The sequence below is a fragment of the Streptomyces solicavernae genome (genome assembly GCF_029968095.1).
Taxonomy (GTDB): domain Bacteria; phylum Actinomycetota; class Actinomycetes; order Streptomycetales; family Streptomycetaceae; genus Streptomyces; species Streptomyces solicavernae.
Window position 1 is genome coordinate 113,158 of sequence record NZ_JASCIR010000001.1, and the last position, 444,900, is coordinate 558,057.

Annotated in this window: 378 protein-coding genes, 3 tRNA genes and 7 pseudogenes; 189 read left to right on the forward strand and 199 right to left on the reverse strand. The window is 71.9% G+C overall.

Annotation, left to right across the window (positions count from 1 at the left end; all coding sequences use genetic code 11):
• Positions 1–55: 55 nt before the first annotated feature.
• From QIS99_RS00545 to QIS99_RS00555, 3 genes are read right to left on the reverse strand one after another with little or no spacing between them, the layout of a single operon-like run.
• The gene (locus QIS99_RS00545; RefSeq protein ID WP_282509230.1) at positions 56–538 is read right to left on the reverse strand and encodes a fluoride efflux transporter FluC; all 483 of its coding nucleotides are present in this window, start codon (positions 536–538) and stop codon (positions 56–58) included.
• Between the two features lie 9 nt (positions 539–547).
• The gene (locus tag QIS99_RS00550) at positions 548–1,102 is read right to left on the reverse strand and encodes an ABA4-like family protein (RefSeq protein WP_282509232.1); all 555 of its coding nucleotides are present in this window, start codon (positions 1,100–1,102) and stop codon (positions 548–550) included.
• Positions 1,099–2,064 (reverse strand): hypothetical protein, encoded by a 966-nt coding sequence (locus QIS99_RS00555; RefSeq protein WP_282509870.1) that lies wholly within the window; start codon positions 2,062–2,064, stop codon positions 1,099–1,101. Before QIS99_RS00555 ends, QIS99_RS00550 begins: the two co-directional genes overlap by 4 nt.
• Positions 2,065–2,409: 345 nt before the next feature.
• On the opposite strand from QIS99_RS00555, the gene QIS99_RS00560 reads away from it, so the two are divergent.
• Positions 2,410–3,138, forward strand: a complete 729-nt coding sequence (locus tag QIS99_RS00560; protein ID WP_282509234.1) for a MerR family transcriptional regulator — start codon at positions 2,410–2,412, stop codon at positions 3,136–3,138.
• Between the two features lie 70 nt (positions 3,139–3,208).
• On the opposite strand, the gene QIS99_RS00565 is transcribed toward QIS99_RS00560, so the two are convergent.
• The 3 genes from QIS99_RS00565 to QIS99_RS00575 all read right to left on the reverse strand — a co-directional run bounded on the left by QIS99_RS00565 (position 3,209) and on the right by QIS99_RS00575 (position 7,902).
• Positions 3,209–6,760, reverse strand: coding sequence for an ATP-binding protein (locus QIS99_RS00565; RefSeq protein ID WP_282509236.1), 3,552 nt, complete (start codon positions 6,758–6,760; stop codon positions 3,209–3,211).
• A 123-nt stretch (positions 6,761–6,883) separates the two neighbouring features.
• Positions 6,884–7,282, reverse strand: coding sequence for a hypothetical protein (locus tag QIS99_RS00570; protein WP_282509238.1), 399 nt, complete (start codon positions 7,280–7,282; stop codon positions 6,884–6,886).
• A 131-nt stretch (positions 7,283–7,413) separates the two neighbouring features.
• Positions 7,414–7,902, reverse strand: a complete 489-nt coding sequence (locus tag QIS99_RS00575) for an SH3 domain-containing protein (RefSeq protein WP_282509240.1) — start codon at positions 7,900–7,902, stop codon at positions 7,414–7,416.
• Positions 7,903–8,153: 251 nt separating this feature from the next.
• On the opposite strand from QIS99_RS00575, the gene QIS99_RS00580 reads away from it, so the two are divergent.
• The 4 genes from QIS99_RS00580 to QIS99_RS00595 all read left to right on the forward strand — a co-directional run bounded on the left by QIS99_RS00580 (position 8,154) and on the right by QIS99_RS00595 (position 12,024).
• A complete protein-coding gene (locus tag QIS99_RS00580) occupies positions 8,154–8,720 on the forward strand; it encodes an NADPH-dependent FMN reductase (RefSeq protein ID WP_282509243.1) in 567 nt (188 codons plus the stop codon).
• A 104-nt stretch (positions 8,721–8,824) separates the two neighbouring features.
• Positions 8,825–9,865: an ATP-binding cassette domain-containing protein gene (locus QIS99_RS00585; protein ID WP_282509245.1), complete on the forward strand. Its 1,041-nt coding sequence runs from the start codon at positions 8,825–8,827 to the stop codon at positions 9,863–9,865.
• Positions 9,862–10,731 (forward strand): ABC transporter permease, encoded by an 870-nt coding sequence (locus QIS99_RS00590; protein ID WP_282509247.1) that lies wholly within the window; start codon positions 9,862–9,864, stop codon positions 10,729–10,731. Before QIS99_RS00585 ends, QIS99_RS00590 begins: the two co-directional genes overlap by 4 nt.
• Positions 10,732–11,130: 399 nt before the next feature.
• Positions 11,131–12,024 (forward strand): hypothetical protein, encoded by an 894-nt coding sequence (locus QIS99_RS00595; RefSeq protein ID WP_282509249.1) that lies wholly within the window; start codon positions 11,131–11,133, stop codon positions 12,022–12,024.
• A 63-nt stretch (positions 12,025–12,087) separates the two neighbouring features.
• On the opposite strand, the gene QIS99_RS00600 is transcribed toward QIS99_RS00595, so the two are convergent.
• The gene (locus QIS99_RS00600) at positions 12,088–12,879 is read right to left on the reverse strand and encodes an alpha/beta fold hydrolase (protein ID WP_282509251.1); all 792 of its coding nucleotides are present in this window, start codon (positions 12,877–12,879) and stop codon (positions 12,088–12,090) included.
• Between the two features lie 84 nt (positions 12,880–12,963).
• Here QIS99_RS00600 and QIS99_RS00605 point away from each other — a divergent pair, with 84 nt between their 5' ends.
• From QIS99_RS00605 to QIS99_RS00615, 3 genes are all read left to right on the forward strand, one after another.
• On the forward strand, positions 12,964–14,370 hold the full coding sequence (locus QIS99_RS00605; RefSeq protein ID WP_282509253.1) for an aminotransferase-like domain-containing protein: 1,407 nt from the start codon (positions 12,964–12,966) through the stop codon (positions 14,368–14,370).
• 497 nt (positions 14,371–14,867) lie between these two features.
• On the forward strand, positions 14,868–15,839 hold the full coding sequence (locus QIS99_RS00610) for an endonuclease/exonuclease/phosphatase family protein (protein WP_282509255.1): 972 nt from the start codon (positions 14,868–14,870) through the stop codon (positions 15,837–15,839).
• 108 nt (positions 15,840–15,947) lie between these two features.
• Positions 15,948–17,933, forward strand: a complete 1,986-nt coding sequence (locus QIS99_RS00615; RefSeq protein ID WP_282509257.1) for an FUSC family protein — start codon at positions 15,948–15,950, stop codon at positions 17,931–17,933.
• 619 nt (positions 17,934–18,552) lie between these two features.
• Here QIS99_RS00615 and snpA read toward each other — a convergent pair.
• Complete coding sequence (gene snpA, locus QIS99_RS00620; protein WP_282509259.1) at positions 18,553–19,209, reverse strand: snapalysin; 657 nt, start codon at positions 19,207–19,209, stop codon at positions 18,553–18,555.
• Between the two features lie 185 nt (positions 19,210–19,394).
• Between snpA and QIS99_RS00625 the strand changes: the two genes are divergently transcribed.
• Positions 19,395–20,348 carry a LysR family transcriptional regulator gene (locus tag QIS99_RS00625; protein ID WP_282509261.1) on the forward strand — a complete coding sequence of 318 codons (954 nt, stop codon included), beginning with the start codon at positions 19,395–19,397 and terminating at the stop codon, positions 20,346–20,348.
• Positions 20,349–20,524: 176 nt separating this feature from the next.
• Here QIS99_RS00625 and QIS99_RS00630 read toward each other — a convergent pair whose 3' ends face one another.
• Positions 20,525–22,618: a PhoX family protein gene (locus QIS99_RS00630; protein WP_282509263.1), complete on the reverse strand. Its 2,094-nt coding sequence runs from the start codon at positions 22,616–22,618 to the stop codon at positions 20,525–20,527.
• Between the two features lie 241 nt (positions 22,619–22,859).
• Here QIS99_RS00630 and QIS99_RS00635 point away from each other — a divergent pair, with 241 nt between their 5' ends.
• Together QIS99_RS00635 and metG are read left to right on the forward strand one after the other, a co-directional pair.
• Entirely contained in the window at positions 22,860–24,332 is a 1,473-nt protein-coding gene (locus tag QIS99_RS00635; protein WP_282509265.1) for a VWA domain-containing protein, read from the forward strand.
• Between the two features lie 165 nt (positions 24,333–24,497).
• Complete coding sequence (gene metG, locus QIS99_RS00640) at positions 24,498–26,219, forward strand: methionine--tRNA ligase (RefSeq protein ID WP_282509267.1); 1,722 nt, start codon at positions 24,498–24,500, stop codon at positions 26,217–26,219.
• Between the two features lie 60 nt (positions 26,220–26,279).
• Here metG and QIS99_RS00645 read toward each other — a convergent pair whose 3' ends face one another.
• The 3 genes from QIS99_RS00645 to aspS all read right to left on the reverse strand — a co-directional run bounded on the left by QIS99_RS00645 (position 26,280) and on the right by aspS (position 28,700).
• A complete protein-coding gene (locus QIS99_RS00645) occupies positions 26,280–26,534 on the reverse strand; it encodes a type II toxin-antitoxin system RelE family toxin (protein ID WP_282509269.1) in 255 nt (84 codons plus the stop codon).
• Positions 26,531–26,782 carry a type II toxin-antitoxin system Phd/YefM family antitoxin gene (locus QIS99_RS00650; RefSeq protein WP_282509271.1) on the reverse strand — a complete coding sequence of 84 codons (252 nt, stop codon included), beginning with the start codon at positions 26,780–26,782 and terminating at the stop codon, positions 26,531–26,533. Before QIS99_RS00650 ends, QIS99_RS00645 begins: the two co-directional genes overlap by 4 nt.
• A 151-nt stretch (positions 26,783–26,933) precedes the next feature.
• Complete coding sequence (gene aspS, locus QIS99_RS00655; protein ID WP_282509273.1) at positions 26,934–28,700, reverse strand: aspartate--tRNA ligase; 1,767 nt, start codon at positions 28,698–28,700, stop codon at positions 26,934–26,936.
• A 171-nt stretch (positions 28,701–28,871) separates the two neighbouring features.
• Between aspS and QIS99_RS00660 the strand changes: the two genes are divergently transcribed.
• From QIS99_RS00660 to QIS99_RS00670, 3 genes are all read left to right on the forward strand, one after another.
• Positions 28,872–31,202, forward strand: a complete 2,331-nt coding sequence (locus QIS99_RS00660) for an ATP-binding SpoIIE family protein phosphatase (protein ID WP_282509275.1) — start codon at positions 28,872–28,874, stop codon at positions 31,200–31,202.
• Positions 31,203–31,237: 35 nt separating this feature from the next.
• Positions 31,238–31,717 (forward strand): SseB family protein, encoded by a 480-nt coding sequence (locus QIS99_RS00665; protein ID WP_282509277.1) that lies wholly within the window; start codon positions 31,238–31,240, stop codon positions 31,715–31,717.
• Positions 31,718–31,835: 118 nt separating this feature from the next.
• Positions 31,836–32,804: a pirin family protein gene (locus tag QIS99_RS00670; RefSeq protein WP_282509279.1), complete on the forward strand. Its 969-nt coding sequence runs from the start codon at positions 31,836–31,838 to the stop codon at positions 32,802–32,804.
• 53 nt (positions 32,805–32,857) lie between these two features.
• On the opposite strand, the gene QIS99_RS00675 is transcribed toward QIS99_RS00670, so the two are convergent.
• The 10 genes from QIS99_RS00675 to QIS99_RS00720 form a co-directional block, all read right to left on the reverse strand.
• On the reverse strand, positions 32,858–33,625 hold the full coding sequence (locus QIS99_RS00675) for an HpcH/HpaI aldolase family protein (RefSeq protein WP_282509281.1): 768 nt from the start codon (positions 33,623–33,625) through the stop codon (positions 32,858–32,860).
• Position 33,626: 1 nt separating this feature from the next.
• The gene (locus tag QIS99_RS00680) at positions 33,627–34,895 is read right to left on the reverse strand and encodes a type III PLP-dependent enzyme (protein ID WP_282509283.1); all 1,269 of its coding nucleotides are present in this window, start codon (positions 34,893–34,895) and stop codon (positions 33,627–33,629) included.
• On the reverse strand, positions 34,892–36,706 hold the full coding sequence (locus QIS99_RS00685) for an IucA/IucC family protein (protein WP_282509285.1): 1,815 nt from the start codon (positions 36,704–36,706) through the stop codon (positions 34,892–34,894). The genes QIS99_RS00680 and QIS99_RS00685 overlap by 4 nt, the downstream gene beginning before the upstream one ends.
• The gene (locus tag QIS99_RS00690; protein ID WP_282509286.1) at positions 36,706–37,926 is read right to left on the reverse strand and encodes an MFS transporter; all 1,221 of its coding nucleotides are present in this window, start codon (positions 37,924–37,926) and stop codon (positions 36,706–36,708) included. Before QIS99_RS00690 ends, QIS99_RS00685 begins: the two co-directional genes overlap by 1 nt.
• Complete coding sequence (locus QIS99_RS00695; protein ID WP_282509287.1) at positions 37,923–39,716, reverse strand: IucA/IucC family protein; 1,794 nt, start codon at positions 39,714–39,716, stop codon at positions 37,923–37,925. The genes QIS99_RS00690 and QIS99_RS00695 overlap by 4 nt, the downstream gene beginning before the upstream one ends.
• Entirely contained in the window at positions 39,713–40,903 is a 1,191-nt protein-coding gene (locus QIS99_RS00700; protein WP_282509289.1) for an ATP-grasp domain-containing protein, read from the reverse strand. The genes QIS99_RS00695 and QIS99_RS00700 overlap by 4 nt, the downstream gene beginning before the upstream one ends.
• A gap of 120 nt (positions 40,904–41,023) precedes the next feature.
• Entirely contained in the window at positions 41,024–42,022 is a 999-nt protein-coding gene (locus QIS99_RS00705) for an ABC transporter substrate-binding protein (RefSeq protein ID WP_282509291.1), read from the reverse strand.
• Between the two features lie 95 nt (positions 42,023–42,117).
• Entirely contained in the window at positions 42,118–42,957 is an 840-nt protein-coding gene (locus tag QIS99_RS00710; protein WP_282509873.1) for an ABC transporter ATP-binding protein, read from the reverse strand.
• A 32-nt stretch (positions 42,958–42,989) separates the two neighbouring features.
• Entirely contained in the window at positions 42,990–44,009 is a 1,020-nt protein-coding gene (locus tag QIS99_RS00715; RefSeq protein WP_282509875.1) for a FecCD family ABC transporter permease, read from the reverse strand.
• A 35-nt stretch (positions 44,010–44,044) separates the two neighbouring features.
• Entirely contained in the window at positions 44,045–45,073 is a 1,029-nt protein-coding gene (locus QIS99_RS00720; RefSeq protein WP_408909455.1) for a FecCD family ABC transporter permease, read from the reverse strand.
• 287 nt (positions 45,074–45,360) lie between these two features.
• Between QIS99_RS00720 and QIS99_RS00725 the strand changes: the two genes are divergently transcribed.
• The 3 genes from QIS99_RS00725 (at position 45,361) to QIS99_RS00735 (ending at position 49,828) form a co-directional block, all read left to right on the forward strand.
• On the forward strand, positions 45,361–46,416 hold the full coding sequence (locus QIS99_RS00725) for an AI-2E family transporter (protein WP_282509292.1): 1,056 nt from the start codon (positions 45,361–45,363) through the stop codon (positions 46,414–46,416).
• A 177-nt stretch (positions 46,417–46,593) separates the two neighbouring features.
• Positions 46,594–48,444 carry an acyl-CoA dehydrogenase gene (locus QIS99_RS00730; protein ID WP_282509295.1) on the forward strand — a complete coding sequence of 617 codons (1,851 nt, stop codon included), beginning with the start codon at positions 46,594–46,596 and terminating at the stop codon, positions 48,442–48,444.
• An 88-nt stretch (positions 48,445–48,532) separates the two neighbouring features.
• Positions 48,533–49,828, forward strand: coding sequence for a M18 family aminopeptidase (locus QIS99_RS00735; protein ID WP_282509297.1), 1,296 nt, complete (start codon positions 48,533–48,535; stop codon positions 49,826–49,828).
• A 67-nt stretch (positions 49,829–49,895) separates the two neighbouring features.
• Here the strand turns inward: QIS99_RS00735 and QIS99_RS00740 are convergent, their stop codons facing one another.
• A complete protein-coding gene (locus tag QIS99_RS00740) occupies positions 49,896–51,692 on the reverse strand; it encodes an NHL domain-containing thioredoxin family protein (protein WP_282509298.1) in 1,797 nt (598 codons plus the stop codon).
• A gap of 41 nt (positions 51,693–51,733) precedes the next feature.
• Here QIS99_RS00740 and QIS99_RS00745 point away from each other — a divergent pair, with 41 nt between their 5' ends.
• Complete coding sequence (locus tag QIS99_RS00745) at positions 51,734–52,228, forward strand: LURP-one-related/scramblase family protein (protein ID WP_282509299.1); 495 nt, start codon at positions 51,734–51,736, stop codon at positions 52,226–52,228.
• A gap of 38 nt (positions 52,229–52,266) precedes the next feature.
• Here QIS99_RS00745 and QIS99_RS00750 read toward each other — a convergent pair whose 3' ends face one another.
• Entirely contained in the window at positions 52,267–53,043 is a 777-nt protein-coding gene (locus QIS99_RS00750) for a carbon-nitrogen family hydrolase (protein ID WP_282509301.1), read from the reverse strand.
• A 167-nt stretch (positions 53,044–53,210) separates the two neighbouring features.
• Here QIS99_RS00750 and QIS99_RS00755 point away from each other — a divergent pair, with 167 nt between their 5' ends.
• The gene (locus QIS99_RS00755; RefSeq protein WP_282509304.1) at positions 53,211–54,035 is read left to right on the forward strand and encodes a maleylpyruvate isomerase family mycothiol-dependent enzyme; all 825 of its coding nucleotides are present in this window, start codon (positions 53,211–53,213) and stop codon (positions 54,033–54,035) included.
• Between the two features lie 136 nt (positions 54,036–54,171).
• Here the strand turns inward: QIS99_RS00755 and QIS99_RS00760 are convergent, their stop codons facing one another.
• From QIS99_RS00760 to pdhA (QIS99_RS00785), 6 genes are all read right to left on the reverse strand, one after another.
• Positions 54,172–55,476 (reverse strand): MFS transporter, encoded by a 1,305-nt coding sequence (locus QIS99_RS00760; protein ID WP_282509306.1) that lies wholly within the window; start codon positions 55,474–55,476, stop codon positions 54,172–54,174.
• Positions 55,473–56,150, reverse strand: a complete 678-nt coding sequence (locus tag QIS99_RS00765; protein WP_282509308.1) for a GntR family transcriptional regulator — start codon at positions 56,148–56,150, stop codon at positions 55,473–55,475. Before QIS99_RS00765 ends, QIS99_RS00760 begins: the two co-directional genes overlap by 4 nt.
• A 120-nt stretch (positions 56,151–56,270) precedes the next feature.
• Complete coding sequence (locus QIS99_RS00770; protein ID WP_282509310.1) at positions 56,271–57,272, reverse strand: DMT family transporter; 1,002 nt, start codon at positions 57,270–57,272, stop codon at positions 56,271–56,273.
• A gap of 97 nt (positions 57,273–57,369) precedes the next feature.
• The gene (locus QIS99_RS00775) at positions 57,370–58,806 is read right to left on the reverse strand and encodes a dihydrolipoamide acetyltransferase family protein (protein WP_282509312.1); all 1,437 of its coding nucleotides are present in this window, start codon (positions 58,804–58,806) and stop codon (positions 57,370–57,372) included.
• 15 nt (positions 58,807–58,821) lie between these two features.
• Entirely contained in the window at positions 58,822–59,802 is a 981-nt protein-coding gene (locus QIS99_RS00780; RefSeq protein ID WP_282509313.1) for an alpha-ketoacid dehydrogenase subunit beta, read from the reverse strand.
• Positions 59,803–59,804: 2 nt separating this feature from the next.
• Positions 59,805–61,058, reverse strand: a complete 1,254-nt coding sequence (gene pdhA / locus QIS99_RS00785) for a pyruvate dehydrogenase (acetyl-transferring) E1 component subunit alpha (protein WP_282509314.1) — start codon at positions 61,056–61,058, stop codon at positions 59,805–59,807.
• Between the two features lie 339 nt (positions 61,059–61,397).
• On the opposite strand from pdhA (QIS99_RS00785), the gene QIS99_RS00790 reads away from it, so the two are divergent.
• On the forward strand, positions 61,398–62,057 hold the full coding sequence (locus tag QIS99_RS00790; protein WP_282509315.1) for a response regulator: 660 nt from the start codon (positions 61,398–61,400) through the stop codon (positions 62,055–62,057).
• Between the two features lie 194 nt (positions 62,058–62,251).
• Here the strand turns inward: QIS99_RS00790 and QIS99_RS00795 are convergent, their stop codons facing one another.
• A complete protein-coding gene (locus QIS99_RS00795) occupies positions 62,252–63,823 on the reverse strand; it encodes a protein kinase domain-containing protein (protein WP_282509879.1) in 1,572 nt (523 codons plus the stop codon).
• Positions 63,824–64,253: 430 nt separating this feature from the next.
• Between QIS99_RS00795 and QIS99_RS00800 the strand changes: the two genes are divergently transcribed.
• Complete coding sequence (locus QIS99_RS00800) at positions 64,254–65,924, forward strand: protein kinase domain-containing protein (RefSeq protein ID WP_282509317.1); 1,671 nt, start codon at positions 64,254–64,256, stop codon at positions 65,922–65,924.
• 159 nt (positions 65,925–66,083) lie between these two features.
• On the opposite strand, the gene QIS99_RS00805 is transcribed toward QIS99_RS00800, so the two are convergent.
• The 9 genes from QIS99_RS00805 to pdhA (QIS99_RS00845) all read right to left on the reverse strand — a co-directional run bounded on the left by QIS99_RS00805 (position 66,084) and on the right by pdhA (QIS99_RS00845) (position 76,409).
• Positions 66,084–66,632, reverse strand: a complete 549-nt coding sequence (locus QIS99_RS00805) for a bacterial proteasome activator family protein (RefSeq protein WP_282509319.1) — start codon at positions 66,630–66,632, stop codon at positions 66,084–66,086.
• Positions 66,633–66,765: 133 nt separating this feature from the next.
• Positions 66,766–67,311 (reverse strand): hypothetical protein, encoded by a 546-nt coding sequence (locus tag QIS99_RS00810; protein ID WP_282509321.1) that lies wholly within the window; start codon positions 67,309–67,311, stop codon positions 66,766–66,768.
• Between the two features lie 206 nt (positions 67,312–67,517).
• Complete coding sequence (locus tag QIS99_RS00815) at positions 67,518–68,495, reverse strand: NAD(P)H-quinone oxidoreductase (protein ID WP_282509322.1); 978 nt, start codon at positions 68,493–68,495, stop codon at positions 67,518–67,520.
• Between the two features lie 81 nt (positions 68,496–68,576).
• Entirely contained in the window at positions 68,577–69,683 is a 1,107-nt protein-coding gene (locus QIS99_RS00820) for a potassium channel family protein (protein ID WP_282509323.1), read from the reverse strand.
• Between the two features lie 83 nt (positions 69,684–69,766).
• The gene (locus QIS99_RS00825; protein ID WP_282509325.1) at positions 69,767–71,515 is read right to left on the reverse strand and encodes a molybdopterin molybdotransferase MoeA; all 1,749 of its coding nucleotides are present in this window, start codon (positions 71,513–71,515) and stop codon (positions 69,767–69,769) included.
• A complete protein-coding gene (locus tag QIS99_RS00830; protein ID WP_282509327.1) occupies positions 71,512–72,543 on the reverse strand; it encodes a DUF6457 domain-containing protein in 1,032 nt (343 codons plus the stop codon). The genes QIS99_RS00825 and QIS99_RS00830 overlap by 4 nt, the downstream gene beginning before the upstream one ends.
• Positions 72,544–72,646: 103 nt before the next feature.
• A complete protein-coding gene (locus QIS99_RS00835; protein ID WP_282509328.1) occupies positions 72,647–74,269 on the reverse strand; it encodes a dihydrolipoamide acetyltransferase family protein in 1,623 nt (540 codons plus the stop codon).
• Positions 74,269–75,294, reverse strand: coding sequence for an alpha-ketoacid dehydrogenase subunit beta (locus tag QIS99_RS00840; protein ID WP_282509329.1), 1,026 nt, complete (start codon positions 75,292–75,294; stop codon positions 74,269–74,271). Before QIS99_RS00840 ends, QIS99_RS00835 begins: the two co-directional genes overlap by 1 nt.
• Positions 75,291–76,409: a pyruvate dehydrogenase (acetyl-transferring) E1 component subunit alpha gene (gene pdhA, locus QIS99_RS00845; protein ID WP_282509881.1), complete on the reverse strand. Its 1,119-nt coding sequence runs from the start codon at positions 76,407–76,409 to the stop codon at positions 75,291–75,293. Before pdhA (QIS99_RS00845) ends, QIS99_RS00840 begins: the two co-directional genes overlap by 4 nt.
• Positions 76,410–76,673: 264 nt before the next feature.
• Between pdhA (QIS99_RS00845) and QIS99_RS00850 the strand changes: the two genes are divergently transcribed.
• Positions 76,674–77,216, forward strand: coding sequence for an Lrp/AsnC family transcriptional regulator (locus tag QIS99_RS00850; protein ID WP_282509330.1), 543 nt, complete (start codon positions 76,674–76,676; stop codon positions 77,214–77,216).
• Between the two features lie 177 nt (positions 77,217–77,393).
• Here the strand turns inward: QIS99_RS00850 and QIS99_RS00855 are convergent, their stop codons facing one another.
• Both QIS99_RS00855 and QIS99_RS00860 read right to left on the reverse strand, forming a co-directional pair.
• Entirely contained in the window at positions 77,394–77,984 is a 591-nt protein-coding gene (locus QIS99_RS00855) for a TetR/AcrR family transcriptional regulator (protein ID WP_282509331.1), read from the reverse strand.
• On the reverse strand, positions 77,981–79,492 hold the full coding sequence (locus QIS99_RS00860) for a 3-hydroxyacyl-CoA dehydrogenase (protein WP_282509333.1): 1,512 nt from the start codon (positions 79,490–79,492) through the stop codon (positions 77,981–77,983). The genes QIS99_RS00855 and QIS99_RS00860 overlap by 4 nt, the downstream gene beginning before the upstream one ends.
• Before the next feature lie 123 nt (positions 79,493–79,615).
• Between QIS99_RS00860 and paaN the strand changes: the two genes are divergently transcribed.
• Positions 79,616–81,307: a phenylacetic acid degradation protein PaaN gene (gene paaN / locus QIS99_RS00865; protein ID WP_282509334.1), complete on the forward strand. Its 1,692-nt coding sequence runs from the start codon at positions 79,616–79,618 to the stop codon at positions 81,305–81,307.
• Positions 81,308–81,352: 45 nt separating this feature from the next.
• Here the strand turns inward: paaN and QIS99_RS00870 are convergent, their stop codons facing one another.
• The 3 genes from QIS99_RS00870 to QIS99_RS00880 are packed head-to-tail and all read right to left on the reverse strand — an operon-like array spanning position 81,353 to position 84,409.
• Positions 81,353–82,132, reverse strand: a complete 780-nt coding sequence (locus tag QIS99_RS00870) for a TrmH family RNA methyltransferase (protein ID WP_282509335.1) — start codon at positions 82,130–82,132, stop codon at positions 81,353–81,355.
• Between the two features lie 19 nt (positions 82,133–82,151).
• A complete protein-coding gene (locus tag QIS99_RS00875; RefSeq protein ID WP_282509336.1) occupies positions 82,152–83,597 on the reverse strand; it encodes an HTTM domain-containing protein in 1,446 nt (481 codons plus the stop codon).
• Positions 83,594–84,409: a DUF5819 family protein gene (locus tag QIS99_RS00880; RefSeq protein ID WP_282509337.1), complete on the reverse strand. Its 816-nt coding sequence runs from the start codon at positions 84,407–84,409 to the stop codon at positions 83,594–83,596. Before QIS99_RS00880 ends, QIS99_RS00875 begins: the two co-directional genes overlap by 4 nt.
• Positions 84,410–84,583: 174 nt before the next feature.
• Between QIS99_RS00880 and paaA the strand changes: the two genes are divergently transcribed.
• From paaA to QIS99_RS00910, 6 genes are all read left to right on the forward strand, one after another.
• Complete coding sequence (gene paaA / locus QIS99_RS00885; RefSeq protein WP_282509338.1) at positions 84,584–85,636, forward strand: 1,2-phenylacetyl-CoA epoxidase subunit PaaA; 1,053 nt, start codon at positions 84,584–84,586, stop codon at positions 85,634–85,636.
• Positions 85,633–85,923: a 1,2-phenylacetyl-CoA epoxidase subunit PaaB gene (gene paaB / locus QIS99_RS00890; RefSeq protein ID WP_282509339.1), complete on the forward strand. Its 291-nt coding sequence runs from the start codon at positions 85,633–85,635 to the stop codon at positions 85,921–85,923. Before paaA ends, paaB begins: the two co-directional genes overlap by 4 nt.
• A 101-nt stretch (positions 85,924–86,024) precedes the next feature.
• Entirely contained in the window at positions 86,025–86,741 is a 717-nt protein-coding gene (gene paaC, locus QIS99_RS00895; protein WP_282509883.1) for a 1,2-phenylacetyl-CoA epoxidase subunit PaaC, read from the forward strand.
• Entirely contained in the window at positions 86,735–87,238 is a 504-nt protein-coding gene (paaD, locus tag QIS99_RS00900; RefSeq protein WP_282509340.1) for a 1,2-phenylacetyl-CoA epoxidase subunit PaaD, read from the forward strand. Before paaC ends, paaD begins: the two co-directional genes overlap by 7 nt.
• A 20-nt stretch (positions 87,239–87,258) precedes the next feature.
• Entirely contained in the window at positions 87,259–88,326 is a 1,068-nt protein-coding gene (paaE, locus tag QIS99_RS00905; RefSeq protein ID WP_282509885.1) for a 1,2-phenylacetyl-CoA epoxidase subunit PaaE, read from the forward strand.
• 191 nt (positions 88,327–88,517) lie between these two features.
• Positions 88,518–89,657, forward strand: a complete 1,140-nt coding sequence (locus QIS99_RS00910; protein ID WP_282509341.1) for an acyl-CoA dehydrogenase family protein — start codon at positions 88,518–88,520, stop codon at positions 89,655–89,657.
• A 165-nt stretch (positions 89,658–89,822) separates the two neighbouring features.
• Here the strand turns inward: QIS99_RS00910 and QIS99_RS00915 are convergent, their stop codons facing one another.
• The 4 genes from QIS99_RS00915 to QIS99_RS00930 all read right to left on the reverse strand — a co-directional run bounded on the left by QIS99_RS00915 (position 89,823) and on the right by QIS99_RS00930 (position 93,220).
• Positions 89,823–90,152: a rhodanese-like domain-containing protein gene (locus QIS99_RS00915; protein ID WP_282509887.1), complete on the reverse strand. Its 330-nt coding sequence runs from the start codon at positions 90,150–90,152 to the stop codon at positions 89,823–89,825.
• A gap of 91 nt (positions 90,153–90,243) precedes the next feature.
• Positions 90,244–91,149: a J domain-containing protein gene (locus QIS99_RS00920; protein WP_408909456.1), complete on the reverse strand. Its 906-nt coding sequence runs from the start codon at positions 91,147–91,149 to the stop codon at positions 90,244–90,246.
• A gap of 153 nt (positions 91,150–91,302) precedes the next feature.
• On the reverse strand, positions 91,303–92,853 hold the full coding sequence (locus QIS99_RS00925; RefSeq protein WP_282509343.1) for a DUF2252 domain-containing protein: 1,551 nt from the start codon (positions 92,851–92,853) through the stop codon (positions 91,303–91,305).
• A gap of 283 nt (positions 92,854–93,136) precedes the next feature.
• Positions 93,137–93,220: transfer RNA gene (locus tag QIS99_RS00930), tRNA-Leu, on the reverse strand.
• An 800-nt stretch (positions 93,221–94,020) separates the two neighbouring features.
• Here QIS99_RS00930 and QIS99_RS00935 point away from each other — a divergent pair.
• The 6 genes from QIS99_RS00935 (at position 94,021) to pknB (ending at position 102,140) form a co-directional block, all read left to right on the forward strand.
• Entirely contained in the window at positions 94,021–94,875 is an 855-nt protein-coding gene (locus tag QIS99_RS00935; RefSeq protein WP_282509344.1) for an FhaA domain-containing protein, read from the forward strand.
• Positions 94,876–94,885: 10 nt separating this feature from the next.
• The gene (locus tag QIS99_RS00940) at positions 94,886–95,398 is read left to right on the forward strand and encodes an FHA domain-containing protein FhaB/FipA (RefSeq protein WP_282509345.1); all 513 of its coding nucleotides are present in this window, start codon (positions 94,886–94,888) and stop codon (positions 95,396–95,398) included.
• A 128-nt stretch (positions 95,399–95,526) separates the two neighbouring features.
• Positions 95,527–97,053: a Stp1/IreP family PP2C-type Ser/Thr phosphatase gene (locus QIS99_RS00945; RefSeq protein WP_282509346.1), complete on the forward strand. Its 1,527-nt coding sequence runs from the start codon at positions 95,527–95,529 to the stop codon at positions 97,051–97,053.
• A gap of 21 nt (positions 97,054–97,074) precedes the next feature.
• Entirely contained in the window at positions 97,075–98,496 is a 1,422-nt protein-coding gene (locus tag QIS99_RS00950) for an FtsW/RodA/SpoVE family cell cycle protein (protein ID WP_282509349.1), read from the forward strand.
• Positions 98,493–99,956 (forward strand): peptidoglycan D,D-transpeptidase FtsI family protein, encoded by a 1,464-nt coding sequence (locus QIS99_RS00955; protein WP_282509351.1) that lies wholly within the window; start codon positions 98,493–98,495, stop codon positions 99,954–99,956. The genes QIS99_RS00950 and QIS99_RS00955 overlap by 4 nt, the downstream gene beginning before the upstream one ends.
• A 159-nt stretch (positions 99,957–100,115) precedes the next feature.
• Positions 100,116–102,140 carry a Stk1 family PASTA domain-containing Ser/Thr kinase gene (gene pknB / locus QIS99_RS00960; protein ID WP_282509353.1) on the forward strand — a complete coding sequence of 675 codons (2,025 nt, stop codon included), beginning with the start codon at positions 100,116–100,118 and terminating at the stop codon, positions 102,138–102,140.
• Between the two features lie 129 nt (positions 102,141–102,269).
• On the opposite strand, the gene QIS99_RS00965 is transcribed toward pknB, so the two are convergent.
• From QIS99_RS00965 to QIS99_RS00990, 6 genes are all read right to left on the reverse strand, one after another.
• Complete coding sequence (locus QIS99_RS00965) at positions 102,270–103,019, reverse strand: class E sortase (RefSeq protein WP_282509354.1); 750 nt, start codon at positions 103,017–103,019, stop codon at positions 102,270–102,272.
• A gap of 42 nt (positions 103,020–103,061) precedes the next feature.
• Positions 103,062–104,378 carry a class E sortase gene (locus QIS99_RS00970; RefSeq protein WP_282509356.1) on the reverse strand — a complete coding sequence of 439 codons (1,317 nt, stop codon included), beginning with the start codon at positions 104,376–104,378 and terminating at the stop codon, positions 103,062–103,064.
• Positions 104,375–105,013 (reverse strand): aminodeoxychorismate/anthranilate synthase component II, encoded by a 639-nt coding sequence (locus QIS99_RS00975; protein ID WP_282509358.1) that lies wholly within the window; start codon positions 105,011–105,013, stop codon positions 104,375–104,377. Before QIS99_RS00975 ends, QIS99_RS00970 begins: the two co-directional genes overlap by 4 nt.
• On the reverse strand, positions 105,010–105,213 hold the full coding sequence (locus QIS99_RS00980; protein WP_282509360.1) for a hypothetical protein: 204 nt from the start codon (positions 105,211–105,213) through the stop codon (positions 105,010–105,012). The genes QIS99_RS00975 and QIS99_RS00980 overlap by 4 nt, the downstream gene beginning before the upstream one ends.
• A gap of 98 nt (positions 105,214–105,311) precedes the next feature.
• Positions 105,312–106,088: a class E sortase gene (locus QIS99_RS00985; protein ID WP_282509889.1), complete on the reverse strand. Its 777-nt coding sequence runs from the start codon at positions 106,086–106,088 to the stop codon at positions 105,312–105,314.
• A gap of 57 nt (positions 106,089–106,145) precedes the next feature.
• Positions 106,146–106,928, reverse strand: coding sequence for a DUF881 domain-containing protein (locus tag QIS99_RS00990; protein ID WP_282509362.1), 783 nt, complete (start codon positions 106,926–106,928; stop codon positions 106,146–106,148).
• A gap of 146 nt (positions 106,929–107,074) precedes the next feature.
• On the opposite strand from QIS99_RS00990, the gene crgA reads away from it, so the two are divergent.
• Positions 107,075–107,332 carry a cell division protein CrgA gene (gene crgA, locus QIS99_RS00995; RefSeq protein ID WP_282509364.1) on the forward strand — a complete coding sequence of 86 codons (258 nt, stop codon included), beginning with the start codon at positions 107,075–107,077 and terminating at the stop codon, positions 107,330–107,332.
• Positions 107,333–107,705: 373 nt separating this feature from the next.
• Here the strand turns inward: crgA and QIS99_RS01000 are convergent, their stop codons facing one another.
• Positions 107,706–108,590 carry a rhomboid family intramembrane serine protease gene (locus tag QIS99_RS01000; protein WP_282509366.1) on the reverse strand — a complete coding sequence of 295 codons (885 nt, stop codon included), beginning with the start codon at positions 108,588–108,590 and terminating at the stop codon, positions 107,706–107,708.
• Between the two features lie 104 nt (positions 108,591–108,694).
• On the reverse strand, positions 108,695–109,228 hold the full coding sequence (locus QIS99_RS01005) for a peptidylprolyl isomerase (protein WP_282509368.1): 534 nt from the start codon (positions 109,226–109,228) through the stop codon (positions 108,695–108,697).
• Positions 109,229–109,516: 288 nt separating this feature from the next.
• Between QIS99_RS01005 and QIS99_RS01010 the strand changes: the two genes are divergently transcribed.
• The gene (locus QIS99_RS01010) at positions 109,517–110,260 is read left to right on the forward strand and encodes a DUF5324 family protein (protein WP_282509370.1); all 744 of its coding nucleotides are present in this window, start codon (positions 109,517–109,519) and stop codon (positions 110,258–110,260) included.
• Between the two features lie 79 nt (positions 110,261–110,339).
• Here the strand turns inward: QIS99_RS01010 and QIS99_RS01015 are convergent, their stop codons facing one another.
• Positions 110,340–110,603, reverse strand: coding sequence for a hypothetical protein (locus tag QIS99_RS01015; RefSeq protein ID WP_349017260.1), 264 nt, complete (start codon positions 110,601–110,603; stop codon positions 110,340–110,342).
• A gap of 309 nt (positions 110,604–110,912) precedes the next feature.
• On the opposite strand from QIS99_RS01015, the gene sigK reads away from it, so the two are divergent.
• A complete protein-coding gene (sigK, locus tag QIS99_RS01020) occupies positions 110,913–111,497 on the forward strand; it encodes an ECF RNA polymerase sigma factor SigK (RefSeq protein WP_282509372.1) in 585 nt (194 codons plus the stop codon).
• Positions 111,494–112,249 carry an anti-sigma factor gene (locus QIS99_RS01025; RefSeq protein ID WP_282509374.1) on the forward strand — a complete coding sequence of 252 codons (756 nt, stop codon included), beginning with the start codon at positions 111,494–111,496 and terminating at the stop codon, positions 112,247–112,249. The genes sigK and QIS99_RS01025 overlap by 4 nt, the downstream gene beginning before the upstream one ends.
• 436 nt (positions 112,250–112,685) lie before the next feature.
• Here the strand turns inward: QIS99_RS01025 and QIS99_RS01030 are convergent, their stop codons facing one another.
• Complete coding sequence (locus QIS99_RS01030) at positions 112,686–113,354, reverse strand: fasciclin domain-containing protein (RefSeq protein ID WP_282509375.1); 669 nt, start codon at positions 113,352–113,354, stop codon at positions 112,686–112,688.
• A 238-nt stretch (positions 113,355–113,592) separates the two neighbouring features.
• Between QIS99_RS01030 and QIS99_RS01035 the strand changes: the two genes are divergently transcribed.
• From QIS99_RS01035 to QIS99_RS01045, 3 genes are all read left to right on the forward strand, one after another.
• A complete protein-coding gene (locus QIS99_RS01035; RefSeq protein WP_282509891.1) occupies positions 113,593–115,170 on the forward strand; it encodes a sulfite oxidase in 1,578 nt (525 codons plus the stop codon).
• Positions 115,171–115,314: 144 nt separating this feature from the next.
• Positions 115,315–115,419, forward strand: coding sequence for a CorA family divalent cation transporter (locus QIS99_RS01040; protein ID WP_408909457.1), 105 nt, complete (start codon positions 115,315–115,317; stop codon positions 115,417–115,419).
• Between the two features lie 169 nt (positions 115,420–115,588).
• The gene (locus tag QIS99_RS01045) at positions 115,589–116,275 is read left to right on the forward strand and encodes a 4'-phosphopantetheinyl transferase family protein (RefSeq protein WP_282509893.1); all 687 of its coding nucleotides are present in this window, start codon (positions 115,589–115,591) and stop codon (positions 116,273–116,275) included.
• A 27-nt stretch (positions 116,276–116,302) separates the two neighbouring features.
• On the opposite strand, the gene QIS99_RS01050 is transcribed toward QIS99_RS01045, so the two are convergent.
• Positions 116,303–116,641: a VOC family protein gene (locus QIS99_RS01050; RefSeq protein WP_282509376.1), complete on the reverse strand. Its 339-nt coding sequence runs from the start codon at positions 116,639–116,641 to the stop codon at positions 116,303–116,305.
• Positions 116,642–117,166: 525 nt separating this feature from the next.
• On the opposite strand from QIS99_RS01050, the gene QIS99_RS01055 reads away from it, so the two are divergent.
• Positions 117,167–117,664 carry a MarR family winged helix-turn-helix transcriptional regulator gene (locus QIS99_RS01055; protein ID WP_282509378.1) on the forward strand — a complete coding sequence of 166 codons (498 nt, stop codon included), beginning with the start codon at positions 117,167–117,169 and terminating at the stop codon, positions 117,662–117,664.
• 54 nt (positions 117,665–117,718) lie between these two features.
• On the opposite strand, the gene QIS99_RS01060 is transcribed toward QIS99_RS01055, so the two are convergent.
• The 16 genes and pseudogenes from QIS99_RS01060 to QIS99_RS01135 form a co-directional block, all read right to left on the reverse strand.
• Positions 117,719–119,047 (reverse strand): cation:proton antiporter, encoded by a 1,329-nt coding sequence (locus tag QIS99_RS01060; protein ID WP_282509380.1) that lies wholly within the window; start codon positions 119,045–119,047, stop codon positions 117,719–117,721.
• Between the two features lie 184 nt (positions 119,048–119,231).
• On the reverse strand, positions 119,232–119,891 hold the full coding sequence (locus tag QIS99_RS01065) for a class I SAM-dependent methyltransferase (RefSeq protein WP_282509382.1): 660 nt from the start codon (positions 119,889–119,891) through the stop codon (positions 119,232–119,234).
• Positions 119,892–119,966: 75 nt separating this feature from the next.
• Positions 119,967–121,529: a phytoene desaturase family protein gene (locus tag QIS99_RS01070; protein ID WP_282509385.1), complete on the reverse strand. Its 1,563-nt coding sequence runs from the start codon at positions 121,527–121,529 to the stop codon at positions 119,967–119,969.
• A 90-nt stretch (positions 121,530–121,619) separates the two neighbouring features.
• Complete coding sequence (locus QIS99_RS01075; protein WP_282509895.1) at positions 121,620–123,041, reverse strand: adenosylmethionine--8-amino-7-oxononanoate transaminase; 1,422 nt, start codon at positions 123,039–123,041, stop codon at positions 121,620–121,622.
• A pseudogene (locus QIS99_RS01080) lies at positions 123,036–123,620 on the reverse strand (TIGR03086 family metal-binding protein); the annotation flags it as partial. The gene QIS99_RS01075 and the pseudogene QIS99_RS01080, both read right to left, overlap by 6 nt.
• 169 nt (positions 123,621–123,789) lie before the next feature.
• Positions 123,790–124,557: a cyclase family protein gene (locus QIS99_RS01085; protein WP_282509387.1), complete on the reverse strand. Its 768-nt coding sequence runs from the start codon at positions 124,555–124,557 to the stop codon at positions 123,790–123,792.
• The gene (locus QIS99_RS01090) at positions 124,557–125,063 is read right to left on the reverse strand and encodes an aromatase/cyclase (protein ID WP_282509389.1); all 507 of its coding nucleotides are present in this window, start codon (positions 125,061–125,063) and stop codon (positions 124,557–124,559) included. Before QIS99_RS01090 ends, QIS99_RS01085 begins: the two co-directional genes overlap by 1 nt.
• A gap of 29 nt (positions 125,064–125,092) precedes the next feature.
• On the reverse strand, positions 125,093–125,326 hold the full coding sequence (locus QIS99_RS01095) for an acyl carrier protein (RefSeq protein WP_282509391.1): 234 nt from the start codon (positions 125,324–125,326) through the stop codon (positions 125,093–125,095).
• Positions 125,327–125,351: 25 nt separating this feature from the next.
• Entirely contained in the window at positions 125,352–126,548 is a 1,197-nt protein-coding gene (locus QIS99_RS01100; RefSeq protein WP_282509393.1) for a beta-ketoacyl-[acyl-carrier-protein] synthase family protein, read from the reverse strand.
• The gene (locus tag QIS99_RS01105) at positions 126,545–127,819 is read right to left on the reverse strand and encodes a beta-ketoacyl-[acyl-carrier-protein] synthase family protein (protein ID WP_282509395.1); all 1,275 of its coding nucleotides are present in this window, start codon (positions 127,817–127,819) and stop codon (positions 126,545–126,547) included. The genes QIS99_RS01100 and QIS99_RS01105 overlap by 4 nt, the downstream gene beginning before the upstream one ends.
• Positions 127,816–128,829: a class I SAM-dependent methyltransferase gene (locus QIS99_RS01110; RefSeq protein WP_282509397.1), complete on the reverse strand. Its 1,014-nt coding sequence runs from the start codon at positions 128,827–128,829 to the stop codon at positions 127,816–127,818. The genes QIS99_RS01105 and QIS99_RS01110 overlap by 4 nt, the downstream gene beginning before the upstream one ends.
• Positions 128,822–129,565, reverse strand: coding sequence for an SDR family NAD(P)-dependent oxidoreductase (locus QIS99_RS01115; protein WP_282509399.1), 744 nt, complete (start codon positions 129,563–129,565; stop codon positions 128,822–128,824). Before QIS99_RS01115 ends, QIS99_RS01110 begins: the two co-directional genes overlap by 8 nt.
• A complete protein-coding gene (locus tag QIS99_RS01120) occupies positions 129,562–129,894 on the reverse strand; it encodes a Dabb family protein (RefSeq protein WP_282509401.1) in 333 nt (110 codons plus the stop codon). The genes QIS99_RS01115 and QIS99_RS01120 overlap by 4 nt, the downstream gene beginning before the upstream one ends.
• Positions 129,891–130,967 (reverse strand): amidohydrolase family protein, encoded by a 1,077-nt coding sequence (locus tag QIS99_RS01125; RefSeq protein WP_282509403.1) that lies wholly within the window; start codon positions 130,965–130,967, stop codon positions 129,891–129,893. The genes QIS99_RS01120 and QIS99_RS01125 overlap by 4 nt, the downstream gene beginning before the upstream one ends.
• Positions 130,964–132,265, reverse strand: a complete 1,302-nt coding sequence (locus QIS99_RS01130) for an NAD(P)/FAD-dependent oxidoreductase (RefSeq protein ID WP_282509405.1) — start codon at positions 132,263–132,265, stop codon at positions 130,964–130,966. Before QIS99_RS01130 ends, QIS99_RS01125 begins: the two co-directional genes overlap by 4 nt.
• A 42-nt stretch (positions 132,266–132,307) precedes the next feature.
• Positions 132,308–133,261, reverse strand: a complete 954-nt coding sequence (locus tag QIS99_RS01135) for an ACP S-malonyltransferase (RefSeq protein WP_282509407.1) — start codon at positions 133,259–133,261, stop codon at positions 132,308–132,310.
• A 419-nt stretch (positions 133,262–133,680) separates the two neighbouring features.
• Between QIS99_RS01135 and QIS99_RS01140 the strand changes: the two genes are divergently transcribed.
• The 3 genes and pseudogenes from QIS99_RS01140 to QIS99_RS01150 all read left to right on the forward strand — a co-directional run bounded on the left by QIS99_RS01140 (position 133,681) and on the right by QIS99_RS01150 (position 136,864).
• On the forward strand, positions 133,681–134,925 hold the full coding sequence (locus tag QIS99_RS01140; RefSeq protein ID WP_282509409.1) for a cytochrome P450: 1,245 nt from the start codon (positions 133,681–133,683) through the stop codon (positions 134,923–134,925).
• 115 nt (positions 134,926–135,040) lie between these two features.
• The gene (locus QIS99_RS01145) at positions 135,041–136,219 is read left to right on the forward strand and encodes an MFS transporter (RefSeq protein ID WP_282509411.1); all 1,179 of its coding nucleotides are present in this window, start codon (positions 135,041–135,043) and stop codon (positions 136,217–136,219) included.
• A 69-nt stretch (positions 136,220–136,288) separates the two neighbouring features.
• A pseudogene (locus tag QIS99_RS01150) lies at positions 136,289–136,864 on the forward strand (proteasome subunit beta).
• Positions 136,865–137,051: 187 nt separating this feature from the next.
• Here QIS99_RS01150 and QIS99_RS01155 read toward each other — a convergent pair.
• A tRNA-Ala gene (locus tag QIS99_RS01155) sits at positions 137,052–137,124 on the reverse strand.
• Between the two features lie 158 nt (positions 137,125–137,282).
• Here QIS99_RS01155 and QIS99_RS01160 point away from each other — a divergent pair.
• Positions 137,283–137,831 carry a helix-turn-helix domain-containing protein gene (locus QIS99_RS01160; protein WP_282509413.1) on the forward strand — a complete coding sequence of 183 codons (549 nt, stop codon included), beginning with the start codon at positions 137,283–137,285 and terminating at the stop codon, positions 137,829–137,831.
• On the opposite strand, the gene QIS99_RS01165 is transcribed toward QIS99_RS01160, so the two are convergent.
• Positions 137,822–137,947, reverse strand: a complete 126-nt coding sequence (locus QIS99_RS01165; protein WP_282509415.1) for a hypothetical protein — start codon at positions 137,945–137,947, stop codon at positions 137,822–137,824. The two genes, QIS99_RS01160 and QIS99_RS01165, sit on opposite strands and share 10 nt — an antisense overlap.
• On the opposite strand from QIS99_RS01165, the gene QIS99_RS01170 reads away from it, so the two are divergent.
• Entirely contained in the window at positions 137,946–139,661 is a 1,716-nt protein-coding gene (locus tag QIS99_RS01170) for a serine/threonine-protein kinase (protein WP_282509416.1), read from the forward strand. The genes QIS99_RS01165 and QIS99_RS01170 overlap by 2 nt on opposite strands.
• A 39-nt stretch (positions 139,662–139,700) precedes the next feature.
• Here QIS99_RS01170 and QIS99_RS01175 read toward each other — a convergent pair whose 3' ends face one another.
• Positions 139,701–141,077, reverse strand: a complete 1,377-nt coding sequence (locus QIS99_RS01175; protein ID WP_282509418.1) for a hypothetical protein — start codon at positions 141,075–141,077, stop codon at positions 139,701–139,703.
• 242 nt (positions 141,078–141,319) lie between these two features.
• Positions 141,320–141,448, reverse strand: coding sequence for a DLW-39 family protein (locus tag QIS99_RS01180; RefSeq protein WP_010467770.1), 129 nt, complete (start codon positions 141,446–141,448; stop codon positions 141,320–141,322).
• 304 nt (positions 141,449–141,752) lie between these two features.
• On the opposite strand from QIS99_RS01180, the gene QIS99_RS01185 reads away from it, so the two are divergent.
• The gene (locus QIS99_RS01185; RefSeq protein WP_282509423.1) at positions 141,753–142,136 is read left to right on the forward strand and encodes a DUF6344 domain-containing protein; all 384 of its coding nucleotides are present in this window, start codon (positions 141,753–141,755) and stop codon (positions 142,134–142,136) included.
• A gap of 372 nt (positions 142,137–142,508) precedes the next feature.
• On the opposite strand, the gene QIS99_RS01190 is transcribed toward QIS99_RS01185, so the two are convergent.
• The 10 genes from QIS99_RS01190 to dnaA all read right to left on the reverse strand — a co-directional run bounded on the left by QIS99_RS01190 (position 142,509) and on the right by dnaA (position 156,306).
• Entirely contained in the window at positions 142,509–143,057 is a 549-nt protein-coding gene (locus QIS99_RS01190; RefSeq protein ID WP_282509425.1) for a DUF6461 domain-containing protein, read from the reverse strand.
• 107 nt (positions 143,058–143,164) lie between these two features.
• Positions 143,165–143,238, reverse strand: a tRNA-Ile gene (locus QIS99_RS01195).
• 99 nt (positions 143,239–143,337) lie between these two features.
• On the reverse strand, positions 143,338–144,048 hold the full coding sequence (locus tag QIS99_RS01200; RefSeq protein WP_282509427.1) for a DUF3566 domain-containing protein: 711 nt from the start codon (positions 144,046–144,048) through the stop codon (positions 143,338–143,340).
• Between the two features lie 17 nt (positions 144,049–144,065).
• A complete protein-coding gene (gene gyrA, locus QIS99_RS01205; RefSeq protein WP_282509429.1) occupies positions 144,066–146,684 on the reverse strand; it encodes a DNA gyrase subunit A in 2,619 nt (872 codons plus the stop codon).
• A 42-nt stretch (positions 146,685–146,726) separates the two neighbouring features.
• Entirely contained in the window at positions 146,727–148,787 is a 2,061-nt protein-coding gene (gyrB, locus tag QIS99_RS01210) for a DNA topoisomerase (ATP-hydrolyzing) subunit B (protein WP_282509431.1), read from the reverse strand.
• A 374-nt stretch (positions 148,788–149,161) separates the two neighbouring features.
• Positions 149,162–149,710 (reverse strand): DUF721 domain-containing protein, encoded by a 549-nt coding sequence (locus tag QIS99_RS01215; RefSeq protein ID WP_282509433.1) that lies wholly within the window; start codon positions 149,708–149,710, stop codon positions 149,162–149,164.
• Positions 149,711–149,717: 7 nt separating this feature from the next.
• Positions 149,718–150,836 carry a DNA replication/repair protein RecF gene (gene recF / locus QIS99_RS01220; protein ID WP_282509435.1) on the reverse strand — a complete coding sequence of 373 codons (1,119 nt, stop codon included), beginning with the start codon at positions 150,834–150,836 and terminating at the stop codon, positions 149,718–149,720.
• A gap of 124 nt (positions 150,837–150,960) precedes the next feature.
• Positions 150,961–151,836: a phosphogluconate dehydrogenase (NAD(+)-dependent, decarboxylating) gene (gnd, locus tag QIS99_RS01225; protein WP_282509437.1), complete on the reverse strand. Its 876-nt coding sequence runs from the start codon at positions 151,834–151,836 to the stop codon at positions 150,961–150,963.
• Positions 151,837–152,023: 187 nt separating this feature from the next.
• Entirely contained in the window at positions 152,024–153,154 is a 1,131-nt protein-coding gene (gene dnaN / locus QIS99_RS01230; protein WP_282509439.1) for a DNA polymerase III subunit beta, read from the reverse strand.
• A 1,067-nt stretch (positions 153,155–154,221) separates the two neighbouring features.
• Complete coding sequence (gene dnaA, locus QIS99_RS01235) at positions 154,222–156,306, reverse strand: chromosomal replication initiator protein DnaA (RefSeq protein WP_282509442.1); 2,085 nt, start codon at positions 156,304–156,306, stop codon at positions 154,222–154,224.
• Between the two features lie 378 nt (positions 156,307–156,684).
• Here dnaA and rpmH point away from each other — a divergent pair, with 378 nt between their 5' ends.
• From rpmH to QIS99_RS01280, 9 genes are all read left to right on the forward strand, one after another.
• Complete coding sequence (gene rpmH / locus QIS99_RS01240; protein ID WP_016644655.1) at positions 156,685–156,822, forward strand: 50S ribosomal protein L34; 138 nt, start codon at positions 156,685–156,687, stop codon at positions 156,820–156,822.
• A 20-nt stretch (positions 156,823–156,842) separates the two neighbouring features.
• Positions 156,843–157,214 carry a ribonuclease P protein component gene (rnpA, locus tag QIS99_RS01245; RefSeq protein WP_282509450.1) on the forward strand — a complete coding sequence of 124 codons (372 nt, stop codon included), beginning with the start codon at positions 156,843–156,845 and terminating at the stop codon, positions 157,212–157,214.
• Positions 157,211–157,519 carry a membrane protein insertion efficiency factor YidD gene (gene yidD, locus QIS99_RS01250; protein ID WP_282509452.1) on the forward strand — a complete coding sequence of 103 codons (309 nt, stop codon included), beginning with the start codon at positions 157,211–157,213 and terminating at the stop codon, positions 157,517–157,519. Before rnpA ends, yidD begins: the two co-directional genes overlap by 4 nt.
• A gap of 3 nt (positions 157,520–157,522) precedes the next feature.
• Positions 157,523–158,821 carry a membrane protein insertase YidC gene (gene yidC / locus QIS99_RS01255; RefSeq protein ID WP_282509454.1) on the forward strand — a complete coding sequence of 433 codons (1,299 nt, stop codon included), beginning with the start codon at positions 157,523–157,525 and terminating at the stop codon, positions 158,819–158,821.
• A 17-nt stretch (positions 158,822–158,838) separates the two neighbouring features.
• The gene (locus QIS99_RS01260) at positions 158,839–159,354 is read left to right on the forward strand and encodes a Jag family protein (protein ID WP_282509456.1); all 516 of its coding nucleotides are present in this window, start codon (positions 158,839–158,841) and stop codon (positions 159,352–159,354) included.
• Between the two features lie 96 nt (positions 159,355–159,450).
• Positions 159,451–160,173 (forward strand): 16S rRNA (guanine(527)-N(7))-methyltransferase RsmG, encoded by a 723-nt coding sequence (gene rsmG / locus QIS99_RS01265; protein WP_282509457.1) that lies wholly within the window; start codon positions 159,451–159,453, stop codon positions 160,171–160,173.
• A 275-nt stretch (positions 160,174–160,448) separates the two neighbouring features.
• On the forward strand, positions 160,449–161,525 hold the full coding sequence (locus tag QIS99_RS01270; protein ID WP_282509897.1) for an AAA family ATPase: 1,077 nt from the start codon (positions 160,449–160,451) through the stop codon (positions 161,523–161,525).
• Complete coding sequence (locus QIS99_RS01275; RefSeq protein ID WP_282509458.1) at positions 161,522–162,637, forward strand: ParB/RepB/Spo0J family partition protein; 1,116 nt, start codon at positions 161,522–161,524, stop codon at positions 162,635–162,637. Before QIS99_RS01270 ends, QIS99_RS01275 begins: the two co-directional genes overlap by 4 nt.
• Positions 162,638–162,964: 327 nt before the next feature.
• On the forward strand, positions 162,965–163,582 hold the full coding sequence (locus QIS99_RS01280; protein ID WP_282509459.1) for a GNAT family N-acetyltransferase: 618 nt from the start codon (positions 162,965–162,967) through the stop codon (positions 163,580–163,582).
• A gap of 101 nt (positions 163,583–163,683) precedes the next feature.
• On the opposite strand, the gene trxA is transcribed toward QIS99_RS01280, so the two are convergent.
• The 7 genes from trxA to QIS99_RS01315 all read right to left on the reverse strand — a co-directional run bounded on the left by trxA (position 163,684) and on the right by QIS99_RS01315 (position 174,084).
• Positions 163,684–164,010 (reverse strand): thioredoxin, encoded by a 327-nt coding sequence (gene trxA, locus QIS99_RS01285; protein ID WP_282509460.1) that lies wholly within the window; start codon positions 164,008–164,010, stop codon positions 163,684–163,686.
• Positions 164,011–164,058: 48 nt separating this feature from the next.
• Positions 164,059–165,018: a thioredoxin-disulfide reductase gene (gene trxB, locus QIS99_RS01290; protein ID WP_282509461.1), complete on the reverse strand. Its 960-nt coding sequence runs from the start codon at positions 165,016–165,018 to the stop codon at positions 164,059–164,061.
• Positions 165,019–165,189: 171 nt separating this feature from the next.
• Positions 165,190–166,323, reverse strand: coding sequence for an anti-sigma factor (locus QIS99_RS01295; protein ID WP_282509462.1), 1,134 nt, complete (start codon positions 166,321–166,323; stop codon positions 165,190–165,192).
• Positions 166,320–167,069: an RNA polymerase sigma factor SigM gene (sigM, locus tag QIS99_RS01300; protein ID WP_282509463.1), complete on the reverse strand. Its 750-nt coding sequence runs from the start codon at positions 167,067–167,069 to the stop codon at positions 166,320–166,322. Before sigM ends, QIS99_RS01295 begins: the two co-directional genes overlap by 4 nt.
• A gap of 110 nt (positions 167,070–167,179) precedes the next feature.
• Entirely contained in the window at positions 167,180–169,105 is a 1,926-nt protein-coding gene (locus QIS99_RS01305) for a protein kinase family protein (protein ID WP_282509465.1), read from the reverse strand.
• Between the two features lie 128 nt (positions 169,106–169,233).
• Positions 169,234–171,519 (reverse strand): murein biosynthesis integral membrane protein MurJ, encoded by a 2,286-nt coding sequence (gene murJ / locus QIS99_RS01310; protein WP_282509467.1) that lies wholly within the window; start codon positions 171,517–171,519, stop codon positions 169,234–169,236.
• A gap of 48 nt (positions 171,520–171,567) precedes the next feature.
• Positions 171,568–174,084: a DUF6049 family protein gene (locus tag QIS99_RS01315; RefSeq protein WP_282509469.1), complete on the reverse strand. Its 2,517-nt coding sequence runs from the start codon at positions 174,082–174,084 to the stop codon at positions 171,568–171,570.
• A 228-nt stretch (positions 174,085–174,312) separates the two neighbouring features.
• On the opposite strand from QIS99_RS01315, the gene QIS99_RS01320 reads away from it, so the two are divergent.
• The 4 genes from QIS99_RS01320 (at position 174,313) to QIS99_RS01335 (ending at position 177,585) form a co-directional block, all read left to right on the forward strand.
• Positions 174,313–175,779, forward strand: a complete 1,467-nt coding sequence (locus QIS99_RS01320; protein ID WP_282509471.1) for a CCA tRNA nucleotidyltransferase — start codon at positions 174,313–174,315, stop codon at positions 175,777–175,779.
• 2 nt (positions 175,780–175,781) lie between these two features.
• Entirely contained in the window at positions 175,782–176,576 is a 795-nt protein-coding gene (locus tag QIS99_RS01325) for a DUF2877 domain-containing protein (RefSeq protein ID WP_282509898.1), read from the forward strand.
• 68 nt (positions 176,577–176,644) lie between these two features.
• Positions 176,645–177,049, forward strand: a complete 405-nt coding sequence (locus QIS99_RS01330) for a DoxX family protein (protein WP_282509473.1) — start codon at positions 176,645–176,647, stop codon at positions 177,047–177,049.
• Complete coding sequence (locus QIS99_RS01335; RefSeq protein WP_282509475.1) at positions 177,046–177,585, forward strand: peroxiredoxin; 540 nt, start codon at positions 177,046–177,048, stop codon at positions 177,583–177,585. Before QIS99_RS01330 ends, QIS99_RS01335 begins: the two co-directional genes overlap by 4 nt.
• Positions 177,586–177,603: 18 nt before the next feature.
• Here QIS99_RS01335 and QIS99_RS01340 read toward each other — a convergent pair whose 3' ends face one another.
• From QIS99_RS01340 to QIS99_RS01350, 3 genes are all read right to left on the reverse strand, one after another.
• Complete coding sequence (locus QIS99_RS01340; protein WP_282509477.1) at positions 177,604–178,176, reverse strand: dihydrofolate reductase family protein; 573 nt, start codon at positions 178,174–178,176, stop codon at positions 177,604–177,606.
• 227 nt (positions 178,177–178,403) lie between these two features.
• Positions 178,404–178,751, reverse strand: a complete 348-nt coding sequence (locus QIS99_RS01345) for a DoxX family protein (RefSeq protein ID WP_282509479.1) — start codon at positions 178,749–178,751, stop codon at positions 178,404–178,406.
• A gap of 292 nt (positions 178,752–179,043) precedes the next feature.
• Positions 179,044–181,431, reverse strand: coding sequence for a glycoside hydrolase family 3 N-terminal domain-containing protein (locus QIS99_RS01350; RefSeq protein WP_282509481.1), 2,388 nt, complete (start codon positions 181,429–181,431; stop codon positions 179,044–179,046).
• A gap of 283 nt (positions 181,432–181,714) precedes the next feature.
• On the opposite strand from QIS99_RS01350, the gene QIS99_RS01355 reads away from it, so the two are divergent.
• Complete coding sequence (locus tag QIS99_RS01355; RefSeq protein WP_282509483.1) at positions 181,715–182,134, forward strand: ATP-binding protein; 420 nt, start codon at positions 181,715–181,717, stop codon at positions 182,132–182,134.
• 37 nt (positions 182,135–182,171) lie between these two features.
• Here QIS99_RS01355 and bla read toward each other — a convergent pair whose 3' ends face one another.
• Positions 182,172–183,182 (reverse strand): class A beta-lactamase, encoded by a 1,011-nt coding sequence (gene bla, locus QIS99_RS01360; RefSeq protein ID WP_282509484.1) that lies wholly within the window; start codon positions 183,180–183,182, stop codon positions 182,172–182,174.
• Positions 183,183–183,394: 212 nt separating this feature from the next.
• Here bla and QIS99_RS01365 point away from each other — a divergent pair.
• Positions 183,395–183,589: pseudogene (locus QIS99_RS01365) on the forward strand (serine hydrolase); the annotation flags it as partial.
• 40 nt (positions 183,590–183,629) lie between these two features.
• On the opposite strand, the gene QIS99_RS01370 reads toward QIS99_RS01365, so the two are convergent.
• Entirely contained in the window at positions 183,630–184,544 is a 915-nt protein-coding gene (locus QIS99_RS01370; RefSeq protein WP_282509485.1) for a class I SAM-dependent methyltransferase, read from the reverse strand.
• Between the two features lie 62 nt (positions 184,545–184,606).
• Here QIS99_RS01370 and QIS99_RS01375 point away from each other — a divergent pair, with 62 nt between their 5' ends.
• Positions 184,607–185,233, forward strand: a complete 627-nt coding sequence (locus tag QIS99_RS01375; RefSeq protein WP_282509486.1) for a TetR/AcrR family transcriptional regulator — start codon at positions 184,607–184,609, stop codon at positions 185,231–185,233.
• A gap of 79 nt (positions 185,234–185,312) precedes the next feature.
• On the opposite strand, the gene QIS99_RS01380 is transcribed toward QIS99_RS01375, so the two are convergent.
• The 3 genes from QIS99_RS01380 to QIS99_RS01390 all read right to left on the reverse strand — a co-directional run bounded on the left by QIS99_RS01380 (position 185,313) and on the right by QIS99_RS01390 (position 188,865).
• Complete coding sequence (locus QIS99_RS01380) at positions 185,313–185,744, reverse strand: VOC family protein (RefSeq protein ID WP_282509487.1); 432 nt, start codon at positions 185,742–185,744, stop codon at positions 185,313–185,315.
• Positions 185,745–186,025: 281 nt separating this feature from the next.
• A complete protein-coding gene (locus QIS99_RS01385) occupies positions 186,026–187,717 on the reverse strand; it encodes an FAD-dependent oxidoreductase (RefSeq protein WP_282509488.1) in 1,692 nt (563 codons plus the stop codon).
• A 161-nt stretch (positions 187,718–187,878) separates the two neighbouring features.
• A complete protein-coding gene (locus QIS99_RS01390; RefSeq protein WP_282509489.1) occupies positions 187,879–188,865 on the reverse strand; it encodes an AurF N-oxygenase family protein in 987 nt (328 codons plus the stop codon).
• A 677-nt stretch (positions 188,866–189,542) separates the two neighbouring features.
• Here QIS99_RS01390 and QIS99_RS01395 point away from each other — a divergent pair.
• Entirely contained in the window at positions 189,543–190,031 is a 489-nt protein-coding gene (locus tag QIS99_RS01395; protein WP_282509490.1) for a glutathione peroxidase, read from the forward strand.
• Positions 190,032–190,231: 200 nt separating this feature from the next.
• The gene (locus QIS99_RS01400) at positions 190,232–190,654 is read left to right on the forward strand and encodes a hypothetical protein (RefSeq protein ID WP_282509491.1); all 423 of its coding nucleotides are present in this window, start codon (positions 190,232–190,234) and stop codon (positions 190,652–190,654) included.
• Positions 190,655–190,840: 186 nt separating this feature from the next.
• On the opposite strand, the gene QIS99_RS01405 is transcribed toward QIS99_RS01400, so the two are convergent.
• Together QIS99_RS01405 and QIS99_RS01410 are read right to left on the reverse strand one after the other, a co-directional pair.
• Complete coding sequence (locus QIS99_RS01405; RefSeq protein WP_282509492.1) at positions 190,841–191,182, reverse strand: histone-like nucleoid-structuring protein Lsr2; 342 nt, start codon at positions 191,180–191,182, stop codon at positions 190,841–190,843.
• 159 nt (positions 191,183–191,341) lie between these two features.
• Positions 191,342–192,109, reverse strand: coding sequence for a PepSY domain-containing protein (locus QIS99_RS01410; RefSeq protein WP_282509493.1), 768 nt, complete (start codon positions 192,107–192,109; stop codon positions 191,342–191,344).
• A gap of 232 nt (positions 192,110–192,341) precedes the next feature.
• On the opposite strand from QIS99_RS01410, the gene QIS99_RS01415 reads away from it, so the two are divergent.
• Complete coding sequence (locus QIS99_RS01415; protein WP_282509494.1) at positions 192,342–192,851, forward strand: BlaI/MecI/CopY family transcriptional regulator; 510 nt, start codon at positions 192,342–192,344, stop codon at positions 192,849–192,851.
• Between the two features lie 44 nt (positions 192,852–192,895).
• On the opposite strand, the pseudogene QIS99_RS01420 reads toward QIS99_RS01415, so the two are convergent.
• A pseudogene (locus QIS99_RS01420) lies at positions 192,896–193,060 on the reverse strand (TerB family tellurite resistance protein); the annotation flags it as partial.
• A 208-nt stretch (positions 193,061–193,268) separates the two neighbouring features.
• Between QIS99_RS01420 and QIS99_RS01425 the strand changes: the two are divergent.
• Entirely contained in the window at positions 193,269–194,627 is a 1,359-nt protein-coding gene (locus tag QIS99_RS01425; RefSeq protein WP_282509495.1) for an acyltransferase family protein, read from the forward strand.
• 82 nt (positions 194,628–194,709) lie between these two features.
• Here the strand turns inward: QIS99_RS01425 and QIS99_RS01430 are convergent, their stop codons facing one another.
• The 3 genes from QIS99_RS01430 to QIS99_RS01440 form a co-directional block, all read right to left on the reverse strand.
• A complete protein-coding gene (locus tag QIS99_RS01430) occupies positions 194,710–195,471 on the reverse strand; it encodes an enoyl-CoA hydratase (protein WP_282509496.1) in 762 nt (253 codons plus the stop codon).
• A gap of 278 nt (positions 195,472–195,749) precedes the next feature.
• Positions 195,750–196,526, reverse strand: a complete 777-nt coding sequence (locus QIS99_RS01435; protein ID WP_282509497.1) for an SDR family NAD(P)-dependent oxidoreductase — start codon at positions 196,524–196,526, stop codon at positions 195,750–195,752.
• A 229-nt stretch (positions 196,527–196,755) separates the two neighbouring features.
• On the reverse strand, positions 196,756–197,214 hold the full coding sequence (locus QIS99_RS01440; protein WP_282509498.1) for a cupin domain-containing protein: 459 nt from the start codon (positions 197,212–197,214) through the stop codon (positions 196,756–196,758).
• Between the two features lie 51 nt (positions 197,215–197,265).
• Between QIS99_RS01440 and QIS99_RS01445 the strand changes: the two genes are divergently transcribed.
• Positions 197,266–198,300, forward strand: coding sequence for a helix-turn-helix domain-containing protein (locus QIS99_RS01445; protein WP_408909458.1), 1,035 nt, complete (start codon positions 197,266–197,268; stop codon positions 198,298–198,300).
• 27 nt (positions 198,301–198,327) lie between these two features.
• Complete coding sequence (locus QIS99_RS01450) at positions 198,328–198,585, forward strand: hypothetical protein (protein WP_282509499.1); 258 nt, start codon at positions 198,328–198,330, stop codon at positions 198,583–198,585.
• A gap of 279 nt (positions 198,586–198,864) precedes the next feature.
• Here the strand turns inward: QIS99_RS01450 and QIS99_RS01455 are convergent, their stop codons facing one another.
• The 3 genes from QIS99_RS01455 to QIS99_RS01465 all read right to left on the reverse strand — a co-directional run bounded on the left by QIS99_RS01455 (position 198,865) and on the right by QIS99_RS01465 (position 201,069).
• Entirely contained in the window at positions 198,865–199,569 is a 705-nt protein-coding gene (locus QIS99_RS01455) for a ribonuclease H family protein (RefSeq protein WP_282509500.1), read from the reverse strand.
• A gap of 31 nt (positions 199,570–199,600) precedes the next feature.
• Entirely contained in the window at positions 199,601–199,816 is a 216-nt protein-coding gene (locus QIS99_RS01460; protein ID WP_282509501.1) for a hypothetical protein, read from the reverse strand.
• A 71-nt stretch (positions 199,817–199,887) separates the two neighbouring features.
• A complete protein-coding gene (locus QIS99_RS01465) occupies positions 199,888–201,069 on the reverse strand; it encodes a hypothetical protein (RefSeq protein WP_282509502.1) in 1,182 nt (393 codons plus the stop codon).
• Positions 201,070–201,197: 128 nt separating this feature from the next.
• Here QIS99_RS01465 and QIS99_RS01470 point away from each other — a divergent pair, with 128 nt between their 5' ends.
• The 3 genes from QIS99_RS01470 to QIS99_RS01480 all read left to right on the forward strand — a co-directional run bounded on the left by QIS99_RS01470 (position 201,198) and on the right by QIS99_RS01480 (position 203,126).
• Positions 201,198–201,848 carry a hypothetical protein gene (locus tag QIS99_RS01470; RefSeq protein ID WP_282509504.1) on the forward strand — a complete coding sequence of 217 codons (651 nt, stop codon included), beginning with the start codon at positions 201,198–201,200 and terminating at the stop codon, positions 201,846–201,848.
• Between the two features lie 72 nt (positions 201,849–201,920).
• The gene (locus QIS99_RS01475; protein WP_282509506.1) at positions 201,921–202,535 is read left to right on the forward strand and encodes a hypothetical protein; all 615 of its coding nucleotides are present in this window, start codon (positions 201,921–201,923) and stop codon (positions 202,533–202,535) included.
• A gap of 27 nt (positions 202,536–202,562) precedes the next feature.
• A complete protein-coding gene (locus QIS99_RS01480; protein WP_282509508.1) occupies positions 202,563–203,126 on the forward strand; it encodes a hypothetical protein in 564 nt (187 codons plus the stop codon).
• A gap of 97 nt (positions 203,127–203,223) precedes the next feature.
• Here the strand turns inward: QIS99_RS01480 and QIS99_RS01485 are convergent, their stop codons facing one another.
• Positions 203,224–204,258, reverse strand: a complete 1,035-nt coding sequence (locus QIS99_RS01485; protein ID WP_282509510.1) for a DUF4436 family protein — start codon at positions 204,256–204,258, stop codon at positions 203,224–203,226.
• Positions 204,259–204,656: 398 nt separating this feature from the next.
• Between QIS99_RS01485 and QIS99_RS01490 the strand changes: the two genes are divergently transcribed.
• The 3 genes from QIS99_RS01490 to QIS99_RS01500 all read left to right on the forward strand — a co-directional run bounded on the left by QIS99_RS01490 (position 204,657) and on the right by QIS99_RS01500 (position 208,030).
• Positions 204,657–205,157 carry a hypothetical protein gene (locus QIS99_RS01490; protein WP_282509512.1) on the forward strand — a complete coding sequence of 167 codons (501 nt, stop codon included), beginning with the start codon at positions 204,657–204,659 and terminating at the stop codon, positions 205,155–205,157.
• The gene (locus QIS99_RS01495) at positions 205,150–206,352 is read left to right on the forward strand and encodes an MAB_1171c family putative transporter (RefSeq protein WP_282509514.1); all 1,203 of its coding nucleotides are present in this window, start codon (positions 205,150–205,152) and stop codon (positions 206,350–206,352) included. The genes QIS99_RS01490 and QIS99_RS01495 overlap by 8 nt, the downstream gene beginning before the upstream one ends.
• A gap of 223 nt (positions 206,353–206,575) precedes the next feature.
• On the forward strand, positions 206,576–208,030 hold the full coding sequence (locus QIS99_RS01500; protein WP_282509516.1) for an alpha-amylase: 1,455 nt from the start codon (positions 206,576–206,578) through the stop codon (positions 208,028–208,030).
• A gap of 184 nt (positions 208,031–208,214) precedes the next feature.
• On the opposite strand, the gene QIS99_RS01505 is transcribed toward QIS99_RS01500, so the two are convergent.
• Positions 208,215–208,901, reverse strand: a complete 687-nt coding sequence (locus tag QIS99_RS01505) for a FadR/GntR family transcriptional regulator (protein WP_282509518.1) — start codon at positions 208,899–208,901, stop codon at positions 208,215–208,217.
• 133 nt (positions 208,902–209,034) lie between these two features.
• Here QIS99_RS01505 and QIS99_RS01510 point away from each other — a divergent pair, with 133 nt between their 5' ends.
• The 7 genes from QIS99_RS01510 to QIS99_RS01540 all read left to right on the forward strand — a co-directional run bounded on the left by QIS99_RS01510 (position 209,035) and on the right by QIS99_RS01540 (position 215,825).
• Positions 209,035–209,994: a dihydrodipicolinate synthase family protein gene (locus tag QIS99_RS01510; RefSeq protein ID WP_282509520.1), complete on the forward strand. Its 960-nt coding sequence runs from the start codon at positions 209,035–209,037 to the stop codon at positions 209,992–209,994.
• On the forward strand, positions 209,991–211,025 hold the full coding sequence (locus QIS99_RS01515; RefSeq protein WP_282509522.1) for an ROK family protein: 1,035 nt from the start codon (positions 209,991–209,993) through the stop codon (positions 211,023–211,025). Before QIS99_RS01510 ends, QIS99_RS01515 begins: the two co-directional genes overlap by 4 nt.
• 116 nt (positions 211,026–211,141) lie before the next feature.
• The gene (locus QIS99_RS01520) at positions 211,142–211,855 is read left to right on the forward strand and encodes an N-acetylmannosamine-6-phosphate 2-epimerase (RefSeq protein WP_282509523.1); all 714 of its coding nucleotides are present in this window, start codon (positions 211,142–211,144) and stop codon (positions 211,853–211,855) included.
• A 143-nt stretch (positions 211,856–211,998) separates the two neighbouring features.
• On the forward strand, positions 211,999–213,477 hold the full coding sequence (locus QIS99_RS01525) for a sialate:H+ symport family MFS transporter (protein WP_282509525.1): 1,479 nt from the start codon (positions 211,999–212,001) through the stop codon (positions 213,475–213,477).
• A gap of 134 nt (positions 213,478–213,611) precedes the next feature.
• Positions 213,612–214,274: a Type-2Aa cytolytic delta-endotoxin gene (locus tag QIS99_RS01530; RefSeq protein ID WP_282509527.1), complete on the forward strand. Its 663-nt coding sequence runs from the start codon at positions 213,612–213,614 to the stop codon at positions 214,272–214,274.
• Between the two features lie 44 nt (positions 214,275–214,318).
• Positions 214,319–214,804, forward strand: a complete 486-nt coding sequence (locus QIS99_RS01535) for a VOC family protein (protein WP_282509529.1) — start codon at positions 214,319–214,321, stop codon at positions 214,802–214,804.
• Positions 214,805–215,042: 238 nt separating this feature from the next.
• The gene (locus QIS99_RS01540; protein WP_282509531.1) at positions 215,043–215,825 is read left to right on the forward strand and encodes a TetR/AcrR family transcriptional regulator; all 783 of its coding nucleotides are present in this window, start codon (positions 215,043–215,045) and stop codon (positions 215,823–215,825) included.
• On the opposite strand, the gene QIS99_RS01545 is transcribed toward QIS99_RS01540, so the two are convergent.
• Positions 215,813–217,312 carry an LVIVD repeat-containing protein gene (locus tag QIS99_RS01545; protein ID WP_282509533.1) on the reverse strand — a complete coding sequence of 500 codons (1,500 nt, stop codon included), beginning with the start codon at positions 217,310–217,312 and terminating at the stop codon, positions 215,813–215,815. The genes QIS99_RS01540 and QIS99_RS01545 overlap by 13 nt on opposite strands.
• 268 nt (positions 217,313–217,580) lie before the next feature.
• Between QIS99_RS01545 and QIS99_RS01550 the strand changes: the two genes are divergently transcribed.
• Positions 217,581–218,318, forward strand: coding sequence for a DUF305 domain-containing protein (locus tag QIS99_RS01550; protein ID WP_408909459.1), 738 nt, complete (start codon positions 217,581–217,583; stop codon positions 218,316–218,318).
• 184 nt (positions 218,319–218,502) lie between these two features.
• Complete coding sequence (locus QIS99_RS01555) at positions 218,503–220,002, forward strand: FAD-dependent oxidoreductase (RefSeq protein ID WP_282509535.1); 1,500 nt, start codon at positions 218,503–218,505, stop codon at positions 220,000–220,002.
• Between the two features lie 229 nt (positions 220,003–220,231).
• Here the strand turns inward: QIS99_RS01555 and QIS99_RS01560 are convergent, their stop codons facing one another.
• Positions 220,232–220,588, reverse strand: coding sequence for an ArsR/SmtB family transcription factor (locus tag QIS99_RS01560; RefSeq protein ID WP_282509536.1), 357 nt, complete (start codon positions 220,586–220,588; stop codon positions 220,232–220,234).
• Between the two features lie 147 nt (positions 220,589–220,735).
• Here QIS99_RS01560 and QIS99_RS01565 point away from each other — a divergent pair, with 147 nt between their 5' ends.
• Positions 220,736–221,818, forward strand: coding sequence for an NADH:flavin oxidoreductase/NADH oxidase (locus QIS99_RS01565; RefSeq protein WP_282509537.1), 1,083 nt, complete (start codon positions 220,736–220,738; stop codon positions 221,816–221,818).
• Positions 221,819–222,155: 337 nt separating this feature from the next.
• Positions 222,156–222,584 carry a nuclear transport factor 2 family protein gene (locus QIS99_RS01570; protein ID WP_282509538.1) on the forward strand — a complete coding sequence of 143 codons (429 nt, stop codon included), beginning with the start codon at positions 222,156–222,158 and terminating at the stop codon, positions 222,582–222,584.
• Positions 222,585–222,673: 89 nt separating this feature from the next.
• Here QIS99_RS01570 and aroQ read toward each other — a convergent pair whose 3' ends face one another.
• Complete coding sequence (gene aroQ, locus QIS99_RS01575) at positions 222,674–223,135, reverse strand: type II 3-dehydroquinate dehydratase (RefSeq protein ID WP_282509539.1); 462 nt, start codon at positions 223,133–223,135, stop codon at positions 222,674–222,676.
• Between the two features lie 132 nt (positions 223,136–223,267).
• Here aroQ and mmuM point away from each other — a divergent pair, with 132 nt between their 5' ends.
• From mmuM to QIS99_RS01600, 5 genes are all read left to right on the forward strand, one after another.
• Positions 223,268–224,191: a homocysteine S-methyltransferase gene (gene mmuM / locus QIS99_RS01580; protein WP_282509542.1), complete on the forward strand. Its 924-nt coding sequence runs from the start codon at positions 223,268–223,270 to the stop codon at positions 224,189–224,191.
• Between the two features lie 133 nt (positions 224,192–224,324).
• Positions 224,325–225,410 (forward strand): WD40/YVTN/BNR-like repeat-containing protein, encoded by a 1,086-nt coding sequence (locus QIS99_RS01585; protein WP_282509544.1) that lies wholly within the window; start codon positions 224,325–224,327, stop codon positions 225,408–225,410.
• A gap of 180 nt (positions 225,411–225,590) precedes the next feature.
• Positions 225,591–226,268, forward strand: coding sequence for a uracil-DNA glycosylase (locus QIS99_RS01590; RefSeq protein ID WP_282509546.1), 678 nt, complete (start codon positions 225,591–225,593; stop codon positions 226,266–226,268).
• Positions 226,265–227,392, forward strand: a complete 1,128-nt coding sequence (locus tag QIS99_RS01595) for an N-acetylglucosamine kinase (protein WP_282509548.1) — start codon at positions 226,265–226,267, stop codon at positions 227,390–227,392. Before QIS99_RS01590 ends, QIS99_RS01595 begins: the two co-directional genes overlap by 4 nt.
• Positions 227,393–227,538: 146 nt before the next feature.
• Complete coding sequence (locus tag QIS99_RS01600) at positions 227,539–228,465, forward strand: sirohydrochlorin chelatase (protein WP_282509550.1); 927 nt, start codon at positions 227,539–227,541, stop codon at positions 228,463–228,465.
• Between the two features lie 177 nt (positions 228,466–228,642).
• Here QIS99_RS01600 and QIS99_RS01605 read toward each other — a convergent pair whose 3' ends face one another.
• Both QIS99_RS01605 and QIS99_RS01610 read right to left on the reverse strand, forming a co-directional pair.
• Complete coding sequence (locus QIS99_RS01605; protein ID WP_282509552.1) at positions 228,643–229,683, reverse strand: lactonase family protein; 1,041 nt, start codon at positions 229,681–229,683, stop codon at positions 228,643–228,645.
• A gap of 173 nt (positions 229,684–229,856) precedes the next feature.
• A complete protein-coding gene (locus QIS99_RS01610) occupies positions 229,857–231,368 on the reverse strand; it encodes an FUSC family protein (RefSeq protein ID WP_282509554.1) in 1,512 nt (503 codons plus the stop codon).
• A gap of 816 nt (positions 231,369–232,184) precedes the next feature.
• On the opposite strand from QIS99_RS01610, the gene QIS99_RS01615 reads away from it, so the two are divergent.
• Positions 232,185–235,532: an NB-ARC domain-containing protein gene (locus QIS99_RS01615; RefSeq protein ID WP_282509556.1), complete on the forward strand. Its 3,348-nt coding sequence runs from the start codon at positions 232,185–232,187 to the stop codon at positions 235,530–235,532.
• A gap of 204 nt (positions 235,533–235,736) precedes the next feature.
• On the opposite strand, the gene QIS99_RS01620 is transcribed toward QIS99_RS01615, so the two are convergent.
• Positions 235,737–236,660, reverse strand: a complete 924-nt coding sequence (locus QIS99_RS01620) for a M23 family metallopeptidase (protein WP_282509558.1) — start codon at positions 236,658–236,660, stop codon at positions 235,737–235,739.
• A gap of 274 nt (positions 236,661–236,934) precedes the next feature.
• Here QIS99_RS01620 and QIS99_RS01625 point away from each other — a divergent pair, with 274 nt between their 5' ends.
• Positions 236,935–237,423: an Lrp/AsnC family transcriptional regulator gene (locus tag QIS99_RS01625; protein WP_282509560.1), complete on the forward strand. Its 489-nt coding sequence runs from the start codon at positions 236,935–236,937 to the stop codon at positions 237,421–237,423.
• A 163-nt stretch (positions 237,424–237,586) separates the two neighbouring features.
• Positions 237,587–238,324: an HAD family hydrolase gene (locus QIS99_RS01630; protein WP_282509561.1), complete on the forward strand. Its 738-nt coding sequence runs from the start codon at positions 237,587–237,589 to the stop codon at positions 238,322–238,324.
• On the opposite strand, the gene QIS99_RS01635 is transcribed toward QIS99_RS01630, so the two are convergent.
• The 3 genes from QIS99_RS01635 to QIS99_RS01645 form a co-directional block, all read right to left on the reverse strand.
• The gene (locus tag QIS99_RS01635) at positions 238,288–239,472 is read right to left on the reverse strand and encodes an acyltransferase family protein (protein WP_282509562.1); all 1,185 of its coding nucleotides are present in this window, start codon (positions 239,470–239,472) and stop codon (positions 238,288–238,290) included. The genes QIS99_RS01630 and QIS99_RS01635 overlap by 37 nt on opposite strands.
• A 139-nt stretch (positions 239,473–239,611) precedes the next feature.
• Entirely contained in the window at positions 239,612–240,046 is a 435-nt protein-coding gene (locus QIS99_RS01640) for an SSI family serine proteinase inhibitor (protein WP_282509563.1), read from the reverse strand.
• Positions 240,047–240,049: 3 nt separating this feature from the next.
• A complete protein-coding gene (locus QIS99_RS01645) occupies positions 240,050–240,223 on the reverse strand; it encodes a hypothetical protein (protein ID WP_282509564.1) in 174 nt (57 codons plus the stop codon).
• A gap of 257 nt (positions 240,224–240,480) precedes the next feature.
• Between QIS99_RS01645 and QIS99_RS01650 the strand changes: the two genes are divergently transcribed.
• On the forward strand, positions 240,481–241,461 hold the full coding sequence (locus tag QIS99_RS01650) for a hydroxyacid dehydrogenase (protein WP_408909466.1): 981 nt from the start codon (positions 240,481–240,483) through the stop codon (positions 241,459–241,461).
• 144 nt (positions 241,462–241,605) lie between these two features.
• Here the strand turns inward: QIS99_RS01650 and QIS99_RS01655 are convergent, their stop codons facing one another.
• Both QIS99_RS01655 and QIS99_RS01660 read right to left on the reverse strand, forming a co-directional pair.
• The gene (locus QIS99_RS01655) at positions 241,606–241,953 is read right to left on the reverse strand and encodes a VOC family protein (protein ID WP_282509567.1); all 348 of its coding nucleotides are present in this window, start codon (positions 241,951–241,953) and stop codon (positions 241,606–241,608) included.
• Between the two features lie 89 nt (positions 241,954–242,042).
• Complete coding sequence (locus tag QIS99_RS01660; protein WP_282509569.1) at positions 242,043–242,744, reverse strand: FadR/GntR family transcriptional regulator; 702 nt, start codon at positions 242,742–242,744, stop codon at positions 242,043–242,045.
• 153 nt (positions 242,745–242,897) lie between these two features.
• On the opposite strand from QIS99_RS01660, the gene QIS99_RS01665 reads away from it, so the two are divergent.
• From QIS99_RS01665 to QIS99_RS01680, 4 genes are all read left to right on the forward strand, one after another.
• A complete protein-coding gene (locus QIS99_RS01665; protein ID WP_282509571.1) occupies positions 242,898–243,437 on the forward strand; it encodes a gluconokinase in 540 nt (179 codons plus the stop codon).
• A 131-nt stretch (positions 243,438–243,568) separates the two neighbouring features.
• The gene (locus tag QIS99_RS01670; protein WP_282509573.1) at positions 243,569–244,987 is read left to right on the forward strand and encodes a GntT/GntP/DsdX family permease; all 1,419 of its coding nucleotides are present in this window, start codon (positions 243,569–243,571) and stop codon (positions 244,985–244,987) included.
• 282 nt (positions 244,988–245,269) lie between these two features.
• Positions 245,270–245,503: a hypothetical protein gene (locus QIS99_RS01675; protein WP_282509901.1), complete on the forward strand. Its 234-nt coding sequence runs from the start codon at positions 245,270–245,272 to the stop codon at positions 245,501–245,503.
• 111 nt (positions 245,504–245,614) lie between these two features.
• Entirely contained in the window at positions 245,615–246,382 is a 768-nt protein-coding gene (locus QIS99_RS01680) for a hypothetical protein (RefSeq protein ID WP_282509574.1), read from the forward strand.
• 40 nt (positions 246,383–246,422) lie between these two features.
• On the opposite strand, the gene QIS99_RS01685 is transcribed toward QIS99_RS01680, so the two are convergent.
• The 4 genes and pseudogenes from QIS99_RS01685 to QIS99_RS01700 all read right to left on the reverse strand — a co-directional run bounded on the left by QIS99_RS01685 (position 246,423) and on the right by QIS99_RS01700 (position 249,507).
• Positions 246,423–246,839: a VOC family protein gene (locus QIS99_RS01685; protein ID WP_282509577.1), complete on the reverse strand. Its 417-nt coding sequence runs from the start codon at positions 246,837–246,839 to the stop codon at positions 246,423–246,425.
• A 10-nt stretch (positions 246,840–246,849) separates the two neighbouring features.
• Entirely contained in the window at positions 246,850–247,272 is a 423-nt protein-coding gene (locus QIS99_RS01690) for a helix-turn-helix transcriptional regulator (protein WP_282509579.1), read from the reverse strand.
• 315 nt (positions 247,273–247,587) lie between these two features.
• Positions 247,588–248,250 (reverse strand): annotated as a pseudogene (locus QIS99_RS01695) (dioxygenase family protein); the annotation flags it as partial.
• Between the two features lie 348 nt (positions 248,251–248,598).
• Complete coding sequence (locus QIS99_RS01700; protein ID WP_282509582.1) at positions 248,599–249,507, reverse strand: hypothetical protein; 909 nt, start codon at positions 249,505–249,507, stop codon at positions 248,599–248,601.
• Positions 249,508–249,920: 413 nt separating this feature from the next.
• Here QIS99_RS01700 and QIS99_RS01705 point away from each other — a divergent pair, with 413 nt between their 5' ends.
• A complete protein-coding gene (locus QIS99_RS01705; RefSeq protein WP_282509584.1) occupies positions 249,921–251,267 on the forward strand; it encodes an LPXTG cell wall anchor domain-containing protein in 1,347 nt (448 codons plus the stop codon).
• A 138-nt stretch (positions 251,268–251,405) separates the two neighbouring features.
• Here QIS99_RS01705 and QIS99_RS01710 read toward each other — a convergent pair whose 3' ends face one another.
• Complete coding sequence (locus QIS99_RS01710; RefSeq protein WP_282509586.1) at positions 251,406–251,924, reverse strand: MaoC family dehydratase; 519 nt, start codon at positions 251,922–251,924, stop codon at positions 251,406–251,408.
• Positions 251,925–252,158: 234 nt separating this feature from the next.
• On the opposite strand from QIS99_RS01710, the gene QIS99_RS01715 reads away from it, so the two are divergent.
• Positions 252,159–253,418, forward strand: coding sequence for an aminotransferase class I/II-fold pyridoxal phosphate-dependent enzyme (locus QIS99_RS01715; RefSeq protein WP_282509588.1), 1,260 nt, complete (start codon positions 252,159–252,161; stop codon positions 253,416–253,418).
• 59 nt (positions 253,419–253,477) lie between these two features.
• Here QIS99_RS01715 and pulA read toward each other — a convergent pair whose 3' ends face one another.
• From pulA to QIS99_RS01750, 7 genes are all read right to left on the reverse strand, one after another.
• On the reverse strand, positions 253,478–256,225 hold the full coding sequence (gene pulA / locus QIS99_RS01720) for a pullulanase-type alpha-1,6-glucosidase (RefSeq protein WP_349017264.1): 2,748 nt from the start codon (positions 256,223–256,225) through the stop codon (positions 253,478–253,480).
• Between the two features lie 118 nt (positions 256,226–256,343).
• Positions 256,344–257,408, reverse strand: a complete 1,065-nt coding sequence (locus tag QIS99_RS01725; RefSeq protein WP_282509589.1) for a LacI family DNA-binding transcriptional regulator — start codon at positions 257,406–257,408, stop codon at positions 256,344–256,346.
• Positions 257,396–259,051 (reverse strand): glycoside hydrolase family 13 protein, encoded by a 1,656-nt coding sequence (locus QIS99_RS01730; protein WP_282509591.1) that lies wholly within the window; start codon positions 259,049–259,051, stop codon positions 257,396–257,398. Before QIS99_RS01730 ends, QIS99_RS01725 begins: the two co-directional genes overlap by 13 nt.
• A gap of 55 nt (positions 259,052–259,106) precedes the next feature.
• Positions 259,107–259,985 (reverse strand): sugar ABC transporter permease, encoded by an 879-nt coding sequence (locus tag QIS99_RS01735; protein ID WP_282509592.1) that lies wholly within the window; start codon positions 259,983–259,985, stop codon positions 259,107–259,109.
• Positions 259,986–259,990: 5 nt separating this feature from the next.
• Entirely contained in the window at positions 259,991–261,031 is a 1,041-nt protein-coding gene (locus tag QIS99_RS01740; protein ID WP_282509593.1) for a carbohydrate ABC transporter permease, read from the reverse strand.
• Positions 261,032–261,078: 47 nt separating this feature from the next.
• Positions 261,079–262,353, reverse strand: a complete 1,275-nt coding sequence (locus tag QIS99_RS01745; RefSeq protein WP_282509594.1) for an extracellular solute-binding protein — start codon at positions 262,351–262,353, stop codon at positions 261,079–261,081.
• Positions 262,354–262,691: 338 nt separating this feature from the next.
• On the reverse strand, positions 262,692–263,363 hold the full coding sequence (locus tag QIS99_RS01750; protein WP_282509596.1) for a GNAT family N-acetyltransferase: 672 nt from the start codon (positions 263,361–263,363) through the stop codon (positions 262,692–262,694).
• A gap of 193 nt (positions 263,364–263,556) precedes the next feature.
• Here QIS99_RS01750 and QIS99_RS01755 point away from each other — a divergent pair, with 193 nt between their 5' ends.
• Positions 263,557–263,787, forward strand: coding sequence for a hypothetical protein (locus QIS99_RS01755; RefSeq protein WP_282509598.1), 231 nt, complete (start codon positions 263,557–263,559; stop codon positions 263,785–263,787).
• A 30-nt stretch (positions 263,788–263,817) separates the two neighbouring features.
• Here QIS99_RS01755 and QIS99_RS01760 read toward each other — a convergent pair whose 3' ends face one another.
• Together QIS99_RS01760 and QIS99_RS01765 are read right to left on the reverse strand one after the other, a co-directional pair.
• Positions 263,818–263,988 (reverse strand): hypothetical protein, encoded by a 171-nt coding sequence (locus QIS99_RS01760; protein WP_408909460.1) that lies wholly within the window; start codon positions 263,986–263,988, stop codon positions 263,818–263,820.
• A 46-nt stretch (positions 263,989–264,034) separates the two neighbouring features.
• Positions 264,035–264,115: pseudogene (locus tag QIS99_RS01765) on the reverse strand (MerR family DNA-binding transcriptional regulator); the annotation flags it as partial.
• A gap of 511 nt (positions 264,116–264,626) precedes the next feature.
• On the opposite strand from QIS99_RS01765, the gene QIS99_RS01770 reads away from it, so the two are divergent.
• Genes QIS99_RS01770 through rbsD form a run of 4 tightly spaced genes read left to right on the forward strand, consistent with a single transcriptional unit; the run spans position 264,627 to position 269,587 of the window.
• Entirely contained in the window at positions 264,627–265,667 is a 1,041-nt protein-coding gene (locus QIS99_RS01770; RefSeq protein WP_282509600.1) for a LacI family DNA-binding transcriptional regulator, read from the forward strand.
• Positions 265,664–267,247 (forward strand): sugar ABC transporter ATP-binding protein, encoded by a 1,584-nt coding sequence (locus QIS99_RS01775; RefSeq protein WP_282509602.1) that lies wholly within the window; start codon positions 265,664–265,666, stop codon positions 267,245–267,247. The genes QIS99_RS01770 and QIS99_RS01775 overlap by 4 nt, the downstream gene beginning before the upstream one ends.
• Positions 267,237–269,201 (forward strand): ABC transporter permease/substrate-binding protein, encoded by a 1,965-nt coding sequence (locus tag QIS99_RS01780; protein ID WP_282509604.1) that lies wholly within the window; start codon positions 267,237–267,239, stop codon positions 269,199–269,201. The genes QIS99_RS01775 and QIS99_RS01780 overlap by 11 nt, the downstream gene beginning before the upstream one ends.
• On the forward strand, positions 269,198–269,587 hold the full coding sequence (gene rbsD / locus QIS99_RS01785; protein WP_282509606.1) for a D-ribose pyranase: 390 nt from the start codon (positions 269,198–269,200) through the stop codon (positions 269,585–269,587). The genes QIS99_RS01780 and rbsD overlap by 4 nt, the downstream gene beginning before the upstream one ends.
• Before the next feature lie 82 nt (positions 269,588–269,669).
• Here rbsD and QIS99_RS01790 read toward each other — a convergent pair whose 3' ends face one another.
• Entirely contained in the window at positions 269,670–270,395 is a 726-nt protein-coding gene (locus QIS99_RS01790) for a cupin domain-containing protein (protein ID WP_282509902.1), read from the reverse strand.
• A gap of 356 nt (positions 270,396–270,751) precedes the next feature.
• Between QIS99_RS01790 and QIS99_RS01795 the strand changes: the two genes are divergently transcribed.
• Complete coding sequence (locus QIS99_RS01795; protein WP_282509608.1) at positions 270,752–272,017, forward strand: hypothetical protein; 1,266 nt, start codon at positions 270,752–270,754, stop codon at positions 272,015–272,017.
• Positions 272,018–272,173: 156 nt separating this feature from the next.
• Entirely contained in the window at positions 272,174–272,842 is a 669-nt protein-coding gene (locus tag QIS99_RS01800; protein WP_282509610.1) for a maltokinase N-terminal cap-like domain-containing protein, read from the forward strand.
• 136 nt (positions 272,843–272,978) lie between these two features.
• Here the strand turns inward: QIS99_RS01800 and QIS99_RS01805 are convergent, their stop codons facing one another.
• Entirely contained in the window at positions 272,979–273,809 is an 831-nt protein-coding gene (locus QIS99_RS01805) for a LysR family transcriptional regulator substrate-binding protein (RefSeq protein WP_282509612.1), read from the reverse strand.
• Between the two features lie 83 nt (positions 273,810–273,892).
• Here QIS99_RS01805 and QIS99_RS01810 point away from each other — a divergent pair, with 83 nt between their 5' ends.
• Positions 273,893–274,297, forward strand: a complete 405-nt coding sequence (locus tag QIS99_RS01810) for a DUF5997 family protein (protein WP_282509614.1) — start codon at positions 273,893–273,895, stop codon at positions 274,295–274,297.
• Positions 274,298–274,399: 102 nt separating this feature from the next.
• Here the strand turns inward: QIS99_RS01810 and QIS99_RS01815 are convergent, their stop codons facing one another.
• Together QIS99_RS01815 and QIS99_RS01820 are read right to left on the reverse strand one after the other, a co-directional pair.
• A complete protein-coding gene (locus tag QIS99_RS01815; RefSeq protein ID WP_349017261.1) occupies positions 274,400–274,975 on the reverse strand; it encodes a DUF4232 domain-containing protein in 576 nt (191 codons plus the stop codon).
• A gap of 121 nt (positions 274,976–275,096) precedes the next feature.
• Complete coding sequence (locus QIS99_RS01820) at positions 275,097–276,206, reverse strand: glutathione S-transferase family protein (protein WP_282509616.1); 1,110 nt, start codon at positions 276,204–276,206, stop codon at positions 275,097–275,099.
• 232 nt (positions 276,207–276,438) lie between these two features.
• Here QIS99_RS01820 and QIS99_RS01825 point away from each other — a divergent pair, with 232 nt between their 5' ends.
• Together QIS99_RS01825 and QIS99_RS01830 are read left to right on the forward strand one after the other, a co-directional pair.
• Entirely contained in the window at positions 276,439–276,954 is a 516-nt protein-coding gene (locus tag QIS99_RS01825; RefSeq protein ID WP_282509618.1) for a hypothetical protein, read from the forward strand.
• A gap of 129 nt (positions 276,955–277,083) precedes the next feature.
• Positions 277,084–277,920, forward strand: a complete 837-nt coding sequence (locus QIS99_RS01830) for a DUF4097 family beta strand repeat-containing protein (RefSeq protein ID WP_282509620.1) — start codon at positions 277,084–277,086, stop codon at positions 277,918–277,920.
• A gap of 37 nt (positions 277,921–277,957) precedes the next feature.
• Here the strand turns inward: QIS99_RS01830 and QIS99_RS01835 are convergent, their stop codons facing one another.
• The 5 genes from QIS99_RS01835 to QIS99_RS01855 all read right to left on the reverse strand — a co-directional run bounded on the left by QIS99_RS01835 (position 277,958) and on the right by QIS99_RS01855 (position 285,073).
• A complete protein-coding gene (locus tag QIS99_RS01835) occupies positions 277,958–278,914 on the reverse strand; it encodes a TauD/TfdA dioxygenase family protein (protein WP_282509622.1) in 957 nt (318 codons plus the stop codon).
• 364 nt (positions 278,915–279,278) lie between these two features.
• Positions 279,279–280,592 carry a DUF1266 domain-containing protein gene (locus QIS99_RS01840; protein WP_282509624.1) on the reverse strand — a complete coding sequence of 438 codons (1,314 nt, stop codon included), beginning with the start codon at positions 280,590–280,592 and terminating at the stop codon, positions 279,279–279,281.
• 88 nt (positions 280,593–280,680) lie between these two features.
• Entirely contained in the window at positions 280,681–281,970 is a 1,290-nt protein-coding gene (locus tag QIS99_RS01845; RefSeq protein WP_282509627.1) for an NAD(P)/FAD-dependent oxidoreductase, read from the reverse strand.
• Complete coding sequence (locus QIS99_RS01850; protein WP_282509629.1) at positions 281,967–283,604, reverse strand: FAD-dependent oxidoreductase; 1,638 nt, start codon at positions 283,602–283,604, stop codon at positions 281,967–281,969. The genes QIS99_RS01845 and QIS99_RS01850 overlap by 4 nt, the downstream gene beginning before the upstream one ends.
• Entirely contained in the window at positions 283,601–285,073 is a 1,473-nt protein-coding gene (locus QIS99_RS01855; RefSeq protein ID WP_282509631.1) for an FGGY family carbohydrate kinase, read from the reverse strand. Before QIS99_RS01855 ends, QIS99_RS01850 begins: the two co-directional genes overlap by 4 nt.
• A gap of 253 nt (positions 285,074–285,326) precedes the next feature.
• Between QIS99_RS01855 and QIS99_RS01860 the strand changes: the two genes are divergently transcribed.
• Together QIS99_RS01860 and QIS99_RS01865 are read left to right on the forward strand one after the other, a co-directional pair.
• On the forward strand, positions 285,327–286,346 hold the full coding sequence (locus QIS99_RS01860) for a hypothetical protein (RefSeq protein WP_282509633.1): 1,020 nt from the start codon (positions 285,327–285,329) through the stop codon (positions 286,344–286,346).
• A gap of 84 nt (positions 286,347–286,430) precedes the next feature.
• Positions 286,431–287,951, forward strand: a complete 1,521-nt coding sequence (locus QIS99_RS01865; protein WP_282509635.1) for an amino acid permease — start codon at positions 286,431–286,433, stop codon at positions 287,949–287,951.
• A gap of 3 nt (positions 287,952–287,954) precedes the next feature.
• Here QIS99_RS01865 and QIS99_RS01870 read toward each other — a convergent pair whose 3' ends face one another.
• The 3 genes from QIS99_RS01870 to QIS99_RS01880 form a co-directional block, all read right to left on the reverse strand.
• Entirely contained in the window at positions 287,955–288,122 is a 168-nt protein-coding gene (locus QIS99_RS01870) for a hypothetical protein (RefSeq protein ID WP_282509637.1), read from the reverse strand.
• 146 nt (positions 288,123–288,268) lie between these two features.
• Positions 288,269–289,198: a carbohydrate kinase family protein gene (locus QIS99_RS01875; RefSeq protein WP_282509639.1), complete on the reverse strand. Its 930-nt coding sequence runs from the start codon at positions 289,196–289,198 to the stop codon at positions 288,269–288,271.
• A 100-nt stretch (positions 289,199–289,298) separates the two neighbouring features.
• Positions 289,299–290,426, reverse strand: a complete 1,128-nt coding sequence (locus tag QIS99_RS01880) for a LacI family DNA-binding transcriptional regulator (protein ID WP_282509641.1) — start codon at positions 290,424–290,426, stop codon at positions 289,299–289,301.
• A 773-nt stretch (positions 290,427–291,199) separates the two neighbouring features.
• On the opposite strand from QIS99_RS01880, the gene QIS99_RS01885 reads away from it, so the two are divergent.
• Positions 291,200–291,355: a hypothetical protein gene (locus QIS99_RS01885; RefSeq protein ID WP_282509643.1), complete on the forward strand. Its 156-nt coding sequence runs from the start codon at positions 291,200–291,202 to the stop codon at positions 291,353–291,355.
• Between the two features lie 5 nt (positions 291,356–291,360).
• Here QIS99_RS01885 and QIS99_RS01890 read toward each other — a convergent pair whose 3' ends face one another.
• Positions 291,361–292,236 (reverse strand): class I SAM-dependent DNA methyltransferase, encoded by an 876-nt coding sequence (locus QIS99_RS01890; protein ID WP_349017262.1) that lies wholly within the window; start codon positions 292,234–292,236, stop codon positions 291,361–291,363.
• Positions 292,237–292,321: 85 nt separating this feature from the next.
• Complete coding sequence (locus tag QIS99_RS01895) at positions 292,322–292,732, reverse strand: ATP-binding protein (protein ID WP_282509645.1); 411 nt, start codon at positions 292,730–292,732, stop codon at positions 292,322–292,324.
• 434 nt (positions 292,733–293,166) lie between these two features.
• Between QIS99_RS01895 and QIS99_RS01900 the strand changes: the two genes are divergently transcribed.
• From QIS99_RS01900 to QIS99_RS01920, 5 genes and pseudogenes are all read left to right on the forward strand, one after another.
• Entirely contained in the window at positions 293,167–293,511 is a 345-nt protein-coding gene (locus tag QIS99_RS01900) for a zinc-ribbon domain-containing protein (RefSeq protein WP_282509647.1), read from the forward strand.
• Between the two features lie 196 nt (positions 293,512–293,707).
• On the forward strand, positions 293,708–295,456 hold the full coding sequence (gene ctaD, locus QIS99_RS01905; protein WP_282509649.1) for an aa3-type cytochrome oxidase subunit I: 1,749 nt from the start codon (positions 293,708–293,710) through the stop codon (positions 295,454–295,456).
• Positions 295,457–295,917: 461 nt separating this feature from the next.
• On the forward strand, positions 295,918–296,820 hold the full coding sequence (locus QIS99_RS01910; protein ID WP_282509651.1) for an AAA family ATPase: 903 nt from the start codon (positions 295,918–295,920) through the stop codon (positions 296,818–296,820).
• On the forward strand, positions 296,817–298,211 hold the full coding sequence (locus QIS99_RS01915; protein ID WP_282509653.1) for a vWA domain-containing protein: 1,395 nt from the start codon (positions 296,817–296,819) through the stop codon (positions 298,209–298,211). Before QIS99_RS01910 ends, QIS99_RS01915 begins: the two co-directional genes overlap by 4 nt.
• A gap of 130 nt (positions 298,212–298,341) precedes the next feature.
• Positions 298,342–298,590: pseudogene (locus QIS99_RS01920) on the forward strand (carboxymuconolactone decarboxylase family protein); the annotation flags it as partial.
• 26 nt (positions 298,591–298,616) lie between these two features.
• Here the strand turns inward: QIS99_RS01920 and QIS99_RS01925 are convergent.
• A complete protein-coding gene (locus tag QIS99_RS01925) occupies positions 298,617–299,333 on the reverse strand; it encodes a class I SAM-dependent methyltransferase (RefSeq protein ID WP_282509655.1) in 717 nt (238 codons plus the stop codon).
• A 200-nt stretch (positions 299,334–299,533) separates the two neighbouring features.
• Between QIS99_RS01925 and QIS99_RS01930 the strand changes: the two genes are divergently transcribed.
• The gene (locus QIS99_RS01930; RefSeq protein ID WP_282509657.1) at positions 299,534–300,418 is read left to right on the forward strand and encodes an esterase/lipase family protein; all 885 of its coding nucleotides are present in this window, start codon (positions 299,534–299,536) and stop codon (positions 300,416–300,418) included.
• 111 nt (positions 300,419–300,529) lie between these two features.
• Here QIS99_RS01930 and QIS99_RS01935 read toward each other — a convergent pair whose 3' ends face one another.
• The 3 genes from QIS99_RS01935 to glxA form a co-directional block, all read right to left on the reverse strand.
• Positions 300,530–301,855, reverse strand: coding sequence for a deoxyguanosinetriphosphate triphosphohydrolase family protein (locus tag QIS99_RS01935; protein WP_282509659.1), 1,326 nt, complete (start codon positions 301,853–301,855; stop codon positions 300,530–300,532).
• A 74-nt stretch (positions 301,856–301,929) separates the two neighbouring features.
• Entirely contained in the window at positions 301,930–302,982 is a 1,053-nt protein-coding gene (locus QIS99_RS01940; protein WP_282509661.1) for a Ppx/GppA phosphatase family protein, read from the reverse strand.
• Between the two features lie 108 nt (positions 302,983–303,090).
• Complete coding sequence (glxA, locus tag QIS99_RS01945; RefSeq protein ID WP_282509663.1) at positions 303,091–305,091, reverse strand: radical copper oxidase GlxA; 2,001 nt, start codon at positions 305,089–305,091, stop codon at positions 303,091–303,093.
• 247 nt (positions 305,092–305,338) lie between these two features.
• On the opposite strand from glxA, the gene QIS99_RS01950 reads away from it, so the two are divergent.
• The 3 genes from QIS99_RS01950 to QIS99_RS01960 all read left to right on the forward strand — a co-directional run bounded on the left by QIS99_RS01950 (position 305,339) and on the right by QIS99_RS01960 (position 308,641).
• Positions 305,339–306,127 carry an NAD(P)H-dependent oxidoreductase gene (locus QIS99_RS01950; RefSeq protein ID WP_282509665.1) on the forward strand — a complete coding sequence of 263 codons (789 nt, stop codon included), beginning with the start codon at positions 305,339–305,341 and terminating at the stop codon, positions 306,125–306,127.
• Positions 306,128–306,294: 167 nt separating this feature from the next.
• A complete protein-coding gene (locus QIS99_RS01955; protein ID WP_282509667.1) occupies positions 306,295–306,855 on the forward strand; it encodes a dihydrofolate reductase family protein in 561 nt (186 codons plus the stop codon).
• 280 nt (positions 306,856–307,135) lie between these two features.
• Entirely contained in the window at positions 307,136–308,641 is a 1,506-nt protein-coding gene (locus tag QIS99_RS01960; protein ID WP_282509669.1) for a PP2C family protein-serine/threonine phosphatase, read from the forward strand.
• A gap of 51 nt (positions 308,642–308,692) precedes the next feature.
• Here QIS99_RS01960 and QIS99_RS01965 read toward each other — a convergent pair whose 3' ends face one another.
• A complete protein-coding gene (locus QIS99_RS01965; protein WP_282509671.1) occupies positions 308,693–310,177 on the reverse strand; it encodes a DNA-binding protein NsdB in 1,485 nt (494 codons plus the stop codon).
• 232 nt (positions 310,178–310,409) lie between these two features.
• Here QIS99_RS01965 and QIS99_RS01970 point away from each other — a divergent pair, with 232 nt between their 5' ends.
• The 4 genes from QIS99_RS01970 (at position 310,410) to QIS99_RS01985 (ending at position 316,086) form a co-directional block, all read left to right on the forward strand.
• Positions 310,410–311,555, forward strand: coding sequence for an aminoglycoside phosphotransferase family protein (locus QIS99_RS01970; protein WP_282509672.1), 1,146 nt, complete (start codon positions 310,410–310,412; stop codon positions 311,553–311,555).
• Positions 311,556–311,958: 403 nt separating this feature from the next.
• A complete protein-coding gene (locus QIS99_RS01975; protein ID WP_282509673.1) occupies positions 311,959–312,429 on the forward strand; it encodes a cation:proton antiporter regulatory subunit in 471 nt (156 codons plus the stop codon).
• A gap of 4 nt (positions 312,430–312,433) precedes the next feature.
• Positions 312,434–313,699, forward strand: coding sequence for a cation:proton antiporter (locus QIS99_RS01980; protein ID WP_282509674.1), 1,266 nt, complete (start codon positions 312,434–312,436; stop codon positions 313,697–313,699).
• A gap of 473 nt (positions 313,700–314,172) precedes the next feature.
• Positions 314,173–316,086 carry an N-acetylmuramoyl-L-alanine amidase gene (locus QIS99_RS01985; protein ID WP_282509675.1) on the forward strand — a complete coding sequence of 638 codons (1,914 nt, stop codon included), beginning with the start codon at positions 314,173–314,175 and terminating at the stop codon, positions 316,084–316,086.
• Positions 316,087–316,120: 34 nt separating this feature from the next.
• Here the strand turns inward: QIS99_RS01985 and QIS99_RS01990 are convergent, their stop codons facing one another.
• Together QIS99_RS01990 and QIS99_RS01995 are read right to left on the reverse strand one after the other, a co-directional pair.
• A complete protein-coding gene (locus QIS99_RS01990) occupies positions 316,121–316,621 on the reverse strand; it encodes a hypothetical protein (RefSeq protein WP_282509676.1) in 501 nt (166 codons plus the stop codon).
• 325 nt (positions 316,622–316,946) lie between these two features.
• Entirely contained in the window at positions 316,947–317,867 is a 921-nt protein-coding gene (locus QIS99_RS01995) for a LysR family transcriptional regulator (protein ID WP_282509677.1), read from the reverse strand.
• Between the two features lie 246 nt (positions 317,868–318,113).
• Here QIS99_RS01995 and phnA point away from each other — a divergent pair, with 246 nt between their 5' ends.
• The 3 genes from phnA (at position 318,114) to QIS99_RS02010 (ending at position 322,023) form a co-directional block, all read left to right on the forward strand.
• Positions 318,114–319,361: a phosphonoacetate hydrolase gene (gene phnA, locus QIS99_RS02000; RefSeq protein WP_282509680.1), complete on the forward strand. Its 1,248-nt coding sequence runs from the start codon at positions 318,114–318,116 to the stop codon at positions 319,359–319,361.
• A gap of 110 nt (positions 319,362–319,471) precedes the next feature.
• A complete protein-coding gene (locus tag QIS99_RS02005) occupies positions 319,472–320,791 on the forward strand; it encodes an MFS transporter (RefSeq protein ID WP_282509682.1) in 1,320 nt (439 codons plus the stop codon).
• 41 nt (positions 320,792–320,832) lie between these two features.
• Entirely contained in the window at positions 320,833–322,023 is a 1,191-nt protein-coding gene (locus QIS99_RS02010) for a TIGR03364 family FAD-dependent oxidoreductase (protein ID WP_282509684.1), read from the forward strand.
• 78 nt (positions 322,024–322,101) lie between these two features.
• Here QIS99_RS02010 and QIS99_RS02015 read toward each other — a convergent pair whose 3' ends face one another.
• Positions 322,102–323,553, reverse strand: a complete 1,452-nt coding sequence (locus tag QIS99_RS02015) for an aldehyde dehydrogenase family protein (protein ID WP_282509686.1) — start codon at positions 323,551–323,553, stop codon at positions 322,102–322,104.
• Between the two features lie 390 nt (positions 323,554–323,943).
• On the opposite strand from QIS99_RS02015, the gene QIS99_RS02020 reads away from it, so the two are divergent.
• Positions 323,944–325,110, forward strand: coding sequence for a lactate 2-monooxygenase (locus QIS99_RS02020; RefSeq protein WP_282509688.1), 1,167 nt, complete (start codon positions 323,944–323,946; stop codon positions 325,108–325,110).
• On the forward strand, positions 325,110–326,129 hold the full coding sequence (locus tag QIS99_RS02025) for a 2-hydroxyacid dehydrogenase (protein WP_282509690.1): 1,020 nt from the start codon (positions 325,110–325,112) through the stop codon (positions 326,127–326,129). The genes QIS99_RS02020 and QIS99_RS02025 overlap by 1 nt, the downstream gene beginning before the upstream one ends.
• 112 nt (positions 326,130–326,241) lie before the next feature.
• Here QIS99_RS02025 and QIS99_RS02030 read toward each other — a convergent pair whose 3' ends face one another.
• From QIS99_RS02030 to QIS99_RS02050, 5 genes are all read right to left on the reverse strand, one after another.
• Positions 326,242–326,484, reverse strand: coding sequence for a DUF397 domain-containing protein (locus tag QIS99_RS02030; RefSeq protein ID WP_282509692.1), 243 nt, complete (start codon positions 326,482–326,484; stop codon positions 326,242–326,244).
• A 114-nt stretch (positions 326,485–326,598) separates the two neighbouring features.
• Positions 326,599–327,765 carry a thiolase domain-containing protein gene (locus QIS99_RS02035; RefSeq protein ID WP_282509694.1) on the reverse strand — a complete coding sequence of 389 codons (1,167 nt, stop codon included), beginning with the start codon at positions 327,763–327,765 and terminating at the stop codon, positions 326,599–326,601.
• Positions 327,758–328,834, reverse strand: coding sequence for a thiolase domain-containing protein (locus QIS99_RS02040; protein ID WP_282509696.1), 1,077 nt, complete (start codon positions 328,832–328,834; stop codon positions 327,758–327,760). Before QIS99_RS02040 ends, QIS99_RS02035 begins: the two co-directional genes overlap by 8 nt.
• Complete coding sequence (locus QIS99_RS02045; RefSeq protein WP_282509698.1) at positions 328,835–329,779, reverse strand: Zn-ribbon domain-containing OB-fold protein; 945 nt, start codon at positions 329,777–329,779, stop codon at positions 328,835–328,837. It lies immediately after the preceding gene.
• Positions 329,780–329,795: 16 nt separating this feature from the next.
• A complete protein-coding gene (locus QIS99_RS02050; RefSeq protein ID WP_282509700.1) occupies positions 329,796–330,605 on the reverse strand; it encodes a crotonase/enoyl-CoA hydratase family protein in 810 nt (269 codons plus the stop codon).
• A gap of 167 nt (positions 330,606–330,772) precedes the next feature.
• On the opposite strand from QIS99_RS02050, the gene QIS99_RS02055 reads away from it, so the two are divergent.
• The 3 genes from QIS99_RS02055 (at position 330,773) to paaK (ending at position 334,898) form a co-directional block, all read left to right on the forward strand.
• Complete coding sequence (locus QIS99_RS02055) at positions 330,773–332,428, forward strand: acyl-CoA synthetase (protein WP_282509702.1); 1,656 nt, start codon at positions 330,773–330,775, stop codon at positions 332,426–332,428.
• Positions 332,429–332,557: 129 nt separating this feature from the next.
• Positions 332,558–333,451 carry a polysaccharide deacetylase family protein gene (locus QIS99_RS02060; protein ID WP_282509704.1) on the forward strand — a complete coding sequence of 298 codons (894 nt, stop codon included), beginning with the start codon at positions 332,558–332,560 and terminating at the stop codon, positions 333,449–333,451.
• A gap of 154 nt (positions 333,452–333,605) precedes the next feature.
• On the forward strand, positions 333,606–334,898 hold the full coding sequence (gene paaK, locus QIS99_RS02065; protein WP_282509707.1) for a phenylacetate--CoA ligase PaaK: 1,293 nt from the start codon (positions 333,606–333,608) through the stop codon (positions 334,896–334,898).
• A gap of 99 nt (positions 334,899–334,997) precedes the next feature.
• On the opposite strand, the gene QIS99_RS02070 is transcribed toward paaK, so the two are convergent.
• On the reverse strand, positions 334,998–336,521 hold the full coding sequence (locus tag QIS99_RS02070) for an acyl-CoA synthetase (protein WP_282509709.1): 1,524 nt from the start codon (positions 336,519–336,521) through the stop codon (positions 334,998–335,000).
• A 129-nt stretch (positions 336,522–336,650) separates the two neighbouring features.
• Here QIS99_RS02070 and QIS99_RS02075 point away from each other — a divergent pair, with 129 nt between their 5' ends.
• From QIS99_RS02075 to QIS99_RS02085, 3 genes are all read left to right on the forward strand, one after another.
• Complete coding sequence (locus QIS99_RS02075) at positions 336,651–339,056, forward strand: penicillin acylase family protein (RefSeq protein WP_282509710.1); 2,406 nt, start codon at positions 336,651–336,653, stop codon at positions 339,054–339,056.
• Between the two features lie 162 nt (positions 339,057–339,218).
• Positions 339,219–340,499 carry a cytochrome P450 gene (locus QIS99_RS02080; RefSeq protein WP_282509711.1) on the forward strand — a complete coding sequence of 427 codons (1,281 nt, stop codon included), beginning with the start codon at positions 339,219–339,221 and terminating at the stop codon, positions 340,497–340,499.
• 69 nt (positions 340,500–340,568) lie between these two features.
• Positions 340,569–340,763: a ferredoxin gene (locus QIS99_RS02085; protein WP_282509712.1), complete on the forward strand. Its 195-nt coding sequence runs from the start codon at positions 340,569–340,571 to the stop codon at positions 340,761–340,763.
• Between the two features lie 46 nt (positions 340,764–340,809).
• Here the strand turns inward: QIS99_RS02085 and QIS99_RS02090 are convergent, their stop codons facing one another.
• From QIS99_RS02090 to QIS99_RS02130, 9 genes are all read right to left on the reverse strand, one after another.
• Complete coding sequence (locus QIS99_RS02090) at positions 340,810–341,910, reverse strand: calcium:proton antiporter (RefSeq protein ID WP_282509713.1); 1,101 nt, start codon at positions 341,908–341,910, stop codon at positions 340,810–340,812.
• 59 nt (positions 341,911–341,969) lie between these two features.
• The gene (locus QIS99_RS02095; RefSeq protein WP_282509715.1) at positions 341,970–343,520 is read right to left on the reverse strand and encodes an acyl-CoA synthetase; all 1,551 of its coding nucleotides are present in this window, start codon (positions 343,518–343,520) and stop codon (positions 341,970–341,972) included.
• 121 nt (positions 343,521–343,641) lie between these two features.
• Positions 343,642–344,742 carry an NAD(P)H-dependent flavin oxidoreductase gene (locus tag QIS99_RS02100; RefSeq protein WP_282509717.1) on the reverse strand — a complete coding sequence of 367 codons (1,101 nt, stop codon included), beginning with the start codon at positions 344,740–344,742 and terminating at the stop codon, positions 343,642–343,644.
• A 104-nt stretch (positions 344,743–344,846) separates the two neighbouring features.
• On the reverse strand, positions 344,847–345,704 hold the full coding sequence (locus QIS99_RS02105) for a hypothetical protein (protein ID WP_282509719.1): 858 nt from the start codon (positions 345,702–345,704) through the stop codon (positions 344,847–344,849).
• Positions 345,705–345,801: 97 nt separating this feature from the next.
• On the reverse strand, positions 345,802–347,370 hold the full coding sequence (locus QIS99_RS02110; RefSeq protein ID WP_282509721.1) for a phytoene desaturase family protein: 1,569 nt from the start codon (positions 347,368–347,370) through the stop codon (positions 345,802–345,804).
• 218 nt (positions 347,371–347,588) lie between these two features.
• Complete coding sequence (locus QIS99_RS02115; protein WP_282509723.1) at positions 347,589–349,817, reverse strand: serine/threonine-protein kinase; 2,229 nt, start codon at positions 349,815–349,817, stop codon at positions 347,589–347,591.
• On the reverse strand, positions 349,799–350,674 hold the full coding sequence (locus QIS99_RS02120; RefSeq protein WP_282509905.1) for an oxygenase MpaB family protein: 876 nt from the start codon (positions 350,672–350,674) through the stop codon (positions 349,799–349,801). The genes QIS99_RS02115 and QIS99_RS02120 overlap by 19 nt, the downstream gene beginning before the upstream one ends.
• Positions 350,675–350,898: 224 nt before the next feature.
• The gene (locus QIS99_RS02125; RefSeq protein ID WP_282509725.1) at positions 350,899–351,711 is read right to left on the reverse strand and encodes a family 1 encapsulin nanocompartment shell protein; all 813 of its coding nucleotides are present in this window, start codon (positions 351,709–351,711) and stop codon (positions 350,899–350,901) included.
• Complete coding sequence (locus QIS99_RS02130) at positions 351,708–352,751, reverse strand: Dyp-type peroxidase (RefSeq protein ID WP_282509727.1); 1,044 nt, start codon at positions 352,749–352,751, stop codon at positions 351,708–351,710. The genes QIS99_RS02125 and QIS99_RS02130 overlap by 4 nt, the downstream gene beginning before the upstream one ends.
• Before the next feature lie 214 nt (positions 352,752–352,965).
• Here QIS99_RS02130 and QIS99_RS02135 point away from each other — a divergent pair, with 214 nt between their 5' ends.
• Complete coding sequence (locus QIS99_RS02135) at positions 352,966–355,278, forward strand: FdhF/YdeP family oxidoreductase (protein ID WP_282509907.1); 2,313 nt, start codon at positions 352,966–352,968, stop codon at positions 355,276–355,278.
• A gap of 77 nt (positions 355,279–355,355) precedes the next feature.
• Here the strand turns inward: QIS99_RS02135 and moaA are convergent, their stop codons facing one another.
• Positions 355,356–356,348: a GTP 3',8-cyclase MoaA gene (gene moaA, locus QIS99_RS02140; RefSeq protein ID WP_282509729.1), complete on the reverse strand. Its 993-nt coding sequence runs from the start codon at positions 356,346–356,348 to the stop codon at positions 355,356–355,358.
• Positions 356,349–356,694: 346 nt separating this feature from the next.
• Between moaA and QIS99_RS02145 the strand changes: the two genes are divergently transcribed.
• The 4 genes from QIS99_RS02145 (at position 356,695) to QIS99_RS02160 (ending at position 361,286) form a co-directional block, all read left to right on the forward strand.
• Positions 356,695–357,894: an MFS transporter gene (locus QIS99_RS02145; RefSeq protein WP_282509731.1), complete on the forward strand. Its 1,200-nt coding sequence runs from the start codon at positions 356,695–356,697 to the stop codon at positions 357,892–357,894.
• Positions 357,895–358,090: 196 nt separating this feature from the next.
• The gene (tdh, locus tag QIS99_RS02150) at positions 358,091–359,119 is read left to right on the forward strand and encodes an L-threonine 3-dehydrogenase (RefSeq protein ID WP_282509733.1); all 1,029 of its coding nucleotides are present in this window, start codon (positions 358,091–358,093) and stop codon (positions 359,117–359,119) included.
• 50 nt (positions 359,120–359,169) lie between these two features.
• Positions 359,170–360,375 carry a glycine C-acetyltransferase gene (locus tag QIS99_RS02155; RefSeq protein WP_282509735.1) on the forward strand — a complete coding sequence of 402 codons (1,206 nt, stop codon included), beginning with the start codon at positions 359,170–359,172 and terminating at the stop codon, positions 360,373–360,375.
• Between the two features lie 8 nt (positions 360,376–360,383).
• A complete protein-coding gene (locus QIS99_RS02160) occupies positions 360,384–361,286 on the forward strand; it encodes a LysR family transcriptional regulator (RefSeq protein WP_282509737.1) in 903 nt (300 codons plus the stop codon).
• A 153-nt stretch (positions 361,287–361,439) separates the two neighbouring features.
• Here QIS99_RS02160 and QIS99_RS02165 read toward each other — a convergent pair whose 3' ends face one another.
• The gene (locus tag QIS99_RS02165; RefSeq protein WP_282509739.1) at positions 361,440–362,627 is read right to left on the reverse strand and encodes an acyl-CoA dehydrogenase family protein; all 1,188 of its coding nucleotides are present in this window, start codon (positions 362,625–362,627) and stop codon (positions 361,440–361,442) included.
• Between the two features lie 356 nt (positions 362,628–362,983).
• On the opposite strand from QIS99_RS02165, the gene QIS99_RS02170 reads away from it, so the two are divergent.
• The 21 genes from QIS99_RS02170 to QIS99_RS02270 all read left to right on the forward strand — a co-directional run bounded on the left by QIS99_RS02170 (position 362,984) and on the right by QIS99_RS02270 (position 394,256).
• Positions 362,984–363,424: an STAS domain-containing protein gene (locus QIS99_RS02170; RefSeq protein ID WP_282509740.1), complete on the forward strand. Its 441-nt coding sequence runs from the start codon at positions 362,984–362,986 to the stop codon at positions 363,422–363,424.
• A 409-nt stretch (positions 363,425–363,833) separates the two neighbouring features.
• A complete protein-coding gene (locus QIS99_RS02175; RefSeq protein WP_282509741.1) occupies positions 363,834–365,699 on the forward strand; it encodes a phage tail sheath family protein in 1,866 nt (621 codons plus the stop codon).
• A 21-nt stretch (positions 365,700–365,720) separates the two neighbouring features.
• Positions 365,721–366,245, forward strand: coding sequence for a phage tail protein (locus tag QIS99_RS02180; protein ID WP_282509744.1), 525 nt, complete (start codon positions 365,721–365,723; stop codon positions 366,243–366,245).
• Between the two features lie 70 nt (positions 366,246–366,315).
• On the forward strand, positions 366,316–367,047 hold the full coding sequence (locus QIS99_RS02185; RefSeq protein WP_282509746.1) for a T4 family baseplate hub assembly chaperone: 732 nt from the start codon (positions 366,316–366,318) through the stop codon (positions 367,045–367,047).
• On the forward strand, positions 367,044–367,790 hold the full coding sequence (locus tag QIS99_RS02190) for a hypothetical protein (RefSeq protein WP_282509748.1): 747 nt from the start codon (positions 367,044–367,046) through the stop codon (positions 367,788–367,790). The genes QIS99_RS02185 and QIS99_RS02190 overlap by 4 nt, the downstream gene beginning before the upstream one ends.
• Before the next feature lie 79 nt (positions 367,791–367,869).
• Positions 367,870–368,886: a DUF4255 domain-containing protein gene (locus QIS99_RS02195; protein ID WP_282509750.1), complete on the forward strand. Its 1,017-nt coding sequence runs from the start codon at positions 367,870–367,872 to the stop codon at positions 368,884–368,886.
• A 36-nt stretch (positions 368,887–368,922) separates the two neighbouring features.
• Positions 368,923–370,989 (forward strand): ATP-binding protein, encoded by a 2,067-nt coding sequence (locus tag QIS99_RS02200; protein WP_282509909.1) that lies wholly within the window; start codon positions 368,923–368,925, stop codon positions 370,987–370,989.
• On the forward strand, positions 370,980–371,429 hold the full coding sequence (locus QIS99_RS02205; RefSeq protein ID WP_282509752.1) for a hypothetical protein: 450 nt from the start codon (positions 370,980–370,982) through the stop codon (positions 371,427–371,429). The genes QIS99_RS02200 and QIS99_RS02205 overlap by 10 nt, the downstream gene beginning before the upstream one ends.
• On the forward strand, positions 371,426–378,238 hold the full coding sequence (locus QIS99_RS02210; RefSeq protein ID WP_282509754.1) for an eCIS core domain-containing protein: 6,813 nt from the start codon (positions 371,426–371,428) through the stop codon (positions 378,236–378,238). Before QIS99_RS02205 ends, QIS99_RS02210 begins: the two co-directional genes overlap by 4 nt.
• A gap of 6 nt (positions 378,239–378,244) precedes the next feature.
• Positions 378,245–378,934 (forward strand): hypothetical protein, encoded by a 690-nt coding sequence (locus QIS99_RS02215; protein ID WP_282509756.1) that lies wholly within the window; start codon positions 378,245–378,247, stop codon positions 378,932–378,934.
• On the forward strand, positions 378,931–379,617 hold the full coding sequence (locus QIS99_RS02220) for a hypothetical protein (protein ID WP_282509758.1): 687 nt from the start codon (positions 378,931–378,933) through the stop codon (positions 379,615–379,617). The genes QIS99_RS02215 and QIS99_RS02220 overlap by 4 nt, the downstream gene beginning before the upstream one ends.
• A gap of 10 nt (positions 379,618–379,627) precedes the next feature.
• Positions 379,628–380,005, forward strand: coding sequence for a hypothetical protein (locus tag QIS99_RS02225; RefSeq protein WP_282509765.1), 378 nt, complete (start codon positions 379,628–379,630; stop codon positions 380,003–380,005).
• Positions 379,998–381,137, forward strand: coding sequence for a hypothetical protein (locus tag QIS99_RS02230; protein WP_282509767.1), 1,140 nt, complete (start codon positions 379,998–380,000; stop codon positions 381,135–381,137). The genes QIS99_RS02225 and QIS99_RS02230 overlap by 8 nt, the downstream gene beginning before the upstream one ends.
• Before the next feature lie 45 nt (positions 381,138–381,182).
• The gene (locus QIS99_RS02235) at positions 381,183–381,719 is read left to right on the forward strand and encodes a phage baseplate assembly protein V (RefSeq protein WP_282509769.1); all 537 of its coding nucleotides are present in this window, start codon (positions 381,183–381,185) and stop codon (positions 381,717–381,719) included.
• A gap of 19 nt (positions 381,720–381,738) precedes the next feature.
• Positions 381,739–382,080 carry a hypothetical protein gene (locus QIS99_RS02240; protein WP_408909461.1) on the forward strand — a complete coding sequence of 114 codons (342 nt, stop codon included), beginning with the start codon at positions 381,739–381,741 and terminating at the stop codon, positions 382,078–382,080.
• Positions 382,077–382,463, forward strand: coding sequence for a GPW/gp25 family protein (locus QIS99_RS02245; protein WP_282509771.1), 387 nt, complete (start codon positions 382,077–382,079; stop codon positions 382,461–382,463). Before QIS99_RS02240 ends, QIS99_RS02245 begins: the two co-directional genes overlap by 4 nt.
• The gene (locus QIS99_RS02250; RefSeq protein ID WP_282509773.1) at positions 382,460–385,591 is read left to right on the forward strand and encodes a putative baseplate assembly protein; all 3,132 of its coding nucleotides are present in this window, start codon (positions 382,460–382,462) and stop codon (positions 385,589–385,591) included. Before QIS99_RS02245 ends, QIS99_RS02250 begins: the two co-directional genes overlap by 4 nt.
• Positions 385,588–389,487 carry a putative baseplate assembly protein gene (locus QIS99_RS02255; RefSeq protein WP_282509776.1) on the forward strand — a complete coding sequence of 1,300 codons (3,900 nt, stop codon included), beginning with the start codon at positions 385,588–385,590 and terminating at the stop codon, positions 389,485–389,487. The genes QIS99_RS02250 and QIS99_RS02255 overlap by 4 nt, the downstream gene beginning before the upstream one ends.
• A 37-nt stretch (positions 389,488–389,524) precedes the next feature.
• The gene (locus QIS99_RS02260) at positions 389,525–391,672 is read left to right on the forward strand and encodes a hypothetical protein (RefSeq protein ID WP_282509778.1); all 2,148 of its coding nucleotides are present in this window, start codon (positions 389,525–389,527) and stop codon (positions 391,670–391,672) included.
• Positions 391,673–391,791: 119 nt separating this feature from the next.
• Positions 391,792–393,351, forward strand: a complete 1,560-nt coding sequence (locus tag QIS99_RS02265; protein ID WP_282509780.1) for a DUF6519 domain-containing protein — start codon at positions 391,792–391,794, stop codon at positions 393,349–393,351.
• Positions 393,351–394,256 (forward strand): peptidoglycan-binding protein, encoded by a 906-nt coding sequence (locus QIS99_RS02270; RefSeq protein WP_282509782.1) that lies wholly within the window; start codon positions 393,351–393,353, stop codon positions 394,254–394,256. The genes QIS99_RS02265 and QIS99_RS02270 overlap by 1 nt, the downstream gene beginning before the upstream one ends.
• Positions 394,257–394,413: 157 nt before the next feature.
• Here the strand turns inward: QIS99_RS02270 and QIS99_RS02275 are convergent, their stop codons facing one another.
• Entirely contained in the window at positions 394,414–395,142 is a 729-nt protein-coding gene (locus QIS99_RS02275) for an HNH endonuclease family protein (protein ID WP_282509784.1), read from the reverse strand.
• Between the two features lie 190 nt (positions 395,143–395,332).
• On the opposite strand from QIS99_RS02275, the gene QIS99_RS02280 reads away from it, so the two are divergent.
• Positions 395,333–395,773, forward strand: a complete 441-nt coding sequence (locus QIS99_RS02280; protein ID WP_282509786.1) for a (2Fe-2S) ferredoxin domain-containing protein — start codon at positions 395,333–395,335, stop codon at positions 395,771–395,773.
• 51 nt (positions 395,774–395,824) lie between these two features.
• On the opposite strand, the gene QIS99_RS02285 is transcribed toward QIS99_RS02280, so the two are convergent.
• Positions 395,825–396,412: a TetR/AcrR family transcriptional regulator gene (locus tag QIS99_RS02285; RefSeq protein WP_282509787.1), complete on the reverse strand. Its 588-nt coding sequence runs from the start codon at positions 396,410–396,412 to the stop codon at positions 395,825–395,827.
• A gap of 140 nt (positions 396,413–396,552) precedes the next feature.
• On the opposite strand from QIS99_RS02285, the gene QIS99_RS02290 reads away from it, so the two are divergent.
• The 4 genes from QIS99_RS02290 to QIS99_RS02305 all read left to right on the forward strand — a co-directional run bounded on the left by QIS99_RS02290 (position 396,553) and on the right by QIS99_RS02305 (position 401,431).
• A complete protein-coding gene (locus QIS99_RS02290) occupies positions 396,553–397,428 on the forward strand; it encodes a class I SAM-dependent methyltransferase (RefSeq protein ID WP_282509788.1) in 876 nt (291 codons plus the stop codon).
• 201 nt (positions 397,429–397,629) lie between these two features.
• Complete coding sequence (gdhA, locus tag QIS99_RS02295) at positions 397,630–398,976, forward strand: NADP-specific glutamate dehydrogenase (RefSeq protein WP_282509789.1); 1,347 nt, start codon at positions 397,630–397,632, stop codon at positions 398,974–398,976.
• Positions 398,977–399,021: 45 nt separating this feature from the next.
• The gene (argG, locus tag QIS99_RS02300; RefSeq protein ID WP_282509913.1) at positions 399,022–400,476 is read left to right on the forward strand and encodes an argininosuccinate synthase; all 1,455 of its coding nucleotides are present in this window, start codon (positions 399,022–399,024) and stop codon (positions 400,474–400,476) included.
• A gap of 148 nt (positions 400,477–400,624) precedes the next feature.
• Positions 400,625–401,431 (forward strand): DeoR/GlpR family DNA-binding transcription regulator, encoded by an 807-nt coding sequence (locus QIS99_RS02305; RefSeq protein WP_282509790.1) that lies wholly within the window; start codon positions 400,625–400,627, stop codon positions 401,429–401,431.
• Here the strand turns inward: QIS99_RS02305 and QIS99_RS02310 are convergent.
• The 5 genes from QIS99_RS02310 to QIS99_RS02330 all read right to left on the reverse strand — a co-directional run bounded on the left by QIS99_RS02310 (position 401,403) and on the right by QIS99_RS02330 (position 408,889).
• Positions 401,403–402,437, reverse strand: a complete 1,035-nt coding sequence (locus tag QIS99_RS02310) for an NAD(P)-dependent alcohol dehydrogenase (protein WP_282509791.1) — start codon at positions 402,435–402,437, stop codon at positions 401,403–401,405. The genes QIS99_RS02305 and QIS99_RS02310 overlap by 29 nt on opposite strands.
• Positions 402,438–402,450: 13 nt before the next feature.
• Positions 402,451–403,776, reverse strand: a complete 1,326-nt coding sequence (locus QIS99_RS02315; RefSeq protein ID WP_282509792.1) for an MFS transporter — start codon at positions 403,774–403,776, stop codon at positions 402,451–402,453.
• On the reverse strand, positions 403,773–404,780 hold the full coding sequence (locus tag QIS99_RS02320; protein ID WP_282509794.1) for a zinc-dependent alcohol dehydrogenase family protein: 1,008 nt from the start codon (positions 404,778–404,780) through the stop codon (positions 403,773–403,775). The genes QIS99_RS02315 and QIS99_RS02320 overlap by 4 nt, the downstream gene beginning before the upstream one ends.
• Positions 404,781–405,054: 274 nt before the next feature.
• Positions 405,055–407,880 carry a SpoIIE family protein phosphatase/ATP-binding protein gene (locus QIS99_RS02325; protein WP_282509796.1) on the reverse strand — a complete coding sequence of 942 codons (2,826 nt, stop codon included), beginning with the start codon at positions 407,878–407,880 and terminating at the stop codon, positions 405,055–405,057.
• Between the two features lie 85 nt (positions 407,881–407,965).
• The gene (locus QIS99_RS02330) at positions 407,966–408,889 is read right to left on the reverse strand and encodes an EamA family transporter (protein ID WP_282509797.1); all 924 of its coding nucleotides are present in this window, start codon (positions 408,887–408,889) and stop codon (positions 407,966–407,968) included.
• Between the two features lie 68 nt (positions 408,890–408,957).
• Between QIS99_RS02330 and QIS99_RS02335 the strand changes: the two genes are divergently transcribed.
• On the forward strand, positions 408,958–409,818 hold the full coding sequence (locus QIS99_RS02335; protein WP_282509798.1) for a LysR family transcriptional regulator: 861 nt from the start codon (positions 408,958–408,960) through the stop codon (positions 409,816–409,818).
• 76 nt (positions 409,819–409,894) lie between these two features.
• Here QIS99_RS02335 and QIS99_RS02340 read toward each other — a convergent pair whose 3' ends face one another.
• Complete coding sequence (locus QIS99_RS02340) at positions 409,895–411,478, reverse strand: alpha/beta hydrolase (protein WP_282509799.1); 1,584 nt, start codon at positions 411,476–411,478, stop codon at positions 409,895–409,897.
• A gap of 172 nt (positions 411,479–411,650) precedes the next feature.
• Here QIS99_RS02340 and QIS99_RS02345 point away from each other — a divergent pair, with 172 nt between their 5' ends.
• Genes QIS99_RS02345 through QIS99_RS02390 form a run of 10 tightly spaced genes read left to right on the forward strand, consistent with a single transcriptional unit; the run spans position 411,651 to position 423,019 of the window.
• Positions 411,651–412,910, forward strand: a complete 1,260-nt coding sequence (locus QIS99_RS02345) for an ATP-grasp domain-containing protein (protein ID WP_282509800.1) — start codon at positions 411,651–411,653, stop codon at positions 412,908–412,910.
• Positions 412,907–413,740, forward strand: a complete 834-nt coding sequence (locus QIS99_RS02350; RefSeq protein ID WP_282509801.1) for a Rossmann-like domain-containing protein — start codon at positions 412,907–412,909, stop codon at positions 413,738–413,740. The genes QIS99_RS02345 and QIS99_RS02350 overlap by 4 nt, the downstream gene beginning before the upstream one ends.
• The gene (locus tag QIS99_RS02355) at positions 413,737–414,849 is read left to right on the forward strand and encodes a PLP-dependent cysteine synthase family protein (protein WP_282509803.1); all 1,113 of its coding nucleotides are present in this window, start codon (positions 413,737–413,739) and stop codon (positions 414,847–414,849) included. Before QIS99_RS02350 ends, QIS99_RS02355 begins: the two co-directional genes overlap by 4 nt.
• Positions 414,846–415,973, forward strand: coding sequence for an enolase C-terminal domain-like protein (locus QIS99_RS02360; RefSeq protein ID WP_282509805.1), 1,128 nt, complete (start codon positions 414,846–414,848; stop codon positions 415,971–415,973). The genes QIS99_RS02355 and QIS99_RS02360 overlap by 4 nt, the downstream gene beginning before the upstream one ends.
• 5 nt (positions 415,974–415,978) lie before the next feature.
• Positions 415,979–417,301: an MFS transporter gene (locus tag QIS99_RS02365; protein ID WP_456316490.1), complete on the forward strand. Its 1,323-nt coding sequence runs from the start codon at positions 415,979–415,981 to the stop codon at positions 417,299–417,301.
• Positions 417,298–418,158 carry a class I SAM-dependent DNA methyltransferase gene (locus QIS99_RS02370; protein WP_282509808.1) on the forward strand — a complete coding sequence of 287 codons (861 nt, stop codon included), beginning with the start codon at positions 417,298–417,300 and terminating at the stop codon, positions 418,156–418,158. The genes QIS99_RS02365 and QIS99_RS02370 overlap by 4 nt, the downstream gene beginning before the upstream one ends.
• Positions 418,142–419,725, forward strand: coding sequence for an ABC transporter substrate-binding protein (locus QIS99_RS02375; protein WP_282509810.1), 1,584 nt, complete (start codon positions 418,142–418,144; stop codon positions 419,723–419,725). Before QIS99_RS02370 ends, QIS99_RS02375 begins: the two co-directional genes overlap by 17 nt.
• Positions 419,722–420,675: an ABC transporter permease gene (locus tag QIS99_RS02380; RefSeq protein ID WP_282509812.1), complete on the forward strand. Its 954-nt coding sequence runs from the start codon at positions 419,722–419,724 to the stop codon at positions 420,673–420,675. The genes QIS99_RS02375 and QIS99_RS02380 overlap by 4 nt, the downstream gene beginning before the upstream one ends.
• On the forward strand, positions 420,672–421,484 hold the full coding sequence (locus QIS99_RS02385) for an ABC transporter permease (RefSeq protein WP_282509814.1): 813 nt from the start codon (positions 420,672–420,674) through the stop codon (positions 421,482–421,484). Before QIS99_RS02380 ends, QIS99_RS02385 begins: the two co-directional genes overlap by 4 nt.
• The gene (locus QIS99_RS02390) at positions 421,481–423,019 is read left to right on the forward strand and encodes an ABC transporter ATP-binding protein (protein ID WP_282509815.1); all 1,539 of its coding nucleotides are present in this window, start codon (positions 421,481–421,483) and stop codon (positions 423,017–423,019) included. The genes QIS99_RS02385 and QIS99_RS02390 overlap by 4 nt, the downstream gene beginning before the upstream one ends.
• On the opposite strand, the gene QIS99_RS02395 is transcribed toward QIS99_RS02390, so the two are convergent.
• The 3 genes from QIS99_RS02395 to QIS99_RS02405 all read right to left on the reverse strand — a co-directional run bounded on the left by QIS99_RS02395 (position 423,000) and on the right by QIS99_RS02405 (position 425,810).
• Positions 423,000–423,785, reverse strand: a complete 786-nt coding sequence (locus tag QIS99_RS02395; RefSeq protein ID WP_282509818.1) for an ABC transporter permease — start codon at positions 423,783–423,785, stop codon at positions 423,000–423,002. The two genes, QIS99_RS02390 and QIS99_RS02395, sit on opposite strands and share 20 nt — an antisense overlap.
• Positions 423,782–424,876, reverse strand: a complete 1,095-nt coding sequence (locus tag QIS99_RS02400) for an ATP-binding cassette domain-containing protein (protein ID WP_282509820.1) — start codon at positions 424,874–424,876, stop codon at positions 423,782–423,784. Before QIS99_RS02400 ends, QIS99_RS02395 begins: the two co-directional genes overlap by 4 nt.
• Before the next feature lie 85 nt (positions 424,877–424,961).
• Entirely contained in the window at positions 424,962–425,810 is an 849-nt protein-coding gene (locus QIS99_RS02405) for a DUF4097 family beta strand repeat-containing protein (protein WP_282509821.1), read from the reverse strand.
• 437 nt (positions 425,811–426,247) lie between these two features.
• On the opposite strand from QIS99_RS02405, the gene QIS99_RS02410 reads away from it, so the two are divergent.
• Positions 426,248–427,048, forward strand: a complete 801-nt coding sequence (locus tag QIS99_RS02410; RefSeq protein ID WP_282509823.1) for an IclR family transcriptional regulator — start codon at positions 426,248–426,250, stop codon at positions 427,046–427,048.
• A 25-nt stretch (positions 427,049–427,073) separates the two neighbouring features.
• On the opposite strand, the gene QIS99_RS02415 is transcribed toward QIS99_RS02410, so the two are convergent.
• From QIS99_RS02415 to QIS99_RS02425, 3 genes are all read right to left on the reverse strand, one after another.
• Positions 427,074–428,255: an NAD(P)/FAD-dependent oxidoreductase gene (locus QIS99_RS02415; RefSeq protein ID WP_282509825.1), complete on the reverse strand. Its 1,182-nt coding sequence runs from the start codon at positions 428,253–428,255 to the stop codon at positions 427,074–427,076.
• Positions 428,252–428,575 carry a bifunctional 3-phenylpropionate/cinnamic acid dioxygenase ferredoxin subunit gene (locus tag QIS99_RS02420; RefSeq protein ID WP_282509827.1) on the reverse strand — a complete coding sequence of 108 codons (324 nt, stop codon included), beginning with the start codon at positions 428,573–428,575 and terminating at the stop codon, positions 428,252–428,254. Before QIS99_RS02420 ends, QIS99_RS02415 begins: the two co-directional genes overlap by 4 nt.
• Positions 428,576–428,918: 343 nt before the next feature.
• Positions 428,919–430,004, reverse strand: coding sequence for a zinc-binding dehydrogenase (locus tag QIS99_RS02425; RefSeq protein WP_282509829.1), 1,086 nt, complete (start codon positions 430,002–430,004; stop codon positions 428,919–428,921).
• Between the two features lie 443 nt (positions 430,005–430,447).
• Between QIS99_RS02425 and QIS99_RS02430 the strand changes: the two genes are divergently transcribed.
• On the forward strand, positions 430,448–431,860 hold the full coding sequence (locus tag QIS99_RS02430; RefSeq protein ID WP_282509831.1) for an MFS transporter: 1,413 nt from the start codon (positions 430,448–430,450) through the stop codon (positions 431,858–431,860).
• Between the two features lie 169 nt (positions 431,861–432,029).
• On the opposite strand, the gene QIS99_RS02435 is transcribed toward QIS99_RS02430, so the two are convergent.
• From QIS99_RS02435 to QIS99_RS02445, 3 genes are all read right to left on the reverse strand, one after another.
• Entirely contained in the window at positions 432,030–433,154 is a 1,125-nt protein-coding gene (locus QIS99_RS02435) for an aromatic ring-hydroxylating oxygenase subunit alpha (protein ID WP_282509833.1), read from the reverse strand.
• A gap of 109 nt (positions 433,155–433,263) precedes the next feature.
• The gene (locus tag QIS99_RS02440; protein WP_282509835.1) at positions 433,264–434,124 is read right to left on the reverse strand and encodes a bifunctional methylenetetrahydrofolate dehydrogenase/methenyltetrahydrofolate cyclohydrolase; all 861 of its coding nucleotides are present in this window, start codon (positions 434,122–434,124) and stop codon (positions 433,264–433,266) included.
• A gap of 25 nt (positions 434,125–434,149) precedes the next feature.
• A complete protein-coding gene (locus QIS99_RS02445; protein WP_282509837.1) occupies positions 434,150–436,615 on the reverse strand; it encodes a GcvT family protein in 2,466 nt (821 codons plus the stop codon).
• A gap of 284 nt (positions 436,616–436,899) precedes the next feature.
• On the opposite strand from QIS99_RS02445, the gene purU reads away from it, so the two are divergent.
• Together purU and QIS99_RS02455 are read left to right on the forward strand one after the other, a co-directional pair.
• A complete protein-coding gene (gene purU / locus QIS99_RS02450) occupies positions 436,900–437,772 on the forward strand; it encodes a formyltetrahydrofolate deformylase (protein WP_282509839.1) in 873 nt (290 codons plus the stop codon).
• A gap of 54 nt (positions 437,773–437,826) precedes the next feature.
• Positions 437,827–438,618 carry an IclR family transcriptional regulator gene (locus tag QIS99_RS02455; RefSeq protein WP_282509841.1) on the forward strand — a complete coding sequence of 264 codons (792 nt, stop codon included), beginning with the start codon at positions 437,827–437,829 and terminating at the stop codon, positions 438,616–438,618.
• A gap of 278 nt (positions 438,619–438,896) precedes the next feature.
• On the opposite strand, the gene QIS99_RS02460 is transcribed toward QIS99_RS02455, so the two are convergent.
• Positions 438,897–440,096, reverse strand: a complete 1,200-nt coding sequence (locus QIS99_RS02460) for an NAD(P)/FAD-dependent oxidoreductase (protein WP_282509843.1) — start codon at positions 440,094–440,096, stop codon at positions 438,897–438,899.
• Between the two features lie 341 nt (positions 440,097–440,437).
• Here QIS99_RS02460 and QIS99_RS02465 point away from each other — a divergent pair, with 341 nt between their 5' ends.
• From QIS99_RS02465 to QIS99_RS02475, 3 genes are all read left to right on the forward strand, one after another.
• On the forward strand, positions 440,438–440,833 hold the full coding sequence (locus QIS99_RS02465) for a TOBE domain-containing protein (RefSeq protein WP_282509845.1): 396 nt from the start codon (positions 440,438–440,440) through the stop codon (positions 440,831–440,833).
• Positions 440,834–440,927: 94 nt separating this feature from the next.
• Positions 440,928–441,725, forward strand: coding sequence for a molybdate ABC transporter substrate-binding protein (modA, locus tag QIS99_RS02470; protein WP_282509917.1), 798 nt, complete (start codon positions 440,928–440,930; stop codon positions 441,723–441,725).
• Positions 441,726–441,822: 97 nt separating this feature from the next.
• Positions 441,823–443,895, forward strand: coding sequence for an ABC transporter permease (locus tag QIS99_RS02475; protein WP_282509847.1), 2,073 nt, complete (start codon positions 441,823–441,825; stop codon positions 443,893–443,895).
• Positions 443,896–444,026: 131 nt separating this feature from the next.
• Here QIS99_RS02475 and QIS99_RS02480 read toward each other — a convergent pair whose 3' ends face one another.
• A complete protein-coding gene (locus QIS99_RS02480; protein WP_408909462.1) occupies positions 444,027–444,755 on the reverse strand; it encodes a TetR family transcriptional regulator in 729 nt (242 codons plus the stop codon).
• Positions 444,756–444,900: the final 145 nt, after the last annotated feature.

A 444,900-nucleotide genomic window follows, 5' to 3' on the forward strand; every position in this document is an offset into this window, starting at 1 on the left:
GGTCCTTCGGGTCCTTCGGGTCCGTCGGGTCATCGGGTCCTTCGGGTCCGTCGGGTCATCGGGTCTGTCGGGTCCGTCGCGTCCGTCGGACCCGTCGGGTCGTCGTCGCCGCGTTCAGGGCGCGGCGCGTGGTTCCCGCCGCCAGCCATACCGCGGCGAGGGCCCCGACCAGGGTCAGGGCGAGGTAACCCAGCGCCGAGCGGGCCTCCCGCAGGCCGTTCAGGCGCTCGATGTCCACGGCGTACGTCGAGAAGGTCGTGAAGCCGCCGAGCACGCCCGTGCCGAGGAACGGCCTGACCAGGCGGTGCCGCTGCCGACCCTCCGTGATCACCACCATGAGCACACCCATCGCGGCGCACCCGACGACGTTCACGCCTAGCGTCGTCCACGGGAATGCTCCGGTCCGCGTCGGCCAGAGCAGCGAGGCACCGTAGCGCGCCGCAGCCCCGAGCACCCCGCCCGCCGCGACGGCGGCCAGCGTCGGGCCCTGCCCCCGCAGCAGGGCGGGGGTGGCGGGGCGAGGTCCGGGTCCTCCCATGGGACCAGGCTAAATTCCGGTCCCCGGGGCGGCCGCTGCGGGCTGCGCACCTGTACCTGTACCTGTACCTGTACCTGTACCTGTACCTGTACCCGGCCCCGTACCTGGACCGGTACCTGGACTCGTACCGGCGCCCGTGCCCCGCGCTCCGGCCGTACGTATCGCCCGCAGCGGCAGGAACAGCAGCAGGCCGATTGGGGAGAGCAGGATCGTCAGTACGAGGAGGGGGCCCATCGCCCAGGCCGAGATGCCGAGTCGGCGAGCCTCGCGGTACATCCACTGGCCGAGCAGCAGGTCCCACGCGATGACCTGCGCCCAGATCGCACCCGCGCCGTCGGCGAGCGCGGTCAGCTCACGGAAGCCGTCCACGTCCGGACTGCTGACCGCCGCCCACAGCTCGGGCGCCACCGGCAGCGCGAGCGCCAGGTAGACGGTCAGTACGGGGACGACCGTCAGCGGGGACGCGGCCACCCGGTCGGTGAGCCGGGCGCCGGGCGCAAGGATCAGCAACAGCCATACAGGGGCGGCGAGCCAGAAGGTGAGCTCGAAGAGAAAGCCGGTCATGACGCCTCCGTCGTACGCGAGTCTGTCTGCGGGGTGGTCCGTGGCTCCCGTGGCTCTGGTCCTGCCTTGTCCTGCAGCACTGCCCGCTGGTCGGCCCGCGACTGGGACCGCAGGATCAGCCACACCCCCACCGCCGTCGCCGCCAGGATCAGGCCCGTCTCCGTCAGCGTCGTCGCGTCCGGGCTCAGCAGCGGCTGGCCGCGCAGGGCCTGCTGGACGAGGAGCGCGAAGACTGCCGCGTACGTGAGCGACGCCAGGCCGACCAGCCGTGACCGGACCCGCTCGCTCCGCAACCGGGGCACGCGCCGGGCGAGGAGCAGCAGGACGACCACGAGCAGCGGCAGCAGCTGTAGCGCGTGCATCCCGAAGAAGTGCGGAATGCGCAGGTCACCGCCGGTCGTGGACCAGCCGGTGAGCGGCATCGACGGCCCGCCGTCCGGCACGCCCACACTGTGCGCCCCGACCACGTCCGGCTCCCCGCTCCGCTGCCCCGGCGTCGGCTGCGTCATCACGTATCCGACGGCCGCCCCGGCGAGCGCGAGCGCGATCCCTGCCCGCATCGCCAGCGCCGCCGCCCGGTCCGCGATGCGGGCGCGCAGCAGCAGTACGGCGATCACCAGCGTCGCCGCCCACAGCACGACGATGGTCGCCCCCATCAGCGCGAACAGCGCCGCGTCGAACGGCGTCGCCACGTTGAAGTGGCTGCGTCTGCCGCGGACCACCTGACCCACGATGATCACCATCTCGGCCAGCCCCGACACGGCCACGGCCGCCCCCGCCCACCGGCCCACGCGCGCCGCCCTGCCGCCGGGCGGCAACTGCGCGAGCAGCCAGGCGAGGGACAGGCAGTACGCCACGAACGAGACCGCGAATTTGAACGGCTTGAACCAGATCGGCGAGCCGACGAGCACCCGGTCGTCCAGGACGATGCCCGCGGCGCAGACGACGGCCGTCACGGCCATCAGCCCCACAAACGCGAGCAACGGCCGATTCCACGCCGCCCGGCCGAGCGCTGGTGGGACCCCCGGCTGCACCCCGGGCTGCACCCCCGACTGCACCCCGGACTGCACCCCCGGCTGCCCCCTCACCGCCCGCCTCGCGCCCGAGTCGAACCTTGCCGTTAGGACCATGACCAATCCCCCTGAAGCAGTGAATGATGGATAGCGGTGGATGGATAGTGGCGCTATCCGCTATCTGATAGCGCCACTATCTATGATGGAGGAACGCTTGGCAAGGGCCGCCCGAGACGCGAGCCGAGGTGCAGCCCGAGCCGAGAGCCGACGAGTGGACCTTGGAGTGAACTGCCCGTGCGCATCGGCGAGTTGAGCCGCAGGACCGGAGTCCCGGTGCCGACGATCAAGTACTACGTACGCGAGGGACTCCTGCCGCCCGGCGAACTCAGCAGCCCCAACCAGGCCCGCTACGACGAGACCCACGAGCGTCGGCTCCGGCTGATCCGCGCACTCCTGGACGTCGGCGGCCTGAAGGTCGCAGCCATCGCGGAGGTGCTGCAGGCCGTCGAAGAGCCCGACCGCCCCCTGCACAAGATCCTCGGCACCGCGGCCGACCGGCTCGGGCCGCGGCACGGCGAAACCGAGGACGAGGCGCAGTCCGAAGCACGGGACACCGTGAGCGAGTTGATCGCGCGGCGCGGCTGGCGCGTCGACACGGACTACCCGGCCGCCGCCGACCTCGCCCACGCACTCGCCGCCCTCGACCGCCTCGGCCACGGAGCCTTCGCCGAACTCCTCGACGACTACGCCGACGCCGCCGAACAGGTCGCCCGCGCCGACCTCGACTACGTGGACCGCCGGGTCGCGGTCGAAGACCTGGTGGAGACTGCGGTCATCGGGACGGTGCTGGGCGAGGCCATGTTCAACGCGCTCCGCCGCCTCGCCCATGTGGACAGATCCGCAAGGCGGTTCGGCGCTCCGGAGCACGAGGCGGACGAACCTGAGGAAGCGGACCGGGCTGAGGGAACGGACGGGGCTGACGGGTCGGGCGGATCGGACGGGGCTGACGGGTCGGACGGGTAAGCCGGGTAAGCCGGGTAAGCCGGGTCGAACAGGCACCCCGGCCGTCCGCGCCCGCGCGTTCTCCTCGGCCTCACAGCCGCCAGTCCGGCACCCGGTCCCTCGGTCTGTAGGCGCACGTGGTGCCCGTCGAGACCGACTCCCTCAGGTGAGCCGCCAGTTCGGGGTGGCGGGTGTCCAGGCGGCGCAAGGTGTCCCTGATGCGGGCGGTCACCGTCTTACGGGCGCGCTCCGCCTCGTCGCCGAGCCGGCGGGTGCGGCCGCCGAGCCCCGCTGCGGCGCGGAGCTCGTCGAGGAGGGCCTTGCGCTCCCGGTCGTACTCCGCCGCGCGGTCCATGGCGCCCCTCGCCGCCGCGCGGTCTATCTCCTCGTCAAGGCGGTCCAGGCGCATTCGGTACTGCCGCTTCGCCTCCTCGTCCAGGACCGCGTCCCCGCCGAGACTCCGGGCGGCGACCACCTCGGCGCCGCCCTCGGGCGCGAGCAGGTGCACGGCCGGGATCTCGTCGCCCGGGCGGGACAGCAGCTGACGCAGGTCCCGCAGCCCCTTGGCGTCGGGCATGGGGGTCGTACGACCGGCGTACGTGAGCGTCCAGACGGTGCCGTCGAAGCGGAACTCGTGTACAGGGGTGGGGTGTTCGGGCTTGTCCGGGCCGCTTGCCGGCCCGCCGGTCTGCCCGCTTGCCGGCCCACTTGCCGGCCCACTTGCCGGCTCGCCGGTCAGCCCGCCGGTCGGGTACGCCGCGTCTGCGGTTTCGCGGGGGGTGGTCGGCGGCGCGAGGGCCCACCGAGGCACGGGTTCCGATACCGACGCCTGGCCCGGCGCCTGCCCCGACGCCTGACCCGACGCCTGTCCGAACACCTGCCGCGACTCCTGCCCCGACGCCCGCCCTCGTCCCGCTGTCCCGACTTCCTCCCGCAACCGGGTCGTGCGGCGCAGCACCTGCCGCATGCCGAGCTCCTCCGCGTCCCGTACGACCTCGGCGAGGAGCCGTGACGCGTCCTCGCCGCGGGCCGCGCGGACCTCCGCGAGGTGGGCGCGGGCCAGCACCGACCAAGGCCTGGCCGCGAGGAGTTCCGCCGAACGGTACGCCCTGGCGAAGCCGTCCTCCGCCTCCTCCAGACGGCCCGACGCGGCGTCGCACAGGGCGATCCAGTGCACGACGGGACCACTGATGTCCCAGCCGAACATCGACACCGCCCACTGCCCCGCGTACGGCACGAGCGCCGCGCGGGCCGCCGCGCACAGCGCCCGGTCACCGGAGGCCGCCGCGGCCTGCGCCTGGAACCGTAGACGCAACGGCAGGAAACCCCGGTCGATGTCGGCCGTCCGCGGGTGAAGCTCCCCACCCGGCTCCCCGCCCGGTCCCGCGTCCGGTCCCGTCCCCGGCCCCTGCCCGGGCCCCGTCCGAGCGAGCAGCTGCCGCGCGTACGCCTCCGCCGACTCCAACTCGCCCGGCGACACGCCTTCTTCGTCGGCTCGCTCCACCGCCGTGATTCCCGCGAGCAGGCGCGCGCAGGGGTGGCCGCGCTCCAGGCTGCGCAACACCACATCGACCCCCTCGTACCGCCCCTGCAGCAGCGCCAGCGTCCAGCGGTGGTGTTCGAGGAGCGGGAAGAAGTGCGCATGGGGTTCGGTCCTGCTCGCGTACCCGAAGGCCTCCGTGAGGAAGCTCTCGGCCTGCGCGAAGCGCCCGCCGAGGGCGCACACAATGGACTGGTCGATGGCCTTGCCCACGCCCATGCGGGGCAGTCCGTACTGTTCGGCGTGCGCCACGTACGCGTGGTACTCGTCCAGGTAGCGCGGGTCGCCCAGCTCGATGCGGGCCACCCAGTGCAGCGCGCGGGCGAAGTGCTCGCCCTCCGGGTCGCCCGAGCGCTGCGCGATGACGGTCAACTCCTCTACCAGCGCGACCCGTTCCGCCGCCGTCCCCGGACCCCAGATCGCGTGGTGACGGGCCCACAGGCTGAAGCCGAGCGCCTCGTCGTCCGCGTGCCGGCGAGCCAGGACGGCGCTGCGGACGCTGAGCTCCTGGGCCAGCTCACTCGCCGTTCGGCCCTTGATCTGCTCGGAGACGCGCTCGCCCCCGCCGACCAGTGCGTGATGCGCCTCGCGCAGCAGCTCGTCCGCCTCGCTCGGGTCCTGGGAGCCGAACAGGCCGGGCAGCCGCCTGCTGTAGAACGTGAGCGCCACGCGCGCGAGGAGCGTCGGATCGTCTAGAGAGCGGGCCAGGTCCAGGGCCTCGTCGAAGGCGCGCCGGCACTCGTCCTCGTCATCCGCGTGGTGCAGGAACTCGCCGAGCGCCAGCGTCACCAGAACCCGCCGGCCCTGGTCCGCGAGGCCGACGGCACGCTCCGCGGCCCGCCGCTGATGCACCAGCTGCTCCTCAAGGGCGAGCCGCGCCCCGGCGTCGTGCGCGGCCTCCTGCAGCAGCCGCACCGCCGTCTCGGGCGACACGGCGTCCCCCGCGGCGTACGCATGCCGGGCGCGGTCCGCCGGGAACACCTTCGCCGCCAGGTCGGGCGCCTGCTCCAGGGCGTCGACGACGGCGGCGTGCCGCGCGCGGGCCTCCTCCGGGGCCAGGTCCTCCTGGAGCGTCTCCCGTACGAGATCGTGGGCGAAGGCGAAGCGGCCGTTGCCGAGGACCGTCATCAGGCGGGCCGTGACCGCCTGATCGAGAAGGCGGTCGACGTGCGCCACCGGCGCGCCGGCGACCGCCGCGAGGACCTGGCGGTGAAACTCCCGGCCCAGCACGGCGCCCGTCGTCAACAGCTCCTTGACCGAAGCGGGCAGCAGGTCGAGGCGGTGCCGCACCGCCTCGCGCACGCCGGGTGCGACCGCGCCGAGCGTGCCGCCCACCGCCCACAGGCGGGCCGACTGCTCCACGAAGAACGGGTTGCCGCCCGTGAAGCGGTGCAGCTCGGTCAGGGTCGGTTCGTCCGGCTCACGGCCCGCCGTGCGCGCCACCAGAGCGCCGGTCTCCGCGCGCGTCAGGCCCGCGAGGCTCAGCGTCGTGGCCTTCGCGACCAGGGGGAGGATCTGGCTGCGCAGCGGGTGGTCCTCGGCGTCCACCTCCGCGTCCCGGTACGTCCCCACGAGCAGCAGGCGCTCGAACCAGGCGTGCCCTGCGGCGAATTCGAGCAGCTTCAAGGAGGCCGTGTCCGCCCAGTGGAGATCGTCGAGGACCACCACCACCGGCTGATCCTGGGAGACGGTGACCAGGGCCGTCGTCACCGCGTCGTAGAGGTGGAAGGCCGCCGTCGGGTCGTCGGCGCCCGGCACCGGTGACTCGCCGAGCAGGGCACCGAGCCGCCACGAGGTCTCCGGGCCGACCCTCTCCTGCGCCGCGGCGAACCGTTCCTCACCCACGGCGCGCCGCAGCGCGCGGACTACCTGCACCCACGGCCAGTACCCGGGCGCGCTGTCCGAGGCCCAGCAGGCGCCCGTCAGCACCAGGGCGCCGCTGTCCCGCGCCTCGTGTGCGGCCTGAGTGACGAGGGTCGTCTTGCCGATTCCGGGCTCGCCCGTGACCAGCACGAGCCCACCGTGGCTGTGCACAGCGCGCTCCACCTCGGCGCGCAGTACGCTCGCCGGGTGGTCGCGTCCGATGAGAGCGGCTGGGTTCATGCCTCGAACCATAGGCGCCGCCACCGACAGCCGTCGGGGCCTGTGGATAACTTCGGCGCCGTGCGGGCGCACGACGCCGGAAGCCCCCTCGGAGTGGTCAACTCCGCTTCGGTGGAGAGGTGTTCAGACGTGGCGTCCCTCGGCGTCCTCGGTCGTGTAGTAGCGGTAGAACATCCCGCCCGCGACCGCCGCGCCCACGATGGCCGCGTTCCCGACGGACCTCAGGATGCTGGCGTCGGTCAGGCTGTAGAGGAATCCGAAGGCGATGCCGGCGAACGCGCCCCAGGCCAGGGCGCGCAGCTCGCGCGGCAGGCGCGCGGACATCTGCCGCAGGCCGAAGTAGACGGCCCCGAAGACGACTCCGGCGACGATGCCGTACAGGACGTTGCCCGCTGTGATGGGGCCGCCGTCACGGTGGTTCGCCGCGGTCCACAGGCCGTAGACGACGGCGAGCAGCGGGGTCAGCCAGGCCGTCGATCCGGTGGGGCGGGCGCGTACTGGTGCTGGTGCGGCGTGTGCCATGAGGTCGTCCTCTCGTCCTCGCAGTCACTCCCCTGCACTTCAAGGGCACACCCGGTCAGGGCGCCCGGCAAGTCGGGCGCCCTGACCGCTCTGTGGTGACGGCAGGCGTCCTGGCACTGGCCGTCGGGCCATCACTGGTACGGGTCGTTCCGGTGCTCGTTCCGGTGCTCGTTCCACTGGTCCCGGTCCCGGTCCCGGTCGTGGTTCCCCTGGTCACGATCACGGTTCTGGTCGTGCCGACTCCACGGGTCCTGGCCCTGGTGGTGGTTCCGACCCTTGTCGTCGCACATCGGGGCTTGTCGTTCCGGTTTCATGTACGCGCCGCTCGCCCAGCCGCCGGCTCCGCTCAGCCAGTACCAGTACGGGTTGCCGTTCACCTGGCTGCCGAGCGTGGCGCACTGGATGCGCTCACGTGCTCCCGGCGGCAGTGAACCGACCTTCGCGGAGCCGGGGTTGGGGTCCGCACGCAGGTTGATGTCGCCGTGCGAGACGACGACGCCCCAGACGGAACCGTCGTTGTCGGCCATCGCCGGCGCCGCTGAGGCGAAGCTCGCCGCGATGAGGGTGCCGCTCGCGACGGCGGTGGCGGCGAACGTGCGCAAGGACTTGGTCGTACGCATGGAGCGACCTCCTCGAACCCCCTTCCCCACACTCCAGGAAACACCTGGCGCGACGATCCCGCTCGGCGATCCCGGCCCCCTGAACAGTCGCGAGGCCGCTGCCACATCGGCGCCAGAACCGATCTGGCAGCCGCGAGATCCGATCTGGCGGCCGCGAGACCCGATCTCGCGCCCAATGGACAGCAGGTCGCAGAGCCGACGAGCGGGACGGACCGCAGGACGGACGAGAGCGGAGAGGCGGGCAGGAGGTGATGACGATGCGGGAGCAGCAGCTGGCGGTCGCGGTGATCGTCGGATCGACCCGTGAGGGCCGCGTCGGCGACAGCGTCGCCGAGTGGTTCCTGGAGCGCGCCGCACAACGCGACGACCTGAAGCTGGACGTCGTGGACCTCGTCGACTACACGGACCTGCCCGCGCGTTACCCCTCCGCCCCCACTGAGGCGACCCTCCGCTTCGCCCGCCACGTCGACCGGGCCGACGCCTTCGTGGTCGTCACACCCGAGTACAACCGCAGCTTCCCCTCAGCACTCAAGCAGGCCATCGACTTCGCGTACGACGAATGGCACGGCAAGCCCGTCGGCTTCGTCAGCTACGGCTACGAGAGCCTGGGACTGTACGCGGTCGAGCAACTCCGGTGCGTGTTCACCGAGCTGCATGCGATGAGTCTGCGCGACGGCGTCGGTCTCAATCTCGTCGAGGAGCTGCCGCCGGGCCCGGAGAACCGGCCGAGCCGGGCGGTGACCGCGATGCTCGACCAGCTCGTCTGGTGGGGAAACGCCCTGCGCGAAGCCCGCGCGGCCCACCCGTACCCCTCCTGACGCCGTACGTACCCGACCCGACGCCGTACGTACACGAGCCGACGCCCGCCGCTGCGACACCGCAACCCCGCACACGACAGAGAACAGGAAAGGACCGGAGGACCATGAGCAACCAGACTGGCCGATCGACCGGCCTGGCCATCGAGACCGCAGGCCTGGTGAAGACCTTCGGGGAGAACCGCGCGGTCGACGGTGTCGACCTGAGCGTCCCGGCCGGCACCGTGTACGGCGTCCTCGGGCCGAACGGCGCGGGCAAGACGACCACCGTGAAGGTCCTCGCCACGTTGCTGCGACCGGACGGAGGCGAGGCGCACGTCTTCGGGCACGACGTGGTGCGCGAGGCGGACGCGGTCCGCAGCCGGGTCAGCCTGACCGGGCAGTACGCCTCGGTCGACGAAGACCTGACCGGCACCGAGAACCTGGTGCTGCTCGGCCGGCTCACCGGCCATTCCAAGCGGGCCTCCGACCGGCGCGCCGAACAGCTCCTGGAGGCCTTCGGCCTGACCGAGGCCGCGTCCCGGCAGGTGAAGAACTACTCCGGGGGCATGCGGCGCCGCATCGACATCGCCGCGTCCATCCTCAACACCCCGGACCTGCTCTTCCTCGACGAGCCCACCACCGGCCTCGACCCGCGCAGCCGCAACCAGGTCTGGGACATCGTGCGTGCCGTCGTCACTCAAGGCACCACGGTCCTCCTGACCACCCAATACCTCGACGAGGCGGACCAGTTGGCCGCCCGCATCGCCGTGATCGACCAGGGCAAGGTGATCGCCGAAGGCACCAAGGGCGAACTGAAGGCCTCCGTCGGCGCGGGCGCCGTGCACCTGCGACTGCGCGACGCCGAACAGCGGCCCGACGCGGAGCGGCTTCTGAAGGGCGCGCTCGACGCCCAAGTCCTCTTGGAAGCAGACCCATTGGCGCTCACCGCGCGCATCTGCAACGGCGGCGGAAACGGCACTGAAGCCGCCGAGAAGGCCTCCCGGGCACTCGCCGAACTGGCCCGTGCCGGCATCACCGTCGACAACTTCTCCCTCGGCCAACCCAGCCTGGACGAAGTGTTCCTGGCCCTCACCGACCGCCCGGCCACCCCCGGCGGCACTCCCACCGACCCCCGCGACGACACCCAGGAAGAGGCACTGGCATGAGCACCGCGACCCAGACGAACGCCCCCGGCGCCGGCGGAGCCCCGGAGGAACTCGCCGCGGTCTCCACCGAGTCCCTGGCCGAACTCCTCATCGCCAAGGACCGCCCGCCGCGCCCCAGCGCACTCTCCGCCTCGGTCACCTTCGGCTGGCGGGCCATGCTGAAGATCAAGCACGTCCCCGAGCAACTCTTCGACGTCACCGCCTTCCCGATCATGATGGTGCTGATGTACACGTACCTCTTCGGCGGGGCGCTCGCAGGCTCGCCGCAGGAGTACCTGCAGCGGCTGCTGCCCGGCATCCTCGTGATGTCGATCGTGATGATCACGATGTACACCGGCGTCTCCGTCAACACCGACATCGACAAGGGCGTCTTCGACCGCTTCAGAACCCTGCCGATCTGGCGCCCCTCGGTGATGGTGGGCTACCTCCTCGGCGACGTGCTGCGGTACATCCTCGGCTCCCTCGTCATCCTCACCGTCGGCCTGATACTCGGCTTCCGCCCGGAAGGCGGCGCGGCCGGAGTGGTGGCGGGCATCGCGCTGCTCATCGTGTTCTCGTTCGCGTTCTCGTGGGTGTGGACGATGTTCGGCCTGATGCTGCGCACCGAGAAGTCGGTGATGGGCGTCTCGATGATGGTGATCTTTCCGCTGACGTTCCTCAGCGACATCTTCGTGGAGACCTCGACAATGCCGGGATGGCTGCAGGCCTTCGTCAACAACAACCCGGTCACACACGTCTCCTCGTCCGTCCGCTCCTTCATGCAGGGCGAGTGGCCCGGCTCGGAGCTGATATGGACGCTGGGCTGGGCGGGCTTCCTGGTCGCGGTGTTCGGCCCGATCACGATGCGGCTCTACAACCGCAAGTAGACGGGGACCTCCAACCAGTCACCCGAATACGGGGGTTGGGGGCCGGGCACGCACGGGGACGCCCAGCCCCCAAGGAGAGCATCGCGAGGACAACCGGGCATGAGAAGAGCCGGGCTTGAGGAGAGCCAAGCACGAGGACAGGCGGGCACGAGGACAGGCGGGCACGAGGCAGGCGCATGACGCGGGGAGTCGACAAGCCGCCGCACGACACAGGCTGACGGCACAGGCAGGCGACACAGGCTGACGGCACAGGCAGGCAACACAGGCAGGTGGCAAGCAGACAACGATCACCACGTCACCCGTCCCGTCCTGCTCCATCGGAGTCGATCTGCTCACCCTGGCCACTCGCCCGCAGCAACACCGGTCGCGGGCGGGCGGTGGCAGCTCTTGCCTGGAGGAGTGCGGAGTTCCCGGGAGGTTCGTGAGCGGAGCGGGTCGGCGGCCGGCAGGGTGCGGGCGGGCCTGTCGGTGGTGCTGCTGGTGCTCGCCTGCCTGCTCACGCCGCTCGGAGCGATGTCGACGTGGGCGAAGTACGAGATCGGCGACAGCGACAACTACGTGGCCACGATGGCACCGCTGGCCTCCGATCCGGACGTCCAGCAGAACGTGGCGGACGCCATCAGCACGGAGATCATGCGACACATCGACGTGGGACCGCTGCAGAGCGCCGTAGAGCCGTTCCTCCAGGACGCGGTGCTGTCCTTCGCCGAGACCGGGACATTCAGGACCGCCTGGAACGCCGCCAACCGGGCCGCCCACGACGCGGTGCAGGACGCGCTGAACGAAGGCGGGGACCGGGCCGTCACCCTCGACCTCGCGCCGATCATCGAGCAGGCCAGAAACCAACTCGTCGAGGAAGGAGTGCCGTTCGCACGAAACATCCCGGTCGAGCACACCGAGATCACCATCCTGGAGAACCTCGGCACATTGGGGAAGGGGTTTCACATGCTGCAGGTCGCCGGGATCTGGCTGCCGATCGCCGCGGTACTGTGCGCGGCCGCGGGCATCGCCCTGGCGGTACGCCGCCGCCGGGCCGTCGTCGCCACGGCGCTCGGTCTCGCCCTGAGCGCGGGCCTGCTCGCCGTCGCCGTGGCCGTGGGCCGCAGCCTCACCCTGGACGACCTGCCGCCCGACCTGTCCCGCCCCGCCGTCGCCGCGGTCTACGACGCCCTGACGGAGTCCCTGCGCACCGCGTCGTGGATCATCCTCGCCCTGGCCGTGCTGGTGGCCGTCGCGGGATGGGTCTCGGGCCGCCTCGGCTGGGGGCGCGGCAGACGGACGGGGCGCGACTGACAGACGGGGCGCGGCTGACGGGCAGGGCTCGGCTGACGGACGGGGCGTGGCTGCTGGTGTGCTTCACGCCTCCGTCAGGAACCTTCGGAGGGCTGCGTTGAACTCCTGAGGGCGTTCCAGGTTCGGCAGATGGGCCGCGCCCTCGATCACCTGGAGGGTGGACTGCGGCAGGGCGGCGTGCAGGGCCTCGGCCTCCGCGACCGGGGTGTAGGCGTCCTCCGCGCCGACGACCAGCAGGGCCGGGACCGGGAGACGGGTGAGGAGGGGGCGGTAGTCGGGTCGTTCGGCGCGGCCGCGGAGGGCAGCCGCCGCACCCTCGGGGTCGGTGCCGCACATCATGCGGTGGACGTGGTCCTGGACCTCCGGGGCGGAGTGCGGGGCGACCATCTGGTGCAGCACCTCGTCCGCGTACGGCTTCATGCCCTCCCGGAGCAGCCGCTCGGCGAGGGCGCGGCGCCAGGACCTGCCCTCGTCCGTCTCGGGCGCCGGGGAGGTGTCGGCGAGGACGAGGGCGGTGATGCGGTCGCCGAAGAGGCGTACGCACTCCATGGCGATCTGGCCGCCCATGGAGATGCCGACGAGAACGAAACGCCGGACGCCGAGCCGGTCGAGGAGGGATGCGATGTCGCGGGCGAAGACGTCGAGCGGGGTGGTGCCGGGGACGACGGTGGAAGCGCCGTAGCCGCGCAGATCGGGGGCGATGACATGGAAGTCCGGGGCGAGGGCGGCGAGTTGGGGCGCCCACAGGGTGCGGTCGAAGGGGTGTCCGTGGATCAGGACGACGGGCGTCGCGTCGGACGGGCCGACCGCGTCGTAGGCGATCCGGACACCGTCGGGGAGGAGTGCGTCTGCCATGGCCGGGAGCGTAGGAGGGGGCTTACGGTCGGAGCAATGGGTCGCTTTGTAGTCGGAGCAATCCTGGAGGCAGGGGGAGGCCGGGTGAGTGGGGCCGAGGAGTTCCGGGACTTTCGGCGGATCGCGGACGCCGTGGCCGCGGACATCGCGCGCGGCAGGCTGCGGCCCGGCGACCGGCTGCCGCCGCAGCGGCTGTTCGCCCGGCGCCGCCGGATCGCGCCGTCCACGGCCAGCCGGGTCTACGGCGAGCTGGTGCGGCGTGGGCTCGTCGTCGGCGAGGTGGGGCGCGGGACGTTCGTACGGGCCGTGCCGGAGCCGACGGGGCGGGCGCTGACCGAGTCGCCCGTACTGCCCACCGGGGTCAATCTGGAGCTCAACTACCCCTCTGCGCCGGGCCAGTCGGAGCTGCTGAGCGCGAGCCTCGCGCCGCTGCTGCGGCCCGATGTGTTCGCGGAGGCCACACAGACCGCCGCCGCGGCCGGTACGCCGGCGGCGCGGGCGGCAGCCAGTGCGCTGCTTGCGTGCGGGAGTTGGCGTCCCGCGGCCGAGCGGGTGCTGTTCACCGGCACGGCGCGGCAGGCGATCGCCGGGGCGCTGGCCGCGCTGGTGCCGCCGGGCGGCCGGGTCGGCGTGGAGGCGCTGACCTACCCCGTGGTGCGGGAGATCGCGGCGCGGCTGCAGCTCACGCTCGTCCCGCTGACCAGCGACGCGCACGGGGTGCGGCCGGAGGCGGTGGCGGCGGCGCATCGCGGGGCGCCGCTGAGCGCGCTGTACGTCCAGCCGACGCTGCACAATCCGACCTGCGTGACGATGCCGGAGGCACGGCGTCGTGACCTCGCGGCGACTGTGCGGGAGTTGGGGCTGCCGGTCGTCGAGGACCGGATCTGGTCGTTTCTGTACCCGGGCACGGCAGACGCGGCGAGGACCGTGCCAGATCCGTTTGCCGCGTTCGCTCCGGAGTGGACGTATGTCGTGGACGGGCTGTCGAAGCGGATTGCGCCCGGGCTTTCGGTGGGGCTCCTGGTCACGCCGGGGCCCGAGGACGAGCAGGTGGCGGCCGCGCTGCGTTCCGGCGGGTGGACGGCGGGCCGCTTCGCTCTGGAGGCCGCCACGCGCTGGCTGACCGACGGCACGGCGGACCGCCTCGCGCGCGGGAAACGCGCCGACGCGGCGGCTCGGCACGCGCTGGTCACGGCCTGCCTGACCGGCCACGACGTCCACACCGACCCGTATGCCTACTTCGCCTGGTGGCGGCTGCCCGCGCCCTGGCGGGGCGAGACTTTCACGGCTGCGGCCGCCGCCCAGGGCATCGCCGTCACCCCCGGTTCGACCTTCGCGGCCGGGGCGACGACGGCGCCGGACGCGGTACGTATCGGGCTCGCGTCGCCGCCGTACGACGTGCTGGAGACGGCATTGCGGAGGCTGGTGGCGATCGCGGAGACGGGGCCTGGCCTCAGACCTCCGTCGGGACCGGCGCCGTGTTTCACGTGAAACGGGGCAGCGGGAAGGGCGGGGCCGTGCAACCCTCCACGCTCCGCTCCCGTCTGAAGAACCGGGAACGGGACCGGGACCGGGACCGGGACCGGGAAGGGAACGGGGCCGGGTCCGGGACCGGGACCGGGAACGGGAACGGGAAGGGAACGGGGCCGGGTCCGGGACTGGGACCGGGACCGGGATCAGGACCAGGACCAGGACCGGGAACGGGATCAGGACCAGGACCACGGCCCAGGACCACGGACCAGGGACCAGGCCAGGGTCAAGTCCAGCATCAGAGAGGCCGCAAGCACGTGGAGACGGACAGCCGGAGCGAGCCCCGGAGCACCGACGACCGGAGCACCGACGACCGGACCGACGACGAGCGGGCTTCCGGCTGCCGGACACCCGATGACCGGGACCGGGCCCCCGACGCCGCAAGCCCAGGCGCGGGCGTGGGCGTGGGCGTGGGCGCGAGCGCAAACGCAGACGCAGACGCAGACGCAGACACAGGCGTGAGCACATGGCGCAAGGTCTGGCGTCCGGTCGCCCGCTGGGCCGCCGCCCTTGTGCTCGCAGGAGTAAGCGTCGTCCTGCTCTGCCGGGCCCTGGATGTCGACGGGGTGACGCCCCTGCCGCAGTTGCTCGCGTTCCTGCCCTGGCTGCTCGTGCCCGGCGCCCTCGCGGCGGCGCTCGCCGCGCTCGCGCGGTGGCGCACCGGGCTGGTCTGGGGTGCGGTCGTCCTGGCCGTGACCGGATGGTTCTGCCGGCCGTACGGCGAGGCGGCGGAGCCGGAGGGGCGGGCCGTGGCGCAGGTGCGGGTGCTGACGTCGAACATCGAGTTCGGTGGTGCCACCGAGGAGTTGCTGGCGGCCGTGCGGAGCGAGAAGCCCGATCTGGTCTTCGTCCAGGAGTGCGACCTGGGCTGCTCGGCGGTGCTGAAGGCGCGGCTCGGCGAGCGTTTCCCGTACCGCAGTCTTGTGGAGGCGACCGGGGCGGAGGGGTCGGCGATCCTCAGCCGGTACCCGCTGAAGCCGGGGGCCGGTGTGGACGGCATGCTCGGCATGCCCGGGGCGGTGGCCGAGGTCGAGGGGCACTCAGTACGGCTGCAGCTCGCGCATCCGATGCCGCCCGTGCCCGGCGGGGTCGGGCTGTGGCGGGCCGAGCTCGCCGGCCTTGAGCAGTGGGCGCGCGGCGGCCCGGACCAGCCGACTGTCCTCGCCGGGGACTTCAATGCGAGCCAGGACCACGCCGCGTTCCGCCGCATCCTCGACACCGGCCTGCGCGACAGCACCCGGCTCGCCGGGGGAACGCGCACTCCGACCTGGCCGGCGTCGACGGCATCCGGGGCGGTGGCCCTCGGCACGCAGATCGACCATGTGCTGGTGAGCCGGGACTTCACGGCCGAGAACGCGCGCTTCCTCGACCTGCCGCACACGGACCACCGCTCGTTGGTCGTCGACCTCACGCTGCACGAGCCCGCATGACGCCGGACAGGTTCGCCCCACCTCGGACCTCCATCGGCCCCACCCCGGACCGCCATCGGCCTCGCCTCGGACAGACTTCGGCCCCACCCCGGGCCACATAATGGGCGTATGCCCCGAGAGTTCACGGCCGCCCGTCTCGCGCCGCCCGAGTGGCTGGTCCGGAGCCTCGGGACGCTGAAGCCTCAGCCCGCGCCGGTCCCGTGGCCCGCCGTAGCCCGCGCGGCCGTCGCGATGGCGCTGCCGCTGGCGGTCGGGCTGGCGGCCGGGTACCCGGCGTACGGGGCGCTCGCGTCGATGGGCGCGCTGTCCGGCGTCATCGGCGACACCGCCACCGCGTACCGGATGCGGGTCTTCAACATCGCGGTGCCGCAGCTCTTCGGCGCGGTCGGCGTCACGCTCGGCACGCTGGTGTACGGGCACGGCTGGGTCGCCGTCGCATGTGTCACCGTGATCGCGCTCGTCTCCGGGATGATCTCCACGATCGGCGCGGTGGCATCCGTGTCCGGGCTGCTGCTCCTGCTCAACTCCGTGGTCGGGGCGGGCCTGCCGCTGCCGGGCGCCTGGTGGCTCGCGCCACTCCTCATGACCGGCGGCGGGCTGCTCGTCCTGGCGCTCGCGCTGCTCGCCTGGCCGCTGCGGTCCGGGGTGCCGGAGCGGACGACGGTCGCCGGGACGTACCGCAAGGTGGCCGACCTCCTGGAGCGGGCGGGCACCGACCCGCAGGCGTACGCGGCGGCCCGGCAGGACGTCACGCACGCCCTCAACCAGTCGTACGACGTGGTCCTCGCCCGGCGCGCGCTCTACCACGGCCGCAACCAGGACCTCGTACGGCTGCTCGCACAGCTCAACGCGCTCATCCCGGTGGTGGAGGCGGCGCCGGCCGCGCATGAGCGGGGGCGGCCGCTGCCGCCCGAAGTGCCCGCCGCGGTCCGGTCGTTGGCGGACGCGGTGGAGCGGGGCTTCGCCGGCCGCGTCGCGCTGCGGCTGCCGGAGGGCCCGCAGGGTCCGGCCGCGCACGCCGTGGACGCGGCCGTCAGGTACGCGGCGGACGCGCTCGCGGACGCCGACCCCGGCAACGTCGACGACCGCCTCGGCCGCCCCGCCGCGCTGCGCGAGAGGGCCCGCCGCGCCGCCCGCAACGTCCTGCTGTCCGCCGCGTCCTGGCGCTACGGCCTGCGGCTCGCGCTCTGCATCGGGCTCGCGCAGTCCCTGGTGTCGCTGATCGAGGTGCCGCGTTCGTACTGGGTGGCGCTGACCATCACGTTCGTGATGAAGCCGGACTTCGGCTCGGTGTTCTCGCGGGCCGTGCTGCGCGCCGTCGGCACGGCCGCCGGCCTGGTGCTCGCGGCGGCGGTGCTCTCGCAGGTGCCGCGCGGCTGGTGGGACGTACCGGTGATGGTGCTGCTCGCACCGCTGATCCCGGCCCTCACGCCGCGCGGGTACGGCTACCAGACGGCGGCGATCACCCCGGTGATCCTGGTGCTCTCCGACGTCCTCAACCGCCAGGGCGCGGCGCTCCTCGCGCCGCGGATGTACGACTCCCTGATGGGCTGTGCGATCGCGCTGATCGCGGGCTATCTGCTGTGGCCGGAGAGCTGGGGGACCCGGATCGGCGACCGGCTCGCGGACGCGGTCGCGGACACCGCCCGGTACGTGGAGTGCGCCTTCCTCGACCCGGCGACGCCCGGCGTCCCCGACCCGGCGGCCCGCGCCCGGATGCGCCGCCGCATCTACCGCGACCTGTCCGTTGTCCGTACGGAGTTCCAGCGCGCCCTCACCGAACCCCCGCCGTTCGGCACGCGGGCCGCCGCGTTCTGGCCGCTGGTCGTCGCCCTGGAGCGGGTCGTGGACGCGACGACCTCGGCCCGCGTCCGCATCCGCCACGGCGCGGCCCGCCCCGCGCCCGCCGAGTCCAAGGAACTCTCGCTCCAGCTGGAGGAGTTGGCGGAGGACCTGCGCGAGGACTCCCCGACCCCGCCCCGCCCGGCGCCGCCACCGCCCGAGCCGGCGGCCGACGACGAGGACAGCACGCTCGCCCCGCTGCGCCGCGAGATCGCGGCGGCCCGTGCGGTGGCGGCGCCGGGCGGTACGTAAACCTCCGACGGGGATGGCCCTGGGCCTGGCCATCGCACTTGGCCAGGCCCAGGTGTTCGAGGTGGGTGGACGTGGGGGCCACCCATGGGCCGGAGGGCGGCGTCGGCACACTGCCGCGCCCGCCCTCCGGCTGAGCCGCACGAACTGGGGGAGCAGTCCGTTCGGGATCGGAGGCCGTGCCGGACGCTGCTCTGGTCATCGGTGTCGGCCGGCACGGTCGAGCGGTGTGAAGTTGTGGATCGGTGGTGCTCGTACGGTGGATCAGTGGTGCTCGTACGACGGCTGCGTGGAGCACAGGACCGGCCGGGCCTGTGGGGGGTGGCCTGGGCGGGCAATGGGGGAAGCGGTCCGTCCAGTCGCAGTGGCCCGACCGGTCCTGATGTGATCCGGCCGCAGGGGTGTGAGGCGGCCGGTCGGTGTCCCGCCGGGGTGAGGCGTTCCGACGGGCACAACTAGGGGTCAGCGCGGATCAGCGCGGGTCAGCGCGGGTCAGCGCGGGTCAGCGCGGATCAGCGCGGGTCAGCGCGGATCAGCGCGGGTCAGCGCGGATCAGCGCGGGTCAGCGCGGATCAGCGCGGGTCAGCGCGGATCAGCGCGGGTCAGCGCGGGTCAGCGCGGGTCAGCGCACCTTGGCGAGCCCCTTCGCCAGGCCGTTCTGCCAGAGCTGGTCGACGCGCGCCCGCTCGTTGGCGTCCGGCTGGGCGTTGGTGCAGGACGGGCCGGGGCCGCCGCCGGACATCAGCTCGCTGCACGGGCCCTGGTAGTGGTCCGGCAGACCGAGCACATGGCCGGTCTCGTGGGCGGTGACCCGCGTGGAGTCGTACTGCTGGTTCTGGGCGTAGTCCAGGAAGATGTAGCCGCGCCCGTGGCCGTCCGTGGAGGCGTACGAGCCGCGCGGGTCGTTGCCCTCGCGGTACTCGAAGTCGCCGTTGGCGCCCTCCTGGAGCTTCACGTTGGCCACGGAGCTGTTCCAGATCTGGGTGCTGCGGTCGATCTGCGCCTTGAAGGTCGGCGCCTTGGCCGCGCTGTACGTGACGGTCACCGCCTGCGCGCCCGGGTTGGCCGCGCGCTTCTTCGCGACCTCCTTCCAGACGGCGTCGAAGAAGGCCTTGGTGTTGGCGGCGTTCTCGCCGGACCTCTCGTACGCGACGTACGAGGGTACGGACGAGGGAGCAGCGGGTACGTCGGTCACAGCGGTCGCGGGGGCCGCGCCGAGCGCCGCGGCGGCCAGACCGAGGCCGACGGCGGTCGAGAACACCGACTTGGACAGTCGCATGGGGGGCTCCTACTCGTGGGGGGCGAGCGGTCACCCGTGAGTGTGTAAGGAGTTCGGGGCCCGCGGGATGATGGCAGTCGGCGATAACACCGAGCTATCACCCCGACAAGGCGTGGCCAACTCCAGTCCATCTGTGGCGGTTTGAGAGTCTGGTGTGATCACTGTGGCGGCCATACGCTCACGGCATGGAGCTTGAGGTGAGACACCTCCGCGCGGTGTGCGCCATCGCCGACACCGGCAGTCTGCACAAGGCTGCCCGCCAACTCGGGATGAGTCAGCCCTCGTTGACCACTCAGCTCCGCCGGATCGAGGATTCCATCGGCGGCCGGCTCTTCGCCCGCGAACGCACCGGCTGCCGCCCGACGCCGCTCGGCCGGGTCTTGCTCAGCCGGGCCAGACCGCTGGTCGCGGAGATGCAGGAGCTGGTCACCGAGGCCAAGGCCGTGGCCGCGCGCGCGGGCGACGGGCCCGATCTGCGCATCGGCTCCACCGCCAGCCGCGCGATACCCGGCTGGCTGCGCCGACTGCGCGCCCGGCACGCGCAGGCCAGGCCGTCCATCCAGACGGACGTGTCGGCGGACGCGCTGGTGCGGCTGGTCGCCGAGGGGCAGCTGGACGTGGCGTTCGTACACGAGGTGGAGGGTTCGCCGCTGCGGCTGCCGCGGGGGCTCGCGCACCGGGTCCTGGTGGAGCGGGAGCCGCAGTTCGTCTCACTCGCCGCGGACCATCCGGCGACGGCCCAGGAGACGGTACGGCTCGGCGACCTCGCGGGCGAGCAGTGGATGATCGACCCGACGGTGGACGGGGAGCGCGCGGGCCTGCTGCGGATGCTGCGGGAGGCGGGCATCGACCCCCGCGTCCTGCACGGCGACTACCTCACCACCGCCACGCTCGTCACGACCGGCGATGTCGTCACGGTCTGCCAGCCCACCTCCCTCGGCCGCCCCGGCATGGCGATCCGCCCGCTCGAAGGGGACCCGCTCGGCGTACGGCTGCTGCTCGTGGGGCGTACGGAGCAGGAGCTCGACCGGGCGTACGACGATCTGGAGGCGGCGTACTGGGAGGCGGCCTGGGAGGCGGCGGAGTACCGAGCGTGGCTGCGGCGGCGGCCGGGCGGCGGCCGCGGAAGGGCCGCTTGACGTTCCGCGGCGGCCGCGGAAGGGCAGCTTGACGTTCCGCGGGGGCCGCGGAAGGGCAGCTTGACGTTCTGCGGCGGAAGCCACCGCCTCCGCCTGAACCGCCGTACGCGGAGTGGGGCACCCGGCGACCGGCCGGGTGCCCCACTGCGCACGTGACTCCGTACGTGCCTGCCCGCTCAGGCGCCGACGTCCGCGCCGTCCTCACGCCACACCGACACCACCGACGGGCGGACCAGCGTGCCCGGTCCGTCGGGCCAGGTCGAGGCGGGCTTCTCGACGGAGGCGCCGTCCACCTCACCCGGATGCTGCACGGAGACGAGCACCCGGCGGTCCTGCACCAGCGGACCGCAGGTCTCCGCACCGATCGGCATGGTGAGGAACTGCTTCAGCTGGCCCCGGTACCGGCCGACCGTGGCCACGCCGAACAGCCCGTCGTGCGAGCCGAGTTCGTTGCCGTCGGTGGAGATCCAGAGGTTGCCGTACGAGTCGAACGCCACGTTGTCCGGGCAGGAGATCGGCGACACCTGGTCCTTGGGGAAGCCGCCGAAGTACGTCGCCGGGTCCTCCGGGTCGCCCGCGACCAGGAAGAGCAGCCAGCCGAACTTCGTGGCCGCCGCATTGCCGCCCTGCTCCGTCAGCTCCAGGACCGAGCCGTGCTTGTTGACCTTGCGCGGGTTGGCCTCGTCGGCCGGGGCCTTGCCGTCGAGGCCGCGCTCGACGTTGTTGGTGAGGGCCAGGTACACCTTGCCGGTGCGCGGCGAGGGCTCGATGTCCTCGGGGCGGTCCATCTTCGTGGCGCCGGCCTTGTCGGCGGCGAGGCGCGTGAAGACGAAGACCTCCTCCGCCGACATGCCCTCGATGTGCGACTCGGCGCCGTCCGCGGTGGCCGTGGCCAGCGGGATCCACGTACCGCTGCCGTCGAACTCGCCGTCGGCGGGCAGCTTCCCGGAGCCGTCGAACTCCGCGGCCGGGGAGTCGCCGGTCAGCTTGGCGACGTACAGCGTGCCCTCGTCGAGCAGCGTCATGTTGTGCTCGCGGTCCGCGCGGGAGGTGCCGCGGCGCATCCGCTTGCTGCTGACGAACTTGTAGAAGTACTCAAAGCGCGAGTCGTCACCGCTGTACGCCACCGGACGGCCGTCCGGGGTCAGCGCGATCGAGGCGCCCTCGTGCTTGAAGCGGCCGATCGCGGTGTGCTTGACGGGCGTCGACTCCGGGTCGTACGGGTCGAGTTCGACGACGTAGCCGAAGCGGTGCGGCTCGTTCGGCTCCTGCGCGACGTCGAAGCGCTTGTCGAACCGCTCCCACTTGCGCTCGGTGGCGCCGGGCTTGAGGCCGTACCGCTTGTCGGTGGCGCGGGTGCCGTTGGCGAAGTACTGGTCGACGTTCTCCTCGCCGTGCAGGGTCGTGCCCCACGGCGTCGTACCGCCCGAGCAGTTGTTGAGGGTGCCGAGGACCTTGGTGCCGGTCGGGTCGGCTGAGGTCTTCAGGAAGTCCGAGCCGGCCGCGGGGCCCTGGACGCGGAACTCGGTGGTGGCGGTGATCCGGCGGTTCAGGCGGTGGCGCGGTACGGCGGTGAGCTCGCCGGTGCGGCGCTCGCCCTCGACCACGACCACACCGAGGCCGTGCGCGGCCCAGGCGATCTCGACCTGCTCGCGGGTGGGGTTGTCGGCGTCGTAGTCCTTGAACATCAGGACCTCGTCCGTGTACTCGTGGTTCGACACGAGCAGCTGGCGGCCGTGCTCACGCTCCAGCGGCAGCAGCGACAGGAAGTCGTTGTTGTAGCCGAACTGTCCGGCCTGCGCCTTCGCGGTCTGGTGGTCCGGGTCGAACTCCGGGGCGCCGCGCAGGATCGGGTCGCCCCAGCGGATCACGACGTTCTGGCCGTAGCCCTCGGGGACGGTGACGCGGTCGGCGGTGTTGGGCGCGACGGGGCCGAAGCGCAGGCCGCGCGCGGAGCGCATGCCGTGCTCCTTGCCGCGTCCGACGGGCGGGGCGGCGACGGCGTTCTCGCCCTGCGCGAGTACGGCGCCGGTGCCGGCGGCGGTGGCCGCGGTGACGACGGCGGCGGCGCGGACTATCGAACGGCGGCTCACGGCACCGGAGATGACGTCGCCGACGTACTCGTTGTCGCTGGTGTTCGGCACCTCGTGGAAGCAGGCGTCACCGCAGCGGAAGCGGCAGGTGAGGGCGGAGCGGCCGCCGGGGTGCGAGCCTGCCTTGCCTGCCTTGCCTGCCTTCGAGCTGGTGATGAGCGGCAGCAGTTTGCGCACGTTTCCTCCGTCTTCGGCGCACACGCGCCGACACCGTGTCGGGACGTTTTCGGCCGCGACGTTAGGCGCGTAGACCAGCAGGGCGGCGGATGAGGAGTGAACAAGAGGTGAACCCGGAGCGCATGGAGGGGAATTGCAGCGCAGCCCGCACCCTGCCGAAGATCGCGCCACGCGGCGGCTAACCTTACGTGTCCGCCCTGGCCAGGGGTTACGGAATCAACTCACGCGAAGGGTTGCGCACATGGGCATTCTGGATCGTTTGCGGAATGCGTTCGGACGGCGGTCCCGGGAGGTAGTGCCTCCGGCGGAGGGCGAGGTGACGGTGCCGGCGCCGGCCTCGGAGCCGGAGCCGGAGCCGACGCCCGAACCGGCGCCCGAGCCTGTCGCCGAGGCGAAGGTCCCGGCTCCTGCGGCGGAGCCCGAGCCGACGCCGGAGCCTGTCGCCGAGGCGAAGGTCCCGGCTCCTGCGGCTGAGCCCGAGCCGACGCCGGAGCCTGTCGCCGAGGCGAAGGTCCCGGCTCCTGCGGCTGAGGTCGACCTCGTGTCGGCGGCTTTCGACAACCCCTCACTGGGGGCACCGCAGAAGGCCGAGGCGGAGCCGGAACCGGAGGCGAAGCCGGAACCGGAGGCGGAGCCGAAGCCGGAACCGGAGGCCGAGGCCGAGGCGAAGCCGGAACCGGAGGCCGAGGCGAAGCCGGAACCGGAACCGGAACCGGAGGCCAAGGCCGAGGCGGAGCCGACGCCCGCCCCCGAACCCGAACCCGCCCCCGAACCCGCCCCTGAACCCGAACCCGAACCCGCAGCCGCAGCCGCAGCCGCCGACCGCGAAGCAGCCCCACAGGAAGACCCGACACCCGACGTCGAACCCGCACGGGTGGCTGAGGGTGGGAGCGACAACCCGGTCGAAGACCGGGTGCACCCAGACGAGCCCGAGCCCGAGGCCGAAAACGAACCCCAGCCGAAGGCTGCCCCCCAGCCGGAAGCCGAGCCCGAGGCCGAGCCCGAGCCCGAGCCCGAAACGAAACCCCAGCCAAGGGCCGCCACCACCCCCGCCCGCCTGAAGGCAAAGGCCCCGGCCCTCGCGGCCCCGTACAAGGCGGCGGGCGCAGCCCTGAAGAAGCGGGGGCTGACGGGGGCCCGAGCCACCGTCTACCTCGTCCTCGACCGCTCAGGGTCCATGCGCCCGTACTACAAGGACGGCTCCGCCCAGAACCTCGGCGAACAGACCCTCGCCCTCGCCGCACACCTCGACGAGCAGGCAGAGGTCCACGTCGTCTTCTTCTCGACGGAGATCGACGGCACCGGCAGCCTCACCCTCACCGAGTACGACGCAAGGGTCGACGAGCTGCACGCCGCGGCCGGCCGCATGGGCCGTACGAACTACCACACGGCCGTAGAAAAAGTCGTGGAGCTGCACAAGGCGTCCGCCGCCCCCGCAGCCGAAGCCCTCGTGATCTTCCAGACGGACGGCGCACCGGAGGTGAAGACCGCCGCGACGAAGGCCCTCGCCGACGCCCCGGCAAACCTTTTCTTCCAGTTCGTCGCGTTCGGCGAGCACGACGCGAAGGCCTTTGACTACCTCCGCAAGCTGGACGCGGACGAGGCCGTGCGGAACGCCGCGTTCTTCCACGCGGGCCCGGTCCCGAAGGAGCTGACGGACGCCGAGCTGTTCCAGGGCCTGCTCGCGAGCTGGGAGCCGGACGAGCGCCCGTAGGGCCACGTACCACCGGACAGCCGGACAGCCGGCCATCCGGACAGCCGTCCGCCCTGTAAACACGGGGCGGGCGGCTGCCGCATGTCGGCTACGATTTCAAGGTTCCGTAGACGGTTCCGGCCACATCAACCGTCACTTTTCGTAGCGACTTGGGAGCAGCCCGCGATGGCTCGACACCTCATCACCAGCGCCCTTCCGTACATCAACGGGATCAAGCACCTGGGCAACATGGTGGGGTCCATGCTCCCGGCGGACGTGTACTCCCGGTACCTCCGCCAGCGCGGTCACGACGTCCTCTACATCTGCGCCACCGACGAGCACGGCACCCCCGCCGAGCTGGCCGCGAAGGAGCAGGGCCTGCCGGTCGCCGAGTTCTGCGCGCAGGCGCACGACGCGCAGAAGGCGGTGTACGACGGCTTCAACCTGGCCTTCGACCACTTCGGCCGCTCGTCCTCGCAGCAGAACGCGGAGATCACCCAGCACTTCGCCCGCAAGCTGAACGAGAACGGCTTCATCGAGGAGCGCTCGATCCGCCAGGTGTACTCGCCCGCGGACGGCCGCTTCCTGCCGGACCGCTACGTCGAGGGCACCTGCCCGCACTGCGGCTACGACAAGGCCCGCGGCGACCAGTGCGAGAACTGCACGCGGGTCCTGGACCCGACGGACCTGATCGACCCGCGCAGCGCCATCTCCGGCTCCACGGACCTGGAGATCCGCGAGACCAAGCACCTCTTCCTGCTCCAGTCGAAGCTGCAGGGCGAGGTCGAGGCGTGGATCGACGAGGTCGCCGAGGAGTGGCCGCACCTGGCGTCCTCCATCGCCCGCAAGTGGCTGACGGAGGGCCTCAACGACCGCTCGATCACCCGCGACCTGGACTGGGGCGTCCCGGTCCCCGCGGACACCTGGCCGGAGCTGGCGGCCGAGGGCAAGGTCTTCTACGTATGGTTCGACGCCCCGATCGAGTACATCGGCTCGACGAAGGAGTGGGCGGACGAGAACCCGGCCGAGCGGGACTGGAAGTCCTGGTGGTACGAGCCGGAAGGCGCGGCCGACGTCCGGTACACGCAGTTCATGGCGAAGGACAACGTCCCGTTCCACTCGGTGATGTTCCCGGCGACGGAGATGGGCATCCGTGAGCCGTGGAAGAAGGTCGACCACCTGAAGTCCTTCAACTGGCTGACGTACTACGGCGGCAAGTTCTCCACCTCGCAGAAGCGCGGCGTCTTCACGGACCAGGCGCTCGCCATCCTCCCGGCGGACTACTGGCGCTACTTCCTCATCGCCAACGCCCCCGAGTCGGACGACGCGTCGTTCACCTGGGAGCACTTCACGGCCACGGTCAACAAGGACCTCGCCGACACCCTCGGCAACTTCGTCAACCGGGTCCTGTCGTTCTCCAAGAAGCGCTTCGGCGAGGAGGTCCCGGCGGGGGCGGCGGCCGGGGAGGCCGAGCAGAAGCTGGGCGCCGAGATCTCCCGCCTCCTCGCCGAGTACGAGGAGCAGATGGAGGCCATCCAGTTCCGCAAGGCGGCGGCGGCGCTGCGCGCCCTGTGGTCGGCGGGCAACTCCTACCTGGAGGAGAAGGCGCCCTGGCTGGAGATCAAGACCGACCCGGAGGCCGCCGCGCTGACCCTCCGTACGGCGATGAACCTGATCCACCTCTACGCGGTGGTCTCCGAGCCGTTCATCCCGTCCTCGGCGGCGGCGATGCGCGGCGCGTTCGCTCTCGCCGACGACACGAAGACCTGGGTCACGGCGGACGAGGCCCGCGCCCTGGACTCCCTGCCTTCCGGCACCCCGTTCACGGTCCCGCCGGTCCTGTTCGCGAAGCTGACGGACGAGGACCTGGAGACGTACAAGGAGCGGTTCGGCGGCTCGGAGGAGTAGTCCACCCCGCCGACGCGAAGGGGCCCGGAACCGTTCGGTTCCGGGCCCCTTTGTGCCTCGCTATTCGGGTCTGCGTCCCAGGTGCGTGACGAGGATGCGGATCACTTCTTCCTCGATCGCGTAGAAAAGGCGGAAGTCTCCGACGTACAGGCGCCGCAGGTTCACCGAACCGTAGGCGACCGACGCCTCGGGCTTCGGGTTCTCCGCCAATGCGTCGACCGCTTCGTAGACGGCCGCCAGCCCGGCAGGGTCTTCCTTGAGGAACCGGAGCGCTGCGTTGGTCGCACCGGGTTCCCAGATGATCTGGTAGGTCACTTACGCAGCCCCAGCATCCGCCCGACTTCCTCGTGCGGGATACCCGGCTCCAGCGTCCCCTCCGCCTTCTTGCGCTGGTACTCCGCAAGGGCCAAAGCGTCTTCCAGATCCTCAATGACATGGGGCGAGATGAGGAGCGCCGCCACGTGGCCGTGGTCGGTGAGGGCGATGGTCTCGCGACGGTGAGCGGCCCGGCGCACCAGGTCGCCGAGCTGCGAGCGCGCTGCGCTGATGGCAATCTGCGTCATGCCCACATGATGCCCCAATATGCATCTAGTGAGCAACGGAATCGGACACGAAGGGTACGAAGGGTACGAAGAAGGGCCCGGAACCGTCCGGTTCCGGGCCCTTCACACGTCACGCAGAAGAACGTCACGCAGAAAACGTCACGCAGAAGAACTACTTCTCCGCAGCCGGCTTCCGCAGCGAGATGTTGAGCTCCTTGAGGCGAGCCTCGTCCAGCGTCGTCGGGGCGCCCATCATCAGGTCCTGGGCGTTCTGGTTCAGCGGGAACGCGATCGTCTCGCGGATGTTCGGCTCGTCCGCGAGGAGCATGACGATGCGGTCCACGCCGGGGGCGATGCCGCCGTGCGGCGGGGCGCCGAAGCGGAACGCGCGGAGCATGCCCGCGAACTCGGCCTCGACGGTCTCCCGGTCGTAGCCCGCGATCTCGAAGGCCTTCAGCATGATCTCGGGCTCGTGGTTCCGGATCGCGCCGGAGGACAGCTCGATGCCGTTGCAGACGATGTCGTACTGCCAGCCCAGGATGGCGAGCGGGTCCTTCTCCTCCAGGTCCTTCATGCCGCCCTGGGGCATCGTGAAGGGATTGTGGGAGAAGTCGATCTTCCCGGTGTCCTCGTCCTTCTCGTACATCGGGAAGTCCACGATCCAGCAGAACCGGAAGACGTCCTCCTCGAAGTGACCGGCGCGCTTGGCGGCCTCGACGCGGACCGCGCCCATGATCTTCGAGACCTCGTCGAACTCGCCGGCGCCGAAGAACACCGCGTGGCCGGGGGCGAGCGAGAGGCGCTTGGTCAGCTCCTCGACGTCCGTCTCCGTGAGGAACTTCGCGATCGGGCCGGTCAGCGAGCCGTCCTCGCCGACGCGGACCCAGGCCAGGCCCTTGGCGCCGTGCTCGACCGCGTACTCACCGAGGCCGTCGAAGAACTTCCGGGACTGGCCCGCGGTGTCCGGCACCGGCAGCGCGCGGACGTGCTTGCCCGCGAAGGCCTTGAAGCCGGAGTCGGCGAAGATGTCGGTGATGTCGACCAGTTCGAGCCGGGCGCGCAGGTCCGGCTTGTCGTTGCCGTACTTGACCATCGACTCGCGGAACGGGATGCGCGGGAACGGCGAGGTGACGTGGCGGCCGTTGCCGAACTCCTCGAACAGCTCGGTCATCAGCTGCTCGATCGGCTGGAAGACGTCCTCCTGCTCGACGAAGCTCATCTCGACGTCGAGCTGGTAGAACTCGCCGGGCGAGCGGTCGGCGCGGGCGTCCTCGTCGCGGAAGCAGGGCGCGATCTGGAAGTACCGGTCGAAGCCGGAGATCATGAGCAGCTGCTTGAACTGCTGCGGGGCCTGCGGCAGCGCGTAGAACTTGCCGGGGTTCAGGCGGGACGGGACGACGAAGTCGCGGGCGCCCTCCGGGGAGGTCGCGGTGAGGATCGGCGTCGCCATCTCGTTGAAGCCGAGGGCCGTCATCTTGTGACGGATCGCGGAGATGACCGCCGTGCGCAGCATGATGTTCTTGTGCATGCGCTCGCGGCGCAGGTCCAGGAAGCGGTACTCCAGGCGGCGCTCCTCGCCCACGCCGTCGTCCTGGTTGATCTGGAACGGCAGCTGCTGGGCGCCGCCCAGGACCTCGACCTCGCCGACCTCGACCTCGATCTCACCGGTGGCGAGCTCGGGGTTGACGTTCTCGGCGCCGCGCGAGATCACCTTGCCGTCGATGCGGACGACGGTCTCCTTGGACAGCTTGTCCAGCGCCTCGAAGCCGGCGGTGTCGGGGCGGGCGACCAGCTGGACCAGGCCGTGGTGGTCGCGCAGGTCGATGAAGAGGATGCCGCCCAGGTCCCGGCGATTGTGCAGCCAGCCGCTCAGCCGGACGTCGCTGCCGACGTCGGTGGCGCGGAGTTCGCCGCAGTTGTGTGACCTGTACCGGTGCATCTTTTCTCTTCCACTTCTTCGCGTCGTTCGTCGCGAGACAGTCGTTCGTCGCGAGACAGGCGGGAATCAACGCGAACCAGGTTACCGCCCGGACCCGCTGCCCCTATTGGCATGACCGGCTCAGGCCCGCCTCGGTGGCGGGCCACCGCGCACTCTTCTTAAAGTGGGGCAATGTGCACTGGCTCCCAGGACTCGGGCGGAGCGCCCCTGCCCCCGGCGGGCGACATCCTGGCGCTGATCGCGACCGGGTTCTGGCGCTGGGACAGCGCGACCGGCCTGGTCGCCCTCGACGCGGAGGCCGCCCGCCTGCTCGGTCTGCCCGCCGAACCGGCGACGCTGACCGAGGCGGGCGTGCGCTCCCGCTTCCACCCGGTGGACTGGAACGAGATCGACGGCATCGTCAACCTCGCCGTCGTCGAGGGCACCCTCGCCGAGGCCCGGATGCGCGTCATGGACGAGCAGGGCCAGGTGATCCGTACCGTCCGCAGCCGCACCAAGCCGATGGCCCAGGGCGGCCAGTACGAGCTGGTCGGCACGATCCAGGAGGTCACCGAGCCGTCGCCGGGGCGGGCCGCCCGTACGCCCGTCACCGGGGACTGGCGGCGCTCGCGCGAGGCGTTCCTGCTCGACGCGGGCCGCGCGCTCGCCGAGGCGCGGTCGACGGCCGAGGTGCTGCGGGTGGCGGCGGGCCTGTCGATGCCGGGCTTCGAGCCGGACGGCCTCGCGGTGTTCGGCGTACGCGGGGAGCGGCTGACGATCACCGGGCACCACGGGCAGCGGCCCGGCGACGAGGGCCCGTTCACGGACATGGCGCTGACCACCGACTATCCGGCCGCCGACGTGGTCCGGCACGGCCGCGCCGTCTACCTCTCCACGCCCTCCGAGTACAAGAACCGCTACCCCAGCACCTGGCCGCTCGCCGCGCGCTTCGGCCGGGAGTCCTGGGCGTTCCTGCCGCTGACCGTCGCGGGCCGGACCATCGGGGCGTGGATGGCGGCGTTCCGCTACCCGGTGCAGTTCACGCCGGACGAGCGCTCCGTCCTCACGACGGTGGCCCGGATGCTGGCCCAGGCCCTGTCGCGGGCCGGGATCGCCGAGTCGGAGCGGGAGCTGACGGAGGGCCTGCAGCGCTCGATGCTGCCGACCCTCGGCCCGGACATACCGGGCCTCGCGCTCGCCGCGCGGTACGTGCCGACGGGCGGCGGTCTGCAGGTCGGCGGCGACTGGTACGACATGATCCCGCTGCCCGGCGGCCGCCGGATCGCCCTGGTCATCGGCGACGTCCAGGGGCACGATGTGCGCGCCGCGGGCCTGATGGGCCAGTTGCGGATCGCGCTGCGGGCCTACGCCGCGGAGGGCCACCGCCCGGACGCAGTGCTCGCCCGCGCCTCCCGCTTCCTGACCGGCATCACCGAGTCGCACCCGTACGGCTCCACCGGAGGCCCGGGGTCCCGCTCGGGTGAGGGTGCCGGGGTGGGGGTCGGGGTCGGGGACGGTGGCGGTGGCGGTGGCGAGGCCGGGGTCGGGGCGGCCGGGGCCGTTTTTGGCGAGGCCGGTGGCGAGGTCGGGGACGGTGGCGCCTCGGGCCCGGGCGACCCGCGCTTCGCGACCTGCCTGTACGTCGAGGCCGACCCGACCACCGGGGTCCTGGAGATCGCCCGGGCCGGGCACCCCGACCCGGTGGTGCGGACCGCGGACGGCACCGTCGTCGTACGCCCCACGGAGGGCGGGCTGCCGCTCGGCATCGACCCGGACGCGGACTACCCGACCACCCGCGTCGTCCTCGAACCCGGCGAGACGATGCTGCTCTGCACGGACGGCCTGATCGAGACCGGCGGCCACGACCTCGACTCCGGCTGGAGCCGCCTCCGCAAGGTCCTGGAACAGCACGAGGGCTTCCCGGCCCGCGCGGGCGAGGGCCCCGAGCGGCGCGAAGGGCTTGAGCAGCTTGCCGACGAGCTGGTGCAGGCGGTGCACGGCCCCACCTCGCACTACACCACCGGCCCGCTCGCCGACCGCCGCGAGGACGACATCGCGGTGGTCCTGCTCCGCCGTGCCGCCGTGGCCACGGGCGCGGCGGTCGGCACCGGTGCGACCGCGCCCCGCCTGCGCCGGTCCCTCCTCACGGTGCGGCAGGCCGAGCCGGAGCGGATCGCGGGCGCCCGGCAGCAGCTGCGCGAGCTGCTGCACGACTGGGCGGAGCCGGAGCAGGTCGACTCGGCGGTCCTGATGGTCTCCGAAATGATCACCAATGTCCTGGTGCACACCGACGGCGACGCCCTGCTGCTCGTCGAGGCCCAGGGCGAGGTCGGCGAGCGGCGCCTGCGCGTCGAGGTCGCGGACGCCAGCGACGAGCTCCCGCACAAGCGTCACCCCGGCGAACTGGCGTCGTCCGGAAGGGGGTTGGTCCTGATGGAGCTGCTCGCCGACTCCTGGGGCGTGACGCCGCGCGGCGAGGGCAAGTCGATCTGGTTCGAGCTCCGTGAGTCCCCGGCTCCGTGACCCCGGCGGGCCCCGCACCCAGTACGCTCGACGGCATGTACGGCTACGACCAGTCCGCGGGCGCGGGGGCGGGATACGCCCCGCCGCAGCCCCCGCCCCAGCAGCCCGGCGGCCCCGGGGCGTATGGCCAGCAGGCGCCGCTGTACCCGGAGCCGTCGCCGCCGTCGCTCGCGGACGCGGTGCGCGCGTTCACCACCGGCTCGATGGCGGCGGAGGACTTCCAGCAGATCTTCTCGACGTCGAAGGTGTACTGCCCGCGCGGCGACAACCCCGGCTTCCTGGCGCTGCACAACACGCAGCAGCCGGTGATCCCGATGTTCACGTCCCTGAAGGAGCTGCGGCACTACGCCGGCAAGGAGTCCAAGTACTTCGTCATCACCGGCGCCGAGGTCATCGACCTGCTGCCGACGGGGTACGGCTTCGTGCTCGACATGGAGGGCGAGCACCGCATGGTCTTCGACGCCAAGGCGGTCGAGCAGATGGTCGACTTCGCGATGCGGCGGATGTACGGCTGAGCTTCCGCACCCGCCACACATCGAGGCGCCCGGGGAATCCCCCCGGGCGCCTCTGTTGTTGTGGGGTGGCAGGAAGTTCATCGTTCAACTAAACTCGGAGCACAAGGAGGTACCGACCATGCCTGCAGTGACCGTCGAGAACCCGCTGACCCTGCCCCGCGTGACCGCCCCCGCCGACGCCCCCTCGCGCCGCGTCCTGCACGTGGCCACGGCCCCCAGCGGCTTCGAGGGCGAGGGGTTCCCCGTCCGGCGCGCCTTCGCCGGGATCAATTACAAGTACCTCGACCCGTTCATCATGATGGACCAGATGGGCGAGGTGGACTACGAAGCCGGCGAGCCGAAGGGGACCCCCTGGCATCCGCACCGCGGCTTCGAGACCGTCACCTACATCGTCGACGGCACCTTCATCCACCAGGACTCCCACGGCGGTGGCGGCACCATCACCAACGGCGACACCCAGTGGATGACGGCAGGCTCCGGCCTCCTGCACATCGAGACCCCGCCCGAGTCGCTGGTCATGTCCGGCGGCCTGTTCCACGGCCTCCAGCTGTGGGTGAACCTGCCGGCCGAGGCCAAGATGACCGACCCCCGCTACCAGGACATCCGCGGCGGCAGCGTCAAGCTCCTGACCTCGGCGGACGGCGGCGCACTGCTCCGCGTCATCGCGGGCGGGCTGGACGGCCACGACGGACCCGGCAGCACACACACCCCGATCACGATGATCCACGCCTCGGTGCACCCCGGCGCCGAGATCACGCTCCCCTGGCGCTCGGACTTCAACGCCCTCGCGTACGGGCTCGCGGGCGAAGGCTTCGCCGGAGCGGAGCGGCGGCCGTTCGGCATGGGCCAGTCGGTCGTCTTCGGCGACGGCGACTCGCTGACGATCCGCGCCGCCGAGTCCCAGGACTCGCGCAGCGCCAACTTCGAGGTGGTCCTGCTCGGCGGCCTGCCGATCCGCGAGCCGATGGCCCACTACGGCCCGTTCGTGATGAACAGCCACGTCGAACTGGCCCAGGCTTTCGACGACTTCAAGGCGGGACGGCTGGGAACGGTTCCGGCCGGCGCGCACGGAAGCTCGATGCCCTGACCAGGGGCGCGGGCGCGCTGGGCCCTGTCTTCAAACTCCCTTGAAGACAGGGCCTAAGCCGACCGATGCGCCGCCAGATGGTCGCGGAGGGCGCGGGCGGCCAGGTCGCGTTCCTCACCGGTCACGAAGGCACGTACGCCCTCGGCCCGCCACTCGGCCCGCCGCGCGGGACTGCGGGCCATCGCGCAGTACGGCACGCCGTGTTCGGCGCAGGAGGCGCGGAGGGTGCGTACGGCTTCGCGGACCAGCGGGTGAGTCAACTGCCAGGGCACTCCGTACGACTGCGACAGGTCGGCCGGGCCCGGCAGCACCAGGTCGACACCGCCGCCGGCGAGGATCTCGTCGATCGCTTCGACGCCTTCCCGGTCCTCGATCAGCGCGATCACCGAGATCTCGGCGTTGGCCCGCTTCGTGTACTCGACCGGCGGGATCGCGCCGAAGCCGGGGCCGCGCCCGCCCCCGAGGGAGCGCATGCCCTCGGGCGCGTAGCGGGCGGCGCGGATCGCGCGGTCGATGTCGGAGCGCCTGCGCACATGCGGGACCACGACGCCCATCGCCCCCGCGTCGAGCACCCGCAGGACCGCGCCCGGGTCGTCCTCGGGAACCCGGACGAAAGCGGTGAGGCCGACCGCCTCGGCGGCCCGGATCAGGTTCTCCAGCGTCTGCGGGTCGACGAGCGCGTGCTCGGTGTCGAGGATCGCGAAGTCGTACCCGGCGCAGCCGATCATCTCGACGACCGACGGCTCGGGAAGGGAGCAGAACAGCCCGTCGACCTCCTCGCCCGCGGCGAGCTTCGCCTTGACGGCGTTGGGGCGCAGCATGTCAGCCCCGCCTCCCGCCCGAAGGCTCCGAAGGCTCCGAAGGCTCCGAACTGCCCGGATGTTCAAGGTGGTTGAGGTAGTGGAAGCCGGGCCTGGGGTGCATCAGGAAGTCGTGGTGCGAGATGTTCCAGGCGTACGCGCCCGCGACGGAGAAGGCCGCGCGGTCGCCCGCGCGCAGCCCCGCGGCCGGGACCCGCCGGGCGAGCACGTCCTTGGGCGTGCAGAGCTGGCCGGTGAGGGTGACACGGTCCTGGCGGGCCGTCGAGCGCGGCCAGGGGTGCGGCCAGTCGTCCACCGGCAGTACGGAGCAGGGCTGGTCGTGGCCCTTGGTCGCGGGCGTGCGCAGGTGGTGGGTGCCGCCGCGGACGACCGCGAACTCCTCGCCGTGGCTGTGCTTCACGTCCAGGACCTCGGTGGCGTACCAGCCGCAGTACGCGGTGAGGGCACGGCCCGGTTCGATACGGAGCGTCACCTCGGGGTGAGCGTCGGCGAGTTCGCCGAGGCCCTTGCCGTACGCGGCCCAGTCGAAGCGGCGGTCGGGATCGGCGTAGTCCACGGTCATCCCGCCGCCGACGTTCACCTCGCAGAGGCGGACGCCGTGCCGTCCGGCCAGGCCGGTGGCCCAGCGCACGACGGACTCGGCGACCGCCAGCTGCTCGTCCGCCTCCAAACCGCTCGCGAGGTGGGCGTGGACGCCGCGCAGCGCCAGCTGCGGGAAGGTGCCGTCGGTGAGCAGCGCCACGGTGGCGTCGGCCTCGGAGGGGTCGAGGCCGAACGGGGTCGGGCGGCCGCCCATCGCCAGGGAGCTGTTCTCCAGGAGGGCGTCGGGCAGCGGCAGGTTGAAGCGGAGCAGAACGTCGATGCGGGCGTCCGGGGCGGTCCGCGCGGCCAGTTCGGCCAGCATGCGCAGCTCGTAGGCGCTCTCCACGTGGAAGCGGCGCACGCCGAGCTCCAGTGCGGCGGCGATCTCCACGGGCGTCTTGCCGGGGCCGCCGAAGGCGAGCGGGCGGCCGGGAACCGCCTCGTGCACGTGGGCCAGCTCGCCCCCGGAGGACACCTCGTAGCCGTCCACGTACGGGGCGAGGGCGGTGAGGATCTCGCGGTCCGGGTTGGCCTTGGCCGCGTAGTACAGCTCGACGCGTTCGGGCAGGGCGGCCCGGACCTCGGCGGCGTGGTCGCGCAGGGCCGCCAAGTCGTAGACGTAGGCGGGCAGTTCGGCGGACGGCAGGGAGAGGATGCGGTCGCGTACGGAGGCAGTGGGGAGGGTCATCGGGCGTTCCAGGGGGTGGGGGCCGGGCCGGGGGCGGGGGAGCCGGAGTCGAGCGCGCCGGACAGGACGTCCGGGGCGAGCGGGGAGGGGAGGCGGACGTAGCCGGCCTCGCGGTCGGCCTTGCGCTCCCAGCGGGTGAGCAGGTTGGCCTTGGCGGGCAGCGGCACCCCCGCGAGGAGGGCGGCGAGCCGGGGCGGGCAGCCGTGGTCGTCGGCGTGGTCCTGGATCGTGGCGCGGACCGCGGCCCACAGGGCGGGCTCGGTCTGCGGGTGCAGGTCGGCCAGGGCGGCGAGCAGCTCGGCGACGTGGTTGACGAGCAGGCAGTAGACGACCCGGTCCCAGCCGCGCTCCGCGTCGTACGTCATGGGGCGCGCTACGGCGGGGGGCAGGGCGGCGAGCGTGTCGGGGTGGCGCTCGGGAACGAGCTTGGTGCCCTCCAGGTCGCGGAACAGGATCTGGGCGGGCATGCCGTCGCCGTCGACGCAGACCATGACGTTCTGCAGATGCGGTTCGAGGACCAGGCCGTGATCGAAGTAGGCGGCCAGGACGGGCGGCAGGAGCAGCCCGAGGTACGCCCGCCACCAGTCGAGGGCGGCTTCGGGGCCGGCGCCGTCGAGGAGGCGGGAGATGTGGCCGGGGCCCGTCGGGTACTCGTCGGCCACGGCGGCGGCGAGCAGCGCGGTGGTGCCGGGGAGCTGCCGCTCGGCGAGCCCTTCACGGACGATCACGCCGAAGCCTTCGAGCAGGGCCAGGTCGGTGCGGCCGTCGGGCCCGGGAACGGCCAAGCTGCGGTAGGCGGGCTCGCGCAGCATCGCGCTGCCGGGGAAGCGCTCGGCCAGATCGGCCAGGGCGGGCTTGAGCAGGCGGGTCAGGGCGACGGCGCCGGACAGCTCGTAACTGGCGTTCTTGCGCAGGCAGTTGGTGATCCGCACGTTCAGGCTGAACTTCAGGAACGTGTCGCCGTCGTACAGGGTGCGGACGGAGGCGGTGGCGGCGAACGGGGCGTCGCCCTCGCCCAGGTCGATGATGTCGCCGCAGTCCAGCGCCTCGCGCAGCACGGGATCCTCGTGCAGCAGCTCGTACTGCCAGGGGTGTGCGGGCAGCAGGCGGTAGCCGTCGGGGATGTCGGCGCGGAGCCGGTCGAGCGGAGCGGCCGCGCCGGGCTCGGCGCTCTCCTCGGCGATCAGCTCTTCGCGTACGGCGAGATGGCGCAGCGGGAAGACGGCCGCGGCCTCGGGGGCGTAGGCGGACCAGGAGGCGGCGTCGCCCGTACGGGCCTTGGGGGTGGGGTGGAAGCGGTGGCCGAGGAGGAGGGACTGCTCGGAGGCGAGGTACGAGAGCGCGGCGGACGTCCGGTGGTCACCGGCCGCGAGGGCGGCAGAGACGCCCTGGTGGCTGGATTCGATCTGCTCCAGGAACTCCTCGTTGCCGACGCCGGTGCGCAGGGTGAGTTCGGCGTGCACGTACTCGGCGAGCAGGCGCCGGCCGACCTCGGTCCAGGCGCCGTCGCGCTGCTCCGTCACCGGGCCGGTGAACCGGTGGGCGCCGAACAGGGAGGTGCGGCGCAGCGCGACGCTCAGGAGCACGCCCCGGCGGGGCAGCCGCAGCAGCAGGTGGCCGTCGACGACGGCGGTCTGGTGCTCGGGGCCCGACACCTCGCGGAGCAGGCAGTTGAGGAGGGTGTGGGCCACGGCCTCGTCGGCGGTGGGCAGGGCACGCGGGGAGGTCGTCGGCGTGGACGCAGGCAGGGCACGCGAGGAGGTCGTCGGCGTGGACGCAGGCAAGGGGGCGGTGCCGGTCGGCAGGTTCATCAACGTCTCCAGCGGGGGCGGGGAGTGCGGCGGATCAGAGCGGGGAGGGCGACCAGGAACGCGGCGAGCAGGGCACCGGCGGTTCCGGTCAGCAGGGGTGCGGCGGGGCCGGACCAGCTGTTGCCGGCGGCGGCGGCCAGGCCGGCGGCGACCGCGCCGGCCTTGGAGAAGAACTCCAGCGAGCCGAACATGCCGCCGGGCGCACGGCCCTTGGCACAGGCTGCGGAGAGCAGGGACAGGCAGACGAGGCCGAGGGTGAGTCCGGCGCCGAGCAGCAGCCGGGCCCCCACGAACGCGGGCAGCGAGGCCGCGACGCCGTGGGCGGCGAGGCCGAGCGCGATGCAGCCGAAGGCGAGGCCGATCCCGAGCCGGGGGCGGTTGTGGAAGGCGGAGTGCACCCAGAGCGCGGACACCAGGTAGCACAGGTGCGGCAGCGCGAACAGCACGCCGGACAGCAGCGGAGTGGTGCCCGGTATCCGCTCCTCCACCAGCGGGATCAGGTAGGGGAAGGAGATGACGGTGGAGAACACGAAGGCGAACTCAAGGGCGTAGCGGGTGCGCAGGGACGTGGTCGGGGACGTTCCGGTGGCGCTGTCCGCCCGCTGGCTCTTGCGGGGAGTCGTCGTCTTAGGGGTGGCGGGTTCCGGCAGCACGGCCAGCATCAGGGCCGCCCCGAGGGGCAGCACGGCGAGCAGGGCGTACTGGCGGTGGGGTGAGATCCAGGGGGTCAGCGCCCCGACGACGATGGGGGCGAGCACGAGGGCGGCCCGTGCGCTCCCCTGCATCAGGGTGAGGGCTCTGGACAGGGCGGGCCCTTCGAGCGCGGCGCCCAGGTAGGCGTTGGACGCCGCGAACGTGCCGCCGAGGATGCCCTGGAGGACCAGGGCGGCGGTGAACGTGGCGAGCGAATCGGCCCACCCGGCGAGCACGAAGGCGAGCGCGAGGCCCAACTGGGCGCGCAGCAGCAGGCGTTTGCGGCCGTACCGGTCGGCGAGCCGCCCCCACAGGGGAGCGCCGAGACCGCCGAACACGGTGGGAACGACGTACAGCAGACCTGCCCACTGGCCGGACGCGTCACCGAGACCGGGAAGGATCTCGGTGAGATACGGCGGCAGGCCGAGGGCGGCGAACGACGCGACGAAGTAGCAGCCGGCGACGGCGTGCACCTGGCGGCGGCCGAGCGCGGGGGTGTCCGGTGCGGCCGTCTCGGTAGCGGTCATCGTGAACCGCCCGCTCGCCGTTGCAGGTAGTTGGGGCCTTGGGTGTAGTGCTTGTTGATGTCGGCCGCGCCCGAGCGTTCCTTGCTGAGCAGGGTGCCCGCGCTGACCATCGCCTTGACCGGCAGCGACGGCGCGTCCAGGACCTGGGCGCGCAGCACGGCCCCCGGCTCACCCGGACCGCTGCCGAGCCGCGCCACGGCCTCGGCGAGACGGTCCCGTACGAGCCCGAGCAGCGTGTCGAGCGGGGCGTGGCCGTGCCGGGCGAGGCCGAAGGCGTACGCGCCGGCGCACAGGTGCACGGTGATCGTGGTGAACAGGTCGGTGAGCGCGCGGTCGCCGTCCGCCAGGATCCGCGGGTCGGTGAAGTCCGACGGCGCGGGGGCGTCGGCGCCGAGCGTCGCGGACAGCCGGGCGTGGTGGATGCGCGGCCCGTCGTTGTCCTTGAGGAGCAGCCGCAGCCTGGTGTCGCCCGCGGTGCCCCGGTCGAGGACGAGCGAGATGTTCTGCTGGTGGGACTCCAGGGCGATGCCGTAGCCGAAGAGGGTGGTCTGCCAGTCGAAGAGGAGGGTGAGGCAGGCGTCGAGCAGGGCGAGCGGGTCGCCGCCGTAGAACCGGTCGGCGAGGTGGTCGACGACGAGCCGGCCGTCGGGCGCCCGGCTGAGCAGGGCGGCCATCGGGACGACGGCGGACGCGTCGAGTCCGGCCGGGTAGCGGCGGCAGAGGGCGGCCAGGAGCTCGTGGCCGGCGTGCAGGTAGGTGCTCTCGTCGGCGTGCAGGATCCGGCCCCGGAAGCGTTCCTCGCGGGCGGTGACGGTCTCGATCAGCCGCTGGCCGGTGGCGCCGTTCACGAGGGTGCGGGGCTTGATGGTGCGGCGGTTGCGCAGCCCGAGGGAGGCCGTCGCGAGCGGCACCTTGATGTGCAGTCCGGGGTCGTCGCAGACGGCGACCGTACGCATCGACAGGGTCGGGACGACGTCGAGGTACGGCCGGTCGGCGAGCACCGCCCGGTCTTCGAGGCCGCTCTCCCGCAGGGCTTCGCGCAGCGGTGCGCCGAGGGACAGCGGGTGCACCGGAAGCGCGATGTGGCTGCGGTCGAGCCCGGGCAGGCCGAGCCGGGCCGGAGTGGGCCAGCAGGCGGGCAGCGCGGCGGGGCCGCCCGGCAGGGTGAGGTCCTGCTGCGGTACGGCGAGCCAGCGCAGCTCGAAGGCCGGGTGGAACTCGGGCGCGTAGGCGCGCAGCTGGGCTTCGTCGAGGCCCGAGCGGCCACGCGCCGTCGGGTAGACCGGGTGGTCGAGCCGGGCGGCGAGGGTGTCGTGGGCGAGCCCGGCGGCCGGGCCGGTCCAGTCGGCGACGGCGGGGCCGTGGCGCTCGGACAGGGCGGCGGCGGTCTCGTCGTCCGTGCGGGTGTGCAGCCGCATGGTGGCGAGGGTCTGGCGGCACTCCTCCTGGAAGTCATCGAAGCCGCCCCGGTCGGCGGGCTCGGCGAACTCCCGCAGGGCGCCCACGACTTCCTCGATGCTGGTCAGGGTGGCGCCGTCGGACTCCCGGAGCAGCAGCGGCTGCCGGGCGGCGTCGGCGCACTGGAACCCGTCGTCGACGACCGGGAGCAGTACGGCGTCCCCGCCCCCGTCGGCCAGCCGCAGCCACCGGCCGTCGGGGCGCTGCACGGGGACACTGCGGGTGCGCAGTCCGGCGACGTCCTCGCGCAGCAGGGCGCCGAGCACCCGCAGCAGGAGTGCCGACTCGTCGGCGTCGACTTCGGCCGCGGCCGGGGCGGCAGTCGTGGTCACGGCGTGAACTCCCAGTGCTGCGCGGCGAGATGGGACGTCACGACGCGGTCCACGGTGTCCTGGTCGGTGCCGGTGGCCCGGAGCACGCCGATGTAGTCGCGGTTGGTGTGGTGCAGCTCGTGCCGCTCGCCGACCGCGCGCAGCGGACGGTACGTCATGTGCACGCCGTCCACGGTCAGTTCGGTGGCCTCGGGGGCGGCGGTGAGGGTTCCGGCGCGGTCCGCGCACAGGTGGTCGATGCGGGCCCTGCCGTCGCGGCGGGCGCCGAGACCGGCGGGGAGCGGTTCGCCCAGGTGGGTCCGGAGGATGTGCTCGAACAGGGGGATGCCGAGGATCTCCTGGAGCATCAGGTCGCACTGGTCGCCGATGACCCGGTAGTTGACCTCGATGATCCGGGCGCGGCCCTCGTGGACCACGAACTCGGTGTGGCAGGCGCCGAATCCGACGCCGAGCGCGTCGAGCTGGGCGAGCACCTGGGCGACGACCGGCTCGGGGTGCCGGGGAACGTAGGTGTGCCGCTTCTCGATGAAGTGCGGCGGCGGGGACAGCTCGGTGTGGAAGCCGCCGAGGACATGGCGCACGGTGCCGTCGCCCAGGGTCTCCAGGGTGTACAGCTCGCCGGCGAGGTACTCCTCGACGACAAGGGCGGCCTCCGGACGGCGGGCCCGAATCTCCTTGCAGTGCCGCACGAGTTCGTCGGCCGTGTCCACGAGCACCACGTCCTCGCTGGCCACGCCCTCGCGGGGCTTGACGACGCACGGGTACGGCACCGGGCGCGCGAGCAGTTCGGCGGGGTCCTGCTGCGGGGCGAGTTCGGCGGACCACACGGTGTCCAGGCCGGTGGCGGCGAGGTGCCTGCGCATCTCGGCCTTGTCCTTGGCGCGCAGCGCGGCGTGCCAGTCCTTCGCGGGCAGGCCGAAGTATTCGGCGGCCAGGGCGGTCTGGGTCTGGAGGTGGTCGCTGTTGGTGAAGACCGCGTCCGCCCGGTGGTGGTTCGCGATCCGGGTGATGACGGCCCGGTAGTCGCGTACGTCGCAGTCCAGGATCTCCAGATCCGGGTGGCGGCGCCGGTGCGGCTCGGGCTTGTCGGTGAGGAGGGTGACGTCGACGCCGAGGCGTCGCGCGGCGGGGAGGAAGCCCTCGGAGACCGAGTCGGTCGGGTTGAGGGCGAGGAGATACATCCGCATGGGCGGAAAACCCTTCGGGGCAAGGGAGGTGACGTGCGGTGGAGCCGGTCGGCGGGGCGGGCGCGAGCGGTGGCCCGCCCCACCGGAGCGTGGAGCGGTGGCCCGCCCCACCCAAGCGAGTTACGGCTTCGGGAGCTCGACGCCGGCCGCCTTCGCGACGTCGGCGAGCATGTGCCGTGCGGCCTGGACGCCGATGCCGGACATCCAGGTCTCGTCCGGGACGGTGAAGACCTTGTCGTTCTTGACGGCCTCCAGGCCCTTCCAGACCGGGTTGGACGTGACGTCCTTCTGCTTGGTCTTCTCGGGCTCGTCGGCGAGGGTGACGAAGACGAGGTCGGCGTCGGCCTTGTCGATCTGCTCGGGGCTGACGTCCTTCATGGAGACCTCGGGGTCCTCGGACGACTGGGACTTCGGGCGCTCCAGGCCGATGTCCTCCAGGACGACACCGCTGTACGCGGACTTCTGGTAGAGGCGGGTCGGCCCGGCGATGAAGCGGACGACCGACGCGGTGGGCATCTCGCCGTTGTACTTCTTCTCGATGGCCTCGCCGAGCGCCGCCGCCTGCTTCTCGTAGCTCTTCAGCTCCGCGGCGGCTTCCTTCTCCATGCCGAGGGCCTTGGCGTGGACGGCCAGGTTCTCCTTCCACGGGCCGCCGGTGGTCTCGGTGAAGACGGTCGGGGCGATGGCGTTGAGCTTGTCGTAGACCTTCTCGTGACGGACCTTCGAGGAGAGGATCAGGTCCGGCTTCAGCGAGGCGATCTTGACGAGGTTCGGTTCGAGGGCGGGGCCGACGTCCTTGACGCCCTTGGTCTTGTTCCCGAGGTACTCGGGGAAGCCGCCGGCGGTCTTGAAGTGCGGGGAGACCGCGCCGACCGGCTTGATGCCGAGCAGGGTGACGTCGTCCAGCTCACCGGTGTCGAGTACGACGACCCGCTTGGGCTTGGCCGGGATCTCGGTGCTGCCCATGGCGTGCTTGATGGTGCGCGGGAAGGCGCCGGACTTGTCGGCGGCGGGCTTCTTCGCTTCGTCGGCCGGCTTGTCGCCGCCGCAGGCGGTGAGGGCGGCGGTGCCGACGGCGGCGGCCAGGAGAGCGGCGCTGAGGCGTCTGCAGGAAGGCATGAGGGTTCGCTTTCTGGGTGAGCGGATGGGGAGGGGTGGGGTGGAGTGGAGTGGGGAGGGGTGGGGTGAAGAGAGGGTCGGGTCAGGCGGTCGGGTCAGGCGGTCGGGGCTTGGGTGAGCCGCGTCGCGCTGCCCCGGGGGATGACCAGCGGGGTGCCGGTCTCCGGGTCGGGGATCACCCGGCAGTCGACGTCGAACACGGCCTTGACCAGTTCGGCGTCGAGAACCTCGGCCGGTGGTCCGGCCGCGGCGAGCCGCCCGTCCTTGAGGACCACGAGGTGGTCCGCGTAACGGGCGGCCTGGCCGAGGTCGTGCAGCACCATCACCACGGTGCGGCCGGCCTCGGAGTGCAGTTCGGCGACCAGGTCGAGCACGTCGAGCTGGTGCCGCAGATCGAGGAACGTCGTGGGCTCGTCGAGCAGGAGGAGTTCGGTGTCCTGGGCGAGGGCCAGGGCGATCCACACGCGCTGGCGCTGACCGCCGGAGAGCCGGTCCACGGGCTGATCCCGCAGGGCCGCGGTACCGGTGCGTTCAAGCGCCGCGTCGACGGCGGCCTGATCCGCCTTGGACCAGGGGCTGAGGAGCCGCTGGTGCGGGTAGCGGCCGAGTCGTACGAGCGCCTCGACCGTGACGGCCTCGGGCGTGACCGGCTGCTGCGGCAGCAGCCCGAGGCGCAGGGCGAGGGCGCGCGCGGACATGCGGTGGATGTCGGCGCCGTCGAGGGTGACGGTGCCGCCGGAGGGCACCAGGAGCCGGGTCAGTCCGCGCAGCAGGGTGGACTTTCCACAGGCGTTGGGGCCGACGATCGCGGTGACGGCACCGCCGGGGATCACCAGGTCGAGGCCGTCGACGACGGTCCGTTCGCCGTAGCGCAGGCCGAGGTTGTGGGCGGCGAGCTGGTTCGGCAGGGGCTGATGGGTCCTGATGCGGTCCATGTGCTGGGTCTGGCCCGTCTGTTCGGCGGCGGTCATGCGGTACTCCTGTCGACGGGCCGGCCCTGGCGGATCATGAGCGCCAGCAGGAAGGGTGCGCCCAAGGTGGCGGTGACGGCGCCGACCGGCAGCCCCTCGACCGGCAGCAGATGCTGGACGACCAGGTCGGAGGCGAGCAGCAGCACGGCGCCGGTCAGTCCGGTGAGCGCGAGCGTGCCGAGCGTCGGCGGCCCGGCGACGAAGCGGACCAGATGCGGTACGGCGAGGGCGACGAAGCCGACCGGTCCGCTGACCGACGCGGCGAGTGACGCCAGCACGATGGCGGTGACCAGGAGTTGGAGCCGTACGACCGAGGTGTTCATGCCGAGCGCTCCCGCCGACTCGTCGCCGAGGTCGAGCACGGCGAGGCGGCGGTGCAGACAGAAGGCGACCGCGAGGAAGACCAGCGTCGCGCCCGCGGCGGCCCACACCTCCGTCCACGTCCGGCCGTACAGCGACCCGGTGGTCCACTGCAGCGCCGATCCGGCGAGCTCGGCGGGGAACCGTACGACCATGAAGTTCACGGCGGCGGCCAGTCCCGCCTGGACGGCGAGGCCGACCAGTACGAGCCGGGTGACGCTCAGACCGGAGCGCCAGGCGAACACGCCGAGCAGCAGGGCCGCGAGGAGGCCGCCGGCCAACGCGCCGAGCGGGATGAGCAGTTGGGAGGCGCCCACCGCGAGCAGGGACACGGCGCCGAAGGAAGCACCGCCTGTGATGCCCATGACATCCGGTGAGGCGAGCGGGTTGCGGAACAGCCGCTGCAGCAGCGAGCCCGCGACGCCGAGCCCGGCACCGGCGACGATCCCGGCCGCCACACGGGGCGCGAGGAACTCCTGGACGACGAGCACGCTCCCGCCGTCACCGGAGCCGACGAGGGCCCGCAGCGCGACGGAGACGGACATCGGGATGTCGCTGTGGGTGAGCGAGAACGTGGCCAGTACGAAGAGGACCACCACGGCGACGGCGCAGAGCAGCGCGGTGCGCCGGGCGGGCGTGACGGGGTTCTTGCGCAGCGCAGGGGCGGACGGTGCGGTCCGCAGCGTGTCGGTCACCGGGCCACCTTCCGGGCGAGCAGCGCCAGGAGCGGGGCGCCGAGGAACGCGGTGACGATGCCGACCTCCAGCTCGGAGGGCCGGATGACGAGGCGTCCGAGCACATCGGCGGCGAGCAGCAACAGCGGCCCGACGACCAGGCAGCCGGGCAGCAGCACCCGGTGGTCCGAGCCGACCAGCGCCCGCACGATGTGCGGCGCGGCGAGCCCGATGAACGCGACGGGCCCGGCCACCGCGACCGCCGAACCGGCCAGCAGAATCACGGCGATCCCACCGGCGAGACGGATCCGCGACACCGGCACGCCGAGCGCCTGCGCCGAATCGTCCCCGATCGCCAGGGCGTTGAGGGCGGGGGACACGGCGAAGGCGAGCACGAGTCCGATCACCAGCATCGGCAGCACCGGCCACAGCACGTCCAGGGGCCGCCCGGCCATCGAACCGGCGAGCCAGAACCGCGCCTCGTCCAGCGTGCGCTGACTGATCAGCATCAACGCGGCCGTCCAGGAAAGGAGCACCATCTGCAGCACGGTCCCGCCCAGTGCGAGTCGTACCGGATCGAGGTCGCCGCCGCGCCGGGCGAGGGCCTGCGCGAACAGGGCGGCGCCGGTCGCTCCGGCGAAGGCGAACCACACGTACTCGACGGGCTGCGTGAGATGCAGCGCGAAGATCGCGACGACCACGGCGAAACCCGCGCCCGCGTTGATGCCGAGCGTGGTCGGCGAGGCGAGCGGGTTGCGGGTGATGCCCTGCGCGACCGCCCCGGCCACACCGAGCGCGGCGCCGATGGCAAGGCCGATCACCGTGCGCGGCAGGCGCAGCCCGGTGACCGCGACGGCGTCCGAGCCGGTCGCGTCGCCGAACAGCGCGCCGATCACGGTCGACAACGGCACCGGTCGCGCCCCCATGGCGAGGCTCAGCGCGACACACAGCGCGAGGGCGGCGACCCCGACGGCGAAGAACGGTATTCGCCTGAGGAGTTCGAGGCGGAGGCCCCTGACCGGAGCGCCCGACGAGTTCGTAGACACGAGACGACAGATTAAGTTAGGCACACCTAAGTTTGTCAACTGTGTGTGCACAGATAGTTCCGTTTGGCAACCAATCGATCGATCTCGGCCACACCTGTCGGCCACACCTGGCCGAACGTCCGCGCACCCTCGGCCGCGAACGCCCGAAAGCCTGCGGCGCTGTCGTGCGGCGCTGTCGTGCGGCGCTGTCGTTCGACTGCCGCGCCGTGGTGGCCGGTCGCGCAGAAGGTCACCCGGGCGGCACCCGCAGACGTGCCGCACCCCCCGCCCCGTGCTCGGCTGGCACCGTGCAGACCCTGCTCCCCACCCCCGTCCGGCGCCTGGCGGCCTGGTGCATCGTGGCCCTGCTGCTCGCCGCCCTCTCAGGACTCGGCGTATGGCTCTGCATCACCCTCAGGACCGCCGTGACCCCCGTCCTCCTCGCCCTCCTCGGCACCGCCCTCCTCGGTCCCCTCTACCGGCGGCTGCTCGCCCTGCACGTCAACAAGTCCCTGGCCGCGGGGCTCACCTGCCTCGCCGTGCTGGTCGTCGCGGGCGGCGCCACGTACATCGTGGTGAGCGCGCTGATCGAGACCGGGGACCAGATCATCGCCTCGCTGCGCGACGCCGCGAAGTCGCTCACCGAGCACCTGGGCGCCGCCGGCACCTCCCTCGACGACCTCGCGAAGAACTCCAAGGACCTGCTCTCGGAGTTCGGCGGGACCGCGGCCTCCGGGGTGATCAGCGGGGTCAGCGTCGTCGGCGAGGTCATCGCCATGGCCGTACTGGCGCTGCTGCTCGTCTTCTTCTTCCTGCGCGACTCCGACCGCGCCGCCGCAGCCCTGCACACGCTCGCCCCCCGCCGCGGCGACGCCCTGGAGCAGATGGGGCGCAAGGCGTTCGAGGCGATCGAGGGCTTCATGCGCGGGACGACCCTGATCGCGCTGATCGACGCCCTGTTCATCACCGTCGGCCTGCTGATCCTGCAGGTGCCGGGGGCAGTGGGGCTCGGGGCGCTCGTGTTCGTCGGGGCGTACATCCCGTATCTCGGGGCGTTCATCTCCGGGGCCGTGGCGATCCTCGTGGCGCTCGCCGACCGCGGGGTCGTCATCGCGCTGTGGGCGCTGGGCGTCGTCCTCGCGGTGCAGGTCCTGGAGGGGCACGTACTGCAGCCCGTGATCCAGAGCCGGACCGTGCAGATGCACCCGGCGGTGGTGATGCTGGCGATCACCGCGGGCGCCTCGGTGGCGGGGATTCTCGGCATGCTGCTGGCCGTGCCGCTGACCGCCGCGGCCTTCGGAATCCTCTCCGAGCTGCGCAGGCACTACGCCGGAGCGGCTCCTTCCGAATCGTCCGCGGATTAGAGCCTCGTCACAGTTCCGGGTTCAGGGTTGCTTCTTATTACCGACGGGTAGCATCATCGTAGCTACTTGCTGGTACGTGTATGAGGATCCGCCTCCCGAGCCGCCCACCCGCCGCCCGACCACCACCCCTCATCGAGGCGCTTCGCGCCGCATTGAAGTCTTTTTGGAGCTGTCGCCATGGGGCACTACAAGTCGAACCTCCGGGACATCGAGTTCAACCTCTTCGAGGTGCTCGGTCGCGACAAGCTGTACGGCAGCGGCCCGTTCGCGGAGATGGACACCGAGACCGCGAAGAGCGTCCTGTCGGAGCTCACCCGCCTCGCCGAGAACGACCTGGCCGAGTCCTTCACGGACGCCGACCGCAACCCCCCGGTCTTCGACCCGGAGACCAACACCGCGCCCGTCCCGGCGTCCTTCAAGAAGTCCTACAAGGCCTTCATGGACTCCGAGTACTGGCGTCTCGGCCTGCCCGAGGAGATCGGCGGCACCACCGCCCCGCCGTCCCTGATCTGGGCGTACGCGGAGCTGATCCTCGGCGCCAACCCGGCGGTCTGGATGTACTCCTCCGGCCCGGCGTTCGCCCGCATCCTCTTCGAGGAGGGCACCGAGGAGCAGAAGAAGTGGGCCCGGATCGCGGTCGAGAAGACCTGGGGCTCCACCATGGTCCTCACCGAGCCGGACGCCGGCTCGGACGTCGGCGCCGGCCGCACCAAGGCCGTGCAGCAGGAGGACGGCTCCTGGCACATCGAGGGCGTGAAGCGCTTCATCACGTCCGGTGAGCACGACATGGAGGAGAACATCCTCCACTACGTCCTCGCCCGTCCCGAGGGCGCCGGTCCCGGCACCAAGGGGCTCTCCCTCTTCCTCGTACCGAAGTACCTCTTCGACTTCGAGACCGGCGAGCTCGGCGAGCGCAACGGCGCCTACGCCACCAACGTCGAGCACAAGATGGGCCTCAAGGCGTCCAACACCTGCGAGATGACCTTCGGCGACCAGCACCCCGCCAAGGGCTGGCTGATCGGCGACAGGCACGACGGCATCCGCCAGATGTTCCGCATCATCGAGTTCGCCCGCATGATGGTCGGCACGAAGGCCATCTCCACGCTCTCGACGGGCTACCTCAACGCCCTTGAGTACGCCAAGGAGCGCGTCCAGGGCACCGACCTGTCGCAGTTCATGGACAAGACCGCGCCCAAGGTCACCATCACGCACCACCCGGACGTGCGCCGCTCCCTGATGACGCAGAAGGCGTACGCGGAGGGCATGCGCGCCCTCGTCCTGCACACCGCCTCCGTCCAGGACGAGATCGCCCTGAAGGAAGCCGCGGGCGAGGACACCAAGGCACTAGAAGCCCTCAACGACCTGCTCCTGCCCATCGTCAAGGGCTACGGCTCCGAGAAGGGCTACGAGCAGCTCGCCCAGTCGCTGCAGACCTTCGGCGGCTCCGGCTTCCTGCAGGAGTACCCGATCGAGCAGTACATCCGGGACGCCAAGATCGACACCCTCTACGAGGGCACCACCGCCATCCAGGGCCAGGACTTCTTCTTCCGGAAGATCGTCCGCAACCAGGGCGCCGCCCTGAACGGCCTGGCCGAGGACATCAAGAAGTTCCTGGCCGTCTCCACCGGCGGCGACGAACTGGCCGCAGCCCGCGAGCAGTTGGCCAAGGCCGCCGTCGAGCTTGAGGCCATCGTCGGCCTGATGCTCACGGACCTCGCCGCCACCGAGCAGGACGTCAAGAACATCTACAAGGTCGGCCTCAACAGCACCCGCCTGCTCATGGCCTCCGGCGACGTGGTCGTCGGCTACCTGCTCCTTCGCGGCGCCGCCGTGGCCGCCGAGAAGCTGGAGAACGCGTCCACGAAGGCTGTGTCCTCCAAGGATGTGGCCTTCTACACCGGCAAGATCGCGGCCGCGAAGTTCTTCGCCGCCAACGTCCTGCCCGGCGTGACGGGCGCGCGCAAGCTCGCCGAGTCCACCAGCGAGTCGGGCCTGAACCTGATGGAGCTGGACGAGGCCGCCTTCTAAGGCGCCCGCGGACCTTCCCCCGCCTCCCACTGCGCGGGCCCTCTTCCCAACACGGGAGGGGGCCCGCGTACGTCGTTAAGGTGAACACATGAGCTCTTCGCCCTCCCGGTTCGGCCGCGGACACACCGACGACCTGATGTCCTTCCTCAGCGCGAGCCCCTCGCCGTACCACGCGGTGGCGAGCGTCGCGGAGCGGCTGGAGAAGGCCGGGTTCCGGCAGGTCGAGGAAACCGACGCGTGGGACGGGACGAGCGGCGGCAAGTACGTGCTGCGCGGCGGCGCCGTCGTCGCCTGGTACGTGCCGGACGGCGCCGCCGCACACACCCCGTTCCGGATCGTGGGCGCCCACACCGACTCCCCGAACCTGCGGGTCAAGCCGCTGCCGGACACCGGCGCGCACGGCTGGCGCCAGGTCGCCGTGGAGATCTACGGCGGGCCGCTGCTCAACTCCTGGCTCGACCGGGACCTCGGCCTCGCCGGCCGCCTCTCGCTGCGCGACGGCTCGACCCGCCTGGTGAACGTCGACCGGCCGCTGCTCCGCGTACCCCAGCTCGCCATCCACATGGACCGGTCCATCTACGAGAAGGGCCTGCAGCTCGACAAGCAGAAGCACATGCAGCCCGTCTGGGGTCTCGGCGACACCCGCGAGGGCGACCTCATCCGCTTCCTGGAGGAGGATCTGGGGCTCGCGGCGGGCGAGGTCACCGGGTGGGACCTGATGACGCACTCCATCGAGCCGCCCGCCTACCTGGGCCGCGACCGGGAACTCCTCGCCGGGCCGCGGATGGACAACCTGCTGTCGGTGCACGCGGGTACGGCGGCCCTCGTCGCGGCGGCCGGGTCGGACAGCCTCCCGTACATCCCGGTCCTGGCCGCCTTCGACCACGAGGAGAACGGCTCCCAGTCCGACACCGGCGCGGACGGCCCGCTGCTCGGCTCGGTGCTCGAACGTTCCGTCTACGCACGCGGCGGTACGCACGAGGACCGCGCCCGCGCCTTCGCCGGAACCGTCTGCCTCTCCTCCGACACCGGCCACGCCGTGCACCCCAACTACGCCGAGCGGCACGACCCGACGCACCTGCCGCGTGCGGGCGGCGGCCCGATCCTCAAGGTCAACGTCAACAACCGCTACGCCACGGACGGTTCGGGACGCGCGGTGTTCGCCGCGGCCTGCGAGAGGGCGGGCGTTCCGTTCCAGTCCTTCGTCTCCAACAACTCGATGCCGTGCGGCACGACCATCGGTCCGATCACCGCGGCCCGGCACGGCATCAAGACGGTCGACATCGGCGTCGCGATCCTGTCGATGCACAGCGCGCGCGAGCTGTGCGGGGCGGCCGATCCTTATCTGCTGGCCAATGCGCTGGTGGCGTTCCTGGAGGGGTGAACTCCCTTGGCTGGGCGTCTCCCCTGGCTGGGCGTCTCCCCGAGGCCGACCGGCCCGCCCCTTCCGATCAGGCCTGCGCGTCCAGCCCCGCAAGGACCAGCGGCAGCCGGTCCGCCCCGCCCTTCGTGAGGTGGACCGGGACGCCCCAGTCCTGTTGGTGGACGTGGCAGGCCGGGTACTCGTTGTCCGGGTCGTCGTCGCAGCTCGCGGCCATCGCCGAGACGTGCAGGACGCCTTCCGTGACCTCGGGGTTGAGGGTGAGGGCGCGGGCCAGGTCGGTGCCCGCGCCGTCGCCTTCGAGGAGCAGCTCGGGCGGGGTGGAGGAGACGAGCAGGCGGGTGGACGGGCCGTAGCGGGTGTCGAGCTTCTGGCCCGTCGGCGCCTGGAAGACCACGTCCAACTGCAGTGCGCCGGGGGCGACTTCGGTGGCGGCGCGCTGGGTGCGGTGGGCGACGGACTCCACGCGTACGGCCTCTTCGGGGAGGCGGAGGCGGGTGAGGCGGTGGCGGGCGGACTCGACGACGACCACGTCCTCGCCGGCCACGACCGCGGCGCTCGGCTCCCGCAAGTCCGTTGCCAGGGTGGCCACTTCACCGCTCGCCGGGTCGAAGCGGCGCAGCGCGTGGTTGTACGTGTCGCTGATCGCGACCGAGCCGTCGGGGAGCGCGGTGACGCCCAGCGGGTGCTGGAGCAGGGCCTGTCCGGCGACGCCGTCGCGGTGACCGAAGTCGAAGAGGCCGGTGCCGACGGCCGTGTGGACCACGCGGTCCTTGTCGATCCAGCGGACCGCGCTCGTCTCGGAGTCGGCGATCCACAGCCGGTCCTCGGTCGCCGCGAGCCCGGACGGCTGCGCGAACCACGCCTCGGCGGCGGGCCCGTCGACCAGCCCTTCGTTGGTCGTACCGGCCGCGACCCGCACGGTTGCGGACTCCGGGTCGTACGTCCACAGCTGGTGCACGCCCGCCATCGCGATCCACACCAGACCGTCGAAGACCGCCACGTCCCACGGCGAGGAGAGGCTGACCTCGCGGGCCGGACCCGAGGTCGGCTCGCCCTGCATCCACTGGCGCCCGGTGCCCGCGACCGTCTCGACGGCGCCCGACTCCGGGTCGTACGTGCGCAGCGCGTGGTTGACCGTGTCCGCGACGATCACCTTGCCGGAGGGCAGCAGCGCGAGGCCCTGCGGTTCGCTGAACTCGCCGTCCCCGAAGCCGCGTTCGCCGCTGCCGATCCTCCGTACGACCGTCTCGCCGTCCGGCTCCAGCTCGACCAGCTGGTGCCGCGTCGAGTCGGAGACGAGGAAGGTGCCGGAGGGAAGCAGCAGCGCCTTGCCGGGGAAGCGGAGGTCGGTGGCGACGGGCTCCGGCGGGACGTACGGGCCGTCGCCACGGCGCAGCGTGCCCTTCGCCTCGTGCTCGGCCTCCAGCTCCTCGACCAGCTTCTCGATCGCGTGCGCGTGCCCCTCGCCGGCGTGCTGCGCGACCACGTACCCCTCGGGGTCGATGACGACGAGCGTGGGCCAGGCGCGGACCGCGTACTGCTTCCAGGTGGCGAGCTCGGGGTCGTCGAGCACCGGGTGGTGCACCTCGTACCGCTCGACGGCGTCGACGACGGCCTGGTGCTCGGCCTCGTGCACGAACTTCGGCGAGTGCACGCCGATGATCACGACCGTGTCGGCGTGCTTCTGCTCCAGCTCGCGGAGCTCGTCGAGGACGTGCAGGCAGTTAATGCAGCAAAAGGTCCAAAAATCCAAGATCACGATGCGTCCTCGCAGGTCGGCGAGGGTGTACTGCTGATCTCCTGTGTTCAGCCAGCCGCCCTTGCCGATCAGCTCGGGGGCCCGAACGCGTGCACGTGTTGCCATATCCCCATCCAACCTCATGCGGGCGGGTACGCATTCCCGCCATGAGATACGTGGTGCGCGACCGGGTCTTCGGTATCGGGGACGACTACTGGATCGAGGACGAGCAGGGCCGCAAGGCGTTTCTCGTGGACGGGAAGGCGATGCGGCTGCGGGAGACGTTCGAGCTCAAGGATCCGCAGGGCAATGTGCTGATCGACATCCGCAAGAGGATGCTGGCGCTGCGGGACACGATGACCATCGAGCGCGGCGAGGAGCCGTTGGCCACGGTGCGGCGGAAGCGGCTCTCGCTCCTGCGGAACCACTACCGCGTGACGCTGGTCGAGGGCACGGAGCTGGACGTCAGCGGGAAGATCCTGGACCGGGAGTTCGCGGTCGAGTACGACGGGGAGCTGCTCGCGGAGATTTCGCGGCGCCGGCTGACCCTCCGGGACACGTACGGGGTGAATGTGGTGCGGGAGGATGTCGATGCGGCGCTGGTGATCGCGGTGGCGGTGTGCGTGATCCGGCTGGCCGAGCGGGACCGTTCCGGGGGCTGAGGGTGTTCGCGACGGCCGCCGCGCACCGTGGGAAGAGCTCAGCCCAGAACGCGGTCCTTCAGTGCCGGGAAGCGGTCCCGGGTCGTCCCCACCGTGCTCGGGTCGAAGTCCACCGTCAGGACCTCCTCGCCCGGCCCGGCCTCGCCGAGTACCTCGCCCCACGGGTCGACCGCGATGCTGTGGCCCGACTGCTCGACGCCCGCGTGGGTGCCGGCGGTCGCGCAGGCCAGGACGTACGACTGGTTCTCCACCGCGCGGGCCTGCGCGAGCAGCGTCCAGTGGGCGCGGCGGCGCTCCGGCCAGCCGGCGGAGACGACGAGGGTCTCGGCGCCCGCGTCGACCAGGCCCCGGAACAGCTCCGGGAAGCGCAGGTCGTAGCAGGTGGCGAGGCCGAGCACGGTCGACGGGTGCGGGACCGTCACCAGCTCCGTGCCCGCGCCCATCATCGCCGCCTCGCCCTTGTCGAAGCCGAAGCGGTGGATCTTGCGGTACGTGGCGGCGAGGGCGCCGTCGGGGGAGAACACGAGGGTCGTGTTGTAGAGCGTGCCGCTGTCCTCGCGCTCCACGACCGAGCCGGCGTGCAGCCAGACGCCCGCGTCGTGCGCGGCGGCGGCCATCGCGTCGTGGGTGGGCCCGCGCAGCGCCTCCGCCTCCGGGCCGAAGGAGTCGTACGCGAAGGCGCCGACCGGCCACAGCTCCGGCAGCACCACCAGGTCGGACCCGGCCTGATCCCGTACCAGTGAAGCCACCCTGGCGCGGCGGGAATCGACCGATTCGTCGAGGTCTACGTCGATCTGGATCAGCGAGGCGCGCACACTACCACCGTCCTGGCATTCGAGTACCCATGACCGCCTACGATCGTCACACGAAAGCACTGCAAGCGGCCCGTGCGGCAGCGTAACTTAAGGGGCCGAGCCTTCCGCAGTCCTGCCAGCCCTGCCAGTCCTGCCAGCCCGTACAGACGAACCGCCCGAGGGGTCACGTGACCGTCCATCCCAGCATCCAGACCTACGCCGACGCCTGGACCCACGCCGTGGAGGCCATATCCGAGCTGGTGACACCGCTCGCGGAGGGCTCGTGGAACCTGGCGACGCCCTGCCCCGGCTGGTCGGTGCGGGACATCGTCTCCCATGTCATCGGGCTCGACTGCGAGATGCTCGGCGACCCGCGTCCCATCCACTCGCTGCCGCGGGACCTGTACCACGTACAGACCGAGCTGCAGCGCTATATGGAGGTGCAGGTCGATGTGCGGCGGCACCACACCTCACCGGAGATGACCGCCGAGCTGGAGTACACGATCATCCGCCGTTCGCGGCAGCTGCGGAACGAGACGCGTGACCCGCAGACCCAGGTGCGCGGCCCGCTCGGCAATCAGGAACCGCTCGAAGAGGCGCTCCGCAAGCGGGCGTTCGACGTGTGGGTGCACGAGCAGGACCTGCGCACCGCCCTCGACACCCCGGCCGACCTGGACTCCCCCGGCGCTTATGTCGCGCGGGACATGCTGATCTCGGGGCTGCCCAAGGCGGTCGCCAAGCAGGCCGGGGCGCCCGCGAACTCGGCGGTCGTCTTCGACGTCGGCGGTCCCGTCGACTTCCTGCGTACGGTCCGGATCGACGCCGAGGGCCGGGGCACGGTCGACAACGCGCCGTCGCTGGGCCCGGCGGTGACCCTTGCGCTGGACTGGGAGACGTTCTACCGGCTGTGCTGCGGGCGCGTGAAGGCGGGCGCCGTGCGGGACCGGGTCAAGGCGGACGGGGACCAGGAGCTGGCGGAGGCGATTCTGCGGAACCTGGCGATGACGGTGTGAAGTCGAGCCCGTCCGGGGGCACCTCCCAGCGGTAGCTGGGGGAGTTCGAGGACGAGGCCGGAGGCCGATGGAGGTCTGGGGCGCAGCCCCAGGTGCCGAGCCCCGGACCGCCCGCACCGGGACGCCGGCGTAAGACCTACGCGGGTACGTGGACCGCCTCCACGCGACTCGCGACCAGCCGCTCGCTCTCCAACTTCACCGCGCGCCGCCGCAACCGCAGGATCTGCGTGATGCCCAGGGCCTCCAGGACGAAGATCGAGCAGAACGCGATCCGGTAGTTCTGGCCGGTCGCGTCGAGCAGGACGCCGACCGCGAGCAGCGTCGTCATGGAGGCGACGAAGCCGCCCATGTTGACGATGCCGGAGGCGGTGCCCTGGCGCTCCGGCGGGTTGGCGGGGCGGGCGAAGTCGAACCCGATCATCGAGGCCGGGCCGCAGGTGCCGAGCACCACGCAGAGGACGACGAGCAGCGCCGTGGGCGGCGTGCCGCCCGGCCAGCCGAGGGTGAGGGCCCACGCGAGGGCGGTCGCGGTGACGGTGCCGAGGGCCAGGGGCGTACGGGCGGCGTGGTGGCGGGCGACGATCTGGCCGTAGACGAGGCCGATGGTCATGCTCGACAGGACGGTCAGGGTGAGGAGTTCACCCGCGGCGGCACGGGACAGGCCCTGCGCCTCCACCAGGAACGGCAGCCCCCACAGCAGCGTGAACACCATCATCGGGAACTGCGTGGTGAAGTGCACCCACAGGCCGAGCCGGGTGCCGGGCTCCCGCCAGGCCTCCGCTATCTGGCGGCGTACGAACGCCGGGCCCTGCGCCTGCCGGACCGGGGGCGGCTCGTGGCCCTCCGGGTGGTCCTTGAGGAAGAGCAGCAGCAGAACGAGTACGACGACGCCCGCGAGGGAGCTGCCGACGAACGCGGCGGTCCAGCCAAGGCCGTGCAGCATCCGGGAGAGGACGAGGGTCGACACCAGGTTGCCGCCCATCCCGATCAGCCCGGCGAGCTGCGCGACGAGCGGGCCGCGCCGCGCCGGGAACCAGCGGGTGCCCAGGCGCAGGACGCTGATGAACGTCATCGCGTCCCCGCAGCCGAGCAGCGCACGCGCGGCCAGCGCCATCCCGTACGAGGGCGCGAGCGCGAAGGACAGCTGGCCGGCGGTGAACAGGACGACACCGAGGGTCAGGACCTTCTTCGTGCCGAGCCGGTCCACCATCAGGCCGACGGGGATCTGCATGCCCGCGTACACGAGGAGCTGGAGGATCGAGAACGTCGACAGGGCCGAGGCGCTGACGTGGAAGCGCTCGGCGGCGTCCAGGCCCGCGACGCCGAGCGAGGTGCGGAAGATGACCGCGACGAAGTAGACGGCGACGCCGATCGACCAGACCGCGACGGCCCTGCGGCCGCCCGGTGGATCGCCCGGCAGCCGGCCCGACGGGGAACTCATCGCACGTCCCCCCGGGCCAGGTTGGAGACCCAGCCGACGTGGCGGTGGACGGCGGCGACGGCCGCTTCCGCGTCGCCGGCGCGCAGCGCGTCGAGGATCTCGGCGTGCTCGCCGAGGGTCTTGGTGATGCGGTCGGGGTGCGCCTGCATCACGGCGACGCCCATGCGCAGCTGCCGGTCGCGGAGCTGGTCGTAGAGGCGGGAGAGGATTTCGTTGCCGCCGCTGCGGACGATCTCCGCGTGGAAGCAGCGGTCGCTGACGGCGGCGGCCGCGAAGTCTCCGGCCGCGGCCTGCGCGCGCTGCTGGGCGAGCAGGCCCTCCAGGCGCTCGATCAGTGCGGGGGGCGCGGGCACTGCCTTGCGCGCCGCGTGCTCCTCGACGAGCAGCCGGGTCTCGACCACGTCGGCGATCTCCTGCGCGGAGACCGGCAGGACCAGGGCGCCCTTCTTCGGGTAGAGCTTCAGGAGCCCTTCGACCTCCAGCTTGAGCAGGGCCTCGCGCACGGGCGTACGGGAGACGCCCACGTCGGTGGCCAGCTCGCCCTCGGTGAGGAGGGTGCCGCCCTCGTAGCGCCGTTCCAGTACGGCCTGCTTGACGTGCTGGTAGACGCGCTCTGCGGCGGGGGGCTGCTTGGCGGGGGGTGCGGTGGCGGAGGGGGAGGGCGCGACGGGCATGTGCACAGCATAGATACAACCGGTGTGCATCAGGAAGCGGCGTCCGGGATCCGGGACGCCGCGGCCTGTTCCGCGAAGATCCGCCGGACAGGCCCTGGGCCCGCTGGATGACTGAGGGGCTCACGATGCGTCCGCGTTCGCTGCCGAGCGGCGCGCGGCAGGACCGGCGCCCCGGCCGGCGGCGCTGATCCGGCTCCCGCCACCGCCGCGGGAGCCGGACACCGCCGTCGACGCCACGGCCCCGAGCGCGAGCGCCGCCCCGCCCACCGTGAACGCGCTGACCTGCGCGTCCCCGTTCGGCGCGAACACGTCGAGGGCGAGCGAGCCGAGCAGCTGCCCGGTGATGGTGCACAGGCCGAGCAGCAGCACGCCGAGCTTCTGCACGGTGGTCACGGCGATCGAGATGAACGCGATGCCGATGATCCCGCCGAGATAGAGGTACGGGTCCCCCGGCAGCCCCGCCGGCACCCCGGCCAGGGCCGCATGCCCCACGAAGACCAGGCCCAGCACCGCCGTACCGGTGAGGAAGTTGAAGAACGTCCCGGTGTACGCGGACCCGGACGACAGCCGCACATGACCGTTCACGGCCTGCTGCCAGCTGACGCACACCCCGGCGACCACGGGCAGCACGAGCATCAGATACGGGAACCCGGCGCCGAGCCGGTCCGCCATCGACACCCCGACCGCGACGAGCACGAGCCCGGCGCCCACGGCCCGCCGCACCGTCGGCCGCTGCGGACCGGCGGGCCCGAACCCCTTCGCGTCGACGAGCAGCCCGCCGCCGACCTGCCCGGCGACGACCGCCACCGTGAACAGCGCGACGCCGAGCGCCCCGACGGTCAGCCCCTGCGCCAGCACGAACGTGGCGCCGCCGCAGCCGCCGAGCAACTGCCACCACTTCAGCCGCGCGGCCCGTACGTCCCGGACCACCCGCCGCAGCCCGTGCCGGGCGACCCGCACGCCGAGCAGCCCCGCGGAGAGCACGAGCAGCCCGGACCCGAAGGACAGCACAGCGGCCGCGGTGCCGTCGCCGAGCTCGGCGGCGAGCCGGCCGTTGATCCGGGCCTGCAGGGATATGAGCGCCCCGGACAGGACGGCGAGGAGCAACCAGAGGACGTGCACGGCAGGAGCTTTCGTAGGGGTACGGGGGCAGACGTGAGCCCGGGCGCGCCTTGCGGGGCACGCCCGGGCTCGATGTGTGCAGGCTACGCCCGGCCCGCTACGCCCAGGTGATCAGGCGCTTGGGCTGCTCCAGGATCGCCGCGACATCGGCGAGCACCTTGGAGCCCAGCTCGCCGTCGACGAGCCGGTGGTCGAAGGAGAGCGCCAGGGTGGTGACCTGCCGCGGCTTGACCTTGCCCTTGTGCACCCACGGCTGCGGCTTGATCGCGCCGACCGCGAGGATCGCGGACTCGCCGGGGTTGAGGATCGGCGTACCGGTGTCGACCCCGAAGACCCCCACATTGGTGATGGTCACGGTGCCGCCCTGCATCGCGGCCGGCGAGGTCTTGCCCTCCCTGGCCGTGGACACCAGCTCACCGAGCGCCTCGGCCAGTTGGGGCAGGGTCTTGGCGTGCGCGTCCTTGATGTTCGGCACGATCAGTCCGCGCGGGGTGGCGGCGGCGATGCCCAGGTTCACGTAGTGCTTCTGCACGATCTCCTGGTTGGCCTCGTCCCAGGCGGCGTTGACGTCCGGGTTCCGCTTGATCGCGACGAGCAGTGCCTTGGCGACGAGCAGCAGCGGGTTGACCCGCAGCCCCTGCATCCCGTACTTGTCGGGGTCTCCCTTCAGCTCCTCGACGAGCTTCATCGTCCGCGTCACGTCGACGGTCACGAACTCCGTGACGTGCGGCGCAGTGAACGCCGACCCGACCATCGCCTGCGCGGTCGCCTTCCGCACGCCCTTGACGGGGATACGGGTCTCGCGGGTGTCGGGGGTTACGGGGGCGGGTACGGGGGCGGGTTCCTGTACGGGAACCTGCGCCTCGACGACCGGCTCGGGCGCGGGCGCGACGGCGGCGTGCACGTCCTCGCGGGTGATGATCCCGTCGGGCCCGGAGGGGGTGACGGTCGCGAGGTCCACGCCGAGATCCTTGGCGAGCTTGCGGACGGGGGGCTTGGCGAGGGGGCGGGGGACGGTCATTCCGTTTGCTGTTGTGGGCAGTTGTTCCGCTGGGGCGATGGGGGTCCCCCCTGGTCGAGCAGAGCCGAGAGCTTGGGGGAGGCTGGGCACAACCCCCGGTGCCGGGTCACCTCTGCGCGCCCTCCGCTTGGTCGACGATTCAGCCACGCCATACCCAACCAGCACAGGCTGTCGCCCCTGAGGCTCGTCCGCCTCGACAGCAACCTCAGCCGAAGGCTCGGGAACCTCCGCCGAAGGCTCGGCAACCTCAGCCGAAGGCTCGGGCGCCGGTTCCCCGCCCTCGCCCACGGTAATGATCACCTGGCCGACATCCACCGTCGCACCCTCGGCAAAGCGCAGCTCGCGTACGACCCCGTCGAACGGAATCGGCAGCTCCACAGCCGCCTTCGCCGTCTCGACCTCGCACACGACCTGCCCGTCGGCCACAACATCACCGGGCGCGACGTACCACTTCAGGATCTCCGCCTCGGTCAGACCCTCGCCGACGTCCGGCAGCTTGAACTCGTACACCATGTGCTCCCGCTCCCCTCAGTACGCCAGCGAGCGGTCGACGGCGTCGAGCACCCGGTCAAGGCCCGGCAGGTACTCCTCCTCGACCCGCGCGGGCGGGTACGGCGAGTGATAACCGCCGACCCTCAGCACGGGCGCTTCGAGGTGGTAGAAGCACCGCTCCGTGATCCGCGCGGCGATCTCCGCGCCGGAGCCGTAGAACACCGGGGCCTCGTGCACGACGACGAGCCGGCCGGTGCGCTCCACCGAGGACTGCACGGTGTCGAAGTCGATCGGCGACATCGAGCGCAGGTCGATCACCTCGACCGACTTGCCCTCCTCCTGCGCGGCCGCCGCGGCCTCCAGGCAGACCTTGACCATCGGCCCGTACGCGACGAGCGTCAGGTCGGAGCCGGGGCGCACTGTGCGGGCCGCGTGCAGCGGGCCGGGGATGGCGTCGGTGTCGACCTCGCCCTTGTCCCAGTAGCGCCGCTTCGGCTCGAAGAAGATCACCGGGTCGTCGCTCTGGATGGCCTGCTGCATCATCCAGTACGCATCGGCCGACGTGGACGGCGAGATCACCTTCAGGCCCGCGACGTGCGCGAACAGCGCCTCCGGCGACTCCGAGTGGTGCTCGACCGCGCCGATGCCGCCGCCGTACGGAATGCGGATGACGACCGGCATCTTGACCTTGCCGAGCGCACGGGCGTGCATCTTGGCGAGCTGCGTGACGATCTGGTCGTACGCGGGGAAGACGAAGCCGTCGAACTGGATCTCCACGACCGGCCGGTAGCCGCGCAGGGCGAGGCCGATGGCGGTGCCGACGATCCCGGACTCGGCGAGCGGGGTGTCGATCACCCGGTCCTCGCCGAAGTCCTTCTGCAGTCCGTCGGTGACGCGGAAGACACCGCCGAGCTTGCCGACGTCCTCGCCCATGACGAGGACCTTGGGGTCGGTCTCCAGCGCCTTGCGCAGGGACTCGTTGATCGCCTTGGCGATCGGCAACTTCTGTGCAGCCATGGTTACTTGACCTCCCCGGCGGCCGGGCTGTCGGCGAAGGACGCCTGGTAGGCGGCGAACTGGGCGCGCTCCTCGTCGACGAGCGCGCTGCCGTCCGCGTAGACGTTCTCGAAGATCGACATCGGGTCCGGGTCTGTCATCGACCGCACCGCCTCGCGGACCCGCCGGCCGAGCGCCTCCTTCTCCTCGTCGAGCGCGGCGAAGAAGCCGGCGTCCGCGATCTTCTCGGACTCCATGTACGTGCGCAGCCGCTGGATCGGGTCCTTGGCCTCCCAGGCCGCCCGCTCCTCGTCCCTGCGGTACTTCGTGGGGTCGTCGGAGGTGGTGTGCGCGCCCATCCGGTACGTGAACGCCTCGACCAGCATGGGTCCTTCGCCGCTGCGGGCCCGCTCCAGGGCGGCACGGGTCACGGCCAGGCAGGCCAGGACGTCGTTGCCGTCGACGCGGACGCCGGGGAAGCCGTAGCCGCGGGCGCGCTGGTAGAGCGGGACGCGGGTCTGCTTCTCGGTGGGCTCGGAGATCGCCCACTGGTTGTTCTGGCAGAAGAACACGACGGGGGCGTTGTAGACCGCGGAGAACGTGAAGGACTCCGCGACGTCGCCCTGGCTGCTCGCGCCGTCACCGAAGTACGCGATCACGGCCGAGTCCGCGCCGTCCTTGGCGACGCCCATCGCGTAGCCGGTGGCGTGCAGGGCCTGCGAGCCGATGACGATCGTGTAGAGGTGGAAGTTGTTGCTGTTCGGGTCCCAGCCGCCGTTGTTGACGCCGCGGAACATGCCGAGCAGGTTCTCCGGCGGGACTCCGCGGCACCAGGCGACGCCGTGCTCGCGGTAGGTCGGGAAGATGTAGTCGTCGTCGCGGAGCGCGCGGCCGGAGCCGATCTGCGCCGCCTCCTGGCCGAGCAGCGAGGGCCACAGGCCCAGTTCGCCCTGGCGCTGCAGTGTGACGGCCTCGGCGTCGAAGCGGCGGGCCATCACCATGTCGCGGTACAGGCCGCGGAGTTCGTCCGGGGTGAGGTCGATGGAGAACTCGGGGTGCTCGACCCGTTTCCCCTCGGGGGTGAGCAGCTGGACGAGTTCGGGGTCGTGCTGTGGTGCGTCGTGCGGTGGTGCGTCGTGCTGTGCTGCCTTGCGCGCTGTGCTCTTGGCCGCCGCCTTCTTCGCCGGCGTCTTCTCCGGCGCCTTCTTGGCGGTTGCACGCTTGGTGCCCGCCCCGCTGTTGCGGGACTTGCGCGCGGCGGTGCTCTCCACGGTCACGTGTGCTCCTCCGTCGGTCCGGCTTTCCGGGATCCGCCGGGTAAGCCAGTGCGGCTCGCCTGTCCTCCCGGCCCGCGCACGGGGTGGGTGCGTATAGGGCGAATCCAGGGAAGGCAGGCGTGACAGGTGCCCCGGCGAGAGCCCTGCACAATGCACGTTACCCAGTGCTCCGCAATCTTGCGAAACCCCACTTGACCTGCGACTTTGCTTGGATTTCCAAGTAAATGCGGGAAAGCGGGAACAACTACTGGTCAGCGCCTTGCAGGGGGCGGCCGGAACAACGGCACGTTATCCCGGCCACCCGGGGCATTGGAAGAGTCGGTGTGTGACACTGGCAGCGTGCCCGTAGAAGGAAAAATCAGCGTATTTCTGCTCGACGACCATGAAGTCGTCCGTCGTGGCGTCCATGAGCTGCTGTCCGTCGAGTCCGACATCGAGGTGGTGGGCGAGGCCGGCACGGCGGCCGACGCCCTGGTCCGCATCCCGGCCACCCGCCCGGACGTCGCGGTGCTCGACGTCCGCCTGCCGGACGGCAGCGGCGTCGAGGTCTGCCGCGAGATCCGGTCCCGGAACGAGGACATCAAGTGCCTGATGCTGACCTCGTTCGCGGACGACGAGGCGCTCTTCGACGCGATCATGGCCGGCGCCTCCGGGTATGTACTGAAGGCGATCCGCGGCAACGAGCTGCTCACCGCCGTACGGGACGTGGCGGCCGGCAAGTCCCTGCTCGACCCGGTGGCCACGGCCCGGGTCCTGGAGCGGCTGCGCGACGGCAACACGAAGAAGGGCGACGACCGGCTGGCGAACCTCACGGAACAGGAGCGCAAGATCCTGGACCTGATCGGCGAGGGCCTCACCAACCGCGCCATCGGCGAACGCCTGCACCTCGCCGAGAAGACCATCAAGAACTACGTCTCCAGCCTGCTGTCCAAGCTCGGCATGGAACGCCGCTCGCAGGCCGCCGCATTTGTTGCGCGCATGCAGGCGGAAAAGCGCTGACCGGTCAGTACAAGAACTCGCTTCGAGAACTCGCTTCGAGAACTCGCTTTTCAGAAGCGCAGAATTGCCCGTGCATGACGAGGCCCGTGCATGACGAGGCCCGTGCACGACGAGGCCCGCTCACGCATTCCGTGAGCGGGCCTCGTCGTGCCTCGTCCTGCCTCGTCGCAGCTGCCTGCCGGACTTGCGGAACCTCAGGGTCCGGCTTGCTCCGTCGGTTCGAGCGTCACCGGATCGGTGGGCTCCGTGGGGATGCTCGGCTCGCCCGTCGGCTCCTGGGTCGTCGGGTCCTCCGTCGGCTCCTGCGTCGTCGGATCCTCGGTGGGCTCCTGCGTCGTGGGGTCCTCGGAGGGGGTGTACGAGGGCTGGGTCGGAGTGTCGGTGTAGTCCGGGTTGCCGCCGGTGCCGCCGGGCTCCGTCTCCTCCTCCGTGGTCTTTTCCTCCGTCGGCTCCTCCGTGGGCTCCTTCGACTGGGACTGCGACGGCGTCGGGTTCTTGTCCGGGCCCGGGTCCTTCTTGCCGCTCTCCGCGGCGTTCAGGGCCACGGCGACGCCCACCGCGATCGCGACGATCGCCAGGACCGCGAACAGCCACATCTTGCCGCGGCCCCCGCCGTTGCCGCGTCCGCCCCGGCCGCCCCGGCCGCCGCCGTTGCCGCCGTCAAAGCCGCCGTCGTCGTCCCCTATCGGGCGGACCATCGGCTGCTGCATCTGCGCCGTACCGCCGGTGTCCCCGGGGTGCTGCCGGGCCCCGGCGCCCGTGACGCCCATCGCCGGGGTGCTGCCGCCCTCGTGCAGGGCGACGGCGCCCGTGCTCCACGTACCGGTGTGGCCGCCCTGGTCCTGCAGCATCTGCAGGCCGTACTGGACCAGGCCGCGCATCTCCTCGGCCGTCTGGAACCGGTCGTCCGGGTCCTTCGCCAGGGAGCGCATCACCAGGCCGTCCAGCTCCGGCGGCACCGCGTCCGACAGCTCGGACGGCGGGACCGGCATGTCCTGCACGTGCTGGTAGACCACCGAGAGCGGCGTCTCACCCGTGAACGGGGGCCGCAGCGCGAGGAGTTCGTAGAGCAGGCAGCCCGTCGCGTACAGGTCGGAGCGGGTGTCGACGGCCTTGCCGAGGGCCTGCTCCGGGGAGAGGTACTGCGGGGTGCCCATGACCATGCCGGTCTGCGTCATCGTGTTGGACGCGCCGTGCAGGGCCCGCGCGATGCCGAAGTCCATCACCTTCACCGCACCGGCGTTGGTGATGATCACGTTGGCGGGCTTGATGTCGCGGTGCACGATGCCGTGCTGGTGCGAGTACGCGAGCGCTTCGAGCACACCCGAGACGATGATCAGCGCCTGCTCGGGGCCCGGGGCCTCGGCGTTGAGCAGCAGGTCACGGATGGTCCGGCCCTCGACGAGCTCCATCACGATGTACGGGATGGTGTTGGCGCCGATGACGTCCTCGCCGGAGTCGTAGACCGCCACCACCGCATGGTGGTTGAGGCCGGCGACCGACTGGGCCTCGCGCGTGAAGCGGGCCTTGGAGACCGGGTCCTCGGCGAGGTCGGAGCGGAGCAGCTTCACGGCGACCGTGCGCCCGAGGCGTACGTCCTCGGCGGCGAAGACCTCGGCCATGCCGCCGCGGCCGAGTCTGTGCGTCAGCCGGTAACGCCCGTCGCCGACAAGCCCGCCATTACCCCACAACTCAGGCGCATCTGACATACCGCCGCCAGTCGCCTCGGGGTCGGACGGGCCCTGAGCGCGCTGCTGGTCCATCAGTCCTCGCCGTCGTTTCCTGTCGTAACTGGTCGCGTCTGGTCCGTAACCCGACATGTCCGCCAACCCGACATGCCCGCCTGCATGCGCCCCGGATGGGCGAGTGCGCGCGTCTCTTCTTACGGCCTCCGTCGGCCCACGCTACAGCCTCGGCGTGGCGCGCCGGTTCGAGATGGACCGGCCATCAAACCTGTTACCCGGGGTTTCGGGCAAATCGAGTGGTCTGTGCCCGCGGGTGTGACGGGACCGTGACGGGAGCCATATCACTTCGCGGACGCCCTCGGTAACGCTTGCGAGACGGTTCTTGCGCGTAGGGTCACGGAACGGGCACCCGGCTTGACGTGTCAGTGCCCTCGGGCAGACTTGGCCCGGAATACAGGGATCTTCAGGCTTTCAAGCGCAGCAGAACAGCGCCGATGGGGGACGCAGAAACATGAGCCAGGACGGCGCGAACAGCGGCCGGTACGCGGGGCGTGCCCTGGCCGGCGGCCGCTACCAGCTGCGGGACCTCCTCGGTGAAGGCGGCATGGCCTCCGTCCACCTGGCGTACGACTCGGTCCTCGACCGGCAGGTCGCCATCAAGACCCTGCACACCGAGCTGGGCCGCGAGCAGTCCTTCCGCGAGCGCTTCCGCCGCGAGGCCCAGTCCGTGGCCAAGCTCACGCACACCAACATCGTCTCGGTCTTCGACACCGGCGAGGACGACCTCGACGGCGCGACGATGCCGTACATCGTGATGGAGTACGTCGAGGGCAAGCCGCTCGGCTCCGTCCTCGACGCCGACGTCGCGCAGTTCGGCGCGATGCCCGCCGACCGTGCCCTCAAGGTCACCGCCGATGTCCTCGCGGCCCTGGAGATCAGTCACGAGATGGGCCTGGTCCACCGCGACATCAAGCCCGGCAACGTCATGGTGACGAAGCGGAACGTCGTCAAGGTCATGGACTTCGGCATCGCCCGCGCCATGCAGTCCGGCGTGACGTCGATGACGCAGACCGGCATGGTCGTCGGCACCCCGCAGTACCTCTCGCCCGAGCAGGCACTCGGCCGCGCTGTGGACGCCCGCTCCGACCTCTACTCGGTCGGCATCATGCTGTTCCAACTGGTCACCGGGCGGCTGCCGTTCGAGGCCGACTCGCCGCTGGCCATCGCGTACGCGCACGTCCAGGAGGAGCCGGTCGCGCCGTCCTCCATCAACCGTTCGCTGCCGCCCGCCGTGGACGCGCTGATCGCCCGCGCCCTGAAGAAGAACCCCAACGAGCGCTTCCCCACGGCCGACGCGATGCGCGAGGAGTGCCTGCGCGTCGTGCAGTCGCTGCAGGGCGGGGCCGCGCCGAGCATCGTGCCGGGTGTGCACACCGGCAGCGGTGCGGGCGTCGGCGCCTCGGTGTTCCCGCCGGTCGACCAGGGCACCCCGGCGCCGGGGCCGGGCAGCGTCCAGACCCCCTACCAGCCGCCTTACGGTCCCGGGCCCGGTGGTCCCGGCGGTCCGGGCACACCCGCGCCCGGTCCGGGGCCCGGGTACGGGTACCCGCAGCAGGGCGGCTACCAGACCCCGGCGCCCGCCAACTTCGCCCCGCAGCAGGGCGGCCCCGGCACCCCGCCGCCGTACAACCTGGGCCCGCAGCCCGCAACGGCCCAGGGCGCTCGCGCGGGCGGCGGTCACGGGGGCGGCGGCAAGAGCAACACCCCGGTGATCGTCGGCGCGATCGCGGTGGCCGTGCTCGCCATCGGCGGCCTGGTCACGGCGCTCTCCCTGAACGACAGCGGCGGCGAGGAGCCCAAGCCCGAGCAGACCACCGAGGCCGCGGGCCACAAGGGCCCGGACAAGACCAAGACCATCGAGATCAGCGAGTGCACGGAGCCGCGGGAGAGCTTCTCCGACCCGAGCATGAAGACCCTGCCGAAGTTCGAGTACCGCAACATCGACTCGGTCAAGGAGTGCATCCAGAAGGGCGGCTGGAAGTACAAGATCACGACGGTGGACGAGAACACGTACGGCGAGGGCACCGTCATGAAGCAGTACCCGACGTCGGACACGGACTTCGACCCGGACAACCCGCCGACCATCCAGCTGGAGGTCTCCAGCGGGAATCCGCCTCAGTAGCTTTCCCGGCAGCTTTCCCTGTCGCTTTCCCTGTCGCTTTCCCTGTCGCTTTCCCTGTCGCTTTCCCTGCTGCTTTCCTTGCAGTGCATGACGGAGCCCGGCTCACCGAACGTGGTGGCCGGGCTTCGTCGTGGTCGGTACGGGTCGGTGCCGCCGGGGCTACAGGTACGGGCCCCCGGTACGGCCCGCGTGCGGGTGCTCCTCGTCGTCCTCGTGACCGCCCGCCCCGGGCGGCAGCGCGCGGCGCATCTGCTCCAGCTGGGCGCGGGCCGCCATCTGCTGGGCGAACAGCGTGGTCTGGATACCGTGGAAGAGCCCCTCAAGCCAGCCCACCAACTGGGCCTGCGCGATGCGCAGTTCGGCGTCGCTGGGCGTCACCTCGTCGGTGAACGGCAACGACAGCCGCTCCAGCTCCTCGACCAGCTCGGGCGCGAGGCCGTCCTCCAGCTCCTTCACCGAGCTCGCGTGGATCTCCTTGAGCCGCACCCGGCTCGCCTCGTCCAGAGGTGCCGCCCGCACTTCCTCCAACAGCTGCTTGATCATGCTGCCGATGCGCATGACCTTGGCCGGCTGCTCGACCATGTCCGTCACCGGAAGCTCACGCGACTCGTCGTCACCACCGCCGCCGCCACCGAGGGCCATCCCGTCCTGACCCACGACGAGGACCTGCGGATTCTCCTGCGACCTGTCGTTCCTCGGCATCTCCATGCGGCCATTCTGTCGTACGTCCGACGGGTGCGGCGTGGCCCCGTCCACGGGAATCTCGCCGGGGGTCCGACGGCGGCCTCACCGGGAGTTCTGTTGGCGGCCCTCGCCGGGGGCCCTCGTCGGGGGGTGTGGCTCAGGTCCGTCTGATCCGTACGGCGAAGAAGGCGAGGCCGAGGCCGATGAGGACCAGGCCCGCGCCGAACGGCAGCACCCGCAGTACCTGACCGCTCCGGTCGTCACCGGCCGCCTGCCGTGCGGTGTCGCCGCCGGGCACCTCGGACGTGGGGGTCGGCGTCGGGCGCGGCCGGGTCGGGTCCGGCCGGGGTGAGGGTGGCGGTGGCTGCTGCTCGGCCTGCTGTTCGGCCTGCTGTTCGGCCTGCTGTTCGGCCTGCTGCTCCTGCTGCGGTGGCGGCTCCGGATCCGGGATCGGCCCCGTACGACCGGGGTGCGGGCGGCCCTCACCGGCGCGGCTTCCCGCGCGGGAGGCGTCGGGGCTCGGTTGCTGGGGGCTCGGTCGCTCGGGGCTCGGTTGCTGGGGGCTCGGTCGCTCGAGGCTTGACCGGACCGGCTCGCGTGACGCGGGGGGCGCCGCCGCCGTGGCCGGGCCCGCGGGCAGCAGCGTCGCGAGCAGTACGGCGAGCAGCGCGGCGGTGTGCCGCAGGCGGAGCCGTGGAGTCACGTCGGTGACCCCCTCCCGGTGCCGAGTCGCCAAAGGGGACGCCGTCAGCGTCACACGTAGCGACAACTCGGGCATCTCGGGGCGTACCGGGGGAGGGTCACAGACGACTCAGCGTATGGCCCAGGGAGGCCGACTCACTGCACGGCTCAAGGCACGGCGCAGAGCACGGCTCAGAGCGCGGCTCAGAGCACGCCTCAGAGCGCGGCTCAGTGGGTGAGCAGCACCTTGCCGACGTGCGTGCTCTCCTCCAGGACCCGGTGCGCGGCCGGGGCCTCGGCCATCGGCACGGTCCGGTCGACGACCGGCTCCACGCGGCCCGCCTCGATCAACGGCCAGACGTGCTCGCGTACGGCGGCGACGATGGCGGTCTTCTCGGCGAGCGGGCGGCCGCGCAGCGAGGTCGCGGTGATCGCCGCGCGCTTGCCGAGGAGCGCGCCCAGGTTGAGTTCGCCCTTGACCCCGCCCTGCAGGCCGATGATCGCGAGGCGGCCGTTGACGGCCAGCGCCTTGACGTTCCGCTCCAGATATTTGGCGCCCATGATGTCGAGGATGACGTCCGCGCCCGAGCCGTCGGTGGCGCTGCGGATCTCCTCGACGAAGTCCTGCTCGCGGTAGTCGATCAGAATGTCCGCGCCGAGCCGCGCGCAGCGCTCCAGCTTTTCCTTGCCCCCGGCCGTCACCGCGACCCGCGCGCCCACGGCCTTCGCCAGCTGGATGGCCATCGTCCCGATACCGCTCGCCCCGCCGTGCACCAGCAGCGTCTCCCCCGGACGCAGGTGGGCGACCATGAAGACGTTCGACCAGACCGTGCAGGTCACCTCGGGCAGCGCCGCCGCCGTGACCAGGTCGAGGCCCTTCGGCACGGGCAGCAACTGCCCCACGGGGACGGCAACCTTCTCCGCGTACCCGCCGCCCGCGAGCAGCGCGCACACCTCGTCGCCGACCGAGAAACCGCTCACTCCGGGGCCGAGCGCGGCGACGCGGCCCGAGCATTCGAGACCGGGGTACGGGGAGGCGCCGGGCGGCGGGTTGTAGAAGCCCTGGCGCTGGAGCAGGTCGGCGCGGTTGACGGCACTGGCCGCCACCTCGACCAGGACCTCGCCCTCGCCGGGTACGGGATCGGGGACCTCGGCCCAGACAAGCGCCTCGGGACCGCCGGGTTCGGGGATCGTGATCGCATACATGGGCGCGAGGCTACTCGCCGGGCGGGCTGGTTTTCAGCCGCCCGGGGGCACCTCCCGACCGAAGGCCCCCGCCCGAAGGCATCAGTCGTTGGGCAGCGGGCGGAGGTCCGGGACTCCGGTGGGGCCGGGGGTGGCCCGTACGATCGTGATCAGACGGTCCGTCAACTGCAGCTTGCCGATGGCCTGGTCGTCGTAGCCGAGCAGCCGGTGCCCGCGTACGACGCTCACCACCAGGTCCTCGACCTCCCGCGGCGTGCGCCCCACCTCGGCCTTTATCACCGGGCGTTCGACGAGATCGAGGCCGCTGCCCTGCTGGATCAGGTCCTCCATGACCGTGCCCGCACTCGGGCTGAGCACCGACAGGCCGAGCAGCCGTCCGGCGGCGCTGGCGCTGGTGATCACGGCGTCGGCGCCGGACTGGCGGAGCAGCGGGGCGTTCTCCTCCTCGCGTACCGCCGCGACGATCTTCGCGCCCCGGTTGAGCTGGCGCGCCGTGAGCGTGACGAGGACGGCGGTGTCGTCCCGCTGGGTGGCGATCACGACCTGCCGGGCCTTCTGCGTCTCGGCGCGCAGCAGCACGTCGCTGCGCGTGGCGTCGCCGACGACGCCCACGAAGCCGTCGGCCGTAGCCGCCTCGATGACCTTGGCGCTGGGGTCGACGATGACGATCTGTTCCTTCTTCAGCCCCGTGGCGCAGAGTGTCTGGATCGCGGAACGGCCCTTGGTGCCGAAGCCGACGACGACGGTGTGCTCGCGCAACTGGGACCTCCAGCGGTTCAGCCTGAATTCCTCACGGGTGCGCTCGGTGAGGACCTCTAGCGTGGTGCCGACGAGGATGATCAGGAACAGCACGCGCAACGGCGTGATGATGAGGATGTTGATGACACGGGCGCTGTCGCTGGCGGGCACGATGTCGCCGTACCCGGTGGTGGAGAGCGTGACCGTCGCGTAGTAGAACGCGTCCAGGAGGCTGACTGCGCCGTCGTGGTTGTCGTTGTAGCCGTCACTGTCGGCGAAGACGATGAAGGCCGTGGAGACCAGCACGGTCAGGGCCATGGCCAGCCGCTTGGCAACCTGCCGCAGCGGCCGCCCGACCTCCCGCTTCGGCAACTTCACCTGGGCGCTCACCAGATGCTCGTCCGCCTGACGGGCCATGGCGTCATGGCCGGGCAGTTTCACGTGAAACACCCTTCCGCGCTGTTCGTGTCGCTACTCATGGTCCGTGCTCAGGGTCCGGGTCGTTACTCATGATTCAAGGTTCGGGTCGTTACTCATGATTCAAGGTCCGGGTCGTTACTCAGGGGCGAGGACGGCAGCGTCCACGGCAGGTCGAGGATCTCCAGCTCCTGGCCGGGCTTCGCCCCGCCGGGCGGCACCACGGCAAGGCCGTCGGAGGCAGCGATCCCGCGCAGCATGGCCGGGCCGTTGTAGTGCAGCGGCTCGGCGACCAACTGTGGCTCCGCACGCAACGCCACGGGTACCAGCCGTGTGTCGTGCGGATGCCCGTGGATCTCGTCCCTGGTGGGGGCGAGATACGGCACCGGCGCGATCCGCCCGGAAAGCGTACGCAACACCGGTTCGGCCAGCGTCAGCAGCCCCGAGACCGCGGCGAGCGGATTGCCCGGCAGCCCCACGAAATGGCGACGCTCATCGAGCCGGGCGAGCAGCATCGGGTGTCCCGGCCGCACCTCCACACCGTCCACGAGCAGTTCGGCGCCGAGCGCCCGCAGCGTCGGATGCACATGGTCGACGGGGCCGGACGCGGTTCCTCCGGTCGTGACGACCAGCTCGGCCGGCGAATCCGCGACCGCCTCACGCAGCCTCTTCGCGTCGTCCCCGAGCCTGCGTACGGCGATGACCTCGGCGCCGAGCGCCCGTAGCCAGGACGGCAGCATCGGGCCGAGCGCATCCCGGATCAGCCCCTCGCGCGGCAGGCCCTCGGTCAGCAACTCGTCGCCCAGTACGAGGACTTCGACGCGCGGGCGTGGGACGACGAGCAGCGAGTCGTACCCCGCGGCGGCGGCGAGGCCGAGCACGGCGGGGGTCACGGGGGTCTGTGCGGGCAGGAGCCGGTCGCCGCTGCGGCACTCCTGGCCGCGCGGGCGGATGTCCTGACCGTGCGTCACCTCCCGCTCGGCGTGCAGGCGGCCCTTGCTGTCCGTACGGCCGTGTTCGCTGCGGATGACCGCGGTGACCTCGCGGGGGATGCGGGCGCCGGTCGCGATCGGCATCGCCTCGCCGTCCGCGAGCACGTCCGCCCCGGCGCCCGGCTGCCCGGCCAGCACCCCTTCTTCCCGCACCTTCCAGGGCCCCGGTCCCGCGACCGCCCAGCCGTCCATCGCCGAGGTGTCGAACGACGGCAGGTCGGTCAGCGCGGTGAGCGGCGCGGCGAGGACCAGGCCGAGCGCCTGGTCGAGGGGGACGGGGGTGGGGGTGCGGTGCGGGGCGGAGTCGGCAGCTCGGGCGGCGACGGCTCGGGCTCGGGGCCAGGGGGTGCCTTGATGTCTGGCGTGTGGGGTGCCGGGGTGCGGGGGGCCGGGGTGCGGGGGGCCGGGGTGTGGGGTGCCGGGGTGCGGGGGGCCGGGGTGCGGGGTGCCGTGTGGGGCGTTGGCTCGGCGATTGCTGCCGTGTGGCTCGTTGGGGCGGCGATCGCTGCCGTGTGGCTCATTGGCGCCGGGGCCGTGACGCTCTTCGGGCTGTCCGCCCTGCCCGTTGTCGTACCCGACCGACGCGTCTCTGACCAGGGCCAGGGCTTCGTCGACGTCCTGGTCGTGGTCGCGTTCGGTGGGGTCCGTGTGGCCGGTGGGGCCGGTGTGGCCAGTTGGTTCGGTGTGGCCAGTTGGTTCGGTGTGGCCAGTTGGTCCGGTGGGACCGGTGGGGCTCGTGGGGCTCGTGGGGCCGGTGTGGCCAGTTGGTTCGGTGGGTCCGGTGGGTCCGGTGGGTCCGGTGGGACCGGTGGATCCGGTGGGCGTCCGGTCGGTGGGTTTCGCGTCCCGGGTGCGGTCGCGGGGCCCAGTCATCCCGCGTCCGGTGCGGTGTCCGCGCCGAGGGTGCCGCCCGGCTGGTTGTCGGGCTTGGCGTGGGGCTCGGCGGCAGGCTCGGCCGGGACCGCCTTGTCCTCGGCCTTGTCCTCCGCCTTGTCCTCGTCGGCCCAGCGGGTGGCGAGCGCCGCGGCCTTGCGTGCCGCTTCGGCCACGGCTTCGGGCCCGCCTCCCGCGCGTGCCGCCGCGTACCCCACGAGGAACGTGGTCAGCGGCGCCGCCGGCCGGGCGACACCGTGGGCGGCATCGCGCGCGAGGTCCAACAGCTCGCCGGTGTCGACCTCCAGGTCGATGCCCAGCTCGTCCTTGACTGTGGTGATCCATTCATCCAGCACGTGCTCATGCTCCCTGATGCGTGCGCGGGCTTCGGCGATGTCCTCCCAGGTGTCGCAGTCGAACGCGGCACGGGAGTCGCCGGGTTCGGTGACCCTGGTGAGGGTGAGTCCGGCGGTGAGCCGCCGCAACGGCAGCCCGCCGAGCCCGCCGTGCTCCTCGGTCAGCCGCTGCACGCCCCGGCGCAGCGCCGCCGCGCGGTACGCCGCCACCAGCGGCTGGTCGCGCCCGTCCCCGTCCACCAACAGCGCACCGTCCGCCCGTACGCGATCAGCCAGCACGCCGTCCGTCCCTACGTCGTGCGCCCGTACGCCGTGCGCCCGTACGCCGTCCGTCCGCTCCGTCGCCAAGGCGTCGAGCAGCAGTCGTAGGGTCCGCTCACCCAGGAAGGGCAGGTCGGCGGAGAGGACGAGCACCGTGTCCGCCGTGGTCCGGCTCAGCCCGGCGCCGAGCGCGGCCAACGGCCCGCCGCCGGGCGGGTCCTCGCGCGCCCACAGGACGGGGCGGGCGGTGGGCCTGGGCTCGGCGACGACCACGGTCGTGGCGGCGTCGGCGCAGGCGGCGAGGACACGGTCGAGGAGGGACCGGCCGCCTACGCGCACCCTTGGCTTGTCGGCGCCGCCCAGACGCCTGGCGGCGCCACCGGCGAGCACGACGGCGTCATACGAGGTCATGCCCCGAGTATCGCCGCACCGGCGATCAATGCCACCCCCGTGAACGCCTGTCAGGCCCGTCAACGGAGGGGCATCCGTCACACCGGACCCGTGGGCCCCTGCCTCAGAGCGTGCGCAGCAGCACCGCCGGCTGTTCCACGCAGTCGGCGACGTACCGCAGGAAACCGCCCGCCGTGCCGCCGTCGCAGACGCGGTGGTCGAACGTGAGGGAGAGCTGGACCACCTGGCGTATCGCCAACTCGCCCTGGTGGACCCAGGGTTTGGGCGCGATGCGGCCCACGCCGAGCATCGCGGCCTCCGGGTGGTTGATGATCGGCGTCGAGCCGTCCACGCCGAACACGCCATAGTTGTTCAGCGTGAACGTGCCCCCGGTCAGCTCGGCCGGGGTCAGCGAGCCGGTCCGCGCCGCCTCCGTGAGCCGCCCGAACTCGGCGCTCAGCGACTCCGCGTCCCGCGCGTGCGCGTCCCGCACCACTGGTACGACCAGGCCCCGCTCGGTCTGCGCGGCGAAGCCGAGGTGCACCGCGTCCAGGCGGACGATCTCGCGGGCCTCCGGGTCGACCGTGGCGTTCAGCTCCGGGTAGCGGGCCAGGGCCGCCGTGCAGATGCGGGCGAGCAGCGCGATCACGGAGATCTTGTCCCCGGCGGCCGCGTTGCCGTTCATCGCCTTGCGGGCGTTCATCAGCTCCGTGGCGTCGGCGTCCACCCAGCAGGTCGCGTCGGGGATCTCGCGGCGGCTGCGGGACAGCTTGTCCGCGATGACCCCGCGCACCCCGCGCAGCGGCGTACGCGTCCGCCCCGGACCACCCGCGGCCGCCGCCCGCCCGGCCTTTTCCCGTACAGGCTCCACGCGCCCGGTCTCTTCCCGTACAGGCTCCGCGCCTACGGTCCCCGCGCGTGCCGGCTCCTCCCGTGCCGGCTCCTCCCGTGCCGGCTCCTCGCGTGCCGGCTCCTCGCGTGCCGTCTCCTGTTGCGCGGCGCGCTCGGCGGCACGCACCGCGTACTCCACGTCCGCTCGCAGGATCAGCCCGTCCGCCCCCGAGCCGGTCAACTCCCGCAGATCCAGGCTGTGTTCCTTTGCCAGGCGTCGTACGAGCGGGGAGATCACCGGGACCGGTCCGTCCGTGTCCCGCGCGGGCGGCGCCTGCCGCGACCGCTCCGGGGCGGACGCGCGGTCCTCCACGGACGCGCGGTCCTCCACGGACGCGCGGTCCTCCGCGAGCGCGGGGCCCTCATCGGGCGCGGTGTCCTCGGCGCGCGTCGGCCGGTGCGCCGCCTTCGGCGCGGGCGCGTTTCCGGGGGTGCGTGCGCCCGGCCCGCCCACTGCCGTCGGGCCGGCGGCTCCCTGGGGCCGTACTCTGCGCCTCCGGGCCGGGGCAGCGCCCGTGCCGTACCCGACCAGGACGTTGCCCGACGAATCCGCCTTGTCCTCGGCGGCGGACGCCTCTGCGGCGGCGCCGTGCACACCGGAGTCCGCCTCCGCGCCCACCGCGACCGTCACCAGCGGTGCCCCTACGGGGAGTTCCGTGCCCTCCTCGCCGAATCTGGCGGTGACCACGCCCGCGTACGGGCAGGGCACCTCGACCATCGCCTTGGCCGTCTCGACCTCGACCACCGGCTGGTCCACCGCGACCACGTCGCCCACGGACACCAGCCAGCGGACGATCTCGGCTTCCGTGAGCCCCTCGCCCAGGTCGGGCAGAGCGAACTCGAAGACCTGCGCCATCAGCTGTCCCCCTCCCACTGCAGCCTCGCCACTGCGTCCAGGATCCTGTCGACGCCGGGCAGATGGTGCCGTTCCAGCATCGGCGGCGGATACGGGATGTCGAAACCCGCCACCCTCAGCACGGGCGCCTCCAGGTGGTGGAAGCAGCGCTCCGTGACCCGCGCGGCGATCTCCGAGCCCGGGCCGCCGAACCCGCCCGATTCGTGCACCACGACCGCGCGGCCGGTCCTGCGCACCGAGTCGCAGACCGTCGCGTCGTCGAACGGCACCAGCGAGCGCAGGTCCACGACTTCGAGCTCCCATCCCTCCTCACGCGCGGCCTCCGCGGCCTCCAGACAGACCGGCACGGAGGGCCCGTACGTGATGAGCGTCGCGCTGCGGCCGGTGCGCCGCACCACGGCCCGGCCTATCGGTTCAACGGTCGCCGGAGCGTGAGGGTTCCAGGAATCCTTCGACCAGTACAGGCGCTTGGGCTCCAGGAACACCACCGGGTCGTCGGACGCGATCGAGGCGCGAAGGAGTCCGTACGCGTCGGCGACCGTGGCCGGCGTGACGACGTGCAGGCCCGGCGTCGCCATGTAGTACGCCTCGGAGGAGTCGCTGTGGTGCTCGACCCCGCCGATGCCGCCGCCGTACGGCACGCGGATGGTGATCGGCAGCGGCATGGCGCCCTTCGTGCGGTTCCGCATCCGCGCCACGTGCGAGATCAGCTGCTCGAACGCCGGGTACGCGAACGCGTCGAACTGCATCTCCACGACCGGCCGCAGGCCATACATCGCCATGCCGACGGCCGCGCCCAGAATGCCCGCCTCCGCGAGCGGGGTGTCCGTACAGCGGTCCTCGCCGAACTCCTGCGCGAGGCCGTCGGTGATGCGGAAGACGCCGCCGAGCGTGCCGACGTCCTCACCCATCACGTGCACGCTCGGGTCCGCGGCGAGGGAGTCCCGCAGCGCGCGCTGCAGGGCCTGCGCCATGGACGCGGGTTTCACCGCCGTCGTGCTCGGCTTGTCCGCCACGGTGGTCATCGCTCGGCCTCCGCTTCCAGCTCGGCGCGCAACTGGGCCGCCTGCTCGCGCAGTTGGGTGGTCTGCTCCGCGTACACGTGTGTGAACAGGTCCATCGGGTCCAGGACCGGGTCCTGGTTCATGCGCTCGCGCAGGTCGGCGGCGAGCGCCTCGGCGGCGTCGCGCGCGCCCTGCCTGCGGGCGTCGTCGAGGAGGCCGCGGCCGGTCAACTCCCCTTCCAGGAGCGTGATCGGGTCGTGCGCGCGCCAGGTCTCCACTTCCGTGTCCCCCCGGTAACGGGTCGCGTCGTCGGCGTTCGTGTGCGCCTCGATGCGGTACGTCACGGCCTCCACCAGCGTGGGCCCGCCGCCCGCACGCGCGCGTCGCACGGCCTCGCCGAGGACCTCGTGGACCGCCGCCGCGTCGTTCCCGTCGACCAGGCGGCCCGGCATTCCGTACCCGACGGCCTTGTGGGCCAGGGACGGGGCTGCGGTCTGCTTGGCGAGCGGGACGGAGATCGCAAAGCCGTTGTTCTGCACGAGGAAGACGACCGGCGCCTTCCACACGGCCGCGAAGTTCAGCGCCTCGTGGAAGTCGCCCTCGCTGGTGCCGCCGTCGCCCACCATCGCCAGCGCCACCACGTCGTCGCCCTTGAGGCGCGCGGCGTGCGCGAGACCCACGGCGTGCGGGAGTTGGGTGGCAAGCGGGGTGCACAGGGGCGCGATGCGGTGCTCGTGCGGGTCGTACCCGGTGTGCCAGTCGCCGCGCAGCAGCGTCAGCGCCTGCACGGGGTCGAGGCCGCGGGCCACGGCGGCCAGCGTGTCGCGGTAGCTGGGGAAGAGCCAGTCGCGCTCTTCGAGGGCCAGCGCGGCGGCGACCTCGCAGGCCTCCTGCCCGGTGCTCGACGGGTAGACCGCGAGCCGTCCCTGCCGGGTGAGGGCCGTCGCCTGCGCGTTGTATCTGCGGCCGCGCACCAGCTGTTCGTACAGCTCAAGAAGCAGCGCCGGGTCCGCCTTGGCCGCGGCCTGCGTCCCGAGCACGCGGTACGGCCGGGCATCGGGCAGCAGTGGGGCGGGATCCGTGCGGGGCTTCCAGGCGGGCGGCGGACTGGGTCGGTAGGACCCCCGCTGCTCCATGACCGGGCTCTGGTTCTTCACCGCGTGCACCTCCTCGATCAAGGGGTGGCGCCGAGCGCCTCGAATATCTCGAATGTCCTGAATATTGGGTGGTGATCAGGGGTCGTGCAGATGACGAGAGAGACGCGGCTGTGCGATGCGCCTCACCTACCGATTGTTCGGTCGTCGGCGCATTTTGGCTACAGGCACCTCCAGCCTGTGGACAAACGGTTCTCCACAGCCTGGGATAGATGCAGTACGTCCATGGTAGAGAGGCGGGGGGACATGGCACCTGAACGAATGGCCGACCAGGGCCCGGACGACCCGACGGAGCCGCCCGCCGCGCAGCCGCCAGGGCAGCCGTCGGCACCACTGCCGCCGCCGCGCCCGCTGGACGCCATCGACCGGGACATCCTGCGGATGCTGCAGACGGACGGTCGCGCCTCGATACGCTCCGTGGCCGAACAGGTCCATGTGTCCCGTGCCAACGCGTACGCCCGCATCAACCGCCTGATCGAGGACGGCGTGATCCGCGGTTTCGGGGCGCGCGTCAACCACGAACGCGCCGGCCAGGGCGCCTCCGCGTACATCACACTGAAGATCGTGCAGAACTCCTGGCGCACGGTCCGCGAACAGCTCAAGGAACTGCCCGGCGCGGCCCACATGGCCCTGGTCAGCGGCGACTTCGACGTCCTGCTGCTCGTCCACACCCCGGACAACCGCACGCTGCGCGAACTGGTCCTGACACGGCTGCAGTCGATCCCGGAGGTACTGAGCACGCGCACGCTGCTCGTCTTCGAGGAGACGGACCTGGATCCCGAGGGCTGAACTCAGCGGGGAGGGGTGGAAATGCAGCCCAGCCCGTCAGGTATTTCAGAGGGGGCCCAACATCAGCCCGTCAGGCATTTCAGATGGGCCCAGCATCAGCCCGTCCGGCGCTTGAGGACGAGCCCGGAGGGCGTCCGGCGGTGCCCGAGCCGACGGTGCGGGTCGGACGGCCCCGCCTCACTCCTCCGTACGAAGCCCCGCGAAGGCCAGATGCACGACCGCTTCGGCGATCTGCTCGTCGTCCATGCCTCGGCCGCCCGGCCGGTACCACTCGACGATCGAGTTGATCATGCCGAACAGCAGCCGCGTGGCCAGCCTGACCTCGACATCCGCCCGCAGATCACCGTCCGCCACAGCCGCCTTGAACAGCTCGGCCACCTCGTGGTCGAACTCGCGGCGCCGCTCCAACGCCCATTGCTCCGTCGCCGTGTTCCCGCGCACCCGCAACAGCAGCGTGACGTACGGCAGTTCGGCGGTCAGCACACCGACCATGCGGCGCGTGACGTACTCCAGGCGGTCCACGGCACGCCCCACGCGCGCGTGCTCCTCGCCGAGGATCTCGAACAGCCCGTCGAGAGCACGGCTCACCGCGCGGCGCAGCAGCTCCTCCTTGCCCGCCACATGGTGGTAGATCGAGGACTTGGAGATCCCGGCCGCCTTGGAAAGGTGCTCCATGGACGTGCCGTCGTAGCCCCGCTCGTTGAAGATGCGGACGGCGACGGCGAGGAGCGTCTCGGGCGTGTACGTGTCGCGTCTGGCGGTGGTCATCGGCGGACCGTCTCTTCCTGGGCGTGGACGCGCCGGCGCAGCCCCAGGGAGGGGGCGTAACGGCCCGTCGGCTGCTGGTCGTGCATCCGGGACAGCAGGTCGTGCAGCCGCTGAAGGCCGACGCCCTCGCCCCAGCTCAGCGGCCCTTCGGGGTAGTTCACGCCGAGCCGCATGGCCGCGTCGATGTCGTCGCCGCCCGCGACGCCCCGGTCCAGGGCGTCGAGCGCGACGTCGAAGAGCATGGCGACCGTACGGGCCACGATCAGGCCGGGCACGTCCGCGATCACCACGACCTGCTTGCCGAGCACCTGGAAGAGCCCGGTGGCCTCCCGCAGCGCCGCCTCGGAGGCCGTCGCCGAGGGGGCCACGGCTATCAGCGAGGCGGTCCCGTAGTCACGGGCCAGGTCGAACTGGACCGCGTCGCCGTGGCTGCCCGCCATGCGGCCTTCGGTCGCCGAGAACAGCCGCGCCCCGCAGGGGAGCCCGAAGAAGGCGCTCTCCGACGCCTCCCTGCGCACCCCGACCCCGGCCTCCTTGAGGAGCCCGACCAGCGGTTCGGCGGGCCCGAGGTCCCCGTGGACGGTCACCTCGGCGGGGGCGGAAACCGGCTCTTCCAGTGCCGGTTCCGGCCGGACGGCACCCTCTGCGTAGGCGTACCAGCCGTGCCCGGACTTGCGGCCCAGGCGGCCCGACTCGACCAGCCGGCGCTGCGCCAGGGAAGGCGTGAACCTCGGGTCCTGGAAGAAGGACTCCCACACAGAGCGCGTCACGGCCTCGTTGACGTCCTGGCCGATCAGGTCAGTCAGCTCGAAGGGGCCCATCTTGAAGCCGCCGGAATCCCGCAGGACCGCGTCGACGGTGGCGGGGTCGGCCACCCGCTCCTCGTACAACCGCAGCGCCTCCGCGTAGAAGGGCCGGGCGACGCGGTTGACGATGAAGCCCGGGGTGTCGGCGCAGCGCACCGGGCTCTTCCCCCAGGCCTTCGCCGTGTCGTACGCGCGCGTGGCGGCGGATTCCTCGGTGGCGAAGCCACTGACGACCTCGACGAGCGGGAGCAGCGGCGCGGGGTTGAAGAAGTGCAGGCCGACGAACCGGCCGGGGCTCTCCAGACCGCCCGCGATAGCCGTGACGGACAGCGAGGACGTGTTGGTGGCGAGCAGGCAGTCCACCGGAAGGATCGCTTCCAGCTCCCGGAACAGGGCCTGCTTCACGTCGAGCTGTTCCAGCACGGCTTCGACGACGAGGCCGCAGTCGGCGAGCTCGGCGAGCGTTCCGGCCGGCTTCAGGCGGGCCTGAGCGGCGCGGCGGTCGTCCTCGGACAGCCTGCCCTTCTCGACGAGCCGGCCGAGTCGGGCGGTGATCGCCGCGGCCGCCTGCTCCGCCCGCCCTGGCACGGCGTCGTGCAGCCGCACGGGGTGTCCGGCGACCAGGGCCACCTGGGCGATTCCCTGCCCCATGGTGCCGGTGCCCACGACGGCCACCGGGCGTGTGCGGTCGAGTCCTGTCATGCTCGCGATCCTCCCGCATGAGTTATCCACAGGACCGGCCGACCCCTCTTGTCCCGACCGATCGTTCGGTTACTCTAACTCTGTCCTCCTGTTCCAGCCCAGCTCGACGAGGAGTTGTCCCTCATGGCCGCCGCAGTAACCGCGCAACAGCTCATCGAGAAGCACCGGCCCACCCTCGACCAGGCCCTGGAGACCATCCGCACGCGTGCGTACTGGTCTCCCCACCCCGAGCACCCCAAGGCCTACGGCGAGAACGGCTCGCTGGACGCGGCCGCGGGCAAGGCGGCCTTCGACGCGGCCGTGAGCACCCGCCTCGACCTCGGCCAGCCGGGCACCGACGGCTGGGTGAGCGGCGAAGTCTCCCCCTACGGCGTCGAGTTGGGCGTGGAGTATCCGCACGCCGACCCGGATGTGCTGGTGCCGGCGATGCGCGCCGCGCTGCCGGCCTGGCGGGACGCGGGCGCGGAGACCCGCGCGGTGGTGTGCCTGGAGATCCTGTCCCGCATCAGCGCCCGCACGCACGAGTTCGCGCACGCGGTCATGCACACCAGCGGCCAGGCCTTCATGATGGCGTTCCAGGCCGGTGGCCCGCACGCCCAGGACCGCGGCCTGGAGGCGGTGGCGTACGCGTACGTGGAGCAGACCCGCACCCCGGACGCCGCGGACTGGAGCAAGCCACAGGGCAAGCGCGACCCGCTGAACCTGCGCAAGCAGTTCACGCCGGTCCCGCGCGGCATCGCCCTCCTGGTCGGCTGCAACACCTTCCCGACGTGGAACGGATACCCGGGCCTGTTCGCCTCCCTCGCCACCGGAAACCCGGTCCTGGTCAAGCCGCACCCACGCGCGGTGCTGCCGCTCGCCCTCACCGTGCAGGTCGCCCGCGAGGTGCTCGCGGAGGCGGGCTTCGACCCGAACCTGGTCGCGCTCGCCGCCGAGCAGCCCGGCGAGGGCCTCGCCAAGACCCTGGCCGTGCGCCCCGAGATCCGCATCATCGACTACACCGGCTCGACGTCCTTCGGCGACTGGCTGGAGACCAACGCCCGCCAGGCGCAGGTCTACACGGAGAAGGCCGGCGTCAACACGGTCGTCATCGAGTCCACCGGCGACTACAAGGGCATGCTGTCGAACCTCGCGTTCTCCCTGTCCCTGTACAGCGGCCAGATGTGCACGACCCCGCAGAACCTCCTCATCCCGCGCGACGGCATCACCACCGACCAGGGCCCCAAGTCGTACGACGAGGTGGTCACCGACCTCGCGGGCGCGGTCGACGCCCTCCTCGGGGACGACGCCCGCGCGAACGCCCTGCTCGGCGCCCTGGTCAACCCGGAGGTGAAGGCGCGCCTTGAGGCGGCCGCCGGGCACGGTGAAGTGGCCCTGGCCAGCCGGGAGATCAGCAACCCGGAGTTCCCCGGCGCGGTGGTGCGCAGCCCGCTCATGGTCAAGCTGGACGGCACCAAGCCGGACGCGGAAGCCGTCTTCCTCGACGAGTGCTTCGGCCCGGTCTCCTTCGCGGTGGCCGTCGAATCCGCCGCCGACGCGGTGGAGCTGCTGCGGCGCACGGTGCGGGACAAGGGCGCGATGACGGTCGGCGCGTACTCCACGTCGCAGGAGTTCGAGCACCTGGTGGAGGAGGTCTGTCTGGAGGAGTGCGCCCAGCTCTCCCTCAACCTCACCGGCGGGGTGTACGTCAACCAGACGGCGGCGTTCTCCGACTTCCACGGCTCGGGCGGCAATCCGGCGGCCAACTCGGCGCTGTGCGACGGGGCGTTCGTGGCCAACCGCTTCCGCGTGGTGGAGGTCCGCCGGGAGGCCTGAGCAGAGCACGCGCGCGTGGCGGCGCCCCCAGGTGACATCGGGCCGTCACATGGGGGCGGGCCTGCCCGAGCTCGCCGACCAGTGGAAGAGCGTCATGCCCACGCTGGTGGCCAGGTTGTAGCTCGACACCTGGGGGCGCATCGGCAGGGCGATCAACGCGTCGGCCCGCTCCCGCAGTTCGGAGGAGAGCCCGGTGCGCTCCGAGCCGAAGGCGAGCAGCGCGTCGTCGGGCAGGGTGACCGACCTGATGTCCTGGCCCTCGGGGTCGAGCGCGTACAGCGGCCCCGCGGGCAGCTCGTCGGCCCTGAGGCGTTCCACGGCCGTCGCGTAGTGCAGTCCCGCCGCGCCCCGGACGACGGTCGGGTGCCAGGGGTCGAGGGAGCCCGTGGTGACGACGCCGGTGGCGCCGAAGCCCGCGGCCAGGCGGATCACCGCGCCCGCGTTGCCGAGGTTGCGCGGGTTGTCGAGGACCACGGCGGGCGCCGAACGCGGCCGTCGTGCGAGCAGAGCGAGTTGTGCGGCCCGGTCCGGGCGCAGCGCGAGCGCGGCGATACCGGTGGGGTGGGACCGCGGCACGAGCCCGCTCAGGGCTTCGGCCGGGACCTCCACAGCGAGCTCGGCGATGCGGTCGCGGACATCGGGGGCCAGCTCGTCAGCGAGGGCCAGGGCCGCGTCCTTGCCGACGGTCAGCACGGCCGGGATGGTGGCGCCGAATCGCAGGGCGTGCTTGAGGGCGTGGAATCCGTCGAGCAGGACGGCCGTCTCGCTCAGCACCCGCCAGCGGCGCACAGCCCCGTCCACATCCACGTCCACCGCACCACTCATGCCGAGCAGCCTACGTGGGCTACGGACGGGGCCGCTCGGGAGCCGAGGGCGCGGGGTTGGGCTCGGGCTGGGGCATGGGCTCGGGCTCGCTGTTGGGCTCGGGCCCGCTGTTGGGCTCGGGATTGGGGTTGGGCTCGGGCTGGAGCTCGGGCTGGAGCTCGGGCGCACCTGTCCCGTACGGCTCGGGCGCGCCCGCACCCGTACGTGCTTCCGGAACCGGACCCGTACCACCCGTATCCGCACCCGTACCACCCGTATCCGCACCCGCCTCGGACCGCTGTTCCGGGACGCCGCGCGTGCGCGTGAACACGGCGCCACGCGCGCGTGCGGCCCGGTTCCCGATGCGGCGCAGGAACGTGGTGGGCAGGAAGACCGCGTCGGCCGCGATCATCGCGAGCGAGAAGAAGGGCAGTCCGAGCAGCACGGCGATCACGGCGTGCTCGATCATCATGGCCGCCAACAGCACGTTCTTGACGCGGCGGTTGAAGAGCGTGAACGGGAAAGCGACCTGTACGACGACCGTCCCGTAGGTGATCAGCATGATCGCGGTGCCCTGCGTGGAAAGCAGCTGAGAGAGGGCGGGCCAGGGGGAGAAGTAGTCGAGGTGCAGCGGGTAGTAGACGGCGGTGCCGTCCTGCCAGCGGCTGCCCTGGATCTTGTACCAGCCGGCCGTCGCGTAGATCAGGCAGGCCTCGGCCATGATCACGAACAGGGCGGTGTTGTGCAGGAGGTTGGTGACGACGTCGCAGAGGGCGCGCAGCTGTGAGCCGGGGGCCTGGCGCCCGAGCAGCCACCACAGGCCGTGCGCCAGCCACATCGTCCAGAAGATCAGCGCCCATCCCCAGCCGAGCTGCCCCAGGAACGTCACCACGGCGAGGGAGAGCCCCAGGATCCACCACAGAACCGGCCCTACCCGGTCCGGATCCGCCTCCGCGGCCTCCTCTCCCAGCTCGTGAAAACCGCCTCCACGCGCGCGTGCCGCACGAGCCGCCCGCCGCGCGTCGAGCGACCAGACCTGGCCGCAGCGCGTCAGGACCAGGTACATCGCCATGAGGTGGATGACGTTGTCCCCGCCGTCGCCGACGAACACGCTGCGGTTGAGAACCGACAGCGCGCCCACCATGAACAGCACGGACATCGTGCGCGTGCGCCAGCCCAGCATCAGCAGCACGCTCGAAAGGACCGCCAGGCCGTAGACGCACTCGAACCAGACGCGGCCGTCGTTCCACATCAGTGCCGTGAACGCCTGGTTGTCGAGGATCAGCCGGTTCGCGAGCTCCCAGCTCCAGGGCCCCTGCGGCCCGTACAGCTCGTGCCGGTGGGGGAACTCGCGCAGCAGGAAGAGCAGCCAGGTCACCGAGAAGCCGATCCGGACCACGGCCGTCTGGTACGGGCCGAGCGCCGCGGAGGTGATCCGGCCGATGCCGCGGGAGAGCGCGCCGGCCGGGCGGTCGAGGCGGTTCACCGGTCACGTACCTCCATGTCCTGGGACGTGACGTTCCACCACGGCAGCAGACGGATCACGGGCTTCGGGTCGAGCTTCTCGCCGCTCCACGAGGGCGGCTGGACATTCGTGGTCACCGATCTGACCTGCACGCGCAGCAGGCCGTCCGCGGCCCGCGCGGGCTCCTCGCGGCCGATGCGCAGCACCGCGATCCGGCGCAGGTACTCCTCGGAGAGTTCGCCGCGCATGCCGTTCGGCCGGTTCTGGGTGTCGTGCGTGGACGTGTAGTAGTCCCAGGCGCGGCGCAGCTGGTTCTGGTCGGTGTGGCTGGGCAGCAGGTTGCCGTCGATGGCCGCGCCGTCCTGGGCGGACAGGCTGTGCCACTCGGTGTGCCGGACGCCGCCGTCCTCGGTGCGGAACTGGGCTCTGGCCTCGACGGCGATGTTCTGCTGCAGCGGGTTGGGGGCGAACAGCTTCCAGTTCTGCTCGAACTCGGGGTAGACCCAGTCGTCGACGGCCTCGCCGTGCTGCTTCGACACCGTGTTGGCCGGGGCCACGTGCAGAAAGATCATTGCGAGGTGTACGCAGGCCACGAGCGCGACGACGGCCAGGGCGAGGGCCGCGGCGATCCGGTACGGCGGCGAGAGCGCGGCGATTCCGGTGCGAGGCGGGGGTGCTGCGCTGCCGGTGCGAGGGGGCTCGGCGGTGCCGGTGCGAGGGGGCTCGGCGGTGCCGGTGCGAGGTGCGGGCGGCGGTTCACCGGCGTCACGGCCCTGCTCGTACCCGTCCATCGCGCCCGCTCCCGTCCCCGCCCGCTGCTTCGCCCTCGGCACGGTACTCAGGCGAAGTGGCCACGCCCAGCAGCCGTGAGGTTATCCACAGGGTTGACACGGTACGGCCGCCGGTCCCACCATTGAAATCGACGGACCGAACGATCGGTCGGGCGATTGATCAAGGTGGCGGACCACCCGCCACGCATCAGGGACGGCAGGAAAAGGGGGCCTGGCATGGCGACGGTGACCGCGCAGGACCGGACCACGGCGTTCGACGCCGCGGTCGCCGCGGACGAGCGCATCGAACCGCGGGACTGGATGCCCGACGCCTATCGGGCGACACTCGTCCGACAGATCGCCCAGCACGCCCACTCCGAGATCATCGGCATGCAGCCCGAGGCGAACTGGATCACCCGCGCCCCCTCCCTGCGCCGCAAGGCCATCCTGATCGCCAAGGTCCAGGACGAAGCCGGCCACGGCCTGTACCTCTACAGCGCGGCGGAGACCCTCGGCACCGGCCGGGACGAGCTCCTCGACAAACTGCACTCCGGCCGCCAGAAGTACTCGTCGATCTTCAACTACCCCACGCTGACCTGGGCCGACGTCGGCGCGATCGGCTGGCTGGTGGACGGCGCCGCGATCACCAACCAGGTCCCCCTCTGCCGCTGCTCCTACGGCCCGTACGCCCGCGCGATGGTCCGCATCTGCAAGGAGGAGTCCTTCCACCAGCGCCAGGGGTACGAATCGCTGCTCGCCCTCAGCCGCGGCACCCCGGCCCAGCACGCGATGGCGCAGGACGCCGTGAACCGCTGGTGGTGGCCGTCGCTGATGATGTTCGGCCCGCCCGACGACGAGTCGGCGCACTCCGCGCAGTCCATGGCCTGGAAGATCAAGCGCCACTCCAACGACGAACTCCGCCAGCGCTTCGTGGACATCTGCGTCCCCCAGGCCGAAACCCTCGGACTGACGCTCCCCGACCCGGAGTTGAAGTGGAACGAGGACCGGGGACACTACGACTTCGGCCCCATCGACTGGACCGAGTTCCGCGAGGTCCTCAAGGGCAACGGCCCCTGCAACGAACAGCGCATCACCCAGCGCAGGCGCGCCCACGACGAGGGCGCCTGGGTCCGCGAGGCCGCCGCCGCGTACGCAGCGAAGCACAACACGGCAGACGACACGGCACGGCCGGCACACCACACGGCACGACCAACAGAGCAGCACACCGCTCAGGCCACCGCAGGCCCCGCGGCAGACACGGCACCACTCCACGGGGAGGCGACGGCATGACCGAATCGACCGACTGGCCGCTCTGGGAGGTCTTCGTCCGTTCCCGCCGCGGCCTCTCCCACACCCACGCCGGCAGCCTGCACGCCCCCGACGCACAGATGGCGCTGCGCAACGCCCGCGACCTCTACACCCGCCGCAACGAAGGCGTGTCCCTCTGGGTCGTGCCCTCGACCGCGATCACCGCCTCGTCCCCGGACGAGAAGGACTCGTTCTTTGAACCCGCGGGAGACAAGCCGTACCGCCACCCGACGTTCTACGAGATCCCGGAAGGAGTGAAGCACCTGTGACCGCACCCACCGGCACCCACCGGACGGACGCATCCGCGCCCCCCTCCGCCGGCGCCCCCACCCCCGAAGCCGCGAGCAGCACCACCGCCACGGACCCCGCGATCTCCGCGGCGGCCCTCGCCCTCGGCGACGACGCCCTGGTGCTCTCGCACCGGCTGGGGGAGTGGGCCGGCCACGCACCCGTCCTCGAAGAGGAAGTCGCCCTGGCCAACATCGCCCTCGACCTCCTCGGCCAGGCCCGCATCCTGCTCTCCCAGGTCGGCGACGAGGACGAGCTCGCCTACCTCCGTGAGGAACGCGCCTTCCGCAACCTCCAACTCGTCGAGCAGCCCGGCGGCGACTTCGCCCACACCATCGCGCGCCAGCTGTACTTCTCCACCTACCAGGCCCTCCTCTACGCGGAGCTGGCCCGCACCGAAGGCCCCTTCACCGCCCTGGCGGCCAAAGCCGTCAAGGAGGTCGACTACCACCGCGACCACGCCGAGCAGTGGACCCTCCGCCTCGGCGACGGCACCGTGGAGAGCCACACCCGCATGCAACGCGCGGTGGACGCGCTGTGGCGGTACACCGGCGAGATGTTCCAGCCCATCGACGGCATCACCGCCACCCACGGCATCAACTGGACTGCGCTGCAGGAGCTTTGGGACACCTCCATCGGTGAGACCCTGCGTGGCGCCACTCTCACCGTCCCCGAGACGCCCCGGTCCGACGGCTGGACCGCGGGCGGCGGCCGCCAGGGCCTGCACACCGAACCCTTCGGCCGCATGCTCGCCGAGATGCAGCATCTGCACCGCAGCCACCCGGGGGCGACATGGTGACCACCCCAGTCGAGTCCCGCCTCGAAGAACACCTCAAGGAACTGGCCGGCTCGGTCCCCGACCCCGAACTGCCCATGATCACCCTCGCGGAACTGGGTGTGGTGCGCGGCGTCCACATCACCGGCCCCGGCAGCGTCGAGGTGGAGCTGACCCCCACCTACACCGGCTGCCCCGCCGTGGAGACCATGACCGCGGACATAGAGACGGTGCTGCACGAGCACGGCATGCCCGAGGTCAGCGTCCGCCGGGTCCTCACCCCTGCCTGGTCCACGGACGACATCACCGACGAAGGCCGCCGCAAACTCGCCGCGTCCGGCATCGCCCCGCCACGCCCCGGCGCCACGCACGGGCCCGTCCCTCTCACCCTTGCCGTGCGCTGCCCGCACTGCGGCTCCACCGACACCGAACTGCTCAGCCGCTTCTCCTCCACCGCCTGCAAGGCACTGCGCCGCTGCGTCGCTTGCCGCGAACCCTTCGACCACTTCAAGGAGTTGTGATGGCAGGCAAGCCGGGCACCCTGGCCCGCTTCCACCCGCTCCGCGTCGCAGCGGTCGACCGGCTCACGGACGACGCCGTGGCCCTGACCTTCGACGTACCCGCCGAGCTCCGCGCCGAATACCGGTTCGCACCCGGCCAGCACCTCGCCCTGCGCCGCGAGGTGGACGGCACGGAGATCCGCCGCACCTACTCCGTGTGCTCCCCCGCCCTCGAACCGGACGGCCCAGAACAGCTGCGGGTCGGGGTGCGCATGGTCGAAGGCGGCGCGTTCTCCCCGTACGCCCACAAGGAGATCGCCGTCGATGACGTACTGGAGGTGATGACACCGGCCGGGCGGTTCACCCTCGAACCGCGGCCCGGGCACTACGCCGCGATCGTCGGCGGCAGCGGCATCACCCCGGTGCTCTCCATCGTCGCGACGCTCCTCGCCCGCGAACCGAGCGCCCGGTTCTGCCTGATACGCAGCGACCGCACCGCCGCCTCGACGATGTTCCTGGAGGAGGTGGCCGACCTCAAGGACCGCTATCCGACACGGTTCCAGCTCGTCACGGTCTTCTCCAGAGAGGACCAGCAGGCAGGCGTGGTGACGGGCCGGCTCGACGAGGAACGCCTCACCGAGCTGCTGCCCGCGCTGCTGCCCGTCGAGGACATCGCCGGCTGGTTCCTCTGCGGCCCCTTCGGCCTGGTCCAGGGCACCGAACGCGCTCTGCGCTCCCTCGGCGTAGGCAGAGCCCGGATCCACGAGGAGATCTTCCACGTCGACAACGGCGCCCCGGCGCCCACAGCCACCGCACCCGCACCCGCACCCGCGCACAGCACGGTGACCGCGACCCTCGACGGCCGCTCCGGCACCTGGCCCGTGCAGGACGGCGAAGCCCTGCTGGACACGGTGCTGCGCAACCGAGCGGACGCGCCGTACGCCTGCAAGGGCGGCGTCTGTGGCACCTGCCGGGCGTTCCTGGTCGCGGGAGAGGTACGCATGGACCGCAACTTCGCCCTCGAACCGGAGGAGACAGAGGCGGGCTATGTCCTCGCCTGCCAGTCCCATCCGGCCACGGAGAAGGTGGAGTTGGACTTCGACCGCTGACCGACACAGAGCGGACCCAGAGCCGACGCAGAGCCGACGCAGAGCCGACGCAGAGCGGACGCAGAGCGGACGCAGGAGCCTCGGCTCCCTTCCCTTCCCCTAGAACCTGTTCTATCTTGACGACCCGTCAGATCAGGGTGGGCAGCCAGCCCGGACCCACAGGACAGCACCGAAGCCGGGGAGGACAGGCAGTGGACTTCACCTTCACCGAAGAACAACAAGCGGCCGTCGAGGCAGCCAAAGCCGTCTTCGCCGACACCCCACCCGACGCCGTACCCAGCCCTGCCCTCACCAGCAGAGCCGTCGCCGACGACTTCGACCGCACCCTGTGGAACACCCTGGCCCAGTCCGACCTGCTGGGCCTGCTCATCGACCCGGAACACAACGGCGCAGGCCTCGACGCCATCGCCCTGTGCCTGGTACTGCGCGAGTCCGCCAAGGTCGTCGCCCGCATCCCCCTCCTGGAGAACAGCGCCGCCACCCACGCCATACAAGCCCACGGCAGCACCGAATTGAAGCAACGCACCCTGCCCGCTTCGGCCCGCGGCGAACTCATCCTCACCGTCGCCGCCAACGGCCGCACCGGACACGACCCCGCCGAACTCGCCGTCACCGCACGCCAAGACCCGAACGACCACAGCTGGACCCTCGACGGCACCCAAACAGCAGTGCCCTGGGCACACAATGCCGACCTGATCATGGTGCCAGCCCACACCCCCGAGGGCCGCACCGTGCTGGCCGCCGTCCACCGCACCCAGGACGGTCTCACCCTCGCCGACCAGTACTCCACCAACGGCGAACGCCTCGGCGAGCTCCATCTCGACTCCGCCCGCATCCCCGCCACGGACGTCATCGACAGCGAAGACGCCTGGAACCAGCTGCGCAACCTCCTCACCACCGGAACCTGCGCACTCGCCCTCGGCCTAGGCGAAGCAGTCCTCGCCATGTCCAGCGACTACACCAGCAAACGAGAACAATTCGGCCACCCCGTGGCCACCTTCCAGGCCGTGGCCGTGCAGGCAGCCGACCGCTACATCGACCTGCGCGCCATGGAAGTCACCCTGTGGCAGGCCGCCTGGCGCATCACGACCGCAACCGACGGCGCGCTCCCCGCCACCGGCGATGTGGCAGTCGCCAAGATCTGGGCCTCCGACGGCGTACGACGCGTCGTACAGACCGCCCAACACCTGCACGGCGGCTTCGGCGCCGACACCGACTACCCGCTGCACCGCTACCACGCCTGGGCCAAACACCTGGAACTGTCCCTCGGCCCCGCAGCAGCCCACGAGGAAACCCTGGGCACCCTGCTCGCCGCCCACAGCCTCAGCTGAGACCGAGCACCCGGCAAAACAGCCACAGCTAAGGCCGAGCACCCGGCAAAACAGCCACAGCAGAGACCGAGCACGCGGCGAAGTAGAGCACCTGGTGCAACAGAGCGCCTGGTGAAGCCGAAAAGCTGCCTCGCACCCTCGGCTCGACCTCCGGCCCAACCCCGCTCACACGACGGCGCCGGGCTGCCCCTCGTCATCCACGACGGGACGGCCCGCCACGGCCCACGCCTCCATGCCACCAGCCACGTTCACGGCATCGATGCCCTGCTGAGCGAGATACATCGTCACCTGCGCGGACCGCCCACCCGACCGGCAGATCACATTGATCCGACCGTCCTGCGGCGCCGCCTCGACCAACTCCCCGTAACGCGCCACGAATTCACTCATCGGAATGTGCAGCGCACCCTCCGCGTGACCGGCCTGCCACTCCGCGTCCTCACGGACATCGAGCAGAAAGTCACCGTCCGCGAGCTCAGTGACATCAACCGTGGGCACAGATCCAAAAGCCATACCCCGACGCTACCGGACCTTCCACCCACACACGACGGTGACCTCAACAGCACCAACAAGCCCCCAGCGCCCGAGCTCACCCGACGAGCCGCCCCAGCTCCGCCTCACGCTCAGCAACCTGCCCCAACAACCGGTCGGCGATCTCCTCAAGCAACCGGTCCGGATCATCCGGCGCCATCCGCAGCATCGAGCCGATCGCACCATCCTCAAGATCCCGGGCGACCAGCGTCAGCATCTCCTTGCGCTGCGCCAGCCACTCAAGCCGCGCATACAGCTCCTCGCTCTTGCTCGGCCGGTCCGCCTCCGCCACCGGACCCGCGGCCCACTCCCCGGACAGCTCCGTCAGCTGAACCTCGTCGCCCCGGCCATACGCGGCATTGACGCGAACCATGAACTCCTCGCGCCGCACCCGCTCCTTGTCATCCTGCGCCAGGTCGGGGTGCGCCTTGCGGACCAGCTCGCGGTAGAGCCTGCGCGCCTCGTCACTCGGCCGCACCCGCTCCGGAGACCGCACCGGCAACTCGGACAACATCGCCGAAGCCTCCGGCGACAGCCCGTCGGAATCCATCCACTCCTGGAACAGCTCCGCCACATCGGGCATCGGCATCACCCGGGCCCGCAGCTCCTGCGCCCGCCGCACATCCTCGGCATCCCCGGTACGCGCCGCACGCGCCTCGGCGATCTGCGCGTCCAGCTCTTCGAGCCGCGCGTACATCGGACCGAGCTTCTGGTGATGCAGCCGAGAGAAGTTCTCCACCTCGACCCGGAACGTCTCCACCGCGATCTCGAACTCGATCAATGCCTGCTCGGCAACCCGCACCGCCTGCTCAAGCCTGGCCTCGGGCCGCTCGTCATCGGGCCGGTTCGCCGCGTCCTCCGGGTTCGTCACCTGACCAGCGTACGGCCCTGGGGGGCGGGCCCTCACTCCCCACTTCCGGGAGGGGCCCCTCCCCCTCCCCTCCCTCCCCACCCCGCCCCGCATCACCCCACGCGCCTCAATCCACGCGCCTCAATCCATGCACCACAATCCATGCACCACAATCCATGCACCAAACCCACGCACCTCACCCTCCGAGCCCCACGCACCTCGCCCTCCAAGCCAGGCTCCCCAACGCCCCCGTCCCCCAAGCCGCCCTCAAACCCCCAGCTCGGCCCCGATCCGCCCCTCCTGGATCCCCGCGACGAGCCGTGCGTGGTCGGCTTCCGTGCGGTCGGCGTAGGACACGGCGAAGCCGGCGATCGCCTCGTCCAGTTCCTCGTTCTTCCCGCAGTAACCGGCTATGAGGCGCGGGTCGGCGCTGTGTGCGTGGGCACGGGCGAGGAGTGCGCCGGTCATGCGGCCGTAGTCGTCGACCTGGTCGGCGGCGAGCGCGGCCGGGTCGACGCTGCCCTTTCTGTTTCTGAACTGCCTTACTTGGAACGGCCGTCCGTCGACGGTGGTCCAGCCGAGGAGTATGTCGCTGACGACTTGCATGCGTTTCTGTCCGAGGACTACGCGGCGTCCTTCGTGCGGGACGGCGGGCGCCTTGAAGCCGATGGCGGGCAGGTGGGGCAGCAGCGTCGACGGTCGTGCTTCCTTGACCTGCAGGACGAGTGGTTCGCCGCGGTGGTCCTGGAGCAGCACGACGTACGACCTGGTGCCGACGCTGCCGGTGCCGACGACCCGGAAGGCGACGTCCTGGATCGCGTACCGGGCGACGAGCGGGAGCCGGTCTTCGGACAGTGTGGTCAGGTACGCGGCGAGGCCTTGGGCGACTGCGGCTGCTTCGGCGTCGGGTATGCGACGCAGTACGGGTGGGGCGTCGACGAAGCGTCGGCTGCCGTCGGTGAGGGATTCGGTGGACTTGGCGGCGAAGCGGCCGCTGGTGTTGTTGCGTGCTTTCTCCGCGACGCGTTCGAGGGTGCCGAGCAGGTCGTGGGCGTCGGTGTGGGAGACGAGTTCTTCGTCGGCGATGGCGTTCCAGGCGTCGAGGGCGGGGAGTCGGGCGAGGAGTCGCATGGTGCGCCGGTAGGCGCCTACGGCGTCGTGGGCGGCGGTGCGGCACACATCTTCGCTTGCGCCTGCTTCGCGTCCGGCGAGGACGAGGGAGGTGGCGAGGCGTTTGAGGTCCCATTCCCAGGGGCCGTGGACGGTTTCGTCGAAGTCGTTGAGGTCGATGACGAGTTCGCCGCGTGCGTCGCCGTAGAGGCCGAAGTTGGCCGCGTGGGCGTCTCCGCATATCTGGGCGCCGATGCCGGTGGCGGGGGTGTGGGCGAGGTCGTACGCCATGAGGCCGGCGGAGCCGCGCAGGAACGCGAAGGGGGTGGCGGCCATCCTGCCGACGCGGATGGGCGTGAGTTCGGGGAGCCGCCCGTGGTTGGACTCCTGGACTGCGGTGACGGCGTCGGGGCGGCTTTCGGAGTCGGGGGCCGGCTGGGCGTGCGTGGAGCGGGGTACGCGGGTGCGCAGTGCTTTGCCGGCGCGCTTCGGGGATTCTTCGCCGGCCCACTGGGCGAAGCCGGGTACGTGGGGGAGGCGTCGGGGTTCGGCGCCGGGCTGGTCGGGCACTTTGTGGTGCGCGGTTGATGTCTGGCGCTCGGGCGATGTCTGGCGCTCGGGCGATGTGTGGTGCTCGGGCGCTGCGGTCCCCTGTGCTTCCGGGTCTCCTGCACCCGCGTCCCGTACTGCCGTGTCCAGTTCGGTCATGTGGACCGCCTCCCCCGGTGTTTGCCGCCGTTGTCGGGCCGTGTGGCCTCGACGGGAACGACGGTACCGCCGGGGTGCGGAGACCGTCAGGGCCTGTGGATAACTCCGGAATGCCGGCTTCCACACCTCACAGCATGGCCGCGACAGATGTGAGCTTCAGCACGTCTTCCCACCGGGTCGCCGAGCCTCGGAACAAGACCCCCGAGCTGCCGTCGAGAGGCCGAACTGCCGGGAGGCATAGCAGAAGCCCCGCAGGTCGATGACCTGCGGGGCTTCTGACTTGTGCGCGAGGGGGGAGTTGAACCCCCACGCCCTTGCGGGCACTGGAACCTGAATCCAGCGCGTCTGCCTATTCCGCCACCCGCGCATTGGGTGTGTCGCCTGGCTTTCGCTTGCCGCGTTCGCCTGCCGACATCCAGAAGACTAGCACGCTGCGGAGGGTGGATTCACATCCATTCGAAGCAGCGCCAGCCGACGCCCGATGAGCCCCCGCAGGCCCCGGACCTGCGGCGGACCACTCCGCAGGCACACCGGCCAGGCCCGACGCCTCGTCACCACACCGCCAGGCGCCCCACCGAACCAGCAGCACCCCTCACCCACACCTCAGCACCCCACCACCACCTCCCACACCAACCGCCCGTCCCACACCACCCGCCCGTCCGCACCCGCACCCGCACCCGCACCCAGCCCAAGCCCCCACGAAGCCAAGCCCCCAAGCCCCACGAGCCCAAGCAGACCCAAACCCCTGCCCCCCACCCGCCCCCCTCTCCCCCGGTTATCCACAGGCAAAGCCCCCAGCCCCCCAGGTGCGGGACACTGGCTCAGGGCCGCCTCTACGATCCGGTGTGGGAGTGCGCGGGCAGAAGCAAGTGGATGCCCGCGGACGAGCACAGGCCGAGCACGTGGACTTGGAGTGCGCTTGGACACGTGCGGCACGTGGACATGGCCATGTGGAAGCACGTGGCCGAGGACATGCGGAGCGCTTGGACCTGGGCATATGTGCCTGGACATGTGGAGCACGTCGACCGGACGTGTGAACCGCATGGACGGGGACATGTGAGAGGCGACACCCATCCGCAGGCCAGAGAAGGGGAACCAGCCGATTTCCCGGCGCGTGGATACGATCAGTAAGCAGTACCAGGATGATGACGACCGGAGGAGGTGCCCATGGGAGTCCTGAAGAAGTTCGAACAGCGACTCGAAGGTCTGGTCAACGGCACCTTCGCCAAGGTGTTCAAGTCCGAGGTCCAGCCGGTCGAGATCGCTGGTGCGCTGCAACGTGAGTGCGACAACAACGCCACGATCTGGAATCGCGAGCGGACCGTCGTGCCCAACGACTTCATCGTGGAGCTGAGCGCTCCCGACTACGAGCGGCTGAGTCCGTACTCGGGCCAGCTCGGGGACGAGCTCTCCGGGATGGTCCGGGACTACGCGAAGCAGCAGCGGTACACCTTCATGGGACCGATCAAGGTCCATCTGGAGAAGGCCGACGATCTGGACACCGGTCTGTACCGGGTCCGGAGCCGGACGCTGGCGTCGAGTTCGTCCCAGTCGCCGGCCGGTCCCGCTGGGGCTCCCGCCGGTGAGCAGCGCGGCGGTGGCTACGGCTACCCGCCCGCGGCGAACGCTCCGGCGGCTGCGCCCGCGGGTGCGCCGCCGATGCCGTCGGCTCCGCCGCCCGGTGCGGGCCGTGGGCCGCAGGCGCGCGGGCAGGGGCCCTCGGGTCCGCTGCCGGGCGCGCAGACGCGGCGTTGGATCGAGATCAACGGCACGCGGCACCAGATCTCGCGGCCGACGATGGTCCTCGGCCGCAGCACCGACGCTGATGTACGGATTGACGATCCCGGCGTATCGCGCCGGCACTGTGAGATCCGGACCGGAACGCCCTCGACGATCCAGGATCTCGGGTCCACCAACGGCATCGTGGTGGACGGGCAGCACACCACCCGCGCTACGCTCCGCGACGGCTCGCGGATCGTCGTGGGCAGCACCACCATCATTTACCGGCAAGCCGAAGGGTGAAGCGGGGGCAATGTCAGAGCTGACCCTGACGGTCATGCGGCTGGGTTTTCTGGCCGTCCTGTGGCTGTTCGTGATCGTGGCCGTCCAGGTCATCCGCAGCGACCTGTTCGGTACGCGCGTCACGCAGCGCGGTTCGCGCCGCGGCGGTGAGGCGCGTCCGCAGGGCCGCCAGCAGGCGGCGCCGGCGGCGCCCCGGCAGCAGAGCGGCGGGGGGCGGCAGCGCCGCGGTGCGCCGTCGAAGCTCGTGGTGTCCGAGGGCACGCTGACGGGTACGACGGTGGCGCTGCAGGGGCAGACGATCACGCTGGGCCGTGCGCACGATTCGACGATCGTTCTGGACGACGACTACGCGTCGAGCAGGCATGCCAGGATCTACCCGGACCGCGACGGTCAGTGGATCGTGGAGGATCTCGGGTCCACGAACGGCACGTATCTCGACCGGACCCGGCTGACCACTCCGACGCCCGTGCCTCTCGGTGCGCCGATCCGCATCGGCAAGACCGTCATCGAGCTGCGGAAGTAGTGCTACGTCATGAATAAGCGCGAGCGGAGCGAGCGAGCCGACGCGGCCCCCACGACGGGCCCGAGCACGCTCCCGACCGGAGGGTGGGCACCGTGCGGATGTACCCGGAGCCGACGGGCGAGGTGCGCATGAGTCTGTCTCTGCGCTTCGCCGCCGGATCGCACAAGGGAATGATCCGGGAGGGGAACGAGGACTCGGGTTACGCCGGTCCGCGGCTGCTCGCGATCGCCGACGGCATGGGCGGTCAGGCGGCCGGTGAGGTCGCGAGCTCCGAGGTGATCTCCACGCTCGTGCAGCTCGACGACGACGTGCCGGGTTCGGACATTCTGACCTCGCTGGGCGACGCCGTGCAGCGGGCGAACGACCAGCTGCGCGTGATGGTCGAGGAGGACCAGCAGCTGGAGGGCATGGGCACGACGCTCACCGCCCTGCTGTGGACGGGCCGGCGGCTCGGTCTGGTGCACGTCGGCGACTCGCGGGCGTATCTGCTCCGCGACGGTGTGCTGACGCAGATCACGCAGGACCACACCTGGGTGCAGCGCCTCGTCGACGAGGGCCGGATCACCGAGGAGGAGGCGACCACGCACCCGCAGCGGTCGCTCCTGATGCGGGCGCTGGGCAGCGGCGACCATGTCGAGCCGGATCTGTCGATCCGTGAAGTCCGCGCGGGCGACCGGTACTTGATCTGTTCCGACGGCCTCTCCGGTGTGGTGTCGCACCAGACGATGGAGGAGACCCTCGCCAGCTACCAGGGTCCGCAGGACACCGTGCAGGAGCTGATCCAGCTGGCGCTGCGCGGCGGCGGTCCGGACAACGTGACGGTGATCGTCGCGGACGTCCTGGACATCGACAGCGGTGACACCATGGCGGGCCAGCTCGTGGACACGCCGGTCGTGGTGGGCGCGGTCGCCGAGAACCAGCTGCAGCCGAACGACAACGGCGCGATGCAGACGCCCGCGGGCCGTGCCGCCGGCCTCGGCCGGCCGGTGCCGCCGCAGCCGACGGGGGGCTTCGGCCCGCCCGGGTCGGCGGAGCCCGACGCGTACGTCCCGGACGGTTCGTTCGGTGCGTACATGGAGGAGGACTTCGTCAAGCCGCGGCGCCGCGGGAAGTGGATCAAGCGTTCGCTGCTGATCGCGCTGGCGCTCGCGGTCGTCGGCGGCGGCCTGTACGGGGCGTACTACTGGACGCAGACGCAGTACTACGTGGGGGCGAAGGACGGACACCTGGCCCTGTACCGGGGCATCAACCAGGACTTGGGCTGGGTGAACCTGTCGGAGCTTGAGGAGGAGCACCCGGAGGTCGAGCTGACCTGCCTGCCGAGTTTCCAGCGCACCCGGCTGGAGGAGCAGGGCCTCGACCCGACGACCCTTGAGGACGCCCGCCGGAAGATCTCCGAGCTGACGGCGGACTGCCGGGAGGCGCAGCAGCGCAAGGCGGAGGAGGAGTCGAACACCGCGACCGGTGAGGGCGAGGCGGGCGGCACCTCCGGCACGAAGACCCCCGGCACGAAGATCCCGGGCACGGGGACCCCCGGCGCGGGGACCTCCGGCGCGGGGACCTCCGGCACGAGCAAGGACGGCGAGGGCGCCGCCACCGACCAGAGCACGACGTCACCGACCCCACGCGGCAGCGCGACCGCCGGTCAGCAGTAGGCGCAGGGGGCATTCCTAGCCATGAGCAGTACGACACACACGTCCACCATTGGAGCGATCGGGGCGCCGAGCCGCCGTAACACCGAGCTGGCGCTGCTGGTCTTCGCCGTGGTCATCCCGGTTTTCGCGTACGCCAATGTGGGCCTCGCCATGAACGACGAGATGCCGACGGGCATGCTCGGGTACGGGCTCGGGCTCGGACTGCTCGCGGCGGTCGGGCACTTGGTGGTGCGGAAGTTCGCGCCGTACGCGGATCCGCTGCTGCTGCCGTTGGCCACGTTGCTCAATGGGCTCGGCCTGGTGCTGATCTGGCGGCTCGACCAGTCGGACCGGCTGCAGCAGCTGCAGAAGAACGCGTTCGGCGCGTTCAACCCGGCCGCTCCGAACCAGCTGATGTATTCGGCGCTCGGCATCGCCCTGTTCGTGGTGGTGATGCTGATCATGAAGGATCACCGGATCCTGCAGCGTTTCACGTACATCTCGATGGTCGTGGCGCTGGTGCTGCTGCTGCTGCCGCTCGTTCCGGGGCTCGGGACGGACCAGTTCGGTGCGAAGATCTGGATCCGGATCGGCGGGTTCTCCATTCAGCCCGGTGAGTTCGCGAAGATCGTGATCGCGGTGTTCTTCGCCGGCTATCTGATGGTGAAGCGCGATGCGCTGGCGCTCGCGAGCCGTCGTTTCCTGGGGCTCTACCTGCCGCGCGGCCGTGACCTCGGCCCGATCCTGGTGATCTGGGCGATGAGCCTGCTCATCCTGATCTTCGAGAACGACTTGGGTACGTCGCTGCTGTTCTTCGGCATGTTCGTGATCATGCTGTACGTGGCGACGGAGCGGACGAGCTGGATCGTGATCGGCCTGGGCATGTCCGCGGCGGGCGCCGTGGGTGTGGCCTCGTTCGCGAGCCATGTGGAAGCGCGAGTGAACGCCTGGCTGGACCCCTTCGCGTGCTATGACACGTCGAACGCCTGTCAGCAGATCGGCCAGTCGATCATGTCGTTCGGGTCGGGCGGTGTGCTCGGTACGGGCCTGGGGCAGGGCCACTCGGACCTGATCGGCTTCGCCGCCAACGCGGACTTCATCTTCGCCACCGTCGGCGAGGAGTTGGGGCTCGCGGGTGTGATGGCGTTCCTGCTGCTGTACGCGCTGCTGATCGAGCGGGGCGTGCGGACGGCGCTGGCCGCGCGGGACCCGTTCGGCAAGCTGTTCGCGGTGGGGCTTTCCGGTGCGTTCGCGCTGCAGATCTTCGTCGTCGCCGGTGGCGTCATGGGGCTGATCCCGCTGACCGGTATGACGATGCCGTTCCTCGCGGCGGGTGGTTCGTCGGTCATCGCGAACTGGGCGCTGGTCGGTCTCCTGGTCCGCGTCAGTGACACGGCCCGCCGTCCCGCCCCCGCGCCGGCGCCGAATCCCGATGCCGAGATGACCCAGGTGGTGCGGCCGTGAACAAGCCCCTGCGCCGGATCGCGATCTTCTGCGGGCTGCTCATGCTGTCGCTGCTGCTGCGGGACAACTGGCTGCAGTACGTGTCGGCGGACGAGCTGCGTACGCATGAGAAGAACCGTCGTGTGCTGATCGAGCGGTACGCGCAGAAGCGTGGCGACATCATCGTCGGGGAGAAGCCGATCACGGGTTCCGCGCCGACGACCGGGAGTGACTTCGCTTACAAGCGGACGTACAAGAACGGCGAGATGTGGTCGCCGGTGACCGGTTTCGCGTCGCAGGCGTTCGGGGCGACGCAGATCGAGTCGCTGGAGGACGAGATCCTCACCGGCCACGACGACCGGCTGTTCTTCCGCCGCACCCTCGACATGATCACCGGCAAGAAGCAGGGCGGCGGCAATGTCGTCACCACGCTGAACGCCCGGGCGCAGAAGGCCGCGTTCGAGGGCCTCGGCAAGAAGAAGGGCGCCGTCGCGGCGATCGACCCGTCGACGGGCGCGATCCTGGCGCTCGCCTCGACCCCGTCCTACGACCCGTCGGTGTTCGCGGGCAACAGCGCCGACGACTCGAAGGCCTGGCAGCGGCTTGAGCAGGACCCGGACAAGCCGATGCTGAACCGGGCGCTGCGCGAGACGTACCCGCCGGGTTCGACGTTCAAGGTGGTGACGGCCGCGGCGGCCCTGGAGCACGGGCTGTACGACGACCCGGACGAGAAGACGGATTCGCCGCTGCCGTGGACGTTGCCGAACACGAACACGGAGCTGGTGAACGAGGGCCCGATCCCCTGCAGGAACGCCACGCTCCGCGAGGCGCTGCGGGTGTCCTGCAACACGGTCTTCGGCAAGATCGGTTCGGATCTCGGCAAGGACAAGATGCGGGAGACGGCGGAGAAGTTCGGCTTCAACGAGGAGCAGTTCGTCCCGGTGCGTTCGTCGGCGTCGGTGTTCCCGAAGGAGATGGACCGGCCGCAGACCGCGCTGAGCTCGATCGGCCAGTTCGAGACGGCGGCGACGCCGCTGCAGATGGCGATGGTCGCGTCGGCGGTCGCGAACGACGGCACGCTGATGGAGCCGTACATGATCGACAATCTGCAGGCGCCGAATCTGGACGTGATCGAGAAGCACGATCCGAAGAAGATGAGCGAGCCGCTGTCGAAGGCGAACGCGCAGAAGCTGCAGGACATGATGGAGACGGTCGTCGAGCAGGGCACCGGAACCAATGCGCAGATCCCGAATGTCACCGTCGGTGGCAAGACGGGCACGGCCCAGCATGGCGTCGACAACAGTGAGAAGCCTTACGCCTGGTTCATCAGTTACGCGAAGAATCCGGACGGCGGCTCCCCGGTGGCGGTCGCCGTGGTCGTCGAGGACAGCGACGCCGACCGCGGCGATATCTCCGGTGGTGGCCTGGCCGCCCCGATCGCGAAGAACGTCATGAAGGCAGTCATCGACAGCAAGAAATGACAGCGGAAGTGACGTCGGTCACGGCGGTACCGGTCCGGTATCAGGTGACGCTTGCGGCGAAATCATGCTCGGACGGGCCGGTACGGTATCCCGGGACAGCACACCGCCGGACCACACATGGGTGCGGTCGGGACTGACGGAGAGGGCTGGTAGGTAGCTATGGAAGAGCCGCGTCGCCTCGGCGGCCGGTACGAGCTGGGCCAGGTGCTCGGTCGTGGTGGCATGGCGGAGGTCTACCTCGCCCATGACACCCGCCTCGGCCGCACCGTCGCCGTGAAGACGCTGCGGGCGGACCTCGCCCGCGATCCGTCGTTCCAGGCCCGGTTCCGCCGTGAGGCCCAGTCCGCCGCCTCGCTCAATCATCCGGCCATCGTCGCGGTCTACGACACCGGCGAGGACATGGTCTACGACAACGGCGGCGGCGCCGGGGTCTCCATCCCGTACATCGTGATGGAGTACGTCGACGGCTCCACGCTCCGTGAACTCCTGCACTCCGGGCGGAAGTTGCTGCCCGAGCGGGCCATGGAGATGACCATCGGCATCCTGCAGGCGCTGGAGTACTCGCACCGCGCCGGCATCGTGCACCGCGACATCAAGCCCGCGAACGTCATGCTGACGCGCAACGGCCAGGTCAAGGTCATGGACTTCGGCATCGCCCGCGCGATGGGCGACTCCGGGATGACGATGACGCAGACCGCAGCCGTGATCGGCACCGCGCAGTACCTGTCGCCGGAGCAGGCCAAGGGCGAGCAGGTCGACGCGCGCAGCGACCTGTACTCGACGGGCTGCCTGCTGTACGAACTCCTCACCGTGCGGCCGCCGTTCGTCGGTGACTCGCCGGTCGCGGTCGCCTACCAGCACGTACGGGAAGAGGCGCAGCCGCCCAGCACGTACGACCCCGAGATCACGCCCGAGATGGACGCGATCGTGCTGCGGGCACTGGTGAAGGACCCGGACTACCGGTACCAGTCGGCGGACGAGATGCGGGCCGACATCGAGGCCTGTCTGGACGGGCAGCCGGTCGCGGCGACGGCGGCGCTCGGCGCCGTCGGGTACGGCGGCGGTCACCCCGACGACCAGCAGACGACGATGCTGCGCCCGCAGAACGGGGGCGGCGGCCAGACGTCGATGCTGCCGCCGGTCAACCCGGACGACGGCGGTTACGGGTACGACGACCGCCCGCCGCGCCGCGGTGGCCAGCGCAAGGGCACCACGTCGACGATCCTGCTGATCCTGGCGGGCCTGCTCGTCCTGGTCGGCGCGATCCTCATCGGCAAGGAGGTCTTCGGCGGCGGCGGGAACACCGGCGACGACCAGGTGCCGGTGCCGAACCTGGTGGGCATCAGCCTCGACGAGGCGGAGCAGCGCGCCAAGAACGCCGACCTGAAGCTGTCCGTCGACCGCAAGCCGTGCGAGGACCAGGAGAAGGGCAACATCTGCAGCCAGAGCCCGGAGTCCGGCGAGGTCGACAAGTTCACCGCGATCGACGTGGTCGTGTCGACGGGCGCTCCGAAGGTGGCCGTGCCGAACGTCATCGGCGACGACATCGACGAGGCCCGGAAGACGTTGAAGGACTTCGAGATCAAGGAAGTGCCGAAGGAGTCCACGGAACCCGAGGGTGAGGTCCTCAACCAGGACCCGTCCTCCGGCACCGAGCTGCGCAAGGGCGCCACCGTCACCCTGACCGTGGCCAAGGAGCAGGAGCAGAAGACCGTTCCCGACGTGGTCGGCCAGCAGGTGGACGCGGCCACGCGGCAGCTGGAGGCCAACGGCTTCAAGGTGGACACGCAGGAAGTCCCGAAGGACAACGTGCCCGCAGGTCAGGTCGTCGAGCAGACACCGAAGGGCAACACGGACGCCGTTCCGGGGTCGACGGTCACGCTGACCGTGGCGAAGGCTCCCGACCAGGTGGCGGTGCCGGCGCTGACGGGCCAGAAGCTGAAGGACGCCCGTAAGGCGCTGCAGGACGCGGGGCTCACGCCCGGCAATGTGACGGGCGGCCCGGACGAGCCGAACGCACTCGTGGTGACGACCGACCCGCCCGCGGGCACGCAGGTGCCGGCCAACACGCCCGTCAACTTCACGACGATGCCCGGCCAGGGCGACGGCGGAGGCAACGGCGGGGACGACGGCGGCGGCATCTTCGGCGGCCCGTCCGGCCTCAGCAACCGCAAGGGCGACTGAGCTGCGCGGACGGTCGGCCCGCGAGGGCGACTGAGCCGCGGGTGAGGTGAAAGACCCCCGCTTCCTGCACGGAAGCGGGGGTCTTTCACCGTAGTACCGGAGGTGTACGGGGGTGCTGCGGGAGAGCCGTCAGCGGAGTTCCTTCGGCGGGGTCCGCTGGTTGTCGACCTTCTCGATACGGTCCAGCTCACCCCACACGATGTAGCGGTACGTGGACGTGTAGACCGGCGTGCACGTGGTGAGCGTGATGTAGCTGCCGGGCTTCTTCCTGCCGGACTCCTTCGGGACCTCGTCGAGGACGTCCACGTTGTACTTCGAGGTCTCGGCGAGCTTCGCGTAGACCTTGTAGATGTACCACTTGTCCTTGGACTCGAAGACGATCGGGTCGCCGTCCTTGAGCTTGTCGATGTTGTGGAACTGGGCGCCGTGGCCGTCGCGGTGGGCGGCGAGCGAGAAGTTGCCCTTGCCGTCCTCGGGCAGGGCCGACTTGACCGGCTTGGTGTAGTAGCCGGCGACGCCGTCGTTGAGGGTCTTGGGGTCCGTGCCCTTCTTGACCAGGATCTGGCCGGACTTCATGTCCGGTACGTGCAGGAAGCCGATGCCGTCCTTGGTGTCGAGGGCGCCGGGGCCGCCCGCCCACCGGTCGCGGACCGCGTCGCTCTGCTTGCGGGCCTCCTTGTCGGCCTGGACGTTGGTCCACCACAGGGAGTAGACGACGAACAGGCCGAGGATCAGGCCGGCGGTGATGAGGAGTTCACCGGCGACGCTGACGGCCGCGGCGAGCCGGGCGGGGAGGCCGCGGCGGGCGCGCCGGGCGCGGCGCCGCGGCGCGGGCTGTGGATTCCCGGTGCGCTCGTCCTCGTCTGTGGTGGCTCCCACGGCTTCCCGCCCCGTCCCCGTACTCATGCTCGTTCTGTCCCGTCAGCGAACGAGCGCATCCGGCTTGCCTCTGCTGCGCGGCCGTTCCTCGACCATCTTGCCCCAGACGATCATCCGATAGGTACTGGTGAACTCCGGGGTGCACGTGGTCAGCGTGATGTACCGCCCCGGTTCGGTGAATCCCGAGCCCTTGGGGATGGGATCGAGGACCCCGGTGTTGCTCGGGCTGGTCTGCGGCAGGATGCTCTGCATCGCGTACACGTAGTACTTGTCCTGGGTCTCGACGACGATCTGGTCGCCCTTCTCCAGCTGGTTGACGTAGCGGAACGGTTCGCCGTGGGTGTTGCGGTGGCCTGCGACGGCGAAGTTGCCCTGCTTGGCGCTGGGCATCGCGGTCTTCAGCGCGCCCTTGCCGTAGTGCCCGACCAGGCCGCGGTCCAGGACACGTTCCTTGTCGATGCCCTCGGCGACGGGGACGACCACGTCGAGCCGCGGGATATGCATGATCGCGAAGCCCTGGCCCGGTTCGAAGGTGCCCGGCGCGCGCTTGCCGCTCGCCCAGCTCTCCTGCAAGCTGCTCGCCTCGTGGCCCGCCTGCTGGCTCGCGCGCACGTTCGTCCACCACAGCTGGTACGCGACGAACAGCAGCATCAGGACGCCCACGGAGATGAACGCCTCACCCACGGCCCGGCTCGCCACGACCGCGGGACTGGGTCTCTTCGCACGTTCCGCCCGCCGGGCCTCGACGCGGGACAGCGGCTTGCCGTCCGGCTTGGCCGCGGGCGTCGCGGCCGCCGCCGCACCCGCCGCACCCGTCGGGCGCCTGCGCCGTCCACCGCCGCCGCGCCGCGCGGCCTGCTGCGCCGCCCTGCGCCGCGCCGCCCGCCCCTCGCCCACGGGCACGGGCACGGGCGTATCGGCCGCGCCCTCGCTCGCGTCCGTGGTCCCGCTCTCGCTCCCGGCCTCGCCGTCGCCTGCGGCCCGCCGGGTGTCGGCGGTACGGAGGCCCACGGTCTCGTTGTCGTCCACAGGCTCGCTGTGCACGGGCTCGCTGTGCACGGGCTCGCTGTGCACGGGCTCGCTGTGCACGGGCTCGGCGGGCGCCTCGTAGGACGCGGGCGCCTCGTACGTCTCAGGAACTTCGTAGGACGCGGGCTCCTCGTACGACTCCTCGTACGGCTCCTCGTACGGCTCCTCCGTCCCCGTCGGCCGGAACCAAGGGGACGGGTGGCTGCCGGGCAGTGGGTCGTTGAGCGGGTCGTCCATGCGGTCGACCGCCGCCTCGAACGCACCGGCGCCCCCGTACGCGGGATCCTCGTACGGGGCGCCCGACTCGCGGTCGGGGCGGGTGGCAGTCACGCCGAGGCCCGGCCCACGACGGGGGCCAGCCCCGCCGATCGCGCCACCGCCCCCGCGTCACCGCACTCGACCAGCCAGTTGGCGAGCATCCGGTGGCCGTGCTCGGTGAGGACCGACTCGGGGTGGAACTGCACGCCCTCGACCGGGAGTTCACGGTGCCTGAGGCCCATGATGATGCCGTCGTCCGTGCGCGCGGTGACGCGCAGCTCGTCCGGCACCTGCGCCGGTTCCGCGGCGAGCGAGTGGTAGCGGGTGGCGGTGAACGGCGAGGGCAGCCCGGCGAAGACACCGGCACCGTCGTGGACCACGGGGGACGTCTTGCCGTGCAGCAGCTCGGGCGCCCGGTCCACGACCCCGCCGTACGCCACGGCCATCGACTGCATGCCGAGGCAGACGCCGAAGACCGGCACGCCGGTCGACGCGCAGTGCCGGACCATGTCGACGCAGACACCGGCCTGTTCGGGCGCGCCGGGCCCCGGCGAGAGCAGGACGCCGTCGAAACCGTCCTGAGCGTGAGAGGTGGCGACCTCGTCGTTGCGCAGGACCTCGCACTCGGCGCCGAGTTGGTAGAGGTACTGGACGAGGTTGAAGACGAAGCTGTCGTAGTTGTCGACGACGAGGATGCGCGCGCTCACCGGGCCACCCCCGTCGGACCGCTCACGGAGCCCGCGCCCATGCCCTCGTTCACCGTCACGTCGTTGAACGGCAGCAGCGGCTCCGCCCACGGGAAGACGTACTGGAAGAGGAGGAAGACGAACCCGACCACGAGGGCGAGCGAAAGCAGCGCTTTGAGCCACGTGTTGCCCGGCAGATGCCGCCAGATCCAGCCGTACATGCTGTCCGCAGTCCCTTCCCACGCCCGTGGCCCCGATGGCCAGGTCGGCCCGTCGGCCTACGCCACCAGACTAAGGGGCGGGGCCCGGTGCACGTGGGTCAGCTGCGCAATGCCTCGGGCTTCCCCTCCTCGACCGGCTGGGTCGCGTCCAGGTACGCCCAGACGATCAGCCGGTGGCTGTGGCCCCACTCTGGCTCACAGGTCGTAAGCGTGAGGTAACGGCCGGGTCCGTCGAGGCCGGACTTGCGGGGGACCGGGTCGATGACGCCGATGTCCGTGGGCAGCGTCTTGTAGGGCTTGTTGACGATGCGGTACGTGAACCAGGTGGTGCCGTCGGTCAGGACCACCGGGTCGCCGGGGCGCAGCTCGGGGAAGTCCTTGAACGGGTCGCCGTACGTGCGCCGGTGGCCGGCGACGGAGAAGTTGCCGCGCTGTCCGAGCTGCGCGGTCGAGGCGTAGTGGCCGAGGCCCTTCTTGAGGGTGTCGGTCTTCGTGCCTTCGAGGACGGGCTTGTTCCACGTGAAACCGAACCGCGGGATGTACATGACGGCGAAGGGCTTGCCGTCCTCGTAGGCGGCCGGGGCGGGCGGACTCGACTCGGTGTCACCGCTGCCGCCGGGCTTCGCGTCGTCGCCGGGCTTCGCGCCGTCCCCCGGCTTCGCACCGTCACCGGGCTTCACGCCGTCACCCGGCTTCGCGCCGTCACCGGCCGGGACGGACCCCTGGGCCCACTCACTCTGCAACTGCTCGATCTGGCTGTCCATCGCCCCGTCGGCCTTCACGCCGGTCCAGAACAGGACGTACACGACGAACAGCACGATCAACGTGCCGATGGTGAGGCACAGTTCGCTGAACGTCCTGACGAGCACTCGCACCGACACGGTCCGGCCCCTCCCCGAACTGCCGCTTCCCAGAGGGCTCTCGCCGAGCGGCTACTCCACGGGCTTCGCGTAGTGGAGGTCCACTGTGCCCGAGTAGCCGGGAAGAGTCATCGCCCGGTGCTCGTCGACTTTCCAGCCGAGCCCGTAGGCGTTGACGTACAGCATGTAGTTCTGGATCTCCGGCGAGGCGGCGAGCGCCTGCCGCAGCTTCTCGGGCTCGCCGACGGCGGTGACCTTGTACGGGGGCGAGTAGACGCGGCCCTGGAGGATCAGGGTGTTGCCGACGCAGCGGACGGCGCTGGTGGAGATCAGCCGCTGGTCCATGACCCTGATGCCCTTGGCGCCGCCCTTCCACAGGGCGTTGACGACGGCCTGCAGGTCCTGCTGGTGGATGACCAGGTCGTTGGGGAGCGGCTCGGGGTAGCCGGGGAGCTTCGCGGTGGCGCCCGGGGGTGCGTCGGTGAGGGTGACGGAGACGGCCTCGCCCTTGAGCTTCTTCGTGCCGGCGTCCTTCTCCAGGGCGTCGAGCTTGGCCTCCTCGGCCTCGGAGCTGCCGTTGTCCCGCTCGGCGAGGGCGTCGACCTCTTCGCGCAGGGCGCCGTTGGCCTCGTCGAGCAGGCCGTTCTTGTGGCTGCGTTCCTGGATGAGGTCGGAGAGCTTGAGCAGGGACGCGTCGGTACGGATGTTCGTACCCTTGGCAGTGTTGAAGCTCGTGAAGAAGATCAGCCCGGCGAGCGCGAACACGGCGGCCGTGAGGAGCCGCACGGGGCGCAGACCAGGGCTGCGACCAGGCGCCTTGGTGGCCTCGTCGGAGGAGTCGGCAGAATTGCTCAACGTACCCTTACTCCTTACGGCGCGGCGGAAGCACTACGCTAACGGACGCTTGGGGGAGAGCATCGTTCCCCCATCGTCGTCCCCGCCCGGCGCCAGCCGAACCGTTCTCTGCGCGGCCACGCAGCGCATCGACAGGAGAAACCCTCGTGCCGAAGTCACGTATCCGCAAGAAGGCCGACTACACGCCGCCGCCTTCGTCGAAGCAGGCGGCCAACATCAAGCTGACCAGCCGCGGCTGGGTGGCCCCCGTCATGCTGGCGCTGTTCCTGATCGGCCTCGCCTGGATCGTCGTCTTCTACGTGACGGAGACGAAGCTCCCGGTCGAGGCGCTCGGCAACTGGAACATCGTGGTGGGCTTCGGGTTCATCGCGGCCGGCTTCGGCGTCTCCACGCAGTGGAAGTAGCGCGCTAGTACCGTGCTCGGGCAGCGACGCGCAAGCCCTGCCCCGAGCTGTCCGCTGAGTTATCCACAGCCGTTTCCACAGCTGCGGAAAACTCAGAAGATCTGTGGATAACCCCTGTGGCGTTGACGCCGGTACGACCGGGCCTGCGCCCTGTGGAATCCCGCACGCCCCTTGTCCTTCCTGGGAAAACCCAGGTCAGCGACAAGGGGCACTGCTGTTCCCCACAGCGTGCACAAGATCCGCCACACGCTGTGGACAACTTCGGCCACAGCGTGTGCACAACCGTCCACTTCCGGTACCGAACGGCTCGGTCCGCTTCCGGTACCGAACGGCTCGGTCCACTTCCGGTACCGAACGGCTCGGTTCGCACCGCTCAGCCGAGCTGCGCGGTCCGCACGATCACCGTGCCGAGCACGAGCAGCAGCACCAGCCCGCACGTCGCCCACTGCACCAGGGCCCGCCGCTCCTTCGGCGCGTGCACGAGCCCGTACGCGACGGCGACGCCCGCGACGAGTCCGCCGACGTGCGCCTGCCAGGCGATGTTGGGCACGGTGAACGTGAAGACCATGTTCAGCGCGAGCAGCGCGAGGACCGGCCGCATGTCGTAGTCGAGCCGGCGCATCAGCACCGCCGTCGCACCCATCAGGCCGAACACCGCACCGGAGGCACCGAGCGAGGGCTGCAGCGGCGAGGAGAACAGGTACGACAGCGCGCTGCCGGCGAGCCCGGAGAGCAGATACAGCGCCACGTACCGCGCCCGGCCGAGCGCCGACTCAAGCGGGCCGCCGAGCCACCAGATCCCCAGCATGTTGAACGCGATGTGCCAGATCTGCTCGTGCAGGAACATGGACGTGACCAGGCGGTACCACTCACCGCTGGCGACGCCCCACGGGAAGTAGGAGGCGCCGCCCACCAGGAACAGCTCGCTGACCAGCTCCGGCCGCACCGACACCAGCACGAACACCGCGACATTGAGCCCGATGAGGATCTTGGTGATCAGCCGCGGATCGCCCGCGGCGACGGCGCCGCCCGCGATGGTGCGCGGCCGGTTCGCCGAGGGCGCGTGCCCGGTGCCCGAGCCCTCGCGTACGCACGTCGGGCACTGGAAGCCGACCGAGGCGCTGACCATGCACTCCGGGCAGATCGGCCGCTCGCAGCGGGTGCAGCGGATCCCCGTCTCGCGGTCCGGGTGGCGATAACAGCAGGGCAGGCCGGACGCGTCCTGCGGCTCCTGCGGACTGCCGGGCGCCTGGTCCATGAGTGACCTCACTCTCGTACGACGGCACGGGCACGCAACGCACCGCCCCGCTCATCCATACGGACGAGCGGGGCGAAAAGGTTCCCGGCGGGAGCCGGCGGAGCTCAGCCCTCGCGCTTCTCGACGACGACCGACTCGATGACGACGTCGTTGACCGGGCGGTCGGTGCGCGGGTTGGTCTGCGTGGCCGCAATGGCGTCCACGACCTTCTGGCTCGCGGTGTCGGTGACCTCGCCGAAGATGGTGTGCTTACGGGTCAGCCAGGCGGTCGGCGAGACGGTGATGAAGAACTGCGAGCCGTTGGTGCCGGGGCCCGCGTTGGCCATCGCCAGGAGGTAGGGCCGGTCGAAGCCGAGCTCCGGGTGGAACTCGTCCTTGAACTCGTAGCCCGGGCCGCCGGTGCCGTTGCCCAGCGGGTCGCCGCCCTGGATCATGAAGCCGCTGATCACGCGGTGGAAGACCGTGCCGTCGTACAGCCTGTCCGTGGACTTCTTGCCGGTGGCCGGGTGCGTCCACTCCCGCTCGCCCTGGGCGAGTTCCACGAAGTTCGCAACCGTCTTGGGCGCGTGGTTCGGCAGCAGCCGGATCTCGATGTCGCCTTGGTTGGTCTTCAGGGTGGCGTAAAGCTGCTCAGCCACGATCTGCCTTCCGTTGCCTTCTCCGATGCCTTCTCTGACGCCCCGAATCCTCCCACGGATCCGCGCCCCGGAGAGCGAACCCGTAGGAGCCCGTACGGCGATCGGAACCCGTACGAGAAGGGGACAGATGCGCCGGAACCGAGGAGACTGGGCACGACGTTCGGGTGTCCGACGCGAACACGGAGTACCCGGATGCCTGCCCACGCGTGCCGCCCCGTCCCCCGACGGGCATGATCCGAAAAAGGGTGGAAAGGTGAAATACCGTACGCCACCGAGGAGGAGGAACCCGTGACCCGCATCGACCACGCGCGCGCCGCGGCAAGCTCGGCGAAGGACAGCGTGCGTCACGCCGCGGAAGTGGTGGCGCCCTACGCCGACACGGCCAAGGACCGGGCGGCGCTCTACGCGCACGAAGCCCGCGTACGGCTGGCGCCGAAGGTGACCGACGCCGCCCATCAGGCGGCCGAGCAGGCACGCGCCCAGTACGGCGCGCATCTCGCCCCGCGGCTCGAACAGGCCCGCACGCAGGCCCTCACGCATGTGCCGCCGACCCTGGACCGGGCCGCGCACCAGACCCGCCGGGCGGCCCGGCAGGCGGCGGACGCGGCCCGGCCGCACGTCGAACAGGCCGTCGCCGCCGCGCAGCCCGTGGCGACGGAAGCGGCCGCGCGCGGCAGCGCCGCCGTCTCCGCGCTGCGCGGGCAGGTCTCGCCGAAGGAGATCGAGCACCTGGTCCGCAAGCACCGGCGCCGCGCCTTCGCCGGCCGCGCCCTGAAGCGGATCGGTGTGGTCGGCCTGCTCGGCGTCGCCGCGTTCGCCGCGTGGAAGTGGTGGGACAAGCAGGCCAACCCGGACTGGCTCGTGGAACCCCCGGCCCCCACCGAAGTACCGGACTCGTCCCGCCTGTCCGCGGTCGACGGCAGCCGCCAGGACGCCCTCGACCCCGAGGTCCGGGCCAAGCAGGCCGAGGCGGAGGAGGCCGCACGGCGCGACGGGGGCGACTGGACCCCGCAGCGGCCGGAGGACAGCTGACCGAGGCGGCCCGTGGATGCCGTGGGGCGGAGGACAACAGGTCTTCCGCCCCACTGCGTTCCCCTATGCGGTTGCAGTACTAGGGCGGCACTTGGCGGCTGAGCAGGCGGGCGACCGCTGTGGCCGTCGTGCGGTGCCGGCGGGTGCTGTTGCGGAGCATCGCGTGGTCGGCGCCGGGCAGCAGGTCCGTCCGCGCGCCGGCCGTACGGGCCCGGTGCAGGAACACCGCCGAGGCGCGCGGGTCGGTGACGCGGTCGCGCTCGCCGTGCAGCACGACCACGTCCTTGTCCCGCAGGTGCGCGACGGGTTCGCCGTACGGGCACCAGGGCGCGAGGGCGACCACGGCCCGTACGGCGGCCGCCTTCGAGGGGTCCGCCTGCGAGGGGTCCGCCTGCGAGCCGTGGGCTGATCGGGCTGGTCGGGCTGGACTGGCCGGTCGGGCTGGACTGGCGGGTCGGGCTGGACTGGCTGGACTGGCGGGTCGGGCTGGACTGGCTGGACTGGCGGGTCGGGCTGGGCTGGCGGGTCGGGCGCCTGGGCACTCATGCTCCTCGTTCGTGGCCGCGGGACAGGTGGATGGCCCGCTCGACCCATCCGCGGCCCGGACGGGTCCGGATTACCTCTGACACCCGTGCCTACCCCGGAGCAGCCCGTGAAGGAAGCCGTGTCCACCGGCGGAGCCCCCTCCGCCGAGCCAGACCTGCAGGAGCTGATGCGCCGGGTGGCCCTGGGCGACCAGGAGGCGTTCGCGTCGGTGTACGACAGGACGATGGGGCCCGTGCTCGGCACCGTGCGCGCCGTGCTGCGCGACCACGCCCAGTCCGAGGAGGTGGCGCAGGAGATCATGGTCGAGCTCTGGCGGACCGCCGCCCGGTACCGGGCGGACCGGGGGACGGCGATCAACTGGATCCTGACCCTGGCCCACCGCCGGGCGGTCGACCGGGTGCGCTCCGCCGAGGCAGCCGCGGCCCGCGACCGCAAGGCGGCGCTCCTCGACCGGACGCCCGCGTACGACACGGTGACCGAGCAGGTGGAGGCCCGGCTCGAACGGGAGCAGGTGCGGCGCTGCATGCGCACGCTGACCGAGATCCAGCGCCAGGCCGTCACCCTCGCCTACTACCGCGGGCTCACCTACCGTGAGGTCGCCGAAGTCCTGACGCTGCCCCTCGGCACCGTGAAAACCCGTATGCGCGACGGTCTGATCCGGCTGCGTGACTGCCTGGGGGTGACCGCGTGAACACCGCTGACCTGCACACGCTGACCGGCGCGTACGCCGTCGACGCGCTGTCCGACACCGAGCGGGCGGCGTTCGAGCGGCATCTGTCCGGGTGTGCGCCCTGCACGCAGGAGACGGCCGAGCTGACGGCGACCTCCGCACGGCTCGGCCTCGCGGTCAGCGTCACGCCGCGGGCCGAGCTGCGGGACGAGGTGCTGCGACGGATCACGACGGTCCGTCAGGAGACGCCCCGTGAGGCCGGTGCGGCCACCTCGGCGCCGCGGGCCACCGCGCGCCGGATGCTGCTGTCGCGCTGGGCGCTCGCCGCGTGCGTGGCGGCGGCCGCGGCGTTCGGCGGCGTCGCGGTGTGGCAGCACGAGCGCGCCGAGGACGCCCTCGACCAGGCCAGGCAGGCCGCACAGGACGCCGACCGGGTCGCCGCCGTGCTCGCGGCGCCGGACGCCCGCAGCGGTTCGGCGAAGCTGGGCGACGGTGCGACCGGCACGGTCGTCGTCTCCAGGAGCCAGGACAAGGCCGTGTTCGTTGTCTCCGGGATGGCGCCGCCGCCTCAGGGCAAGACGTACCAGCTGTGGTTCGACGAGGGCGGGACGATGCGTTCCGCCGGGCTCATGGAACCGGGGCGCAGCGCGCAGACGGTGCTGATGAGCGGCACCGTGGCCGGGGCGTCCGGCATGGGGATCACCGTCGAGCCGGCCGGCGGCTCGGAGCAGCCGACGTCCCCGCCGGTGGCACTGATGCCGCTGCCGGCCTGAGCCCAGGGCCGGTTGCCGGCCCGGCCGTTGGTAGGTGCGCGGCGCAGCCGTGGGGTACGTGCGCGGGCGAGCGTGGCGTACGTGCGCGGCGCAGCCGTGGGGTACGTGCGCGGGCGAGCGTGGCGTACGTGCGCGGCGCAGCCGTGGGGTACGTGCGCGGGCGAGCGCGGCGTACGTGCGCGGCCCGGCCGGTCGGACCACGGCGCCCTGCAGTAGGTAGACCATGCGCAGGGCGTGGAGGTGCGGGGAGCCGGGGGCCCCACACGGCCGTAGGGCGGTGACCAGGACGCGACGGACCGGGTCACCGCCCGCGCCCGACGAGGCGACGGGTAATCCGGGGCCGGGGAGGGGACGGGCCGATCCGAGGCCGGGGAGGCGACGGATCGGGCGGAGACCATGAGAAGAAGCGGCGCCGGATTCAGCTCTCGTGCCCGGTTCAGCTCTTGGGCATGAGCACCGAGTCGATGATGTAGACGTTGGCGTTGGCGGTCTTGACGTTGCCGCAGACCACGGTGGCCGAGTCGGCGACCTTGAAGGACTCTCCGGAGCCGGAGGTGCTGACCTTCGTCTTCGCCAGGGTGTCGAAGGAGCCGTTCTCCAGGTCCTTCGGAGTGAGCTTCTGGGCAACCACGTGGTGGGTCAGGATCTTGGTCAGCTGCTCCTTGTCGTTGAGGACCTTGTCCAGGTCCGCCTTCGGGATCTTGCCGAAGGCGTCGTTGGTGGGCGCGAAGACGGTGATGTCCTTCGCGTTGTTCAGGGTGTCGACGAGGCCGGCCTTCTTGACGGCGGTGACCAGTGTGGACAGGGCCGGGTTGTTGGATGCGGCGGTGGCGACGGGGTCCTTGGCCATCCCGTCGAACGAGCCCGCGCCCTCCTCGGGGACGGACGCACAGGCCGGACCGAACGGCTCGTTCGATGTTCCCGCACCGTCCGCGGGGGCGGACGTCCCGGACTCCTTCTCCTTCGACCCTTCCTTCGATGCGGACGAGGCGGCGCTGTCGGACGCCTTGTCCTGGGAACCGCTGTCGGAGCAGGCGGTCAGGGACAGCGGCAGCACAACGGCAGCGGCGACGGCGACGGCGGCACGACGGACTCGGTTCTGCATGGCAATCCCTCAGCGATCGGATACGTGAGGGCGCTCTGCCCTCATCACAGGTGATCCGGGGCGAGTTCGGGAACGGATTGGTCGCTCCAAGCCGGAACCGGCACGGGAACGGATTACTTACGTGGACGACGTGGACGACGAGGACGTGGACGGCGAGGACGACGTGGACGACGTGGACGACGTGGACGACGTGGACGACGTGGACGGCGAGGACGACGTGGACGACGTGGACGACGAAATGACAGTGCAGGGCCTGAGGCGGCTGTCTCTCGGCGCGCTGAGCGGCCTGCTCGCCGGGTACGCGGCGCTCGCGGTCGCCGAGCTGGTCGCCGCCGCCGTACGGCCCGAGTCGGGGCCGGTCGTCGCGGTCGGCGGCGCGGCGATCGACCGTACGCCCGCCGCCGTGAAGGACTGGGCGATCCGCCAGTTCGGTACGCACGACAAGCTGGTGCTGCAGCTCGGCATCCTCGCCGTGCTCTGCGGCCTGGCCCTGTTCCTCGGCGTGCTCGCGACCCGGTGGCGCCGTATCGGCTCGCTCGGCGTCCTCGCCTTCGGCGTGGTCGGGGCGCTGGCCGCCACCGGGCGGCCCGACTCGGTCGGCGTGGCCGACGCCCTGCCCTCCGTGGCCGGTGGGCTGGTCGGCACAGCGCTCCTGTACTTGCTGATCGGCCGCCTCGGACCGGCCGAGCCGCCCGCCGCCACAGGGGAGGAGGCAGACCGGTCCGGCTTCGACCGCCGCGGCTTCATCCTCGCCGCGACCGCCGCAGCCGCCGCGTCGACCGGCGCCGGGCTCGCGGGCCGGGCGCTGACCGGTTCGCAGGGGCGCGGCGCCGTCGCCTCCCGCAAGGACGTGCTGCTCCCCGCACCGTCGTCCAGCGCCGCGCCCACCCCCCGTGGAGCCGCGCTGCGCATCAAGGGGATCAGCCCGTTCGTGACGCCCAACCGCGACTTCTACCGCGTCGACACCGCCCTGGTCGTCCCCAAGGTCGACGCCACCACCTGGAAGCTCCGTATCCACGGCAGGGGCGTCGCCCGCGAACGGACCCTGACCTTCGACGACTTGCTGAGGATGCCGCTCATCGAGCGCTCCATCACCCTGACCTGCGTCTCCAATGAGGTCGGCGGCCCGTACGTCGGCAACGCCCGCTGGATCGGCGTACCCCTGGCCGATCTGCTCCGGCAGTGCGGCGTCAGGCCGCCGTCCGAGGGCGGGCCCGCCGACCAGCTCGTGGCGCGCTCCGTGGACGGCATGACGCTCGGCACGCCCGTCGAGGACGTGCTCGACGGGCGCGACGCGATGCTCGCCGTCGGCATGAACGGCGAACCGCTGCCGTTCGTGCACGGCTTCCCGGTCCGCATGCTGGTGCCCGGCCTGTACGGCTATGTCTCGGCCTGCAAGTGGATCAAGGAGATCGAGCTGACCACGTTCGACGCGTACGACACATACTGGGTGAAACGAGACTGGGCGCCGCGCGCTCCGGTCAAGACCCAGTCCCGTATCGACACCCCCAAGCCGTTCGCCCGCCCGGCCGCGGGGACCGTCATGGTGGCCGGGGTCGCCTGGGCCCAGCACCGCGGCATCGACAAGGTCGAGGTCCGGGTCGACGACGGCCCGTGGCAGGAGGCCCGCCTCGCCGCCGAGGACACCCGGGACACCTGGCGCCAGTGGTCGTACGAGTGGAAGGCTGACCCCGGCACCCACACCCTGGCCGTCCGCGCCACCGACCGCACGGGCAGGACCCAGACCGGGCGCCGCACGCCCACCATCCCGGACGGCGCCTCCGGCCGGCACTCGGTCGTCGTCACGGTCGACTGACGCAGATGCCCCAGCGACCCCGTCGTAGGGGCACCGCCTACCAACCTCGCGAGTCCCGGTCAGCAGCCTCCAGAGGTCGCGGGGTGGTGCCACCGACCTGAAGGGTGGCGGCTGGGGGCCAAACAGCGGTATGAACTTCGACAAGTGCCCGAGCTGCACTGGCCGTTCGGCTACCCGTTCGCGATCGGCCTGATGGGCATGGTGTGCCTGGGTTTGTACATTGTCTTCAAGCGGCGGGGCCGGCTCTGAGCAACAGTCGGCGCGAGCCCGCTCCCCCTCCCGGCTGGGTTGGCCGGGGCAAACGGATCCGCCCCAGGGGCTCTTCCCCGACGCCATGAGGTGTGGTCCCGTGGTGACGCATCCGAACGGCGCCGCCCGGCAGACGGCGCCGCATCACGCCCAAGAAAGGGCCGAGCCGGTGATCGAGGAACTGCTCCCGGACCCGGTGGTCGCCGTGGAGAGCCGAGAGGCCGACGACGACCGCGCCGCACTCCCCCCCGATGAAGAGGCGGTGGTGGCACGGGTGGTGGCCAAACGGCGCCACGAGTTCACCGCGGTACGCACCTGCGCCCGCCGGGCCATGGTGAAGCTCGGCCTCCCCCCGCAGCCCGTCCTGCCGGGAGAGCACGGCGCCCCGCGCTGGCCCGAGGGCCTGCTCGGCAGCATGACCCACTGCGACGGATACCGGGCCGCCGCCCTCACCCGCGCCACCAGCCTGGCCTCCCTCGGCATCGACGCCGAGCCGCACCGTCCGCTCCGGGACGGCGTTCTGCGTTCCGTGTCGCTTCCCGCCGAGCGGGACCGTCTGGCCGCCCTCGCCGACGGGCGGCCCGACATCCACTGGGACCGACTGCTGTTCAGCGCCAAGGAGTCCGTGTACAAGGCCTGGTTCCCCCTGACGGGGATGTGGCTCGGCTTCGAGGAGGCGGCCATCGAGCTCCACCAGGATCCTGAGGAAGCCGATGCAGCGCCGCAGGGACGCTTCCGGGCCGAGCTCCTCCTCCCCGGACCGCTGGTGGGGAGACACAGGATCGGGCAATTCGAGGGGCGGTGGACCGTCCGCGACGGCCTGGTCGCCACCGCGCTGACGGTCCCCCACCCCTGATTCCGGTGATTCCGGCCGGGATCAGCCCTACTCGCCGGCCGCCTGGAAGAGGCTGAACTCCACTCCCTGGTCATCGACACAGTTGGCGAACCTTCCCGCGGGGATGGTCACCGTCTCGCCCGCCGTGCCGCCGAGTTCACGGACCCGGTCGGTGGCCGCGTTCAGGTCGTCGACGCCGAAGTAGACGCGCGGGAACTTCGATGTGTCCCCGTGCGGGAAGCCACCCATCGGGCTCGGGCCGTGAATCATCGAGTAACCCGGGAAGTTCCCCTTCTTGAACTCCCACCCGAACAGCGACTCCCAGAACTTCGCCGTTGCCCCGGCGTCCTTACCGGGCAGGTCGAAGAAGACGATGTCTCCACTCATGGTGCTCTCCTCATACGTGTGGATGTGGACTGCTGTAGATCGGAGCGTCGATGAACGGCACACACCCGCGGCGCGGCAGCGCGACCGGACGGGCGGTCGCCATCACACCCTCCCTCGGAGGCTCCGTGCTCGACATCCGAACAATATCCTCATGGGTACTGATGGTCTGGGTACTGATGGTCTCCAACTCCCACTATTCATAGTGGATTTGATCAGTCGGCTTGTCAATCTGGGCCAAAGACGATGAACGACACCTGCGTGCCAGGTTCTGCGGCCGCATCGCTCCCGCCCCCTCTAGCGGCAGCGGCGATACTCTTTGCACGTCGATCCGGTGTGGCATGGAACAAGGGCGTGCAACGTCGCCCCGACCTTGTTCGAACGGCTCTTCACAGTCGACTGACGAACAGGTCCGAATAAGTGAATGGACGCCACTGGCTCGTCAAGCCTGGTAGCGCTAAGCTCGTCATGGTGGCTGACTGTCTTGGCTGACCACAATCAAACCACTGAGCATAGACAGGTCAGACGATGGATGACATTAACCAAACGGATACCAACCCGAACGGATCGCCAACCCTGCCGCCGAACTTCGCGAACTCCATCGGGTTTCTGCTGAACAAGGCCGGGCAGCTCCTGACCGCGCAGTTCGAGACCGAGCTTGCTCCGTACGGACTCAGCGCGCGGAACTGGGGAATCCTCCGGTTCATCGACGTCAACGGCAACCGCTCGCAGCAGTACATCGGTGAGCACCTGCGTATCGACCGGTCGACGATGGTGACCCTGGTCGACGAACTGGAGCGGATGGGCTACGTCGTCAGGCTGCGTGACCAGCACGACCGCCGACGCTACGCCGTGACGCTGACCGAGTACGGGGAGCGCCAGCTCCGCGGTGGCCTCGACTCGGTCGAGGAGAAGGTGACGAAACGGTTCCTTGCGCCCGTAAGCGAACAGAGCCGCGAGCGCTTGATCTCGATCCTGATTTCGTTGGTTGTACCCGACGACGTCGCGTCGTCGGACGCCGGCTGACGGAAACACTCCGGGCGGCCGGGGACGGCGACCCCGTCAGGAGGGCGGGGGCCGTCACCCCCCTTCCGGCCGCTTCGCGCCCACGGGCCGGGCGAGCTTGGTGCACTTCGTCTCCCCGATCCGCTGCTCGGCCAGCTCCCGCAGGTCCGCGTCGATCATGTGGCTCGGATAGGCGCAGCGCAGCAGTGGTGCGGTCATGGCGGTGGTGACGAGGGCCATGACCACCATCAGCGAGTACAACTCCGCATCGAGCAGACCCAGTTGCAGGCCGACGCCGAGGATGATCAGTTCGGTGAGGCCGCGGGTGTTCATGAGGATGCCCAGCGTCGTGGCCGACCTCCGGGGCTGGCCGGCGAACCGTGCCCCCAGATAGGCGCCTCCGAACTTGCCGCCGATCGCCACGAGCAGGATCAGCCCCAGTTTGCCGAGCCCGTCACCGCCCACTGTGGTCAGGTCCACTTTCAATCCCAACACGGCGAAGTAAGCCGGCAACAGCATCCAGATGATCGTCTCGAACCGGTCCCTGACCGCCGCTCGCAGCCTCTCTGTGCCACGCCGTGGCACGATCGCGCCGACGAGGAACACACCGAAGATGAAGTGCAGCCCGAGCCACTCGCTCAGCGCGCCGGAGACCAGCAGCAGCGCCGTCAGGGTGACGAGCTGCGTGGCACTGAGGCCTTGCTCCACGACCCCGTGTTCCGGGGCTCCTCGGCCCCGGGTCGGCGCGGCCAAGAGCCTGCCGAGCAACGGCCGCAGCACCCACACCATGGCCAGTGCGTACGGCACGACCAGCAGGACCTGCCAGGAGTTCTGGCTCCCGGCGAAGGTGAGCAGCGCCGCGAGCAGCAGCCAGGCCGCCACGTCCCCGACGGCCGCACTCGCCAGGGCCAATGCGCCGACCCTGGTGTGCTGGATCCGCCGGTCGGTGAGGATGCGGGCCAGCACCGGGAACGCCGTGATGGACATGGCCGCGCCGATGAACAGCAGGAAGCCGAGGCGGTGTTCGACCGCGTGGTCGTTCCACAGGTACAGCGCGAGCAGGACACCGAGTCCGAACGCGCAGACGATCGACCCGACGGCCACCCCGGCCGTGACCCGCCCGTTCCCGCGCAGGAGCCGGTAGTCGAGTTCGAGACCGACCAGGAACATGAAGAGCGCGACCCCGAGGTTGCCGAGCGTGGTGAGCATCGGCCGGGTGTCGAGAGGTACGAGCATTTCCGACAGGGCACCGTGAAACAGGGTCGGACCGAGCAGGATGCCGGCCAGGATCTCGCCGATGACCGCGGGCTGGCCGCACCGCCGCGCGAGGCGCCCGAGCACGTGCGCGAGCACGAGTATCAATGCCAGACCGACCGTGATCATGACTGTTTGGTGGGTGGTCACGAGCACTCCTTCTGCACGGGTGCAGTCCTTCGCGTGGGCAAGAAGAACGAGCGGCTCCGGCAACGGGCACCGGACCCTGGCCATCGGTCACCCGGCAGTCCGGCAGTCCGGCAGGGGCACGAGGACTCTGTGTGAAGGCGGCACCGGCCCACGCCACCCGTGCGGGGCCGGTGCGGGAAGGCGACTACCGCTTGTGTGCGACGAGCAGCAGCGCCGGGACCAGCACCCGGCCCTTCTCGTCGGTCCCGAGAGCCTTGTCGCCGAGCTCCGGGGCCAGCCGCGCCGCGATGGAGGACGGCTCCAGCCGATCGATCTCCCAGTCCTTCTCCACGAGCGTCGCCAGCTCGTCGGCGCTGAACAAGGTCGGCCCCTTCGGCATCACCGACCGCGCGTCCCGGGCGAACGTGAGGATCGAGAGCGTTGCGTCGTCGGTGGTGGAGCGGGCGAGGCACACCAGGTAGTCCGCGCGCTTGTCGTCCGGGACGGCCGGTATCGTCCCCGAGTCGACGACCGCGCGGAAGCGCCCCTCGTAGCCCTGCAACGTGGTCAGGTCGGCCACGTCGAACGTGACCGGGAGGTCGTGACCTTCCGTCGCCTGTTCCGCGGCCGCGATGGCGGACGGCGCCGAGTCGAGCCCGACGACCGTGTATCCCAGCCGGGCCAGGAACAGGCTCGTGACCCCGACTCCGCAGCCGGCGTCCAGGACATCGCTGCGGAACACCCCCTGCGGTTCGAGCTCGGCCAGCTTGGGCTGGGGCTCCCCGATGTTCCACGGCACCCAGGGGACGTTCTGTGCGGACTCCCGGCCCTGGTAGACGGCGTCGAAGTCGGTCTCGTGCTGCATGACGGATTCTCCTGTCAGAGGTCGGTGGTCGGTGCGAGTCGCCTCGGGCGGGGTCGGATGCGGATGGAGCGTCGATCAGCTCGGCCGGAGCACCGGGCCCGGATCGATGCCGAGGTCGGTGAGGATCGCCTGGACCCCGGCGCGTGCCCCGCAGTTCGCCCCACCGCCCGGATGGGTCGACGGGCCGACGAGGAAGAACCCGTCGGCCGGCAGCCGGTAGCCCATGTTCGGCATCGGCCGGTTCCCCAGGTACTGGTGGATCTGCTGACCGAGGTGGCTGGCGTCGCCGCTGGGCCAGGACGCGTTGAACCTGGCCGCGTCGAGCGGTGACTTGATGCTGCGGGACAGCACCTTCGTCGAGTCCATGTTCGTGGTCAGCTTGCAGAACGTCGCGAAGATCTCCTCGAAGATCTCTTCCTTGTGCTCGTCCCAGCTCTGCTCTTCCAACTCCATCGGGGCGTACCCAAGCAGGTACAGGGTGTGTTGGCCCTCGGGCGCGCGTGTCGGGTCCCAGACGCTCGCGACGACGGCGCTGGGCATGCCGACCGCCGTCGTGCCGTACTTCAGCCCGTCGAAAGCCTGGCGCAGCTCCGGCAGCGGCAGCGCGAACTCCTGGATTCCGGCGCGGGTCACCTCGTCGCCCGCGGCGTACACCGGAGCCTCGCTCAGCGCGAGGTGGCCGACCAGGCAGCTGAAGGCGGTCCGTTTGCCACGCAACGCCTTCGCGTCCCACTCGGGTCCGAACCTGTGGTCGACCATCTCGGGGATCTGGCGGATGTTGAGGTCCGCCACGACGGCCCGTGCCGCGGTGACCTCCTCCCCCGTGCCCAGCCGCACGCCGGTCACCCGCTCGCCCTCGAACAGGAAGCGGTCCACCGGGGCGCCGGTCCTGATCGTCCCGCCGAGATCGACGAAGGCACTGGCCAGAGCCGCTGAGAGGGCGCCAGACCCGCCGACCGGAAACCCCACGCCGTAACGGTGCATCGTGGGCACCATCGCCAGCAGGAAAGCGCCCGTGCCGCCCTCCTCCGGTGCGCAGATGAGCTCGGACACCCACCGCGCGAGCGCGGCCTTGATCTTCGGGTGCTCGAACCACTCGTCGATGACGTCGAGGTAACTCATCATCAGCAGGCGCGTCATCTCCCGCCCGGCCTCGGTTCGGCCCAGCAGGGCGAAGAACTTGCCCATCGGCAGCGGCGGCGAGAACATCGCGTCGACGAGCATGTCCAGCATGCTGTCGGCGAACTTGTGGAAGCGCAGGTAGTTCTGCGCGTCGGCGGGCGAGATCGCGGCGATGGTCTCCGCGGTCCGGTCGGGGTCCTGGTAGAACTCGATGTGGTCCCCGTCCGGGAAGGCCACGGCGATGGCCGGGTCCGGGAAGACGTACTCCAGTCCGTACCGTGAGAGCAGGCCCAGCTCGTCGTTCCGGATCAGTGGGTTGAGCTGCACGAACACATGGGCGATGGCGTGCAGGTCGTGCCGGAACCCGGGCAGGGTGACCTCCTGGGTCACCACGCCTCCGCCCACCTCGTCGCTCGCCTCCAGCACGACGACGTCGAGCCCGGCCTTGGCCATGTAGGCGCCGGCCGTCAGCCCGTTGTGGCCTCCGCCGACGACGATCACATCATGGTCTGGCATCGATCGCTCCTTTTCGAGTGGGTCGGTCCGGACAGACCGACCGGGTCCCGGTCGAGCACCCGCGCGGGGTTGACACCTCTGTGGACATACCTAGGGCCTGGGCGGATTCGGGTCCGCCCCGACGCTTGCGGCGGCGACCATCGCGGCGCAGATCCGGGCGATGTCGTCGTCCGTGCAGAGGTAGGGCGGCAGGCAGTAGATCAGGTTCCCGAAGGGACGCAGCCAGACGCCGTTGTCGACCGCCGCCTCGGCCATCCGCTTGTCGACGGGGTGGTCGAGTTCGATCACCCCGATGGCGCCGAGAACCCGGACGTCGACGACACCGTCGACATGCACCGCCTCCTGCAGTCCCCGGCGCAGCGCCCTCTCGATCCGCGCCACGTCGCCCTTCCAGTCGCCGTCGACGAGCAGACCCAGCGAGGCGTTGGCCACGGCCGCCGTCAACGCGTTGGCCATGAAGGTCTGACCGTGCACCAGCACTGGCAGCTCGCCCTGCCGGATCCCGTCGGCGACGCGCTTCGTGCAGAGAGTCGCGGCCATGGACATGTACCCGCCCGTGAGGGTCTTGCCGAGGCACATCACGTCGGGTGTGACGCCGACGTGATCGGCGGCGAACAGGGCACCGGTGTGGCCGAATCCGGTGGCCATCTCGTCGAAGATCAGAAGTACGTCGTGCTCGTCGGCGAGGTCGCGCAGCACCCGCAGGTATCCGGGGTCGTGGAAGCGCATCCCCCCGGCGCTCTGCACCACCGGTTCCACGATGATTGCCGCCAACTCGTCGGCGTGTTCCGCGATGGTCCGCGCCATGGTGTCGACGTACGCCGGATCGAGCTGCTCGTCGTCGGTCCGTGCCAGGGTGGTGGCGTTGCGCAGGCTGGTGGACGACGACGCGGGCGGCGCCGGAAGGAACACCTGCTCGGGCAGGAGTCCCTGCCACGACGCGTGTCCCCCGTCGTCCGGGTCGCACACGCTCATCGCGTGGAGACTGGCGCCGTGGTACCCACGACGCCAGGTGAGTATCCGGCGTTTCTCGCTCTGACCCGACGAACGCCAGTACTGGAGGCACATCTTCAACGCGACCTCGACCGACACCGCCCCGGAGTCGCAGAAATACACGTGCTCCAGGCCGTCGGGCGTCAGGTCCACCAGCGTGTGCGCGAGCCGGATCGCCGGCTCGTGGGTCAGACCGCCGAACATCACGTGCGTGAACCGACTCGCCTGATCGGCCAGTGCCTTGTCCAGTACCGGGTTGCGGTAGCCGTGGACGGCGGCCCAGAACGACGACATTCCGTCGATGAGTTCCCGGCCGTCGGCGAGGGTCAGCCGGACACCTTCGGCTTCGGTGACCAGCAGCTGTTCGTCCACGCCCGGCATGGGCCGGAAGGGATGCCACACATGGGCCCGGTCCAGGGCGAGCAGTTCGGCGGAGTACGCCTCGGCGTCCCGGATCGCGGGAGCCCGGGCGTCGTCCGTAGTCGCCCACCGTTCGACGTCCCGGCCGAGCCAGGCCATCATCCGCGTGGTGTCGTCGGCTCCGGGCGCCGACGGCCGCGCCTCACCGATCCGCCCCGGGCCGCGCAGCGCCGCCTCCGGTACCTGCGCGCAAGTGTGCACGATGTGGGCGAGCAGGGAATCGGGCAGCCTGAGCGGCCGGCCGGTCGCCGCCGCGATGTCCCAGGCGTGCACGACGATGTCCGAGACCGGGAACGCCAGCGCTCTGGCCAGGTTCTGGCGCCCGGCCGGCGTGTCGACCTGCAGCTTGGGGTCGGCCTCGGCGACGGCCGTGCGCGCCGCCGCCGCCGCGTCCCGCCATGCCTTCACCGGGTCGCCCGTGGCGGCGGCGCCGGGCTGCGAAGGCGCGGATTGCGTGGGCTCGCCCCGCGCAATCAGGGCGACCTTGCCGAGGGTGCCGATGACGTGTCCCACGACGTCCCGGGTGGACCACTCGGAGCACGGGGACGCGGTGTCCCAGGCACCGCCCTGAACTCCCGTCAGTGTCGCGTCGAACACGTTCACCGCTTCCGCGAGTGCCGCGACGATGTCCGGCGGCGCACCGGGCCTGACGGGCACGGAAGTTGCGTCGTTGCTCATGGGTACGACTCCTTCTTGTGGTGCGCAGCCCTTATGTGGCGTCGTTATGTGGCGTCCGACGGATCGGGCAGGCCGGTCGTACCCCCTGGGGCTCCCGGTCTGGGGGCTCCCGGGCGGGGAACGCGTGCCCGCCCGGCCATGGCACGTCGCGCGTGCCGTGGCCGGGCCGTCACCCGTCGGACTCGACGAACCTGCCGGTCACCGCCACGACGCGGGTCCATCCGGCCCCGGCGTTCACCACCGGTATCGGGAAGCACAGGACGGTGAATCCGGTCGGGCCGGGCAGCTGCCCGAGGTTGGCCAGCTTTTCCAGTTGGAGGTACTCGCGTTCCCGCCCATACACGTGCGCCGGCCAGAGCGTTTCCCGGTCCCCGGTGCGCCGGTAGTCCTCGATCATGCTCGCCATCGGCCGGTCGAGCCCCCAAGCGTCGATGCCGATCACGCGGACCCCCCGTTCCACCAGGAACCGGGTGGCGCCACCGGACAGACCGGGGTACGTGGTCAGGTAGTCGGAGCTTCCCCACAGCCGGTCCGCCCCGGTCCACAGGAGCACGATGTCCCCGTCGCCGAGGGTGTGTTCGGCTACGCCCAGTGCCTCGGTCACATCGTCCTCGCCGATCGCCTCACCGGGTTTGATGTGGCGCACGTCGAGCCGGACTCCCGGCCCGATGCACCACTCCAGGGGAACCTGGTCGATGCTCCGGGCCGGTTCGCCGCCACTATGCGGGCCGTAGTGCAGCGGCGCGTCCATGTGGGTACCGGTGTGCGTCGTCAGCGTGATCGTCTCGCTCGAGATGGCCATGCCGTCCGGGAAGTCGGACGTCTTCAGCCCCAGCACCGCCGGTCCTTGCTCGTGAGTGAGGGTGTCGATCTGCACTGGAGTCGCTTCGCCGGCGTTCGGCCCCGTGGGCACGCTGAGGTCGATCAACGTGGCCATTACGCGGCCCTCTTCGCCCTGGCGGCACGGCGCTCGGCCTCGTCGCGGACCGCGGCCAGATGCGCCGTGCTGTTGCGCTCGACGGCCCCCGCGAGCATCTCGTGGGCCTCGGCATGGGTGAAGTGGCCGGCTACCTTGCCGTCCGCACCCTCCCGGCGGGCGGCGAAGTCGTGGGTCAGCACGACCTGGGTGCGGTCCGGTCCGTACGGAAGTGCCCGCCATTCCCCGCTCATGTGTTCCACGAGCGGCGCCGTCTCCAGCTGGCGATAGGCGACGACGCCCAGTTCCGGATCCAGGTCACGGCGGGTGGTCCAGGCCTGCAACTGCCCGCTGACGTCCACCTCAAGCCGGGCTATCTCGTAGCCGTCCCCCCGCTCGGTGATGACGGCGGACTTGGTGGCGCCGAAGAGGTTCGGGTAGTTCTCAATGTCCGTCAGAACCTCCCAGACGACGCTCTGCGGCGCCTGCGCGGTGACCGTGTGCTCGGTGTGCTGCGTGTTCTCCATGGTGGCTCCTCGTGAGAAGTTCGGCTGGTTCAGGCCAGGTTGTCCAGGAAAACGACCAGGTCGGCGACGGTCACCACGGACTTCAGCACTTTTCCGTCCACCTTGCTGCCCGGTGCGAGCTCGGTCACGATCTCGACGAGTTCGGCCGAGTCCACGCCCAGGTCGGCGCGGAGCGCGGCCCCGCTGGTGATCTCCGACGGCTCCAGGCCGACCTCGACGAGGACGTCGTGCACCTGCCCGTATGTGCTCTGGGTGCTGGTCATGACACCTTCTTTCACAGTGAGGGGATCAGATGGCCCGCAGCACGCTCGCGGCGATCGTGCCGTCGGCGCCCCTGGCGAGCAGGGCGACGTTGCGTACGGGCGTCTCGCGCGGCGCGCCGACGACGATGTCCGCGTTCCGCGGGCGCTCGCAGCCCGCCACCGGCGGGATCGTGCCGTGCCGCAGGCTCAGCAGGGCGACCGCCGCGTCCACCGCGGGCGCCGCGCCGAGGAGATTGCCGGTCACCGGCTTGGCCGTGGTGAGGGGGACAGGACCGAGCACCGAGTGGATGGCGGACAGCTCGGACTCGTCGGCTCCGGCGGTTCCCTGTGCGTCGAGGGCGACACAGTCGACGCGATCAGTGCCCGCCTCGTCGAGCGCTGCCGTGAGAACCGCGGCGAGCGCCTTGGTGTCGGACGGCCCGAACACCTCGTCCTCCGGTACGTGCCGGACGGCGAAGCCCGCCAGCCTGGCCAGCGGGACCGCCGCACGCGCCCGGGCCGTCTCCTCGCGCTCCAGGACGAGCATCACGGCACCCTCACCGACGCAGAACCCGTCCGCCGCGTCGTCCCCGGGCCGGTAGGTCCCAGTGGGGGAAAGCCGTCCCGAGGTGGTGCAGAACGTGTAGGTGTATGGCGTCACGGGTGCCTCCGCGCCGCCCGCGAGCAGTACATCGGCGCGTCCCTCGGCCACCGCCCGGGCCCCGTAGCCGATGGCCAGCGCGGCACTCGCACTGTCCGCCACGAGGGTCTTGCTCAAACCGGTCAGCCCGTTTCCGATGGTGATCTGCCCCTGTGGCGCGGTGGGGAACCACGCCGACGCGATGTGTGGGCTGACCCCGGTGTAGCCCCGGTCCAACAGGCCGCGCAGGCTCGGCTCGGTGATCTCCCAGCCACCGAACATGTTGCCCACGTACACCCCGGTCCGATCTGCGTCCGCGCTCGGTGCGAGGCCGGCGTCGTGCTGGGCGGACCGGGCGGCCGAGAGCGCCAGTTGGCAGAAGCGGTCCATCCGCTTGCGCACCCGTGGGGTGAACGTGCCGATGGTCTCCCGCTCGGTCTCCTCGGCCAGAAAGCCGGCGTTGGGACACGGGTAGGAGTCGGTGTCGAACCGCTCGATGGGCCGCACGGCGCTTCGGCCCCCGGTCACCGAGCGCCAGAGCTGGTCGGTGTCCGAGGCACCGGGCAGGGCGAGCCCGATTCCGGTGATCACGGTGCCGGTCATCGTCCGCCCTCCCCGGAGCCGGTCGTGCGGGGGCTGCCGAGTACGACGGTGGAGTGGATTCCGCCGAAGCCGCTGGACAGGCTGGCGATGACCTTCGTCCGCCCTTCCCGTGCCTCGTTCGGTACGTAGTCGAGGTCGCAGGAGTCGCCGGGGGTGTGGTGGTTGATCGTCGGTGGGATCACGCCCTCTTCCAGAGCCAGTACGCACGCCACGAGCTCCAGCGCGTTCGCCGCGGCCAGCGCGTGGCCGACCATCGATTTGATCGAGCTGACCGGGGTCCGGTAGGCGTGCGCCCCGAGCACCGTCTTGATCGCGTTGGTCTCGCACACGTCGTTCTGCGGTGTCGAGCTGCCGTGCGCGTTGACATAGTCGACGCTCGTGGCGGAACACCGGGCGTCGTCCAGTGCGAGCTGGAAGGAACGGGCAAGATGCGTCCCCTCGCTGTCCAGGTCGGTCATGTGGAACGCGTTCGACGTGCTCCCGAAGCCCAAGACCTCGGCGAGGATCGGTGCCCCCCGGCGGCGGGCGTGTTCCCACTCCTCCAGCACTGCCACACCGGCGCCCTCGCCGAGTACGAAGCCGTCCCGGTCGGCGTCGAACGGCCTGGAGGCGGCCTCCGGACCGTCGTTGCGCGTGGATAGAGCGCCGATCACGTCGAAGCAGGCGACGACGAACGGGGTCAGCGGAGCCTCTGCGGCGCCGGTGACCATCACGTCCGCCTCGCCGCGGCGAATCGCGTCGAGCGCGAAACCGACCGCGTCGTTGCCCCCGGTGCAGCCGGTGGCCGGGGTCATCACCGGGCCGCGTATCCCGTGCGCATCGGCGATGGCTGTCGCGGGCCGGTTGAACGTGGCCGCGACGTGCAGGCGGGGGTGAGCCGCGGCCACGTCGACCGCGGCCGTGCCGCCTCCGGTGATCTGCGGGAAGTGTTCGGTCATGAACTTCGTTCCGCCGATCGCGTTCGCCATGACGACGCCCATCCGTTCCGGGGCGATGTCCTCGTCGAGCAGACCAGCCGAGGTGATGGCCTCCCGGGCAGCCCGCAGCGCGATGCGGACGACCCGGTCGTCCCCGGTGCTGTGCTCGGCAGAGAGGCCGGGCAGGTCGCACTCCGGCAGCGTCCCGTAGATCCGGGAGGCCAGCAGGGACGTGTCGAACTCACGGCCGGTGATCACCCCGGAGCGGCCCGCGCAGAGTCCGGCCATGAAGTCCTTCGTCCCGATGCCGTTGGGGGCCAGGACTCCGAGCCCGGTCACCGCGACCCGTTTCACGACTGCCTCCCGCGCGTCGCGACCACGAGCGTGCCCGGCCCGGTCGGCGACCTCAGCTGTCTGCACACCGGCAGGCCCGCGTCGGCGAGCCACCGGCCGTAGTCGTCGAGTCCATGGGCTGAACCCGCGCTGGTCATCAGCATCTGAAGGGAGAAGAAGGCGCCCACCGGATCGGTCTCCGTGTCGTCCGGGACGATTTCGTCGAGCAGCAGCACACCGTCGTCCGCCAGAGCCGCCGAGCACAACTCAAGGATCTCGACCACCTGTGCGGGCGGATACCCGTGCAGCAGATTGCCCAGCAACACCACGTCGTACGGTCCGCCCCAGGGCACGGCGAAGAGGTCGCCGGCCCAGTACTCGGCCCGGTCCCCCAACCCCGCCTCGCGGGCGAGCCTGCGGGCCTCGGACACCGAGACCTCCCGGTCGATGCCGACGACCGTACCGTCCCAGCTCTCGGCCAGCGCGCGTCCGGAACCGCCGTACCCGCACCCCACGTCGAGGATTCGGGGCCGCGGCTTGACCAGGTCACCGGCGACGTCGGCGATCCAGTGGCCGGCGCCCACCGCGAGTGCGTCCAGATAGGGCGTGATCTTGACCCAGACTTCGTCCGCCCGGTCGGCGAAGATCTCCTTGCACGGAGTGTCGGTGCGCACCGCTTCGGTGAGCTGGGGCCAGATCCGAAAGTTCAGCTCCCGGTGGATGTGCCGCATGTCCCCGAGGTAGGCACGCGAGCCGCGGACCAGGTACAGGGCGGTGTCGTCGGCCAGTCGGTAGCGGTGGCCCTCGCGATGCACGAACTCCGAGGCGTGCAGCGCAGTGAGCAGCGCGCGCAGACCGCGCATGCTCGCACCGGTGCGGCGGCCCAGGTCCTCCACCGTGTCGTGGCCCTCGGCTATGGCGGTGAAGACGTCCAGGTCGAGTGCCGTGACCAGGGTGGCCGTACGCCCAAGCCCCCAGGCGAAGTCGAGGATCCGGGCCGGTGTCGGAGTGGTTCCTGGCTGCTCAGACAAGGCTCAGCCCTCCGTCGACGACGAGCGTCGCGCCGGTGATGTAGGAAGATGCGTCGGACACCAGGAAGCGGGCGACGTCGGCGACCTCGTGCGCGGTGCCGAGCCGACGCAGCGGAATGCGTCCCCGCTCCGCCTCGGCCTGCTCCTCGTGTCCCCGGACCAGCTTTCGGGACATCGGGGTGTCGATGAATCCGGGGATGATCGTGTTGACCCGGATGCCCGTCGGCCCGTAGGCGACGGCGAGATCCCGGGTGTGCGCGACGACCCCGGCCTTGGCCGCGGTGTACGGCGCCCTGGAGGGGCTCGGCTTGAGCCCGCCCGCGATGCTTGAGCAGGTCACGATCGATCCGCCCGGGGACATCGACGGGAGTACCGCGCGGCACACGCCGGTGGTCCCGCGCAGGTTGATGTCGAGCACCCTCGTCCACAGCTCGTCGTCGATCTCGGCCGGTGGTCCCCAGTTGGCTACGACGGCAGCGAACGTCAGGCACGCGTGGATCCCACCGCCCAGTGCGACGAGGTCGGAGACCGCGTCGCGCACCGAGTCGGGGTCGGCCACGTCGAGAGGACGGACGCCGAGCAGGGTGGTCTCCTCGGCGAGGGACTTCAGACCCGCCTCATCCACGTCGACGGCCAGCACCGATGCACCCGCTTCGGCCAGCACGCGGGCGGTGGCCCGGCCGATTCCCGATGCGGCGCCGGTGATGAGGCAGACCTTGTCAGTCAACTCGGTCATGTCCAGACCTCATGCTCTTCGTCTGCAGTGTTGGCGAAGGCGACGCCGATGCCCAGCCGACGGACCCAGGCGTCCACCACGCCGCTCATGGCGGGGTGCACGGAGAAGGCGCGCAGCTGCTCAAGATCGGTGAACTCCCAGCGGGCGGCGACGGAGTACAGCGACTCGGTCGCCGCGTCGTCGGCCGGCAGCGGAACGTGCCGGCCCGCCGTGAACCGTTCGACCACACCCGTGCTCCGGGTGGCCTCGGCAAGCTCCTTGCGGAACCGCTCCCGATCCGTCTCGGACATCGTTTCCGGGTACCGGTAGAGAACGACATGCGCGATCATGCTGCTGCTCCCTCGTCGCTGACGGTCAGTGGCTCGCCCAGCCCGAGGAGTGACCGGGCGTTACCGGATTCGATGGCGTGGACCGTCGCCGCCGGGAGCGATGCTCCCCGCAGCACCTCCAGCGCGTCGGCGCGCCCGAACTCGCCGGGCGTCACCGGGAAGTCGCTGCCGAAGAGGATCCGTTCCTCGCCGAGCGCCTCGAGGGTGCACCGCAGCCCGGCGGCGTCGGAGGAGTGCGTGTCCGCGTAGATGTTGCCCGCGTAGTCACGCAGGTGGCGCAGCGCGCCGGAGGCCCGCGCCGCGTCGGCGTCCGCACCGCCGACGAGCCGGTGGATCAGGTCGAACCGGCCGAGCGCGAGCGGCAGCACACCGCCGAGCTGGCCGAACACAAGTCGCAGCCCGGAGTGCTGCTCCAGCCTGCCGCGCAGCACCAGGCGCATCACACAGACGGTCGTCTCGACCAGCATGGACAGCGAGCCGGTCAGCAGGTGCTCCGCGCGGCCGGGCAACGGCGGCTCGGACCCGAGCTGGAACTTCGCCGAGGGATGCACGAACAGGACGACGCCGCGCGCCTCGGCGGCGGCCAGTACCGGGGCGAACTCCGGGTCGTCGAGGAACCGTAACCGGCCGGTCGACGGCTCCAGGTACGCGGTGTTCATCGAGATTGCGGGAATGCCGCCGTCGGTGGCCGCCCGCTCGATCTCGGCCTCGGCCGACTCGACGAACCGGGGGTCCACCCAGCGCGCGGCCTGCAGACGCCCACCGGTCCGCACGGACCACGCCCGCATCTCGTTGTTGACCGTGGCGATGGTCTCGGCCGGACCTCGCCGCCGCTCTCCGCGCACCGCGGCCGAGTGCAGCGCGGCCACGGCGTTCGAGCTGTGCGTCAGTACGGTGGTCTTGATCCCGTGCAAGTCGGCGTCGGCCAGCTGCCGCTCCGGGCCGTCGAACGCCGGGGACTGCCAGAGACCCGGGGGCCCCTCGGCCGTCGAGCCCGACTCCGCGAGCCACTCCAGGAACGCCGCCTGGACCCACGGCGGCAGGCCGTGCGCGTGCGCGTCGACGACCGTCATCGGGTCACCGACTCGACGTTCGCCCACTCCACGCCCTTGTTGCGGCTGCTGGCAAGGCGGCCTTCGGCGACGCCCTCCGGCGCGGCGTCGTGGTGCGGCTGCATCACGGCCAGCTCGGCGTTGAGGCCGGAGACCATGATGATGAAGTCGTCCCGGGCGGTCATCCAGCCGATCGGGTCGATCAGGTCCTTCGCCTTGGCCCAGTACGCCTCGACGTCTTTGCTCGCGTCGTAGAAGAAGCGCACGAAGGACAGCACGTTGCCGAGGAACTCACGCAGGCCCTGGTCGTAGGCCTGCCCGTACTCTTCCTCTCGGTCGGGCTCCTGGAGTATCGCGGAGACGGTCGCCGCGGCCGAGCTGGCGCCCTTCATCGCGAGCGTGACCCCGGTGGAGAACAGCGGGTCGATGAACGCGGCGGCGTCGCCGACCATCAGGTAGCCGGGCCCGAAGAACCGGGAGCAGGTGTAGGACCAATCCTTCGCCGTGCGACACCCGGCAACCTGGGTGGCGTTCCTGAGCAGCTTCTTGGCCTCGCGCGACGTGGCTATCTTGCTTTCGAGCAACTCCAGACTCGGCCGGGTGTCCTCCGCTACCCGGTCGTTGGGGCCGACGAATCCCACGCTCTGGGTGCCGTCGGACAGCGGGATGACCCAGAGCCAGCCGTCCGGGTGATTCTCGACGAGGATGTTGCCCGACAGCTCGTCGGGAAGCCGATCGCCACCCTGGTAGTAGGTCCACACGGCCAGGTTCTTGAGGTCGTCGTGCATTTCGACCAGCCCGAACTCCCGGGCGAGAATCTTGGACTGGCCGGAGGCGTCGACGATGCAGCGGGCCTCCGCCCGGATCGGCTCCGTACCGCGGCCGATCGTGTACGTCACGCCGGTGGCCCTGCCGTCGGTGGTCAGCACCTCGCGCACCGACGCGTGCTCGATGACCATGGCTCCGAGCTTGCGAGCGTGCTCAAGCAGGAGGAGGTCGAACTCGGCGCGCTTGACCTGCCACGTGTAGTCGTAGGGGCCACTCTCCCCGAAGGCGATGCTCCAGAGCTTGCGCTCGGCTCCCCAGAGCAGCGAGATGCCTGCCTTGCGGGTGAAGCCGGCGGCGTCGATGGTCTCCCGGACGCCGAGTTCGTCGACGACGGCGTTGAGGCCCGGGATGAGCGACTCACCGATGTGATAGCGGGGGAACTGTTCCTTCTCCAGGACGAGCACGTTGTGTCCGGCCTTGGCCAGAAGGCCGGCGGTGGTGGCGCCGGAGGGGCCTCCACCGATGACGATGGCGTCGTAGGTTGCGGTCATGTCGGACGTCTCCTTCTGTTCCGTGGAACTTCCGGTCGTGTCTCAGCCGCGCGTGCCGGTGACGGCACGCAGCTCGTTCGTGTTGCCGCAGGGATGGATTTCCTGTCCGCGATCGACCTTGCGGATCAAGCTCCGCAGTGTGGTTCCGGGTCCGACCTCGACGATTCGGTGCGGCCGGTGGCCCAGGATCCGACGGGCCGTCCGCGTCCAGTGCACGGGTGCGGTGATTTGGTGGGCGAGGGCGTCGCGGTAGTGCCCGAGGTCGGTGACCAGCCCGCCGGTGACGCTGCTGACCATCGGCGTGTGCCCACGGCGCAACGGCAGGCCGGCGATCGTGGCCATGAGTGTGTCCTGGGCGGGCCGCATGAGCGGTGAGTGGAAGGCGCCTGCGACAGACAGGGGCTGGGCGACGCCGATCGACTCCGTACGGATCGCCTCCCCTATCTCCTCGACGGTCGCGGCGTCGCCGGAGATGACGGTCTGCCGAGGAGAGTTGTAGTTGGCGATGACGGCCGTGCGCGGGCGCCCGTCGTCGCGTCGTCCGGGGTGCCGCGCCAGGACCTGGGCGACCTCTTCCGGGTCGGTGCCCATCACCGCCGCCATCCCACCGGCCCGCTCGTGGCAGCAGCGGGCCATGGCGTCGGCACGCTGGACCACGGTCGCGGCGGCCTCGTCCAGGTCGAGCCAGCCGCCCGCGACGAGGGCGGTGAACTCGCCGAGGCTGTGGCCCGCGACCAGTTGGGGTACGACGCCCTCCGCGGCGAGCGCCCGTGTCATCGCCGCGCCGAACGTGAACAGGACGAGCTGGGCCGTCCTTGTCTCGCGCAGCCGGTCCTCCGGACCGTGCACCATCGGCTCGATCACCGGACGCCCCGTGACGGCCTCGACGTGTTCGAACACCTCTGTCAGTTGAGGCCGATCGTGCATCAGATCGGCCCCCATCCCGACGAACTGACTGCCCTGGCCGGGATAGACGAACGCTGACTTGATCGACATCTCTGCACTCCCCCGTAAGCATCTGACGCGACGGTCATACTTAAGGACTGTCTCCGAACATGTCAATGGACGGCACAGATGATCAGTTATAGACACGATTAGCCAGCTTGCCGCCATCGTCGCGCCATCGCGAAACTGCTGCGCCGGCACCTGTACGTCGACCGAAGACGCCAAACGACGAGGCACCGCGAGCCTGGGCCCCGACGTGCGCCTGGACCTCACCGACCCGGGCCGATCGAGGCGGATTCAGTCTTGGGGTCTGCATGCCGCAGCCGCAAGGATGCGGCACAGAACGCTAACCTTCCGTCTAAATATCATCATCCACCTTGATTGACAGCTGCACTAACCATCAGTCATGCTGACTTAATTGCACCCGCGGTGCGCACCCCGAGGCGTTCAGATGACCGAGGAGGGAAATGGTGAGTCCCTACACCCAGCAGGCGTCGGCGGCCGAAGTCGACCGCATACTCGGCGAGTTGTTCTCGAACCCGGCGTGCGCCGCCGACCCGTACCCGACCTACCACCGGCTGCGCGACGTCGCACCGGTGGCTCGCAGCCAGGCCGGCCACTGGGTCTTGAGCGGGCACGCCCAGGTCGTCGAAGTTCTTCGATCGTCCGAGGTCGGGAAAGACGTACAGAGTTTCATCCGCGCACAGGGCGTCGCGGATTGGGCGGACCACCCCTCCTACACGCGCGTACTGGAACACCTCATGTGGGCGAATCCCCCCAAGCACACGAGGCAACGAAAATTGGTGAGCAAGGGTTTCACGGCTCACTCCATTGCCAAGCTGGAACCCAAGATCGAGCAACTGGTCGACGAACTTCTGACGCCCCTCTGCGAGAAAGTGGGAGAGGTTGACCTTCTCCGTGAGTTCGCCTTCCCGCTTCCGGCTTCGGTGATAAGCGAGATCATCGGAGTACCTCGTGAGGACTGGCCTCGTTTCCAGCAGCTCTTCCGGGACGTGACGCTCTCGATGGAGCCGCGTCCGAGTCCGGCGCAACTGGCCACCGCGGACGGCGCGGCTGTAGAGATAAACGACTACTTCGAAGAGCTGATCACCAAGCGCCGTAAACACCCGGCGGATGACCTTGTCTCGACACTTCTCGCGGCGGAGGACGGCGGCGAACAGCTGACCCACCGTGAGCTCATGAGCCTGGTTCAGTTTCTTTTCGGTGCCGGCTTCGAAAGCACGACGAACCTGATCGGTAACGGCTTGCTGGCGCTGCTGCGCAACCCCGATCAGATGCTCGCCCTTCGTCGCGAACCCGGTCTCGCGTCAGGGGCGGTGGAGGAGCTCCTCAGGTATGACGCCTCCGTGCAGCTCAGCCCCCGGACCGCACGCAACGATCTCCGGCTCGGTGACGTCACGATCCCGGCCGGCGAATCGATCGTGACGTTGCTCGGCGCGGCGAACCGTGATCCGAGCCGGTACCGCGATCCCGATCGGCTGGACGTGCGCCGGACCGACGTACAACCGGTCTCCTTCGGCGGAGGCATACATTTCTGTCTGGGAGCAGCACTTGCTCGGCTCGAAGGCCGGTTTGCCCTCCAGGGGCTGATGCGGAAGTTCTCCCGAATCGAACTCGCCGAGGAGCCGGCGTGGAAAACGTCCTTGACCCTGCACGGGCTCCAGGGGCTTCGAGTCGACCTGACGCCTGCCTAACGTGACGCGCCGGACCGCGGCGCACGAAGTTAAGTCTGTTCGCCACACAGGAACGAGGCCAAGATTGAGTCCCACAGAGGTTAGTGAGCCCGGGCAGCAGGGCTCCGGCCCATTTATGAAGCCCCTTCTCCCTCTCGCCCTGGCGACCTTCGCGGTCGGCACCGACGCGTTCGTCATCGCCGGGCTGCTACCCGCCATTGCCTCCGATTTCGAGGTCAGCATCGCGGCCGCCGGCCAGTTAGTCACGGCATTCGCCCTGACGTTCGCCATTGCCGCACCGATTCTTGGCTGGCTGCTGAGCTCGCTGGACCGTCGCACGGCGCTACAGGTGGCGCTGGTCGTGTTCACCGTGGGCAACGCGGTCACTGCGCTGAGTTCCGACTACACAGTGGCGCTGTTCTCCCGTGTCCTCACGGCTGTCGGAGCGGCCACCATTACCGCCACGGCTTCCAGCGCCGCGGTGGCGGTCACGCCGGAGGAACGGCGCGGGCGTGCAATGGCGTTCGTCATTGGCGGACTCACCGTCTCGACAGCGCTGGGCATGCCGTTGGGCAACATGATCGGCAGCGTCGACTGGCGTCTGACGCTCTGGGCCGTGGCTGCTCTCGGTGTCGTCGCGGCGATCGGTACCACGGTGGGGCTGCCCAGGATCACGCTGCCGCCGACGAGCCTCGGCGCACGCCTGGCGCCGCTCCGCAAGCCCGAGATGATCGTCACTCTGCTGGCGACCCTGCTGGTGATGGGCGGGCACTACACGGTCTACACCTACATCGGAGCGGTCACAGCAGATGCCACTGCCGGGTCGTTCGCCCAGGCACTGACCCTAATCCTGTTGGCGTGGGGCATCGGCGCGGTCATCGGCAATGTGCTCGCCGGTTACCTCGTGGACAGCCTTCCCACGGTCCGCGTAGCGGTCACGGCACTCGCTGCCGCGACGCTCCTGCTCGGCATCAGCCCCCTCGCGGTCAACAACCTGGCCGTCGTCATCGTCTGGGCCGGAATCTGGGGCATCACCGACGGAGCCCCCTCGGTAATCCAGCAATACCGGCTGGTCAGCTTTGCTCCCGCCTCGGCTCCGGTCCTGTTCGGCCTCAACTCCTCCGCGGTCTTCCTGGGCGTAGCACTGGGCGGCGGGCTCGGCGGCATCGCGCAGGACTGGCTGCCGGTGACCTCGCTCGGCCTTCCCGCGGCTTTCCTCGCCCTGGTCGCCATCGTGCTCACCGTCGTCCACGCGAAGACGGCCAAGACGGCCAAGACAGAAGCCTCGCCGGAAGCCGTGCAGGCCGGCCGATGACACAACGCAAGGAGGCCGGTTGCGGGGCATCGGTCTTTTCGGCCTTCCCGTCATGAACAAACTCGCGATGTGCATGGCCGTGGCGGGGAATATGCGGCACGCAGGGCGCGCCACACGACCACCATCGTCGCCGCGACGTTCGCGGGCGGTGTCCTGCTGGCCGGTGACCGCCGGGTCACGATGGGCAACGCCCTCGCGCACCGCGAGTACGAGAAGGTCTTCCCGCCTACGAGTGCTCCGCCGTCGGCATCGCCGGTACGGCTGGCCCCTCTTGGCGGGCTACGACCTGGACAAGAGGGTCGGGCGCATCTTCTCGTACGACGTCACGGGCGTCCGGACCGAGGAGAAGGGTTTCGCCGCCATCGGATCCGGATCGTTCTACGCCCGAGGCTCCCTGTAGAAGCGCTACCGGGACGGCATGGACGAGCGTGAGGTCGTCACAACGGCCGTGCAGGCGCTGTACGACGACTCGGCCACCGGCGGTCCCGATCTGACCCGCCGCCTGTCACCGAGGACGGCTACCGGCGGGTCCCCGACAGCGAGGTCGCCGAATTCGCGCCGGCCGTGGTGGACCGGCGCCACGAGGCACCCAACGGCCGGCAGACACCGGTTCGCGTCATGGCAACGGGACGCCCCCTGGCGTGAGGGCTGTCTGGTCAGCCTCTCAGCGTTCTCCTTGGGACCTCAGGGCAACACTGGGGGAGGCAGGACCCACGCAAACCCCCTAAAAATCGGGATCTACGAGATGCCCGTCAACACCACCTGTTGATACGTCAACACGAAAAAAGCCCCTCCAGACCACGTTTCCACAGGTCAGAGGGGCTTTTTGGAGTGGAGCCTAGGGGAGTCGAACCCCTGACATCTGCCATGCAAAGACAGCGCTCTACCAACTGAGCTAAGGCCCCGGGAACGGCTGATCGACCGGAAGAACCCCGGTCGGCCGGTCGCCGCAGACCAGAGTACCGGGTCTTCCCCCGAGTCTCACAAAAAGATTGGGGGTCCCGGTGAACGACCACGCTCCGTAAGATGCTCGGCGAGGTTCGCAGCAGCGAAGGGGAGACGCATGGACACCGCACAGCAGGAAGCCACCGCAAGAGCCCGGGAGCTGCAGCGCAGCTGGTACGGAGAGCCGCTGGGGGCGCTCTTCCGGCGGCTCATCGACGATCTGGGGCTCAACCAGGCCCGGCTCGCCGCGGTGCTCGGGCTCTCGGCTCCGATGCTCTCCCAGCTGATGAGCGGTCAGCGAGCCAAGATCGGCAATCCGGCGGTGGTCCAACGGGTGCAGCACCTGCAGGAGTTGGCAGGACAGGTGGCCGGCGGCAGTGTCAGCGCCGCCGAGGCAGCCGAGCGGATGGAGGAGATCAAGAAGTCGCAGGGCGGCTCGGTCCTCACCAACGCCGGTCAGACGGCGATCAGTTCGGGCGCGCCGACGGTCAAGCGGGTGGTCCGGGAGATCCAGTCGCTGCTGCGTTCCGTCTCGGCCGCCGGCGACATCATCGAGGCCTCGAAGGCCCTCGCCCCGACCCACCCAGAACTGGCAGAGTTCCTCAAGGTCTACGGCGCCGGCCGCACCTCGGAAGCCGTCGCCCACTACGAGGCCCATCAGAGCTGACCGGGACGCTGCTCCTGCTGAACGGTTTCAGCACCGTCGGTCCAGGGTGCCCGGTCCAGGACGAAGGGGTTCAGGACGAAGGGGTTCAGGACGAAGGGGGAGTGCAGCAGGGCCATGGGTGAGGTCTTCGCCGGCCGGTACGAACTGGTCGACCCGATCGGCCGCGGTGGCGCGGGGGCCGTGTGGCGCGCCTTCGACCACCGCAGGCGCCGCTATGTCGCCGCCAAGGTCCTGCAGCAGAGCGATGCGCACACCCTGCTCCGCTTCGTCCGCGAGCAGGCCCTGCGCATCGACCACCCGCACGTCCTGGCCCCGGCCAGCTGGGCGGCCGACGATGACAAGGTCCTGTTCACCATGGACCTGGTCAAGGGCGGCTCCCTGGCCCATGTGATCGGGGATTACGGGCCGTTGGCGCCCGCGTTCGTGTGCGTCCTCCTCGACCAGCTGCTCGCCGGGCTCACCGCGGTGCACGAGGAAGGGGTCGTGCACCGCGACATCAAGCCGGCCAACATCCTCCTGGAGGCCACCGGCACCGGCCGCCCGCACCTGCGCCTGTCGGACTTCGGCATCGCCATGCGCAAGGGCGAGCCCCGGCTCACCGAGGCCGACTACGTGGTGGGGACGCCCGGCTACTTCGCGCCCGAGCAGATGCTGGGCGAGGAGCCCGACTTCCCCGGCGATCTCTTCGCGGTGGGCCTCGTGGGGCTTTACCTCCTTGAGGGCGCCAAGCCGGACTCCAAGGCGCTGATCCAGCACTTCGCCGCGCACGGCACCCCGGACGCCCCGCAGGGCGTACCGGAACCGCTGTGGCAGGTCCTCGCCACGCTGCTGCAGCCGGACCCGGACGCCCGGTTCCGTACGGCGGCGGGTGCGCGCAAGGCGCTGCTCGCGGCGGCCGGGCTGCTGCCCGCGCCGGGTCCCGACGACGAGATCGTCGAGGTCTTCGACCAACTCGGGCCGCTGCCCCCGGGGTTCGGCCCCGCGGGCCCGATCGCACGCCCACCTGTCCTCGAACGGCCGCCTGTGCCGGAACGCCCGCCTGTGCCGGAACGCCCGCCTGTGCCGGAACGGCCGCCTGTCCCCGAACGTCTGGCTGTCCCCGAAGGTCTGGGCGGCATGGAACGTCCGGCGGTCCCGGAACGTCTGGGGGGCACGGAACGCCCCGCTGTCGCCGAACGCCCCGCTGTCGCCGAACGCCCCGCTGTCGCCGAACGCCCGGCGGTCGACGAACACCCGGCGGTCACCGGACACCCCACCGCCACCGATCGTCCCGCCGCCACCGATCACCCCGCCGCCCCGGCCCCGCCGCCCCCGCCGCAGGTCCCTCCCGCCCCGCGCTCGGCAGCCGTACCCCCGGCGCCGGCCGAGGACTTCCGTCTGGCGCCGCCGGACGGTACGCCGACTGCGCCGGCACAGGGCGGGGCGGCCCCGGCCCCAGGTCCCGTACCGCCGGCCCCGCTCGCCCCGCCCCAGCCGGCGACGCCGCCCACGCCGCTGCCGGTCCGGCCGCCGGAGCCGCAGGACGACACCGGCCGGCGGTCCGACGCCGACGGGCACACGTACCCGCTCACCCGCTCGTACCCGGCACAGCCCACCCCGGCCACCCAACGGCCGACACCCACACCCACACCCACACCCCCGACCGTGCCCGCGGCCACGCCCACGCCCGCGCCCGTCGCAGCCGCCGCCATGCCGCCCACCGCACCCGAGAGCCCGCCCCAGCACCGGCGCCGCCGCCCGGGTCCGCCCGCGAAGGTGGCCGTGCCGGTGCTGCTGTTCGCGCTGGTCAGTTACGCGGTGGGCATCTGGGCCCTGAGCCGGCTGACCTGAGCCGGCTGACCTGAACCGGCTGACCTGAACTGCCGGTGGCTACTTCGCCGCCCGTCGCGCGGCGATCCTGCGCGCGAGCAGGGTCCACAGCACCAGGACGAGTACCAGCCCGGTCCCCGTTCCGATTCCCGCCGTCGCCACCACCGTCAGCGCCCCGCGCCCCAGACCGAGGCCGAGGCCGGAGCCCGTCGCAGTGCCCCCGGACGAGCCGCCCGACCCGCCCACCGGCGCGTCCGTGCCGCCGTCGGAGACCTGGAAGAGGCCCGCGTCGCCCTCGTACGCGACGTCCGTCCTCGGCTTGCCGGTGACGCCGAGGCGCAGGGTCAGCGCGAGCCCGTCCGCGCCGTACTTCTCGCGCAGCTTCGGGTCGAGGCTCACCTTCACGTAGTACGAGCCGGGGAACCGCATCTGCTTGGTCTCGGGGCGGGCCGCGTACCGGTTCTCGTACGCGACCGGCGCCAGGGCTTCCAGGTCGGTGGTGACGGGGTCGCCGCGGTAGCTCTCGCCGGCCGAGGTCACCGTGGCCCTGGCCGGGTTGTGGACGCTCACGTTCAGCGCCCTGGGGACGCCGCCGAGCACTCCGCCCCCGCCGTCGGCCTGCGCGCCCTCCAACTCGGCCTGCGCGGACAGCTGTTGGCCCCAGTCCACCGGCACCCGGTAGAACCGCGTCTGACCGGGCCGGATGCGGTCCCGCCAGACGCCGTGCCCGAGGAGCCGCGCGTCGTTGAACCCGGTGCCGCCCTCGGCCTCCTCGGGCGCCCCGGTGGGCGCGGGCGGCGCGACCGGATCCCGGGCCTCCGCCGGCGCCTCGGTGGGCGGGGTGCCCGCGAGCGGCGGCTCGGCGGCCAGGCTCAGCTCCAGGCCCCAGTCGGTCCGCGCCGAGCCCTCGCCGCTGCCGCGCTGGACGACGACGTAGTACGTACCGGCCTCGCGGCAGCGCGTACCGCCGCCGTCGATCAGCCGCTCGGCGGTGGCGGCGAGCGGAGCCGCGTAGTCCGCCGCCCCGAACGAGGCCTTGTCGGAGCCGCAGGTGTTCCCCTCCCGGTCCTGCAGGGTCACTGCGAGCCGGTCCCCGTACGCCACTTCGGAGCCGTACGGGGGGACGGCTACGGCGGACACGTACGTGCTGGAGGCCGCGTCGAGCTCCACGGCGTAGTACAGGGTCCGGCCCGGGCCGATGGAACTGCGGTACGTCGCACCGGAGTTGAGGGCCTGTGCCCCGGCCCGGTCGGCGGCGCCCGCGACGCGCTCCGCGCCGGAGGCGAACTCGTACGGACGGGGATCGGCCGCGGCGTACGCCTGCGACACCGACCCCAACACCGGCATGGGCACCGGCATGGGCAGCAGCACGGCCGCCCCGGTCACCGCCGCCGTCAGGCCCCGTGCCGCCCAGCGCCTGGTGCCGCGCCGCTCCATCCCGCCCCCTCCGTCATCCCGCCCCTCCGTCGTCGCCCGGCCGCACACCACCATCCTGCCCGGCGGATCGCCGCACTGTCTGCGCCGGACCGGGATTCACCCGACCGTTTGCCATTGCAAGAAATTTCTTTACGCAGGCAAATCCCCTGGACGGCCTACCCCACCGCCCCGAACCCCGCCACCGCAACACAAAGCCCCGGTCGCCTGGGGCGACCGGGGCCTGTGAAGAGCGTAATCAGGACTCACGAACCTGCGGGCACGGAGTCAGTCGCCTCCGTCCACAGATCCTGCTCGGCGCGATCCGCCTGGATCTGGCGGTACACGAGGAGCCCGCCGATGGCGGCCAGTGCGACCAGGAGAAGCTTCTTCACCGCGCTACCTCGTCTTTCCTTGACGTAGGGGACCTCTGGCGCCCGACTATACACACCGACCGATATCGATCGGTGACCTGCCGTCGGACTCAACTCCCGCCCCGCGTACAGCAGTAGACGCCCTCACGGTGCGCACCGAACCCCCCACGCATCGTGAGATTTCAGCCTTCTTGGCCGCTTTGCACCCATACGGGTGGTGTTCATCGGAAGATCCGCGCATCACGGATCGGCCTCCCGCACTTCTCGGAGCTCGTACACATCATGAGGAAAGTACGCAAATCCTCCGACCCGAAAGTGAGGGATCGTGGCTGCCAACAAGGTCACCCGCATCTGGTCCGTCGTCGTCGCCGCCCTGCTCGCCTTCTTCGCCTCGCTCGGCCTCATCACCACCGCCACCGCCGCCCCGGCCGTACCGCAGCAGGGCGCCGCCGGCCACAGCAGCACCGAGACCCCGGCCAGGGCGCCGTACGTGGCACCCGCGCCACAGGCGAAGCCGTACGAACTCTCCCGGCCGCCCACGATGAAGCAGCGCATCCGCGCCGAGGCACACGGCACGTCCCCCAGCAGCCGCGGCCTGACCCTCGCCACGCCCCTGTCCGATGTGAACCAGGTAGACGCGACGACGGAAGCGGATGTGGTCACCCGGGAACGCGTACGGCCCGCCACCTCCGAGGAGCTGGCACTCTGATCCGCCGGCCGAAGCCAAGAGGTGACGCACCTCTCAACGCCCTTACGGACAAGCCCAGTTCCCGAACCACCCGAGCTTCCCGCAGCACGCAGTACGCAGTACGCACCACCTCGACCAGTGACCGGCCCCGCTCCCCGCAGCGGAAGCCCCACAGGGGAAGCCCCGCGCCACCGGTCCGCCTGACGCACCCAGAAACCAGGCACACCACAGCCACAGCCACACCCACAGACCAAGCCCGTCCCGGCCACAGCCTCCGGTGAACGGGCCGCCCGCATGCGCGCCGCCTCCCCCGTACGGGAACGGTGCGCTCAGCCATGTCCGGACCTCCGGACCTCCGGACCTCCGGCCCTCCGGACCACCCCGCCGCGAGCGTCAGGCGTTCCCGATGATCGCCGTGGGCAGCTCCCCCTGCAGGACGGTTTCCTTCGGCAGCGTGAGCCCGAACCGCTCCCCAGCGATCGTGAGGGCCTTCCCGGCCGCCTCAAGCTCGGGGCTCTCCCCCTGCACCTCCCTCGTGTACATGGAGAAGGTGCACAGGTGCTCACCGTCGCGCATGTACGTGAAGGACGGCGGGGGCAGCTTCGGGTTCTCCGCCTCGTAGTAGAGCTGGAACACCTCCGCGCCGCCGTCTGAGAGCCCGTCGGTGTATCCGGGGCCCATCTCCCCGGGCCAGGCTCCATGCGCCACAGCGAACGACAGCCCCCCGTCCGTCTGCCCGTACCGCACAGCGAAACTCTCACTGTCATCGGTCTCCAGGCGGTCCTCCAGGTCATCAGCCGTGAGTTGCCCCAGTGCTTCAACCTCATGACCGTGCGCGAGCCGGGCCACCAGCTCCTCAGGGCCTATGCCTCGGGCCAGGGTCACGCAGTACCCGAACTCCGACAGGTCAGCACGGGCGATCCACGCAATGCCCTCACTCATCTTGATCCCCCAACGGGAACGTCACCCCCACACCGCCCACGAACCCCGAAACGAAAAGAAGCCGCTTCCCACCAGGGGAAACGGCTTCTCTTCTTAGGCCTTGAAAGTGGGGCTAACAGGATTTGAACCTGTGGCCTCATCCTTATCAGGGATGCGCTCTAACCAACTGAGCTATAGCCCCGCCGCGCTCTGCGGGTGTGTGTCCCGCGCGCTGACCTCTGAAGATTAGCGCACGACGTGGCCAGTCCCAAAATCGATACTCAGGAGCGCCCGCGACGGCTCACTCGTCCTCGGCGAGCGTCAGCTCCACGCCGCCCACGAAACCGGCGGAGAGGTTGTAGATGAACGCGCCGAGGGTCGCCAGGGCCGTGGCCAGGACCACGTCGAGGGCCGCGATGACCGACGTGAAGAGGAGCACGCGCGGCAGCGACAGGAAGGACTGGAGGTCGAAGCCGTTGGACTCGTTGGAGCCGGTGGCCTCGGCGATCGTGCCGCCGACCGTGGAGAAGACGCCCATCGCTTCCATGACCATCCACAGCACGGCGGCCGCGACGATCGTGCAGATGCCGAGCGCGATGGAGAGCAGGAAGCTGACCTTCATCACCGACCAGGGGTCGGCCTTCGCCACGCGGAGCCGTGCCTTGCGCGTGCGCGGGGTGGTGCGCGCGCCCGTGCGGGGGCGTCGGGTCGCGCCGTCGTCGGAGGGGTACGCCTGCGGCGGGTGGTACGCCGTGGGCTGCTCCTGGGCGGGCTTGCGCTCGCTCGGGAGGGCGCCCGCGCCGGGGGCGTACTCGGCCTTCTGGGCCCTCTGGGCCTCCTGAGCCTCCTGGGCCTCCTGGGCCTCCTGGGCCTTCCGGCCGGCGTACGCCTCCGGCTGGGGTTCGCGGGTGTCCGTCACGGTGCCCCCCTGAGCCCCTTGCGGGTCAGTGGCGGGGCCACGGCCGCCGTCCGATCCGTTGGTGCCTGCTGAGGCGCCCGTGGCTCCACTCACGTCCTGCACTCCTCGCGCTACTCGGACTCGGTGCCTGCGCCCTCGTCCGTGCCGGCGGCCGGGGTCGTCTCGTCCGACTCGTCGACGTCGCCGTCGACTTCCTCGGCCTCGCGTCCGGCCTCGGCGTTACGTGCGATGCCGACCACGGCATCGCGCTTGCCCAGGTTGATCAGTTGGACGCCCATGGTGTCACGGCCCGTCTCCCTGACCTCGTTGACTCGCGTACGAATCACGCCGCCCGACAGCGTGATGGCGAGGATCTCGTCGGTCTCCTCCACCACCAGCGCGCCCACGAGTTCACCGCGGTCCTCCACGGTCTTGGCAGCCTTGATGCCGAGGCCGCCGCGGCCCTGGACGCGGTACTCGTCGACGTTCGTCCGCTTCGCGTACCCGCCGTCGGTGGCGGTGAACACGAACGTACCGGGCCGGACCACATTCATCGACAGGAGCTCGTCGCCCTCGCGGAAGCTCATGCCCTTGACGCCGGAGGTGGCGCGGCCCATCGGGCGCAGGGCCTCGTCCGTCGCGGTGAAGCGGATCGACTGGGCCTTCTTGCTGATGAGGAGCAGGTCGTCCGCGGAGGAGACCAGCTCGGCGCCGATCAGCTCGTCGTCACGGCCGTCCTCCATCTCTCGGAGGTTGATGGCGATGACGCCGCCCGAACGGGGCGAGTCGTAGTCCTTCAGGGCCGTCTTCTTGACGAGGCCGGCCTTGGTGGCGAGGACCAGGTAGGGCACCGCCTCGTAGTCGCGGATGGCGAGGATCTCGGCGATCTGCTCGTCCGGCTGGAAGGCGAGGAGGTTCGCGACGTGCTGGCCGCGGGCGTCACGGCCGGCGTCCGGGAGTTCGTACGCCTTGGCGCGGTAGACGCGGCCCTTGTTGGTGAAGAACAGCAGCCAGTGGTGGGTGGTGGACACGAAGAAGTGGTCGACGATGTCGTCCTGCTTGAGCTTCGTGCCGCGTACGCCCTTGCCGCCGCGCTTCTGCGAGCGGTAGTCCTCGGTCTTGGTGCGCTTGATGTAGCCGCCGCGCGTGATGGTGACGACGATGTCCTCTTCGGCGATCAGGTCCTCGATGGACATGTCGCCCTCGAAGGGGACCAGCTTGGAACGGCGGTCGTCGCCGAACTTGTCGACGATCGCGGCGAGTTCCTCGCTGATGATCTGGCGCTGCCGCTCGGGCGAGACCAGGATCGCGTTGTACTCGTTGATCTTCGCCTGGAGTTCGTCGTGCTCCTGGGTGATCTTCTGGCGCTCCAGGGCGGCCAGGCGGCGCAGCTGCATCTCCAGGATGGCGTTGGCCTGGATCGCGTCGATCTCCAGGAGCTCCATCAGGCCGGTGCGGGCCACGTCGACCGTGGCGCTGCGGCGGATGAGCGCGATGACCTCGTCGATCGCGTCCAGGGCCTTGAGCAGGCCGCGCAGGATGTGGGCGCGCTCCTCCGCCTTGCGCAGGCGGAACTTCGTACGCCGGACGATGACCTCGACCTGGTGGTTGACCCAGTGCCGGATGAAGGCGTCGAGGGAGAGGGTGCGGGGCACGCCGTCGACCAGGGCCAGCATGTTGGCGCCGAAGTTGGTCTGCAGGTCGGTGTGCTTGTAGAGGTTGTTGAGGACGACCTTGGCGACCGCGTCCCGCTTGAGGACGATGACGAGGCGCTGGCCCGTACGCGAGGAGGTCTCGTCGCGTACGTCGGCGATGCCGCCGATCCTGCCGTCCTTCACCAGATCGGCGATCTTCTGCGCGAGGTTGTCCGGGTTGACCTGGTAGGGCAGCTCGGTGACGACCAGGCACTGGCGGCCCTGGATCTCCTCGACCTCGATGACCGCGCGCATGGTGATGGAGCCGCGCCCGGTGCGGTACGCCTCCTCGATGCCCTTGCGGCCGACGACGAGGGCGCCGGTCGGGAAGTCGGGGCCCTTGATGCGCTCGACCAGGGCGTCCAGGAGCTCCTCGTGGGAGGCCTCGGGGTTCTCCAGGTACCACTGGGCGCCCTCGGCGACCTCGCGGAGGTTGTGCGGCGGGATGTTGGTGGCCATGCCGACCGCGATCCCCGCCGAGCCGTTGACCAGGAGGTTCGGGAAGCGCGACGGGAGGACCGTCGGCTCCTGGTTGCGGCCGTCGTAGTTGTCCTGGAAGTCGACGGTCTCCTCGTCGATGTCCCGGACCATCTCCATGGACAGCGGGGCCATCTTGCACTCGGTGTAGCGCATGGCGGCCGCGGGGTCGTTGCCCGGGGAGCCGAAGTTGCCGTTGGAGTCGACCAGGGGCATCCGCATCGACCAGGGCTGGGCGAGGCGGACGAGGGCGTCGTAGATCGAGGAGTCGCCGTGCGGGTGGTACGTACCCATGACGTCGCCGACGACGCGGGCGCACTTGTAGAAGCCCTTCTCGGGGCGGTACCCGCCGTCGTACATCGCGTAGAGGACGCGGCGGTGGACGGGCTTCAGGCCGTCGCGGACGTCCGGGAGGGCGCGGGAGACGATGACGGACATCGCGTAGTCGAGATACGAGCGCTGCATCTCGGTTTCGAGTCCGACGGGCTCGACGCGCATGCCGACGCCGGGGACCTCGGGGTCCTCAGGTGTGGGCATATCGGGCGTGACGGGGTGGTTCGGGGTGATGTCGTCGGCCATTGCTGGTCAAAGTCCTTTCGAGCTGCGGCTGGTGCGGCCGACTCAGATGTCGAGGAAGCGGACGTCCTTGGCGTTGCGCTGGATGAACGAGCGCCGGGCTTCGACGTCCTCGCCCATCAGGACCGAGAACAGGTCGTCGGCCTGCGCGGCGTCATCGAGCGTGACCTGGCCGAGGACGCGGTGGTCCTGGTCCATCGTCGTGACGCGCAGCTCCTCGGCGTTCATCTCGCCGAGACCCTTGAAGCGCTGGATGGTGTCGTCGCGGAAGCGCTTGCCGGCCTGCTTGCCGAGCTCGACCAGGGCGTCGCGCTCGCGGTCCGAGTACGCGTACTCGACGTCGTCCTTGCCCCACTTGATCTTGAACAGCGGCGGGCGGGAGAGGTAGACGTGGCCGGCCTCGACCAGGGGGCGCATGAAGCGGAAGAGGAAGGTCAGCAGCAGGGTGTTGATGTGCTGGCCGTCGACGTCGGCGTCCGCCATCAAGATGATCTTGTGGTAGCGGAGCTTCTCGATGTCGAAGTCCTCGTGCACGCCGGTGCCGAAGGCCGAGATGAGGGCCTGGACCTCGGTGTTCTGCAGGATCTTGTCGACCCGGGCCTTCTCGACGTTCAGGATCTTGCCGCGGATGGGCAGGATCGCCTGGTACTCCGGGTTGCGGCCGGACTTGGCGGAGCCGCCTGCGGAGTCACCCTCGACGATGAAGATCTCGCACTTGGTGGGGTCGTTGGACTGGCAGTCGCTCAGCTTGCCGGGCAGCGAGGCGCTTTCCAGGAGGCCCTTGCGGCGGGTGAGGTCGCGGGCCTTGCGGGCGGCGACGCGGGCCGTCTGGGCCTGGATGGCCTTGCGGATGATGTCCGCGGCCTCGTTGGGGTTGCGGTCGAACCAGTCGGTGAGGTGCTCGTGCACCACCTTCTGTACGAAGGTCTTCGCCTCGGTGTTGCCCAGCTTGGTCTTGGTCTGGCCCTCGAACTGGGGCTCGCCGAGCTTGACCGAGATGATCGCGGTCAGACCCTCGCGAATGTCCTCGCCGGAAAGGTTGTCGTCCTTCTCGCGGATCAGCTTCTTGTCGCGCGCGTACCGGTTGACCAGCGAGGTCAGGGCGGCGCGGAAGCCCTCTTCGTGCGTACCGCCCTCGTGCGTGTGGATCGTGTTCGCGAAGGAGTAGACGCCCTCGGTGAACTGCGTGTTCCACTGCATGGCGATCTCGACCGAGAGCATCCGCTCCTTGTCCTCGGCCTCCACGTCGATCACCGTGGGGTGAATGACGTCGCCCTTGCGGGAGTTGAGGTACTTCACGAAGTCGACGATGCCGCCTTCGTAGTGGTACGTGATCGTGCGGGGCTCGTGCTCCTCGCTGGTCTCGGCGGAGTCGGCGCCGGTGGTGGCCTTGGCCGACTCGCGCTCGTCCGTGAGACGGATGGTCAGGCCCTTGTTGAGGAAGGCCATCTCCTGGAAGCGCCGGGACAGCGTCTCGAAGGAGTACTCGGTGGTCTCGAAGATGTCGCCGTCGGCCCAGAAGGTGACCGAGGTGCCGGTCTCCTCGGTGGCCTCGTGCCGGGCGAGCGGCGCGGTGGGGACACCGGCCTTGTAGTCCTGCGTCCAGCGGTGGCCGTCGGTCCTGATCTCGACGGCGACCTTGGTGGACAGCGCGTTCACCACGGAGACGCCGACGCCGTGCAGACCGCCGGAGACGGCGTACCCGCCGCCGCCGAACTTGCCGCCCGCGTGCAGGACCGTCAGCACGACCTCGACGGCCGGCTTCCCTTCGGAGGGGATGATGCCGACGGGGATGCCGCGGCCGTTGTCGACGACGCGGACGCCGCCGTCGGGCAGGATCGTCACGTCGATCATGTCCGCGTGGCCGGCCAGCGCCTCGTCGACGGAGTTGTCCACGACCTCCTGCACCATGTGGTGCAGACCCCGCTCACCGGTCGAGCCGATGTACATGCCGGGTCGCTTGCGGACCGCGTCCAGACCCTCAAGGACGGTGATGGCACTCGCGTCGTACGACGTCGGTGCCTCTCCGTTCTCGCCGGCGGGGGACGGGATGTTCTCGTTGGGGTTGCCGGAATCGGCCACGAAGCGCCCTTTCTGGCACAGCACAAGCCGACCTCCCGCTGGTGGGAGCGGCTGCGTCGTTCAGTGTGTGTCGACTGGTGGTCGGCTGGCAGGCCAGCCTGGTGCAGCGGTATCGCGTGTTTCCTGACCGCGCCCCACGCATGGGGCGAGATTAGCCTCCAGTCTACCGGTAGCGCCGACAGTGATGGGCGTTTGCCGGTACCTGAGTCCTCATGTGCCGCCCTGAATCGGCCGCAGCCGACTCCCCATATGCGGAAAGGGGCTCCAGGAGGCTCACAGCGGCGCTCAGCGCTTCGGGCTGTCAACCCTCCGCTACGGTGCGGTAGCTATGGCGTGGCCATACCTTTTGCCCGCTAGCCGTACGTATCGCCTTGCCGCACGACGTATCGCCTTGCCCGCTAGCCGTACGTATCGCCCGGGCCCGTGCTGCCCGGGGCGCGCAGCGGGCCGAAGCGGCGGGCCGGGCCCTGCGGGCCGTGCACCTTGATCAGCTTCACGGTGCCGTGGCCGAGGTCCTGGTTGAGCCGCGCGACCAGCTGCGGCGCGAGCAGCCGCAGCTGCGTCGCCCAGGTCGTGGAGTCGCACTGGACGGTGAGGATCCGGGCCTCTTCGTCGTACTTCTGCGGTACGCAGTGCTTCGCCAGGTCGTCGCCGACGATCTGCGGCCAGCGGCCCATGACGCCGCCGACCGCGGCCGGGGTCTCCCAGCCGCGCTCGGTGATCAGGCGGTTGATGGCGGCGCCGAGCGGCTGCGGGTCGCGCCCGTCCGCGCGCGCGCCGGAGCGGAGGCCGCCGCGTCTGGCCTGCTTCTTCTGCTCGGCGGCGGCGCCGCGCGCGCGGGCCTGCTCCTTGGCGGCGCGCAGCGCGACCCGGGCGAGGTCGACACCGCTGGGCTCGGCGGCGGGCTTGGGGCCGGGGTTCGGGGTTTCGTCGGGCTTGTCGGTCATGCCCTCGTCACCTCGTCACCTCGCCCGCGGCGACCGTGTACCGCGTGCCCGTCAGGACCTCCGGAACGTCGTCGTCCACGGCGGCTGTGACCAGCACCTGCTCGCCGGGGGCGACCAGCTCGGCGAGGCGTTCGCGGCGGCGGGCGTCCAGCTCGGCGAAGACGTCGTCGAGTACGAGCACCGGCTCGTTCCCCTCCGTCCGCAGCAGGTCGTACGAGGCGAGGCGGAGCGCGAGGGCGTACGACCAGGACTCGCCGTGGCTCGCGTACCCCTTCGCGGGGAGCTGGCCGAGCTTGAGGAGGAGGTCGTCGCGGTGCGGGCCGACGAGGGTGACGCCGCGCTCGATCTCCTGCTTGCGGACTCCGGCAAGGGCCTCGGTCAGCTGCTCGTACAGCTCCTCGCGGCTGTGGCCCGTACCTTCGGCGGACGGCCGGTACTCCAGGGTGAGCGGGCCGCCGCCGGGGGCGAGTTGTTCGTACGCCTTGTCGGCCAGGGGCTGGAGGGTGGCGATCAGGTCGAGCCGCTGGGCGAGGAGTTCGGCGCCGGCGCGGGCCAGGTGCTGGTCCCAGACGTCGAGCGTGGACATGTCCATGGAGCGGCCGCCGTGTCTGCGGGCCATGGCGGCGGACTTGAGCAGGGTGTTGCGCTGCTTGAGCACCCGGTCGTAGTCAGAACGGATGCCGGCCATGCGCGGGGAGCGGGCGGTGACCAGCTCGTCGAGGAAGCGGCGGCGCTCGCCGGGGTCGCCCTTCACCAGGGCCAGGTCCTCCGGGGCGAACAGGACGGTGCGCAGGATGCCGAGTACGTCACGCGGTCTGACCTGCGAGGACCTGTTGATACGGGCGCGGTTGGCCTTGCCCGGGTTGAGTTCGAGCTCGATCAGCTGCCGGCGTTCGCCCTGCCGGACTGCGGCGCGGACGATGGCGCGGTCGGCGCCCATGCGGACCAGCGGGGCGTCGGACGAGACGCGGTGGCTGCCGAGGTTGGCGAGGTAGCCGACGGCCTCGACGAGGTTGGTCTTGCCCTGCCCGTTGGGCCCCACGAACGCGGTGACGCCCGGTTCGAGCGGGACCTCGACCCGGGCGTACGAGCGGAAGTCGGCCAGCGACAGATGCGTGACGTGCATGGCCGTGGACCGACCTCCCCCAAGTGTGGACAGTCCTGTGGATCCGCGGGCTGCGGACCCACAGGCTGTGGATCCGTTGACTGTTCTCTGCGTCTCTGCGTCTCTGCGCCCGAAGGCTGCGGTGTTACTTCTTCTCCACCGCGTGCCCGCCGAACTGGTTGCGCAGCGCGGCGATCATCTTCATCTGCGGCGAGTCCTCCTGACGGGAGGCGAAACGCGCGAAGAGCGAGGCGGTGATGGCCGGCAGCGGCACGGCGTTGTCGATGGCCGCTTCGACGGTCCAGCGGCCCTCGCCGGAGTCCTGCGCGAAACCGCGCAGCTTGTCCAGGTGCTCGTCCTCGTCGAGGGCGTTGACCGCCAGGTCGAGCAGCCAGGAGCGGATGACCGTGCCCTCCTGCCAGGAGCGGAAGACCTCGCGGACGTCGGTCACCGAGTCCACGGCCTCCAGGAGCTCCCAGCCCTCGGCGTAGGCCTGCATCATGGCGTACTCGATGCCGTTGTGGACCATCTTCGCGAAGTGGCCCGCGCCGACCTTGCCTGCGTGCACGGAGCCGAAGTCGCCCTCCGGCTTCAGGGCGTCGAAGACCGGCTGGACCTTCGCGACGTCCTCGGCGGAGCCGCCGTACATCAGCGCGTAGCCGTTCTCCAGGCCCCAGACGCCGCCGGAGACGCCGCAGTCGACGAAGCCGATGCCCTTGGCGGCGAGCTCCTCGGCGTGCTTCTCGTCGTCCGTCCAGCGGGAGTTGCCGCCGTCCACGACGACGTCCCCGGGCTGGAGCAGCTCGGCCAGCTCGTCGATGGTGGACTGCGTGGCGGCACCGGCCGGGACCATCACCCAGACGACCCGCGGGCCCTTCAGCTTCTCCACAAGCTCCTGCAGGCTGTGGACGTCCGCGAGGTCCTGGTTGCGGTCGTATCCGATGACGGTGTGGCCTGCGCGGCGGATGCGCTCGCGCATGTTGCCGCCCATCTTGCCGAGGCCGACGAGACCGAGCTCCATCAGGTCATCCTTCAATTAGCGTGCTGGTGTTTCGTACCCACGTCCGAGCCTACGCCCGGGCCTGTCGGCACACCTGCCGGCCTGGGCCGCTCACCTGTGCGGCTGCGCGGCTGTGGGGCCCAGGGGACCGTGCCGGGCCCGCGGTCCGTCCGTGCTCCGCCGCTCAGGCGCTCAGCCGCTCGGCCGCTCAGCCGCTCAGGCGGACGGGCATGATCAGGTACTTGTACGCCTCGTCCGCCTCGGCGTCGAGCGCCGGCTTGCCGCTGAGCAGCGCGGGCTTGGTGGACGTGGTGAAGCTCAGCTGCGCGGCCGGGGAGTCGATCGCGCTGAGGCCGTCGAGCAGGAACGTCGGGTTGAAGGCGATGGAGATGTCGTCGCCCTCCAGCTGGGCGTCGACCCTTTCCACAGCCTGTGCGTCGTCGCTGGAGCCTGCCTCCAGGATCAGCACGCCCTGCTCGAAGCTGAGCCGCACCGGGGTGTTCCGCTCGGCGACGAGGGCCACGCGCTTCACGGCCTCGACGAACGGCGCCGTCTCGATGACGGCCACGGAGTTGAACTCCGTCGGGAACAGCGTGCGGTACTTCGGCAGGTCGCCCTCAAGGAGTCGCGTGGTCGTACGCCGGCCCGCGCCCTCGAAGCCGATCAGGCCCTCGCCCGCGCCGGAGCTGGACAGGGCGATCGTGACGCTGTCGCCGCTGGTCAGCGACTTGGCGGTGTCCTGGAGCGTCTTGGCGGGGACCAGGGCGACCGCGGAGGCGTCCGGCGCCTCGGGCTTCCACAGGAACTCGCGGACCGCGAAGCGGTAGCGGTCGGTGGAGGCGAGCGTGACCGTGTCGCCCTCGATCTCGATGCGCACACCGGTGAGCACCGGGAGGGTGTCGTCACGGCCGGCGGCGATGGCGACCTGGGCGGCGGCCGCGGCGAAGACCTCACCGGGGACGGTGCCGGTGGCGGTCGGCATCTGCGGCAGCGCCGGGTACTCCTCCACCGGGAGGGTGTGGAGGGTGAAGCGCGAGGAGCCGCAGACCACGGTCGCTCGTACACCGTCTGTGGAGATCTCCACCGGGCGGTTGGGGAGGGCGCGGCAGATGTCCGCGAGCAGCCGGCCGGAGACGAGGACCGTGCCGTCCTCCTCGACCTCCGCCTCCACGGAGACCCGGGCCGAGACCTCGTAGTCGAAGCCGGAAAGGCTCAGGGCGCCGTCCTCGGCCTTCAGCAGCAGGCCCGCCAGGACCGGCGCCGGCGGACGGGCGGGGAGGCTGCGTGCCGCCCAGGCCACGGCCTCCGCCAGTACATCGCGCTCCACCCGGATCTTCACGTAAGCCGCCTCCTGCTGTTGCCTGGCTGCTCGCCCTGCTGGCCTGCTGAGCCCTGAGGGCTCTCGTCGGTTTGGTTGGTGCGTCCCCAGGGTGGGGAGAACACCGGGGACCAGTCTGACGCACGGCACCGACACTCGGTGCGGCTCGGGGTCAAGTCGTGATGAGCGGCAGCCGACCGACGAAGCGCGAGTTGTCCACAGCCCCGTCTTCGAGACAAGTTCCCAGGGCTATCTAGGTGGGAGTAGTAGTAGGGGCTGTGGAAACCGTGGATAACTGCGTTTTCGCAGGTCACGCCCCAGATTTTTTCCACCGGTCCTGTGGGTGGAGCCCGTGGATAACCGGGCTCGGCTGTGGACACCGGAAAGTTGTGCACACCCCATACACAGGACAGGGCGACTTGTCCCCAGCGCTGTCCCCAGCTTTACCCAGGTTGCCCACAGGCCAACCCAGCAGCTTGGTGTGACGGCTTTCACTCGCGCCGGTGAGAGGGTGCGTTGTGTTGCCGAACAGTGGACAACCATGTGGAGAAGCCGGGGAAAGCTGGGGACAACTGGCCTCAGCCTGTGGGTTGCCGGTGGACAACGCTTCGGGCGCTCTGTGGGCGAGATCGTTGTCCACAGCCTGTGGAGATCGTTTGTCCACGAATCCACAACCACTTGACCTGGAATGATGATCTGTCATCAGGGCTGCCTGTGGACACAGTATGGATAACTTCCCAGTCCCCAGGGTGTGGACGGCCTCGCCGCCGTATTTCTGTGGAGAACAGCCTCCCGCAGACCCGAAATCGAACACCGGGTGCCCGCAAGGGTGAACGCCTCGGGCTCCGCACGTGGCTCGTGGCGCGCCCTGGACAGCGCGTGGCGCGCCCCGGACAGCGGCCGGTGGGCTCCGGACAGCGGCCGGTGGGCTCCGGACAGCTGGCGGTGGGCTCCGTACGCGGCTCGTGGCGCGCTCCGGACAGCGCGTGGCCGCGCTCCGGACAGCGCGAAGGGCGCCCGGAGCGGGATGCTCCGGGCGCCCTTGGGACGGCTTGTCCTGCGGCTGCCGGCCGTTCTGGCCTCGGCCGTCAGCCGTTCTTGATGCGGTTGGTGAGCTCGGTGACCTGGTTGTAGATGGAGCGGCGCTCCGCCATCAACGCGCGGATCTTGCGGTCGGCGTGCATCACCGTCGTATGGTCGCGGCCGCCGAACTGCGCCCCGATCTTCGGCAGCGACAGGTCCGTCAGCTCACGGCAGAGGTACATGGCGATCTGGCGGGCCGTCACCAGGACGCGGCTGCGCGACGATCCGCACAGGTCGTCCACCGTCAGGCCGAAGTAGTCCGCGGTCGCCGCCATGATGGCCGTCGCCGTGATCTCCGGGGCCGCGTCCTCGCCGCCGGGGATCAGATCCTTCAGGACGATCTCCGTCAGCCCAAGATCGACGGGCTGCCGGTTGAGCGAGGCGAAGGCCGTGACCCGGATCAACGCCCCTTCCAGCTCACGGATGTTGCGCGAGATACGGGACGCGATGAACTCCAGGACCTCCGGCGGAGCGTTCAGCTGCTCCTGCACGGCCTTCTTCCTCAGGATCGCGATCCGCGTCTCCAGCTCGGGCGGCTGGACGTCCGTGATCAGGCCCCACTCGAAGCGGTTGCGCAAACGGTCCTCCAGCGTCACCAGCTGCTTGGGCGGCCGGTCGCTGGAGAGCACGATCTGCTTGTTCGCGTTGTGGAGGGTGTTGAAGGTGTGGAAGAACTCCTCCTGCGTCGACTCCTTGTCCGCGAGGAACTGGATGTCGTCGACGAGCAGGATGTCCATCTCGCGGTACCGCTTGCGGAAGCTGTCGCCCTTGCCGTCGCGGATCGAGTTGATGAACTCGTTGGTGAACTCCTCCGAGCTCACGTACCGCACGCGCGTGCCCGGGTAGAGGCTCCGCGCGTAGTGCCCGATCGCGTGCAGCAGGTGGGTCTTGCCGAGGCCCGACTCCCCATAGATGAACAGGGGGTTGTACGCCTTGGCCGGCGCCTCGGCGACCGCGACCGCGGCCGCGTGCGCGAAGCGGTTCGAGGCGCCGATGACGAAGGTGTCGAAGAGGTACTTCGGGTTCAGCCGCGCCGTCGGCTCCCCGGGCCCCGTCGCGGGCGCCGGCTGGGCGGCGAGCGGCCCCGGCGCACCGCTGGGCGCGGGCAGCGAACTGGACCCGGGCCCAGCGCTGTGCACACCCCGCCCGCTCGGGCCGGGGTGCGAGGCGTGACCGCCGCGCGGCCCGCCGTGGCCCGCGTCCGGGTGCTCCCTCCGCTCCCCCCGCCCCTGCTGCTCGTACGACGACCGCTCTTGCTCGTACTGCGGGCGGTCCTGGTCGTACGACGGGCGCTCTTGCTCGTACGACGACCGCTCCTGGTCGTACTTTGAGCGGTCCTGCTCGTACGACGAACGGTCCGGGTCGTAAGACGGGTGGTCCTGCTCGTACTGCGGGCGCTCCTGCTCGTACGACGGACGCTCCTGCGGGCCGGGGCGGTAGTCGTGCTGGCCGGAGGGTGAGGCGTACGGGTCGCGCTCGGGGTAGCCGAGGCGGGGCTGCTGCCAGCCGTAGTCGTCCTGCGTCGGCCGCGGCCAGGCGCCAGGTTCCGGACGCTGATAGTCCGGGTAGGCGGGGCGGGCCGTCGGAAGCTGGTCGTTGTGCGTGGTGCCGTGCGAGCCGCCGTGCGCGCCGGGGTGTTCGGCGCGGCCGCCCGAGGGCAGGTCCTCGCGGCGCCGGTAGCCCTCGTACTGATCGCGCTGCTCACGCTGGTCGCGGTCCTGGCCGGCGCCCGGGAGTTCCTGCTCCTCGTACCGCTGCTGCTGCGGCTCCTCGTAGCGCTGGGGCGCCGGGGCGGGGGTCGGGGCCGGTTCGTTCGCCGAGTCGTCGACGGTGATCGCGATGCGGATCGGGCGGCCGCACTCGCGGCTCAGGGTCTCGCTGACCACCGGGGCGAGCCGGCCCTCAAGGACGCCCTTCGCGAATTCGTTGGGAACGGCGAGCAGCGCGGTGTCGGCGACCAGCGCCAGCGGCTGGCAGCGCCGGATCCAGTGCTCGTCCTTCGCCTCGACTCCCTGACCGCGGCCCTCACCCAGGAGTTGTTCAAGTACGCGTGGCCACACTGCGGCAAGATCGGCAGGTACGTCAGCCACAGGGCACGCTCTCTCATGGGTCCCACGAAGGTGTGGTTCTCGGGACGGGTCGAAACGGAAATCGGGTGGTGCGGGGGGAAGGGAACGAATCGGAGTTCAGCCACGGTAGTCAGGGCGACCGTTGCGGTTCAAGTTGTTGTCCACAGGCTGTGCACAGTGTCCCCTCGCCCGCTGCCGGTTTGACCGGATGGCGTAGCCGCGCGTACCGTGACCAGGTCGAGTTGTCGATGGCTGCTGCCGCCTGCCTCCGATGGGCATGGATCACGGTCCGATCCGAACCGTGCAGCGGTGCACTCGGGCGTATGCGAGCTCCTCGCGGGCGCACGGTGACAGCCACACGACACCCGCCGTCACCCGATTCATTTCTGGAGCCCCCGAGTGAGCAAGCGCACCTTCCAGCCGAACAACCGTCGTCGCGCGAAGACCCACGGCTTCCGGCTGCGGATGCGCACCCGTGCCGGCCGCGCCGTCCTGGCGTCCCGCCGCAGCAAGGGTCGCGCCCGCCTGTCTGCCTGACCGCAGCAGGTCATGACGTCGTGCTGCCTACCGAGAACCGGCTGAGGCGGCGCGAGGACTTCGCGACCGCGGTACGCCGAGGACGCCGGGCCGGCCGCCCGCTTCTCGTCGTCCATCTACGCAGCGGTACAACGGACCCGCACGCGCCTGGGGAGAGCGTTCCCCCGACGCGTGCGGGTTTCGTCGTGAGCAAGGCCGTGGGCGTGGCGGTCGTACGGAACAAGGTGAAGCGCAGACTGCGGCACCTGATGCGCGAACGGCTCGCCCAGCTGCCCCCCGGTAGCCTGGTAGTCGTACGCGCGTTGCCCGGAGCGGGCGACGCCGACCATGCACAGCTGGCCCGAGACCTGGACGTCGCCCTGCAGCGGCTGCTGGGAGGGGGCGCGCGATGAAGTACCCACTGCTGGCCTTGATCAAGATCTACCAGTGGACCATCAGTCCGCTGCTCGGCCCGGTGTGCAAGTACTACCCGTCGTGCTCCCACTACGGCTTCCAGGCCATCGACCGGCACGGTGCGATCAAGGGGACGGCGCTCACTGCCTGGCGCATCCTGCGGTGCAATCCGTGGTCGCACGGAGGCGTGGACCATGTCCCGCCGCGCAAGCGGCCCCGGTGGCACGAAATGCTGCGCAACGCCTGGCGCAACAAGGGCGGGAAGTCCGCCACCGAGACCCCGTCCCATGCTCAAGGAGCCTGATTAGTGGACACGATCGCCAGTTTCTTCAGCTTTATCACCACACCCGTCGCGTGGATCATCGTCCAGTTCCACAAGCTGTACGGGGCGATCTTCGGCCCGGACTCGGGCTGGGCCTGGGGCCTGTCGATCGTGTCTCTGGTGGTCCTGATCCGGATCTGCCTGATCCCGCTCTTCGTGAAGCAGATCAAGGCGACTCGTGGCATGCAGACGCTGCAGCCCGAGATGAAGAAGATCCAGGAGCGCTACAAGAACGACAAGCAGCGCCAGTCCGAAGAGATGATGAAGCTCTACAAGGAGACGGGCACCAACCCGCTCTCCTCGTGCCTTCCCATCCTGGCGCAGTCGCCGTTCTTCTTCGCGCTGTACCACGTGCTGAACAGCATCGCTTCCAACAAGGAAGTCGGTGACATCATCACCGGCCCGCTGCTCGCGAGCGCGCAGAAGGCCCACATCTTCGGCGCCCCGCTGGCCGCGAAGTTCATGGACAGCCCTGAGAAGGTCGTTGCCCTTGACGCCACGCTGACCAACGTCCGCATCGTGACCGCGATCATGATCATCATGATGTCGCTGTCGCAGTTCTTCACCCAGCGCCAGCTGATGACGAAGAACGTCGACATGACGGTCAAGACGCCGTTCATGCAGCAGCAGAAGATGCTGATGTACGTCTTCCCGGTCATCTTCGCCGTCTTCGGCATCAACTTCCCCGTCGGTGTGCTCGTCTACTGGCTGACCACCAACGTGTGGACCATGGGCCAGCAGATGTACGTCATCCGCCAGAACCCGACCCCGGGCAGCAAGGCGCAGGGCGCCTACCTGGATCGGCTGCAGGCCAAGCTGGCCCGCAGCGAGGGCGGCAAGATGCGCAAGAGCGAGCGCAACATCGTCAAGGCGATCGTCGCCAAGGGCCGCGACCGCAACGACATCGAGCGCAAGTTCATCAACGGCCTGAGCAAGGCGGGCCTCGCCGCCCAGACCGATGGTGTGGTGGCGAAGAGCGACACCGCCGTCGCCGTGGCCGAAGGCGACGACACCGGGGCCGGAGGTGCGTCGAAGCGCCAGCAGCCCAAGCGGCAGAGCAAGTCGCAGCGGCAGTCCGGCACGGCTCAGGTCCAATCCGCGAAGAGCGACTCCGACGCCAAGACCTCACTGCAGAAGTCCGGGGACGAACCCCAGGACTCCGTGTCCAAGGCCAAGCCCGCGGGTGCCAAGCCCGGCACCGGCTCTGGCTCCGGCAACCGCAGCAAAGCCAAGTCCGGACAGCGCAAGGGTCCGCAGCGGCCCAAGCACCCGTCCAAGAAGTAAGAAGAGGAGCCCATCCCGTGACGGAAGGCACCACCCCCTCGGCTGCTGCTGAGGCCGGCGACACCCTGACCCGCCTTGAGCAGGAGGGCGAGATCGCGGCGGACTACCTTGAGGGTCTGCTGGACATCGCCGACCTGGACGGCGACATCGACATGGACGTCGAGGCCGACCGGGCCGCTGTCTCGATCATCAGCGACTCCAGCGGCCGCGACCTGCAGAAGCTGGTCGGCCGTGACGGCGAGGTGCTTGAGGCGCTGCAGGAGCTCACCCGGCTCGCCGTGCACCGCGAGACCGGTGACCGCAGCCGCCTGATGCTGGACATCGCCGGTTTCCGCGCCAAGAAGCGCGCCGAGCTCTCCGAGCTGGGCGCCAAGGCCGCCGCCGAGGCCAAGAGCAGCGGTGAGCCGGTCAAGCTCGACCCGATGACGCCGTTCGAGCGCAAGGTCGTGCACGACGCGGTCAAGAGCGCCGGCCTGCGCAGCGAGTCCGAGGGCGAGGAGCCGCAGCGCTTCGTCGTCGTACTCCCTGCCTGATCCCCAGCAGTTCCCGGCCCCGTCTGTTTCGCAGGCGGGGCCGATCTTTGTCAGCCTGATATTCAGCACCCAGTGCGGTACGGAAGGACGGTCCCCGTGACGGAGGCAGCAGAACTCCCCCCGGCGCCGGAGCAGGCCCGTGAGGTATTCGGTGAGCGCTTCGCGGACGCGGTCCGGTACGCGGAGCTGCTGGCCGACGCGGGCGTGCGGCGCGGACTGATCGGCCCGCGCGAGGTGCCCCGGCTGTGGGAGCGGCACCTGCTGAACTGCGCGGTGCTGTCCGAGGTCGTGCCCGAGGGCGTGACGGTGTGCGATGTCGGCTCGGGCGCCGGGCTTCCGGGCATCCCGCTGGCCCTGGTCCGCCCCGACCTCAAGATCACTCTCCTTGAGCCGCTGCTGCGTCGTACGAACTTCCTCACCGAGGTCGTCGAGCTGCTCGACCTCGATCATGTGACGGTCATGCGCGGCAGGGCCGAAGAGGTGCTGGGCAAGTTCCAGCCCGTCCATGTGGTGACCGCCCGTGCCGTGGCGCCGCTGGACCGCCTGGCCACCTGGGGCGTACCGCTGCTCCGTCCGTACGGAGAGATGCTGTTGCTCAAGGGCGACACCGCCGAGGAAGAGGTCAAGGGGGCCAAGGCCGCCCTCAGCAAGCTGGGCGCCGTGAAGACCTCCGTGCTGCATGTCGGTGAGGGCGTGGTCGATCCGCTGTCCACCGTGGTGCGGGTCGAGGTCGGGGAGAGTCCCGGCGGTGTGCGGTTCGCGGCGAAGCGGGCCAAGGCGGCTCGTCCTTCGCGGGCCGGGCGGGGGCGGCGCCGCTGATCCGCTTCGCGGAGAGCGTTTCTGCGGTCGGAGTCTGAACCCGCGGCTCCAGTATGGATAAAGCGGGCAAATCGGAGTGTCACGGGTGAAACGGACGCCGTCCTGGCATCGTGTTTCACGTGAAACGTCGCTCACTGCTGCAGGGGATCATCAGCCGAGGCCGCGCTGCCGCCACTTCGCGCGACCGGAAACCCCCCGTAAGGGGGGCGGAGTTTTCCACAAAGAGGGATTCATCCACAGAAGAACAGGCCTCGCTGGTTCACGACCCCAAGGACATGGGAGGCTCTGTTCATTGCGAGCCTGAAGTCGAGGAGAGTGAATCCTTGCGGTCCGACGCCAACATCGCGGGACCGATGACCGATCCGGTCCCCGGTCCCCGTACTGAGTCGGTGGGGGAGGATGTTTCACGTGAAACACCGCCCCCGATGGACGACACCCCCATTGGTCGTGCTGCCCAACTGGCGGTGGAGGCTCTTGGCCGCGCCGGCGAGGGCCTCCCACGGCCCGAGCAGACCCGCGTCATGGTGGTCGCCAACCAGAAGGGCGGCGTCGGCAAGACGACCACGACGGTCAACCTTGCCGCTTCGCTCGCGCTGCACGGTGCGCGCGTTCTGGTGATCGACCTTGACCCGCAGGGCAACGCCTCCACGGCGCTGGGGATCGACCATCACGCCGAAGTCCCTTCCATCTACGACGTGTTGGTGGAGAGCAAGCCGCTCTCCGAAGTGGTCCAGCCCGTGCCCGATGTCGAAGGTCTGTTCTGCGCCCCCGCCACCATCGATCTCGCCGGTGCGGAGATCGAGCTGGTGTCGCTGGTCGCGCGGGAGAGCCGTCTGCAGCGCGCCATCCAGGCCTACGAGCAGCCGCTGGACTACGTCCTGATCGACTGCCCGCCGTCCCTGGGGCTGCTGACGGTCAATGCCCTGGTCGCCGGAGCCGAGGTGCTCATCCCGATCCAGTGCGAGTACTACGCGCTGGAGGGGCTCGGCCAGCTGCTCCGCAATGTCGACCTCGTCCGCGGACACCTCAACCCCGATCTGCATGTGTCGACGATCCTGCTCACCATGTACGACGGCCGGACCCGCCTTGCCTCCCAGGTGGCGGACGAGGTGCGCAACCACTTCGGCGACGAGGTGCTGCGGACGAGCATCCCGCGCTCTGTGCGTATCTCGGAGGCGCCGAGCTACGGACAGACCGTGCTGACTTATGATCCGGGGTCCAGTGGCGCACTCTCCTACCTCGAAGCGGCCCGTGAAATGGCGCTGCGCGGTGTGGGCGTACGGTACGACGCGCAGCAGGCCCACTCGCAGATGCAGAACGGGCGGCAGAACATGGCGGAGGGGATCCAGTGAGCGATCGACGTAGGGGGCTGGGACGAGGACTGGGCGCGCTGATCCCCGCGGCTCCCACCGGAAAGAAGCCCGCACCGCCCGCTGAGGGGCCGGACTCGACCTCTCCGGACTCGACCTCCCCCAGCCCGGTGCTGACCGCTGAACGCGGTGTGCCCGCAGCCAAGTTGGCCTCGCTGCCGCAAGGCAATGTTTCACGTGAAACGGAGCAGCCGTCGAGCGTGGACGCGGCCGCACCGGACCTCACGCCGGAGCCGCCCGCGGGGGCGCACTTCGCCGAGCTGCCGCTCGACAGCATCACGCCCAACCCGCGGCAGCCGCGTGAGGTCTTCGACGAGGACGCGCTCGCCGAGCTCATCACCTCCATCAAGGAGGTCGGTCTCCTCCAGCCCGTCGTCGTACGGCAGCTGGGGCCCTCGCGCTATGAGCTCATCATGGGTGAGCGGCGGTGGCGGGCCTGCCGGGAGGCGGGTCTGGAGCGGATTCCCGCGATCGTGCGGGCCACGGACGACGAGAAGCTGCTCCTGGACGCGCTCCTGGAGAACCTGCACCGCGCCCAGCTGAACCCGCTCGAAGAGGCCGCGGCGTACGACCAGTTGCTGAGGGACTTCAACTGCACGCATGACCAGCTGGCCGACCGGATCGGGCGGTCGCGTCCACAGGTCTCCAACACCTTGCGGCTGCTGAAGCTCTCGCCGGCCGTGCAGCGTCGAGTTGGTGCCGGGGTGCTGTCGGCCGGGCATGCACGGGCGCTGCTGTCCGTCGAGGACTCGGAGGAGCAGGACCGCCTCGCCCACCGGATCGTGGCCGAGGGGCTCTCGGTGCGGGCGGTCGAGGAGATCGTCACGCTGATGGGGTCGCGGCCCAAGAGCCCGCCTCGGGGTAAGGGGCCGCGGGCCGGAGGCAGGGTCTCGCCGTCGCTCACTGATCTGGCCTCCCGGCTCTCGGACCGCTTCGAGACGCGGGTGAAGGTCGACCTGGGGCACAAGAAGGGCAAGATCGTCGTCGAGTTCGCCTCGATGGACGACCTGGAGCGCATCCTCGACACGCTGGCTCCCGGCGAGGGACCGGTCCTGGACAAGGGCCCCGCGAACGACGCCGACGCCGACGCGTAGCGGCCCCACGACAGGCCATTGCAGAGCAGGCCGTGTCCGGTGTGTACCGGAACACGGCCTGCTCTTTACTTTCCACCGGTATCGAGGCAATCGCAGGATGGATACGATGCGGTCGAGTAGGACGTATCCACCTGGCAGCACCAGTGACTTTCCTGGCAGCACCTCAGAAGAAGGGGCGGGCATGCGATCGGTGAGCCGCACAGGCCTGGTGACCGCAGGACTTGGGCTGGGAGCCGTCGGCGGTTTCGTCGGCAGCCTGCTCAAGGAACGGAGCGTTCTGACAGCCGCCCTTGGGGCGGCGCGTCAAGAAAGTGAGGAACCGCCTTCATGGGGCGTCGGCTCGTACCGCTCACGTTGGACAATCTCCCGGATCTCCCGAAGCGTTGCCGTACTTGTGTCTTCTGGGAGCTCGATCCGGTCAGCGGATCGGATGCGGTAAAGGCAGGTACTCCGGAGCTGGAGAAGGAGGCCTGGATCTCCGCCGTGCTCCTGGAGTGGGGCTCGTGCGGCCGGGTCGTCTACGTGGACGACGTGCCTGCGGGCTTTGTGCTCTACGCGCCGCCCGCCTATGTGCCGCGCTCCACGGCGTTCCCCACGAGCCCCGTGTCCCCGGACGCCGTGCAGCTGATGACGGGCTTCATCACCTCCGGCTATCAGGGCCAGGGACTGGGGCGCGTGATGGTGCAGACCGTCGCCAAGGATCTGCTGCGCCGGGGCTTCAAGGCGATCGAGGCGTTCGGGGATGCGCGGTGGAAGGAGCCCGGGTGTGTGCTGCCCGCCGACCATCTGCTGGCGGTGGGCTTCAAGACCGTACGACCGCATCCCACCTATCCGCGGCTGCGGCTTGAGCTGCGTACGACGCTCTCCTGGAAGGAAGATGTCGAGCTCGCGCTCGACCGCTTGCTGGGGGCGGTGCAGAAGGAGCCGGCGTTGCGTCCGCTGTGAAGATGCGCCGGTGGGACATGCGAACGGGCCCAACCCTCGCTGGGGTTGGGCCCGTTTCACGTGAAACAGCGAGGCGCTGATCGTGCGCCTGCGCGGGAGGACTACTTGATGAAGCCCTCAAGGTCGCGCTCGATCGCGCCCTTCGGCTTGGCGCCGACGATGGTCTTGGCGACCTCGCCGCCCTGGTAGACGTTCAGCGTCGGGATCGACATGACGCCGTACTTCGCGGCGGTGGCCGGGTTCTCGTCGATGTTGAGCTTGGCGACGACGATCTCGCCGTGCTCGGCCGCGATCGCCTCCAGGGAGGGGGCGATCTGGCGGCACGGGCCGCACCAGGCGGCCCAGAAGTCGACGAGCACGGGCTTGTCGCTCTTGAGGACCTTCTCCTCGAAGTCCGCGTCCGTCACGGTGATGGTGGCACCGGCCATGGTGTTGTTCTCCTTAACTGAACTGAAGGTGAGGCGAAGCGGTGGGGCTCAGACCGCGGCGGCGGCGGTCTCGTTGTCGGCCAGGGCGGCCAGGTGGCGCTCGGCGTCGAGCGCGGCGGAGCAGCCGGTGCCGGCGGCCGTGATGGCCTGGCGGTAGGTGTGGTCCACGACGTCGCCCGCCGCGAAGACACCGGTCAGGTTGGTGCGCGTCGAGGGGGCCTCGACCTGGAGGTAGCCCTCGTCGTCCAGGTTCAGCTGGCCCTTGAAGAGCTCGGTGCGCGGGTCGTGGCCGATCGCGATGAACAGGCCGGTGACCGGAAGCTCGGAGGTCTCGCCCGTCTTGGTGCTGCGCAGGGTGAGGCCGGTGAGCTTCTGCTCGCCGTGGATCTCGGCGACCTCGCTGTCCCAGGCGAACTTGATCTTCGGGTCGGCGAAGGCGCGGTCCTGCATGGCCTTCGAGGCACGCAGGCTGTCGCGGCGGTGCACGATCGTCACGGACTTGGCGAAGCGGGAGAGGAAGGTCGCCTCCTCCATCGCGGTGTCGCCGCCACCGAGCACGGCGATGTCCTGGTCCTTGAAGAAGAATCCGTCACAGGTGGCGCACCAGGAGACGCCGCGGCCGGAGAGCGCGTCCTCGTTCGGCAGACCGAGCTTGCGGTGCTGGGAGCCGGTCGTGACGATGACGGTCTTGGCCTGGTGGACCGTGCCGGCGGTGTCGGTGACGGTCTTGATCTCACCATTGAGGTCGACGGACACCACGTCGTCCGGGATCAGCTCGGCGCCGAAGCGCTCGGCCTGGGCGCGCATGTTGTCCATGAGCTCGGGGCCCATCACGCCGTCCTGGAATCCGGGGAAGTTCTCCACCTCGGTGGTGTTCATCAACGCACCGCCTGCGGTGACGGCACCTTCGAACACCAGCGGCTTCAGCGAGGCGCGCGCGGTGTACAGCGCGGCCGTGTAGCCGGCGGGCCCGGAGCCGATGATGATCACGTTACGGACGTCGCTCACGGCTTGATTCCTCGTCTCTGCGGACTGCCTAATGCCTCGGGGTGAGCCCTGTTTCCGGACTCTCACCCCACCCAACGGATCCTACGGGGCGAGCATTCCCGCTGTGTCCGCGCACATGGTGTGTTCGTGCGCACGGCGAGGGTGTACGGAGGACAAAGGGGCGTCGCCGTCTCAGGGACGCGGGTACGAGTGGGAGACCAGCACCTCGCCCTTGCCGCCGGAGGCGGTGTCGACGCAGGACGCATCGACGACGTACGCGGTGACGCGCGAGCCGTCCGTGGTGTCGGGCAGCACGACCAGATAGGCGGCCTTGCCGTCGTACGTGCCCCGCTTGGCGGCGAGCGGTGGGGCGTCCTCGCCGACGCCGAGCGCGATGCACTGCGGTACGTCGGCGTCGCCGCCGCGCATCGGTGCGTTGGTCTTGGGCGAGCGCCGGTTGTCCTCGTCGGGCGACCTGGTGTTGGACTCCGTACTGAACGAGGGCTTCGAGGCTTCCGGGGCGGCGCTCTCTTCCTCGGCCTTGTCCTCGGCGAGCATCGAGGAGACCTGGTCGTCGAGTGCGCTCCCGGAGAAGGTCTGGGTCCCGGCGGTGTCCGCTGCGCTGCTAGGGCCGGAGTCGCTGTGGTCGCCGGGCTGGAGCATCAGGGCGCCCAGGCCGATCGCGGCGACCGTGGCGACGGCGCCGAGCACGGCCCCGGCGATGGTGCGGCGCCGTCGGCGAGGTCCCCCCGGCCGACGGCCGGGCCCGGTCGCGGCACGGGGATGCCCGCCGGGCCGATCCGGGGCGCCTGAGCCGCCCGCACTGCCCGCACCGCCCGCGCCACCCGACGAAGCGGGGCTCGCCGTTTCACGTGAAACATCGCTGGAAACACGAGGCTCGGTTTCCCGTGAAACATCCGGCCCGGCCGACCGCTCAGCGAGCGCCGCCGGAACTTCGACGGAGTCAGGAACATCGACGGAGTCAGGAACATCGACGGAGTCAGGAACTTCGACGGAGTCAGGAACCCCGATGGCGTGAGGAACCCCGACTGCCCGCTCCTCAGGACGAGTTGCGTCGAGCAGTGCCTCGGCCGCCAGCGCCGCGTCGATCCGTCCTGCGACGTCGTCCGGCATCTGCGGCGGGCCGGGCAGTGTGCCGAGCAGACCGCGGATCTCCGTGAGCGAGTCGAGCACGTCGGCACAGAGCTCGCAGCCGTCCACGTGGCCGCGTACCTCGCTCGTACGGGACGGCGGGAGCAGGCCCTCGGTGAGATCGGAGAGTTCCGACACGTCCGGGTGCTCGGCCGCGCCGGTCGTGGCTGTCACGCTCGCCCACCTCCGCCTTTCACGGCTGCTGAGTCGCCTGGATCGGTGCCTTGTGTCCTCGCGTCGTGCGCTGGTGCTGCCGGTGGGACGGATGTCTCCTGCGTCCGGTTCCTTCCGGCGCCGTGGTTCTTCTCCGTCGTACCGGCCCGGGCTCTTCCCTGTGCGCCCGAGCCCTCCGCGCGGAGGTGGCTGAGCAGCGGGAGCAGGCGGGCTCTGCCGCGGGCGCAGCGGCTCTTCACGGTGCCGGTGGGAACGCCGAGCACCGCCGCGGCCTCGGCCACGGGGTAGCCCTGCATGTCGACGAGGACGAGCGCGGCCCGCTGGTCCGGCGGAAGCGTGCCGAGCGCCTCGATGAGCTGCCGGTGGAGGTCGTGCCGCTCGGCCGGCGCGGAGGCCGACTCGTGCGGTTCGAGGAGCTGCTCCAGGCGTTCCGTGTCGTCGACGGGGGAGGTCTTCCGGGAAGCGGCCTTGCGTGCCCGGTCGAGGCAGGCGTTGACGGTGATCCGGTGCAGCCAGGTCGTGACCGCCGACTGGCCGCGGAAGGTGTGGGCGGCGCGATAGGCGGACACCAGCGCGTCCTGCACCGCGTCCGCGGCTTCCTCCCGGTCCCCGAGGGTGCGCAGCGCCACCGCCCAGAGCCGGTCGCGGTGTCGGCGTACGAGCTCGCCGAAGGCGTCGGGGTCCCCGTCGACATGGCGGGCCAGGAGCGTCGCGTCAGGGACTCCTGAGATGTCCTCCGCCTGCACCTGCTCCCCCTACCTCGGCCGAGGGCTCAGCGTATCGGGATTACCTACCGCCGACTACGTGCTGCCAATCGCACACGGCCGATTACGTGCGGTCGATTACGTACGGTCGATTACGAACGGTCGGCCTCGCCTGCCGCCGCTTTCTCGCGGGCCGTCCCCAGGACCTTGATCTCGGAGATCCCGCCCCGGAAGAGTTGCGCCGAACCGTCGGTCGGCAGGGAGGTGATGTGCACCAGCAGGTACCGGGTGCGCACCGGTTCGTCGAGGGTCTTCCGCAGGCGTTCCCCGGCCTCGCCGAGCTTGCCGAGTTCCTTGGAGAACTCGGCGAGGGACGCGGGCCGTGAGGCGTCCTCGGGTGCGGCCAGCACCTCCGCCTTCTGCCCCGCGCGGTACATGGCGATGTCGAATCCGGTGACGTTCTGGACGCTGCCGAGGTCGACGACTATCCCGCTGCCCTGCCGACGGTTCGGCAGGTTGCCGAAGTTCGCGTAGCCCTTGTACTGGGGCGTGATCCAGGCGGTGCCGGTGGAGCCGTCGATGGCATGCGGGACGTCCTGCTCCTTGATGCCGGTGCCGCTGGGGGCGAACTCGTACGCATCGCTGATCTTGAGCGGCTTGCCTGCGGCGGGCTTGGCCTGACTGTCACCGCCGGGCTGCGAGGTGCCGGGGCCGGTGGGCCGGTCGCGCTCCATCAGGGCGTCCGCGAGCTGCCAGCTGCCCAGTCCGAGCGCCGCGATCAGCAGCGCGGAGACGGCCCACTTCAGGGCCTTGCCGGTGCGGCTCTGCAGCGGTGCGGGCGGTGCGGCCGGCATCGGCTGCGGGCGCGGGGCCGCTGGGGTGGAGCGGCCGTACGTGCCCTGCTGGTATGTGGTCCGCTGGTACTCGGGCGGCGCCGTGAACGAGGGCTCCGGCGGGCGGATGCGGGGCATCTCCGAGACCGCCTTGGACAGGTCCTCCGGGGTGGCACACGGCCGGTCCTGCCGGGACGCCGTCGCGCCGTCGTTGACCAGGGCGCGCATCGCGAGCTCGGACAGGCCCCGGTGAACGCCCGCACGCACCTGGTCCGGTGCGATCAGGCCGATGTCCTTGGGCAGCCCGGACAGGCCGTACGCGTCCTCCTCGTACGGCCAGCGCTGGGTCAGCGAGGCGTACAGGAGGGCGCCGATCGACTCCGTGTCCGTGCGCTGCGGGGTGTCGCTGCTGATGCCGCGCAGCGCGGCGTTCACGGCGAGGCCGCGGATGCGGTACTGGCCGGAGGAGCTGCGCAGCACCGCGCTGGGCGTGAGCCGCAGATGGGCCAGGCCCTCGCGGTGCGCGGCGGTCATGGCCTGCGAGACCTGGGTGACGAGCTGGTACGCGTCGTGCGCCTCCAGTGGGCCGGCGGCGAGCAGTGCGGTCAGCTCGGTGGCGTCGGGCAGCCACTCGTGCACCACGTACACGAGGTCGTTCTCCTCGACCGCGTCGAGGACCTGCACGAAGCGCGGGTCGCCGAGCAGCGCGGAGGAACGGGCGGCGGAGAGGACGCTGCGGGCGCGCGGATGATCGGCCGGAAGCAGATGTACGCCGACGGCGCGGCGCAGCTTCTCGTCGACCGCGCGCCAGCTGCTGAAACCGTCCAGACGGGTGACGCACTCCTCCAGGCGGTAGCGGCGCGCGAGCTTATGGCCGCTGTGCAACTCGGGCGGCGCGGCCTGCGGCTTCTCCGGTTGAGCGGCCTGGACGGCCTGCGGTTTCTCCGGTTGGACGGCTTCCGGCTGGTCGGCCTGCGGCTGGTTGGCCTGCGGCTGGTTGGCCAGCGGCTCTTCCGGTTGGGTGGCTTGGGGCTTCTCCTGCCGGTCGGCCTGCGGCGTCTCCGGCTGGCTGGCCTGCGGTTTCGCGATGTCCGCCGCGTCGTCGCCGGACGGCTGGTCGCCCTCGGCCGCCGTCGTCTCTCGGCTCCCCGCCGCCTCGTCGGCCGTGGCCTGGTCCGCCTTGGCGGTCAGCGACTCGTCGTCGCCCCCTGCTGCCACGTCGACGGCAGTGCTCCGTTCCGCCACCGTCGTTCCTGCCTCCCCATCCGATGCACGCTGTCCGACGCCAAAGCCAATTGTGCCCACAGTCTGCCGCTATCCACGACACGCGATGGCCGGGGATGGTTGTGCGGAACCTGAGGGAAAGCGTCGGATCAGCGGCCGAGCCGACCCCGGACCATGCCGACGAGCGCGTTCAGCTCCTGGATGCGCATGCGGCGGGCGGCCAGGAAGAAGACCCCGAACAGCACCACGGCACCGCCGAAGAGCGCGGCCAGCGAGCCGCCGACACCCTGGCCCAGGCCCTGAGTGATCGCGTACGCGGCCCCACCAGCGGCGAGTGTGGCCGGGACCGAGGCGATGCCGAGGCGGGCGTAGGTGCGCAGCACGTGCGAGCCGTCCAGGTCGCCGCCGAGGCGGGCGCGCAGCCTCCGCCAGGCGACGCCCACGCCGATCGCGTACGCGATGCCGTACGAGGCGGCCATGCCCACGACCGCCCAGCGGGCCGGCAGCACGAAGAAGCAGAGGGCGGAGGCCCCGGCGTTGACCACCGCGACGATGACGGTGTTGTAGAAGGGCGTGCGGGTGTCTTCGTACGCGTAGAAGGCGCGCAGAACGACGTACTGGACGGAGTACGGGATCAGGCCGAGGCCGAAGGCCATCAGCATGTACCCCATGTTCGTGGCTTCGGCGGTGCCCGAGGAGCCGAAGATCATCGTGCACATCGGGATGCCGAGGGCCACGAAGCCGAAGGCGATCGGGACGATCGCGACGGACGTGGTGCGCAGGCCCTGCGAGATGTCGTCGCGCACCGCGCCGGTGTCGTTCTCGTGCGCGGAGCGGGAGAGCCGCGGCAGCAGCGCGGCCATCAGGGAGACCGTGATGATGGCCTGCGGCAGACCCCAGATCAGCTGGGCGTTGGCGTACGCGGCGAAGCCGGTGCCGTCGACGGCGGAGTCCTTGCCGGCCGCGGTGGACAGCTGGGTCACGACGAGCGCGCCGGCCTGGTTGGCGAGCACGAACAGCATCGTCCACTTGGCGAGCATCGCCGCCTTGCCGAGGCCGTGGCCCTTCCAGTCGAACCGCGGCCGCAGCCGGAAGCCGGTCTCCCGCAGGTACGGGATCATCGCCAGCGCCTGGACGACCAGGCCCAGGAGCACACCGATGCCGAGGAGCCGCTCGCCCTCCGGCGGGATCGTGCCGACCTCCATGCCGGAGGTCGCGGCCGAGCCGTACACCCAGATGAACAGGCCGAGCGTGACGATGATGACGATGTTGTTCAGGACCGGGGTCCACATCATCGCGCCGAACTTCCCGCGGGCGTTGAGGATCTGGCCCATCACGACGTGGATGCCCATGAAGAAGATCGAGGGCAGGAAGTAGCGGACGAACGTGACGCCGACCTCGTTGGCGGCCGGATCGTCGGCGACCGAGGTGGACAGCGCCCGGATCAGCAGCGGGGCCGCGACGATCGCGAGGACGGTGAGCGCCCCGAGGGCGACCATGACGAGGGTCAGCAGACGGTTGGCGTAGGCCTCACCGCCGTCCTCGTCCTCCTTCATGGCCCGCACCAGCTGCGGGACGAAGACCGAGTTGAGACCGCCGCCCACCGTGAGGATGTAGATCATCGTGGGCAGCTGGTAGGCGACCTGGAAGGTGTCGCCGAGCAGGCCGACGCCGAGCGCCGAGACGATCAGCGCGGACCGGATGAAACCGGTGAGCCGCGACACCATCGTGCCCGCCGCCATCACCGCGCTCGACTTCAGCAGGCCCGCGGCCTTGCCGGACTTCTTCGGCGCTGCGGCGGGGGCGGGGGCGGGGGCAGGGACAGGGGCCGCGGGTTCAGGGGCGCTCGACGGCGCGCCCGGAACCGGCGGCGCCGCCGGGGCGGGCACCGCGGGCGGGGTCTCGCCCTGAGCGTGGGAGCCGCCGGGCTGCTGCTCGCGGAAACCCGCCTGGTGATCGGGGTGATCCGGCCGCTGCTCGCGGTAACCCGGCTGCTGGTCCCGGAACAGGTGAGCGAACGCGTCCGGCTCGTGGCGCTCCTCGGCGGCCCGGCTGACCAGGTCGTCGACGCCGACGAACTGCGTGGTGCGGATGTCGTCGCCGTACGGCAGATGACGGGACGGGCCGTCCGGCTCCGGGGCCGGGGTCTGCGCCCAGACCTGCGGGTCGGGGGCGTTCTGCGGCGGGTGGGGCCGGTCGTACAGGGACTGCGGGTCCGCGTACGTGCCCGGGGGCGGCGGCGGGTGCGAGGCGCGGTCGTAGAGGGCCTCGGTCACCGGGTCCTGGGCGGAGAGGTCCTGCGCGCGGTACGGGTCCTGGGCGTAGGCGTCCTCGACGTACATGTCCGGCGTGGGCGGCTGCGGGGGTACGTGCCCGCCCGCGGGTTCGCCGCCGCCCGCGCCCTGGCCGCGGTCACCGTCGTACGGCGCATTCATGCTTACCCCACCTCATCGGTCCCGCGGCCCCAGTGGCCACGTCATCGCTCAACGGTCCACTCTCTCACCCGTGCCGGACGGGTCGGTGTTTTCCGGTGCGGTGTCCGGTGCCGGGTCACTCGGCTGCTCGGGGCCGGACGGGCGGGGCTCGGGGCTGTCGGACGCGCCGGGCTCGGGGCTGTCGCCGCCGTCGTCCTGACCGCCGCCGTCGTCCTGACCGCCGCCGGTCCCGCCGGTCCCGCTGGTCCCGCCGTTCTCGCCGTCGTCGCCCTGGCCCTCGCCGTTCTCCGCCTCGGCCTCGGCCTCCTCCTCGGCCTCCGCCTCCTCCTCGGCCTCGGCGCGGCGGGCGGCGGCCTTGCGCTGGGTGTACATGCGGAAGCCGGCGAGGACGAGCAGCAGGAGGCCGCCCGCGAGGACCAGCATCACGGTCAGGGTGATCTCGGTGACGTCGACGTCGAAGCGGATCTGCTTGCCGTACGGCGTGCCGTCCTCGGTGTAGAGCTGGGCGACGACCGGGACCGGGCCGTTGGCGTTGGCCGTGGTGGTGAACTTCACGGTCTGGCTGTGGCCGCCGGAGACCTTGATCGGCTGTTCCTCGTACGGGCCCGGCTCCTCGCCGATCTTGAGTCGGGTCGGCTTGGTGGAGGTGAGGCGGAGCGTCAGGTTCTCGGCGCCCTGGACCAGGTTGTTCTGGACGGTGATCGGGATGGTCGCCTCGCGGCCGGAGAGCTTCGCCTCGGTCTTCTCGATCAGCTGGACCTGGCCGGTGAGCGTCGTGAGGTAGCGCTGCACGCTGTTGCGGTACGTCTCCGCTTCGTGCGGTCGGCCGCGCCAGGACGTGGACAGCTCGCGGTCCATGGCCCGGCCGAACGGCGTGACCACCCGGTCCGGTTCGCTGAGGATCACCTTGAAGCGGTTGAGGGTCTCCTGCGTGGTGCGGACCGACTCGAAGGCCGCCTTCGGCAGCTCCTGCTTGCGCAGGCTCGCGGGGTACGAGCCGACGCCCGGCACCTTCGTCGTGGCCTTCGGGTCGGGCTTGGCCTGGGCGGCGGCGATCAGGTCGTCCGGCTCGGTCCAGCTCTCCGAGCCGAGGGCGTCCAGGGCCCTGGCCATCGTCTGGGCCTGGCTGGCGGTGGGCATGCGCTGCGGGGCTACGACGACGCTGCGCTGCTTGTCCGGGGCCTGCAGCGTGATCATCTGGCTCTGGGCCAGGAACTCCTGCACCGCGAGCGTGGAGTCCTCTGCGCGCGTCATGTCGCCCTGGAACGCGGTCGACAGTCCGGCGTCCGCGACCACGGCCGTCGTGCCGCCGCCGATCGGGCGGGCCGCGGTCGGGGTGTACGGCAGGCTGCCCGTCTCGCGGAGGCTGTCGCTGCGGGCGATCACCGAGTGTGCGCCGGCCGAGGTGGCGACGTCCACGACGGACGGGTCGACCGCGCCCTCGGCGGGCCAGGCGAAGTCCGTGCTCGGTTCGACGTGCAGGACGGACTTCACGGTTTTGGCGGCGACGTCCGTGGCGGGCTTCAGATGGCTCAGCGAACCGCCGACCGTCTTGCCCTGGTGCGCGAGTGAGGCCAGGTCCGGGTCGGCGAACGGCAGCGCGACGACCTTCTTGCCCTTGACGGCCTGCTGCAGCTCGTTGAGCCACTGCTTGGCCAGGGCGCGGTTCTTGGCCGAGCCCGGGATCGGGTTGCCGCCCTCCGGGTTCTCGATGCTGTAGCCCTTGGTGACCATCGCGTCGAGGGAGGCGAGCAGGTCCGGGTCGATGACCCAGGTCACCGGCAGGTTCTTGCCGAGCGACAGCATCTGCTCCAGGCGGCCGCCGGGGGCGACCTCCTCGGCGAGCTGGTCGTCGGCGAAGACCGGGGTCTGCTGCTCGTCGGAGGCGGTCTCGGCGGTGAGGTGCGAGGTGGAGATCAGCGGCCAGAGGAAGCTGACCTTCGTCTTCTCCTCCGGAGCCTCCGACTGCCAGGGCAGGAAGGTCCGCTCGACGCCGAGCACCTGCGCATACGGCTGGGCGGCACTGCGGCCGGTGAGGGCGACGCCCAGCTGGTAGACGCCGTCGGCGGAGAGGTCGAGCTCCTCGACCGGGACGGAGAGCTGGAACTCCTGGGAGACGCCGGGGGCGAGCTTGTCGAACTCGGCGGTGTACTTGCCGTCCTTGCCGGCGACCTCGCGGCCGAGCGGCCCTTGCAGCGAGTCGGACCGCTTGGTCACGTTGTCGATGGCGGAGCGGTTGTGCAGGGTCGGGCCGACGCGGAGGCCGACATGGGCGTCCGTGACGGTCCGGCGGCCCTCGTTGGTGATCGTGCCGGAGACCGTGACGGTGTCGTCGTCCGTGGGCGCGCTCGGCGACATGCCGTCCACGGAGACGTCGACGGAGCCGGTGGAGGAAGGAGCCGCCGGGGCCGAGGGGGCCGCGGGCGCGGCGCCCGCCGGGGCGGCGGCCGGGAGCTGCAGCAGACCGGCGAGCAGCGGCGTCCCCGCGAGGAGGGCCGCCGTACGCCGGATCCACCGGCGGGCAGGTGAGGGAGTCATCCCCTGGAAGTCTGCCGCCTCGGCCACGCGCTCGCCCGTCCCTCGTCGTAGTCGTCAGTGGTCGTCCGCATGTGCGTCCCCGCGTTGCGGGTCCCCGCATGTGCGTCCCCGCGTTTGCGTCCCCGCATGGTAACGAGGCGCGCTGTGCCTGAGTGCCGGGGTGCGTGCGGAACGGGGCGGCCGTGCTGGGAGGCCGGGGCGGGCCGACGGAAACGGGGAAGCTGCCGCAGCTCAGGCCCCGTACCCTCTTCTGTTGTGCCGAACGCCAATGAAGACAACTCCAGTGCCCTCAGCCAGGTGCAGCGCCGCGCGGTGAGCGAGCTGCTGCGCGTGTCCCCCGTCGCCGACGAGCTCGCCGAACGCTTCCGCGCGGCCGGGTTCTCGCTCGCCCTCGTCGGCGGCTCGGTGCGGGACGCGCTGCTCGGCCGGCTCGGCAACGACCTGGACTTCACGACCGATGCCCGCCCCGAGGACGTACTGAAGATCGTCCGGCCCTGGGCGGACGCGGTGTGGGAGGTCGGGATCGCCTTCGGCACGGTGGGCTGCCAGAAGCGGGCACGCGTCGGAGAGGACGGCCAGGAGTTCCAGATCGAGGTCACGACGTACCGCTCCGAGGCGTACGACCGCACCTCGCGCAAGCCCGAGGTGTCCTACGGCGACTCCATCGAGCAGGACCTGGTGCGCCGGGACTTCACCGTCAACGCGATGGCCGTGGCCCTGCCCGAGAAGGAGTTCATCGACCCGCACGGCGGCCTCGACGACCTCGCCGCGCGCGTGCTGCGCACGCCGAGCACGCCCCAGGAGTCCTTCTCGGACGACCCGCTGCGGATGATGCGGGCCGCCAGGTTCGCCGCGCAGCTGGACTTCGAGGTGGCACCCGAGGTGGTCGCGGCGATGAACGCCATGGCGGACCGTCTGGAGATCGTCTCGGCCGAACGCGTCCGGGACGAGCTCAACAAGCTGGTGCTCTCCGCGTACCCGCGCAAGGGCCTCACCCTGCTCGTCGACACCGGCCTCGCCGACCACGTCCTGCCGGAGCTGCCCGCGCTGCGCCTGGAGAGCGACGAGCACCACCGGCACAAGGACGTCTACGAGCACTCTCTGATCGTTCTGGAGCAGGCCATCGCCCTGGAGGAGGGGGAGCCGGACCTCACCCTGCGGATCGCGGCGCTCCTTCACGACATCGGCAAGCCGAGGACGCGGCGCTTCGAGAAGGACGGCCGGGTCTCCTTCCACCACCACGAGGTGGTCGGCGCCAAGATGACGAAGAAGCGCATGACGGCGCTCAAGTACTCGAACGAGCTCGTGAAGGACGTCTCGCGTCTCGTCGAGCTGCACCTGCGCTTCCACGGGTACGGCACGGGCGAGTGGACGGATTCCGCGGTACGGCGTTACGTACGCGACGCGGGCCCGCAGCTGACCCGGCTGCACAAGCTCACCCGCTCCGACTGCACGACGCGCAACAAGCGCAAGGCGAGCGCGCTCTCGCGGGCGTACGACGGGCTGGAGGAGCGGATCGCGCGGCTGCAGGAGCAGGAGGAGCTGGACGCCATCCGCCCGGCCCTCGACGGCAACGAGATCATGGAGATCCTGGGTGTCGGACCGGGCCCGGTGATCGGCCAGGCGTACAAGTTCCTGCTCGAACTGCGCCTGGAGAACGGGCCGATGGAGCGGGACGCGGCCGTGTCGGCGCTCAAGGAGTGGTGGGCGACGCAGGGCTGAGCGTGCCGCCGGGCAGGGCAGGGCAGAGCCGGGCAGGGCCGAACCGGGCCTGGGGGGGGGGGGGGGGGGGGGGGGGGGCGGGCCCGCCCCCCCCCCCCACCCGGCGGGGCGGGGGGGGGGCCGGGCGCGCCGCGGGCCCAGAGGGCGGGGGGGGGGGGGGGGGGGGGGGGGGGGGGGGGGGGGGGGGGGGGCGGCGGGGGGGGGGCGCGCCGGGGGGGGGGGGGGGGCGCGCCGCCCCCCCCCCCCCCCCCCCCCCCCCCCCGCCCGGACCGGCTCTGGCCACCCTGGCCCGTCTCACGCCGCCGCGCCCGCTCCCGCCGGAGGTCAGGCCCGCGGCCACCGCCCTGACGCGCGCCCTGCCGGACGCTCCGTCACCGGTCGTACGCTCGGCTGCGACCGCCCTCCTCGGCCTCGGCCCCGGCCTCACTCCGTCCGGCGACGACTTCCTCTGCGGCCTGCTCCTCGCCGCCCACACGGCCCGCCAACCACCCTCCTGGCTGGCCGAGTTGGTCTCCCTGGCGGCGCACGCCGGGTCCCGTACGCCGCTCGTCTCGGCGGCCCTCCTCCGCCATGCGGCCGCCGGGCACTGCATCGACCAGGCGGCGCGCGTCCTCCACGCCGCCGCCACCGGCGCCGACCTCGCTCCCCCGGTCACCGCCCTGCTCGCCGTCGGCCACAGTTCGGGCGGCGACCTGCTGCAGGGGCTGTGCGCAGGGGCCGGGGTGCTGAGCGGTGCGGGCGTGCCCGTGACCGGTCCTGCGGGCCTGCCGTCGACGGCTACCTATACGCTCCAGTAACATCGCGGCGCGGCGGCACTCTGCGCATCCCGTCCCGCCCCGCCGTTCCCCCTGCCTCGGAGGCCCCTGTGCGTACGCCCCGAACTCCCGGAAGAACCGGAACGTCCCGTTCCCCGCTGCTCCTGGCGGGTCTGCTCGCCGGTGCGGGCGCCGTGCACTTCGCCGCGCCGAAGGCGTTCGACGCCCTCGTGCCGCGGGCGCTGCCCGGTTCGCCGCGGGCCTGGACGTACGCGAGCGGCGCCGTGGAGCTGGCGCTCGCCGCGGGCGTGGCCGCGCCGCGTACCCGCAGGGTGACCGCGAAGGCGGCCGCCGCGTTCTTCGTCGGGGTGCTGCCCGCCAATCTGCAGATGGCGGTGGACTGGCGGAAGCGCCCGGCGCCGCTGCGGAACATCGCGTACGCGCGCGTGCCGCTGCAGGCGCCGCTGGTCCTGTGGGCGCACAGCGTGGCCCGGTCCGAGGAGGGCGCCGTATGAGCGGAGCGAACGGACAGGACGGACAGGACGGACAGGACGAACAGAGCGAACCGCGCGCACAGGGCGGACGGCGCGGACAGCGGGTCGAAGTCGGCTCGGTGGTCGAGGACTTCACGCTCCCGGACGAGCAGGGGCGGCCCACCTCGCTCTCCGGCCTCCTCGCCGAGGGCCCGGTGGTGCTGTTCTTCTACCCGGCCGCCCTCACGCCCGGCTGCACGGCCGAGGCCTGCCACTTCCGGGACCTGGCGGCCGAGTTCACGGCAGCGGGCGCGCGGCCGGTCGGCATCAGCTCGGACGAGGTGGCACGGCAGCAGGAGTTCGCCGAGAAGCACTCCCTCGGCTTCCCGCTGCTCTCGGACCCGGAGGGCGTCGTACGCGGCCGCTTCGGGGTGGCGCGCGGGCTCGCCGTGCTGCCGACGAAGCGGGCGACGTTCGTCATCGACGCGCAGCGCCGGGTCGTCGAGGTGGTGCGCAGCGAGTTCCGGATGAGCGCGCACGCGGACAGGGCGCTCGCGGCGGTCCGGGCCTTGGCCTGACCGCCGCGGAGCGGCTGGTCAGCGGAGTACGTCGAGGACGTTCAGCTGGATGCCGTTGGCGTACGCCGCGTGCTCGACGAGCTGCAGCTTCTGGGCGTCCTTGTCGGTGTCGCTGAACAGCCGCTTGCCGGCGCCGAGCAGGAACGGGAAGACGAGCAGGTGGTAGCGGTCGATCAGGCCGGCGTCGGAGAGGTTGCGGTTCAAGGTGGCGCTGCCGTGCACGATGATCGGGCCGCCCTCGGTCTCCTTGAGGGCGGCGACGTCGTCGAGTGAGCGCAGGATCGTCGTCTCGGCCCAGTTGGACACCAGCTTGTCCTCGGTGAGGGTGCTGGAGACGACGTACTTCGGCATCACCTTGTAATCGGCGAACTCCTCCATGTCGGGCCACACCGGGCTGAACGCCTCGTAGCTGGCGCGGCCCATCATCAGGGCGGTGGCCTCCTTCTGCTCCCGGCCCTTGATCTCGTACGCCTCCGGCAGGAACTCGATGTCCTTGAAGGTCCACCCGGAGTTGCGGTAGCCGGGCTCGCCGCCCGGGGCCTCCATGACACCGTCGAGCGAGACGAAGGCCGTGCTGATCAGAGTGCGCATTTTCGGATTCCTCGCTGTATCGGCGTATCGGTGCATCGGTCCAGGTTCTCAACGCTTCGGCCGACGCTTCCCTGCCGCTGCCGCGGCCTCGTCGCATCAACCACAGGTATGACCGCGGGTCCCGCCAGAACTCATCGACCCCTCGCGATCATTCTGCACACGCGCGGTGCGGCGTCGTGTGTCAGCGCGCCCAGGACTGGCGCCACACCCCGGCGTGCCCGTACGGCTCAGGCGGCGGCGCCGAGCGCGAGGGCCGCGACCACCGGCGCCGCGTACACCAGCGGGAACGGCACGTGCGCGTACGCGCGGGCCCTGAGCACGGTCACCACGGCCCCGGTGAAGTACAGGACCAGGCAGACCCCGGCGAGCACGCCCACGACCGGCACGAACAGGCCGGCGAGGAGCCCCACGGCCCCGGCCGCCTTCGCCGCGCCCAGCGGGTTCCACCAGGAGCGCGGCACGCCGTACTCGGTCAGGGCCTGCACGACCCAGTCGGCGCGGGTGAGCAGGGCGAAGCCGGAGAAGCCCGCCATCAGGGCGGCGATCACGGTGACGACCACATGTGCGACAGACATCTTTCGATCTCCTCATCAGCCGGACACCGGCGAGGCCGAGGGCCGCCCGGTGCGTTGTCACTTCCCTGACCCGGCGGCGGCAGGGGATGTGACAGCCCGGCCGAAGATTTTTCCCAGCGGCCGTTGTCAGTGGCGGCGGTGATACTGGGCGTCACGGGATCAATACGGTTCACCACGGGGTCAATACGGTTCGTCACGGGGGGAGTTCGGCATGTGTCTGATGCGTACGGGGGCGGCCGCCGCGGTGTCCTGGGGCCGAGGCGCGTCCGGGCCGGCCCTTCGGACAGGATCCCTAGCCGATCGTCAGTGTCGACTTCGTCCTCGTCGTCGAGCTGTTGCCCGCGTACACGTCCACGGGGCCCGGTTCGAGGCGGAGTTCGCCGTCGGGGGCGTTGGTCCAGAAGCCCAGGTCCTGCGCGCCGAGCCGGAAGCGGACGGTCCGGCTCTTGCCCGGTTCCAGGGTGACCCGGCGGAACCCCCGCAGCCGGCGCACGGGCTGGGCGATGCTCGCCGCGAGGTCGTGGACGTACAGCTGCACGACCTCGTCCCCGGCGCGCTTGCCGGTGTTGCGCACGTCCACCGCGACCTCGACGGTGTCGCCCCCGCGCAGCGCGTCCGCAGCGATCACCGTCGTGCTCAGGCGCGGCTCGCCCACCGCGAAGGCGGTGTAGCTCAGCCCGTGCCCGAAGGGGAACTGCGGGCCGGGCGGCAGATCGAGGTACTTGGAGGTGTACTTGTTGTCCGCCGCGTACGGGCGTCCGGTGCTCTCGTGGTTGTAGTGGACGGGGATCTGGCCCACGCTGCGCGGGAACGACACGGGCAGCTTGCCGCCGGGGTTGACCGCGCCGAACAGCACGTCGGCGATCGCGTGGCCCGCCTCGATGCCGGGGTGCCAGGCCTCCAGGACGGCGGGCGCCCGGTCCAGCCAGCCGCCGACCGTCAGTGGGCGCCCGTTGACGAGGACGACGACGAACGGCTTGCCGGTGTCCGCGACGGCGGCGATCAGCCTCTCCTGGGCGCCGGGCAGCCCGATGTCGCTGCGCACGGCGGCCTCGCCGCTGATCGAGGGCGGCTCGCCGACGACGACGATCGTCACCTCGGCCGCCTCCGCCGCCGCGACGGCCTCATCGATGCCCGAGGTGTCCTCGCCGTCCGGATCCACCCCGCGCGCGTACGTCACCTCGGCGCCGCCCGCCGCCGCACGGACCGCGTCGAGCACCTTGCCGGAGCGGAACTTCTCCTGGGCGCGGGGGAAGGTCCAGGTGCCGAGCAGGTCGGCCGAGTCGGCGAAGGGGCCGACGACGGCGATGCCCGCCGCGGCCTTGTCCAGCGGCAGCGTGTTCTCGTCGTTCTTCAGCAGCACCATCGAGCGCGCGGCCGCCGCCCGTGCGGCCGCGCGGCTCCGCCTGCTGGGGGCGGCGACGGCCTGGGACTCCGTCACGTACGGCTGGTCGAACAGGCCGAGGTCCGACTTGAGGCGGAGGATGCGGGTCACCGCGTCGTCGAGGCGTTCCTCCGGGATCCGGCCCTCCTTGAGGAGCTGAATGCCGTGGTCGGCGAGCGTGCTGCTGACCATCTCCATGTCGAGGCCGGCGTTCAGGGCGAGCTGCGCGGCGTCGGCGGCGTCCGCGGCGAAGCCGTGCGCGACCAGCTCGTGCACGCCGTTCCAGTCGCTGACCACCACCCCGTCGAACTCCCACTGTTCCTTCAGGATCTCGGTGAGGGTGTGGGCGTTGCCGTGCGCGGGGACGCCGCTCACGGTGTTGAACGCGGCCATCACCGTGACCGCACCGGCGTCCAACGCGGCCTGGAACGGCGGAAGATAGAGGTTGCGCAGGCGGGACTCGGACACGTCGACGGTGTTGTAGTCCCGGCCGCCCTCGGCGCCCCCGTACGCGGCGAAGTGCTTGGCGCAGGCGGCGAGCCGGTCCGCGGAGGCGAGGCCGCCCGCGTCCTCGCCCTGGTAGCCGCGGACCTTGGCGGCGGCGAACTGTGCGGTGAGGTACGGGTCTTCGCCGCAGCTCTCGGCGATGCGGCCCCAGCGCGGCTCGTGCGTCACGTCCATCATCGGCGAGAACGTCCAGTGCACACCGTTGGAGCGGGCCTCCTGCGCCGAGACCTCGGCGTCCCGCCCGGACACCGCCGGGTCGAAGCTCGCGGCCTGCGCGAGCGGGATCGGGAAGGTGGTCAAGCAGCCGTGGATGACGTCAAGGCCGAAGACGAGCGGGATGCCGAGCCGGGACTCCTCGACGGCGATGCGCTGCAGCCGGTTGCTGTCCTTGGCGCCGAACATGTTGAGGACCGAGCCGAGCCGCCCCGCGCGCGCGGCCGCCGCCACCTTCTTGTTGTCCGGGTTGCCCGGCCCGGTGGCGAACGCCCAGGACAGCTGCTGGAGTTGACCCAGCTTCTCCTCGGTCGTCATGCGCGCGAGGAGTGCAGCGATCCGGTCGTCGTCGCGCCGGGCCGTCCCCGCGCGCCGGGTCCCGCTCACCACGCGGCGGGTCCCGCTCACCGCGCGGCGCCCGGCGAGTTCCGCCGCGGGATTCGGCGCGAGGTTCGGCGCGAGGGTGCCCTGCGCGGCCCGCGCGGTGCCCGGGCCGAGCGCCGCACCGGCGGCCGCGCCCAGGGCGGCGGTGCCGCCGATCGCCGCGAGGACGGAACGCCGTGGTACTCCAGCCATGCGTGCATCCCTTCCACGCCTCCTCCACATCCACACCGTCCCGCCGCGCCACCGGGCATCGGTCAGCGGTCATCGGTCGTCTGGCATCGGGCATCGGGCATCGGGCATCGGGAGGGGTGCAGGGCCTGCCGGGAGGATGTGCGGGTTCGGCGAGGCACCGGTTCGGGGCGGGGCGATGAGGGAAGGAGAGACGGAGACCGTCCGGCCGTCGCCGCCGTCACGGCGCGGGCCACTCGGTGGTCCGTTCCGTGCTCCGGCCGCCCACGGAGAGGGAGTGACCGTCATGCGTGCCCCAGCGCGCAGCCGCCGCACCGCACGCGCCGAGTACCACCTGCCCAGACAGTCCTGTTCCGCCCGCAGGGCACGGCAGCTGACCCGGCTGTTCCTCAGCGGCCGCGGGCCCGCCGGGCCCTGTCGTGCCGATCACGGCAGCGCGCTCCTCGTCGTCTCGGAGCTCGTCACGAACGCGACGCGGTACGGCCAGGGCTCCTGCCGCCTGCGGCTCTCCCTGGACGGCCGGGACCGGCTGGTCGTCGAGGTCCACGACGGCGGTCCCGGCCGCCCGCGCCTCGCGCCGTACTCCCCGACCGCGGAGAGCGGCCGCGGCATCGCGCTGGTGCAGGCCCTGTCGCGCCGCCTCTCCGTCGTACGGGACAGCGAGGGCGGCGGAAAGACGGTGCGCGCGGTACTGCCCTGCGACTGAGGCCGCACGGCCGAGCGCGCAGGGGCCGGGGCCGCGGCTAGGGGAACTCGTCCGCCACCACCGCGGCCGCCTCCGCGACCAGGGCGTCGTCGTGCTCGGCGTTCTCCTCGGCGTGGTTGGTGAGGACCGCGAGGACGAGCGGGGCCGCGTCCGGGCGCCACACCACCGCGATGTCGTTGCGGATGCCGTAGTTGCTGCCCATCCCGCTCTTGTCGCCGACCACCCAGTCCTCCGGCAGCCCGGCCCGGACGAGCTCCGCCCCGGTCACGTTGGTGCGCAGCCACTTCGTCAGCTGGGCGCGGTCGCGCTTGCCGAGGGTGTCGCCGAGTACGTAGGCGCGCAGGTCCTCGGCGAAGGCGCGCGGGGTGGTGGTGTCGCGGTCGCTGTCGGGGTCCCAGACGCTGAGGCCCGGTTCGTCGCGCTCCATGCGGGTCACGTCGTCGCCGAGCTCCGCGAGGAGGCCGTCGAGCGCCTTGGGGCCGCCGAGATCTTCGAGGAGCAGGTTGGCCGCGGTGTTGTCGCTGTACCGGACGGCCGCTTCGCAGAGTTCGCGCAGGGTCAGGCCGGTGTCGACGTGCTTCTCGGTGACCGGGGACGCGTCGACCAGGTCGCTCTTGTCGTAGCGGACCAGGCGTTCCATGCCCCGGTCGTCGTGTTCGCGCAGCACGGCGCCCGCAGCGAGGGCCTTGAAGGTGGAGGCGTACGAGAAACGTTCGCGGTCGTGGTACGTGACCTCCCGGCCGTTGCCGGTGTCGATCGCGTAGACGCCGAGGCGGGCCCCGAACTTCCGCTCCAGCTGCTTGAACTTCCTTGCGGTGGCGTCCTGTTGCCGGACGGCCTCGGTCGATGTCCGGGACGGCGCGGCGGCCGGCTGCCTCTGAGGTGAGCCGCACGCCGCGAGCGGGACGAGGGCGAGCGTGGCGAGTGCGACGCCCGCGCAGCGTGCGATGTACCGGGGGCCGATGCGCTGGGGGCGGATGCGCTGGGGACGGATGCGCTGGGGACGGATACGACAGGGACGGATACGACAGGGACGGATGTGCCGCATGGTGGGTACCTCCTGGTCGGGGCCGCAGTCACCTTCGCGGGCGTACCGTCCTGCGGTCCAATACGTTCGCGGCGCGCGGGCACGGTGTCACCCTCGACCCCGGCGGAGCGGATCGACCTGCTCCACGCCCAGCAGGTGCGGCGCGTGTATTTGGAGACGTTGCGCGTGGGGCGTACGGGCTCGGGGGCGGGGCGTGCGGGCTCCGGACGACGTGGTCGTCGAAGACGGCCACGCTGCTCAATCTGCGGCACGCGATCGGCGTCGTCGAACACGCCGACGGCCAGGCCTTCGCGGTCGCCGTGCTCACCGAGTCCCGCGTCCCGGCGCAGGCGCAGGCGCAGCCGGGGACGGAGGCGCTGATGGCGCAGGTCGCGCGGACCTTGCAGGATCACCTGCGGCAGCTTTAGGCCGTTTCCTTCGGATCAGGCCGGGTCCGAAGGCGACTGCCTAGCCCCCGATGCCCCGCCGGGCGCGGCGCGTTGCTGTCACCGTGAGTGTCGCGTAGGCGGCCGTGAACCTCCCGCCCAGCGCGTCGATCGCGGCGCCGACCTCGGTGAGGATCTGTTGGACCTGCTCGGGTGCGAGGCGGGTCAGGGCGCCGTGGGTGGGGAGCTGGTCCAGCCAGGCGTCGCGGGTGTAGGTGTGCTGCCAGTCGTGGCGCCACCGCTCGGGGGCGTCGAAGTCGCCGGTGGCGCGGATGCCGTCGGCGGCGGCGTCGAGGAGGAGCTGGTAGCCGTCGGCCGCGCGGGACGTGGGGTCGCCGAGGCGGAACGGGGAGTCGGGTGCCACGCGCAGGCAGGCGGCGGCCAGGGCGCGGGTCACCTCGGGCGGCAGCTCCGGGACGTTCCAGAACACGGCGAGGCGGCCGCCCGGAAGCAGCGCGCGGGCCGCGACGGTCGCGGCAGCGGCGGCGTCCAGCCAGTGCCAGGTCTGCCCGGAGACGACGGCGTCGAAGCGGCGGCCCGCCGGGTCCCAGGACTCGAAGTCGGCCACCTCGACGTCCACGCCCGCGCCGCGCGCCAGGCCGGCCATGCGCGGGTCCACCTCGACGCCGACCACGCGGCAGCCGACGTCCCTGAACTGACGGGCGACGATGCCCGTGCCGCACCCGACGTCGAGCACCAGCGGGCCGCCCGACCCGGAGGCGGTCCCTGTCGGAGTCGAGGTCGGCGTCGGAGTCGAAGTCGAGGTCGGAGTCGGAGTCGGAGTCGGCGCGGCGAGGCGGTCGACAAGGGGCTGGGGGTAGCGGGGGCGGCTGCGGTCGTAGCGGGCCGCGTCCGTACCGAAGGAGCGGGCGGTCTGCCGGAGCCGGCGGGCATCGGGCGCGGGGCGGCCAGGAGGCCCCGGAGATAGAGTGGGCATGCGCCCACTGTAGTGGGCGCATGCCCACTCACCAAGGCCGAGCAGGGAGAGAGGTCCATACGGTGCCGACGGGGATCGCGATCCGCGACGTACGCGAGCAGCTTTTCGACGCGGCCGAGCGGGTGCTGCTGCGGGACGGGCCGAACGCGCTGACCAGCAGGGCCGTCACCACGGAGGCGGACTGCGCGAAGGGGGTGCTGCACCGGCACTTCGAGGACTTCGACGCGTTCCTCGCGGAGCTCGTCCGCGACCGTATCCGGCGCCTGGAGGGGCGGGCCGAGGCGCTGCTCGGGGCGGCCGGGACGGGCACGGTAGCCGGCAACGTCGCCGAGGAGCTGACGGAGCTGTTCGGCTCGGTGGCGGTGGCGATGGTCGGCCTCGTCACGTCGCGCGACGGGCTGCGGGCGCGGCTGCGCCGGACCACGCCCACAGGTGTTCCGCTCCTCACCGAGGCGACGGCGATGTTCGCCTCGTACCTTGCCGCCGAGCGCGACCTCGGCCGGGTGCCGGCCGACGCCGATGTGGACATGCTCGCCCCGATGCTGGTCGGGACGGGGCACCTGCTCCACGCCGACCGGCACGGCACGCCGCCGGAGGCGGCCGCGGTGCGGAAGGTCGTGGCCGGGATCGTGCCGGTGCGAGCCCAGTCCGACGACGGTTACGGGTGTGCGGTGCTGCCCGGTCCCTGATTGCTCTCCTGCCTGAGGCCGACCGCGGTGAGTTGCGCCGGACGGTGCCCGGAATCTGCGAGCGTCGCGCCCTACTCGCTCAGGGCCGCACGTAAGGCCGCGTCATGATCTCCATGTTGTGGCCGTCGGGGTCGTCGAAGTACGCGCCGCGGCCGCCGAACAGCCGGTTGATCCGGCCCGGTTCGGTGTGGCCCGGGTCGGCGTAGTACGTGACGCCGACGGCTTCGAGGCGGGCGATCATGCCGTCGAACTGCGTGTCCGGCACGAGGAAGGCGTAGTGCTGGGACTGGACGGGCTCGTCGGTCTTCTCGTAGTAGTCGAGCGTGACGCCGTTGCCCAGGTCGACGGGCAGGAACGGCCCGAACGGCGCGCCGACCTCCAGGCCGAGGATCGCGGCGAGGAAGTCGGCCGAGAGCCGCCGGTCCGTGGCGAAGACGGCCGTGTGATTCAACTGGGCGATGGTGGTGGGGAGTTCGGTCCCTGCGGTGGGCCGCGTGGGGTGGGTCGACATGGTGAGGTTCCTCCGGGTCTGGATTCCGTACGTAGGACAGGAAACGGGAGACGCGGAGAACAGGGGCGGGGCTCTGGCCCGCCTCGCGCTCAAGCCGAGGCCGGGAACCCAACTCGTACGTGGCACATGGCCGACCCGGCAGTCACGTGCGCGACTCTAGCCCCGCGCCCGGGCCGGGGGCAACGGGATTCCCACTCCCCCACCCCCGACGCCCCCGACAACGGCCCATCGGCCCAGCGGCCCATCGGCCCATCGGCCCATCGGCCCATCGGCCCACCACCTCAGCGCGTCAGCGTCCAGCGGCTGCTCCGGGCCGCCGAGACCAGCTCCGCGACCGTGGTCAGCTTGGCGCGGGGGCGGCCGTCGCGGCGGCCGCGGGCGATCTCCGCGCGGTCGATCGCCGCCTGCCCGCGGGCGTCCACGAGGCGGCGGTTGCGGCTGCGGGCGAGGCGCTGGAACGCCCGCGCGGTGCCGGTCGGCGCGGGCAGCGCACCGGCCACGGCGTCGGCGAGCAGCGTGCCGACGGTCTCGGCGGCGCAGGTGCGGTTGGCGCCGATACCGCCGGACGGGCCGCGCTTGATCCACCCCACGACGTACGTACCCGGCCGGTCCCGCACCCGCCCGCGCTGGTGCGGGACGGTGCCGGTGGCCGCGTCGAAGGGCAGCCCGGCAACGGCGACGCCGCGGTACCCGATGGCGCGCAGCAGCAGCCCGGCGGCGATCTCCCGCTCCCCGTCGGCCTGTTGGCCTTCGGGGGCGGATCCTGTCACGCGTACGCCGGACACGGCACCCCCGCCCGTCGCCGCGACCGGCACCGAGTGGAACCGCAGGACGATGCGGCGGCCGGCGGCGGGCGCGACGGTCCAGTCCGTGGTGCGGCGGGCGACGTCGGCGAGCAGGGCCGCCTTGTCCTGCGGTCCCGCCGCCGCGACGGCCTCGCCGGTACGGGGATCCTCGTCGTCGACGACGAGTTCCACGCCGGGCAGATGCTTGAGGGCGAGCAGCTCGGACCTGGTGTACGCGGCGTCCTCGGGGCCGCGCCGCCCGAGGAGCACCACCTCGCGGACCTTGCTCGCGCGCAGGGCGGCCAGGGCGTGGTCGGCGATGTCGGTACGGGCCAGCTCGTCCGGGTCGGCGACAAGGATCCGGGCGACGTCCAGGGCGACGTTGCCGTTGCCGACGACGACCACGCGCTCGGCCGACAGGTCGACGGCGTCCGGCGCCAGGTCGGGGTGGCCGTTGTACCAGGAGACGAACGTGGCCGCGGCGATGCTGCCCGTCAACTCCTCTCCGGGGATGCCGAGTTGACGGTCGGCGGAGGCGCCCACCGCGTAGATCACGGCGTCGTGGTGGGCGGCGATCTCCTCGGCGGTGACCTCGCGGCCCACCTCGATGCCGAGCGCCATGCGGACCCGCGGGTGGTCGTGGAACCGTGCGAAGGTCTCGGCGACCTTCTTGGTGCGGGGGTGGTCCGGCGCCACCCCGTAGCGCACGAGCCCGCCCGCGACGGGCAGCCGGTCGACCAGCGTGACCTCGGCGTTGGTGTGCAGGAGCAGGTCCTCGGCCGCGTACATCCCGGCCGGGCCGGTGCCGACGACGGCTACGCGGATCGGCCCGAAGTCGGACGGCAGGCTGCGCTCGAAGACCGGCTCGCCCCAGGCGTGGAAGTTGGGGCCCGCGACGGCCGGTTCGGGCTCGCCGGGCGCGCGGTCCTCGTGGTGCGCGGCGTAGTACGCGGCGTTGATCTCCGCGTACTGCCGCTGCGACGGGGCGAGGCCGTCCACCGGGAAGATCGCGTCCACCGGGCAGGCGTCGGCGCAGGCGCCGCAGTCGATGCAGGCCTTCGGGTCGATGTGCAGCATCTCGGTGCTGCCGAAGGCCCGCTCTTCCGGGGTGGGGTGAATGCAGTTGACCGGGCACACGGCGACGCAGGTGGCGTCGCTGCAGCAAGTCTGGGTGATGGCGTAGGTCATCTGGTCGCTCGAATCCGTATCGGTCAGCTCGGTGGTACGGGTCGTCCGGGATCGGTCCTGCGGTCGTTCGGCCCTTCAGCCTTTCGGTCCTGCCGTTCTGCGGTCCTTCAGTCCTGCGGTCCTGCGGTCCTGCGGTCCTGCGGTCCTGCGGTCCTGCGTACTCAGACGAGGTTGGCTCGCTTGTAGAACGCGAGGGCCGGCCTGGTCAGCAGGCGGGACGAGGCCAGGAACTCCATCAGGCCCGAACAGCTGGCGCGCATCATCGACTTGTGGTGCTCGTTCGCCCTGGCCTCCTTGAGCGCCCGCTTGCGGTCGAGCCCGGCGTGCTCGTACACCTCGGCGTTCACCATGCTGCTGACGATGAGATACGCGGCGATGGAGATCACGAGGGCGTTGATCTGGCGGCGTACGGGCCCGGCCTTGGCGAGACGCCGCCGCGTCTCGTCGCGGGCGAACTTCATGTGCCGGGATTCCTCGACGACATGGATGTTGTTGATGGTGCGCACGAACGGCACCACGCGCTCGTCGCGCATCCAGTCGCGCTGCATCACGTCCAGGACCTCCTCGGCGACGAGGATCGCGGCGTACGCGGCCTCGCCGAAGGCGAGCGTCTTGAACACGCGGCCCAGTTCGACGACGATCCGCTTCGGCCGGTACGCGGGCGCGCCGAGCTTCTTGGCGCCGCGGGCGAACATGATGGAGTGCCGGCACTCGTCGGCGATCTCGGTCAGGGCCCACTGGAAGCGCGCGTCCGTCGGGTCCTTGGCGTAGATGTCGCGCAGCATCATCTGCTGCAGGATCATCTCGAACCAGATGCCGGCGCTGGCCACCGACGCGGCCTCCTGCCGGGTCAGCTCCTTGCGCAGCTCCTCGGTCAACTCCCGCCAGTAAGCGGTGCCGTAGAGGCTGCTCCACTCCGGGCTCGCGCCGTGGAAGTCCTTGTCGAGCGGTGTCTCCCAGTCGACCTCGGCGACCGGGTCGTACGACAGCGTCGCCGAGGAGTCGAGGAGGCGCTGCGCGACGTCGGTGTCGGGCGACGCGGGCCCCTGTGATGGTGACTCCTGCGACGGTGCCTCAGTCTGTGTCGGCGCCCCGGTCTGCGCCGGTGCCTCAGTCTGTGTCGGTGCCCCGATGATGCTGCCAGCCATGCTGCGGCTCCTCACGTCGAGCGGGTCGGTGCGTCGGTGCGCCCCTGCCTGGTGCTGCTGTCTTCCGCGCTTTCGCACCCTTTGTACGCGGGTGACCGGAACGTGCCACCCCCTTGTTAGACAGACCGTATAACAAGCGCGTCGAGCGGCCTACCCCTCGGAACCAAGTTCGGTCAACTCGCCGCGTGCGCCGCTCCCGTCGGGCCCACGCCGCCCGGCCAGGCAGTACGCCGGGGTGCTGGGCAGGGCCGCGCCCACGGCCCTACGATCCCGTGAAGACGCGGGTACCGCCCGCCCGCGCAGACAGGGCCCGGCCGCCGGAGCCGTGACCATGCCGACATCGGCCACGACTCCGGCCCGTCCTCCCGGCACGTTCCGCACGGGGTGAACTCCCGCGCACCCCACCGCCGGTGAGGACGGCCCGCGCCGGGCGCCGCGGAGGGGAGCACCGCGCGCCCGACGCCCCGCGGCCGCCGCCGGGGAGCTCTCAGACCGGCGGCGGCCGTCCGGACCGCCGGGGCCCGAGGCACAATCGACGGGTACACCCACGCTCACAGCCCACTCACGGGCCCACCCACGCCCCACACGACGACCCACACCACGTACGGCCCACACCACGGCCCAGATGACGGCCCACCATCACAACCACCGTTCCGCCAAAGGACACAAGGAGCAGCATGTCCATCCACGACGTGGAGATCGACGCCCTGCAGGGCGACCCCGCGAACCTCGCCCAGTACCGCGGCAAGGCCGTCCTGGTCGTCAACGTCGCCTCCAAGTGCGGTCTCACACCGCAGTACGCGGGCCTGGAGAAGCTCCAGGAGCAGTACGGGCCGCGCGGTTTCACCGTGCTCGGCGTGCCCTGCAACCAGTTCATGGGGCAGGAGCCGGGCACCGCCGACGAGATCGCCACGTTCTGCTCGGCGACGTACGGAGTGACGTTCCCGCTGACGCAGAAGACGGACGTCAACGGCCCCGGCCGGCACGCGCTCTACGCGGAACTGGTAGGCACGGCCGACGCGGAGGGACACAGCGGGGACATCCGCTGGAACTTCGAGAAGTTCCTCGTCGACCCGCAGGGCCGGGTCGTGGCCCGCTTCTCGCCCCAGACGGAGCCGGACGCCCAGGAGTTGACGGCCGCCGTCGAGGCCGCGCTGCCCGCCTGAGCCGCGTCGCGCCCCGCAGCGGGGGCAGGTGTGTGGCGTGGGTCGTGGGTCGTGTGCGGTGGGCGTGGGCGTGGGCGTGGGCGTGTGCGGTACGTGTGTGCGGTACGTATGTGCGGTGCGTCATGTCAATCGGGTGTCGTCGGGCGCCCGTCGCGGTGCGCCTCGCCGCGTTCACGATCATGGGCCGGAACATGCGGATCATGAGCAACGACCTTCTCGACACGCTCTTCCAGCAGATCACGCTCACGACCGCGCTCGAAGAGCGCTTCGGCCCCGGCCGCATCTGGCCCCTGCGGATCCGCGCGGCGCACGCACAACTGCGCCACCTGGAAGAGCTCCTGGGCGAGACCCGGTACGGAACGTTCCTCGACTGCGCGACCCGCGCCCTCGACCAGCACGCCGCGTCGCCCGAGCCCCGCGAACTGCCCACCGCTCATCTCGGCCGCGAGCTCTACCGCACCGACATTCCCGGCACGCTGCCGGAATCCGACGTCGTCTGGGCCGTCCTGTTCGGACTGACGATGATGCTTCCGCATGAGGAGTACGAATCCGTCGTACGGGCCGCCGCCGAGGCGAAGGCCCGGGATGCGGCGCGGAGCCGTACACGGATCGAACTCGACTGAATTATCGAATAGCCCCGGCCGCACGGGAGTTGGCCGTTTGACCGAGTTGGCCGAGTTGGCCGAGTTGGCCGACTCGGCGGATTCTCCGCGGAGGCCGGGTTTCCCGCGGGGGCAGGGTTTCCTGCGGGGCCTGGCATGCAAAAGGAGTGCCGCCGGGGGATGGCGGCACTCCTTGAAATCGCTGGTTCAGTGCGCGGATTCGAAGGCTTCGCGGACCGCGGCGGGGACGCGGCCGCGCTCACTCACCTCGTATCCGTTCTCCCTCGCCCAGGCCCTGATCGCCGACGAGTCGTCGGACTTTCCGGCGGCCGGCTTGCGCTTCCCCTTCGGCTTGGAGCCGCCGCGGATCCGGCGCGCGCCGTCGGCGTGCAGATAGGGGTTGAGCAGTTCGAGCAGCTTCTCGTAGTTCTCGTCGGTGAGGTCGATTTCCACACCCGCACCGTCGACGAGAATGCTGTGCGTGGCGATTTGCTCCGACTCTTCGCCGGTCAGGTCGTCCACGTATGTCGTAATTACCTTCTGGGCCATGCGACCGACTATAGGCCCAGTCGAGTGAGCCATGTGCCGGATGTGCGGTCATGCTCACGGAACTCTTCCTCTTTGTTCCGCACAACTCCTCGCACAACTCCTCGCACGACTCCCTGCGCGACTCCCTGCGCGACTCCCCGCACAACGTCCGTGCGCGACTCAGTCGTCGTGGTCGTGGCGGTCGTCGTGGTCGGCGGTGAGCTTGCCGGTGCGGACGTCGACGTTCCAGTCGCGGTCCTGGGCGGCGGAGCCCGCTGAGTCTGCGGTCTCGATCTCCCAGCCTTCGGAGACGTGGCCGGAGCGGTCGTCGTCGTCCAGGTCGATCGACGTGACGAAGCCCTTCGCCGAGGCGGCCTGCGCGGCCTTGGCGAGGTCCGTGGTCGCGTCCTTCAGGGCGGTACGGGCCTCGCCGGCGTCGTCGCGCTCGTCCTCGGTCTCCGTGCCGAGGACCTTGCCGGTGGCGGCGTCGATGTGGACGGTGTGCCAGGCGTCGCCCTGGCCGAGGACGTCGACCTCCCAGGCGAGGCGCTCCGCCTTGTCGTCCTTGTCGTCCTTGTCGTCCTGGTCGTCCTGGTCGTCCTGGTCGTCGGAGTCATCTGAGTCGCCGGAGTCATCGGAGTCGTCGTCGAGCTCAGCGGAGACCGCGGTGCCGGACTGGTGCTTGAGCGCCGCCTCGACGGCCTGGGCCGCGGTGAGCTTCGCACCGGCGGGGCGGACGTCGTCCCGGTCGTCGTCACCGTTGGCGTCCCGGTCGCCCTGCGCCTCACGCGCGTCGTCGGCCTGGAGCGTGACCTGGGAACCGGCCTGCTGCGTGCGGCTGTCGGACCGGACCGGGGCGGCGTCGTCGCTGCCGGCGAAGGCGAACGCGGAACCGCCGCCGATGAGGGCCGCGGCCGCCACAGTGGCGATGACGAGGTTGCGCTTCATGAGGTTCCTCCCGTGTCGTTGCTTCGTGACGGGCACCAATGTCGCGCACCGAAGCTGAAGCCCTCCTGAAGCCGCCTGAAGCCGTCTTCAGGTTCGGCGCCGACCTGCCGGTCCCCCCCGCGGAGATCGTGACGGCCCGGCCTCGCGACGGACTCGGGCACCACGCCGCCGGAGGGGGTTGCGCCCCGGGCCCCGTCAGTACGATGAGGCCTTCCCGCAGAGAGGAGAGGCCATGGTGCGGGTGCCGCACGGCGGGTCCGGGTCGCGGCGCAGGCGTGGGCAGGGCGAGTTGGAGGGCCAGGTGCTCGCGGCCCTGCGCGCCGCGGACAGGCCGGTCAACGCCGGATGGGTGCAGGAGCGGCTCGGCGCAGGCCTCGCGTACACCACCGTCATGACGATCCTCACCCGGCTGCTCGCCAAGGGCACCGTGACCCGGCGCCGGGAGGGCCGGTCGTTCGTGTGGGAGCCCGCCGCGGACGAGGCGGGCCTCGCCGCGCTGCGGATGCGGAAGGTCCTCGACGGCGAGGCGGACCGCGAGGCCGTCCTCACGAGCTTCGTCACGACACTGGGCCCGGACGACGAGCAGTTGATCCGCGCACTCCTGGCCGGAGGGGACGAAATGCATGGAGCGGATGATACGGATGATGCAGATGAAACGGATGCCATGGACAGGGCAGGCGAAACGGATGAAGCGGGCGGCACGGGCGACGCGGGCGGCGCTGCCGACGAGCCGGAAAGCTGACGGCCCTGCCTGCGGCTGGCGCGCCGCCCCGTGTCACAGTCGACCTCGAAGCGGCGCCGCAGGCCGTCCTCCGGGAAGTTCGCCAACACGTCGTCGGCGGCGATGAGTTGGGCGACCTTGCGCCGCTCGCTGGGGCCGATGGCGCCGCCGGTGGCCGCGACCGGGGCACACATCGCCACCGACGCGACGCGGAACCCGCTTCCACAGTCGCGTAGGACCTAACAGGACGGCCCGACCGGCACCCTTCGGCCGGGCTCGTGGCGGAATTCGACCCTCCGTGGTCAACCCCACACCCAACAGGGTTGTACGCACGCCGAGTCCGATGACTAGGGTGCTGGGGATGTTTGGCGCTGACGTTCCACCCCCAAGCCCTGTAAGAGGCGGAATCGTCGGTCCGGGTTCCCTCCGGGAGGGCCTGTGAGCGACATTCTGCGAACCGACGGGTACCAGCGGGCACCGCTGCCCGCGGCGAGAGCCGTACCCACGGCCGAACAGGCCGGGACGCCGGCCGCCCCGTCGGGAGGGAGGGCGCCCGGGGGAGCGCCCGGGAGCGCACCCGGGAGAGCCGAGGCACGGGCGGGTGGACAGGATCACGCCTCCGGCTCGACGGCAACCGCGGCCACTGCGGCCACTGCGGCCACTGCGGCCACTGCGGCCACTGCGGCAGCCGCGACCACCACACCCAAACCCGGTAAACCCGGTAAACCCGGCAAACAGCGCGACGCGTTCTTCGACAACGCCAAATATCTCGCGATCGTCCTGGTCGCGATGGGCCACGCCTGGGAGCCGCTGCGCGCCGACAGCCGCGCGGCCGCCGCGCTCTACATCGCCGTTTACACGTTCCACATGCCGGCGTTCATCATCATCTCCGGCTACTTCTCGCGCAGCTTCGACGCGAGCCCGAACCGCCTGAAGCGACTCGTCACCGGGATCGCGGTGCCGTATGTGGTGTTCGAGGTCGCCTACACCTTCTTCAAGCGCTGGGCCGACGACGACCCCACCTACCCGATCAGCCTGCTCGACCCGTGGTACCTCGTGTGGTTCCTGGTCGCGCTGTTCGTGTGGCGGCTGACGACCCCGCTCTGGAAGCTGGTCCGCTGGCCGCTCCCCCTCTCCCTGGCGATCGCCGTCCTCGCCTCCGTCTCCCCAGACATCGGCGACGACCTCGACCTCCAGCGCGTCCTGCAGTTCCTGCCGTTCTTCGTGCTCGGCCTGTGCCTGAAGCCGGAGCACTTCCAGCTGGTGCGCCGCCGCGAGGTGCGCATCCTCGCGGTGCCGGTGGTGGCCTGCGCGCTGGTCTTCGCGTACTGGGCCGCGCCGCGCATGAACGCCGCCTGGTTCTACCGCCGCGACAGCGCCCAGGAGCTCGGCGTGCCGGGCTGGGTCGGCGTGCCGATGACGCTCGGCATGTTCGTCTGCTCGCTGGTCCTGGTGGCCTGCTTCTTCGCCTGGGTGCCCCGGCGCCACTTCTGGTTCACGGCCCTCGGCGCGGGCACGCTCTACGGCTACCTGCTGCATGGCTTCCTCGCCAAGGGCTCCCGCTTCTGGGACTGGTACGAGGCCGACTGGATGCACACGCCGCTCGGCGCGATCGCGCTCACGGTCATCGCCGGGACGATCGTCACCGTGCTGTGCACGGCGCCCGTACAGCGCGTGTTCCGGTTCGCGATGGAGCCGAAGATGGAGTGGGCGTTCCGGCGGGACGCGGCGGCGCTCGACAAACCGACGCCGGGCGGGGGCCGTTCAGGGTTCCGCGCGCGGGTTGGCAAGGGCTGACGCCGCCCACCCATGCGTACAGAGGCGGCCGGGGAGGCACACCCCGGCCGCCTTTCCGTGTCCGCTTCCGTGTCCGCTTCCGTCAGGTGCCGAGTTCCTTGCGGAAGGCGTCCAGGCGCTCGCGGGTGTCCGGCAGGCCGAGGGACCAGAGCTGCTCGCGGGTCTCGTCGGCGAGCACGTCGTCGTGTCCACGGCCGTCGCCCGCGGTACGCAGGGTCCGCTTCGTACGACGGACCAGCTCCGGGTCGACGCCGCGCGTACGGCCCGCCAACTGCAGGGCGGCGGTGAGGAGTTCGTCGTCGGGCAGGCAGCGCAGGACAAGGCCGGCGGCGGCCGCGGCGGCGCCGTCGAGGCGTTCCCCGAACAGCACCAGCGCGGCGGCCGTCTGCGGGCCGACCAGGCGGTGCAGCATCCAGGTGTGGCCGCCGCCCGGGTGCAGCCCGATCTTCAGGAAGCGGGTGTCGAACCAGGCGGAGGTGCCGGCGAGGCGCACGTCGCAGGCGAGGGCGAGGTTGAATCCGGCGCCGACCGCCGGACCGTTGACCGCCGCCACGGTCGGCAGCGGGGAGCGGGCCACGCGCAGGAAGCCGTCGTAGACGCGCCGTACGCCCTCGGGGTCGCCGTCGGCCGCGGCGAGCAGGTCGGCGAGGTCGGCCCCGGCGCAGAACGCGCTGCCCGCGCCGGTGATGACGACGGCGGTGACGGCGGGGTCGGCCTCCAGCTCGTCGAAGGCGGTGCAGACGCGGTCGACCAGCGCGCCGGAGATGACGTTGCGGCGGCCGGGGTCGTTCAGGGTGAGCAGGGCGGTGCCCTGGTCCACGGTCACGTCGAGGAGGTCGCTCATGGCGCGGCGCCTTTCTGGTGGTTCGGGATCGGAGCGGGATCGGGATCGGGTCAAGGGTCGGGATCGGGCCAGGGGTCGGGATCGGGCCAGGGGTCGGGATCGGGTTAGGAATCGGGCCAGGGGTCGGGATCGGATTAGGGATCGGGATCGCGGGTTCGAAGAAGAAGCCCAGGCGTATCTCGACACCATCGAGGACGAGACCGGCCTGACGCCGCGCCAGTTCGTGGCTGGACGGGAAGGCGAGCACACCCCAGGGGACGTCGCCCCTATAGGCCCTGTCAGGGCTCTCGGGGGCTCCGGAACACCGTGTTCACGCCGAGGAGTCCGCCGTCCACGCGCAGGGTCGTGCCCGTGATCCAGGAGGCGTCGCGGGAGGCGAGGAAGGCGACGGCGGCAGCGATGTCCTCGGGTTCGCCGATGCGGCCCAGCGGGTAGAGGCGGCGGACCTCGTCCAGCCGGTGCTCGCGGCCCTCCCAGGCCGAGGTGCGGACCGTGCCCGGGGCGACGAGGTTGACGCGGACGCCACGCGGCCCCGCATGGTCGGCGAGCGTACGGGTCAGGGAGGCAAGCCCGGCCTTGGCCGCGCTGTAGGCGTGGTTGCCGAAGGAGGCCTCGCCGTTGACCGAGCCGATGCTGACGATCGCGCCGCGGCCCGACGCCTCCAGGTGGGGCAGCGCGGCGCGGGCGCAGCGGAAGGCGCCGTTCAGCGTGATGTCGAGGTCACGCTGCCAGGCCGCGTCGGGCTCGTCCTCGAAGCGGGGCTCGTCCGGGGCGCAGGACGCGGCGCAGTTGACCAGGACGTCGAGGCGGCCGAGGTGGGCCACGGCGTGGGCGACGGCGGCCTCCACCGCGGTGCGCGAGGCCACGTCGCAGGCGAACGCCCGGGCGTCGGCGCCCTGTTCGCGCAGTCCGGCCGCGGTCTTCTCGGCCGCGTCACCGTCGAGGTCGGTGACGAGCACGGCGGCGCCTTCCTCGGCGAGACGGGCGGCGGTGGCGGCGCCGATGCCCCGGGCCGCGCCGGTGATCAGGACTCCGTTTCCCTCAAAGCGATTCATGCGGGGGTACGTACCCGGTGCGGTGGTTCTTCTCCCCTCCCCTCCCCTCCCCTCCCCTCCCCTCCTCCGGAACGAGGGCGATGCCCCAGCCCGCCTCGGCCAGGGCGGGGAGGCTGTGGACCCGGCCGAGGTACTGCGTGAAGGACGACGCAGTCAACCCAGTCCTACCCTCAGGCGGCGTGTGCGTGTGCGTGTGCGTGTGCGCAGGGTGCGCGTTACAGCACCGCGGTTACAGCGCGTGGCCCGTGGTCGCGTCCACGTGGTCCGGGACCTCGTCGTGGCGGTCGCCGACGGTCGGGGTGCCGCCGGGTTCGAGCAGCAGGATCGCCGTACGGGCGGGGGCGGACGGCTTGTGCCAGGTGCCGCGCGGGACGGTGAAGAGCGAGCCGGCGGGGAGCACGACGGTGCGCTCGCCGGTCGTCTCGCGCAGCGCGATGTGCAGCTCGCCCTCGACGACGAGGAAGAACTCGTCGGTGTCCTCGTGCACATGCCACACGTGCTCGCCCTCCACCTTGGCGAGCCGTACGTCGTAGTCGTTGACGCGGGTGGCGATGCGGGGGCTCCACAGGGCGTCGAAGGAGGCCAGGGCCTCGGCCACGGAGAGGGGCTGCGGGTTCGGGTTCGGGCTCGGGTTCGCGGTCGGGTTCGGGTTCGGGTGCGGGTGCGGGTGCGGGTGGGTGTCGGTCATGGGGCCATCCTCGATCTTGGCCCGTGGCGCCGCGAGTGCTAGAAATCGCACATGCCGCAAGGATCCTCGCAACCGGAATCCTCGCAACCGGACCGTGGGCACCCCGACCCGCCGCACCGGGTCGCGGTGATCGTCGACGAGAACTCCAACCCCTTCGAACTTGGATGCGCGACCGAGGTGTTCGGCCTGCGCCGCCCCGAACTCGGCTTTCGGCCCTACGAGTTCGGCCTGTGCGCGGCCCGTCCCCGTACGCTGATGCGGGACGGCTTCTTCACGCTGACCGGCGTCGCGGGGCTCGCGCTCGCCGACGCCGCGGACACGGTGATCGTGCCGAACCGGCCGGACACATGGGTGGCGCGCCGGGCGGCCGTCCTGGACGCGGTGCGGCGGGCGCACGAGCGCGGCGCGCGGCTCATCGGCTTCTGCAGCGGCGCGTTCACGCTCGCCGAGGCCGGAGTCCTGGACGGGCGGCGGGCCACGGCGCACTGGCAGTGGGCCGATGAGTTCCGGTCCCGCTTCCCCGCGGTCCGGCTTGAGCCGGACGTGCTGTTCGTGGACGACGGGGACATCCTCACGTCGGCGGGCAGCGCGGCCGCCCTGGACCTGGGCCTGCACGTGGTGCGCCGCGACTTCGGCGTCGAGGTGGCGGCTTCGGTGAGCCGGCGCCTGGTCTTCGCCGCCCATCGGGACGGCGGGCAGCGGCAGTTCGTGGAGCGGCCGGTGCCGGAGGTGCGCGACGAGTCGCTCGGCCCGCTGCTCGCCTGGGCGAAGGAACGGCTCGACGGTCCGCTCTCGGTCGCCTCTCTCGCGGCCCGTGCCGGGGTCAGCCAGGCGACGCTGCACCGCCGGTTCCGCGCCCAGTTGGGTACGACGCCGCTGGCGTGGCTGACCGGTGAGCGGGTCGCGTACGCCTGCCGCCTTATCGAGCGCGGCGAGGCCCGGCTCGACGTGGTGGCACGCCGCAGCGGTCTCGGCACGGCCGCCAACCTCCGTACCAGGATGCGGAGTCAGACGGGTCTCAGCCCTTCCGAATACAGGGGCAGGTTCGGGCCCGGGCGGGCCGGGAGAGATCGATCACAGCTTTGAGCAGGTCACGTGCCGTACGGTGCCGCGGTGACACAAGCAATGAGCCGTATCCCCGGTACCCCGATGACCATGACCAAGGACCCGCAGCAGCCGACCGCCTCTCCCGCCCCAGCCTCTCCCGCCCCAGTCTCTCCCACCCCGGCCTCTTCCGTCGGCGCTCCGGCGACGAGTACGCCGATCTATGACGCGCTGGTGCGCGAGTGGTACGAGGAGGGGCGCAATTCCGGTGCGCAGCGCGGCGGGGGCGCCGAGTCCGGCGCCGGGACCGATTCCGCCGCCGCGTAGTCCCCCGGCCCTGGACCACACCGGCCCCGCCGACGCCAGCAGACGCCGTTCCCGGCAGGGCACCGCCGCGACCGCCGCCCTGGCCTCGCCGGTCACCGTTCCCCGGCGCGAGCCGACCGACACGAAGTGACCCACGTGCGCCGGCCCGCGCAAGGTGTCCGACGTGACCCGCTCAACGCCCACGCCGCGCGCAGGCGTTGCCGCCGGGCGTCCGGCCCGTCCGGTGGTCGGGGACGGGCCGTGGGGCGGTAGACGGCGTGCTCGGGGCGACGGCGTCGGTCAGGTCGCCGGTGCCGCCTCCCTGCACCCCTCGTGGCCCCAGCCCCGCGCGATCTTCGTGATCTTCTCGCCGACGTCGTACCGCGACTGGCAGTGGCCGCAGCGGCCGGGGAACTTCGCCTTGATCACGGCGCCGCCGCCCGTGCGCGGGGCGCGGCCGCCCGCCGTCTTCTTGCGGGCGCGGGCCGCCCGCGGCCTGTCCTCGGTCTGCGGCCCCGGCTCGGGGAAGCCGTCCGCGCCGTGCGAGGTGCCCGCGGCCCGCTGCTCGGTGGCCGCGGTGCTGGCGGCGGCGTCGGCGATAGCGTTCAGCGGGTCGCCGTCGACCTGGTGCGCCAGGACGTGCACGAACTTCACGTCGCGCCCGTCGAGCAGCGCGTCGATCCGGACGACGAGCTCCTTGTTGGCGACGGGCTTTTTCGAGGCGGTCTGCCAGCCGTTGCGCTTCCACCCGGCGATCCACTTGGTGACCGCGTTCATCGCGTACTGCGAGTCCATCCGGACCTCCAGCGGCACCGCCGGGTCCGTGGACTCCAACAGCTCGGCCAGCGCGGTCAGTTCGGCCACGTTGTTGGTGGTGACGCCGAGCGGGCCCGCCTCCCAGCGCTGCGGGGCGCCCGCGGTGTCGGCTAGCACCCACGCCCAGGCGGCCGGACCGGGATTGATCTTCGCTGCGCCGTCACAGGCCGCGATCATGCGTTCAGACATCCCTCGATCGTACGCGTCACCTCCGTACGGCTCAGAACAGCGGCAGCTGGCCCGGGAAATCCGGCGCGGCATACCCGTCGAGGGTGCGCTGCGCCGCGTCCAGGGCTACGCGGCGCTTCGAGCCGGGGCAGGACACCAGTGCCCCGCCGCCCGTACCGACGGGCGGGTCGTGGCGGGACAACCGGCCCGCCACGACAGCGATTTCACGGGCACACTCCGGGCAGGCCCGGCGCGGAGACGAGGACATACGACCAGTGTGCCCCGTACCACTGACAGTCCCCGCACCACCGGAAGCACCACCGGAAGCACCACCGGCGGTCACTGCTCGTCGGCCGCCGCCTTGCGCAGGGCGGTGATGCAGGCGCCGATGGCCTGCTGGAGCTGTTCGAGGCGCTGCACCATGTCGTCCTCGTAGATGTCGTCGGCGTCGTCGAGGGTCAGCTCCTCGAATACCTTCGTCGCCTTGTCCAGGCTGCTGTAGAAGTTCGTCCGCCGCTCCTGCACGCGCAGCTCGGGGTCCCGCTCGACGGCCTCCTCGACGGCCTGCGCGGCGAGATCCCTGACGGTGTCGTACGCCTCCGTCGCCCACTCGCCGGCCTCCTCGTCGCCGTCCAGCTCGTCCAGCAGGGACAGGTGGCGCTCGGCCTCCTGGCGCAGCTCGGCGGGGGCTTCGAGCTTCTGGCCGGCCGGGGTCTTCAACGCCCCCTGCTCGGCGATCTGCCGGACGAAGCCGATCCGGTCGGCCGCCTTGGCCTCCTGCGCGACGGCCTTCTTGAGCACGTCGGTACGGGCGATGTCCCGGGCCAGTTCGGTCTGCAGCGCCGGGTCCTCCCTGACCCGGTCGAGCAGCGCGGCGCGGGCGGCCTGGGCGGTGGAGGGGTCGGCGAGGATCGCGGCGCGCAGCGCGGTCGGGTTCTCGGCGACCTCCAGGGCCTTGGTGGGGCGGATGCCCTCGGCCTCGGCGGCGGCGGTGATGGCGGTGCCGCGCGCGGACGTGGCGCTGTTGCGGGAGACGTAGTACGAGAGCCAGGTGTCCGCGTCCGGGAGGTCGATCTCGGCACCGGGTTCCAGGGCCTCGAACTGCGGGACGAGCCCGTCGTCGGCCGCCGCGTCCCAGGCCCGGTAGAACCGCAGCACGCGCTCCGGGGAGCAGCCGGCCAGCTCGCCGAACCGCTTCGCGGACACCTTCGGCGTCTCCCCGGAGGACTGCCCGCCGGGCCGTACGCTCCGGGCCACCTTGAGGGCGAAGGCCCAGCCGCCGGTACGGGCGTACACGCCGAACGCGTCGGCGTCGCGCACGATGCGCTCGTCCACGGCGGCGGCCTCGCCCGGCACGGGCTCGTCCACGGCGGCGGCCTCGCCCGGCGCGGGCTCGTCCACGGCGGCGGGGTCCGCGGGTTCCGCGTCGGGGTGCTCGCCCTCGGGCGCCGGGGCCGGGGTCCACTCCGCTCCCGCCATCAGGTCGGCGTCCGAGGTGGGGGGCGTGATCGCTACGGTCACGGGGACTCTCCTGGCTGCTTTGCGACGACAACGACGCGGCTACGAACAAAGCACGCATCTTATGCGCAGCTGAGTGGCCCCGGACACGTGTCCTAGACTCGCAGCACCCGAAGCAGGAGCCCCTTCAGATGCCATCCGCCGTGCAGGTCCCGCCGGACAAGTGCGCCTTCGACCACGCCGCGACGCGTCGCAACTGGCAGCGGGCGCGGCTGCGGGCGGGCGCCATGCTCCCCCTGGTCGTCCTGCTGCTGCTCGCCACCCTCACCGTGATGGGGCTGCTCGGCGACCGGCACGGCTCGCCCCCGATGTGGATGCGCATCGCCGGGTTCGTGTGCCTGGTGGCGGCGCCGTTCGTGTTCGCGGCCGCCCTGTACTCGCTCGGGCCGGTGCTGCGGCTGCGCCGGATCCGCCGGGTGCTCCGCGAGTACCCGTGGGAGTACCGCGCCGCCGTACGCCCCTGCCCCGGCGTCAAGGACGTGATGGCGCTGCCCGTGCAGCTGCGGACGGAGCCCGGCGGTGCGTGGTCCAAGGCGATGCGCGCGATCAACCCGCTGCAGCGCAAGCGCTGGTCGGGCGCGATGGAGCAGGGGGCGTGGTTCGCGGGCGACCCGGAGTTCGGCGGGGTGATCGCCGAGCCGGGCGGCCGGGAGCTGATGACCCTTGAGCGCGGCAGCCGTACGCCCCTGGAGGAGTACCGGGCGATCACCCGCGACACGGACCGGATCGCCCGCGCGAAGCGGGCGGGGCTGGCTTCCCTCGGCGCGGGGCTGCGGGGCTGAACGCACGACGGCCCGCCGTCCCCGTACGACGTATTGCGGTTCTGGAAGAAGAAAAAACGACACGGAGTATGTATGCACACGCAGGTCGCCCCGCCGTTGACACGGTCCGCGTTCGACGACCCCGGGACCCGGGCGCACTGGACGCGGGCGTTCCGCCTGACGCTCACCAACTTGCTGGTCAGGGCCGCCGTTTGGGTGGCGCTCCTGGTCACGGCCAAGGTGGCGGAGGACGACGCGATCGCCGGGCCGGCGTCTCTCCTCTCCATGATCACGGCGTTCCTGCTGATCCTGCCGTCGATCAAGCTGCGGTGGCTGCTCATGGTGGGCAGGGTCCTCAAGTCGGGTCCCTGGCAGGCCTGTTCGGCGGTGCTCCGCAACGACGTCAAGCGGCAGAACGGCAAGGCCGTGGAGGTGCGGTTCGACGACGCGTACGAGGACAGCGGCCGCGCGGAGCCCGTCGGGGGCGGCTCGACCGTGCTGGGGAAGGACTCGGGCGCGCCGGGGAAGGGCGGCGCGGCAACCGTCGGCGAGGGCGCGAGGCTGCTCCGCGCCCGCACCTGGCGGAGCCGCATCCGCTGGTCCGACGAGCTGACCGAGGGGGCCTGGGTGGTGGTCGACGACCCGCGCCTGCCCGGCGTCCTGGCCCGGCCGGGCGGCTCCGGCTTCATGACCCTGCACGGCTCCTGATCCACACCACCCACAGAAGGAGCATGCGTGAAGACGCAGGCCCCCCTGCCCATGACCAAGTACGCGTTCGACGACCCGGGCACGCGGGAGGCGTGGACCAAGGGGTTCCGGGTGACGCTCGTCAACTTCCTTGTCCGGGCCGTCATATGGGTCGGTCTGCTGATCACGGCGATGGTCGGGCCCGACCGGGACGGCAGTCAGGTAGTCACCGGTCTCGCGGCCTTCCTCTCGATGGTCACCGCCTTCCTGCTGATCCGTCCGGCGCGCAAGCTCCAGTGGCAGCTGCTCGTGGCCCGCGTACTCAAGTCCGGCCCGTGGCGCGGCTGTACGGCGGTCCGCAGGCCGGACGTGAAGGTGCCGTCGGGGCTGCCGGTCGAGGTGTCGGCCGGGGCGGGCGGCGATGACGCCGGGGACGGCCCGGTCGGCAAGGAGTCGCGGGTGCTGTCCGCGCGGACCTGGCGGCGCCGGGTGCCGTGGTCGGAGGAGGCGGCGCAGGAGTCGTGGGTCGTGACGAGCGAGGACCCCCGGCTGCCCTCCGTGCTGGCCCGGCGCGGCGGCTTCGACCCGGTGACACTGCACCGGGTGCGCTGATCCCCCGCGGGGCGCCCCCCCCATTGCCGTCTTCGTAGCCCCGCAACGGCCGCTCGTCTCCCCCGTATTCACGGCCGCTCGTATCTCGTCCCTACGGCTACTCACCTCCCGTACGACGCCCGCCGCCGCGGACCCGGCTGCCCGCCGGTGTGCCGCGGCGGTGGAGTCGGGGTGGGCGGGCGTCGCCGTCGGGGGCGAGCAGGGGGTCCACGGGGCCGCCCGTGCGGTGTTCGAGGTGGATGCCGTGGAAGACGAGGCGGGTCAGGCTGAGCGCGATCAGGGCCTCGGCCCAGTAGAACGCGGCGTAGTCGAGGAGGCAGCCGTTGGGCGGCGAGCCCGGGGCCGCGTTGCGGAGGCCGACCAGGGCGAACAGGCTCGCCGCCATCCAGCCGAGGGCGGGCCAGACGAGGCCGCGGCGCTGGCCGACGACCAGCCAGCAGGCGACCGCCACCGCGAGGGCGATCGCCCACATCGCGGCGATCATGAACCAGGCCATGATGAACGTGGACCGGGACCGTTTGACGGTGCCGCCGATCTCCGCCACCGCGTCCTTGTACCGCGTCTCCTCCGGGGCGATCGCGAAGTTCGGGTCCTGGTCGCGGTAGGTGACGGCGACCGGGACGGCGTCCGTGCCGGTGGTGGTGGCGGTCAGTACGAGCCGGGTGTCGTACCGGTCGAAGGGGTAGTCGGACGGGGTGCCGTCGGCGAGGGCCACCTGGAACTCCTTGCGCCAGACGGGGCTGCGCCGGTCGAAGGTCAGCTCGTCGTGGTCGGCACCGTTGACGTAGACGGTCAGGTTCGGGTCAGCGTCTCCGACGGGGCGGGCGTACTTGCCGCGCGGCACGGCGTTCAGCTGCAGCGTCATGCGCCGGTCGCCGGGGCTGGTGCGCTGGACGGTCACCTCGACGTCGAGCCGGTCGTCGGCACGGTGGTCCCCGACGTGCACGGGCCGCTGGCGTACGGCGCGTTCGTTGAGGTAGAGGCCGACGCCGGTGCCGAACAGGGCGAGCAGCGCGGCGAGGCCGACGAGGGCCCCGCGCCAGGGCAGCTCGGCCGTGGCACGGCGGGCCCGCGCGGCGGCTGGCACCAGGGCGCGCACACCGCGGGGGCGCCGTCCGACGGGCGGTGACATGCCACGATCCTCAACCGTCCGACGGGCCCACGCCGGGTGGGGTCACCCAGGCGGTGGTGCGGGGCCTGCGTGCCCGACGCGGCCTGAGCCGTACGCGTACGGGCGGCCGCGTGCACCACCCGCACGCGGCCGCCCGTCCTCGCGCTCCGGCAGCGGGCCCCGAACGGACTCCGAACTGCCCGAGGCCCGAGTGCCCGTGCCCTGCCCGTCCGGCGCTCTTCTGCCACTCACCTCGGCATACGTGTCTTGTTTTCTGCTGGTTCGGACTTCGGCGAGCCGGTTACATGGGGCCCGCCGGATCGCGTATTCCGTCGCCTTGCACGGAGAACTCGCCAGGGCCGAGAGCCACCGGCGTCCGTACACGCAGGGAAGGGTTCTGGGACATAACTGACCGGCATATGCGGCTCGCCGCGAAGGGCCTTCTCGCGTGCCTGCCCGAGTTCCCCCGCCCATGGAATGTCGACGCGCTCTGCCAGGAACTGGCGCGCCTCGGCGGCCGACCGCTCACCCTGCACTCCGTCGACCTGCCGGAATTTCCTTTCGGCATGTGGATCGACGACGGGCGCGGCGACCGCATCCTGTACCGCTCGTCCGCCACCGGATACCACCGGGACCACATCGTGCTCCATGAGATCTGCCATCTCCTCGTCGCCCGCGAACGGCACCCGGCGGTACGACGGGTCCTCCCGCCGACCGACGGCGTCCGTCCGCCCATGGCCCTGCGCGCGGCCGACCGGCCCGCCGCCCCCGCGCCCGTACTGGCCCACAGCCCGGCCGAGGAGGAGCTGGCCGAGACCTTCGCCTCGCTCGCCCTGAAGCGGGCCGGGCGGCTGCGTCCCCGTGACATCAGCCCGGTCGAGCAGCGCGCGGCGGAGCTCCTGGGGGTGTCCCGTGCATGACGTTCCCGCCTGGGTCGAGACGATGCGCGGGGTGGTCCTCGCGGTCGTGTGGACGGTGCTCGTCCTGCGGATTCCCGCACTCCGCCGGTCCGGTCAACGGCCGGTCTGGGCGGTCCTGTTGGTGCTCGCCGCCGGTTCGCTGCTCATCCAGGCCCAGGTGGGCGCCTGGGTCGACGAGGTCACGGGCGTGCCGAAGGCCGGCGAGCTGGCCGTCACGCTGATCGCGCTCACGGACTTCGCGGTGGTGTGGTGGTTCGCGCTCACCCTGCGCGCCGTGGACCGGCCCACGCCCGCCTGGCTGCGCCGCGCGCCCCTCGGCTGCGCGCTCATCACGGCCGTCGCCGCCACCGCGTTCTTCGCCCTGGCCGACGAGCAGCACCGGTACGGCGAGCAGGCGCAGGGCTGGTGGGTGGCGTACGCGCTGGTCTGGATCGGGTACGGACTGGTCACGGCGGTCGGCGCTGCGGCCGTGTTCTGGCGGTACGGGCTGCGCATGCTCAGCCCGACGCTGCGGGCGAGCATGCTGCTGCTCGCGGTCGGCACCAGCGCCGAGCTGCCGTACCTGGTGATCCGGGCCATCCGCTGGTTCGACCCGGAAGCCTCGCCGGCGCTCGCGCTCGCCGGGTTCTGGTGCTCGTTCGCGCGGTTCGTCCTGGTCGCGCTCGGCTGCTCGCTCGCCGCGATCGACCCGCTGCGCAAGGCCTCGCTGTTCTGGTACCGGCGGCAGCGGCTCTTCCGGCTGTGGCGACTGCTGCGGCAGGCCACCCCGGAACTCCTCGTCGTCACACCGCAGTCGCGGCTCTCCGATCTGCTGACGTTCCGCAATTCCTGGGAGTTGCTGCACCAGCGCGTCATCGACATTCGCGACAGCATCATTTTCCTGCGGGACGGCTGGGCCTCCGAGGATCTGCTGCGGGAGGCCGCGCGCCACATCCAGGAGAGCGAACTCAGAGAACGCGAGCGGCTGTTGGCCACCGCATGCTGGATCGAGGCGGCCCGGCGTGACGCGCTGGCCGGTGAGCCGCGCCGCCACGAAGAGGTGCGTTCCGGCCTGCTGCCCGAGGTGCACGGCTCGGAGTCCACCATGCCGCGCGAAATCACGTATCTCGTACGCCTCTACCGGTTCCTGAGTTCTCGTCACGTATCGGAATTCGCCGCCCGTATGCGGCAGCCGCAGGACGCGGCGACGGGCTGAGCGGGCACGGGACGCCCGGAAGGCGCTTGTAAGAGTTTGCGAAGGCTTGCACTGGCACCCAGTGCAAGCCTTCGCCCCTTTTGCCACCTCCTTCAACGACCCATCTTGCGCGGAGGGTTGACCTCTCCTTCAGGCCGGGACTAGCTTCAGCGCCGCATTCGTCATCTTGCTGCAAGATTTTGCATCAAGGTGGCGGCTCACCCCCACTTGAAGAAGGATCTCCATGAGCAAGCTCAGCAGGTCCCTGATCGCCGCAGCCGCGGCGGGCTCCGCCGCGCTCCTGGGCGCCGCCGCGCTGCAGCCCGCGAACGCGAGCCCCGCTCCCGCCCCCGAGGCCGCCGCGAAGAAGAAGCCGAAGGCCGAGAAGGCCGCGGGGAAGGACGTGATCGCCAACCTGTGGTCGTGGAACTGGAAGTCGGTGGGCGCCGAGTGCACCGACGTCCTCGGCCCCTCCGGGTACGCGGCCGTGTGGGTCGCGCCGCCCGCCGAGTCCATCGCCCACCCCGACGGAAACTGGTGGGACGTCTACCAGCCCGTCAACTACGAGCTGAACAGCCGCTTCGGCGACAAGGAGGCCTTCGCCGCGATGACGAAGGCCTGCAACGACGCCGGGGTGAAGGTCTACACGGACGCCGTCGTCAACCACACCGCGGCGCTCACCGGCACCGGCTACGGCGGCACCCAGGTGAGCGACAAGTACCGGCCCGCCATGTACCAGCGCGGCGACTACAACGTCGACGTCTGCAACCGCACGATCAGCAACTGGAGCGACAAGTGGGAGGTGCAGAACTGCGAGTTGCTCGGCCTGCCCGACCTGAAGACCGGCAGTGACGCGGTCCGCTCGAAGATCGCCGGGTATCTCAACTCGCAGATAGCCCTCGGCGTTTCGGGCTTCCGCATCGACGCGTCGAAGCACATGCCGGCGGCCGACCTGGAGGCGATCGTCGGCAAGCTGGACTCGACGTCGGACGGTTCGCGCCCCTACGTCTTCCACGAGGTGTTCCCCGGTCCGACGCCCGCGCCCGACGAGTACTACGGCAGCGGCAAGGTCCTCGACTTCTCCGCCGCCGACCGGCTCAAGTCCGCGTTCCAGGGCGACATCGCGTCCCTGAAGGACTTCGGCAACGGGCAGCTGCCCGCCGACAAGTCCGTGTCGTTCGTGACCAACCACGACACCGAGCGCTCGGGCCGCCACCTGTCGTACAAGGACGGCGACACGGCGGTGCTCGCCAACGTCTTCCAGCTGGGCTGGACCCACGCCGACCCGACGGTCTACGCGGGCTTCACGTACGAGAACAAGGACGCCTCCCCGCCCGCGGACGGCGACGGCTTCGTCACCGGCACGGACTGCGGCAACGGCGCCTGGTACTGCCTGGACCGGGACCCGCGGATCACCGGCATGGTCGGCTGGCGCACGGCCGTCGGCGACGCCGAGGTCAGCGACTTCCAGTCGCCGCAGGGCAACGTCATCGGCTTCGGCCGCGGCGACAAGGGCTTCGTCGCCGTGAACAACACCGGCGGAGCGGTGACCGCCGAGTTCAGCACGCAGGTGCCGGACGGCACGTACCGCGACGTGCTGAGCGGCGACACGGCCGGTGAAGTGACCGTCTCCGGCGGCAAGGTGACGCTGGAACTCCCCGCGAAGTCGGCGGTGGCGTTCCACCCCGGTCAGGCCTGACCACGCCGCTTCCTCAAGCGCCGGACGAGCGGGAATCCAGCCCGTCCGGCGCTTGAACCCAGCCCGTCCGGCGCTTGAACCCAGCCCGTCCGGCGCTTGAGGACGAGCCCGTCCGGCGCTTGAGGACGAGCCCGCAGGGCGATCGGACGACGCCCGGGGCAACGGCACCCCACCCCGCGGGAACTTACGCCGCCGGCAACCGCTTCCGGATCCCGTCGAAGTGCCGCCGCATCGCCTCCGCCGCCCGCGCCCCGTCCCCCGCCCGCAGCGCCGCGACGATCTCCGCGTGCTGGGCGCAGGTGCGGTGCGGGTCCTGGTGGTCGTCCGCGAGGTCGTCGCGGACCTGCCGCATCGCCGCCCAGAACGCGTCGAGCACCTCGCTGAGCAGGTGGTTGCCGAGCGAACGGTAGAGGGCCAGGTGGAAGGCCCGGTCGGTGGCCGCGTCCACCGCGCCCTCGTCCGCCTCGCGCTCCATCCGCCGTACGAGCCCGTCCAGCACGTCGAGGTCGTCGGCCGGTACCGTCGCGGCGACGGTGGCGATCACGCCGGACTCCAACGCCTCGCGCAGCTCCATGAGTTCGTACAGGCTCGGCTCCCCGCGCCGGTGCCGGACCGCCGCACGGAAGGCGATCCCGTCCACCAGCGGATCGAGCGAGAGCGAGCCGACGTACGTGCCGAAGCCGTGCCGGATCTCGATGACCCGCACCGCCTGCAGCGCCTTCAGTGCCTCGCGTACGGAGTTGCGGCTCATGTCAAGGAGCTCGCACAGCTCGGACTCGGTGGGCAGCGGATCGCCGGGACCGAGCTTCCGGTCGAGGATCAGCTGCCTGATCCGCGCCTGCGCCGTCTCGCTGAGATTCCCTCGCGCCATCTTCCGTTTCCTTTGCCTTCGCCTCTTGACCAGCCACGTACACGCCGGTCTATGGTGACCCGACATGGGACATCCTACGTCCTACGTCCCGTCGTACCACCGCATCGTTCCGATTCGTTCTGGAGTCACCGCCATGCCCCTCGCCTCGCCCCTCACGGGCGTCGTCCCGCCCGTCTGCACCCCGCTCACCCCGGACGGCGAGGTCGACACCGCGTCCCTGGCGCGGCTCGTCGAGCATCTGGTCGGGGGCGGTGTGCACGGCCTGTTCGCGCTCGGCTCGACCAGCGAGGTCGCGTACCTCACGGACGTGCAGCGGGCCACCGCCCTGGAGGCCGTGGTGACCGCCGCGGCCGGACGCGTCCCCGTCCTCGCGGGCGTCATCGACACCACCACCGCCCGCGTCGTCGAGCACGCCCGCACGGCCGAACGCCTCGGCGCCGACGCGCTCGTCGCGACCGCGCCCTTCTACACCCGCACCCACGCCACGGAGATCGCCGGCCACTTCCGCGCCCTGCGCGCCGCGGTCGACCTGCCGCTGTTCGCGTACGACATCCCGGTGGCCGTGCACAGCAAGCTCACGCCCGACCTGGTCCGGGAGCTCGCCGGGGACGGCACGCTCGCCGGGCTCAAGGACAGCAGCGGCGACGAGGGCTCGCTGCGCCGGCTCCTGGTCGAGCTCGGCGGCCGCGAGGGCCGCGCCACCGGTCCGGCCCCGCACTTCGCGGTGCTCACCGGCTCCGAACTGACCGTCGACGCCGCCCTCCTTGCGGGCTGCGACGGTGTGGTCCCGGGCCTCGGCAACGTCGACCCGGCCGGTTACGTACGCCTCTACGAGGCCGCGCGCGCCGGGGACCTGGAGCTGGCCGCCAAGGAGCAGGAGCGGCTCGTCGGGCTGTTCGGCATGGTGGACTGCGGGCCGGAGGCCGACATGGGGCGCAGCTCGTCCGCGCTCGGCTCGTTCAAGGCGGCGCTGTGGCTGCTCGCCGTCATCGGGCACCGTGGCACCGCGCGCCCGCAGATCCCCCTTTCCGACGAGTCGGTGGCCGAGGTGGCGGCGCGGCTGCGCGGCGCCGGTCTCGTGCCGGTGCGATGAGTTCCGGCCGAGAGGGGCCTGTGGGGCCCGTCGTCGGTCTGGACCTCGGCGGTACGAAGATCGCCGCCGCGCTCGTCGCCGCCGACGGCACGGTCCTGGCCCGGCACACCCGGCCGACCCCGGCCACCGAGGGTGCGCGGGCCGTCCTGGACGCGCTGGCCGCGGCCGCGACCGCCGTGGCGTCCGGCGCCTCGTCCCGCGTCTCGTCCGGCGTCGCGTCCCGTGCCTTGTCTGGCGTCTCGTCCGGCGTCTCGTCCGGCGTCTCGTCCGGCGCCGAGGTCACCGCCGAGTTCACCGCTGTGGGCGTGGCCGCCGCCGGGGTGATCGACCCGGTGAGCGGAACCGTCACCGGGGCCACGGACACGATCAGCGGCTGGCGCGGCACACCGCTCGCCCCGGCCCTCGCCGCCCGCCTCGGCACGCCGGTGGCCTGTGACAACGACGTACGCGCCACGGCCGGGCCGGAACTCGCGGCGCTGCCGCCCGGCTCCTCGCTGCTGTATCTGGCGGTCGGAACCGGAATCGGCGGCGCGGTCGCCGTCGACGGCCGGATGGCGCACGGCAACAGCGGCGTCGCCGGGCACATCGGACATCTGCCGAGCCCGGAGGCGGAGGGGGTGCCGTGCAGCTGCGGCGCCGTCGGCCACCTGGAGGCGGTGGCGGCGGGGCCCGGCATCACGGCCCTGTACGAACGGCTCTCCGCTCGGCGCGCCGAGCGGCTGCAGACGGTCGCGGACCACGCCGACCGCGGGGACGCCGCCGCCGCGCAGGCCATCGCGGTCGGCGCGCGCGCCGCGGGCCGCGCCCTCGGCGGCCTGGCCAACGCCCTCGGGCCCGACAGGGTCGTGGTCGGCGGCGGAGTGACCGGCCTCGGCCCCCGCTACCTCGGCCCGCTCGCCGACGCCTTCACGGCCGAACTCCTGCCCCCACTGGAGCAGTTGCGCCCCGAGCCGCCACGCTTCGGCGCGGACGCGGCCGTACGAGGAGCGGCCCTGCTCACGTCCACGGCGCCCCTGCACACCCCGGCCTGACCGGCACCCGTACCAGGGCAGCCGCCCCTCCCCTTGCCCCTCACCTGTCCCCCTTTCCTGTCCCACTTTCCTGTCCTGTCCCACTTTCCTGTCCCGCCTCCCCATCCGGAGTGACCATGACGGCACCGCCGTACCCCCGAGATCCCAAGCCCCTGCCCGACGCACTCGCCGGCCGCCTGATCGTCTCCTGCCAGGCGCCGCCCGGCGACCCGATGCGGGACACCGCCGCCCTGGTGCTCCTCGCCCGCTGCGCGCAGGCGGGCGGGGCGGCCGGGATACGGGCCAACGAGCCGGCGGCGGTGGCCGCGATCCGGGCCGAGGTCGACCTGCCGCTCGTCGGCCTGTGGAAGGACGGCGACACCGGCGTCTACATCACGCCGACCGTCCGCCACGCCCTGGCCGTGGCCGAGGCCGGCGCCGACATCGTGGCCGCCGACGCGACGGACCGCCCGCGCCCCGACGGCTCGGCCTTCGCCGGGCTCGTCGCCGCCGTGCACGCGGCCGGAGCCCTGGTGATGGCCGACGTGGCCACCCACGCCGAGGGCGTCGCCGCCGCCGCGCAGGGCGCCGACCTGATCTCCACCACCCTCTCCGGGTACACCCCCGGCTCGCCGCGCCAGGACGGACCCGACCTCGACCTGGTGGCCTCGCTCTCGGCGGCCGTGCCCGTACCGGTGGTCGCGGAGGGCCGCCTGCACACGCCCGAGGAGGCCGCAGAGGCCCTGGCCCGCGGGGCGCACAGCGTCGTCGTCGGCACCGCCATCACCGCGCCCACGGCCTTGACGCGCCGCTTCGCCGCGGCCGTCGCCGGCACGGCGCCCCGCCCCTGACCCCGTACCCCCTGTACGGCCCGCACGCCCCCGTACGCCCCTGTACGGCCCCGCACGTCCCGAGTTCCGCCTGCCCCTGTCCCGGCCGACCCGGTCGTCTCGACGGTGAGACGATCCGGCACTCTGGAGTAACCGTGTCCCACATGACCCCACCCCGCCCGCTCCCCTGGTACCGCGAAGTCGGCCGTACGCAGTGGAAGTCCTTCGCCGCCGCCTGGATCGGCTATGTCCTGGACGGCTTCGACTTCGTCCTGATCGCCCTCGTCCTGACCGAGATCAGCGACGAGTTCGGCCTGAGCACGGTCCAGGCCGCCAGCCTGGTGTCCGGCGCGTTCATCACGCGCTGGCTCGGCGGCGCGGTGCTCGGCGCGCTCGGCGACCGCTACGGCCGCAAGCTGTCCATGGTCCTGAGCATCGTCCTGTTCTCCGTCGGCACGTTCGCCTGCGGCTTCGCCTGGGACTACACCAGCCTGTTCGTGGCGCGGCTCGCCATCGGCATGGGCATGGCCGGCGAGTACAGCGCCAGCGCCACGTATGTCATGGAGAGCTGGCCCGCCCGCGTCCGCAACCGGGCCAGCGGCTTTCTGATCTCCGGCTTCTCGATCGGTTCGGTGCTCGCCGCGCAGGTCTACAACTGGGTCGTGCCCACGCTCGGCTGGCGCTGGATGTTCTACGTGGGTCTCGTCCCGATCGTGATGGCGCTGTGGATGCGCCGGACGCTGCCCGAGGCCACCGAGTGGACCCAGGCCGTCGGGGAGCGGGAGGCGAAGCCGAACCCGTTCCGCCCGCTGTTCGCCGACCGGACCCGTGCGACGGTCAACACGGTGCTCGCGGTGGTCGCGACGGTCTCCCTCTTCGCCGTGTTCACCCCGCTCGGCACGGGTCTGGTGCCGGTCCTTTCGGTGCTCGCCGGACTGTCTCTGGCCGCGTTCGCGGTGCAGCTGGGCGGCCGGCGCGGCTGGCCGCTGTACCTGGCGATGATCGTCACGGTGTTCTTCGCGTTCCTCTACACCTGGCCGATCCAGGCCCTGCTGCCCACGTATCTGAAGACCGAGCTCGGCTACAGCGCGGACCAGGTCACCGACGTCCTGTACTTCGCGGGCTTCGGCACGATGGCGGGCTGCTGGCTCGCCGGGTTCGTCGGCGACTGGATCGGCACGAAGAAGGCGTACGCGTTCACGCTGCTCGCCTCGCTCGTGTTCGTGTTCCCGGTGTTCGCGGTCCAGGACGACCTGCTGCTCCTGGGTGCGCTGCTGTTCGTGCTGCAGGCGTTCAGCTTCGGCATCTCGGGACTGCTTCCGCGGTACATCGGCGGGCACTTCCCCACGGAGGTACGGGGAGCCGCGCTCGGTTTCACGTACAACGTGGGGGCGCTCGGCGGCGCCGTCGCGCCGGTGCTCGGTGCGCAGTTGGCGTCCGGCATGGACCTGGGGCAGGCGCTCGCGGTGCTGACGTTCGCGGGGACGGTCCTGGTCGTCGTCCTGGTCGGCTTCGACGTGCCGGGGCGGCTCGGCCGGCTCACCGACCCGGACAGCGTGCCGGACCACCTGGCGGCGTCCGCCGCCGCGGCGCCGGACGGCCTGCCGGAGCGGCAGCCGCAGGGGCAGCCGCAGGCCGGCTGACCGTCCGCCCCGCGAGACGGTGTGGGCCACACCACACCGGCAAAGGCATACTGTCGCCCGCCAGTTGATCACGCGAGGCACAGAGCCAGAGCCAGAGCACAGAGCCAGAGCACAGAGGCACAGGGGAGAAGCCGATGACGGACACGACGACGGACCACGGCAGCACACAGCCCGGACAGTCCACCGCCCCCCGCACTCCCCGCACGCCTCACACTCCCCGCTCCCCTGTCGCCTTCAAGCCCGTGATCGCGGTGACCCCCGCCTGCGCCGAGCAGGCGGGGGCCGCCGAGGCCCGGCTCCAGTCGGCGCTCGCCGAGGCCACGGAGACGGCCGGGGCATTCCGCTTCGGTCCCGTGCAGGCGGCGGCGAAGGAGCTGCCGGGCGCGTCGATCGTCCGGATCATCCCCGGCTTCGGGCTGCAGGAGCAGGCGCCGACGCACGTCATGGTGCTCACCCTGAAGCAGGCGGTCCGCCAGGCGCTGTCGCTGCCGCTGGGCGACGAGGCCTTCTGGGAGCGGGTCGAGGAGACTCTGACGTCCGCGTTCATCGGCCTCGGCGACCAGCTGGACGCCCCGCACCTGGTCCTGCATCCGGCGGACGAGGGCACGCGCTACGACTACCACCTGCTGTTCGCCCTCCAGGACGAGGAGACCGAGGGATTCCTCTACGTGGTCGCGTTCTGCGTCCACGTGACGGTGGGCCTCGACCGGGATCAGGTCCTCGGCCTCTCGGTGACGGACCCGGCGCCGTACACGCTGGGCCTTGACGCGCTGTGCGTACGCCAGCCGGTGGGCTGAACTCGGGACCCGCCGCGGCCGGACTCCCCGGCTACGGTGGCCGGATGGAACAGCGCATCAGCCTGATCACGCTCGGCGTCCGCGACCTGGCCCGCTCCCGTTCCTTCTACGAGGCCCTCGGCTGGCGCGGCCAGGAGGTCCAGGAGACGGTCTTCTTCCAGGCGGGCGGCCAGGGCCTGGTCCTGTGGGACCGCGCAAAGCTGGCCGCCGACTGCGGGGTGGAGTCCGCCGAGGCTCCCGACACCTCCGGCTTGGGCGGCTTCGGCGGCTCCGGCGGATTCGGCGGATTCGGCGGTATCGCCCTCGCCCACAACGTCCGCTCGGCGGCGGAGGTGGACGAGCTGCTCGCCACGGCCCGGCGGGCGGCGGCACGCATCACGAAACCGGGCAGGCTATCCGAACTCGGCTTCTACACCGGCGTGTTCCTGGACCCGGACGGCCACGCCTGGGAGATCGCCCACAACCCGGGGTTCCCGTTGTCGGACGACGGCTCGCTCACGATTCCCGACCTGACGCAGGACGAGGGCTGACGGCCCTGCGCTCTTCCCCGCCCCGCCCCTGAACCCCGTTTCGAAGGCCAGCCCCGGAGCACGAGCCGAGTTTCAGCCCGTCCGGCGTTTGAACCAGCAAAAAAAGCCGCCGCATTTCGGGCGATCCCCCGCGTCGCCCGAAATGCGAACGGCCTGGCCGGGACGGATCCCGCAGGGGTCCGGCCGACACCGCGCTGAGTATAGTTGGCTGGGAGCCAGTCAACGCAGGAGTTACAGGATGTCTCCCCGAAGCGCAGCGGTCAACGAGGAATTGCGGCGGCGGTCCCGCGAGCGGCTGCTCGACGCGGCCGTGACGCTCGTGGGCGAGCGCGGCTACGAGGCGACGACGCTCGGTGACATCGCGGACCTGGCCGGTTCGGCGCGCGGCCTGATCTCGTACTACTTCCCCGGCAAGCGCCAGCTGCTGCAGTCCGCCGTGCACCGCCTGATGCACCTCACCCTGGAAGCCGGCCTGGAGCGGGAGCCGCGTACCGACGACGGGCGGGAGCGGCTCGCCCGGGCGATCGACTCGATCCTCGGCCTCGCGCAGGAGCGGCCGGTGCTGATGCGGACGCACATGGCGGGCATCCTGCAGGCCGAGGGCTTCGTGCAGTGCCCGGAGCAGCAGCGGCTCGCGGAGCTGCTGAAGGACACGGTGCGGCGGTACGGCGCCGAGGACGTGGACGTGGACGTCGAATACCCCTTGCTGCGCGCCCTGTTGATGGGCGCCGTGGTCGCCGTGCTGCTCCCGGGCGCACCGATGCCCGCGGGCACGCTGCGCGCCGAGCTGTTCCAGCGGTACGGGCTCGACTGGGAGTCCGGGTTCCCGCCGGGCGAGAAACCGCCCGGCGGTCACCGTTCGACGCTGGCCCCGGTGGGCGGCGCGCAGCCGCACACCGGGGCGAGGGGCGAGCCGTCGACCGTGCCGCGGCCCGCCGATGCCCGTCAGGCGGCTCAGTCGGCCCAGTCGGCTCAGTCGGCCCAGTCGGCTCAGGCGGCTCAGGCGGCTCAGGCGAAGTAGTTGGGCTGCGTCTGCACGTTGAGCTCGTGCATCCGGACCCGCTTCGCCGGATCCGTACGCCTGTCGTCGATCTTCAGCACGTCGAGGCCCTTGGCCATGTCGTTCGAGTAGATGTGGCCGTTGTAGTAGTACGCCGACCACGAGCCGCCCGTCCGGCTGCCGTCCGTGGACAGCGGTCCGCGCTCGAAGTACGCGATCTCCTTCGGCTTCGACGAGTCGGTGAAGTCCCAGACGGAGACGCCGCCCTGGTACCAGGCCTGGACCATGAGGTCCTTGCCCTTGACCGGGATCAGCGAGCCGTTGTGGGCGACACAGTTCTCGGTGTCCGCCTGGTGGCGCGGGATCTTGAAGTAGCTCTTGAAGACCAGCTTGCGGTCGTCGCCCTTGCCCTTGATCTCGTAGATGCCGTCGGCGCCGCGCTCCGGTCCGACCTCCGCGTTGCAGGTGGCCGCGCCGCCGCCGCCGAGCTCGTCGGTGAAGACCACCTTGTCGGCGTCCTGGTTGAAGGTCGCCGAGTGCCAGAACGCGAAGTTCACGTTGTCCTGCACCTGGTCGATGACCTTCGGCTGCTCCGGATCCTCGATGTCGAAGAGGATCCCGTCACCCATGCACGCGCCCGCCGCGAGGTCCTTGGAGGGCAGCACGGTGATGTCGTGGCAGCCGGTGGTCTTCGAGACGCCCGGGTTGGTGGGCCCGCCCGGGTTGCCGCCGCCGTCCTCGCCCTCACCGGGGAACAGCACGGGGAAGCCGACGACCTTCGCCTTGTCGGGCGCGTTGCGCGGCACCTTGATGACGGAGATGCCGTCGTGCGGCGGCTGGCAGTCGGGGAACGTGGCGCTCGGCGAGTACGAGGAGACGTACACGTAGACGTTCCTGCGCTCAGGCACCAGGGTGTGGGTGTGCGAGCCGCAGGCGGTCTCGACGGCGGCGACGTACTTCGGGTTGCGCTTGTCGCTGATGTCGAAGACCTTCATGCCCTCCCAGGAGGACTTCTCGGTCGCCGGCTGCGTGGTGCTGTTGCAACTGCTGTCGCTGCGCGAGGAGTCGGTGGACAGGAACAGCAGGTTCCCGGAGACCGACACGTCGTTCTGCGAGCCGGGGCAGAGCACCTGGGCGACGGTCCTCGGCTTCTTCGGGTTGCTGATGTCGAAGATGCGGAAGCCGTCGTAGTTGCCGGCGAAGGCGTACTTGCCCTGGAACGCCAGGTCCGAATTGGTGCCCGACAGTGCGCCCTTGGGGATGTTCGCGAGGTGCTCGATGTTGTCGGAGTGGACGATCTCGTTCGGCTCGGGTATCTCGCCGCTCTCGATCGCCTTTTCGGCCTCGGCCTGCTCGCTCTTCGAGACCTCGCGCTTGGTGGGCGCGTCGCCCGGGTCGGGGGTCGCCGCGGCAGGTCCAGCGGTCAGGAGTGCTGCGGCGAGTCCGGCGGCCGCGGCGAAGACGCCCAGGCGTCTACGTCGCGCTCGGGGTTCGATGAACAGGGTCACTGCGTCCCCTCCTAGTAGCCGTTCAGAGTTGAACGGTTCACGGACACCCGCAGTATCGTGCTCGCCATGCTCATATCAACAGATGGCAACGTACTTGTCATGGAAGTTTCTGATCACCTACGTAAGGAAGCGTGCTAGGACGGTCTCGTTCGAGCTCCCGAAGCCCCGAGGACGCGGCCCTGCTTCACGGGCTTCTCCACGGCCTTCGGTACGGGGCCCCGCGCAGCTCTCGTCACGTCCGTCAACACGTGTGCCACTGGAGGCAGTTGTGCCGAACCGCCGCAGATCGATGCGCTCCCACGTGCTCACCGCCGCAGCTGCGGTCGCCCTGACCGGGGTCGCCCTGACCGGTTGTGACTCCTCGTCGGCAAGCGACAAGGCGGCCGCGGAGGGCTCCGGCAAGGACGGCCCGTCCGTGATCGCCCCGGGCAGACCCGGCGAGGAGAACGAGCGGCTCTCGCCCGAGGAGGCGGCCGCGAAGAGCGACGACGACACCCCCAATTCGGCGGACTTCGCCTACGCCGAGATGATGATCGAGCACCACGCGCAAGCGCTTGTCATGACCGAACTCGTCCCCGAACGCGCCGACTCGGAGAAGGTGAAGCGCCTCGCGGACCGCATCAGCGCCGCACAGGGGCCCGAGATCGACGCGATGAAGGGCTGGCTGAAGAAGCACGACGCCCACCGCCGCAAGGGGGACGGTTCCCGCGGTGGCTCGCACGGCGGCTCGCACGGAGACCGCCACGGAGACAGCCACGGTGACGGCCACGGCGGCGCCTCGATGCCCGGGATGGCGACGGAGGCTCAGCTCAAGACGCTGCGCGCGGCGGAGGGCGCGGCGTTCGACGAACTGTTCCTGAAGCTGATGATCACGCACCACGGCGGCGCCGTGACGATGGCCACCGATCTGCTGGCCGAGGGCAACAACATCCGGATCGAGGAGATGGCCAACGACACGGTGGCCCAGCAGAGCGCCGAGATCAACCGGATGCGTGGCATGTCCTGAGCAACCGCAGCCGCGCCGGACCACGTCAAGCCGGGCGACGCCAGGGCGCGCCGGGCCGCCCCGGCCACGCCGGGCCACGCCGGGCCGCGTGCGCCTCCCCGTGCGGGCGCGGCGGTGCGATGCTGGAAGCACCCCGGGGCACCACCCCTCGGAACTGGGCACCACCCTTCGGAAGGAGCCCGCCGTGCTGCATGTCGCCGTCGTCGGATCGGGACCGAGCGGGGTCTACACCGCCCAGACCCTGCTGGCGCACGCGCACTCCGCGGAGACCGGACAGCCGGGCGCCGCAGCTCCTGGGGCTCCCGGGGCTCCCGCGGCTTCCGCGGCTTCCGGGGCTTCCGCAGCTCCTGGGGCTCCCGGGGCTCCCGCGGCTTCCGGCGCTGACGTCCGCGTCGACGTTCTCGACCGGCTGCCGTGCCCGTACGGCCTGGTCAGATACGGCGTGGCGCCGGACCACGAGAAGATCAAATCACTGCAGAACAACCTGCGTACGGTCCTCGACGATCCACGCGTACGCTTCCTCGGCGGCGTCGAGGTCGGCCCCGGCGGCGTCTCCCCCGCGCAGCTCCTGGAGCTGTACGACGCGGTGGTGTACTGCGTGGGCGCGGCCACCGACCGGCATCTGGGCATCCCCGGCGAGGAGCTGCCGGGGAGCTGGTCGGCCACCGAGTTCGTGTCCTGGTACAGCGCCCACCCGGACGCGGCCGGGAACGGTTCCGCTCGCGCCTTCGTACGCGGGGTGCGCTCGGCCGTCGTGATCGGCGTGGGGAACGTCGCGGTGGACGTGACCCGCATCCTCGCCCGCGGCGCCGACGAGCTCCGGCCCACCGACATGCCGCAGGGCGTCCTCGACGCGCTGGCCGGGAGCGCGGTGCGGGACGTGCACATGGTGGGCAGGCGCGGCCCCTCGCAGGCCAGGTTCACGACGAAGGAGCTGCGGGAACTCGGCACCCTCGCGGACGCCGAAGTCCTGGTGGACCCGGCCGAGTTGGCGCTCGACCCCGCCTGCGCCGACCTCGCCTCGCTGCCCGCGCCGAACCGTCGCAACGTAGAGGTCCTCAAGGCCTGGGCCGACCGGCCGCCGCAGGGCCGCGCCACTCGCCGGATCCACCTGCGCTTCTTCCTGCGCCCCGTCGAACTCCTGGCGGCGGAGGGGCGGGTGGCCGCGGTGCGGTTCGAGCGGACCGAACCGGACGAGTCGGCCGGAGCGGGCGGGGTGCGCGGCACGGGCAGGTTCGAGGAGATCCAGGCGGAGTTGGTGCTGCGCTCGGTCGGCTATCGCGGGGTCGCGCTGGAGGGGATGCCGTTCGACCCCGCGTCGGGCACGGTGCCGCACGAGGCGGGCCGGGTGCTGCGTGCGGGGCGGGTCTCGCCCGGCGAGTACGTGGCGGGCTGGATCAAGCGCGGCCCGACCGGTGTGATCGGCACGAACCGTCCGTGCGCGAAGGAGACCGTCAACTCCCTGCTGGCCGACGCCGGTTCACGCCCCCACCCGCACGGCTCCGCCGACCCGCTCACCGCCCTGCGCACCCTCGGCCTCCGCCCGGTCGAGTGGACCGGCTGGCAGTCCATCGAACGCGCGGAGTCCGCCCTCGGCGCCTCCCTCGGCCGGGGCCCGGTGAAGATCCCGGACTGGGCGGGGCTGTTCGCTGCGGCGCGCGGGGGTACGGGGACAGACGAGTAGCCGCGCACGCGCGGCGCGGGCTCAGACCTCGCCCAGGCGCGTGGGCTCAGTCAGGTCCTGTCCGGGCGCGCGGGCTCAGTCAGGTCCTGTCCGGGCGCGCGGGCTCAGTCAGGTCCTGTCCGGGCGCGCGGGCTCAGTCAGGCCCTGTCCGGGCGCGTGGGCTCAGGCCCGGCCAGAAGGGGCTCAGACCCAGTCCAGGCGCGCGAGCCCAGGCCCGCTCAGAGGGGGCTCACGCCCCGTCCAGGCGCTCCGCCTGGCGTGCGGCCGCGCGCAGGACGCCGTCGAGGAGCCCGGGGAAGAGCGCGTCCAGGTCGTCGCGGCGCAGACCGCTCATCTTGGCCGTGCCCCGGTAGCACTGCCGGATCACACCGCTCTCGCGCAGCACCCGGAAGTGGTGCGTGGTGGTCGATTTGGTGACCGGAAGTTCGAAGTACGAGCAGGCCAGCTCCCGCTCGCACAGGGCCAGTTCACGCACGATGCGCAGCCGCATCGGGTCGGAGAGCGCATGCAGGACGGCCTCCAGGCGGATCTCGCCGAACTCGGGGTGCGGCAGGGCACGGCCACTGCTCTTCGTCGCGGCGGTCACGGCAGCTCCACTCGTCGGGCGGTCGTCCAGACCCATTGTACGAGAACCCTCGTAGTTTGACAGGTCTCGTACTACGGCAGGTATCGTACTAAGCGAGCCGGTCCCGCCCACGCGGAGCCGGAGCCCGTCCCCCGATTGGAGACTCCTGTGAGTGCCCTGTTCGAGCCGTACACCCTCCGTTCGGTGACGTTCCCCAACCGCGTGTGGATGGCCCCCATGTGCCAGTACTCGGCGGAGGTCTTCGGCCCGAACGCCGGCGTCGCCGGCGACTGGCACTTCGCCCACTACGGCGCCCGCGCCACCGGCGGCACCGGACTCGTCCTGGTCGAAGCCACCGCCGTCAGCCCGGAGGGCCGGATCAGCCCCGCCGACCTCGGCATCTGGAACGACGCCCAGGCCGAGGCGCTGGCCCGGATCACCGCGTACCTCAAGGCGCGCGGGACCGTCCCCGGCATCCAGATCGCGCACGCCGGCCGCAAGGCGTCCACGGACCGCCCCTGGCAGAACCGCGGCGGCCCGGTCGGCGCCGACGAGCACGGCTGGCAGCCGGTCGGCCCGAGCCCGGTGGCGTTCCGGGACGACCACCCCGTACCGACCGAGCTGACCGTCGACCGGATCCACGAGATCGTGGGCCAGTTCGCCGACGCCGCGCGGCGCGCGCTCGCCGCGGGCTTCGAGGTCGTCGAGGTGCACGGCGCGCACGGCTACCTCATCCACGAGTTCCTCTCCCCGCACTCCAACAAGCGCACCGACGCCTACGGCGGCTCGTACGAGAACCGGACCCGCTTCGCCCTCGAAGTCGTCGACGCCGTACGGGCGGTGTGGCCCGAGGACAAGCCGCTGTTCTTCCGCATCTCGGCCACCGACTGGCTGGACGACGGCGGCTGGACCGCCGACGACACGGTGCGCTTCGCGCGGGACCTCAAGGCGCACGGCGTCGACCTGCTCGACGTCTCCTCCGGCGCCAACGTGTCCGGCGTGAAGATCCCGGTCGGCCCCGGCTACCAGGTGCCGTTCGCCGCCCGCGTCAAGAACGAGACCGGCCTGCCGGTCGCCGCGGTCGGCCTGATCACCGACGCCCGGCAGGCCGAGAAGATCCTCGGCAACGGCGAGGCGGACGCGGTACTCCTCGGCCGCGAGCTGCTGCGCAACCCCTCCTGGGCGCTGCACGCGGCGCGCGAACTGGACGCGGACATCCGGGTTCCGAACCAGTACGCCTGGGCGATCTGACGAGGGACAGCGGACGCGCGGACGAGCGGGCGCGCGGACGAGCGGGCGCGCGGACGAGCGGGCGCGCGGACGAGCGGGCGAGCGGACGAGCGGGCGAGCGGACGAGCGGGCGAGCGGACGAGCGGGCGCGCGGACGAGCGGGCGACACTCCGGAGTGCGATGCTCGCCCCCGCGTTCCGCATGTCACCCTCCGAACAAGGGAGTTGATGCCGCTCGCCGGTGACCCGCCACGGGCCCGCCGCGCACGCCCCGCGGGCGGCCCCCGCCGCCCGCGCCGCACCGGTCGCGTTCGCGCACGCCCTCCCACGGACCCTGACGGACCCGTACGATCGGCGCAATGGACGACATCTTTCCCGCTGAGGCCCTGATCGGCGCCGAACGACGGCTCGGCGCCGCCGTCCTGGCCCGGGACACGGACGCCCTCGACCGGATGCTGCACCCGCAATTCGTCTCCGTCCGCCCGGACGGCCGCAGCCTGGTCCGCAGCGAGGAAATAGAGGAACTGTCCACGGGGCGCCTGGTCGTGTCCGAGCTCGTCCCGGAGGAGACCCTCGCGACCGTCAACGGCCGCGCCGGTATCACCCGCCGCACGCTGAACGCCACGGGCCACTGGCGCGGACGCCCGTTCAACGCGCGCGTGCTGTGCACCCGTACCTGGGTCCAAGTCCCCGACGGCTGGCTGCTGCTGCTCTCCCGCGTGGGGCCCGCACCGGACGAGCCGGTCCTGGACCCGAAGTGCGGAGTGCGGCTCACCGCGCGGTGCTGAACCGCCCTCCACCAGGCAGCGGTGCCGACAGCCCTCCAGCAGGCAGGGGCGCGCTCAACAGCGCGCCCCTGCCTCCGTACTGCGGCCGCTCAGGCCGCCGCGGACTTCGCCAGCCGGTCGAGGCCCTCGATCGCCAGGCGGTACCCCTCCGTGCCGAAACCGACGACGATGCCCGCCGCGGCCGGCGAGAGGTACGAATGGTTCCGGAACGGCTCCCGCGCGTGGACGTTGGAGATGTGCACCTCGATCGCGCGCAGCCCGACGCCCTTGATCGCGTCGTGCATCGCCACCGAGGTGTGCGTGTACGCACCGGCGTTGATCACCGCCCCGACGAGCCGCCCCTCGGCCTGCGCCCGGCCCGCCTCGTGGATCCAGTCGATCAGCTCGCCCTCGTGGTTGGACTGCCGGCAGTCCGCGGTCAGGCCGAGCCCCGCCGCGGTCTCCTCGCACAGCGCCTCGACGTCCTTCAGGGTCTGCGCCCCGTAGATGCCGGGCTCACGGGTGCCGAGCAGGTTGAGATTGGGGCCGTTGAGGATCAGTACCGTTGCCATGGCCCCAGCGTACGGCGGGGTCGGCCGGGGTCCGGCGGCGGGCGTCCGCGTTAGCTTCGAGGTATGGGACACGCTTCTTCTGCCGCTTCCGGGCGCTCGGCTTCTGCCGCTTCAAGGCCCTCGGCGCCGCGCGTGCGGCTCTCACTGCCCGAGGCGGTCGCGGCCGGTCCTGTGGTCCTGGACGGCGGGATGTCCAACCAGCTGGAGTCCGCCGGGCACGACCTCGGTGACGCGCTCTGGTCGGCGCGGCTGCTCGCGGACCGGCCGGAGGCCGTCGTGGACGCCCATCTCGCGTACTACGAGGCGGGCGCGAGCGTCGCCATCACGGCCAGCTACCAGGCGACGTACGAGGGCTTCGCGCGGTACGGCCTCGACTCCGCACGCACGAGCGAACTGTTGCACCTGAGTGTGCAGTCGGCGCGCGAGGCCGCCGCGCGCGCCCTCGCCGGCGGAGTGCGCCGCCCGCTGTGGGTGGCCGCCTCCGCCGGGCCGTACGGGGCGATGCTCGCGGACGGTTCGGAGTACCGCGGGCGGTACGGGCTCACGGTGGACGCGCTCGAACGCTTCCACCGGCCCCGCCTGGAGACGCTGGCCGCGGTCCGGCCCGACGTCCTCGCCCTGGAGACCGTGCCGGACACGGACGAGGCGCGGGCGCTGCTGCGCGCGGTGCGCGGTCTCGGCGTGCCCGCCTGGCTGTCGTACAGCGTGGCGGGGACGCGGACCCGGGCCGGGCAGCCGCTGGCGGACGCCTTCGCGCTCGCCGCCGAAAGCGACGAGGTCTTCGCGGTCGGCGTCAACTGCTGCAGCCCCCGCGACGCCGACGTGGCCGTGCCGCTCGCCGCGCGGGTGACCGGCAAGCCCGTCGTGGTCTACCCCAACAGCGGCGAGCGCTGGGACGCCACGGCCCGCGCCTTGCGGGGTCCGGCCACGTTCTCGGCCGAGCGGGTACCGGGATGGGTGGACGCGGGCGCCCGGCTGGTGGGCGGCTGTTGCCGGGTGGGCCCCGGGGAGATCGCGGCGATCGGCTCGCTCGTGGCGGGCGGCGGAGAACGCTGAGCACGGTGAGCGCCCGGCGCTGAGCTCATTTGCGCAGGTCCGGGGTGTTTTCCGGGCCGTTGTCAGTGGCCGGGTGCAGACTGAGCCATGTCGTGACAACGACGTCAACCGACATGTACCGGAGGTGGTCGGCATGCCGACCGAAGTTCTGCTCGCCGTGGGCACTCGCAAGGGACTGTTCCTCGGACGCAGGCGAGGCGTCGCCTGGGAGTTCGACGGTCCGCACTTCAACGCGCAGGCGGTGTACTCCGTCGCGATCGACACCCGGGGGGACACACCGCGGCTCCTCGCGGGCGGGGACAGCGCCCACTGGGGTCCCTCGGTCTTCCACTCCGACGACCTGGGCGCCACCTGGACCGAACCCGCCAAGCCGCCCGTCAAGTTCCCCAAGGACACCGGGGCTTCGCTGGAGCGCGTCTGGCAGCTGCACCCCTCGGCGGCCGAGCCGGACGTGGTGTATGCGGGCACGGAACCCGCCGCCCTGTACCGCTCGGAGGACCGCGGCGAGAGCTTCGAGCTCGTCCGGCCGCTGTGGGAGCACCCGACGCGCTCGCAGTGGGTGCCGGGCGGTGGCGGCGAGGGGCTGCACACGGTCCTGACCGACGCCCGGGACCCGGCGGCGATCACGGTCGCCGTGTCCACGGCCGGGGTGTTCCGCACCAAGGACGGCGGCGCGAGCTGGGCACCCTCCAACTCCGGGGTGTCGGCGGTGTTCCTGCCCGACCCGGACCCGGAGTTCGGGCAGTGCGTGCACAAGGTCGCCCGGGACGCCGCCGCGCCGGACCGGCTGTATCTGCAGAACCACTGGGGGGTCTACCGCAGCGACGACGACGGCGCGAGCTGGACGGACATCGGCGAGGGCCTGCCGTCCGACTTCGGCTTCGCGGTGGCCGCCCACCCGCACCGCGCGGACACGGCGTATGTCTTCCCGATCAACGCCGACATCGACCGGGTCCCCGCCGAGCACCGCTGCCGGGTCTTCCGCACCCAGGACGCGGGCAAGACCTGGCAGCCGCTCTCCGAGGGCCTGCCCGAGACCGACCACTACGGCACGGTGCTGCGGGACGCGCTCTGCACGGACGACGCGGACCCGGCGGGCGTCTACTTCGGCAACCGCAACGGCGAGGTGTACGCGAGCGCGGACGACGGCGAGAGCTGGCACCAGCTCGCCTCACATCTGCCGGACGTGCTGTGCGTACGGGCGGCGGTGATCGACTGAGCCGCAGCCGCAGCCGCAGCCGCCGCAGCCGCCGAGCGGGCTCGGAGTCGGCCCCGGGGCCGGGCTCGGTGTCGGGCTCGAAGTCGGCCCCGGAGCCGGGCTCGGAGTCGGCCCCGGAGTCGGGCTCGGAGCCGGGCTCGGGGTTGATCGCCGGGTCCGTTGCACCAGTAGGGTGACGCCGTGGCAGCACGACCGTTGAGAGAAATCGTCGAACCAGGGTGGGCCCGGGCGCTGGAGCCGGTGGCCGAACGCATCGCCGGTATGGGGGACTTCCTGCGCGCGGAGATCGCCGCGGGCCGGACCTACCTCCCGTCCGGGGCGCACGTCCTGAGAGCCTTCCAGCAGCCCTTCGACGAGGTGAAGGTGCTGATCGTGGGCCAGGACCCGTACCCGACGCCGGGCCATGCGGTGGGGCTGAGCTTCTCCGTCGCGCCCGAGGTCCGGCCGCTGCCGCCCAGCCTGATCAACATCTACCAGGAGCTGGGCTCCGACCTGGGGCTGCCGCAGCCGGGCAACGGCGACCTCACGCCGTGGACCCGGCAGGGCGTGCTGCTGCTCAACAGGGCGCTCACCACGGCGCCCCGGCGTCCGGCGGCGCACCGCGGCAAGGGCTGGGAAGAGGTCACCGAGCAGGCCATCCGGGCCCTGGCCGCGCGGGGCCGCCCGCTGGTGTCGGTCCTGTGGGGCCGGGACGCCCGCAATCTCCGGCCGCTGCTCGGCGACCTACCGGCGGTGGAGTCTTCGCACCCCTCGCCGATGTCCGCGGACCGCGGCTTCTTCGGCTCGCGCCCGTTCAGCCGCGTCAACGACCTGCTCGTCCGGCAGGGTGCGCAGCCCGTGGACTGGCGGCTGCCATGACCGCTGCCGCGCCCTGGGTGCTCGGCGTCGACTCGGGCGGCTCCGGCCTGCGCGTCGCGCTGGCACCGGCGAGCGGCGGGGGCGGGGACGGGGACGGGGACGACAGGCCGCGGAGCCTGGTCTCCCGTGCGCCCGTCCGCACGGGCCCGGCGGGGATCGACGCCGGGCATCTGATGGATCAACTGGCGCCGATGGCCCGGGAGTTGATCGATGGCGCGGGCGGCGGGGCGGTCGCCGCCGTGGCCGTGGGCGCCGCGGGCATGGCGACCCTCGGCGACGACCTGCGGGAGCGTCTGCCCGGCGCGCTCGGGGAGGCTTTCGCGGTGCGGCGGCTCGCGCTCGCGGCGGACGCGGTGACGGCGTACGCGGGGGCGCTGGGCCAGCGCGCCGGCGCGGTCGTCGCGGCGGGCACCGGCCTGATCGCGCTCGGCACCGATCTGCGGGCCTGGCGGCGGGCCGACGGCTGGGGGCACCTGCTCGGCGACTGCGGCGGCGGCGCCTGGATCGGGCGGGCCGGCCTGGACGCGGCGATGCGGGCGTACGACGGTCGGCGCGGCGGATCGCGGGCGCTCCTCGCCTGCGCCGAGGCGAGGTTCGACGGGCCGGTGCACGAGCTGCCGGGCAAGCTCTACCCGCGCACCGACCGGCCCGCGGTGCTCGCCTCGTTCGCGCCCGACGTGGCCCGCTGCGCGGCGGCCGACGACCAAGTGGCGGCGGGCATCCTGCGCCAGGCGGCAGCACACATCGCGGAGGCGGCGGTCGCCGTGTGCCCGAACGGCGCGGACGGCCAAGTGGCCCTCACCGGCGGCCTGTTCAAGACGGGCGCGCCGCTGCTCGTACCGCTCCGGGAAGAACTGGCCGCCCAACTGCCCACCGCACGCGCCGTGGTGGCGGACGGCGACCCGCTCGACGGCGCCGTGGCCCTCGCCCGGGCGCTCGCGGCCGGGACGCTGCGGCTGCCGCACGACGGGCGGATGCTGCACGTGCCGCAGGAGAACCCCGGGAGAACGCAGGCTGCGCCGCAGAAGAGCCCCGGGACAACTCAGGCTGCGCCGCAGGAGAACCCCGGGACAACTCAGGCCGTGCCGCAGGCGAGCCCCGAGGGGACGCAGACGCCGCCCTGACCTGCGGGTGTGTCGATACGCGGCAACTCGGGCGCCGATCCCGACAGTCACGAAATTCGCCGCTGAACGGATAAATCCGGACGGATACCCCTCAGGTGGCACCTGCCCGAACAGAGGCAGACGGGAAACCAGTAGCATGCGGCGCCATGAGCTCCCCCACTGGGCCCGACAACGGCCTGCCCGTACGAATGCCGCGACCCCGACAGCCCGGCCGGCACCGCCGTCCGGAACCCGCGGTGGCTCCCGAGGGAGCACCCGCGCTGGTTCTCGCCGTGCCCGGCGCGCCCACCGCGGCGACGCGCGGCCTCGCCGAAGAGGTCGTCAGCATCGCCCGTTCCGAGCTGCCCGGCCTCGACGCCAGGATCGGCTACCTCGACGGTGACGACGCCGAGTACCCCACGCTGACCGCCGTCCTCGCGCACTCCGCCGAGCAGCGCACCGCCCGCTACCAGCAGGCACTCGCCGCCGGCCAGGACGTGCCCGCGCCGCAGGGCCCCGTCGCCGTCGTCGTGCCGCTGCTCGCGGGGCCCGACAACGCGCTGATGCGCCAGGTCCGCCAGGCCGTCATGGACAGCCGGGTGGCCGCCGAGCTGACCGATGTGCTCGGCCCGCACCCGCTGCTCGCCGAGGCGCTGCACGTGCGCCTCTCGGAGGCCGGCCTCGCCCGCGCCGACCGGGCGCGCCTGTTCACCGTCGCCACGGCCGCGGACGGCATCATCCTCGCGACCATCGGCGGCGAGGAGGCCGTGCAGGCGGCCGGGATCACCGGCATGCTGCTCGCCGCGCGCCTCGCCGTGCCGGTGATGGCCGCCGCGCTCGACCAGGACGGTGCCATCGCGGCCACCGCCGACCAGCTGCGCGGCTCCGGTTCCGCGCACCTGGCGCTCGCCCCGCACCTGATCGGCCCCGAGGTGCCCGAGGGCCTCCTCGACGCCGCCGCCAAGGACGCGGGCTGCGCGTACGCCGAAGCGCTGGGCGCGTACCCGGCGATCGGCAAGCTGGCGCTCTCGCAGTACATGGCCGCGCTCGGCATCACTCCGCCGCAGGCGCAGGGCACCCCGCAGTCGCGTTGAGCGGCATACCGGGCGCCTTACCGCCCGCAGGCGCCGGTCCTCAGGGCCCGTCCCCCGGATTTCAGGGTGGCGGGCCCTTCGCGTGCACTGCCGCACGGTCTGCGGCGCCGCCGCACGAACCGCGCCGCCGCACGAACCGCGCCGCCGCGCGATCTGCGCCGCCGTACCCTCCGCGTCTCAGCCGCGGCCGAAGACCACGCAGGAGGCCGCCGGGGCGGGCACGGAGCCGGTGCGGCGCGGAAGGCCCGAGTCCGGGTCGACGGTGAACCAGGTGACGTCGCCGGAGCGCTCGTTCGCCGCGTACAGGAAGCGGCCCGAGGGGTGCAAGGCCAGGTCGCGGGGCCAGTGGCCGCCGCAGTCGACGGTGGTGGTGAGGCGCAGGCCCGGTCCGTCGGCCGTGTGCGGGTCGGCGGCGAGGACGGAGATGACGTCCTCGCCGCGCGTCGCGGTCCACACGAAGCGTCCGTCGGGCGCGACGACGACCGCCGAGGGATGGGCGCCCCCGCTCGGGTCGGCGTCCAGGACGGGGATCTCGGCGCGGGGTGCGAGCCGCCCGGCGGCCGGGTCCCAGGCGCAGACGGTGAGCGTCGGGGCCAGCTCGTTCAGTACGTACACGGTCCGGCCGTCGGGGTGGAAGGCGAGGTGGCGCGGTCCGCTGCCGGGGCGCAGGACCGTCTCGCCGTGCTGCCGCAGCACGCCCTCGGCGAGGGTGCTGACGCCCACGGTGTCGGTGCCGAGGTCGACGGTGAGGATCCAGCCGCCGCTGGGGGCCGGCAGCACCTGGTGGGCGTGCGGGCCCTCCTGCCGGTCCGGGTCGGGGCCCGTCCCGTGGTGCGCCCGTACGCGACCGGGCGCGGGCGCCGCGTCGGCGTCCAGGGGCAGCCAGGAGACGCTGCCCGAGCCGTAGTTGGCGGTGAGGAGGTGGCCCGCGGCGAGCGCGAGGTGGGTGGGGCCGGAGCCCTGGACGGGCGCGGGCGGCGCGATGAGCTCCGGGACGTCGCCGCGTACGGAGAAGGCGGCGGCCGCGCCGTCCTCGGTCTCGCTCACCGCGTACAGGACGTCCCCGCCGGGCGGCAGCGCGAGGTACGAGGGGTCGGGGACGGCGTCGGTGGCGGCCAGGGGTGTGAGCGCGCCGCTGTCCGGGTCGACGGCGGCGACGGTGACGCCGCGCCCTCCGGCGGAAGTGAAGGAACCGATGTACGCCCGGACGCTGCCCACGGGTGACCCCTTTACCGGCGACGGTGGTGGTGCCTGTCGGGGCACGACGGTAGCAGGCGGTCTAGACCAGAGGGGTCAGTATCCAGCCCCTGGACCCGGCCACCCGGCCACCCGGCCACCCGGCCCGACCGCGTGGGACCCGCGGAACGCGCTCCGGAAGCACCCCCGTACCCTCACGCCCCCACGGGCACCCGGTGGGACCTGCGCAACGGCACCGCCAGTTCCAGCAAGGACCGCTCCAGCGCCGACAGGTGGGCCAGCACCGGTTCCGGGCCCGCCGGCTGGGCCGCGGGCGTCTCGCCCGGCCGGCTCCGCCGCCCCGCGACCGGCGTGTCCGTCAGCGCTTCGACGGCCGCCTCCACCCGCCGGCACGCGGCGGCCAGCCGCGCGTCGTGGGAGGCCTCCGGGTCCGCGGCGACCGCGGCGAGCCCGCGCACCTCGCGCGCACAGTCGTCGAGCAGCGCGAGCACCCGCCGCGCGCGCCCCTTGCGGGCCTTCATCGGGGTGAGCGGATGCACGAGGGGCGCGAGGGACAGCCGTACGCGCCCCAGGTTCTGTTCGAGCTCCGCCACGCGCGCTCCCGGGTCGGCAGCCGCGCTCCCCGCGAGCCGGGCGGCGGCATCGGCCGTGCAGGCGTGCACCGACCACAGCGCGCGCTCCACCCACGCGTCGGTTACGGAGTGCGTGGTGACCGGCAGCACGAGCAGCACTGCCAGCACGGCTCCGAGCGCGCCGACCGCCGTCTCGCTCACCCGTAGGGCAAGCAGCCCGGTGTCGAGCACACCGAGCAGCCCGTACAGCATGCTCGCCATCACCGTCACGGCGAGCATCATCCACGTATACGAAACGGCGGCGGTATAGAAGATTCCGAACACACACACCGCGATGACCACGGCCGCGACCACCGGCTCATGATGCAGCGGGACGGCGACAGCCAAGCCCAGCACCACTCCCAGCACCGTTCCCAGGAACCGCCTGAAACCGCGCACCACTGTCTCGCCACGCGAGGTCGTGTTGACGAACACCCACCAGGCGGCGCCGACGGCCCAATACCAACGCTGTTCGGAGAGCACCTGCCCAGCCGCGAGTGCGAGGCCGGCTCCCACGACTGCCTGTACGGCCTGCCGGGTCGTCATCCGAGCGAGCCCGTTGCCCCCTGTCGGGGCGGCGACCACGGCTGGTGCGGGCATCCGGCGCTCGTAGCACCACAGCACGAATCGCACTGCGGACGATGCCGCCAGAGACAGGAGCATGGCCCCGTAGAGCTCGGGCAGCTGACTGGGCACAGCATGCAGAAACTGGGCCACGAAAAGGGTCATGAAGGCAAATACGCCGAGCGAGTGCCCGCGCGGCCCCCAGCGGCGCGCGTACACCCCTGCTCCCACGACTGCCAGGAACACCGCGTCCAGGGCGAGGGGCTCGTCATGCAGGACGGCCCCGAGCGCGAGCACCGGCAACCCGACAACAGGCATCAGCACAGTCGTCAGCGCCTGCCCACGGACTGTCACATCCGTGACCGTGAACAGGGCGAGCAGCGCCGCCAGTCCCCCGGTGATGGCGGCCACCAGTGAAAACCCAACCGCCCCGCACAACGCCACGGCGAGCCCGATGCCCAGCACGGCCCGGCTCGCGAACCGCAGCCGCATCCGACCCGGATCCGGCGCCACGAACACCCTCTTCAGCAAGTTGCCCCGCCCGCTCCGCACACGAGGTGCGCGATTACATGAGTTCCGACATGAGAAAGGCGCCGCGGAGATCCTCCAGGATCCGCAGCGCCATCGCCCGATCATCGAAGCATGAAGGCGACCGATGGTTCAACAGCGACCATCTTTACTAGGCCAATGGCACACTACGGCCGTGCCTCGCTCAGCCGCAGCAGAACCAACGGACCAGCTCACGGTTCACCGTCGAGGTTCAGGATCCGATCGACGTCTACATGGTGCGACGGCCGGGTGCGGGTGCCCTCGGAACGTGAGGAGGATTGCGGCCCCAAGTACGTCCAGTACGAGGGCGATCCGGGCGCACTCCCCCAGCCTTCGGCCGGGGACCCCCAGAGCACGCTCCCCCAACGCCCCAACGCCCCAACGGAAACGCGGGAGTTGGGGGTGGCTGTAGCCTTCGGCAGTCGGCAGCACCAGGGATGCGGGCTGTTTCAAGGAGCGGTGTAAGTGACCGGCAGGCGGGTCGTCGCAGTCGTCGTGCTCACTGTCGCTACGGGTGTCGCGGCGGCTCTGGCGGCGCTGGCGGGCAATGCGGCAAGTTCCCAGGAGCGCTGGCCAGGCGTTTTGGACGTGCTGCGTCGGCACCCGTGGCCGTCGCTGCTGGTGCTCACCTTTCTGGTCGTGGTGGCTGGTGTGGCGTTGTTCTGGGCGCAGGACCGTCCGGCTGCGGGGGCGGACGATCCGCCTCCTCCGCCGCCCGCGCAGGTGCCTGGCTGGGTGGTCGACAGGGCGGAGAGCGCCCGGGCCGTGGCTGCGGTGTGCGGAACGAGGCGCGGTGCAGTGGGCATCACCACGGCGCTGGAGGGTGCGGGCGGGTTCGGCAAGACCACGCTGGCCGGCGTGGTGTGTGCCGCTCCCCGGGTACGGCGGCGTTTTCGGGGCCGGGTGTATCTCATCACCCTGGGCCGGGAGGTGCGCGGGCGGGCCGCGATTGCCGCGAAGGTCGCCGAGGCCACGGAGTTCATCACCGGAGACACCCGCACCTTCACCGACCCGCAGGCGGCCGGGGCCCATCTGGGGCGGCTTCTGGGCCAGCGGCGGCGTACCCTGCTGGTCCTCGACGACGTCTGGACGCCCGAGCAACTGGCCCCATTCCTGATCGGGGGCAGCCGGTGTGTGCGGCTGGTGACCACACGCGTTCCCTCCGTGCTGCCGCCCGGGGCGGCGCGTATCCGGATCGATGAGATGTCACCCGCCCAGGCCCGGCAGGTGCTGACCTGGAACTTGCCGGGCCTGCCTGAGGAAGTGGTCCAGGGCCTGTTGCGCGTGACTGGGCAGTGGGCGCTGCTGCTGCGCCAGGTCAACCGGCTGCTCGCGCGGGAAGTGGCCACCGGGGTCGCAGCGGCCGATGCCGGCCGGGACGTGCTGCGGCGGCTGGGGCAGCACGGGCCGACAGCAGCGGACGACCCGGGCACGGCGCTGGACCTGGACGACCCGCAGCAACGGGCCAAGGCGGTCCGGGCGACCGTCGAGGCCGCCACCACCCTCCTGCCCGCCGGCGGGTACCAGCGCTTCGCCGAGCTGGGTGTGTTCGCCGAGGACGAGGCCATCCCCGTCTCGCTGGTCGCCCGGCTGTGGCAGGCCACCGGCGCCCTCACCGCGGCCGAAGCCCGGCAGCTGTGCCGCACCCTGGACGAGCTGTCCCTGCTCACCCTCACCCCGGCAGTCGGCGGCACGGTCAGCCTGCACGACGTCATCCGCGACTATCTGCGCGGGGAACTCGGCCCCACCCGCCTGGCCGCCCTGCACACCGCCCTGGTGGACACGGTCGAAGCCGGTCTGCCCCCGGCCGACCCGCTCGCGCCCTCGGCGCCACGGCCCGGCGCCGCCTGGTGGACGCTGCCCGACGGCTACCTGTCCGATCACCTCATCGCCCACCTGCTCGCCGCAGGCCGCTCAGCCCAAGCCGAAGCCGTCGCCGGCGATCTGCGCTGGGTGGAGACCCGGCTGCACCAGCGCGGCCCCACTGCCCCCTGGTCCGACCTGGATCAGATACCCACCCCCACCGCGGCCTCCCGGGCCCGCGACCTCGCCCGGATCGGCCATTTCCTCGCCCCGACCGAACCCGCCCACCTGTTGACCGCCGTCCTGTACAACCGCCTGGAGCCAGTGGCCGACTGGCACGACCAGGTGACCGCCCGGCAGGACCAGTCCGGCCAGGCGACCCTGACCAACCGCTGGCCCTCACCAGACCTGGCCGACCCCGCCCTGCAGCGCACCCTGACCGGGCACACGGCCTCGGTGAGAGCGGTGGCGATCGCCCCGGACGGCACCTGGCTCGCCACCGTCGCCGACGACGGCGACCTCTTCCGCGCGGGGGAAGTGAGGATCTGGGACCGGGCCACCGGCGCCTGCACCAAGACCCTGACCGGACATACCCGCGGAGTGAATGCCGTGGCCATTGCTCCGGACGGCACCTGGCTCGCCACCGTCGGCGACGTCAGCCTCTTCGGGCGGGGCGGTGTGCGGATCTGGGACCGGGCCACCGGCACCTGCACCGCCGGCTTGCCCGGACACATCAGCAAGGTGAGGGCGGTGGCGATCGCCCCGGACGGCACCTGGCTCGCCACCGGCAGCGGCGTCATTCCCGGGGGCGGGGAGGTGCAGATCCGGGATCAGGCCACCGGCACCCGTACTGCCAGCTTGCGCGCCGGCCCGGTGGAGGCGCTGGCGATATCCCCGGACGGCACCTGGCTCGCCACGGCCGACGGTACGACGGTACGGATCTGGGACCGGGCCACCACCACCTGCACCCACACGCTGACCGGACACACCCGCTGGGTGCGGGACGTGGCGATTGCTCCGGACGGCACCTGGCTGGCCACCGCAGGCGATGACGGGACGGTACGGATCTGGGACGGGGCAACCGGCACCTGCACCCACACACTGACCGGAAACACCGGCAGAGTGCAGGCCGTCGCGATCGCTCCGGACGGCACCTGGCTCGCCACCGCCAGCGGCGAGACGGTGCGGATCTGGGACCGGTCCACCGGCACCTGCACCCACACACTGACCGGACACACCGGCAGAGTGCAGGCCGTCGCGATCGCCCCGGACGGCACCTGGCTCGCCACTGGAGGTGACGACAGAACCGTGCGGATCTGGGACCGGCCCGCGAGCAGTGCCGCCGCTGCGGGACGCTCCCACAGGGTGGATGTGGTGGCGGTTGCTCCGGACGGCACCTGGCTGGCCACCGCAGGCGATGACGGGACGGTACGGATCTGGGACGGGGCAACCGGCACCTGCACCCACACGCTGACCGGACACACCGGCAGAGTGCAGGCCGTCGCGATCGCTCCGGACGGCACCTGGCTCGCCACCGCCAGCGGCGAGACGGTGCGGATCTGGGACCGGTCCACCGGCACCTCCACCCGCACCCTGACCGGACACACCAGCGAAGTGCAGGCCGTCGCGATCGCTCCGGACGGCACCTGGCTCGCCACCGCCAGCGGCGAGACGGTGCGGCCCGTGAACCTCAGCAGGACCAGGAGGGGAGACCTCCCACCCGGCGGGGTGCTGCGGACCACGGACCGAGACGCCGAACGCGGCGAGATCGTTACTCCCGGGGAGGTGCGGATCTGGGACCGGGCCACCGGCGCCTGCACCAACACGCTGATCGGACACAGGGGCAGCATGCGGGCCGTGGCGATTGCCCCGGACGGCACCTGGCTCGCCGCCCTCATCAATTCGGCGGTGTGGATCTGGGACCGGGCCACCGGCACCCGCACCGACACCCTTGGATACAACGGCAGTGTGGATGCCATGGCCCTTGCTCCGGACGGCACCTGGCTCGCCACCATCGGCCACGGCTATGACCTTTCCCGTGAGGAGAGAGTGCAGATCTGGGACCGGGCCTCCGGCATCTGCACCCACACCCTGACCGGACACACCGGCAGAGTGCAGGCCGTGGCGATCGCCCCGGACGGCACCAGGCTGGCCACGACCGGCAGCGACGGGACGGTGCGGATCTGGGACTGGGCACTGGAACACCCTGTCGTCCAGGTACGGACGGACGACTCTCCGGCCGCCTGCGCCTGGACTCCCGAGGGCCGAGGCTTGATAGTCGGCGGCGCTCAAGGACTGTATTTCTACGACTTCCGTCCCGGGGCACCCACTCACGGCCATTGACCCGTGATCCGTGGCAGCCGACGGCGTGGCCGGCGCGACGGGCGAAGCGGTCACCGACGGCGTCGGCTCGGTGCGATGTTCCCGCTGCCCGACCGACGGGCCAGCGGGCCAGCGGGCCAGCGGGCCAGCGGACCGATGGACCGGCGGACCGGCGGACCGGCGGACCGGCGGACCGGCGGACCGGCGGACCGGCGGACCGGCGGACTAGATGCGGATCCCGCGCTTCGCCAGGTACGTGATCGGGTTGATATCGGACCCGTAGCCGCGGCGGGCGCGGATCTCCAGGTGCAGGTGGGGGCCGGTGGAGCGGCCGGTGTTGCCGCTGTCGGCGATGCGCTGCCCGGCGTGGACACGTCCGCCGTCCTTCACTCGGATCCGGGACAGATGGGCGTAGATCGAGTACCGCCCGTCCCGCATCTTGATCGTCACCGCCTTGCCGTACGCACCGGACCGGCGGGCCAGGACGACGACGCCCGCGGCGACCGAGTACACGGGGGTGCCCTGCGGCACGGCCAGGTCGACCCCGGTGTGGTAGCCCGCGAGCCAGTCGCCGCGGACGCGGTAGCCCGTGGTGATGCGGTAGCTGCGGGTCAGCGGGCGGGCATAGGGGCGGCCCATCGCGGGGGCGCCCGCGGCCTCGGGCCCTGCGGCGGACTCGCCGGGGCACAGCGCGCGCCCCTCGGTCCAGCGCCCGGCGCCGCCGCCGGTCCAGGACCAGGGTCCGGTGGGTGCGGTCTCGCGGGCCCAGTCCGTGCCCCGGCCCGGCGCCGGCCAGCCGCCCTGCCGGTCCTGCCCCGCGGGTTCGGCGCAGGCGCCCACGAGGCCGGGGTCGCGCAGGTCCGTCCCGGTCAGCCCGAACCGGGACTCGTCGACGGCGGCGAGCAGTTCCTCGTACTCCTGGTCGTAGAACGCGCTGCACCCTCCGGTCAGGGCGGCGTCGGCCGGGTCGAGCAGGGCGCTCTCGGGGACCGGCAGGCGGAAGCCGGTCAGGGCGCCGCCGCCGAAGAGCCCGGCCACCAGGCCGAGCGCCCGCCGGCGGGTCGCGTTCGGGGCAGCGGGGCGGGCGCCCGGGGTGGCCGGGGCCGGCCGCTGCGCGGTGCTGCTGTCTTCGCTCACCTCGTCAGCCATACGAACGAGCACAAGGGCTCCCCCGCCCTCCGTGCACGCCGACCGCCGCCGTCCGGAGGACCCGGAGCGTTCGCACACAGCCTCAGAGCGCGCCCGGGAGCGGCGTCCGTTGGCCCAGGCCGACGCTGTGGCCGTGCGCCATTGGTACATTCGCGGCGGAACATCGCGTCCGTACGGATCGAATTGCGTACGGACGCAAGGAACGCCGCGGACGGAGCACACCGGGAGCACACCGGGAGCGCACCGTCCGGGCTGGGGCAGGAGGCCGGTCGGCATGGCGGTGGACGCACTCGACACCCGTATTCTCCGGCTACTGCTTGAGCAGCCGCGCACGAGCGTGCGGGAGTACGCGCGAATCCTCGGCATCGCGCGCGGCACCCTGCAGGCGCGGCTCGACCGGCTTGAGCGGGAGGGCGTGATCACCGGGGCGGGGCCGACCCTGTCACCGGCCGCGCTCGGCCACCCGGTGTTGGCGTTCGTGCACATCGAGGTCACCCAGGGGCACCTGGACGAGGTGGGGGACGCGCTGGCCTCGGTGCCGGAGATCATCGAGGCGTTCTCGATCACCGGGGGCGGCGATCTGCTGACCCGCGTCGCCGCCCGGGACAACGCCCACCTGGAGGACCTCATCCAGCAGCTCATCCAGCTGCCGGGCGTGGTCCGCACCCGCACCGAGGTCGCGCTGCGCGAGCGCGTCCCGCACCGGCTGCTGCCGCTGGTGGCGTCGGTGGGCGCGGCGGCGGAGCGCAGCGAGAGGCGCTGAGCCACCGGCCACCGCGAGCAGCACAGAGCCACCGGCCACCGCGAGCAGCACAGAGCCACCGGCCACCGCGAGCAGCACAGAGCCACCGGCCACCGCGAGCAGCACAGAGCCACCGGCCACCGCGAGAAGCGCCGACCCACCGGGCCTTGGCATGCTGGGACGCATGAGCACTACGAGCAGCAGCCCCGGCCCGGCGGGACACCCGGGACACCCCCTGGCGCACACCGCCGTCGTCTTCGATCTGGACGGCACCCTCGTGGACAGCGAGCCCAACTACTTCGAGGCCGGCCGGCAGCTGCTCGCCGCCCACGGCGTCCCGGACTTCGGCTGGCGGGAGCACGAGCAGTACGTCGGCATCAGCACGGCCGAGACGCTGGCGATCTGGCGGGAGAAGTACGCCCTGAAGGCGCCGCTCGACGAGCTGCTTGCCGAGAAGAACCGGCTGTACCTGGAGCTGGCGGCGGCCGGGACGTACGCCTACCCGGAGATGCGTGCCTTCGTGGAGCTGCTGCACGCGCGGGGGGTGCCGATGGCCGTGGCGTCGGGTTCGTCGCGCGCGGCGATCACCGCGATCCTGCGGGGTACGGGCCTGGACGCGCTGCTGACGACGCTCGTCTCCGCCGAGGAGGTGCCGCAGGGGAAGCCGGAGCCCGATGTGTTCCTGGAGGCCGCCCGCCGCCTCGGCGTTCCGCCGGCCGCCTGTGTCGTGCTTGAGGACGCGGCGCCGGGCGCGGTGGCCGCGCACAAGGCGGGCATGCAGTGCATCGCGATCCCGTACGTGGCGGCCACCGCCGACGACCCGGCCTTCGCCACGGGGGGCCTCGTGTTCCCGGGCGGCCAGCTGCAGTTCACGGCCCGCGCGGCCTACGACTGGCTGCTCGCCTCGCGCGCCGAATCCTGACGGGACGGGAACGGGGACGGAGACGGGGACGGGGACGGGGACGGGGACGGGGACGGGGACGTGACCGGACCGCTCCGTCGGTCCGCGGAGGACTGACCAGGCGTCAGAAAGCGCGGGAATCCGGGTTCGACGACGGGGCGCAGGACACGGCGGACCGGCGCGCTGGACAGCAGCAAGGTCAGGGCGACGCCGAACACCGCGAGCGCCGGCAGCGCCGCCGCGCCGAGCCTGCCGACCAGGTCGTACGCCCCGTACACCTGCCCGGCCTGGACGAGGAGGCCGTGCACCAGGAACGGGAACATGGTCGCCGCGCCGAGTGCCGTGAACACGGTGCGCCGGGCCGGGACCAGCGCGAGGAACGCCACGGTCAGCGTGGCCGACACGGCGAACAGGCCGAGCCGGATCGCGAGGTACGTCAGGGAACCGGTGTGCAGCTCGGCGTTGTTGGCGCGCATGTAGAGCCAGTTGGCGTTGAGGTGCGGCGCGACGGCGTACGCGAGGCCGAGCGCGGTGAGCAGCACCGGCGGGGCCAGGCAGCGGACCGCCCGGGTGCGGAGCCGGTGGAAGTGCTCGGGGCGGAGCCGCAGTCCGAGGACGAACCAGGGCAGGAACATCAGGACGCGGGGCAGGGCGAGTTCGTAGCCGATGCCGGTGAGGCCGGCGGCGAGCGAGATCAGCACGGCCACGGCGACCGGGTACCGCACGGCCCGCCACACGGGCGCGGTGATGCGCCACAGGAAGAGCGCGACCAGGAACCACAGGAGGTAGACGGGTTCGGTCGGCGTGAGGGAGAACGGGGCGTCGTAGAGCAGGGTCTGCAGCGCCTTGTAGGCGACGGTGAACAGCAGGTACGGCGCGAGTACGCGGGCGAGCAGGGCCCTGATCTGCGGTCCGGTGCCGGTGAATCCGCGGGAGAAGAGACCGCAGAGCAGCACGAAGGCCGGCATGTGGAACAGGTAGACGACGGTGTACGCGGCCTTGGCGGTGTCCATGTCCCGTACGAGTGCGGCCCAGTTGTGGCCGATGACGACCAGGACGACGAGCAGGAACTTGGCGTTGTCGAAGAAGGGGTCGCGTCCCGTCGGGGGGTGCGGGTCGGCGCGGGCGCGGTGGCGGCGCAGGGGCTGGAGCGTGGTGGAGAGGGTCACGGGCGGCTGCTTCCTCGCATGGGTGCTTCCTTGTGTCGCTTCCCTGTGTGAACGAGACACGGCGAGAGCCGTGCCGCGGAGGTGTGCGGCACGGCTCGGCGTGGCGATCGGAGCGGTGCGGGGTGGGGGTCGGACGGGGTCAGAAGGTGAAGACCTCGCCGGTGGCCGCCTCGGCCTCGCAGGCGTTCGCGAAGGTCTTCCACTGGTTCACGTAGCGGCCGTACCACTGGCCGTAGGCGTGCACGGTGACCGGCTTGTACTGCTTGGTGCACACCTGGTCGGGGCTCTTGTTGAGCTTGTGGATGTCGCCGTCCACGTCGCGGAGCAGCTTGCAGGCGGCCTGCGGTGTGGGGTGGGTGCCGCCGGGCGGGCTGCAGGTCAGAAGCGCGAAGGAGGCCTCCGACGGCACGGTGTTGTGGGTGCCGTCGTACTTGATCAGGGCCAGCTTCGCGCCGGGCCGCGGCGCCTTTGGGGCGGGCTCCGACGCGGCGGCGGCGACGGGCTGGGCCCCGAGTGCGAGCGCACAGAGCGCGGCGGCGAGGGCCACGCGGGTGCGGGGGATGCGTGCAGTCATAAGTCATACGTGTAGCTCTTCGGCCACCGTCGGTCCGCGACCGTCACCCGGCTGGCGCGTGTCGCCGCGGCGGGCAGCGAGGCCGTCGGAGCTGCCGAAGCTGCCGAAGCTGCCGAAGCTGCCGAAGCTGCCGAAGCTGCCGAAGCTGCCGAAGCGCAGTGCCTGCAGGTCAGGCACCAACGCCCTCCGCACGGCACCCCGTTACCCGGAACGGGTACCTTCCCCGGCAGGCCGCCGGTCCCCCGATGTCCGGCGGCCTCGGAGAAGTATGGCCTCAGCAGGGACCGAGTGGAACAGTTTTCTAGAAAACACTTCCAGTAAGAGCCCGGACAGGGCCGCAGAGAGCCGCAGACCGGCCCCGATGAAGGGAGCACCAAGTGACCGCACCTCGCCCCGAATTGCACCTGCCGTCCCGGCCGCGTGTCCTGCTCGCCATGGCGGACCGGGCGCTCGCCATGCAGTTCGGCCCCGCCGAGCGCGCCCGGTTGCACGCGCTCGCGGAGGTTGAAGAACCGCTCTCCGTAAGGGAGTTGACGTCGCCGGACGCCCGCCGCCGGCTGGCGGACGCGGAGGTGCTCATCACCTCGTGGGGCTGTCCGCGCCTCGGTGCGGGCGTGCTCGCCGCCGCCCCGCGTCTGCGGGCCGTGCTGCACGCGGCCGGTTCGGTGCGCGGGCATGTCACGGACGCGGTGTTCGACCGGGGTGTCCTCGTCACGACGGCCGCGGACGCCAACGCCGAGCCCGTCGCCCACTTCACCCTGGCCGCCGTCCTGTGGGCGTTCAAGAAGGCCCCGTTCCTCGCGCAGGACGCCCGTACGTACCGCGACGACCTGAGTTACGTGGACGGGCGCGGCGAGCTGAGCGGCGTCGGCCGGACCGTGGTCGTCGTCGGCTTCTCCCGCATCGGCAGCCGCCTGGTCCGGCTGTTGCGCGAGCTCGACCTGGCCCGTGTCCTGGTCGTCGACCCGGTGGCCGACCCGGCGGCGGTCCGTGCGGCGGGCGCCGAACCGGCGGGCCTCGGCGAAGCGCTGCCGCAGGCCGACGTGCTGACCCTGCACGCGCCCGCGCTGCCCGAGACCCGGCACCTGATCGGCGCCGCCGAACTCGCGGCGCTGCCCCCGGACGCGGTACTGATCAACACCGCGCGCGGCAGTCTGGTCGACACCCCGGCCCTGGAACGGGCGTGCGCGGCGGGCCTGCACGCGGTCCTCGACGTCACCGAGCCCGAACCGCTGCCCGCCGGCTCGCCGCTGTACGACCTGCCGAACGTGATGCTGACTCCGCACATCGCGGGCTCCCTCGGCTCGGAGGCCCGCCGGATGAGCGGCATGGCCCTGACCGAACTGGAACGCCTCACGGGCGGCCTGCCCCCGCTCTCCCCGGTCACCCGGGACACGCTGGCGGTACAAGCATGATGCGCGGCCAGGCCTCCGCTCCCTGACGGGCTTCGACGGGGCGGGCGTCCACACCGAGCGGGACACCGGCCCGCTCGGCGCGCACACGGCGACCCCCTGACGGACGGCCACCGCCCCCACGCCCGGCACGGTCCTCGCGGGTGGTCAGCGGTGGCTGACGACGTTGACCACCCGGCCGTCCGGATCGCGGACGAAGAAGCGTCGTACGCCCCACTCCTCGTCCTGCAGCGGATGCACGATCTCCGCGCCTGCGGCCCGCAGCCCGGCATGGACCGCGTCCACGTCCTCGACCTCCACGCTGAGGTCCGGGACGACGGGCGCCGTCGCGTCGTGCGTCATGAAGCTGACCTGGGCGGTGGGGTTGGACGGCGAGGCAAGCGTCATGATCCAACCCCGGTGCATGACCTCCTCGAAGCCCAACTTGCCGTAGAAATCCCGGTTCTGCTCCATGTCCTGCGTACGGAAGTCGGGCATGGCCCGGCGGATGGTCATGGTCACTCACTCCTGTCCACGGCGCTACGACGACGGTGCTGCGTCCCTGATTCTCTCCGGCGGCACTGACACGGGGTCTGGGACGTCTCCTACGGCGCCAGTACGTCCAGCTCCTCCAGGGCGCCGAGGGTGATCTCGCGGGTCAGCTGCTCGGCCCGTGCCGCGTCACGCTCGCGGACCGCCTCGGCGACCTTGACGTGCAGGGTGACGGCCGCCGGGTCGGGGTCCTCGAACATCACCTGGTGGTGCGTACGGCCGGTGAGGACCTCCGCGACGACGTCGCCGAGGCGGGCGAACATCTCGTTGCCGGAGGCGCGCAGGATCGTGCGGTGGAACTCGATGTCGTGCAGCAGATAGCCCTCAAGCTGCCGGCCGCGTGAGTTCGCGACCATGCCGATGGCGCACTCGGTGAGGGTCGCGCACTGCTCGGCCGTCGCGTGCGTCGCCGCGAGGCCCGCCGCGGCCGGCTCGACGGCGGAGCGCAGCACGGTCAGCGAGCGCAGCTGCCGCGGCCGGTCGGCGCCGGCCAGGCGCCAGCGGATGACCTGCGGGTCGTACACGTTCCACTCCGGCGCCGGGAGGACCGTCACGCCGACGCGGCGGCGCGACTCCACCAGGTGCATGGACTCCAGGACGCGCACCGCCTCGCGCATGACGGAGCGCGACACCTCGAACTCCTTCGACAGCTCGTCCATCCGCAGGACGCTGCCGGGCGGGTAGTCGCCGCCGGTGATGGCGGGCCCGAGGGTGTCCAGAACGCGGGCGTGCAGCCCTCGGACCTGTGCAGTCATGCCGTAAGCCTACGAGGCGGGAATACCCGAAGATAAGTCTGACTTTTAAGTCACAGGCTCTTGAATTCCTCAGACCTTATGGGTTTCAGTGTCGTGACACACGACCCCGGCCGTGTGCACCGGATGTCGAAGAGGACAGACAGCGAGGCAGCAATGGACACCCCCCATGTCGTCGTAGTCATGGGCGTGGCAGGGACCGGCAAGACCACGATCGGCCCCCTGCTCGCGGCCCGGCTCGGCGTCCCGTACGCCGAGGGCGACGACTTCCACCCCGAGGCGAACATCGCCAAGATGTCGGCGGGCACCCCGCTGACCGACGACGACCGGTGGCCGTGGCTGGACGCCATCGGCTTCTGGGCGCACGGCCGGGCCGGGCTCGGCGGGGTGGTCAGCAGCTCGGCGCTGAAGCGGAGTTACCGCGAAAGGCTGCGGTCGGCCGCACCGGGCGTCGTCTTCGTCCACCTGACCGGTTCGCGCGCGCTCATCGAGGACCGGATGTCGCACCGCAAGGGCCACTTCATGCCGACGGCCCTGCTCGACTCGCAGTTCGCCACGCTCCAGCCGCTCGGCGCGGACGAGGCGGGCGTCGACGTCGACGTGTCGGGCAGCCCCGAGGAGATCACCGCGCGCGCCGTCGCCGCCCTGAGCGCCCTCGACCGGGCGGGCGACGGCGGCGGGTCCTGCCCAAAGTGACCCCGCCCGCCCCGAAGTGACCTGAAGTGACCTCGCGCCGCCGTCCCCCGCGGCGCAGCCCGGCCGCGCCCGCACACTCCGGCGTGCCCGGCACTCCCCCGTAACCACCCCTCTCCTCCAAGGAGATCACCGTGACCAGTCTCAGCGTGGAGACGTTGGCAGCGGACGCCGTCGAGCCGATCACCTCGGCGGGCCATGCCCAGCTCGGGATCGCCGTCCTCGCGGGCATCGCCGTCATCGTCCTGCTCATCACCAAGTTCAAGATGCACGCGTTCCTGGCGCTGACCATCGGGTCGCTGGCGCTCGGGGCCTTCGCGGGCGCCCCGCTCGACAAGGCGATCACGAGCTTCACGGCCGGGCTCGGCTCGACCGTCGCGGGTGTCGGCGTGCTGATCGCGCTCGGTGCGATCCTCGGCAAGCTGCTCGCGGACTCCGGCGGCGCCGACCGGATCGTCGACACCATCCTGGCCAGGGCCGGCGGCCGTTCCATGCCCTGGGCGATCGTGCTGATCGCCAGCGTCATCGGGCTCCCGCTGTTCTTCGAGGTCGGCATCGTGCTGCTGATCCCGGTCGTGCTGATGGTCGCCCAGCGCGGCAACTACTCGCTGATGCGCATCGGCATCCCGGCCCTCGCCGGCCTCTCCGTGATGCACGGCCTGATCCCGCCGCACCCCGGCCCGCTCGTCGCCATCGACGCGGTCGACGCCAACCTCGGCGTCACCCTCGCGCTCGGCGTGCTCGTCGCCATCCCCACGGTGATCATCGCCGGTCCGGTGTTCTCGAAGATCGCGGCCCGCTGGGTCGACATCCCGGTGCCCGAGAAGATGGTGCAGGGCTCCTCCGGCACCCTCGACAAGCGCCTCTCCGACGGCGCCGCGAAGCTCCCCGGCTTCGGCGCGACGATAGCCACCGTGCTGCTGCCCGTCGCCCTGATGCTGTCCAAGGCGCTCGTCGACATCGTCGTGGACAACCCGGAGCACACCGTCCAGCGCGTCTTCGACGTGATCGGCTCGCCCCTGATCGCGCTGCTCGCGGCGGTCGTGGTCGGCATGTTCACGCTGGGCCGGGCCGCCGGGTTCACCAAGGGGAGGATCACGGCCACGGTCGAGAAGTCGCTCGGCCCGATCGCCGGCATCCTGCTGATCGTCGGCGCGGGCGGCGGCTTCAAGCAGACGCTGATCGACTCAGGAGTCGGCGCGATGGTCCTGGAGATCTCCAAGGACTGGGCCATCCCGGCACTGCTGCTCGCCTGGCTGATCGCGGTCGTCATCCGCCTGGCAACGGGCTCCGCGACCGTCGCGACGGTCTCCGCCGCGGGCCTGGTCGCGCCGCTCGCCGCCGACATGTCGACCACGCACACCGCCCTGCTCGTCCTCGCGATCGGCGCCGGCTCGCTGTTCTTCAGCCATGTGAACGACGCGGGGTTCTGGCTGGTCAAGGAGTACTTCGGCATGAACGTCGGCCAGACGATCAAGACCTGGTCGGCCATGGAGACGATCATCTCCGTCGTCGCCGGGGCCCTGGTGCTGCTGCTCTCGCTCATCATCTAGCGCACCGGCCCCCTTCGGCCTCCGACCTCCGGCCTCCGGCCGCCGACCGCCCCGTCTCGACTCCCGTACGTCGAGGCGGGGCGTCGGCTTTCCCCGTGCGCGGCGCCTTGTGGACTGCCGTACGGATCAGGCCACTTCGGCGTTGCGGTGCCGCGCACGGCAGCACGGTGATTACCGTGCGTAGGTCGAGCGGCGGCTCCGGACGGGCCGCCCCCCGTCCCGTACGAGGAGCCGCGCGTGCAGCCGACCGGACCGCCCCGCAGGGACCGCGCCGGGTCCGCCATGGACCGCACCGCCCTGCGGACCGCGCTGGCCGCTGCGGGAGTGCCCGACGGCCACTACCGCATCGAGGGCGTCCACGAACCGGCCCCCACGCCCCCGGACTTCCTGTTCCTGCGCAGGTCACCGGACGGCGCTTGGGAGACCGGCGCATACGAGCGCGGCCTGTACGAAGTGATCACCCATCACGGCACGGAGGCCGAGGCCTGCGCGGCGCTGCTGCGTCTGCTCACCTGACGGGCCCCGGTCCCCGCCGCCCGCGGCCCCGGAGTGTGCGACGGCACGCTCCGGGGCCGCACCCCTGCCTCGTGCCGTTCCCCCCATCCCGTACGGAGAAGGATCCCAGCCATGCGTGCGCCCGCACTCCCCTACCGGCAGCTCAACAGTCTGGCGACCTGGTTCCTGGCGACGGCGGCGCTCGCCGCGGGTGCGGTGCTGCTGTGGTCCACCGATCCGCCGGCCGCCGAACTCCGGTCCCTGGCCGGGGAGGTGCTGATCACGTCGGTGGGGATCGCCGTCCTGGTGAACCTCGTCAACAAGCGCCGGGACCGGCAGGAGTTGGCCGAGGCGATCGGGCTGCGGCACGACGTCGAGCACAGCGGGCTGCTTGCGGTGGGCGCCGACTACCTCGACCTGGTCGACTGGGGCCACCACCTGTCCCGCACCCGCACCCTCGACGTGTCCGGCGCCTGGTCGACGACGTGGCGCGGCGCGCACCGCGAGGAGTTGCTGCGGCTGGTGCGGCGGCCCGGCGCGAAGGTGCGGTTCTTCCTGGCCGATCACACCGACCCGGCGTGTGTGACCGAGCTGAGCGCGCGCTTCCACCCCGTCTGCACCGAGCACGACGTGCGGGCGAAGGTGCAGGAGGCGGTCGCGGACTGCGTGCGGCTCGCGGCGGCGGCGCCGGCCGGGGCGGTGGAGGTCTGGGCGTGCCCGGGTTTCCGGGCAGCGACGATCTACCGGATGGACGACGCGCTGGTGGTCACGCAGTACCACTCGCAGCCGGACCGGCAGTCGGTGCCGAGCCACGCGTACCGTCCCGGATCGCCGCTGCACTCCTTCTACGAAAGGGAGTTGGCGGCGATCCGGGACGCGAGCAAGCAGATCTTTCCGTGAGCCCCTGTCGTTCGTCCGTGAGCCCGTGTCGTTTCCGGGCTCAGCCCTTGGAGGCCTGATTGAAGCGGAGCATGTTGCCCGCGGGGTCGCGGAACGCGCAGTCACGGACGCCGTACGGCTGGTCGACGGGCTCCTGGAACACGTCGCCGCCGGCGGCGCGGATGCGTTCGAAGGTGGCGTCGACGTCGCCCGTCTGGAAGATTACGCCGCGCAGCAGGCCCTTGGCGAGGAGTTCGGCCATGGCCTTGCGGTCCTCGGGGGACGCGTTCGGGTCGGCGAGCGGCGGTTCGAGGACGATGTTCACGTCGGGCTGGTCGGGTGAGCCGACTGTCACCCAGCGCATGCCCTCGAAGCCGACGTCGTTGCGTACTTCGAGGCCGAGCACGTCCCGGTAGAAGGCGAGCGCCTTGTCGTGGTCGTCGACGGCGATGAAGCAGGTGGAGAGGTTGATGTCCATGCGTGTCACGCTAGGCACCCGGCGCGGGCTTCGCTTCTCCGTTCCTGACCGGCCGGGTGTAGACCTTCGCGATGCAGGGAGGGACGGCGGCGCCGTCGGCGTGGTCACGGGCCCGGTAGGCGCTGGGGCTCTCGCCGACCAGCTCGGTGAAGCGGGAGCTGAACGAGCCGAGTGACGTACAGCCCACCTCGAAGCACACCTCGGTCACGGACAGGTCGCCGCGCCGAAGGAGCGCCTTGGCGCGCTCGATGCGGCGGGTCATCAGATAGCTGTACGGGGTCTCTCCGTACGCGGCGCGGAAGCTGCGGGAGAAGTGGCCCGGCGATATGAGGGCGACGCGGGCGAGAGCGGGCACGTCCAGCGGCTGTCCGTAGTCGCGGTCCATGACGTCGCGCGCCTTGCGCAGCCGGACGAGATCCTCAAGATTGCTCACTCGTCCAGTTTTCCACAGGCTCGGCGGGCCGGACGAGGCTATCCACAGGCTCTGCGGGCGGTAGGCGGCTCGACTATGGTCACTGTGTGTGAACAGCACGGAGGCGCGTGAGGAGGGCACGGGCCGCCGGGCCGTCCGGCCCGTCCGTGCGCCAGGCGAGGGCGACGCGGCCGCGAAGGGTGCGGTCGGCCAAGGGGGCGGTGCGGGCGGAGAGTGCCGGAGGGGCGGCTCGTGACGGGCGGGCGCGCCTGAGGCGTGCGGTTCGGCGCGCCCGCCCGAACGAGGTCAACCCCCACAAGGTCAACGCTGTTGAGGGCCGGGGTGCTGGGCGGCGCGGACCACGTTCAGGACGAAGTCGAAGGTGCCCTGGCGGTCGGTGCCGTTGTCCTGGACGGTCATGAGGAGCGCGGGGTCGAAGAGGGCGTCGGTGTTGTTGCGCGGCTCGTTCGGGAAGTACAGCTGGGTGGTGAGGACGCGCTGGCCGGGCGCCTGCGCCTTGACGTGCAGGTGGCGGGTGCGGCCCGGGTAGAGGCCCGGCACGATCGTGGTCAGCGCGAAAGCGCCGGTGGAGTCGGTGAACTGGTGGCCACGGAAGGCGTATCCGGCGAGGTCGTACGCGCCGTTGTCGTCCGCCTGCCAGAAGTCGAGGAGCACATCAGGGAGCGGGGTGCAGGTACGGCTGAAGACGTAGCCGCGGACGGTGAGCGGGATGCCGGGTGTGCCGGGCGGGGCGAGATCGGTGCGCAGCGGCGAGTTGGGTTTGAAGTACGGGCCTTCCATCTGCTCGTGCGTCGGCCCGTCGCCGTCATCGCAGGTCGGGGTGGGGTCGAGGGGCCCGCCGCGGGCGGCCCCGTCCCGGGCGAGCGCGGTGCCGCCGGAGGTGAGCAGCGGCACGGTCCCGGCGACCAGGGCGGCTCTGAGCAGGGCTTTGCGGGAGAGGCCGTTGGGGGGTGGGGGCGTGGGCGGGGGCGGAGTCATAAGGGGTACCTCGCATTCCTCGGGCGTGGGGGCGGTGGATGCGTGGTGCTTCGGGGGTTGCTCAGGAACGTACCGGTGGACATCGGGGGTGCACAGATTCCGGGTCGCCCCCTGGGTCGGGGTTATGGGGCGTGCTGGATCCGCCGGGCCCACACCCCCCCTCGTACCGGCCGTCGGCGAACACGCGGGCGCGGGCGACGGGTTGCTGACGTACCGGCTGATCGTGCGTCAACTTGTCGCAGTGGGCGCCGAGTTGGGGCGAGCGGGGAGGCGCCCGCGCCTCCGTAGGTGCGGGCGGCGGTGAGCCGTGACCGTGCTGCTCGCCAGCACGGCCCGACGTCGTACGTGTCAGGCCTCCGCGGCGGCCTTGGACTTCTCCTCGGTCGGCTCGGCGGCGGGGGTTGCGGCGGCCGCTGAAGTCGCGGTGTCGGCCGGGCCGGCGGCGGCTGCGGGAGTCGCCGTGTCGGCCGGAGTTGCGGTGGCGTCGGCAGTGGGAGTGCCGAACCAGACGGCGCCCTGCTTCTCCTCGCGCTCGATGGCGCCCTTGCGCAGCAGGCCGTTGAGGGCGTTGCGCACGGACTGGGTACTGGAGGCGCGCTCGGGGTGCTTCTGCTTCAGCTCGTCGAAGATCTCCCGCACCGTGCGGCGCTCCGGGGCGTGGCCACCGAGCAGACCGGCGATGACGTCCTGCAGGGTGGGGCCACCGGGGGTGCGGACTGTGCCGTTCTTCTTGGCCTTGGCGGCGCTGCGGACAGTGGCCTTGGGGTTTGCTGAAGGCTTGGCGGAGCGCTTGGCGTTTGCTGAGGGCTCGGTGGAGCGCTTGGCGTTTGCTGAGGGCTTGGCGGAGCGCTTGGCGTTTGCTGAGGGCTTGGCCGCCGCCTTGGCCTCTTCTTCGGCCTTGGTTGCACCCTGGGCCTGATCTCCGGCCTTGGGCGCGGCCTTCTTCGTACGCTTCGGCTTTGCGGCGGCCGTGCCCGTCGAGGCCGGCTTCTTGCGAGGGCGGCGCTGCCTCGGCAGCGAGTCGCCCGCGGTCCTCGCCTCGTCGGCGACGGTCACAGTGGTGGCGGCGGGCTCGGACTCGGCCGTGGTTCCGTGGCCGAGCGCGGCGAGCATGCCGCTCAACGCCGTGTGGTCGTCGCGGAGTTGGCCAAGGCGCGCCTCAAGCTCCTTCTGCTCCTGCTCGTTACGGGCCAGCTCCTGTGCGAACTGCGGGGCGTACCGGTCCTGGACCGAGGAGGTGAGATGGTCGTCAGACACAACGGCATCCTTTCGTCGGGTTGTTGGAGACGTGTGCGGATGCTACTCACGCGGATACGCCCATCGTCCACAGATCCGCCATTACCTCACCCTTGCGCGGTGCGGGAGTTGAGGGTTGAGCCGCCTGAGGCGTGCAACGCGAGGCGCCTGCGGCGTACCACGCGAACACCCCCGCAACCCCCTCCGGACAGCAGCACACCAACCCGCAGGCGCCACCCGCCCTATGGCATGAGTCACAGAAGAGCCGCCTGCACCGTGCACAACCTTCCGGCTATGCCCGATTCGCGGTACACCCCAGCCGCCGACGGCCCGAGCGGCGGCGGAAATCCCAGGTCGGAGTGGACATGCACCGCCCTAAACTCAACCCACTTTCGCCGCCCCACCGGCCCTCTCCTCGACCAGGAAGGTCTCCTGTGACGCTCAACCGTGCCCTCGCCACCGCCGTCGTGGCCGCCGTGACCACGCCGGTACTCCTCGTGGCGGCAACTCCGGCCACTGCACAGGACGTTGCCGCCACCCGCACCGCCGACCAGCAGAGCGTTCCGACGTACGCGGAGTTGCAGAAGGCGGCTGACGAGGCGAAGAAGACGTACGACGACGCCGTCGCGGCCGAGAGCGAGGGCCGCACGAAGCTGGAGGCGACGCTGGAGGCGCTGGACTCCGACTCGCACCCGTTGAAGTCAGCCGTGCTGAAGGCCGAGCAGGCCGCGGATGACGCCGCCGACGCCAAGGGCGCGGCCGACCGGGACGTGACCGACGCGAAGGCCGCGCTGGCGGCCGCCGGGACCGACGCCGAGAAGGCGGAGGCGCAGAAGGCCCTCGACGCGGCGGAGACCGCGCTGACGGAGGCCGTCGCGGCGCTGGAGTCGGCGCAGGAGAAGGCGAAGGCCGCCCGTACGGAGTTCGACGACGCGCGGGTGGCGGCGTTCCGCGCGTACCACCTGGTGAAGAAGGCGCTGGCCGAGGCGCGCGAGGCCAAGGAGGCCGCCGACAAGGCGTTGGCGGACGCCCGCGCGTGCGTGCGCGACGACGCGCTGACGTCGGTCGCCGTGGGGCTGCCGTCGAAGGTGGTGGCGGGCGAGACCGTCGACTTCACGTTCCGCATCACCAACGGCGGTACGCGCACGCTGAGCGTCGACCCGCTGGTGGGCGTGCACCTGAAGAACGGCCGCGACGAGGCGCTGAAGGTCGAGTGGTCGGACGGCTCCGGATGGCACGCCCTCGACCCGGACGAGGGTGCCGAACACCTGGGCCGTGTCGGCGAGTTGAAGCCGGGTGCGCGCAGCGACGTGAAGATGCGGCTCACCGTCGCCCCGGAGGGTCTGGGGCAGGGTCAGGGGGCGAAGAACGCCGACGGGTTCGCGCTGTTCGCCGCCGATGCCTTCGACGCGTACAAGCCGTGTGTGCTCGGCCCGATGAAGCGCTACGACTTCGAGGTGCTGCCCGCGGGCAGCGAGCCCGGCGACGTGGACGACGCGAAGCCCGGCAAGCCCGGCAGCGGTGACGACGAGCGTCCCGGCGCGGGCAAGCCCGGCACGGACGCGGACGGCGGCACGTCCGCGCAGGGCGGCGCGGGTGCACCGGCCGAGGCGAAGGACGAGGCCGGGGAGGGGGCCGGGGACGGGCCCCGGGGCGGCCTGGCCGAGACGGGCGCCTCCTCGGGCACGCTGCCGCTCGCCCTCGCGGGTGCGGGCGCGGTCGCGCTGGGCGCGGGTGCGGTGTTCGTCGTACGGCGTCGGAAGGCCGGCGCGGAGAGCTGACCGTACGGGAAGTCCTCGTAGCCGTCGCCGTTGAAGCCGGGTTCACGCCGGGCGGCATGGGTGCCGCCCGGCGTGCCCGCGTAGACGCCTGGGCGGGACTCGTCCTGCGCCGACCTGCGTGCGGGTCGCCCGGAGGGTTCAGGCAGCCGCGTCCGGGCGGCGCCGGAACAGGTTCACGGCCGTGACGGTGAGGACGGGCTCGTCGCGCTGGTTGAGGACTTCGATGCGGGTGTGCACCAGGCCGCGGTCCGGCTTGGAGCGGGAGACGCGGGCGTCGAGGATCGTCGTACGGATGGCGAGGGCGTCGCCGGGCCGCACCGGGCGGACCCAGCGCAGCTCGTCGACGCCCGGGGACCCCAGGCTCGCGACCCCGCTCACGAAGTGGTCGGCGTACAGCCGCATCATCACGGCCGTGGTGTGCCAGCCGCTCGCGATCAGGCCCTTGAACGGGCCGTGTCCTGCGGCCTCCGGTTCGGTGTGGAAGCTCTGCGGGTCGAAACGGCGGGCGAAGCCGACGATCTCCTCCTCACTGAGCGTGATGCGACCGAAGGTGTACGTGGCGCCGGGGACGTAGTCCTCGTAGTACCGGTCGTCGACGGGGGTGGCGAAGTCGGGGCTCGGCGGGATCGGTGCCGTCGTCGGGCGGGGTGCCGTCATGTGGCGTGCCTTCCGGTGGAGTTGAGCGTGCGGCGGGCATTCTCGCCGATCGCGTGGCCGCCCGGCTCGCTTCTCGGCCAGGTGTGCGGAGGCCCGGTGGGCGGCGGCTGAGCGCGGGCGGCCCCGGTCCAGGCTCCGGACACCTATCTCAGTAAGTGAGAAACGGCCTGGTCATGACCGGGTGGGTGGCCGGTATCGTTCGCGCCGCAAGCCGACCCCGGAGGGAAGCAGCACATGTCCACGCTCCCGCAGTCCAGCAGCCCGGCCATCGACCGCGAGCAGGCCGCCGCCGACTACGCGGCCCTGCTCGACCGCTCACTCTCGCTGAACCTCACCCGCGGCAAGCCCGACCCGCTCCAGTTGGACCTGGCGGGAGCGCTGCTCTCCTGCGACCTGTCCGACCACAAGGCGGCCGACGGCACCGACTGCCGGAACTACGGCGGCCTTCACGGGCTGCCCGAGCTGCGGGAGATATTCAGCGGGCCGCTGCAGGTGCCGGCCGGCCAGCTGGTGGCGATGGACAACTCCAGCCTGGCCCTGATGCACGACACGATCGTGCACGCGCTGCTGAGCGTGCTGCCGGGAGCGGAGCGGCGCTGGGCCGACGAGGCGGACATCGCGTTCCTGTGTCCGGTGCCCGGGTACGACCGGCACTTCGCGCTGTGCGAGCGGTTCGGCATCGAGATGATCCCGGTGCCGATGACGCCCGAGGGCCCCGACATGGACGTGGTGGCCGAGCTGGCCGGGGGCGATCCGCGGATCAAGGGCATCTGGTGCGTGCCGAAGTACAGCAACCCGTCGGGCATCACGTTCAGCGAGGCGACCGTGCGCCGGCTCGCCGAGATGGAGACGGCCGCGCCGGACTTCCGGATCTTCTGGGACAACGCGTACGCGATGCACCACCTGACCGAGGAGGAGGTGGAGGTCGCCGACCTGCTCGCGGCCTGCGCCGACGCGAGCCACCCGGACCGGGCGTTCGTCTTCGGCTCCACGTCGAAGATCACGTTCGCCGGTGCGGGCGTCGCGTTCTTCGGTTCGTCGCCCGCGAACGTGGAGTGGTTCCTGAAGCACGCCGCGAAGCGCACCATCGGCCCGGACAAGCTGAACCAGCTGCGGCATGTGCGCGTCCTTGGGGACACCGACGGCGTACGGGCGCACATGGCCCGGCACCGGGAACTCCTTCGCCCCAAGTTCGACCTGGTCGATCGGATCCTGGAGCGCGAGCTCGGCGGCACGGACCTGGCGACGTGGTCGCGGCCGCAGGGCGGGTACTTCGTCACGCTCGACGTGCGTGAGGGCCGCGCCCGTGAGGTCGTACGCCTCGCCGGTGAGGCCGGGGTCGCGCTGACCCCGGCCGGGGCGTCGCATCCGTACGGGCGTGACCCGCAGGACAGCACCATCCGGATCGCGCCCAGCTACCCGGGCCTCGCCGAGCTGGAGGAGGCCATCGTCGCGCTGGCGGTGTGCGTCCGGCTGGCCTGCGCGGAGCAGTAGGTTCCGGCCCCGTCCGGCGCCGTCGGAACGGGCACCGCAGTCGCCCTGCGGGCTCGTCCTCAGGCGCCGGACGGGCTGGATTGGAACACCGCCACCGTCCTCCCGGGCACCGTGAACGTGCCCGAACTCGGCTCGTAGCGCGAGGACTTGACGGTCCGGTCCGCGCCGGACGCCTGCACGGAGTGGAGTCCGTACGAGGTTCCCCGTGCGGCCTCCACGCGCTGCTGCTGCTCCTGCGGGGTGGCGTTGAAGACCACCACCAGGTCGCCGAGGGTCATCGTGATGACACCCGGGGTCTCGGCGGCCGTGCCGGACAGCGGGAAGGCCAGCGCCTTCTGCACGTCGGCCGTCGTCGCGAGCGTGAACTCCGGTTCCGTGCTGCGGATCTTCAGGAGATCCTGGTACGCGGCGGACGTGCCGTTGATCTCCTCGCACCCCGGAGCCGCGGTCGCGCCGAGCAGTGGCCGGGCGTACGGCCACTTGTCCTCGTTGTCCGCGGCGGGCGGCAGTCCGCGCCCAAAGCCGTTGCCGTCGCGGCAGTCCCAGTGCAGGGCGTTGAACCAGTCGCCGCTGTCGTACGAGTTGCGGTCCAGGGACTTGGAGCGGAGCAGGTCCGTGCCCGCCTGGGAGAGGGCCGGGCCCTGCGAGAGTGCGGCCGTGGCCATCGCGAGGACCTGCATGCGGGCGCGGTCGGCGGGGCTCGTCGACGCGGGGAGCTTGAAGGCGAGCGCGTCGTACAGGGTCTCGTTGTCGTGCGCGTCGGCGTAGGCCAGCGCGTCGCCAGGGGCGGCCGCGTAGCCCGCGGGGGCGCCGTTGTAGTCGACCTCGGAGCCCTTGACCGTACGGCCTGAGGAATCGGTGAAGGTGTAGCCGGCGAGGTTGCCGGTCAGGCCTACCTTGATGAGGTCCTGGTAGTGCAGCAGGCGGGCCTTCTGCTCGGCCGGAGTGCCGTTCGCCTTCGAGGAGTTGGGGTCGGTGAACAGGCCGCTGGCGAAGCCCTGCACGCCGGGGTCCTCGTCGAAGGGGCCGCCGCCGCGCACCGCGTCCCGGGCCCGGTCGGAGAACGTGGCGATGCCGGTGCCGGCCATGTTCTTCTGGGTGGCCTGCTCGAAGCGGGCGTCGTCGGCGATCTCGCCGAAGTTCCAGCCCTCGCCGTAGAGCAGGATCTTCTTGCCGTCGACGCCGTCCTTCGCGAGGGTGAGCGCGTCGAGGGCCTTGCGGACGGCCAGGATGTTGGCCTTCGGGTGGTGGCCCATGAGGTCGAAGCGGAAGCCGTCGACCTTGTACTGCTTCGCCCAGGTCACGAGCGAGTCCACGACGAGCTTGCCCATCATGGCGTTCTCGGGTGCGGTGTTGGCGCAGCAGGTGGAGGTGGCGACGGTGCCGTCGGCCAGGAGGCGCTGGTAGTAGCCGGGCACGATCTTGTCGAGGACGGACTTGTCGGCCTGGCCGCTCGCGACGGTGTGGTTGTAGACGACGTCCATCACGGTGCGCAGACCGGAGCCGTTGAGGGCCTGCACCATCTGCCGGAACTCGACGGTGCGGCGGGTGCCGTCGGGCTCGGTCGCGTACGAGCCCTCGGGGACGGTGTAGTGCAGCGGGTCGTAGCCCCAGTTGTACGCGTCCTGCCCGGCGGTGTCGGTGACGCACTTCTGCTGGGCCTCGGAGTCGGGCGCGTACGACTCCAGATCGCAGTCCGGCGTGGCCTGTTGGTCCTTGCGCTCGGGGATCGTGCCGATGTCGAAAGCGGGCAGGAGGTGGACGTACGAGGTGCCGGCGCGGGCGAGTTCGCGCAGGTGCTTCATGCCGTCGGAGTCGCGGTCCGTGAACGCCAGGTACTGGCCGGGGTGTTCGGAGGTGGGGTCGTCGACGGAGAAGTCGCGGATGTGCAGTTCCTGGATCTGCGCCTCGCGGGCCGGTGCGGCGGCGGGTTTGCGCAGGGTGCTCCAGCCCTTCGGGGCGAGCTTCGGGTCGTTCAGGTCGACGGCGAGGCTGCGCTCGGAGTCGGCGGTGAGGGCCGTGGAGTACGGGTCGGTGACCTTGTTGGTGACGACCTTCTGGACGCTGGGTGCCCACACCTGGACCACGTATCGGTAGGCCTGGCCTGTCCAGCTCGCGGGCCCCCTGGCCGTCCACACGCCGGAGTCGGCGTCGCGGCGCATCGGGACCGTACGCCCGCCGATCTCCAGGGAGACCTGCTGTGCGGTGGGCGCCCAGACGGCGAGGGTGGTGCGCCCGGCCGCGAAGCTCGGGCCGAGCGTGGCCCTGGTGGCGCGGGCGCTGTAGAGGTCGTCGAGGACGCCCTGGGTCTGCACGCCGGTCGCGGCGACGAGGGTGCCGTCGGCGGCGTGCCGGGTGGCGACGAGCTGGCCGGTGAGCGCCTCGCGTACGCGGTCACGGTCGCGCGGGTCGACGCGGAACGCCGCATAGCCCTTCAGGTGCGGGTACTTGGCGCGTTGGGCGTCCGTCAGACCGCCGTCGACGGGAGTGAGGCGCAGGCGCTCGGCCTCGCCTTCGAGCGCGCCGTCCTTGACGGTGAGGCCGCCGTCGGGTGCGTACCGGATGGCGTGGACGGCACCGTCCGCCGGGCCCGTCGGCTTCCAGGCGAGCGTGTCGCGGCCGATCCACTGCGCCCTGGACTTCGTCACGTCGAGAGGTGCGGCGTCGGCCACCGCGGCGTCGGCCACCGCGGCGGGAGCGACGCGCGGTGTGGCGCTCGCGGTCAGGGTGAGGGGCGCGGCCGTGGCGAGCAGGGCGAGGGCGACGGCCACGGCGGTGCGGCGACGGGGTGAGCCGGTCACGGGAATCTCCTCCAGGGGTGGGCGGCCGCCCGGCGTGCGGGGACATGGATGGGCCGGGCGGCCGGTCTGTGGGGCGCGCGCCTCGCTCAGCCGAGGCCGCGCGCCTGGGACTTCAGGAGTTGGGTCAGGACCGGGAGCGGGCCGCCGTGGAACCACGTACGACCAACTCCGGCTGGAACACGAACTCGGTGCGCTGCACCGGGTTTCCGTCGATCTCCTCAAGCAGCGCCCCGACCGCCGCCGTCGCCATCGCCTGCACCGGCTGGCGCACCGTGGTCAGCGGCGGGTCGGTGAACGGGATCAGCGGCGAGTCGTCGAAGCCCACCACCGACACGTCCCCCGGCACGGAGAGCCCGCGCTCGCGCACCGTACGGACCGCGCCGAGCGCCATCAGGTCGCTGCCGCACACCATCGCCGTACAGCCCCGGTCGAGCAGCGCGGCCGCGGCGGCCTGGCCGCCCTCGACGGTGAACAGGGTGCGCTCCACGAGGAGTTCGGCCTGTTCGGGGCCGAGGTCGAGCAGGTCGTGCAGCGCGGCCGCGAAGCCCTCCGCCTTGCGCCGCGACGGCACGTACCGGGTCGGGCCCACCGCGAGGCCGATGCGTTCGTGGCCGAGGTCGACGAGGTGCCGTACCGCCATGCGCACCGCCGAGTGGTCGTCGGAGGAGACGCAGGAGACCGGGATCTGCTCGTTGAAGCCGTTGATGAGGACGAACGGCGTGCCGCGCTGCACCAGTTCGCGGTAGCGCGTCGGATCGGCGGACGTGTCGGCGTGCAGGCCCGACATGAACACGATGCCGCTGACGCCCCGCGCCTGAAGATGACCGACCAGCTCGTCCTCGGTGGCGCCGCCCGGCATCTGCGTGCAGAGCATCGGCGTGTAGCCGTGCCCGGCCAGGACCTGCTCGATGACCTGCGCGAACGCCGGGAAGATGGGGTTGGTCAGCTCGGGGATCACCAGTCCCACCAGGCCCGCGCTGCGGCGCTTCAGGCGTACGGGCCGCTCGTAGCCGAGGACGTCGAGGGCGGCGAGGACACGGTGCCGGGTGGCGGCGGCGACGCCCGCGCGGCCGTTGAGCACCCGGCTCGCCGTGGCCTCGCTGACGCCCGCCTGCACGGCGATGTCGGCGAGCCGCGGCGCGGCGGGCCGGGCGGCGACCGCCTCCCTCGACAGGGTCACACCGCCCACCAGACGGTGGTGTCGGCGGGCAGCAGCACCTCGTCGGACACCTGCCCCAACTCGGCGCTGGCGAGCAGGACTTGGCCGGGCGCGGGCAGCCGTACGGCCGCGCCCGTGGTGTTGACCGTGCACACGAAGCCCGGCCGCGCGAAGGCCAGGACACCCTCGGGCGTGTCGAGCCACTGGACCGACTCGCCGGCGCCGAGGCCCGGCCGCGCGCGGCGCACGGCGAGCGCGCCGCGGTACAGCTCCAGGGTGGAGCCCGGGTCGCCGGTCTGCGCCTCGACGCTCAGCTCGCCCCAGCCGTCCGGCTGCGGCAGCCAGCTGCCCCCGGCCCCGAAGCCGTACGAGGAGCCCTCGACGGTCCACGGGATGGGCACCCGGCAGCCGTCGCGGAAGCCGTCCTGGCCGTCGGCGCGGTGGAACGACGGGTCCTGGCGCACCTCGTCGGGCAGGTCGGTGACGTCGGGCAGGCCGAGCTCCTCGCCCTGGTACAGGTAGGCGGAGCCGGGCAGGGCCAGCATCAGGAGGGTGGCGGCGCGGGCGCGGCGCAGGCCGAGCGCGCGGTCGCCGGGGGTGCGCAGCTGGGTGCCGCCACCGGGCGGGTTGGCGAGGCGGGTGGCGTGCCGGGTCACGTCGTGGTTGGAGAGCACCCAGGTGGTGGGGGCGCCGACGGGACGCATCGCGGCGAGCGAGCCGTCGATGACGTTGCGCAGCTCGGCCGCGTCCCAACCGGCTCCCAGATACTGGAAGTTGAAGGCCTGGTGCATCTCGTCGGGCCGGACGTAGTTCGCGGTGCGCTCCACGGTGGGCGTCCAGGCTTCGGCTACGAGGACGCGGTCCCCCGCGTACTCGGCGAGGACGGTGCGCCAGCTGCGGTAGATCTCGTGCACGCCGTCCTGGTCGAAGAACGGCATCCGGTCGTTGCCGAGCAGCTTCAGCTGGTCGCCGCTGCCGATGTCGGGCAGCCCCTCCGCCTTGACCAGGCCGTGGGCGACGTCGACACGGAATCCGTCGACGCCCATGTCGAGCCAGAACCGCAGGATGGAGCGGAACTCGTCGCGTACGGCGGGGTGTTCCCAGTTGAAGTCGGGCTGCTCGGGCGCGAACAGGTGCAGGTACCACTCGCCGTCCGGCACCCGGGTCCAGGCGGGGCCGCCGAAGATGGACTCCCAGTCGTTGGGCGGGAGTTGACCGTCGGCGCCCTTGCCGGGCCGGAAGTGGTAGCGCTCGCGCAGCGGTGATCCTGGGCCTTCGGCGAGGGCGCGCCGGAACCACTCGTGCCGGTCGGAGGAGTGGTTGGGCACCAGGTCGACGAGGACGCGCAGGCCGAGGGCGTGGGCCTCGCGGAGCAGCGCGTCGGCGTCGAGGAGGTCGCCGAACATCGGGTCGATGGTGCGGTAGTCGGCGACGTCGTAGCCGCCGTCGGCCTGCGGGGACGCGTAGAACGGGCTGAGCCAGACGGCGTCGACGCCGAGGTCGCGCAGGTGCGGCAGGCGGGCGCGGATTCCGGCGAGGTCGCCCATGCCGTCGCCGTCGCCGTCGGCGAAGCTGCGCGGGTACACCTGGTAGATGACGGCGTGGCGCCACCAGTCGGAGTGCTGGGCACCGGCGGTCCCGGGCTCGGTGGGGGCAGCGAGGTGCTGGGTCATGTCTTCCCTGGGTTCGTGTGGGGTGGGCGGTGCGGCGGCGTCCTGATGGTGGTGCTCAGGACTTCATCGCGCCCGCCGTGAGTCCGGAGACGAGGTGCCGCTGCGCGAATCCGAAGATCACCGCCGCGGGCACGGCCACGATGACGGCCGCCGCGGTCAGCGAACCCCAGTCGCTGGTGTACTGGTTGACGAAGGTCTGCAGGCCGCCCGCGAGCGTCAGGTTCTCCTCGCCGGTCATGAACGCGGAGGCGTACGCGACCTCCGCCCAGCCGGTGATGAAGCTGTAGAACCCGGTGACGGCGAGGCCCGGCTTGGCGAGCGGCACGATCAGCCGCCAGAACGTGCCGAAGGGGTTGAGGCCGTCGACGCGCCCCGCCTCGTCGATCTCCACGGGGATGGAGTCGAAGTACCCCTTCATCATCCAGGCGCAGAACGGCACGGCGATCGTCAGATACGTGATGACGAGGCCGACGGGCTGGTTGAGCAGTCCGAGGCCGGCGAGCAGGTTGTACAGCGGCACGATCAGTACGGCCACGGGGAACATCTGCGTGATCAGGAGCAGCCACATCAGCGGGCGCATGCCGGGGAACTTGAAGCGGGAGACGGCATATCCGGTGGTCGCGGAGATGAACACGCCGATGACGGTGGTCAGTCCGACGACGAGCAGGGAGTTGCCGAGCCAGCTGAGGAAGTGGGTGTCGTTCAGTACGTGGTCGTAGTTGCCGAGGGTGAAGTCCTTCACCAGGGCGGTGGAGAACGCCTCGCTCTTCGGCTTGAACGACGTCACGAGCAGCCACATCGGCGGCAGTACGGCGACGGCCGAGGCGATCAGCAACGACACGTGCAGGACGACGGAGGCCAGCGGCCCGCGCTCGCCGCGCGGCCTGAACTTCCGTACGGGATCGTCGAGTTCGGTCTGGACATGCGTGGTCATCGAGGTCACCACACCTCTCCCTGCTTGCGGAGGGCGCGGCGGTAGATCACCGCGAAGAACGACAGGAGCAGCAGGATGAGCACGCCCCAGGCGGCCGATCCGGAGAAGTCCCTTGGGCTGACGACGAACGACAGGCGATAGGCGTACGTCACCAGGATCTCGGTGGCGTCGCCGGGCCCGCCCCGGGTCAGCAGGAAGATCACCGGGAACATGTTGAACGTCCAGATGCCGCTGATGAGGACCACGGTGCTGCCGACGGTGCGCAGGCCGGGCAGGGTGATGTGCCGGAACCGCTGCCAGGGGCCCGCCCCGTCCATCTCTGCGGCCTCGTACAGCTCACCGGGGATGGACTGGAGTCCGCCGAGCATCGCGACGAGCATGAACGGCACGCCCAGCCACACGTTCACCGTGATGACCGAGAGCTTCGCCCAGGTGGGGTCGTTGAGCCACGGGATCGCGTCGATGCCGCCGCCGGCGAGGAGCTGGTTGAGGATGCCGTTCTTCTCGTTGAAGAGCAGCCGCCAGGTGAAGACGGACACGAACGCCGGGACGGCCCAGGGCAGGATCAGCGCCATCCGGTAGAAGGAGCGGCCGGCCAGCTTGCGGTTGAGCATGGTGGCGAGGGCCAGGCCCAGCGCGAAGGACAGGGCGACACAGGACACCGTCCACACCACGGTCCAGCCGAGCCGGTCCCAGAACACCCCGTCGGTGAGGATCGCGGTGTAGTTGTCGAGGCCGACGGACTCGTAGGTGGCGGGGATGTGGTTGACGCCGATGTGCCGTTCGACGTTGGCCTCGGTGGCGTTCGTCGTGGACAGGTAGATGCCGCGGACCAGCGGGTATCCGACGATCACGCCGATGACGGCCACCACGGGGGCGACCATGCACCAGGCGTACCAGTGGGTGGCGAGGGAGCGGCGCAGCCGTCCCTGGTTCCTGCCGCCGGGGTTCTTCGGGTCGCCGTTCTTCGCGTCGCCGTGGCCGCGGCCGCGGACGCGCTTCGCGTCCGCGGCCCGCACCACGGGCCGGCCGGTGTCGACAGCCATGGGGCGCTCCGCCCTCCTGTTCTTCACGATCTGCGGTACGGGGAGGGCTACTTGTAGTCCTTGAGGAGCTTGCGGTACGCGTCGCCGACGCCCTTGGCGCCCTCGGCGGGCGAGACCCTGCCGCTGAGAACCTTCTCCATCTGCAGGCGGATCGGCTCGAACAGGGAGTTGCTCTGGGGGATCCACGGCCGCTCGACGGACTTCTCGACGGCGGGCTTGAAGAACTGCACCATCTGGTTGTCCTTGACGGACGGCTGCTCGTAGACCGAGGTGCGGGTGGGCAGCAGGCTGAGCTTCTCGGTGGTCTGCTGCTGCACCTTCGCGGAGCTCATGTACCTGATGAACGCGTAGGACGCGTCGAGGTTCTTCGACCCGGCGTACGCGGCGAGGTTCCAGCCGCCCTGCGGGGAGCCCTGGCCGCCGGAGGTGCCGGCGGGCACGGGGGCGACGCCGAGGTTGCCCTTGTCGTCCTTGAACTCCTTGCCCTGCAGGACGCCTTCGATCGACCAGGGGCCGTCGAGGGCCATGGCGACGTCGCCGTCCTTGAAGGCGTTGAGCTGGTTGTTGTACCCGTCGCTGGCGTCGGTGACGGCCGCCCCGGAGTCGACGAGGTCCTTCATCACGGCGAACGCGTCGGCGCCCTCCGCGTCGTCGACGGTGATCTTCTTGTTCTTGACGTCGAGCAGGTCGCCGCCCTCGCCGTAGAGGTACGGGAGGTAGTAGTACGGGTCGTCGCCGCGCAGGTAGAGGGCGGTCGCGCCGGTCTTCGACTTGATCTTCTTCGCGGCGGACTTGATGTCGTCGACGGAGGACGGCACGCCCACGCCGGCCTTCTTCAGCAGCTTCTTGTTGTAGAAGAGGGCGAGCGTGTCGATGGTCTGCGGCGCGGCGTAGGTCTTGCCCTGGTACTTGGTGCTGGCCGCGGCCTGCTTCAGGTAGTCGCCCTCATTGTCGAGCGCGACGGTGTCGTCGAGCGGCGCGAGGTAGCCGAGCGAGGCGAAGTCCTGGGTCCAGGCGACCTCGGTGCGCATCACGTCGGGGGCGCCGGAGTTGCCGCCGGCCGCGTTCTTGAACTTGGCGTTGGCCTCGCCGAACGGCACGTTGACGTAGCGCACCTTCACCCCGGGGTGCAGCTTCTCGAAGCCCTTGGCGAGTTTCTCGTACGTCGCCTTCTCGGCGTCGTTCGAGGTGTCCCAGAAGGTGACGGTGCCGGAGAGCTTGCCGCCCTTGCCGCCGCTCTGGGTGGTGTCCTCGCCGCCGCAGGCCGTCGCCGTCAGGGCCAGGGCCGCGATCAGGCCGGTCGCCGCTATGCCACGCCGCATGTGAACTCCTTCAACTGATCCCGGAACAGGCAGAGACCACCCGGAGGCGGGCACCTCCGGGCATCTCCTGAGAGCCGCACTGGACGCGGCGGGCCGGGTTGCCAGGAACGTAACAGCGATGAAAAGCGGCCGAAAGACCTTGCGAGAAATTTCCGCAAGAAGCGGTGGTCGACTGCGCCCGTTACACCGATTTGCCCGCCCCTGCCCTACGAGGCCACGGCGTCGGACGCGGGATCCAGCTCTGCAAGTCGGCTGCAAGAACCCGTCAGAACCAGCTGCAAGGGTGGCTGATTGCGAGCTGCTTGCCGAGCTGATTGCCGAGTTGATGACCGAAAGGGTCAGCCCCTCTCGTCCTGCCTCGGCCGGTACTCCAGCTCGCACTCCTCCCCCAGCTCCCGCACCCGTACGAACCCGGCCTTGCGGTAGAACGCCAGCGCCCGCTCGTTGTCGACGTGCACGAGCAGCCGCACGCGCCGCACGCCGTCCTGCGCGCGGGCCCAGCCGACGGCGGCCCGGAACAGGTCGGCCGCGACCCGTCCACCCCGGTGCTCGGGACGCACGAACACGGCGACGAGGTGCGCCTGCCGCTCGATGATGCGCTCCCCCATGAAGTCCTCGGTGCCGGGCTCCTCCACGATCACGGTGACGGTGCCGGCGAAGCCGCTGCCGGGCCTCTGGGAGCGCTCGGGGGTCTCACGGCTCTCGGGGTGCTTGGGGCTCACGGCCACGAACTGGCGGTTCGGTCCGCCCACGGCTCCCCGCGCGGCGCGGTCCTTCCAGAACGCCTCGGGCCGTGCCTCGGCCTGCTCGCGGGTCTCCATGAACGCGATGGGGGCGAGTGGATCGCGCAGTGCGGCCAGTCGGATTTCCTTGGCGGCGGCCCACTCCTCGACCCGGACGACGCGCACGGCGAAGTCGGCGGCGGTCTCGGCGGCGGTCGGGGCGGTCGGGGCGGTCGTCGAGTGATCCGGCGTGGGGTTCGTGGGGTTCATGGCGTTCGTAGCGTTCATATCGTTCATGTTTCGGTCACGGCGCGCGCGAGGGCAACCGAATTCGGCTCTCCCTACGTTCCCGCTGGCCAGAGCCCATGCTTGGACGTTCAACACTGCTCAACTCGCGGCGACACCGACAGTAGTGATCGCGCCCGTTGTCAGTGGTGCACGCAAGACTGGGGAGTCCGACGCTCAGAGGAGGAGACGGACGATGACGGACCTGGAACTTGCGGCAGTGCAGGCGTACGTGAGGCTCGTGAGGGGGGTGCGCGCGACGCTCGACGACACGTCGCACCCCACAGGCGCGCCACCCCTCCTCCACGAACCCATGGCCGAGACCGACCGCGCCCTGCGGGCAGCGGGCATGGCCGGCAACGAAGCGCGACTGTTCCAACTGGTCGCGGAACGGATGGAGGAGAGCGGGGTTCGGCTGGGGGCCTGAGGGAGGGTGAGAAGTCGGCGGGGCGGCGGTTCAGCCAACGAGGAGGCGGAGGCCGAACTCCGCCGCGTCGAGGGCGAGGAGGTCGCCGTCGCGCTCGGCCCACCGGCCCGGGGAAGGGTCCTCGCGAAGCCCGTCCACCGCCCGCCGCTGGACCTCCGGCCCGACGGTACGGTCCGCGCATCCGCGCCGCGAGTGGCGCATGCGCGGTGTCCGGCACCGCCGGACCGGATGCGGCGGGGGTGCGCGTGGACGGCTGCACGAGGCCGATCTCGTCGCAGTGATGCAGCGTACGAACGGTCACCCGAGCCAATTCGGCCAGGCGCCCCACGATCAGGTGCTCCTACTCCTCCATGCCACGGACTATGCGGCCTGACGTAACGTCGGGGTCAATCACGCCTCGCGGGTGGGCAGTTGAGGACAGAGGGGATGCCAATCCAGCCGGTCCGGCGCCGGGACGAGGCCGCAGGCCGGTCATCCAGCCGGTCCGGCGCCTGAGGACAAGGCCGCAGGCCAAAGATCAGCCCGTCCGGCACTTGAGGACGAGGCCGCAGGCCGATGGGGGTCCGGGGGCGCAGCCCCAGGCCGGGTCCGGGGGCGCAGCCCCAGCCGGGGTCCGGGGCGCAGCCCCAGCCGGGGTCCGGGGCGCAGCCCCGGGAACCGAGCCCCGTACGACGGTGCGGAACGGTCGACCCAAGCCCCCGCACCACCCACATCACGATTGAATCTCGCTCCCCCGCACCCCCTTGCCCCACCCCCGTGTAATCGTTTCCAATCCTCCGTGTAATCGATTCCACGGAGCCACGAAGAGGTGGCCCCGAGCGCGAAGAGGTGATCCCGGGATGGCGGGCATCAAGGATGTCGCGGCCGCGGCGGGCGTGTCCGTCGCCACGGTCTCGCGCGTGCTCAACGCGCACCCCTCCGTCAGCGCGGACGCCCACGCGCGGGTGCTCGCCGCCGTGGACCGGCTCGGGTACCGCCCGAACGCCGTCGCCCGCTCCCTGCGCACCGCCCAGACCCGCACCCTCGGCCTGATCATCAGCGACGTGATGAACCCGTACTTCACCGAGCTGGCCCGCTCCGTCGAGGAGCAGGCACGAGCCCTCGGGTACAGCGTGATCATCGGCAACGCCGACGAATCCCCGCGGCTCCAGGACGACCACGTGCGCACCCTGCTCGACCGCCGCATCGACGGCCTGCTCGTCTCCCCCACCGACGGCGGCTCCCCCCAGCTGCTCGACGCGGCGCGGGCCGGCACGCCGACCGTGTTCGTGGACCGCTGGATTCCGGGCGTGGACGTGCCGGTCGTACGGGCCGACGGCCGCGCCGCCGTCCGTGACCTGGTCGCCCACCTGCACGGTCTCGGCCACCGCAGGCTCGCCATCATCGCGGGCCCGGCCGCCACCACGACCGGCAGCGAGCGCGTCGACGCGTTCCGCGCGGCGCTCGGCGAGTACGGGCTCGAACTGCCCGAGGAGTACGTGGGCCAGGGCGACTTCCAGGCGGAGAGCGGACGCCGCGTCACCGAGGCGTTCCTCGCGCTGCCCGAACCGCCCGAAGTGGTCTTCGCCGCCGACAACTTGATGGCCCTGGGCGCACTCGACGCGATCCGGGCCCGCGGGCTGCACCTACCCGATGACATCGCGCTTGCCGCGTTCGACGACATCCCGTGGTTCGTGCACACCGACCCGCCAGTCACGGCGATCGCGCAGCCCACCGGCGAGCTCGGCCGCGCCGCCGTGCGTGCGCTCGCCGCCCTGATCGAGGGCCGCCCCGCGCGGTCCGTGACGCTGCCCGCGCGGCTCGTCGTACGCCGCTCCTGCGGCGCACCGGCCACCGCGGCGGCACATCCGTCCCGTCCCCGACCGAGGAGCAACCCGTGAGTCATCCGGACGAGTTGCTGCGTATCGAAGGGATACGCAAGACCTTTCCCGGCGTCGTAGCGCTCGACTCCGTCGACTTCGACCTGCGCCGCGGTGAGGTGCATGTGCTGCTCGGCGAGAACGGGGCCGGCAAGAGCACGCTGATCAAGATGCTGTCGGGCGCGTACCGGCCGGACAGCGGCCGCATCCTCGCCGACGGGCGTGACGTGCGCATCCACGGCGCGCAGGACGCGGAGGCGCTCGGGATCGCCACGATCTACCAGGAGTTCAACCTGGTGCCCGATCTGACGGTCGCCGAGAACATCTTCCTGGGCCGCCAGCCGCGCCGCTTCGGTCTGGTGGACCGGAAGAAGATGGAGGCGGACGCGGCCGGACTCCTGAAGCGGGTCGGCGTCGACGTGGCGCCGCGCGCCCGCGTGCGGGAACTGGGCATCGCCCGGCTGCAGATGGTGGAGATCGCCAAGGCGCTGAGCCTGGACGCCCGCGTCCTGATCATGGACGAGCCGACGGCCGTGCTCACCTCCGAGGAGGTGGACAAGCTGTTCGCGATCGTGCGCAGGCTCCGCGAGGACGGCGTCGGCATCGTGTTCATCACCCACCACCTGGAGGAGATCGCCGCGCTCGGCGACCGCGTCACGGTGCTGCGCGACGGCCGCAGCGTCGACCAGGTGCCCGCGTCCACGCCCGAGGACGAGCTCGTACGCCTCATGGTGGGCCGGAGCATCGAGCAGCAGTACCCACGCGAGCGTGGCCCGGTCCAGGAGGCGGACGGGGAGCGGCCGTTGCTGTCGGTCCGCGGGCTGACCCGGAACGGCGTGTTCCATGACGTCAGCTTCGAGGTGCGCGCGGGTGAGGTCGTGGGCCTCGCCGGGCTCGTCGGCGCCGGTCGTACGGAGGTGGCGCGGGCGGTGTTCGGCGCCGACCCGTACGACGGCGGCCGGGTGGACGTGCACGGCGAGCGGCTGCCCCGGCACGACGTGAACGCCGCGATGGGCGCCGGCATCGGCCTCGTACCGGAGGACCGCAAGGGCCAGGGACTCGTCCTGGACGCGTCCGTGCAGGAGAACCTGGGCCTGGTCACGCTGCGCGCGGCCACGCGCGCGGGCCTCGTGGACCTGAAGGGGCAGCGGGCCGCGGCCGTCGAAGTCGCCGGGCAGCTGGGCGTGCGGATGGCGGGGATCGACCAGCATGTGCGGACCCTGTCGGGCGGCAACCAGCAGAAGGTCGTCATCGGGAAGTGGCTGCTCGCCAAGTCCCGGGTGCTGATCCTGGACGAGCCGACGCGCGGCATCGACGTGGGCGCGAAGGTCGAGATCTACCAGCTGATCAACGAGCTGACCGCGTCCGGCCACGCCGTCCTGATGATCTCCAGCGACCTGCCGGAGGTGCTCGGCATGAGCGACCGGGTCCTGGTGATGGCGCAGGGCCGGATCGCGGGCGAGCTGAGCGCCGAAGAGGCGAGCCAGGACGCCGTGATGGCCCTGGCGGTCTCCGCCCCGCAGGCCGCCGACGTTGGCCTCATGAAGAACCACGACGACAAGAACCACGACGACGCAGTGGAGGACTCCGATGGCCGCTGACACGCTCCAGAGCAAGACGGGCGCGGGCGGCGCCAGGACAGTCCGCCGCTTCCTGCTCGACAACGGCGCCCTGACCGCGCTGATCGTTCTGGTGGTGGCGATGTCGTCGCTCTCCGGCAACTTCCTGACCGCCCAGAACCTCCTGAACGTCGGCGTGCAGGCCGCCGTGACGGCGATCCTCGCGTTCGGTGTGACATTCGTGATCGTCGCGGCGGGCATCGACCTGTCGGTAGGTTCGGTGGCGGCCCTGTCGGCCACCGTCCTCGCCTGGACGGCCACCTCGCAGGGGGTGCCGGTGTGGATCGCGGTGCTGCTCGCCGTGGCCACGGGTATCGGCTGCGGTCTGGTGAACGGCGCGCTCGTCGCGTACGGCAAACTCCCGCCGTTCATCGCGACGTTGGCGATGCTGTCGATCGGCCGCGGTCTGTCCCTGGTCGTCTCGCAGGGCAGCCCGATCCCGTTCCCCGACTCGGTGTCCGTGCTCGGTGACACCCTCGGCGGCTGGCTGCCGGTGCCCGTGCTCGTGATGATCGCGGCGGGGCTTGTCACGGCTCTGATCCTGGGGCGTACGTTCATCGGCCGCTCGATGTACGCGATCGGCGGCAACGAGGAGGCCGCGCGGCTCTCCGGGCTGCGGGTGCCGCGGCAGAAGCTCGTGATCTACGCCCTTTCGGGTCTCTTCGCCGCCGTCGCGGGCATCGTTCTCGCCTCCCGTCTGGTCTCGGCACAGCCGCAGGCCGCGCAGGGGTACGAGCTGGACGCCATCGCGGCCGTGGTGATCGGTGGCGCGAGCCTCGCGGGCGGTGTCGGCAAGGCGTCCGGCACGCTGATCGGCGCGCTGATCCTCGCGGTGCTGCGCAACGGGCTCAACCTCCTGTCCGTGTCGGCGTTCTGGCAGCAGGTCGTGATCGGTGTCGTGATCGCCCTCGCGGTGCTCCTCGACACGGTGCGGCGCAAGGTCGGCGGCGGCTCGGGCGGTGCCGCGGGCGCGGGCGCCGGTGGTGCGAGCGGCGGTGCGGGCGGCAGGCGGGGCGCGTTCAGGCTGGCGCTCGCGGCGGTCGTGGTGGCCGCGGTGCTCGGCGCGATGTCGCTGTTCAACTCCGGTCCCGCCGGTACGACGACGAAGATCGGCATGTCCCTGTCGACGCTCAACAACCCGTTCTTCGTACAGATGAAGGAGGGCGCCCAGGCCGAGGCGGAGCGCAGGGGCGTCGAACTGACGGTCACGGACGCGCAGAACGACCCGTCCCAGCAGGCCAACCAGCTGCAGAACTTCGCCGGCGCGGGCGTGCAGTCGATCGTGGTGAACCCGGTGGACTCGGATGCCGTGGGTCCGTCCGTACGGGCCGCCAACAAGGCCGACATCCCGGTGATCGCGGCCGACCGCGGGGTCAACAAGGCGGAGACGACCACATTCGTCGCGTCCGACAACGTCGAGGGCGGCAAGCAGGCCGCCAAGGCGCTGGCGGAGAAGCTCGGCGGCAAGGGCACGGTCGTCACGCTGCAGGGCACCCCGGGTGCCTCCGCGAGCCGGGAGCGCGGCAAGGGCTTCGCCGAGGGCATCAAGGCGTACCCGGGCATCAAGGTGGTCGCCAAGCAGCCCGCGGACTTCGACCGCACCAAGGGCCTGGACGTGATGACCAACCTGATGCAGTCGCACCCCGACGTCGACGGGGTCTTCGCCGAGAACGACGAGATGGCGCTCGGCGCGGTCAAGGCGCTCGGCGCGAAGGCCGGCAAGTCGGTGACCGTGGTCGGCTTCGACGGCACGCCCGACGGGATCAAGGCGGTCGAGCAGGGCACGCTGTACGCCTCGGTCGCGCAGCAGCCCGCCGAGCTCGGGCGGATCGCGGTGATCAACGCGGTGCGCGCGGCGCAGGGCAAGGATGTGCCGGGCGAGGTGAAGGTGGCGGTCAAGGTCGTCACGGCGAAGAACGCGGGGGACTTCAAGTGAAGCGCTCAGGCATCCTGAACCGTCAACTGGCGGGCGCCCTGGCCGAGTTGGGCCACGGCGACGGGGTCCTCGTCTGCGACGCGGGCATGCCGATACCGGACGGGCCGCGCGTGGTCGACCTGTCCTTCCGGGCCGGGGTGCCGTCCTTCGCGGAGGTCCTGGACGGGCTCATCGACGAGCTGGTGATCGAGGGCGGAACGGCCGCCGACGAGGTCCGGGACGCCAACCCGGAGACGGCACGGCTGCTCGCGGGGCGCGTGCCGGGGCTGAGCCATGTGCCGCATGAGGAGCTGAAGCGGTTGACGGCGGGCGCGCGGTTGGTCGTACGGACAGGTGAGGCGCGGCCTTACGCGAACGTGCTGTTGCGGTGCGGGGTGTTCTTCTAAGGGCTCCCTTCAGATAGGGGCTCCCTTCAGGCGCCGGTGCCCGAAATGCGTCCGGGCGGGCCCGGCGCCCGTATGCGGGGCCTCAGAAGCAGTACACGTCCAAGTGCCCGCACATCCCGAACCTGCCCTGCTCCACCGGCCGTTGGGACCGCACCACCGCGTCGGCCAGATGCGACGCGTCCCCGGCGGCGAGCCGGTCGAGCTGCTCCCCCGTCGCGTCGGCGGCCGCCCGCGCACCCCGCTCCCAGCGCTCCCGCCAGTCGCCGAGCCGATGCCGTACGAGCGCGGCCGCGGCGGCGTGGAAGTCGGCGAGGGCCTGCGGGTCGCGGGCCTCGCGGAGCCTCAGATACCCGTCGACGGCCAGGTCCCGGCGGGCGCGCGCGAGCCGTGCCTGCTCCGCGCGTGGCGCGTCCGGCGGGATCGTGACGGCCGCCGCGTACGCCTCCGGGTCGGCCAGCAGGTCCGGGGGCAGCGTGAGCACGGCGTCCCCGGCCTCGGGCAGTCCGCCGTTCTGCATCAGGACGACGATGCGCAGGCCGTCCACCTCGACGAGGCGGTGGATCGTGCCGGGCGTGAACCAGGCGACGGTGCCGGGTTCGAGCGGGGTCTCCTCGTACCCGGAGGCGGTCAGGGTCTGCACGGCGCCGCGGCCGGCGGTGACGACGTACCCCTCGCTGCAGGTGAGATGCATGTGCGGGGTGCCGCCGCGGCGGCCGTCGGCGGCACCCCAGTGGTAGACGCTGAGGTGCGAGACCGCCACGGAACCGGGGAGTCCGGTGAAGGGTTCCGGCGGTCCTGCGGGCGGCAGGGGGTCCGCGAGCGCGGGGGCCGCTCGGCGTTCCGGGGACGTCGCCACGGGTCCTCCTCGGGTCCGGCGGGCGCCATGGGCACGGGCGGAAGGCGCTTGGCGCTTGGCGCTTGGCGCTTGGCGCTTGGCGCTTGGCGCTTGGGCAAGCGCTTTCTGCCTGCCTGGTGAACGTAGGCCGTGACCGGGGCACGGTCAACGGTGCGTACGGGCACCCGCACCCGGCTGCCCGCACTGTGAGCCCGCACTGTGAGACGGAGATGCGATCACCGCATGTCGTTCCCCCCTCCCCGTGCCGCCGCGCGGGCGACTGGCCCATACTGGAGCACTCACGCGCACCCACCCGACAGAACGACTCCATGCCTAAGACGAGCTCATCCGTGACCGCCGCCCCCGACACGACATGGCTGGGCCACGGGCGCCACCTCGGGCCCGAGCCCGAGAAGGACGTCCGGCGCAACCTCATCGCGCTGAAGTCGGCCGGGCTGATCGACGACTTCCTCGACCTCGCGCCCGACGACTCGTCCCCGGCCGGTGTGGGCGGCCGGGCCGGCCCGCCCGACCCCTTCGCGTCCGACGACGACGCCGCGGTCCCCGCGCCCACCGCGCGCCGCCTCTTCGAGGCCCGCTGGCGGGTCGACGACGAGGTCACGGTGCGCGCCCAGTTGACGACGTACGACGCTCCGGGGCGCAGGCGCGGCGGCTCCGCGGTGGCTGCGGTGCCGTGGGTCATCGCCGCCGAGGCGGAGCGCCCGTGGGACCTGGACTGGCTCTCGCCGGCCACGGTGTTCTGGCCGGACAGCGACCTCACCCTCTGGGACCACGACGTGGTGCCGGGGCCGAGGCTGCGCAGCCCGCACCGCCTGACCGCCGACGACGACAAGGACCTGCGCCGCCTCCTCAGGAACTGCACGCGCAGCAGCTGGAACATCCACGTCGTCGTGCACGAGGCGATGACGCCGGACGCCCGCGGCCTGGAGTCCCTGACCCGGCATCTGCCGCCCGGCCTGCGCCACCGCGTGGTGGAACACCGCGCGACGCCCGAGCAGTTCGACATCGTCAACTGGGCCATCAAGGACCTGCACGTCCGTGTCCCGCGCGGTGGCGCCGTCGTCCTGCCCTCGACGCCGCCGGTGCCGGGGTATGACGCGGACCGCTTCGCCGTGCGCAGCGTGTTCCTGGACGGCTCCGAGCCGGCCGAACTCGTCGAGAGGATCACGGAGTTCGCGTCCCTGCCCCGTCCGCTGACCGCCGAGGCGGAGCAGGCCGTGGAGCAACTGCGCCGCCGCTGGCACCTGTTGACGGTCGAGGAGGAGCTGGCCCGTACGCGCGAACTGGTCACGAAGTACGCCGACGCGCTGGACGCGATGACCAAGTCCCGTGACCTGTACCGGGAGGCGGCCGAGCTCGCCCAGGCGGCGCTGGCCGAACGCGGCGAGTCCGCCCCGCTGCGCGGCCACTTGTCGGTGCCCGCACCGCACGCACCGTCCGCAGCGCACGCACCGTCCGCACCACCGGCACCACCGGCACCTCCGGCACCGCGGCCCGAGGGCTCCGCCCTCACCGCCACCCTCACCAACGCCTTCGGGCGCTTCCGGGACGCTTCGCGGAAGAAGGGCGACTGAGTCATCGGCCTGGATGTCCCGCGTACCGGGGCTGTGGGACCTTCGAGGGCCCTCGCTGCGCCTGGTCAGCGACCATTCGCGCTGCGGGCTGCCGCGTGACCTCGTGGACGGGGGGCTGCTCGACGCGCGGTGAGGTGCGGGTGGTATCCATCAGGCATGGCTGTCATTCACCACACCACCGTCAAGCCCACCAAGCTCGAACTCCTCACCAACTGGCTGCCGACGCGCGCCTGGTACGCCGGTACGGGGGCTCCCGCACTCGGCAAGGCGGGCGGCTTCCGGCTCGACGATCCGGCGGGTGAGGTCGGCATCGAGTTCATGGTGGTCGCCGACACCTCGGGCTCCGCGCCCGTCGCGTACCACGTGCCGCTCACCTACCGGGGCGCGCCGCTCGACGGCGCGGAGGACGGGCTGGTCGGCACGGTCGAGCACGGTGTGCTCGGCAAGCGCTGGGTGTACGACGCGGCTCACGACCCGGTCGCCGTCGCCGAGTTGCTCGCGCTCCTGCAGGGGCGTGCGCAGGCCCAGGCGCAGAACGAGACGGACGTGCCGGACCGGTCGGTGGTGGCGCGGTACGAGGGTGCGGCGATCGGGGCGGGCATCGGTTCGCTGTCCGCGGCGGACGATGCGGAGGGTACGCGGGTCGTCGTGGAGACCGCGGACCCCGCCGCTCGCGTGGAGCTGCGGATCCACCGGGTGCTCGGGCAGCGGGAGTCCGTGGAGGGCGAGGCCCCGCAGCGGCACGTCACCGCCGACTGGAAGCCGCTTGAGGGCGGCGCCGGTGGTCGGGAGCGGTTCGTGGAGGCGTCGGTTCAGGGGCTCTGATCAAGGGCTCTGAGATCCGCGGCCTCGGGGACGGTGGACTCGGGGCGGTGGACGCGGGGGCGGTGGACGCGGGGGCGGTGGACGCGGGGGCTGTGGACGCGGGGGCTGTGGACTGGTGGCACAGCCCCCGGGAGGGCTACGACCGGCGCCGCGGCTTGCCCCGCTTGGCGCCGCTTCCGGTCCGGGGGGAGCCGCCCGCCTTGGCACCGCCCGCCTTGGCACCGCCCGCCCTGGATCCGCCGGACTTGCCGCCGGCGCGCGGGGTCTTGCCGCCGGGCTTTCCCGTCCGCGAAGAGCTGGACTTCCCCGGGGACGCCGCGCCCTTCTTCTCCGCCCTGCCCTCCTCCTGCCCGCCCCGGCGCCCGCGCGTGCTGTTCACGGTGCGGCCGCGGACGATGCCGATGAAGTCGTCCACCAGGTCGGTGGTCCGCTCCTCCGGCCAGGCGAGGGCGACCTGCGACTGCGGGACGCCGGTGATCGTCCGGTACGTGAGGTCCCTGCGGTGGTGCAGCCGGGCCAGGGACTGCGGGACGACCAGGAGGCCGATGCCGGCGGCGACCAGTTCGACGGCGTCGGCGGTCGTCGCGGGCCGCTCGAACGCGGGCTGCCCCGGCGGCTTCTCCCAGTCGAAGGGGTCGTCGAGGGGGTGCAGGACGATCTCGTCGGCGATGTCGTCCGCGGTCACCTCGTCGAAGGCGGCCGCGAGGTGGTCCTTGGGGATCACCACGACCGAGGTCTCGGTGTAGAGCGGGATGGCGCTGAAGTAGTCCCGGTCGACCGGCAGCCGCACGAGGCCCGCGTCCGCGTCGCCGTCCCTCAGCAGGCCCGCGGCCTCGGCGGCCGGGACCGCGACGAGGTTCAGGGGGACGTCGGGCAGCCGCTCGTTCCAGATCCGCACCCACTTCGCGGGGGTCGCGCCGGGGACGTAGGCGAGGCGGAACGAAGGGGGTGTTTCCGAGCCAGTCACGCCGCCAGGTTACCGGCACCGTGCCTGGTCGCCGTACCGGGCGTGGTCACGGGGAGTGCTCGGAGCTCGTTACCCTGGAACGCATGACGACGCAAGCGAACTCCCAGACGATGAAGCCCGCGACCGCGGCGAAGAAGCTGGGTGTGTACCTCCAGGCCACCCCCGCCGATTTCCAGGAGGGTGTCGTCTCCCGCGCGGAGCTGAACGCGCTGCAGGCCGACCCGCCCCAGTGGCTCCAGGAGCTGCGCCGCAACGGCCCGCACCCGCGTCCCGTGGTCGCCTCGAAGCTCGGCGTCTCCATCGCCGGTCTGGCCCGCGGCGGCGTCACGGAGCCGCTCACGACGGAGCAGATCGAGGCCCTGAAGGAGGAGTCCCCCGAGTGGCTGCAGAAGGAGCGCGCCACGCAGGCCGAGGTCCGCAAGGAGACGGTCCGCCTCAAGGAGAAGAAGGCGGAGCAGGCGCGGAAGGCCGCCGAGCAGGGCCGCTGACCGCCCGGGGCCCGAGGCTCCGCACCCGCACAAACGTCCGGGCCGGGACCGCCCCCACCGAGGGAGGCGGTCCCGGCCCGTCGTCGTACGCGCGAGGGCGGGTCAGGCCTGGAACCGGTTGGCCAGGACCTCCGCCGCCTCCGCGAAGGTCGGCTGCCACCAGGTCGTGACGGGCTCCCAGACCCTGATCTGCCCGGTGATGTCCAGGTCGTCGGCGGTGAAGCGGGCGCCGGGGTGGGCGGGGGCGCCGGCGACGGTGATGTCGTCCACGCGGCGGGTCTCGGGGTCGGCCGGGTCCTCGATCGTCCGGACCGCGGCGTGCCCGGTCTTGCCGGGGGCCAGGACGTACGGGCCGCTCTGGCCCGGCGGCACGGGCAGCGCGGGGCCGTCCAGGTCGCCGAAGACGACGGTGGGGATGCGGTCGACGGCGCACTTCTCGGCGCTCTCGTTGGTCACCCGGATGTGCAGGACGTTCGGGTACGAGCCGGTCTCGGGCTCGACGGTCGCGGCGGCCACGCGCACCTGGTTGGCGCGGCACTGCGGCGTCCCCTTGCCCCGGGCCTCGGGCGCGGCGGCCTGGCCGGCTGCCGCACCGGTGGCGGTGGCGGTGAGGAGCAGGGCCGCGGCGAGCGCGGTGGCGGCGGTGCGGGTGTGCATGGCGGTTCCCTCGCGGTTCACGGTCGGAAGGGTCAGTTCACTGGATGCGTACGGGCGTTGTCCGGTGTGACACGCGAGGGGCGCGATGAGTTGTACGTGCCGCCGGGCGGGGCCGGTGCGTGCCGCGCAGCCGTGGGCGAGCTCAGCTCCTCGTGGTTGCGGCGGGTTCGGGAGGCGTGCCGTCGCCGAAGGGGCGGCCGCCGAGGGCCTCGCGGCCGTGCGGGCTGTGCCAGGCGTCCAGGTCGGGGCCGAGGGGGACGATGCCGGTGGGGTTGATGCCGGTGTGCACCTGGTAGTAGTGCCGCTTGATGTGTTCAAAATCAACGGTGTCGCCGAAGCCGGGCGTCTGGTAGAGGTCGCGGACGTACGCCCACAGGACCGGGTCCTCGGCGATCTTGTAGCGGTTGCACTTGAAGTGGCCGTGGTAGACGGCGTCGAACCGGACGAGGGTGGTGAAGAGCCGGATGTCGGCCTCGGTGATGGTGTCGCCGACCAGGTAGCGGCGGTCGGCCAGGCGCTGCGAGACCTGTTCGAGGCGGCGGAACACGTCCCGGCAGGCCTCCTCGTACTCGCTCTGCTCGCGGGCGAACCCGGCGCGGTACACGCCGTTGTTGACGTCGCGGTAGATGCCGTCCATGACGGTGTCGATCTCGTCGCGCAGCGGCCCCGGGTAGAGGTCGGGGGCGCCGGGGCGGTGCAGGGCGGTCCACTCGGTGGCGAGGTCGAGGGTGATCCGCTGGAAGTCGTTGGTGACGAGCTTGCCGCTGGGCACGTCGACGATCGCGGGCACGCTGACCCCGCCCGGGTAGTCCCGCTCGCGCGCGTCGTACGCCTCGTGGAGGTAGCGGATGCCGAGCACCGGGTCGCGGCCGCCGGGATCGAGGGTGAAGCGCCAGCTGCGGTCGTCCTGGATGGGGTCGGCGACGGCGAGGGACAGGGCGTCCTCCAGGCCGAGGAGGCGCCGCGAGACCAGGGCGCGGCTGGCCCAGGGGCAGGCGCGGCTGACGACGAGCCGGTAGCGGCCGGGCTCGACGGGCCAGCCGTCGCGGCCGTCGGCGGTGATGCGGTCGGCGAAGTGGCTCTTGGACCGCTTGAACTTCTTGTGCCCGTACGCGGCGTTGCCGTCGGTGGCGGGGCTCCCCGCGTCCTCGGGGGCGCTTCCGGTGCGGTCGGGAGAGCCGTCGGTGGAGCCGTCTGTGGAACTGTCGGTGGAGCTGTCGGTGGAGCTGTGGGAGGCGGTGTCAGGGTTCACGGCCGGTCCTCTCCGTCGCAGGTCGCACTGCGGACTCGCGCGCCGGGCTGTCTTGCCGCCCGGCTTCCGGCCCGCTCTGCCACCATCGCGGGCACAGGCCCACCCGCGCAATCACAGCGCCCGGCCCGCACCACCCGGCCTACCGCGCGGCACGCCCGTGACCAGCCACGTCGTGCCGGTGGGCGGCCTCAGGGAACTTGTCCTGACGCCACCGTAACGCCATACTGGCGCCATGGATCTCACGCCCTACGTCGACCACCTCCGCCAAGAGCTCGCCGTCGCCGCGGAGGCGGGCGGCGAGGAGAGCCGCGCGCTGGCCGAGCGCCTTTCCGCGCCCCTGGAGTCCGCCACCCGCCTGACGCTGCTCGAAGCGCTCTCGGCGGCGATGGCCGAGGTCACCCAGGAACTCGCCCCCGGCTCCGTCGACGTACGGCTGCGCGGGCGCGAGCCCGAGTTCGTGGTGACGGCTCCGGCCGGCCCCGAGCCGTACGAGGAGCGGGCCGAGGCGCCCGCGCCCGCGGCGGCGCCGTCCGCGCCGGTGGACGGGGAGGACGGCGGCACGTCGCGCATCAACTTCCGGCTGCCCGCGCACCTCAAGGCGCGGGTCGAGGAGGCGGCCGGGCGCGAGGGGCTGTCCGTGAACGCATGGCTGGTGCGGGCGGTGGCCACGGCGATGGACCCGAACACCGCGGTGCGCTCCGCCGGGCGCGGCCGCGGTCACCAGGGGTTCACGGGCTGGGTCCGCTGACCGCCGCCCCCGCCCCTGCCTCCCCCGCAGCCTGCGCAGCCACCGCCCCACCGCCCCACAGCACCGCCTCACCGCCGCAGCCACCGCCCACCGCGCACCGCCCACCGCCACCACGAGGACAGGACGGCCATGCCGACTTTCGACACCCCGGAACCGATCGCGCTGACCCTGGAGTTCGACCTGGGCGCGGCGCGGATCGTCGCGGGCGCGCGCGCCGACACCGTGGTGGAGGTGCTGCCGCGGAACGGCGCGGACGACCACGACGTGCAGGCGGCGCAGCAGACCAAGGTGACGTTCGCGGGCGGCAGGCTGCTGGTCAGGGGCCCGCGGAAGCGGTCGCTCTTCGGCCGGCCCGGGAGCCTCGACATCACCGTCGAACTGCCCGCGGGCTCGGACCTGCGGGGCAGCTCCCCGATGGCCGACCTGGTCTGCGAAGGCCCGCTCGGGCACTGCGAGTTCAAGACCTCGCTCGGCGACCTCCAGGTGCAGCGGGCGGCGACGGTACGGCTGCGCACCAGCCACGGCGACCTCACCCTCGGCCGGGTCGACGGGGCGGCGGAGGTGACCGGCGCGGGCCGGATCGAGATCGGCCGGCTCGGCGCCGCGGCCACCGTGCGCAACGGCAACGGTGACACGACCGTCGGCGAGGCGGTGGGCGACCTGAAGGCCAACGCGGCCAACGGCCGCATCTCGGTGGACGTCGCGCACGCCGCCGTCGACGCCAAGGCGGCGAACGGGCACATCCGGGTCGGGGACGTGGCGCGCGGCCGGATCACCCTGCGGACGGCCGCCGGTGACGTGGAGGTCGGCGTCCGCGAGTCGACGGCGGCGTGGCTGGACGTGAGCACGGGCGTCGGCACGGTCCTCAACTCCCTGGGCCCGGCGGAGGGGCCGGGGGCCGCGGAGGAGACGGTGGAGGTGCGGGCGACGACGAGTGCGGGGGACATTGTGGTGCGGCGCGCCTGAGCGGTGGGCTGCAGTCCCGCGCCTGAGCCCCCTGGCGTCAGTGCGGGCGGTCCCCCGCGATGGCGACGCGCTCCGCGACCCGGCGTGCGTTCCCGTAGTCGTTCACGGCGTAGTGCTGGGTGGCGCGGTTGTCCCAGAAGGCGATGTCGCCGGCCTGCCAGCGGAAACGGACCTGGAACTCCGGGACGTGCGCCTGCTGGAAGAGCAGCCGCAGCAGTTCGTCGCTCTCGGCCCGCTCAAGGCCGTGGATGCGCGTGGTGAAGGACGTGTTGACGAACAGCATGCGGCGCCCGTTCTGCGGGTGGGTGCGCACCACGGGATGGCTCACGGGCGGGAACACGTCCTGCAGCGGGGCGAGCCGCTCGGGCCCGTAGAAGCGGCGGAAGCCCGGCAGGAAGTCGTGCTCGGCGGTGGCCCGGTCGATGCGGTCGCGCACCTCCTGCGGCAGGTTGTCGTACGCGGCCGCCATGTCCGCCCACATGGTGTCCCCGCCGCGCTCCGGCACCTCGCGCAGCTGCAGCACCGCGCCCATGGCGGGGCGGGTCCTGAAGGTGACGTCGGTGTGCCACACGTTCTCGAAGCTGGGCGGGCCGGACGCGCCCTTGTCGAAGCGGACGACGTCGTCGCTGTCGCCCGTCTCCAGGAGCGGGTTGGTCTCCAACTCGCCCCAGTTGCGGGCGAATGCGCGCTGCTGGGCGGAGTTGAGGTGCTGCCGCCGGAAGAACAGCACCTTCCATTCGAGCAGCGCCCGGTCCAGCTCCTCGCGCAGTGCGGGGGTCAGCGGCCGGGACAGGTCGACGCCGCTGATCTCGGCCCCGATCGTCGCGGACTGCGGTGCGACGTCGAAGAGTTCGTACGGTCGCTCCGCCACCCCGTCCGGCAGGCGGCGCAGCACGCGCCGGCCTTCGTAGAGGCCGTTCGGGGGGATTTGGGCCGGGCGCAGCGCGGGCGTGGCGGGGGTGGGGGCGGGGGTGGGTGTGGCGGTCGAGGTCATCGACGGGCTCCCGGTGACTGAGGGCGGGGCAGCACGTCCCGGATGCCGGGCCCTCGGGCGTAGGCGGGTACGCGGGTACGCGGGTGCGCAGGTACGCGGCTACGGGGGGCGGCGGATGGGGCGCGGTGCGTCCCGCCGGCGGTGGTGGAGACGGGTGGAGAAGGCGGCGGCGAGAGGGGCAGGGAGGGGAGAGAAACCCCTGGGGCGGGACGTTCGCTACAGGCCGCTGCGCGCACAGCCGCAGCGGTCCGGCACGGTGCCGGAGGGGGCTGCGGTACAGGTCAGGTGCGCGATCACGTCCTCATCCTGCGGTCCGGCACGCCTCCGGGTCAAGCCCGGACCGCAGCCCGCCGCCTCCGCCGCCTCACCGTCCGCGTACCGCCGCGCCCAGGAACGGCACCGTCCGCCACGGGCTGTCCGGGTCGGTGACGAGGGCGCGGTGGGCTTCGAGGACCGTCGTGTACCAGCTGCCGAACTCCCCCTCGTCGAAGTGCAGGCAGCGGCCGAGGACGTAGCCCGCGGAGAACTCCTCCCACGAGTGGTAGGCGGCGCGCGCCCCGGCGCCGGCCCGCTCGATCGCCTCGTACATCTCCGGCTCGGTCGCATAGCGCGCGCCGCGCCCCCAGCGGGCCATCTTCGAGGCGCGGCCGACGTCCCAGGCGGCGACGGTGCGCACGATGCCGCCGGGCGGGAGGAGTCCGTCGGCGCGGAAGCGGGCCTCGTACCGCATGATCTTGCCGACGAGGCCGCGGAGTTCCACGACGAACGCGTCCAACTCGGCGTCCGCGCCCGGCTGGTGGTCGCCGCCGCGGCGCCGGACGCGTTCGCGGAGGGTCGCCTCGACGGTGTCGCGCCAGGCGGCCTCCTCGACGACTCCGCGGGCCGCGGGCAGCAGCCCGTCGCGGGCGGCGAGGACGAAGTCCCAGTACCAGGGGCTGACTCGGCGGGTGAGGAGGCGTTCCTGGGTCTCCAGCCAGTCGGCGCGACTCTCCACGCCCCACGATCCGCTGAGCCGCTCGATCTCGTTGCGGAAGCCGGCGCCGTGCCAGTGCAGGGTGTTCCAGGGGTCGCCGTTGCCGTAGCAGAGGTGGGCGCCGCAGGCGAGGCCGTGCAGGAGCGGGCCGACGTCGGGGACGCCGCTGCCGCTCCGGCGGGCCAGGAGGCGGTCGCTGAAGTAGTCGGGGTCGAAGAGGTCGCAGCCCAGGTCGTACCAGGCGCCGCGCTCCTCCTCGTCGACGGCCAGCAGGAGTTGGCAGGGTGTGCCCGGGTTGACCATGAGGCACACGGCGGCGTCGGGGACGATGCGGGCGAGGCGGGCGAGGTTGGCGAACTCGAAGACGGTCCGGGGGTGCGGACGGGGCAGCAGGCCCTCGGTGTAGACGGGCACGTAGAGGCCGTCGTCGCGCTCGCGCGAGAACATCGGGAACTCGTCCTCGCCGGCCGCGTCCGCGTCCTCGCGCCACACCGGGTAGTAGACGCCCTCGGCGGCGAGTGTGCGCAGACAGGCGTACGTGTCGTCGCGGCGGGTCAGCCGGTACAGGTGCTGCTCGACGTCGCTCGGCGCGAGCCAGCGGACGCCGTCCTCCGGGTCGGGGATCTGCGGGAAGCCCTCGTCGTGGTCCACGTCCTGCACGTCGTCCACCTGTCCCTGCACTGTTCCCCCGTCGGCCGTGTGCATGCCGTTCCCCCTCCGTGTCGATCTTCCGGGGGCACGCTATCGGACGCCTCCGAGGGTGCGGTCGCGCCCCTTCAGGGGCGCGGGCCACTCACCGCCGAGGACCGGGAAGGCCCTCAAGGGCGAGGCGCACCGGACCGCCCTCCGGCTCGGCGACGGTCAGCCAATGACCGTACAGGGCAAAGGAGTTGCCCGTACGGAGCGGACCCTTCAAGAGTTCCGTGTGCAGGGTGCGGCCGTCCTGAGTGACCGTCAGCGCCGCTCCGCTGCGGACGGGCAGCGGTACGGAGGACCGTACGAGGAACCGGGTCGCCGCGGTGGCGTCCTTGGCGTGCGAGAGGCGGCCCGGGGTGATCCAGCGCAGCGGCGGGGCGACCAGGAGGCGAGGGCCGGGGTCCGCCGGGGGCTCGCCCTCGTGGGCGAGGAGGCGCCGCACGGCCGCCGCGGCCGTGCGGCCCTCGGCGGCGGCGGTCGTGGCGGTCTCCACGGCGTGCAGGACGTTGCCGACGGCGAAGACCCCGGGGACGTCCGTGCGGAACCCGGGGTCGACGAGCGGACCCCGGGTGGCACGGTCCAGGCACAGGCCCGCGGCGCGCGCGAGCTCCGGCTCCGGGACGAAGTCGCCGGTGAACACGAGGGTGTCGCAGGGGAGTTGGACCGTACGGCCGTCCGCGTGGAGCAGGCGGACACCGGTCAGGCGGCCGCGGCCGAGCACCTCGGCGACCGTGGTGCGGGTGAGCAGCGGCACGGCGTGCCGGAGCCGGGCGTCGGCGGCGCGCAGCGGCGGGACCTGCGGCCGGTCGAGGTCGGTGAGCTGGGCGACGACGGTGACGCCGGCGCGGCGCAGCGTGTCGAGGGCGGCGTACGCGACAGGTTCGGCGCCGACGACGACGGCTCGGCGGCCGATGTGCTGCCCGTACAGATGCACGGCCTGCTGGAGTTCGCCGGTGGTGTAGATCCCGGCGGGCCGGGTGCCGGGCACGAGGCGGGCGGCGCGGGGGCGTTCGCGGGCTCCGGTGGCGAGGACGAGGGCGCGGGCGGTGATCCGCTCCAGGCCGTCGGGCCCGGTGACGTCGACGGTGCGGGGTGCGGGCAGGCCGGTGACGGTGACGGAGGTGCGGACGGCGGCCCCGGCGTCCGTCGCGGCGTGCAGGCGGCGGGCGGCGTAGCGGGGGCCGGTGGTCCAGGGGGTGCCGAAGCCGCCGTGGTGGCAGTGGCGCGGGGCGCCGCCCGCGTGCGGCTCGCGTTCCAGGACCTCGACCGTGCCGCAGCCCGCGACGGCCAGGTGTGCGGCGGCGGTCAGTCCGGCGGGCCCGGCCCCGACGACCAGTACGTCGACGGTACGTGCGCGGCGCCCCTCGGCCCCGCTCGCCTCGCTCACCACGGCCTCGACTCCTCTTCGTGCCCGGTCCCTTCCTGGCGGGGCCCTTCCTGCCGGGACTCTTCCTGGCGGGGCCCTTCCTGCCTGGGTCCTTCCTGCCGGGACAGCTCACCGTCGAGCACGTCCCGCAACAGCGCCCCGCAGTGGAACCCCTGGCAGCGTCCGGCCCGTGCGCGCGTGCGCCGCCGCAGGCCGTCGAGGCCCGCCGGCGGCACCGTACTGGCCAGCGCGTCCCGGATCTCGCCGAGGGTGACCCGCTCGCAGTGGCAGACGATGCGGCCGTAGTCGGGGTCTTCGGCGATGCGCGCCGCGTCCTGGTAGGGACGCGGGGAGCGTTCGCCGAGGTTCGGCATGCGGACCGGGGGGAGCTCCGCGCGCGGGCCCAGGTCGAGGCCCGCTTCGGCGAGGAGGCCGGTGACGTGGGCGGCGAGGGCGAGGGACGCGGTGAGGCCGGTGGAGCGGATGCCGCCGACGGTGACGCAGTGCTGTTCCGGGCGGGCTTCGATGCGGTAGTCGTCCTCCTCGGTGGCCGCGCGGAGGCCCGCGTACACCGTGGTGACCTCCTCCTCCAGGAGTGCGGGGAGGATCCGGGCGCCCTGGGCGCGCAGCGCGGTGAGGCCCTGTTCGGTCGAGTGGGTGGCGGACTTGTCGTCCAGGTCCTCGGCGGTCGGGCCGAGCAGCACGTTGCCGAAGACGGTCGGCGCGACGAGGACGCCCTTGCCGAGCGCCGTCGGCACCGGGAGCAGGATGTGCCGTACGACGTCGCGGGCGGGCTTGTCGAAGACGATGAGCTGGCCGCGGCGCGGGGTGACGGTGAAGGCGGCGCGGCCGAGCATGCGGTCGACGGCGTCGGCGTGCAGTCCGGCCGCGTTGACCAGCCAGCGGGCGTGCAGCGGTCCGCGCGCGGTGTGCAGGGTGTGGCCGCCGTCCGCCCGGGTGATGTTCTGCACCGGGGAGTTGAGGTGCAGGTCGACGCCCGCGCGCACGGCCTGGGTGGCGTACGCGAGCGGGGTCGTGAACGGGCAGATGACGCTCTCGTCCGGCACCGCGAGGGCGCCGAGCGCACCGGGGCCGAGGTGCGGCTCACGGGCGTACAGCGCGTCGGCGTCGACGAGGCGGGCCGCGTCGTAACCGTTGCGGGCGGCCTTGGCGGCGAGGCCGGGCAGGGCGGCGAGCTGGTCCGCGTCCCAGGCGACGAGGAGCGCGCCGACCGGTTCGACGGGGATGCCGCACTCGGCGGCGTAGGCGTTCAGGAGCCGGTGGCCCTCGCGGACGAGCCGGGCTTCGAGGGTGCCGGGGGTGGCGTCGAACCCGGTGTGCAGGATGGCGGTGTTGGCCTTGGACGTGCCGTCGCCGACGTCGCCGGACGCCTCGACGAGCGCGACGCGCAGGTTTGGGTGGCGGGCGAGTTCGCGGGCGATCGCGGCACCGACGACGCCCGCGCCGACGACCGCGACGTCGTAGGGGCCTTCGTACGGGGCGTCGTACGGGGCGTGGTTCGGGGCGTGGTTCGGGGCGTGGTTCGGGGCTTCGTACGGGGCGTCGTACAGGCCTTCGTACGGGGCGTCGGACGCGGCGGGGCCGGGCAGCGGGCCGTAGCGGGTGACGCGGCCCTCGGCCGTCGGGGCCCTCACGCCGGGCTCCGTCCGACGAGCGCGGCCACCGCCTCGCGGAACCGGTCGAGGCGCGCCGCGGCCTCGTCGGCGCCGATCCGCGGCTCGTACACGGTGCCGAGTCCGCGCGGCGGGGCGACCTCGCCCGGGGTGAGCTGCGGGTCGAGGCCGATGCGGGCGACGGCGGCGGCGCCGAGCGCGGTGGCGTCCGGCAACTCGGCCACCTCCACGGGGAGTTGGAGCAGGTCGGCCTGTGTCTGCATGAGCAGCGCCGAGCGGGTGAGGCCGCCGTCGACGCGCAGGGAGCGCAGCGGGGCGCCGAGGTCGGCGGCGACGGCGTCGGTGAGCTGGACGACCTGCGCGGCGATGCCCTCGCAGAGGGCGCGTACGACATGTCCCGGCGCGGTGTCGAGGCCGAGCCCGGTGAGGGAGCCGCGGACGTCGCCCCGCCACCAGGGCGCGGCGAGCCCGGCGAGCGCGGGGACGAAGGTGACGCCACCGGCGTCGGGGACGCCCGCGCCGACCGGGTCGAGGTCGGACGCGCCCTGGATGACGCCGAGTTCGGTGAGCCAGCGCACCGCCGAGGCGGCCGTGTAGACCTGTCCGTCGAGGCAGTAGCTGCTGCGCCCGTCGAGGCGCCAGGCGACGCAGCTCACCAGGCCGGCCTCGCCCCGGCGCGGGCAGTCGCCGGTCGGGGCGAGGAGGAACGCGCCGGTGCCGTAGGTGCACTTGGCGCCGCCGGGCTCGGTCACGTCCTGGGCGAGGAGGGCGGCCTGCTGGTCCACGAGCAGCCCGGTGAGCGGGAGTTCGGGCCCGAAGGCGGTGGTGGTGCCGACGGGCCCGGCGGCATCGACGACCTCGGGCAGCGGCTCGTCGGCGAGCCCGAAGAGGCCGAGGGCGCGGGGTGACCAGGTGGCGGTGTCGAGGTCGAGGAGCTGGGTGCGTCCGGCGGTGGCGGCGTCGGTGACGAAGGCGCCGGTGAGGCGGTGCACGAGCCAGGCGTCGCTGGTGGTGACGGCGCCTCGGCGGGTCAGGTGGCGGCGGATCCAGGCCATCTTGGGCGCCGCGAAGTACGGGTCGAGGGGCAGGCCGGTGAGGTGCCGTAACTCCTCGGCGTGCGCGGCGAGTTCGGCGCAGAGGGGGGCGGCGCGGCGGTCCTGCCAGACGACGGCGTCGGTCAGCGGTGCGCCGGTGTCCCGGTCCCAGGCCAGGACCGTCTCGCCCTGGTTGGCGAGTCCGACGGCGGCGACGGGTTCGCCCGCGTCGGCGAGTGCCGCGCGTCCGGCCGTCACGACGGAGGCGAGGAGTTCGCCGGGGTCCGCCTCGACGAGCCCGCCGGGCAGATGGCGGGGGTGTAACGGCGCGGAGCCGGTGCCGATCACGCCGCGCTCGGGGCAGACGACGAGGGCCTTGGTGCCGGAGGTGCCCTGGTCGACGGCGAGCACCGGGCGGGACCCTTCGGGTTGCGCTGCGCGGTCGGCTGTGATCACCGCGGCAGCGTGCAACAGGCGTCGCGGCCCAGTCAAGAACCCCTGCCCCGCCCCTGGTTCGCTCATTCCTGGAACCGACCCCGACAGACTTGATCAAGACATTTCCCCGTACCCGGCCAGAATCGGAATCTTCCGCTCTACACTGATCGCCGACCAACCAGGCCCTGCCGTACGGGAGTTCGGGCAACGTCGCCCGGACGGCCCGCGCACGGTCCTGCCCGCCCTCGGGGAAGAGGGGTTGACCAGAGGATTCATGCCTATGCCGCCCGCCCGCCCGGTGTACCACCCAGCCGGGCACGACGCCGCCCTGCGCGCCGTCCTTGAGGACCTCAGGGCGGGCCGCTGGGTCTCCACCCGCACACTGCTCGCCGAGACGTCCGACTGGACGGTGTGGACGCAGCGCACCCAGATCCTCGCCGCGGCGGTGGCCGGTTCCGACGTCCTGGCGGCGTGGCGCGCGGAGGAGCCGCACAGCGTCGTCCTGACCGTGCTGCACGCGCGCGTGGCCGTCGAACGGGCCCTGCGCGCCCACCGTTCCACCCACCAGCGCACCGCCGAGCTGTGGCGCGAGGCGGCCGCGGCCTGCCGGCACGCCTCGCAGGCCGCGCCCGAGGACCCGGTGCCGTGGATCGGCCTGCTCGCCCTGGCGCAGCTCGACGAGGGGCGGCGCCGGGAGGAGCATCGCGCGCCGGCGCCCGAGCCGATGCTGTTCGACGGCCCCTGGCAGCTGCTCGCGCAGGCCGACAAGCGGGACCCGGGCAACCGCGAGGCGTACCACCGGATGCTGCAGTTCGCGTACCGGCACCGGCCCGGCGCGTCGATGACGGCGGCCGTCAACTTCGTGCAGTGGGCGGCCTCTTCGGCCCCGGCCGGCTCCGCCCTGCACGTACTCCCCCTCTACGCGCGCGTGGAGCGCTACCGCCGCGAGGGCGGCCAGGAGCGCGCCCTCGACCTGCACTGGATCTCCGAGGAGGCGACGCGCGGCGCATTACGCGCGCTGCGCCTGTGGTTCGACCACGCCGCGCCCGACGCGCGGTCGCTGCTCGACCTCAACCACCTGGCGCACGCCCTGTGGGGCGCGCATCAGTTCCACGACGCGCTGCGGGTGTTCGACGCCCTCGACCCGTACTTCACGGTCGTCCCCTGGTCGTACCGCGGCACATCCCCCGGCTCGGCCGAGGCCGCCGCCGGCCTCTTCGCGCAGGCCCGGGACCGTTGCCGGGCCGCCGTCGGACGCCGCGCGCTCGGGGGTGGCGGCCGCGACGGCTCCTGAGACCCGCACCCACCGCCCCGATCCCCGCCCGGCCCCCCCACCTCACCCCCCCCACCTCACCCCTGTCCCCCAGGAGGTACGCGCGTGTCCCGCTCCACCCTGTCGAACTCCGCACCGCCGCCACCGGTGCAGGACGAGGAAGCCCGGCTCAGGGAGCTCGGCTACCAGCCGGTCCTGGCCCGCCGCATGGGCGGCTTCGGCAACTTCGCGATCAGCTTCTCGGTGATCTCGATCCTGTCGGGCTGCATGACGCTGTACGGCTTCGGCCTCGGCACCGGCGGGCCCGCGGTGATGATGTGGGGCTGGGCGGGCGTCGGCCTGTTCGTGCTCTGCGTCGGCCTGGCGCTCGCCGAGGTGACCAGCGCGTACCCGACCTCGGGCGCGCTCTACTACATGGCGGACCGGCTCGGCGGGCGCCGCTGGGGCTGGTACACAGGCTGGCTGAATCTGCTCGGTCTGCTCGGCGCGATCGCGGGCATCGACTACGGCGCGGCGCTGTTCACGGGCGCGCTGCTCGACCTGCAGTTCGGCTTCCAGGCGACGCCGGGCTCCACCTTCGTGATCTTCCTGTGCATCCTGCTCCTGCACGCGCTGCTCAACCTGTTCAACGTCCGCCTGGTCAGCCTGCTCAACTCGATCAGCGTGTGGTGGCACGTGGCCGGTGTCGCGCTGATCGTCGGCGTGCTGATCATCGCCCCGGACAGCCACCGCACCCCGGGCGAGGTGTTCGGCCACTTCGTCAACGACACCGGCTGGTCCAACCCGCTGTACGTCGCGGCGATCGGTCTGCTGCTCGCCCAGTACACGTTCTCCGGGTACGACGCCTCCGCGCACCTGTCGGAGGAGACCTCCAACGCCTCGGTGTCGGCGGCGCGCGGCATCGTGCGCGCCATCTGGGCCTCCTGGATCGCCGGTTTCGTCCTCCTCGCCGGTCTCACCTTCGCCATCCAGGACTACGAGAAGACCGCGGCCGCCGACGTCCCGCCCGCCCAGATCATGATCGACGCCGTGGGTACGACGGGGGCGACGGGCCTGCTCCTCGTGGTGATCGTGGCCCAGCTCTTCTGCGGCAACGCCGAGGTGGCCGCCGCGAGCCGCATGGTGTTCGCGTTCAGCCGGGACAAGGCGCTGCCGGGTTCGGCGCTGTGGCGCAGGGTCAGCCCGCGCACCCAGACGCCGGTGCCCGCGGTGTGGCTCTCCGTCGGCCTGGCCGCCCTGATCGCGGCGCCCTCCCTGTACTCGGCGACCGCGTACGGCGCCGTCACGGCCATCAACGTCATCGGCATCACGCCCGCGTACGCCATCCCGATCTTCCTGCGGCTGCGCGCGGGCGACCGGTTCACGCCGGGGCCGTGGAACTTGGGCCGGTGGAGCAGGCCGGTCGGCTGGACCGCGGTGATCTGGGTGGGCTTCGTGACCGTCCTGTTCTGCCTGCCGCAGTCCGCGCCGGTGACGGCCGACTCGATGAACTACGCGTCCATCGCCCTCGCCGTCGTCCTGATCCTCGCCACGGCCTGGTGGTTCGCCGCCCGCCGCTCGTACAGCACGCCCTCGGCGTACGGCTCGGAGCGGGAGCGGGAGGAGATCGCGGAGGGCATCGTCTGACGCTCACTGGGAGGCCGTCGCCACCGCGGGCCTGGTGCTGCTGATCCACGGGCTGACCCGCATCGGCCGCCCGCAGCCCACCCCGGTCGCGGTGGCGGCGTTCGTCGGCAGCGATCTGGTTTCGTCCGGTCGTTCGCGAACCCCCGCGGCCACGGTCGGCCGCGCCTTCATGGACTCCTTCACCGGCATCTGCCCCGCCGCGCGCCCGGCAGCGGCACGGGGAACTGCGCGACCGGCCACGACGGCGGGGAAGGGGCGGGGAGGCGAGCAGACCGACGGCGCCCGAGTCGACGGTGCGGGACCGGCGGGCGTGCGAGCTACCCCAACTCCCCCGCATACGGCGGCTCCGCCCCCGCACGGGAGCAGGTGAGGGCCGCCGCCCTCGCCGCGTACCCCAGCACGTCCCGCCACCGCTCCGCGTCGAGCCGTGCCCCCCGCGCCGCGAGGGCACCGTGCGAGTCGAGCCGGTGCAGCAGCGCCGCGTTGACCGTGTCGCCCGCGCCGATCGTGTCCACGACGTCCACCGGCACGCCGGGCACGTCGATCCGGGCGCCCTCGCGGGTCAGCGCCGTGAGCCCCGCGCCGCCGCGCGTGAGGACGACCGCCTCGGGACCGAGCGCCAGCCACTCCTTCGCGGCGGCCATCAGGTCGTCCGACCCGGCCAGCCAGACCGCGTCCTCCTCGGACAGCTTGAGCAGCGACACGTACGGCAGCCAGGAGCGGAACCGGTCCCGGTAGGCGTCCGGGTCGGCGATCAGGCCGGCCCGGATGTTCGGGTCGAGCGCCGTGAACGTGCCCCGCTCCGACTCCCGCCGCATCAACTCCTCGTACGCGCTCGCCCCCGGCTCCAGAACCAGCGAACACGTCCCGAACGACACCGCGCGTGTGCCCGTCGGCAGCGCGCCGGGCAGTGCGAAGAGGCGGTCGGCGGCGCCCTCGACGTGGAAGCTGTAGGAGGCGGAGCCGTCCGCGGCGATGTGCGCGACGGCCAGGGTGCTCGGCTCGTCGCCGCGCTGCACCAGCGAGGTGTCGACCCCGTCGGCGGCGAGCCCGCCGAGCAGGGCCGTGCCGAAGTGGTCGGTGGACAGGCGCGAGCAGAACGCCGTGGGCGAGCCGAGCCGACCGAGCGCAACGGCCGTGTTGTACGGGCCGCCGCCCCGCTTGGGCAGCAGCGCGGGCAGTTCGTCCTCGGCGGCGGGCCCCGCGGGGACGAGGTCGATGAGTGCTTCGCCGGCGACGACGATCATGGGCTGGCCTTTCTGGAGGGGGTACGGCTGGAGGGGGTACGGCTGGAGGGGGTACGGGTCGTTCGGTGCAGGTGGTACGGGGCTCGCGCGCGGGTCGGCCTCACCCGCCGCCCGACTTTCGGCCACCCGGCTTTCGGCTACCCGGCTTTCGGCTACCCGGCTTTCGGCCACCCGGCTCGCGTCCGTCCGCGGCGCCATCGCCCGGCTCGCGTTCGTCCGCCGCGCGATCGCCCGGCTCGCAGCCGCACGACGCGCGGTGCACGAACGCGCACGGCAGCCGGACGGTGCGCGGCGCCCGTCCGGGCTCGGCGAGCCGGTCGACGAGCAGCCGCAGGGCGGTGGCGCCGATCTCGCGGCTTGGCTGGTCCACGACGGTCAGGCGGGGCTCGAACACGTCCGCCCAGGCGAAGTCGTCGAACCCGGCGAGCGCCATGTCGTCGGGCACCCGCAGGCCCTCGGTGCGCAGGGCCCGCAGCGCGCCGAGCGTCATCGTGTTGTTGGCGGTGACCAGGGCGGTGGGCGGGCGGTCGAGCGCGAGCAGCCCGCGCGTGGCCCGCTCGGCGCCCTGCTCGCTGGACTCGCCGTCGACGACGAGCGCCGGGTCGTACGGCAGGCCCGCGCGGTCGAGGCCGGTGCGGTGGCCCGCGGTGCGCTCGGTGGTGGTCGAGAGGCCCGGGGCGCCGGCGACCAGGGCGATCCTGCGGTGGCCGGCCTCGGCGAGGTGGGCGACGAGGCGGGCGACCGGCTCCTCGTTCTCCGCGCACACCTGGTCGTGCCCTACGCCGGCGAGCCGGTCCACGAACACCGTGGGGAGCGCCGCGCGGCGCACGTAGTCGAGGAGCGCGCCGGGGCGTGCGGACGGGGCGACGATGAGCCCGTCGACGCGGCGCTCGTGCAGCAGCTGCACGGCCCGCAGTTCGTGCTCGGGGTCGTCGTGCGGGTCGGCGATCAGGAGGCTGTAGCCGTGCTCCAGGGCGCTCGACTCGACGCCCCGCAGGATGTCCGTGAAGTACGGATTGCTCGTGGCCGACACGGCGAGCCCGATGGAGTGGGTGCGCGCGGTCACCAGGGAGCGGGCCAGCGTGTTGTGCGTGTAGCCGAGTTCGTCGATCGCGGCGTGGACCGCCGCGCGGGTGGCGGGCCGCACCGGCCGGGTCTCGTTGACGACGTGCGACACCGTGGCCACGGACACGCCCGCGCGCCGCGCCACATCCACCATGGTCGCCATCGCTCTCCCGGCCCCTTCCGTACGCGCGCTGCCCTTCCCGCGCTCCGACCGGGCCAGAACCTACCTCACGAACGACGTGACGTAAACGTTTGCGCAACCGTTTACGTCTCCGCGACACAGTCACGGTGCCGCTGGGCGGCACGGGCACGATCCGGCACGTGGTCAACGACCGGGGCAGGCCGTCGGACCCGTCGTCCCAGGCGGCCAACCTGGTCGCTCATCCGCAGCGCGACGCACGGCGACGTACGGGCCGACGGCGCGGGCCGACGGCGCGGGCGATTTCGAGCCGACGGAGTTCCCGGCGACGTTGATGCGCGCGGTCTGGACGTACGCAGCGGCCTGGACGTACGCAGCGGCCTGAACAAGGCGACCAGGACGCGCCACACCCCATAGCACTCCACCGCACAGCACCGCACAGGACACCACAGGTCACCACAGCACCGCACAGGATTCCCCCGGATCGCCCGCAAGCCGCCCGGCCTGTGACGTACCGCACGGGACGTATGGAGTGTGGCGTACGCCGCAAGGGCAGCGGGCGGGGCGGGCGACCGGGGTGATCTGCGTCATGGGGAACGGCGCATTCCGGCCAAGATCGGGTGCGTTGAGGGATGTCCTGTCCCGGAATGGGGCCATGTTTCCGTCCCCGCCTGTGACGATTTGGTGACAAGGAGTTTGATCGACCCCCCTGCCAACCCGGGAAATGAGCTCGTAGACTCACTCCTCGCTGTCGCCAGGCAGCACGAAACAAGTCCCCGAGGGAAAGAGGCTTCACGGTGAGCCCCGCTGACAGTGCCGAAGCTCCGATCTACGCCGACCTGGTGGAAGAGCGGGGAGACGTTCCTGCCGAGGTACGCGAAGCCGCCGAGGAAGCGCTCCGCGAAGCCGACCGCGTGCTCGACTTCAGCACCCTCGAAGTGACCGCGGCCTAGCCCGCCTACGGCCGGTCCTGGGACCCGCACTGCCCAGTGGCCGAATCCCGTCTGCGGGCCAGCAGATACGCCTGCGGCGCGCTCTCGTCCGCTTCGGCCCGGCGCACCATCCGCGTCCACGGCTCGAACCCGGACCCGCGCAGCAGCGACTCGATCTCGTCGGGATCGCGGCGGTGGAAGTCCAGGGACACCGGGTGCCCCCACGCGTCCGCCACTCGCAGCGGCTCCTCGCCGACCTGGAAGGCGAGCAGCAGCAGCCCGTCCGGCGCGAGCACCCGCCGGAACTCGGCGAACGCGTCCGGGAGCCGGTGCGGCGGCATATGGATGATCGAGTACCACGCGGCGAGGCCGGTGAGCCCTCCGTCCGGCAGGTCCAGGTCGAACAGCGAACCCTCGGTGAACCGGATCCCCGGGTACGCCCGACGCGCCTGCGCCAGCATCCCCGGCGACAGATCCACGCCGGACACATCGAGGCCGAGGCCGTCCAGATGAGCCGTCACCCGGCCCTCCCCGCACCCCGCCTCGACAACCGGCCCACCCCCGCCGGTCCGCACCAGCTCGGCGAAGAGCGAGAGCACCGCCCTGTCGTACGGGTTCGAGCCGAGGGAATCGCCGTACCGGGAGGCGTAGTCGGCGGCGATCGTGTCGTAGAAGACGCGCGTCGACGTCAGGAAGTCGGAATCCGTCATCAGGCCGGAATCCGTCATCAGGCCGGAATCCGTCATCAGGCCGGAGTCCGTCATCAGGCCGGAGTCCGTCATCAGGCCGGAGTCCGTCATCAGGCCGGAGTCCGTCATCAGGCCGGAGTCCGTCATCAGGCCGGAGTCCGTCATGAGGCCGGACTCAGTGAGCTCGGACTCAGTGCGGTGGGAATCAGTCATGAGGCCGGACTGTAGTCGCCACCACTGACACTCGCCCCTGCCCGCTCGACGAGCCAACCAGCCCGCCCGCGCGGGCCGTTGAACCTCACCCCAGCGGCACGCTCGCGCAGATCCGCTTGCCGCCCGCGCGCTGCTCCACGGTCACGGCACGGCTCAGCGCGTGCACGATCTCCAGGCCGTGCCGGGACGGGCGCAGCGCGTCCGGCGCCGCCATCACCGGAAGCGCCGGTTCCGTGTCCCAGACGGTGATCTCCAGGGCGTCCGCGGCCAGTTCGAGCTCCAGGACACAGGGCCCCGAGGCGTGCTTGACGACGTTCGTGACCAGTTCCGTGACCACGAGCAGCGCGGCACCCAGCGCCTCCGCCGGCACGGTGAACGCGGCGCTCGCACGCAGCTGGGCGACGAACTCCGACACCAGGTTCCTGGCGTGTACGGCGCTGTCCGTGCGGCCCTCGAAAGCCGCACCCGCGTAAGTGCTGCTGCAGCCGGTCGGCATGGTCGCGACCCTCTCCTGGTGCTCGTTCTGTCGTGCTCCCCGCCCTCACGATGTCGGCGGGAACGGTGCCGTAGGTCTCATGAACTTCTCATGTACTTCTCACCTGGGGCGCGGATACCCGCCGACTGCCGCCGCATGCCTGCATCGGTCATCTGAATCGCAGCTCACAGTGGACGACCCCGGCGGCGGGCAGTTGGTGAAGTGTGGTGGGCGGGGCTGCTGGGCGCTCGGCTCCCGCGACGATCACCGGGCCGCTGACCTCGACCACCCTCTGCCCACTGCCCACTGGCCACTGCGCACTGCGCACTGCGCACGGCCCGACGGTGGCACGACTCTGCTCCGGCGGCCGCTGCCGTACCCACGTACGATGACCGCACAAGCCGTCGCCCCTGGCAGGCGGGCGGCGGGCGACCGGGACCGGGAGGGGCTGCGGCGTGATCATCTTCGGCACGAAGAGCTATCTGTACCAGCTGGCCATCGTCACGCTGGTGTGCGGCAACTGCGGTAATCCCGCGGCGCATTCACTGCGTAAGAAGGTCACGAAGTTCTCGCTGTTCTTCGTGCCGCTGTTCCCGATCGCCACCTCGTACCAGACCCAGTGCACGTTCTGCGGAACCGAGCACAAGGTGCCGAAGGAGCAGGCGGACGGGCTGCTCGCGCACGGCGCCGGGAACCAGGGTGGCCACGGTGGCCACGGCCACGGCATTCAGGGTGCGCCCGGGCAGCAGCAGTCCGGCCCCGGCGGCGGCCCGTCGCACGGCAACAGCCCCTACACGTAAGCGCGGACCGGGTTCGGCGCCATCGCCGACCGCCGGCCTCAGCCTGAATGGGGCACACCGTGCCCCTCCGGCGATCGGGTGACGCACCCGAGTGGCTTCGTGCGCCCCGTCGGGGCGGAGGGACATCGTCGACGCGGGAGTCCGTCGCAGGCGGGCCCCGCGCCGATGTCGTCGATGCAGAGAGCCTGGTGTCCGCGTGGCCATCCATCCCTCGTCCCCCTCCCCGCGGCCCGCGTCCGACGAGGGCGCCCCGGACGCGCAGGCGGCACCACGGCAGACCGGGCGCGGACTCGCGGTGGTGAACTGGCTGACGACCACGGACCACAAGAGCATCGGCACGCTCTACATGGTCACGTCGTTCGCGTTCTTCTGTTTCGGCGGACTGCTCGCCCTCGCGATGCGGGCGGAACTGGCGCGCCCGGGAACGCAGTTGATCTCCAACGTGCAGTTCAACCAGGCGTTCACGATGCACGGCCTCATCATGCTGCTGATGTTCGCGACGCCGCTGTTCGCCGGATTCGCGAACTGGATCATGCCGTTGCAGATCGGTTCGCCGGACGTGGCCTTTCCGCGGCTGAACATGTTCGCGTACTGGCTGTATCTCTTCGGCTCGCTCATCGCCGTGGGCTCGTTTCTGACGCCGAACGGCGCGCCGGGCTTCGGGTGGTTCATGTACACCCCGCTGTCGGACGGGATGCACTCGCCGCACATCGGGGCCGACATGGTCCTGATGGGGCTGGCGTTCTCCGGGTTCGGCACGATTCTCGGCTCGGTCAATTTCATCACCACGATCATCTGCATGCGGGCGCCGGGCATGACGATGTTCCGTATGCCGATCTTCACGTGGAACGTGCTGCTCACGGCCGTGCTCGTGATCATGGTGTTCCCGGTTCTGGCGGCGGCCCTGTTCGCCCTTGAGGCGGACCGGAAATTCGGGGCGCACGTCTTCGACCCGGCCAACGGGGGTGCGCTGTTGTGGCAGCACCTCTTCTGGTTCTTCGGGCACCCGGAGGTCTACATCATCGCGCTGCCGTTCTTCGGGATCGTCTCCGAGGTCATTCCGGTCTTCGCGCGGAAACCGATGTTCGGCTACATGGGCCTCATCGGCGCGACCATCGCCATCGCGGGCCTCTCCGCGACGGTCTGGGCGCACCACATGTACGCCACGGGCGGCGTGCTGCTGCCGTTCTTCTCATTCATGACGATGCTCATCGCCGTGCCGACCGGGGTGAAGTTCTTCAACTGGATCGGCACGATGTGGAGCGGAAGTCTCTCCTTCGAGACGCCGATGCTGTGGACGACGGGCTTTCTCGTCACCTTCCTTTTCGGCGGCCTGACGGGCGTCGTCCTGGCCTCGCCGCCGATGGACTTCCACGTCTCCGACTCGTACTTCGTCGTGGCGCACTTTCATTACGTGGTGTTCGGCACCGTGGTCTTCGCGATGTTCGCCGGGTTTCATTTCTGGTGGCCCAAGTTCACCGGAAAAATGCTGGACGAACAGCTTGGGAAGATCTCGTTCTGGACGCTGTTCGTCGGATTCCACGGCACGTTCCTGGTGCAGCACTGGCTCGGCGCCGAGGGAATGCCGCGGCGGTACGCGGACTATCTCGCGGCCGACGGATTCACCGTTCTCAACACGATCTCCTCCCTGAGCTCGTTCCTGCTCGGGCTCTCCGTCCTGCCGTTCCTCTACAACGTCTGGAAGACCGCGAAATACGGTGAGCCGGTCGGCATGGACGATCCCTGGGGATACGGGCGTTCGCTGGAGTGGGCCACGGCCTGCCCGCCGCCCCGGCACAATTTCGCGACGCTTCCGCGGGTCAGGTCGGAGTCCCCTGCGTTCGATCTGCACCACCCGGAGATCATCGCGATCGAGCAGGCCGACCAGGAACGCCTGCGCGCCGGGAGTGGCAGTAGCAGTAGCAGGGGCAGCGGCAGCCAGTAGCCAGTGACCGCAGTGGTTGCGCGGGGGCTCCGTGGTGCGCCGGAGCCCCCGCCGCGTATGCCGAGCCAGCCGCGTCCGGCATCCGCGCATCCGGCCCGGGAACGCCGTGGGGCCGCCGACGCGCACCACCCCGTCCACGCCTCGGCCTCCGGCGCCCGGTCATCGGACAGGAATGCAGTTTCACAGAATCGCCATAAGCGCGTACCGAGCCCCATTACCCCACATGGGTGACGGAACGAAGGCCTCCGCTGCGGCTGTTCTTCGCGCTCGGTAATCGACCCTGGTCAACTCGGCAGCGGCCGCAGGGGAATTCGCCGGACGAATTCGAACAGTACGGACGAAGATCAGGCGATCGAGCGCGCGAACCGCGACAGACGGCGGCCCCCACCTCCCCCCACAGCCCCGCCACACCCACCGGCTAGAGTGCGCCGACACCCGTATCCACCCCCAGGGAGGCCGAGTTGAGGACCAGCGAGGACGTTGCCGACGGTGCGGCGGCGGCCGGGCACTTCGCCTCCGTCGACGAGGTCGAGGCCCGGCTCGCCGAGGCCGGATACCTCGCCTCCCCCGCCGTCGCCACCACCGTCTACCTGGCCGACCGCCTCGGCAAGCCGCTCCTGATCGAGGGCCCCGCCGGCGTCGGCAAGACCGAGCTGGCCAAGGCCGTGGCGGAGGTCGCCGGGGCCCGGCTCGTACGACTGCAGTGCTACGAGGGCGTGGACGAGGCCAGGGCGCTGTACGAGTGGAATCACGCCAAGCAGCTGCTGCGGATCACCGCGGGCCGCGACGAGAGCTGGGACGAGACCCGCACGGACATCTTCAGCGAGGAGTTCCTGCTCGCCCGGCCGCTGCTCACCGCGATCCGGGGCCGCGACCCGAAGGTCCTGTTGATCGACGAGGTCGACAAGGCCGACGTCGAAGTGGAGGGCCTGCTCCTGGAGGTGCTGAGCGACTTCCAGGTGACCGTGCCCGAGCTGGGCACCGTGCGCGCCGAGCGCCGCCCGTTCGTCGTGCTCACCTCGAACGCGGCGCGCGAGCTGTCCGAGGCGCTGCGGCGGCGCTGCCTGTTCCTCCACATCGGCTTCCCCGAGGAGGAGTTGGAGCAGCGGATCGTGCGCCTGAAGGCGCCCGGCCTGGACGCGGCGCTCACGGCGTCCGTGGTGCGGGTGGTGGGCGCGCTGCGGGCGATGGACCTGCGCAAGGCCCCTTCGGTCGCGGAGACCGTGGACTGGGCGCGCACCCTGCTCGCGCTCGGCGCGGACACCCTGGACGAGTCCGTCGTACGCCGGAGTCTCGGTGTCGTCCTCAAGCATCAGGAGGACGTGGCCAAGGCGGCGGCGAAGCTGGACCTGGACGCCGTGTGAACGGCGGCTCCGGCCTCGCCGGGCGGCTGACCGGGTTCGTGCGGGCGCTGCGCGAGCAGGGCGTGCGAGTCGGCACCGGCGAGAGCGTGGACGCGGGCCTCGCGGCGGAGGCGCTCGGGCTCGCCGACCGGGAGCGGCTGCGTGCCGGGCTCGCGGCGACTCTGCTGCACCAGGAGGCGCAACGACCGGTGTTCGACCAGGTCTTCGACCTGTACTTCCCGCGGACGGTCGGAGCGCCCGTACCGGAGGGCGACGCCCAAGTTCCCTTGGTCCGCGAGGAGTTGCGGGACCGTCTGGCCGCGGCGCTCGCCGGGAACGACGCGGCGGCGATGGCGCAGCTCGCGGCGCAGGCCGTCGACTCGCTCGGCGGGTACGGGGACGCGTCCGGCTCGGACGGCTGGTCCGCGTACCAGACGCTTGAGCGGCTGCGGCCGCAGACGCTGCTGGCGCGGGTGCTGGCCGGACTGCGCGAGGGCCAGGAGCTGCGCGAGGGCCAGGAGCAGGGCGCGGCGTTCACGGACCGGCTCGCCGCCGACGAGATCCGGCGCCGTATCGAGGGATTCCGGGGGCTGGTGGCGACCGAGGCGCGGCGGCGGGTCGCCGAGCGGCGCGGCGCCGACGCGATCGCCCGGCGCGCCGTCGCCCCCACCGCCGACCGCGTCGACTTCCTGTTCGCACACCGTGGCCAACTGGCCGAACTGCACCGCACGGTGCGGCCGTTGGCGCGGAAGCTGGCGACACGGCTCGCGGCGCGGCGCCGCCGGGCGGCGCGCGGGCGGATCGATCTGCGGCGTACGGTGCGCGGCTCGCTGTCGACGGGCGGGGTGCCGATGCGTCCGGTGCTGCGCCGGCGGCGGCCGGGCCGGCCCGAGCTGGTGCTGCTGTGCGATGTGTCGGGTTCGGTGGCGGGGTTCGCGCAGTTCACGATGTTGCTGGTGCAGGCGCTGCACGACCAGTTCAGCAAGGTGCGGGTGTTTGCCTTCGTCAACAGCGTCGACGAGGTGACCGACCTGATCGAGCAGGGCCGCGCGGACCCGGAGGGCCTCAGCTCCCGCATCCTGGCGCAGGCGGAGGTCACGCGCTTCCACTCCAGCAGCGACTACGGCACGGCGCTCGGCGAGTTCGCGGAGCGGCACGCCGCGGCGCTCTCCCCGCGCTCCTGCGTGTTCGTCCTCGGCGACGCCCGCACCAACCGCACCCCGCCGAACGCCGAGGCGCTGCGCGCGGTGCGCGACCGGGCGCAGCGCGTGTACTGGCTCAACCCGGAGCGGCGCTCCGCGTGGGACACAGGCGACTCGGCGGCTTCGGTGTACGCGGAGGTGGTCGACATGTACGAGTGCCGTACGGCCGCCCAACTCGGCGCGCTGATCGGCCGGTTGGCGACCGTGTGAGGTGAGCGCCGGGCGTACCGCGCAGGACTCCGCAGGACCCCGCAGGACTCCGCAGGACTTTTCCTGGCCCGGGTGTCACAGAATGCGGCGCACCGGGGTCCTGTGTGCGTACGGCGCGGCGCACCGGGCGCGCGCCACCACCGTGTTCACCGAGGCGGAGCGGGCCGCGCTCGCGCTCGCCGAGGAGGGCACGCTGCTCGGCGACGGCGGCGTGTCCGACGCGACGTGGGCGGCGGCGCGCAAGCACTTCGACGACGATCAGCTGGGCGCCCTGGTCTGCGTGATCGCCCTGATCAACGCGGCCACACGGATGAACGTGATCGTGCAGAACCCCGGAGGGTCGTACGAGCCGGGCATGTTCGCCGCCCTGGCGGACTGACGCCGGCGCGCTGCCGTACTGGGACCTCAGCCCTTCCGTCCCACGATCAACCTGCACCGCGGGCTTCCGTCGGCGCGGCGGCCGAACTCCTCAAGCGGGTGCAGCTCCACCGTGAAGCCCGCCCGCTCCAGGTCCGCGCGGACCGCGTCGAGCGGCCACGTGCGGTAGTACATGACGAACGGCGGCCGCCGCACCCGGTTCCGTACCCGCATCGCCGCGTCGAAGCCGAGCAGCGCCCAGTACGCCGGTGTGCCGATGCGGGGCGGGGCCGCGACCGGGAAGGCGAGGACGCCGCCGGGGCGCAGGACGCGGTGGATCCCGGCGAGCAGGCCGGGCCGCTCCGCGGGCAGGAAGTGGCCGAACGCCCCGAAGCTGACCGCGAGGTCGAAGGCCGCGCCGAACGGCAGCGCGCGGGCGTCCGCCCGTACGAGCTGCGCCGACGCCCCCGCCTTCCCCTCGGCCGCCCGCGCGAGCATCCCCGCGCTGAAGTCGACTCCGGTGACCCGTCGGCGGCAGACCGCGTGCAGGACGTCGAGTCCCGCGCCGGTGCCGCAGCACAGGTCGAGGCCGGAGTCGAAGGGGCCGAGGCGGGTGAGTGCGGCCTCGGTGGCTGCGAGGAAGCGGTCCGGGGTGCGGAACGGGGTGTGGTCGAACTTGGGGGCGAGGAGGTCGTAGCCGCGCTCCACGGAGGTCAGCGCCTGTTCGGCCAGTTCGCGAAGGGTCGGCCCCTGGGAGGTGAACATTCCGTCACCCTAGCCGCCAGTCGTCGTTATTGACTCTGTGTCAATTTTGCCGACCCGTTACTTCCCCACCGTGCGTACCCGCGCGTAACTTGGCTGGAGCACAACGCTCCGCCAGTACGCGCGCACGTGGTCCGGGCCCTGACACCGCATCTCCTTCCGTCCTGAGCACCCCCACCCATGAGCCGCAAGGAGTTCGTCCGATGCTGCCCTGGTCACGCACAGCCCGCGGGCTGCGCCCCCTCGCCGCCCTGCTGCTGGCCGCCGCCGCGCTGGCGCCCGGCACCGCCGCCCACGCCGACGCCGGCCCCACGAAGTCCGCGGCTCCCGACCGCGGTTGGAACGACTACGACTGCAAGCCCTCGGCCGCCCATCCCCGCCCGGTCGTCCTGGTGCACGGCACGCTGGGGAACTCGGTCGACAACTGGCTGGGGCTCGCCCCGTATCTGGTCGCGCGCGGCTACTGCGTCTTCTCCCTGGACTACGGACAGCTGCCGGGCGTGCCGCTCTTCCACGGCCTCGGCCCGGTCGAGAAGTCCGCCGGGCAGCTGGACGCGTACGTCGACAAGGTGCTCGCCGCGACCGGCGCCCGCGAGGCCGATCTGGTGGGGCACTCGCAGGGCGGGATGATGCCGCGCCACTACCTGAAGTTCCTCGGCGGCGCCGACGAGGTGAACGCGCTCGTCGGCATCGCGCCCAGCAGCCACGGCACGACCATGAACGGCCTGACCAAACTCCTCGACGTGTTCCCGGGCGCCCGCGAGTACGTGACCGAGAACACCCCGGCGCTGACCGACCAGGTCGCCGGTTCCCCGTTCCTGACCAGGCTCAACGAGGGCGGCGACACGGTGCCCGGCGTCACGTACACGGTCATCGCGACCAAGTACGACCAGGTCGTGACGCCCTACCGCTCGCAGTTCCTCGACGGGCCGGAGGTGACCAACGTGCTGATCCAGGACAAGTGCGCGGCCGACCTGTCCGGGCATGTGGCGATCGGCCTGGCCGACCGGCTGGCGTTCCACGAGGTCGCCAACGCCCTGGACCCGGAGCACGCGGAGCCCACCACCTGTCTGTCGGCGGTGAGTTGAGCCCGTACGACAACGCACGAACGCGCTGACGCGCCGCGTCCCGGGCCCGATCGGGCGGTCCGCCTCAGCGGCGCGTCCCCGCGAGGCGCTCCACCTCGTCCTTGGCCTCCTTCAGGGCGACACGTTGTCGCTGAACGACCCCAGGCCGGTGCCGGACAGACGCCGGTGCAGCGCAACCGCCTGGTCCTCGGTGAGCGAGGCGACATGGTCGGCGGCCGCCCGCAACACGTCGCCGTGCTGGGTGAGTTCCTCGGCCCGGTCCGGCGGCAGCAGGTCGGGCGACTCGTGGGTCCAGCGAAGCAGTTCGGCGACGATGCGCCGCTGGCCGTGCTGCTGGGTGGCGAGGGCGGGCCGGTCGATGACGTAGGCCCACACCAGCTCCTTGAGCAGATCGCAGGCGGCGCGCCGCTCGGCCGGGATGACCAGCCGGGCGCCGTAGCGGATGGGGGCGCCGGCGCCGATGTCGAGGGTGATGCCGCGGGTGAAGTAGTCGATGAGGTCGGAGGTGCGGCGGTTGACGGCGACGGCGTCGTCGTGGCTGCCGGTGTAGGGCGCGGGCACGGTCAGGCGCTTGCCGATCTCCGACAGCAGCTCCTGGGCCGCGGCCCGGTCGAAGGGTTCCCCGGCGCGGGCCCGCTTGGCCTGCACGTAGTCGAGGAAGCGCCGCACCTCACGCTCCGTGTCGCCGCCCGCGGCCCCGGGCGGCGGGAAGAGGGAGGCGAGCGGGATGTGCCCGGTGCGGTAGAAGTCCTCGACGTCGTGGCAGGCGTACGTGACGTCGTCGGCCCAGTCCATCAGCTGTTCCTCGACGGGCACTTCGGTGTCCGTACGGCCGTTGCGCACCCAGGTGAAGGCGGCCAGGTCGGCGTCGTACACGCCCCACTTGTAGTGCCGCGCCGGGTTCTCGGCGAGCGGGGCGCGCTCCCAGGGGTACTTGGTCGCGGCGTCCAGGCAGGCGCGGGTGAGGTGGAGTCCGCGGTGGCCGGGGTACTTGTGCGCGGCGAGGCAGGTGACCACGCGGAAGGTCTGCGCGTTGCCCTCGAAGCTGTCCAACTGGCTGCCCTGGCCACGGAGTTGGTCCATGGTGGCGCGCAGCGCGGTCTCGCCCGCGTGCCCGAAGGGCGGGTGCCCGATGTCGTGCGCCATGCAGGCCGCCTCGACCAGCGCGGGGTTCGGCCCGCCGTAGCGGCGCTGCAGCCGCTCGGCCATGCGGCGGCCGAGCTGGGCCACCTTCATGGAGTGGGTGAGGCGGGTGTGGTACGCGCCCAGCTCGCCGCTGGCGACGACCTGGCTCTTGCCGGCGAGGGCCCGCCACTGCGTGGAGTAGAGGATGCGGTCCACGTCGTGCTCGAAGCCGGACCGCTGCCCGTCGTCGGACACCCGGCGGCGCAGGGAGTGCTGTTCGAGGTCGTCGTCGCTGTACTGGGCGGGTCGCATGGCCGGATGGTACGCGCGGACGCGCCCCTCAGCCCTCCGGATTCCTCGACGGTGGCGGCGTGACGTCCACCGCCTCACGTGGTCCGCCCGTTGCACAGCCCCTCCTGCTCCGGCACGGCCTGGAGGGCGGGCAGGACGTTCGCGTACGAGGCGAGAGGGGCAGGCGGGACGAGCTCGCCCGACGTGGTCCGGTGCCACCAGTCCGTACCGCCCTCCTCGATGCAGCGCAGCAGGATGCCCTCGCGCAGGCCCCAGGGGCAGATCGTCAGCTCGTCGATACCGGTCAGCTTCATCACGGTGTGCGCGACGACCGCACCCGCGAGGGACTGCCGGGCCCGCGCCGCCGAGATGCCCGGCAGCTCGGCCCGCTCCGTGCTCGTGCGCCGCGCCAGCTGGTCCAGGGCCACGCGCAGATCCGTGCGCGCGAGGCCGCGCGCGGTGAACGGCCCGAACCGTCCGGGCGGCGCCCCGCACAGCCGCGCCAGCTGCTGGAACGTACGCGAGGTCGCCGCCGTGGTCCGGGGCGCCTCCCAGCGGACGCGGGCCGCCGCGTCCCGCATCTGGTGGCGTACGTGCCGGCGCAGCTCCTTGACGCGGCGGGGCGCGGGCGGGTCCTGGGCGCCGAAGAACTCGCGGGTGAGGCGGCCCGCGCCGAGCGGCAGGGACAGCGCGAAGTCCGGCAGCTTCGAGCGCCCGAAGGCGACTTCGAGGGAACCGCCGCCGATGTCCAGCATGGCGAGCGGGCCCGCGCGCCAGCCCATCCAGCGGCGCGCCGCGAGAAACGTCAGCTCGGCCTCGACCTCGCCGGGCAGCACGTTCAGGTGGACCCCGGTGCGGGCGGTGACCTTCCGCAGCACCTCCGCGCGGTTCGGGGCGTCCCTGACGATGGCCGTAGCGAAGGCGAACGGCTCGGTCACGCCCCAGCGCCGGCCCTCGGCGCGGGCCGCGGCCACCGCGTCCACGATCCGGTCCACCTGGTCGTCGGGCACATGGCCGCCGCGGTCCACGTGCTCGGCGAGGCGCAAGGCCCGCTTCGCGGTGTGCACCGGCAAGGGGACGGCACCGTCCGTGTCCGCGACGACCAGACGTGCCGTGTTCGAACCGACATCGATCACTCCCATACGCATTCCTAGCCGGTACCCGGGGGCGGGCGCGGCATGCAAAGGTGCCGCCCGGCTCTTGTGGAAGGTGCCGCCCGGCTCTTGTGGTTCGCGCGCCGGAGCGGAGCGGACCTCTCAGGGCGCCGCGGCCGGAATCTTCGAAGTCGTCTTGTGGGTGGGCGCGTCCTCGCTGACCGGGACGTGCAGCCAGACCGCCTTTGACGGGACGTCGCGGTCGTCCAGGGCCATCACCATGTACCAGCCGGGCGGCACCAGCGCAGGGTTCTTCGGCAGGGTGACCTCGACGCCGTCCTTCGTACGCTTGAAGTCCAGGGCGATGGAACGCTGTTCGACGTTGGTGACGTGCGTGAACGCGCCCGGCCGCAGCAGCCGCATCTTCTTGATGGACGCCGCGTCCTTGCTGCTGAACCGCGTCTTCTCGCCCAGCTCGACGCTGCTGCGCCCGCCGTTGGGAGCGCGCAGCTCGGGCCGCTCGCCGCCCTGGTGCAGATAGGGCGGCGTGTAGAGCTCGATCCGCTGCTCGAACGTGGCCAGCTTGGAGTTGGCCTTGTCGGCGAAGAGCGAGTCCGAGCCGAAGGTCATCACCCGGCCGTCCGGGAGCAGCAGCCCGCCGGAGTGGTAGTTGCGGCCCACCAGCGGCGCGGCGGCCGGCTCGAACTTGTTGGTCTCCGGGTTGTAGAGGGAGGCCTTGAGGATGTTGGTGTCGCCCTTGCCGCGGTAGTCGCCGGAGCCGTTGGTGGTGAGCACCTTGTCGTCCGGGAGGATCACGCTCGTGGGGTAGCGGGCCTGGTCGTACAGGTCCGGGCCGTCCACGAAGCGCGGGCTGGCCGCCTTGAGGTCGGCGATGCGGGTGCGGTCGGTGGACTTCTCGGACTCGCCCACGCCGCCGCCGCCGAGCACCATGTACTTCTGCTCCTGGGCCGGGGGCAGCAGCACCGACATCGAGGTCTCCAGGATCTCCGGGTCGCTCATACCGGGCACCTTGGTGAACTCGTTGGTGTCCAGGTCCCACAGTCCGGGCTCGCGCCCCTGGTCGTCCGGCCCGTACCCGGCGTTGGAGCCGGTGTAGAAGAGCCGCCCGTCGCTTGCGAGGAAAAGCGCCGGATAGGTCGGGAAAAAGCGGGACTTGGGGAGGTAGCTCCACTTTTTCGTCTTCGGGTCGTACACCTCGTTCTTCCCCGGCACGACCTGGCCGATCTCGTCGAGCCCGGACACGGAGAGGACCTTGCCGTCCTCCAGGGTGGTCAGCGTGGGGTACCAGCGGGCCTCGCCCATCGGGTCGACCTTGATGTACTTCTCGGCGACCGGGTCGAACTCGTAGGCGTCCTTGATGCCTTGGAAGTCCTTTTTGTCGAAGGACAGTTTCTGCGCGATGCCGTAGATGTTCTGCCGCTCGTCGCCCTTGAGGCCGGAGATGCGGTACTGGTCCTGCGCGCCGGTCTGATGCTCCTCGCCCTTCTCCAGCGCCTCCACGTAGACGCGGGCGCTGCTCGCGGTGACCTTGGTCTTGCCGGTCTTCGGGTCGGTGGTCTTCTTCGCGCGCGGCACGACCAGGCTCGCCTGCGACTCGAAGGTCTTGCCGTTCTCCCGGCCGGTGAAGCGGGTGCCGGCGGGCAGGGTCTTCGGCTTGTCCGGGTTCTCGTTGTAGACGATCATCAGGCCGCCGGCCTTCTCCACGTCGCCCTTGAGCGTCTCGTACCGCTGCGTCCCGCCCGCCACAAGGAGGTTGCCGTCGGGGAGTTGGGTGTGTCCGGCGCAGAACAGGTCGGCGGGGGTTTCCACGTTCTCGAAGGTGTTCTTCACGGGATCCCACAGGACGGTGCGGAAGGTCTTCGCGTCGAACATCTTCGCGTTGTTGCCCGAGCCCGCGATCAGCAGCACCTTGCCGGTGTGCAGGAGCGCGGCGTGGATGGTGTTGATGCGGTACTTCTCCGGTACGTCCACGACCTTCCACTGGCCGTGCTTCGCCTTGTACTCCGGCTGATCGATCTCGTACGCGTGGTACCGCTCCGAGGCGAAGTCGTAGACCGCCGGGGCGTTGGTCGCCGCCAGCACTAGAACCACGGAGCTGCCCAACAGGATCCTGGTGGTGCGGCGGCTCGGACGGTATCCCATCGACTTCTCCCCATGAGCTACTACGGCAGCGACCCTGACGCCCACTAATGGGCGTTATGAACGTTTTGCACTCTATGACGAGACCGGACTTTAGTCCTGGATGACCGGAGGGGCTCCGACCCTCGGGCGTCCGGGCCGCGGGGCGGCCGCCGTACTCGCGCGGGAGGTTCGCGGGGTGGCCAGATGCTTGCGGTTCTGGTCCATCCGGCCACTGGTTCGCGCAGGGGCCCGGCCGCAGGATCGAGGCATGAGAATTCTGTGGATCTTCGCCCACCCCGAACGGCACTCCCTCAACGGCGCCTTGCTCGACGAGGGACTGCGCACCCTCGACGCCCTCGGCCACGAGCACCGCGTCTCCGACCTGTACGCGATGGGCTGGAAGGCCGTCGTCGACGCGGAGGACTTCCGGGGGCCCGGCCACGAGCGCCTGGTCGTCGGCGCTGCGCAGGAACAGGCGTACGGACAGGGGGAGTTGAGCGCCGACATCCGTGCCGAGCAGGAGAAGCTGGCCTGGGCGGACGTCGTGGTGTTCCAGTTCCCGCTGTGGTGGTTCGGGCCGCCCGCGATCCTGAAGGGCTGGTTCGACCGGGTCCTGGTGCAGGGCTTCGCCTTCGGCCTCAAGGACGCGGCGGGCACGACCCTGCGGTACGGGGACGGCGGCCTCGCGGGCAAGCGCGTGCTGATCGTCACCTCGGTCGGGGCGCGCGAGTCCGGCTTCGGGCCGCGCGGCATCCACGGCCCTGTCGACGAGGTGCTGTTCCCGCTGCTGCACGGCACGTTCTGGTACACGGGCATGGCCCCGCTCGCCCCGTTCACGGTCTACGGCGCCGACCGGATGACCCCGGCGGGCGCCCAGGACGCCACCGAGGCCCTGAGCCACCGCCTGCGCGGCCTGTCCGACGAGGCCCCCCTCCGCTACCGGCACGAGCAGGGCGGCGACTACGACGACGAGCTCGTACTGCGACCGGAGGTGGCACCGGGCCGGTCCGGGGTGGCGGCCCAGCGGCTGGACGCTCGGGATCGGGTGCCTGCCTGACCGACTGGCCCCAACCTGCGTTGCAGGGGGTGCAATTCGGGTTGCGGCACTCGCCCAGTACGGGTCACACCCGTCACGCCCTCGTCCGCCGGGCGGTTACGACGGGTGCGCACCGCCCGGCGGTACCACAATGGGCGCAACACACCCCGCCGGAAACCGGAGGACCCGTGGCCCGCCTGCTCTACACCGTGATCACCTCGCTCGACGGATACATCTCCGACGAGAACGGCTCCTTCGACTGGTCCGAGCCCGACGAGGAGGTGCACGCGTTCATCGACGACCAGGAGCGGACGGTCGGCACCCAGCTGCTCGGGCGGCGGATGTACGAGGTGCTGCGGTACTGGGAGACCGCGCTCGACGAGCCCGGCCAGACGCCCGCGGGCGCGGACTTCGCGCGGCAGTGGCTCGACGCCGACAAGATCGTGTACTCCCGCACCCTCACCGAGGTCTCGACCGCGCACACCCGGATCGAGCGCGAATTCGACCCCACGGAGATCGCCCGGCTCAAGGAGACGGCCGCGCGCGACCTGGTGATCGGCGGCCCCGGGCTCGCCCGGCACGCCTTCGCCGCGGGGCTGGTCGACGAGTGCCGGGTGTTCGTCGTCCCCATGCTCATCGGCGGCGGCAAGCAGGCCTTTCCGGCCGGGTTCCGCAGCGGCCTCGAACTGCTCGACCAGCGCCGGTTCGCAGGCGGCACAGTGTTCCTGCGGTACGCGACCCGCCCCTGAGCGCGCCCCGTCCGGGACGGCCGCCCACCCCGGGCAAACGGCTATTTTCGGCCGCACCTCAGGCGCCCCGAGGCACAGTTGAAGGGCGCCCGCAACCCCGTAAAGCGGCCGCTAATCCGCCCGAACCGGGACATCGCGCAGCCGAGGACGCAGGCATATGCCGACAGCACCACCGGATCGTGTGTTGCCAAATCCCTTACGGGGCATGGCTGCCTGTGCAACAGTCGTAACCGGCTCTTCCGTCAGCCCTGGTCGCACCGCGCCTGCATCGGAGTACGTCATGCCGTCCCATCTGTTTGCGGACCGCCCCGCGCCTCAGCCGCCCGAGCGCGGCACGGTCGACGCGCTGATCTCCCAGACGCAGCAGCTCCGCGGCGATGTGGACGCCGTGCGCCGCGACACCGTGCCCGACGGCACCGACCCGCAGGGCCGCTGGCAGCGCGCCCTGTGCGAGCTCGCCGTCCACCAACTCGACGACCTGAACGCCCACTTGGGCCAGCTGCGCGCCGGCACCCCCGCCGATGCCATCACCTCCACCGCCTCCGCCGCCTCCGCCGCCTCCACCGAGGCAGCCGGGTCCGCCGCATCCGTCGAGGACGGCGACGGCGCGCCCGGGGCCGGCATCCCCGCGCCCCGGCCCGAACCGCCGCGCGGCTCCCTGCTCAGCCGCGTCGGCAGCGCCGAGTGGAACCTGCTGACGGACGAAGTCACCTGGTCCGGCGAGCTCTACGCCATCTTCGGCTGGGACCCGGCCAAGCAGCCGCTCACGCTCGACGAACTGCCCGCCCTCGTCCACGAGGACGACCAGTCGCTGCTCACCACGATGGTGACGGACTGCCTCGTGGACGGCCGGCCCATCGACGGCGAGTTCCGCATCGTCCGCCCCGGCGGCGAGGTGCGCACCGTGCACATGATGGGCGAGCCGGTGCTCGACTCCGACGGCATGACCGCCTCCATGTGGGCGGTCCTGCGGGACGTCAGCGAGCTGCGCCGCAGCCAGCTCGCCGTCCGCGAGAGCAGAGAGTCACTGCAGCTCCAGCAGCATCTGGCGCAGACCGAGCACCGCGTCGCCGTGGAACTCCAGGAAGCGGTGCTGCCGCCGTGGCGCGGCTCGCTCCAGTTCCCGCACGGCAGCCCCGCGGCCCTGGACCTGGCGGCGCACTACCTGCCGTCCTCGTCCAGCGCACTGATCGGCGGCGACTGGTACGACGCCATGCAACTCCCGGACGGCGACGCCCTGTTGAGCGTCGGCGACCTCACCGGGCACGGCGTGGCCGTCACCTCCGGCATGGCGCTGCTGCTCGGCGCGCTGCGCGGCATGGCGGTGGCCGGCTCGCAGCCGGGACCGCTGCTCGGCCACCTCAACCAGATGCTGGACGCCTCCGTGCAGCCCGCCCTGGGCAGCGCGGTGTGCTGCCGGTACGAGCCGGTGCGCCGCACCCTCACCTGGGCGCAGGCCGGACACCCCGCCCCGCTGCTGTTCCGCGGCGGGACGGGGCGCGCGCTGACGCCGCCCGACGGCGTGCTCCTGGGCGCCACCTCGGGTGCCGTGTACGCGCAGGCCGAGGAGCGCCTGGAGGTCGGCGACCTGCTGCTGCTGCACACCGACGGCCTGGTCCCCGGGCGCGACGGCACCGCGGGCGCCGAGCGGCTCCTGGCCCTGGCCCCCCGGTTCGCGGGGGCGCGCGGCGCGCAGGACTGCGTACGCACGGTCGTCGAGGAGTTCGGGCAGACCGAGCGCGAGGACGACGCGTGCGTACTGGTCGCGCGGATCGGGGCTTCCTGAGTCCGTTCCCGGCGAGAGGCCGGCGAAGCCGCCTCTCGCGTAGGTCCGCCCTCACGCCCTCATGCTCTTGCCCTTCCCCTTCGGCAGCGCGAGCTCGATCTCCTCGCGCAGATCCTGGATCTTCGGGTACGAGGCGTACTGCCCGGTGAGCCGGTACATCTCGCGCAGCCGGTCCCAGGTGCGGTGCGAGGAGGTCTCGCCCATGGACACCAGGGCCAGCCGTGCGTACCGGTCGGCCTGCTCCGGGTCGTCGGCGATGAAGCAGGCGGAGGCCAGCGAGATGTAGTCGAAGATCTTCGAGCGCTGCCGCCCGCCGACCCGCAGCTCCAGGGCCTCCTTGGCGTGCCGTTGGGCGATGGCGGAGGCGCTGGGGTCGTGATCGGCGAGCGTGCGGTACGCCAGGGCCTGCATGCCGTGCATGTCGGCCTCGTCGAACATCTGCATCCAACTCGGCGGCGGCACATCGCCCTTGTCCGAGACGAACAGTTCCTCCGCCTCGCCGAGGGTGCGCCGCATCGCCTGGCCCTTGCCCAGGGCGGCCTGCGCCCAGGCCTCGATGGTGTGCAGCATCGCCTGGGTGCGCGGCAGGACTTCGTCGCCCGAGCCGGACTTGGCGAGCTTCATCAGGTCCAGGGCATCGTCGGGCCGGCCCAGGTGCACCATCTGGCGGGCGCCCCGGGAGAGCGCCTCGGCGGCGCGCGGCCGGTCCCCGCCTTCGCGGGCCGCGTGCGCGGCGATCACGAAGTACTTCTGCGCGGTGGGCTCCAGGCCCACGTCGTGCGACATCCAGCCCGCGAGGACCGCCAGGTTGGCGGCGACGCCCCACAGGCGCCGCTGGAGGTGGTCGGGGTGGTGGTAGGCGAGCATGCCGCCCACCTCGTTCAACTGGCCCACGACCGCCTTGCGTTGGAGTCCGCCGCCACGGGACGCGTCCCAGGCGCGGAACACCTCCACGGAACGCTCCAGCTCCTCGATCTCCTGCGACCCGATGGGGGCGGCCTCGTACCGGTCGTACCCAGCGGGGTCGGCGTGCAGGGGGTCGTGGGAGCGGGGTGCGTCGGCGGACAGGGCCGGGTCGGTGTGCAGCCAGTCGTGCATGGCGCTGCTGAGTGCGGATCCCGCGGCGAGCGCGGCGCCCGCGCCCACCAAGCCGCGTCGGTTGAGCATGAGGTCCATTCCCGTGAATTCGGTGAGGACCGCAGCAGTCCGCTCGGGCGCCCAAGGCAGTCCGTCGGGGTTGTCCTGCTGCCCCTTGCTCTGCCTCTTTCCCGTACGCCCGTGCCGGACCAGACCGAGGTCCTCGATGGTCACGACACGGCCGAGTCGCTCGGTGAACAGGGCCGCAAGGACCCGCGGCACGGGATCGCGCGGGATCTCTCCCATGTCGATCCAGCGCCGCACCCGCGAGGTGTCGGTCGCCAGCTGCGGATGGCCCATGGCCGCCGCCTGCCGGTTCACGAGTCTCGCCAGTTCGCCCTTGGACCAGCCGGCCAGGCCGAACAGGTCTTGCAGGCGAGTGTTGGGTTCGCTGCTCACGTCAAGCCCCCAGGTTCTCGGCTGAGTTGACAGTAACCGCCTGTCAGATGCGGTGCGACTATTCGCCAGGGTTCGCCAGGGTGCGCTACGTGGTGTGCCAGGCGCCGGGAGGTGTCAGGTAGATATGCGCCACCCCGCCCCGGCGGTCGTACCGCACTCCCCAGGGCGCGGCACTGCGGCCGGGCGGGTGGCGTATGTGACTCGTCGGACCACGAAGGGATCTGTCTCGCCCATGTACGCAGCATCGTCCTCCGTGTCCGCTCCGCCCCGGCCGCAGGCCCACCGTCAGGGCAGCGGCCCGTACTTGGCACCGCCCCGGCAGGCCGTCCCCGCCATAGGCGACCGGCTGCGACGCCCGGCGGCCGGCGGGCAGCACCTCAGCGGCAGACTCGACCTGTCCGGCGCCCAGGGCGCGCAGTTGCGCACGGCCATCACGTCCGTGCTGCGGATCTGCCCGGAGTTCAACCCCGTACAGGTACTGCGGCGCAGCGGGCGCTCCGTCCTCCTGGTCGGCACGACCGGACGCTCCACCGCGGTCGCCAAGTGTTTACTGGACCACTCCCCCGCGTGGTCGGAGCGGCTCCAGCACGAAATAGCGGCATACCGCGCGTTCGTCCGGCACCGTCCGCCGGTACGAGCTCCGCGGCTCATCGCCGCCGATCCGGTGGGCGGCACGCTCGTGATCGAGCGGATGCCCGGACGGGTGGCGGCAGTTCAGCGGCACCCGGCGGAGGCGCCGCCGCGGGCGGACATCCGCGCGGCGCTCGGCGCGATCTGCCGGCTCAACACCTGGCGGCCGCCGGCCGGGATGTTCGACGCCCCGCTCGACTACGGCTCGCGGATCTCCCGCTACCACGACCTCGGCCTGCTCACCGACCGGGACCTGGGCGACCTGCAGAAGCTGCTGCACGGCATCGCGCTGTCCTCCGGCCCCGGCGGCATGGGCCAGTTCTGCCACGGCGACGCGCTGCTGCAGAACGTCCTGCTCTCCCCGGCGGGCCCGGTCCTGGTCGACTGGGAGCACGCGGGCTGGTACCTGCCGGGGTACGACCTGGCGACGCTCTGGTCCTGTCTCGGCGACGCCCCCGTGGCGCGCCGTCAGATCAGCCAGCTCGCCCAGTCCGCGGGCCCGGCGGCGCGGGACGCCTTCCTGGTGAACCTGATGCTGGTCCTCACCCGGGAGATCCGGCGGTACGAGACGGCCGCGCAGCGCGCCCTGCACGACCAGCCCCCGGCGGCACCGGGCCAGACCCCGTCCGGAGCCGCGTCGTCCGGAGCCGCGTCGTCCGGCGAGGAGCAGCGGCTGCTGCTGCGGCGGCTGCACGACGACTGCGGGCTGGCCCGCAGGGCGGTACGGGCGGCGGTCGGCACGCGCTGAGGGGTGCGCGGGGGCGCGCGGGGGCGCGCGGGGGCGCGCGGGGGCGTCTCCCCTCCCCGCCCCTTCCCGAAAGCCTGCGGCGCTGTTGTTCGGCTGTTCCGCCGTCGTGGCTGGTCGCGCACAGCCCCGCGCCCGTGTCACAGCCCCGCGCCCGTGTCGGGGCCCCGTCAGGGGCGCGGGGCTCACCCCGACTGCACCTCGCTGACCCGCGAGAACGCAGTGCCCCCGCGCCACCCTCACCTCCGGGCACGGCCCGTGTCCATCCGTGCTGACACCCATGTCGGGCGAAAACCCGGGGATGGCACGATTGCGCTCTTGCCGTGTCGCGCGCCGAGCGCCGACGCGGCTGTTCCATCAGCCAGTCAGGGGACCAGGGAGGGGACAGGCTGTGCCTGCTCCACGGATGAGCACGACGCCGCTGCCCGGCATCGGCGTCCAGTACGACCTCACCACGCGTGAGGACCACCACGTCTCGGTGGTCGCGCACCGCGACGGTACGCGGACCGTCAACGTCTACCAGGCCGAGGACCCGGATGCGTGCGCCCAGTCGCTGCATCTGACGGGGCCCGAGTCGGCCTCGCTGATCGACGCGCTGATGCCCGCGCACCACAGCCCGAACGTGCTGCACACCACGGATCTGGGTCTGGTCGCCGAGCGCATCGAGCTGTCGACGCACTCGCACTTCAACGGCCGGGTCCTCGGCGACACGAAGATGCGTACGGACACGGGCGCGTCCATCGTCGCCGTACTGCGGCGCTCCGGGGCTGTTCCGTCTCCGGCACCGGACTTCCGGCTGGCCGGCGGGGACACGCTGATCGTGATCGGCACCCGCGAGGGCGTCGAGGCGGCCGCGGCGATCCTCGGTCAGGAGTGACCGCGTGCACTCTGCTCTCTTCCTGATCGAGTTCGGCGCGATCATCCTGGGGCTCGGTCTGCTCGGGCGGTTCGCCGGGCGGTTCCGGTTCTCGCCGATCCCGCTGTACCTCCTCGCCGGTCTCGCGTTCGGCGAGGGCGGGCTGCTTCCGCTCGGCGCGAGTGAGGAGTTCGTGGCGATCGGCGCCGAGATCGGCGTGATCCTGCTGCTGCTCATGCTGGGCCTTGAGTACACGGCCAGCGACCTGGTCTCCAACCTGAAGACCCAGTACCCGGCGGGTCTGGTCGACTTCGGCCTGAACGCGCTGCCCGGCGCGCTCGCCGCGCTGCTGCTCGGCTGGGGGCCGGTGGCGGCGGTGGTGCTCGCGGGCGTCACCTGGGTGTCGTCGTCCGGTGTCATCGCGAAGGTCCTCGGCGACCTGGGCCGGGTCGGCAACCGCGAGACCCCGGTGATCCTCAGCGTCCTCGTCCTTGAGGACCTGGCGATGGCGGTGTATCTGCCCATCATCACGGCCCTGTTGGCGGGTGTGAGCCTCGCCGCGGCGAGCTACACGCTGGCCATCGCACTCGGTGTGGCCGGCCTCGTACTGTTCGTCGCGCTGCGCTACGGGCGCGTGATCTCCCGCTTCGTCTCCAGCGACGACCCGGAGAAGCTGCTGCTCGTGGTGCTCGGCCTGACGCTGCTCGTGGCGGGCATAGCCCAGCAGTTGCAGGTGTCGGCCGCGGTCGGCGCGTTCCTCGTCGGCATCGCGCTGTCCGGTGAGGTCGCCGAGGGTACGCACACACTGCTCAGCCCGCTGCGGGACCTGTTCGCCGCGGTGTTCTTCGTCTTCTTCGGTCTGCACACCGACCCGGCGAGCATTCCGCCGGTGCTGCTGCCGGCGCTCGTCCTGGCCGTCGCCACGGCACTCACGAAGATCGCCACCGGGTACTGGGCGGCCAAGCGCGCCGGGGTCGGCGTGAAGGGCCGATGGCGGGCGGGCGGCACACTGGTCGCGCGCGGCGAGTTCTCCATCGTCATCGCGGGGCTCGCCGTGACGGCCGGCGTGGAGCCGTCGCTCGGCCCGCTGGCGACGGCGTACGTCCTGATCCTGGTGATCGTGGGCCCGCTGACCGCGCGGTACACGCAGCCGATCGCCGGGTTCTTCATCAAGCGGCGCCAGGGCGGCGGGGGCGACGCGGGCGGCTCGCCTTCGGCCTCGGCAGCCGCACGGACCAAGGCCGAGGCGCCCGGGCGTGCGGAGACGGCGGACGCGCACGTGCAGCCGTAAGCCGTGGGGCAACCTCGAGGCCGTGGGCCTTGGGCCTTGGGGCCTTGGGGCCTTGGGGCCGTGGGGCCTTGGCGCCCGGGGAACGGCCGCGGGGAACGGCAGCGGGGAGGCGGCGGGCAGACGCTCGCCGCCTCCCCGTTTCGGTGCCGCTTCGCGGCCGCTCAGCGGGCGTTCAGTGGTCCAGGCCACTGACGCGGCGCAGGCGGGCGGACGTGCGCGGGGGAAACCCGCCGGGAACCGCCCTGACATGGGAATTCCCCTTCCTGTAGGCATGATTGACGGAACGTCGGAGAGCCGGTACCACTGACACCCACGTTCGGCCCCGCACGCCCCATCGCGACTCATCGCCCCGGGAGGCAGCATTGCGAAGGTCAGCCCCTGCCAGAGACGTGACTGCCAAAGACGTGACTGCCAGAGACGTGACTGCCGGAGATGTGACCGTGCGCCGACGTCTGACGAGGACCTCGGGCGCCGTGGCAGCGGCCGCCCTGCTGCTGCCGCTGCTTGCGGCGGCACCGTCCGAGGGCGCCCCGGTCGCCGCGTCCGCGCGGCTGCAGGGCGCGTTCGCCGCGGCGGCCGCCGAGTACCGGGTGCCGCAGAGCGTGCTGCTCGGCGTCTCCTTTCTGCAGTCCCGCTGGGACGGGCACGGAGGCGCGGCGAGTGTCAGCGGCGGCTACGGCCCGATGCACCTGACGGACGCGCGCACCGCCCTCGACAAGGCCCCGCACCACAGCCACGGCACGGAGGACGCCCGCGGCGACACCCGGCGCCCCGCGCGCGCCCCCGAGGCGAAGCTGCCCGACCCGGCCGACCTGCCCGAGCGCCTTCGCACCCTGCCGAAGGCGGCCGAGCTGACCGGCATCGACGCGGAGGAGCTGCGCACCGACCCGGCGGCGAACGTCCGCGGCGGCGCCGCCCTGCTGGCCGCCGCACAGCGCGCGGCCGGCGGGGACACCGACAGCGCGGACCCGGCGGACTGGTACGCGGCGGTCGCGAAGTTCTCCGGCGCCGACGACCGCGCCACCGCCGCCTCGTACGCCAACGAGGTGTTCGCGGTGATCCGGGACGGCCAGGAGCGCACGACCGACGCGGGCCAGCACGTCCGGCTCGCCGCCACGAAGGGCCTGGAGCCGGACGCGTCCCGTCTGGAGCGGCTGGGCCTGCGCCGCACCTCCGCGGCGCCGACGGACTGCCCGAAGTCGGTGTCGTGCGAGTGGATCCCGGCCCCGTACGAGGAGTTCGGCGAGGACGACTACGGCAACCACGACAAGGCGGACCGGCCGAAGGACCAGAAGATCCGGTACATCGTGGTGCACGACACCGAGGGCAGCTGGGACACCACCCTGAAGCTGGTGCAGGACCCGGAGTACGTGTCGTGGCAGTACACGCTGCGCTCCACGGACGGCCACATCGCGCAGCACCTGAAGCTGAAGGACGTCGGCTGGCACGCGGGCAACTGGGCGGTCAACGCGCAGTCGGTCGGCCTGGAGCACGAGGGCTTCCTCACCGAGCCGGACGCCTGGTACACGGAGGCGATGTACCGCAGCTCGGCCCGCCTGGTGAAGTACCTCGCGAAGCGGTACGACATCCCGCTCGACCGGCAGCACATCCTCGGCCACGACACGGTGCCGGGCACGACGACCTCGTCGATCCCGGGCATGCACACGGACCCGGGCCCGTACTGGGACTGGCAGCACTACTTCACGCTGATGGGCAAGCCGTTCAAGCGGACGGCGGGACCGGACGGCGGTCTGGTGACCGTGGCGCCCCCATACGACGAGCACAAGCCGGAGTTCACGGGCTGCACGGAGGCCGGCGAGAAGTGCCCGGCGCACGGTTCGAGCGCGGTGCGGGTGCGCACCGAGCCGCGTGACGACGCTCCGCTGGTCAAGGACATCGGCCTGCATCCGGGCGGCGGTGAGTCGACGACCGGCGTCAACGACCTGGGCTCACGGCTGTCCACGGGCCAGCAGTACGCGGTCGCGGACCGCAAGGGCGACTGGACGGCGATCTGGTTCCTCGGGCAGAAGGCCTGGTTCAAGAACCCGAAGGAGCAGCCGACGGCGGTCGACGCGCGGGGCCTCACGGTCACCCCGAAGGAGGGGGCGGCGGACGTCCCGGTCTACGGCCGCCCGTACCCGGAGGCCTCGGCCTACCCCTCCGGCATCGAGCCGCAGCCGGTGTCGCCGCTGCCGTACAAGCTGCTCAAGGGCCAGAAGTACGCGACGGGCGGGAAGGTCCCGGCCGAGTACTACTACGCGACAACGTTCGACACGTCCGACCACAAGGTGGTGCGTGGCAAGGACACGTACTACGAGATCCAGTTCGGCCACAGGATCGCGTTCGTACGGGCCGCGGACGTGCGGGTGGTGCCGTCGGGGTCGTAGCGGGGCGTAGGTCCGGTGCCTGTGTGCCCTGGGGTCAGCCCTGCTGGAAGAGCTCCGCGGGCAGCGGCTTCAGGAGGGCGTACAGGTCGTCGGTGATGGGGCGGTCCCAGGCGGCGATGGTCACCAGGACGTTGTCGCTGCGGTCGAACTGGACGCAGGAGATCCGGGACTCGGAGAGCTTGACGCGGCGCACGATCAGCAGGTTGTCGCCCTGCATGACGGGGACGTCCTCGGTCTCGACGACCTCGATGTCCTCGTCGTTCTCCAGCGCGAGCAGCAGCTGCGCCACCTCGAACGGCACGTCCTTGTCGCCGGTCTCCCGGGCCGGGGAGCCCTCCGGCAGGTTGCCGATGACCATGGCGGGGCCGCGGCCGCCGAACAGGTCGTACCGCAGGAACACGCCCTGGCAGCTGCCGTCGGGGGCGGGCAGCAGGCCCGCGCCGAGGTTGCCGGGCCAGTCCCCCGGGTCCATGGCCAGGACGTCGAAGTCCGGGCCCGCGGGGGTGGGGGCGCTGCGGCGGCGGAGGAAGGACATGCGGTCCATGGTACGTGGCTTTCTCCGGCGGCCGTGCGCCTGGGGGCTTCGCCCCCGGGCCCCGGTTTCGAGGCCGTCATTCGGCTGCCGACCCGTCGTGGCCGGTCGCGCAGGGGTGTGTGGTGCTGTGGTGAGTGCGCCGGAGGCCCTGGCACGCTGCGCTCCATGAAGATCGCGACAGCCCGGTTCACCTGTGCCCCCGCCGACGTCCGGCGAACCTGCGGCAGCTCGCCCGGCTCGCCGACGAGGCCCGGGTGCGGGGTGCCGGGCCGTGGTGTTCCCGGGGCCTTCGGGCTGCACCTAGATGATTGAGTCCGAGGGGCTGTCACGTCGGCCCGGCCGGCAGCTCCCGTGGCCAGGCGCCCGCCGAGCGCAGCAGGTCCATGAACGCGCGCTCCGCCGGGGAGAGCAGGCGGTCGCGGCGGCGGATCAGGTTGACCGGGCGGGGGCGGGGGGCGGGGCTGGCCGGGAGGACGACGAGGGTGCCGGCGCGTACGTCGTCGACGATCGCGTGCTCCGAGATCAGCGCGATCCCCAGGTTCGCCGCCACGCACTGCTTCGCGGCCTCCGGCCCCCACACCGCGCCGCGCGACACCGTGTCCAACCCCCACTCCGAGAGGGCCTGTTCCTGCAGGACGCGGGTCTGCGAGCCGGGTTCGCGGAGCAGGAAGCGGCAGTCGGCGAGGTCCTGCGGCCGGACCTCCGTACGCCCGGCGAGCGGGTGGGCGGGGGACGCGATCAGGACGAGGCGTTCGTCGAGGACGGTCTCCGTGAGGAGCTGCGACGCGGTGGGCACGCCGGCGACGACCGCCACACCGATGTCGCCGGCCAGCAGGCGTTCCAGTACGGCCTCGTTGTTGCCGACGAACACGTCGCACTCGATGCCGGGGTGCCGTTCCTGGTAGCGGGCCAGGAGCGACGGCAGCAGATACGTGCCGACGGTCGTGGAGCCGCCGACCAGGAGTCGCCCCGAGGCCAGGCCGCTCACCTGCTGCACGGCCGCCACCGCCTCCTCCGCGAGGAGGAACACACGCTTGCCGTACTCGGCGAGCACCTCGCCCTCGGCGGTGGGCCGGGCCCGGGAGCCGGAGCGGTCGATCAGGGTGACCTTCAGGGACTGTTCGAGCCTGCGCACCTGGTTGGAGACCGAGGGCTGGCTCATGTAGAGCCTGTGTGCCGCAGCGGAGAACCCCTGGTGCTCCACGACCTGCATGAAGATCCACAAACGGTGGAGGTTCAGTTCCACACGCGCCCCTCCGCCCGCCCTCGTGCCGTCCTCGTGCCGACCTCGTCGGTCAACCGGCCGCCGAGCCTAGCCGGGCCGCCGCCCGCCGGGGAGGCCCCGGACCAGGAACGTCGCGGCCGGTGGGGCTATGGCGGCCATAGCGAATCCGGTGGTTCTTCCGGCCCGGCCGCCGGTGTACCCATGAAACGCGGCACGGCGAACGTTCAGGCCGGCCGCGAGACTTCGACCTCAGGGGTGGATCCGTACATGACCGAACCGCTGACTGTGAACGGGCGCCGCTACCACCGGCCCCACCGGCCCGTCGTCGTCGTGTGCATCGACGGCAGCGAGGACGCCTACCACGAGCGGGCCATCGCCGACGGCCGCATGCCGTTCCTGGAGCGCATGCTGAGCACGGGCGCGGACCTGCGGGCCGACTGCACCATGCCGTCCTTCACCAACCCCAACAACCTGTCCATCGCGACCGGTGTGCCGCCCGCCGTGCACGGCATCTGCGGCAACTATTTCTACGACACCGCCTCCGGCGCCGAGGTCATGATGAACGACCCCGAGCTGCTGCGCGCGCCGACGCTGTTCGCCGCGTTCTCGCAGGCCGGGGCGAAGGTCGCCGTGATCACCGCCAAGGACAAGCTGCGCAGGCTCCTCGGCAGCGGGCTGAAGGACGGCATCTGCTTCTCCGCCGAGAAGGCCGACCAGGCCACCGAGGCGGAGAACGGCATCGGCAAGGTCCTGGAGCGCACCGGCATGGAGCTGCCGTCCGTGTACAGCGCGGAACTCAGCGAACTCGTCATGGCCGCGGGGACGGACATCCTCGACAAGGACCGGCCCGACCTGATGTACCTGTCGCTCACCGACTACATCCAGCACAAGCACGCGCCGGGCTCGCCCGTCGCCAACGACTTCTACGCCATGCTCGACCGGTACTTCGAGCGGATCGACGCGCTCGGCGCCGTACTCGTCGTCACCGCCGACCACGGCATGAACGCCAAGGCCGACGGCGAGGGCACGGCCCGCGTCGTCCATCTCCAGGACGACCTCGACGCCCGTCTCGAACCGGGTGCGGCGCGGGTCGTGCTGCCCATCACCGACCCGTACACGGTGCACCACGGTGCGCTCGGCTCGTACGCGACCGTGCATCTGCCCGCCTCGGCCGACCGGGAGGCGGTGGCCGCCGGGCTCGCCCGGCTCGAAGGCGTCGACGAGGTGCTGACGCGCGAGGCGGCCTGCGCGCGGTTCGAGCTGCCCGGCGACCGGATCGGCGACCTCGTCGTCATCGCCGAGCGCAACACGGTCCTCGGCACGACACCCGCCCGGCACGACATCTCCGGCTTCAAGGAGCCGCTGCGCTCGCACGGCGGGCTGTCCGAGCAGAAGGTGCCGTTCCTCGTCAACGCACCCGTCGGGGGCCTGCCCGCGGGGCACCGGCTGCGCAACTTCGACGCGTACTGGGTCGGCGCCGCCGTCGCCGCGGGCGAGCAGCCGCCCGCCGCCTGAACGACCGGGTCCCGTGCCCGCGCGCGGGACCCGCACCCGCCCGGAGAACGACCACCGCGCCACCCCCCACGTACCCGTATCGGCATCAGGACGAGGGACAGGACACCGCCATGGCCGACCTCGCACCACCGCAGGGCAGTTCACGGACCGTCAGGGGGAGCACCGACGCCACCCGTTGGCGCTGGCGGATCTTCGCGGTCACCTGGCTCGCGTACGCGGGCTTCTACTTCGTACGCCAGGCCTTCTCCGTCGCCAAGCTCGGCATCCTGGAGGACCCGGGCGTCAACACGGTCCTCACCGAGCAGGTTCTCGGCGTCCTCGACGCCGTCTATCTCGCCGCCTACGCGGTGGGCCAGTTCCTGTGGGGCATGTGGGCCGACCGGTTCGGGCCGCGGGTCGTCGTCATCGGCGGCATGGTCGGCGCGATCGCCGCGGCCTGTGTGATGGGCCTCAGCTCTGCTCTGCTCGTGTTCGGCGGCGCCATGGTGGTGCAGGGCCTCGCGCAGTCGACGGGCTGGGCGCCGCTGTGCAAGAACATGGGCAGCTTCTTTCCCATGCGGCAGCGCGGGCGCGTCCTCGGCCTGTGGTCCACCAACTACGCCTTCGGCGGGCTCGCCGCGCCGCCGTTCCTCGGCTGGGTCGCGTACTCGCTGTCCGACAGCTGGCGGATCGCGTTCTTCGCGGGCGCGGCCACGCTCGGTGTGGTGCTGCTGCTGTTCGTGCTGCTGCAGAAGAACTCGCCGTACGACGCCGGCATCGAGGCGGAGGAGACGACGCAGACGCAGGCCGGACAGGACGGCCCCGAGCCGCGCCGGGCCGGGCTCGCGCTCTACCGGGAGACACTGCGCGACCGGATGGTGCTCACCCTGGGCGCCGCGTACTTCCTGCTCAAGCCCGCCCGGTACGCGATCCTGCTGTGGGGTCCGGTGCTGGTCAGCCGCCGGCTGCCGGACGTCGACAAGGTGGGCGCGGTCCTCATCCCGGTCGCGTTCGGCGTCGCGGGGGTGCTCGCTCCGATCGTGGTGGGCTGGCTCTCCGACAAGCTGTTCGGCTCCCGCCGGGTGCCGCCGTGCGTGCTCGCGCTGGGCCTGCTGACCGTGACGCTCACGCTGTTCATGCCGCTCACCGCCACCGGCAGCGTGCCCGTGATGGTCGCCGTGCTAGCCGTCATCGGTCTCACCGTGTACGCCGCCGACTCGATGATCTCCTGCGTCGCGGCCGTCGACTTCGGCACGGACAAGGGCGCGGGCACGGCTGCCGGGCTGGTCAACGGCTGTGGCTCCGTCGGGGCGATCCTGGGCGGGCTGCTGCCCGGGTTCCTCTCCGGCGGGGTGCTGTTCACCGGCTTCGCCGGGGCCGCGCTGCTCGCCGGACTGCTGATGCTGCCGCACTGGAACCGGCGGCCGCGCGCCGCCGCCGTCTCCTCCTGACCGGGCGCCCGGCCCGACACCCCGAGAGAGGTTTCTCCTTCATGAGCGATTCCATGCGCGACTCCAAGCGCGACTCCATAAGCGGCGCACACGTACACCAGGCCGACACCGTCGTCGTCGGCGCGGGCATCGTCGGCCTCGCGCACGCCCTCGCCGCCGCCCGCCGCGGCGAACGCGTCGTCGTCTTCGAGCGCGACGACTACGCCGTGGGCGCGTCCATCCGCAACTTCGGCATGATCTGGGCCGTCGGGCAGCAGCGGGGCGCGATCTACGAGCGGGCCCTGCGCAGCCGCGAGATCTGGCTGGAGACAGCCGCCAAAACCGGACTGTGGGCCGAGCAGAGCGGTTCCCTGCACCTGGCCCACCGGCCGGACGAGGTGGCGGTCCTGGAGGAGTTCGTCGCCGCCACGCCGGCCGCACGCGAGCGGGGGGTGCGGATGCTCAGCGCCCGCGAGGCCGTGGAGCGAAGCCATGTGGCGCGGCCCGAGGGGCTGTTGGCGGCGATGTGGAGCCCGACCGAGCTCAACGTGGACCCGCGGCACGCGCTCCCCGCCGTCGCGGAGCACCTGGTGGCCGAGTACGGCGTCGACATCCGCTTCGGCACCACCGTCCGCTCCGTCGACCTGCCGACCGTGTCCACCACGGCCGGTGAGTGGCGGGCGGGGCGGGTCTTCGTGTGCAGCGGCAACGACTTCGCGACGCTCTACCCGCAGGTGTACGCGCACAGCGGCCTGGTGCGCTGCAAGCTGCAGATGATGCGCACCGGTGTGCAGCCCGGCGGCCGGCCGCTCGGCCCGATGCTGTGCGGCGGCCTCACGCTGCTGCACTACGCGGCGTTCGACGGCCTCGCGGCGCGCGATGCGCTGGCCGCGCGGATGGACGAGGAGTTGCCGTACCACCGCGAGCACGGCATTCACGTCCTGCTCTCCCAGACCGCCGACGGCCGCCTGACGATCGGAGACAGCCACGCCTACGCCATGACGCACGACCCGTTCGAGGACGAGGCGGTCAACGAGGCCGTACGGGACTACCTGGGCACCTTCGCCGACCTGCCGGACCCCCGTGTCACCGAGCGCTGGACCGGCTACTACCCGTCCCTGCGCGACGGCCGCACGGAACTCGTGACGTCCCCGGAGCCGGGCGTGACCGTGGTCAACGGCGTGGGCGGGGCGGGGATGACGCTGTCGTTCGGGTTGGCGGAGGAGGTGGTGGGGGCGGGGGCCGGGGGCTGATTTCCCGGCCCGGAAGCAACCGGAAGCAAAAGGCCCCGGCGGGAACGATCCCGCCGGGGCCTGCGCGCGCAGCGCGACTCAGTACCCGATACAAGCCGAATGCCACGCAGTGTAGAAGTCGAACACCTCGGGCGAGCACTCCGGCGGCCCGTACTGGGAGGCCTTCGCGCCGGTGTGCGGGAGGTGCGCGTACGCGCCGACGCCCGGCCGGTTCACGTGCAGCATGCCCGCCTCGAACCGCTCCACCGCCTCGAACGCCCGCGCCTGCGAGGCCGTGAACACGGTGCCGCTCATCCCGTACTTGACGGAGTTGGAGATGCGCAGCGCGTCGTCGAACCCGTCCGCGTCGACGACCGCGAGGACCGGGCCGAACACCTCCTCCTGCGCCAGCTCGCTGTCCCACGGCACGTCGCGGATCACCGTCGGCTGCACGTAACAGCCCTCCGGCAGGCCCGGCCGCTCCTCGGGGCCGCCGCCGCACAGCACCTTGCCGCCGTCGCGCTGCGCGCCCTCGACCGCGGCGAGCGCGGCGTCCCTGCGTACGGTGTTGACGACCGGGCACACCTGCGAGGCGGGGTCGTCGCCGGGCCCCACGCGCAGTCCGGCGACCCGCGCCACCAGGAGGTCCAGGAACCGGTCCCGTACACGTATGTCCACCACGGCCCGGCTGGTCGCGGAGCACCGCTGGCCCGCCTGGCCGAAGGCGCCGTGCACGACCGCGTCCACGGCGCGGTGCAGGTCCGCGTCGTCGCACACGACCACCGCGTTCTTGCCGCCCAACTCCAGCTGCGTACGCAGGAGTCGGTCCGCGCCGCCGGTGTGGATGGCGGTGCCGACGCCGAGGGAGCCGGTGAAGCTGATGCCGGCCACCGCCGGGTTGGCGACCAGGGCCTCACCGGCCGCGACGTCGCCCTGAACGAGGTTGAGCACCCCATCCGGCACGCCCGCCTGCTGGAAGACCTCCACGAGCAGCGCGGAGGTGAGCGGGGTGAGCGGCGACGGCTTCAGGACCGCGGTGCAGCCGGAGAGCAGGGCGGGCGCGACCTTCCACATCGGGATGGCGAGCGGGAAGTTCCAGGGGGTGACGAGGCCGACGACGCCGATGGGGCGGCGGAACGTGTACGCGAAGGTGCGCTCGTCCTCCGCGGGCGCGGTCACACCGCCGAGGCGCCGGGCCTGGCCGGCCGTGAACTCCAGTACGGCGAGGGCGCGTCGGACCTCGCCGCGGGCTTCGGCGAGGAGCTTGCCCTGTTCGCGGGTGATGGCGGCGGCGACCTCGTCGGCGCGGGCGTCGAGCAGGCGTCCTGCCTCGGTGAGGTGGGCGGCACGCTTGATCGGGCCGAGGGCGCGCCAGGCCGGGAGCGCGGCCGCCGCGGCGTCCACGGCGCGGTCGGCGTCCACGCCGCCGGACTCGGCGAACTCCCCCAGTACGTCGGAGAAGTCGGCCGGGTTGACGTTCTCCCGGGTGAGTCCGGATTCGGCGCGGGACCATCGCCCGTCGACGAAGTTGAGCCGAAGGTGCTGTGACACGGGGTTGCCCTCCCCTTCGCTGGACCGGGCCGGCGCGGTGCCGGCACCTCGGGTCAGGCTCGCGCCTGCCGGGGACGCCCACAATGCGTCATTGGGCAATGCCCGCGATAGCACCGCGCTATGGGGGCTCCGCCCCCGTGCCCCCGTTTGTCCTTGCGCCTGCCGCGCCGTCGTGGCTGATCGCGCAGTTCCCCGCGCCCCTGTCGGGGAGCGGCCGCCGTACCGGCTGACCAGGCCTGTTCGTAAAGTCCCGCCCCGGCCCCTACTGCCGGACCGGCACTCCGTGCCAAGATCTCCCGCAGCGCGCACGACGCGGCCGGCACACGATGCGGGCCGGTGCACGACGGGGGCCACAGGAAGCGTGAACCGTTGCGGGAGGCGGGAGTTCGGATGGCGCAGCACTGGGCGGACTTTCAGAACGAGATCTATCTGAACGGCTTGACGGGGTCCGTGCCCCGGCTGCCCACGGATCTGACGCGCCTGGAGGAGCTGGTCGAGCGGCGGCTCGGCCCGGGGCCGGTCGGCTATGTGGCGGGCAGCGCGGGCAGCGGCAGCACCGCCGCCGCGAACCGCGCGGCCCTGGACCGGCGCCGGATCGTGCCGCGGATGCTGCGGGACGTGCACCAACGGGACCTGTCCGTCGAGGTGTTGGGGCGCCCGCTGCCCGCGCCGCTCGCGCTCGCGCCGGTGGGCGTCCTGTCGATCATGCACCCGGACGCGGAGTCGGCGGCGGCGCGGGCGGCGGCCGCGCAGGGCGTGCCGTTCGTGCTGTCGTCGGCGTCGAGCACGCCGATGGAGCAGGTCGCGGAGGCGATGGGCGATGCCGAGCGGTGGTTCCAGCTGTACTGGGCGAGGGACCGGGAGGTGACGAAGAGCTTCCTCGACCGGGCGAAGGCCGCCGGGTTCACGGCGCTGCTCGTCACCCTCGACACGCCGCTGCTCGCCTGGCGGCCGCGCGACCTGGACCAGGCGTATCTGCCGTTCCTGCACGGCGTGGGCACCGCCAACTACTTCACCGACCCGGCGTTCCAGGCCGGTCTGGCCAAGCCGGTGCACGAGGACCCGGACGCGGCGGTCATGCACTTCGTGGGCATGTTCTCCGACCCGGCGAAGACCTGGCCGGACCTGGCGTTCCTGCGGGAGAACTGGGACGGTCCGATCGTCCTGAAGGGCGTCCTGCACCCGGACGACGCGCGGCTCGCGGCGGACGCGGGCATGGACGGCGTGGTGGTGTCCAACCACGGCGGCCGTCAGGTGGCGGGCTCGGTGGCCGCGGCGGACGCCCTGCCGCGCGTCGCGGAGGCGGTCGGCGACCGGCTGACCGTCCTGTTCGACAGCGGCGTACGCACCGGCGACGACGTGTTCAAGGCCCTCGCGCTCGGCGCGCAGGCGGTGCTCCTTGGACGGCCGTACGCGTACGGGCTCGGCCTCGACGGCCAGTCCGGGGTGGAGCACGTGATCCGTTGCCTGCTCGCGGAGTTCGACCTGACCCTCGCCCTGACCGGCCATGCCCGCCCCGGCACCGTCGGCTCGGCCGACCTCGACCTGGAGCAGTGATGAGCGACGACACGACCGCGCCGAGCACCACGCCCGCCGACACGCCCGCCGACGGGCCGCACGTCCTGGCCGTGGTCCCCGCGCATGTCGGCGGGCGCGCGGCCGGGTCCGGGTTCGCGGCGCTGCTGCCCGCCCCGGCCCGGGTCACGGTCGTCGAGTCCGTCGACGAGGACCCCGAGGCGCTGCGCACCGCCCGCGTGCTGATCACCGCCCTCTCCCCGGTGACGGCCGGACACCTGGCCGCCGCACCGGAGTTGGAGCTGGTGCAGTGCTCCAGCCACGGCTTCGACTACGTGGACGTGGCGGCGGCGCGCGAGCGCGGCGTGTCCGTGTGCACGATCGGGTCGAGCGACGCGGAGAAGCAGAACGTCGCCGAGCAGACCTTCGCGCTGATGCTGGCCCTCGCCAAGCAGCTGGTCCCCGCGCACACCGCGCTGGCCGACGCCGACTGGGCGCTGCCCCGCCTCAAGCCGTCGCTGACCGAACTGTCCGGCAAGCGGCTCGGCATCGTCGGCCTCGGGCAGATCGGGCAGGAAGTGGCGGTCAGGGGGCGCGCGTTCTCCATGGACGTGGTCTACGCGGGCCGCCGCCGCGCGGAACCGGAGGCCGAGGAGCGGTCGGGCGCCCGGCAGATGGACCTGGACGAGCTGCTCCGTACCTCGGACTACGTGAGCCTGCACGCGCCGCTCACGGAGGCGACCCGGAACCTGCTGTCGGCGGAGCGTCTGGCCCTCCTGAAGCCCACGGCGTTCGTCGTGAACACGGCGCGGGGTGCGCTGATCGACCAGGAGGCGCTGGCGGACGCGCTGGAGTCGGGCGCGCTCGCGGGCGCGGGCCTGGACGTCTTCGACCCGGAGCCCCCGCCGGCGTCCCTGCGGCTGCTGCGCGCGCCCCACGTGGTCCTGTCCCCGCACGTCGGCGGCGTGACCCGGGAGACGGTCGTACGGATCGCGCTCGCGGCGGCGCAGAATGTGGCGGGGTTCTTGGCGGGGAAGCCGGCGGGGGATGTCGTGAACTAGGGCCTGTCCGGCGGATCTTCGCGGGTCCACGAAGATCCGCCGGACAGGCCCCAGGACATCCGTCGCCCGAGGCGGAGCCGCAGAGGTCGCGGCCCCGCGCTCCTCGGGGCGCTCACGTGAGGTCGAACTCCCCCTCGCGCGCCCCGAGAACGAACGCCCGCCACTCCGCCGGGCTGAAGATCAGGGACGGGCTGTCCGGACTGCCGCCGTTGCGCATCGCGATGAAGCCCTCGACGAAGGCGATCTGCACGTCGCCCCGGCCCTGGCTGCTGGACTGCCAGGCGGCGTTGCTGAGGTCGAGGTCGGGCTTCTGCCAACTCGCAAAGGTCCGCTGGGTGATGGTGCTGTCGGCCACGTCCGTGCTCCTCCCGGTACTTCCCGTTCGGTCTGCGGCCAGCCTAGCGAGCGGTGCGGGCGCCGGACAGGCCACGGAAGGAGGACCCTGGCCGGTCCGGCGCCCCCGGCCCCGTCAACTGCTCGGCGGCTTGGCCCCCACCAGCCACATCGCGAAGAACTGCGAGCCGCCCCCGTAGGCGTGCCCGAGCGCCTTGCGGGCCCCGTCGACCTGGTGCTCGCCCGCGAGGCCGCGCACCTGCAGGGCGGCCTCGGCGAAGCGGATCATGCCGGAGGCGCCGATGGGGTTGGTGGACAGGACCCCGCCGGACATGTTGACCGGAAGGTCCCCGTCGAGTTCCGTCACCCCCGACTCGGTGAGCTTCCAGCCCTCGCCCTTTGCCGCGAAGCCCAGGTTCTCCAGCCACATCGGCTCGTACCAGGAGAACGGCACGTACATCTCGACGGCGTCGATCTCGCGGCGCGGGTCGGTGACGCCGGACTGCCGGTACACGTCGGCGGCGCAGTCCTGGCCGGCCTGCGGCGAGACGAAGTCCTTGCCGGCGAACATGGTGGGTTCGCTGCGCATGGCGCCGCCGTGCATCCAGGCGGGCGGCCGGGGTGAACGGGCCGCGCCCGCACGGTCGGTGAGGACCATCGCGCAGGCCCCGTCGGACGACGGGCAGGTCTCGGAGTAGCGGACGGGGTCCCACAGCATCGGGGAGGACTGGACCTTCTCCAGGGTGATGTCCTCCTCGTGGAGGTGTGCGTACGGGTTCTTCAGGGCGTTGCGGCGGTCCTTGTACGCGACGAGCGAGCCGACCGTGTCCGGGGCGCCGGTGCGTCGCATGTACGCGCGCACGTGCGGGGCGAAGAACCCGCCCGCCCCGGCGAGCAGCGGCTGCTGGAACGGCACGGGCAGCGAGAGCCCCCACATGGCGTTGGACTCGGACTGCTTCTCGAAGGCGAGGGTGAGGACGGTGCCGTGCACGCGGGCGGCCACCAGGCCCGCGGCGACCAGGGCGGTGGAGCCGCCGACGGAACCGGCCGTGTGCACGCGGAGCATGGGTTTGCCGACGGCGCCGAGCGCGTCGGCGAGGTACAGCTCCGGCATCATGACGCCCTCGAAGAAGTCGGGCGCCTTGCCGATGACGACGGCGTCGATGTCCGCCCAGGTCAACTCGGCGTCCGCCAGGGCCCGCCTTGCGGCCTCCCGGACGAGCCCGGCGAGCGACACGTCCTTGCGGGACGCGACGTGCTTGGTCTGGCCGATCCCGACGACGGCCACGGGTTCCTTAGCCACGTGCTTCCCCTTCGAGTACGGCGACCAGGTTCTGTTGCAGGCACGGCCCGGACGTGGCGTGCGCGAGGGCGCGCTCGGACTCGCCCCGGTGGATGCGGGCGGCGGCCTCGCCGAGCCGGATCAGCCCGGCGGCCATCACGGGGTTGGCGGCGAGCGGGCCGCCGGAGGGGTTGACGGCCACCTCGTCGCCCAGCTTCAGGGCCTTGCGCAGGACGACCTCCTGGGAGGTGTACGGGGCGTGCAACTCGGCGGTGTCGACGGGCAGGTGAAACACTCCGGCCTTCTCGGCGGCGAGCCGGGTGGACGGCGAGTCGGTGAGGTCCCGCACGCCCAGGGAGTGCGCCTCGATGCGGTGGTCCATGCCCCGGATCCAGGCGGGCCGCTCGCACAGTTCCCGGGCCCGGTCCCCGGCGGCGAGGATCACGGCGGCCGCGCCGTCGGAGACGGGCGGCACGTCCCCGGTACGCAGCGGCCGTACGAGATAGTCCCCCTGACCGCGTGCACCGGGCACCTGGGCATGGGAGTTGGTGAGGGCCAAGTCGCGGCTGCGGGCGGCGACCCCGGCGAGCGCGGCCTCGTCCGTCTCCCCCGCGTCGATCAGCGCCTGCGCCTGGAGCGCGGCGAGGGCGACGGAGTCAGGCCAGAGCGGGGCGACGTAGTACGGGTCGAGCTGCCGGGTGAGGACGTCGCGTACGGAGCCGGGCGAGGACTTGCCGTACGAGTAGACGAGTGCGGTGTCGACCTCGCCGGTGAGGATCTTCACCCAGGCCTCGTAGAGCGCCCAGGCGCCGTCCATCTCGACATGGGACTCGGAGATCGGCGGCCAGGCGCCGACGCCGTCGAGGGCCATGGTGAAGGAGAAGGCGCGGCCCGCGAGGTAGTCGGAGGAGCCGGAGCAGGTGAACCCGATGTCGCTGGTCCTCAGGCCGGTCTGCTGCAGGACCTCGTGCAGGACGGGCATGAGCATCTCCACCTCGGAGTGCTCGTCGCTGGTGCGGGTGTGGTCGCTCTGTCCGAAGGCGACGATCGCGACGTCCCTCAGGGGCCCTGCGGCGGCTGCGGCGGCCATCTAGACCATCTCCTTGTACGTCTCGTAGTCGGCGTCGGGCTCGCCGGTGGGCCGGTAGTGGTCGGGATAGCGCCCGCCCTCCCGCCACACCGGCTCGACCCGCAGCCCCATCCGGACCTGGTCGTAGGGAATCCCGGCGATGCGCCCGTGCAGGGCCAGGTCGGCGCCGTCGAGGGCGATATGGGCGTAGACGTACGGGACCTCGATGTCGAGGTTCTTCGCCTTGATGTTGACGATGCAGTACGTGGTGACGGTCCCGGCGGGCCCGGCCTCGACCTGTTCGCTCGTGGCGACGCCGCAGGTGGGGCAGGCGCCGCGCGGCGGCACGTACACCTTGCGGCAGGAGGGGCAGCGCTCGCCGACGGTGCGGCGCTCGGCGAGGGCGTGGATGTAGCGGGTCTGGGCGCGGCCGGGCGCGTAGGTGTAGTCGAGCCGGGCGGGGGCGACGATGCCGGTGACGGCGTCCTCGAACTCCCCGCCGTGCGGCTCGGGTCGACCGGTCTCGTCACCGTCGTACGGCTCGAAGCAGGCGATGTCCGTGATGGCGCCGGTGCGTTCGGCGGCCCAGCGGACGCGGACGCGCATGCCGGTGCGCACGGCGTCGGGGCCTTCGGCGTCGAGGGCATGCAGGAGGGCGGTGTCAGCGCCGTCGAGCCTGACCAGCACCCAGGCGAAGGGCGTGCCGAGGGGCTGGCCGGGGCGTGGCTCGTGGTTCCAGGCCCAGGTGGTGACGGTGCCGGTGGCGCCGACCTCGACGAGGTCGCGGATCTCCTCGGCGGTCGCCGGGTCGTACTCGACGGGCGGAACGAGCACCTTGCCGTCGCTCGTCCTGACGCCGAGCACGGTGCGCTCGCGCAGTCCGGTGAGGAACGCGCTCTGCACGGGGCCGAGGGAACGGGTGAAGGGGAACTCGACGACGAGGGGGGCTTTGAGGACTTCGGGCACTGGGACTCCTTGGGTGTCAGGCGCGCCGGTAGACGGGGGGCCGCTTCTCCGCGAAGGCCTTGGCCCCTTCCTTCGCGTCCTGTGTCGCGAACACCGGCCAACCGCGCTCCAGTTCGGACTTCAGGCCGTCCGTCTCGGTCAGCTCGGCCGTCTCGTACACGGAGGCCTTGACGGCCTCGACGGCGAGCGGCCCGCAGGCGTTGATCTGCTCGGCCACGGCGAGGGCCCGGTCGAGCGCGGTGCCGTCGGGCACGACCCGGCCGATGAGCCCGATCGCGGCGGCCTCCGCGGCGGTGTACGGCCGGCCGGTGAGCAGCATTTCGAGCGCGTGGGTACGGGGGATCTGCCGCTGCAGCCGTACCGTCGAGCCGCCGATGGGGAACAGGCCGCGCCTGACCTCGAAGAGGCCGAAGGTGGCGGACTCGCCCGCGACGCGGATGTCGGTGCCCTGGAGGATCTCGGTGCCGCCGGCGACGCAGTGGCCCTCCACGGCAGCAATCACGGGTTTACGGGGGCGGTGGTGGCGGAGCATCGCCTTCCAGTGCAGGTCCGGGTCGGCCTTCATCCGGTCCCGGTACTGCTCGCCCGCCATCCCCTCGCCCGCGAGGGCCTTCAGGTCCATTCCGGCGCAGAAGTCACCGCCCGCGCCGGTGAGGACGACGGAGCGGACCGTGTCGTCGGCGTCCGCTGCGAGCCAGCCGTCGTAGAGCCCGACGAGCAGCGGCAGCGAGAGCGCGTTCTTGGCCTCGGGCCTGTTCAGTGTGAGCACCAGGGTGGCGCCCTCGCGCCGTACGTCCAGGTGTTCCGTCCCACCACTTGGTCCCATGGGTTGGGTCCTCCCGTCTCAGACCTGGAACAGGTTGCAGGAGCCCGGGTCGCAGTTCAATAGCTTTCTGACAGTCAGTCAGATTTCTTGGCGGGCCCTCTTCCCTCAAGCGCCGGGCGGCGCTCTAATGACGGCCGGGCCAACAACTTCCGGGGTCAGGAGGAGCGGTGGAGTACAACCTTGCCGACCTGTTCGAGTCCGTCGTCGACGTGGTGCCCGACCGCGAGGCGCTGGTGTACGTCGACCACCCCGGCACCGGCACGGAGCGCCGCCTGACCTACTCCGAGCTGGACGCGGCCGCCAACCGCCTCGCCCACCACCTGATCGGCAGCGGCATCCGTCCCGGCGAGCATCTGGGCCTGCACCTCTACAACGGGGTCGAGTACCTGCAGACGGTGCTGGCCTGCCTCAAGGCCCGGATCGTGCCGGTCAACGTCAACTACCGTTATGTGGAAGAGGAGTTGACCTACCTCTACCGGGACGCGGACCTCGCCGCACTCGTCTTCGACGCCGAGTTCACCGAACGCGTCGCGGCCGCCGCGCCACGCGCCGACAAGCTGCGCCACCTGGTCCGGGTGGGCGCCCCTGCGGCCGCGGCTCCCGTCCTGGACGCGGTGCCGTTCGCGCAGGCCGAGGCGGACGGCTCACCCGGGCGGGGCTTCGGGCCGCGCTCCTGCGACGACCTGTTCATCATCTACACCGGCGGCACCACGGGCATGCCGAAGGGCGTGATGTGGCGCCAGGAGGACCTGTTCTTCGCGGGCCTGTTCGGCGGCGACCCGGCGGGCGATCCGGTCTCGCGGCCCGGGGAACTTGCCGAGCGCGTCGCCGCCGGGGGCAGCGGCATCACGTTCTTCCCCACGCCCCCGCTGATGCACGGCACGTCCACGCTGACCTCGTTCATCGCGTTCAACTACGGGCAGCGCGTGGTGATCCACCGCAAGTACGCGCCCGAGGAAGTCCTCCGTACGATTGAGAAGGAGAAGGTGTCCAGCGTGTCCCTGGTGGGCGACGCGATGCTGCGTCCGCTCGTCGACGCGCTCCACGGCCCCTGCAAGGGCACCGACATGTCGTCGCTGTTCAGCGTCTCCTCGTCGGGCGCGATCATGTCGGAGACGGTACGCGCCGAGTTCCAGGCCCTCGTGCCGAACGTGCTGCTCCTGAACAACTTCGGGTCGTCCGAGTCCGGCTCCAACGGCAAGGCGACGGACGACTCCGGGCCCGAGAAGGGCTTCCGCCTGGAGGTCAACGCGCGTACGCGGGTGGTCGACCCGGCGACGTACGAGCCGGTCGCGGTCGGTGAGGTGGGCCGCCTCGCGCAGCGCGGGCACGTGCCGCTCGGCTACTACAACGACGAGAGGAAGACCGCCGAGACGTTCTTCCGGAAGGACGGGGTCCGCTGGGTACTGCTCGGCGACATGGCGACCGTCGACGAGGCCGGCATCGTGACTGTGCTCGGCCGTGGCTCGCAGTGCATCAACTCCGGTGGGGAGAAGGTGTATCCGGAGGAGGTCGAGCAGGCCCTCAAGTCGCATCCGGACGTGTACGACGCGCTGGTGGCGGGGGTGCCGGATGCGAAGTGGGGCAACCATGTGGCGGCGGTGGTGCAACTTCGGCCGGGGGCCGGTGAGTTGACGTTGCCGGACGTCCAGGCGCACTGCCGTACGCATGTCGCGGGCTACAAGATCCCGCGCCAGCTGGTCGTGACCGACTCCATCCAGCGCTCGCCCAGCGGCAAGGCGGACTACCGGTGGGCGAAGGCGGTGGCGGTGGAGGCGGACGGGGTGGAGGCGGACGGGGTGGAGGCGGGCGGGGCGGGGTGAGGCCGGTGGGCCGTCGCCGCCGTGCTGTTCGGCCGAACCCGCCGCCGGTCCCCGCGCGTTCACCTTCCGCTCACCCCCGCGTGACCTGCCGGGTGCAGGGTCCGTACGCGACGAGGGAGGCGGGACGACATGGGCGTGCGGCAGGGGCAGGTCGTACGGCGGAGGCTGCTCGGGCTGCTCGGCGCCGCACTCCTCCTGGGGGGCGGTGTGAGCGGCTGCACCGCCGGCGGCACGCACCCCGGCGCACCCGAGCCGGGCCGCACCGCCCGGCCGGAACGCCCGGAACGCCCGGACCACCCGGGCCGCCCGGACCGCCCGGATCACCCAGACCGCCCGGACCGCCCGGAACGCCCGGACCACCCCGCGCTCCCCACGCTCCTCGCACCCCCGCCCGCGCCGCGCGTGAAGCCCGCACTGCCCGCCGCCGGGCGGTCCGCGCCCGTGGTGGAGCGGGTGCCGACCCGGGACCGCGTCGTGTTCCTCACCATCGACGACGGCCTCGCGAAGGACCCGGAGTTCGCCCGCCTGATGCGGGACCTCCGGGTGCCGTTCAGCATGTTCCTCACCGACTCCATGGCCGGCGACGACTACGGCTACTTCGACCGGCTGCGGCCCGGCGGCAACCGCGTACAGAACCACACCCTGACCCACCCGAGCCTCGCCGGACTGCCGTACGCGCGGCAACGGGCCGAGATCTGCGGCCAGCAGGCGCGCCTGGAGCGGGAGTTCGGCGAGCACCCCACGCTCTTCCGGCCGCCGCGCGGCCACTACGACCGCACCACGCTCCGCGCCGCCGCCGACTGCGGGCTGCGGGCCTGCGTGATGTGGGGCGTCAACATGCAGCCGGACGGCCTGCGGTACGACAACGGCTCCGACCGGCTGCGGCCCGGCGAGATCGTCCTCTTCCACTTCTTCCCGCCGGAGCGCCTGGGCGACCGGACCCTCACCGAGCTCACGGTGGAGCTGCTGCGGACCATCACCGAGCAGGGCTACGCGGTGGCCCGCATCGAGGACTACGTCTGACCCGCGCCGCGCCGCCCCACCGCCGAAGATCACGTCGTACGTCTTGACGCCCCCGCCCACCCCCTGGATAACTGAACCCAGCAGAATCAACCGAATGATCGGTCGTCCGGTTCACCCCGGATTGACCGAAGAGGCTGTGGGACGGAGAAGCGGGATGACGGCAGCGGAACTCGACGCGGCGGAGCGGCTCGACCTGGACGGGCTGCGCACCCTCCAGCTGGAGCGGCTGCGCACCACCCTGCGGCACGCGTACGAGAACGTCCCGTACTACCGCGAGGCCTTCGACAAGGCGGGCCTGCGCCCCGAGGACTGCCGCACCCTCGACGACCTGGCCCGCTTCCCGTTCACCACCAAGGCCGACCTGCGGGACCACTACCCCTTCGGCATGTTCGCCGTGGACCGGGACCGGGTCCGCCGCATCCACGCCTCCAGCGGTACGACGGGCCGGCCGACGGTCGTCGGGTACACCGACCGCGACCTGGACACCTGGGCGGACGTCGTGGCCCGCTCGATCCGCGCGGCGGGCGGCCGGCCGGGCCACACGGTCCATGTCGCCTACGGGTACGGCCTGTTCACCGGCGGCCTCGGCGCGCACTACGGCGCGGAACGGCTCGGCTGTACGGTCGTGCCCGCGTCCGGCGGCATGACCGCCCGGCAGGTCCAGCTGATCCAGGACTTCCGGCCCGAGATCATCATGGTCACGCCCTCGTACATGCTGACGCTGCTCGACGAGTTCGAGCGGCAGGGCGTCGACCCGCGCGCCACCTCCCTGAAGGTGGGCATCTTCGGCGCCGAGCCGTGGACCGAGCAGATGCGCCGGGAGATCGAGGAGCGGTTCGCGATCGACGCGGTGGACATCTACGGCCTGTCGGAGGTCATGGGCCCCGGCGTGGCGCAGGAGTGCGTGGACACCAAGGACGGCCTGCACATCTGGGAGGACCACTTTTATCCCGAGATCGTCGACCCGCTGACCGGCGAGGTGCTGCCCGAGGGCGAGCAGGGCGAGCTGGTGTTCACCTCGCTCAGCAAGGAGGCGATGCCCGTGATCCGGTACCGGACACGGGACTTGACCCGCCTGCTCCCCGGCACGGCCCGCCCCTCGTTCCGCCGGATGGAGAAGATCACGGGCCGCAGCGACGACATGGTGATCCTGCGCGGAGTGAACCTCTTCCCCACCCAGGTCGAGGAGATCGTCCTGCGCACCCCCGGCGTCTCCCCGCACTTCCAGCTCCGCCTGACCCGCGAGGGCCGCCTCGACGCCCTGACGGTCCGCGCGGAGGCCCGGCCGGACGCGAGCCCCGGACAGCGGACGGAGGCGGCGCGCTCGATCGCGGCGGCGGTCAAGGACGGGGTGGGTGTCTCGGTGACGGTCGACATCGTGGACCCGGAGACGCTGGAGCGGTCGGTCGGGAAGTTCCGGCGGATCGTGGACGAGCGGCCGAAGTGAGGCCGGAGTGATCCCGGAGTGAGGGCCGGGAGGGGCGCCGCGTGCGGCCACCGGGCCCCGCGCCCTGATCCGGAGGCGCCGCGTGCGCGCCCCGCGGTCTCAGGAGAGGCGGTCCCGCAGTTCCCGCTTGAGGATCTTCCCGCTCGCGTTGCGCGGCAGCTCGTCCACGAACACCACCCGCTTCGGCACCTTGAACGCGGCGAGGGACCCGCGCGCGTGGGCCACGAGCTCCGCCTCGCCCACCTCACCGAGCCGCACGACCACCGCCGTCACCGCCTCGATCCACCGCTCGTGCGGCAGGCCGATCACCGCGGCCTCGGCGACCTGCGGATGCGTGTACAGCGCGTCCTCGACCTGGCGCGAGGCGACGAGGACACCGCCGGAGTTGATGACGTCCTTCACCCGGTCCACGACCGTGAAGTAGCCGTCCGCGTCCCGCACCGCCAGATCCCCGGAGTGGAACCAGCCGTCGCGGAACGCCTCCGCGGTCTCCTGCGGCTTGTCCCAGTAGCCCTCGCACAACTGCGGTGAGCGGTACACCACTTCACCGGCCGTGCCGTCCGGCACCGGCTTGCCCGACTCGTCCACGACCTTCGCCTCCACGAAGAGGACGGGCCGCCCGCAGGAGTCCATCCGCCCCTCGTGCTCGTCCGGCCCGAGGACCGTGGCGAGCGGGCCGATCTCGCTCTGGCCGAAGCAGTTGTAGAAGGCGAGACCCGGCAGCCGCCCGCGCAACCGCTCCAGGACCGGTACGGGCATGATCGAGGCGCCGTAGTACGCCTTGCGGAGCGCGCCCAGGTCGCGGGTGGCGGACTCGGGGTGGTTGGCGAGTGCGATCCACACCGTGGGCGGCGCGAACAGGCTGTCCGCGCGGCCCGCCTCGACCAGGTCGAAGAGGAGCGTCGGCTGCGGGCCGTCCACGACGGTGTTCTCCGCGCCGACCGCCAGGTACGGCAGCAGGAACACGTGCATCTGCGCCGAGTGGTACAGCGGCAGCGAGTGCACGGGCCGGTCGGCCTCGCTCAGGCCGAGCGCGTGGATCGCGGAGACGTACTCGTGCACGAGGGCACGGTGGGTCATCATCGCGCCCTTGGGGTCGGCCGTGGTCCCCGAGGTGTAGAGCAGCTGCACCAGATCCTCGGCGCCGGGCTGCGGACCGTCGTACGGATGCGCCGCCGGGAGCCGGTTCAGGAGCGCGTCGTCCGTGTCGCGCAGCCGCAACACCCGTACTCCGTCCGGGAGTTCACCTTGCAGTCCGGGGTCCGCGAGGACCAGCGCGCTGCCGGACTGGCGGACGATGTACGCGAGGTCGGCGCCGGTGAGGTGGTGGTTGACCGGCACATGCACGAGCCCGGCCCGCGCGCAGCCGAGGAAGCCGATGAGGTACGCGTCGGAGTTGTGGCCGTACGCGCCGACCCGGTCGCCGGGGCGCAGGCCCTGGTCGAGCAGCACCCGCGCCGCGCGGGAGACCGCGTCGTCGAGCTCGGCGTAGGTCCAGGCGCGGTCGCCGTAGTGCAGCGCGGTCCGGTCGGGGGTGCGGCGGGCGCTGCGCCGGAGCAGCCCGTCGACGGTGTTGCCGCGTGCGCCGCCGTGCGCGGGGCTCTCGCCTCGTACGTCCGTCATGCCGTGATCCTCGGCCGCCGCGCGCGGGCGGTCAAGTAGGTGTGCCGAACCCTCGCGTCAGCGACATACCGCTTAGTACGCTCAACCGGACCTGTCCGCAGACCAGTTGGCCAGACAGTTGGGAGCACCATGCGAAACCGCTGGAGACGGCTCGTACTGATCGGCACCGCGCTGTTATCCGTGGCGGCCGCCGCGTCCCCCGCCCCCGCGGAGACCGGGGGCGCGCCGGAGCGGGCCTCGGGCCGCGGGCTTTCGGCGACGATCCGGTACACCGAGTACGGGATCCCGCACATCGTCGCGAAGGACTACGCGAACCTCGGCTTCGGCACCGGGTGGGCGCAGGCGAACGACCAGGTGTGCACGCTCGCCGAGGGGCATGTGACGCTGCGCGGCGAGCGGTCGAAGTACTTCGGCGCCGACGCGAAGCCCGACCGGTCGCTGTCGTCCGCGTCCACGAACCTCTCCAGCGACCTGTTCTTCCGCGGCGTACGGGACGCCAGGACCGTGGAGAAGCTGCTCGACGAGCCGGCGCCGGTCGGGCCGAGCCGGGACGTACGGGAGTTGATGCGGGGGTACGCGGCGGGCTACAACGCCTGGCTGGAGCAGAACCGCATCACGGACCCGGCGTGCAAGGACGCCGAATGGGTGCGGCCGATCACCTCCCTGGACGTGGCCCGGCGCAGCTTCGCGCTCGCCGTGCTCGGCGGTCAGGGGCGGGCGGCCGACGCGATCGTCTCGGCTCGGCCGCCGACGCCGGGAACCTCGCCCGAAACGCCCGACCCGGACCAAGTCGCCGAAGCAGCCCGTGAGTTGTTCTCCGCGCAGGACGCCGACATGGGTTCCAACGCGGTGGCCTTCGCGGGCTCGACCACGGCGAACGGGCGCGGTCTGCTGCTCGGCAACCCGCACTATCCGTGGCACGGGGGCCGCAGGTTCTGGCAGTCGCAGCAGACGATCCCGGGGGAGCTGAACGTTTCCGGAGGCTTGTTGCTCGGCTCCACCTCCGTGTCGATCGGGTACAACGCGTCCGTGGCGTGGAGCCACACCGTGGCGACGGGCGTGCCGGTGAACCTGCACGAGCTGAAGCTCGACCCGTCCGACCCGACGGCGTACCTCGTGGACGGCGAGCGGCACCGCATGAAGAAGCGCACGGTCACCGTCGACACGGAGAACGGCGAGCAGGTCACCCGCACCCAGTGGTGGACGCGCTACGGCCCGGTCGTCACCTCGCTCGGCGCCGGCCTTCCACTGCCGTGGACGGAGTCGACGGCGTACGCGCTGAACGACCCGAACGCGTCCAACATGCGCATCAGCGACGCCTCCCTGGCCCTCAACAAGGCGCGCAGCATCAAGGAGGTCAAGGCGGCGCTCGCCCGTACGCAGGGGCTTCCGTGGGTCAACACGATCGCGGCGGACGCGGCGGGGCACTCGCTGTTCACGCAGTCGCAGGTGCTGCCGCGGATCACGGACGAGCTGGCGGAGCGCTGTTCGACGGCGCTCGGCAGGGCCACGTACCCGAGTGCGGGGCTCGCGGTGCTCGACGGTTCGCGCACGGAGTGCGAGCTGGGCCAGGACCCGGACGCGCTGCAGCCCGGGGTGTTCGGGCCGAGCCGGATGCCGGTCCTGGAGGACGCCCCGTACGCCGAGAACTCCAACGACAGCGCCTGGCTGACCAACCTGGACCGGCCGCTCACCGGGTACGAGCGGATCTTCGGCACCGTGGGCACGCAGCGCTCGATGCGGACGCGGGGCGCCGTCGAGGACGTGGCGGCGATGGCGGACCAGGGCCGCCTGACGGTGCGGGACCTGCAGGAGCAGCAGTTCGCGAACCGCGTTCCGGCCGGTGACCGGACCGCCGCCGACGTGGCGAAGGCGTGCGCCGCGCTGCCGGGCGGCACGGCAACGGGCAGCGACGGCAGGGAAGTCGACGTACGGGCGGCGTGTGCGGCGATCGGCGCCTGGGACCGCACGATGAACCTCGACAGCCGGGGCGCGCTGCTCTTCGACCGGTTCTGGCGGAAGCTCACGGCCGGTGTTCCCGCGGACGAGCGGTGGAAGGTGCCGTTCTCCGCCGCCGACCCGGTGCGCACCCCGCACACCCTCGACACCGCACACGCCGGTTTCGAGCGCGCGCTCGCGGACGCGGTCGCGGAGCTCGACCGGGCGGGCATCGCGCCGGACGCGCCGCTCTCCGCCCACCAGTCGGTGCGGCGGGCCGGTGACCGCATTCCGGTGCACGGCGGCACCGAGTCGCTGGGTGTGTGGAACAAGCTGGAGCCCGCCTGGGACCCGGCCGCCGGGTACACGGAGGTGACGCACGGCTCCAGCTACATCCAGGCCGTGGGCTTCGACGGCGGCCGCTGTCCGGTGGCCCGCACGCTCCTGACGTACTCCCAGTCCGAGAACCCCGAGTCGCCGCACCTGAGCGACCAGACCCGGCTGTACGCGCAGAAGCGCTGGGTGACCTCGCGCTTCTGCGAGCGGGACATCCTCGCCTCGCCCGAGCTGAGGGTGGTGAAGGTGCGGCAGCGGTAGGCGGGGCGGCGCGTGGCGGTACGCGCGCATCGAGGGGGCCGGACATCCGGCCCCCTCTTCGTATTTGGCGCCGCGCATGCGTCAATACCGCTCGCTATGGCGCCATACATGTGCCATCATGGCGCCATCGAGCCGTCCAGTCGTCACCGCACGGAGGACCCCATGACGCACGAGCCCACGACGCACGAGCCCAAGACCCACGACGAGCCCACGGCCCACGAACCCACGGCCCACGAACCCACGACCGCCCCCGCCGAAGTCACCGCGTTCCCCACCGCCCGCCACACCGGCTGCCCCTTCGACCCGCCCGCCGAACTCGCCGCCCTGCGCGAGGAGTCGCCGCTGCGGCGGATGCGCTACCCGGACGGGCACCACGGCTGGCTCGCCACCGGGCACGCAGCGGTCCGCGCGATCATGGCGGACCCCCGGTTCAGCGCCCGGTACGAGCTGCTGCACCTGCCGATGCCGGGCTTCGAGGAGGTCGAGATTCCCCCGGCCGCCCCCGGCGACTTCACCGGCATGGACGCCCCCGGCCACACCCGCTACCGCCGCCTGCTCACCGGCAGGTTCACGGTCCGCCGGATGCGTCTGCTCACCGAGCGGGTCGAGGAGCTCACCGCCGAGCACCTGGACGCGATGGCCGCGCAGGGCCCCGGCCTCGACCTGGTGGAGGCCTACGCGCACCCGGTCCCGGCCCAGATGATCTGCGAGCTGCTCGGCGTCCCGTACGCCGACCGGAAACAGTTCACCGGGCACGTGGCGACGCTCTTCGACCAGCGGGCGGACATTGAGGCGAAGGGCGCGGCCTACGGCGCGGTCGAGTCGTACGTGAAGGGCCTGGTCGCCGCCAAGCGGGCGGAGCCGACCGACGACCTGCTGAGCGACCTGACCGGGACCGACCTCACCGACGAGGAACTGGCCGGTGTGGGCAGCCTGTTGCTCGGCGCCGGGCTCGACACCACCGCCAACATGATCGCCCTCGGCGCGTTCGCGCTGCTCAGCCACCCCGAGCAGCTCGCCGCGCTGCGCGCCGAACCCGGCCTCGCGGGGCCGGCCGTCGAGGAGCTGCTGCGCTACCTGACGGTGGCCGACCCGGCGGTGCGCACCGCCCTTGAGGACGTCGAGGTCGACGGCCGGCTGATCCGGGCGGGCGACACGGTCACGCTGTCCTTCCAGGCCGCCAACCGCGACCCGGCGCGGTTCCCCGGGCCCGACCGGCTCGACCTGCGCCGCGCGGCCACCGGACACGTGGCGTTCGGGCACGGCGCGCACCAGTGCCTCGGGCAGCAACTGGCCCGCGTCGAGATGCAGATCGCCCTGCCGGCCCTGCTGCGGCGCTTCCCGACGCTGCGTCTCGCCGTCGAACCCTCCGAGGTGCCGCTGCGCGAGCAGAACAACATCTACGGCGTACGGAGCCTCCCGGTCACCTGGGACCAGACCTGACCGGGCCGCGTACGTGAAGGAGCCGCGTACGCGAAGGAGCCGCGTACGCGAAGGAGAGGGAGGACGGCCGTGGAGATCGGTGTCGATCGGGAGCGGTGCGCCGGGGCCGGCATGTGTGCCCTGACCGCGCCGGAGGTCTTCGACCAGGACGAGGAGGACGGACGCGTGCGGCTGCTCACCGCCCGGCCGGTCGACGGGCAGCGCGCCGCGGCCCGGCTGGCGGCGGGGGTCTGCCCGGCGGCGGCCATCACGCTCGGGGACTGACCGCCGGGGAGACGCGCTCAGGGACTGACCGCCGGGGGCACGCGTTTCAAGGACTGATCGCCAGGGACACGAACGCGGCGAACAGCACCAGGTGCAGGCCGCCCTGCAGCAGCGTCGCGCGGCCGGCGACCACGGTCAGGACGCTGACCACGACCGTCAGGAGGAGCATCACCATGTGCGTCGCACCCAGGCCGAGCAGCAGCGGGCCGTCCATCCAGACGGAGGCGACGGCGATGGCCGGGATGGTCAGGCCGATGCTGGCGATCGCGGAGCCGTGCGCGAGGTTGAGGCTGATCTGGGTGCGGTCGCGGACGGCCGAGCGGTACGCGGCCAGGGTCTCGGGGAGCAGGACGAGCAGGGCGATGACGACGCCGACGAACGCCTGCGGCAGCCCCGCCGCCTCGACGCCGGACTCGATGACCGGCGAGATGCCCTTGGTGTTGCCGACCACCGCGACGAGGGCGACGAGCAGCAGGCCGAGGCTGAGGTAGGTCTCGCCGTTGGTCGGCGGGTGGGCGATGTCGTCCTCGTCGAGGACCTCGCCGTCGCGGGTGACGGGCAGGAAGTACTCGCGGTGCCGGACGGTCTGCATCGCCACGAAGAGCCCGTACACCACCACGGAGACGACGGCGGCGAAGGCGAGCTGCGCGCCGGTGAACTCCGGCCCCGGCTTGCCGGTGGTGAAGGTCGGCAGGACCAGGCTGAGCGTGGCGAGGGTCGTCCAGGTGGCGACGGCGGCGACGGTGCCCTCGGTGTTGAAGGGCGCGACGCCGCCCCGCCAGGCGCCGACGAGCAGCGCGAGGCCGACGATGCCGTTGCAGGTGATCATCACGGCGGCGAAGACGGTGTCGCGGGCCAGCGAGGACGTCTTGGCGCCGCCGTCGGCCATCAGGGTGACGATGAGGGCCACTTCGATGACGGTCACCGCGACCGCCAGCACCAGCGACCCGAAGGGCTCGCCCACCTTGTGCGCGACGACCTCGGCATGATGCACGGCGCACAGCACCGCGCCCGCGAGGAACAGCGCGACGACCACCACCACGGGCCCCGGCAGATCGCGCCCCCAGGTCAGCGCGAGCAGGACGACGGCGAGCAGCGGCACCACGACGGTACCGACCTTGGTGAGCGGACCCGGATGCGAAGCCATGGCCCCACGCTCTCAGCCCCCGACCCCCTCCGCCGCCCGAACCCGGCCGGTGTACCAGGTCAGAGGGCCCGCTCCCGCCCCTCCCAGTACGGTGCGCGCAGCCGGCGCTTGTAGAGCTTGCCGTTGGGGTCGCGGGGCATGGCGGTGATGAAGTCGACGGACTTCGGCCGCTTGTAGCCGGCGAGGCGCTGTGCGCAGTGGGCGAGGATGTCGGCGGCCAGCGCGTCCCCGGCGCGGTGGCTCTCGGCGACTTCGACGACGGCCTTGACCTCCTCGCCCCAGTCGTCGTGCGGGATGCCGAACGCGGCGGCGTCGGCGACGGCGGGGTGGGAGAGCAGCACCGACTCGATCTCCGCCGGGTAGATGTTGACGCCCCCGGAGATGATCATGTCGATCTTGCGGTCGCGCAGGAACAGATAGCCGTCCTCGTCAAGCACCCCGAGATCGCCCACGGTGAAGAAGTCCCCGATGCGGTTCTGCCGGGTCTTGCCCTCGTCCCTGTGGTACGCGAAGCCGCCGGTCGCCATCTTCATGTAGACGGTGCCGAGTTCGCCGGGCGGCAGCCGGTTGCCGTCGTCGTCGAAGACGGCGAGCTCGCTGATCGGCCATGCCTTGCCGACGGTGCCGGGCTTCTTCAGCCAGTCCTCGGCGGTGGCGAACGCGCCGCCGCCCTCGCTGGCCGCGTAGTACTCCTCGACGCAGCTCCCCCACCAGTCGATCATCGCCCGCTTCACATGGTCCGGGCAGGGCGCGGCGCCGTGGATGGCGTGCCGCATCGAGGACACGTCGTAGCGGTCCTTCGTCTCCTGCGGCAGCGCGAGGAGGCGGTGGAACTGGGTGGGGACCATGTGGGTGTGCGTGCAGGCGTGCCGGTCGATGAGGCGCAGCATCTCCTCGGGCGTCCACTTGTCCATCAGGACCAGCGGGTGCCCGATGTGCAGCGACGCGCCCGCGAACTGCAGCACGGCCGTGTGGTACAGCGGCGAGCAGACCAGGTGCACATTGCCGTCGAAGGGCTGGACGCCGAAGATGCCGAGGAACCCGCCGAGGTACGACTCCTCGGGGAGCTTCCCGGACAGCGGGCGTCGGATGCCCCGGGGGCGGCCCGTGGTGCCGGAGGTGTAGTTCATGACCCAGCCGAGGGTCCGGTCGGCGGGCGCGGACTCGGGCTGTCCGTCGAGGAGTTGACCGTACGGCCGGAATCCCGCGACCTCTCCTACCGCGTACCGCTGTGCCGCGGGGAGCTTCGCCTCGTCGGCGGCGGCGCGGGCGGCCTCGGCGAAGCGCTCGTGGGCGATGAGGACCTTGGCGCCGGAGTCGGAGACGATCCAGGCGATCTCGGGGCCGACGAGGTGGTGGTTGACGGGGACCAGGTAGAGGCCGGCCTGGGCGGCGGCGAGGTAGGCGGTGAGGAACTCCACGCCGTTGGGGAGGACTGCGGCGAAGGCGTCGCCGCGTTCGAGGCCGGCTGCGCGGAGGCCGTGGACGAGTTGGTTGGTCGCGGCGTGCAGGCGGGCCGCGGACCATGTTTCGCCGTCGGGCGCGATCAGGACGTGCCGGTCGGGGTCGGCCTGGGCCTGCGCCCAGAAGCCGTTGGGGTGGTCGGGCATGTGCGGCATCCCTTCTGCGGAGTTCAGTTCCTGGCCGGGTGCGGGTTTCGTCGTGGTCGCTCGCGCAGTTCCCCGCGCCCCTGGATGGGCACTTCGTGCGCCGTCCCCGACGCCCCTCAGGTCATCGGCCGGCCATCCGATTCACGCGGTCGATCGCCCGCTCGAACCCCCGGGTCAGCTCGTCGAAGACACCCCGCACACTCCGCTCGGCGTTCATCCGCCCCACGATCTGCCCCACCGGCGTGCCCAGCAACGCGTCCACCTCGTACTTCTGGATACGGGACACCGCCTCCGCGACGAGCAGGCCCTGCAAGGGCATGGGCAAGGGGCCGGGGCCCGCCGGGTCGTCCCAGGCGTCGGTCCACTCGGTGCGGAGCTGGCGCGCGGGCTTGCCGGTGAGGGCGCGGGAGCGGACCGTGTCGGACGACGTGGCCGCGAGGAGTTTCTCGGTGAGCTTGCGGGAGTGCAGCTCGGCCTCGGTGGTGGTGAGCCAGATGGAGCCCGTCCACACGCCCTGCGCGCCCAACGCCAGTGCGGCGGCGATCTGTTCGCCGCTGCCGATGCCGCCCGCGGCGAGCACGGGGAGCGGGGCGACCGCCTCGACCGCGTCGGGCGTGAGGACCATGGAGGCGATCTCGCCGGTGTGGCCGCCCGCCTCGTAACCCTGCGCGACGACGATGTCGATCCCGGCGTCGGCGTGCTTGCGGGCGTGCCGGGCGCTGCCCGCGAGGGCGGCGACGAGGATGTCGTGGGCGTGGGCGCGCTCGATGACGTCGGCGGGCGGTGAGCCGAGGGCGTTGGCGAGGAGCTTGATCGGGTAGTCGAAGGCGACGTCGAGCTGGCTGCGGGCGACCTGTTCCATCCAGCCGGTGATGCGCCAGCCGGAGGCCTCCCCTTCGGGGAGTTCGGGTACCCCGTGCTCGGCGAGGGTGGCCTCGACGAACTCCCGGTGCCCGGCCGGGATCATCGCCTCGACGTCCGCCTCCGTGACACCTTCGACCTTCTTGGCGGGCATCACCACGTCGAGGCCGTAGGGCTTGCCGTCGGTGTGCGCGTGCAGCCAGTCGAGGTCGCGTTTGAGGTCGTCGGGGGCGGTGTAGCGGACCGCTCCGAGCACGCCGAAACCGCCGGCCCGGCTGATGGCGGCGGCCACGGCGGGGAAGGGCGTGAAGCCGAAGACGGCGTGCTCGACTCCGAGTTTCTTGCTCAGCTCCGTCTGCATGGGCGCAGGATGCCGCAGCGCGTCGGCCGACGGAAGAGATTTTCTGATGCAGCGTCAGATTGTTTGGAGGGGGCGGCCGGGCGGGCAGCCCCCTCCACCGCGCTTCAGTACTGCTGCGGAGGCTGCTGCTGGTACGGCTGCTGCTGGTACGGCTGCTGCTGACCGTACGGCGCCTGCTGCCCGTACGGCTGCTGCTGACCGTAGGCCGGAGGCTGCGGCTGCTGGCCGTGCACCGGAGGCTGCGGCTGCTGGCCGTAGGCCGGAGGCTGCTGCTGGTACGGCGGCTGGGCGGGCGGCGGGGCCTGGTGGCCGTAGGCCGGAGGCTGGTGCTGCTGCTGAGGCTGAGGCTGCTGCTGCGGGACCGGGGGCGCCGCCGCCGCGAGGGAGCTGCCCGCCGGGACGTAGTGGATGCGGCCCGTCGGGTCCGGGACCTGGACGTAACCGGCGGCCTGCAGCTGGGCCTCGTACGCCGCATGGCGCTTGCGCGTGTAGAAGACCATGCCCACGGCCAGGCATATCGCCAGGACCCAGAACGCGCCCCAGAACACCATCGCGTCCTCGTCTCCGCGCATCATGCGGAGCAGGCAGACCACGGTGATCGGGATGGCCGCCAGGAGCCGGCGCTTCTCGTTGTGCCGGCCGCTGAGGTCGAAGTTGACCTGGGTCTTGAGGAGTTCGGGCGCCTGCGCGGGCAGCGGCGGCAGCTGTCCGCCCGTGCCCGCCTGCGGGAACTGCGACCAGGTCTGCTGCGCGCGCTGCCGCGCCTGCGGCTGCGGGTCGGGGACCATCAGGAGCTGAGTGCCCTTGCTGACGTACCGCGCGTCCGCGTACTGGTAGCCGAACTGCTCGCCGAGGTGGGCGAGTCGGGACAGTTTGCCCACGGTCGCCCACATGCTGGTGACCTCCACGGGCGCTCCCTGCGCCATCAGGCTCACCATGGTGCGGACCTGGCCAGTGCTCACGGTTCTCCCTCCCCGGCGGGAGCAGACCTTGCACATTCCGCCGTCGGGCCAGCCTTTCACACCCGCGGGGCAGCTGCGGAACCGCTCCCGTTCCCGGTCACCGGCCCAGGACGGCCATCGCGGCGTTGTGTCCCGGAATGCCGCTGACGCCCCCGCCGCGCACCGCGCCCGCCCCGCACAGCAGGACGTTGGCGTGCCCGGTCTCCACGCCCCAGCGCCCGGTCCCTTCCTGCGCGTACGGGAAGGACAGGTCGCGGTGGAAGATGTTGCCGCCGGGCAGCCCGAGGTCCCGCTCCAGGTCGAGCGGGGTCTTCGCCTCGATGCACGGGCGGCCCTGCGCGTCCGTGGCGAGGCAGTCCGCCAGCGGCTCGCCGAGGTACGCGTCGAGTTGGGCGAGCGTCGACTTCAGGAGGGTGTCGCGGGCCGCCTCGTTGTCGGCGGCGAACAGCCGGGCCGGGGTGTGCAGGCCGAACAGGGTGAGGGTCTGGCAGCCCGCGGCGGCGAGGTCCGGGCCGAGGACGGACGGGTCGGTGAGCGAGTGGCAGTAGATCTCCGAGGGGGGCGACCCGGGCAGCCGGCCCGCGCTCGCCTCGGCGTACGCGGCGGCCAACTGCGCGTACCCCTCGGCGACATGGAAGGTCCCGGCGAAGGCGAGGCGCGGGTCGACGGCGCTGTCGCGGAGCCGGGGCAGCCGCTTGAGCAGCATGTTGACCTTGAGCTGGGCTCCTTCGGCCGGGGGGTCGGGCGGGGTCTCGCCGAGGAGTTCCGCGAGGGCCCGGGGTGCGGCGTTCACGAGGACGTGCCGGGCGGTGACGGTGGCCTCGGTGCCTTCGGGGGTGCGGTGGGTGACCTCGGCGCGGGTGCCGTCGGTGTCGATGTGCAGCACCTCGTGGCCGGTACGGAGGTCGGCGCCCGCGGCGCGCGCGGTGTCGGCGAGGGCGTCGGTGAGCGCGCCCATGCCGCCGACGGGCACGTCCCAGTCGCCGGTGCCGCCGCCCACCACGTGGTAGAGGAAGCAGCGGTTCTGCCGCAGCGAGGCGTCGTGGGCGTCGGCGAAGGTGCCGATCAGGGCGTCGGTGAGGACGATGCCGCGCACCAGGTCGTCGTGGAAGTGCTCCTCGATCGCCGTGCCGACCGGCTCCTCGAACAGCATCCGCCAGGCCGCCTCGTCGTCGACGCGTTCGCGCAGCTCGGCCCGGGTGGGCAGCGGCTCGGTGAGGGACGGGAAGACCCGTTCGGCGACCCGTGCCGTCCGCGCGTAGAACTCCTGCCAGGACGCGAACTCCCGGTCGGAGCCGGTGAGTTCGCGGAAGCCCTCGCGGGTGCGGGCGGCCTGGCCGGTGACGAGGAGGCCGGTGTCGCGGCCGCCGCGGCTGACGGGCGTGTAGGAGGACACGTCCCGCTTGCGGACCGCGAAGGGCAGGTCCAGGTCCCGCACGACCTTCTTCGGCAGCAGGCTGACCAGGTAGGAGTACCGGGAGAGCCGCGCGTCCACCCCGTCGAAGGCGTACGTGGACACGGCGGCGCCGCCGGTGCGGTCGAGGCGTTCCAGGAGCAGGACGCGGCGTCCGGCCCGGGCCAGGTAGGCGGCGGCGACCAGGCCGTTGTGGCCGCCGCCGACGATCACGGCGTCGTAGACGCGGGCATCGCGAGCTGGGGTGGGCATGGCTCTTGGTAACACGGGGGCGGGTCGGGGGCCACCCTGCGGCCCGTCCGGCGTTCGAGGACGAGGCCGGAGGCCGGTGGAGCGGGGTCCGGGGGAAGGCCCCGGAGCGACCGAGCCACGTCCGACGGCGCAAGTTCCGCCAGGCCAGGACCGCTACTCCCTCCGCCAGACCAGGACCGCTACTCCCTCCGCCAGGCCAGGACCGCTGTTCCCCCCGCCTACTCCCCCCGCCGCTGCGCGATGCGCCCGTACACCTCCGCCGCCTCCGCGCCGCGTCCCAGCCGCTCCAGGAGCTGTGCCTCGTCCTGGCGGGCGGCGAGGGCGTCCGGGTGGCCGGGGCCCAGGGCGCGTTCGCGGTCCTCGGCGACCTGGCGGTACTCGGCGAGGGACTCGTCCCAGCGGCCGAGCCAGCCGTACCCGACGGCGACCTCGCGGCGGCTGACCTGCGTGTCGGGGTGGCCGGGGCCGAGGGCGCGGACGCGCGCGGCGCACACCTCGCGGGCCTCCTCCAGCGCCTCCTCCCAGCGGCCGAGGCGGCCCAGGTTGACGCCGATGCCGTGCCGGGCGCGCAGGGTCTCCGGGTGTTCGGGGCCGTGCACGCGGGCTCGGTCGGCGGCGAGGTCCCGGTAGAGGGCGAGGGCGTCGGCGCTGTGGCCGAGGCGGCCGAGGCTGATGCCGGCCTCGTAGCGTGCGGCGAGAGTGTCCGGGTGGTCGGCGCCGAGGGCCTGCCCGCGCGCCTCGGCGACCTCGCGGTACGTCTGCAGGGCTTCGGCCCAGCGGCCCAGCCGGCCGAGCGCGTACGCCACTTCGTACCGCGTGACGAGGGTGTCCGGGTGCAGCGGGCCGAGGACGCGGGCGCGGGCGTCGGCGACCTCGCCGGCCGTGCGGTGGGCCTCCTCCAGGCGGCCGATGCGGCTGAGGTTGTAGGCGAGGTTGTGGCGGCAGCGCAGGGTGTCGGGGTGGTCGGGGCCGAGGTGCGGGGAGCGTTCGCGGCCGGCGAGCACGGCCGTGTACAGGTCGTGCGCCTCGAAGTGGCGGCCCAGCTGTCCGAGTACGTACGCGATCTCCTGGCGGGCGCCGAGCGTGTCCGGGTGGTCGGCGCCGAGGGCGAGCTCGCGGCCGCGGGCGACATGCTCGTACTCGCGCAGCGCGTCGGCCGGACGGCCCGTACGGCTGAGGGTGAAGGCGACTTCGTACCGGCTGGCGAGGGTGTCGGGGTGTTCGGCGCCGAGGGCCTGTTCGCGTTCGGCGGCGACGCCGCGGTGCACCTCCACGGCCTCCTCCCACTTGCCGAGGCGGCTCAGGCTGAGGCCCGCGGTGTGCCGGGTGGCGAGGACGGAGAGCAACTCCGGTGGTGCGGTGGAGCGTTCGGTGCGGCGGGCCTGTCCGGCGTCGGGGGTGCGGCGGCCGTCGATGCGGGAGATCCACTCGCCGGTGAGTCCGGCGGCGGCGTCGAGCGGGACGGCGGCGCGCAGGTCGACGGCGCCGGTGGCCTTGGGCCCGTTGGTCATGCCGCGGGTCCAGTCGGGCAGTTCGGCGGGTGGGGCGGGCGGTACGGGGGCCCGGGCGGCCGGGGCCGGGTGGGCGAGGGTGCCGCCGCGGGCGGCGGTGATGCGGTGGGCGAGCTCGCGGGCGTCGCCGGGGCGGTCGTCGGGGGACTTGGCGAGCAGGTCGAGGACGATCTGCTCCAGGAAGTCGGGGAGTTCGGGGCGCTTCGCGCGCGGCGGTTCCGGTGCGGTGTCGCGGTGGCCGAGGAGTACCGCCCAGGCGTCGCCGTGGTCGAAGGGCGGGGCGCCGGTGGCGATCTCGTACAGGACGCAGCCGAGCGAGTAGAGGTCGCTGCGGTAGTCGACGCTCTCGCCGCCGATCTGCTCGGGCGACATGTAGTGCGGGGTGCCCATGGCGATGTTGGTGCCGGTGAGCTTCGCGGTGAACCCGGCGTCGTGGCCGAGCCGGGCGATGCCGAAGTCGCAGATCTTCACCGTGCCGTCGGTGAGCCGCATGATGTTGGCCGGCTTCAGGTCGCGGTGGATGATGCCCTGGTCGTGGCAGTAGGCGAGGGCGTGCGCGACCTGTTCGGTGACCTCGACGACGTCCGGCACGGCGAGCGGGCCCTGGACGCCGTCGTCCATCAACTGGCTGAGGTTGCGGCCCTCCAGGAGCTCCATGACGAGGTAGAGCACGCCGTCGTCCTCGCCGAAGTCGTGCACGACGGTGATGCCGCGGTGCTGCAGGGACGCGGCGACGCGGGCCTCGCGCCGGAAGCGTTCGCGCAGCACCCTGCCGATGCCCGGGTCGCCCTGCTGCGGGCCCAGCGGCTTGAGGCACTTCACGGCGACGTGCCGGTCGAGCGACTCGTCCCGGCCCCGCCACACCTCGCCCATGCCGCCGCGCCCGATCAGGTCGAGCAGCCGGTACCGGCCCTGGATCAGCCTGGTTTCCGCCATCGCGTGATATCGCCCCCGTCGCCTCGGATCGCCCTCCCCGGCCCGTCCAGTATGGCTGCCCGCCCGCGGAGTTTGTACGGTGCGGGCCTGCTGCCGGGGCCGAGCCGGTCCATGGCCCGCAGGATGTGCGGGGGCGGCAGCTGCCAGCGCAGACGTCCGGGGACGCAGCGCAGGATGTTACCGGCGGCGCGCAGCCGCAGGTCCACCGCCCCCGGTTCGGGCGCGCGCCGGCCGTACAACTCGTGGGCGTACGGGGGCAGTGCGGCGTATGCGAGGTTCGCCACGCGCCGCCAGCCGAGGTCGCGCGCGGGGGCGAGGAGCGGGGGTGCGGGCGGGCGCCGGATGAAGGCGTCGACCCCCCGCGCCTCGTCGCCGACGGCGAGCCTGGGCATCATGCGCGCGAAGTAGGCCCGCAGCGCGGCCCGGTCGGCGGGTACGTCGGCGGGGTCGAGGCCGACGAGGCGGGCGCTCTCGCGCTGTTCGGAGAGGTAGCGGTCGGCGAGTGCGGGGGTGAGCGGGAACCCGGAGCGGCGCAGGACCTCCACGTAGCTGGCGACCTCGGCGCAGTGCACCCACAGGAGCAGCTCGGGCTCGTCGACGCGGTAGACCTCGCCGGTGTCGGGGTCGGTGGCCTGGAGGCGGCGGTGGAGGCGGCGGATGCGGGCGGCGGCCCGTTCGGCGTCCTGCACGGTGCCGTAGCTGATGGTGCCGACGAAGTCCGCGGTGCGCAGCAGGCGGCCCCAGGGGTCCCGCCCGGGGTCGCTGTTCTGCAGGACGCCGCGGACGACGCGCGGGTGCAGGGCCTGGAGGTAGAGCGCGCGGATGCCGGCGATCCACATCATCGGGTCGCCGTGCATCTGCCAGGTCACGGAGGCGGGCCCGAAGTAGCCGGGGTCCGCGCCCGCCCGCACGCTCACGTCCCGCACGTCGGCACCTCCCGCTCTTGTTACCCAGGGTAGTCGTGTGGGGCGCGGGGCGGGAGGGGCCGGAGTCAGCCTCCGTACGGGTGCGGGTCGAGGTGGCTGAGCCGGTACGGGAACGCGTCCGGCATGGTGCGCCAGCAGGGGGTGGGGAGGTGCGGTCAGGCTTCGAGTACGACGACCGCTTCGTCCGTGTACGCGAGGAACGTCAGGGTCTGGTGGAAGTAGAGGTCGATCTGGTGGGCGTCGTGGGAGGTGTAGCCGATGGCGACGTCCTGGCCGAGGCGGAGCTCGAAGTCGCCGCCGCGGGTGGACAGGGCGAAGCCGCCGCTGAGGGCCGGGGCCCAGATCGGGGGGCCGTCGAGCATGCGGGTGAGGTGGGCGGCGATCGGGTAGCCGTGGTCGGAGGTCTCGCTGACCGCCCGGTACTCCTCGGCGCCGAGGAGGAGTTGGTACGGGCCGTCGACCCCGGCGAGGCGGAGTTCGGTGAGGGCGCGGCTGACCGCGTCGGGGTAGTCGCGGGCCTCGGCGGGGAGGCTGACGACCGGGTTGGAGGAGCAGGCGCGCAGTCCGTCGATCTGGGCGGAGGTGTAGCCGTCGAAGATCGTGCGGTCCTCGACGTACGCCATGGTGCGCGCGGCGTCCTTGACGGGCTGCCAGTCGGAGTCCTGGGCGCCGCGGTCCACGTCGTCGACGGCGGAGCGGTCGACGGTGAACGGGACGCGCAGTTCGACGAGCGGCCGGGACTCGCGCAGGCGGGCGGTGACGCCGGGGGCGGGCGGGGTCATGTCGATGAGGTGGCCGGTGCCTACGGCGGAGAGCTGGGGCCCGCCCTCGTCGGGGACGTCGACGACGCGGCGGCCCGCGACGTGGCGGCGGAAGGTGCGGCGGGCCTCTTCCTCGATCTCGGCCCAGGCGGCGGGGGTGATCGGGGCGAGTTCGCGGTGCAGGTTGGTGACGGCGGGGGGCGTCATGGGGTTCCTTTCAGGCTGCCGATGCCGAGCGAGCCGTGGGTGGGCGTGCCGTTGACGGCGGGTTCCGGCGACTCGGCGGGCTCGGCGGGCACCTGGCTCTGCCCGGCGTCGGACGGCGGGGCGGGGAAGTCCTCCAGGAGTTCCGCGCTCGGCACGAAGAAGAGGCCGCCGGTGACCGCGGTGGAGAACTCCAGGATGCGGTCGGTGTTGCCGGGCGGTTCACCGATGAACATGTTGCGCAGCATCCGCTCGGTCACGTCGGGGGTGCGCCCGTAGCCGATGAAGTACGTGCCGAACTCGCCGCGGCCGACCTGCCCGAACGGCATGTTCTCGCGGACGATCTTCCGCTCGGTGCCGTCCGCGTCGACGATCGTGTTGAGGGCGACGTGCGAGTCGGCGGGTTGGACGTCGTCCGGCAGCTCGACGTTGTCCGTCTTGCGGCGGCCGATGACGCGTTCCTGCTCCTCGACGCCGAGGGCGTTCCAGGCGGCCATGTCGTGGAGGTACTTCTGCACGATGACGTAGCTGCCGCCGCGGAAGGGCGGGTCCTCGTCGCCGATGTACACCGCGTCCCTCGCGGCGCCGCCGGTGGGGTTCTCGCTGCCGTCGACGAAGCCGAGGAGGTCGCGGGCGTCGAAGTAGCCGAAGCCGTGCACCTCGTCGACGACGGTGACGGCGTCGCCGAGCGCGTCCACGATGAGGCGGGCCAGTTCGAAGCACAGGTCGAGGCGGCGGGCGCGGACGTGGAAGAGCAGGTCGCCGGAGGTGGCCGGGGCGCGGTGCCGTGGGCCTCGCAGCTCCTCGAAGGGGTGCAGCTCGCGGGGGCGGGGGTCGCCGGCGAGCCGGTCCCAGGCGGCGGAGCCGACCCCGGCGACGCAGGCGAGGCCCGCGGCGGCCTCGCGGAACGAGACCGAGCGGATCAGCCCCGCCAGGCCCTGGAGCGTCTCGCGCACCGTGTCCTCGCCGCCGGGGTTCACGGTGGCGACGAGAAAGACCGCGGCCCTGGCGGGCGGGGTGATGACGGGTTGCGCTGCGGCCATGGGACTCCCGTCGGACAATGAATGGCAATGCCTCGCACATGACGCAAACAGTCAGCAATGCGGGCGTAAAGGACTGATCGGTCAGCGCCAGCCTAGGCGGGGCCGTGCGAGGGTGCAGCCCCGCCGCCGCGGCGCAAGGACGCGACCGCCGCCGGACGCCGCACCTCGGGGCCCGCCTCGCACCCGTACACCGGAAGGGTTGAGAGTCTTGAGCATCGACGAGCAACGACCGGACGTCCGCGAGCCGGAGGTGGGCCCCGCCCCCGAGGGGGAGCCCGAGTTCCACCCGTACCACCATCCCGCCGCGGGCTGGGGCGCGGCGAAGAGCGTGAGCAAGTTCCTCATGCGCGAGCGCGCGTTCGTGGACGGGCCGCGGGCGATCGTCAAGATGAACCACGAGCGGACCGGCTTCGACTGTCCCGGCTGTGCGTGGCCGGACGACACCAAGGGCCTGCACCTGGACATCTGCGAGAACGGCATCAAGCACGTCACGTGGGAGATGACCCCGAAGCGGGTCGGCCGCGAGTTCTTCGCCGCGCACTCGGTGACCGAGCTGTACGAGTGGAGCGACTACGACCTGGAGGACCAGGGCCGGCTCACCGAGCCGATGGTGTACGACCCGGACACCGACCACTACGTGCCGATCAGCTGGAAGGACGCGTTCGAGCTGGTCGGCAGCACGCTGCGCGGGCTGGAGAATCCGAACCGGGCTTCGTACTACACCTCCGGGCGGCTCGGCAACGAGGCCACGTTCCTGTACCAGCTGATGGCCCGCGAGCTCGGCACGAACAACCTTCCGGACTGTTCCAACATGTGCCACGAGGCCAGCGGCCGCGCCCTGCAGGCCGCGCTCGGCACCGGCAAGGGCACCGTCGACCTGCAGGACTGGGAGACCGCCGACGCGCTGTTCATCATCGGCGTCAACGCGGCCTCGAACGCGCCCCGCATGCTGACCGCGCTAGCCGAGGCCCACCACCGCGGCGCGCAGATCGTGCACGTCAACCCGCTGGTGGAGGCGGCCGCGACGCGCACGATCGTGCCGCACGACTTCGTCGACATGGCGATCTTCAAGACGACCCGGACCAGCACCCTCAACCTGCAGGTGCGCATCGGCGGCGACATGGCGCTGCTCCGCGGCATGGCCAAGGCGATCCTGGAGAAGTCGGCGACCGATCCGAAGGCCCTGGACCGGGAGTTCATCGACCGCCACACCACCGGCTTCGACGCGTACCGGACGCTGTGCGAGGCCACGTCCTGGGAGGAGCTGGAGGAGCAGTCGGGCCTGAGCCGCGCCGACATCCTGAAGGCGGCCCGGGTGTACGAGGAGGCCGACCGCTCGATCATCAGCTGGTGCCTGGGCCTCACCCAGCACGAGCACGGCGTCGACACGGTCCGGGAGATCGTCAACCTCCTGCTGCTGCGCGGCAACCTGGGCCGCGAGGGCGCCGGTCCCTCCCCTGTGCGCGGGCACAGCAACGTCCAGGGCAACCGCACCTGCGGCATCGACCACCGGCCCACGGAGGAGTTCCTCGACCGGCTCGCCGAGGTGTGCGGGATCGACCCGCCGCGCGAGCACGGCCTGGACACCGTCAACACCATCCAGGCCATGCAGCGCGGCGACGTGAAGGTCTTCGTCGGCATGGGCGGCAACTTCGCGCTCGCCGCGCCGGACACGCCCGTCACGTACGGCGCGCTGCGCAACTGCGACCTGACCGTGCAGGTCAGCACGAAGCTGAACCGCAGTCATGTGGTGCACGGGAAGCGGGCGTTGATCCTGCCGTGTCTCGGCCGTACGGAGAAGGACCATCAGCGCAAGGGGATCCAGCGCACGTCCGTCGAGGACTCGATGAGCATGGTGCATCTGTCGCTCGGCATGAAGCGGCCCGCGTCGGAGCAGCTGCTCTCGGAGCCGGCGATCGTCGCGGGCATGGCGCGCGCGGCGCTGCCGGACAGCCAGACGCCCTGGGAGTGGTACGTCGAGGACTACGACCGCATCCGGGACACCATGGCCCGAGCGCTCGACGGCTTCGAGGACTTCAACCGGCGGGTGCGGCTGCCGCTCGGCTTCCGCATCAAGCAGCCCGCCCGCGAGCTGGTCTTCCTCACCCCGTCGGGGCGCGCCGAGTTCTCCGCCGCCCCGCTGCCGAACGTGGTGCCCGAGCCGGGCACGCTCACGCTCGGCACGATGCGCTCGCACGACCAGTGGAACACCACCATCTACTCCGACAACGACCGCTACCGCGGCATCACGAACCTGCGCACGCTGGTGTTCATGAACCGGGCCGACATGCGCGAGCGCGGCATCGACGACATGGCGCCGGTGGACATCACGAGCACGGCGCGGGACGGCAGCACCCGGTCGGTCGAGGGCTATCTGGCGGTGCCGTACGACATTCCGCGGGGCTGCGCGGCCGGGTACATGCCGGAGATGAACGTGCTGTGCGCGCTCGGCGACTACAGCACGCAGAGCGACCAGCCGATCATGAAGCACGTACGGGTCACGATCCGTCCGGCGGCGGGCAGTTGAGGTCCACCAGGATCAACTCCCGTATGTACGAGGGTGGTTGACGGGGCGTTGACGGGGAGTTGACGGGGCGCCCGGGGTCAGCCGCCGATGGCCGACATCGGGCGTTCCGGGCGGCGGAACTCGGGGCTGTCGATGGCGTGGCCGGGGCCCTTGCCGCGGACCGAGCCGCGCCAGGCGGCCTCGATCGCCGCGTCGTCGGCGCCGCCGCGCAGCAGGGCCCGCAGGTCCGACTCGTCGGTGGCGAAGAGGCAGTTGCGGAGCTGGCCGTCGGCGGTGAGGCGCACCCGGTCGCAGCTGCCGCAGAACGGCCGGGTGACGCTGGCGATGACGCCGACCGTCGCGTCGGTGCCGTCGATGCGCCACTCCTCGGCGGGTGCGTTGCCGCGCCGCTCGACGGGCGTCAGCCCGAAGCGGGCGCCGAGGCGGTCCAGGATCTCGGCGGCGGTGACCATGCGCTCGCGGTCCCAGGCGCCCTGCGCGTCGAGCGGCATGGACTCGATGAACCGCATCCGGTAGCCGTGGGCGACGGCGAACGCGGCGAGGTCGGGGATCTCGTCGTCGTTGGTGCCGCGCACCGGGACCGCGTTGACCTTGACGGGGGTGAGCCCGGCGGCGCGGGCGGCGCGCAACCCGTCGAGGACGTCGGGGAGCCGGTCGCGGCGGGTGATCGCGGCGAAGCGCTCCGGGTCCAGGGTGTCCAGGCTGACGTTGACCCGGTCGAGGCCCGCCGCGCGCAGAGCGCCCGCGAGGCGGCCCAGACCGATGCCGTTGGTGGTGAGGGACAACTCCGGCGCCCGCTGCAACTCGGCCATACGGGCGATGAGTTGAGGCAGGCCACGGCGCAGCAACGGCTCGCCGCCGGTCAGGCGCACCGAGGTGATGCCGAGGCGTTCGGTGGCGATCCGGACCAGCCGGACCACCTCGTCGTCGCTCAGCACCTCGGCCCGGGGCAGCCAGTTCAGGCCCTCCGCGGGCATGCAGTACGTGCACCGCAGGTTGCAGCGGTCGGTCAGTGAGACCCGCAGGTCGGTGTGGACCCGGCCGAAACGGTCCACCAGAGAATTCGACACGTTTCTCCTCACCTTTTCCCGAGCCGCCCTTCCCGGGCTGCCCTTCCCGGGCTGCCCTTTCCCGAGCCGGTCGTGCTGCCACTGTTCGTGAATGACCCCCGCCCGGTCAAGGCAGTGCCCGGACGGAATTATCTATGACGTAATAGGCGCCGGTTATCCGGATTTACAGCAGGTCAGGGCCGTCCGAGCTTGATAGGCGGCACCGATCGACCCATCGGCATTACCGCTTTGACGCACCTCGCACAAACCCCGGAGGATTCTCTCGAACCCCGGAGAATCCTCTCGAACCCCGGAGAATTCTCTGGACCACGACCAGTAATACAGCGAGTAAGGGCGCACCTGAATCATGTTCCGGCGTACGGACCGCACCGGCCACCGCTGGCTCCCGGCAGGGTTCGCGGTCGCCGTCGCCGGGTGGGGTGCGAACCAGTTCACGCCGCTGTCCGTGGTGTACCGCACGCAGGAGCAGTGGCCGGCCGTCTCGGTCGCCGCGATGTTCACCACGTATCTGCTCGGCCTGCTGCCCGGTCTGCTGCTCGGCATCCCGGCCGCCGGCCGGTTCGGCAGGCGGCGCGCGGTGCGGCCCGCGCTCGCCCTGACCGCCGCCGCCAGCGCGCTGCTCGCGGCGGCGGCCGTCGAACCGGGCGTGGTGTACGTGAGCCGCCTCGCCACCGGGCTCGCGGCGGGCGTGCTTCTGACCGCGGGCACCTCGTGGCTGCAGGAGCTCTCCGCCGGTTCCGGCAGGCCCAACGCGCGGCTGCGAAGGGCCACTTGGGCGACGGGGGGCGGGTTCGCCGCGGGGGCGCTGACCGCCGGGGCGGTGGCCGAGTGGCTGCCGTCGCCGATGGTGCTGCCCGCCGTCGTGCACGCCCTGCTTGCCGTGGCCGCGCTCGCCGCGACGCGTCGTACGCCCGAGACGGCGCCGCCGTTCGCGGGCGGGCGGCCCGAGCCGTTCGCCGCACCGCTGTGGCGCGGGGCGCTCCGCCATCCCCGGTTCGTCCGGGTGGTGCTGCCGGCGAGCCCGGCGGTGTTCACGGCGGCGACCGTCGCGTACGTGGTGCTGCCGCCGCTGGTGGCCGACCGGGTGCCCGGGTACGCGCCGCTGTTCAGCGGGCTCGTCACCGCGCTGACCCTGGGCACGGGCATCCTCGTGCAGCCCCTCGCCGACCGGCTCGACCACGCCCGCAGTGCGCGGGCCACGCTCGCCGCGATGCTCGCCGTGATCGGCGGGCTGCTCGTCAGCGCTCTTGCGGTGTACGGGAAGTCGGCGCGCCTCGTGCTGGTCGCGGCGGTGCTGCTGGGCGCCGGGTACGGGCTGACGCTCGTGTCCGGGCTGCGGGAGATCGAGCGGCTCGCCCCGCCGAAGGACCGCACCTCGGCCGCCTCGCTGTACCAGGGCGCCGCGCACAGCGGTTTCGTCACGCCGCTGCTGCTCTCGCTCACCGCGGGCTCCGCCTCGTACCCGGCGCTGCTCGCGGGTCTCGCGGCCGTGGGTCTGCTCTGCCTGATGTTCACGGCGCGGCACAGCCGGCGGCATCTGCCCTGACGGCCATGGGGGCGGGCATACAGGAAACGGGCGTGCAGGAGAGCTGCGGCGGCGCTTAAGAAAACCTCGATGGACCCGGGGGCCACCGGTACGGAAGAGTCGGGTGTGGCGGTGGGACGGCCGCCACCCAACACTCTCCCCCGTACCGGGCCGTGCCCTGCCCTGCCCGCGTGCGCGACGAGAAGGAGTCGAGCCGTTGAAGGCACTGGTCAAGGAGAAGGCCGAACCGGGACTGTGGCTGGCGGACGTGCCGGAACCGGCGATCGGCCCCGGTGACGTGCTGATCAAGGTGGAGCGGACCGGGATCTGCGGCACCGATCTGCACATCCGGGCCTGGGACGGCTGGGCGCAGTCGGCGATCGAGGCGCCGCTCGTCGTCGGGCACGAGTTCGCCGGCGAGGTCGTGGAGACCGGCCGGGACGTGACCGGGATCGACGTCGGCGACCGGGTCAGCGGCGAGGGCCATCTGGTCTGCGGGACCTGCCGCAACTGCCTCGCGGGGCGCCGCCACCTGTGCCGGGCGACCGTCGGCCTGGGCGTGGGCCGCGACGGGGCGTTCGCCGAGTACGTGGCGCTGCCCGCGTCCAATGTGTGGGTGCACCGGACTCCGGTGGACCGGGACATCGCGGCGATCTTCGACCCGTTCGGCAACGCCGTGCACACCGCCCTGTCGTTCCCGCTGGTCGGCGAGGACGTGCTGATCACCGGCGCGGGACCGATTGGCCTGATGGCGGCGGCGGTCGCGGCGCACGCGGGGGCCCGTAACGTCGTGGTCACCGACGTCAGCGAGGAGCGTCTGGAGCTGGCCCGCAAGGTCGGCGTCAGCCTCGCCCTCGACGTGTCGAAGTCCTCGGTCGCGGACGGCCAGCGGCAACTCGGCCTGCGTGAGGGGTTCGACATCGGCCTGGAGATGTCCGGCAACCCGGCGGCGATGCGCGAGATGCTCGCCAACATGACGCACGGCGGCCGCATCGCCATGCTGGGCCTGCCGTCCGAGGAGTTCGCGGTCGACTGGGCGCGCATCGTCACGTCGATGATCACGGTCAAGGGCATCTACGGCCGCGAGATGTTCGAGACCTGGTACGCGATGTCGGTCCTCCTCGAAGGCGGCCTCGACCTCTCCCCTGTGATCACCGGCCGGTACGCGTACACCGACTTCGACGCCGCGTTCGAGGACGCGGCGAGCGGCCGCGGCGGCAAGGTCATCCTCGACTGGACCGCCTGAGCCCGAGTCCCGGCGCCCGTCAACTCCCCTCCCCCTTAAGGACTTTCGCCATGTTCGACAACGTACGAGACGACCTCCGCACCACCCTCGACGAGATCAGCGCGGCCGGACTGCACAAGCCCGAGCGGGTCATCGGCACCCCGCAGTCCGCGAGCGTGGCGGTGACCGCGGGCGGCCGGCCCGGCGAGGTCCTCAACTTCTGCGCCAACAACTACCTCGGCCTCGCCGACCACCCCGAGGTGATCGCGGCCGGCCACGCGGCGCTGGACCGCTGGGGCTACGGCATGGCGTCGGTGCGCTTCATCTGCGGTACGCAGGAGGTGCACAAGGAGCTGGAGGCGCGGCTCTCGGCGTTCCTCGGCCAGGAGGACACGATCCTCTACTCGTCCTGCTTCGACGCCAACGGCGGTGTCTTCGAGACGCTGCTCGGCCCCGAGGACGCGGTGATCTCGGACGCCCTCAACCACGCCTCGATCATCGACGGCATCCGCCTCTCCAAGGCCCGCCGCTTCCGCTACGCCAACCGTGATCTGGCCGATCTGGAGCGGCAGTTGAAGGACGCGTCTCACGCGCGCCGCCGCCTGGTCGTCACCGACGGCGTGTTCTCCATGGACGGGTACGTGGCGCCGCTCGCCGAGATCTGCGACCTCGCGGAGCGGTACGACGCGATGGTCATGGTCGACGACTCGCACGCCGTCGGCTTCGTCGGCCCCGGCGGCCGCGGCACGCCGGAGCTGCACGGCGTCATGGACCGCGTGGACATCATCACCGGCACCCTCGGCAAGGCCCTCGGCGGCGCCTCCGGCGGCTATGTCGCGGCCCGTGCGGAGATCGTCGCCCTGCTGCGCCAGCGCTCGCGTCCGTACCTGTTCTCCAACAGCCTCGCGCCGGTGATCGCGGCGGCGTCGCTGAAGGTGCTGGACCTGTTGGAGTCGGCCGGTGACCTGCGGGAGCAGCTGGCCGCGAACACCCGCCTTTTCCGTACCCGGATGGCCGAGGAGGGCTTCGACATCCTGCCCGGCGACCACGCCATCGCGCCCGTCATGATCGGCGACGCGTCGGTCGCGGGCCGTATGGCGGAACTGCTCCTGGAGCGCGGCGTGTACGTGATCGGCTTCTCGTACCCGGTGGTCCCTCAGGGCCAGGCCCGGATCCGCGTCCAGCTGTCGGCGGCGCACTCCACCGAGGACGTGAACCGGGCCGTGGACGCGTTCGTCGCGGCCCGCGCGGAGCTCGCCGCGGCCGACCAGGGATAATCGGGGTCATGATCGAGGCGCGGCGGCTGCACATCCTCCGGGCGGTGGCCGACCACGGCACCGTCACGGCGGCCGCCGCCGCGCTCTACCTCACGCCGTCCGCGGTCTCCCAGCAGCTCACGGCCCTGGAGCAGGAGACCGGTCACAAGCTGGTCGAGCGGGGCGCGCGGGGCGTCCGGCTCACCGCGGCCGGGGAGATCCTGCTCACCCACACCAACGCCGTGCTCGCCCAGCTGGAGCGGGCCGAGGCCGAGCTGGCCGCGTACCGCACGGGCGAGGCGGGCACGGTGACGCTCGCCTCGTTCGCGACGGGGATCGGCCTGGTCGTCGGCCCCGCCCTCGGGCACCTCGCAATCTCCTCGCCCGGCATCCGGGTCCGCGTCCAGGACGCCGAGGGCGACGCGAGCCTGCCGATGCTGCTCGACCGGCGGATCGACGTCGCGGTGGCCGTCGAGTACCGGGGCGCGCCCGGCGCCGACGACGACCGGATCACGCGGGTGCCGCTGTACGCGGAGCCCTTCGACGCGGTCCTTCCGGCCACGCACCGGCTCGCGGGCGCGGAGTGGATCCGGCTCGGGGATCTGTCGCAGGACACGTGGATCGGGCCCTACCCCGGCAACCCGTGCCACGACGTGGTGGTCCTCGCCTGCGAACACGCGGGATTCTCCCCGCAGTTCGAGCACTCGTCGGACGACTTCCGCGCGGTGGTCGCCCTCGCGTCGGCGGGCGCGGGCGTGGCCCTGGTCCCGCGCTCCGCGCTGCGCGGGGTGGACCTGGCGGAGGCTGCCGTACGTCCGGTGGACGCGGTGGCGCCGGAGCGGAAGGTGTTCGCGGCGGTGCGGCACGGGGCGGAGGCGCATCCGCTGATTCGCCCTGTGCTGGACGCTTTGCGCAGGGCGGCTGGGGGCTGAGAGGCGGAGGGGCTGTTTTTCAGCCCGTCCGGCGTTTGAGGACGAGCGCCTCAGCGCGATACGGGGTCCGGGGCGGAGCCCCGGGGAGCTGTCCGCAGGACATTCGGGAAGGGGCGGGGAGGGGAAAGAAGCCGCGCTCGCCGGAGCCGCACCTCAACGCCGTACCCGCGGCATCCCCAGCCCGATCCACGAGATGATCTCCCGCTGGATCTCGTTGTTGCCGCCGCCGAAGGTGAAGATCACCGCGGAGCGGTAGCCCCGTTCCAGCTCGCCGTGGAGGACCGCCCCTGCCGACCCCTCCTTCAGGGCCCCCGCCGCCCCGACGACCTCCATCAGCCACGCGTACGCGTCCCGCCGCGCCTCGGAGCCGTACACCTTGACGGCGGAGGCGTCCTGCGGGGTGAGGGTGCCGTGCTGGACGGCGTTCACCATCTGCCAGTTGAGCAGCTTCATCGCGTCGAGCCTGGTGTGCGTGCGGGCCAGGCGCTGCTTGACCCAGCCCAGGTCGAGGACGCGGCGCCCGTCGGCGAGCTTCGTGCCGGCCGCCCAGCGCTGGACGTCGTGCAGGGCGCGGATCGCCATCGTGCCGTGGGCGGCGAGGGTGACGCGTTCGTGGTTGAGCTGGTTGGTGATCAGGCGCCAGCCCTTGCCCTCCTCGCCGACGCGGTGCGAGACGGGCACGCGGACGTTCTCGTAGTAGCTGGCGGTGGTGTCGTGCGAGGCGAGGGTGTTGATGACGGTGCAGGAGTAGCCGGGGTCCGAGGTCGGCACGAGCAGCATGGTGATCCCCTTGTGCGGCGCCACGCCCTCCTCGGGGACCGTGGTGCGCACGGCGAGCCACACCCAGTCCGCGGTGTCGCCGTTGGTGGTCCAGATCTTCTGCCCGTTCACGACGTACGTGTCCCCGTCGCGCACCGCCCTGGTCTTCAGCGCCGCGAGGTCCGTGCCCGCCTCCGGCTCGCTGTAGCCGATGGCGAAGTCGATCTCGCCGGCGAGGATCTTCGGCAGGAAGTACGCCTTCTGCTCGTCGGTGCCGAACTGCATGATCGTCGGCCCGACGGTGTTGAGCGCCATCAACGGCAGCGGTACGCCGGCCTGCGCGGCCTCGTCGAAGAAGATGAACTGTTCCATCGGGGTCAGGCCCCGGCCGCCGTACTCCTTCGGCCAGCCCACACCGAGCCAGCCATCGCTGCCGAGGCGGCCCACGGTCTCACGGTAGAACCGCTTCTGCTCGGCGGGGTCCTCGTAGCGCGCGTAGGCCTGGTCCGGCACCAGCTCCGCGAAGTAGGCGCGCAGTTCGGTGCGCAACTGCTGCTGCTCAGGCGTGTATTCGAGGTGCACGGCCCCTCCAGGCTCTCGCGGTCCTGCGGCGGCGCACACGGTAGAACGCGTTTCAAGAATACGGAAGGGGCAGGCTCCACCGGTCAATTCCCTTGCGTACGGCCAAGGTTGGAGCAACGGACAGCCCAACTCCCGGGCAGTTACTGTACGTAGTCGGTGCAGATGCCAGCTTCACAGGGCACCGAAGAGGCGACCGCACCGACGGAACACGCTTACGAACGCCCTGAGCGGGAATGATGCCTTCGACACCGTCGCGCTTCCCCGGCTGACGGGGGGCCACGGGCGCCGGAGCCTCACTCGGCGCCACACCATTTTCGTCACTCCTCGTATAAGGAGCTGAGTCTTCCAGGTGGGCCATGAAGTTCTCTGAGCCGGCCTTCGGCCTCCAGCACCGCTCAGTGGGCGAGACGCTCGTGCTCGTCCTGTACGGCGAGATCGACGCATGGGCCCATCAGGTACTGGCGCCACGCCTGACGGGCCTGCTCGTCGAACTGCCCTGGCGTGAAGTCGTCGTGGATCTCCGTCCGGTGACCTTCCTGGACGCGAGCGGGCTGCGGCTGCTCGTCCGGGTCCGACGCCACTGCACGGCACGCGGCGCCCGCGTGCGCCTGGTCCGCGGCATCCCCCGGGTGCGGCGCGTCCTGCTGCTCACCGGGCTCGAACAGTGCTTCACGGACTGGCAGACACTGCCGCCCGAACTGGACGCGCCACGCGAGCCGTGCGCGGTGTGCGGCGCGCCCCCGGCGGACGGTTCGGCGGCCCGTACGAGCAACGGGGTGCCCCGCGCCACACCATGACGGCACGTCATATACGGGCCTTCGCTCGGCGCGCTGCGTGTCGGCGCGGTGCGCCGTGTCAACCCCGCCACGCCGACGCACGACCGGCCAACTCTGTTTATCTGCAGCCAAGTTGGGGGAGTAACGCCTCCGACGCAACTCTTCACACAACCTCCTCCCCAGGTGTCCTGAAGACGCCTTGTTACGTCAACTCCCGGCGCCTAATACTGCGTTCAGCACTAGAGCATCAGGAGTCACAAGCGCACAGCTTGGCCCGGTCGGTCGAAACGCCCGGGCACTGACGGGGGAAACTGATCAAGTGCGCGTGTGCCGCGTCCGGCCAGACGCGGCGGCGCGCGACGTGGTGTCGCATCCCTCTGCCGCCTCTTGGTGCCTGTCAACCGGTGCCTGAGAAGGGATAGGAGGGGGAATGCCGACGCATGCAGTGAGCGCTGCCAAGCCGACGTATCCCGGCGTCTACGTCGAAGAGCTTCCCAGCAGTGCCCGCACCATCTCGACCGTCACGACCTCGGTGACCGCGTTCGTGGGACACACCCGGCGCGGCCCGCTCAACGAGCCGGTGCGTATCACCAGCTTCGCCGAGTTCGAACGCCGCTTCGGCGGCCTGAGCTCGCAGAGCGCCGTCGGCTACGCGGTGCACCAGTTCTTCGGCAACGGCGGCACCGTCGCCGTGATCGTCCGCGTGGCCAAGGCCCGCACCGGCAAGGCGGCCTGCGTCACCCTGGAGTCCACCGAGGGCAAGAGCGAGTGCCCCGTCCTCGAAGTGCACGCCAAGGAACCCGGCGTCTGGGGCAACGGCCTGCGCGCCGCCGTCGACTACGACACGCCCAACCCCGAGGAGACGTTCAACCTGCGCGTGTACGACGCGCGCGGCGGCGCCCGCGAGGCCTTCACCGGCCTCTCCATGGACGCCGCGCACGGCCGGTACGCACCCACGGTGATCAACTCCGGCTCCCGGCTGATCCGCGTGGAGGCCGTCGGCGAGGGCCGGCCCGACCCCTCGGGCACCGTCTCCAAGCTGTTCGGCCACGAACTCCCGGACCTGGCCGTCGACCTGACGGTGAAGATCGGCGAGGTGGAGCGCGAGTTCACGCTGTACGACCCGGACGCCGACGGCGAGGCGCCGTGCACCGTCACCGAGCTCGCCCAGCTCCTGGAGCGCAAGCTGCGCGCCCTGCCCGACGCCCCCGGCAAGCATGCCTTCGCGGGCGTCGAGGTCACTCCGTTCGGCAACCGCATCCAGGTCGTCGCGGGCTCCACCGCCCCGGACGACGTGGTCCGCTTCGTCGGCGAGTGCGCCAACGACCTGGGCCTCGAAGCCTCCGTCAACCCGCCGGTGTTCCCCCTTGAGGGCGGCGAGGACGGCGACCCGCCCGGGCCGCGCGACCTCATCGGCAGCGAGTCCGGCAAGACCGGCATCCAGGCCCTGCGCGACGCGGACGACGTCAACCTGCTCGTGCTGCCGGAGCTGGCCGCGTACGAGTCCGTCGAGGACATGATCACCGTCGTCTCGGCGGCCCAGCGGCTCTGCCAGGAGCGGCGGATCTTCCTGCTCGTCGACGCGCCCGGCACCTGGGTCAGCGTCGACACCGCGCGCGCCGGTCTCGCCGCGTTCGAGCCGGTCCGCGGCAACCACGCGGGCCTGTACTTCCCGCACATCCAGGTCACCGACCCGCTCACCGGCCGCCTCCGCTCCTTCCCGCCGTCCGGCGCCCTCGCGGGCGTGTTCGCGCGTACGGACGCGGAGCGCGGCGTGTGGAAGGCGCCGGCCGGCACCGATGCGCGGCTCGCGGGCGTGCACTCGCTTGACGTCAAGCTCACCGACCGGGAGAACGGCCTGCTCAACCCGCTCGGTGTGAACTGCCTGCGGACCTTCCCGATGGCCGGCCCGCTGGTCTGGGGCTCGCGCACCCTCGAAGGCTCCGACGCGCTGGACAGCGAGTGGCAGTACGTGCCGGTGCGGCGGCTCGCGCTGCACGTCGAGGAGAGCCTGCACCGCGGACTGCAATGGGTGGTGTTCGAGCCGAACGACGAGAACCTGTGGCAGCAGATCCGCCTCAGCGCCTCCTCGTATCTGCACAACCTGTTCCGGCAGGGCGCCTTCAAGGGCGGCACGCCGCGCGAGGCGTACTTCGTCAAGTGCGACCACGACACGACGACGGACGAGGACATCGCCAACGGAGTGGTGAACGTGCTGGTCGGCATCGCGCCGGTGAAGCCCGCCGAGTTCGTGATCGTCAAACTCCAGCAGACGGCCGGCCAGTTCGCGCTCTGAGCCAGACCGAGAAGGAATCCGATGCCTGAGTTCACAGTCAACGCCCAACGCTTCGACCCGTACAAGAACTTCAAGTTCCTGGTCCTGTGGGACGGTCGGACGGTCGCGGGCATCAGCAAGATCAGCCCGCTGAAGCGCACCACCGAGGTCGTCAAGCACCGGCACGGCGGCGACCCCAGCTCGCCGCGGAAGTCGCCGGGCCGCTCCGAGTTCGAGGGCGTCACCCTGGAGCGCGGTGTCACGCACGACCCGGAGTTCGACCGCTGGGCCAACAAGGTGTGGCAGGTCGGCGCCGGGCTCGGCTCCGAGGTGTCGCTCGCCGACTTCCGCAAGGACCTCGTCATCCAGGTCCTCAACGAAGCCGGTCAGGTCGCCGTCTCGCACAAGCTGTACCGCAGCTGGCCGAGCGAGTACCAGGTCCTCGGCGAGATGGACGCCAACGCCAACGCGGTGGCGATCCAGTCGCTGAAGCTGGAGTGCGAGGGCTGGGAACGGGACTACGAAGTCCCAGAACCGCAGGAGCCCTCCTTCCTCAACCCGGCCTGATCCAGGGCCGGTTGAGGTTCGAGGGGAACGGCACGTTCGGGGCGACGCGGCATAGGAAACGGGGGCGGGCATGGCGAGCACACAGGCCGCCGACCTCCTGGCCACCTGGGAGGCCGGGCTCGGGCAGGACGGCTTCGGCCGCGCCCTGCTCCTGCACCGCACCGCGCGCCCGGAACTCGCGGGCGACGGCGGGGCGCACCTCGCGCTCCCCGTCGGCGCCCGCGAGGCCGACCTGTTCGCGCTGCGCCGCGCCCTGTTCGGGGACCGGATGCAGGTGCGGCTCGACTGCTCCGCGTGCGGCGAGGACCTCGAATTCGAGCTGGACGCCGGGGAGTTCGCGCGCTCCCTGGCCCCGGTCGAGTCCAAGGTGCTGCGCGTGGCCGAGGACTCCTGGCAGGTGGAGTTCCGGCCGCCGACCGTCGCCGACCTGGCCGCGGCGGCCCGGCGGCCCGATGCGCGGCGCGCCCTGCTGCACGCCTGCGTGACGGCGGTCGTACGCGACGGGGAACCCCAGCCCGTCGACGCGCTGCCCGAAGCCCTTGAGCGGCGCGTCGCCGAGGCCGCCGAAGCCGCCGACCCGGCCGCCGACGTCAACCTCACCATCAGCTGCCCCGACTGCGCCACCGCCACCCGCGCCGAACTCGACATCGCCTCCTACCTGTGGACCGAACTGGACGCCTGGGCCCGCGACGTCCTGCTCGACGTCCACCTCCTCGCCACCGCCTACGGCTGGAGCGAACCCCAGATCCTGGCGCTCAGCCCGCTGCGGCGCCGCTACTACCTGGAGCTGTGTGCACCATGACCGACTCCACCGGGGCAGCGCCCGACCCCGGCCCCGACTTCCTCGACCGGCTGCTCGCCCGGCACCGGCCGGCCGCCCCGGCGCGCCCCGGTGTCGCCCGCGTCCAGCCGCGCCTGGCCGGACCGTTCGAGCGCGTCGAGGCGGTACGCGGGCCCGCGGAGGAGCCGGAGGGCACGGCACCTCTGTGGCCGACGACAAGACATCAACCCGCTTCTTCCGAAGGGGAGTTGGGTCCCTCCGTGCCCGAGGTGCGGCGGCTCACCGAGCGGGAGCGGACCGTCGTACGCACCGAACGCGAGCCCGCGACCGAGCAGCCGCAGGGGCCGCGTCCGGCACTCCCCGCTCCCCCGGCGGCCCCGCTGCTTCGGCCCGCCGCGGCCGCCGCGCCCCGGCTGCGGCCCGCACCCGACGCGACACGCCGTACGGACCGCGACGGCGCGCCCGCGGCACAACGCGACACGCCCGCGGCGCCCAGCACCCCGGCGGCGGACGGCGCCGCCGCGCCCGGACCGGCGGCTCCCCTGCGCCCGAGCGGCATGGACACGGCGGCGGCGCGCGAGGCCGTGCGGCAGAGCGGCGCGCGGCGCCGGGGGCAGCCTCCGGAGCAGGTGGTGCAGGTACAGATCGGCCGGCTTGAGGTCACGTCGGCCGGCCAGTCGCCCGCCCCTCGCCGCCCGGCCGCGCGGGAGCGACGCGAGGCGACGGTGAGCCTCTCCGACTACCTGGCACGGGGGCGCGAGTGAACGACGACGCACACCAGGAACGACCCGTACGACGCACGGTGGAATCCGTAGGGCACGAGGGACGCGAGGAACCGACCCCATGAGCAACGCACTGGCCATCGCCCACGTCACCCAGGCCCTCGCCCTGCTCATCGAGGCCAACCTGCAGCCCGAGATCGACATGGCCGTGAAGGTCGAGCCGCGCAAACCCCCGGCCGACCCGCCGGCCGAGCCGACGATCACCGTGTTCCCGTACCAGGTCACGCCCAACACCTCGCAGCGCAACAACGACCTGCCCACCCGGTCGTCGGATGGCACGCTGCTGGGGCGCCCGGCCGCCGCGCTCGACGTGCACTTCCTGATCAGCGCGTACGGCGAGGAGAGCGAACTCGTCGGACAGCGGCTGATCGGCTCGGTGGTCCGGACGCTGCACGAGATACCCGTGCTGCCCGCGGACGTCATCGAACTCGCCGGAGAACGCCCGTACTTGACCGGCAGCGATCTGGCCGAGGCGGTGCAGCGGGTACGGTTCACGCCCACGGTCATGGACATCGACGAGACGTCGAAGCTGTGGGGCATGCTGCACCAGACGCCGTACACGCTTTCCGTGGCGTACCAGGCCGCGCTGGTCTTCATCGAGGGGCGCGAAGTGCCCGAGCCGGCGCGGCCGGTGGAGCGGCACACGGTCCGCGTGGCGCCGTTCGGCGCGCCGGGCGCGCCGCAGCGGCCGGGGGCTTCCGGGTCGCCTGCCGGGTCGCCTGCCGGGCCGACTTCCGGGCCTGCTTCCGGGCCTGCTTCCGGGCCTGCAGCCGCCGACGCGCCCGAGGCCGGGGTTCCCGGGGGCTCCGTGGACGCGTCCGACACGCCCAAGGAGGCTCCGGCCAAGGCTGACGCTTCGAAGAAGGCTCCGGCCGAGGTCGAGGCCGAGGCTGATGCTGATGCTGATGCTCCGGCGAAGGGCCCGGCCAAGGCTGGTGCTCCTCCGGTCAAGCGGTCGGCGAAGAAGACCGCTTCCTCTTCCCGAAGGTCCGGCGGTTCTCGTACGTCCGGCACATCTCGTACCCCCCGAAGCCGCAAGCGCGCGCAGCCCGGCACGGACACGGACACGGAGAGCTGAGGCGGCGGCGTGGCGACTTCCGGGGCAGGTGAGGACATGGCGGCGGGCGGCAGCGGCGACGCGGCCCACATACGCGGCGGCGGCGCGCTGCCGCTGTCCGCCGAGATCGCCCGCGTGCTGGCGCGCGTCGACGCGCACGCGGAGCGCGCGAGCGGCGGCGACACGCGGGAGGGCAAGGGCCGGACCGGCGAGCCCACCGACACCCCGCTCCCCGACACCCCGCGCCCCGACACCCCGCGCCCCGAAACGGCCCCCACCAGCGGCTCGCTCCCCGAAACCGCCCCCTCCGGCGGCTCCGCCCCGCTCACCGCACTCGCCGCCTGCTTCGGTCTGTCCGCCTTCGAGCGGGACCTCGTACTCCTCACCGCCGCGCAGGAGCTGGACCCGACCGCGGCCGCCCGGTGTGCCGCCGCGAGCGGGGATCCGGAGCGGGCGTACCCGACGTACTCGCTCGCGCTCGCCGCGCTCGCGGAGCCGCACTGGAGCGCGCTGACCCCGGTGGCGCCGCTGCGCCGCTGGCGCCTCCTGGACCTGGAGGACGAGACCCGCCTCACCACCTCCCGGCTTCGCCTCGACGAGCGCATCCTGCACTTCCTGCTCGACTCGCCGTACCTGGACGCCCGGCTGCACGGCCAGCTGCGCCGCGCCCCGGTGCCGGACCTGCTGCCGCCCTCGTACGACCTGGCCGCGAACCGGCTCTCCGGGGCGTGGACGGCGGGGGCGCGGCCCGACACGCCGATGCTCGTCGAGCTGGTCGGCGGGGACCTGCGCAGCCGCGCCGACATCGCCGCGGCGGCGGCCGCCCGTTCGGGGCTCGGCCTGTACGCGATGGCCGCCGACGACATCCCGACCGATCCCGCCGAGCGCGACCGGCTCGCCCGGCTGTGGCAGCGCGAGGCGATCCTGCTGCCCGCCGCGCTGCTCGTCGAGGTCGGCGACCTTGACCGGGACCAGCACGCGGCGACCGACGCGTTCCTCGCGGGCGCGGCCGTGCCGACGGTCGTGTCCAGCCCCGACCCGCGCCGCACGGACCGGGCGCGCGGCGAGCGCGTGACCGTGCCGCACTTGGACGACGAGGAGCAGCTCGGCCTGTGGTCGGGCGCGTTCGAGGGGGTGGCGGACCTCGACGAGCACGAGCTGCGGTCCCTGGTCGCCCAGTTCCAGCTGCCGCCGCACGTCGTCCGGACGGCCGCGTCAATCGTGGCCCGCGACACGCCGGGGATGGCCGGGGACGACGAGACCGACCCGGCGCGACTCGCCTGGCGCGCCGCGCTCGACGAGGCCCGGGTCGGGATGGACGAGCTCGGCCGCCGTATCGAACCCGGGGCGGGCTGGGGCGACCTGGTGCTGCACGAGCGGCAGACCGGCGTGCTGCGGGAGATCGTGGCCCACGTACGGCAGCGGGCGACCGTGCACCAGGAGTGGGGTTTCGCGGCGACGCTGCGGCGCGGTCTCGGCGTGACGGCCCTGTTCGCGGGCGGTTCGGGCACCGGCAAGACCCTCGCCGCCGAGGTGATGGCGAAGGAGCTGGGCCTCGACCTGTTCGTCATCGACCTGTCGCAGGTGGTGTCGAAGTACATCGGCGAGACGGAGAAGAACCTGCGGAAGGTCTTCGACGCGGCCGAACGCGGCGGCGCGCTCCTCCTGTTCGACGAGGCCGACGCGCTGTTCGGCAAGCGCAGCGAGGTCAAGGACAGCCACGACCGGTACGCGAACCTGGAGGTCAGCTACCTCCTGATGCGCATGGAGGCGTACCGGGGCCTGGCGATCCTCACCACCAACATGAAGAAGGCCCTGGACACCGCGTTCATGCGCCGCATCCGCTTCGTGGTCGACTTCCCGTTCCCCGCCGAGCACGAGCGCGCGGAGATCTGGCGCCGGGTGCTTCCGCCGCAGACCCCGACGAAGGGCATCGACCCGGACCTCCTCGCCCAACTCACCGTCGCGGGCGGCTCGATCCGCAACATCGCCCTGTCCGGCGCGTTCCTCGCCGCCGAGGAGGGCGACCGGCTGCAGATGCGGCACATGCTGGCGGCGGCCCGTACGGAGTACCTGAAACTGGAGCGCTCCTTGACGCCGACGGAGGTCCGCGGATGGGTGTGAACGGCCTGAACGGCCTGAACGGCCTGAACGGTCTGCTGACTGATCCGAACGATCCGAGCGGTCTGAACGGTCTGAACGGTCTGAACGGTCCGAATGGTCCGACTGGTCCGACTGGTCCGAATAGTTCGAATGGACCACGTCATGACACACCGGCACGGGCGGCCGAGCCGCGCGAGATCCGCGTAGACATCGGCGAACTGGTCCTGGACGGCTTCGGCCCGTCGGTGGACGCCGGGCGCGTATCGGCCTCCTTCGAACGGGAGTTGACCCGTCTCGTACGAGAACACGGGGTGCCGTTGGCGGCGGACGGGGGCGTGTCCGTGGACGCCCTGTCGGGTCTGCCGCCGCTCCCCTCCGGCCTTTCGGCGCGCCGCATCGGCCAGGAGCTGGCGCGCGCGGTGCACGCGGGGCTCTCGGGGCGCGGGGAGGTGACCCGATGACGCATTCCGCCGCACAGGACTCCCAGGCCGCCGAGCAGGCCGCGGAACGCCGGCGCAAGCGCCGCAAGGAACAGTCCGCGAAGAACCGCGCACCCGACCCGAAGAACATCGTCAGCGGCGCGGGCCAGCCCCTCGATGTCGGCGTACGCCGGGAGCTGGAGGAGCAGCTCGGTCACGACCTGGGCGCCGTACGACTGCACACGGACCGGGACGCGGGCGTGCTCACCGAGCTGCTGGGGGCGGATGCGGTCGCCGTCGGCACGGACATCTTCTTCCGCGAGGGCGCGTTCCGCTCCGGCACGGACGAGGGCCGCCGCCTCCTCGCGCACGAGCTCCTGCACACGGTGCAGAACCCGCACGGCCTGGGCGCACTGCTGGCCGGGCGCGACCTGGGCGCGGTGAGCCTGCCGCAACAGGCGATCGAGCGGGAGGCGGACTCGGCGGCGCGGGATCTGGTGGAGCAACCGGAAGGCAGGGCCGAAGGTCAGGCGGAGGTTGAGCAGGGGCAGGCCACGCCCGGTTGGCTGCGGTACGCGACCGTGAACGCCGATCGGCGCCGGTTGGAGGAGCTGGACCCCGCGACCCTGATCGACCGCGTCGCGAACGGAGTCCTGCGCTCCCTGCGCGGGGATCCCGAAGACCGCTCGGGCCGTGTGCGGCTCCAACTGGCCCAGATGTCTTCCCAGGTGCAGGACCTCGTCCTCGACCAGCTGGAAGTACGGCTCCCCACGCCGGTCCTCAACCAGGTGCTGGACCTCGTGAATGAGAAGGAGGCAGCGGGACCACTACCGGTGGACGCTGCTGTGGCGCCGCTGGCTGTGCCTGGGGCGGGGGACGAGATCGCGGAGGAGCGCGAACACTCCGACGAGCAGAAGCGGTCCGAGGAACGCGGGCGCGCCGAACTGCAGCCGGATGCCAGCGAGCCCCGGGAAGGCGGGCCCGGCACGAACGGGCAGGAGTCCGGTGGCGGCGACGGACGAACGGGGGCCGGGGAGCTCGACAGCTCCGCCGAGGACGAGCAGGCAACATCTCCCGGGGAAGCGGACCAGCAGGATCAGGAAGAGGCCGCGGCCCGGGAGCAGGAACGGTCGCAGTCGCAGCAGGGAGACAGGGACAGCTCTGTCCAGGATGCCGCTGCTCAGGAGGAGCAGGAAAAGGCCGGGGAGGCTGCGCAGAAGGACGCTGCGGATCCTGGGAAGAAGGAGGAGCAGGGGGAACAGGAAGAGGAGCAGGGAGAGCAGGAGGAGGAGCGCCGGGAGGAGTCCCCGAAGGAAGCGGAGCAGCAGGCACGCGAGGACACGGCCACAGCCCGGACTGCCCCTGCCCCGACGCCCGTTGACAGGAGCGGCGTCGAGCCCGGGGAGAAGTCCCGTACTGGTGACAACCGGCCGACTCGTACCTCAGGCGATCCGGAGAACGAACAGGATGCCGACGATGAACCGCTGGGGCTGGAGTCGGTGTCCGAAAAGGGCGCAGAGGGCGAGCCGGACACCGACAAGGAGATGGGCAGTTCCGGTGTGGCCGGCACCGGGCCCGACCTGAACGAGGCGGACACCGCGGACGACCCGCGGCTGTTCCGGCGGCGGAAGCGGGGTGCACCTCGGGCACCCGGGATGTCGTCCGTCGAGGGCGATTCGGAGCCGGAACCCGTCGAGGAAACGGCGGAGCCCAAGGAGTCCCATGGCGCCCCCGACCGCACGGACGAGCCGGCCTCCGAGAGCAGGACCGCCGAGGAACTGTGGGAGGTCACCTCCGCCGAGCAGGATCTCGGGCCCGGGGTCGCAGAAGGGACGAGTGAGGCAGGGCTGCTGTCCGGGCTCACGACAGCGTCGTCTGCGGACTCCGAGGAAAGGGATGCCGAGGAGGACCAGGCGGAACAGCGCGCGGAGGACGCCGAGGCCCGCCGGGCGGACGAGGCGGCGCGTGCCTCCGACGATGCGGGAGCCGTGGCTCCGCCGACCGTGAGTGAGTCGCCCGGGCCCGAGCGCCTGGCCAAGGCGGACGAGGACGCCCGTACCCAGGAGGGTGGTTCGGCCTCCGGCTCGGGTGCCAAGGGGGATCGCGAGGGGCGGGACGAGGGTGCCGGGGATCGTGAGTCCTCGGAAAAGAAGTCGGCCCGGAACGAGGAGAGGCCGAGCTCCGGCGCCGACAATAGCGCGGCCGACAAGGGTGCCGAGAAGCCTACGGATCAGGGGGAAGCCGCGGGGGACAGTAGCAGTGACACCGGCCCGGGAACCCCGGGAAACATCCCCGCCCCGACTCCGGGAGACACGGACGTGACCGAGGGCAAGGGCGACGCCACGTCGCCCGGCCCCGAAACCGGTCCCGACAGGGTCTCCGCACCAGGCCCCTCCTCAGCTCCGAAGCTGGCGTCGGGTAATGGCCCCTCCCCCATGTCCCGTTCTGAGGCGAGAACGAATGCCCCCAAGCCCTCCGCATCAGGGCCCTCAGGCTCCGCACCGCGCGCCAAGTCGTCCGGCAGCAAGCGGCAGGCCGCGAAGCAGGCCGCACGCAGCGCCCGCCGTGGAGGCGGCGAGGGACGGGGACGTCCGGCCTCGGCTCCGGCTACCGCTCCCGGCCACGGGCGGGGTGGCGGCCGGGGTGCTTCGGTGCCCGCGAAGCCCAAGAAGGACGCAGCCCCGGACGTCTCGAATGCCACACCCGAGGCGGGACTCGCGACCGCCGCGGGCCTGAAGCCACATCAGATGCTGGACACACTGAAGGGCGTGAACGGTGCCGTCGGCCGCTCGGTCGACAAGGAACGTACGGCGCTGCGCAAGGCACCGCCGAAGGAGCAGCGCCCGTCCGGCTCCCCGCGGACGGTGCCGGGCGGTCCGACACCGGCAGCCCCTGGCACGTACACCAACGCCAAGGTGGCCCGGACCGACGCGGCACCGGGCAAGACGCCCGAGATCACCGGCGAGCAGAAACCGGAAGGCGAGGTGCCGGGCGCGAATATGCCCGAGCCCAGCTGGTGGGACATCGCCGTCACCGTGGGTGCGCAGCTCTTCGGCAAGCTCCTCAAGGAAATCCTGCCGCTCGACGACCTGATCGACTCGATCCTCGGGATCCCGACGACGGACGAGGGCCTGCAGAACACCAAGGTGGGCGACGCACCGCGGTTGCCTCTGGAGAACGACTCCGATCCGCAGCGCACCGACGAGCAGAGCCAGAAACTCGACGAGCGGAAGGCCGAGCTGCACCGCTCCGGCCGGGAGGACGCGGCCCGTCCGATGGGCGAGGACCAGATCTACCCGGATGTGCCCAAGGAGACCCTCACGGGCAAGGTGCCCGGCGGCGACGGCAAGAAGGCCGAGGGAGCCGGGCGCACGATGTCCCGTGGCGGGGTTCCGATCGAGTCCGCGTCCGCCGTGGCCGAGCACGACCGCGGTCCGCAGATCCAGGCCGGCTTCAGCAAGGGCCGGCAGAAGATGTCGCAGGAGCGCAAGACCAAGGACGACAAGGCGCAGAAGGACCGGAAAAAGCACGATCAGGACCTGAAGCGCGAGGTCGACAAGAGCAGCAAACAGCAGGCCGACACGCGGGACAAGGGCCGCTCCGACATCGACGACTCCCGCGACAAGTGGCGCAAGGAGCAGGACGACAAGACGTCGGAGATCGACGGCAAGAAGGGCAAGAAGTACGACGAGGTCCGCAAGGACATCAAGGGCAAGGAAGAGGAGACCGACAAGGACGTCGACAAGCGGACCGAGGACGACAACAAGAAGATCACGGACGAGCAGACCAACGCCGAGAAGGAGGCGGAGAAGAAGCAGGAGGACGGCAAGAACGACGCCGACAACTGGCTCGAAGAGGCCATCGAGAAGCTGAAGCAGTTCTTCGAGGACCTCAGGAACGCCATCATGAGCGTCTTCGAGAAGGCGCGGCAGATCGTCACCGATCTCATCGACAAGTTCAAGGAACAGGTCTTCAAGCTCATCGACGACGCCCGCAACTGGGTGATCGACAAGATCAACACGTTCGCGGACGCCCTGATCGCTCTCGGGGACGAACTCCTCGCCGACTACCCGGCGATGCGCGACAAGTGGCGCAACACGATCGACGGTGCGCGCGACTGGGCTGTGGACAAGGTCAACCAGCTCGCGGACGGGCTCAAGGAGATCGCCGGGAAGCTGCTCGACGGACTGTGCAAGGCTCTGCTCGCCGGGCTCGACGTCCTGGAGACGGGGATGCTGGCGGCCGTCGACGTCGCCGAGACCGCAGCCGTCGGTGCGCTGGAATTCGGTGCCGCCGTGGTGGAGGGCCTTGGTGAATGGGCCGCCATCTTCAACGACATCGTCTCCGACCCCGGTGACTGGATCAGCAAGGCCGGAGCCGCCGCGGAAACCGGCGCCAAGGAGCACCTGTTCAACGAGGTCACCAGCGCGGTGAAGGCCTGGTTCAACCAGAAGGTCCAGGAGATCGTCGGGATCCCGATGGAGGACTTCCAGGAGCTGATCTCCGGCGGGGTGACGGTCGAGCAGATGGCTCAGATGGCGTGGGACGAGGCGCTGCCTCAACTCCCGGTCATTATCGGCGTACTGGTCGTGGAGAAGGTCGTCGCGAAACTGATCCCCGGTGCCGGCTGGGTGATGGCGATCATCGACGCCCTGAAGACGGCGTGGGGCGCACTCAGCGAAATCCTCGCCGCATTCGGCCTGTTCATGGACTTCCTGAAGTCGGTCAAGAGCGGGAATGGCGCGCTGCCCTTCGCGAAGGCGGTGGCGGCGGGTGTTGTCGCCCTGCTTGAACTGATCTACGAGTTCCTGATCGAGGGCGTCGGAAAGTTCATGGGCAAGGTGGCCGAGAAACTCGGCGGCATGCTGAAGGACCTCCGAAAGAAGAAGGATAAGCCGGACGAATCTGACAGCTCTCCTCCACCGGACGCACCGAGCAAGCCGAAGGGTGACGAGTCCAAGGACGACGAACGCACCACGCCCGACAAGTCCTCCGACAAGCCGGGCGACAAGGACACAGACACCCCACCCACGCGCAAGCCGCCGCCCGACAAGACGTCCCGCCCACCGGATCGGCCGCGCCCGGGCAAGCGTTCGTCACCGGAGAAGAAGCCCACGCACACGACCCGGTCGAGGAAACGCCGGGACGACGACGAGCGGCGCGAGGAGGGGCGCGAGGTCAACGCGGCTCGGAAGCGGATAAGGGACGGGGAGCGGCGGACCCGCGACGACAAGGACGACAGCCCCAACGCCCCGGCGCGCCGCGGCCCGGCCCGCGACACTCTCCGCCCCGACCGCCGCGGTACGGACACGGACCGCAAGGACGACGGGGAGACTGGCAGGAAACGTCCGGACGACGACCACAAGAACGACCGACGCCGTGACACGGACAGAGACAAGGACAGGGGTCGCGACAGAGACAAAGACGGGGACCGCGACAGGGACAGGGACAGGGACACGGACAGGAAACGGGACAAGGACCGCCGACGTACCCGGCGCGCCCGGCAGACCGTCAAGTCGGCCCGAAAGAGGGCCCGGCGCGCCGCGAGCAAGCTTTACGGCAAGGCCCGGCGCAAGCTGGGCAACCGTCTGCACGACCGGTTGCGTCGCCTCAAGGACCTGTGGCGACGCCGGCGGGACCGGATGCGCGACGACAGGTCCCGCAGGCCGGGCACGGACCGCCGGGACGACGCGACCGTGCCAATCGATCTGCCAGATGTGGCGTTCGCCGATGCCGACGACGGGGAACGGCACATGTTGAGGTTCCATGGCCGCGGCAGAGACGCAGGTCTTTACCTGCACAGCATTCCGGAAGAGGTGCCTGAGTTCCTGAATGAATGGCGAGCGGATATCGGGAAACAGGAACCGTCACCTGAGAGAGAAAACCAAGAGATCTATCTCAAGGCTGCCGCCGGCAGGTACAACCGAGCCAAGAGAATCCAGAAGGGCATTCCAGCACAAATAAGTAAGAGCGACAGGAAAAAGTACAACCCCCGCAAGCTGGCCCTCAAGAAGAAGATGCAGGAGTTCGCTCGGGCGGCACGACTGCGCGAGTACAACGACATCCCCGCCCCCAAGTTCCCCGACTTTCATGATGTCAAGCCCAGTCGCGGATCCGCAGGGCATTTCTCGGAGTATCTTGGGCGTTCCGCAAAGACGGTGTTCGGCGGTCCGGGCCAGGACGCCTACAAGGCAAAAAAGGGGCAGCCACCGGGTTGGGACTACATCTCCAAAAATGGTTTGGGCGAGAACTCTGCCTGGGTGAAGATGCACCTACTCCCGGAGCGAATCGGCGGCAAGGCTACTGGTAACAATCTCGTACCTGCCCGGGGCCCGCAGACCAATATTCCATTCCGGCAGAAAATCGAGGACCAGGCCTACGACGCCATCCCGGAGCACCAAAAGATCATCTGGTACAAGACGGAGGTCCGGTTCGGTCACTCACGCCTCAAGGACTTCATAGATTTCCCCAGCTACATCTACGCCTCATACGGCGGGTACGAAAAAGTCCGTGGCACCGGGAAAAAGCGCAGCGACTGGGCGAGAAAGGGGGCGGTGAAGCATTACCATCGGAACGTTGAGCCACCCACCAAGGACGAAGGGGGGATTCTCTTCATCAACACTGCTGGTGCGACAACCATCGCTGGCATGCTCGAATGCTCCGAGAGACTCGCCGGGCACGTCATTGATGCACGCGAAGAGGAAGGGAAGTTCAAGAATTTGCTTGACATCGCACCGACCCTCCGCGCCTGGAAGAGGAGGCGCGGCCCCCAGTTCATGCCCGGACTGTCCGACATGCTTGAAAAACTTGATGCGCTGATCACGCAGAAGAAGGTCAGACTGACAGTGTGAGGATTCATGGATCCCGACGCCAATAACCAGAAATTTCCGTTCGAAGAGTACTGCGCAAAGACTTTCAAAGAGATTCACGATTCCTCCGACCTCACGGCATGGGAGACTCAATTTGGTGAGGTACCACGATATTTGGATGACCCAGAATACGTCTTCGGAAGCCTGGCCCAGGACTACGGTTTGCCGTTCAGCCCGGCGGTCCAGCGAAACTTCTTCCGATTTGACAAAATTTCAGCATACTGGGAATCGACAGAAGAAGGCTCTGAACTGGTCGGCGAATTTCAGCTGAATCACGTCTACAGCCGAAGGCTCATGTCGCACACCTGGGAAGGAACCGACGACTGGGAGCGCAACCTCTATAAAGAGTTAAGGATCTTCGACAACACGCCTCGGACGGGAAGTGGACGCATGGCCGGACTGCGCGCCTCACCCGGCACCACGGACCCCGAGATCTGGTTCTTCGACATGCGGCAGGGCGCCATGGAGATGGAACTCGATTACGGAACCTATCTGGATACACTGATGGTAACCAAGGGGGCCATCGGCTGGCAGTACCTGTTCTGTGACGCAGGTTTCGGAGATTCGGGCTTCACACCCATTGTCGGAGGACTCAAGGAAATGCTGGACGTATTTCCGCGACTCTTCCCCGACCACGACTACTCGGACCTCAAGGCCCGCTTCCGGGAGCGCGCATGACCCGCTACGCCGACATCCCCAAACCCATCCGCTCCGGAATAGTCGTGGTCAACCCCGACACCGGCTCGCCGCAGCGCATCATCGTGCTTCAATTCAACCCGGACACCCTGGAGCGCAGCGTCTCCCCCCAGTCCGCCGGTGATGGCGGAGACGCGGGAGGCGGTGGCGCCGGCAGCGGGGATCGGAACGAAGCGCTCCGCCTGAAAGGGCCCGCCCAGGAGACCTGGAAGTTCACCGCGGAGATCGACGCCACCGACCAGTTGGAGATCGCCGCGCCCGACGGCATTCACCCGCAGCTCGCCACGCTCGAAATGCTCGTGCAGCCGACCACCGCCCAACTTCGTGCCGCGATGAAGCTCTCTCAGAAGGGAGCCATCGAGATCAGCCCGATCGAGATGCCGTTGACCCTGTTCACCTGGGGCAGCAAGCGCGTCATGCCCGTCCGGCTCACCGAACTCTCCGTCAACGAGTCCGCCTTCGACGTGAACCTCAACCCCATCCGCGCCTCCCTCAGCATCGGCATGAAGATCCTCACCGTCAGCGATCTGCCCGCAGGACACCGCGGCGCTGACCTCTACATGGCGCACCTCGCGCAGAAGGAGCGGCTCGCCGCAGCCGCGCGCGGCGGGAGCATGGGGTCCCTCGGGCTCGCCGGAAGCAACGCCGCGACCGGAAGGGGCTGAGGACAACAACATGGCCGACACCGAGCCGTACGAAAACACCCTGGACGCGATACCGGGTGCTCACCCCTACCCGCGCACCAGCCGCTACCACGACGCCGAGACAGGGATCCACCGCCAACCCGACGGGACCGAAGTGCGGTACACCAAGCGCCGGTTGCTGCCCCCGCTCGATCAGAGCGACGACGAGGTCCAGGCGCACACCGTCGGCGCCGGGGAGCGGCCCGACCTGCTCGCGCAGCGCTACTTCGGCGACCCCGGCCAGTGGTGGCAGATCACCGACGCCAACCCCGTACTCGATCCGCGGGAGTTGACCGACGGGGCCGGACGCGGGATCGACATCCCGCGCGCCGGAGGGTTCGCCGGTGGCAGGGGTGACCGGCGTGTTTGATCTGCCCGTGGGGCAGGGCCCCGTTCACATCACGCTCTCCATGGGGCCCAAGCTCGCCCGGCCCGTCCCGGCCGAGGTGACCGAGGCCCTGCTGTCCGCGCAGATCACCGCGACCGCGGGGGAACGCAGCGGCTTCCAGCTCGCTTTCGACCTCACCAAGAACGGGCTCATCAGCCGACGCCTCCTCCCGGAGGGGTTTTTCGACCCGAAGACGCGGCTCATCGTCACCGTCACCGTGCGGGGCACCTCCGACGTGCTCTTCGACGGGCTGATCGTCCGTCACGAGGTCGGCGCCAGCAACCAGCCCGGAAACTCGACGCTCACCGTCACCGGCGAGGACCTCACCCTCCTCATGGACTTGGAGGAGCGCACCGCCCCATACCCCAATCTGCCGCCCTCGGAGCGGGTGCTCACCATCCTGCGCCGGTACTCGGACTACGGCATTCGGCCCGATGTGTACGCCGAGCAGATAGCCCAACCCCCGCACCAGGACCTCCGCGTGCACTACCAGACGCAGACCGACCTGCAGTACGTCACCGAGCTCGCCCGCGCCAACGGCTACACCTTCTACCTGGAACCGGGCCCCAACCCGGGTCAGTCCTCGGCCCGTTGGGGCCCGGAAATCCGCCTCGGCGTTCGCCAGCACGCGCTCAGCGTCAACATGGACGCGAACTCCACGGTCGACCAGCTGACGTTCGCGTACGACGGGACCGCGCGCGAAGAGCCGCAGGCCCGTTGGCAGAACCCTGGGACACGGCAGTCGGACCTGCTCCCCCAGCCGTCGATCAGCCCGCTGCGCCCGCCCCTCGGAAAGCGGCCGACGCCGGCGCTGAAACGCAGGACACTCTCCGGCACGGCCAAGCAGCAACGCGCACAAGCCGAAGCCGAACTCCTCGCCCGCGCCGCCACCTCCGCCGACGTCATCTCCGGCTCCGGATCGCTCGACGTGAACCGGCACGGGTACATCCTCCAGCCGCGACAGCTCGTCGGCGTACGCGGCTCCGGGCGGGCCTACGACGGCGACTACTACGTCAAGTCCGTCACGCACAACCTGCGCCCCGGCTCCTTCCAGCAGAACTTCACCCTCAGCCGGGAGGGTTTGGAGGCGCGCAGCCCGTACGTACGGCCGTAACAGACCAGGACCAGTCGCACCGCACACACCAGGAGCACCCCAGAAATGGCCGCACCCAGCAATCGATACGTCGGCAAGTTCCGCGGCCGCGTCGTGGACAACGACGATCCGCTGCACATCGGGCGGGTCACCGTCGAGGTGCCGGACGTGCTCGGGGACGAGCCGTCGACGTGGGCGCTGCCCTGCCTGCCGTTCACCGGACCGCAGGCCGGACAGTTCGTGGTGCCGACGCCGGGGACTGGTGTGTGGGTGGAGTTCGAGCAGGGCGATCCGAGCTTTCCCATCTGGACGGGGTGTTGGTACGGGGAGGAGGACGAGTTGCCGCCGGACGCGCGGCGGCTCGTGCAGGGCGGCTCGCAGGTGAAGCCCGTCGTGGTGCAGACACCCGGCGGGCACAAGATCGTGATGAGTGATCCGGCCGGTCCGGATCAGGGGATTCTGCTGCAGGCCCAGGGGGGCGCGTACATCCGGATCACCAAGGAGACCGTGGTGATCGCCAACGGGGCCGGGGCGAAGATCACCCTTGATGGCGACCAAGTCATCCTCAACGACGGCCAGTTCAACGTCGCTGCGAAGCGATAGAGACGGGGGACGAAGAGACGTGTCCGGGATATCAGGGAATCTGCTCGGCGCCGGTGCGCTGGTCAGCTGTCCGCACGGGGGGCGGGCGACGGCAGCGGCGGGGGGTGCGGCCGTGCATATCGGCGGCGTGCCCGTGGCCACCGCCGCGCACACCTTCACCGTGACCGGCTGTCCGCACACCGTCGACGGCGTGCCGACGCCGTGTGTGACGGTGCGGTGGGCGGCCGGCGAGACGGGGGTGACCGTCGGCGGCGCCCCGGTGCTGCTCGACACCTCGGCGGCGCAGTGCTTCACGGCGGCTTCGGTGCCGCAGGGGCCGCCCGTCGTCCACAGCGCGCAGCGAGAGGTGAGCGTCCGATGAGCACCCGTACCCGCATACGCAGCGACTGGGCGTTTCCTTTCCGGGTCGACCGGCGCGGGCGGACCGCGCACGCCGGCCATGACGCGCACGTCCGCGATCTGATCGAGCAGGTCCTGTTCACCAGCCCGGGCGAGCGGGTGATGCGGCCCGACTTCGGGTGCGGCCTCCTCGATCTGGTCTTCGCCCCCAACAGCCCGGAGCTGACCAGCACATTGGAGCTGTCCGTGCAGGCGTCGCTGCAGCGCTGGCTGGGCGAGCTGATCGAGGTGGAGGCCCTGGACGTGTCCGGTGCGGAGAACGCCGTACGGGTGAGTCTGCGGTATGCCGTACGGGCCTCCGGGGCCGTGCGCGACGAGGTGTTCGAGGGGAGGGCCGCGGCATGACGAGCGCGACAGCGCCCCGCCGGGCCAGGGTACGGGCCGCACAGCTCAACGGGGTCGACGCGGTCGAGGTGAGTGACGACGGGCTCGTCCTGACCGTCACGTTCCTCGGGAAGGCGCCGCACGGGCTGTGCGCCGAGAACGTGCGGATCGACGGCGGGCGCCGGATCACGGACATTTCCGCCGTGGACATCAGCGTCGAGCGGGAGGAGGACCCGGAGCTCGACGACCGGCTGTACGTGACGGTCGACAAGGCCGGGGACACCTCCCGGTACCGGCTGTCGGTCGTCGAGACGGACCCGTACGGGCGGCCGGGGGACGTGCCGTTCCGGGGGTTCGACCAGCGCTACCACAGTGCGGAGTTCGGTTTCCGGCCGGACTGTCCCACTCCCTTCGACTGCAAGGGCGAGACGGACGACGAGCCGGAGTTCCCCGCCGCGCCCGTCGTCGACTACACCGCACGCGACTACGACACGATCCGCAAGCTGCTCCTCGACCGGCTGGCGCTGACCACCCCGGACTGGGTGGAGCGGAACCCGGCGGACCTCGGGATGACGCTGGTCGAGTTGCTGGCGTACACCGGGGACCAGATCAGTTATCAGCAGGATGCCGTGGCGACCGAGGCGTATCTGGACACGGCGCGGCTGCGGGTGTCGGTGCGGCGGCACGTGCGCCTGATCGACTACGCGATGCACGACGGGCAGGCGGCGCGGGCGTACGTGTCCGTGGAGACCGTCGGCGAGCACACGCTGCTGCCGGGGACGTACCGCTTCGCCTCGGTGGACGTGCGCGCCGTCGACCCGCACGACCGGCCGGAGCCGGGCACCGTCATCGACGACGGCGACCTGGTGGACCTGGACGAGCGGGGCTCGGTCGAGGTGTTCGAGCCGGTGGCGGCGGACGAGCCGCTGCGGCTGCGCGCGGCGCACAACGCGATCCGGCTGTGGACCTGGGGCGGCGACATGTGCGCGCTGCCGAAGGGGGCGACGGCGGCGACGCTGCGGGACGCGTGGCGGGACCCGGAGACCTGCGCGGAGCGTCGACTCGACCTGCGTGCCGGGGACTTGCTGATCCTGGAGGAGGTGAAGGGCGCGCGTACCGGCACCCCTGGCGACGCCGATCCGAGTCATCGACAGGTCGTGCGGCTCACGTCGGTGACGCCGGGGCTTGACCGGGTCGAGGACCAGCCGTTGGTGGAGGTGACCTGGGCGGCCGAGGACGCGCTGCGGTTCCCGCTGCGCCTGGCGACGCTCGGCGGGCGGGACTGCGAGCCGGTGGCGGACGTGACCCTGGCACGCGGCAATGTCTGCCTGGTCGATCACGGGCGGACCCTCGGCTGGTGCGGCGACGGTCTCGCGGAGACCCTCACCGTTCCGCACGACCCGGCGGTCGCGGGCGACTGCGCGCCGCCCGGGTTCGGGTGCACCGGCCCCGAGGAGGGCAACGCGCCCGGCCGGCTCATCAACTCCCTTACGGACAAGGCGGAATGCGGCACCGCGCTCGTCCCCGACGACGTGCAGGAGCTGTTCGCCGTCGTCGGCGACGCGGCGGTCACCCGGGCCGGGATCGGCCTGGAGCGGGCGGGCACGCGCGCGGAGCGGGTGGTGCCGGGCACGGCGTACGCGCAGGCCGCGGCGCTCAGGACGCTGCTCGCGCAGTCGGTGTACCCGGGGCTCGTGCCGCGGTTCCGGCCGCGCCTGTCCCGCTCCCCCGTGGCGCAGGTCGGCCCGTACCCGGACCCGGCGCTGGTGGCCGCGGGGCAGGCGGACCGGCTCGCGGCGGTCCCCGGGCGGGTGCGGCGGCGTCTGGTGGAGCTGTGGCGCAGTGCGCGGGACTGCGACGGGCTCGGGGACGAGGAGATCGACGAGCTGACCGTGGTGTTCGGCCCGAAGGTCGTCGAGCGGTTCGAGCTGCGCCGGCATCCGGTGCGGGCGTTGCGGGAACTCCTGCACCGCGAGGACCGGTTGCTGGCGCAGAAGCGGCGCCGGATCGAGGTGCTGACGGCGCGGGCGCGGGCGGGCACGGTCCTGGACGGGCACATCGCCTGGGAGATCGCCCAGAGTTGGGGTCCGTCGTACGCGGCGGGTCTGCACCCGGGCGAGCCGGTGCTCCGCGGTGCCGCCGGGGCCGCCCTGGACCAGGATCCGCGGCGCGCGCTGCCCGCCGTACGGCTGTATGACGGCGAGCAGGTGTGGGAGCCGCGCCGGGATCTGCTCGGCTCGGGGCCGCGGGACCGGCACTTCGTGGGCGAGCTGGAGGACGACGGGCGGCTCGCGCTGCGGTTCGGGGACGGGGTGCACGGGGCGCGGCCCACGCCGGGCGCGCGACTTGAGCTGCGGTACCGGCTCGGCGGCGGCACGGGCGGCAACGTCGGCGCGGAGGCCATCAACCATCTGGTGGTGTGCCGCGAGCCGGACGAAGCGGTGCAGGCACCGGTGGCGGGGGTGCGCAATCCGCTGCCCGCGACGGGCGGCACGGAGCCCGAACCCGCGGAGCAGGTACGGCAGTTGGCGCCGCTGGACCTGCGGCGCACCCGGCTGCGCGCGGTGACCGCGGAGGACTACGCGGCGCTCGCCGCGGGCCTGCCGGGCGTGCAGCGCGCGGCGGCCGAGATCCGCTGGACGGGCAGCGTGCAGGAGGCGCACGTCGCGGTCGACGCACACGGCACGGGCACGCCGCCGCAGGAACTGCTCGACGCGGTGGCGCACTCCCTGGAGGCGTACCGTCGGATCGGGCACGACCTGGTGGTGGGCCCGGCCCGCACGGTGCCGCTGGACATCGCGCTGACGGTGTGCGCGCTGCCCGGCCATCAGCACGGCCAGATCCTCGCCGAGCTGTACCGCGTGCTCGGCGCCGGGCGGCTGCCCGGCGGGAGGCTCGGCTTCTTCCACCCGGACGCGCTGACGTTCGGCGAGCCGGTGCGGCTGAGCCGTCTGGTGGCCGTCGCGGCGGCGGTGCCGGGGGTGGAGAGCGTACAAGTGACCCGGTTGAAGCGGCTGTTCCACGAGGAGCGCGGAGAGAGGGAGGACGGCGTGCTGCGGCTCGGCCCGCTGGAGATCGCGACGTGCGAGAACGACCCGGACCGGCCGGAGAACGGCCTGCTGGAGATATCCCTGGGGGGTGCCCGATGAGCGACGCCTGCTCCTGCGGCGGCGCGTGCGGCGCCGGCGGCCACGACGAGCGGCGGGCCCCGGTCGCCCCGCACAATCCGCCGGGACGTACGGCCCTGGACTACCGGGTGGGGACGTACGGTTCGTTCCTGTCCGCCCAGCTGGACCGGCTGGCCTCGCCCGCGTACCCGGCGCTCGAAGGGCTCACGGTGCGGACGCCGGACGACCCGGCGGTCGGGCTGCTCGACGCGACGGCGGTCCTCGGTGACCTGCTGACGTTCCACTCGGAGCGGATCGCCGACGAGGCGTATCTGCGGACCGCCAACGAGCACCGTTCCCTGGTGCTGCTCGGCCGTCTGGTCGGGCACCGGCCGCGTCCCGGGGTGGCGGCCTCGACGCATCTCGCGTACCGCCTGGACCGTGATCCGCGCGCCGAGTCACTGCAGGTGCTCGTCCCGCGCGGGGCGCGCAGCCACAGCGTGCCGGCATCGGGGGACGAGGACGCGCAGACCTTCGAGACGGCCGAGGATCTGACGGCCCGCTGGGACTGGAACGAGCTGAAGGTGCGGCGCCGCAGGCCGACGCTGCTCACCCCGCGGGACCTGGAGCGGCGCTCCGAACTGTTCGTGGAGGGCACCGCCACCCACCTCCAGACCGGGGACCGGCTGCTCTTCGTCTTCGGTGAACAGGCGGGCGGGGAGAGGAAGTTGCTGCCGGTGGCGCGGGTGCGCGCGGACCGGGACGACGATGTGACGGCCCTTACCCTGCCGCGTTCGGCGCCGCCCACCCTCAAGGAGCTCGTGACCGAGGCGCTGCGCTGGATCGCGGCGCCGGAGGGTCCCGGCGAGCCGGGCGAGGAGCCTCCCCCGTTCTCGGCTTCGCTCGAACGGGCGGTACCCCCATCCCCCCGGGTGCCCAACCCCCGCCCGGTCAGCCGGTACATCGAGGACTTCGACGAGCAGGTGCTCGCGTCGCTGCGCGAGTCGCTGCCGTCGGCGGGCACCCCGGAGCGGTTCGCGGCCCGGCTCGCGGGTCCGGTGGAGCGGCTCGGCGAGGCGCAGGTGCTCGCCGGGGCGTACGAGGATGTCGCCCAGTGGTTCGAGCAGCTGGAGGCGGTCCTCGCCGAACTGGCCGAGCGGGCCCTTGAGTTGGCGCCCGCGCAGGCGGCGGACGAGGAGGAGGACGAGGAGGAGGAGGCAGCGGCGTCCGGTCCGCCGGGTGCGGCGGCAGCGGGCGGGGCGGGCCATAAGAGCGACAAAGGCGGCAAGAGCGATAAGAGCGCTAAAGGCGACAAGGGCGATCCGCTGGCCGCGCTCGGACACCTCCTCCCCGCGCTGCGCGGCAAGGCGTCAACCCGTGTCCGTACCACCGGAGTCGGCGTGCCGGGAGCCGATCCCGTACGACTCCTTTCCGCGCTGCACCCCGAGCTGGGTGGCCCGTTGCAGCGGGCCTGGCGGGGTGTGAAGGCACCCGGCGGGGGCCCGCAGGTGCTGCGCGCCGTCCTGGCGATGCGGGCGCGGGCGACGCCGTTCGGTGCGACCGCGCCGCTGAAGCCGGTGCAGGACGACCGGGGCCGGGTGGTGCGCACCGCGGACTGGCCGCTGACCGGGGCCGTCCTGACGTCGATGCGGGTCGTCTTCGACACCTCGGGGAAGGTGCCGGAGAAGGCCGAGTTCCAGTACGTGGAGGGCTCGGGCTCGGACCAGCGCTCGGAGAACCTGATCGGCGCGCAGCCGGTGGAGTTCCCGCTCGGTCCTGGCCGGGTGCGGCTGTCCGCGCGGGCCGGGCAGGACCGGGAGCTGAGCTGGCTGGGGCGGCGCCCGACCGACTCGCAGGAGCCCGGCGTCACGGCCCGGCTGCTTCCGGGGCTGCCGGAGCGCGGCCTGTTCGTGTCGCGCCCGGACGACGACGGCAACGTGCAGGTGCTGCTGCACAACGGCACTTCGGCGCCGCACACGCTCAAGCCCGGCGAGTCCCGGCAGTTCACGCACGGCGAGTACGAGGTGGCCGTGGCGTACACGGTGGGCAGCGCGCCCGCGAACGTGGAGATCGTGATCGCCTCGAAGCCGGAGCCGGTGCACCGGAACGTGCTGCGCCTCGACACCGTGTACGACCGGATCACGGTGGGCAGCTGGGTGGCGGTCGAGCGGCCCCGCAAGGGCAAGGACCCGAAGGACGGCGGCATCCCGGGCGATCCGCGGCTGGCGTTTGTGACGACGCAGGTCAAGGAGGTGCGCACGGCCGCGTACACCGAGTACGGGACCACCGGCCGGGGCACGGAGCTGGTGCTCGCCGACCCGTGGCTGGACGAGTACGACGTCCTCCTCTCGCACATCAGGGACGCGACCGTGCACGCGGCGGGCGAGCCGCTGCGGATGGCGGACGAGCCGCTGGGCGAGGACGTGCACGGCAACGAGCTCGAACTGGCCGAGCTGTACGCGGGGTTGCAGCCGGGCCGGACGCTGATCGTGTCCGGGGAGCGCAGCGACGTGCCGGGCACGCGGGGCGTGACGGCCACCGAGGTGGTCGTCCTGGACCGGGCGGAGGCGGCGGCCGATCCCCTGCCTCCCGGCGGCGCCCCGCACACCCGGCTGACCCTCACCACGGACCTGGCGTACCGCTACCGCCGCGAGACGGTGAAGGTGCTCGGCAACGTGGTGGCGGCGACGCACGGCGAGGGCCGGGACGAGCCGGTCGGCAGCGGCGACTCGGACCGCACCAACCAGACGTTCGCGCTGTGGCAGTCCCCGCTGACCTGGCTCGCCGCGGACAACCCCCTGGGTGCGACCCCGGTGCTTGAGATCCGGGTCGACGGGGTGCTGTGGCACGAGGTGGACAGCCTCGCCGGGCGCGGGCCGCGCGAGCGGGTGTACATCAGCGGGTCCACGGCGGACGGCCGGACGACGGTGACGTTCGGGGACGGTGTGCACGGCGCCCGGCTGCCCAGCGGGCACGAGAACGTACGGGCCCGCTACCGCTTCGGCACCGGCCGGGCCGCGAACGTCCCGGCGGACCGGATCACGCAGGCCGTGACGCGTCCGCTCGGCGTCACCGCGGTCACCAACCCGGTGCCCGCGACGGGCGGTTCGGACGCGGACGGCCCCGGCCTGACGCGGCGCACGGTGCCGCTCGCGGTGGCGGCGCTGGACCGGCTCGTCTCCCCCGTCGACTACGAGGACTTCGCGCGCTCGCGCGCGGGCATCGGCCGCGCCTCTGCGCGCGAGCTGTACGACGGCCGGCGGCGGCTCCTGCACGTCACGGTGGCGGGCACGGACGACGTGCCGATCGCCGGTGCCGACGGGGATGCAGCTGTGCTGCGGGCACTCAGGTCCTCGCTCTCCGAGTACGGGGACCCGCGGCTCGCGGTGCGGGTGGACGTACGGGAGCTGGTGCTGCTGCTGTGCGCGGCGCGGGTGAAGGTCGCCCCCGATCACACCTGGCCGGTGGTGGAGCCCCGGCTCCGGCGGGCGCTGCTGCGCCGGCTCGGCTTCGAGGGGCGGGAGTTGGGGCAGCCGGCCGCGCTGTCGGAGGTCCTGGCGGCGGCGCACTCGGTGCCGGGTGTGGACTATGTGGACGTCGACGTGTTCACGGGCGTGCCCGCGTCCGCGACGCCCGCGGAGCTGTTGCAGCTGGTCCGCGACCCCGGCGAGGCGCGCGCGGCCGTGCCCGCGCGCACGGCGGCGTACGACGAGCGGGTGCACACGGTGCGCGAGGAGGGCGGCGAGACGCTGTCGTCGGTCTGCGCGCGGTACGGGCTGCCGCTCGCCGAGCTGGTGCGCCTCAACCCCGGCATCACCGACACGCGGCGCCTGGAGAAGGGGCGTTCGGTGTTCGTGTTCCGCGGCATCCGCCCGGCCCAGCTGGCGCTGTTCTCACCGCAGGCCGCGGATACGTTGATTCTTTCGGAGGTCAAGTGATGGCCCTGGATACGCAGTTGGTACGGGAGGTCGTGTGATGTCCAGGGAACCGGACGGGCTCGCGGAGCTGTTGCCGCAGTGGCACCGGCTGCAGGACGCCGCGGAGGGCGAGCCGCTGCGGGCGTTGCTCGCCGTCATGGCCGAGCAGCTGGACCGGGTGCGGGACGGCGTGGAGCAGGGCTACGAGGACCTGTTCGTGGAGACGGCGGCGCCCTGGGTGCTGCCGTACATCGGCGATCTGGTGGGCCACCGCTCCCTTCCGGGGTACGAGCGGGTCCTGACGACGGGCCTGAAGGGGTCGGGCCCGGCGGCCCTCGCGCGGGCGCTCGCGCCGCGCGCCGATGTGGCGGCGACGGTCGGGCACCGGCGCCGCAAGGGCACGCTGCACCTGTTGGAGGAGATCTCCGAGCAGGTCGCGGCGTGGCCGGCGCGTGCGGTGGAGCTGTCCCGGCTCGTCGCGCACCAGCAGCCGGTGAAGCTGCTCGCGGACGGGTCGCCGCACCGGTCCGCGCGCGGGCGCCTGGTCGACGTGCGGGAAGGCGCCGAACTCGATCTGGCGGGCGGTCCGTTCGGGTCCACGGCCCGTACGGTCGATGTGCGCAGCGCCAACTCGGCCCGCAGGCAGGGGAGTTCGGGTCCTGCTGGGGTGGCGCTGTTCGTGTGGCGGCTGAAGGCGTACGCGCTGACGCAGTCGCCCGCGTACTGCATCGACCGGGCCCGGAACCTGTACACGTTCTCGATCCTCGGCAACGACAGCCCGCTGGCGACCAAGCCGGTCCCGGAGCCGTCGCCCACGCACATCGCGACGGTCGACAACGTCCCGGCGTTCATCCGCCGCCGCCGGCTGCACGACCGGCTCGCCGACTACTACGGCCCGGGCAAGAGCTTCGTGATCCGGCGCGACGGCGAGGACCGGCCGGTGCCGATGGCGGACATCGTGGTCGCCGACCTGTCGGACTGGCGGTACCGGCCGAAGCGCGGCCAGGTCGCGGTCGACCCGGAGCTGGGCCGGATCGCGTTCGGCTCGCGCTCCGCGCCCCGGCAGGGCGTGTGGGTGGACTACCACTACGCGTACGGGGCGGACATGGGCGGCGGCGAGTACGCGCGCACGCGGCCCGAGCGGCCCAACGCCGAGTTCTACCGGGTCGGGCCCGACCAGCCGTACCAGCGCATCATGGACGCCTACCGGGCCTGGCAGCACGACCGCAGGGCCGGGCGGTGCGGGCCCGAGGGGATCGTGGAGATCACGCACAGCGGCGCCTACCAGGAGCAGCTGGACTTCGACCTGGACCCGGGCGACCGGTTCGAGCTGCGCGCGGCCGAGGGCGCGCGGCCGGTGATCCGGCTGCTCGACTGGTACAGCAACCGGCCGGACGCGCTGAACATCCGGGGCCTGGCGGAGGACTGCGCGCCCGGCGAACGGCCGCGGGTCACGCTCGACGGGCTGCTGATCGCCGGGCGCGGCATCAACGTCGCCGGGCCGGTGGACGCGGTCGTGGTCAGGCATGCAACTCTCGTACCGGGATGGTCACTTGAGCCGGAGTGCGACCCGCACTCGCCGGAGGAGCCGAGCATCGTCCTGGAGCGGACCACGGCCTGCCTGCAGGTCGAGGACAGCATTCTCGGCACCATCGAGGTGATCGGCGACGAGGTGTCCGAGGACCCCCTCGACATCCACATCCGGGACAGCGTCCTCGACGCCACCGGCCACGACCGCGAGGCGCTGTCCGCCCCGGACTGCCGGCACGCGCACGCGGTGCTGCACCTGCACCGCTCCACGGTGATCGGCGAGGTGCACACGCACGCCGTGGAGATCGCCGAGAACGCGGTGTTCACCGGGCGCGTGCACGTGGCCCGGCGCGGCATCGGCTGCATGCGCTACTCGTACGTGCCGCCCGGCTCCCGCACCCCGCGCCGGCACCGCTGCCGGCCCGACCTGGTGGGCCCGTCCCCGGAGGAGGCGGCGCGGGTGCGTCCGCTGTTCGTCTCGGAGCGGTACGGGACGCCGTGGTACGGGCAGTTGGCGGACGGCTGCGCGCCCGAGATCCGGCGCGGCGCGGACGACGGGGCCGAACTCGGCGCGTTCCACGAGCTGTACCGCCCGCAGCGGGAGGACAGCCTGCGCGCCCGGCTCGCGGAGTACGTGCCCGCGGGGGCCGACGCCGGGATCTTCTTCGTGACGTGAAGCCCGGGTTCGTGACGTGAACCACGGGTCCTGACCCCGGGTTCGTGACATGAACCCCGCTCTGCTCGCACACCACCGACTCGCCGAACCGCACTTCCTGAACCAGGGGGACCCCCTTCATGCACGCTGACCTCTCCCGCTCGACGTTCCGGCCCGGCCGGCACTACTCCGCGGTCCTCGCCCAGCAGGGCCGCGTACAGCTGGACGCCGACGCCAACGAGCAGGCCGCGATCCAGCTCCACCAGGCGCGTACGCTCGCCGCAGACCTGATCGGACGGCACGGCGGGCCGCGCGACAGCGCGGGCTTCCACATCCACTTCCCCGGCGGCAACCGGGAGATCGACGACCTGGAGATCCACGGCGGCCGCTACTACGTCGACGGCATCGTCTGCGACGCCGACCGGCCCACGGACGGCGACGCGGTCCCGGACGAGGGCGAGGAGGACGACGACACGCCCGCGGCGGAGCCGAGGATCTGGCACTACTGGGACCAGCCCGACGCGTACCGCGACCCGGAGCGGCCGGGCGACCGGCTGCCCACCACGTACCCGTACGTGATGTATCTGCAGGTGTGGGAGCGGGCGGTGACGGCCGTCGAGGACCCGGCGCTGCGCGAGGTGGCGCTCGGCGCGGCGCTCGTGGACACGGCGGCCCGCGCCAAGGTCGTCTGGCAGGCGCTGCCGCTGCCCGCCTCGGCCCTGGACCTCGACGACCCCGAGGGCGCCGACCCGGCCGAGGTGCGCTCGGCGTTCGACAAGTGGGCCAGGGAGCAGGCCCCGACGGCCCGGTTCGCGGCGCGCGCGCAGCGGCCCGGGCACGCCGACGAGGACCCCTGCCTGGTGAAGCCGGACGCCCGCTACCGGGGCCCGGAGAACCAGCTGTACCGGGTCGAGGTCCACGAGGGCGGCAAGGCCGGCGCGGCCACGTTCAAGTGGTCGCGGGAGAACGGTTCGGTGGTGTTCCCGGTGGCGGAACTCGACGGCACCTGGGTCGAGTTGGGCTCGCTCGGGCAGGACGACAAGCTGGACCTGGACGTCGGCGACCTGGTGGAGTTCGGGGACACGGCGTACGTGTCGCGCCTGGAGCCGCTGCCGCTGCTCCGGGTGGAGGAGCTGGACCTGCCGGGGCGCCGGGTGCGGCTCTCCGCCGAGCCGGACACGCGGGTGGGGCGCCGCCCGGAGCTGCACCCGTTCCTGCGCCGCTGGGACCACCGCGAGGGCGTGCGCCGCAAGGGCCGTACGGCGCAGCTGCGCGGCGGCGCCGTCCAGGTCGAGGAGGGCACGTGGCTGCCGCTGGAGGACGGGGTGGAGGTGTACTTCGAGAAGGGCGGCCACTACCGCACCGGCGACTACTGGACGGTCGCCGCGCGCACCTCGACCGGGGACGTGGAGTGGCCGGTGAACGCCGCGCGCAAGCCGCTGCTCGCCCGGCCCGCGGGCATCGTGCGCCACTTTGCGCCGCTCGCCCTGGTCAAGGGCGAGCAGGAGCCGGTGGACCTGCGCCTCGCGTTCAGCGCGCTCGCCACCCGCAGCATTCCGCACGCGAGCGACGCGGAGCTGGCGGCGGAGGCGCGGGCCCGCGACGAGGAGTACGCGGCGGAGAACGCGGCGCCTTCAGGCATGAGCAGGTCGGAGACGACGGCCGCCGCGGAGGCGGCCGTCGACGAAGGGGGGATGTGATGGCGAAGCCGCTGTCCGCGGGGAAGCTGGCGGAGATCCTGCGCGCCGAGGGCCTCACGGTCCACGAGGTGCGCAACTGGCGCCGCCACAACCGCAACCACAAGGGCCCGTGGGGTCCGGTGAACGGCGTGATGATCCACCACACGGCGTCCTCCGGCACCGAGGGCTCGGTGAACCTCTGCTACGAGGGCCGGGCGGACCTGCCCGGTCCGCTGTGCCACGGCGTCATCGACAAGAAGGGCGAGGTGCACCTGGTCGGCAGTGGCCGCGCCAACCACGCGGGTCTCGGCGACAACGACGTCCTGCGGGCCGTGGTCAACGAGTCCCGGCTCCCCGCGGACAACGAGGCGAACATCGACGGCAACCGGCGCTTCTACGGCTTCGAGTGCGTGAACCTCGGCAACGGCAAGGACGAGTGGCCGGCCGCGCAGAAGGAGGCCGTCGAGCGGGTGTCGGCGGCGATCTGCCGGGCGCACGGCTGGAACGAGCGCTCGGTGATCGGCCACAAGGAGTGGCAGCCCGGCAAGATCGACCCGCGCGGCTTCACCATGGACGGCATGCGCAAACGCATCGCGGAACGCCTGCGCGGCGGGGGCGGCGACGACCCGATGCCGAAGCCCGAGCCCCGCCCGAAGCCCGAACAGCCCGCGGGCCTCGCGGAGTTCCCCGGCAGCGGCTTCTTCCACGTGGGCCAGGTGCACCCGGTCATCGACGCGATGGGTAGGCGCCTGGCCGAGGAGGGCTGCAGCCGGTACGAGGTGGGCCCGGGCCCGAGGTGGACGGACGCGGACCGCAGGTCGTACCAGGCCTGGCAGCAGCACCTGGGCTTCAAGGGCAAGGACGCGGACGGCATCCCGGGCAAGGTCAGCTGGGATCTGCTCAAGGTGCCGGAGCCGCGCCGGTAGAGGGGGCGTGCGGGGCGAGCAGGGCCTCGTGGAGTGTCCCGGGCCACCGGGTCGCCCCGCACGCTCCATGAGGCCCTGCTCCCCCATCTCGTACGCCCCGGACAGCGCCTCCACCCTCTCTCGATGCCTGTCACCTGCCGAGGGGCTCACCGTGCGCTCAGGAGCCGCAGGTGTCCAGCATCGCGTCGAGCTCCCGCTCCTCGGCCTCGGTGACGGTCAGTTCGTACGTCGACTTCACGGAGACCCAGGCCCGGCCGTACACGCACCAGTACGTCCTGTCCGGCGGCTGCCACTCGTCCGGGCCCTGGTCGCCCTTGGACCGGTTGGACGAGGCGGAGACGGCGATCAGCTGGGGGTGGGTGAGGTCGTTGGCGAACTCCTCGCGCCGGGTCTGGGTCCACTCGTCCGCCCCGGAGCGCCAGGCGTTGGCGAGCGGCACCATGTGGTCGATGTCCAGGTCCGAGGAGTCGGTGATCTTCTCGTCGTCGTACGCGCTCTGCCACGTGCCGGAGACGGCCCGGCACTCCTCGTTCCGCCGTACGTCCGTGCCGTCGCGCTCCAGGACGGTCTCGCGGGTGTCGCAGTTCTCGCCCTGCGCGGACCAGTGCGGGAACCGGTCGCGGCTGTAGCCGGTCATCGAGCCGTGCGGGGCGACCTTCAGGCCGGCCAGCTGCTGCCGCGCCCGGTCGACGGACGGCACCCCCGGCAGCGTCCCGGCGCTGTCGCCGCCGCCACCGCCCGCGCCCGTACCGCCGTCGACGCCCGCCGACGGTTCGGCGTCGGTCGCGTCCGGCCCGGCGGCGCCTCCTCCCGCCGGCGAGCAGCCTGCCACGGCCAGCACCGCCAGGACCGCCGCGCCCCGCCCCCACCACTTCTGACGTGCCATGAGTTCCGCGCCCCTCTCGCCCGACTCCCCTTCGCGCGCAGCCTACCCACGGCCCTCGTACCCCCTGCGGGCGGCAACTCGCCGCTCACCCGGCCGACTTGTCCCTGCGGGCCGACCCGCGCGTCCTCGCCTCGGCGGAGTCTGATGAGATCGGGGCGTACGCCACCCCCCCCGAAGGAGCCCGCCCCCGATGACCGACGCCGTGCACGCCCCCGCCGCCGCGCAGCCCAGGCGTACGTTCCGGGTGGGTGCGGCGGCCCGGCCCTGCACCCTCGTCGTGTGCCGGGGCTGCTGCTGCGGCAACCCGCGCAAGTACCCGCGCGTCGACCACGACTGGCAGCTCGACCGGCTGCGCGCGGCCGCCGCCGGGTCGGGCGGCCGGGTCGCCGTCCGCGTCTCGGACTGCCTCGGCCCCTGCGACCAGGCCAACGTCGTCGTCGTGCAGCCCTCGACAGCGGGGCGGCAGGCGGGCGGCAAGGCCACGTGGATCGGTTTCGCCATGGACGACGACTGCACGGACGACCTGATCGCCTGGGTCACGGCGGGCGGGCCCGGCGTGGCTCCTCCCCCTCCCACGCTGGAGCTTCAGTTCATCCCGCCGCCGCGGGAGGCCCGGGCCGCGCGCCGCTGAAGTACCCCGCGCCCCTGGAGCCTGCGGCTGCGCCGCGCCTCCCCCACCGGCTCAACCCGCCCCCAACACCACCCGCACCACCCCCTCCACCCGCCCCTGAGGGTCCGGCCCGCCCGGACGGGACGTCATCAGCAGGTGGTGCACCGTGCCGACCACCGCGAGCGCCGCCGCGGCCGTGTCCGTGTGCGGCGGGACCCGCCCGAGCCGCAGCTCCGCTTCGAGGTACGCGGCGACCGCCGCCTCGATCGCGTCGAACCCCGGCGCACCGGACTGCAGGGCCTCCCTGACCCGGTGCGCGGCGGCGGGCCGGGACAGGGCGAGCGCGGAGATCGTCGGGCCGCCGGACCGGAACAGGGTGAGCGCGACACCGGCGAGCGTCCGGGCCACGTCGCCCTCCCCCGCCCGCGCCGGAAGCCGCTCGGCGAGGCGGGCGGTGCGGGCGAACCGGTCGAGGCACAGCTCCGCCGTGAAGTCGTCGAGCCCCGCGAAGTGGGCGTGCAGCAGGCCCTTGGAGCAGCCCGCCTCGTCGGTGACCGCCCTGCTGGTGAGCGCGCCGGCACCGTCCCGTTCCAGGACCCGCTCCGCGGCGGCGAACAGCCGCTCCCGCGCGTCCGGTATCGCCACACCCCGCGGTGCCACAGGACCACCTCACTCTCCGTCGCAGGACGCGCCAACACCCGTACGGCCAAAGGGCATTGCGAGTTTGGGCGCGTGCCCATACTGTTTGGGCGTACGCCCATCATAGGTTCGCCGGCACCGGCCCGAGCAGGAGGCATCCGATGCGCGACTTCGTCGACCCGGAGATCGTCAACACCGATCAGGAACAGGCCTGGAACGGCCCCGAGGGCGCGTACTGGGTGCAGAACCAGGACCGTTGGGACGCGGTCAACTCCGGCTTCAACGAACTCCTCCTGGACGCGGCCGGGTTCGGGCCCGAGGGGCGGGTCCTGGACATCGGCTGCGGCTCCGGGCAGACCACCCGGCTCGCGGCGCGGCGGGCCGCGCGAGGGCGGGTGCTCGGGGTCGACCTGTCGGCCCCGATGCTGGACCGGGCGCGGGCGAGCGCGGCACGCGAGGGCCTGGACAACGTGACGTTCGAGCGGGCCGACGCCCAGGTGCACGCCTTCTCCCCCGGCGCGTTCGACGCCGCGGTCAGCCGGTACGGGGTGATGTTCTTCGCCGACCCGGTCGCCGCGTTCGCCAACATCGGCGGTGCGCTGCGCCCCGGCGGCCGGCTGGCGTTCGTGTGCCCGGCGGAGCCGGAGGGCAACGGGTGGCTGCGCGCCATGCTGTCCCTGCGGGACCACCTGCCGGTCGGCGACTTCGCGGCGCCGGGCCGGCCGGGCATGTTCGCCTTCACCGACCCGGACCGCGCCCGCGCGGTACTCACCGGGGCCGGGTTCGCCGACGTCCGTACGGACCCGGTGGAGGCGTACGGCACCTGGGGCCGGGACGCGCAGGACGCGGCGGACTTCATGCTGGGAACCGGCCCCGGCCGCGCGATGACCGCCCAGGTCTCCGCGGAGGCCGCCGCCCGGGCGCGCACGGCGCTCACGGAGCACCTGCGGGACCACGAGAAGGAGGGCGAGGGTGTCCGCCTGCTGAGCACGTCGTGGCTGGTGACGGGCGTGCGGCCTAACCTGACCCGAGTGTGACGGTCCGGCCGTCCGCCGGACCGCGTGGCGCTGCACACACCCGGGGCGCCCTTGCCACCCGTGGGGTCCGGCAAGGACGATCGATCAGAACCCGAGGGTCCCGCCCCGCACGGCGCGCCACGGGACGGCACCGCAGAGCAGCACTGCAGAGCAGCACCGCAGAGCCGCAGAGCCGCAGAGCAGAGAGAGCGAGAGACATACATGGACGTCAGTACGCACATCGAGGCCGTCCAGGCGGAGGTCCGTCGGCGCAACCCCGGCGAGGCGGAGTTCCACCAGGCCGTCACCGAGGTGCTGTCCTCGCTCGGGCCGGCTCTGGAGCGGCACCCGGAGTATGTGCGCGGTGCGGTCGTGGACCGGTTGTGCGAGCCGGAGCGGCAGGTGGTGTTCCGGGTGCCGTGGGTGGACGACGCGGGTGTGGTGCGGGTCAACCGGGGTTTCCGGATCGAGTTCAACAGCGCGCTCGGCCCGTACAAGGGCGGGCTGCGCTTCCACCCGAGCGTGAACCTGGGGATCGTGAAGTTCCTGGGCTTCGAGCAGATCTTCAAGAACGCGCTGACGGGCATGGGCATCGGCGGCGGCAAGGGCGGCTCCGACTTCGACCCGCGGGGCCGCTCGGAGGGGGAGGTGATGCGGTTCTGCCAGTCGTTCATGAGCGAGCTGTACCGGCACATCGGTGAGCGTACGGACGTCCCGGCCGGTGACATCGGTGTGGGCGGGCGGGAGATCGGTTACCTGTTCGGCCAGTACAAGCGCCTTGCCAACCGTTTCGAGGCGGGGGTGCTGACGGGCAAGCCGGTGGCGTGGGGCGGTTCGCACGCGCGGACCGAGGCCACGGGTTACGGCACGGTGGTGTTCGCGCAGGAGATGCTCGCCGCCCGCGGCACGGGTTTTGAGGGGCGGCGGGTCGTGGTCTCCGGCTCCGGCAATGTCGCGCTGTACGCGATCGAGAAGGTGCACGCCCTCGGCGGCCGTGTCATCGCGTGCTCGGACTCCTCCGGGTACGTGGTCGACGAGGACGGCATCGACCTCGCGCTCCTGAAGGAGATCAAGGAAGTCCGCCGTGAGCGGCTGTCGGTGTACGCGGAGCGCAAGCCGGCGGCGCGGTTCTCGGCCCGGGGCACGCTGTACGACGTGCCGTGCGAGGTGGCGCTGCCGTGCGCGACGCAGAACGAGATCCGGCGCGAGGACGCGGTGGCGCTGGCCAAGAACGGGGTGCTCGCGGTGGTCGAGGGCGCGAACATGCCCTGCACGCCCGAGGCGGTCGAGGTGCTCCGGGAGGCGGGTGTGCTGTTCGGTCCGGGCAAGGCGGCCAACGCGGGCGGGGTGGCCACCTCGGCGCTTGAGATGCAGCAGAACGCCGCCCGCGACCGCTGGACGTTCGAGCAGACCGAGGACCGGCTGGCCGCCGTGATGCGCGACGTGCACGCGGAGTGCCGCCGGACCGCCGAGGAGTACGCGGGCACCCCCGACGACTACGTCCTCGGCGCCAACATCGCGGGCTTCCTCCGCGTCGCCGACGCCATGCAGGCCCAGGGCATCGTGTAACGCGCCAACTTTGCATGATCATGCGTATGCATGCATACTCTTCCTATGTCCAAGGTCCTCACTTCCCTTCCGGCCGGCGAGCGCGTCGGCATCGCCTTCTCGGGCGGCCTCGACACGTCCGTCGCGGTCGCGTGGATGCGCGACAAGGGCGCCGTCCCGTGCACCTACACCGCCGACATCGGTCAGTACGACGAGCCCGACATCGCCTCGGTGCCCGGCCGTGCGAAGACCTACGGTGCCGAGATCGCGCGTCTGGTCGACTGCCGCGCCGCGCTGGTCGAGGAGGGTCTGGCCGCGCTCACCTGCGGCGCGTTCCACATCCGCTCCGGCGGTCGCGCGTACTTCAACACCACCCCGCTCGGCCGCGCCGTCACCGGCACCCTCCTGGTCCGCGCGATGCTTGAGGACGACGTCCAGATCTGGGGCGACGGCTCGACGTACAAGGGCAACGACATCGAGCGGTTCTACCGTTACGGATTGCTCGCCAACCCGCACCTGCGGATCTACAAGCCGTGGCTCGACTCCCACTTCGTGACCGAGCTCGGCGGCCGCAAGGAGATGTCGGAGTGGCTGGTCGCCCACGACCTGCCGTACCGCGACAGCACGGAGAAGGCGTACTCGACCGACGCCAACATCTGGGGCGCCACCCACGAGGCCAAGGTCCTGGAGCACCTGAACACCGGCGTCGAGACCGTCGACCCGATCATGGGCGTGAAGTTCTGGGACCCGTCGGTCGAGATCGCCACCGAGGACGTGACGATCGGCTTCGAGCAGGGCCGCCCGGTCACGGTCAACGGCCAGAAGTTCGAGTCCGCGGTCGCCCTGGTGATGGAGGCCAACGCGATCGGCGGCCGCCACGGCATGGGCATGTCCGACCAGATCGAGAACCGGATCATCGAGGCCAAGAGCCGCGGCATCTACGAGGCACCGGGCATGGCCCTGCTGCACACCGCGTACGAGCGCCTGGTCAACGCGATCCACAACGAGGACACCCTCGCCCAGTACCACAACGAGGGCCGCCGCCTCGGCCGCCTCATGTACGAGGGCCGCTGGCTGGACCCGCAGGCGCTGATGGTCCGTGAGTCGCTGCAGCGCTGGGTCGGCGCCGCCGTCACCGGCGAGGTCACGCTGCGGCTGCGGCGCGGTGAGGACTACTCGATCCTCGACACCACGGGCCCGGCGTTCAGCTACCACCCGGACAAGCTGTCGATGGAGCGCACCGAGGACTCCGCGTTCGGCCCGCTGGACCGGATCGGCCAGCTGACCATGCGCAACCTCGACATCGCCGACTCCCGCGCCAAGCTGGAGCAGTACGCGGGCATCGGCCTGATCGGCACGGCCACCCCGTCGATCGGCGCCGACCAGGCCGCCGCGACGGGCCTCATCGGCACCATGCCGGACATGCCGGGCGGCGGCGCCCAGGCGATCGCCTCGCGCGGCGAGGTCTCCGCCGAGGACGAGGCGCTGGATCGTGCGGCGATGGAGTCGGGCACGGACTGACACCGCGTACGACCGCTGCGGCGGATCCGCATGTGTCACCGCCCCGCGCCCCTGGGATGCGCACTTCGTGCCGCATCCCAGGGGCGCGGTCGTGATTCGGGCGGTTATGGAAAACTCGGGGTCAGCCGCACCCCGAAAGGAGACCCCCGTGTCCAGGCCAAGGCCGTCGCAGGCAGCCGTCGAGCAGCGTCGGCAGGAGATTCTGCGGCATGTCGCCGAGCACGGGGAGACACGGATCGACGTGCTCGCCGAGCGGTTCGACGTGAGCCTCATGACCATGCACCGGGACCTGGACCACCTGGCCGGGCGGCATCTGCTGCGTAAGGTGCGGGGGCGGGCCGTGGCGTTTCCGGCGCTCACCATGGAGACGGCGACGCGCTTCCGGGAAGGCAGCAACGTCGACGTGAAGGAAGCGCTGTGCGCCGCCGTCGCGGAGCGCATCACCCCCGGGGCCACGCTGCTGATGGACGACTCGTCCACGCTGTTCCCGCTGGCGGAGATGGTCCGAGGCGTCAGGAATCTGACCGTCGTCACCAACTCGGTCGGGCTCGCCCAACGGCTCGGTGCGGCCAAGGAGTTGAGCGTCACCCTGCTCGGCGGCCGGTTCCACGGCGAGTTCAACTCCTGCACCGGGCCCGACGTCGTGCGCGCCCTCGGCCGCATCCACGCCGACCTGGCGCTGATGTCGGCGACGGCCGTGCACGGCGGCCGGCTCTTCCACCCGTTGCAGGAGTACGCCGAGGTCAAGGAGGCCATGCTCGACTCCGCGGGCCGGGCCGTCCTCCTCGCCGACCACTCCAAGTTCGGCAAGACCGCCACGTACGCGTACGGCACCGCCGCCCGCTACGAGGAGGTCGTCACCGACACCGGGACCCCGGGCGCGGAGGCCGACGCGCTCCGCGCGCTCGGGGTCACGGTCACGCAGGTCACCGCTGGGGAAGCACCACGCTCTTGACCGCCGTCGGGTCCTCGGCGCCCACCGTGAGCGCCCGTTCCGTCTCCGCCAGGCCGAAGCGGTGCGTGACCAGTGGGTCCAGGGCCACCTGGCCGGACGCGGCGAGGCCGATCGCGGTGGGCCAGGTGTGGGCGTACCGGAACGTGCCCGTCACCTCCAGCTCGTAGTTCTGCACCTGCGCGAGCGGCAGCGGCACCTCGTCGCCGCCCATGCCGATCAGGACGACCCGGCCCGCGCGGGCCATCGCCCGGACCGCCTCCCCGATGACCGCGGGCACGCCGCTGCACTCCAGCAGGACGCTCGGCCCGAACGCGAGCTCCGCCGGCGGCGTACGGGACACGTCGACCGCGGTCAGCCCCAACGTCCGTGCCAGTTCCAGGCGTTGGGGCAGCACGTCCGTGACCGTGACCTCGCGCGCGCCGAACGCGAGGGCCGTCTGGGCGGCGACCAGGCCGATCGGGCCCGCCCCGGTGACCAGGACCCGGTCCCCCGGCGCGACCCGCGCCTTGCGGCAGGACCAGACGCCGACGGAGAGCGGTTCGAGGAGCGCGGCCGCCTCGTCGCCGAGCGCGTCGGGCACGGGGTGGGCGAACTCCTCGTGCACGGCGGCGTATTCGCAGAACACTCCGTCGACGGGCGGGGTCGCGTAGAACACCATCCGCGGGCAGAGGTTGTAGCGGCCGGTGCGGCACTCCGTACACGTGCCGCACGGGGTGCCCGGCTCGACGGAGACGCGCTGTCCCACCTCGTGGCGGGTGACGCCGGGGCCGAGGGCGACCACCGTGCCGGAGGGTTCGTGGCCGAGGACCAGCGGGGCGTCGACGACGAAGTCGCCGATGCGGCCGTGCCGGTAGTAGTGGACGTCGGACCCGCAGGCGCCGACCGCGTCGACGCGGACGAGGACCTGGCGCGGGCCGGGGGCCGGGACCGGGCGCTCCTCGATGCGGAGTTGCCCGGGGCCGTGCAGGACGGCGGCGCGCATGGTGGCGGGGAGGAGGGGTGACATGGGTGGTCCTTCGTCAGGCGGCCGGGACGGTCGGGAGCGGCTGGTCGCGGCGGTCGGCGGGACCGGAGGACTCCTCGGGCATCCCGTCCCCCGGCGAGGTCACGTACAGGCACAGCGCCGCGTTGAGCAGGAGCAGGCCCGCGTAGATCCACATCAGGCCCTCGAAACCCCAGGTGTCGTACGAGAGCGTGCCGATGAGGGGGCCGACGGCGACGCTCAGGCCCGCGCCGAGGGTGTAGACGCCCATGACCTGGCCGCGGCGTTCCGGGGCCTGGGCGACCATCATCGCGGGCAGCGGGACGTACCCGGCGAGGCCCGCTCCGTACACGGCCACGGCGATCGCGGCGACGAGGAAGTTCGACCCCCCGGCGGCCGGCAGGTAGTAGCAGGCCAGACAGCCCGCGGCGCCGAGGACGCCGCCGAAGAGGGCGCAGGTCTTGCGGCCGCTCCAGTTGTCGCCGAGGACGCCGAAGACGAGCAGGGCGCCGAGGTTGGTCACCATCATGAGGACGAGCAGGGTGTTCCACTGGCCGTCGCTGAAGCCGAGGTCCCGTACGAAGAACGGCATGAAGACCCACATGCCGAACGACGGGGTGGTGTTGATGAGCCGGATGATCAGGCTGACCCCGAGCTTCGGCTTCTCGAAGAGAATCCGGAACGTGCCCGCCAGCTCGGCGCGCGCGTCCCGGCCGGGCGCGAGGCCCGTGAAGCCGGTGCGTTCCCGCAGCAGGACGAGGACGATGGCGGTGCCGATCGCGATCACCGCGAGGGAGACCCACAGCGTGGCGTAGAAGCCGAGCAGGGGCATGGCGGCGGCGAAGAGGAACGAGCCGATGATGGGGTAGCCGGAGCTGTAGAAGAACCAGAACCAGCCGACTGCCTTGCTCTGGTGGTCCTTCGGCGCCACCGCCATGATCCAGGACAGGAATCCGTACGCGAACATCGGATAGCCGAAGCCGCGGATGCCGTACGTGACCATCACGAGCGGATAGCTCTCGGCGGGGATCGCGACCGTGAGCATCAGGACGTGGAAGGCGATCCAGATGCCCGCGCCGACGGCCATGACGCGGCGCGGGCCCCAGCGGTCGGAGAGCAGGCCCGCCCCGAGGAACGAGGCGACGGCGGCGGTGACGCCGTAGACGGTGATGATGGCGCCGGCGCCGGTCGCGGAGAAGCCGAGGTCGCTGCCGAAGTACTTGGAGAGATAGCTGGTCTCGACGCCGTCGCCGATCATGAAGAACAGCAGGCCGACATAGCCCCAGATCAGCGGCCCCGGGATGCCGATCCGGTCGAGCGGATGGCGGGCGGTGGCAGCGGCTGTGGCGTTCGGTGTGCTCATGCCCGGGCCGCTCCCTTCGGCGCGAGGTGGATCTTCCGGCCGGTGCCCGCGCGGAAGGTGTCCACGGCGGTGTCGAAGTCGTCGAGGGCGAGGACGTCGCTGACGAGCGGGTCGAGGTCGAGTCCTGCGGCGAGCAGGTCGATGGCCGGCTGGAAGCTGTGGTGCACGGCCATGGAGCCGATGATGTCGATCTCGCGGTGGTAGACGGCGTACGGGGAGAACGCGGCCTTGCGCGCCGGGTCGCTGACGCCGAACTGCAGGAACGTGCCGCCCCTGCGGACCCGGCCGAGGCCGTCCTCGATGGCGGGGATCGCGCCGGTGGCGTCGATGACGACCTCGAAGCCGTGCGGGCGGTCGAACGCGTCGGCGGCGGCGGCGGCTTCGTCCGCGCCGAAGGACTTGGCGAAGTCGAGCCGGTCCTGGTTCAGGTCGACCATGGAGACGGAGGCGGCGCCCGCCTGGCGTACGACGGCGGCCATCATCAGGCCCATCGTGCCCGCGCCGTAGATGAGGTGGTGCTCGCCGGGGCGGCGCGGCAGCCGGTTCAGGCCGTGCACCGCGCAGGACAGCGGCTCCACGAGACCGGCGGCGGCGTCGGACAGCCCCTCGGGCAGGACGTACGCGCAGCGGGCCGGTACGGCGACGTACTCGGCGAAGCCGCCGGGGCGGGTGACGCCGACGGCGCGGTAGTCCTCGCAGAGGTTGCCGCGGCCGATCCGGCAGGAGTGGCACGCCCCGCAGGGGATGTTCGGGTCGACGGCGACGCGGGTGCCGGCCTTCGGTCCGCTGACGTCCGGGCCGAGGGCGACGACGCGGCCGGTCAGCTCGTGCCCGGGCACCAACGGGTAGGTGGCGGAGGGGAGTTCGCCGCCGAGGATGTGCATGTCCGTGCCGCACAGGCCGCACGACGCCACTTCGACGACCACCTCGCCCGGACCCGGTGTGGGGTCGGGCTGTTCGGCCACCGTGATCTGCCCGGGACCTTTGACCAGAACTGCACGCATCGGCTCTCGCTCCTGACTCCGCCTTCGGCTGCTGCGGCTTGGGGTTGCCGGGACTGTAACCACGCCGTAAACGTTAAATCAATCGTTGAGTTCACAGAAAGTGTGAGATCTTTTGCCCGTACGGAGGCCGAAACGGGCATGCGAGGTGAGCGGGAGGGGGCGTCGGCGGGCCTGTCGCCCGTCTTCGGCGGGCGCACCGCTCACCCCATGCCCGTTCCGGGCCACACGTCCACGGCGGAAACGGGCGCGGCGGAAACGGGCGCGGCGCGAGCGCTCAGAACGTGTCGTCCGACCACTGGTCGAGGAGGTCGTCCGCCGACAGGGCCGGTTCGGTGACCGTCTCGTGCAGGGACTGCTCGGCCCAGATGACCTTGCCGCGCGCGGTGTAGCGCGTACCCCAGCGGGTGCCGCACTGGGCGACCAGGAAGAGCCCGCGACCGCCCTCGTCGGTGGTGGCCGCGCGGCGCAGGTGCGGGGAGGTGCTGCTGGCGTCCGCGACCTCGCAGATCAGGCTGCCGGTGTCGTGCACGAGCCGCAGCCCGATGGGCGGGATGCCGTAGCGGATGGCGTTGGTGACGAGCTCGCTGGCGATCAGCTCGGTGGTGAACGCGATCTCGCCGAGCCCCCAGGCCTCCAGGCGCTCGATGACGTCCGCGCGTACGGGAGGCACCGCCGCGGGGTCGTCCGGCACCTCCCGGACGAAGACCTGGTCCGGGTCGAGGAGGCGGGTGCGGGCCACGAGGAGGGCGATGTCGTCCAGGGGGTGTTCGGGGCGCAGGGCGTCGACGACGGCCGTGCAGGTCGCCTCGGGGTCCCGGCCCGGGTGTCCGGCGAGGGCGTCGCTCAGCAGGCCGAGGCCGGTGTCGATGTCGCGGTCCCGGCGCTCGACGAGCCCGTCGGTGAAGAGGACGAGCCGGGAGCCGGCGGGCAGCCGCAGCGTCGCCGTCTCGATGGGCAGGCCCGCGCTCAGGCCGAGCGGCGGCGACACGGGCACGTCGGGGAAGGCGACCGAGCCGTCCGGGTGCACCAGGGCGGGGCCGAGGTGTCCGGCGCGGGCAACGGTGCACACGCCGTCGGACGGGTCGTAGATCGCGTACAGGCAGGTGGCGCCGGTGACGTCCGGCGCTTCGGACTCGGTGGCCTCCTCGGTGTCGATGTCGGCCACCAACTCGTCCAGGTGGGTGAGGAGTTCGTCGGGCGGCAGGTCGAGCGCGGAGAAGTTGTGCACGGCGGTACGGAGGCGGCCCATGGTCGCGGCGGCGTGCAGCCCGTGCCCGACGACATCGCCCACGACCAGGGCGACGCGGGCGCCGGGCAGCGGGATCACGTCGAACCAGTCGCCGCCGACGCCGCCCTGCGCGGGCAGATAGCGGTGGGCCACGTCGAGCGCGGACTGCGCGGGCAGGGCGCGGGGCAGCAGGCTGCGCTGCAGGGTGACGGCGAGGGTGTGCTCGCGGGTGTAACGGCGGGCGTTGTCGATGGCCACGGCCGCGCGGGCCGCCAGCTCCTCCGCGAACGACGGGTCGTCCTCGTCGAACGGCGGGGAGGAGCCCTTCCGCCAGAAGGTGGCCGTGCCGAGCACCCTCCCCCGGGCGTCGAGCGGCGCCGCGACCAGCGAGTGAAAGCCGTGCTCCAGGATGCGGCGGGCGCGGTCCGGGTCGTGCTCGCACCAGGCCCGGTCGCCCGGCAGGTCGCGCTCCAGGACGGCGCCGCCGCTGAGGATGCCGGCGGCCATCGGGGCCGAGGGCCCGTAGCGGATCAGCTCGCCCACCGGGTAGAGGGGGTGGTCGCCCGCCAGGCCGACGATGGCGGTGCGGCGCAGCTCGGTGCCCGCCCCGTCCGGTTCCTCGCCGCGCAGCACCGGGTCGAGCAGTTCTACGGTGACGACGTCGGCGAACCGGGGCACCGCCACCTCGGCCACCTCCTCGGCGGTGCGGACGACGTCCAGGGTGGTGCCGACCCGGACGCCCGCGTCGTACAGGAGCTGCAGCCGCTCGCGGGCGATCTCGGCCCGGCCGGTGAGGGCCTCCAGCTCGGTGGTGTCGCGGAGGGTGGCGACGCTTCCGGCGGGGCCGGCGGCCGGGGTGCCGCGCCGGTCGACGGGGCGGACGTTGACGGCGAGCAGCCGGTCCCCGGCCAGGTGCACCTCGTCGGTGGCGCTGCGTCCGGCGGCGAGGAGTCCGGCGATGCCGGGGGCCAGGCCGAGGTCGGCGACCTGGTGCCGCTCGGCGTCCTCGGGGAGGCCGAGGAGGCGGCGGGCCTCGTCGTTGGCGAGGAGGAGCCGGCCGTCGCCGCCGACGATGACGACGCCCTCGCGGACGGAGTGCAGGACCGCGTCGTGATGCTCGTACATCCGGGTGATCTCGGTCGGGCCGAGGCCCCGGGTCTGGCGGCGCAGTCGTCCGCTCACCAGGGCCGCACCGGCCGCGGCGAGGACGAGGGCACCGGCCCCGGCGGCGAGGAGGACCGGGAGCTGGCGGCGGGCCTGTTCGTTGACGTTCTCGACGGTGATCTCGGGGATCACGACGCCGGCGACCGAGCCGTCGGGCCGGAAGACGGGCACGGTCGCGTACACGGACGGGCCGATCGGCCCCTCGTCGATGAAGGTCATGGCCTCGCCCCCGGCCGCCTCCCGGTAGTGGCCGACGACGTGCCGGCCGATCAGCTCCGGGTTGCGGTGGGTGATGCGGATGCCGGCCGGGGTCGCGACCACGAGGTTGTCGATGCCGGACCGCTGCCGTGCCGTCTGCGCACGGGGCTGCAGTACGGCGGTGGGGTCGGGGCCGTCGATCGCCTCGACGACGCCGGGGGCGTTCGCGAACGCCTCGCCGGTGCTCAGCACTTGCTCGCGCGCCGCCTGGGTGCTCTGGCTCCGGGCCTGCACCACGAGCGCGGCGACGGTGACGGCGACGAGCAGCACGACCACGGCCAGTTGGAGCAGGAACACCTGCCCGGCGACGCTCCGCGGGCTGAACAGGTACCGCAGCCACTGCCCCGGCGACCGGCGCGGCAGCTCCCACCCCTGGTCGGACCTGCCGCCGGACCGGCGGCCCGATGACCTGCCGCCGACCCGCGCCGAGAAATGCCGCAAACCACTCATCGTTGGATTATTTTCCCACCGGAGGGTGACACACGCCGGGTCGGTGCCGGGGTCGGTGCCGGGTCAGCGCGAGGTCAGCACCGGGTCAGCGCCGCGTCAGCATGCTCAGGCTGTTGGCGGTCACGATCGCGCCGATGCCGGCCCACTCGGCCCACCCCAGCCCCTGCCCGAGGCCGATCCAGCCGACGAGCGCGGCGAGCACCGGATTGACGCTCATGAACAGCCCGAAGGCCTGGGCCGGCACGCGCCGCAGCGTGAACAGGTCCGCGAGGTACGGGACCGCGGACGACAGCACCCCGGCGACGACGGCGCACCCGACGGCCGCGGGCGTCGGCGGCTCCCGCAGCACCACGACGAGCCCGACGGGCAGGAACATCAGCGCCGACACCCCCGCCGCGACCGCACTCCCCTGCGCCCCGGGCACCCGGCGGCCGACGGTGCGGTTCAGCAGGATGTACGAGGCCCAGCAGACGGCGGCGAGCAGCCCGAGCGCCATCCCGAGGTAGTCGGTGGAGGGCTGCGGGCGCATCAGGACGACGACGCCCGCCGCGGCGATCACCGCACAGCAGGCGTCCACACGGCGCCGCACCGCGGTCAGGGCGACGGCGAGCGGGCCGAGGAACTCCAGGGTGACGGCGAGGCCGAGGCCGATGCGGTCGATGGCGCTGTACAGGGAGAGGTTCATGGTGCCGAACACCACGGCGAGCAGCAGCATCGGCCGCCACTGCGCCCAGGTGTACGACTTCAGCCGCGGCCTGCCGACGGCGCAGAGGACGAGGGCGGCGACGTACTGCCGTACCGCCACGACGCCCACCGGGCCGAGCACCGGGAAGGCGAGCGAGCCGATCGCGGCGCCGGTCTGGTTGGACAGCCCGCTGCCGAGCATCGCGGCCACCCCGGCACCCCGGCCACCGCCGACCGGGGCGGGGGCGGCGGCAGGGGCGGCGGCAGGGGCGGAGAGCGACGTGGAGGCGGGGGCGGCGGCGCGGGAGGCTCGGAGGGCTCGCATGGCCCGAGAATCCACCCGCTCCGGCCATACGCAAAATGCGTGTACGAAGTTATCTATACGCTGGAGTCATGGATAGGGATGTGGAACTGCGACAGCTGCGCTGTCTCGTCGCGATCGTCGACGAGGGCGGATTCACCGACGCGGCCCTGGCGCTCGGCGTCTCCCAGGCGGCCGTGTCCCGTACGCTCGCTTCGCTCGAACGCGCCCTGGGCGTACGGCTGTTGCGGCGCACATCGCGCGAGGTGGCGCCCACGGCGGCCGGGCTTCGGGTGGTGGCGCAGGCCCGGCGGGTGCTGCGGGAGGCAAAGGCGCTGGTCGAGGAGGCCACGTCGGGCCACACGCTGCTGCGGGTCGGATACGCCTGGGCGGCGCTCGGCCGGCACACGGCCGCGTTCCAGCGCCGGTGGACGCAGGCGCACCCCGGCACGGAGCTGCGCCTGGTCCGGGTCAACTCCGCGACCGCCGGGCTCGCGGAGGGCGCCTGCGATGTGGCGGTGGTCCGCAGGCCACTGGAGGAGCGGCGGTACGACTCGGCGATCGTCGGCCTGGAGCGGCGGCTGTGCGCGCTGCCCGCGGACGACCCGCTGGCCCGGCGCCGCTCGGTCCGTCTCGCCGAGCTGGAAGGGCGCACGATCCTCGTCGACCGGCGCACCGGCACCACGACGGCCGAACTGTGGCCGCCCGACGCCCGGCCGCGCACGGAGGAGACGCACGACGTGGACGACTGGCTCACCGTGATCGCCGGCGGGCGTTGCATCGGCATGACCGCGGAGGCCACCGCGCACCAGTACCCGCGCCCAGGCGTCGTCTTCCGCCCGGTGCGCGACGCCGAACCCGTCGCGGTCCGCCTCGCCTGGTGCCGCGACGACGCGCACCCGGCGACGCAGGCGGCGGTGGAACTCCTCACGAGCCTGTACCGCAACGGCTGACTCGCGCCTGCCGGCGGTCGCCGCGGCGAACCCGCGGGCCTGCCGCACCAGCGTCCGGGCATGCGGCGCGAACGGGTCAGGTGGTCGGCGCCGGCTCGGGGAGGCCGGGTCCCGCGCACCGCACGTCCGCCTCCGGCACCTCCCCCTCGACCAGGTACGCGGCGACCGCCGAGTCCACGCACGCGTTGCCACGGCTGGCGAACACGCCGTGCGAGTAGTCGTCGTGCAGGGTGATCAGGCGCGATCCCGGGAGCCTGCGGGCGAGTTGGCGTGCGCCCTCGACGGGGGTGACGGGGTCGTGCTCCGAGGCGACCAGGAGGACGGGCGGGGCGGAGTCGCTGCCGAGCGGGGTGCGGGCGGCCGGCCGGTGGTGCCAGTACGCGCAGGTGGTGGCCTCCATGCCGGTCAGCACGGGGAGCGGGTCGACGCGGCGGGTGGCGCGGAGGTCGGCGAGGATCCGGCCGGGCGTGGGCCCGGGGCCGTCCGCGCACTTCACGGTGCGGTTGGCGGCCTCGAAGGTGCGTGCGGCGGGGCTGTCGTGCGGCTCGTCCGGCCGGAGCCCGGTCACCTCGCCGTCCCGCAGATATGTGCGGATGCCGTCGGCGAGCGGCTCCCAGCGCTCGGTGCGGCCGAGGGCACGGTAGACGGCGCGGTCGAACTCGGCGGCCCCGAAGCCCTGTTGCGGCTCGGCGGCGAGTCCGCGCCGGGTGCGCTCGTAGGAGTCCCGCACACCGGCCGGGTCGTCGCCGAGGCCGAAGCGGGAGTCGTGCCGGGCGGTCCAGGCGAAGAACACGGCGCGCTGGCGCAGCAGTGCACGGCTCTGGCGTACGTCGAACTCGTACCAGGACCACGGTCCGACCACGCTGTCGAGCACCATCCGGCCGACGCGGTGCGGGAAGCGGTGGGCGTAGGCCGCGCCGAGGTAGCTGCCGTAGGAGACGCCGAGGAAGTGTGTGCGGGGCTCGCCGAGCGCGGCGCGCAGGGCGTCCATGTCGCGCACCGTGGCGGCGGTCGACAGGTGCGGCAGGGCCGCGCCGACCCCGGCCGCGCAGTCGTCGGCCATCCGGTCCAGGGAGCGCAGGTACGCGGCCTCCGCGGTGCGGCCGACCGGCACCGGGTCGGCGGCCGGGCTGGCGAAGAGCCCGCCCATCGGGCCGCAGTCGGCGGGTGCGCTGCGCCCGGTGCCGCGCGGGTCGAAGCCGACGACGTCGTACGAGCGGCGCACGCTCTCGGGGAGTCTGGCCCGCTTCGTCACGGCGTACGGCAGCCCGGAGCCGCCCGGCCCGCCGGGGTTGACGAGCAGCGCGCCGCGCCGTTCGGCGGGGGTGCCGGAGGCGGGCACCCGGGAGACGGCGATGCGTATGCGCTCGCCGTGCGGTTGGTCCCAGTCGAGGGGGACGTCGAGCTCGCCGCATTCGACGCGGTCCGGGGCGGGCGGCGCGGGCACGGAGTCCGGGCAGTCGCCGAAGCGCAGCGTGGGCCCGGCGTGGGCGGCGGGCGCGGGGAGCGACGCGGCGAGCGTGGCGGTGAGGAAGGTGACCGCGGCGAAGGCGGCGCGGCCGGAGCGACGGGCGGGGCGGGCGCACAGCGCGGGGCGGGCGCACAGCGCGGGGCGGGCGCACAGCGCGGTGCGGCGGGGGCGGTGTTCGGCAGGGGGCACGGGTCTCACGTTTCCGGGGCAGGGGGCGTCGGCCGGGCGGAGGGCTCGGCGACATCAGATGACAATGAAAACGATTGTCGATAAGGTCCCTCTCGGTCAAGCCGACGCCGCCCGCCGAGGGCCGTCGTACGCAGGGCCGTCATGCCCAATCAAGCGCTGAAAAGGGGACGTTGTGGCACATCTGCTGATGGTCGAGAGCTGGGTGGGATCGATGAGCAGACTGCTGCCTCGGGCGATCCGCGAGGCGGGGCACGCGTTCACGTTCCTCACCCGTGACCTGCACCACTACCTGCGCGCCGCCCCGGAGGCCGCCGCGCATCCGCTGCTCGGGGCGCGGCATGTGCTGACCGCCGAGACCAACGACGCCGAGGCGCTGCTGCCGTTCGTCGAGCGGGCGCACGCGGCGCTGCGCTTCGACGGGGTCATCACGTCGTGCGACTACTACCTGCCCACGGCCGCCCGGATCGCCGGCCGGCTCGGCCTTCCCGGCCCCACGGCGGAGTCGGTCGGGAGCGCCTGCCGCAAGGACCTGACGCGTCGGGTCCTTGCCGACGCCCGGGTGCCGGGGCCGCGGTTCGCGGTGTGCGCGAGCCTGGCGGAGGCCACGGACGCGGCGCGCGGTCTTGGCTTTCCGCTGGTGCTCAAGCCGGTCGACCTGTGCGCGGGCATGTTCGTGCGCCGGGTGGACGACGAGGCCGCGCTGGCCCGCGCCCACCGCGCCCTGGCCGGCTTCCCGGTGAACGCCCGGGGCCAGCGCCGCGATCCGGTCGTCCTCCTGGAGGAGCTGCTCGACGGCCTTGAGGTCAGCGTCGAGACGGTGTCGTACGGCGGGACCGCGCACGTCGTCGGCGTCACCGACAAGAGTGTGGGCGGGGCACCCGCGTTCATCGAGACGGGCCACATGTTCCCCGCGGCACTTGCGGCGGCGGACGCGGAGGCCGCCGTGCACACCGCGTGCGCGGCCGTGCAGGCGCTGGGCCTCGACGAGGTCGTGGCGCACACCGAGGTCAAGCTGACCACGGACGGGCCGCGCGTCGTCGAGGTCAACCCGCGGCCCGCGGGCAACCGCATCACCGAACTGGTCCGGCACGTCACCGGCGTCGACCTGGCCGCGGCCGCGGTGGACGTCGCCCTCGGCCGCGCACCCGACCTGGAGCGCAGGGCGACGGGGCTGAGCAGCGCCGCGATCGGGTTCCTCGTACCGGAGACGGAAGGGACGCTGACTCAGATCGCGGGGGCCGGTCAAGTGCGGGACGCCGAGGGGCTGTTGGAGCTGCAGCTCGCCGAGCCGGGGCGGGCGGTCAGGGCCGCCGGGAGCAACAACGAGTACCTGGGCCACGTCATGGCCGGTGACGCGGACGGTCCGGGCGCCCGCGACCGTGTCGAGGCCCTGCTCGCCGTGCTCGGTCCGCAGGTGGAGGCCGCCCGATGAGCACCGCCACGGCCGTACGGGCCGACGCGTCGTCGTACCAGGATCTCGTCGCGGCCGTGCTGCGCGGGGAGTTCGGGCCGGATCCGCGGGCCGAGCGGGTGTCGGTGGCGTTCACCACCCGGCAGGCCGTACGGCACGAGGGGCGCTGCGGCGGCTACCGCAACGAGGTGCTCAGCCTGCGCCTCGGCGAGGCCGTCGGGTCCTGCGCGGTCGAGCCGGGCGAGCTGTCCGACGGGGCGGTGGAGGAGTGCGTGGGTGCGGACATCGCCCGACTCCTGGGCCACGCGCCCCTTCCGGTGCGGGTGGCGGCGCTCGACGCGTATCTGATGCGGGCCCGGCCGCACTCCCCCGCGCACGGTGCGCGGCCCTTCGCCCTGCCCGCCGGTGGCTCCCTGGACAAGTCGCGGGCGCGGGCGCGGGCCGTCGTGGAGCTGATCGACGCGGCGCCGGGTGCGAGGGTGCTGGTCGTCGGCGTCGTGAACTCGCTGCTCGAAGCGTTGCGGGAGCGCGGACTCCGGTATGTGCCGTGCGACCTCAAGGGCGGTACGACCGAATGGGGCGAGCCCGTACGGACGGACGCGCACGCCGCGCTTGAGCGCTGCGAGGTGGTGCTCGCGTCCGGGATGACGCTCGGCAACGGCAGCTTCGAGCCGTTGCGGGAGCACGCCCTCGCACACGGCAAGCCGCTCGTGATGTTCGCGCAGACCGGCAGCGCGGTGCTGCCCCGGCTGATCGGCGCCGGCGTGAGCGCGGTGTGCGCCGAGCCGTACCCGTTCTTCTGGCTGGACGGCGGTCCTGGCACGGTGCACCGGTACGGGGCCGCCCGATGAGCGTCCTGACCGACCGCCGCCCTCAACACACCTACGGCAACCGGGAGTTGCTGCGGCTGCTCGGCGGCACCCCGCTCGCGCATGTCACCGTCGACCTGCCCTGTCCGCAGCCCGGTTTCTGGGCGAAGCTCGAAGGGCTCGGGGCGGGCGGCATGAAGGCGCGGGCAGCCGTGTCGATGCTGCTCGGCGCCCGTGAGCGCGGCGAGCTGCGGCCGGGTGCGCCGGTGGTGGAGTCCACCTCGGGGACGCTCGGCGTGGGCCTCGCCTTCGCCGGTCAGGCGCTGGGGCATCCGATCGTGCTCGTCGGGGACGCCGAACTGGAGCCGTCCATGCGGCAGTTGCTGCGGGCGCACGGCGCCCGGCTTGAGATCGTCGACCGTCCGGCGGCCGAGGGCGGCTGGCAGGCGGCGCGGCTCGCCCGGCTCCGGGAACTGCTCGCGGTACTCCCGGGCGCGTACTGGCCCGACCAGTACAACAACCCGGACAACACCGCCGGTTACACCTCGCTCGCGGCCGAACTCGCCGCGCAGCTGGACCACTTGGACATCCTGGTGTGCAGTGTCGGCACCGGCGGGCACAGTGCGGGCGTGATCGGTCCGCTGCGGCGGCACTGGCCGCAGCTGCGGCTGATCGGCGTGGACGCCACCGGCTCGACAATCTTCGGGCAGCCCGCCAGGCCCCGGCTGATGCGCGGCCTGGGCAGCTCCATCCATCCGCGCAACGTCGCCTACGACGCGTTCGACGAGGTGCACTGGGTGGGCCCGGCCGAGGCCGCCGACGCCTGCCGCCGCCTCGCCGCGGGCGCGTTCGTCAGCGGCGGCTGGAGCACCGGGGCCGCGGCCCTCGTCGCCGCGTGGGCGGCCCGCGTCCACCCCGGGGCGGTGGTCGCCACGGTCTTCCCCGACGGCCCGCACCGCTACCTGAACAGCGTGTACGACGACGACTTCGCCGCCGCGCACGGACTCGACCGCACCGCCGCCGTACGCCCCGTGGAGATCCCGTACCCCCGGGCCGTGGAGGCCGCCGGCTGGGTGCGGTGCGGCACCGTCACCGACCCGCTCGCCCACCCTGCGGCGGGCCTCAGCACCCCAGTGGAAGAACACCAGTGAAGTCAACTCTGCGCACCGTGCGCCTCCAGCTCACCGAACCCCTGCGAATATCCCGCTCCACCATGGCCGCCCGTGACGCCGTGTGGCTGACCGTCGAGCACGACGGGCAGCGCGGCCACGGCGAGGCCGTCAGCAGCGTGTACTACGGCCTCGACGCCCCCGAACTGGAGCGTCAACTGCACGCCTGCGGGCGGTGGTTGACCGGCTTCCCCGACCCGGAGACCGCCCTTGACGCCCTGCGGGACGAGCCCGGGCGTCCCGGCGCGGCGCCCGGCGCAGCGCGCAGCTCGGGGCCCGGCGCGGCGCCCGGCGCAGCGCGCAGCTCGGGGCCCGGCGCGGCGCCCGGCGTGATGGCCGCCGTGGAGTCCGCGCTCCTCGACCTCGCCGGCCGGCGCGCGGGCCTGCCCGTGCACCGCCTCCTCGGCTCCGCCGCGGCCCGCCCCTCCGCCGCGACCGCCCGCACCATCGGCATCACCCGGCCCGACCGGGCCGCCGCCCAGGCCGCCGCACTGGTCCGCGCCGGGTTCTCCGTGCTCAAGGTGAAGGCCGGCACCCCGGACCCCGCGGACGACCTGGCGCGCGTCCGGGCCGTACGGGCCGCCGCGCCCGGGGCCCGCCTGCTGCTCGACCCCAACGGGGCATGGGGCTTCGCGACCGCCCGCCACCTGCTCCCGCAGTACGCCGATCTGGGCGTGGAGGCCGTGGAGCAGCCGGTGCCGCCGGGCACTCCGGACGAGCTGGCGCGGCTCGCCGAGGCGTCGCCGCTGCCGGTCATCGCGGACGAGGACGCGGCGGACCTCGCGGACGCGGCGCGGCTCGCCGGGCGCGTGCACGGCATCAACGTCAAGCTCGCCAAGTGCGGCGGGGCCGGCGCGGCCCTGCGGATCGCCGAGCTGGTCGAGGGCACGGGCACCGCGCTGATGCTGGGCTGCCTGACCGCCAGCACCCTCGGCATCGCGCCCGCCGTGCACCTCGTGGACCGGGCCCGCTGGGTCGACCTCGACGGGCATCTGCTGCTCGCCGACGACCCGTGGACCGGCATCGGCGGCGCCGACGGAACCGTGACCGCCCCCGCGGGTTCGGGACTCGGCGTACGGCTGCGTGCGGCGGGGGCGGAGGCGTGAACGCGCTGCGCGCGACGCGCTCCTTCCGGCTGCTGCGCGCGACGCGCTCCTTCCCGCTGCTGCGCGAGGCGCGCTCCTTCCCGCTCGCGATCCGGCTGCTCCTGGTCAACCAGCTCGGCGTCAACACCGGCTTCTACCTGCTCGTCCCCTATCTCGCCCTGCACCTGAGCGACGACCTCGGCCTGTCGGCGGCGGTCGTCGGGATGGTGCTCGGCGTGCGCAACCTCAGCCAGCAGGGTCTGTTCCTCATCGGCGGTTCGGCCGCGGACCGGCTCGGGGCGCGCGGCGTCATTATCGCCGGATGCGCCCTGCGCACGGTCGGCTTCGGCCTGTTCGCGCTCGGCGACGGGCTTGCCGTGCTGCTCGCCGCCTCGGTGCTCAGCGGGCTCGCCGGGGCGCTGTTCAACCCGGCCGTGCGCGCCTATCTGGCCCTGGAGGCGGGCGCGCGCAAGGCGGAGGCGTTCGCGCTGTTCAACGTGTTCGCCACCACGGGCGCGCTGATCGGCCCGCTGCTCGGCAGTGCGCTGCTCCTGGTCGACTTCCGCACCTCGGCGCTCACGGCCGCCGGGATCTTCGCGGTGCTGACGGTCGCCCAGGCGGTGGTGCTTCCGGCGCGGAAGGTCGAGGCCCGCGCAAACAGCGTCGTCGCGGACTGGCGGGAGGTGGTGGGCAACCGGCGCTTCGTGGCGTTCGCGCTCGCCATGGTCGGCCTGTTCACCCTGGAGAACCAGCTGTATCTGCTGCTCCCGGACGGCGCGCGCCGCGCCACCGGCTGGGACGGCGCCGCCGGACTTGTCTTCCTGGTCGGCACGCTCACCAACCTGTGGCTCCAGCTGCGCATCACGCGCGCCCTCAAGTGCCGGGGCAGCAGGGCGCGTTGGATCAGTGCGGGGGTGGCGCTGATGGGCCTGTCGTTCCTGCCTCCGCTGGCGGTGACGCTGTACGAGGGCGCCCCCGACGGTGTGGCGGACGCGGCGCTGCGGGCGGTGCCCGTGCTCGCCGGTGCGCTGCTCCTGTACCTCGGCGTGATGATCGCCCAGCCGTTCGTCATGGAGCTGATCCCGGGCTTCGGCCGCCCCGAGCTGACCGGCACGTACTTCGGCCTGTTCTACGTGGTCTCGGGGGTGGCGGCCGCCGTCGGCAACACCGGCGTCGGCTGGGCCATGGACACCGGTGCGCGCACCGGCCTCGGCTGGCTGCCCTGGGTGTGCTGCCTGGCCTTCGGCCTCGCCTCGGCCGCCGCGGTGGCCTGGCTGCACCGGCGCGCCGCCCTGCCCGCACCCGCCGCGCCCGCCGAGCGCGCCGCGCCCGCCGAGGCGACGGCATGAGCGGGCCACGGCTGAGCACCCAGAACCTGCTCACCGACAACCCCGAGCTGTACGAGGCCCGCTTCCCCGACCCCGATCGGCTCGCCGGGCGCTGGGCCGAGGACACGCTGCGCCGGTACGGATCGGGCCCGCGCGTCCTCGACCTGGGCTGCGGCACCGGCCGGGACGCCGCGCACCTGCACCGCGCGGGCCGCACGGTCACCGGCGCCGACCTGTCCGACGCGATGCTCTCGTACGCCCGCGCCCAGCACCCCGGCCCCGAGTACCGCCGCGCCGACCTGCGGCAATTCGCCTTGCCCGGGCGGGAGTTCGACGCGGTGGTGTGTCTGGACAGTGCGCTGCTCCACTGCCACACCAATGCCGAGCTCGACGGGTTCCTCGCCTCGGTGCGGGGGTGCCTGACGCCCGGCGGGCTGCTTGTCGCGGAGCTGCGCAACGGCGCGTTCTTCCTGGGCCGTACGGAACTCCTCGGCGCGCCGCGCGTCGACGGCTTCATGTGGCGGGGCGTCGCGTACGAGTCCACCACCACGCTGTCCGTCGACCGCACCGCGCAACTCCTGCGCCGCACCCGGGTGTGGACCAGCGACGACGGGGCGGCGCCGGTGGAGCAGCGGTCCGCCTGGCGGCTGCTCTTCCCGCAGGAACTGCGGCACATGCTGGCCGGCCACGGCTTCGAGGTGCTGGCCCTGCACGACGGGCCCGGGCCCCGTTCCGAACCGGCCTGGCGCGAGGGGGACGCGCCCGGATCGGTCACGGACGCCGACCGGCTGCACCTGGTCGCCCGCCTCAACCGACCTGATCTGCCCGTCACTTCGGGCCGCACACGACAAGGACACCGCCATGAACGACACCCCTGACCACCGCTTCCCCGGACTCGGCCGCCGAGGCTTTCTCGCCGTGTCCGGCGCCGCCGGGCTCGGCGCGCTCGCGCTGACCGGCTGCGGCGCCGGTACCGACACCACGGCCGGCGGCAAGGGCGACGGCAAGCCGCAGCGGGGCGGCCGCCTCCGGGCCGCCTTCGCGGGCGGCGGGGCCAGCGAGACCCTGGACCCGCACCTGAGCAACCTGTTCGCCGACGTGGCCCGCGCCAAGGCCCTGTTCGACAAGCTCGCCGACTACGGCTCCGACCTGTCCGCCGAGCCGCGCCTCGCCTCCGGCTGGGAGTCGAACGCGGGCCTCGACCGCTGGACGGTCAGACTGCGCAAGGCGGCCTTCCACGACGGCAAGCCCGTCACCGGCAAGGACGTGCTCTACAGCTACCGCCGCATCGCCGACCCGAAGAAGGCGTTCCGCGCGAAGGCGTCCCTGGAGCCCATCGACCTGAAGGCCAGCCGGGCCGTGGACGAGCGGACCGTCGAGTTCGTGCTGAAACGGCCGACCGCCGAGTTCCCCAACATCCTGGCCACGTTCGGCGCGTACATCGTGCCCGAGGGCGCCGAGGAGTTCGACGAGCAGCCGGTCGGCAGCGGCCCGTTCCGCTTCGTGTCGTTCGCGCCCGGCCGGTCCGCCGTCTTCCGGCGCAACCCGGACTACTGGGAGGGCGCCCCGCACCTCGACGAGCTGGAGATCGTCGTCGCCAACGAGGAGTCCGCCCGTATCAACGCCCTGCTCGGCGGCCAGGTCGAGTACGCGCACGAGCTCAACCCCACCACGGGCCGCGCCCACGAGGGCCGGGGCCGGATCGAGATCGTGCGCCTGAGCAACAGCGCGATGCAGTCCTTCGCGATGAAGACCGACCGCAAGCCCTTCGACGACCCGCGGGTCCGGGAGGCGTTCTTCCTGATCGCCGACCGCAAGGAGCTCGTCGCGGGCGCGCTGTCGGGCGCGGGCGAGATCGGCAACGATCTGTTCGGCAAGGGGTACGAGTACTACGCCGACGGCCTCCCGCAGCGCGAGCAGGACCTCGGCCGGGCCAAGGCGCTGCTGAAGAAGGCCGGTGCCGAAGATCTCACGGTCACCCTCGACACCTCACCCGTCGCCGCCGGGTTCACCGAGGCCGCCTCGATCTTCCGCGACCAGGCCGCCGAGGCAGGCGTCGAGGTCAGGGTGAAGAGCGGCAGCAAGGACAGCTACTGGCGGGACATCCTCGACGGCGGCACGATCTGCTCGTACCGCTCCGGGGCGATGCCCATCGAGGCGCACTTCTCGCAGCGCCTCCTCACCGGCTCCACCACCAACGCCACGCACTGGAGGCACAAGGACTTCGACGCCCTCTACCAGCAGGCGCAGTCCACCCGGGACAAGAAGGCGCGCGGCGCCGTCTACCGGCGGATGCAGCGCCGCCTGCACGCGGAGGGCGGCTTCCTGGTCTGGGGGTTCGCGGACTGGATCCTCGGCACGGCCCGTAACGTCCGGGGCGTCGAGACGGACGCGCCCGCCAACTCCCTGGACTGGGCGCGGTTCGACAAGGTGTGGCTCGCGTGAGCGGACTGCGCCGCCTGCTCGCCCGGCGGCTGCTGCTCGGTGCGGCGCAGACGGCGGCCGTCGTGCTGCTGGTCTTCGCGCTCACCGAGGCGCTGCCGGGCGACGCCGCCGTCGCCCTGGCCGGCGACCGGCCGGACCCGGCGCGGATCGCGGCGATCCGTGCGTCGATGGGCCTGGACCGGCCGGCCGTGGAGCGCCTGGCGGACTGGGCGGCGGGCCTGGCGCACGGCGGCCTCGGCACCTCGCTGGCCTCCGGGCGCCCGGTCAGCACGTACATCAGCGACGGCTTCGGGCCGACGCTGCTGCTCGCCGCGCTCACCCTGGCGCTGCTCGTCCCGCTCGGCGTCGGCCTGGGCGTGCTCGCCGCCCGGCACGCGGGGCGGTGGGCGGACCGCCTGGTCAGCTCGGTGACGCTCGGCCTGTACGCCGTGCCGGAGTTCGCCTGCGGGGTGCTGCTCAGCACCGTGTTCGCGATCCGCCTGGGCTGGCTGCCGCCGACCGCCGTGGGCTACGGCGCGGACCTGGCCGCCCATCCGGCGGTGCTCGTGCTGCCCGTGCTCGTGCTGCTCGCCCGGCCGGTGTGCACGCTGGCGCGGCTCGTACGGGCCGGGATGATCGACGCGCTCGCCTCGCCGTACGTCGCGCAGGCCCGGCGGTACGGCATCGGGGGCGCCCGGATCCGGTACGCGCACGCCCTGCCGGCGGCCGTCACCCCCGCCGCCCAGCAACTCGCCCGCACCGTCGACTGGTTGCTGAGCGGAGTCATCGTCGTGGAGGCGCTGTTCGTGATCCCCGGACTCGGGACCGTGCTCATCAACGCCGTCGCCGAACGCGACCTGCCCGTAGTGCAGGGCCTGGCGGTCGTGTTCGGCGTGCTGACCGTCGTCCTCAACACCGGCGCGGACCTGGTCGCCCGCCGGCTGGCTCCGCGTGCGGAGGTGGCCGCGTGAAGTCCAGTACCGGACCGGGCAGTTCACGTTTCCTGCTCGGCGGCCTGATCGTCGGGGTACCGCTGCTGCTCGCCCTGCTCGGGCCGCTGTTCGCGGGCGAGCCGGGGCCGCGGGCCGCGTCGTTCACCGCGGGCGGCGGGCACTGGCTGGGGACGGACTTCGTGGGGCGGGACGTCTGGCGGCTGGTGCTGCTCGGCGGCCGTTCGGTGGTCCTGGTCGCGCTCGCCGCGACGGTGCTCGCGTACGCGGTGGCGCTGCCCCTCGGCCTGGCGAGTGCGCTCACCCGCCGCGGGTGGCTGGAGGAGTTGCTGATGCGGCCGCTGGACGTGCTGCTCGCGGTACCGTCGCTGCTGATGATCCTGCTCGTCGCGGCGGTCCTCACGCCGGGGGCGGTGGGGCTCGCGCTCCTGGTGGCGCTCGTCAACATCCCGGACGCGGCCCGGATCGTGCGCGCCGCCGCGGCGGAGGCGGCCGCGCGTCCTGCCGTGGAGGCGCTGCGGATGCAGGGCGAGTCGTGGTGGCGCACGGCGGTGGGCTACGTGGGCCGCTCCGCGACCCGCACGCTTGCCGCCGACGCGGGTCTCCGCTTCACCGGCGTCCTGTACCTGGTGGCCACCGCCGCGTTCCTCGGGGTGGGCGTCGAACCCGACGCGGCCGACTGGGCGGTGATGGTCGACCGCAACCGCACCGGGCTGTTCGTGCAGCCCTGGGCCGTCGTCGTGCCCGCCCTGCTGATCGTCGCGCTGACCATGGGCGGCAATCTGCTGGTCGACTCCGCGCTGGAACACCGGAAGAAGAGGCAGAGATGAACACGGAATGCGTCGCGGAGATCGACGGGCTGCGGGTCGAGGCCGGTGGCCGGGCGATCGTGGACGGGGTGCGGCTGCGGGTGCGGCCCGGCACGGTCACCGCGCTGGTCGGGGCGTCCGGCAGCGGCAAGACGACCACGGGGCTCGCGCTGCTCGGCGAGTACCCGGCCGGCGCGCGCGTGACCGGCCGCGTGCGCGCGCCGGAGGGGCTTGTGGGGTACGTACCGCAGCACCCGGGCGCGGTCCTCAACCCGGTGCGCCGCGTCGGCGCGCTGCTGTGGGACATCGCACGGACCCAGGTGCGGCACCTGCCGCGGCGGGAGCGCAGACAGGCGGCCCGTAAGCGCATCCTGCACACCTTGACGGAGGCCCAACTCCCCGACGGCGACGCCCTGTTGAGGCGCTTCCCGCATCAGCTCTCGGGAGGCCAGCAGCAGCGTGTCGTCCTGGCCCAGGCGTTGCTGCTCGGTGCTCGCGTGGTGGTCGCCGACGAGCCGACGACCGGGCAGGACGCCCTGACCAAACGGCATGTCGTCGAACGGTTCGCGGCGCTGCGCCGGGCGGGCATCGCCGTCGTCCTGCTCAGCCACGACCTGGACGTGGTACGCGAGCTGGCCGACGACGTCCTCGTGCTGCGCGCGGGCCGGGTGGTCGAGTCGGGCCCGGCCGCACGCCTGTGGTCGGCGCCACGGCACCCCTGGACGGCGGCGCTCCTGGCGGCCCACGGCGCCGCGGAACCGGCCGGGCCGGACGGCGGGGCAGGCCGGGCCGTCCTGCGCACGGGCCCTTTCACGGCCCGCCACGGCCGTACGGCGGTGTTGCGCGCGCCCGCCCTGACGCTCCGTACGGGCGATTCCCTGGCCGTGGTCGGCCGTTCGGGCAGCGGCAAGACCACCCTGGCCCGCTGCCTGGCGGGACTGCACCGGGACCACGACGGCACACTCCAGCTGGACGGCACCCCGCTCCCCCGCAGCCTGCGCGCCCGCGGCCGGGGTCAACTGGCGGCCGTGCAGTACGTGTTCCAGGACGCCCGCGCCGCCTTCGACGAGCACCGGCCGGTCCTGGACCAGGTGGCCCGTACGGCGGTGCGGCTGCGCGGGCTCGACCGGGGCGCGGCGCTCGCGGAGGCGGTGGCCACGCTGGCGGACCTGGGCCTGGGCGAGGATCTCGTACGCCGTCCGCCGGACCGGCTGTCCGGCGGGGAGCTGCAGCGGGCCGCCCTGGCGCGGGCGCTGCTGGCCCGGCCGAGGGTGCTGATCTGCGACGAGATCACCTCGGGCCTCGACACCGTCACCCGGCGCGGCCTCCTGGACACGCTCACCGCGCTGCGGCGGGAGCGGGACGAGCTGTGCCTGGTCCTGATCACTCACGACCTGGACACGGCCGCCCTGGCCTCGCGGATCGTCGTACTGGACGGGGGCGAGGCGGTGGAGGAGGGCGCTACGCGTGATGTCCTCAAGCATCCTCAACACCCTTTCACCGCCGCACTGTTGGGCACCACGGCCGAGCCCGCGGCTACTTCGGGTCGCGGTTGAAGCGCGCCGTGGACCACAGGTAGCCGAGGACCGCGAGGCCCACGCTCCAGGCGACCGTCAGCCAGCCGTTGTGGCCGATCTCCGTGCCGAGCAGCAGTCCGCGCAGGGTCTCGATGGCCGGGGTGAAGGGCTGGTACTCGGCGACCGGCTGGAACCAGCCCGGCATCGTGCCGATGGGGATGAACGCGCTGGAAAGGAGCGGCAGCAGGATCATCGGCAGCGCGTTGTTGCTCGCGGCCTCGGCGTTCGGGCTGATCAGGCCCATGCCGACGGCGATCCAGGTGAGCGCCGTGGCGAACAGGACGAGCAGTCCGAGCGCGGCCAGCCACTCCAGCGGCGTGGCGTCCGTGGAGCGGAAGCCGATGGCCACACCGACGGCGCCGACGAGGACGACGCTCAGGATCGCCTGCAGCACGCTGCCGACGACGTGTCCGATGAGCACAGAGCCGCGGTGGATGGCCATGGTGCGGAAGCGGGCGATGATGCCCTCGGTCATGTCGTTGGACACGGACACCGCGGTGCCGACGACGGTGCCGCCGATGGTCATGAGCAGAATGCCGGGGACGATGTACGCGATGTACTCGGCGCGGTCCGGCCCGCCGCCGCCGATGCCGGCGCTCATCACGTCGCCGAAGAGATAGACGAACAGCAGCAACAGCATGATGGGCGTGAGCAGCAGGTTCAGGGTGAGGGAGGGGTAGCGCCGGGCGTGCAGCAGGTTGCGGCGCAGCATGGTGGCCGAGTCGCGTACGGCGAGGGCGGTCATCGGAGGGTCTCCTCGGGCTTGACGGTCCGGGCGGTCTGGTCGGTCCGGGCGGTCTGGTCGGTCCGGGCGGTCCGGTCGGTGGTCCGGGCGGTCCGGTCGGTCTGGGCGGGTACGCGGGTGTCGCCGCCGGTGAGGGCGAAGAACACGTCGTCGAGGTCGGGGGTGTGCACGGTCAGCTCGTCCGCCTGGATGCCGAGGGCGTCCAACTGGTCGAGCAGGGAGCGCAGTTCGCGCTGGCTGCCGTCGCTGGGCACCTGCAGGGACAGGGACTCCACGTGTCCGCTGTACTCGCGCAGGGCGTCGGCGGCGTGCCGGTACGCGGCCGGGTCGGCGAAGCGGAGGCGGACGTGGCCGCCCGGGACGATCCGCTTCAGCTCATCGGCGCTGCCCTCGGCGGCGATCCGGCCGTCGCTCAACACGGCGATGCGGTCGGCGAGTTCATCGGCCTCGTCCAGGTACTGGGTGGTGAGGAAGACGGTGACGCCGTCGGCGACGAGCTCGCGGATGATGCCCCACATGGCGTGCCGGGAGCGCGGGTCGAGTCCGGTGGTCGGCTCGTCGAGGAAGATGATCCGTGGGTCGCCGACGAGGGTCATGGCGATGTCGAGGCGCCGCCTCATGCCGCCGGAGTAGGTGGCGGCGGGCTTCTTCGCGGCCTCCACCAGGTCGAAGCGGCGCAGGAGTCCGGCGGCGACACGTCTGCCCTCGCGGCGCGGCAGGTGGTGCAGGTCCGCCATGAGGAGCATGTTCTCCTCGCCGGTGATCAGCTGGTCGACGGCGGAGAACTGTCCGGTGACGCCGATCGCGGCGCGCACGGCCTGCGGGTCGACGGCCAGGTCGTGGCCGCCGACGTGCACGGGTCCCGAGCCGGGGTCGGCGGCGATGAGGGTGGAGAGGATCTGCACGGCGGTGGTCTTGCCCGCGCCGTTGGGGCCGAGCAGCGCGAAGACCGTTCCGGCGGGGATGCGCAGGTCGATGCCGTCGAGGACGCGCTTGTCGCCGTACGACTTGCGCAGTGCGGTGGCGGAGATGGCGAGCGGTGCGCGTCCGGCGCCGGGGCGGCCGTTCGCGGGCGGGGCCGAGGAAGGCATGGGGTCTCCCGGGTTGGGGGCTGGCGGGGTGGGGGCTGGCGGGGTGGGGGCTGGCGGGGTGGGGGCCGGCGGGGTGGCGGTGGCGTCAGGCCTGGTCGGCGGCGCGGAGGACGTCGATGTTGCCGTGCCGGGTGCGGGCGCGGACGGTGACGGTCTCCTCGGCGTCGTCCGGGGCCTCGGCGGTGGTGAGCGTGTTGCGCACCCTCCCGGAGCCGGAGCTGACGTCGAGCCAGGCGGCCGTGCCCTTGCGGACGCCGACCTCGATGGTGCCGTGCGCGGTCTCCAACTCGACGGTGCCGCGCGCCACTTCGGCGACGCGCAGGGTGCCGTGGGCGGTGGTGGCGGTGACCGAGTCCTCGGCGCGGGCGATGTCGATGTCGCCGTTGGCGCCGTTGACGGTGAGCGGTCCGGTGGCGGCGCCGACGGTCGTGGTGCCGTGCGCGTTCTTCAGTACGGCGGGGCCCTCGATGCGGCCGACGCGCAGGCTGCCGGAGCTGGTGGAGATCTCGGCGGCGCCCTCGACCCGGCCGACGGTGATCGAGCCGTGTGCGGTGTTCAGGTGCAGGGGGCCGGTCGTGTCGAGGCGGACGTCGCCGGTCGCGGTCTTCACGCGGACCTCGTCGAGGCGCCCCTCGCCGACGGCCTGGACCCAGGCGCCGGTCAGCTCGACGTGCGAGCCGGCGGGCAGTTCGACGGTGACGTCGACGGTTCCGGTGCGGCCGAACACGTTGCTCTTGGGCGTCCTGACGGTCAGGCCGCCGCTCGCGTACGAGACCCGGGTCTGCTCGACGGTCCGCACGTCCAGGTCGCGTTTCGGGTCGCGGGGCAGGACCTCGACGACGGTGTCGGCGCGGTCGCCGGCGAGGAACTGGATCGAGCCGGCGTCGACGTGGGCGGTCACGGAGACCGGGGCGGGGGTGTCGTAGGCAGTCATGGCTGTGCCGTCCTTCTGACTCGCGGAGGTGAGTGACACCATGATGGCACCACCATGGCGCCATCAGCAAGCCCTCATGGCGTCACCCATGGCGCACCCTTGCCCTACGAGCCCATCCGACGGGCCCGGAAAAGACAGAAAGCCCTGCCCGGCGGCGCCGGGCAGGGCAGCAGGTCGTACGGAAGCTCACCTTCGGCGGGCGTCCTTGTCGCCGACGGGGAGCCGGGCGAGGAGAGCGCCCCTTCCTCCGTGTCACCGACAGTGAGCGCGCGCTACGGAGGGAGGCAGTCGGCGTCGGGGCGTGTTCGTGGCCCGCTCGCATGTGGCACCCTCGCCGGGGCGGCGCGTGGGTCCGGCGTTGTGAGTCACGCAACCGTCGAGCACAGGGACGTCCCCACACTTGCCCCGAAGTTGTTTACTGTGCGTATAGTTTCGTCATGAGCAACCACAGTCCAGATAATGGAACGACGACAACGTCCCAGCCTGGCGGGGTGCAGTCCGTCGACCGCGCCATCAGCGTGCTTGAGATCCTGGCTCAGCGCGGTGAGGCCGGCGTCAGCGAGGTCGCGGCCGAGATCGATGTTCACAAGTCCACGGCGTTCCGGCTGCTCGGCGCGCTGGAGGCGCGCGGGCTCGCCGAGCAGACCGGGGAGCGCGGCAAGTACCGGCTCGGCTTCGGCATCGTCCGGCTCGCGGGCGCCGTCACGGGCCGGATCGACGTCACGCAGCAGGGCCGCGCCGTGTGCGAGCGGCTTGCGGAGGAGATCGGCGAGACCGTCAACATCGCGGTGATGCAGGAGCACTACGCGATCAACCTGTACCAGGTGCGCGGCCCCTCGGCGATCACCGCACAGAACTGGGTCGGCCAGCTGACCCCGCTGCACGCCACGTCCAGCGGCAAGGCGCTGCTCGCGCACCTGCCCGCCAAGGAGCGTGCGGCGCTGGTGGCGGAGGCGGGCCTGAAGAGGATCACGCCGCATACGCTGACGGCGAAGACGAAGCTGGAGAAGGACCTCGCCGAGGCCAGGGAGCGCGGCTACTCGCTGACCCTTGAGGAGATGGAGATCGGCCTGCACGCGATGGCCGCCCCGGTGCGCGACCGGGACGGGGACGTCATCGCCGCGCTGAGCGCCTCCGGACCTTCGTACCGCCTCACCGAGGAGCGGATCGAGGAGATCGCCCCGTCCCTGATCAAGGGCGCGGACGAGATCAGTCACCGCATGGGCTACCTGGGCTGAGTCACCCTGCTCGGGCGGACGGGCCTCAGGAGCCGACCGCCGCCAGGGCGGGGGTGAGCCTGCGGCGGAGGCGGTTGAACAGCTTCGGCCGGTTCATGGCGACGGCGGCGACGGGCGCGCCCGCGACCTCGTACACGGCCGCGAAGGAGCGGCTGTCGATGTCGCCCTCGACGACCCGGGCTTCGGCGCCGGCCGGTACGTGTCCGGCGAGCTGGATGCGTACGCCGTACTGGTCCGACCAGAAGTACGGGGCGGTGGCCGGGGGTGCGGCGGAGGTGCCGGAGAGCAGGGTGCGGACCGCGGTCCTCGACTGCTCGTTTGCGTTGCTCCAGTGCTCGATGCGGGCGTGCCGGCCGGTGAAGGGGTTGGGGCAGCGGGCGATGTCGCCGACGGCCACCACGCCGGGGACGGCCGTGGCGCACCCGGAGTCGCACACCACGCCGTCGTCGAGGTCCACGCCTGAGCCGATGAGCCAGTCCGTCGCGGGTCGTACGCCGACGCCGATCACGACGACGTCGGCGGGCAGGACGCGGCCGTCCGCGAGGTGGACGCCGGTGACGCGGCGGTCCCCGGAGAAGCCCGTCACGCCGGTGCCGCAGCGCAGGTCGACGCCGTGGTCGGAGTGCAGTGCCGCCGCCAACCGGCCCATGTCGCGGCCCAGTTGGCGTTCGAGCGGCACTTCCTGGGCCTCGACGACGGTGACGTGCAGGCCGAGGCGGTGGGCCGTGGAGGCGACCTCGGCACCGATGAAGCCGGCGCCGATGACGACGACGCGCGGCATCCCGTCGCGGAGTTCGGCGCGCAGCGCCAGGGCGTCGTCGAGGGTGCGCAGGGTGTGCACGCCGGCCAGGCCGTCCGCCGCGGGCAGCGTCCGCGGGGTGGCGCCGGTGGCGATGACCACGCCGTCGGTGCGCAGTTCCCGCCCGCCGGACAGGGTCACGGTGCGCGCCGCCGGGTCGAGTCCGACGGCGCCCTCGCCGAGCAGCCAGGTGGCTTCCAGGTCCTCGTACTCGTCGGGCTCGCTGAGCGCGAGTGAGCCGGCGTCGACGTCCCCCTTGAGGAAGTCCTTCGACAACGGCGGCCGGTCGTACGGGAGATGGAGCTCCTTGCCGACGACCGTGATGTCGCCCTCGAAGCCCTCGGCGCGCAGCGCGCGGACCGCGCTGAGTCCGGCGAGGGACGCGCCGACGACGGTGACGCTCCTCATGCCGGCTCCCCGACGGAGACGTGCAGCAGGACGTGGCCGTTCTCGACGGAGACCTGGTGGGTGCGGACCGGGAACTTCGCCGGCGCGCAGGTCGGGGCGCCCGTGCGCAGGTCGAAGAAGGCGGCGTGCAGGGGGCATTCGACGTAGCAGCCCTCCAGCCAGCCGTCGCTGAGCGAGGCGTCCTGGTGCGAGCAGGTGTCGTCGATCGCGTAGACCTCGCCCTCTTCCGTGTGGAACAGGGCGACGGGGGCGGGGACGCCCTCGGTGACGCGGATGGACTCGCCGGGCGGCAGGTCTTCGATACGGCACACCGTGATCATGAGAGAACCTCCAGAGAGCGGGTGCCCGACTGGGCGAGGAGCTGTGGGACGGGGCACGCGTAGGTGCTGGATACTTAGTTGAACTTGTTGTGTATTGCGCAACGCACCCTGCTATACGCAACACTTTTCCTGCTGTCTCCGGGCGGTGTCAAGGGGGAATTCCAGGCGGCTCCGCGCCCCCGGGAGCGCACGCCCGAACGGCACGGCAAACCCGCCGGTCACGCCGCCGACGGGGGTACGGAGAGGCTTCAGGACACCGGAATCGGATGCCGGATTCCGGCGCGGCGCCACACCGGAATCGGATGCCGGGTCCCGGCCCGGCGCCGCGGTTTCGCAGCAGGGTTCACAGCAGGACGACCGGGGCGGGCATGTCGCCGTGACACAGCGCCTCGAACGCCGCCCCCACGTCGCCGAGGCCGATCCTCGGGCCGAGGAAGGCGCCCAGGTCGAGGCGGCCCTTGAGGTGGAGGTCGAGCAGCGCGCCGATGTCCCGGGCTGGCAGCCCGCCGCCGTGCCGCGGGGAGCTCAGCACGCCGCCGCGCGCGAAGACGTCGGACAGCGGCAGTCGTACGGTCGCCGCCCGCGCGGGTGCGCCCGCGAGGACGACGGTGCCGGCCAGGTCGCGGGCGTAGAAGGCCTGCGCGTACGTCTCGGGGCTGCCCACCGCGTCCACGACGACGTCCGCCCCGAGCCCGCCGGTCAGGGCGCGGACGCCCTCGACGGCGTCGATCCGGGCGGAGTTGACGGTGCCGGTGACGCCGAACCGCTCGGCGAGGTCGAGCCTGCGGCCGTCGGGGTCGACGGCGATGACGCGGCCCGCCCCGGCCGCCCTGGCGCCGGCGACCGCGGCCAGGCCCACGCTGCCGCAGCCGATGACGGCGACGGAGTCCCCGCGGCCGACGGCACCCGCGTGGACGGCGGCGCCGTACCCCGCCAGGACGTTGCAGCCGAGCAGCGCGGCGGCGGCGGACGACACGGCCGGGTCGGCCTTGACGCACTGGCCCGCGGCGACCAGGGTGCACTCGGCCAGAGCGCCGACGCCGAGGGCCGGCGACAGCTCGGTGCCGTCGGTGAGCGTCATCGGGCGGGCGGCCCTGCGCGGGGCGGCGCAGCCACGGGCGCGGGCATGCCTGCAGGAACGGCAACTCCCGCACGGGGCATGCGGGTTGAGGACCACGAAGTCCCCCGGCCGCACCCCCGCCACGCCCGCGCCCGCCGCTGCCACCACACCGGCGGCCTCATGCCCGAGCAGGACGGGGAACCTGCCGTCGGGGCCGCCCTCCCGCCAGTCCAGGTCGGCCGGGCAGATCCCGCAGGAGCGCACCCGTACGAGCACCTCACCGGGCCCGGGGTCGGGAACCAGAACCGTCTCCACCGAGGGGTGGGCGCCCGTCTCGCGCACGACGACGGCGCGTACCTCATGTGTCACTGCCAAGCTCCTCGATGGGGCCGACCGGGGAGGAACGTTGCAACCAACGTTGCGGGCAACGTCGCGAGGAACGTTGCATATAGAGCATCGCAATGCATTTTGCGCAACCATGGCGTCCGGCGGGAAGCCTGTCAAGGACGGCCCCGCCAAGACCGCGGCGTTCTTCGCGCGTTGGTCTTGACGACTCCCCGGCATCGATGGATTGTTGCGCATGCAGAAACACGTCCTGTGTTGTGCAACGACGACGTGAGCGTCGCAGCCCCCCGATCCCTTCAGCCGCCGCGCACAGCCGTGTCCTGATGCGCGTGCGCCGCTGACTGTGCCCTGGTGCGCGTGCGCCGCTGACTGTGCCCTGGTGCGCGTGCGCCGCTGCGTGTGCCCCGGTGCGCGTGCGCCCGCGCGGCCGCCTGCGCCGTCCCCCGTCCCCTATCCCGGGAGGTCTGATGTCCATCCGTGCCATCGACGAGGCGCCCCTGAACAGATTCCACCGCAAACTCACCTGGGCCTGCGCCGGAGGCCCGTTCCTGGACGGCTACCTGCTCAGCATCATCGGCGTCTCCCTCGTGGGCATGAGCCACGAACTCAGCCTGACCACGGCCGAGGAGAGCCTGATCGGCGCCGCCGCGCTGGTCGGCATCTTCGTCGGCGGGCTGTTCTTCGGGGCCGTGACGGACCGGCTCGGCCGGGAGGCGATGTACACCATCGACCTGGCCGTCCTGGTCGGCGCTTCGGTGCTCTCGGTCTTCGTCACCGAGAGCTGGCAGGTCGTCATACTCCGCTTCGTGCTCGGCGTCGCCATCGGCGCGGACTACCCGATCGCGACCTCCCTGCTGGCCGAATGGGTGCCCAACAAGCACCGCGGCCGACTGCTCGGCGTCCTCATCCTCGCCTGGTACATCGGCGCGGCCGCGGCCTATGCGGTCGGCTTCGTCATGGCCGAGATCGGCGGCCACGGCACCTGGCGCTGGATGGTCGGCTCCTCCGCCGTCCTGTGCGCGCTGGTCCTGCTGATGCGTCTGGGCACCCCGGAGTCGCCGCTGTGGCTGGTCAGCAAGGGGCGTACGGACGAGGCCCAGGCGGCGATCAGACGCGCGCTCGGCCGCACCGTGCCGACCCGGGAGCTGATCGCCGCCTCCGCCGCCGAGCAGTCGGTGGTGCAGAGCCGGGTCCGCGACCTGTTCCAGGGTGCGTATCTGCGCAGGACCCTGTTCTGCGGCCTGTTCTACATGTGTCAGATCACGCCGATGTTCGCCCTGATGACGTTCGGCCCCACGATCCTCGGGTCCTTCGGGCTGGGCGAAGGGAACAGCAGCCATCTGGGTTCCGCGCTCATCAGCATCGTGTTCGTCCTCGGCTGTCTGCCCGCCCTGCGCATGGTGGACCGGATCGGCCGCCGCCCCGTCATCATCTGGTCCTTCGCCCTGATGGCCGTGCCCCTCGTGGTGCTCGGGGGCGGCTCCTCGCTTCCCGTGGCGGCGGTCATCCTGTGCTTCTGCGCGTACGCGCTGTTCTCCGGCGGGCCGACGGTGCTTGAGTGGACGTACCCCAACGAGCTTTTCCCGACCGGCATCCGCGCCACCGCGGGCGGTGTGGCCACGTCCATCAGCCGCGTCGGGGCGGCGCTCGGTACGTACCTGCTGCCGATCTCGCTGAGCCGCCTCGGCATCGGCCCGACCATGCTGATCGGGGCCGGCATCACGCTCGTGGGCTGGCTGGTGTCCCTCCTCTGGGCGGAGGAGACCCGCGGCCGCACCCTGGCGGAGACCAGCGCACCGCCCACCGCCCCCGCCCGCCGCTCCGCTCCCCCGGCCAAGGGGGCCGCGGGACTTGCGGACGGCGAACTCGAACGTTCCTGAACGTTCCTGAACGGAGCTCGCGACAGACGGTCGGCCCGGCCACCCCACCGAAGGGGCGGCCGGGCCGGCCGTCTGTCGCGTCGGGCCCCCGCCCCGGCACTCGCCGCGCCTGTGGACGACGAGAAGGGCGCCGCGGTCCGGGACCGTGGCGCCCTTCTCGGGTTCGGGGTCAGTGGTTGCCGATGCGGGCCTGAACCCAGTCGTGGAACTCGCCGATGTGGTGCTCGCTCGGCACCAGGACGCCGCCCTTGGCGTACAGGCGCGAGCTCATCGCCGGCTGGCAGCGCTCGCAGGCGTCAAAGTCCTGGCGGTTGACCCGGTCGAACAGCTCCACCGAGCGGCTGACGTCCTTGCCGCTCTCGACGACGTGCGGCAGGTACAGCCAGTCGCACTCCACGATCGTCCGGTCCGCCGCCACCGGGTACATGCGGTGGAAGATCACGTGGTCCGGCACCAGGTTGATGAACACCTGCGGCCGCACAGTGATCGCGTAGTACCGCCGGTCCTGATCCTCCGAGACCCCCGGGATGCGGTCCAGGCCCGCCGAACCGTCGACGGTGAAGCCCTGCACGTCCCCGCCGAACTCCGCGCCGTGCCCCACGTAGTACTGGGCGGCGAAGCCGTCCGCGAACTCGGGGAGTACTTCCGTGAGTTCGGGGTGGATGGTCGCGCAGTGGTAGCACTCCATGAAGTTCTCGATGATCAGCTTCCAGTTCGCCTTGACGTCGTAGACGATCCGCTTGCCGACCTCCAGGTTCTCCATGTCGTACCCGACGATCGCGTCCGCGTCGCCGAGCCGGTCGACGATGTCCTGGATCACCGACTCGTCGAACGAGGGCGGGTCCTCGGCCAGGCACACCCACACGTAGCCGAGCCATTCGCGCACGGAGACAGGCGCGAGGCCGTACTCGGTGCGGCCGACATCCGGCATCTTCGTCAGGTTCGGCGCCGCGACGAGCTTGCCGTCCAGGTCGTACGTCCAGGCGTGGTACGGACACTGGAACGACCGCTTGACCTGGCCCGACTCCTGGGTGCACAGCTTCGCGCCACGGTGCCGGCACACGTTGTAGAAGGCGCGGACGGAGCCGTTCCGCGACCGGGACAGCAGGACGCTCTCGCGGCCGACGTCGACGGTCCTGAACGCACCGGGCTTGGCCAGGTCCGAGGAACGGGCCGCGCAGAACCACATCGTCTCGAAGATGCGCTCCTGCTCCAGGCGGAAGATCTCCGGGTCCGTGTAGTGCTCACCGGGAAGCGTCGGGATCAGGCTCTCCGGCAGTCCGGGAGTAGTCATGGTTCACCTCGAAGAGAAGCCACCTCGGCCGCGGGCGGCCGGGTGGGTCAGGGGTGTGATCACGTGAGAACGAGCGCATGCGCGCATGCGCGAGGGAAGGGCTGAGGGGCTATCGGGCGAGGCCCGCCGCGCGCTCGGCCGCCTCTACGACGTTGGCAAGGAGCATCGCCCGCGTCATCGGGCCGACCCCGCCGGGCATCGGTGCCACCCAGCCCGCGATGTTCGCGACGTCCGGGTGGATGTCGCCGAGCAGGCCGTCCTCCGTACGGCTGATGCCGACGTCGAGGACCGCCGCGCCGGGGCGGACCATGTCGCGGGTGATGAGCCCGGCCGAGCCGGCCGCCGCGACCACGATGTCCGCCTCGCGGACGTGCCAGGAGACGCCCTTGGTGCCGGTGTGGCAGAGCGTCACCGTGGCGTTCTCCGACCTGCGGGTGAGCAGCAGGCCGATGGGCCGTCCGACGGTGACGCCGCGGCCGATGACGCAGACCCGGGCCCCGTCGAGCGGGATGTCGTGCCGGCGGAGCAGTTCGACGATGCCGCGCGGGGTGCAGGGCAGCGGGGCCTCGACGCCGAGGACGAGGCGGCCGAGGTTGACGGGGTGCAGGCCGTCGGCGTCCTTCGCCGGGTCCATGCGTTCCAGTACGCGGTTGGCGTCGAGGCCCTTGGGGAGCGGGAGTTGGACGATGTAGCCGGTGCAGGCGGGGTCGGCGTTGAGCTCGTCGACGACCGCCTCGACCTGCTCCTGGGTGGCGTCGGCGGGCAGGTCCCGGCGGATCGAGGCGATGCCGACCTGCGCGCAGTCGCGGTGCTTGCCGCCGACGTAGGCGCGGCTGCCCGGGTCGTCGCCGACGAGGACGGTGCCGAGTCCGGGTACGACGCCGTGCTCGGCCAACACCGCGACGCGCGCGGCGAGTTCGGTGCGGAGGGCGGCCGCCGTGCCTCGGCCGTCGAGGATCTTCGCGCTCATCTCTGTCACCTTTCCTCTGCGTCGCCTAGCCGCGCAGGCGCTGCATCTTGGGATCGAACAGGGGCTCCTCGGCGACGACCGCGGCGACCCGCCGGTCGAAGTAGGAGATGGTCAACTGCCGTCCCGGGACGGCGAGTTCGGCGGGCAGCCAGGCGTAGGCGATGCCCTTGCCGATGGTGTAGCCGTAGGCGGCGCCGGTGACGTACCCGACCGGGCGGTCCCCGTCGAGGACGGGCTCCTTGCCCATGACGACGTCGTCCGGGTCGTCGATGGTGAGGCAGGTGAGGCGGCGGGTGACGTTCCCGGCGCGGCGCTCCAGGGTGCCCTTGCCGATGAAGTCGTCCTTGTCCTTCTTCACGGCGAAGGCCACACCGGCCTCGTACGGGTCGTGCTCGTAGGTCATGTCGGTGCCGAAGGAGCGGTACCCCTTCTCCAGGCGGAGGCTGTTGAAGGCGCCGCGCCCTGCGGCGATGATGCCGTGCTCCTGGCCCGCCTCCCACAGCGTGTCCCACAGCTTGAGGCCCTGGTCGGCGGTGGTGTAGAGCTCCCAGCCGAGCTCGCCGACGTACGAGAGGCGCATCGCGGTGACGGGGACGGAGCCGATGTACGCCTCCTTGGCGCGGAAGAACTTCAGGCCCGCGTTCGAGAAGTCGGCGTCGGTGAGCGGCTGGAGGACCTCGCGGGCCTTCGGCCCCCACAGGCCGATGCAGCAGGTGCCGGCGGTGATGTCCCGGACCTGGACGCGGCTGTCGGCCGGGAGGTGGCGGGTGAGCCAGTCGAGGTCGAGGTTGCCGTTGGCGCCGACCTGGAAGCGGTGCTTGCCGAGGCGGGCGACCGTGACGTCGCTGCGGATGCCGCCGTCGACGTCGAGCAGCAGGGTGTACGTGACCGAGCCGACGGACTTGTCGATGTTGCCGGTGACCAGGCGCTGCAGGAAGGCGGCGGAGCCGCGGCCGGTGACCTCCAGGCGCTTGAGCGCGGTCATGTCGTACATCGCGACGTTCTCGCGCGTGGCCTGCGCCTCGGCGCCGACGACCGGTGACCAGAACCGGGCGGCCCAGTCGCCCGGGACGGGGATGTCCCGCCCGGTCACCAGGTGTTCGTTGGCCGCGTACCACTGCGGCCGCTCCCAGCCGGCGGCCTCCAGGAAGGTTGCACCCAGCTCCTGCTGGCGGGCGTGGAAGGGGCTGGTGCGCAGCGGGCGGGGCGCGCCCGGCGGCTGGAGGGGGTGGAGGATGTCGTAGACCTCGTCGAAGTTCCGGCAGTCGCGGGCCAGGACGTACTCGGGGGCCAGCTGGTGCTGCTCGAACCGGTTGACGTCGCATTCGTGCAGGTCGAACGTAGAGCAGTGCCCGTCGATCAGCCATTCGGCGACGGCGCGGCCGACGCCCGCGGAGTGCGTGACCCAGACCGCCTCCGCCACCCAGAAGCCCTTCACCTCGGGCGATTCGCCGAGCAGCGGCATGCCGTCGGTGGTGAAGGAGAACAGTCCGTTGATGCCTTCCTCGACCTTCGCCTCGCGGGTGGCGGGCAGCAGCGACTGCGTCTCGGTCCACGCCTCGGCGAAGTCGTCGGGCGTGAAGCGGAGGACGGACGGCATCTCCTCGGCCTCTGTCACCGAGGCGATGTCGTCGGCGGCGACCGGCATGGCGCGGTGGCCGTAGTAGCCGATGCCCAGGCGGTCGTGGTGGTCGCGGTAGTAGAGGTCGGCGTCCTGGTGGCGCAGGATCGGGCGGACCGCCTCCTCCGCCTGCCCGGCGAGCTCCGGAACGGGGCCGGTCCAGGCGAGTTGGTGGGCCAGCGGGGTCAGCGGCAGGTTCATGCCGACCATGCGGGCCACCTTGGGGCCCCAGATACCGGCGCAGCACACCACGATGTCCGCGGCGATCTCGCCCTGGTCGGTGACGACCGCGGTGACCCGCTCGCCGCCGTCACCCCCGTCCCCGTCCCCTTCCTCGGTGAGCACGTCGAGGACTTCATGTCCGCCGAGGAGCCGTACGCCGCATTCCTCGGCGGCCTTGAGCTGCGCCTCGACCGCGTTGACCGCCTTGGCGAGCCCGTCGGTCGGGATCAGCAGTCCGCCGAGGACCCGCTCGGCGTTCACCAGGGGATGCAGCCGTACGCACTCCTCGGGTCCCACGAGACGTGCCTCGACGCCCCAGGAGGTGACCCAGCCGTGCCGGCGCTGCAGCTCGGCCAGGCGCTCCGGGGTCGTCGCGACCTCAAGGCCGCCGACCGGCAGGAAGCAGGGCCTGCCGTCCACCTGCAGTGCGGAGAACTTCTCCACCGTGTAACGGGCCATCTCCGTCAGGGCCTTGGAGGCGTTCGTCTGGAACACCAGCCCCGGGGCGTGTGAGGTCGAGCCACCGGTGGCCGGCAGCGGCCCCTGGTCGACCACGGTCACCTCGGTCCAGCCCCGTACGGACAGCTCGTCGGCCAGCGCCGCCCCCACGACGCCCGCACCGATGATGACCACGCGCGGTCCCGCCATCGCCGCCACTCTCCCATCAGACCCATCAGACACTCGGAAGAAAGTTGCTTGATGTGCAACGCACATCGGGTTACGCAACAAACACTGCAGCCGCCCCCACCCGGTGTCAAGGGGAGTTTCCAGAGCGGGAGGGCGAGTTTCCCGAGGGTTCCGGAGGGCGGCCGAGTGCCCGGAAATCGCAGGGAACAAGGTCGGGGAACGCCCTTGACCCGAGGGTGCCCCGACCCGGACCATGTTGCGCATCAATCACTGTGTTGCGCGATACGCATCTCTGGGAGGACCCCGTGTCCCTTCGCCCGAACCCCGGCAGTGAGTACGTCCTCACCCTCTCGTGCCCCGACCGCGCCGGCCTCGTCCACGCCGTCACCGGGTTCCTCGTCCAGCACTCCGGGAACATCCAGGAGAGCCAGCAGTTCGACGACCGGCAGCAGGACCGCTTCTTCATGCGCGTCCAGTTCGACGTCTCGGACCCCGGCACCTCCCTGGACGAGCTGCGCTCCGGCTTCGGCCCGGTGGCGGAGGCGTACCGGATCAGCTGGCAGCTGCACGCCACGTCCACGCCGACCCGCACGCTGATCATGGTGTCGAAGTTCGGCCACTGCCTGAACGACCTGCTGTTCCGGCAGAGCACCGGCTCGCTCAACATCGAGATCCCGGCGATCGTCTCCAACCACCGGGACTTCGAGCCGCTGGCGGAGAGTTACGGCATCCCCTTCCACCACGTCCCGGTGACGCGCGAGACGAAGGAAGAAGCGGAGGCGTGGCTCCTCGAACTCGTCGGCGAGCTCGACGTCGACCTGGTGGTGCTCGCCCGCTACATGCAGATCCTCTCCAACGACCTGTGCAAGCAGCTCGAAGGCCGGGCGATCAACATCCACCACTCGTTCCTGCCGAGCTTCAAGGGCGCGAAGCCCTACAACCAGGCGCACGAGCGAGGGGTCAAGCTGATCGGCGCCACGGCCCACTATGTGACGCCCGACCTGGACGAGGGGCCCATCATCGAGCAGGACGTCACGCGCGTGAACCACGCCCAGAACTCGGCCAGCCTGGTCGCGCTCGGCCGGGACGTGGAGGCGCGGGTGCTGGCCCGCGCGGTCGAGTGGCACAGCCAGAGCCGCGTGATGATCAACGACAACCGCACGGTCGTGTTCCGCTGAGAAAAGTCACCCAACAGAGGTGGTCAAGTTGAGCAGTTCGCATATAGTTGCGCCATGAGCAACAACAGCGCTGGGTCCACGGGTGTCGCCGGCGGCGGGGTGCAGTCCGTCGACCGGGCCGTCGCCGTCCTGGAGATCCTTGCCGAGCACGGCGAGTTCGGCGTGAGCGAGGTGGCGTCGGCGATGGATGTCCACAAGTCGACCGCGTTCCGGCTGCTCGGCGCCCTGGAGGCGCACGGCATGGTCGAACAGGACGGTGAGCGCGGCAAGTACCGCCTCGGGTTCGGCATCGTCCGCCTCGCCGGAGCGGTCACCGGGCGCATCGCCGTGACCCGGTACGGCCGGAAGATCTGCGACCGGCTCGCGCAGGAGCTGGGCGAGACGATGAACATCGCGGTCCTGGAGGCTCACTGCGTGATCAACCTGGACCAGGTGCGCGGCCCCGCCGCCATCGCCGCGCAGAACTGGGTGGGCCGGCAGACCCCGCTGCACTCCACGTCCAACGGCAAGGTCCTGCTCGCCCACCTCTCCCCCGGCCTTCGGCACGAACTGATCGCCGAGGCGGGCCTGCCGCGTACGACTCCGCGCACGCTGACGTCCGAGGAGGAGCTGGAGAGGGCCCTCGCCGAAGTCCGGGAGCGGGGCTACGCGTTGACGCTGGAGGAGTACGAGGAAGGCCTCAACGCGATCGCCGCCCCGGTCCGCTCGGCCGACGGCGAGACGGTGGCGGCGCTGACCGCGTCGGGACCGGCGTACCGCTTCACGGAACAGCGCATGCACGAGATCGCACCGGCACTGATGGCGGGGGCCGACCGGATCAGCCTGCGGCTGAGCTCGGCGGGGTGAACGCCGGGGCGGGGGCGCGCCGGGCCCGGACGGCTGAACGTCCTTGCGTGCCGCTCAGGTTGAGCGTCGAGGGGCGGGCTCAGCCGGGGCCCCGCAGCCGCCGGGCTCGACCGGGGTGGGGGTGCCGGGATGCGGCGTGCCGATCACAGCGTCGGGGCCGACCGTCGGAGAACGCGTCGGGGCGGCGATCACGACGCTCATGACCTGCGTCCGGGCGTGGCCCGGGAGCCCCCGCGGAGACGGCGCGGGGGCTCCCGGGCCCGGCGGTGCGGCGGTGCTCATGCGGTGCCGGCTCCGACCGCCGCGGCGGCGAGCTGCTTGCGCAGGCGGGTGAACAGCTTGGCCCGGTTCACCCCCAGGACGGCGACGGGCTCCCCGGCCCTGCGGTAGACCGCGAGGAAGCTGCGGTCGTCCGGGCTGCCGTCCTCGACGGTGACGCTGTCCGCCCGCGCCGCGTGCCCGGCGAACTGGATCCGTACGCCGTACTGCTCCGACCAGAAGTAGGGGGGCCGCGGCGCCTTGAACGGGGCCGTGCCGCCGGAGAGCAGCGCGGCGACGGCCGTGGCGGGGCGCTCGTTGGCGCCGGTCCAGTGCTCGACCCTGCGGTGCCGGCCGAGGGACGGCTCGTACCACGCCGCGCAGTCGCCGACCGCCACGACCTCCGGGATGTTCGTCGTGCCGTCGGACCAGCAGCGCACCCCGTCGTCCAGCTCGACGCCCGATCCGAGGAGCCAGTCGGTGTGGGGCGTCGCGCCGATCCCGACGACCACGATGTCCGCCGGAATGCTGCGGCCGTCCTGAAGGCGGACCGCCTGCACCCTGCCGGGGACGCCCACCGCGGCGGGCGTCCCGGTCACGCCGTGCACGCCGGTGCCGGTCAGGACCCGGACGCCGTGGTCGGCGTGGACGGGCGCCACGGCCGCCGCCATGGCCGGGCCGAGCGCGCCGGAGAGCGGCGCGGGGCCGGACACGACGAGCGTCACGTCCAGGCCCAACTCCCGTGCGGTGGAGGCTACTTCGGCGCCGACGAAGCCGCCGCCGACGACCACGAGCCGCCCGCCGCGCGCCAGGTCCTGCCGCAGCGCGCGGGCGTCGTCGAGGGTGCGGACGACGTGCACGCCCGCCAGGCCGGGGGCGCCGGGCAGGCTCCGCGCGGCGGCCCCGGTGGCGACGACCACGCCGTCGACGCCGAGGGTGCGCCCGTCGTCGAGCCGTATCGAGCGGTCCCGGAGGTCGAGGCCGGCGGCGCGGGCGCCCAGCAGCCACTCGGCGTCGAGCCGGTCGTCGTCCGACTCCAGGGCGAGGTCCGCCTCGGACAGCGTGCCCTTCAGGAACTCCTTCGACAACGGCGGCCTGTCGTACGGGCGGTGGAGCTCCTCACCCACGACGACCAGTCGCCCTTCGTACCCCTGGCCCCGCAGCGAGCGAGCGGCGGAGAGACCCGCGAGCGAGCCTCCGATCACGGCCACGGTCTTCATGCGGCACTCCTTGGAATGAGAATCACGACGACGGAAGGGGAATCACGACGCGTCGTTGCACACAGAGATTCGTTGCACACAGAGCTGTTGCACACAGAGGTGTTGCACATAGAGGTGTTGCACACAGAGGCGTTGCACATAAAGAAACAGACTTCACTTTACGCAACGAGTCTGGGGGTTGCCTCAGAGCGATGTCAACCTTGGCCGCCGCCAGAGCCCGGCTTCCCGGCAGACGAGAAACACTCGCCCACTTCGGCGATTCCTCCAGCCGACCGGCACCTGCCATGGATATTCCGCCAAGGGATTGCACATGCCAGGAAACGGGCCGTATCTTGTCGCACATGCAGTCCTACACCATCGGTCAGGCCGCGCGTCTGCTCGGCGTCAGCCCCGACACCGCGCGGCGCTGGGCCGATGCCGGCCGGGTCGCCACCCATCGCGACGAGGCCGGGCGCCGCCTCGTCGACGGCCGCGACCTGGCCGCCTTCTCCGTCGAGGTCGGGCAGGGCGGCGTCGGCGAGGAGGACGCGTCGTACACCTCGGCGCGCAACGCCTTCCCTGGCATCGTCACCGCCGTCAAGCTCGGCGACGTGGCCGCGCAGGTCGAGATCCAGGCCGGACCCCACCGCCTTGTCTCCCTGCTCACCCGCGAAGCGGTCGATGAACTCGGCCTCGAAGTCGGCATGCAGGCCACCGCCCGCGTGAAGTCGACCAACGTGCACATCGACCGCGCCTGAGCCCCAGCCGAGCCCCACGCCTGACCGCGCCTGAGCCCGCGCCGCCCGAAGCCCCAGGAGAGTCCCTCTCATGTCCACCGCGATGACCACCGCGATGTCCACCGTGTTGACCACCCGCCGCGCCGCGGCCTCGCTCGTCACCGCCGCCCTCCTCGTCCCGCTGGCCGCCTGCGGCACCGGCGACGACGGCAAGAAGGGTGCCGACGGCGCGCAGCAGGACGGGCAGCAGACCGAGCTGACCGTCCTTGCCGCCTCGTCCCTCACCGACGTGTTCAAGGCCGCGGGCGCCGCGTACGAGAAGAAGCACCCGGGCACCGAGGTGAAGTTCTCCTTCGCCGGCTCGCAGGCCCTCGCCGCCCAGGTCAAGCAGGGCGCCCCCGCCGACGCCCTCGTCACCGCCGACGAGAAGACCATGGCCGGGCTGCGGTCCGAGACCGGCACCCCGGCCATCATCGCGAAGAACCGCCTGGTCATCGCCACCGGCAAGGGCAACCCGGAGAACATCAAGGACCTCAAGGACCTCGCCGGGAGCGAGCTGAAGGTGGTGCTCGCCGCGCCCGAGGTGCCGGTGGGCCGCTACAGCAAGCGGGTGCTCGACAAGCAGGACATCACCGTCAAGCCCGTCTCGCAGGAGCCCAGCGTCCGCGCCGTCCTGAGCAAGGTCGAGCTCGGCGAGGCCGACGCCGGCATCGTCTACAAGACGGACGTCACCGCGTCGGGCGGCAGGGCCGAGGGCGTCGACATCCCCGACGAACAGAACGCCATCGCCGCCTACCCCGCCGCCACCCTCAAGACATCCGAACACGCCGACGCCGCCGCCGAGTTCGTGAAGTGGCTCGGCACGCCCGAGGCGCAGAAGATCCTGCAGGAGGCGGGCTTCCAGAAGCCGTAGGCGCGCCCTGCACGACGTGCGCCTGCACGGCATGCACCCGGCACGGCATGCGCCCGGCACCGAACCGTTCTCCTCGACACCCCCAGGATCTTCCGCGATGAGCAGCCGACGTACCCGGCCCCGGCCCCAGGGCCACGGCCCCCGCACCCCCATGGCGCTCGCCGTGCCCGCCGTCCTCGCGATCGCGTTCCTGCTGATGCCGCTCGTCGGCATCCTCGCGCGCACCGAATGGGCCGAGCTCGGCGCGCACCTGACCAGCCCCGGCGTCACCGAGGCGCTGCGGCTGTCGCTGTACGTGTCCTTCTGTGCGCTCGGCCTGTCCCTGGTCCTGGGCGTGCCGCTGGCCTGGCTCCTCGCCCGCGTCCGCTTCCCCGGCAAGGCGCTCGTACGCTCGCTCGTCCTGCTGCCCATGGTGCTGCCGCCGACGGTCGGCGGGGTGGCGCTGCTGCTCGGCTTCGGGCGGCGCGGGCTGCTCGGGCCGTGGCTGGAGAACACGTTCGGGATCGTGCTGCCGTTCCACACCTCGGGTGCGGTGGTGGCGGCGACGTTCGTGGCCATGCCGTTCCTGGTGATCAGCCTGGAGGGCACGCTCGCGGGCCTGCGCCCCGCGTACGAGGAGACCGCGGCCTCCCTCGGCGCCTCTCCGGTACGGGTGTTCCGCACCGTGACGCTGCCCATGGTCGCCCCCGGTCTCGCCGCCGGGGCCGCCCTGACCTGGGCGCGGGCGCTCGGCGAGTTCGGCGCCACCATCACGTTCGCGGGCAACCTGCCCGGCGCCACGCAGACCCTGCCCCTGCAGGTCTACCTGCTCCTCCAGGACCAGCCCGAGGCGGCGACCTCGGTGTCGCTGCTGCTCCTCGCCATCGCCATGGCCGTACTGATCGCACTGCGCGGGCGGTGGACCGGCGGGAGCGCCGCCGGGCGCGAGGCGCGGGCAGCGCGCCGCCCCCGCAACGACGACGCCCCGGGCACGACGGGCACCCCGGGCACCCCGGAAGCCCCAGACGTATCGAACATCTCGGACACCCCGGATGCCCCGGATGCCCCGGATGCCCCGACTGAGGCGCCGCGGCTCCCCCAGCCCAGCGCCGGAGCGCCGACCGCCCCCCGACGGTCCGAAGCCCCGCAGGAACACTGGCCGTTGCACGCCGACGTCACCGGGTTCAACCAACTCACCCTGGACGCCGACCCCGGCACCACCATCGCCGTCGTCGGCCCCAACGGCGCGGGCAAGACCACGCTGCTGCGCGCCCTGCTCGGCCTCACCCCGCGCGCCCACGCCGACCTGAGCCTCGGCGACACGGACGTCAGCGCCCTGCCCCCGTACAAGCGGGGTGTCGCCTGGGTGCCGCAGGACGGGGCGCTCTTCCCGCACCTGAGCGCCCTCTCCAACACCGCGTACGGGCTCCGGGCCCACGGCGTGCCCCGTGCCGAGGCCCGGCGCACCGCACAGCGGTGGCTGGACCGGCTCGGCGTCGGTCACCTCGCGCACCGCAAGCCTGCCCAGCTCTCCGGCGGCCAGGCCCAACGCGTCGCGCTGGCACGGGCGTTGGCCCCGAGTCCGCGCCTGCTCCTGCTCGACGAACCCCTCGCCGCCCTCGACCAGACGACCCGCGCCCAGGTACGGCACACGCTGCGCGGCCATCTGTCCGGCTTCGGCGGCGTCTGCCTGATCGTCACCCACGACCCGGTCGAGGCGGTCTCCCTCGCCGACCGGGTCCTCGTACTGGAAGACGGCCGCGCCCTCCAGGACGCCCCCTCGGCCGAGGTCACCCGCCATCCCCGCTCCCCCTGGGTCGCCCGGATGCTGGGCCGCAACGCCCTTGCGGGGACGGGGAGTCCGGACGGCACGCTCCAGCTGGCCGACGGCGGCCGCCTGGTGGTCGCCGACCCCGTCCCGGCCGGCACGGAGGCGCTCGCCGTCATCGCCCCCGAGGCGGTCTCGCTGCACCGCACACGCCCGGAGGGCAGCCCCCGCAACGTGTGGGCCGGCACGATCCGCGAGATCACCGCGGTCGGCAGCCGCCTCCGCGTCCTGGTCACCGCCGAACACGCCCCCGACCTGGTCGCGGAGATCACCCCCCAGGCGGCGGCCGACCTCGCCCTGACGGAGGGCACGCAGGTCTACACCGGCGTCAAGGCCACGGAGATCACCCTGGTACCCCTCTGAGCCCCCACATCTGGTCGGGGAGTTCCCGCACGAGACCAACGACGGAGCCAAGGCCGAGTCCTGGCCCGCCACGACATGACACTCAGTACCCCAGGGTAGAACACTGAGTGCCCCTCGAACCTGCGGCGATCTCACTCCTCGACGCAGGACTCGATCTCCTGGACCACGCGCCACATAGGGGTCCCGCGTTTGGTGATCACGACGACGACATCCTCGGGCTCCCGATCCCCTTCGCCCGCTTCCTCCCTCGGGCGGCCCCAGGACTCCTGCACGAAGCCCAGAGCGTGGTCCATCCGGGCCGTGACGTCCTCGCGTCCGCCCGAACGGAGCCATGACCGCAGCGCGTGGTTGTGGGCAGCCACCACCGATGCCGCGATCGTCTCGGCGCGCAGGCCCCTGTCGGGCCGGCCGGCGAAGCGCCGCTGCAGGTACTCCGAGAGGGTGCGTTCGTAGCGGCGGACGACGGACAGCTCATGGGTCCGCAGGCCCGGAACACTCTTGGTCAGGCGGTACCGCCGCACGGAGAACGAGGGATCGGCGGCATACACCCGCAACACCAGCCGGGCGGCGTCGCATGCCCGTTTCACCGGCTCCTCCTCGCTCGCCTCGTCGAGGAAGGCCGTCATCTCGGCGAGGCATTGCTCGTGGTCGGGGAAGACCACGTCCTCCTTCGACGGGAAGTACCGGAAGAAGGACCGCCTGCCGACACCGGCGAGCCGGACGATGTCGTCGATGGTGGTCTGCTCGAATCCGCGCTCCACGAACAACTCGAACGCCGCCGAGATCAGCGCGTCCCGCATCGAGGGCTTGGCGGCCGCACCGTCGTCGACGCCCGCACCGCGCCCCTGTGCCTCAGTCATGCGGGGAAGATACACCGACCGTCACGACCCACGGACTGGACGCATGGCACTGAGTGTGCATACTTCAGGGTACTGAGTGCCATGCACGAGACCGGATGACGGACGACGGATGACGGGACACATCTGCGATGAATCACTTGTTCGG

Excerpts from the sequence above, each read along its gene's own strand:
- QIS99_RS00545 (WP_282509230.1), bottom strand. The coding sequence starts at position 538 with ATGGGAGGACCCGGACCTCGCCCCGCCACCCCCGCCCTGCTGCGGGGG.
- QIS99_RS00550 (WP_282509232.1), bottom strand. The coding sequence starts at position 1,102 with ATGACCGGCTTTCTCTTCGAGCTCACCTTCTGGCTCGCCGCCCCTGTA.
- QIS99_RS00555 (WP_282509870.1), bottom strand. The coding sequence starts at position 2,064 with ATGGCCGTGACGGCCGTCGTCTGCGCCGCGGGCATCGTCCTGGACGAC.
- QIS99_RS00565 (WP_282509236.1), bottom strand. The coding sequence starts at position 6,760 with ATGAACCCAGCCGCTCTCATCGGACGCGACCACCCGGCGAGCGTACTG.
- QIS99_RS00570 (WP_282509238.1), bottom strand. The coding sequence starts at position 7,282 with ATGGCACACGCCGCACCAGCACCAGTACGCGCCCGCCCCACCGGATCG.
- QIS99_RS00575 (WP_282509240.1), bottom strand. The coding sequence starts at position 7,902 with ATGCGTACGACCAAGTCCTTGCGCACGTTCGCCGCCACCGCCGTCGCG.
- QIS99_RS00580 (WP_282509243.1), top strand. The coding sequence starts at position 8,154 with ATGACGATGCGGGAGCAGCAGCTGGCGGTCGCGGTGATCGTCGGATCG.
- QIS99_RS00585 (WP_282509245.1), top strand. The coding sequence starts at position 8,825 with ATGAGCAACCAGACTGGCCGATCGACCGGCCTGGCCATCGAGACCGCA.
- QIS99_RS00590 (WP_282509247.1), top strand. The coding sequence starts at position 9,862 with ATGAGCACCGCGACCCAGACGAACGCCCCCGGCGCCGGCGGAGCCCCG.
- QIS99_RS00600 (WP_282509251.1), bottom strand. The coding sequence starts at position 12,879 with ATGGCAGACGCACTCCTCCCCGACGGTGTCCGGATCGCCTACGACGCG.
- QIS99_RS00615 (WP_282509257.1), top strand. The coding sequence starts at position 15,948 with ATGCCCCGAGAGTTCACGGCCGCCCGTCTCGCGCCGCCCGAGTGGCTG.
- snpA (WP_282509259.1), bottom strand. The coding sequence starts at position 19,209 with ATGCGACTGTCCAAGTCGGTGTTCTCGACCGCCGTCGGCCTCGGTCTG.
- QIS99_RS00625 (WP_282509261.1), top strand. The coding sequence starts at position 19,395 with ATGGAGCTTGAGGTGAGACACCTCCGCGCGGTGTGCGCCATCGCCGAC.
- QIS99_RS00635 (WP_282509265.1), top strand. The coding sequence starts at position 22,860 with ATGGGCATTCTGGATCGTTTGCGGAATGCGTTCGGACGGCGGTCCCGG.
- metG (WP_282509267.1), top strand. The coding sequence starts at position 24,498 with ATGGCTCGACACCTCATCACCAGCGCCCTTCCGTACATCAACGGGATC.
- QIS99_RS00650 (WP_282509271.1), bottom strand. The coding sequence starts at position 26,782 with ATGACGCAGATTGCCATCAGCGCAGCGCGCTCGCAGCTCGGCGACCTG.
- aspS (WP_282509273.1), bottom strand. The coding sequence starts at position 28,700 with ATGCACCGGTACAGGTCACACAACTGCGGCGAACTCCGCGCCACCGAC.
- QIS99_RS00660 (WP_282509275.1), top strand. The coding sequence starts at position 28,872 with ATGTGCACTGGCTCCCAGGACTCGGGCGGAGCGCCCCTGCCCCCGGCG.
- QIS99_RS00665 (WP_282509277.1), top strand. The coding sequence starts at position 31,238 with ATGTACGGCTACGACCAGTCCGCGGGCGCGGGGGCGGGATACGCCCCG.
- QIS99_RS00670 (WP_282509279.1), top strand. The coding sequence starts at position 31,836 with ATGCCTGCAGTGACCGTCGAGAACCCGCTGACCCTGCCCCGCGTGACC.
- QIS99_RS00675 (WP_282509281.1), bottom strand. The coding sequence starts at position 33,625 with ATGCTGCGCCCCAACGCCGTCAAGGCGAAGCTCGCCGCGGGCGAGGAG.
- QIS99_RS00680 (WP_282509283.1), bottom strand. The coding sequence starts at position 34,895 with ATGACCCTCCCCACTGCCTCCGTACGCGACCGCATCCTCTCCCTGCCG.
- QIS99_RS00685 (WP_282509285.1), bottom strand. The coding sequence starts at position 36,706 with ATGAACCTGCCGACCGGCACCGCCCCCTTGCCTGCGTCCACGCCGACG.
- QIS99_RS00690 (WP_282509286.1), bottom strand. The coding sequence starts at position 37,926 with ATGACCGCTACCGAGACGGCCGCACCGGACACCCCCGCGCTCGGCCGC.
- QIS99_RS00700 (WP_282509289.1), bottom strand. The coding sequence starts at position 40,903 with ATGCGGATGTATCTCCTCGCCCTCAACCCGACCGACTCGGTCTCCGAG.
- QIS99_RS00705 (WP_282509291.1), bottom strand. The coding sequence starts at position 42,022 with ATGCCTTCCTGCAGACGCCTCAGCGCCGCTCTCCTGGCCGCCGCCGTC.
- QIS99_RS00710 (WP_282509873.1), bottom strand. The coding sequence starts at position 42,957 with ATGGACCGCATCAGGACCCATCAGCCCCTGCCGAACCAGCTCGCCGCC.
- QIS99_RS00730 (WP_282509295.1), top strand. The coding sequence starts at position 46,594 with ATGGGGCACTACAAGTCGAACCTCCGGGACATCGAGTTCAACCTCTTC.
- QIS99_RS00735 (WP_282509297.1), top strand. The coding sequence starts at position 48,533 with ATGAGCTCTTCGCCCTCCCGGTTCGGCCGCGGACACACCGACGACCTG.
- QIS99_RS00740 (WP_282509298.1), bottom strand. The coding sequence starts at position 51,692 with ATGGCAACACGTGCACGCGTTCGGGCCCCCGAGCTGATCGGCAAGGGC.
- QIS99_RS00745 (WP_282509299.1), top strand. The coding sequence starts at position 51,734 with ATGAGATACGTGGTGCGCGACCGGGTCTTCGGTATCGGGGACGACTAC.
- QIS99_RS00760 (WP_282509306.1), bottom strand. The coding sequence starts at position 55,476 with ATGAGTTCCCCGTCGGGCCGGCTGCCGGGCGATCCACCGGGCGGCCGC.
- QIS99_RS00765 (WP_282509308.1), bottom strand. The coding sequence starts at position 56,150 with ATGCCCGTCGCGCCCTCCCCCTCCGCCACCGCACCCCCCGCCAAGCAG.
- QIS99_RS00775 (WP_282509312.1), bottom strand. The coding sequence starts at position 58,806 with ATGGTGTACGAGTTCAAGCTGCCGGACGTCGGCGAGGGTCTGACCGAG.
- QIS99_RS00780 (WP_282509313.1), bottom strand. The coding sequence starts at position 59,802 with ATGGCTGCACAGAAGTTGCCGATCGCCAAGGCGATCAACGAGTCCCTG.
- QIS99_RS00800 (WP_282509317.1), top strand. The coding sequence starts at position 64,254 with ATGAGCCAGGACGGCGCGAACAGCGGCCGGTACGCGGGGCGTGCCCTG.
- QIS99_RS00805 (WP_282509319.1), bottom strand. The coding sequence starts at position 66,632 with ATGGAGATGCCGAGGAACGACAGGTCGCAGGAGAATCCGCAGGTCCTC.
- QIS99_RS00815 (WP_282509322.1), bottom strand. The coding sequence starts at position 68,495 with ATGTATGCGATCACGATCCCCGAACCCGGCGGTCCCGAGGCGCTTGTC.
- QIS99_RS00825 (WP_282509325.1), bottom strand. The coding sequence starts at position 71,515 with ATGACTGGGCCCCGCGACCGCACCCGGGACGCGAAACCCACCGACCGG.
- QIS99_RS00830 (WP_282509327.1), bottom strand. The coding sequence starts at position 72,543 with ATGACCTCGTATGACGCCGTCGTGCTCGCCGGTGGCGCCGCCAGGCGT.
- QIS99_RS00835 (WP_282509328.1), bottom strand. The coding sequence starts at position 74,269 with ATGGCGCAGGTCTTCGAGTTCGCTCTGCCCGACCTGGGCGAGGGGCTC.
- QIS99_RS00840 (WP_282509329.1), bottom strand. The coding sequence starts at position 75,294 with ATGACCACCGTGGCGGACAAGCCGAGCACGACGGCGGTGAAACCCGCG.
- pdhA (WP_282509881.1), bottom strand. The coding sequence starts at position 76,409 with ATGGAGCAGCGGGGGTCCTACCGACCCAGTCCGCCGCCCGCCTGGAAG.
- QIS99_RS00850 (WP_282509330.1), top strand. The coding sequence starts at position 76,674 with ATGGCACCTGAACGAATGGCCGACCAGGGCCCGGACGACCCGACGGAG.
- QIS99_RS00855 (WP_282509331.1), bottom strand. The coding sequence starts at position 77,984 with ATGACCACCGCCAGACGCGACACGTACACGCCCGAGACGCTCCTCGCC.
- QIS99_RS00860 (WP_282509333.1), bottom strand. The coding sequence starts at position 79,492 with ATGACAGGACTCGACCGCACACGCCCGGTGGCCGTCGTGGGCACCGGC.
- paaN (WP_282509334.1), top strand. The coding sequence starts at position 79,616 with ATGGCCGCCGCAGTAACCGCGCAACAGCTCATCGAGAAGCACCGGCCC.
- QIS99_RS00870 (WP_282509335.1), bottom strand. The coding sequence starts at position 82,132 with ATGAGTGGTGCGGTGGACGTGGATGTGGACGGGGCTGTGCGCCGCTGG.
- paaA (WP_282509338.1), top strand. The coding sequence starts at position 84,584 with ATGGCGACGGTGACCGCGCAGGACCGGACCACGGCGTTCGACGCCGCG.
- paaB (WP_282509339.1), top strand. The coding sequence starts at position 85,633 with ATGACCGAATCGACCGACTGGCCGCTCTGGGAGGTCTTCGTCCGTTCC.
- paaD (WP_282509340.1), top strand. The coding sequence starts at position 86,735 with ATGGTGACCACCCCAGTCGAGTCCCGCCTCGAAGAACACCTCAAGGAA.
- QIS99_RS00920 (WP_408909456.1), bottom strand. The coding sequence starts at position 91,149 with ATGCGGGGCGGGGTGGGGAGGGAGGGGAGGGGGAGGGGCCCCTCCCGG.
- QIS99_RS00925 (WP_282509343.1), bottom strand. The coding sequence starts at position 92,853 with ATGACCGAACTGGACACGGCAGTACGGGACGCGGGTGCAGGAGACCCG.
- QIS99_RS00935 (WP_282509344.1), top strand. The coding sequence starts at position 94,021 with ATGGGAGTCCTGAAGAAGTTCGAACAGCGACTCGAAGGTCTGGTCAAC.
- QIS99_RS00940 (WP_282509345.1), top strand. The coding sequence starts at position 94,886 with ATGTCAGAGCTGACCCTGACGGTCATGCGGCTGGGTTTTCTGGCCGTC.
- QIS99_RS00945 (WP_282509346.1), top strand. The coding sequence starts at position 95,527 with ATGAGTCTGTCTCTGCGCTTCGCCGCCGGATCGCACAAGGGAATGATC.
- QIS99_RS00950 (WP_282509349.1), top strand. The coding sequence starts at position 97,075 with ATGAGCAGTACGACACACACGTCCACCATTGGAGCGATCGGGGCGCCG.
- pknB (WP_282509353.1), top strand. The coding sequence starts at position 100,116 with ATGGAAGAGCCGCGTCGCCTCGGCGGCCGGTACGAGCTGGGCCAGGTG.
- QIS99_RS00980 (WP_282509360.1), bottom strand. The coding sequence starts at position 105,213 with ATGTACGGCTGGATCTGGCGGCATCTGCCGGGCAACACGTGGCTCAAA.
- QIS99_RS01000 (WP_282509366.1), bottom strand. The coding sequence starts at position 108,590 with ATGGACCAGGCGCCCGGCAGTCCGCAGGAGCCGCAGGACGCGTCCGGC.
- QIS99_RS01030 (WP_282509375.1), bottom strand. The coding sequence starts at position 113,354 with ATGCAGAACCGAGTCCGTCGTGCCGCCGTCGCCGTCGCCGCTGCCGTT.
- QIS99_RS01035 (WP_282509891.1), top strand. The coding sequence starts at position 113,593 with ATGACAGTGCAGGGCCTGAGGCGGCTGTCTCTCGGCGCGCTGAGCGGC.
- QIS99_RS01050 (WP_282509376.1), bottom strand. The coding sequence starts at position 116,641 with ATGAGTGGAGACATCGTCTTCTTCGACCTGCCCGGTAAGGACGCCGGG.
- QIS99_RS01055 (WP_282509378.1), top strand. The coding sequence starts at position 117,167 with ATGGATGACATTAACCAAACGGATACCAACCCGAACGGATCGCCAACC.
- QIS99_RS01065 (WP_282509382.1), bottom strand. The coding sequence starts at position 119,891 with ATGCAGCACGAGACCGACTTCGACGCCGTCTACCAGGGCCGGGAGTCC.
- QIS99_RS01070 (WP_282509385.1), bottom strand. The coding sequence starts at position 121,529 with ATGCCAGACCATGATGTGATCGTCGTCGGCGGAGGCCACAACGGGCTG.
- QIS99_RS01075 (WP_282509895.1), bottom strand. The coding sequence starts at position 123,041 with ATGGCCTGGCTCGGCCGGGACGTCGAACGGTGGGCGACTACGGACGAC.
- QIS99_RS01085 (WP_282509387.1), bottom strand. The coding sequence starts at position 124,557 with ATGGCCACGTTGATCGACCTCAGCGTGCCCACGGGGCCGAACGCCGGC.
- QIS99_RS01090 (WP_282509389.1), bottom strand. The coding sequence starts at position 125,063 with ATGGAGAACACGCAGCACACCGAGCACACGGTCACCGCGCAGGCGCCG.
- QIS99_RS01095 (WP_282509391.1), bottom strand. The coding sequence starts at position 125,326 with ATGACCAGCACCCAGAGCACATACGGGCAGGTGCACGACGTCCTCGTC.
- QIS99_RS01100 (WP_282509393.1), bottom strand. The coding sequence starts at position 126,548 with ATGACCGGCACCGTGATCACCGGAATCGGGCTCGCCCTGCCCGGTGCC.
- QIS99_RS01115 (WP_282509399.1), bottom strand. The coding sequence starts at position 129,565 with ATGACCGAGTTGACTGACAAGGTCTGCCTCATCACCGGCGCCGCATCG.
- QIS99_RS01120 (WP_282509401.1), bottom strand. The coding sequence starts at position 129,894 with ATGATCGCGCATGTCGTTCTCTACCGGTACCCGGAAACGATGTCCGAG.
- QIS99_RS01125 (WP_282509403.1), bottom strand. The coding sequence starts at position 130,967 with ATGACGGTCGTCGACGCGCACGCGCACGGCCTGCCGCCGTGGGTCCAG.
- QIS99_RS01130 (WP_282509405.1), bottom strand. The coding sequence starts at position 132,265 with ATGACCGCAACCTACGACGCCATCGTCATCGGTGGAGGCCCCTCCGGC.
- QIS99_RS01135 (WP_282509407.1), bottom strand. The coding sequence starts at position 133,261 with ATGTCGATCAAGTCAGCGTTCGTCTATCCCGGCCAGGGCAGTCAGTTC.
- QIS99_RS01145 (WP_282509411.1), top strand. The coding sequence starts at position 135,041 with ATGAAGCCCCTTCTCCCTCTCGCCCTGGCGACCTTCGCGGTCGGCACC.
- QIS99_RS01160 (WP_282509413.1), top strand. The coding sequence starts at position 137,283 with ATGGACACCGCACAGCAGGAAGCCACCGCAAGAGCCCGGGAGCTGCAG.
- QIS99_RS01170 (WP_282509416.1), top strand. The coding sequence starts at position 137,946 with ATGGGTGAGGTCTTCGCCGGCCGGTACGAACTGGTCGACCCGATCGGC.
- QIS99_RS01165 (WP_282509415.1), bottom strand. The coding sequence starts at position 137,947 with ATGGCCCTGCTGCACTCCCCCTTCGTCCTGAACCCCTTCGTCCTGAAC.
- QIS99_RS01175 (WP_282509418.1), bottom strand. The coding sequence starts at position 141,077 with ATGGAGCGGCGCGGCACCAGGCGCTGGGCGGCACGGGGCCTGACGGCG.
- QIS99_RS01190 (WP_282509425.1), bottom strand. The coding sequence starts at position 143,057 with ATGAGTGAGGGCATTGCGTGGATCGCCCGTGCTGACCTGTCGGAGTTC.
- gyrA (WP_282509429.1), bottom strand. The coding sequence starts at position 146,684 with ATGGCCGACGACATCACCCCGAACCACCCCGTCACGCCCGATATGCCC.
- QIS99_RS01215 (WP_282509433.1), bottom strand. The coding sequence starts at position 149,710 with ATGACCGACAAGCCCGACGAAACCCCGAACCCCGGCCCCAAGCCCGCC.
- recF (WP_282509435.1), bottom strand. The coding sequence starts at position 150,836 with ATGCACGTCACGCATCTGTCGCTGGCCGACTTCCGCTCGTACGCCCGG.
- gnd (WP_282509437.1), bottom strand. The coding sequence starts at position 151,836 with ATGGAGCTCGGTCTCGTCGGCCTCGGCAAGATGGGCGGCAACATGCGC.
- yidD (WP_282509452.1), top strand. The coding sequence starts at position 157,211 with ATGAAGTACCCACTGCTGGCCTTGATCAAGATCTACCAGTGGACCATC.
- QIS99_RS01270 (WP_282509897.1), top strand. The coding sequence starts at position 160,449 with ATGGGAGGCTCTGTTCATTGCGAGCCTGAAGTCGAGGAGAGTGAATCC.
- QIS99_RS01280 (WP_282509459.1), top strand. The coding sequence starts at position 162,965 with ATGGGGCGTCGGCTCGTACCGCTCACGTTGGACAATCTCCCGGATCTC.
- trxA (WP_282509460.1), bottom strand. The coding sequence starts at position 164,010 with ATGGCCGGTGCCACCATCACCGTGACGGACGCGGACTTCGAGGAGAAG.
- murJ (WP_282509467.1), bottom strand. The coding sequence starts at position 171,519 with ATGAATGCGCCGTACGACGGTGACCGCGGCCAGGGCGCGGGCGGCGGC.
- QIS99_RS01335 (WP_282509475.1), top strand. The coding sequence starts at position 177,046 with ATGAGCGGAGCGAACGGACAGGACGGACAGGACGGACAGGACGAACAG.
- QIS99_RS01340 (WP_282509477.1), bottom strand. The coding sequence starts at position 178,176 with ATGCGCACTCTGATCAGCACGGCCTTCGTCTCGCTCGACGGTGTCATG.
- QIS99_RS01345 (WP_282509479.1), bottom strand. The coding sequence starts at position 178,751 with ATGTCTGTCGCACATGTGGTCGTCACCGTGATCGCCGCCCTGATGGCG.
- QIS99_RS01350 (WP_282509481.1), bottom strand. The coding sequence starts at position 181,431 with ATGGCTGGAGTACCACGGCGTTCCGTCCTCGCGGCGATCGGCGGCACC.
- QIS99_RS01355 (WP_282509483.1), top strand. The coding sequence starts at position 181,715 with ATGCGTGCCCCAGCGCGCAGCCGCCGCACCGCACGCGCCGAGTACCAC.
- bla (WP_282509484.1), bottom strand. The coding sequence starts at position 183,182 with ATGCGGCACATCCGTCCCTGTCGTATCCGTCCCTGTCGTATCCGTCCC.
- QIS99_RS01370 (WP_282509485.1), bottom strand. The coding sequence starts at position 184,544 with ATGCCCACTCTATCTCCGGGGCCTCCTGGCCGCCCCGCGCCCGATGCC.
- QIS99_RS01380 (WP_282509487.1), bottom strand. The coding sequence starts at position 185,744 with ATGTCGACCCACCCCACGCGGCCCACCGCAGGGACCGAACTCCCCACC.
- QIS99_RS01385 (WP_282509488.1), bottom strand. The coding sequence starts at position 187,717 with ATGACCTACGCCATCACCCAGACTTGCTGCAGCGACGCCACCTGCGTC.
- QIS99_RS01390 (WP_282509489.1), bottom strand. The coding sequence starts at position 188,865 with ATGGCTGGCAGCATCATCGGGGCACCGACACAGACTGAGGCACCGGCG.
- QIS99_RS01395 (WP_282509490.1), top strand. The coding sequence starts at position 189,543 with ATGTCCATCCACGACGTGGAGATCGACGCCCTGCAGGGCGACCCCGCG.
- QIS99_RS01400 (WP_282509491.1), top strand. The coding sequence starts at position 190,232 with ATGAGCAACGACCTTCTCGACACGCTCTTCCAGCAGATCACGCTCACG.
- QIS99_RS01405 (WP_282509492.1), bottom strand. The coding sequence starts at position 191,182 with ATGGCCCAGAAGGTAATTACGACATACGTGGACGACCTGACCGGCGAA.
- QIS99_RS01410 (WP_282509493.1), bottom strand. The coding sequence starts at position 192,109 with ATGAAGCGCAACCTCGTCATCGCCACTGTGGCGGCCGCGGCCCTCATC.
- QIS99_RS01415 (WP_282509494.1), top strand. The coding sequence starts at position 192,342 with ATGGTGCGGGTGCCGCACGGCGGGTCCGGGTCGCGGCGCAGGCGTGGG.
- QIS99_RS01430 (WP_282509496.1), bottom strand. The coding sequence starts at position 195,471 with ATGAGCGACCTCCTCGACGTGACCGTGGACCAGGGCACCGCCCTGCTC.
- QIS99_RS01435 (WP_282509497.1), bottom strand. The coding sequence starts at position 196,526 with ATGAATCGCTTTGAGGGAAACGGAGTCCTGATCACCGGCGCGGCCCGG.
- QIS99_RS01440 (WP_282509498.1), bottom strand. The coding sequence starts at position 197,214 with ATGACCGACACCCACCCGCACCCGCACCCGCACCCGAACCCGAACCCG.
- QIS99_RS01445 (WP_408909458.1), top strand. The coding sequence starts at position 197,266 with ATGCCGCAAGGATCCTCGCAACCGGAATCCTCGCAACCGGACCGTGGG.
- QIS99_RS01455 (WP_282509500.1), bottom strand. The coding sequence starts at position 199,569 with ATGTCTGAACGCATGATCGCGGCCTGTGACGGCGCAGCGAAGATCAAT.
- QIS99_RS01460 (WP_282509501.1), bottom strand. The coding sequence starts at position 199,816 with ATGTCCTCGTCTCCGCGCCGGGCCTGCCCGGAGTGTGCCCGTGAAATC.
- QIS99_RS01470 (WP_282509504.1), top strand. The coding sequence starts at position 201,198 with ATGCCATCCGCCGTGCAGGTCCCGCCGGACAAGTGCGCCTTCGACCAC.
- QIS99_RS01475 (WP_282509506.1), top strand. The coding sequence starts at position 201,921 with ATGCACACGCAGGTCGCCCCGCCGTTGACACGGTCCGCGTTCGACGAC.
- QIS99_RS01485 (WP_282509510.1), bottom strand. The coding sequence starts at position 204,258 with ATGTCACCGCCCGTCGGACGGCGCCCCCGCGGTGTGCGCGCCCTGGTG.
- QIS99_RS01490 (WP_282509512.1), top strand. The coding sequence starts at position 204,657 with ATGCGGCTCGCCGCGAAGGGCCTTCTCGCGTGCCTGCCCGAGTTCCCC.
- QIS99_RS01500 (WP_282509516.1), top strand. The coding sequence starts at position 206,576 with ATGAGCAAGCTCAGCAGGTCCCTGATCGCCGCAGCCGCGGCGGGCTCC.
- QIS99_RS01505 (WP_282509518.1), bottom strand. The coding sequence starts at position 208,901 with ATGGCGCGAGGGAATCTCAGCGAGACGGCGCAGGCGCGGATCAGGCAG.
- QIS99_RS01510 (WP_282509520.1), top strand. The coding sequence starts at position 209,035 with ATGCCCCTCGCCTCGCCCCTCACGGGCGTCGTCCCGCCCGTCTGCACC.
- QIS99_RS01515 (WP_282509522.1), top strand. The coding sequence starts at position 209,991 with ATGAGTTCCGGCCGAGAGGGGCCTGTGGGGCCCGTCGTCGGTCTGGAC.
- QIS99_RS01520 (WP_282509523.1), top strand. The coding sequence starts at position 211,142 with ATGACGGCACCGCCGTACCCCCGAGATCCCAAGCCCCTGCCCGACGCA.
- QIS99_RS01525 (WP_282509525.1), top strand. The coding sequence starts at position 211,999 with ATGACCCCACCCCGCCCGCTCCCCTGGTACCGCGAAGTCGGCCGTACG.
- QIS99_RS01530 (WP_282509527.1), top strand. The coding sequence starts at position 213,612 with ATGACGGACACGACGACGGACCACGGCAGCACACAGCCCGGACAGTCC.
- QIS99_RS01535 (WP_282509529.1), top strand. The coding sequence starts at position 214,319 with ATGGAACAGCGCATCAGCCTGATCACGCTCGGCGTCCGCGACCTGGCC.
- QIS99_RS01540 (WP_282509531.1), top strand. The coding sequence starts at position 215,043 with ATGTCTCCCCGAAGCGCAGCGGTCAACGAGGAATTGCGGCGGCGGTCC.
- QIS99_RS01570 (WP_282509538.1), top strand. The coding sequence starts at position 222,156 with ATGGACGACATCTTTCCCGCTGAGGCCCTGATCGGCGCCGAACGACGG.
- aroQ (WP_282509539.1), bottom strand. The coding sequence starts at position 223,135 with ATGGCAACGGTACTGATCCTCAACGGCCCCAATCTCAACCTGCTCGGC.
- QIS99_RS01585 (WP_282509544.1), top strand. The coding sequence starts at position 224,325 with ATGCCGACCGAAGTTCTGCTCGCCGTGGGCACTCGCAAGGGACTGTTC.
- QIS99_RS01595 (WP_282509548.1), top strand. The coding sequence starts at position 226,265 with ATGACCGCTGCCGCGCCCTGGGTGCTCGGCGTCGACTCGGGCGGCTCC.
- QIS99_RS01600 (WP_282509550.1), top strand. The coding sequence starts at position 227,539 with ATGAGCTCCCCCACTGGGCCCGACAACGGCCTGCCCGTACGAATGCCG.
- QIS99_RS01620 (WP_282509558.1), bottom strand. The coding sequence starts at position 236,660 with ATGGCTGACGAGGTGAGCGAAGACAGCAGCACCGCGCAGCGGCCGGCC.
- QIS99_RS01625 (WP_282509560.1), top strand. The coding sequence starts at position 236,935 with ATGGCGGTGGACGCACTCGACACCCGTATTCTCCGGCTACTGCTTGAG.
- QIS99_RS01630 (WP_282509561.1), top strand. The coding sequence starts at position 237,587 with ATGAGCACTACGAGCAGCAGCCCCGGCCCGGCGGGACACCCGGGACAC.
- QIS99_RS01640 (WP_282509563.1), bottom strand. The coding sequence starts at position 240,046 with ATGACTGCACGCATCCCCCGCACCCGCGTGGCCCTCGCCGCCGCGCTC.
- QIS99_RS01650 (WP_408909466.1), top strand. The coding sequence starts at position 240,481 with ATGGCGGACCGGGCGCTCGCCATGCAGTTCGGCCCCGCCGAGCGCGCC.
- QIS99_RS01655 (WP_282509567.1), bottom strand. The coding sequence starts at position 241,953 with ATGACCATCCGCCGGGCCATGCCCGACTTCCGTACGCAGGACATGGAG.
- QIS99_RS01660 (WP_282509569.1), bottom strand. The coding sequence starts at position 242,744 with ATGACTGCACAGGTCCGAGGGCTGCACGCCCGCGTTCTGGACACCCTC.
- QIS99_RS01665 (WP_282509571.1), top strand. The coding sequence starts at position 242,898 with ATGGACACCCCCCATGTCGTCGTAGTCATGGGCGTGGCAGGGACCGGC.
- QIS99_RS01675 (WP_282509901.1), top strand. The coding sequence starts at position 245,270 with ATGGACCGCACCGCCCTGCGGACCGCGCTGGCCGCTGCGGGAGTGCCC.
- QIS99_RS01680 (WP_282509574.1), top strand. The coding sequence starts at position 245,615 with ATGCGTGCGCCCGCACTCCCCTACCGGCAGCTCAACAGTCTGGCGACC.
- QIS99_RS01685 (WP_282509577.1), bottom strand. The coding sequence starts at position 246,839 with ATGGACATCAACCTCTCCACCTGCTTCATCGCCGTCGACGACCACGAC.
- QIS99_RS01710 (WP_282509586.1), bottom strand. The coding sequence starts at position 251,924 with ATGACGGCACCCCGCCCGACGACGGCACCGATCCCGCCGAGCCCCGAC.
- QIS99_RS01715 (WP_282509588.1), top strand. The coding sequence starts at position 252,159 with ATGTCCACGCTCCCGCAGTCCAGCAGCCCGGCCATCGACCGCGAGCAG.
- QIS99_RS01730 (WP_282509591.1), bottom strand. The coding sequence starts at position 259,051 with ATGACCCAGCACCTCGCTGCCCCCACCGAGCCCGGGACCGCCGGTGCC.
- QIS99_RS01735 (WP_282509592.1), bottom strand. The coding sequence starts at position 259,985 with ATGACCACGCATGTCCAGACCGAACTCGACGATCCCGTACGGAAGTTC.
- QIS99_RS01740 (WP_282509593.1), bottom strand. The coding sequence starts at position 261,031 with ATGGCTGTCGACACCGGCCGGCCCGTGGTGCGGGCCGCGGACGCGAAG.
- QIS99_RS01745 (WP_282509594.1), bottom strand. The coding sequence starts at position 262,353 with ATGCGGCGTGGCATAGCGGCGACCGGCCTGATCGCGGCCCTGGCCCTG.
- QIS99_RS01750 (WP_282509596.1), bottom strand. The coding sequence starts at position 263,363 with ATGAACGCTACGAACGCCATGAACCCCACGAACCCCACGCCGGATCAC.
- QIS99_RS01755 (WP_282509598.1), top strand. The coding sequence starts at position 263,557 with ATGACGGACCTGGAACTTGCGGCAGTGCAGGCGTACGTGAGGCTCGTG.
- QIS99_RS01760 (WP_408909460.1), bottom strand. The coding sequence starts at position 263,988 with ATGCGCCACTCGCGGCGCGGATGCGCGGACCGTACCGTCGGGCCGGAG.
- QIS99_RS01770 (WP_282509600.1), top strand. The coding sequence starts at position 264,627 with ATGGCGGGCATCAAGGATGTCGCGGCCGCGGCGGGCGTGTCCGTCGCC.
- QIS99_RS01780 (WP_282509604.1), top strand. The coding sequence starts at position 267,237 with ATGGCCGCTGACACGCTCCAGAGCAAGACGGGCGCGGGCGGCGCCAGG.
- QIS99_RS01795 (WP_282509608.1), top strand. The coding sequence starts at position 270,752 with ATGCCTAAGACGAGCTCATCCGTGACCGCCGCCCCCGACACGACATGG.
- QIS99_RS01800 (WP_282509610.1), top strand. The coding sequence starts at position 272,174 with ATGGCTGTCATTCACCACACCACCGTCAAGCCCACCAAGCTCGAACTC.
- QIS99_RS01810 (WP_282509614.1), top strand. The coding sequence starts at position 273,893 with ATGACGACGCAAGCGAACTCCCAGACGATGAAGCCCGCGACCGCGGCG.
- QIS99_RS01825 (WP_282509618.1), top strand. The coding sequence starts at position 276,439 with ATGGATCTCACGCCCTACGTCGACCACCTCCGCCAAGAGCTCGCCGTC.
- QIS99_RS01830 (WP_282509620.1), top strand. The coding sequence starts at position 277,084 with ATGCCGACTTTCGACACCCCGGAACCGATCGCGCTGACCCTGGAGTTC.
- QIS99_RS01835 (WP_282509622.1), bottom strand. The coding sequence starts at position 278,914 with ATGACCTCGACCGCCACACCCACCCCCGCCCCCACCCCCGCCACGCCC.
- QIS99_RS01840 (WP_282509624.1), bottom strand. The coding sequence starts at position 280,592 with ATGCACACGGCCGACGGGGGAACAGTGCAGGGACAGGTGGACGACGTG.
- QIS99_RS01860 (WP_282509633.1), top strand. The coding sequence starts at position 285,327 with ATGCCTATGCCGCCCGCCCGCCCGGTGTACCACCCAGCCGGGCACGAC.
- QIS99_RS01870 (WP_282509637.1), bottom strand. The coding sequence starts at position 288,122 with ATGAAGGCGCGGCCGACCGTGGCCGCGGGGGTTCGCGAACGACCGGAC.
- QIS99_RS01875 (WP_282509639.1), bottom strand. The coding sequence starts at position 289,198 with ATGATCGTCGTCGCCGGCGAAGCACTCATCGACCTCGTCCCCGCGGGG.
- QIS99_RS01880 (WP_282509641.1), bottom strand. The coding sequence starts at position 290,426 with ATGGCGACCATGGTGGATGTGGCGCGGCGCGCGGGCGTGTCCGTGGCC.
- QIS99_RS01890 (WP_349017262.1), bottom strand. The coding sequence starts at position 292,236 with ATGACTGATTCCCACCGCACTGAGTCCGAGCTCACTGAGTCCGGCCTC.
- QIS99_RS01895 (WP_282509645.1), bottom strand. The coding sequence starts at position 292,732 with ATGCCGACCGGCTGCAGCAGCACTTACGCGGGTGCGGCTTTCGAGGGC.
- QIS99_RS01925 (WP_282509655.1), bottom strand. The coding sequence starts at position 299,333 with ATGTTCACCTCCCAGGGGCCGACCCTTCGCGAACTGGCCGAACAGGCG.
- QIS99_RS01930 (WP_282509657.1), top strand. The coding sequence starts at position 299,534 with ATGCTGCCCTGGTCACGCACAGCCCGCGGGCTGCGCCCCCTCGCCGCC.
- QIS99_RS01935 (WP_282509659.1), bottom strand. The coding sequence starts at position 301,855 with ATGCGACCCGCCCAGTACAGCGACGACGACCTCGAACAGCACTCCCTG.
- QIS99_RS01940 (WP_282509661.1), bottom strand. The coding sequence starts at position 302,982 with ATGCGTATGGGAGTGATCGATGTCGGTTCGAACACGGCACGTCTGGTC.
- glxA (WP_282509663.1), bottom strand. The coding sequence starts at position 305,091 with ATGGGATACCGTCCGAGCCGCCGCACCACCAGGATCCTGTTGGGCAGC.
- QIS99_RS01950 (WP_282509665.1), top strand. The coding sequence starts at position 305,339 with ATGAGAATTCTGTGGATCTTCGCCCACCCCGAACGGCACTCCCTCAAC.
- QIS99_RS01960 (WP_282509669.1), top strand. The coding sequence starts at position 307,136 with ATGCCGTCCCATCTGTTTGCGGACCGCCCCGCGCCTCAGCCGCCCGAG.
- QIS99_RS01970 (WP_282509672.1), top strand. The coding sequence starts at position 310,410 with ATGTACGCAGCATCGTCCTCCGTGTCCGCTCCGCCCCGGCCGCAGGCC.
- QIS99_RS01975 (WP_282509673.1), top strand. The coding sequence starts at position 311,959 with ATGAGCACGACGCCGCTGCCCGGCATCGGCGTCCAGTACGACCTCACC.
- QIS99_RS01990 (WP_282509676.1), bottom strand. The coding sequence starts at position 316,621 with ATGTCCTTCCTCCGCCGCCGCAGCGCCCCCACCCCCGCGGGCCCGGAC.
- phnA (WP_282509680.1), top strand. The coding sequence starts at position 318,114 with ATGACCGAACCGCTGACTGTGAACGGGCGCCGCTACCACCGGCCCCAC.
- QIS99_RS02005 (WP_282509682.1), top strand. The coding sequence starts at position 319,472 with ATGGCCGACCTCGCACCACCGCAGGGCAGTTCACGGACCGTCAGGGGG.
- QIS99_RS02010 (WP_282509684.1), top strand. The coding sequence starts at position 320,833 with ATGAGCGATTCCATGCGCGACTCCAAGCGCGACTCCATAAGCGGCGCA.
- QIS99_RS02020 (WP_282509688.1), top strand. The coding sequence starts at position 323,944 with ATGGCGCAGCACTGGGCGGACTTTCAGAACGAGATCTATCTGAACGGC.
- QIS99_RS02025 (WP_282509690.1), top strand. The coding sequence starts at position 325,110 with ATGAGCGACGACACGACCGCGCCGAGCACCACGCCCGCCGACACGCCC.
- QIS99_RS02040 (WP_282509696.1), bottom strand. The coding sequence starts at position 328,834 with ATGGCCGCCGCAGCCGCCGCAGGGCCCCTGAGGGACGTCGCGATCGTC.
- QIS99_RS02050 (WP_282509700.1), bottom strand. The coding sequence starts at position 330,605 with ATGGGACCAAGTGGTGGGACGGAACACCTGGACGTACGGCGCGAGGGC.
- QIS99_RS02060 (WP_282509704.1), top strand. The coding sequence starts at position 332,558 with ATGGGCGTGCGGCAGGGGCAGGTCGTACGGCGGAGGCTGCTCGGGCTG.
- paaK (WP_282509707.1), top strand. The coding sequence starts at position 333,606 with ATGACGGCAGCGGAACTCGACGCGGCGGAGCGGCTCGACCTGGACGGG.
- QIS99_RS02070 (WP_282509709.1), bottom strand. The coding sequence starts at position 336,521 with ATGACGGACGTACGAGGCGAGAGCCCCGCGCACGGCGGCGCACGCGGC.
- QIS99_RS02075 (WP_282509710.1), top strand. The coding sequence starts at position 336,651 with ATGCGAAACCGCTGGAGACGGCTCGTACTGATCGGCACCGCGCTGTTA.
- QIS99_RS02080 (WP_282509711.1), top strand. The coding sequence starts at position 339,219 with ATGACGCACGAGCCCACGACGCACGAGCCCAAGACCCACGACGAGCCC.
- QIS99_RS02090 (WP_282509713.1), bottom strand. The coding sequence starts at position 341,910 with ATGGCTTCGCATCCGGGTCCGCTCACCAAGGTCGGTACCGTCGTGGTG.
- QIS99_RS02095 (WP_282509715.1), bottom strand. The coding sequence starts at position 343,520 with ATGCCCGACCACCCCAACGGCTTCTGGGCGCAGGCCCAGGCCGACCCC.
- QIS99_RS02100 (WP_282509717.1), bottom strand. The coding sequence starts at position 344,742 with ATGCAGACGGAGCTGAGCAAGAAACTCGGAGTCGAGCACGCCGTCTTC.
- QIS99_RS02110 (WP_282509721.1), bottom strand. The coding sequence starts at position 347,370 with ATGCCCACCCCAGCTCGCGATGCCCGCGTCTACGACGCCGTGATCGTC.
- QIS99_RS02115 (WP_282509723.1), bottom strand. The coding sequence starts at position 349,817 with ATGGCGGAAACCAGGCTGATCCAGGGCCGGTACCGGCTGCTCGACCTG.
- QIS99_RS02120 (WP_282509905.1), bottom strand. The coding sequence starts at position 350,674 with ATGCACGGCGACCCGATGATGTGGATCGCCGGCATCCGCGCGCTCTAC.
- QIS99_RS02125 (WP_282509725.1), bottom strand. The coding sequence starts at position 351,711 with ATGACGCCCCCCGCCGTCACCAACCTGCACCGCGAACTCGCCCCGATC.
- QIS99_RS02130 (WP_282509727.1), bottom strand. The coding sequence starts at position 352,751 with ATGGCCGCAGCGCAACCCGTCATCACCCCGCCCGCCAGGGCCGCGGTC.
- QIS99_RS02145 (WP_282509731.1), top strand. The coding sequence starts at position 356,695 with ATGTTCCGGCGTACGGACCGCACCGGCCACCGCTGGCTCCCGGCAGGG.
- QIS99_RS02155 (WP_282509735.1), top strand. The coding sequence starts at position 359,170 with ATGTTCGACAACGTACGAGACGACCTCCGCACCACCCTCGACGAGATC.
- QIS99_RS02160 (WP_282509737.1), top strand. The coding sequence starts at position 360,384 with ATGATCGAGGCGCGGCGGCTGCACATCCTCCGGGCGGTGGCCGACCAC.
- QIS99_RS02170 (WP_282509740.1), top strand. The coding sequence starts at position 362,984 with ATGAAGTTCTCTGAGCCGGCCTTCGGCCTCCAGCACCGCTCAGTGGGC.
- QIS99_RS02175 (WP_282509741.1), top strand. The coding sequence starts at position 363,834 with ATGCCGACGCATGCAGTGAGCGCTGCCAAGCCGACGTATCCCGGCGTC.
- QIS99_RS02180 (WP_282509744.1), top strand. The coding sequence starts at position 365,721 with ATGCCTGAGTTCACAGTCAACGCCCAACGCTTCGACCCGTACAAGAAC.
- QIS99_RS02185 (WP_282509746.1), top strand. The coding sequence starts at position 366,316 with ATGGCGAGCACACAGGCCGCCGACCTCCTGGCCACCTGGGAGGCCGGG.
- QIS99_RS02190 (WP_282509748.1), top strand. The coding sequence starts at position 367,044 with ATGACCGACTCCACCGGGGCAGCGCCCGACCCCGGCCCCGACTTCCTC.
- QIS99_RS02195 (WP_282509750.1), top strand. The coding sequence starts at position 367,870 with ATGAGCAACGCACTGGCCATCGCCCACGTCACCCAGGCCCTCGCCCTG.
- QIS99_RS02200 (WP_282509909.1), top strand. The coding sequence starts at position 368,923 with ATGGCGGCGGGCGGCAGCGGCGACGCGGCCCACATACGCGGCGGCGGC.
- QIS99_RS02205 (WP_282509752.1), top strand. The coding sequence starts at position 370,980 with ATGGGTGTGAACGGCCTGAACGGCCTGAACGGCCTGAACGGTCTGCTG.
- QIS99_RS02210 (WP_282509754.1), top strand. The coding sequence starts at position 371,426 with ATGACGCATTCCGCCGCACAGGACTCCCAGGCCGCCGAGCAGGCCGCG.
- QIS99_RS02215 (WP_282509756.1), top strand. The coding sequence starts at position 378,245 with ATGGATCCCGACGCCAATAACCAGAAATTTCCGTTCGAAGAGTACTGC.
- QIS99_RS02220 (WP_282509758.1), top strand. The coding sequence starts at position 378,931 with ATGACCCGCTACGCCGACATCCCCAAACCCATCCGCTCCGGAATAGTC.
- QIS99_RS02225 (WP_282509765.1), top strand. The coding sequence starts at position 379,628 with ATGGCCGACACCGAGCCGTACGAAAACACCCTGGACGCGATACCGGGT.
- QIS99_RS02235 (WP_282509769.1), top strand. The coding sequence starts at position 381,183 with ATGGCCGCACCCAGCAATCGATACGTCGGCAAGTTCCGCGGCCGCGTC.
- QIS99_RS02245 (WP_282509771.1), top strand. The coding sequence starts at position 382,077 with ATGAGCACCCGTACCCGCATACGCAGCGACTGGGCGTTTCCTTTCCGG.
- QIS99_RS02250 (WP_282509773.1), top strand. The coding sequence starts at position 382,460 with ATGACGAGCGCGACAGCGCCCCGCCGGGCCAGGGTACGGGCCGCACAG.
- QIS99_RS02255 (WP_282509776.1), top strand. The coding sequence starts at position 385,588 with ATGAGCGACGCCTGCTCCTGCGGCGGCGCGTGCGGCGCCGGCGGCCAC.
- QIS99_RS02260 (WP_282509778.1), top strand. The coding sequence starts at position 389,525 with ATGTCCAGGGAACCGGACGGGCTCGCGGAGCTGTTGCCGCAGTGGCAC.
- QIS99_RS02265 (WP_282509780.1), top strand. The coding sequence starts at position 391,792 with ATGCACGCTGACCTCTCCCGCTCGACGTTCCGGCCCGGCCGGCACTAC.
- QIS99_RS02270 (WP_282509782.1), top strand. The coding sequence starts at position 393,351 with ATGGCGAAGCCGCTGTCCGCGGGGAAGCTGGCGGAGATCCTGCGCGCC.
- QIS99_RS02275 (WP_282509784.1), bottom strand. The coding sequence starts at position 395,142 with ATGGCACGTCAGAAGTGGTGGGGGCGGGGCGCGGCGGTCCTGGCGGTG.
- QIS99_RS02280 (WP_282509786.1), top strand. The coding sequence starts at position 395,333 with ATGACCGACGCCGTGCACGCCCCCGCCGCCGCGCAGCCCAGGCGTACG.
- QIS99_RS02290 (WP_282509788.1), top strand. The coding sequence starts at position 396,553 with ATGCGCGACTTCGTCGACCCGGAGATCGTCAACACCGATCAGGAACAG.
- gdhA (WP_282509789.1), top strand. The coding sequence starts at position 397,630 with ATGGACGTCAGTACGCACATCGAGGCCGTCCAGGCGGAGGTCCGTCGG.
- argG (WP_282509913.1), top strand. The coding sequence starts at position 399,022 with ATGTCCAAGGTCCTCACTTCCCTTCCGGCCGGCGAGCGCGTCGGCATC.
- QIS99_RS02310 (WP_282509791.1), bottom strand. The coding sequence starts at position 402,437 with ATGTCACCCCTCCTCCCCGCCACCATGCGCGCCGCCGTCCTGCACGGC.
- QIS99_RS02315 (WP_282509792.1), bottom strand. The coding sequence starts at position 403,776 with ATGAGCACACCGAACGCCACAGCCGCTGCCACCGCCCGCCATCCGCTC.
- QIS99_RS02320 (WP_282509794.1), bottom strand. The coding sequence starts at position 404,780 with ATGCGTGCAGTTCTGGTCAAAGGTCCCGGGCAGATCACGGTGGCCGAA.
- QIS99_RS02325 (WP_282509796.1), bottom strand. The coding sequence starts at position 407,880 with ATGAGTGGTTTGCGGCATTTCTCGGCGCGGGTCGGCGGCAGGTCATCG.
- QIS99_RS02330 (WP_282509797.1), bottom strand. The coding sequence starts at position 408,889 with ATGCGAGCCCTCCGAGCCTCCCGCGCCGCCGCCCCCGCCTCCACGTCG.
- QIS99_RS02335 (WP_282509798.1), top strand. The coding sequence starts at position 408,958 with ATGGATAGGGATGTGGAACTGCGACAGCTGCGCTGTCTCGTCGCGATC.
- QIS99_RS02350 (WP_282509801.1), top strand. The coding sequence starts at position 412,907 with ATGAGCACCGCCACGGCCGTACGGGCCGACGCGTCGTCGTACCAGGAT.
- QIS99_RS02355 (WP_282509803.1), top strand. The coding sequence starts at position 413,737 with ATGAGCGTCCTGACCGACCGCCGCCCTCAACACACCTACGGCAACCGG.
- QIS99_RS02370 (WP_282509808.1), top strand. The coding sequence starts at position 417,298 with ATGAGCGGGCCACGGCTGAGCACCCAGAACCTGCTCACCGACAACCCC.
- QIS99_RS02375 (WP_282509810.1), top strand. The coding sequence starts at position 418,142 with ATGAACGACACCCCTGACCACCGCTTCCCCGGACTCGGCCGCCGAGGC.
- QIS99_RS02390 (WP_282509815.1), top strand. The coding sequence starts at position 421,481 with ATGAACACGGAATGCGTCGCGGAGATCGACGGGCTGCGGGTCGAGGCC.
- QIS99_RS02395 (WP_282509818.1), bottom strand. The coding sequence starts at position 423,785 with ATGACCGCCCTCGCCGTACGCGACTCGGCCACCATGCTGCGCCGCAAC.
- QIS99_RS02400 (WP_282509820.1), bottom strand. The coding sequence starts at position 424,876 with ATGCCTTCCTCGGCCCCGCCCGCGAACGGCCGCCCCGGCGCCGGACGC.
- QIS99_RS02405 (WP_282509821.1), bottom strand. The coding sequence starts at position 425,810 with ATGACTGCCTACGACACCCCCGCCCCGGTCTCCGTGACCGCCCACGTC.
- QIS99_RS02410 (WP_282509823.1), top strand. The coding sequence starts at position 426,248 with ATGAGCAACCACAGTCCAGATAATGGAACGACGACAACGTCCCAGCCT.
- QIS99_RS02415 (WP_282509825.1), bottom strand. The coding sequence starts at position 428,255 with ATGAGGAGCGTCACCGTCGTCGGCGCGTCCCTCGCCGGACTCAGCGCG.
- QIS99_RS02420 (WP_282509827.1), bottom strand. The coding sequence starts at position 428,575 with ATGATCACGGTGTGCCGTATCGAAGACCTGCCGCCCGGCGAGTCCATC.
- QIS99_RS02430 (WP_282509831.1), top strand. The coding sequence starts at position 430,448 with ATGTCCATCCGTGCCATCGACGAGGCGCCCCTGAACAGATTCCACCGC.
- QIS99_RS02435 (WP_282509833.1), bottom strand. The coding sequence starts at position 433,154 with ATGACTACTCCCGGACTGCCGGAGAGCCTGATCCCGACGCTTCCCGGT.
- QIS99_RS02440 (WP_282509835.1), bottom strand. The coding sequence starts at position 434,124 with ATGAGCGCGAAGATCCTCGACGGCCGAGGCACGGCGGCCGCCCTCCGC.
- QIS99_RS02445 (WP_282509837.1), bottom strand. The coding sequence starts at position 436,615 with ATGGCGGGACCGCGCGTGGTCATCATCGGTGCGGGCGTCGTGGGGGCG.
- QIS99_RS02455 (WP_282509841.1), top strand. The coding sequence starts at position 437,827 with ATGAGCAACAACAGCGCTGGGTCCACGGGTGTCGCCGGCGGCGGGGTG.
- QIS99_RS02460 (WP_282509843.1), bottom strand. The coding sequence starts at position 440,096 with ATGAAGACCGTGGCCGTGATCGGAGGCTCGCTCGCGGGTCTCTCCGCC.
- QIS99_RS02465 (WP_282509845.1), top strand. The coding sequence starts at position 440,438 with ATGCAGTCCTACACCATCGGTCAGGCCGCGCGTCTGCTCGGCGTCAGC.
- modA (WP_282509917.1), top strand. The coding sequence starts at position 440,928 with ATGTCCACCGTGTTGACCACCCGCCGCGCCGCGGCCTCGCTCGTCACC.
- QIS99_RS02475 (WP_282509847.1), top strand. The coding sequence starts at position 441,823 with ATGAGCAGCCGACGTACCCGGCCCCGGCCCCAGGGCCACGGCCCCCGC.
- QIS99_RS02480 (WP_408909462.1), bottom strand. The coding sequence starts at position 444,755 with ATGACTGAGGCACAGGGGCGCGGTGCGGGCGTCGACGACGGTGCGGCC.